General features: G+C 46.6%; 403 protein-coding genes, 3 pseudogenes, 3 riboswitches and 1 other annotated feature (2 of these 410 running past the window's edge). Of the genes and pseudogenes, 88 read left to right on the top strand and 318 right to left on the bottom strand.

The annotated features are described in order from the left end of the window. The 16 genes from MHB84_RS21695 to MHB84_RS21620 all read right to left on the bottom strand — a co-directional run. On the bottom strand, positions 1–1,036 hold the beginning of the coding sequence (locus tag MHB84_RS21695) for an HD family phosphohydrolase (protein WP_063567029.1). The gene continues 1,214 nt to the left of window position 1, outside the view; the window shows 1,036 of its 2,250 coding nt (coding positions 1–1,036); it begins with the start codon at positions 1,034–1,036; its stop codon lies off the left edge, out of view. Between the two features lie 15 nt (positions 1,037–1,051). After that, entirely contained in the window at positions 1,052–2,023 is a 972-nt protein-coding gene (locus MHB84_RS21690) for a PhoH family protein (protein WP_076288091.1), read from the bottom strand. Positions 2,024–2,029: 6 nt separating this feature from the next. Beyond that, entirely contained in the window at positions 2,030–3,223 is a 1,194-nt protein-coding gene (yqfD, locus tag MHB84_RS21685) for a sporulation protein YqfD (protein ID WP_076288090.1), read from the bottom strand. Further along, complete coding sequence (yqfC, locus tag MHB84_RS21680; protein WP_024628472.1) at positions 3,220–3,513, bottom strand: sporulation protein YqfC; 294 nt, start codon at positions 3,511–3,513, stop codon at positions 3,220–3,222. The genes yqfD and yqfC overlap by 4 nt, the downstream gene beginning before the upstream one ends. 172 nt (positions 3,514–3,685) lie before the next feature. Beyond that, entirely contained in the window at positions 3,686–4,303 is a 618-nt protein-coding gene (locus tag MHB84_RS21675; RefSeq protein ID WP_076288089.1) for a hypothetical protein, read from the bottom strand. Between the two features lie 13 nt (positions 4,304–4,316). Beyond that, complete coding sequence (gene floA / locus MHB84_RS21670; protein ID WP_076288088.1) at positions 4,317–5,327, bottom strand: flotillin-like protein FloA; 1,011 nt, start codon at positions 5,325–5,327, stop codon at positions 4,317–4,319. Between the two features lie 162 nt (positions 5,328–5,489). Next, entirely contained in the window at positions 5,490–6,812 is a 1,323-nt protein-coding gene (locus MHB84_RS21665) for an NfeD family protein (protein WP_099858506.1), read from the bottom strand. 336 nt (positions 6,813–7,148) lie between these two features. Next, positions 7,149–7,592 carry a GatB/YqeY domain-containing protein gene (locus MHB84_RS21660; protein ID WP_024628476.1) on the bottom strand — a complete coding sequence of 148 codons (444 nt, stop codon included), beginning with the start codon at positions 7,590–7,592 and terminating at the stop codon, positions 7,149–7,151. 15 nt (positions 7,593–7,607) lie between these two features. Next, positions 7,608–7,781, bottom strand: a complete 174-nt coding sequence (gene rpsU / locus MHB84_RS21655) for a 30S ribosomal protein S21 (RefSeq protein WP_005547957.1) — start codon at positions 7,779–7,781, stop codon at positions 7,608–7,610. A gap of 189 nt (positions 7,782–7,970) precedes the next feature. Then, positions 7,971–8,330, bottom strand: a complete 360-nt coding sequence (locus MHB84_RS21650; RefSeq protein WP_076288086.1) for a histidine triad nucleotide-binding protein — start codon at positions 8,328–8,330, stop codon at positions 7,971–7,973. 205 nt (positions 8,331–8,535) lie between these two features. Continuing rightward, entirely contained in the window at positions 8,536–8,874 is a 339-nt protein-coding gene (locus tag MHB84_RS21645; protein ID WP_076288085.1) for a hypothetical protein, read from the bottom strand. A gap of 430 nt (positions 8,875–9,304) precedes the next feature. Continuing rightward, positions 9,305–12,724 (bottom strand): SbcC/MukB-like Walker B domain-containing protein, encoded by a 3,420-nt coding sequence (locus tag MHB84_RS21640; RefSeq protein ID WP_076288084.1) that lies wholly within the window; start codon positions 12,722–12,724, stop codon positions 9,305–9,307. Beyond that, positions 12,721–13,905 (bottom strand): exonuclease SbcCD subunit D, encoded by a 1,185-nt coding sequence (locus tag MHB84_RS21635; RefSeq protein WP_076288083.1) that lies wholly within the window; start codon positions 13,903–13,905, stop codon positions 12,721–12,723. The genes MHB84_RS21640 and MHB84_RS21635 overlap by 4 nt, the downstream gene beginning before the upstream one ends. Positions 13,906–13,976: 71 nt before the next feature. Then, positions 13,977–18,296: a helicase-exonuclease AddAB subunit AddA gene (addA, locus tag MHB84_RS21630; protein WP_076288082.1), complete on the bottom strand. Its 4,320-nt coding sequence runs from the start codon at positions 18,294–18,296 to the stop codon at positions 13,977–13,979. Then, a complete protein-coding gene (addB, locus tag MHB84_RS21625; protein WP_076288081.1) occupies positions 18,293–21,796 on the bottom strand; it encodes a helicase-exonuclease AddAB subunit AddB in 3,504 nt (1,167 codons plus the stop codon). Before addB ends, addA begins: the two co-directional genes overlap by 4 nt. A 198-nt stretch (positions 21,797–21,994) precedes the next feature. Continuing rightward, positions 21,995–23,371 (bottom strand): class I SAM-dependent rRNA methyltransferase, encoded by a 1,377-nt coding sequence (locus MHB84_RS21620; protein WP_076288080.1) that lies wholly within the window; start codon positions 23,369–23,371, stop codon positions 21,995–21,997. Positions 23,372–23,924: 553 nt separating this feature from the next. On the opposite strand from MHB84_RS21620, the gene MHB84_RS21615 reads away from it, so the two are divergent. Beyond that, a complete protein-coding gene (locus MHB84_RS21615; protein ID WP_076288079.1) occupies positions 23,925–24,926 on the top strand; it encodes a Na/Pi cotransporter family protein in 1,002 nt (333 codons plus the stop codon). Between the two features lie 53 nt (positions 24,927–24,979). On the opposite strand, the gene MHB84_RS21610 is transcribed toward MHB84_RS21615, so the two are convergent. From MHB84_RS21610 to gpr, 18 genes are all read right to left on the bottom strand, one after another. Then, positions 24,980–25,414 carry an NUDIX hydrolase gene (locus MHB84_RS21610; RefSeq protein ID WP_076288078.1) on the bottom strand — a complete coding sequence of 145 codons (435 nt, stop codon included), beginning with the start codon at positions 25,412–25,414 and terminating at the stop codon, positions 24,980–24,982. Positions 25,415–25,525: 111 nt separating this feature from the next. After that, positions 25,526–26,872, bottom strand: a complete 1,347-nt coding sequence (gene mtaB / locus MHB84_RS21605; protein ID WP_063567295.1) for a tRNA (N(6)-L-threonylcarbamoyladenosine(37)-C(2))-methylthiotransferase MtaB — start codon at positions 26,870–26,872, stop codon at positions 25,526–25,528. 2 nt (positions 26,873–26,874) lie between these two features. Beyond that, on the bottom strand, positions 26,875–27,639 hold the full coding sequence (locus MHB84_RS21600; protein ID WP_076288077.1) for a 16S rRNA (uracil(1498)-N(3))-methyltransferase: 765 nt from the start codon (positions 27,637–27,639) through the stop codon (positions 26,875–26,877). A gap of 138 nt (positions 27,640–27,777) precedes the next feature. Next, entirely contained in the window at positions 27,778–28,455 is a 678-nt protein-coding gene (locus tag MHB84_RS21595) for a site-2 protease family protein (protein WP_076288076.1), read from the bottom strand. A 3-nt stretch (positions 28,456–28,458) separates the two neighbouring features. Continuing rightward, entirely contained in the window at positions 28,459–29,424 is a 966-nt protein-coding gene (prmA, locus tag MHB84_RS21590; RefSeq protein WP_076288075.1) for a 50S ribosomal protein L11 methyltransferase, read from the bottom strand. Between the two features lie 162 nt (positions 29,425–29,586). Beyond that, positions 29,587–29,979, bottom strand: a complete 393-nt coding sequence (locus MHB84_RS21585) for a hypothetical protein (RefSeq protein ID WP_076288074.1) — start codon at positions 29,977–29,979, stop codon at positions 29,587–29,589. Continuing rightward, on the bottom strand, positions 29,972–30,151 hold the full coding sequence (locus MHB84_RS21580) for a YfhD family protein (RefSeq protein WP_024628492.1): 180 nt from the start codon (positions 30,149–30,151) through the stop codon (positions 29,972–29,974). Before MHB84_RS21580 ends, MHB84_RS21585 begins: the two co-directional genes overlap by 8 nt. A 270-nt stretch (positions 30,152–30,421) precedes the next feature. After that, entirely contained in the window at positions 30,422–30,790 is a 369-nt protein-coding gene (locus tag MHB84_RS21575) for a hypothetical protein (RefSeq protein WP_063567301.1), read from the bottom strand. A gap of 152 nt (positions 30,791–30,942) precedes the next feature. Then, positions 30,943–32,070: a molecular chaperone DnaJ gene (gene dnaJ / locus MHB84_RS21570; RefSeq protein ID WP_076288073.1), complete on the bottom strand. Its 1,128-nt coding sequence runs from the start codon at positions 32,068–32,070 to the stop codon at positions 30,943–30,945. 129 nt (positions 32,071–32,199) lie between these two features. Further along, positions 32,200–34,044 (bottom strand): molecular chaperone DnaK, encoded by a 1,845-nt coding sequence (gene dnaK / locus MHB84_RS21565; protein WP_076288072.1) that lies wholly within the window; start codon positions 34,042–34,044, stop codon positions 32,200–32,202. A 156-nt stretch (positions 34,045–34,200) separates the two neighbouring features. Then, entirely contained in the window at positions 34,201–34,776 is a 576-nt protein-coding gene (gene grpE, locus MHB84_RS21560) for a nucleotide exchange factor GrpE (RefSeq protein WP_076288071.1), read from the bottom strand. Positions 34,777–34,815: 39 nt separating this feature from the next. After that, on the bottom strand, positions 34,816–35,847 hold the full coding sequence (gene hrcA / locus MHB84_RS21555; RefSeq protein ID WP_076288070.1) for a heat-inducible transcriptional repressor HrcA: 1,032 nt from the start codon (positions 35,845–35,847) through the stop codon (positions 34,816–34,818). Between the two features lie 253 nt (positions 35,848–36,100). Further along, the gene (locus MHB84_RS21550; protein ID WP_063567287.1) at positions 36,101–36,571 is read right to left on the bottom strand and encodes an N-acetyltransferase; all 471 of its coding nucleotides are present in this window, start codon (positions 36,569–36,571) and stop codon (positions 36,101–36,103) included. 117 nt (positions 36,572–36,688) lie between these two features. Continuing rightward, positions 36,689–37,873 carry a radical SAM family heme chaperone HemW gene (gene hemW, locus MHB84_RS21545; RefSeq protein WP_024628499.1) on the bottom strand — a complete coding sequence of 395 codons (1,185 nt, stop codon included), beginning with the start codon at positions 37,871–37,873 and terminating at the stop codon, positions 36,689–36,691. 271 nt (positions 37,874–38,144) lie between these two features. Further along, positions 38,145–39,959, bottom strand: coding sequence for a translation elongation factor 4 (gene lepA, locus MHB84_RS21540; protein ID WP_076288069.1), 1,815 nt, complete (start codon positions 39,957–39,959; stop codon positions 38,145–38,147). Positions 39,960–40,105: 146 nt separating this feature from the next. After that, positions 40,106–40,465 carry a DUF3679 domain-containing protein gene (locus MHB84_RS21535; protein WP_076288068.1) on the bottom strand — a complete coding sequence of 120 codons (360 nt, stop codon included), beginning with the start codon at positions 40,463–40,465 and terminating at the stop codon, positions 40,106–40,108. A gap of 54 nt (positions 40,466–40,519) precedes the next feature. Continuing rightward, on the bottom strand, positions 40,520–41,815 hold the full coding sequence (locus MHB84_RS21530) for a stage II sporulation protein P (protein ID WP_076288067.1): 1,296 nt from the start codon (positions 41,813–41,815) through the stop codon (positions 40,520–40,522). A gap of 164 nt (positions 41,816–41,979) precedes the next feature. Then, positions 41,980–42,981: a GPR endopeptidase gene (gpr, locus tag MHB84_RS21525; RefSeq protein WP_076288066.1), complete on the bottom strand. Its 1,002-nt coding sequence runs from the start codon at positions 42,979–42,981 to the stop codon at positions 41,980–41,982. Positions 42,982–43,156: 175 nt separating this feature from the next. Between gpr and rpsT the strand changes: the two genes are divergently transcribed. Further along, entirely contained in the window at positions 43,157–43,429 is a 273-nt protein-coding gene (gene rpsT / locus MHB84_RS21520; protein ID WP_024628504.1) for a 30S ribosomal protein S20, read from the top strand. 167 nt (positions 43,430–43,596) lie between these two features. Here the strand turns inward: rpsT and holA are convergent, their stop codons facing one another. The 3 genes from holA to MHB84_RS21505 all read right to left on the bottom strand — a co-directional run bounded on the left by holA (position 43,597) and on the right by MHB84_RS21505 (position 46,677). Continuing rightward, positions 43,597–44,613, bottom strand: coding sequence for a DNA polymerase III subunit delta (holA, locus tag MHB84_RS21515; RefSeq protein WP_076288065.1), 1,017 nt, complete (start codon positions 44,611–44,613; stop codon positions 43,597–43,599). A gap of 259 nt (positions 44,614–44,872) precedes the next feature. Next, positions 44,873–46,132, bottom strand: coding sequence for an anti-sigma factor family protein (locus MHB84_RS21510; protein WP_076288064.1), 1,260 nt, complete (start codon positions 46,130–46,132; stop codon positions 44,873–44,875). Further along, complete coding sequence (locus MHB84_RS21505) at positions 46,129–46,677, bottom strand: RNA polymerase sigma factor (protein WP_024628507.1); 549 nt, start codon at positions 46,675–46,677, stop codon at positions 46,129–46,131. The genes MHB84_RS21510 and MHB84_RS21505 overlap by 4 nt, the downstream gene beginning before the upstream one ends. Before the next feature lie 458 nt (positions 46,678–47,135). Between MHB84_RS21505 and MHB84_RS21500 the strand changes: the two genes are divergently transcribed. Next, positions 47,136–47,438, top strand: a complete 303-nt coding sequence (locus MHB84_RS21500; RefSeq protein WP_053781298.1) for a hypothetical protein — start codon at positions 47,136–47,138, stop codon at positions 47,436–47,438. Positions 47,439–48,048: 610 nt separating this feature from the next. On the opposite strand, the gene MHB84_RS21495 is transcribed toward MHB84_RS21500, so the two are convergent. From MHB84_RS21495 to MHB84_RS21485, 3 genes are all read right to left on the bottom strand, one after another. After that, positions 48,049–50,904 carry a ComEC/Rec2 family competence protein gene (locus MHB84_RS21495; RefSeq protein WP_076288062.1) on the bottom strand — a complete coding sequence of 952 codons (2,856 nt, stop codon included), beginning with the start codon at positions 50,902–50,904 and terminating at the stop codon, positions 48,049–48,051. 104 nt (positions 50,905–51,008) lie between these two features. Beyond that, on the bottom strand, positions 51,009–51,530 hold the full coding sequence (locus tag MHB84_RS21490) for a deoxycytidylate deaminase (protein WP_076288061.1): 522 nt from the start codon (positions 51,528–51,530) through the stop codon (positions 51,009–51,011). Between the two features lie 96 nt (positions 51,531–51,626). Further along, entirely contained in the window at positions 51,627–52,232 is a 606-nt protein-coding gene (locus tag MHB84_RS21485) for a ComEA family DNA-binding protein (RefSeq protein ID WP_076288060.1), read from the bottom strand. A gap of 186 nt (positions 52,233–52,418) precedes the next feature. On the opposite strand from MHB84_RS21485, the gene comER reads away from it, so the two are divergent. Then, a complete protein-coding gene (comER, locus tag MHB84_RS21480; RefSeq protein ID WP_076288059.1) occupies positions 52,419–53,264 on the top strand; it encodes a late competence protein ComER in 846 nt (281 codons plus the stop codon). On the opposite strand, the gene leuS is transcribed toward comER, so the two are convergent. From leuS to spoVAC, 17 genes are all read right to left on the bottom strand, one after another. Next, entirely contained in the window at positions 53,245–55,689 is a 2,445-nt protein-coding gene (gene leuS, locus MHB84_RS21475) for a leucine--tRNA ligase (RefSeq protein WP_076288058.1), read from the bottom strand. The two genes, comER and leuS, sit on opposite strands and share 20 nt — an antisense overlap. Before the next feature lie 71 nt (positions 55,690–55,760). After that, positions 55,761–56,027 (bottom strand) — a binding site (T-box leader). A gap of 98 nt (positions 56,028–56,125) precedes the next feature. After that, positions 56,126–57,082 (bottom strand): phosphotransferase family protein, encoded by a 957-nt coding sequence (locus tag MHB84_RS21470; protein WP_076288057.1) that lies wholly within the window; start codon positions 57,080–57,082, stop codon positions 56,126–56,128. A gap of 176 nt (positions 57,083–57,258) precedes the next feature. Next, entirely contained in the window at positions 57,259–58,029 is a 771-nt protein-coding gene (locus MHB84_RS21465; protein ID WP_076288056.1) for a class I SAM-dependent DNA methyltransferase, read from the bottom strand. Between the two features lie 139 nt (positions 58,030–58,168). Then, positions 58,169–59,074, bottom strand: coding sequence for a CvfB family protein (locus MHB84_RS21460; RefSeq protein ID WP_076288055.1), 906 nt, complete (start codon positions 59,072–59,074; stop codon positions 58,169–58,171). Further along, positions 59,071–59,418: a ribosome silencing factor gene (rsfS, locus tag MHB84_RS21455; RefSeq protein WP_072734522.1), complete on the bottom strand. Its 348-nt coding sequence runs from the start codon at positions 59,416–59,418 to the stop codon at positions 59,071–59,073. Before rsfS ends, MHB84_RS21460 begins: the two co-directional genes overlap by 4 nt. Positions 59,419–59,440: 22 nt before the next feature. Further along, the gene (gene yqeK, locus MHB84_RS21450; RefSeq protein WP_076288054.1) at positions 59,441–60,007 is read right to left on the bottom strand and encodes a bis(5'-nucleosyl)-tetraphosphatase (symmetrical) YqeK; all 567 of its coding nucleotides are present in this window, start codon (positions 60,005–60,007) and stop codon (positions 59,441–59,443) included. After that, entirely contained in the window at positions 59,991–60,581 is a 591-nt protein-coding gene (locus MHB84_RS21445) for a nicotinate-nucleotide adenylyltransferase (RefSeq protein ID WP_072734524.1), read from the bottom strand. Before MHB84_RS21445 ends, yqeK begins: the two co-directional genes overlap by 17 nt. Before the next feature lie 15 nt (positions 60,582–60,596). Continuing rightward, positions 60,597–60,890, bottom strand: coding sequence for a ribosome assembly RNA-binding protein YhbY (yhbY, locus tag MHB84_RS21440; protein ID WP_063567269.1), 294 nt, complete (start codon positions 60,888–60,890; stop codon positions 60,597–60,599). Positions 60,891–60,978: 88 nt separating this feature from the next. Beyond that, complete coding sequence (gene aroE / locus MHB84_RS21435) at positions 60,979–61,842, bottom strand: shikimate dehydrogenase (protein ID WP_076288053.1); 864 nt, start codon at positions 61,840–61,842, stop codon at positions 60,979–60,981. A 41-nt stretch (positions 61,843–61,883) separates the two neighbouring features. After that, positions 61,884–63,011, bottom strand: coding sequence for a ribosome biogenesis GTPase YqeH (gene yqeH / locus MHB84_RS21430; RefSeq protein WP_024628522.1), 1,128 nt, complete (start codon positions 63,009–63,011; stop codon positions 61,884–61,886). Continuing rightward, positions 63,008–63,535, bottom strand: a complete 528-nt coding sequence (locus MHB84_RS21425) for a YqeG family HAD IIIA-type phosphatase (RefSeq protein ID WP_076288052.1) — start codon at positions 63,533–63,535, stop codon at positions 63,008–63,010. The genes yqeH and MHB84_RS21425 overlap by 4 nt, the downstream gene beginning before the upstream one ends. Positions 63,536–63,644: 109 nt before the next feature. Continuing rightward, on the bottom strand, positions 63,645–65,858 hold the full coding sequence (locus MHB84_RS21420; protein ID WP_076288051.1) for a transglutaminase TgpA family protein: 2,214 nt from the start codon (positions 65,856–65,858) through the stop codon (positions 63,645–63,647). Beyond that, positions 65,855–67,102 (bottom strand): DUF58 domain-containing protein, encoded by a 1,248-nt coding sequence (locus tag MHB84_RS21415; RefSeq protein ID WP_083678792.1) that lies wholly within the window; start codon positions 67,100–67,102, stop codon positions 65,855–65,857. Before MHB84_RS21415 ends, MHB84_RS21420 begins: the two co-directional genes overlap by 4 nt. A 3-nt stretch (positions 67,103–67,105) precedes the next feature. Next, on the bottom strand, positions 67,106–68,062 hold the full coding sequence (locus MHB84_RS21410) for an AAA family ATPase (RefSeq protein ID WP_076288050.1): 957 nt from the start codon (positions 68,060–68,062) through the stop codon (positions 67,106–67,108). A 207-nt stretch (positions 68,063–68,269) separates the two neighbouring features. Continuing rightward, positions 68,270–68,620 carry a stage V sporulation protein AE gene (gene spoVAE / locus MHB84_RS21405; RefSeq protein ID WP_053781314.1) on the bottom strand — a complete coding sequence of 117 codons (351 nt, stop codon included), beginning with the start codon at positions 68,618–68,620 and terminating at the stop codon, positions 68,270–68,272. A 3-nt stretch (positions 68,621–68,623) separates the two neighbouring features. After that, a complete protein-coding gene (gene spoVAD / locus MHB84_RS21400; protein ID WP_076288049.1) occupies positions 68,624–69,640 on the bottom strand; it encodes a stage V sporulation protein AD in 1,017 nt (338 codons plus the stop codon). Beyond that, positions 69,637–70,140, bottom strand: coding sequence for a stage V sporulation protein AC (gene spoVAC, locus MHB84_RS21395; RefSeq protein ID WP_076288048.1), 504 nt, complete (start codon positions 70,138–70,140; stop codon positions 69,637–69,639). Before spoVAC ends, spoVAD begins: the two co-directional genes overlap by 4 nt. A 616-nt stretch (positions 70,141–70,756) precedes the next feature. Here spoVAC and MHB84_RS21390 point away from each other — a divergent pair. Further along, entirely contained in the window at positions 70,757–71,830 is a 1,074-nt protein-coding gene (locus MHB84_RS21390) for a M42 family metallopeptidase (protein WP_076288047.1), read from the top strand. Positions 71,831–72,032: 202 nt separating this feature from the next. Next, positions 72,033–72,350, top strand: a complete 318-nt coding sequence (locus MHB84_RS21385; RefSeq protein ID WP_076288046.1) for a hypothetical protein — start codon at positions 72,033–72,035, stop codon at positions 72,348–72,350. A 239-nt stretch (positions 72,351–72,589) separates the two neighbouring features. On the opposite strand, the gene MHB84_RS21380 is transcribed toward MHB84_RS21385, so the two are convergent. Continuing rightward, the gene (locus tag MHB84_RS21380; RefSeq protein ID WP_076288045.1) at positions 72,590–73,297 is read right to left on the bottom strand and encodes a metal-dependent hydrolase; all 708 of its coding nucleotides are present in this window, start codon (positions 73,295–73,297) and stop codon (positions 72,590–72,592) included. Between the two features lie 298 nt (positions 73,298–73,595). Between MHB84_RS21380 and nirB the strand changes: the two genes are divergently transcribed. The 4 genes and pseudogenes from nirB to MHB84_RS21360 all read left to right on the top strand — a co-directional run bounded on the left by nirB (position 73,596) and on the right by MHB84_RS21360 (position 78,074). After that, positions 73,596–76,025: a nitrite reductase large subunit NirB gene (nirB, locus tag MHB84_RS21375; RefSeq protein ID WP_076288044.1), complete on the top strand. Its 2,430-nt coding sequence runs from the start codon at positions 73,596–73,598 to the stop codon at positions 76,023–76,025. Between the two features lie 70 nt (positions 76,026–76,095). Further along, positions 76,096–76,422, top strand: a complete 327-nt coding sequence (gene nirD, locus MHB84_RS21370) for a nitrite reductase small subunit NirD (RefSeq protein ID WP_076288043.1) — start codon at positions 76,096–76,098, stop codon at positions 76,420–76,422. Between the two features lie 52 nt (positions 76,423–76,474). Further along, a pseudogene (locus tag MHB84_RS21365) lies at positions 76,475–77,257 on the top strand (formate/nitrite transporter family protein). Positions 77,258–77,444: 187 nt separating this feature from the next. After that, positions 77,445–78,074: a YfbR-like 5'-deoxynucleotidase gene (locus MHB84_RS21360; RefSeq protein WP_076288042.1), complete on the top strand. Its 630-nt coding sequence runs from the start codon at positions 77,445–77,447 to the stop codon at positions 78,072–78,074. A gap of 52 nt (positions 78,075–78,126) precedes the next feature. Here the strand turns inward: MHB84_RS21360 and MHB84_RS21355 are convergent, their stop codons facing one another. Next, positions 78,127–78,354, bottom strand: coding sequence for a helix-turn-helix domain-containing protein (locus tag MHB84_RS21355; RefSeq protein WP_256716752.1), 228 nt, complete (start codon positions 78,352–78,354; stop codon positions 78,127–78,129). 76 nt (positions 78,355–78,430) lie between these two features. Between MHB84_RS21355 and MHB84_RS21350 the strand changes: the two genes are divergently transcribed. Both MHB84_RS21350 and MHB84_RS21345 read left to right on the top strand, forming a co-directional pair. Then, a complete protein-coding gene (locus MHB84_RS21350; RefSeq protein WP_063567255.1) occupies positions 78,431–78,856 on the top strand; it encodes an Rrf2 family transcriptional regulator in 426 nt (141 codons plus the stop codon). Positions 78,857–78,994: 138 nt separating this feature from the next. After that, positions 78,995–79,852: an SDR family oxidoreductase gene (locus MHB84_RS21345; RefSeq protein ID WP_076288041.1), complete on the top strand. Its 858-nt coding sequence runs from the start codon at positions 78,995–78,997 to the stop codon at positions 79,850–79,852. A 188-nt stretch (positions 79,853–80,040) separates the two neighbouring features. Here MHB84_RS21345 and MHB84_RS21340 read toward each other — a convergent pair whose 3' ends face one another. The 23 genes from MHB84_RS21340 to MHB84_RS21230 form a co-directional block, all read right to left on the bottom strand. Then, entirely contained in the window at positions 80,041–80,577 is a 537-nt protein-coding gene (locus MHB84_RS21340) for an RNA 2'-phosphotransferase (protein ID WP_076288040.1), read from the bottom strand. Positions 80,578–80,661: 84 nt separating this feature from the next. Continuing rightward, positions 80,662–81,105: an Imm48 family immunity protein gene (gene imm48, locus MHB84_RS21335; RefSeq protein ID WP_076288039.1), complete on the bottom strand. Its 444-nt coding sequence runs from the start codon at positions 81,103–81,105 to the stop codon at positions 80,662–80,664. Between the two features lie 141 nt (positions 81,106–81,246). Continuing rightward, a complete protein-coding gene (locus MHB84_RS21330; protein WP_256716751.1) occupies positions 81,247–82,149 on the bottom strand; it encodes a nucleotidyl transferase AbiEii/AbiGii toxin family protein in 903 nt (300 codons plus the stop codon). A gap of 42 nt (positions 82,150–82,191) precedes the next feature. Further along, positions 82,192–82,773, bottom strand: a complete 582-nt coding sequence (locus tag MHB84_RS21325) for a hypothetical protein (RefSeq protein WP_076288037.1) — start codon at positions 82,771–82,773, stop codon at positions 82,192–82,194. Positions 82,774–82,971: 198 nt separating this feature from the next. Next, entirely contained in the window at positions 82,972–83,196 is a 225-nt protein-coding gene (locus MHB84_RS21320; RefSeq protein WP_445322136.1) for an SMI1/KNR4 family protein, read from the bottom strand. 390 nt (positions 83,197–83,586) lie between these two features. After that, positions 83,587–84,189: a pentapeptide repeat-containing protein gene (locus MHB84_RS21315; RefSeq protein ID WP_076288295.1), complete on the bottom strand. Its 603-nt coding sequence runs from the start codon at positions 84,187–84,189 to the stop codon at positions 83,587–83,589. Positions 84,190–84,200: 11 nt separating this feature from the next. Continuing rightward, complete coding sequence (locus MHB84_RS21310; protein WP_076288036.1) at positions 84,201–87,527, bottom strand: hypothetical protein; 3,327 nt, start codon at positions 87,525–87,527, stop codon at positions 84,201–84,203. Between the two features lie 2 nt (positions 87,528–87,529). Then, entirely contained in the window at positions 87,530–87,964 is a 435-nt protein-coding gene (locus MHB84_RS21305) for a DUF4280 domain-containing protein (protein ID WP_076288035.1), read from the bottom strand. A 15-nt stretch (positions 87,965–87,979) separates the two neighbouring features. Beyond that, positions 87,980–88,495, bottom strand: a complete 516-nt coding sequence (locus tag MHB84_RS21300) for a hypothetical protein (protein WP_083678790.1) — start codon at positions 88,493–88,495, stop codon at positions 87,980–87,982. Further along, complete coding sequence (locus MHB84_RS21295; protein WP_076288033.1) at positions 88,495–89,601, bottom strand: pentapeptide repeat-containing protein; 1,107 nt, start codon at positions 89,599–89,601, stop codon at positions 88,495–88,497. Before MHB84_RS21295 ends, MHB84_RS21300 begins: the two co-directional genes overlap by 1 nt. Before the next feature lie 37 nt (positions 89,602–89,638). After that, entirely contained in the window at positions 89,639–91,054 is a 1,416-nt protein-coding gene (locus MHB84_RS21290; protein ID WP_076288032.1) for a phage baseplate assembly protein V, read from the bottom strand. A gap of 21 nt (positions 91,055–91,075) precedes the next feature. After that, positions 91,076–91,711, bottom strand: a complete 636-nt coding sequence (locus MHB84_RS21285; RefSeq protein ID WP_076288031.1) for a hypothetical protein — start codon at positions 91,709–91,711, stop codon at positions 91,076–91,078. Positions 91,712–91,743: 32 nt separating this feature from the next. Then, on the bottom strand, positions 91,744–92,517 hold the full coding sequence (locus MHB84_RS21280) for a DNA and RNA helicase (RefSeq protein WP_076288030.1): 774 nt from the start codon (positions 92,515–92,517) through the stop codon (positions 91,744–91,746). A gap of 31 nt (positions 92,518–92,548) precedes the next feature. Continuing rightward, the gene (locus MHB84_RS21275; RefSeq protein ID WP_076288029.1) at positions 92,549–95,200 is read right to left on the bottom strand and encodes a molecular chaperone; all 2,652 of its coding nucleotides are present in this window, start codon (positions 95,198–95,200) and stop codon (positions 92,549–92,551) included. Positions 95,201–95,232: 32 nt separating this feature from the next. Then, complete coding sequence (locus tag MHB84_RS21270; RefSeq protein ID WP_064636273.1) at positions 95,233–95,922, bottom strand: hypothetical protein; 690 nt, start codon at positions 95,920–95,922, stop codon at positions 95,233–95,235. A 7-nt stretch (positions 95,923–95,929) separates the two neighbouring features. Next, the gene (locus MHB84_RS21265; protein ID WP_076288028.1) at positions 95,930–97,222 is read right to left on the bottom strand and encodes a normocyte-binding protein; all 1,293 of its coding nucleotides are present in this window, start codon (positions 97,220–97,222) and stop codon (positions 95,930–95,932) included. Then, complete coding sequence (locus MHB84_RS21260) at positions 97,222–99,066, bottom strand: SpoIIE family protein phosphatase (RefSeq protein WP_076288027.1); 1,845 nt, start codon at positions 99,064–99,066, stop codon at positions 97,222–97,224. Before MHB84_RS21260 ends, MHB84_RS21265 begins: the two co-directional genes overlap by 1 nt. A 40-nt stretch (positions 99,067–99,106) precedes the next feature. Then, on the bottom strand, positions 99,107–99,988 hold the full coding sequence (locus tag MHB84_RS21255) for a PP2C family protein-serine/threonine phosphatase (protein WP_244552178.1): 882 nt from the start codon (positions 99,986–99,988) through the stop codon (positions 99,107–99,109). Then, positions 99,973–100,506 (bottom strand): FHA domain-containing protein, encoded by a 534-nt coding sequence (locus MHB84_RS21250; protein WP_072734549.1) that lies wholly within the window; start codon positions 100,504–100,506, stop codon positions 99,973–99,975. Before MHB84_RS21250 ends, MHB84_RS21255 begins: the two co-directional genes overlap by 16 nt. Positions 100,507–100,548: 42 nt before the next feature. After that, positions 100,549–101,100: an FHA domain-containing protein gene (locus MHB84_RS21245; protein ID WP_072734550.1), complete on the bottom strand. Its 552-nt coding sequence runs from the start codon at positions 101,098–101,100 to the stop codon at positions 100,549–100,551. A gap of 42 nt (positions 101,101–101,142) precedes the next feature. Beyond that, positions 101,143–101,604 (bottom strand): J domain-containing protein, encoded by a 462-nt coding sequence (locus tag MHB84_RS21240; RefSeq protein WP_076288026.1) that lies wholly within the window; start codon positions 101,602–101,604, stop codon positions 101,143–101,145. Positions 101,605–101,729: 125 nt separating this feature from the next. Beyond that, on the bottom strand, positions 101,730–102,155 hold the full coding sequence (locus MHB84_RS21235) for a hypothetical protein (protein WP_053781361.1): 426 nt from the start codon (positions 102,153–102,155) through the stop codon (positions 101,730–101,732). A 182-nt stretch (positions 102,156–102,337) separates the two neighbouring features. Then, entirely contained in the window at positions 102,338–104,506 is a 2,169-nt protein-coding gene (locus MHB84_RS21230) for a transcriptional regulator (protein ID WP_076288025.1), read from the bottom strand. 621 nt (positions 104,507–105,127) lie between these two features. On the opposite strand from MHB84_RS21230, the gene MHB84_RS21225 reads away from it, so the two are divergent. Beyond that, complete coding sequence (locus tag MHB84_RS21225) at positions 105,128–107,152, top strand: vWA domain-containing protein (RefSeq protein ID WP_341143061.1); 2,025 nt, start codon at positions 105,128–105,130, stop codon at positions 107,150–107,152. A gap of 181 nt (positions 107,153–107,333) precedes the next feature. Here the strand turns inward: MHB84_RS21225 and MHB84_RS21220 are convergent, their stop codons facing one another. The 12 genes from MHB84_RS21220 to MHB84_RS21165 form a co-directional block, all read right to left on the bottom strand. Then, positions 107,334–108,926 (bottom strand): FAD-dependent oxidoreductase, encoded by a 1,593-nt coding sequence (locus tag MHB84_RS21220; protein ID WP_076288023.1) that lies wholly within the window; start codon positions 108,924–108,926, stop codon positions 107,334–107,336. Next, on the bottom strand, positions 108,916–109,869 hold the full coding sequence (locus MHB84_RS21215) for an ROK family protein (RefSeq protein ID WP_076288022.1): 954 nt from the start codon (positions 109,867–109,869) through the stop codon (positions 108,916–108,918). The genes MHB84_RS21220 and MHB84_RS21215 overlap by 11 nt, the downstream gene beginning before the upstream one ends. A gap of 28 nt (positions 109,870–109,897) precedes the next feature. Continuing rightward, positions 109,898–110,725: a MurR/RpiR family transcriptional regulator gene (locus MHB84_RS21210; RefSeq protein WP_076288021.1), complete on the bottom strand. Its 828-nt coding sequence runs from the start codon at positions 110,723–110,725 to the stop codon at positions 109,898–109,900. Between the two features lie 6 nt (positions 110,726–110,731). Further along, a complete protein-coding gene (locus MHB84_RS21205; protein ID WP_217504846.1) occupies positions 110,732–111,421 on the bottom strand; it encodes an N-acetylmannosamine-6-phosphate 2-epimerase in 690 nt (229 codons plus the stop codon). A 17-nt stretch (positions 111,422–111,438) separates the two neighbouring features. After that, positions 111,439–112,992, bottom strand: a complete 1,554-nt coding sequence (locus MHB84_RS21200; protein WP_076288020.1) for a DUF4127 family protein — start codon at positions 112,990–112,992, stop codon at positions 111,439–111,441. A 27-nt stretch (positions 112,993–113,019) separates the two neighbouring features. Next, positions 113,020–113,838: a carbohydrate ABC transporter permease gene (locus MHB84_RS21195; protein WP_076288293.1), complete on the bottom strand. Its 819-nt coding sequence runs from the start codon at positions 113,836–113,838 to the stop codon at positions 113,020–113,022. A gap of 26 nt (positions 113,839–113,864) precedes the next feature. Beyond that, positions 113,865–114,746 (bottom strand): carbohydrate ABC transporter permease, encoded by an 882-nt coding sequence (locus tag MHB84_RS21190; RefSeq protein ID WP_076288019.1) that lies wholly within the window; start codon positions 114,744–114,746, stop codon positions 113,865–113,867. 68 nt (positions 114,747–114,814) lie between these two features. Then, positions 114,815–116,128 carry an ABC transporter substrate-binding protein gene (locus MHB84_RS21185; protein WP_256716750.1) on the bottom strand — a complete coding sequence of 438 codons (1,314 nt, stop codon included), beginning with the start codon at positions 116,126–116,128 and terminating at the stop codon, positions 114,815–114,817. A gap of 254 nt (positions 116,129–116,382) precedes the next feature. Next, entirely contained in the window at positions 116,383–117,372 is a 990-nt protein-coding gene (locus MHB84_RS21180) for a serine/threonine protein kinase (RefSeq protein ID WP_076288018.1), read from the bottom strand. A gap of 155 nt (positions 117,373–117,527) precedes the next feature. Beyond that, the gene (locus MHB84_RS21175; protein WP_076288017.1) at positions 117,528–118,397 is read right to left on the bottom strand and encodes an alpha/beta fold hydrolase; all 870 of its coding nucleotides are present in this window, start codon (positions 118,395–118,397) and stop codon (positions 117,528–117,530) included. Positions 118,398–118,592: 195 nt separating this feature from the next. Further along, entirely contained in the window at positions 118,593–119,255 is a 663-nt protein-coding gene (rnhA, locus tag MHB84_RS21170) for a ribonuclease H (RefSeq protein ID WP_063567948.1), read from the bottom strand. An 81-nt stretch (positions 119,256–119,336) separates the two neighbouring features. Beyond that, positions 119,337–119,828, bottom strand: coding sequence for a HEAT repeat domain-containing protein (locus MHB84_RS21165; protein WP_125477349.1), 492 nt, complete (start codon positions 119,826–119,828; stop codon positions 119,337–119,339). Between the two features lie 225 nt (positions 119,829–120,053). On the opposite strand from MHB84_RS21165, the gene MHB84_RS21160 reads away from it, so the two are divergent. Then, positions 120,054–120,620: a DUF421 domain-containing protein gene (locus MHB84_RS21160; protein ID WP_076288015.1), complete on the top strand. Its 567-nt coding sequence runs from the start codon at positions 120,054–120,056 to the stop codon at positions 120,618–120,620. A 71-nt stretch (positions 120,621–120,691) separates the two neighbouring features. On the opposite strand, the gene ssuD is transcribed toward MHB84_RS21160, so the two are convergent. Then, positions 120,692–121,852, bottom strand: a complete 1,161-nt coding sequence (ssuD, locus tag MHB84_RS21155; protein ID WP_076288014.1) for an FMNH2-dependent alkanesulfonate monooxygenase — start codon at positions 121,850–121,852, stop codon at positions 120,692–120,694. Between the two features lie 231 nt (positions 121,853–122,083). On the opposite strand from ssuD, the gene MHB84_RS21150 reads away from it, so the two are divergent. Then, the gene (locus tag MHB84_RS21150) at positions 122,084–122,686 is read left to right on the top strand and encodes a TetR/AcrR family transcriptional regulator C-terminal domain-containing protein (RefSeq protein ID WP_143764563.1); all 603 of its coding nucleotides are present in this window, start codon (positions 122,084–122,086) and stop codon (positions 122,684–122,686) included. 223 nt (positions 122,687–122,909) lie between these two features. On the opposite strand, the gene MHB84_RS21145 is transcribed toward MHB84_RS21150, so the two are convergent. Together MHB84_RS21145 and MHB84_RS21140 are read right to left on the bottom strand one after the other, a co-directional pair. Continuing rightward, positions 122,910–123,677: an ABC transporter ATP-binding protein gene (locus MHB84_RS21145; RefSeq protein ID WP_076288013.1), complete on the bottom strand. Its 768-nt coding sequence runs from the start codon at positions 123,675–123,677 to the stop codon at positions 122,910–122,912. A gap of 2 nt (positions 123,678–123,679) precedes the next feature. Continuing rightward, positions 123,680–124,756, bottom strand: a complete 1,077-nt coding sequence (locus tag MHB84_RS21140) for a FecCD family ABC transporter permease (protein WP_218642250.1) — start codon at positions 124,754–124,756, stop codon at positions 123,680–123,682. A 167-nt stretch (positions 124,757–124,923) separates the two neighbouring features. Between MHB84_RS21140 and MHB84_RS21135 the strand changes: the two genes are divergently transcribed. From MHB84_RS21135 to MHB84_RS21125, 3 genes are all read left to right on the top strand, one after another. Next, complete coding sequence (locus MHB84_RS21135) at positions 124,924–125,988, top strand: ABC transporter substrate-binding protein (protein WP_083678789.1); 1,065 nt, start codon at positions 124,924–124,926, stop codon at positions 125,986–125,988. A 146-nt stretch (positions 125,989–126,134) separates the two neighbouring features. Continuing rightward, positions 126,135–126,557, top strand: coding sequence for a MarR family winged helix-turn-helix transcriptional regulator (locus MHB84_RS21130; protein WP_064640736.1), 423 nt, complete (start codon positions 126,135–126,137; stop codon positions 126,555–126,557). A gap of 52 nt (positions 126,558–126,609) precedes the next feature. Further along, positions 126,610–127,446, top strand: coding sequence for an alpha/beta hydrolase (locus tag MHB84_RS21125; protein WP_076288011.1), 837 nt, complete (start codon positions 126,610–126,612; stop codon positions 127,444–127,446). A 114-nt stretch (positions 127,447–127,560) separates the two neighbouring features. Here the strand turns inward: MHB84_RS21125 and MHB84_RS21120 are convergent, their stop codons facing one another. The 6 genes from MHB84_RS21120 to MHB84_RS21095 all read right to left on the bottom strand — a co-directional run bounded on the left by MHB84_RS21120 (position 127,561) and on the right by MHB84_RS21095 (position 133,910). Continuing rightward, positions 127,561–128,907 carry an amino acid permease gene (locus tag MHB84_RS21120; RefSeq protein WP_076288010.1) on the bottom strand — a complete coding sequence of 449 codons (1,347 nt, stop codon included), beginning with the start codon at positions 128,905–128,907 and terminating at the stop codon, positions 127,561–127,563. Between the two features lie 161 nt (positions 128,908–129,068). Continuing rightward, the gene (gene sigK / locus MHB84_RS21115) at positions 129,069–129,767 is read right to left on the bottom strand and encodes an RNA polymerase sporulation sigma factor SigK (RefSeq protein ID WP_076288009.1); all 699 of its coding nucleotides are present in this window, start codon (positions 129,765–129,767) and stop codon (positions 129,069–129,071) included. 129 nt (positions 129,768–129,896) lie between these two features. Then, positions 129,897–130,076 (bottom strand): hypothetical protein, encoded by a 180-nt coding sequence (locus MHB84_RS21110; RefSeq protein ID WP_076288008.1) that lies wholly within the window; start codon positions 130,074–130,076, stop codon positions 129,897–129,899. A gap of 408 nt (positions 130,077–130,484) precedes the next feature. Next, positions 130,485–131,558 carry a DUF3298 and DUF4163 domain-containing protein gene (locus tag MHB84_RS21105; protein ID WP_076288006.1) on the bottom strand — a complete coding sequence of 358 codons (1,074 nt, stop codon included), beginning with the start codon at positions 131,556–131,558 and terminating at the stop codon, positions 130,485–130,487. 152 nt (positions 131,559–131,710) lie between these two features. After that, positions 131,711–132,961, bottom strand: coding sequence for an MFS transporter (locus MHB84_RS21100; protein WP_076288005.1), 1,251 nt, complete (start codon positions 132,959–132,961; stop codon positions 131,711–131,713). 25 nt (positions 132,962–132,986) lie between these two features. Then, positions 132,987–133,910, bottom strand: coding sequence for an ADP-ribosylglycohydrolase family protein (locus MHB84_RS21095; RefSeq protein WP_076288004.1), 924 nt, complete (start codon positions 133,908–133,910; stop codon positions 132,987–132,989). Positions 133,911–134,435: 525 nt separating this feature from the next. Between MHB84_RS21095 and MHB84_RS21090 the strand changes: the two genes are divergently transcribed. Beyond that, positions 134,436–135,104: an HAD family hydrolase gene (locus tag MHB84_RS21090; RefSeq protein ID WP_076288003.1), complete on the top strand. Its 669-nt coding sequence runs from the start codon at positions 134,436–134,438 to the stop codon at positions 135,102–135,104. Positions 135,105–135,151: 47 nt separating this feature from the next. Continuing rightward, complete coding sequence (locus MHB84_RS21085) at positions 135,152–136,324, top strand: mannitol-1-phosphate 5-dehydrogenase (RefSeq protein WP_076288002.1); 1,173 nt, start codon at positions 135,152–135,154, stop codon at positions 136,322–136,324. 137 nt (positions 136,325–136,461) lie between these two features. Here MHB84_RS21085 and MHB84_RS21080 read toward each other — a convergent pair whose 3' ends face one another. The 3 genes from MHB84_RS21080 to MHB84_RS21070 form a co-directional block, all read right to left on the bottom strand. After that, complete coding sequence (locus MHB84_RS21080; RefSeq protein ID WP_076288001.1) at positions 136,462–137,349, bottom strand: hypothetical protein; 888 nt, start codon at positions 137,347–137,349, stop codon at positions 136,462–136,464. Positions 137,350–137,491: 142 nt separating this feature from the next. Continuing rightward, on the bottom strand, positions 137,492–138,145 hold the full coding sequence (locus tag MHB84_RS21075; protein ID WP_076288000.1) for a YkyA family protein: 654 nt from the start codon (positions 138,143–138,145) through the stop codon (positions 137,492–137,494). Positions 138,146–138,186: 41 nt separating this feature from the next. Next, a complete protein-coding gene (locus MHB84_RS21070; RefSeq protein WP_256716748.1) occupies positions 138,187–139,089 on the bottom strand; it encodes a polysaccharide deacetylase family protein in 903 nt (300 codons plus the stop codon). Between the two features lie 229 nt (positions 139,090–139,318). Here MHB84_RS21070 and MHB84_RS21065 point away from each other — a divergent pair, with 229 nt between their 5' ends. Next, the gene (locus MHB84_RS21065; RefSeq protein ID WP_076287999.1) at positions 139,319–140,263 is read left to right on the top strand and encodes a DMT family transporter; all 945 of its coding nucleotides are present in this window, start codon (positions 139,319–139,321) and stop codon (positions 140,261–140,263) included. A gap of 99 nt (positions 140,264–140,362) precedes the next feature. Continuing rightward, a complete protein-coding gene (locus MHB84_RS21060) occupies positions 140,363–141,199 on the top strand; it encodes a sulfurtransferase (protein WP_076287998.1) in 837 nt (278 codons plus the stop codon). Positions 141,200–141,261: 62 nt separating this feature from the next. Here MHB84_RS21060 and MHB84_RS21055 read toward each other — a convergent pair whose 3' ends face one another. The 7 genes from MHB84_RS21055 to MHB84_RS21025 form a co-directional block, all read right to left on the bottom strand. Beyond that, on the bottom strand, positions 141,262–141,849 hold the full coding sequence (locus MHB84_RS21055; protein WP_076287997.1) for an imm11 family protein: 588 nt from the start codon (positions 141,847–141,849) through the stop codon (positions 141,262–141,264). 136 nt (positions 141,850–141,985) lie between these two features. Then, positions 141,986–142,228 (bottom strand): hypothetical protein, encoded by a 243-nt coding sequence (locus MHB84_RS21050; protein ID WP_256716747.1) that lies wholly within the window; start codon positions 142,226–142,228, stop codon positions 141,986–141,988. Then, positions 142,213–142,932 (bottom strand): NAD(P)/FAD-dependent oxidoreductase, encoded by a 720-nt coding sequence (locus tag MHB84_RS21045; RefSeq protein WP_256716746.1) that lies wholly within the window; start codon positions 142,930–142,932, stop codon positions 142,213–142,215. The genes MHB84_RS21050 and MHB84_RS21045 overlap by 16 nt, the downstream gene beginning before the upstream one ends. 170 nt (positions 142,933–143,102) lie before the next feature. Beyond that, on the bottom strand, positions 143,103–143,225 hold the full coding sequence (locus MHB84_RS21040; protein ID WP_256716745.1) for a hypothetical protein: 123 nt from the start codon (positions 143,223–143,225) through the stop codon (positions 143,103–143,105). Between the two features lie 69 nt (positions 143,226–143,294). Further along, positions 143,295–144,944 (bottom strand): exosporium glycoprotein BclB-related protein, encoded by a 1,650-nt coding sequence (locus MHB84_RS21035; protein ID WP_076287996.1) that lies wholly within the window; start codon positions 144,942–144,944, stop codon positions 143,295–143,297. 37 nt (positions 144,945–144,981) lie between these two features. Further along, positions 144,982–145,341 (bottom strand): hypothetical protein, encoded by a 360-nt coding sequence (locus MHB84_RS21030; RefSeq protein ID WP_076287995.1) that lies wholly within the window; start codon positions 145,339–145,341, stop codon positions 144,982–144,984. A gap of 478 nt (positions 145,342–145,819) precedes the next feature. Then, positions 145,820–146,371, bottom strand: a complete 552-nt coding sequence (locus tag MHB84_RS21025; RefSeq protein ID WP_076287994.1) for an NAD(P)H-dependent oxidoreductase — start codon at positions 146,369–146,371, stop codon at positions 145,820–145,822. A gap of 198 nt (positions 146,372–146,569) precedes the next feature. Between MHB84_RS21025 and MHB84_RS21020 the strand changes: the two genes are divergently transcribed. The 3 genes from MHB84_RS21020 to MHB84_RS21010 all read left to right on the top strand — a co-directional run bounded on the left by MHB84_RS21020 (position 146,570) and on the right by MHB84_RS21010 (position 148,843). Beyond that, a complete protein-coding gene (locus MHB84_RS21020; RefSeq protein ID WP_076287993.1) occupies positions 146,570–146,932 on the top strand; it encodes a winged helix-turn-helix transcriptional regulator in 363 nt (120 codons plus the stop codon). Positions 146,933–146,976: 44 nt separating this feature from the next. Continuing rightward, on the top strand, positions 146,977–147,696 hold the full coding sequence (locus MHB84_RS21015) for an SDR family NAD(P)-dependent oxidoreductase (protein ID WP_076287992.1): 720 nt from the start codon (positions 146,977–146,979) through the stop codon (positions 147,694–147,696). Positions 147,697–147,985: 289 nt separating this feature from the next. Beyond that, positions 147,986–148,843 (top strand): type II CAAX endopeptidase family protein, encoded by an 858-nt coding sequence (locus MHB84_RS21010; protein WP_076287991.1) that lies wholly within the window; start codon positions 147,986–147,988, stop codon positions 148,841–148,843. A 239-nt stretch (positions 148,844–149,082) separates the two neighbouring features. Here MHB84_RS21010 and MHB84_RS21005 read toward each other — a convergent pair whose 3' ends face one another. The 7 genes from MHB84_RS21005 to MHB84_RS20975 are packed head-to-tail and all read right to left on the bottom strand — an operon-like array spanning position 149,083 to position 160,304. Further along, positions 149,083–152,517 carry a DUF4838 domain-containing protein gene (locus MHB84_RS21005; protein WP_256716744.1) on the bottom strand — a complete coding sequence of 1,145 codons (3,435 nt, stop codon included), beginning with the start codon at positions 152,515–152,517 and terminating at the stop codon, positions 149,083–149,085. 16 nt (positions 152,518–152,533) lie between these two features. Next, positions 152,534–153,691, bottom strand: a complete 1,158-nt coding sequence (locus tag MHB84_RS21000) for an N-acetylglucosamine-6-phosphate deacetylase (RefSeq protein ID WP_256716743.1) — start codon at positions 153,689–153,691, stop codon at positions 152,534–152,536. After that, the gene (locus MHB84_RS20995; RefSeq protein ID WP_076287990.1) at positions 153,688–154,470 is read right to left on the bottom strand and encodes a glucosamine-6-phosphate deaminase; all 783 of its coding nucleotides are present in this window, start codon (positions 154,468–154,470) and stop codon (positions 153,688–153,690) included. Before MHB84_RS20995 ends, MHB84_RS21000 begins: the two co-directional genes overlap by 4 nt. Positions 154,471–154,509: 39 nt before the next feature. After that, a complete protein-coding gene (locus MHB84_RS20990; protein ID WP_076287989.1) occupies positions 154,510–156,786 on the bottom strand; it encodes an Ig-like domain-containing protein in 2,277 nt (758 codons plus the stop codon). Positions 156,787–156,845: 59 nt separating this feature from the next. Beyond that, entirely contained in the window at positions 156,846–158,405 is a 1,560-nt protein-coding gene (locus MHB84_RS20985) for an extracellular solute-binding protein (RefSeq protein ID WP_076287988.1), read from the bottom strand. Positions 158,406–158,452: 47 nt separating this feature from the next. Then, entirely contained in the window at positions 158,453–159,322 is an 870-nt protein-coding gene (locus tag MHB84_RS20980; RefSeq protein ID WP_072734581.1) for a carbohydrate ABC transporter permease, read from the bottom strand. 13 nt (positions 159,323–159,335) lie between these two features. Continuing rightward, entirely contained in the window at positions 159,336–160,304 is a 969-nt protein-coding gene (locus tag MHB84_RS20975) for an ABC transporter permease (RefSeq protein WP_083678786.1), read from the bottom strand. Positions 160,305–160,567: 263 nt separating this feature from the next. Here MHB84_RS20975 and MHB84_RS20970 point away from each other — a divergent pair, with 263 nt between their 5' ends. Continuing rightward, entirely contained in the window at positions 160,568–162,853 is a 2,286-nt protein-coding gene (locus MHB84_RS20970) for a helix-turn-helix domain-containing protein (protein ID WP_076287987.1), read from the top strand. Positions 162,854–162,932: 79 nt separating this feature from the next. On the opposite strand, the gene MHB84_RS20965 is transcribed toward MHB84_RS20970, so the two are convergent. Further along, on the bottom strand, positions 162,933–163,958 hold the full coding sequence (locus MHB84_RS20965; RefSeq protein WP_076287986.1) for a hypothetical protein: 1,026 nt from the start codon (positions 163,956–163,958) through the stop codon (positions 162,933–162,935). A 239-nt stretch (positions 163,959–164,197) separates the two neighbouring features. Between MHB84_RS20965 and MHB84_RS20960 the strand changes: the two genes are divergently transcribed. Beyond that, entirely contained in the window at positions 164,198–164,425 is a 228-nt protein-coding gene (locus MHB84_RS20960) for a hypothetical protein (protein ID WP_076287985.1), read from the top strand. Between the two features lie 113 nt (positions 164,426–164,538). Next, a complete protein-coding gene (locus tag MHB84_RS20955) occupies positions 164,539–165,723 on the top strand; it encodes an aminotransferase class I/II-fold pyridoxal phosphate-dependent enzyme (protein WP_076287984.1) in 1,185 nt (394 codons plus the stop codon). Positions 165,724–165,949: 226 nt separating this feature from the next. Here MHB84_RS20955 and MHB84_RS20950 read toward each other — a convergent pair whose 3' ends face one another. The 3 genes from MHB84_RS20950 to MHB84_RS20940 form a co-directional block, all read right to left on the bottom strand. After that, the gene (locus MHB84_RS20950; protein ID WP_076287983.1) at positions 165,950–167,998 is read right to left on the bottom strand and encodes an iron ABC transporter permease; all 2,049 of its coding nucleotides are present in this window, start codon (positions 167,996–167,998) and stop codon (positions 165,950–165,952) included. Continuing rightward, positions 167,995–168,996 carry an ABC transporter substrate-binding protein gene (locus MHB84_RS20945; protein ID WP_076287982.1) on the bottom strand — a complete coding sequence of 334 codons (1,002 nt, stop codon included), beginning with the start codon at positions 168,994–168,996 and terminating at the stop codon, positions 167,995–167,997. Before MHB84_RS20945 ends, MHB84_RS20950 begins: the two co-directional genes overlap by 4 nt. 230 nt (positions 168,997–169,226) lie before the next feature. Beyond that, positions 169,227–169,769: a CueP family metal-binding protein gene (locus tag MHB84_RS20940; RefSeq protein ID WP_076287981.1), complete on the bottom strand. Its 543-nt coding sequence runs from the start codon at positions 169,767–169,769 to the stop codon at positions 169,227–169,229. A gap of 160 nt (positions 169,770–169,929) precedes the next feature. Between MHB84_RS20940 and MHB84_RS20935 the strand changes: the two genes are divergently transcribed. Beyond that, entirely contained in the window at positions 169,930–170,700 is a 771-nt protein-coding gene (locus MHB84_RS20935; protein ID WP_076287980.1) for an isoprenyl transferase, read from the top strand. Positions 170,701–170,723: 23 nt separating this feature from the next. Here MHB84_RS20935 and MHB84_RS20930 read toward each other — a convergent pair whose 3' ends face one another. Continuing rightward, positions 170,724–171,656, bottom strand: a complete 933-nt coding sequence (locus MHB84_RS20930) for an alpha/beta fold hydrolase (RefSeq protein ID WP_256716742.1) — start codon at positions 171,654–171,656, stop codon at positions 170,724–170,726. Positions 171,657–171,767: 111 nt separating this feature from the next. On the opposite strand from MHB84_RS20930, the gene MHB84_RS20925 reads away from it, so the two are divergent. Continuing rightward, the gene (locus MHB84_RS20925) at positions 171,768–172,478 is read left to right on the top strand and encodes a MerR family transcriptional regulator (protein ID WP_076287979.1); all 711 of its coding nucleotides are present in this window, start codon (positions 171,768–171,770) and stop codon (positions 172,476–172,478) included. A gap of 113 nt (positions 172,479–172,591) precedes the next feature. On the opposite strand, the gene MHB84_RS20920 is transcribed toward MHB84_RS20925, so the two are convergent. The 4 genes from MHB84_RS20920 to MHB84_RS20905 form a co-directional block, all read right to left on the bottom strand. Next, positions 172,592–173,629, bottom strand: coding sequence for an NAD(P)/FAD-dependent oxidoreductase (locus MHB84_RS20920; protein WP_076287978.1), 1,038 nt, complete (start codon positions 173,627–173,629; stop codon positions 172,592–172,594). Then, positions 173,630–174,604, bottom strand: a complete 975-nt coding sequence (locus MHB84_RS20915) for an ABC transporter substrate-binding protein (RefSeq protein ID WP_076287977.1) — start codon at positions 174,602–174,604, stop codon at positions 173,630–173,632. A 115-nt stretch (positions 174,605–174,719) separates the two neighbouring features. After that, a complete protein-coding gene (locus MHB84_RS20910) occupies positions 174,720–176,330 on the bottom strand; it encodes a helix-turn-helix domain-containing protein (RefSeq protein WP_256716741.1) in 1,611 nt (536 codons plus the stop codon). An 84-nt stretch (positions 176,331–176,414) separates the two neighbouring features. Then, positions 176,415–177,791: a PTS transporter subunit EIIC gene (locus MHB84_RS20905; protein WP_076287976.1), complete on the bottom strand. Its 1,377-nt coding sequence runs from the start codon at positions 177,789–177,791 to the stop codon at positions 176,415–176,417. A 504-nt stretch (positions 177,792–178,295) separates the two neighbouring features. Between MHB84_RS20905 and MHB84_RS20900 the strand changes: the two genes are divergently transcribed. The 3 genes from MHB84_RS20900 (at position 178,296) to MHB84_RS20890 (ending at position 183,022) form a co-directional block, all read left to right on the top strand. Next, on the top strand, positions 178,296–178,667 hold the full coding sequence (locus MHB84_RS20900; protein WP_076287975.1) for a hypothetical protein: 372 nt from the start codon (positions 178,296–178,298) through the stop codon (positions 178,665–178,667). A gap of 219 nt (positions 178,668–178,886) precedes the next feature. After that, complete coding sequence (locus MHB84_RS20895) at positions 178,887–181,538, top strand: cation-translocating P-type ATPase (RefSeq protein ID WP_076287974.1); 2,652 nt, start codon at positions 178,887–178,889, stop codon at positions 181,536–181,538. A 140-nt stretch (positions 181,539–181,678) separates the two neighbouring features. Next, positions 181,679–183,022 (top strand): MFS transporter, encoded by a 1,344-nt coding sequence (locus MHB84_RS20890; RefSeq protein ID WP_076287973.1) that lies wholly within the window; start codon positions 181,679–181,681, stop codon positions 183,020–183,022. 122 nt (positions 183,023–183,144) lie between these two features. Here MHB84_RS20890 and MHB84_RS20885 read toward each other — a convergent pair whose 3' ends face one another. From MHB84_RS20885 to MHB84_RS20875, 3 genes are all read right to left on the bottom strand, one after another. After that, positions 183,145–183,609 carry an SMI1/KNR4 family protein gene (locus MHB84_RS20885; protein WP_076287972.1) on the bottom strand — a complete coding sequence of 155 codons (465 nt, stop codon included), beginning with the start codon at positions 183,607–183,609 and terminating at the stop codon, positions 183,145–183,147. Between the two features lie 33 nt (positions 183,610–183,642). Further along, a complete protein-coding gene (locus tag MHB84_RS20880; protein WP_076287971.1) occupies positions 183,643–184,299 on the bottom strand; it encodes a DUF2625 family protein in 657 nt (218 codons plus the stop codon). A 72-nt stretch (positions 184,300–184,371) separates the two neighbouring features. After that, the gene (locus tag MHB84_RS20875) at positions 184,372–186,165 is read right to left on the bottom strand and encodes an SgrR family transcriptional regulator (RefSeq protein ID WP_076287970.1); all 1,794 of its coding nucleotides are present in this window, start codon (positions 186,163–186,165) and stop codon (positions 184,372–184,374) included. 111 nt (positions 186,166–186,276) lie between these two features. Between MHB84_RS20875 and MHB84_RS20870 the strand changes: the two genes are divergently transcribed. Both MHB84_RS20870 and MHB84_RS20865 read left to right on the top strand, forming a co-directional pair. Continuing rightward, positions 186,277–187,512 carry an MFS transporter gene (locus MHB84_RS20870; RefSeq protein ID WP_076287969.1) on the top strand — a complete coding sequence of 412 codons (1,236 nt, stop codon included), beginning with the start codon at positions 186,277–186,279 and terminating at the stop codon, positions 187,510–187,512. 161 nt (positions 187,513–187,673) lie between these two features. Beyond that, positions 187,674–189,164 (top strand): right-handed parallel beta-helix repeat-containing protein, encoded by a 1,491-nt coding sequence (locus tag MHB84_RS20865; RefSeq protein ID WP_076287968.1) that lies wholly within the window; start codon positions 187,674–187,676, stop codon positions 189,162–189,164. 117 nt (positions 189,165–189,281) lie between these two features. Here the strand turns inward: MHB84_RS20865 and MHB84_RS20860 are convergent, their stop codons facing one another. The 3 genes from MHB84_RS20860 to MHB84_RS20850 all read right to left on the bottom strand — a co-directional run bounded on the left by MHB84_RS20860 (position 189,282) and on the right by MHB84_RS20850 (position 192,015). Beyond that, positions 189,282–190,112, bottom strand: coding sequence for a methyl-accepting chemotaxis protein (locus MHB84_RS20860; RefSeq protein WP_076287967.1), 831 nt, complete (start codon positions 190,110–190,112; stop codon positions 189,282–189,284). Between the two features lie 67 nt (positions 190,113–190,179). After that, a complete protein-coding gene (locus MHB84_RS20855) occupies positions 190,180–191,178 on the bottom strand; it encodes a sensor domain-containing diguanylate cyclase (protein WP_076287966.1) in 999 nt (332 codons plus the stop codon). Positions 191,179–191,208: 30 nt separating this feature from the next. Further along, positions 191,209–192,015 (bottom strand): alpha/beta fold hydrolase, encoded by an 807-nt coding sequence (locus tag MHB84_RS20850; RefSeq protein WP_076287965.1) that lies wholly within the window; start codon positions 192,013–192,015, stop codon positions 191,209–191,211. Between the two features lie 395 nt (positions 192,016–192,410). Here MHB84_RS20850 and MHB84_RS20845 point away from each other — a divergent pair, with 395 nt between their 5' ends. Together MHB84_RS20845 and MHB84_RS20840 are read left to right on the top strand one after the other, a co-directional pair. Next, positions 192,411–193,061, top strand: a complete 651-nt coding sequence (locus tag MHB84_RS20845) for a hypothetical protein (RefSeq protein ID WP_076287964.1) — start codon at positions 192,411–192,413, stop codon at positions 193,059–193,061. 34 nt (positions 193,062–193,095) lie between these two features. Then, complete coding sequence (locus MHB84_RS20840) at positions 193,096–193,653, top strand: DUF1697 domain-containing protein (RefSeq protein WP_076287963.1); 558 nt, start codon at positions 193,096–193,098, stop codon at positions 193,651–193,653. Between the two features lie 205 nt (positions 193,654–193,858). On the opposite strand, the gene MHB84_RS20835 is transcribed toward MHB84_RS20840, so the two are convergent. The 5 genes from MHB84_RS20835 to MHB84_RS20815 all read right to left on the bottom strand — a co-directional run bounded on the left by MHB84_RS20835 (position 193,859) and on the right by MHB84_RS20815 (position 200,069). After that, positions 193,859–194,302: an Hsp20/alpha crystallin family protein gene (locus tag MHB84_RS20835; RefSeq protein WP_076287962.1), complete on the bottom strand. Its 444-nt coding sequence runs from the start codon at positions 194,300–194,302 to the stop codon at positions 193,859–193,861. 189 nt (positions 194,303–194,491) lie between these two features. Then, complete coding sequence (locus tag MHB84_RS20830) at positions 194,492–195,703, bottom strand: MFS transporter (protein ID WP_076287961.1); 1,212 nt, start codon at positions 195,701–195,703, stop codon at positions 194,492–194,494. A 110-nt stretch (positions 195,704–195,813) separates the two neighbouring features. Beyond that, the gene (locus tag MHB84_RS20825) at positions 195,814–196,770 is read right to left on the bottom strand and encodes a helix-turn-helix transcriptional regulator (protein WP_076287960.1); all 957 of its coding nucleotides are present in this window, start codon (positions 196,768–196,770) and stop codon (positions 195,814–195,816) included. Positions 196,771–197,019: 249 nt separating this feature from the next. Then, the gene (locus MHB84_RS20820) at positions 197,020–198,654 is read right to left on the bottom strand and encodes a carboxylesterase family protein (protein WP_083678785.1); all 1,635 of its coding nucleotides are present in this window, start codon (positions 198,652–198,654) and stop codon (positions 197,020–197,022) included. A gap of 158 nt (positions 198,655–198,812) precedes the next feature. Beyond that, positions 198,813–200,069, bottom strand: a complete 1,257-nt coding sequence (locus tag MHB84_RS20815) for an amidohydrolase (RefSeq protein WP_076287959.1) — start codon at positions 200,067–200,069, stop codon at positions 198,813–198,815. A 398-nt stretch (positions 200,070–200,467) separates the two neighbouring features. Here MHB84_RS20815 and MHB84_RS20810 point away from each other — a divergent pair, with 398 nt between their 5' ends. Continuing rightward, complete coding sequence (locus tag MHB84_RS20810; protein WP_143764596.1) at positions 200,468–202,081, top strand: alkaline phosphatase; 1,614 nt, start codon at positions 200,468–200,470, stop codon at positions 202,079–202,081. Between the two features lie 190 nt (positions 202,082–202,271). Continuing rightward, positions 202,272–202,637 carry a VOC family protein gene (locus MHB84_RS20805; RefSeq protein ID WP_076287957.1) on the top strand — a complete coding sequence of 122 codons (366 nt, stop codon included), beginning with the start codon at positions 202,272–202,274 and terminating at the stop codon, positions 202,635–202,637. A gap of 129 nt (positions 202,638–202,766) precedes the next feature. On the opposite strand, the gene MHB84_RS20800 is transcribed toward MHB84_RS20805, so the two are convergent. The 8 genes from MHB84_RS20800 to MHB84_RS20765 all read right to left on the bottom strand — a co-directional run bounded on the left by MHB84_RS20800 (position 202,767) and on the right by MHB84_RS20765 (position 210,565). Then, a complete protein-coding gene (locus tag MHB84_RS20800; protein ID WP_083678809.1) occupies positions 202,767–203,990 on the bottom strand; it encodes a GNAT family N-acetyltransferase in 1,224 nt (407 codons plus the stop codon). Positions 203,991–204,247: 257 nt separating this feature from the next. Further along, positions 204,248–205,729 (bottom strand): methyl-accepting chemotaxis protein, encoded by a 1,482-nt coding sequence (locus tag MHB84_RS20795; protein ID WP_076287956.1) that lies wholly within the window; start codon positions 205,727–205,729, stop codon positions 204,248–204,250. A gap of 299 nt (positions 205,730–206,028) precedes the next feature. Next, positions 206,029–207,072, bottom strand: coding sequence for a pectate lyase family protein (locus tag MHB84_RS20790; RefSeq protein ID WP_076287955.1), 1,044 nt, complete (start codon positions 207,070–207,072; stop codon positions 206,029–206,031). Between the two features lie 197 nt (positions 207,073–207,269). Continuing rightward, the gene (locus MHB84_RS20785) at positions 207,270–208,412 is read right to left on the bottom strand and encodes a DUF4179 domain-containing protein (protein WP_076287954.1); all 1,143 of its coding nucleotides are present in this window, start codon (positions 208,410–208,412) and stop codon (positions 207,270–207,272) included. Next, positions 208,402–208,950 carry an RNA polymerase sigma factor gene (locus tag MHB84_RS20780; RefSeq protein WP_256716740.1) on the bottom strand — a complete coding sequence of 183 codons (549 nt, stop codon included), beginning with the start codon at positions 208,948–208,950 and terminating at the stop codon, positions 208,402–208,404. The genes MHB84_RS20785 and MHB84_RS20780 overlap by 11 nt, the downstream gene beginning before the upstream one ends. A gap of 138 nt (positions 208,951–209,088) precedes the next feature. Continuing rightward, positions 209,089–209,415, bottom strand: a complete 327-nt coding sequence (locus MHB84_RS20775) for a hypothetical protein (RefSeq protein ID WP_076287953.1) — start codon at positions 209,413–209,415, stop codon at positions 209,089–209,091. Between the two features lie 35 nt (positions 209,416–209,450). Then, positions 209,451–210,077 (bottom strand): SMI1/KNR4 family protein, encoded by a 627-nt coding sequence (locus MHB84_RS20770; RefSeq protein WP_076287952.1) that lies wholly within the window; start codon positions 210,075–210,077, stop codon positions 209,451–209,453. A 38-nt stretch (positions 210,078–210,115) separates the two neighbouring features. Further along, positions 210,116–210,565 (bottom strand): DUF6386 family protein, encoded by a 450-nt coding sequence (locus MHB84_RS20765; protein ID WP_076287951.1) that lies wholly within the window; start codon positions 210,563–210,565, stop codon positions 210,116–210,118. A 251-nt stretch (positions 210,566–210,816) separates the two neighbouring features. Here MHB84_RS20765 and MHB84_RS20760 point away from each other — a divergent pair, with 251 nt between their 5' ends. Then, positions 210,817–211,194 carry a PilZ domain-containing protein gene (locus tag MHB84_RS20760; protein WP_076287950.1) on the top strand — a complete coding sequence of 126 codons (378 nt, stop codon included), beginning with the start codon at positions 210,817–210,819 and terminating at the stop codon, positions 211,192–211,194. 68 nt (positions 211,195–211,262) lie between these two features. Here the strand turns inward: MHB84_RS20760 and MHB84_RS20755 are convergent, their stop codons facing one another. Together MHB84_RS20755 and MHB84_RS20750 are read right to left on the bottom strand one after the other, a co-directional pair. Then, positions 211,263–212,609 (bottom strand): uracil/xanthine transporter, encoded by a 1,347-nt coding sequence (locus MHB84_RS20755; protein ID WP_076287949.1) that lies wholly within the window; start codon positions 212,607–212,609, stop codon positions 211,263–211,265. Beyond that, positions 212,606–213,190 (bottom strand): ankyrin repeat domain-containing protein, encoded by a 585-nt coding sequence (locus MHB84_RS20750; protein ID WP_076288281.1) that lies wholly within the window; start codon positions 213,188–213,190, stop codon positions 212,606–212,608. The genes MHB84_RS20755 and MHB84_RS20750 overlap by 4 nt, the downstream gene beginning before the upstream one ends. Positions 213,191–213,374: 184 nt before the next feature. Between MHB84_RS20750 and MHB84_RS20745 the strand changes: the two genes are divergently transcribed. After that, the gene (locus MHB84_RS20745; protein ID WP_076287948.1) at positions 213,375–214,268 is read left to right on the top strand and encodes a LysR family transcriptional regulator; all 894 of its coding nucleotides are present in this window, start codon (positions 213,375–213,377) and stop codon (positions 214,266–214,268) included. Positions 214,269–214,371: 103 nt separating this feature from the next. Here the strand turns inward: MHB84_RS20745 and MHB84_RS20740 are convergent, their stop codons facing one another. From MHB84_RS20740 to MHB84_RS20720, 5 genes are all read right to left on the bottom strand, one after another. Further along, a complete protein-coding gene (locus tag MHB84_RS20740) occupies positions 214,372–216,261 on the bottom strand; it encodes a beta-glucoside-specific PTS transporter subunit IIABC (RefSeq protein ID WP_076287947.1) in 1,890 nt (629 codons plus the stop codon). A gap of 126 nt (positions 216,262–216,387) precedes the next feature. Next, entirely contained in the window at positions 216,388–217,239 is an 852-nt protein-coding gene (gene licT / locus MHB84_RS20735; protein WP_053781440.1) for a BglG family transcription antiterminator LicT, read from the bottom strand. Between the two features lie 234 nt (positions 217,240–217,473). Further along, positions 217,474–218,898, bottom strand: coding sequence for a glycoside hydrolase family 1 protein (locus MHB84_RS20730; RefSeq protein ID WP_076287946.1), 1,425 nt, complete (start codon positions 218,896–218,898; stop codon positions 217,474–217,476). Between the two features lie 215 nt (positions 218,899–219,113). Continuing rightward, positions 219,114–220,571 (bottom strand): glycoside hydrolase family 1 protein, encoded by a 1,458-nt coding sequence (locus MHB84_RS20725; protein WP_076287945.1) that lies wholly within the window; start codon positions 220,569–220,571, stop codon positions 219,114–219,116. 279 nt (positions 220,572–220,850) lie between these two features. Next, positions 220,851–221,141, bottom strand: a complete 291-nt coding sequence (locus tag MHB84_RS20720) for a hypothetical protein (protein ID WP_079696310.1) — start codon at positions 221,139–221,141, stop codon at positions 220,851–220,853. Between the two features lie 148 nt (positions 221,142–221,289). On the opposite strand from MHB84_RS20720, the gene MHB84_RS20715 reads away from it, so the two are divergent. The 3 genes from MHB84_RS20715 (at position 221,290) to MHB84_RS20705 (ending at position 224,036) form a co-directional block, all read left to right on the top strand. Further along, positions 221,290–222,354: a suppressor of fused domain protein gene (locus MHB84_RS20715; protein ID WP_076287944.1), complete on the top strand. Its 1,065-nt coding sequence runs from the start codon at positions 221,290–221,292 to the stop codon at positions 222,352–222,354. Between the two features lie 18 nt (positions 222,355–222,372). Then, positions 222,373–223,131, top strand: coding sequence for a LuxR C-terminal-related transcriptional regulator (locus MHB84_RS20710; RefSeq protein WP_076287943.1), 759 nt, complete (start codon positions 222,373–222,375; stop codon positions 223,129–223,131). 116 nt (positions 223,132–223,247) lie between these two features. Then, positions 223,248–224,036, top strand: a complete 789-nt coding sequence (locus MHB84_RS20705; protein WP_063565378.1) for a hypothetical protein — start codon at positions 223,248–223,250, stop codon at positions 224,034–224,036. Positions 224,037–224,142: 106 nt separating this feature from the next. Here the strand turns inward: MHB84_RS20705 and MHB84_RS20700 are convergent, their stop codons facing one another. Beyond that, positions 224,143–225,894, bottom strand: a complete 1,752-nt coding sequence (locus MHB84_RS20700) for an ABC transporter ATP-binding protein (RefSeq protein ID WP_076287942.1) — start codon at positions 225,892–225,894, stop codon at positions 224,143–224,145. 146 nt (positions 225,895–226,040) lie between these two features. Between MHB84_RS20700 and MHB84_RS20695 the strand changes: the two genes are divergently transcribed. The 3 genes from MHB84_RS20695 to MHB84_RS20685 all read left to right on the top strand — a co-directional run bounded on the left by MHB84_RS20695 (position 226,041) and on the right by MHB84_RS20685 (position 230,908). Beyond that, positions 226,041–227,483, top strand: coding sequence for an ABC transporter permease subunit (locus MHB84_RS20695; RefSeq protein ID WP_143764562.1), 1,443 nt, complete (start codon positions 226,041–226,043; stop codon positions 227,481–227,483). Positions 227,484–227,495: 12 nt separating this feature from the next. Then, positions 227,496–229,010: an ABC transporter permease gene (locus tag MHB84_RS20690; RefSeq protein WP_076287941.1), complete on the top strand. Its 1,515-nt coding sequence runs from the start codon at positions 227,496–227,498 to the stop codon at positions 229,008–229,010. Positions 229,011–229,081: 71 nt separating this feature from the next. Beyond that, a complete protein-coding gene (locus MHB84_RS20685) occupies positions 229,082–230,908 on the top strand; it encodes an ABC transporter substrate-binding protein (RefSeq protein ID WP_076287940.1) in 1,827 nt (608 codons plus the stop codon). Positions 230,909–230,985: 77 nt separating this feature from the next. On the opposite strand, the gene MHB84_RS20680 is transcribed toward MHB84_RS20685, so the two are convergent. Beyond that, on the bottom strand, positions 230,986–231,477 hold the full coding sequence (locus MHB84_RS20680) for a hypothetical protein (RefSeq protein WP_076287939.1): 492 nt from the start codon (positions 231,475–231,477) through the stop codon (positions 230,986–230,988). Positions 231,478–231,661: 184 nt separating this feature from the next. On the opposite strand from MHB84_RS20680, the gene MHB84_RS20675 reads away from it, so the two are divergent. Continuing rightward, positions 231,662–231,862, top strand: a complete 201-nt coding sequence (locus tag MHB84_RS20675) for a hypothetical protein (RefSeq protein ID WP_063565515.1) — start codon at positions 231,662–231,664, stop codon at positions 231,860–231,862. A gap of 149 nt (positions 231,863–232,011) precedes the next feature. Here the strand turns inward: MHB84_RS20675 and MHB84_RS20670 are convergent, their stop codons facing one another. From MHB84_RS20670 to MHB84_RS20635, 8 genes are all read right to left on the bottom strand, one after another. Then, positions 232,012–232,716 carry an ankyrin repeat domain-containing protein gene (locus MHB84_RS20670; protein WP_083678784.1) on the bottom strand — a complete coding sequence of 235 codons (705 nt, stop codon included), beginning with the start codon at positions 232,714–232,716 and terminating at the stop codon, positions 232,012–232,014. A gap of 13 nt (positions 232,717–232,729) precedes the next feature. Continuing rightward, positions 232,730–234,235 carry an S-layer homology domain-containing protein gene (locus tag MHB84_RS20665; protein ID WP_076287938.1) on the bottom strand — a complete coding sequence of 502 codons (1,506 nt, stop codon included), beginning with the start codon at positions 234,233–234,235 and terminating at the stop codon, positions 232,730–232,732. A gap of 119 nt (positions 234,236–234,354) precedes the next feature. After that, positions 234,355–235,047 (bottom strand): response regulator transcription factor, encoded by a 693-nt coding sequence (locus tag MHB84_RS20660; protein ID WP_090903764.1) that lies wholly within the window; start codon positions 235,045–235,047, stop codon positions 234,355–234,357. Continuing rightward, on the bottom strand, positions 235,025–236,524 hold the full coding sequence (locus tag MHB84_RS20655; RefSeq protein WP_076287936.1) for a sensor histidine kinase: 1,500 nt from the start codon (positions 236,522–236,524) through the stop codon (positions 235,025–235,027). The genes MHB84_RS20660 and MHB84_RS20655 overlap by 23 nt, the downstream gene beginning before the upstream one ends. 250 nt (positions 236,525–236,774) lie before the next feature. Next, complete coding sequence (locus MHB84_RS20650) at positions 236,775–237,512, bottom strand: cyclase family protein (RefSeq protein WP_076287935.1); 738 nt, start codon at positions 237,510–237,512, stop codon at positions 236,775–236,777. A gap of 82 nt (positions 237,513–237,594) precedes the next feature. Beyond that, complete coding sequence (locus MHB84_RS20645) at positions 237,595–238,224, bottom strand: type 1 glutamine amidotransferase family protein (protein WP_076287934.1); 630 nt, start codon at positions 238,222–238,224, stop codon at positions 237,595–237,597. Positions 238,225–238,608: 384 nt separating this feature from the next. Beyond that, positions 238,609–239,160 carry a GNAT family N-acetyltransferase gene (locus tag MHB84_RS20640; RefSeq protein WP_076287933.1) on the bottom strand — a complete coding sequence of 184 codons (552 nt, stop codon included), beginning with the start codon at positions 239,158–239,160 and terminating at the stop codon, positions 238,609–238,611. A gap of 298 nt (positions 239,161–239,458) precedes the next feature. Further along, complete coding sequence (locus MHB84_RS20635; RefSeq protein WP_076288278.1) at positions 239,459–240,385, bottom strand: NADP-dependent oxidoreductase; 927 nt, start codon at positions 240,383–240,385, stop codon at positions 239,459–239,461. Between the two features lie 180 nt (positions 240,386–240,565). Between MHB84_RS20635 and MHB84_RS20630 the strand changes: the two genes are divergently transcribed. Beyond that, positions 240,566–241,444 carry a PhzF family phenazine biosynthesis protein gene (locus MHB84_RS20630; protein WP_076287932.1) on the top strand — a complete coding sequence of 293 codons (879 nt, stop codon included), beginning with the start codon at positions 240,566–240,568 and terminating at the stop codon, positions 241,442–241,444. Positions 241,445–241,596: 152 nt separating this feature from the next. On the opposite strand, the gene MHB84_RS20625 is transcribed toward MHB84_RS20630, so the two are convergent. Genes MHB84_RS20625 through MHB84_RS20615 form a run of 3 tightly spaced genes read right to left on the bottom strand, consistent with a single transcriptional unit; the run spans position 241,597 to position 243,775 of the window. Beyond that, the gene (locus tag MHB84_RS20625) at positions 241,597–242,802 is read right to left on the bottom strand and encodes a cation:proton antiporter (protein ID WP_076287931.1); all 1,206 of its coding nucleotides are present in this window, start codon (positions 242,800–242,802) and stop codon (positions 241,597–241,599) included. 3 nt (positions 242,803–242,805) lie between these two features. Then, a complete protein-coding gene (locus tag MHB84_RS20620) occupies positions 242,806–243,312 on the bottom strand; it encodes a cation:proton antiporter regulatory subunit (protein WP_076287930.1) in 507 nt (168 codons plus the stop codon). Beyond that, a complete protein-coding gene (locus MHB84_RS20615; protein WP_076287929.1) occupies positions 243,302–243,775 on the bottom strand; it encodes a GreA/GreB family elongation factor in 474 nt (157 codons plus the stop codon). Before MHB84_RS20615 ends, MHB84_RS20620 begins: the two co-directional genes overlap by 11 nt. Before the next feature lie 388 nt (positions 243,776–244,163). On the opposite strand from MHB84_RS20615, the gene gdhA reads away from it, so the two are divergent. Next, positions 244,164–245,540, top strand: coding sequence for an NADP-specific glutamate dehydrogenase (gdhA, locus tag MHB84_RS20610; RefSeq protein WP_076287928.1), 1,377 nt, complete (start codon positions 244,164–244,166; stop codon positions 245,538–245,540). Positions 245,541–245,712: 172 nt separating this feature from the next. Here the strand turns inward: gdhA and MHB84_RS20605 are convergent, their stop codons facing one another. After that, positions 245,713–246,255 carry an NADPH-dependent FMN reductase gene (locus MHB84_RS20605; RefSeq protein WP_076288277.1) on the bottom strand — a complete coding sequence of 181 codons (543 nt, stop codon included), beginning with the start codon at positions 246,253–246,255 and terminating at the stop codon, positions 245,713–245,715. A gap of 294 nt (positions 246,256–246,549) precedes the next feature. Here MHB84_RS20605 and MHB84_RS20600 point away from each other — a divergent pair, with 294 nt between their 5' ends. Beyond that, positions 246,550–247,404 carry a pentapeptide repeat-containing protein gene (locus tag MHB84_RS20600; protein ID WP_076287927.1) on the top strand — a complete coding sequence of 285 codons (855 nt, stop codon included), beginning with the start codon at positions 246,550–246,552 and terminating at the stop codon, positions 247,402–247,404. Between the two features lie 179 nt (positions 247,405–247,583). Here MHB84_RS20600 and MHB84_RS20595 read toward each other — a convergent pair whose 3' ends face one another. From MHB84_RS20595 to argH, 16 genes are all read right to left on the bottom strand, one after another. Further along, on the bottom strand, positions 247,584–248,561 hold the full coding sequence (locus MHB84_RS20595; RefSeq protein WP_371121655.1) for a diaminopimelate dehydrogenase: 978 nt from the start codon (positions 248,559–248,561) through the stop codon (positions 247,584–247,586). A gap of 144 nt (positions 248,562–248,705) precedes the next feature. Then, a complete protein-coding gene (locus tag MHB84_RS20590) occupies positions 248,706–248,852 on the bottom strand; it encodes a hypothetical protein (RefSeq protein ID WP_157258407.1) in 147 nt (48 codons plus the stop codon). A gap of 50 nt (positions 248,853–248,902) precedes the next feature. Then, positions 248,903–249,886 (bottom strand): alpha/beta hydrolase, encoded by a 984-nt coding sequence (locus MHB84_RS20585; protein WP_076287925.1) that lies wholly within the window; start codon positions 249,884–249,886, stop codon positions 248,903–248,905. 108 nt (positions 249,887–249,994) lie between these two features. Beyond that, on the bottom strand, positions 249,995–250,126 hold the full coding sequence (locus tag MHB84_RS20580) for a hypothetical protein (RefSeq protein WP_269453488.1): 132 nt from the start codon (positions 250,124–250,126) through the stop codon (positions 249,995–249,997). Positions 250,127–250,157: 31 nt separating this feature from the next. After that, on the bottom strand, positions 250,158–250,913 hold the full coding sequence (locus MHB84_RS20575) for an exodeoxyribonuclease III (protein WP_076287924.1): 756 nt from the start codon (positions 250,911–250,913) through the stop codon (positions 250,158–250,160). A gap of 105 nt (positions 250,914–251,018) precedes the next feature. After that, positions 251,019–251,753 carry an alpha/beta hydrolase gene (locus MHB84_RS20570; protein WP_076287923.1) on the bottom strand — a complete coding sequence of 245 codons (735 nt, stop codon included), beginning with the start codon at positions 251,751–251,753 and terminating at the stop codon, positions 251,019–251,021. 38 nt (positions 251,754–251,791) lie between these two features. Next, positions 251,792–252,814, bottom strand: a complete 1,023-nt coding sequence (locus tag MHB84_RS20565) for a FecCD family ABC transporter permease (protein ID WP_076287922.1) — start codon at positions 252,812–252,814, stop codon at positions 251,792–251,794. Continuing rightward, entirely contained in the window at positions 252,807–253,814 is a 1,008-nt protein-coding gene (locus MHB84_RS20560) for a FecCD family ABC transporter permease (protein ID WP_076287921.1), read from the bottom strand. The genes MHB84_RS20565 and MHB84_RS20560 overlap by 8 nt, the downstream gene beginning before the upstream one ends. A gap of 24 nt (positions 253,815–253,838) precedes the next feature. After that, on the bottom strand, positions 253,839–254,840 hold the full coding sequence (locus MHB84_RS20555) for an ABC transporter substrate-binding protein (protein ID WP_076287920.1): 1,002 nt from the start codon (positions 254,838–254,840) through the stop codon (positions 253,839–253,841). 117 nt (positions 254,841–254,957) lie between these two features. Continuing rightward, entirely contained in the window at positions 254,958–256,601 is a 1,644-nt protein-coding gene (locus MHB84_RS20550) for an AraC family transcriptional regulator (protein ID WP_076287919.1), read from the bottom strand. Between the two features lie 100 nt (positions 256,602–256,701). After that, positions 256,702–257,535: an alpha/beta hydrolase gene (locus MHB84_RS20545; protein WP_076288276.1), complete on the bottom strand. Its 834-nt coding sequence runs from the start codon at positions 257,533–257,535 to the stop codon at positions 256,702–256,704. 248 nt (positions 257,536–257,783) lie between these two features. Continuing rightward, on the bottom strand, positions 257,784–258,644 hold the full coding sequence (locus tag MHB84_RS20540) for a carbohydrate ABC transporter permease (protein ID WP_076287918.1): 861 nt from the start codon (positions 258,642–258,644) through the stop codon (positions 257,784–257,786). A 25-nt stretch (positions 258,645–258,669) separates the two neighbouring features. After that, the gene (locus MHB84_RS20535; RefSeq protein WP_083678783.1) at positions 258,670–259,614 is read right to left on the bottom strand and encodes a carbohydrate ABC transporter permease; all 945 of its coding nucleotides are present in this window, start codon (positions 259,612–259,614) and stop codon (positions 258,670–258,672) included. A gap of 27 nt (positions 259,615–259,641) precedes the next feature. Beyond that, positions 259,642–260,997: an extracellular solute-binding protein gene (locus MHB84_RS20530; protein ID WP_076287917.1), complete on the bottom strand. Its 1,356-nt coding sequence runs from the start codon at positions 260,995–260,997 to the stop codon at positions 259,642–259,644. Between the two features lie 61 nt (positions 260,998–261,058). Then, complete coding sequence (locus tag MHB84_RS20525; protein WP_076287916.1) at positions 261,059–262,003, bottom strand: amidohydrolase family protein; 945 nt, start codon at positions 262,001–262,003, stop codon at positions 261,059–261,061. An 18-nt stretch (positions 262,004–262,021) separates the two neighbouring features. Next, positions 262,022–263,530 carry an argininosuccinate lyase gene (argH, locus tag MHB84_RS20520; RefSeq protein WP_076287915.1) on the bottom strand — a complete coding sequence of 503 codons (1,509 nt, stop codon included), beginning with the start codon at positions 263,528–263,530 and terminating at the stop codon, positions 262,022–262,024. 229 nt (positions 263,531–263,759) lie between these two features. Between argH and solA the strand changes: the two genes are divergently transcribed. Further along, complete coding sequence (gene solA, locus MHB84_RS20515; protein WP_143764558.1) at positions 263,760–264,914, top strand: N-methyl-L-tryptophan oxidase; 1,155 nt, start codon at positions 263,760–263,762, stop codon at positions 264,912–264,914. Between the two features lie 210 nt (positions 264,915–265,124). Here solA and MHB84_RS20510 read toward each other — a convergent pair whose 3' ends face one another. From MHB84_RS20510 to MHB84_RS20480, 7 genes are all read right to left on the bottom strand, one after another. Further along, positions 265,125–268,115: a beta-galactosidase gene (locus tag MHB84_RS20510; RefSeq protein ID WP_076287913.1), complete on the bottom strand. Its 2,991-nt coding sequence runs from the start codon at positions 268,113–268,115 to the stop codon at positions 265,125–265,127. A gap of 105 nt (positions 268,116–268,220) precedes the next feature. Then, entirely contained in the window at positions 268,221–269,753 is a 1,533-nt protein-coding gene (locus MHB84_RS20505) for a glycoside hydrolase family 30 protein (RefSeq protein ID WP_318261365.1), read from the bottom strand. An 82-nt stretch (positions 269,754–269,835) separates the two neighbouring features. After that, positions 269,836–270,681, bottom strand: a complete 846-nt coding sequence (locus tag MHB84_RS20500) for a carbohydrate ABC transporter permease (protein ID WP_072734634.1) — start codon at positions 270,679–270,681, stop codon at positions 269,836–269,838. Continuing rightward, complete coding sequence (locus MHB84_RS20495) at positions 270,674–271,561, bottom strand: carbohydrate ABC transporter permease (RefSeq protein WP_063565348.1); 888 nt, start codon at positions 271,559–271,561, stop codon at positions 270,674–270,676. The genes MHB84_RS20500 and MHB84_RS20495 overlap by 8 nt, the downstream gene beginning before the upstream one ends. 101 nt (positions 271,562–271,662) lie before the next feature. Next, positions 271,663–272,922 (bottom strand): ABC transporter substrate-binding protein, encoded by a 1,260-nt coding sequence (locus tag MHB84_RS20490; protein WP_076287912.1) that lies wholly within the window; start codon positions 272,920–272,922, stop codon positions 271,663–271,665. 182 nt (positions 272,923–273,104) lie between these two features. After that, the gene (locus MHB84_RS20485; RefSeq protein WP_076287911.1) at positions 273,105–274,133 is read right to left on the bottom strand and encodes a LacI family DNA-binding transcriptional regulator; all 1,029 of its coding nucleotides are present in this window, start codon (positions 274,131–274,133) and stop codon (positions 273,105–273,107) included. Positions 274,134–274,170: 37 nt separating this feature from the next. Continuing rightward, the gene (locus MHB84_RS20480) at positions 274,171–274,296 is read right to left on the bottom strand and encodes a hypothetical protein (RefSeq protein ID WP_256716739.1); all 126 of its coding nucleotides are present in this window, start codon (positions 274,294–274,296) and stop codon (positions 274,171–274,173) included. Between the two features lie 85 nt (positions 274,297–274,381). Here MHB84_RS20480 and MHB84_RS20475 point away from each other — a divergent pair, with 85 nt between their 5' ends. Then, a complete protein-coding gene (locus tag MHB84_RS20475) occupies positions 274,382–274,756 on the top strand; it encodes an iron-sulfur cluster biosynthesis family protein (RefSeq protein ID WP_256336612.1) in 375 nt (124 codons plus the stop codon). Positions 274,757–274,929: 173 nt separating this feature from the next. Here MHB84_RS20475 and MHB84_RS20470 read toward each other — a convergent pair whose 3' ends face one another. Then, the gene (locus MHB84_RS20470) at positions 274,930–276,987 is read right to left on the bottom strand and encodes a methyl-accepting chemotaxis protein (protein WP_083678782.1); all 2,058 of its coding nucleotides are present in this window, start codon (positions 276,985–276,987) and stop codon (positions 274,930–274,932) included. Positions 276,988–277,249: 262 nt separating this feature from the next. Here MHB84_RS20470 and MHB84_RS20465 point away from each other — a divergent pair, with 262 nt between their 5' ends. Both MHB84_RS20465 and MHB84_RS20460 read left to right on the top strand, forming a co-directional pair. Beyond that, entirely contained in the window at positions 277,250–278,266 is a 1,017-nt protein-coding gene (locus MHB84_RS20465; protein WP_256716738.1) for a hypothetical protein, read from the top strand. A gap of 167 nt (positions 278,267–278,433) precedes the next feature. After that, positions 278,434–279,390, top strand: a complete 957-nt coding sequence (locus tag MHB84_RS20460) for a phosphotransferase family protein (protein WP_076287909.1) — start codon at positions 278,434–278,436, stop codon at positions 279,388–279,390. A gap of 168 nt (positions 279,391–279,558) precedes the next feature. On the opposite strand, the gene MHB84_RS20455 is transcribed toward MHB84_RS20460, so the two are convergent. From MHB84_RS20455 to MHB84_RS20440, 4 genes are all read right to left on the bottom strand, one after another. Further along, the gene (locus MHB84_RS20455) at positions 279,559–280,437 is read right to left on the bottom strand and encodes an amidohydrolase family protein (RefSeq protein ID WP_076287908.1); all 879 of its coding nucleotides are present in this window, start codon (positions 280,435–280,437) and stop codon (positions 279,559–279,561) included. A gap of 1 nt (position 280,438) precedes the next feature. Further along, the gene (locus tag MHB84_RS20450) at positions 280,439–283,591 is read right to left on the bottom strand and encodes a GNAT family N-acetyltransferase (protein WP_076287907.1); all 3,153 of its coding nucleotides are present in this window, start codon (positions 283,589–283,591) and stop codon (positions 280,439–280,441) included. A 283-nt stretch (positions 283,592–283,874) separates the two neighbouring features. Next, positions 283,875–284,753 (bottom strand): EamA family transporter RarD, encoded by an 879-nt coding sequence (gene rarD, locus MHB84_RS20445; protein WP_064640718.1) that lies wholly within the window; start codon positions 284,751–284,753, stop codon positions 283,875–283,877. A gap of 104 nt (positions 284,754–284,857) precedes the next feature. Next, positions 284,858–285,301: a GNAT family N-acetyltransferase gene (locus MHB84_RS20440; protein WP_076287906.1), complete on the bottom strand. Its 444-nt coding sequence runs from the start codon at positions 285,299–285,301 to the stop codon at positions 284,858–284,860. A gap of 100 nt (positions 285,302–285,401) precedes the next feature. Between MHB84_RS20440 and MHB84_RS20435 the strand changes: the two genes are divergently transcribed. Beyond that, positions 285,402–285,956: a stalk domain-containing protein gene (locus MHB84_RS20435; protein ID WP_076287905.1), complete on the top strand. Its 555-nt coding sequence runs from the start codon at positions 285,402–285,404 to the stop codon at positions 285,954–285,956. A gap of 117 nt (positions 285,957–286,073) precedes the next feature. Here MHB84_RS20435 and MHB84_RS20430 read toward each other — a convergent pair whose 3' ends face one another. The 5 genes from MHB84_RS20430 to MHB84_RS20410 all read right to left on the bottom strand — a co-directional run bounded on the left by MHB84_RS20430 (position 286,074) and on the right by MHB84_RS20410 (position 289,473). Further along, complete coding sequence (locus tag MHB84_RS20430; protein ID WP_076287904.1) at positions 286,074–286,529, bottom strand: DinB family protein; 456 nt, start codon at positions 286,527–286,529, stop codon at positions 286,074–286,076. A 131-nt stretch (positions 286,530–286,660) separates the two neighbouring features. Further along, complete coding sequence (locus tag MHB84_RS20425) at positions 286,661–287,281, bottom strand: hypothetical protein (RefSeq protein WP_076287903.1); 621 nt, start codon at positions 287,279–287,281, stop codon at positions 286,661–286,663. A 732-nt stretch (positions 287,282–288,013) separates the two neighbouring features. Next, positions 288,014–288,445 (bottom strand): hypothetical protein, encoded by a 432-nt coding sequence (locus MHB84_RS20420; protein WP_076287901.1) that lies wholly within the window; start codon positions 288,443–288,445, stop codon positions 288,014–288,016. A 169-nt stretch (positions 288,446–288,614) separates the two neighbouring features. After that, entirely contained in the window at positions 288,615–289,175 is a 561-nt protein-coding gene (locus tag MHB84_RS20415) for a DUF4367 domain-containing protein (RefSeq protein ID WP_076287900.1), read from the bottom strand. A 64-nt stretch (positions 289,176–289,239) separates the two neighbouring features. Continuing rightward, on the bottom strand, positions 289,240–289,473 hold the full coding sequence (locus MHB84_RS20410) for a transcriptional regulator (RefSeq protein ID WP_076287899.1): 234 nt from the start codon (positions 289,471–289,473) through the stop codon (positions 289,240–289,242). A gap of 265 nt (positions 289,474–289,738) precedes the next feature. Between MHB84_RS20410 and MHB84_RS20405 the strand changes: the two genes are divergently transcribed. Beyond that, positions 289,739–291,499 (top strand): methyl-accepting chemotaxis protein, encoded by a 1,761-nt coding sequence (locus tag MHB84_RS20405; protein WP_083678781.1) that lies wholly within the window; start codon positions 289,739–289,741, stop codon positions 291,497–291,499. Positions 291,500–291,745: 246 nt separating this feature from the next. Here the strand turns inward: MHB84_RS20405 and MHB84_RS20400 are convergent, their stop codons facing one another. From MHB84_RS20400 to MHB84_RS20360, 9 genes are all read right to left on the bottom strand, one after another. Continuing rightward, a complete protein-coding gene (locus tag MHB84_RS20400) occupies positions 291,746–292,042 on the bottom strand; it encodes a GNAT family N-acetyltransferase (protein WP_445322135.1) in 297 nt (98 codons plus the stop codon). Between the two features lie 56 nt (positions 292,043–292,098). Further along, complete coding sequence (locus MHB84_RS20395; protein WP_143764554.1) at positions 292,099–292,716, bottom strand: hypothetical protein; 618 nt, start codon at positions 292,714–292,716, stop codon at positions 292,099–292,101. 332 nt (positions 292,717–293,048) lie between these two features. After that, on the bottom strand, positions 293,049–294,383 hold the full coding sequence (locus MHB84_RS20390; RefSeq protein ID WP_076287897.1) for an MFS transporter: 1,335 nt from the start codon (positions 294,381–294,383) through the stop codon (positions 293,049–293,051). A gap of 20 nt (positions 294,384–294,403) precedes the next feature. After that, entirely contained in the window at positions 294,404–295,039 is a 636-nt protein-coding gene (locus MHB84_RS20385; RefSeq protein ID WP_076287896.1) for a TetR/AcrR family transcriptional regulator, read from the bottom strand. Between the two features lie 60 nt (positions 295,040–295,099). Beyond that, entirely contained in the window at positions 295,100–295,867 is a 768-nt protein-coding gene (locus MHB84_RS20380; RefSeq protein WP_076287895.1) for an ABC transporter ATP-binding protein, read from the bottom strand. 13 nt (positions 295,868–295,880) lie between these two features. Continuing rightward, positions 295,881–298,214: an ABC transporter permease gene (locus tag MHB84_RS20375; protein WP_076287894.1), complete on the bottom strand. Its 2,334-nt coding sequence runs from the start codon at positions 298,212–298,214 to the stop codon at positions 295,881–295,883. A 546-nt stretch (positions 298,215–298,760) separates the two neighbouring features. Continuing rightward, on the bottom strand, positions 298,761–299,960 hold the full coding sequence (locus MHB84_RS20370) for an MFS transporter (protein WP_076288270.1): 1,200 nt from the start codon (positions 299,958–299,960) through the stop codon (positions 298,761–298,763). 265 nt (positions 299,961–300,225) lie between these two features. Beyond that, entirely contained in the window at positions 300,226–301,260 is a 1,035-nt protein-coding gene (locus MHB84_RS20365; RefSeq protein WP_076287893.1) for an ROK family protein, read from the bottom strand. A 197-nt stretch (positions 301,261–301,457) separates the two neighbouring features. Continuing rightward, complete coding sequence (locus MHB84_RS20360; RefSeq protein WP_076287892.1) at positions 301,458–301,727, bottom strand: hypothetical protein; 270 nt, start codon at positions 301,725–301,727, stop codon at positions 301,458–301,460. Positions 301,728–301,836: 109 nt separating this feature from the next. Between MHB84_RS20360 and MHB84_RS20355 the strand changes: the two genes are divergently transcribed. Then, the gene (locus tag MHB84_RS20355) at positions 301,837–302,046 is read left to right on the top strand and encodes a helix-turn-helix domain-containing protein (protein WP_076287891.1); all 210 of its coding nucleotides are present in this window, start codon (positions 301,837–301,839) and stop codon (positions 302,044–302,046) included. 16 nt (positions 302,047–302,062) lie between these two features. Here the strand turns inward: MHB84_RS20355 and MHB84_RS20350 are convergent, their stop codons facing one another. Then, positions 302,063–303,274, bottom strand: a complete 1,212-nt coding sequence (locus MHB84_RS20350) for an SIR2 family NAD-dependent protein deacylase (RefSeq protein ID WP_076287890.1) — start codon at positions 303,272–303,274, stop codon at positions 302,063–302,065. Then, a complete protein-coding gene (locus tag MHB84_RS20345) occupies positions 303,243–304,538 on the bottom strand; it encodes a hypothetical protein (protein WP_076287889.1) in 1,296 nt (431 codons plus the stop codon). The genes MHB84_RS20350 and MHB84_RS20345 overlap by 32 nt, the downstream gene beginning before the upstream one ends. 318 nt (positions 304,539–304,856) lie before the next feature. Between MHB84_RS20345 and MHB84_RS20340 the strand changes: the two genes are divergently transcribed. The 4 genes from MHB84_RS20340 to MHB84_RS20330 all read left to right on the top strand — a co-directional run bounded on the left by MHB84_RS20340 (position 304,857) and on the right by MHB84_RS20330 (position 308,549). Then, complete coding sequence (locus tag MHB84_RS20340; protein WP_076287888.1) at positions 304,857–305,468, top strand: TetR/AcrR family transcriptional regulator; 612 nt, start codon at positions 304,857–304,859, stop codon at positions 305,466–305,468. Positions 305,469–305,886: 418 nt separating this feature from the next. Beyond that, on the top strand, positions 305,887–307,209 hold the full coding sequence (locus tag MHB84_RS20335) for a metal-dependent hydrolase family protein (RefSeq protein WP_076287887.1): 1,323 nt from the start codon (positions 305,887–305,889) through the stop codon (positions 307,207–307,209). Between the two features lie 16 nt (positions 307,210–307,225). Beyond that, the gene (locus tag MHB84_RS31430) at positions 307,226–307,432 is read left to right on the top strand and encodes a DUF554 family protein (RefSeq protein WP_076287886.1); all 207 of its coding nucleotides are present in this window, start codon (positions 307,226–307,228) and stop codon (positions 307,430–307,432) included. A gap of 76 nt (positions 307,433–307,508) precedes the next feature. Continuing rightward, positions 307,509–308,549: an alpha/beta fold hydrolase gene (locus tag MHB84_RS20330; protein WP_076287885.1), complete on the top strand. Its 1,041-nt coding sequence runs from the start codon at positions 307,509–307,511 to the stop codon at positions 308,547–308,549. An 8-nt stretch (positions 308,550–308,557) separates the two neighbouring features. On the opposite strand, the pseudogene MHB84_RS20325 reads toward MHB84_RS20330, so the two are convergent. The 5 genes and pseudogenes from MHB84_RS20325 to MHB84_RS20305 all read right to left on the bottom strand — a co-directional run. Further along, a pseudogene (locus tag MHB84_RS20325) lies at positions 308,558–308,721 on the bottom strand (hypothetical protein); the annotation flags it as partial. A 223-nt stretch (positions 308,722–308,944) separates the two neighbouring features. After that, entirely contained in the window at positions 308,945–310,687 is a 1,743-nt protein-coding gene (locus tag MHB84_RS20320) for an allophanate hydrolase (RefSeq protein WP_076287884.1), read from the bottom strand. Then, positions 310,684–314,409 carry an urea carboxylase gene (gene uca, locus MHB84_RS20315; RefSeq protein ID WP_076287883.1) on the bottom strand — a complete coding sequence of 1,242 codons (3,726 nt, stop codon included), beginning with the start codon at positions 314,407–314,409 and terminating at the stop codon, positions 310,684–310,686. The genes MHB84_RS20320 and uca overlap by 4 nt, the downstream gene beginning before the upstream one ends. Continuing rightward, the gene (locus MHB84_RS20310) at positions 314,402–315,076 is read right to left on the bottom strand and encodes an urea amidolyase associated protein UAAP2 (RefSeq protein ID WP_076287882.1); all 675 of its coding nucleotides are present in this window, start codon (positions 315,074–315,076) and stop codon (positions 314,402–314,404) included. The genes uca and MHB84_RS20310 overlap by 8 nt, the downstream gene beginning before the upstream one ends. 1 nt (position 315,077) lies before the next feature. After that, entirely contained in the window at positions 315,078–315,791 is a 714-nt protein-coding gene (locus tag MHB84_RS20305; RefSeq protein ID WP_076287881.1) for an urea amidolyase associated protein UAAP1, read from the bottom strand. Positions 315,792–315,863: 72 nt separating this feature from the next. Next, positions 315,864–315,984, bottom strand: a riboswitch (guanidine-I (ykkC/yxkD leader). Between the two features lie 239 nt (positions 315,985–316,223). On the opposite strand from MHB84_RS20305, the gene MHB84_RS20300 reads away from it, so the two are divergent. After that, positions 316,224–317,549 carry an APC family permease gene (locus tag MHB84_RS20300; RefSeq protein ID WP_076287880.1) on the top strand — a complete coding sequence of 442 codons (1,326 nt, stop codon included), beginning with the start codon at positions 316,224–316,226 and terminating at the stop codon, positions 317,547–317,549. Between the two features lie 179 nt (positions 317,550–317,728). Then, entirely contained in the window at positions 317,729–318,358 is a 630-nt protein-coding gene (locus MHB84_RS20295) for a TetR/AcrR family transcriptional regulator (RefSeq protein ID WP_076287879.1), read from the top strand. A 293-nt stretch (positions 318,359–318,651) separates the two neighbouring features. On the opposite strand, the gene MHB84_RS20290 is transcribed toward MHB84_RS20295, so the two are convergent. Then, positions 318,652–322,185, bottom strand: coding sequence for an S-layer homology domain-containing protein (locus tag MHB84_RS20290; protein ID WP_143764552.1), 3,534 nt, complete (start codon positions 322,183–322,185; stop codon positions 318,652–318,654). Between the two features lie 614 nt (positions 322,186–322,799). Between MHB84_RS20290 and MHB84_RS20285 the strand changes: the two genes are divergently transcribed. Further along, positions 322,800–323,756: a hypothetical protein gene (locus MHB84_RS20285; RefSeq protein ID WP_076287877.1), complete on the top strand. Its 957-nt coding sequence runs from the start codon at positions 322,800–322,802 to the stop codon at positions 323,754–323,756. 75 nt (positions 323,757–323,831) lie between these two features. On the opposite strand, the gene pstB is transcribed toward MHB84_RS20285, so the two are convergent. From pstB to MHB84_RS20205, 16 genes are all read right to left on the bottom strand, one after another. Beyond that, positions 323,832–324,587, bottom strand: coding sequence for a phosphate ABC transporter ATP-binding protein PstB (gene pstB, locus MHB84_RS20280; RefSeq protein WP_179087129.1), 756 nt, complete (start codon positions 324,585–324,587; stop codon positions 323,832–323,834). Positions 324,588–324,640: 53 nt separating this feature from the next. Then, on the bottom strand, positions 324,641–325,549 hold the full coding sequence (gene pstA, locus MHB84_RS20275) for a phosphate ABC transporter permease PstA (RefSeq protein ID WP_076287876.1): 909 nt from the start codon (positions 325,547–325,549) through the stop codon (positions 324,641–324,643). Further along, a complete protein-coding gene (gene pstC, locus MHB84_RS20270) occupies positions 325,546–326,514 on the bottom strand; it encodes a phosphate ABC transporter permease subunit PstC (RefSeq protein WP_076287875.1) in 969 nt (322 codons plus the stop codon). Before pstC ends, pstA begins: the two co-directional genes overlap by 4 nt. A gap of 107 nt (positions 326,515–326,621) precedes the next feature. Next, positions 326,622–327,485 (bottom strand): phosphate ABC transporter substrate-binding protein, encoded by an 864-nt coding sequence (locus MHB84_RS20265; protein ID WP_076287874.1) that lies wholly within the window; start codon positions 327,483–327,485, stop codon positions 326,622–326,624. 52 nt (positions 327,486–327,537) lie between these two features. Continuing rightward, complete coding sequence (locus MHB84_RS20260) at positions 327,538–328,932, bottom strand: stalk domain-containing protein (protein WP_256716737.1); 1,395 nt, start codon at positions 328,930–328,932, stop codon at positions 327,538–327,540. Positions 328,933–329,213: 281 nt separating this feature from the next. Next, the gene (locus tag MHB84_RS20255) at positions 329,214–330,080 is read right to left on the bottom strand and encodes an aldo/keto reductase (protein WP_076287873.1); all 867 of its coding nucleotides are present in this window, start codon (positions 330,078–330,080) and stop codon (positions 329,214–329,216) included. Positions 330,081–330,150: 70 nt separating this feature from the next. Continuing rightward, positions 330,151–330,582, bottom strand: a complete 432-nt coding sequence (locus MHB84_RS20250; protein WP_076287872.1) for an RrF2 family transcriptional regulator — start codon at positions 330,580–330,582, stop codon at positions 330,151–330,153. 70 nt (positions 330,583–330,652) lie between these two features. Continuing rightward, entirely contained in the window at positions 330,653–331,537 is an 885-nt protein-coding gene (locus MHB84_RS20245; protein WP_076287871.1) for an AraC family transcriptional regulator, read from the bottom strand. A gap of 35 nt (positions 331,538–331,572) precedes the next feature. Next, positions 331,573–332,400 (bottom strand): sugar phosphate isomerase/epimerase family protein, encoded by an 828-nt coding sequence (locus tag MHB84_RS20240; RefSeq protein ID WP_076287870.1) that lies wholly within the window; start codon positions 332,398–332,400, stop codon positions 331,573–331,575. Positions 332,401–332,412: 12 nt separating this feature from the next. Continuing rightward, positions 332,413–333,420, bottom strand: coding sequence for a zinc-dependent alcohol dehydrogenase (locus MHB84_RS20235; protein WP_076287869.1), 1,008 nt, complete (start codon positions 333,418–333,420; stop codon positions 332,413–332,415). A 325-nt stretch (positions 333,421–333,745) separates the two neighbouring features. Further along, positions 333,746–336,409: an endo-beta-N-acetylglucosaminidase gene (locus MHB84_RS20230; protein WP_076287868.1), complete on the bottom strand. Its 2,664-nt coding sequence runs from the start codon at positions 336,407–336,409 to the stop codon at positions 333,746–333,748. A 100-nt stretch (positions 336,410–336,509) separates the two neighbouring features. Further along, on the bottom strand, positions 336,510–338,009 hold the full coding sequence (locus tag MHB84_RS20225; RefSeq protein ID WP_076287867.1) for an ABC transporter substrate-binding protein: 1,500 nt from the start codon (positions 338,007–338,009) through the stop codon (positions 336,510–336,512). Positions 338,010–338,067: 58 nt separating this feature from the next. Continuing rightward, positions 338,068–339,024 carry a carbohydrate ABC transporter permease gene (locus MHB84_RS20220; RefSeq protein ID WP_064635967.1) on the bottom strand — a complete coding sequence of 319 codons (957 nt, stop codon included), beginning with the start codon at positions 339,022–339,024 and terminating at the stop codon, positions 338,068–338,070. 22 nt (positions 339,025–339,046) lie between these two features. Further along, on the bottom strand, positions 339,047–339,952 hold the full coding sequence (locus MHB84_RS20215; RefSeq protein WP_445322134.1) for an ABC transporter permease: 906 nt from the start codon (positions 339,950–339,952) through the stop codon (positions 339,047–339,049). 284 nt (positions 339,953–340,236) lie between these two features. Beyond that, positions 340,237–341,796 carry a response regulator transcription factor gene (locus MHB84_RS20210; protein WP_076287865.1) on the bottom strand — a complete coding sequence of 520 codons (1,560 nt, stop codon included), beginning with the start codon at positions 341,794–341,796 and terminating at the stop codon, positions 340,237–340,239. Continuing rightward, positions 341,793–343,625 carry a cache domain-containing sensor histidine kinase gene (locus MHB84_RS20205; protein ID WP_076287864.1) on the bottom strand — a complete coding sequence of 611 codons (1,833 nt, stop codon included), beginning with the start codon at positions 343,623–343,625 and terminating at the stop codon, positions 341,793–341,795. Before MHB84_RS20205 ends, MHB84_RS20210 begins: the two co-directional genes overlap by 4 nt. A gap of 231 nt (positions 343,626–343,856) precedes the next feature. Between MHB84_RS20205 and MHB84_RS20200 the strand changes: the two genes are divergently transcribed. Further along, a complete protein-coding gene (locus MHB84_RS20200; protein WP_076287863.1) occupies positions 343,857–347,006 on the top strand; it encodes an alpha-mannosidase in 3,150 nt (1,049 codons plus the stop codon). 191 nt (positions 347,007–347,197) lie between these two features. After that, entirely contained in the window at positions 347,198–347,881 is a 684-nt protein-coding gene (locus MHB84_RS20195; RefSeq protein WP_143764550.1) for a hypothetical protein, read from the top strand. Positions 347,882–347,914: 33 nt separating this feature from the next. On the opposite strand, the gene MHB84_RS20190 is transcribed toward MHB84_RS20195, so the two are convergent. The 11 genes from MHB84_RS20190 to MHB84_RS20140 all read right to left on the bottom strand — a co-directional run bounded on the left by MHB84_RS20190 (position 347,915) and on the right by MHB84_RS20140 (position 358,361). Beyond that, the gene (locus MHB84_RS20190) at positions 347,915–349,237 is read right to left on the bottom strand and encodes an LLM class flavin-dependent oxidoreductase (protein ID WP_076287861.1); all 1,323 of its coding nucleotides are present in this window, start codon (positions 349,235–349,237) and stop codon (positions 347,915–347,917) included. Positions 349,238–349,320: 83 nt separating this feature from the next. Then, positions 349,321–350,568 (bottom strand): MFS transporter, encoded by a 1,248-nt coding sequence (locus MHB84_RS20185; protein WP_256716736.1) that lies wholly within the window; start codon positions 350,566–350,568, stop codon positions 349,321–349,323. Positions 350,569–350,709: 141 nt separating this feature from the next. Beyond that, on the bottom strand, positions 350,710–351,150 hold the full coding sequence (locus tag MHB84_RS20180) for a GNAT family N-acetyltransferase (protein WP_076287860.1): 441 nt from the start codon (positions 351,148–351,150) through the stop codon (positions 350,710–350,712). Between the two features lie 44 nt (positions 351,151–351,194). After that, entirely contained in the window at positions 351,195–351,734 is a 540-nt protein-coding gene (locus MHB84_RS20175) for an SMI1/KNR4 family protein (RefSeq protein WP_076287859.1), read from the bottom strand. Positions 351,735–352,069: 335 nt separating this feature from the next. Next, positions 352,070–352,399, bottom strand: a complete 330-nt coding sequence (locus MHB84_RS20170; protein ID WP_076287858.1) for a GRAM domain-containing protein — start codon at positions 352,397–352,399, stop codon at positions 352,070–352,072. Between the two features lie 192 nt (positions 352,400–352,591). Next, complete coding sequence (locus MHB84_RS20165; RefSeq protein WP_076287857.1) at positions 352,592–353,410, bottom strand: purine-nucleoside phosphorylase; 819 nt, start codon at positions 353,408–353,410, stop codon at positions 352,592–352,594. A gap of 276 nt (positions 353,411–353,686) precedes the next feature. Beyond that, entirely contained in the window at positions 353,687–354,496 is an 810-nt protein-coding gene (locus MHB84_RS20160; protein ID WP_064635958.1) for an SDR family NAD(P)-dependent oxidoreductase, read from the bottom strand. A gap of 77 nt (positions 354,497–354,573) precedes the next feature. Beyond that, positions 354,574–355,674: an MBL fold metallo-hydrolase gene (locus tag MHB84_RS20155; RefSeq protein ID WP_076287856.1), complete on the bottom strand. Its 1,101-nt coding sequence runs from the start codon at positions 355,672–355,674 to the stop codon at positions 354,574–354,576. 140 nt (positions 355,675–355,814) lie between these two features. Next, positions 355,815–356,252 carry a MerR family transcriptional regulator gene (locus tag MHB84_RS20150; protein WP_064635956.1) on the bottom strand — a complete coding sequence of 146 codons (438 nt, stop codon included), beginning with the start codon at positions 356,250–356,252 and terminating at the stop codon, positions 355,815–355,817. A gap of 265 nt (positions 356,253–356,517) precedes the next feature. Beyond that, positions 356,518–357,633 (bottom strand): AbrB family transcriptional regulator, encoded by a 1,116-nt coding sequence (locus MHB84_RS20145; protein WP_076287855.1) that lies wholly within the window; start codon positions 357,631–357,633, stop codon positions 356,518–356,520. Next, the gene (locus MHB84_RS20140) at positions 357,633–358,361 is read right to left on the bottom strand and encodes an MBL fold metallo-hydrolase (protein ID WP_076287854.1); all 729 of its coding nucleotides are present in this window, start codon (positions 358,359–358,361) and stop codon (positions 357,633–357,635) included. Before MHB84_RS20140 ends, MHB84_RS20145 begins: the two co-directional genes overlap by 1 nt. A gap of 147 nt (positions 358,362–358,508) precedes the next feature. Here MHB84_RS20140 and MHB84_RS20135 point away from each other — a divergent pair, with 147 nt between their 5' ends. Then, a complete protein-coding gene (locus MHB84_RS20135) occupies positions 358,509–359,408 on the top strand; it encodes a TetR/AcrR family transcriptional regulator (RefSeq protein WP_076287853.1) in 900 nt (299 codons plus the stop codon). A 103-nt stretch (positions 359,409–359,511) separates the two neighbouring features. Here MHB84_RS20135 and MHB84_RS20130 read toward each other — a convergent pair whose 3' ends face one another. Both MHB84_RS20130 and MHB84_RS20125 read right to left on the bottom strand, forming a co-directional pair. Next, positions 359,512–359,763, bottom strand: a complete 252-nt coding sequence (locus MHB84_RS20130) for a hypothetical protein (protein ID WP_076287852.1) — start codon at positions 359,761–359,763, stop codon at positions 359,512–359,514. A gap of 91 nt (positions 359,764–359,854) precedes the next feature. Beyond that, a complete protein-coding gene (locus MHB84_RS20125) occupies positions 359,855–361,030 on the bottom strand; it encodes a serine hydrolase domain-containing protein (RefSeq protein WP_076287851.1) in 1,176 nt (391 codons plus the stop codon). 169 nt (positions 361,031–361,199) lie between these two features. Here MHB84_RS20125 and MHB84_RS20120 point away from each other — a divergent pair, with 169 nt between their 5' ends. Next, entirely contained in the window at positions 361,200–361,640 is a 441-nt protein-coding gene (locus MHB84_RS20120; protein WP_063565290.1) for an Lrp/AsnC family transcriptional regulator, read from the top strand. A gap of 27 nt (positions 361,641–361,667) precedes the next feature. Here the strand turns inward: MHB84_RS20120 and MHB84_RS20115 are convergent, their stop codons facing one another. Beyond that, entirely contained in the window at positions 361,668–362,777 is a 1,110-nt protein-coding gene (locus MHB84_RS20115) for an MFS transporter (RefSeq protein ID WP_083678804.1), read from the bottom strand. 423 nt (positions 362,778–363,200) lie between these two features. Between MHB84_RS20115 and MHB84_RS20110 the strand changes: the two genes are divergently transcribed. Continuing rightward, positions 363,201–364,769, top strand: coding sequence for a helix-turn-helix domain-containing protein (locus MHB84_RS20110; RefSeq protein ID WP_076287849.1), 1,569 nt, complete (start codon positions 363,201–363,203; stop codon positions 364,767–364,769). 87 nt (positions 364,770–364,856) lie between these two features. Beyond that, positions 364,857–365,924: an ABC transporter substrate-binding protein gene (locus tag MHB84_RS20105; protein ID WP_076287848.1), complete on the top strand. Its 1,068-nt coding sequence runs from the start codon at positions 364,857–364,859 to the stop codon at positions 365,922–365,924. A 114-nt stretch (positions 365,925–366,038) separates the two neighbouring features. Here the strand turns inward: MHB84_RS20105 and MHB84_RS20100 are convergent, their stop codons facing one another. The 11 genes and pseudogenes from MHB84_RS20100 to MHB84_RS20050 form a co-directional block, all read right to left on the bottom strand. Then, positions 366,039–366,587 (bottom strand): hypothetical protein, encoded by a 549-nt coding sequence (locus tag MHB84_RS20100; protein WP_076287847.1) that lies wholly within the window; start codon positions 366,585–366,587, stop codon positions 366,039–366,041. 384 nt (positions 366,588–366,971) lie between these two features. Continuing rightward, positions 366,972–367,319 (bottom strand): hypothetical protein, encoded by a 348-nt coding sequence (locus MHB84_RS20095; protein WP_076287846.1) that lies wholly within the window; start codon positions 367,317–367,319, stop codon positions 366,972–366,974. Between the two features lie 56 nt (positions 367,320–367,375). Beyond that, positions 367,376–368,161, bottom strand: a pseudogene (locus tag MHB84_RS20090) (aminoglycoside phosphotransferase family protein). Between the two features lie 139 nt (positions 368,162–368,300). Next, the gene (locus MHB84_RS20085; protein ID WP_076287845.1) at positions 368,301–368,729 is read right to left on the bottom strand and encodes a GNAT family N-acetyltransferase; all 429 of its coding nucleotides are present in this window, start codon (positions 368,727–368,729) and stop codon (positions 368,301–368,303) included. 17 nt (positions 368,730–368,746) lie between these two features. After that, positions 368,747–369,229 (bottom strand): DinB family protein, encoded by a 483-nt coding sequence (locus MHB84_RS20080; protein ID WP_076287844.1) that lies wholly within the window; start codon positions 369,227–369,229, stop codon positions 368,747–368,749. A gap of 204 nt (positions 369,230–369,433) precedes the next feature. Then, the gene (locus MHB84_RS20075; RefSeq protein ID WP_076287843.1) at positions 369,434–369,985 is read right to left on the bottom strand and encodes a GNAT family N-acetyltransferase; all 552 of its coding nucleotides are present in this window, start codon (positions 369,983–369,985) and stop codon (positions 369,434–369,436) included. A gap of 373 nt (positions 369,986–370,358) precedes the next feature. Next, positions 370,359–370,886, bottom strand: coding sequence for a cysteine hydrolase family protein (locus tag MHB84_RS20070; protein ID WP_076287841.1), 528 nt, complete (start codon positions 370,884–370,886; stop codon positions 370,359–370,361). Positions 370,887–370,925: 39 nt separating this feature from the next. Beyond that, positions 370,926–371,354 carry a hypothetical protein gene (locus tag MHB84_RS20065; RefSeq protein ID WP_076287840.1) on the bottom strand — a complete coding sequence of 143 codons (429 nt, stop codon included), beginning with the start codon at positions 371,352–371,354 and terminating at the stop codon, positions 370,926–370,928. Positions 371,355–371,396: 42 nt separating this feature from the next. Further along, positions 371,397–371,942, bottom strand: coding sequence for a GrpB family protein (locus MHB84_RS20060; protein WP_076287839.1), 546 nt, complete (start codon positions 371,940–371,942; stop codon positions 371,397–371,399). Between the two features lie 112 nt (positions 371,943–372,054). Further along, positions 372,055–372,624 (bottom strand): hypothetical protein, encoded by a 570-nt coding sequence (locus MHB84_RS20055; RefSeq protein WP_076287838.1) that lies wholly within the window; start codon positions 372,622–372,624, stop codon positions 372,055–372,057. Between the two features lie 185 nt (positions 372,625–372,809). Then, positions 372,810–374,300, bottom strand: a complete 1,491-nt coding sequence (locus MHB84_RS20050; protein WP_076287837.1) for a glycoside hydrolase family 43 protein — start codon at positions 374,298–374,300, stop codon at positions 372,810–372,812. Positions 374,301–374,477: 177 nt separating this feature from the next. On the opposite strand from MHB84_RS20050, the gene MHB84_RS20045 reads away from it, so the two are divergent. Beyond that, positions 374,478–375,380 (top strand): ArsR/SmtB family transcription factor, encoded by a 903-nt coding sequence (locus MHB84_RS20045; protein WP_076287836.1) that lies wholly within the window; start codon positions 374,478–374,480, stop codon positions 375,378–375,380. A 78-nt stretch (positions 375,381–375,458) separates the two neighbouring features. Here the strand turns inward: MHB84_RS20045 and MHB84_RS20040 are convergent, their stop codons facing one another. From MHB84_RS20040 to MHB84_RS20005, 8 genes are all read right to left on the bottom strand, one after another. Beyond that, entirely contained in the window at positions 375,459–375,920 is a 462-nt protein-coding gene (locus tag MHB84_RS20040) for a DUF6896 domain-containing protein (protein WP_076287835.1), read from the bottom strand. 96 nt (positions 375,921–376,016) lie between these two features. Beyond that, positions 376,017–376,427, bottom strand: a complete 411-nt coding sequence (locus tag MHB84_RS20035; protein ID WP_076287834.1) for a DUF6157 family protein — start codon at positions 376,425–376,427, stop codon at positions 376,017–376,019. A gap of 65 nt (positions 376,428–376,492) precedes the next feature. Beyond that, positions 376,493–376,921: a GNAT family N-acetyltransferase gene (locus MHB84_RS20030; RefSeq protein WP_076287833.1), complete on the bottom strand. Its 429-nt coding sequence runs from the start codon at positions 376,919–376,921 to the stop codon at positions 376,493–376,495. Between the two features lie 13 nt (positions 376,922–376,934). Beyond that, entirely contained in the window at positions 376,935–377,390 is a 456-nt protein-coding gene (locus MHB84_RS20025; protein ID WP_076287832.1) for a GNAT family N-acetyltransferase, read from the bottom strand. Between the two features lie 168 nt (positions 377,391–377,558). Then, positions 377,559–378,785: an amidohydrolase gene (locus MHB84_RS20020; RefSeq protein ID WP_076287831.1), complete on the bottom strand. Its 1,227-nt coding sequence runs from the start codon at positions 378,783–378,785 to the stop codon at positions 377,559–377,561. 126 nt (positions 378,786–378,911) lie between these two features. Continuing rightward, on the bottom strand, positions 378,912–379,685 hold the full coding sequence (locus MHB84_RS20015) for a DUF1361 domain-containing protein (protein ID WP_179087128.1): 774 nt from the start codon (positions 379,683–379,685) through the stop codon (positions 378,912–378,914). 257 nt (positions 379,686–379,942) lie between these two features. Further along, on the bottom strand, positions 379,943–380,497 hold the full coding sequence (locus tag MHB84_RS20010) for a methylated-DNA--[protein]-cysteine S-methyltransferase (RefSeq protein WP_076287830.1): 555 nt from the start codon (positions 380,495–380,497) through the stop codon (positions 379,943–379,945). Between the two features lie 64 nt (positions 380,498–380,561). Further along, a complete protein-coding gene (locus tag MHB84_RS20005) occupies positions 380,562–381,266 on the bottom strand; it encodes a DNA alkylation repair protein (protein ID WP_076287829.1) in 705 nt (234 codons plus the stop codon). A gap of 358 nt (positions 381,267–381,624) precedes the next feature. Between MHB84_RS20005 and mgtE the strand changes: the two genes are divergently transcribed. After that, on the top strand, positions 381,625–382,995 hold the full coding sequence (gene mgtE, locus MHB84_RS20000) for a magnesium transporter (protein ID WP_064635927.1): 1,371 nt from the start codon (positions 381,625–381,627) through the stop codon (positions 382,993–382,995). A 130-nt stretch (positions 382,996–383,125) separates the two neighbouring features. Here mgtE and MHB84_RS19995 read toward each other — a convergent pair whose 3' ends face one another. Continuing rightward, on the bottom strand, positions 383,126–383,629 hold the full coding sequence (locus MHB84_RS19995) for a hypothetical protein (RefSeq protein WP_076287828.1): 504 nt from the start codon (positions 383,627–383,629) through the stop codon (positions 383,126–383,128). Between the two features lie 157 nt (positions 383,630–383,786). Here MHB84_RS19995 and MHB84_RS19990 point away from each other — a divergent pair, with 157 nt between their 5' ends. Beyond that, positions 383,787–384,368, top strand: coding sequence for a LysE family translocator (locus MHB84_RS19990; RefSeq protein ID WP_076287827.1), 582 nt, complete (start codon positions 383,787–383,789; stop codon positions 384,366–384,368). A gap of 21 nt (positions 384,369–384,389) precedes the next feature. After that, complete coding sequence (locus MHB84_RS19985; protein ID WP_076287826.1) at positions 384,390–385,166, top strand: AraC family transcriptional regulator; 777 nt, start codon at positions 384,390–384,392, stop codon at positions 385,164–385,166. 137 nt (positions 385,167–385,303) lie between these two features. On the opposite strand, the gene MHB84_RS19980 is transcribed toward MHB84_RS19985, so the two are convergent. Continuing rightward, positions 385,304–385,870: a hypothetical protein gene (locus MHB84_RS19980; protein WP_076287825.1), complete on the bottom strand. Its 567-nt coding sequence runs from the start codon at positions 385,868–385,870 to the stop codon at positions 385,304–385,306. A gap of 145 nt (positions 385,871–386,015) precedes the next feature. On the opposite strand from MHB84_RS19980, the gene MHB84_RS19975 reads away from it, so the two are divergent. After that, entirely contained in the window at positions 386,016–386,684 is a 669-nt protein-coding gene (locus MHB84_RS19975) for a phosphatase PAP2 family protein (RefSeq protein WP_076287824.1), read from the top strand. 129 nt (positions 386,685–386,813) lie between these two features. Here MHB84_RS19975 and MHB84_RS19970 read toward each other — a convergent pair whose 3' ends face one another. Then, positions 386,814–388,265, bottom strand: coding sequence for a glycoside hydrolase family 1 protein (locus MHB84_RS19970; RefSeq protein WP_445322133.1), 1,452 nt, complete (start codon positions 388,263–388,265; stop codon positions 386,814–386,816). Positions 388,266–388,375: 110 nt separating this feature from the next. On the opposite strand from MHB84_RS19970, the gene MHB84_RS19965 reads away from it, so the two are divergent. Further along, positions 388,376–389,278, top strand: a complete 903-nt coding sequence (locus tag MHB84_RS19965) for a helix-turn-helix transcriptional regulator (protein WP_445322111.1) — start codon at positions 388,376–388,378, stop codon at positions 389,276–389,278. Between the two features lie 75 nt (positions 389,279–389,353). Further along, a complete protein-coding gene (locus MHB84_RS19960; protein ID WP_076287821.1) occupies positions 389,354–390,169 on the top strand; it encodes a class I SAM-dependent methyltransferase in 816 nt (271 codons plus the stop codon). Positions 390,170–390,272: 103 nt separating this feature from the next. On the opposite strand, the gene MHB84_RS19955 is transcribed toward MHB84_RS19960, so the two are convergent. The 3 genes from MHB84_RS19955 to MHB84_RS19945 all read right to left on the bottom strand — a co-directional run bounded on the left by MHB84_RS19955 (position 390,273) and on the right by MHB84_RS19945 (position 393,125). Beyond that, positions 390,273–391,067 carry a hypothetical protein gene (locus MHB84_RS19955; RefSeq protein ID WP_063565257.1) on the bottom strand — a complete coding sequence of 265 codons (795 nt, stop codon included), beginning with the start codon at positions 391,065–391,067 and terminating at the stop codon, positions 390,273–390,275. An 86-nt stretch (positions 391,068–391,153) separates the two neighbouring features. Further along, entirely contained in the window at positions 391,154–391,570 is a 417-nt protein-coding gene (locus MHB84_RS19950; protein ID WP_072734719.1) for a hypothetical protein, read from the bottom strand. A gap of 274 nt (positions 391,571–391,844) precedes the next feature. Beyond that, positions 391,845–393,125: a transcriptional regulator gene (locus MHB84_RS19945; protein WP_076287820.1), complete on the bottom strand. Its 1,281-nt coding sequence runs from the start codon at positions 393,123–393,125 to the stop codon at positions 391,845–391,847. 281 nt (positions 393,126–393,406) lie between these two features. Here MHB84_RS19945 and fabV point away from each other — a divergent pair, with 281 nt between their 5' ends. Then, on the top strand, positions 393,407–394,597 hold the full coding sequence (fabV, locus tag MHB84_RS19940) for an enoyl-ACP reductase FabV (protein ID WP_076287819.1): 1,191 nt from the start codon (positions 393,407–393,409) through the stop codon (positions 394,595–394,597). Between the two features lie 104 nt (positions 394,598–394,701). Here fabV and MHB84_RS19935 read toward each other — a convergent pair whose 3' ends face one another. The 3 genes from MHB84_RS19935 to MHB84_RS19925 all read right to left on the bottom strand — a co-directional run bounded on the left by MHB84_RS19935 (position 394,702) and on the right by MHB84_RS19925 (position 396,981). Beyond that, complete coding sequence (locus MHB84_RS19935) at positions 394,702–395,952, bottom strand: DNA glycosylase AlkZ-like family protein (RefSeq protein ID WP_076287818.1); 1,251 nt, start codon at positions 395,950–395,952, stop codon at positions 394,702–394,704. A gap of 137 nt (positions 395,953–396,089) precedes the next feature. Beyond that, entirely contained in the window at positions 396,090–396,314 is a 225-nt protein-coding gene (locus MHB84_RS19930) for a hypothetical protein (protein WP_076287817.1), read from the bottom strand. Positions 396,315–396,384: 70 nt separating this feature from the next. Then, the gene (locus MHB84_RS19925; RefSeq protein WP_076287816.1) at positions 396,385–396,981 is read right to left on the bottom strand and encodes a restriction endonuclease; all 597 of its coding nucleotides are present in this window, start codon (positions 396,979–396,981) and stop codon (positions 396,385–396,387) included. 256 nt (positions 396,982–397,237) lie between these two features. On the opposite strand from MHB84_RS19925, the gene MHB84_RS19920 reads away from it, so the two are divergent. Both MHB84_RS19920 and MHB84_RS19915 read left to right on the top strand, forming a co-directional pair. Continuing rightward, complete coding sequence (locus MHB84_RS19920; RefSeq protein ID WP_076287815.1) at positions 397,238–398,512, top strand: hypothetical protein; 1,275 nt, start codon at positions 397,238–397,240, stop codon at positions 398,510–398,512. Positions 398,513–398,796: 284 nt separating this feature from the next. Next, positions 398,797–399,678 (top strand): putative RNA methyltransferase, encoded by an 882-nt coding sequence (locus MHB84_RS19915; RefSeq protein WP_143764543.1) that lies wholly within the window; start codon positions 398,797–398,799, stop codon positions 399,676–399,678. Between the two features lie 128 nt (positions 399,679–399,806). Here MHB84_RS19915 and msrA read toward each other — a convergent pair whose 3' ends face one another. The 6 genes from msrA to MHB84_RS19885 form a co-directional block, all read right to left on the bottom strand. After that, positions 399,807–400,325, bottom strand: coding sequence for a peptide-methionine (S)-S-oxide reductase MsrA (gene msrA / locus MHB84_RS19910; RefSeq protein WP_076287813.1), 519 nt, complete (start codon positions 400,323–400,325; stop codon positions 399,807–399,809). Positions 400,326–400,490: 165 nt separating this feature from the next. Beyond that, a complete protein-coding gene (locus MHB84_RS19905) occupies positions 400,491–400,748 on the bottom strand; it encodes a GlsB/YeaQ/YmgE family stress response membrane protein (RefSeq protein ID WP_017686880.1) in 258 nt (85 codons plus the stop codon). Between the two features lie 528 nt (positions 400,749–401,276). Then, a complete protein-coding gene (locus MHB84_RS19900) occupies positions 401,277–402,581 on the bottom strand; it encodes an AAA family ATPase (protein WP_076287812.1) in 1,305 nt (434 codons plus the stop codon). Further along, positions 402,581–404,044 (bottom strand): RtcB family protein, encoded by a 1,464-nt coding sequence (locus MHB84_RS19895; RefSeq protein WP_076287811.1) that lies wholly within the window; start codon positions 404,042–404,044, stop codon positions 402,581–402,583. The genes MHB84_RS19900 and MHB84_RS19895 overlap by 1 nt, the downstream gene beginning before the upstream one ends. Positions 404,045–404,642: 598 nt before the next feature. Continuing rightward, complete coding sequence (locus tag MHB84_RS19890) at positions 404,643–405,461, bottom strand: TerC family protein (RefSeq protein ID WP_076287809.1); 819 nt, start codon at positions 405,459–405,461, stop codon at positions 404,643–404,645. 285 nt (positions 405,462–405,746) lie between these two features. Then, positions 405,747–406,061: a DUF3817 domain-containing protein gene (locus MHB84_RS19885; protein ID WP_076287808.1), complete on the bottom strand. Its 315-nt coding sequence runs from the start codon at positions 406,059–406,061 to the stop codon at positions 405,747–405,749. A gap of 174 nt (positions 406,062–406,235) precedes the next feature. On the opposite strand from MHB84_RS19885, the gene MHB84_RS19880 reads away from it, so the two are divergent. After that, positions 406,236–407,336 carry a glycosyltransferase family 4 protein gene (locus tag MHB84_RS19880; RefSeq protein ID WP_076287807.1) on the top strand — a complete coding sequence of 367 codons (1,101 nt, stop codon included), beginning with the start codon at positions 406,236–406,238 and terminating at the stop codon, positions 407,334–407,336. A gap of 23 nt (positions 407,337–407,359) precedes the next feature. On the opposite strand, the gene MHB84_RS19875 is transcribed toward MHB84_RS19880, so the two are convergent. The 12 genes from MHB84_RS19875 to MHB84_RS19820 form a co-directional block, all read right to left on the bottom strand. Continuing rightward, entirely contained in the window at positions 407,360–407,722 is a 363-nt protein-coding gene (locus MHB84_RS19875; RefSeq protein WP_063566897.1) for an HIRAN domain-containing protein, read from the bottom strand. Positions 407,723–407,768: 46 nt separating this feature from the next. Then, positions 407,769–408,734: a helix-turn-helix transcriptional regulator gene (locus MHB84_RS19870; protein ID WP_076287806.1), complete on the bottom strand. Its 966-nt coding sequence runs from the start codon at positions 408,732–408,734 to the stop codon at positions 407,769–407,771. A gap of 271 nt (positions 408,735–409,005) precedes the next feature. Beyond that, positions 409,006–409,524, bottom strand: coding sequence for a hypothetical protein (locus MHB84_RS19865; RefSeq protein WP_076287805.1), 519 nt, complete (start codon positions 409,522–409,524; stop codon positions 409,006–409,008). Positions 409,525–409,788: 264 nt separating this feature from the next. Continuing rightward, positions 409,789–410,421, bottom strand: a complete 633-nt coding sequence (locus MHB84_RS19860) for a 50S ribosomal protein L25 (RefSeq protein WP_076287804.1) — start codon at positions 410,419–410,421, stop codon at positions 409,789–409,791. Between the two features lie 278 nt (positions 410,422–410,699). Next, positions 410,700–413,579, bottom strand: a complete 2,880-nt coding sequence (pulA, locus tag MHB84_RS19855) for a type I pullulanase (RefSeq protein WP_076287803.1) — start codon at positions 413,577–413,579, stop codon at positions 410,700–410,702. Between the two features lie 282 nt (positions 413,580–413,861). Next, complete coding sequence (pulA, locus tag MHB84_RS19850; protein ID WP_076287802.1) at positions 413,862–415,913, bottom strand: type I pullulanase; 2,052 nt, start codon at positions 415,911–415,913, stop codon at positions 413,862–413,864. A gap of 165 nt (positions 415,914–416,078) precedes the next feature. Continuing rightward, the gene (locus MHB84_RS19845; RefSeq protein ID WP_083678768.1) at positions 416,079–417,590 is read right to left on the bottom strand and encodes an extracellular solute-binding protein; all 1,512 of its coding nucleotides are present in this window, start codon (positions 417,588–417,590) and stop codon (positions 416,079–416,081) included. A gap of 185 nt (positions 417,591–417,775) precedes the next feature. Continuing rightward, complete coding sequence (locus MHB84_RS19840) at positions 417,776–418,885, bottom strand: glycoside hydrolase family 88/105 protein (RefSeq protein WP_076287801.1); 1,110 nt, start codon at positions 418,883–418,885, stop codon at positions 417,776–417,778. 23 nt (positions 418,886–418,908) lie between these two features. Further along, complete coding sequence (locus MHB84_RS19835; RefSeq protein ID WP_076287800.1) at positions 418,909–420,408, bottom strand: extracellular solute-binding protein; 1,500 nt, start codon at positions 420,406–420,408, stop codon at positions 418,909–418,911. A 65-nt stretch (positions 420,409–420,473) separates the two neighbouring features. Next, a complete protein-coding gene (locus MHB84_RS19830) occupies positions 420,474–421,346 on the bottom strand; it encodes a carbohydrate ABC transporter permease (protein WP_024633116.1) in 873 nt (290 codons plus the stop codon). 45 nt (positions 421,347–421,391) lie between these two features. Next, positions 421,392–422,345 (bottom strand): ABC transporter permease, encoded by a 954-nt coding sequence (locus tag MHB84_RS19825; RefSeq protein WP_063566889.1) that lies wholly within the window; start codon positions 422,343–422,345, stop codon positions 421,392–421,394. A gap of 283 nt (positions 422,346–422,628) precedes the next feature. Continuing rightward, the gene (locus MHB84_RS19820) at positions 422,629–424,965 is read right to left on the bottom strand and encodes a helix-turn-helix domain-containing protein (protein ID WP_179087127.1); all 2,337 of its coding nucleotides are present in this window, start codon (positions 424,963–424,965) and stop codon (positions 422,629–422,631) included. A gap of 570 nt (positions 424,966–425,535) precedes the next feature. Between MHB84_RS19820 and MHB84_RS19815 the strand changes: the two genes are divergently transcribed. Then, positions 425,536–427,488, top strand: coding sequence for an endonuclease MutS2 (locus MHB84_RS19815; RefSeq protein WP_076287798.1), 1,953 nt, complete (start codon positions 425,536–425,538; stop codon positions 427,486–427,488). Positions 427,489–427,580: 92 nt separating this feature from the next. After that, on the top strand, positions 427,581–427,829 hold the full coding sequence (locus tag MHB84_RS19810; RefSeq protein ID WP_076287797.1) for a cysteine-rich CWC family protein: 249 nt from the start codon (positions 427,581–427,583) through the stop codon (positions 427,827–427,829). Between the two features lie 52 nt (positions 427,830–427,881). Here the strand turns inward: MHB84_RS19810 and MHB84_RS19805 are convergent, their stop codons facing one another. From MHB84_RS19805 to gcvH, 5 genes are all read right to left on the bottom strand, one after another. After that, positions 427,882–429,033 (bottom strand): mannitol-1-phosphate 5-dehydrogenase, encoded by a 1,152-nt coding sequence (locus MHB84_RS19805; RefSeq protein ID WP_076287796.1) that lies wholly within the window; start codon positions 429,031–429,033, stop codon positions 427,882–427,884. Continuing rightward, positions 429,030–429,464 carry a PTS sugar transporter subunit IIA gene (locus tag MHB84_RS19800; RefSeq protein WP_024633110.1) on the bottom strand — a complete coding sequence of 145 codons (435 nt, stop codon included), beginning with the start codon at positions 429,462–429,464 and terminating at the stop codon, positions 429,030–429,032. The genes MHB84_RS19805 and MHB84_RS19800 overlap by 4 nt, the downstream gene beginning before the upstream one ends. Continuing rightward, the gene (locus MHB84_RS19795) at positions 429,461–431,566 is read right to left on the bottom strand and encodes a BglG family transcription antiterminator (RefSeq protein WP_076287795.1); all 2,106 of its coding nucleotides are present in this window, start codon (positions 431,564–431,566) and stop codon (positions 429,461–429,463) included. The genes MHB84_RS19800 and MHB84_RS19795 overlap by 4 nt, the downstream gene beginning before the upstream one ends. Further along, a complete protein-coding gene (locus tag MHB84_RS19790; protein ID WP_076287794.1) occupies positions 431,566–433,035 on the bottom strand; it encodes a PTS mannitol transporter subunit IICB in 1,470 nt (489 codons plus the stop codon). Before MHB84_RS19790 ends, MHB84_RS19795 begins: the two co-directional genes overlap by 1 nt. 571 nt (positions 433,036–433,606) lie before the next feature. Next, complete coding sequence (gcvH, locus tag MHB84_RS19785) at positions 433,607–433,996, bottom strand: glycine cleavage system protein GcvH (RefSeq protein WP_063566882.1); 390 nt, start codon at positions 433,994–433,996, stop codon at positions 433,607–433,609. Between the two features lie 347 nt (positions 433,997–434,343). Next, a riboswitch (glycine riboswitch) is annotated at positions 434,344–434,466 on the top strand. Between the two features lie 3 nt (positions 434,467–434,469). After that, positions 434,470–434,570: riboswitch (glycine riboswitch) on the top strand. Between the two features lie 197 nt (positions 434,571–434,767). On the opposite strand from gcvH, the gene gcvT reads away from it, so the two are divergent. The 3 genes from gcvT to gcvPB all read left to right on the top strand — a co-directional run bounded on the left by gcvT (position 434,768) and on the right by gcvPB (position 438,836). After that, positions 434,768–435,904 carry a glycine cleavage system aminomethyltransferase GcvT gene (gene gcvT / locus MHB84_RS19780; RefSeq protein WP_076287793.1) on the top strand — a complete coding sequence of 379 codons (1,137 nt, stop codon included), beginning with the start codon at positions 434,768–434,770 and terminating at the stop codon, positions 435,902–435,904. After that, the gene (gcvPA, locus tag MHB84_RS19775) at positions 435,901–437,256 is read left to right on the top strand and encodes an aminomethyl-transferring glycine dehydrogenase subunit GcvPA (RefSeq protein ID WP_076287792.1); all 1,356 of its coding nucleotides are present in this window, start codon (positions 435,901–435,903) and stop codon (positions 437,254–437,256) included. The genes gcvT and gcvPA overlap by 4 nt, the downstream gene beginning before the upstream one ends. Positions 437,257–437,396: 140 nt before the next feature. After that, positions 437,397–438,836: an aminomethyl-transferring glycine dehydrogenase subunit GcvPB gene (gene gcvPB, locus MHB84_RS19770; RefSeq protein WP_076288264.1), complete on the top strand. Its 1,440-nt coding sequence runs from the start codon at positions 437,397–437,399 to the stop codon at positions 438,834–438,836. A gap of 201 nt (positions 438,837–439,037) precedes the next feature. Here the strand turns inward: gcvPB and MHB84_RS19765 are convergent, their stop codons facing one another. The 15 genes from MHB84_RS19765 to MHB84_RS19695 all read right to left on the bottom strand — a co-directional run bounded on the left by MHB84_RS19765 (position 439,038) and on the right by MHB84_RS19695 (position 457,661). After that, on the bottom strand, positions 439,038–439,817 hold the full coding sequence (locus tag MHB84_RS19765; RefSeq protein ID WP_143764541.1) for a hypothetical protein: 780 nt from the start codon (positions 439,815–439,817) through the stop codon (positions 439,038–439,040). Beyond that, positions 439,817–440,797 (bottom strand): ABC transporter substrate-binding protein, encoded by a 981-nt coding sequence (locus MHB84_RS19760; protein ID WP_076287790.1) that lies wholly within the window; start codon positions 440,795–440,797, stop codon positions 439,817–439,819. The genes MHB84_RS19765 and MHB84_RS19760 overlap by 1 nt, the downstream gene beginning before the upstream one ends. A gap of 26 nt (positions 440,798–440,823) precedes the next feature. Next, complete coding sequence (locus MHB84_RS19755) at positions 440,824–441,987, bottom strand: alpha/beta hydrolase family protein (protein ID WP_076287789.1); 1,164 nt, start codon at positions 441,985–441,987, stop codon at positions 440,824–440,826. A 144-nt stretch (positions 441,988–442,131) separates the two neighbouring features. Further along, complete coding sequence (locus MHB84_RS19750) at positions 442,132–443,703, bottom strand: AraC family transcriptional regulator (RefSeq protein WP_076287788.1); 1,572 nt, start codon at positions 443,701–443,703, stop codon at positions 442,132–442,134. Positions 443,704–443,995: 292 nt separating this feature from the next. Continuing rightward, positions 443,996–445,708 carry a phosphoenolpyruvate--protein phosphotransferase gene (gene ptsP, locus MHB84_RS19745; RefSeq protein WP_076287787.1) on the bottom strand — a complete coding sequence of 571 codons (1,713 nt, stop codon included), beginning with the start codon at positions 445,706–445,708 and terminating at the stop codon, positions 443,996–443,998. Continuing rightward, positions 445,701–445,976 carry an HPr family phosphocarrier protein gene (locus MHB84_RS19740; RefSeq protein ID WP_036617010.1) on the bottom strand — a complete coding sequence of 92 codons (276 nt, stop codon included), beginning with the start codon at positions 445,974–445,976 and terminating at the stop codon, positions 445,701–445,703. Before MHB84_RS19740 ends, ptsP begins: the two co-directional genes overlap by 8 nt. 77 nt (positions 445,977–446,053) lie before the next feature. Further along, on the bottom strand, positions 446,054–448,111 hold the full coding sequence (gene ptsG, locus MHB84_RS19735) for a glucose-specific PTS transporter subunit IIBC (protein ID WP_076287786.1): 2,058 nt from the start codon (positions 448,109–448,111) through the stop codon (positions 446,054–446,056). Between the two features lie 288 nt (positions 448,112–448,399). Next, entirely contained in the window at positions 448,400–449,254 is an 855-nt protein-coding gene (gene glcT, locus MHB84_RS19730) for a glucose PTS transporter transcription antiterminator GlcT (protein WP_063566872.1), read from the bottom strand. Positions 449,255–449,419: 165 nt separating this feature from the next. After that, positions 449,420–450,976 carry a flotillin family protein gene (locus MHB84_RS19725; protein WP_076287785.1) on the bottom strand — a complete coding sequence of 519 codons (1,557 nt, stop codon included), beginning with the start codon at positions 450,974–450,976 and terminating at the stop codon, positions 449,420–449,422. A 58-nt stretch (positions 450,977–451,034) separates the two neighbouring features. Beyond that, positions 451,035–451,571: a protease gene (locus MHB84_RS19720; protein ID WP_063566870.1), complete on the bottom strand. Its 537-nt coding sequence runs from the start codon at positions 451,569–451,571 to the stop codon at positions 451,035–451,037. 259 nt (positions 451,572–451,830) lie between these two features. Beyond that, complete coding sequence (locus MHB84_RS19715; protein ID WP_076287784.1) at positions 451,831–452,994, bottom strand: iron-containing alcohol dehydrogenase; 1,164 nt, start codon at positions 452,992–452,994, stop codon at positions 451,831–451,833. A 91-nt stretch (positions 452,995–453,085) separates the two neighbouring features. Beyond that, positions 453,086–453,673: an MSMEG_1061 family FMN-dependent PPOX-type flavoprotein gene (locus tag MHB84_RS19710; RefSeq protein WP_076287783.1), complete on the bottom strand. Its 588-nt coding sequence runs from the start codon at positions 453,671–453,673 to the stop codon at positions 453,086–453,088. Positions 453,674–453,874: 201 nt separating this feature from the next. Beyond that, positions 453,875–455,473: a UDP-glucose--hexose-1-phosphate uridylyltransferase gene (locus tag MHB84_RS19705; RefSeq protein WP_076287782.1), complete on the bottom strand. Its 1,599-nt coding sequence runs from the start codon at positions 455,471–455,473 to the stop codon at positions 453,875–453,877. A 15-nt stretch (positions 455,474–455,488) separates the two neighbouring features. Further along, entirely contained in the window at positions 455,489–456,478 is a 990-nt protein-coding gene (gene galE / locus MHB84_RS19700; protein ID WP_064635876.1) for a UDP-glucose 4-epimerase GalE, read from the bottom strand. A gap of 1 nt (position 456,479) precedes the next feature. Further along, positions 456,480–457,661 (bottom strand): galactokinase, encoded by a 1,182-nt coding sequence (locus MHB84_RS19695; protein ID WP_076287781.1) that lies wholly within the window; start codon positions 457,659–457,661, stop codon positions 456,480–456,482. Between the two features lie 156 nt (positions 457,662–457,817). On the opposite strand from MHB84_RS19695, the gene MHB84_RS19690 reads away from it, so the two are divergent. Beyond that, positions 457,818–458,792: an AraC family transcriptional regulator gene (locus MHB84_RS19690; protein ID WP_256716734.1), complete on the top strand. Its 975-nt coding sequence runs from the start codon at positions 457,818–457,820 to the stop codon at positions 458,790–458,792. Between the two features lie 100 nt (positions 458,793–458,892). On the opposite strand, the gene mgrA is transcribed toward MHB84_RS19690, so the two are convergent. From mgrA to MHB84_RS19675, 3 genes are all read right to left on the bottom strand, one after another. Continuing rightward, complete coding sequence (mgrA, locus tag MHB84_RS19685; RefSeq protein ID WP_076287780.1) at positions 458,893–459,900, bottom strand: L-glyceraldehyde 3-phosphate reductase; 1,008 nt, start codon at positions 459,898–459,900, stop codon at positions 458,893–458,895. An 88-nt stretch (positions 459,901–459,988) separates the two neighbouring features. Beyond that, a complete protein-coding gene (locus tag MHB84_RS19680) occupies positions 459,989–460,729 on the bottom strand; it encodes an NAD-dependent protein deacylase (protein WP_076287779.1) in 741 nt (246 codons plus the stop codon). A 21-nt stretch (positions 460,730–460,750) separates the two neighbouring features. Then, positions 460,751–461,373, bottom strand: the 3' portion of a protein-coding gene (locus MHB84_RS19675; protein WP_076287778.1) for an HAD family hydrolase. It continues 163 nt past the right edge of the window; the window shows 623 of its 786 coding nt (coding positions 164–786); its start codon lies beyond the right edge, outside the window; its stop codon occupies positions 460,751–460,753.

Below are 461,373 nucleotides of genomic sequence, written 5' to 3'. Positions count from 1 at the left end.
TAATAATAAATATGAGAACAAGCATCAGCAGCTGAGCATTGTTATATTTGAAATGCGTTCCGCTGAATTGCTGAATATACATGAGAATCGCTGCCGACAACAGACAGGACAGCATAAGCAGTCCAAGCTGAGGCCAATAGTTTACTTCGTTTTTCAGCAAATCGTTCTCGCCCAGAAGGGTGTACATCTCCGGGGTAATCATCTCACCCTTGGCAACAAGTGTATCTCCTTGCTTGATAAAGACCGTTTGAGTGTTCTCACGAGCCTGTACTTTAGCTTCTTTTGTACCCTCTTCATCGTAGAAGCGGTTCGACGTGACCACAAGACGAGCAAGCTCCTGCACAACCTCACGCTGCGTACGCTTGCTTAGGGAGCTCACACTCACCATCTCGGCCACTTTGGCACGAGCTGTTGTAGCCTCACTAATCTGGTCGGTCATTAATCTGGAGACAATATCCCGAGCAACGGCCTTCATCTCCTGAATATCATCCGAAGTCAGACGTGAAATTTTGATATAAGTCTCTTCCGGAATTCGGTAGCTTTGCTCCTGTACCACATTTCTGATCTCTTCCAAAAGAGTTTCGGAGTATGTACCCGCTTTCCGGTTGTTGTTGATAAAATTGGAAACAAAGTCTTTCTGACGCTGCGGTATTTCATCACGATAGATGTCAATCTTGTCCTGACTGGAAATCTGATCATCCTGATTCAGTCGATCAATACGATCAAGCAGAGTCGTCATCAGATTTTCGTTCCGCATTTGCACGATCTGAAACATCGGCTGTACACGTTCAGCGGCTTCTTCTTGCGCTTTCAGCGTGGCCTTGGTATTCGGGATCTGCATGGGCGCAGCAATATTCACTTCACTTCGTGTGCCTTCCTGAATATCATACCGCTCTGGGAGCAGCTTGGAAGCAAGACTCACGTAGAAGAGGATCACCAGAAACAAAAACAGAAGATAGCGTGCCCACACGCTATACTTCCATCCTGTAGCTCTATTTTGAAAAGATTTGCCTTTTGACAGTTCCTTCGAGGTCATCGAGACAATCCCTTTCTATTCTTGATTTTCTGCGGCGTGGTTATAAGCGACGATGATTTTCTGGACGAGGGAGTGCCGTACAACGTCTTGCTCGGCAAAGTAGACAAATCCAATCTCTTCCACTTGGCCCAGTATTGCATTTGCTTCCACAAGCCCTGACTTTTTGCCGCGCGGTAAATCAATTTGTGTCACGTCACCGGTAATGACCATTTTGGAACCAAAACCGAGACGAGTTAGGAACATTTTCATCTGCTCCGGTGTCGTATTCTGGGCTTCATCCAGGATAATAAACGAGTCGTCCAGTGTACGTCCCCGCATATAGGCTAGAGGCGCAATTTCGATTAAACCTCGCTCCAGTGCCTTCGCAGTCTGCTCTTGTCCCATAACATCGTACAATGCGTCATACAGTGGCCGTAAATAAGGATCCACTTTTTCCTGAAGATCGCCCGGCAAGAAACCAAGACTCTCTCCCGCTTCAACAGCAGGTCTCGTGAGCACGATCCGCTTGACGCTTCCTTCCTTAAGTGCTGCCACAGCCAGCACAACAGCAAGATACGTTTTACCTGTACCGGCAGGACCGATACCAAATACAACATCACGTTTTTTAATTGTAGTTACATAGTGTTTCTGTCCAATCGTTTTAACCCGGATCGGCTTACCGCGGTACGTCGTTGTAATCTCGCCTTTGAACAGATCCAGAAGCTGGTCTGCACGCAGTTCCTTTGCCAGTTCAATGGCATACTTAACGTCCCTTTCGGTTAACACGTATCCGTTACGTACCAATTGCAACAACACATCAAATAATTGTTCAAGCGATTCCACATTCTGAATGTTGCCATGGATCACAATCTCCGCTTCACGGGATGCGATCTGTGCGGGAATCTCGGATTCAATCAGTTTCAGAAAAATATCTTGGGGTCCAAAAAGAGATTGACCCTCTCCCGCACTTTGGAGGGAGATTCGTATGCTGCGTGTTTGCTCTGACAAATAGCCTCATTCTCCTTGACTATGGACTAACGGAAGTTCTTCCGCAATGCTTTCTTCCACTTCAAATAATACTTTCATATAAACTTTACCATTCTCTTTCTTCTCATGCAAAATTTTTTCGCTTAAAATTTTCGTTCCTTTGCCGTTTTTGGCGATAATATCGTTTCTTGCTCCTTCCAATCCTTTCGTTCTAGCCCATTCAATCGTATGCTGCTCCTCTTGTTCCCGAGTTTCCAAATCTTTCTCCGTCAGCCATCCCATGGGAAGTGTGAACGATCTCCAGGTCAGCGGTTTATGATCACTTTCGGTATCAAATGTGGTAAACGGCGTATTCCCGTATCCCCAGAGTTGTATCGCCCATTTCCCCAGCACAATGTAAAAACGTTCCTTGCTATCTCCAGTCATCGTATTATGTTTCTGCACAAGGGGGACTTCGACCTGATATTCTCGCCACACCAGTCCGCGTACTTCCCCTTTGGCTACAATGGTCTTTGTATTCTCTTCATCTCCCAAAATACCGGATATTAGTACCTGCCCCTTCTTGACACGCATGTCCTTCTGCACGACAGGGCGCCCCTGCTCCGCGTAAATTTGAGTGATTACAGCATCTGTTTTACTGACCAGATGTCTCGGGTTCAGCAGCGGTTCACGCTTGGGCTGTGCTGACTCCACCACCTGGATGGTGATGGTTGTCCCTTCTTTGCTTACCCCAATCCAGGTTACATCTGGCAGAGCCAGCGCGAGCTGTCTGGAGAGCTTGTCCTGGCTTTGCAGCCGAAATCCCCACTGAAAGGGATAGATGCCTTCTTTCTTCGCTGCTGCGAGTACTTCATCCGTGGGAATCGTCACATTACCTTTGACTTCTACATTCCAAACCATCGATGACAACGCAAACAGAGCTGCTACAAAAAACAGCATGCCACCCAGAAAGAACTTTCTTCTTAACAAACGGGCTGCAAAAAAAGGAAATCCACTGCGGTGTGTCACCTTTACACGGCAGCCTGTCCGTTTCAGCAAAGGACGCAGCTTGAAAAAATGCGGCAGCAGAATATTCATTTCTGCCTTGCGTCCGTCGTGGGCACGCAGGTCCCATACTTCCAGTCCCTGCTCTGCCACCGTATTGATTAATGCTTCAATATCCCCCCCAGTGACCGTGATTCGGACTGCTCCGCGCAGTTTGTACAGACTGGGCTGCTTCATCCGTTCCCCTCCGCTCCATTCATATGAATATCCAGAATTGTTCCTTCAACAGCCACTTCATCCGGCAAAATATTGCGAATCATCAGTTCAGTTCCTTTGATCTCCAGCTGACCCTGTGAGAGAGCCAGAACGATGCGATCCGGTGTAAAATGAATGACACCACGATGATTCTCTATATACAATTGCTTTGTGCCGATCAGGGTTAACCGTGGCATATCGTAAAGCACGTCCTGCGGCAGGTCCAGAACTTCACTGGTCCATCTGCGCAGCTTGCGACTGATCCGGGTCATTCGAAGGTCTTCCCCCTTCCTCTACAGTTCAACTTATGCGCAGATTCTTGGAATTATGAAAACTACGGACCGTGTTAGATGTGAAAATAAAAAGAGGCCGAAACAGAAAAAAGCCGTCGTCTGGGATTATGCTCACCAGAGACGGCTTTTCACTTATTAAAACAATATAAAGTTATAGTTTTCCTCGTGTTCCAAAGGGCTGTTTAGAGCGCGGAGAACCGAGAACTTCTGCCCACAATACACCAGTACGAATATCTTCCCGGCGAAGCTGAGGCGATCCAGACTCGCTGGATGAAACTTCATCCCAACTGGAGTCAGACACAACCGGTGTATTTGCAGTAGAAATACGATCTAGTCGCTCCCGAATTTCACGTTGTCGTTGCTCCATCACTTTCATTTGTTCTTCGAGGGAGTTTTCCATTCCACCCAGAGAACCCTGTCCTCCAAAGTCGTCATTCACAGGACGGGCAGATGTCGTTGCTGGCTGCGAGTAGGTTTGATCATATCGATCATCATACTGATCGTCATCATACCGCTCATCGTACCGTTCGTCATATTGCTCATCATAGCGTGGATCTGAAGGACCCGATGACTGCTGCGGTGCGGTATTGCCCCGCGAACGATCATTCCGGTCTGAATCACCACTTCCTCCAAACGTAGGCATCCCGTTATTTGGACGCTTTTTGTTCGGATCAGCCGACTTGGCTGCTTTTCCAAGGAAGGAAAAGAGCGCAAATGCGATGACCGCTACAATATACAGATTGTTAAAAATCCATTCAAATAGGCCCATATGCACTCACCGCCTATCTTCCGTTTTTGGAATCACCCTGATCGTTGGAATTCGAACCTTCACCAGGTTTTCCCAATGTATTACGCATTTGAGTATCCGCTTCAATGTTCTTCAGGTTCATGTAATCCATAACACCGATCTTACCACTACGCAGTGCTTCGGACATTGCCAAAGGTACTTGGGATTCAGACTCAACCACACGCGCTCTCATTTCCACTACGCGCGCTTTCATCTCTTGCTCTTGAGCAACGGCCATAGCGCGACGTTCTTCCGCTTTTGCCTGTGCAATACGTTTGTCGGCCTCTGCCTGCTCCGTTTGCAGGAATGCACCAATGTTTTTACCTACATCCACGTCCGCGATATCAATAGACAGGATTTCAAAAGCGGTACCTGCATCCAGACCTTTGGACAATACGGTACGGGAGATCAGATCTGGATTTTCCAGGACGTCTTTATGGGAATTCGAGGAACCGTTTGTACTTACGATACCTTCGCCGACACGGGCAATAATCGTCTCTTCACCCGCACCCCCGACGAGGCGGTCAATATTGGCACGAACCGTAACCCGCGCTCTTACCTTAACTTCAATACCATCTTTGGCTACCGCAGAAACAATCGGCGTTTCAATAACACGTGGGTTTACACTCATCTGTACAGCTTGCAATACGTCACGACCTGCAAGGTCGATCGCAGCAGCACGTTCAAATTCGAGTGGAATGTTCGCACGTTGTGCAGCAATCAGGGCGTTTACAACTCGGTCTACGTTACCACCGGCTAGGAAGTGACTCTCCAGTTGATTCATTGTCAATTGAAGTCCAGCTTTGGTTGCTTTAATCAGTGGATTTACGATCCGGCTAGGTGTTACACGTCTTAATCTCATCGCTACCAGCGTGATAATTCCCACGCGTACGCCCGATGCAAGGGCTGAAATCCAGAGCATAACCGGGAAAAAGCTGAAGAATACGCTCAATACGATAATCGCAACTACCGCAATGAGCAAAACCGTAATCAAGGTTGGTTCCATAGTCGAAATTCCTCCATTTGCATTTTGATTTTTGTAAAAAACATGATAAAAACGTTGTGGAACTTTGCTGCTGTGCATTGATTCACACCACTCCACTAGCAGCCTCCGTAGAATGGTTATGTACATTGCCGAAGCTATAATCAACTCCGGCAACAGAGCGGGTTACACCGGTAACGCTTGTTGAACCACAATCCGGGTACCTTCCGCTTTGATCACAATAATTGGTGTATCAATCGGAATGAAATCTCCATCCGACACCACATCGACGCGTTCTCCGTTAAATATCGCTGTTCCCGAAGGACGAAGTGGAGTCAGACTGATGCCCTGCAAACCGATCAACTCTTTGCGTTCTGTTGCCGAAGAGTATCCTTGATCAGCAGACAGCCTATCACTTAATATGAATCGATTCCATATGCCTCGATCCTTAAACAGAATAACAACGATTGCAATGACTACCAGCGCGGCTCCAAAAGCAATACCTAACGATATAAATGCATCACTTGTATCATAGGCGGCTCGCACGACACCAGCGACAAGTGCAATCGATCCCAAAATACCCAGAATACCGAAGCTTGGGATAAACATCTCCAGAATCATCATGATGAGTCCGACAGTGAATAACACCCATGTCTCCGCTCCAGCAAAACCGGCAATGTAGTTCCCTGAGAAATAAAGCACAAAGCACACGATACCAACAATACCAGGCACTCCGAACCCAGGTACAATCAACTCAATGATCACACCGGCTATTCCGAGGAATAGCAATACCGTCATGACGACAGGATTGGTGAGAAATGTGGATATGTTCTCTGCGGCTGTTCTCTGAACGGTGAACACATCATCTTGACTGTAACCAAGCCAGGCTGCAGCCTCTTCCGGCGTGTTGCTGATATGGTCCGCATAACCCACTTTCAGCGCTTCTTCAGCCGAGAGAGCAATAATTTCACCTTTTTCTTTGGTTTTATTAATCTCAGGCATTTCCACGACCATGTTAACATCCGTCATTCCGGCTGCAATTTTACCGTCACGGCCACTTTTCTCAGCCGCGCCCTGCATCTTGCTCTTCCAGAATGCAACCAACTTCGGATCATCGACATGTTTACCTGTGCTGTCCACCATCGCTGCCGCACCAATCATACTGCCTGGCGACATTACGATCTTATCTGCATTCAAAGCCAGAAAACTTCCGGCCGAAGCAGCATCTCCACGGACAAATGCAACGGTTTCAACTGGGCTTTCCTTAATTAATGTACCCAGTTCTTCTGCCGTGTCGACACGCCCTCCCGGCGTATTGATATCCAGAACGATCAGGCCAGCATTCATCTCTTCTGCTTCCTTGAACCCGCGTTCCATAAACTTGCCAAGTCCCTGCTCGATTGGTTTATCCACCGGAATAATATATACGGCGCCACTTTTCTCAGCTGCATGCGCTGACGGTGATCCAATCCAGACAGGAAGCAGCAGCGTCAGTAGCATCATGAGCATCAATGGCCCCGTAAGCTTCTTCCGGCGCTTTCCCTTCACAAATAGTCCCCCCTTTTCCATTAATGTTATACTGTCCAGCTTATGGTATTTATTACGTACAATGCAACATTTCGTTTCAAAATCTTAAAATTATATTTGAAACCGGACGCAATTGCAACTTTTTAAAACCATAATCATATACATTATCCATTTAAAAGCAATATTTGTGAATTTCCTCGAACAAATGAACGATTTCTAATCACACTTCGAATTCCTTCTGGGAACGGAGTAACGTATCAAAGATCTAAAACGGAAAAAACACCCCCTGACAAGTCAGGAGGTGTTTATTGATTTGCTTTATTGCAGAAATTGTTGAACTGCTTGATTTACCAGTTTGCCATCCGCTTTGCCTTTGACTTTCGGCATAAGGGCAGACATGACTTTCCCCATCTCGGCTTTCGAAGAAGCACCGGTTTCCTGGATGGTCTGCTGTACAATAACTTTAATTTCTTCTTCGGTAAGCTGTGCGGGAAGGTACTGACTGAGTAATTCAATTTCCGCTTTTGCATTTGCCGCGAGGTCATCACGGCCCGCTTTGTCAAATTCTTGGAGGGCATCTTTGCGCTGTTTGATTTCACGACTCAGAATATCAAGCACTTCGTTATCATCCAAATCTCTTTTCAAATCTATTTCAAGATTCTTGATCGTCGAACGAATCAACCGAATGTTGGAGAGCTTGAACTTGTCCTTACTCTTCATCGCTTGCTTCATATCTTCGTTCAATCGTTCGCTAAGATTCATGTAGTTAAAATCCTCCTAAAACTTTCTCTTACGAGCAGCCTCGGACTTTTTCTTGCGCTTTACGCTTGGCTTCTCATAATGCTTACGTTTCTTCACCTCAGCCAATACGCCATCTTTTGCGATGGAACGTTTAAAGCGACGAAGTGCAGCATCAATAGTCTCGTTTTTGCGAACTTTAGTTTCAGACACCAGTTTTCCCTCCCTCCGACCAGACCGTCCAAGAGCAATAACACGGTTCATCACCTTTCATTATAGGCGAAAGGTAATAAAGGTGTCAACCTTAACGTAATGATCATTTATTTTATGTGAACTTCAGCTTCATATTCATGCCTTTTATGCATATATGAATCAGTCCTGATTTAGAGTAACTTGGATCGTTTATTTGTGTGAGTCTGACAAACTTGTCAACACGCCAAGTCGGGTCCCACCAAGTAAATGATAATGCAGATGATGAACGGTTTGTTCTCCATCCTTGCCGCAGTTATTAATCAGTCGGTAACCTGTTTCTTCCACGCCAAGACGCTTGGCCGCTTCCTGCGCAGCCAAATGAATCTCCCCGATCAACGGCAAGTCTTCCGCCGTTACTTCATTCATGGAAGAAATATGTTTCTTGGGAATAACGAGTACATGGGTCGGTGCAGCGGGCTGGATGTCATGAAAGACGATGACATGGTCATTCTCCAGTACCTTATTGGAGGGAATGCTGCCCTCTACAATTTTGCAAAATAAGCAATCCATTGTTCATACCCTCCTTTGAATTAAAAATTATGTATACCCTTCTATCATACCGGAACTGAAAACTCACGTCCAATTTAACCTGTTTTAATTCAATAATAAAAGTAACAGGAAAAACCTTTCACATCTCAGTAAAGAAGTGCAAAAATACACCGAAGATGTGAAAGGTTCGATTTTCATCGGTAAAAGTACTGTTTTCACCGTTTTATTAATAATAAGGCAATAGAGTTAAGGCAGTGAGGCCAATCAGAGGTAGTACCAACCTATTGAACCGTCTGCGACCATAACCATAATAAGGATACGGATAACCATAGCCCGGGAAAAATCCCCGTGCATGCGCGGGATAAGTAACCGGCATCATATTGGGTCCCCAGTTTGCATTTGCATGGTTAACCATGGCTTCATGCCCCACGGGAACAGCCAAATAAATCATATCATCATCCACATTTTCCACAATGCCATCGTAATGGGCACCGTCATGCATCTGTATACATACATAGCGATGCATGTGTTCCTTACACAGTTTCTTCGCTTCTACTTTTTCCACGTTTAATCGCCTCCCGAATCTGTTCTGCTCTTCATCACCCTTTCATCGTATTCAGATCTGGGCGAAATGACACTGTGCATGACAAGAGTTTCAAGATAAGTTCCTATTAAAAAAAAGAAGCACCCCGTTGCAGTTTCCATACGGAAGTCTGCTGTCGCGGACGTCTAACCAGGATTATTCCTGATCAGACGTCCGCCGGGGTGCTTACAAAAGTTTGTCGGCTTAACTGTAGTATAACAACAGGATGAACCTGTATCTGTGAGCTATCTCACTCAACTCTCACAACGAGTATATAAATGAGTCTCAAACCACCAAACCTCAATCCATCAGGAGATTCCCCTTAGGATCAAACTTTAGTAATTGGTTTATGAGGAGAGGAGATTAATCTCAATTTGTAATCATTCAATCGTATGTGTTCTGTTTCAAATCCCTATAATGTTTCCAATACTACGCGAGAGCCAGCTCCGGCTTCGCCAGCTGGAATAACTACAAGTTTACGTGGCAAGCGTGCTCGCAGCTCCGGAACGTGACTGATAATGCCGACGGCAAGACGGTCATCATGCAGTTTTTCTAATGATGTAATGACGGTATCCAGCAATTCAGGGTCCAATGTGCCAAACCCTTCATCCAAGAAGAAGAATTGCAGCGGGTACTGACCGCGCAGCTGAATCTGGGCAGACAGAGCCAGGGCCAGTGACAACGAAGTCAGGAACGTCTCTCCGCCGGACAAGGTGGATACCGGACGTTTAACCCCACCGTTTGCATCATCACAGATGACAAAGCCCCCACCTGAATCCACCTCAAGTGAATAACGTTGTTTGGTCAGGAAGCGCAGACGCTGTGAAGCAGCCTGACTAACCTGCATCAGTTGTTCTTCTGCAATATACTCGACAAACGCATTACCTCTGAAAGCTGCTTGCAGTTTGCTAAGCATCTCACCTTGTCGGCTCACTTCTACCCGTTTGTTCTCCAGCTCGGTCCAGCGAACGTGTCGCTGCTGCACATCTTCCAGATCCCGTTCTGCACGCGCCTTGGCTCTAAGAGCCGCTTCATCCTCTGCACGAGACTGCTGGAGTCGCTCTGTGCATGCCAACCATTGTTCCTCGGATACAACGACTCCGCCCAGTTTTTGTTCCAGCTCACGAAGTTGGGATGCAAGCTCACGATCACGTTCCCGATGCTGCTGAATTTCCGCTGCCAATCGCTCGGCTTCTTGGGACGGAATCGCCGCTTCAACAACCGCATCTTCAGTATCAAACGGGGATTGCTCCAGCAACTTCTTCCAGCGTTCCTGGGCCTGCTGCAAATGCTCTGCTGCCGAGGCTGCTGCTTGATGAGCCATGACATCCTTCTTGGCCGATTCCTGTTTCAAGGCATCCGCTTCCTTGAAACGCTGTGCTGAATCGGCAGCAATTTTCCGCAACCCATCCAGTCGAGTCTGGGCCGCAGCAATCAAATCCTCGACCCGTTGCTCACCAACCCATTGGCGCAAACGTTCTTCCTTCTCGGCGAGCTGTTTGCTGTTTCCTTGCCATTCCGTTTGCCACTGAATCAGCTGTTTGTCCAACTCAACCAGCTTCTGCTGGAGGGACTGTACCAGCTGTTCCTTTTCCTCAAGGAACGTCACGCTCTTGTTCAGCCGTTCCTTGATATCTTCTGCGAGCGCGTCGCGCTCCTGCATCGCCTGGTGAAGGGCCATGGCCTGCTCTTGAGCGATGCCTGGCAGTTCCGCGGCCCAGCGGCCGTGCAATGCGGCTGCGGCGGCCTCACTCTCGGCCAACCGGCGCTCCGCCTGGGCGAGTCCGGCTTGGCCGGCCTCCTGCGCAGCAGCCGCTTCCATGCGGCGCTGCTGCGCGCCTACAGCCGCCTGCTGCAACGCGGCGGCTTCCGCTTGCAGCGGCGCTGCGTCAGCGGCCAGCGCCCGCGCGGCTTCGCGCAGTGCGGCGGCACGCTCCGCCCAGACCGCCGGGGAGCGCCCGTGTACGGGCGAACCGGCGGGCTCCGGCTCAGCAGCCGCAGGCGCGGCCTCGGCTGCGGCCAGGGCTTCGCCGGCCGCAGCGCCAAGCTGCGTCAGCAGGCTGCGACGTTCGTGCAGCTGCTGGCGCAGCCCAAAGCGCAGCTCCTGCAGCTCCGCGTGCAGGCTGCGCAGCAGTTCCAGGTCCGCATCGCCTGCAGGCGGACCTTCTCCCGGCGGCGCAGCCTGGAGCGGGTGGTGTGCGGAGCCGCACACCGGGCATGGCTCGCCGTCGCGCAGCTCGGCGCGCAAGGCGGAGGAGAGCCGATGCAGCTCCTGCTCACGCATGGTTCCGCGCAGCTGCTCCTCTGCCCTTGCCAGCAGGCTCTGTTCGCGGCCAATGTCCCGTTCACAGGTAAGCAAGGCCTCAAGACCCGTTGCCGCCTGTTTAATCAGATGCTGACGCTGTTCACTCAGACGGTTCTCTTCCTGGGCAGCCAGCTTCAGCCGTTCTGCCCCCTGAACAGCCGACTGCTTATTGGCTTCCATCTCAGCCTTGTTCAGGCGCAATTGCTCCGCCGCAGTATCTAGACGATGCTTCAATTCCAGTGCAGCCTGCAGCTGTCTGCGTTCTTCGGACTTCACTTCATTCGGCTTCAGGCTTTCCTGTAATTCTTCCCGCCGTTTGCGGCCACGCTGCTGTAGTTCTTTTTCCTTCTCCAGCTGTTGTCCGATGACACTCTGTTCAGCCTGTCCTTTGTCCAAAAGCTGCTTAAGATGGGTACGATCCTCTCGTAGTCCGTCCCGTTCCCGTTGCAACTCCTTGGCCTGTTCCAGCTGTTCCAATCGAAGCAGCAGCTTGGGTTCTTCCTCAGCCATCTGTACACGTGCCTTCTCGGCCTTCTCGGCTTCCAGTACAGACATCCGTTCATGTTCCACGGCTTGCTGGTGAGCAATCCCGGCTGCATCCTCACGTAACTTCTGCTGTGCTGCTGCGTCACGCATCGTCTGCAATGAAGGGAGTATTGCGTCTGCCGCTCCGGCCACTTTCATCCGTTGTTCCCCAGCTTCGATCTGTGGTGCACGTGCTTTCAGCTTTTCGTGTTCCTCCATACGACCCTGGCGTTCATGACTTAACTCACGGACTTTGCCGAGCTGCTCGGCTTCCTTCATCGCTTCATCAAGCGTTTTGCGTGACAATTCAGACTGTTTCACAGCAGCTTGAAGAAGAAGCTCCGTTTCCGCCAACGTCTCTTTGCTCGCATTCCCAAGCCCCTGCTGCTCGGCAGCCAGTGACTGATGAACCATATCATTGTCCTTCACCCGCCGACTGAGCTTGATGGCAAGCTGATCTCCATACTTCTCCAGATGAAATAAACGTTGCAGCATCTGCCGTCGTTCACTGCCTTTCAGGGACAGAAACTCAGCGAATTTACCTTGTGGAAGCACAACGGCTCGCGTAAAATCATCCATTTTCAACCCAATGACATCTTCAACGCATCGGTTCACGTCTGCCAGTTTATCAGCCAGCACCTGTTCTTCTCCGTTGACGGTCTCAATGAATTTGCTGATGGTGTTGCTCACCGAAACCTCATTGTTTCGTTTGAAACGTCGTTCCACCCGAAATCTTCTTGTGCCTTCTGCCGAGACAAGTTCAAATGTAAAAGCAACGGACAATGAATCTTCAGCGTGATTCATGATTCCCTGGGTACCGTTAACCGCACGTTCCACTTTTCCGTACATCGCCAGCGTAATCGCGTCGAGCAAAGAAGATTTCCCACTGCCTGTAGGACCAAAAATGCCGAACAGTCCCGTTTCTGTCAATACGGTAAAATCAATCTCCTGAGTCTCACGATAACTTTGCAGACCTGCAACTTTCAATAAAATCGGCTTCAATTTCCCTCGACCTCCTCACGCATACCCGGCTCGTCCTCATCGACGAGTTCCAGGAACAGTTGAACCAGACTGTCTTCAGGTAATGCCCCACCTGTCTGACGCTGATAAAATTTGCGGAAAAGCTCATGTACGGGAAGCTCGGATCGTTGCTCCAAAAGCCCTGCGGCTGCCATCTCGGGGTACACCGGACGAATATGGATGATCCCGTCATGCGACTTACGAAGCTGCTGGATTTCTTTCAGAGACATGGCGTCATCCAGCCATACTTCCATATCAATAAAAGCCTGAGGATCACGCCCTTCATCCAGCCAACGATAAACCTCAGCCAGACCGCCACGCGCCTTCCAACGCACAAGTGGACGTCCAGAGGTCAACAGCACTTCTTCCAAGTTTGCGCCCCCCCCCGGTGCCAAATCAACCATGGTGACGGACTTACTCTGCCCCGCTTCGGAGAAACTGTAGGCCAGTGGAGAGCCACTATACCGTATCACACCATCCCCTTTAACTGCCTGTGCACGATGAAGATGCCCCAGTGCTGTATATTGCGCCCCTGTTGACAATGCAGAAGGGTCAACCGTATAGGCCCCTCCTACCTGAATGGGACGTTCCGAATCACTTTCCACTCCGCCCAGAACATAAATATGACTCATTGCCAAATTCACCGTATCCGGACGAAAAGAAGCAGCCAGACGCTGCATTAACATGCCAACCCGACGGCTGTATGCCTGGCGAAGCACATTCTCGTCCCCATCCGTTGTCAGCAGTTCATTCAGTCGCGCTTCAGAGGGGTATGGCAATGCAGCAATCTGCGCAGTCTCTCCAGTTCGCTTTGCATGGATCGTAACTGCTTCTGAAGTAGGCATACCTACAAGTGTAATTCCCTGCCTGTTCACAAGCGGGGTCACCGAAGCCACTCGCTCCGGCTGATCATGGTTCCCGGCAATCACCACAAGTGGTCTTCCTTGTTCTGTCAGTCGCGCCGCGGCCTCATAAAAAAGCTGTTCCGCCGATGCAGGCGGATTTACAGAATCATACACGTCTCCAGCCATCAATATGGCATCTGCCTGCTGCTCATCCGCGAGTCGAACAAGCTCATCCACAAAATCCTCCTGCTCTCGCAGCCGGCTCCGTCCCTCCAGCGTTTTCCCCAGATGCCAGTCCCCTGTGTGCAAAATACGCATCGTCCGTTCAACCCCTCTCTCATGCAAAATCCGATGATACAAATTCCATCCGGCCGTTTTAAAATTTCACTTTATAGTTTCACAGCAAGTCCGCCATCAAAAAAGTACAACCACTTCCGGTCGACTTTCCGACCCAGAATATCTTCAATAGCCCGGCCATACAGCTCCAGCTGAAAACGATAGTTTTCCGTCAGTTTGTCCAGTCCACCGCGATGCTCCAACACCCGGTCTGTCTTGTAATCTAGCAAAATAAGCTCGCCATCCACCTCATACAGGCAGTCAATAATCCCCTGTACCAGCACCATTTCATTTTCTAGTGATGCCTGCATCTTACCGTCTTCCTCCAACGTTTGAATCCCTGCATCTGGTGACAGACTTTGAAGCCATTCAGCAGGAGAATGATGTGCCGGAAGTCCATAAATAAAAGGAATCTCCCGTTTCACCCACTCCGCACGCAACAATTCTGTCCCAGGCTCTGTATTGAAGAATTCGGCCAGTTGATCAGACTCAATAACCTCTGCTTGATGGGGGAGCAAAATCTGGAGCTCAACTAACCGCAAAAGTGTCTGCTCAACGATTTGTGAATCAATGGGTGAACCATCTACAGGAAGATGCTGCATCAACGTATGATACACCGTTCCCCGCTCGGCTCCAGTCAATTGTTTTTCCTCCATGAATTTGGGACGACGTAGATGCAATTTAAAGGACGATCCTTCATCCTTCACTTCACGGCCCTCATAATCCACAGAAGCCTCAGATTGTTCTTCAACTTCCTCCATCATCTGTAAAGACTGATGGTCTTGCATGGCTAGCAATGTTTTTAGTTCGGTAACCGATGTACTGGCAGCTACTTGCGTTGCTGCTTGATGAGGATACATCCATGAAAGCCGTTTATCAACTTCCCGAAGCAGCTGTAGACCCTCTTGCTCACCTATTGTAAATACAGCTTCCTCACTGATGTCTCGTAGTGTTGCATCTTGTGTATCCTCGATCATCTCTTCTTCAGTGGAGGAAGGAAACAGCTCCACAGGCTGAACTGCTTTTAGGGCAGCAATTCGATGTTTCCGCACTTCTGTCATGCCGTCTTCTTCACCAAGCGTCTGATCCACAAATATTTCCCGGGATACTTGATCAGCAGAAATGACAGAAATAGTCCAGCGTGATTCATCATTCACAAGACAGGCAGCATATGAATCAGCGCCTCCCGCAAGTTCACGCAGCAAAGCTGCGTCTGGATGTCTCATCAGGGATGGACCGATCCAGTCCAGATAACTACGTCCTGCTGCAAGCAGATAGTCAGGCAATACCCGTTCCGGACTGTCTTTAATCTGAGACCATGCCACTGCCTTTTTAACAACATCTTTCACCGTACCGACCAAAATCATTTTCTCTTTTGGGCGGGTCAAAGCCACATAGAGCACCCGCATCTCTTCGGCAAGCAGCTCAAACTGGGCGCGACGACGAATCGCCAGATTCGCCAAGGTTGGATAGGCAACCCGATTCTCACGATCAACAAACCTCGGGCCAAACCCCAGCTCCTTATGCATCAGAAACGGCGAATTCAGATCCTGCTGATTGAACATTTTGGATATGCCCCCGACAAAAACAATAGGGAATTCCAAGCCCTTACTCCGGTGAATCGTCATGATGCGTACCGCATTGTCCTGCTCACCAGAACCACTTGAAACGGTGCCAAGATCTCCCCCGTTCTCACGTAGTCTGGATACATAGGTCAGGAAGCGGAACAACCCACGATTAGCCGTTGCCTCCTCATATTGCCGAGCGCGATCATACAGAGCCTTCAAATTACTTTGACGCTGTATGCCTCCCGGTAGGCCGCCAACCCAGACCAGATAACCCGTTTCCCGGTACATTCGCCAAATGAGTTCACTCAGGCTGCCTTGTCTGGCTTCAAGCCGCCACTGTTCCAACTGACGCATAAAGCGAATTAACTTTTGTTGCAGCTCTGTGCTGGTACCGTTGTCCCTATCCGCATCGTCGCTTATACGTCCACCCATACTTGCATCTATACCAGCATCCAGAAGCTCATCTGTATCTGCATGTACAGAGGATTCATGTGTACGTTCGATAACTTCTGCTTCGGCGGATACTGCCGACTCCCGCTGCCCCTGTTCCATTTCTGACCAGACTTCGGGCCATTGCAGCTGGATTGCAGATGAATCCGGATTCGAAACTTTCTCACCATGCTGCCCGACAACATTTAACGAACTATTGAATGCTCCTGTAGCCGATACAACAGCATCATAGAAAGACTGTCGCTTGTCCCCAAGGCGAATCTGAGCCAGTTCCTCTTCATCTAGTCCGACAATCGGCGAACGAAGCACGGAAGCAAGCGGAATATCCTGCCTTGGATTATCCACAATCTGCAGCAAGGACAACATCACTTCCACTTCCGTCGCCTGGAAATACCCTTTGCTTTGCTCCCCTCCGGCAGGAATACCCTGCTGTCTGAATTCCTCAATCATGAGTGGAGCCCACATCAGGGCAGAACGAAGCAAAATAACTATGTCTCCGTAACGCGCAGGTCGCATGGATTTGAGGGCTTTATCATAAACGTTAAGGGCTGGTTTATCCGTATCTCCAACCATTTCACGAATACGTCGAGCCATGGCCCGAGCCTCCAGCTGGGCGGTTTCGAGCTCGGCACTCTCCAGCTCGGCAGAAGGCAGAGCATCTCCATTCTCGTCCGTGCTTTCCGTCAGATCAGGTCCTCCGCCTTGACGATCAATCAGCATAAGTTCAGGTGTGTATGCCTCATCCCCAAGCGTCTCTGCCGGGAAAGTAGCCCCATAAGCGAGCTGCGCCCGTTCATCATAGGCAATCTCAGCTACCCCTTCATTCATGAGCTGCTTGAATAACATATTGACCGAGTGGACTACTTCTGCACGACTGCGGAAGTTACGCGCAAGATCAATACGTCTTCCTGCATGCAATGACTCTTTCTCTCCGTCCACTTCCATATCCGAATTCGCTGCGTATTGACGATACTTGTTCAGAAACAGACCGGGTTCAGCCAGACGAAAACGGTAAATACTCTGTTTTACATCACCAACCATGAATCGATTTCCTGGATTTTCTCTGGAAATCAGTCTGACGATATCTTCCTGCACCGTATTAGTATCCTGATATTCATCCAGCAGCACTTCATCGAAACGTGCCCGATATTCCATTGCCGCATCCGAAGGCATCGATAGCTCAGGAGTTGAATCCTCATGGCGCAAAATATGAAGACAGTAATGCTCCAGGTCACTGAAATCAACCTGACCGCGTTCCCGCTTGGCCTGTCGATATCGCTCTCCAAATGCACTGACCAGCTTGGACAATTCCTGCATTAGTGGTGCCGCCTGCTCCAGCTCCTGCCAGAAAGAAAACGCACTTCTTCCAAACAATGACCCTTTCAGATCCGTAACGGCTTTTTTCGCAGCCTCACGCAGTTCCTTGACCTGTTCTTGTAACCCCGGGTCCGTCTGGTCCTTTTTGCAAGGCTTCAGCTTGCCAAAAGATGCTGGCTGAAACACTTCAGGCAATCTTTCCCACGGCATGACCTCAACAGCTGACAGAAGCTCTTCGACCATTGCCAAATCTTCTTTTAATGTATCTGCATAAGGTTTCGGACCTTCCGGCTGCATAGATATGCTGATTCCTTGACGCAGCAGACCAGCCGCACCACTTAGGGCAAGAGCCGCATCACGCAAAATACTCTGAACCCATGCAGAATGCCCAAGTGCCTCGACACTTTCCACCTGAAAAGCAGATGCCATCTCCGCAAGCCAATGATCCGGCCAGGAATGACTGCGTGAGAAATCATACAAACGCTGCACAAGTCGATGCATGGCATCATCGTTTCGTTCCCCACTGAACCAATCCACCAATTCGCGGAATGTACTGCCTTCATCTTCTTCCCCATACTTTTCCTCAAACAACTGCTCCAACAATTCCTGCCGCATAATCTCGGCTTCATTTTCATTCAGAATCCGGAAAGCCGGGTTTAGCGGAATTTGCTGATAATAACGACGAATGACCTCCATACAGAATGAATGCAGTGTCGTAATGGATGCCCGCCCAAGTAGTGAAAGTTGTTTGCGCAAATGTTCTTCGGCAGGCTGCTCTTCAAGTGCACGTTCCAGTGCTTCCCGTATCCGCTGCTTCATCTCCGCCGCAGCAGCTTTCGTAAATGTTGCAACCAGCAAACGATCTACGCTGAATCCGCGGGAAGGGTCTGCAATCTTACGAATAATCCGTTCAACCAATACGGCCGTCTTCCCGGAACCCGCTGCAGCAGCAACCAGAATGTCTTCCCCACTCTGTGAGATGGCACTCCATTGGTCATCACTCCAGAAGCTTCCCTCCGGTTTTGGCATAATCGTCATGATGTTTCCCCTCCTTTGTCATGAGACAGCATGTCCCAGATTTGCTGTTTGCCCGGTTTAGACAACAGATTATATTCATTGCCTTCGATATTTTCATCAAATTGACAGACTGGCTTGTACGGACAGAAGGTGCATGCAACCTCCTGCTGGATACGGTAAGGTTCAATCGCCACATCCCCGTCCGTAATCCGGGTGCCAATCTCACGAATATTACTGCGAACTGAAGCAAGCAAGGTATCCCATTGTTCTGGCGTAGCTACAGCAGCGCTGCTATAAAAACTGCCATCTGCCTTAAGCGCAACCGGAATAATGGCCGAATAGCCTTTGTCCAAGGTATTGTCCATTTGAGCGATCGCATCCCGGTCCGCGAGTAACAAGCCCTTCATTTTAAACCGTTTCAGTAGTTCTTGTCCTGCCTGCTCAGAAGTCATGCCATTCGCCGATTGAAGCAACGGATTATGCACATGGAAATAGAGTGTTCCTCCAGGCATAGCCGATTCTCCAAGCCACTCCTCGGCAGCACTAAGCAGTACCTCCAGGTACGTGAGCATCTGTAATGACAAGCCATAATACACCTCATGCAACTTGAGATCGGTCTGGCTCGATTTGTAATCAATGACCCGCAGCAGCAGGCCATTCTCTCCTTCAGCCACATCCACACGGTCGATCCGACCCACGATCTCCATCACACAGCCATTTTCCAATTCAAAACGAAGGGGTGGCAGGGGTTTACCTGGCCCAAAATCAAGCTCCAACCCAATCGGTTCAAAGCTTCCCCGTCTGGACTGTTCACCCAGAATAACGGACGCCCTGCTAACGATATCCTTCAGCTTCCGGAAGATGTAACCATACCGTTTGGTACTAAGCAAAATCTCTCCCTGCAACTGTGGTGCAATCTGCTCCACGGTGTGCTCCGCTTCCTTCCGACATTCATCTGGAGACAGACTGCCCCAACTACGATTCTGCTCACGCAAACGTATGGCAAGCTGACTCAAGGCTGCATGGAACAATTGTCCAATATCAGGGGCTTGCAAGCGGTACAGCTGGCGCTCTTTCAAGCGCAGCCCGTGGGATGCAAAATGGGAGAACGCACACGCCACAAAACGCTCCATCCTGGAGACACTGGTCCTTACCTCTGTGCCATATAATCTACGGCTAGTAGCCGTACGTAGAGGTAACGCCCGATTGCGATAAAAGACCGATCCAAGCAATTGTTTCAGCTGAGGTCTGCTCGTCTCCCGAGAGACATGCCAGTTATAGATCGCCCACCACATTTCAGGAATATCTTCTCCACGGCGCCATCTGCGCAATTGTCCGATGAGATAAGAGAGGCTCTGACCAGGATGGTTAACATAAGACCAGTGTATCTCTTCAGCATCCGTAACCGGCGGCTGGGCAAGCAATGGCTGCTCATGCAGACCGAACATCTTCCGTACATGTCGTACAATTTCCGAGGGCAGTAATGTTTTCCCTTCATCATCTGCAACAGGATAACTCAGCCATAACTGCTTGCTCGCCGCTGTCAGGGCGGTATAGATCAGAAAGCGTTCATCCAGCATTTGTCTTGTTGCTCCCGGCCCAAGCCCCAGTCCTCTCTCTGTCAATAACAGCCGTTCCTGCTCAGTTAATACACCATCATCCTGAGGCACAGCAGGCAGTTCACCATCTACTGCACCCAGAATAAATACGTACTTGATACCCTGAAGACGTGTACGATCCATCGATCCAACCAACACTTGATCAAGCGCTGGAGGAACAAGTCCCAGCTTCAGTTCGGTTAATCCGGTCTCCATCAGCCCAGCAAATAGATCGATATCCAGCCGTTCGGCCCCCATCATATCAACCATCTGATCTAATAGATCTAGAACGGCACCCCACATTTGACGATGCTCTCTCGAACGTTCCGGATCACCCTGGGCTTTGGCTTCTGCAGACATCTGATCCAGCTTCCAAGGAATCTCAGCATCTTCCAGTAATCTGTAAAGCGCCGCACATTGGTCTTTAGCTGTCTTTGCCTTGCTCATTCGTTTCTCAAAAGCACCCAGTGGATCAACAATCACTGTACGGCATTTTTCCATTAAGGACAGCATCTGCTCCCGGCCCCTGCTGCGGACATCCTGATCGTTGTCTTCCAAGGACAGGCTGGGTACATACTTCCATGGCTTGCCATCTGTCCAGCGGTATCCGTGAATTCCGCAAGCTAATATATAATTTTCGAGCTGGTCCATATCTTCACGTGTAATGGAACCGCCCCGTGGAAGCAGCAGATCCGTTTTCACACAGCGAAATACATCCTCATAACGCCAGCGACGGCGAACGATATCGAGTGCTGAACGAATGAATTCCGCTAATGGATGATGTAGTTCATTTCTTCTCCGATCCAGAAAGACAGGCACGCCATAGTCCCTGAATAGGGGCTCAGCAATGTCGGCATATGTATCCAACTGACGAACAAGCACTGCCATATCTCGATAACGCGCACCTTCATCTTGCGCCAGACGACGCATCTCACGAAGTGCTCCTTCCATTTCAGCCCGGCGGTTCTCAGCGGCGTATAGTCGGACACCTGCATCACGCCCCTCACTCTTCCAGCGAACTCTGCGATCAAAGCCAGCCTCCAAATGCGCCAGTCCAGGACTGCCCTCATATCTCGGCAAAACTTCCGGTTGAAGCACGGTTGTCTCATTAAGGACACCCAGATCCTCGGCCATGCCTTTGAGACGTGCGTATGCACTCGCTGTGGGATGGAACAGCTCCAATTCTGCTGGAAGTGCACCGTGATCGTAAGCACGATCCAAAGTCAATGCAATTGTAACGGAAGAAGCTTGCAGCATCAATTTTCCTATGACACTCATTTCCTGCGGAGTAAATCCCTGAAATCCATCGATCCAGATCTGTGCATCTTGCAGCAACGTGCTCTCCGGCAACCGCTCTGTCAGTTCAGTCAACGTGTCTTCATCATCGATATATAGTTCGGTTAATTCCTTTTCATAATCACGGTATATAAGTAGCAAGTCATGCAGCTTGTCTCCCAGAATCGGTGCAGAAGAGGAAGTATTCCATGCGGAAAGTCCTTCTTCAAGTGAAGTGGGGTCAAGTTCATAACGTTTAAACTCACTGTATAAATCATTTAAGTCTCCTATAAATCCCAGCTGGCTGCCTGATGCTCCAAACAACTTCAATTCTTCCTTACGACGCTGAAGCACTTTGTAGAGCAGCATTTTTTTGCCTTCAGCCCCAATGGGAATACGTGCAGAACCACCTGCCTCCTGCATTACCCGATAGGCCAATCGGCGAAAACCAAGCACTTCAGCACGCATGGTACCTTTAATAGCCCCTGAAGATACAAGTGACTGTTCAGTTCGAAACGAACTCTGTTCCGGGACCAGAAGAATCAGTGGTTTACCTTGTGGTTCCTTTTGAAGCAGGGATGTGATTTCCCGGGTAATCAGCGCACTCTTACCGCTGCCTGCCCGGCCAATAACAAAGCGTACGGACATGTTTAATCCTCCAAACCATCACGAACAAGATTTTAATTCCCAGTATAACATATCTGACTTGGTTCGGAACATACGTTTGCCACTATCCGGCAATTACAGAAAGCTTCTCCACGAGCATAGCAAAGAGCCCACAGCTTATGAAAACAGTGGACTCTTTGCGTAAATGTATATTCGATCTTAAAATGAAATCGCGCTCAATTAATTCTTTTTGCTACGTACTTCGAAGATGGCAAATTTCAGGTAATGACCTTCGTCTACGCCCAAAATTTGCGGGTGATCCTTACCGGCCGCTTTCCAGTCGATTAGACGCAGTATTTTGCCTGCATCTTCGGCTGCATCCGCAATAGTTTCCAGGAAGAGATCCGGACGCATGTGGTATGAACAGCTTGCCGTTACTAAATACCCACCCTCATTCACCAGCTTCATTCCTTGCAGATTGATATCCTTATATCCACGGCATGCGCCTTTGACTGCTGATTTCGTTTTGGCAAAGGCTGGTGGATCGAGGATAACCACATCAAATGTTTTACCACCGGCTGCAAGCGCTTTGGACGTATCCACTTTCTGTTCACCAGCACGTGCACGTACGTTACGCTCATCTAGGCCTTTCACCTGTTCACGCAAGTATTGGAATGCATCCGCAACGACAAATTCGACCCGATCAGTAAAACCGTTCAGCTCTACGTTGGTACGTGCACTTTCAATCGCATGTTCTGAGATATCAAGACATGTTACTTTTTTTGCTCCATATTTGCAGGCGTTCAATGTGAAGCTGCCTGTGTGGGAGAAACATTCCAGCACAGTGGCCCCATCCCAATAAGGGAACGTCACAACCTTGCCACTTTTATTCACAGGAAGCAACTGCTGCGTACCATCCTGCTCAGCCTGTTGGAGCGTAATACCACTCTTATAACCCCAACCCTTCATAAGTGGTTCAATGGCTGCACGATTCTCGCGTTGGTCGAAGAAGTACCCTGTCTTCTGACCTTCCACGATATCCACCTTAATAAGCAATCCATTCTCCGTTACCGTGACATGACGAGGGCACTCCCCGTACAATGGTCCCTTCGTCTGCTCCAAACCTTCCAGTTCACGAATGGATACATCACTGCGTTCATAGATGCCTTCCGGCTGCATCACTTCAATTAGAGCTTGTACAATCGCTTCGCGGCAACGGTCCATGCCGAGTGTGAGCAATTGAACAACAAGGATGCTGCCAAAACGGTCAACGATCAGTCCTGGCAGGAAATCAGCTTCCCCATAAACGAGACGGTATGCCTCTCCATCCTGGATAAAACGCTCCCGGTGGCGCAAGCAATCGCGGAAACGCGCTGCAAAAAACGCGGTGTCCATCTGTTCAAACTCCAAAGGTTGATACGCCACGACTCGAACTGTGATTTGAGATGCAGGATTATAGTATCCCGTCGCAAGATAGCGACCTTGGTGATTCAATACATTGACCAGATCTCCCGGTTCGGGGTTTCCTTCAACAGAGGCAATTTCATTGTTATATATCCATGGATGTGCATGTTCAAGCCGCTTTTTGCGGCTGCGTTCCAGTGTAACTGATGGCAAGATAGATCCACTTCTTTCATAGTTAGTTGTTGAAAAGATAGGTTTGGTGCAAAGGTGACCGCTACGGGGATGGATTGGACTTTCGATCGCTGTTGTCTCCAGATTTTTCTGATTCCCTTTCTCAAAAGGGAAAATCCGGAGACAAAGGCGAACGCTTCGCTTCTACAGTTCCAATTCCATCCCCTCCGCTACGTTTGCAGAATCTCCGTATCTTTTGAATAGGGGCGCGTTAATTTGGGTGTCCGCTTCGGGGATGAATCGGACTTTCGATCGCTGTTATCCCCAGATTTTTCTGATTCCCTTTCTCAAAAGGGAAAATCCGGAGACAAAGGCGAACGCTTCGCTTCTACAGTTCCAATTCCATCCCCTCCGCTACGTTTGCAGAATCTCCGTATCTTTTGAATAGGGGGTGCGGTATTTTGGGTGACCATTAAGGAAACTTCTCGGTCTTTCAGACGCTGTTGATTCCAGAATTCCGTTAGCCTGTCATGGTTGTCCTTATTTACTCATAGGATGAGAATAAGGATATGCACGGAAGGAATGATGTTAACTCATGTTCAGAGATGTTGTGCTGCCCCTATTATATGGGCTTCTTATCTTTTTTGGCGGGATGAAGCTGATGGAAACAGCCTTACAGCGGATGGCCGGGCCCATGCTGGCTGGATGGCTGGGCCGGGCTACCTCTGCTCCCTGGAAAGGCATGGCTTTTAGCGCGGGCGCTACAGCCCTGCTGCAAAGCAGTACTGCCGTCACCGTACTCACCATTGGATTGGCGAACGCCAGATTGATTACTTACGGACGCACACTTGGCATTATTCTTGGCACCAACATCGGGACGTGCCTGACCACCGAGTTGGTCGGATTGCAGATTGGGCGTGTTTCCCTGCCTCTGCTTGCCTTGTCTCTGACAGGCTGGGCCGTCTTTGTTGTGCTTGGTGAACGAAATCAGTTCGCTCCTGAACGCACACGCCGGACACTGTTTACGATGCAATACAGCTTTCTCGCGTCAGCCGGATTTGCCCTCGTCATGACAGGCATTCAAGTGATGCAATCCATTGCCGTACCCCTGCGTAGTATGGGTGTATTCCAGTGGTTTCTGGATCGATCAGCAGACAGCTTGTGGTGGGGCTTTCTGGCAGGTGCCTGTCTGACGGCCCTAATTCATAGCAGCGCAGCTGTCATTAGCATGGCGATTACGCTTGCAGCCACAGGCGTACTTCCTGTGGAGATCGGCATCGCTATTGTGATCGGGTCGAACGTGGGGACCTGTATCACCGCCGTGATTGCTGCCGCTGGCGGAGCATCCGCAGGCAAATTTGTCGCAGCCTCCCATGTCGTATTAAACATAGCGGGAGCACTGCTGTTTATGCCGCTGATCGGCCAGCTGCACGCAGCTTCGGCCTGGCTGTCAGCGGATAACGGGGCACAGATTGCGCATGCCCAGACCCTTTTTAACGTCACCAGTTCACTGCTTGCCTTGCCATTCTGTTACTTGCCGATTTGGCACAAAAAACCACCGGTCTCCACCCCAGTGGCGAAGTCACCCGTGGCCTGATGCTCAAAACGCTCTTAACAAACAGTAGCGATACGTCACGCAATAGAAAATAGTTATACGTTAATGCCTAATTTGTTCAGTGCCACACGTAAAATGTCATCGTTATTATCGTATCCACTTTGCTGCTGTCTGGACCAAGCTTCTTTCGGAGTGTACCAATCAACACCTTTGATTTCTTCAATCTGAGGCTGCAGGTCGCCGCTTTCCGCTTCAACGAGATAATAATGAACTTCCTTATCCACCGGACCAAACTCTGCATGCTGATACGTATAGGCGATGATATCGACGGGTTCTACTATTCGGCCAACCATGCCTGTCTCTTCCAGAATCTCACGTAGTGCAGTCTGCTCCACCGTTTCTCCATCTTCCATTTTGCCCTTGGCGAGAGTCGTTTTGCCGTAGCGATCTACAATCAGTTGAATTTGAAGCTTTCCGTCTTCTCCCGTGCGGTAGACGACTCCGCCTGCCGAAATTTCTTTTCTGTTCATGTTACTCTCCCCCATTACGGAATTGTCTTCATCTTTTTTTGGAAAAAGAAGGACCTCATCTCCACGGGTACGCTCCCCAAGGAAATGAAATCCTTGTTTCTGACGCCTCGATTACATCGCTGCGGACTTGAGATTTTCTTCCAACACACGAACCAGCGTAGCCTGGCTTTCATTCACACCCGCCTCGGTCACTTTGACACGGCATACTTTGCCTACCATATCCATGGAACCATCAAAGACCAGCTGAATGTAATTGTCACTATAACCGTGCAGTTTACCACTGCCTTCACGGCCCTTGGCTTCACCTTCAGGAATGACATCCAGTACTTGCCCCACAAACTGTTTGGCGTATGCCAGTTGCATTTGCTCGGATAGATCAATTAGTTCATGCACGCGTGCATTTTTAACTTCCTCATCCACCTGATCCTCCATACGCGCTGCCGGTGTTCCGGTCCGCTTGGAATATGGGAATACGTGCATTTCGGAAAAACCGATTTTCTTCATCAGCTCGTAGCCGTTACGGAACATCTCATCCGTCTCACCCGGGAACCCAACAATAACGTCGGTTGTAATCGCTACATCCGGCATCGCTTCCCGAATGCGAAGCATTTTATTGTAAAACTCTTCGGTCGTATATTTACGGCGCATACGTTTCAGTACGGTATCATCACCCGCTTGCAGCGGAATGTGGAAGTGCCGCACAAGTTTGTCTGAACGTTTGATCACATCTAGCATCCGATCATCAATCTGACTGGCTTCAATCGAACTGATCCGAATACGCTCCAGGCCCTCTACTTTATCCAAGTCCCATAGCAGATCTGTCAGATCGTAATTCTCCATGTCATCCCCGTATCCACCAGTATGAATGCCTGTCAGGACAATTTCCTTGTACCCGGCGTGCACCAGTTGATGAGCCTGTTGGATGATGCTATTTGCTTCCCGGCTACGGGAAAGTCCACGTGACCACGGAATAATGCAGAACGTACAGAAGTTATTGCAGCCATCCTGAATTTTCAGAAATGCACGGGTACGATCGGCAAAATCCGGTACGTCCATCTCTTCAAATACCCGCGTTTTCATGATGTTGCGCACAGCATTGACGGGCTGACGTGATTCCTGAATTTCATTGACATATGGCAAAATTTTGTCCCGATCCTGTGTACCGATAACAAGATCCACACCAGGGATGTCCAGAATCTCTGCCGGAGAAGTTTGCGCATAACAGCCTGTAACGGCTACAATCGCATCCGGGTTGCGCCGAATGGCACGACGGATAATCTGGCGGCTTTTTTTGTCGCCGGTATTGGTTACTGTACAAGTATTAATCAAGTATACATCCGCTGTCTGTTCGTCAAAGTCTACCTGATCGTATCCTTCGTTTTTGAACAATTGCCAAATCGCCTCTGTATCATAAAAATTAACTTTGCAGCCTAAGGTGTAAAACGCCACGGATGGCATAATTACATTCCCCCCATTTCTCCGGATTCATATAAGACGCAAGTTAGCGCCGCCATTCCAGCTGTCTCGGCCCGCAAGATGCGTTTGCCCAGTCCAACGGATACAGCACCCGCCTGATCGGCTTCAATCGTTTCCCTCTCCGAGAATCCGCCCTCAGGTCCAACAACGATCAACACTTCTGCACTCGCACCAGGTGCAAGCTGCTCCACAAACGGCTTCAAAGCGTCTCTTAACTGCTTGCCATTTTCCTTTTCATAACAATAACATACCAGACTGTAGCCCTCAAAAGAAGATAGCAGCCCTTTCCAGGAAAGTGGCTGCTCGACGGATGGAATGCGGTTCCGATGGCTTTGTTCAGCGGCTTCCTTGGCGATTTTGCGCCACCGCTCCAACCGTTTGCCTTCTTTCTTGGCATCATATTGCACAATCGTACGCTCAGACAGGAAAGGAACAAAGGAAACCGCTCCGATCTCTGTACATCTTTGAATGACCGTCTCCATCTTATCGCCTTTTGGCAAGCTTTGAGCCACGGTTACACGTATACGCGCTTCATGGTCCATTTCGAGAGATTTCACAATATTCGCTGTTACTTGCTGGGCTTCGATGCTTTCAATCTGCACCAAAGCTTCTTTGGAGTTTCCGTCACTGACAATCAGTTTATCTCCAGGTTTACCACGCATCACTTTGCCGATATGGCGTGCATCATCACCCGTGATGACCACGGAATGTTCATTAAACTGTTCTGCAGATACAAAATAACGCTGCATTAGTCTGTCCACCCATTCTATCCTGTTATGACTGGAATTCACCCCGCCTGATGGCCGGCGTGAATCCAATCGCCACAGATGATCATACAACTTTTATGTCCTTCTGACCAGTATTTCAGTCCCATACACTATACGTTTCTAACGATATAAACCGATGATTAGCCTTGCCAGATCCAGATACATATTCTGGGCAAATTGATATAAAGGTTGAATCGTCGCATTTTGCAATGGAGGAATAACAAGGATCAACAGGAAAATAAATATGGACCATTGCTCTACCCCTTGTAGTTTGCGGCTGATTGAAGGCGGCAGAATATCCTCCAGAATTCGATATCCGTCCAATGGAGGTAACGGAATAAGATTAAAGAGAAAAAGGAAAAAGTTCGTCAGGTTAAATATGGAGAAAAACATGGAGATTGCCGTAAGCAACCGTTCATTCTCAATGCCACCCAATGCCCCCGAACCAACCAGGGACGCATAGATTATCGTACCGATGATCGCGAGCAGCAAGTTACTCACAGGCCCTGCTACAGATACAATGACACCCATTAATCTCGGTTTGTCGAAGTTCGCCCGATTCACTGGAACAGGGCGTGCCCAACCAAAACCGGCAATAAGGAGTAGCAACACACCAAACAAGTCAAAATGTACAACTGGATTCAGTGTAACCCTGCCCAGCAGCTTGGCTGTTGGATCGCCGAATTTGTTGGCAAAATAGGCATGAGAGAATTCATGCACCGTAAAAGCAATCAGAATCGCCAACAGGAAAAACGGCAGTTGATCCAGCGGATAACGAAAGAACGAGTTTAAGTCCATCGGTTACCTCTTTCTGGCCACAAACGCGACCCAGTCCTCATCGCGGTGCACCGAACTTATTTCGAAGCCGGAAGCAACGAGCGCATCATGGACAAGCTGCTCTTTATTTTTCCAGATGCCTGAAGTAATGTAAACGCCGCCAGACTCAAGCGCATGATAGACATCATCCACAAACAGCATAATAATCTCAGCCAAAATGTTGGCAACGATAACTTTCACCGGAAGCTTCACGCCCAGCGCAGGGTCCTGACTGCCCAGAACAGACAGCAGATCACTCTCTTTCACCGTAATTTGTTGTCCCAGCCCATTCAGTTCCACATTTTCCTTGGCACTTGCTACCGCAACCGGATCAAGGTCCAGCGCGAGCACATGTTTTGCTCCGAGATGGACAGCTCCAATAGCCAAGATGCCAGAGCCTGTACCCACGTCAATGACTTCCTCGCCACCCTGAATGACCGATTCCAGTGTACGCAGACAAAGCGAAGTGGTTGGATGTGTTCCTGTACCAAACGCCATGCCTGGATCAAGCTCAATAATTTTCTCATTTGGGCTTTCCGGTGTATACTCTTCCCATGTCGGTTTAATGGTTAGACGTTCCGAGACACGTACTGGCTTGAAATATTGTTTCCAGGCGTTCGCCCAGTCATTTTCATCCACTGTTCGAGTCTCAAAACGAACCTCCCCCGTTTGGATATCGAATTCGGAAAGTTGCTCAATGCGTGGACTTACTTCAGATTGCAATGCATCCATGTCCGTACCTTCGGAAAAGTATCCTTTAATGACCGCAAAGCCTTCAGGAATATCATTCAATGGAAACTCGTACAACTCGCCATACGTTGTATCCCGCTTTTTATTTAAAGTACCGGACTCTTCAATTGAGACCCCTCCAGCACCCGCTTCATGTAAAAAATTCGAAATCATCTCCACAGCTTCTTCTGTGGTATGTATTGTTAGTTCATGCCATAACATACTTCGTTTTTCCTCCTCATTTTTCAAACATCCCAACCATTGTACTACACAAGCGAGCAGGAGTACAAAACCGCAGCAGTAAAAGAAACAACAAAAACAGGATACCCGCAGCCTGACTGCTCGAATACCCTGTTTTAATTATGACTACACTCGATTAACTTGTTAGCAAAAGCGTCCACCATTCTGGGTAATCATCTCTGCAGCTTGCGGGAGAGAGTCACTGGATACGGATACTGTCAGCAAGATTTCTTGCTTGGGCCTGCCTTCAGAGCCAGCTTCCGGATCGTCATACACTTGTCCACCCGACAATACTTCGGTCTCGTCGCTAATAAGGGAAAGTACATTCAGCTCACCACTGAATCCCCCAATCACGGCCATGGTTGAGTTATCTGTGCTCTCAGCCGCTCCCCGATCCACTGAAGACGATGTGTCATTCAGACTCTCGATACTCAATTGGTTCGGGTGCAGCAATTCCAGAGCTCTGCGTGCAGATTCAGCCTCGGACCAGCTTGTAAACACTGCTTCGATAATCACTGCAGAGCGACCTTCAGTCATGAATCTCCCGACCCTGACGACGATCGGCCGCTTCACTGCGGCGCAAAGCCTCTATATCTTCATGATCCGCAGCTTCGGCACTGAATTCCACATCCTCATTTTTGGCGGACTGCATTCTCTTCATCTTTTCCGTTTTCGTCAAAATCTTGCCTGGACGTTCATGTTCTGCCATCGTTATGCTCCTCCTTCAAAATAGGTATCTATATAAAATGAACTAATACTTGTTACACTGTACCACTCCGACTGTAGTACCATCCTCCGATCGCTGTTATCCCCAGATTTCTTCATCTCCCTTCTTAAAGGGAGAAATCCGGTGATAGCGTATGCTTCCGAAGTAGCTTTCTTGCGAAAGCTTTCAGGCGAACGCTTCGCTTCTTCAGATTGGTTCTACAATCTCCGTTAAAGTGTAATGCTCTGTCCATCTTATATAGATTTGGTGAAACTAAATCATACCGCCGGCTTGTTCGATAATGGATAGGGCACGGTGATGTACTGCCTCGTCAACGACGACGGTTAGTAGTACATCTCTGCCTGTCGGACCCTCTTGTCCGCCATCGCTCATACCGCTCGCAGAAGGATCTGCTGCCGCCATGATTCCCGCGCTGGCATTTGTGCCTAGAGCACCTGGTACCCAGGAAGAAAAGCTGCCTGATACGCCTGGTGTATAAGATGCTCCGCTTGGCCCGACACCCGCATAACGACTGAATCGATTGATAGACAGGTCTTCCACTCGTAATGCCTCCAGTTTTTTGGCTGCCCCTTCCGCTTGCTCCGGGCTATGGAAATAAGCCAAAATATTTTTTTCGGTCATCCGGTTCACCTGCTTCCCTAGTTTCGGCACATCAGTAAACCACTGAATGCTCATGTCTGGTATCTTTCCGCAAGCGCGCCCATATTATGCAAAAAAGGACACCCTGCGGAAAAACCGCTGTGGTGTCCTTTTTTTAAATTAATGATTAAGACTCAGTCTCCACGGAAAGCCCGTTTCACCCGGTCAAAGAAGGATTGCTCGTGCTCATGAGTTTGTTCTCCATCCAGCGCAGCAATTTGGCGAAGCAGGTCTTTCTGCTCGTCATTCAGCTTGCTAGGCGTAACGACAACGACTTTCACATGCTGATCCCCTTGCCCCATGCCGCGCAGGCGTGGTACGCCTTTGCCTTTGAGACGGAAATACGTTCCTGTCTGTGTACCGGCAGGTACTTTTAGCTTCACTTTCTCAGACAGCGTTGGAATTTCAATCTCATCTCCCAATGCGGCCTGAGCAAAGGTAAGCGGAATTTCGCAATAGATATCATCGCCTTCACGCTCGAAGAAATCATGTGATTTCACACGGATGACAATATACAGATCTCCTGCTGGTCCTCCGCGCAGACCACCTTCACCTTCACCAGTCATACGCAATTGAGCGCCGTCATCTACACCCGCTGGAATGCGAACATGAATTTTGCGTTGTTTGCGCACTTTACCGCTGCCGCTGCATGTTGTACATTTTTCCTTGATAATTTGTCCAGAACCATTACAGTTCGAACAAGCACGACGGTTGACCATACGGCCAAACGGTGTATTTTGAACCACTTCCTGTTGACCACTACCTTGGCAGACGGAACAGGTTTCTGGTTTAGTTCCTGGTTTCGCACCTGAGCCATGACAAGTATCACAGCCTTCGGTACGAGGAATGGTAATGTCAGTTTCCTTACCGAATACCGCTTCCTTGAACTCAATCGTCATGGTGTATTGCAGATCGTTCCCCCGTTGCGGAGCATTTGGATCACGTCGTCCACCGCCGCCACCACCAAAGAACATATCGAAGATGTCGCCAAAGCCGCCGCCGCCGCCAAAATCGCCACCGCCGCCGAATCCGCCCTGATTTGGATCAATATGACCGTATTGATCATACTGTGCCCGCTTCTGACCGTCACTGACTACATCATAAGCTTCTTTAACTTCCTTAAACTTGGCTTCCGCGTCAGCAGCCTTGTTTACGTCAGGGTGATACTGACGGGCAAGCTTGCGGTATGCCTTTTTGATTTCCTCGTCGCTGGCATTTTTGCCGACGCCGAGTACCTCATAATAATCACGTTTTTCAGCCACTCTTCCACCCCCATATCATTCACCATATCGCACATCGTGACAAAAGGAAAGCCAAAGCACGGGAGCCCCGGCTATGACTTTCCCTTCGATCCGAACGTCACCGATGATTAATTCACAAGAAATCGTGAATTAGTTTTGTTTTTTATCTTCATCTACAACTTCGTAATCAGCGTCTACAACGTTGTCACGTTTTGCAGAACCCTGTTGCTCGTCAGCACCTTGAGCTGCTTGCTCTTGAGCCTGTGCTTGCTCATACAGTTTTACAGACAGTTGTTGAACGATCTCTGTCAGTTCTTCTGTAGCGGCTTTGATGTCTTCCAGATTGTCGGAAGCCAGAACGCCTTGCAGTTTTTCTTTTGCAGCATTCGCTTTTTCAACTTCACCTGCGTCAGCTTTTTCGCCAAGATCTTTGATCGTTTTGTCAACAGAGTAGATCAGTTGATCTGCGCTGTTTTTCGCTTCAACGAGTTCTTTGCGTTTTTTATCTTCTTCAGCATGCAACTCAGCATCTTTCATCATTTGCTCAACTTCAGCATCGCTCAAACCGCTGGAAGAAGTGATGGTGATTTTTTGAGTTTTATTTGTACCTTTGTCTGTTGCAGATACGTTAACGATACCGTTGGCATCAATATCGAAGCTAACTTCGATTTGTGGAACGCCACGTGGAGCTGGAGGGATATCTCCCAGCATGAAGCGACCGAGTGATTTGTTACCCGCTGCCATCTCACGCTCCCCTTGCAGAACATGAATCTCAACGCTTGGTTGGTTGTCTGCATAAGTGGAGAACACTTGGGATTTGCTTGTAGGAATCGTTGTGTTGCGCTCGATCATTTTAGTGAATACGCCACCCGCAGTTTCAATACCCAGGGACAATGGAGTTACGTCAAGCAATACAACGTCTTTCACGTCACCTGTCAGTACGCCCGCTTGTACAGCAGCACCCAAAGCTACAACTTCATCCGGGTTAACACCTTTGTGAGGGTCTTTACCTGTCAGTTTTTTGATTGCTTCCTGTACTGCAGGAATACGTGTGGAACCACCAACCAAGACGATTTTGTCGATATCGTTAGCTGTCATTCCAGCATCGCTCAGTGCACGACGAGTTGGTTCCAGCGTACGCTCAACCAGACCAGCAGAGATTTCTTCGAATTTCGCACGGCTAAGGTTCAACTCCAAATGTTGAGGAACGCCATCAGCCACAGTAATAAACGGCAGGGAAATAGTTGTAGTCAATACGCCGGAAAGTTCTTTTTTCGCTTTTTCCGCTGCATCTTTCAAACGTTGAACCGCTGCTTTATCTTTACTCAAGTCAATGCCTTGATCTTTTTTGAACTCACTTACGAGATAATCAATGATTACTTGGTCGAAGTCATCGCCACCCAGTTGGTTATCACCACTAGTTGCTTTAACTTCGAAGAAGCCGTCACCCAGTTCAAGGATGGATACGTCGAATGTACCGCCACCCAAGTCATATACGAGAATCGTTTGATCTTCGGATTTCTCCATACCGTATGCCAAAGCTGCTGCTGTTGGCTCGTTGACGATACGCAGAACTTCCAGACCTGCGATTTTACCTGCATCCTTTGTTGCTTGACGCTGGCTATCATTGAAGTAGGCTGGCACTGTGATAACCGCTTGAGTTACCGTTTGACCCAGATAAGCTTCAGCATCGGATTTCAGTTTTTGCAAGATGATTGCAGAGATCTCTTGTGGAGAGTAATCTTTGCTATCGATTGTTTCTTTGTGGGATGTACCCATATGACGTTTGATTGAGATGATCGTACGATCTGGATTTGTGATCGCTTGACGTTTAGCCGTTTCACCGACAACGCGTTCTCCATCTTTTTTGAACCCCACTACGGATGGGGTTGTACGTGCGCCTTCCGGATTTGGAATAACGACAGCCTCGCCGCCTTCCATAACCGCTACGCATGAGTTTGTTGTTCCTAAGTCAATACCGATTACTTTGCTCATCGGAAAATTTCCTCCCTCGACAATTTAAATGGATCAGATTGATCCTTATTTGTATTTGTTGTTCCTAATCGTGCTCTATGTGTGTACTAACCTTTATATTAAACTTCGGTGGCATCGTACAATCAAGAGTGAACTCAATTCATTCTGTAATCGAAATTATGAGCTAACTTTGACCATAGCCGGACGAAGTACTTTATCCTTCAGCATATAGCCTTTTTGGACTTCCTCGACAACGGTACCTTCTTCATACTCGTCGCTCTCCACTGACATAATCGCCTGGTGGAATTCAGGGTTAAACGGTTGTCCTACCGTATCCATTGACGTCAGACCTTCATTGTTCAGCACAGTCTCCAGCTGACGGAAGATCATTTCGATGCCTTTGGAGAAGGACTCGACTTCAGTACCTTCCGGTACAGTAGCCATGGCACGCTCGAAGTTATCAATGACCGGCACCAGTTCGGTGACCAGCTTCATCGAAGCGTATTTCGCCAGTTCTTCTTTTTCTTTTTGTGTACGACGACGGAAGTTATCAAAATCAGCTTGCGCACGGACAAAACGCTGTTGATGTTCCTCAGCTTCCGCCTTCAAACGTGCGATCTCATCTTGCTCCTGATCTGTCATCTCTTCCGCCTGTGCTTCTGCAGCTCCGGCTTCGTTGACAGGCTCCTGTTCCGCTGCTGTAGTTGCTTGTTGTTCCTGTTCTTCTGCTGCGAATGATTGCTCCTCTTTCAAGATGTTCACCTCCTTATAAGAATGAAATGCTTCATTCCCTTATTTGAAGCGATGCGTTAGCATGGCCGTCAAATCACGGGATAATGTATTTAAAATATGAATGACACGTGCGTAATCCATTCGCGTAGGTCCCAAAATTCCGATGGATCCCAAAGCCTCTCCATCCAATGAATAGGATGCCGTTATCAGGCTGCAATTGGCGAAGGCTTCATGATCATTCTCGGTACCTATTCGCACCTGAATACCAGATCCACCCTGCACGGGCATCATCAATTTCATGAGTGTTGGTGTCTCATCCAGCAGGTCAAGAATATCTTTTACCTTTTCAATATCTTTAAACTCTGGCTGGGTCAACATATTGGTGGCACCACTAAGGAACAGACGATTGTCATGCTCGTTGTCAAAGGCACTGTTCAGCACCTGCATGACTTCCTCATAACGTGTAATATGCCGTTCCATCTCTTGCCCAAGCTCGGTGTAGAGACGAGACTTTAATTTGTAAATTGGCACGCCAACCAGCTTGCTGTTTAATAAACGAACTACATTCTCCATCTCCGCTACCGAAATTTCGGGTGGAATCTGAACTGTCTTGTTCTCCACCTGACCCGTGTTCGTTACGATAATGGCTACAGCCTCGTTTTCATTAAGCGGAAGCAGTTGAAAATGACGAAGTGACGTGTGAAAAACTTCCGGTCCGAGCAGGATCGAAGTATAATTCGTCATATGTGACAAAATGACTGAGGCATGCTGAATAACTTGTTCCATCACGTTCAGCTTTTCTGCGAAAAATGACTTCAGGTCGTCCAGCTCTTGTGGCTCCACCTGATTCCAGGGAACCAAATGATCGACATAATATCGATAGCCTTTGTGTGAAGGTATGCGTCCTGCCGATGTATGCGGCTGTTCCAGAAAGCCCATATCTTCAAGGTCCGCCATTTCATTACGGATCGTCGCCGGACTGTATCCAACATCTCCCCTTTTGGAAATGCTCCGGGACCCTACGGGCTCAGCTGAACGGATATAGTCATCCACTATAGCGTTCAGAATCATTCGTTGACGCTCTGTTAACATGGTGAGTATTCCCTCCTTCTGACTGTACTGTCCCATGTCGTTAGCACTCCGGTTAGATGAGTGCTAAGCGGTAATACAAAAATACCAAAATGACGTGAGCATTGTCAAGTCAGTTTGATGAGTACGCTCATCTATTTATAGTATAGACCAATGTCTCCAAGACATAACAACTTTACTGTACAGCTCATGAATTAAAAAGAACCGCAGGTGAGATAGAGTATACTCGGCTCAATCCATACGGTTCATTCATTTATCAGGCTGAAATATTCAACTCTTTCAATACAGCAATCTCATCACAGCAATCTTGTTTGCTGCAATGAACACAGTCGGTCCATACTTTTTCCGGGAAAATCTCCTTATTCACCACGGCAAAACCGTTTTTGAGAAAAAAGGACACTTCATACGTCAATGCCATGACCTTGGGAATTTGCTGCTTCTCCGCTTCCTCTACCAGTCGGTCCAGCAATAGTGAGCCAATGCCCATGCCTTTGTGACCTTCGGAGATACCGAGCGATCTGACTTCCACCAGATCATTTCCCAGACGGCAGAGAGATCCACAGCCTACAACCTGACCATTCACTTCTGCTACAACAAAGTGCTCCAGCTGCCGTTGCAGTACTTCCCGTGAACGCGGAAGCATGATCCCACGCTCTGCATAGCCCTTAATCATTTCAAATAATGGTTCAACATCTTCCGGTACGGCTTTTCTGCATATGGCCGACATCCAGCTCTCCTCCTATAAGAAGCTTTCCAGAGGAAAGCCGACTTCGTAGTTGTATAAATTACACGCTCTGTAAAATCAATATGAATAAATATACAACAGAGCGTATAGAATTTCAAGCTACGAATTCAGCGATATAGACCCGATAAACTCGGCAAAAACGTCATTTCCGAACAGGATGCCCTGCTCACTAAGCCGGAAGCCGTCTGGCGTCTTCTCCAGCAGTCCTGCATTCAGCATTTTACCCAAAGGCTTCGCAAACACTTCCTCCATAGGCTCCCCGAACTGATCGCTAAACCGCGAGGATGAAGCACCTTCCAGCATTCTCAACCCTACCATCAGATAATCTTCCATTGCCTCGGCGCGACTGATCTCAAAATGATCGAGACGCGGCAGACCTCCTTTGGAAGCTTCAACATACGGGTTTATACCTTTTATATTCATATGGCGTTCGCGGCCTACATATCCATGTGCACCTGCACCGAGACCGTAATAATCCTCATTGCGCCAGTACGTGATATTGTGACGGCTCTCAAAGCCGGGTTTGGCAAAGTTACTGATCTCGTATTGTCCGTAACCTGCTTCTTTCATACGTTTCATTAATAGAAGATACATTTGCAACTCGTCGTCTTCATGAGGAAGCGGTAGCTGGTTCTTCTGATACAACGTATGGAAAAGAGTATTCTCTTCCACCTTCAGACTGTAAATGGAGTAATGCGGCAAATCCAGCTCCAGCGCTTTATCGATACTCTCGTTCAACATCTCGACGGTCTGGTTTGGCAAACCAAACATCAGGTCAATAGACAAGTTATGCAGTCCTGCTGCTCGGGCATTTTCTAAACTGCGGTATACATCATCTGTATTATGAATCCGGCCAATACCTGTCAGCAGATCATTTTGAAAAGCCTGTACTCCAAAGCTGACGCGGTTTACTCCGCCTTCTTTCATAACCGCAAGCTTTTCCGCGTCCGTCGTACCCGGGTTAGCTTCCATTGAAAACTCAATATCATCTGCCCAGTTCGGGAAATAGGTCTTAACGGACTTCAGGAATACGGCCATTTCATCCGGTTTCAGTGCAGTCGGCGTGCCGCCGCCCACAAATATGGTTTTGATTTCTCCTGGCGGATTTGCTTTAACCGTATGTTCCATCTCCCGTTCCAGCGCTTCAAGGTACTGCATAACAGGCTGGTCCTTCAATACATAGGAGTTAAAATCGCAGTAAAAACATTTATTTGTGCAAAAGGGAATGTGAAGATACACCGCTTGGGGTGCACCTGTTTTCCGGCTGTGTGCTGCCAATGTCATGGCAAGTCCCCCTCTATTTGAAAAAAGGAAAGCCATCCGGCTTCCCTTTCAGCTTGGTTTATTGGTTATTCCGTGTTGTACTTACGTTTGCAAGCAAACGTCTTACAATTCAATTTTGATACACACATTCTGTGCTGTACCCAAAAATCCGTTCATCCTTTCATACACAAATTATTGATGTACCGAAAGGGTTCACGTGACGTTTGCAAGCAAACGTCTTTTTAAACGCATTCTCCGATAACAAAATTTGATGTACTCAGAGATTGCGTTCTTAATCATCAATTTTCAGCACCGCCATGAATGCTTCCTGCGGCACCTCTACGTTACCAACCTGTTTCATCCGCTTCTTACCTTCCTTCTGCTTCTCGAGCAGTTTCCGTTTCCGCGAGATGTCACCGCCATAACACTTGGCAAGTACGTTTTTACGCATTGCTTTTACCGTTTCACGAGCTACAACTTTGGTACCTACAGATGCCTGAATTGGCACCTCGAACATTTGCCGTGGAATCAGCTCGCGCAGCTTCTCACAGATAATGCGTCCGCGGTTATACGCACGGTCACGGTGAACGATGAAGGACAAGGCATCGACTTGCTCACCATTGAGCAAGATATCCATTTTCGCCAGATTAGACTGACGATAACCGGACAGCTCGTAGTCGAAGGATGCATATCCTTTGGTGCTTGATTTCAACTGATCGAAGAAGTCATATACAATCTCGGACAACGGGATCTCATACGTAATGGTAACCCGAGTTGTGTCCAAATATTCCATATTCACATATTCACCGCGTTTATTCTGACAAAGCTCCATAATGGTACCTACATAATCATTGGGTACGATAATCGAAGCTTTAACATACGGTTCTTCAACGTAATCAATTCTTCCCACCTCAGGATAGTTGGATGGGTTGTCAATCTGCATAACTTCACCATTGGTCAACGTCACGTGGTAAATTACGCTTGGTGCAGTCGTTATCAATGGAATGTTGAACTCACGTTCAATCCGCTCCTGGATAACATCCATGTGAAGCAGTCCAAGGAATCCGCAACGGAATCCAAAACCGAGTGCACTGGAAGTCTCCGGCTCAAAGCTGAGCGATGCATCGTTCAACTGCAATTTCTCCAACGCTTCACGCAGGTCAACGTAATCCGATGTTTCAATCGGATAGAGACCGCAGTATACCATTGGATTAATTTTGCGGTAACCCGGCAAAGGTTCAGGTGTTGGATTTTTGGCATCTGTCACCGTATCCCCGACTTGTGTATCACCCACATGCCGGATACCTGCAACGATAAATCCAACATCACCTACGTTCAGCTCGTCCACGATAGTCATGCGAGGTTTGAACGCTCCAACTTCAATGACTTCAAACGTTTTGCCTGTTGCCATCATTTTGATTTTGGAACCTGATTTGATTTTGCCGTCTACAACACGTACGTAAACAATTACGCCTTTGTATGGGTCATAGTGAGAGTCAAAAATCAGCGCTTTCAAAGGTTGGTCAGGATCACCTTGTGGAGCAGGAACACTTTGCACTACTTGCTCCAGAATCTCTTTGATACCGATACCCGCTTTGGCTGAAGCCAAAACTGCATTGCTTGTATCCAATCCAATGACATCTTCCACTTCCTGTTTAACCCGATCCGGATCAGCACTTGGAAGGTCAATCTTGTTAATTACCGGTAAAATTTCAAGATCATTATCTAATGCCAGGTACACGTTAGCCAGCGTCTGGGCTTCAATACCCTGAGCCGCATCCACAACCAGCAAAGCACCTTCACATGCAGCAAGGCTGCGTGATACTTCATATGTGAAGTCTACGTGTCCAGGCGTATCAATCAGATTCAACAGATACTCTTCGCCGTCATCGGCTTTGTAAGTTAGCGCTACCGCCTGCAGCTTGATCGTAATTCCACGTTCGCGTTCAAGTTCCATTTGGTCCAATACTTGTTCTTGCATTTCACGTGTAGTTAGCGCACCTGTGTACTCCAAGATCCGGTCCGCAAGTGTTGATTTGCCGTGATCTATATGTGCAATAATTGAAAAGTTACGAATTTTACGTTGTCTTGCCCGAATGTCAGTCATTCCTTACCCCCAGAAACAGCCTAGTGTCAATCACTTCATTATAACAGTTGATGCAGGGTGCATCAATCCCGCGTTGCCTCAACTTTATAATTATCGTCACAATTGCGAACTTCCAAGGGTATATTTTGCCTATATTTCATAGCCTTTTATTCAGCGACTCCGCTAAATAAGGATACAACCCACTTCATTCCGTTATGGGACAGATTTTGAAGAAGACCTGCCGTTTTGTCAGCCAGTACGTCGACCGGCGCTTTGCTCTGCTCTGCGCCAAGCACCTGACTCGGTGACAGAACAGTTACTGCTGGAGGTTCTTTAACCTCCTGTTGTACGGACGTGGTCGGAACAGACTCGGCAACCGGTGACACCGGCTCCGTTTTCACCACTGCAGGGTTGCTAGTCGAATCATCGCCCCTATTAAAGCTGCTGCCTGCCAGCTGCATTCCAAACAGAACACCCAGCAACATCAATACACAGATGGAAAACAATCTTTTACCGAATCTGGACACGTTCCTCGCCTCCTGTTATATCTTCGATTCTTCTATTCTTCCATATCAGGACTACTAGCCACCTTTTGACGTCTTTTCCGCACTCGCTTTGTCCACTTTCTGATCATCCCAGTACACCTCTGCGATCATGTCGGCGAGTACTTTGGATGTCCGCTCCAGTTCAGCAGCTGTATTGTCGATGCCGCCAATCTCAATCAATATGCTGTTGGGAGAAAGCGTCTGGTTGTATTCGCCATTGTTGGCCCCGCCGCCGTCCTTACCCCAGACGCCGCGAGACACCCCTGGATATTTCGCTTCCAGTTTCTTATGAATTTTGGCCGCAAAGGCTTCATTCTGCTGCCAGTTTGGATTTTCATGTCCTATAATAAAATATACTTTGGCATAACCCAGATTATTAATGGTTGTCGTTGTTTTGTTATGACGCTGAGAGTCACGGTGGATATCGATGAGATACGTAAGATCGTCATTTTGAGCAAGTGCAGCTTTCACCGTCTGACGGGAGTATTTATAGGAATAATTCCAGTTATAATCCTTGACCTTGGTTGGATAATCTTCTTGCGCATGTTCCACTCCAATCCCCAGCTTCTCCAAACTGTCGGACAAGTAGGTTCCCACTTGAAAAACATTACCAGTCGATTTACCAGAGGAAGGATTGTCACTCTTCGTGCCCAAGAGAGGATTGTATCCTTCACGTGGATGGGAATGGTAAACAAGAATCGCTTTTTTTCCTGTCGTTGGTTTGCTCGGTTCATCTTTACCACCATTCTTCGGTGGGGGATCACCCTTTACTTCACCATCACCCGGTTCCTGCGGATCGGATGGATCGGGATTATCCTGACCTGGTGGGATATGCTGCTCGCCACCTGATTTCCCTCCGCCTGCCGAGGCCGTATCAATTAGTCCAGGACCCGGCTGATAATCTTCTGGAGCTTCAGCTTTTTCATTTCCCGAGCCCGGTCGCAGCAGTACGGGTTGATTGGAACCCATTCCAGGCATTTCTCTAGCGATCAGGCTTTTGGGGTCTTGCGGATTAACATTCGTCAGCAGTTGGAATACAAACGAAGTCAGATTTTCACCAGAAAATGCAGATGCTTGTTCTTTCTGAGTTAGATGTGGCATTTCCATGCCGAGCATGTCCACAAAAAAGCTACTTGAAACGGCTCCCGCAAACCCTTTCATAGAAGAAACAGGTGAGCTATTCAAACGCTTCTCTGCCATGCCCCCCAGACCGAGTACAACAAAAAACAAAGCAGATATGATCATAAGCAACAATAACGTACGGCCCATAGCCAGCACGTGCAAACATCTCTTTTTCCATTTACCAATATTCCAGGCCAATATTTTGTTCATTGCTTCTGTCTCCTTCCCTGCTGGACAATGCTTATACTTCAACTCTATGAGCCTGCCAGATTTGATAGAACAGGAAAAAGAAGATTGCATACAAAAAAAGAAAGTCCGATAGATTCGGACCTTCTTCACAGGAGTCTCAATCATTTTAAATTTTAAAATGTTAATTAATGGGTGTAGGCAGCTACATTCTCAGCATTTACCGCATCATGGAGCGCGGCATTCAGACCTGTTGCAATAATATTGGCAATATCTTCGACAAATTCATCGATTTCTTTGGGGGTAACGATCAGATCATGACCTAGTGGCTCCAGTACCTCTTTTACCAAACTGAGACGGTCATTTTCGCCGATATCGTCCAGCATGCCCATAATCTGTTTCGTTTGATCAGTCTCTTGTCGGAAATGAGTACGCATCATTTCGATGACGTTATTCACGATGGTCGATGCATAACATACGGTTGGTACACCGATGGCAATGCAGGGAACACCCAATATTTCACGTGTCAGTCCACGTCGTTTGTTCCCTATTCCTGAGCCAGGATGAATGCCGATGTCTGCCACTTGAATCGTTGTATTAACACGTTCGAGGGAGCGTGAAGCCAGCGCATCAATCGCAATGATTGCATCCGGTTTCGTTCGATCCACGATCGCTTGTACGATGTCACTGGATTCTATACCCGTTGTACCCAGCACACCTGGCGCAATAGCACTGACTTCCCGATAACCGGGTGCAACCTGATCTGGAACCAGCTCAAAATACTGGCGGGTAACCATCAGATTCTCCACTACCAGCGGTCCAAGTGAGTCAGGCGTGACGTTCAGGTTACCCAAACCTACGATCAGCACCTTAGACGTCTTGTTAATTCCCGCTTTGGCCAAAAAATCTTCCATCTCTCGCGTGAATTCTGCCGCCACCCGCTCCTGAAGATCGGTATCCCCGTTACGAAGCGATGGAACTTCCAAAGTGACATAGTGCCCCTTTACACGCCCAATTGCTGTAGCGGCTGCATCATCAAGCACATCAATACGTGTGATTTTAATACCGTCTTTCTCATCCACATCCTCCCGCAGCCCGGGAATCGTCTGTTTCTGCCCACCCTGAGCCATCTCCTTGGAGTCAATTGCCAAGTCGGTACGAACTGCATAATTTTTCAAATCCAGTGTCATCTGTCCCTGCCTCCCTTACCGCATTTGAGCATATTGTGTGGGAAAATGGTGTGCTTTATGCAGCACTGTCGAACATCATAGGAAAATCTGTTGCAATTTGCATGCCAGCGTGCTAGAATATTTTAAGTTGTGAAACGTTTGTATTCATGCAAATGCCTTACAGGAGGTGAATGTAATGCCAAACATCAAATCCGCTGTTAAACGCGTAAAAACGAGCGACAAGCGCCGCGCACTCAACGCTTCCCAGAAATCTGCACTCCGTACAGCTGTTAAAGCTGCTGATGCTGCTCTGGTAAGTAACGAAGTTGATACTGCAAAAGCTGCGATTCAAGCTGCTTCCAAAAAGCTGGACAAGGCTGTAACTAAAGGTCTGGTTCATAAAAATGCTGCAGCCCGCAAAAAGTCTCGCTTGGCGAAAAAACTGAACGCTCTTTCCGCACAAGCGTAAGAAGCGTTACTTATACGATCTAATGGAAAAATCCTGAACAGCACGAGCTTTCAGGATTTTTTAGTATCTGATTCTATAAGCACTCTATTGAAACGGAGCGGCCTTTATTCCGATGATCTCACCATCAACGGAATAAAGGCCGCTTTGTGTTACCGTTATATCTAAGTTTAAGCTCCGAGCCTTAACAAGAAAAGCTCCAGTCCGAGCACTTTATCCACTGCCCCGGTCTTCATCTGATAATCCAGTTCACTGAGGTGACTCAAAATCAGCCTCAAACGTTCTGCCTGAAACTTGCGAGCCTGTTCACCAGCAATTTTAACAGCATACGGATGCAGACCAAGCTGGCTGGCAATTTGCTGTTGGGAGTAACTCTGCTGCCCTAACTCTTTTACCTGAATCATAATTCGAAATTGACGGGCAATCAAGGCAGCAATTTTGATCGGTTCTTCACGCTGCTTCAACAACTCATAAAAAAGACCCAAAGCTTTCTCCAGCCTCAAGTTTGCAAGCTCCTCCACCAAAGCGAACACATTCTGCTCCGTACTTCGAGCCACCAGTGATTCGATATCCGCGCGCTTGATCGTGCCTCCGTTACCAGCGAACAAACATAACTTGTCCACTTCCGCAGATAACGTCTGAAGGCCTGTTCCTGCATAGCTCACAAGCGTGTCAGCCGCTCCAGCCTCAAAAGATACATCCCGCTGCTTCGCCAGCTTTACAATCCAACCCAGCAACTCCTCCCCACTTAGTGGAGCAAATGCAAGGACAACAGCTTGTTTCTTCGCTGCCTTCACTAATTTTTTACGTTCGTCCAGTTTATCCCCTTGAGCCAGAAACACAATCGTACTATAATCTGCCGGATTGTCCATATATGTAAGCAGTCGATCAATCTGGTGATCAATTTTGGAATCCTTGCCTGCTGTAAACAAATTAGCATCGCGAACGATAATGAGTTTACGTGGAACAAGAAAAGGAACCGTCTCCGCTTCTTCAATGACAACCTCCACAGGTGTCTCAGAGAGATCATATGGAATGATCGCAAATTCTCGGTGCTCTTCTTCAATCACCTGTTGTTTTAACATATCCGTAAATTGCTGTATCTGATACTTCTCCGTTCCGTACAGCACATATACCGGAGCCGTTTCTCCATTACGTATTGCCTTTGTCGCACTCTTTACATCCATCACGGTGCCCCCTTATCCCTCTTATCCTACCAGAAAACGTGACAGACAACAAAGGGGCCTTACACCCGGTTAACGGATGAAGGCCCCCTGTCCTACATCTATATAAACGCGGACACCAACAATTCTAGAAAAAGCTGGTGCGCGGTCATACGACGTCAGTTATGCCAACTGAGATAGGACGTTGTTATTACTTTCAATATATTCTTGATACAACAGAAATGTTCGGCAAGTTATTGAGGCCAAACGTATAATTTACAGCCTATTTGGCAGAGGTTCCGCTTGAGGCAGTGGACACGTTAAACGATTTTTTCACTGTTGTTCCATCTTGATCTGTTTCGTAATTAAATACAGCGCTATCCTGAGACCAGCTTGCTGATTTTAGTGTACCCTCCACATTACGTTGCTCAACCAGATTTAGCACATCCGAGTCAGCGGCAGGTTTAGAGTAAATGCTGATCTGATCGCCGAGCAGCATGACCAGATAGGAGCCATCGGGTGATTTCCATTCTTTTGGAGTCGTGGTGGCAAGTGCACCTGAATCGGTGGCCGTCAATCCTTTATTTCCTCCCGCAGCATCCATACCTGTCTCGGAATCAGGACTCGTCAGGCCCTCTGTCGGCTCTTCTACCTTAACATCAGGCATATCCTGAGAAGTAGTGAATGATTGTGCATCCCCATTTTCAGGCTCTGTTGCTCCGCTCTCAGTAGAACCTCCCGAAGGTCCAGTACTAGCTCCTGAATCCTGACTTTTTTGCTGATCAACACTCTTGGTACTGTCAGCAGGATTAGAACTGGACGGGGCGTTTTTCGTTGCATCACTCTTGTTCAATTCTGACCCTGTATCTGGCTGTTTAGAAGTTTGTTCTTCCTTCAATTCAGGTTCCTGCACCTTCTCTGAACTGTCTTCTTTAGGTCCAATCTCTTGAGCTTGTTTATCTTCAGCGGATGGCTGACTTTCCGAACTATCAACCCAGACACTGTTATCGCTCTGTAAAGAGGAGGAAGAATCTTCATTGTTAATCTCTCTGCTCAGTGGATTTTGATCCTCATTCCCGCCTTCTTGAGTACTTCCAGTGCTCATCATCACTTCCGCATTCTCAATCTTCTCTGGTTGATACCCAAAAATGGCAACGCCCAGTACAACTGCTGCTGCTGCTGCACCCATGGACATACGGCCTGCCATGGAATTCAACCATTTTTGCTTCGGTTTTCGCTCACTTGAACGCTGTAAATTCTCAAACGCAGCAGGGACAGGACTCATTTCCTGTATGGTACTGCTTTGTTCCCTCTTTGCTTCGTCGATTGCATCCAGTTGCGGCATAATGGCATCAACCAGACTGAATCTCGGGGTTACCTGCGGCAAATCTTCCAGTTCTCTGGAGAGAGCTCTGAGCAAACTAAAGTTTTCAGCGCACTCCGGACATTGGGCCACATGCTGTAGCATCTGCGCAGTTTCCGCCTCGCCCAGATCATGATCCAGATACCGGTGCATCCATTCCACCACCTCTTCGCATTTCATCCTGTCACACCACCTTTCTGATACTCCTGTAGTAGATTCTGTAATTGCTGTCTGGCTCTAAATAAATAAGATTTAACCGTATTCAACGGAAGATCGAGGCAATCCGCAATTTCGTTATAGGATAAGTCCTGCAAATATCTTAGAACAATAACGGTACGATGATGCTCAGGTAACTTGTTAATAGCATCCTGAATATCCTTTGCCACATATGTGGACATCACTTCGAATTCCACATCCTGATTGTCCTGAAAAACCATATCATGCTCGTCAATGGAGACGGAGGGCTTGGTTCTTCTGAATTTATCAATACAGATATTCGTGACGATGCGCTGAACCCATGTCTTAAACTGGGCCTTTTCCTCATATGAATTAATCTTGGTGTAAATTCGGATCAACGCTTCCTGAGCAGCATCCAAAGCGTCTTGTTCATTATTTAGAATGTAATATGCGGTCCGATAAACATGCTGTTCAATGTCCCGCAATAGGGTAATTAGAGCGTCGCGATCGCCCGATTGAGCGGCTCTGATGAGTTCCGGCTCTACCACAAAGGATCCCCCTCTCCCTGCAACCTTACAGACGTGACCATCAATAAAATTGTTGCAAAGTTAAGTATTTTTTTTAGATATCATAAAGTAAAACTTCAGAGATACCGCGTCCTGATATCGCAAGAAAAACTTCCACTAAACGCGGTCTGTTCCCCTGGGGTACGTGGATAGACGTTTTTCTTATATTGCCATAACAAAATAACGGCTTATGTATTCGGGCCGCTGAAATCTTCTCTTAGAATAACAGAAATTGCATAACGAGTCATCAAGCCAGCTCAAAAGTCATTCCAGTACTTACACGACTCAATTTAATGACAATGGCATACATTATAGCTAACCACACTTATAGCATTGAAAATAAAAAAATTCAAATTTCGTACAAATTTAAGCTCATTTTAATGTAATTTTCATGAAAACAGTGTATTGTAAATTTACATTCATAACACGAGGTGATGAGCATGCCAGCTCTTGCAAAAATTCAAGCGTTAAAAGAACAAATGCCCAAAGAATATCAAAGCATATCCCATTTTGTGGAACATGCGTTGCAATCTATCGATACCCTAGTTGAAGAACATCGGAAATACACCGCTGCACAGGCATTATACGGCGATAAAATCGTCGGATCGGAAGAACGCTTGTACAGAGAAACCGTGCTTGATGTTCGCGCACAGCTCTTGCTTACGCTTGAGAAAACTGTAGAAGATCTGTTGCACAAAGGTGACAAACATTGGAGTAAACACTTTAAAGATGGCGTTGAATAATTCATTGTTATAAGTCATTCCAAAATGAGCCCGCTTTCCGGCATTCTCCCCGAGGAGTATCCGGAAAGCGGGCTTTTGGTATCATTCTTTGAGCATATGAAGTGCTTCATACATAAAATTAATAAATGACAATAAGATTGTGGATTGGGACAGTGTAGATTTCACCTTTATTGAGCGAACATGATTAACGCAGAAGTATTACATATTTTACATTAGATTCACATAAACAGCATAATTAATCCCGCTTTATAACTTAAAATAGAAAATATAGGTGCGTATAGAAGCGAAATCAGACAACTAACGGAAAATCGGGACACTATTTTTATAGTAATTCAAGCCGCACAAAACGAAATAGAGTCCACAACGGTGCAACAAAATTTATAAGCGGATATGAGGCAGATTTATGAATTTGAAAATCTTCTTAAAATACTTCCTAGGATTTTTTCTACTCTGTAGTCTATCATTTATTGTATTCAATATGATAATACGCCATAAAACATGGGATGAAATCGATCACACGATTAACTTATTCAGTGCGACTATAATTAGCTTAATAGTTGGTATTTCAAAAGCAAGAGAGTAATCCATTTTAGCCAACTCTCACAAAAATTCATGATTCATCCATCGTCAACTTATAACGCACATCAATCTCTCCATCTTTGATTCTCATCTGAATTTCCCCCATTCGATCAGTTCGATAGATCTCTGTACCCGAATCAACAAGACGTTCAAGCACACCAGGATTGGGATGTCCATATGTATTGTTGGCCCCAGCAGATATCACGGATGCGGATGCATTCCAGTACTGTAACCAAGCTTCGGTTGACGATGTTTTGCTACCGTGGTGTGCAACTTTTAATACATCTATGGTGACAGGAACCTCCTTATGATTCTCCCCCGAGTGACGTGTGAACATCTCCTGAACAGTACCATCTGCTAATGCAGCATCTGCATCGTACTCTCCAAACGAAGCTGCAAGCGATCCATCCTGAATCATAAAGAGCAGATCCTGCTCGGCTGCAGCATCCATGTCTCCCGTGAACAATAAGGAGGCGCCTGCCATCTCCAGCAAAAAGACAACCGAATCATGATTCTGATGTTCTGAGACGGGCAATCTTTCTCCTGTATCCATCACTTTCTCCAGATCCGGATATATAAAATGAAGTCTGGTTTCTCTATCCGGATCGTAAGACATCCCTTGGCGAATGGCATATAACGGTATCTGCTTGTCTATAACGGTTTCCAGCAATTTCTCAAAATTGGCTGTACCACTGGTTGTCCCATTAAACATGAACCGTTCCACCGGGATCTGTTCGAGCACAGCCTGTAATCCCCCAGCATGATCCTGATCGGCATGGGTTACGATTACGGCGTCCAGCCGATGAATGCCCCGCTTTTTTAATAAAGGAACGACCACCTTGGCCCCTACTTCGTATGGATCACGCCTTGTTTTCCAGGATTGTTCAGACTTCCCGAACTGTACTGTACCTCCACCATCGACCAATATATGTTTACCTTCAGGTGTTGTAATAAGTGTACTGTCCCCTTGTCCTATATCCAAAAACTGCACCACTCCGGTCCCCGCAGGTTGCGGTGTCTGGTACGCCCACCATAATCCCACCACAAAGCTGAGAGCTAGCAGCGCACACATCCATTTGTGGAAGACGTTCATCCGTTCACCAGAATAAAAACCCGCCCCTCGCGCAGCAAATGCACTTGTATACTCCGGCCAGGCAATGCTTGCACTTAATGTTGTCATCGAACCAGGACTAGCCTCACGTCCACCTTTGTTTAAACCTTGTGATGATATATTAGACAACCCCAGAGCCCTTTCAGGCGTTCCCCCAACATATCGGCGATTCAGCGGAGCCGTATCCTCTTCTGTGCCCTGAACTGCAGGTTGGTCACCTCGGCCGCGATGAAGGACCCTCAAAAGTGCATAGAGAACGGCATAATATGCTGCAATCCACAGTAGCGATGGGGTAGCCCAGATCAGCACAAAACCAGGCAAGCTGTTCATCCACTCCACACTTACAAAGGTCAATTTGTTCAGCATAATAGCAATCCACGCCAATGGTTTGGCTAGAGGCATCCAAATAAACGATAAAATCAGGGCAACCGTTCCAAGAGGCAGTACAATAGCACTGATCAAAGATACAAGCAGAAAGTTAGCGACAAATGAAAGCAGTGAAAACTGGTTGAAATACAGAATCGTGACCGGAAACGAAATGAGCTGTGCTGTTACCGTCACAGAAGCTGTTGCTGCAAGGCCCTTGGGCCAACTGCTAAATATCCGATTAATCAGTGGCATGTAAATCATTAGTCCAGCTGTTACCAGAAAAGATAGCTGAAAGCTCACGCTTAATAAAAAATACGGGTTCCACCACATCATCAACAACGCTGCTGCACTGATCATCTGCAATCCATCCCGCGCAAGCCCACGCCGCGCCATATACAAACCAATCATGGACATGATACCCGCACGAATGACCGATGGCGAACCGCCAGACAACAGTACATATGCAGGTATTAGCAGTAACACAATGGTGAGCGAGGTTTCTCGGGTTAACCTAAGCCAAGATAAAAGGAGCAGCAGCGATGCCACATAAACCGCGACATGTGTTCCGGAGATCGCCAATATATGAGTTAAACCAAGCTGTGAAAACTGTCCATATGTATCAGGATCGATATCATTAGCCATCCCGATAATCAGACCTTTCATATAGCCCGCATGAGGTTCGGGAAATATCCGTTCTACCGCTGCGCCAAGCTTATGCCTCACAATGTCATTCCACCGAAGGATGTTGAGTTTCCCCAGCCCTTCAGGCGGAACGGTGGTTACTGAACTGGCCCCCTTCACTTTAAACAACCAATGGATCTGAAGAGTTCTTAAGTAATTTCGATAGTCAAACCCTCCAAAATTTCTGGCTTCGCCGGGAAGCGTAAGCGCACCCGTCAACGTGATCGAATCTCCTCGCTTCCACCCCGCTGCTACTTGCTGTTCTTCTTCCTCAGCCAGGCGAACTTGGACCATTAGACGTTCTCTCAAGTTAGACGCATTTCCCGCTTCCGACACAACTGCCGTTGATGCATCGGATAGTGAAAGCATCGACGTGACCTGCATTTCAAAATCGGCCCGATCCCCATCTATGCGTACATCCGACATAAGGGTTCCTTCGAATGTAGCTGCATAACCGTCCAAATCCTCCGCAGCCGTATGTGTGATATCGGGCAGACTGCTCCGATTCCGCGCATCATTCCATTCCCAGTGCACAGCACCGCCAACGAGTGCTCCGATCAGCAACAAGATGGACCAACCTCGTATATCAATCCATCGTAGTAAAAGAGGCAGACAAACGAATGCCCCGATCATTCCCACGATCAAGGACCAACCCGATAATGCACATGCCATCCCGCTACCGCATAACCAGCAGACGGTAAATACCAGTAAAGGTCTGCCTTTCATTTTCTTCCCCTCCTTTGTGTCACCCGTATGAACGCAGAAAAACCCCCGGCAGCTGATACAGCAACCGGAGGTTCTTCCCCGCAAATTTGAATATTATTTTGGTTCTAATCACTTACCGTCATCATCGTCTCACGTGGAGGCTGGTAATTTCCCAGCTGACGAAACGTAATGCCTTTTTGCTTCATCATGTTGGTAACCTTGCCTGTATCCTTGGGATATGGGCGATGAAACACGATTTCTGTAATACCGCTATTCGCGAGCATATTGGAGCAAGTCCAGCAAGGTTCATCCGTGACATATACAGAAGAGCCTTCGCGGTCAATTCGATCGGTGAACAAAAGCAAATTCTGCTCCGCATGAATGGTACGAATGCAACGTTGCTTTTTAACCATTTCCTCCTGACCGTCGGTTACCACCAGCTCGTATTCTTCCGAGATCATGCATCCTGCTTCAGAGCAGTCCGGAACCCCCATGGGCGCACCGTTATAGGCTGTTCCAAGCAGTTTCTTCCCCTGCACAAGTACGGCGCCAACATGGCGGCGTGAACAGCGGGAACGGGTAGAGACCATATATGCGATGTCCATAAAATACGTATCCCAGTCTTTGCGTACGTCTGCTGTGCTCATAACCGTTTCCCTCCCCATCTGATGAAAGTTGAACCCATACCTCTTTCTTATGTCATTTCCAATTCAACTTATATCCTAATATTTAATATTGCGCGATTACCTGATCTGCACATAAGGAGCCATTTTCTCCAGCATCTTCATTCCGATTCCTTTCACTTTGGTCAGATCGCTGACTTTGGTAAAAGGACCATGCGAATTACGATAATCAATAATGGCTTGCGCCTTTTTCTCCCCAATTCCAGGAAGGTCCATAAGCTTCGCTGCCGGAGCTGTATTGACATCAATTTTACCATTGTCGACAGCTTCATTGCTCACCATTGCTTGGTTATTGTCTGTTGAAACAACCGCTGCCTCGGATTTCGTTTGTGTCCCATCAGTAGGAGTATCCGTTTGCTTAACTGCAACTGTCTGATCCACTGCAACTGTCTGATCAACCACTTTCCCTGCTGTGGCATCAACCAGATTAGTCTCTACAGGGGCCTCTGTTGTTAACGGTCTCTGTTCTGCATCGGAAGCTTTCGTTTGTTCCTGAACCAAAGTAGCCGACTGTACAGCAGGGGTTTCCTGCTCTATCGTCGGCTTCTCGGTGGCGAGCTGCATAGGTTCCCAGCCAGAAGGCGGCTGTTCACTTTTGCCCGACCATAATATTAGTATACATCCGACCACCGCAGCAGCAATGGTCATCCCCTTGTTCCATCTCATCTCTTCCACACCTCTCCCTGGATTCAAAATAAATCTATTCTGAACACGGGCGGTGCTTCCGAACCGTTGGACTTGCCTGGTAAACCAAGCTGTACTATTTTCATGTCATGTGAAGCAGGTCCTGACGCATACACTAGAGGGAAAGAACTGCGCCATTACCGTAAAGCATGAAAGGAGGCCTGAACAATGAAGGTTGGATTTATCGGAACCGGCAGCATGGGCAGCCTGCTGATCTATGCCTTGATTCAATCCGGTGCACTTGAGCCACGGCAGATCGCCGCCAGCAATAGAACCCCTTCCAAAGTACGGCAGTTATCCCTCCGTTACCCCGGTCTGCATGAATCACAGAGCAACCGGGAAACCGTCATCCGCAGCAATATCATCTTTTTGTGCGTGAAGCCACTTGAATTCAAACATGTCATTGACGACATCCTGCCTGTCGTGAATCCCAATCATATAATCGTCTCGATCACCAGTCCCGTGCAGCTGCGCCATCTGGAATCTTCACTTCCTTGCAAAGTCTCCAAAGTTATCCCCAGCGTTACGCACCAGGTCGGCAGCGGAGCGTCCCTGTGTATTCACGGTGAGCGAATGACTACCGAAGACCGCGCTGTGCTGGAAGGGATGCTCAGTCATATCGGCAGACCCTATCAAGTGGATGAAGCCTGTACCCGGATCACATCCGACTTCTCCAGCTGCGGACCTGCATTCATATCGTTCTTTCTGGAGCAATGGATCGAGAGTGCCGTCAAGCTTACAGGCATCAAACGAGCCGACGCCTGCGCTCTTGCCGGCGAGATGCTCCTGGGAACAGGCAAGCTGCTCACCGAAGGAGGATACACCCCGCAAGAACTTCAGGCTCGCGTGGCTGTACCTGGCGGCATCACCGCACAGGCACTTGCCCTGCTAAAGGTAAGTCTGAATGGTGTTTTTGACAGTCTGATCCAGACGACTCACGACAAATATGATGAAGATTTGTTGAAGCTGGATGAACTATTCAAAACCGGTGAGATTAACCGGCAACAATATTAACGAGTTTGCCTGGAACGGCAATGACCTTGCGAATGGTCTTGCCTTCCAGTGCCTGCTTCACAGGTGCCAGTTCCATTGTAAAGTCCTGCATGCCCTGTGCGTCCAGATCCTTCGCGATCGTAGCACGGGTTACAATTTTGCCATTCACTTGAACAACAATCTCCACTTCGGCATCCACCGTCATGGACTCATCATACTCAGGCCAAGCTACATAAGAGATTCCACCTTCATGACCGAGACGACTCCACAGCTCCTCTGCCATATGCGGTGCCAGCGGTGACAACAGCTGTACAAAGTTCTCCATGGCTTCACGCGGCAGCGTATCTGCTTTGTATGCATCGTTGATGAAGATCATCAGCTGGCTGATCGCTGTGTTGAAACGCAGATGTTCCAGATCCTCTGTAACCTTTTTGATTGTCTTGTGTGCAGTGCGCTTGAACTCATCGGTTCCACCATCGACTGTGATCTTGTCATGGATTGCACCTGTATCTTCGTTGATGAACAGACGCCATACACGTGACAGGAAGCGATGCATGCCCTCAACCCCGTTAGCGTTCCACGGTTTTGTAGCCTCCAGAGGCCCCATAAACATTTCATACAGACGCAATGTATCTGCACCGAATTCATTAACGATCTCATCCGGGTTAATAACATTACCACGGGATTTACTCATCTTCTCATTGTTGGTTCCCAGGATCATGCCTTGGTTGACCAGTTTGTGGAACGGCTCTTTGGTATGCACCACACCCAGATCATACAGCACTTTATGCCAGAAACGAGCGTACAGCAAGTGAAGCACTGCGTGCTCTGCTCCCCCGATGTACAGATCAACCGGCAGCCACTGCTGCTGTTTCTCTTGAGAGATCAGTTCCTTGTCATTGTGCGGATCGATAAAGCGCAGGTAATACCAGCAGCTACCGGCCCATTGTGGCATTGTGTTCGTCTCACGACGTGCTTTCATTCCCGTTTCCGGATCTACGGTGTTAACCCATTCCGTAACATTCGCCAGTGGTGACTCTCCAGTGCCCGAAGGTTTGATCTGGTCAATATCCGGCAGCAGCAAAGGCAATTGATCTTCCGGCACCGTCTTCATCGTTCCGTCTTCCAGATGCAGAATCGGGATTGGCTCACCCCAGTAACGCTGACGGCTGAACAGCCAATCGCGCAGACGATAGGTGACCTTGCCTTGTCCCTTACCGTTCTCTTCCAACCAGGCGATCATCTTCGCAATCGCTTCTTCGTTGTTCAATCCGTTCAGGAAATCGGAGTTCACATGCGGTCCGTCTCCGGAATACGCTTCTTGTGTCACGTCGCCACCCTGTACAACCTCGATGATGTCCAGACCAAACTGTTTTGCAAACTCCCAGTCACGAGCGTCATGTCCCGGAACGGCCATGATCGCCCCTGTCCCGTATCCAGCCAGAACATAATCGGCGATCCAGATTGGCACCTTCGCTCCATTTACCGGATTGATTGCATAAGTTCCTGTGAACACACCCGTTTTGTCTTTAGCCAAATCGGTACGTTCCAGATCGCTTTTGCGAGCAGCCTGTTCCTGATATGACTTGATTGCTTCACGCTGTTCAGCAGTTGTAATGACTTCCACCAGCTCATGCTCAGGTGCCAATACAGCATAACTTGCGCCAAACAAAGTATCTGCACGTGTCGTAAACACTTTGATGACTTCTTCATGACCCTCAATGGCAAAAGTAACTTCCGCCCCGGTCGATTTGCCGATCCAGTTGCGCTGCATATCCTTGATACTTTCCGACCAGTCCAGCTCTTCCAGGTCTTCCAGCAAACGCTCTGCATATTCCGTAATTCTCAATACCCATTGGCGCATCGGTTTACGAACGACCGGATGTCCACCACGCTCACTCTTGCCATCGATAACTTCTTCGTTCGCCAGTACTGTACCCAAAGCTTCGCACCAGTTCACAGGCACTTCATCTACATAAGCCAGGCCTTTATTGTACAACTGGATGAAGATCCATTGCGTCCATTTGTAATAGTCAGGGTCTGTTGTACTGATCTCACGATCCCAGTCATATGAGAAACCCAGTGATTTGATCTGGCGACGGAAATTGTCAATATTGCGGAATGTAATATCCCGTGGATGCTCACCAGTATCCAATGCATGCTGCTCAGCAGGCAGGCCGAAAGCGTCCCAACCCATTGGATGCAATACATTGAAGCCGCGCATACGTTTGAAACGGGATACGATATCCGTTGCCGTGTATCCTTCCGGGTGACCTACGTGCAGGCCTGAGCCGGATGGATATGGAAACATATCCAGGGCATAGAACTTCGGTTTAGCCGGGTCCTCACCCGTTTTAAACGTTTTGTTGTCATCCCAGTATTGCTGCCAACTTTTCTCCATGTCTTGTGGCTTATAGCCGTGTTTCGGCTGTTGATTCTCACTCATCTATTGTTCCTCCTCTGGTTATTCGCTTTTATTGCAACAAAAAAACCTCAGCATCCCGTAGCGTTTGCAGCGCTAGGGACGAGAGGTTGAATTCCCGTGGTACCACCCTAGTTAGCGGACGATCGTGCTTCGTCATCCACTCCCTTTGGACCTGTAACGGCGGTTAACCGATGCGGATTTCCATTCCTGAACCGGAGTGTTAATGAGTCGGTTGCAAGATGGTGTAATCACCGCATTTCTCCAAGGCGAGTTCGTGAAATACTGTCAACCGACTTGCACCAACCGCCGGCTCTCTGTCATGTACAGGACTCACTACTGATCCTTATCATCGAAATATGTATACGATATGATCGGAAACATTATATAAAAAAACAGCATTAAAGTCAATATTACACTGTCTGTTGAGTATAAGCAATGCCATGCATCAGTATACACATTAAGACGACTGGAATCGCTTGATTCCTTCTTCTAGGTTATCAATTGACCACTTAATGTGTTCCTTGTTATCGTATTGACGATATGGACACTCGATTCTCAGCGCCAGATCAAAGTACAGATCATATAAACTTCTTCTTTTTCGTTCACTGTCTGTTGTAACTGCTCTACCATAGCCTTTGAGGAATCCCGGTGTATTATTAAAATGACTGAAGTAGTGCTCCATCAGAGGATCTGCCCAAAGGGAACGTTCGAAATCGATAATGGCCGTGATCTGCCCCGCCTCCACAAATACATTCCCATCCCACAAATCCCAATGCACAAGCACAGGCTCTTTGACATCATCCAGCACATCCGATTTTTCTTGAATCAGACGCTCCAGTTCCTCATAACGAATCGAAAATTCCACACCCGCTGCTTTGCTATCTCCCAGCATATCATCCATTAAGCAAAGGAAAGCTTCTCTCCACGTCGTATAATGCGGTTTCTTTGAGGAAAAGTAACCAAACTTCTCTCCTTTAATTTCATTGATTCGACGATTGTGGGCACCCAGCTGCTGCTCTATGGATTCCTGCTCTTCTGCACTGTACTGATCTTTGACTTTGTTATACGGCGTTCCTGGCATGTATTCCATAATAAAATATTCTGCCGGAACCAGGGTGAGCGATGGATCGTAGGCCAATACCCGGGGAACGGGTACATCCTGAAGTTCTGCCACAAGTCGTAGTGCCTCAACCTCAGCAACCATAACTTGCTGTTCACAGCGCATCAGCTTAATGCCATTAGAAGGAGCAATTTTGAGTACAACCTTCTGTCCGTCTTTCTTGGTGATAAAGTAAGCGTGGTTTGCCCAGCCGTCGATCATCTCTTTGTATTCTTGGATACCTGTGTTAAAGTGCTGCTGCACAATTCTGTCTAATTGTTCAGAAGTCAGCCTTGTTTTGTATGTACTTTCCATTCTACATCCCACCCGGAATTAAATTTTCAAGATTCTACTATTTAGAAAACGTTTTCCATCCAACTATTATGGCTTCCTTTAACCCTACTGGCAATAACTTTTATTACATATAAAAAACAATCTTATAGACAAAGAACTGCCCTTATACATCATAAGGACAGTTCTATATCATACTCCTATTTCACGGCTACATAGAATAGACGCTGTGCGCCTTCTCCCGCCTCTTTCCACTCAAAATCAGCATATACACGTACATCTCTGAAGCCGGCCTTCGTGAGCTCCAGCTTCATCCAGTCCGGATCATACGCGCGCTGAACATGAACCTCTTCAAACCGTTGGTACATATCCTTGCCGCTCTCAGCCACACGTGAAAATATACTTAGATGATGCTCAATCTCACACCGATCTTGATCCATATCACAGGTCCAAATATACGATACGGAGCGTTCGTCCAACACAAATGGTTGCTCTTCTTCGTATCGAATAAGGGTATTCGGATGATGTACATCGAACAGGAATGTGCCCTCCGGCTTTAGCATCTCGTAAGTACGCTGAAAGGTACGAACGACATCCTCTTTTTCAAGCAGATAATTCACGCAATCACAGAACGATATCACCGAGTCCACAGGCTCCGGAACTCTCCAGTCCCGCATATCCTGCTGCACCCAGCGGACACTGCCTTCCCGATATAAGCGGTGGCCTTGAGGTGTGGCCTCCATTTTACTGCGCGCAACAGACAACATGTCCGCCGACAGGTCAATACCTGTAACTTCAAAGCCGGAGTTCACCAGTGGGATCGTAATTGAGCCGGTTCCACAGCCCAGTTCAGCCACACTTTTCGGCATGCCATGCCGTTCCCAAGCCGTTCTCGCAAACCTTATCCAGTCCGGATAAGGCATATCCTCCATTAATTCATCGTACACATAGGCAAATTTCCGGTAAGACATGTCAGGCACCGCACTTTCAATTTCATTTTCGAATCTCTTTTGAACAAAAGAAAAAGCAGGGGCGTCCGGAGTTCACCCAGCCTTGCCCTGCCTTTACTTGTGGATTCAAGCGCATACTTGATCCATGAAACCTGTTTGTCTACTTGTCCTCGTTCTGATCCTGAGGTACAGACTCTGTCAGATAGGTCCAGTTTTCCTTTTGAGTTACCAGACCGTCCTTCATCAGTTTGCCCAAGGCCCGTTTGAAAGCGGATTTACTAATACCAAAGCGCTGCTTGATGATGTCCGGCGGGGTTGCATCCGAATACGGCATGCCGCCCGTAGGGCGTTCTTTCATGAAAGCAAGCAGCTTGTCTGCATCTTCATTGCGACCAACCTCTTTGAGAGGAGACATCGCCAGATTGACACGTCCATCTTCACGTACCATGGTTACCCGGCATTTCACTTTTTCACCCAGACGCAGCATACGATTTCGTTCCGAGGAATGGATCATGCCAATGGCTCCAAATCCCAGCACTCCACCTTCAACAAGTACAAACGTACCCATCTGAAGTGTCTTGTACACCGTAGCTTCAACCCATTGATTAACCCATGAGGTTGGCGCATGGAAAGACAATGGTGCAAGCTCACGTTCTCCGGCCAATTTCGCACGCAAACGTCCCTGCTTGTCATGTTCCATAATAACAAAGACTTCATCGCCCACCTGGGGACGCAGCTCTTCCAATTCAGACAGCTCACGAATCGGGAGTAGCAATTGCCGCCCAAGCCCCATCTCGAGGAAACAGCCGAGGCGTGGGTGAATATCAGCCACAACCAGACGTGCCATTTCGCCAAGAGTGAGATATGGTTTTTTCATGGTTGCCGCAAGGCGATCTTCCGTATCAAAGAACAGAAAGACCTCCAGCGTTTCTCCAATTTTCACGTCCCGTGTGAGCTCCGTATAGTGAAGCAGTACATCTTCCGATCCTGTCGTCAAAAAGTAGCCAAATGGAGACACTTCACGTGAAACCGGCAAGTTGACGACTGTTCCTGCGATCAAACTCATACCGTTTCCACCACTTTGGCATCAGACCACAGTCGTTCAATGTTGTAATACTCACGCTCGTCACGGTGGAAGATATGAACAACCACATCACCCATATCCATCAATACCCAACGTGCCGAATCCATTCCTTCGATGCCTTTGATGTTCACGCCGGCAGCATGCGCCTGTTTACGAATCTCTGTTGCAATCGCCTGTACCTGAGTATCGGAATTCCCGTGACAGATAACAAAATAGTCCGCTACCAGCGAGATACCAATCAGATCCAGTGCTACAATGTTGGATGCTTTTTTATCGTCAGCGGCCGCAACCGCCATATTCATAAGTTCTTTCGATGATACTGTCATGAACCAACCTCCATAATCTAATCTATAAATGTGCAATCAAATCATTTCGCGACAACATGGTCAAAGGATAAATAACACGGCGCTGCGAGATCAATAAGCTGATTGTCGAGTCGAAACCGGCAATTAAACCTTCTTCCAGACTGTGCTCAGCCTGTTCGCGAATATGATTTACTCCCGGGAAATCTCTTCCCGGTTCAATATAATCCGCAAGACATACCACTTTATCCAGCAGGCTCATGCCCACTCGACCCGAGGTATGCCAACGAATAGCATTAATAATTTCGGCATCATCGATGCCGTAGTCACGTTCAGCAACAAAAGCACCCACTTCGGAATGCCAGAGTTGCTTGTCATGCTGCAAAAGTTCTTCGTTCAAACCATTATCACGGATGACCGCTTCCATCTCAGATACGGGCCAATACTTGGCCACATCATGCAAGATTGCTGCCAAATCCGCTTTTACAGGATCAGCACCATATTTTTCAGCCAATAACACTGCCGACTCCATGACACCCAGCGTATGCTTCCAACGTTTCTCCGGCATTTGACCGGAAACTGCGCGGATCAGTTCGTCACGGCTTAGTCCCATATAAACCGCTCCTTACAATGTATTGGTGCACCTCATCAGGAATCATGAAACGTACCGAATGACCTTTGGCAAGACGTCTGCGTACGGCTGTCGATGATATGTCCACTAGGGGCATCTCAGCCAACAATACCCGATCCTGCAACGCGTCCGGCAGGTCATCCAGATGTAACTGGAATCCCGGTCTTCCCACACCGATGAAGGTTAAACGTTCGGCGAGCTCTTCGATCTGCTCCCATTTGGGAAGATAGTTCACCATATCCGCTCCAACAATGAAGTAAAATTCATGCTGCGGATAGCGACGCCAAAGCTCCTTCATGGTATCAATGGTATAGGACACACCGCCAAGTTCCATCTCGATACCCAGCACCTCATATTGCTGCACACCTTTCACAGCCGCTTCCGTCATATCGAGACGTTGCTGTCCCGAAGCTCCGGCGCCGCGTTTGTGAGGTGGAACATGGGAAGGCATGAACCAGATCTCATCCAGTGCATGCGAATCCCTTGCCGCTTCAGCTGCCAGGAGGTGTCCCATGTGGATCGGATCAAACGTACCACCCATGATACCGATCTTCACCCGCGTCACACTCCCTTATCTAGGTAGTTCGATTTGTTTGTTATCGCGCGATTCTTTGTACAGGATGATTGTGTTACCGATGACTTGTACAAGCTCACTACCCGTTTCACGGGCAACTTCTTCGGCCATCTCTTTTCTGTCCTCGTCATTGTTGTTGAGCACTTGCACTTTCATCAATTCGCGCTTCTCAATCGCATCTTCGATGTGACGGAACAGGTGCTCATTCGTTCCCCCTTTGCCGATTTGAAATACAGGGGTCAGATGATGTGCCTGTGAACGCAAAAAGCGCTTTTGTTTACCGTTTAACATGAATACTCCATACTCCTTATGGTGAGCAAGCCTCAGCAACAGCACAATGACTGTCGGGGCCTGACCGTTCAATTATATTTTTACAATATTAAAAACTGTCTAACACAGCTCGCCGCATCGTCTCCACGGGCGCCGGGATGCCGAGCCAGTGCTCGAATGCTACCGCACCCTGGTATATAAACATACCAAGACCACCATGCACAGTACATCCACGCTGCCTTGACTCGCGAAGCAGGCGTGTTTCCAGCGGATTGTAGATAAGGTCGCTTACTGCTGCACCTGCTCGAATGAGTGCAGGGTCAACAGGCACGTCATCTACATGCGGATGCATGCCTGCGGCTGTCGTGTTAATCACGATATCTGCCGAAGCCAGTACCGCAGCAGCCTCTTCCATTCCACTACCCGTGATGTCGCCCAGTCCATGAGCCCGCAGATCGGAAGCAAGGGCTACGGCTCTGTCGGCAGTACGGTTAAGAATACTAATCTGTTCAGGCTTTTCCAAAGCAAGGGCGTATATCACACCTCTCGCTGCTCCGCCAGCCCCCAGTACAGCGATACGTTTGCCTGCGAGTTCAGGAACAGCTTCTTCCTTCAAGGAACGCACATAACCGATGCCATCCGTATTATACCCGGTCAGCTTGCCTTCTTCATTAACAATGGTGTTCACCGCGCCAATCAGGCGTGCACTTTCATCAATGACATCAAGATACTGCATGACCTGTTCTTTGTGCGGAATGGTTACATTCACACCACGATACCCCAGCGCCACAATGCCTCGAATGGCTGATTCCAGCTGCTCGGGACGAACATGCAGTGGCATATACATTCCATTCACTCCTGCAGCCTGCAGAGCCGCATTATGCATGGCAGGCGATTTGGAATGTGCAATAGGATCACCCATGACGCCAAGCAGGACAGGTAGTGAAGGATTTGTTTTTTTCTGTTCCGACATACTTCCGCCTCCGATCTGATGAAAATGCTACTGTGATTACATTAGATCAAGGATGGGCGGATCAATACACGAATACCTTTTGGAGCATGAACAGCTACAAGGGCCCCATTCTCACCGTTAACCTTAATCCAGCCCAGTCCGGAAATGAATACATCCGACTGACTACCACGTTTGATTCGGAACTCATGTCTGGTCCATTCAGGCATATCTGCTGCATCTTCACGTGTTGGTGGAGACAGCAACTCACCCAGATGGTCACGATACAAGTCGTCTGCACGTTCCAACTTCGTCCGGTGAATATCAAGCGCAGTGCTGATAAAACAAGTGAAGGACTGACGATCTCCTTCTACAAAGTCAAAACGAGCCATACCGCCAAAGAACAGCGTCTGACCAGAATTCAATTGGTAAACGGCCGGTTTAAGCGGTTTTTCCGGCATAATGGCAGCCAGATCCTTACGGGATACAATCTCACTGAAACGCCAAGGGTATACAATTCCCGGTGTATCAATAATAGCTTTTCCATCGTCCAGTGGAATATTAACCATATCCAGCGTTGTCCCCGGATAGCGGGATGTTGTGAGTTCCTGCTCGAGATCACTGTAGTCACGAATCAGACGGTTAATCAGTGTGGATTTGCCCACATTGGTACCACCAACCACGTATACGTCACGATCTCCGCGATACGTCCCAACAAGCTCAAGCAGTCGGTCGAAGCCCTGATTTTGCTTCGCACTGCACAGAACGACATCTACCGTACGCAAACCTTGTTCTTTGGCCTGTTTCTGCACCCAATTGCGGACCTTGTTCCAGTTGGTTACTTTTGGAAGCAAGTCCGTTTTGTTTACGGCAAGTAATACCGGATTGTTGCCTACAAAACGCTGCAAACCAGAGATGATACTGCCATCAAAGTCAAACAAATCAACGATATGGATGACAAGTGCATCCTTATCCCCGATTTTGCTCAGCAGGGCCAGGAACTCGTCCTGATCCACTGTAACGGATGATGACTCATTGTAATTTTTGATACGGAAACAACGCTGGCAAATGACGGGTTCACGATCCAACGCTTTTTCGGGGATAAATCCTGGTAATTCCGGGTTTTCCGTTTGCAGATGCACTCCGCATCCGCTGCACCTTACGGCAATATTGCCGTTATGCGGTTCTGTCATTTCTTCTTTTCCTCCTCAAGCCATAAGCCTTTCTTGCGCAAACTCGTTAGAGCAATCCGTTCCACGCGCCGATTGAAGCGGGTCATGAAGCCTTCATCTCCGATGGAGATTGGCAAAACCAGAACCGTATAAAGTCCCAGTCGATTACCTCCAAAGACATCCGTAAGCATCTGATCGCCTACGACAATCGTTTTTTCAGGAGTTAACTCCATCATTTTCATTGCTCTACGAAACGGAACATTCGATGGTTTGCGTGCACTATGCACAAACTGGATATCCAGTGGCGTCGCAAACAGGGATACACGATTCAAATTGTTATTGGACACAATCATGAGCTGGAAACCAGCCTCTTTGACACGTGCGAACCACTCGATCAGTTCGGGCGTGGCGTCAGGAGCTTTGGCCCCAACGAGTGTATTGTCCAGATCAGTTATAATTCCACGGTAGCCTTGAGCGTATAGCTCTTCCAGATTAATGTCAAAAACCGTGTCTACACGCAGCTTGGGCATTAACATTTCAAACAAAGAAGTCACCTCAGTTTCATACGACACACTATATCACAAATCCGTCTTTCCTGAAAATGCATACAGCGCCTGATGGCATAGGAAAAAAGGAAAAACGGGACGGGCGACATTACGCCCGTTCCGCTTTAAGTTCCTTACGCAGCTTCGAAGCGGTCTGATAGACGGCCTTCCAGTCGTCCGCAGTTACAGACGCTGGACTATAGCGAGTCTGTTCAAACTTCGCTAGAAGTTCATGCAATGTCGCTGCTGCAGCTGGTTTCGCTTGGCTCCAGCGAGTTACCGATTCACGAAGTGTCTCGTCGCCGCTCCGAGTTAACCCTTTGCGCTTCACATATCGAATCCAGCGTTCGGTCTCTGCCACTACCTTTTGTTCAGGCGTTAGCGGTCCACCTGTCCGCAGACGAAGCACGAAGAATCGAAGCGAGAGGCGATTTCGCCAGAACATATAAGCCACCCACAATACGATGATGGCTCCCGCAGCCCAGATTACAAAAGTCGGGATGCTGGATGAAGCCTGTTCAGGCGCAGGAGTCTGTTCTTCCTCTTTTACCGGTTCCTCTTCAGGTTGTTCTTCAGGCTCATCTACAGGCTGTACATCTGGTTGTTCCGTGAGCAGCGGCATGTCAAAGCCCGGCGTCGCTTCAACCGGAATCCAGCCATACTCGCCAAAATAAACTTCAGCCCAAGAATGCGCATCTGCATTCGTTACAGTGTAAGTCGTCTCGATCTCGGCCCCAGGTTGGCGCGGGGCCTGCATATCTGAATTCAGCGACAGCTGTCCAGGTGCGTATCCTTTCACCCAACGAGCAGGAATCCCTTCAGAGCGCGCCATCATAACCAGCGCAGTCGAGAAGTAATCACAATACCCTTCACGAATGTCAAATAAAAATCCTTCCACAAAGTCACTGCTTACTTTTCGGGATAAATCCGGATTGTTTGTGTAATCAAAATTTTGTTGTAAATAGTTTTGCAGTAATGCCACTTTTTCATACGGCGTATTTGCGGATGCTGTAATTTCAGCGGCCAGATCCGTCACCCGATCAGGGAATCTGGATGGCAGCTGAAGATACATATCATCTGCCGGGTTGCTCGTATACAGATCATCAAAAGATTTGGTACGGAGTTCATCTTCCACAATAACTGGCGCTTCGGATACAATCGTATACGTCTTCGGATATTGCGGTTGCTGACGGTCTGTTACGACATGAAGTTCTGCCTGCTCCGGATTCCATAACATCCGGTCCGAATTCGCTTCACCATTGACAGATGTGACTTCCGAGATGGAATAGGCTCCAAAGAGGATCGGATACACGTTATCATTCAACATCGTCACTTTCTGAGTGACTTGCTTGGTGGTTACATTTCCGGGTTCATCATTCTCCAGAGCTTGTCCCGCTTCAACATCCTCTGTCGCACCTCGTCCGCGATCATCCCAACCTGTTCCCGTATACTCTGCCCGCGTCTCACCACGCCAGTAACTGCGCTCATTGGTAGTGACGGACATGACAGGTGTATAGTCGAAGTTGAATCCTCCGCCAAGCTGGTTGTCTTCCCTGCTGTATCCTGACTCGGTAGCTGTCGGAATGTCCAGTGTTCCGTTGCCTGTCTGACTCCCCGAACTTCCGGTGTAGTTACGCCACGCGGTATAAGGATCAGTAAGGGTAGGAGGGACTTCCGGCATATTCACACTGGCTACGATAATCAGAGAGAATATGATTGCAATGTTCGCCAGAATTTTATAGGGATGTCGGATAATTCGCTTCCACCCTTGTGGATATTGCAGTTGGAAATTACGGAAGTGCTGACATACCAGCCATCCCATTCCTGCAAACATAACCCAGGCGATTTCAATCCAGAGTGGAAACTGGGTAAAAGAGTCCAGAATTCCCATCGAGATAATGTTAATACCCAGAAAAACGAGAATTCGGCGCGTTGTAGTCACCAGACGTAGGGCAGCTTCAAGCATCACCCACGCGCACAGGGAGAACCAGATGTAAGGTGTCAGGTGCAGCACAAATTGCTCTGTACGCTCCATTAACGTGCCGTAAGGAATATAAACGGTGTAATCAATTAATGTCTTATGCAAAATATATACAAGGACAATCGCCTTGATTATGGTTCGAATCATTATTTTGAAAGGCAGAATAACTTCCAGAATACTGACCGCAGCAAGCGTCCACAGTACCAATGAAGTGGTCTCGGTATACCAGGATTCCTGTGTAAATGATATCCACTGCATGCCAATCAGGAAAATCCAGAGCAACGAAGCTGCATGATACCAGGATCTTCTCCCCAATGTCAGCTCTTGGCCTTTAGTACTCATACACTACCTCCCCCCATAACCGTTGGGAGCTCCTGCAAATGGGAAACGGTAAAGGATCTTGTGCCTCTTCCACGCAGCATCGCATTCCACTCGGAACTCCGGCGGGAATCAGTGGGTTCAATCAGAATATGACAAGGAGTCATCCCCCGTGTGTCAGCCCATCTGAGCAATTCTAGAACTTTTTCATCTTTCTGGGGAGATATCACTACAAAATACGCGCCTTGAGGAAACTGACGTGACATCTTCTCGACACCTGGCAGCAGCCGATTCTCCTGGCCGTTATATTGGATATCTACCAGATGATGAATCATCTTCTGCCGTTCCATCGGACTTTCGCTGGGAGCAAAAAATGATGTCTTCTCCGACAGTGTCAGCAGCCCCATACCCATTCGTTCTCTTGTACCATATTCCAGCAGCGAAGCAGCCGTGGACACAGCCAGTTCAAAGGCCTCACCATGTTCATAGCTGCCTGACAGCGCATCCAGCACCAGAATCGTTTTCGGTACTGACTCATGTTCAAATTCCTTGGACTTCCACGTTCCCGTCTTAGCCGTTGCATTCCAGTGAATGCGGGAAAGGCGATCCCCATAAACGTAGTCACGCACGCCGTTAATTTGGGTCGTTTCCCTGCGTGAGCGAGTCAAGGCTGTCTGTGGACCAGATAACCGTGATTTGCGGTCATACAGCTGCCAGTACGGTATAAATACCGTCCGCGGCAGCACCCGGAATTCGCCTTTAGCTTTGAACGTTCCCCGATGCTCGATCAGACCAAAGATATCGTCGCTGGCACATTCCGTTTCGGAAAAGACATACTTTCCTCGCTCCAGCGGTGGGGTCTGAAATGACAATTCACCATACCCTCGCATGCTGGGAATGAGGCTTTCTTTGAAAGACCAAGATTCGCCGTTATGCCGATGCAACATTTCGCGCACAACCACATATGGAAGGGGTAAAAATCCCGGGATGTTCAGACTTAACTTTACCTGTACCTGATCACCCGCATGCAGCAGCTCTTCATGATCCTGACCAGAAGAGAGCTTGCGCACGCCATGAGTACGCCGTACACCGCTAAAACCAGCAATCGCAAGGTAAATACACAGTAGAGTCACCATCGACAGCAACATCAGGGAGGTCTTCCCTCCCTGGAATAAAACATAAGCCAAACAGCACATCCACACCGCCGCGATGCTCCATACGCGGGGGTGGCGTATTCCCCTTCTGAATGTACTCAAAAGCGGCTTCATCAATTATTGCCCCATGGAGACGGGCACTCGAACCTGCTGAAGTACGGAAGTTAATACAGCCTCAGAGCTCATGCTGTCCAGTCTCGATTCGGGACGCAGCACAATCCGATGGGAGATGACGTAAGGTGCCATCGTTTTCACGTCATCCGGAAGCACGTAGTCACGTTCTTGCAAAAAGGCAAAAGCCTTCACGGCCATCATAAATGAAATGGCTGCCCGCGGGCTGGCGCCCAGCAATACGGATGGGTGGGAGCGAGTTTTGCGAACGACATCAAGCAGATAATCCATGACCGGATCACCGATGAATACTTCCTTGATCTCCTGTTGAATGGCTGATATCTGATCCATATGGGTTACGGATTCAAGCCGATCAACAGGCTGACCCGACTGATGCTGCTTCAGCAGCGTTTTCTCGATATCCTTGTCGGGATAACCCAGACTTATTTTCAACATAAACCGGTCCAGCTGTGCTTCCGGCAATGTGTATGTTCCTTCGAAATCAATTGGATTCTGGGTTGCACAGAGCATAAATGGATGAGGCAGATCATACGTATCGCCATCTACCGTCACACTGCGCTCTTCCATGACTTCCAGCAATGCGGACTGCGTTTTCGTAGTTGCCCGGTTAATTTCGTCTGCCAGCAAAATATTGGTCATGACCGGACCCGGACGGAAGTAAAAACGCTCGTCACGTGGATGGAAAACGGATACCCCCGTGATGTCACTTGGTAAAATATCAGGATTACATTGAATGCGGCGGTACTCTCCGCGCATGGACTTCGATAAAGCTTTAACCAACTGCGTCTTGCCAGTTCCTGGTACGTCTTCAATCAGAACGTGTCCGCCTGCAAGCAAAGCTGTGAGCAAAAGTTGAATTTCAAAGGATTTCCCCATTATGCATGATTCCAGATTAGAACGAACTGCTGATATGATTTGGATCGACTCTTTGCGCACAGGCATGTGGTCTAACCTCCTAAAAAAGCATACAGATTTCCTTTTATTGTACATGATCCAAGGGCGCGCGTACACTCGAAGGAACTCATAATTTGTTTCCAGCCGTCAGATTCACCGCAGTTATCGCATGATTACGACAAAAAGAGGCTCGGATAGAAGTTATCCGAAGCCTCTGCTGATTCCATATATAATGGCTAGCTCTGCCATGCTCTATTACCCTTTGGGCCGAACCACCAATGCCGCGAGAAAAGAAAAGATTATCGCTGAGGAAATACCCGCCGCGGTCAAATCGAATATCCCCGTAATGACACCGATCCATCCCTCTTTCTCCAGTTCCGTCAATGCCCCGTGCACGAGGGAGTTACCAAAACTGGTAATGGGGATGGAAGCGCCTGCCCCTGCAAATTTGACGAGTGGATCATACAGCCCAAACGCATCCGCAACCGCACCAGCGACAACAAGTGTACTCATCGTATGTGCTGGAGTCAGTTTGACACCATCCATTAGAAGTTGTCCCACGACACATATCAATCCGCCAACAATAAATGCCCATAAAAACTGCATCCTTTATCCCTCCTTTTCTATGGCTACGGCATGCGCAATACAAGGAATGCTCTCGCCCTGCTGATATGAAAGTGGAGACAACAATGCACCGGTAGCGACCACCAATACCTTATTGAGTTCACCCTTTTGCATCCGGTTCAAAATATGACCGTAAGTTACGGTCGCTGAACATCCGCAGCCGCTTCCTCCAGCCACAACCTGAGGCTGCTTTTCCAAGTTATATATCATCAGGCCACAATCATTGAAGACCGTTTGTTCCATTGGAACACCTTCTTTATGCAGAAGCTCTTTAACGATGGGCAGCCCAACCGAAGCAAGATCACCCGTAACGATCAGATCATAATAACCCGGTTCCAGACCTGTATCCCGGAAATGCGAAACAATGGTATCTGCTGCCGCTGGAGCCATCGCAGCTCCCATGTTAAAGGGATCTTTGATGCCCATATCCATAATTCTGCCAATTGTCGCTTTGGTAACTACCGGGCCTTCACCAGTACGTGAGACTACACCACAGCCAGAGCCTGTGACCGTATACTGCGCATATGGCGGCTTCTGTGAACCGTACTCTGTCGGATAGCGAAATTGCTTTTCCACCGTACAGTTGTGACTCACCGTACCTGCCAGTACATAATCACCTGCACCCGAATCCACAATGAGTGAGGCTAAAGCCAACGTTTCCATAGAAGTTGAACAAGCACCAAATACCCCCAGATAAGGTACACCCAGCTTACGGGCCGAAAAGGAACTACTGATAATCTGGTTCATCAGATCCCCGCCAACAAAGAACTGCAGTTCTTCCTTCGTGATATTCGCATTGATTAATGCCATTTGAGAAGCCTGTTCGAGAAGCTTGCGCTCTGCCTTTTCCCAAGTCTTCTCCCCAATCTCCAAATTGTCATATACATAATCGAAATCAGATACTAAAGGCCCTTGGCCTTCATCTGGCCCAACAACTGCCGATTTGCCAATAATCCGTGGACGGTTCTCAAATTGCCAGGTTTGTTGGCCCAAACGTTTCATAAATGTCCACCTCCAAAACCGAGAATGGCGTATACGATTCCCACGATAAAGGCAGCAACAACACCAAACACAATGACCGAGCCTGCAAGTTTAAACATGTTGGCACCAACTCCAAGCACCAGTCCCTCGGCACGATGCTCCAGTGCTGCAGAGCACATCGAGTTGGCAAATCCCGTGACAGGTACAGCCGTCCCTGCACCCGCCCATTGCGCCATTTTATCGTAGACACCGAGACAGGTCAGGATGACTGAAATGAGGATCATGACCGCAACGGTTGGACTTGCAGCTTCCTTTGATGTCATGTCAAACCCCGCCATAAACGCTTCCTGGATAGCCTGTCCAATGACGCAAATCAATCCGCCAACGAGGAATGCCTTAATACAGTTCGCCCAGATTGGACGGGCAGGCTCATGTTTTTTGGCGACTTTTTTATATTCCTGTTCACTGATGGACAGGGATGATGATGATTTTTTACTACTACCCTTAGTTTGAGCTGGCAAGATACAGAACCTCCCTTGTAATGAAAATGAGTCAACAGATGTGACTACATGTACTGTGTGTAATCCTGTATTCATTGTTTGTTAAGGTTGGGAAAGTTATGTATCCGGCGAAAGACAGCATTTGTTTCCAGCACGATGAAGCAGCTGAATCAGATGAGTCGCTCAGCACCGGATCAGAGGTCTGGAGAAAGTTATAAATAAAGCAGAATGATTACGAGCAAAATAAAGAGGACGATACAAAGCATGGTTTCATTGCCTTCATCGGGTGGCTCCATCTATTGTCCCAGCTCCTTCCTGTTGTCAGGCAAGTGAAATTATTAGCATATTAAATACCCTCATGGAAAAAGGTTAAGCAAAATGGTTCCTCACTCTATGCTTATTCAATGTTGCTGCTTGTCGACTGTGTTTGGTGCGGATTTCATGACCCGATGAATCATCAAACGAGCAAGTATTTATGCCTGAGATACGTGACATAACCATGGACAATTACTTGCGCAAGGTTCATACTGTAGTGTGACCAGTGGTTAAATAAACGTTCTTCTCTTTTGAAGGACAACAGTCCGGCAGCCGTTCTGCTGAGACCTGATCTACATACAAGCAGAGGAGTTGTCGACACATGAATCAAAAAACGTTGGAAATGTTTCGGACATTAACGGAATTCCCTTCCGTTTCAGGATTTGAACGCGAGCTTCGCGGATGGATGAAAGAACAAATGTCTCCTTATACGGATGAATTTATCCAGGATCGCCTGGGTAGCCTTTTTGGTGTATTGCGAGGAGAAGCGTCTGGACCCAAAGTCATGGTTGCAGGTCACTTCGACGAAGTTGGCTTCATGACCACAGGCATTACGGAAACAGGCATGATCAAATTCCGCCCCCTCGGTGGATGGTGGAGTCAGGCTGTATTGTCCCAACGTCTGGAACTCATCACTCCGGATCGCCGGATTACAGGGGTTGTCGGTTCGACACCTACTCATCTTCTCGATGAATCTCAGCGCAATAAACCGGTAGATCTTAACCATATGTACTTGGATATCGGTGCTGATAACCGTGCAGAAGCAGAGTCTTGGGGCATTCACCCAGGCATGCAGATTGTGCCGATCTGTGAGTTCACACCGATGGCTAATCCGAAGAAAATTATGGCAAAAGCATGGGATAACCGTTACGGTGTAGGCCTTGCACTTGAGCTGATTGAAGCATTGCATAAAGAAAAATTACCAAACACTCTCTATTGCGGTGCAACAGTCCAAGAAGAATTGGGGCTACGCGGTGCACGCACGGCTGCCAATCTGATTGAGCCGGATATTTTCTTTGCACTGGACTGCAGTGCCGCGAATGATATGACAGGAGACAAACAATCATTTGGACATATTGGACAAGGTGCTTTACTGCGTATCTTCGATCCGGGCATGTTCACCCATCGCGGTATTGTTGAATATGTTCAGGACACAGCATCATCCAATCAAATTAAAATGCAATATTTCATCTCTCCTGGCGGTACGGATGCCGGAGCGGTACATTTGAGCGGTATCGGTGTGCCTTCCACGGTAATTGGCATCTGCGCCCGCTACATTCATACTTCTTCTTCCATTATTCATACGGATGACTATGATGCAGCAAAAGAATTGCTCGTGAAACTGGTGAAGGGTCTGGATCAGACAACACTAAACACAATTATCGGAAACGCGTAAGGATCGATTCAAGGGAGGATCTTGAATTACATAAGCTTCATGGCTTCCCTCTTTTAGATTAAAACCTCAAGAGATGTTCTGCTTCAGCAGGACGTCTCTTTTTTTTGCTGCAACTAGTTTAATAGCTAGAACATATATAGAAAAGATTCATACGATATAACAACGGTAGAAGAACTAAACATCAAGTAGTGGGGGACCTATTATGGCAATGAGAAGGAATGGAAAATCGAATAAGGGTTCCAAAAAAACAAATGCTGCAAATACCCTTCTCAACGGTAGCCTAAAAGGAAAAAATCTGGAGATTATCGTTGCTGCCTTGCTCGTAAGTGGGAAATTAAGAGTTGATGCCGTAACGTTGTTTCGAGAAGCCACACTCGTTGTTGAATTAGTTGGTCAGTACAAAACACTTAAAAATATTTCGCCGTCTAACGCCGATAAGCTAGTCCAATTTCTAGACGAAATGGGCGACGTGACACTGGATGATGTTATTCGGGCTTTTCAACAAAGGATAAATTCCTAGATAGGATGAAATGAGGATGAAATGAGGTTGGGATGATGTCTGACTTTGACGGAATTGGCTTCGCCGAACTGATAATTGTAGTTATCCTTGTAATGTTGTTTGTATTTGGTTCAACAGATATTGAAGGTTTGTCGAGTACACCCACAACCACATGATCTGACCATCTCCAAATTGAATACAGCCATGGATATGAACCAAAGAAATACCAGTCCTATTGCAGGACTGGTATTTTTGAGATATCACAGAAATAAAGGAGAGAATGCAATCCAGGCCACAATAAGGGCCAGCACAATGCACACATTTTCCACAACGGCCCCTTGCTTCGTGCCCGTACTCATGAGATTAATCCTTATACGCCACTTGAGTGGTGGCAATGGACGAATGCCGCGATTCGTCAACGAATCTGCCAATAGATGCATGACATAGGCTGTACCTCCGGCTACCCAGATCTCTGGCCCCTGCAAATGAGTTGTACTGTAGAGCAACCCAGTCCATACGGCGGTTCCATATAATGTGTGTGTCAATCCCCTGTGGGTTAACGTGGTACAGAGCATTAACAGACTGCCAGCAATTAGATTCCATGGTGCGAATGCATGCCCATAAAATACAAGTCCCAATCCGATTGCAAACATCAACACTTTGCGCAGGGAACGCGACGGCAGGAATGATACCATCGCAATCAAAATGGCGAGCAGCAGATTCCATGGTTTCGCCTGAACATAGAAGTACACAAATACAGCGACAGGCAGCAGGATTGTCTGTAATAGCCTAATGAGACTGTTCGGCAATGCTTTGGATACCAATAGCGAATTCGGCTCATCAATGTCTGGCAGCAGCGAACCGATCAGAGCCACGGTAACCGCCGGTGCAGTCACAGGCATACCGGCTAACTGCAGAACAGAGAGGGATACAGTGGTCCCGATAATCAGGTGGGATCTTCCCATCATGGTGCAAAAACTTCCTTTCGAAGAAATAGGGAACATAAACCGTCCACTCCAGATTTTACAACGAAAACTATATAAGAACAATAGTTCGCATTTCTCATTTCAATTATAATCTTTCTCCATCGAATACTTCTGGGCACCTTTACTGTAGATATTCTGAATAAGCCTGTTTCATTATGAAGCTTCTATCATTATTAGTGAAATTAATCACATATAATGTCAACATTGAACGGTATGATTTAAATATAATCCACTAAAAATGCTGGTAACGTAAAGTATCCACTAAAGGAGGCATACAACCATGAACGGAAATAAAGAAAAACTGGTTATCATCGGTAATGGCATGGCAGGCATAAGTACAGTTGAACAAATTTTGAAATTGAGTTCCCGGTTCGACATTACCGTCTTTGGCACAGAGCCCTATCCCAATTACAATCGGATAATGCTGTCCTATGTGCTGGAAGGCAGCAAAACAATTGATGATATTGTGCTTAATGATCTGCATTGGTATGAAGATTACGGTATCACCCTCCATACGGGTACAACCATAACACGCATTGAGTCAGAAACACGTGAAGTCGTAACTGCGGAAGGCTTACGTTTCCCTTACGATAAAGTCATCATCGCAACCGGCTCCAGCTCTTTCATTCTTCCTGTACCGGGTCATGACAAACAAGGGGTCGTTGGGTTCAGGGATATAGCGGATTGTAACGTCATGCTGGAAGCAGCGAAACAATATAAAAAAGCGGCTGTCATTGGAGGAGGTCTTCTCGGCCTCGAAGCTGCCAAAGGCTTGGTCCAGCTCGGCATGGAAGTTACAGTCGTGCATCTGATGCAGGATCTGATGGAACGCCAGCTTGACCCTCAGGCATCTGCGATGTTAAAAACCGAACTTGAGCGACAGGGCATTCGGTTCAAGATGGGCGCACAAACCGCAGAGCTTCTCGGTGGCGAACGGGTAGAAGGTATTCGTTTTGCAGACGATTCCGTGCTGAACACTGATTTTGTTGTCATGGCAGTAGGCATCAAACCCAATACGGGTGTAGCCCGGGAAAGTGGCCTGGAAGTTAACCGAGGTATTGTAGTGGATGACTATATGCAGACGTCACTAAATAACGTGTATTCTGTCGGAGAATGCACCGAACATCGCGGTGTATGCTACGGCCTCGTTGCCCCACTGTTTGAACAGGGCATGATTCTGGCCAAACATATATGCGGTGTTGATACAGCTCCCTATGAAGGTTCTGTGGTATCCACGAAATTGAAAATTTCGGGCGTAGACGTCTTTTCGACCGGTGAATTTATCGACAGTCCCGAACATACGATCATTTCACATAAAGACGACTGGAAACGCACCTACAAAAAAATTCTGCTTCGGGATAATATCATGGTTGGCGCTGTACTCTTTGGTGATATTACGGATTCTGCCGAATTACAGAAATTGATTAAACAACAGGCTGAGATGACAGATGAACTGTATGCTTCACTGATGGGTACAGGCTGCGGTGGGCACAAAAAAGCCACATCCGTGGAAACTATGGCAGAAGACGAAATTGTCTGTGGATGTAACGGAGTAACCAAAGGAACCATTGTCGATGCCATTACGAATGAGGGATTGACCAGCGTAGACGAAATCAAAGCCTGTACGGGTGCAACCCGCTCCTGCGGCGGCTGTAAACCGGTTGTTGAACAGATTTTGCAATATGTGCTTGGAGACAACTTTACAGCGGGTGCCAAACAGGGAATCTGCGGCTGTACCTCCCTCAACCGGGATGAGATCGTAGCCGAGATCAGACAAAAAGGAATGCAGACGACCAAAGAGGTCATGCATGTTCTGGGTTGGAATCAACCCGAAGGGTGTTCCAAATGCCGCCCGGCCATTAACTATTACCTTGGCATGATCGCACCAGATACCCATGTGGATGAAAAGGAATCCCGTTTTGTCAACGAACGTATGAACGCCAATATTCAAAAAGACGGCACGTATACGGTTGTACCGCGCATGTATGGCGGCGTCACAACGCCGGAAGACTTGAAACGCATTGCCGACATTTCGGTCAAATACGATGTAAAAGCCGTCAAAGTGACTGGAGGTCAGCGGCTGGACCTGATTGGAGTCAAAAAAGAAGATCTGCCCAAAGTCTGGGCTGAATTGGATATGCCTTCAGGCTATGCTTACGCCAAATCACTGCGTACGGTCAAAACATGTGTCGGCTCACAATTTTGCCGCTTCGGCACGCAGGATTCCATGGCGATGGGTGCTCTGCTAGAACGCAAGTTCGAACGTCTCGATCTACCTGCCAAGTTCAAATATGCCGTAAACGGTTGCCCTCGTAACTGTGCAGAGTCGTGTACAAAAGATATCGGAATCGTGGGCAATGACGGCGGCTGGGAAATATTTATTGGAGGCAATGGCGGCATCAAGGCGAGACTGGCTGACTCCCTGTGCAAGGTGAAGACCGATCAAGAACTAGTTGAGCTTTGTGGAGCAATCATGCAGCATTATCGGGAGACAGCCAACTACCTGGAGCGGACTTCCGAATGGGTGGAACGTGTTGGGTTGGAGCAGATTCGGGCCGTTGTTGTCGAAGACGTAAAAGAGCGTAAGGCGCTTATGGAACGAATTGAATTCGCTCTTGAGCAAGTGGAAGATCCTTGGAAAAAAGCACTGCGTAACGAGGAAGGCCAGAACAAACTTTTCCATGGCATAGAAGTTTCTGCTCGACCGTAGTCCTCTGTCTCTGCCATTATGATATATATCGACCCTGTAACGTGAAACTGATAATGAAGGAGATGTTCATATGACAACACAGCAATCTGCCATCTATTATCCTGCCGGAGAGATCGAAGAATTTCTGCCGCAGATAGGTAGAGTGGTTGAGATCAAAGACCATGAACTAGCTGTATTTCGCACCTCAGATGGCACCATCTTTGCTGCAGAAAATAGAAATCCTCATCCCAAGGGTGGACCGCTGGCGGAAGGGATTGTCTCCGGGTATTATCTGTACGATCCACTGTATGATTGGAAAATCGACCTAAACACAGGTCTTGTGCAGGCCCCCGATCAGGGACAAGTGCAGATGTATCCCGTGAAGGTCGAGAACGGGCAGGTCTGGGTCGCTTTATAGCAATAAGATTTTCACTGTCAACGACAGATGCACCAAAATGGGGGAAATCGTCATGTATACATCAAATGTTGAAGGAATTATTGAAGCAGCGGTTAAAAAACGAGATCAAATGAACAAAAGCCTGCCACGTTACATGGTTGCCGCTTTGATGGCTGGCGCATATGTAGGCCTTGGCATCATTCTGATATTCAGTATCGGTGCCCCACTGCTTGCTGCCCAGTCCCCACTGCAGATGATGCTGATGGGCATGTCTTTTGGACTTGCCCTCACACTCGTCATCTTTGCTGGATCGGAGCTGTTTACTGGTAACAATATGTTCTTTACAATGAGCACACTAGCTGGTCGGACTACTATTCGGGATACTCTCAAAAACTGGGGACTCGTCTTCCTTGGCAATCTGATCGGTGCCGTTCTGCTCAGTCTGCTTATTGTGGGCAGCGGTCTCTTCAAGACGGCGACACCGGAACATCTGCTTTTTGTCGTTTCTGCCAAAAAGATGGCTGCTCCCGTTAGCGAACTTTTCTTCCGAGGCATTCTCTGTAACTGGCTGGTCTGTCTGGCGATCTGGATGGCAGCCCGTTCAAAAGAAGATATTGCCAAACTCGTCCTCATCTGATGGTGTCTGTACGCCTTTATCGCAAGTGGATATGAGCACAGCGTCGCCAATATGACTTTGCTATCCTTGTCCTGGTTGTTGCCAAACCACCCGGAAACAATTACTCTGGCAGGCTGGATGCATAACATGATTCCGGTCACGCTCGGTAATATTATCGGCGGTGCGCTGTTTGTAGGTATGGCGTACTGGTTTGTTTCGCCCGTGAGGAAGAAAGGCTAGCTTATTCCCATCTTCTCAACAAAAGCCATCACGTTCTCTCATTCTACATTCGGGAGGACATGATGGTTTTTTGCTATTTAGCGATTCGACTTCTACTTTACCTTCGACTGTATCAGGGTTAATCTGTAGTTGACATAATCAAGTTATAATTAGTGCATACTTATAACTAAAAAGGATGATTGCACACATGGGAATTCATACGTACTTTAGATCACTCAACGATCTCGAACGCATTATTCGTACCCCAGGAAAATTCAAGTTCGAGGAACACAGCGTATCCGCCCACTCCTGGAAAGTCGTGCAGTATGCCAAAACACTTGCCGATATTGAGGAACAGCATGGGGTCGCCATCGATTGGAAGAAGCTATACGAAATTACCAGCAGTCATGATTATGGTGAAATCTTCATCGGTGATATCAAAACGCCGGTTAAACATTATTCACTGGAGCTTCGTTCGATGCTACAGCAGGTAGAAGAAGGCATGGTTGAGCATTTTATTAACGAAAATATTCCTGAAGAGTTCCAGCCGATTTTCCGTAGGCAGCTGCGTGAAGGCAAAGACAATTCTGTCGAAGGACTTATTCTAGAAGTAGCCGACAAAATGGATCAGGTGTACGAAGCGTTTGCTGAACTGCAGCGTGGCAATACAGAAAAGGAATTTATCGTCATGTACCGATATGCCCTGATCAAAATCAAAAATATTGATCTCCACTGTGTACAATATTTCCTCGAACATATTCTCCCTGACATCATTGAGGAAGGCAACCGCTCCCCATTTGATATCCGCCAAATCACGGAAGATGCTTTGTCACAATAATCAGCTCCAGTCATCGTGGTTCTTCAAGAGCCATGGACAGGGCTTTTTTTCGTTATTGTAACCTTTGGCGATACTCGCTGGGATACAGTCCCGTCTTGTTTTTGAATATACGGCTAAAATAATGGGAATCACTATACCCCACCGCTTTACCTACTGTCTTGATATCCATATCTTCAAAGGCCGCGAGCATGCGTTTTGCTTCGTTGATTCGAAGCCCTGTCATGTATTTGAGCGGGGTTTCACCCGTCACCTTTTTGAAACACTTCCCCAGGTAATCCACACTTGGCTACTTCAAAATCTCTCATTGACATTGAGTTAATTTGTAACTATTATAGTTACAACGGTGGTGATCATGCATGAAACAAATCAGCAGTCGCTTTTCCATTGCGGTTCATACGCTGTCCCTGGTCGCTGTTGTGCCCAATGAGTGTACGGGAGATTTTATCGCCAAAAGCGTGAATACCAATCCCGTCATTATTCGGCGCATTATGTCCAAGCTGAAACAGGCCGGCCTAATTGAGGTCAGACCCGGTGTCGGCGGTGCTTCTTTGTTGAAGGACCCCGCCGATATTACCCTTTTGGATATCTATCGTGCGCTTGAGGTTGTGGAGGATGGCGAGTTGTTTAACTTCCACAAGCATCCGAACCCAAATTGTCCGGTTGGCAGCATGATCGAACAAACCTTGCGTGCCGAACTTATTGAGGCTCAGCTAGCTATGGAGCAGCGTTTGAAACGTGTAACGATACAACAGATGATGGATCAGGTTCACGTCTCTGAATAAAAAAAGCTCATTACGAGCTTTTTTTAAACCTTTCGTTGTAATCACACCTGTTATAACACATACGATTACATCCATTCATGTAGATTGACATTTCACATTAGTGTCGACACAAACCATACCTTATAGGAGGAAAATACAATGAAAATTTTAGTTACTGGAGCAACAGGTCACTTGGGTTCACTGGTCGTAGAAGCACTGTTACAAACGGTATCTGCTGGGGATTTGGCTGTAAGTGTACGCAACCCGGAGAAAGCGGAAGCATTGCGCGCTCAAGGTGTTGACGTTCGTCACGGTGATTTCGATCAACCGGAAACGCTGGAAAAAGCATTTGCAGGCGTGGATCGGCTGCTGCTGATCTCCACAGACGGTGACAATGAAACCCGTATTCGCCAACATCAAGCCGCCGTGCACGCTGCCAAGAAAGCAGGCGTTGGATTCATCGCTTATACCAGCGTTGTGAATGCGGAGAAAAACACCCTTTCACTGGCTGAAGTACATCGTGCCACAGAACAGGCTATCCGCGAATCCGGCATTGCTTATTCCTTCCTGCGCAACAACTGGTACCTGGAAAATGAAGCAGGCAGCGTTCAAGCAGCTACCCAGGGCGCACCTTGGGTGCATGCAACTAACGCCAGCCAAGTGGGCTGGGCTACTCGCAGTGATTATGCGCATGCTGCCGCTGCAGTACTGACAGGTGAGGGACATGAGAATTCAGTATATGAGTTGTCTGGTAAACTTCGTACCCAAGCTGAGCTTGCAGCCATCGTTGGGGAAGTGCTTGGACAGGATATCAATGTGCAAAACGTAGACGATGCCGCTTACGCTGACATTATGAAAGGTGCAGGTCTGCCTGACTTTGTAGTCTCCATGCTCGTTGATATGCAAAGTGCCATCCGTGAAGGCGCACTGGCTGTAGAGAGCGATACACTGGAAAAATTGCTTGGCCGTTCAGCTCAACCATTGAGTGAGGGTGTTAAAGCCATTTTGGGCAAGTAAGTTTAAATAGAAGATAATAGAGTGCGAATCATAAAAGGACACACCAACAAATGTTGGATGTGTCCCTTTTGGTGTAACAGCGATCTATAAAACGATATAGCAGTTGAACGTACTCTTTATACTAAACTAGTTTAATTGAGACTTGAATTCGATTTAGATATCGGTAATCTCCATTAACGTTACATCGATCATTGCTCGATATATCGTGCCGGGATGTGATCGGCCAGCCAAATATTTTCGTTTCCATGATAGAAAAGAATTCCGTCCTTGGCCGCTTGAGCGGCATTAATTTTCAATATTACCGGCTCGTCATCACGTCTTCGTCCCACCTGATTGGCGGTATCCATATCTGCAGATAGATGAACATACTGCCTCTGACGAGGCTGCAAACCTTGCTCCATAATGGAAGCAACCGACCGCAGTGGGGTGCCATGATAGAGTATCTCCGGTGGATCGGCAGGTGTTTTGGATATCTTTTGCGGAGTCGAATGACCATATAATGCCCGGATGCGGCCAGAATGAATCTCATGTCTCTTTTTCTCAGAAGCTTGAATCATCTGCTCCAGATCCGCTTCCGTGACGTCCTTCCACTGTGGACTCTCATGTAAAGCCACCAGCAATTGCGGAATCTCCACCCAACCCTCTTCGTCCAGCTCCAGCTCATACTCCCAAGGGGCGTGACGCAAGGCGTAGGAAAGTTCCTTGCTTAATTTCATCAGATCCATTGCGATCATCTCCCAATTAAGTTAACAATTCATTAGACATATACTGTCTGTACCACTACATGAAAGGGTGAACGCTCTGTTTCTTCAGGTTCTCTCCGGTTGTACCGCCGCTAAAATCTCCTGAATGTTACGGGCGAGTCCCTCATCATCTTCCTGATTAAACTGGCGGTGTCCATCGATGCCACGATGAATAATCGTGTTCATCACAGGATGAACTTCCATATCGGAAGCCACCCGGATCAGATCATCGGCAAAATCTACAGCCTGCTGCTCACTATAGTTAAAAGGTTTAATCAGCATACGGATGCTCAGTGCATGAGCCTGTGGCTCCGCCAGCTGATCCCGATGAGTGATGCCATATACCGCGCCAAATCCAAAAGCAGCTATCACCTGACGCTCCAGTTCCGTTGTCTGTTCCAAAGGCGTACCGATCAGTTCACATATTTTGCCCACCATCTGCTCCAACTCTGAAGCCGCCGCAGCCAAAATCACGTCGTTAATATCGTCAGCGTTGATAAAATCAGTCATATTGTAATTCTCCATTTCTGAGCCATATTGGATCCATTCTCTCAGACTCTATGAGAACATTGTATCGGAGATAGGGTGTTCCTTTCAAATTCATCTACGGTTAAACAAACAATGATTCAACTTACTTGTAAATGAGAAGCTCTATTTGTGCGTAGTACAACTTGGTAAATGATCATACGCGTAACTATTAATTCCTGCGTGATTCATCGTTTTGCGGAGCTCCGAAACAAACTCGATAAAGTACACTTCAGGACTGCGACTTCCTGCATAATATTGCAGGTCGTAATCGTAGTTTAACCTCGAATACACATCATGCAGATCGTCAACTAGCACCTTTTTCATATCTTCTCTTGTAATAGCCGGGTCCATATTGCACTCATTGACCAGGGACTGCATTGTCTCCTTGAGCGCCTGCTGATCGTATGACGGGTTAGACAACAGATGCTGCAAATCGTACAAGTCTTTGAACCGAGGCCTCACTATCGTTTGATGCAGCTTCCAAGCGATTTGAATGGAGAGTGGCACGGTGTGAGGAACGACAAAAGCTTCTCCAACCATAGGTTGGTACGATAGAGCGATAGACTTCTCATTCAATTCGAGGTTAAAGGATATATCAAGATGCAGCTCATCCTCATCTTCATACTCATTTTCGCTCCTTGGTTCACTATCAATATAAAAGGCAAGCTCCGTGTTCACCGTTGGAAAATCATCTGCCATCGCGTAGTCTATTCTGCGCCAGAAGGCATTCTCACTAAAGCTTCGAAATACGATACCGTCATTCAGGTCCATCTCCGTCACCCGGATCATCCAGTCTGTAAATATTTCATTGGCTTGGTCCTCAGTCTCAATTCGACCTACATACAAAAAGTCGATGTCGTCTACGTAACGAATATTGGGATTCTCCAAATACTGTCTTGTTAGCAAACTTCCTTTTAATACAAATGGACTATTCACCAGAGAAGCGCGCTTCAATAGAGCTTCTAATACAACAATGAATCTCTCATCCTCATTCAAACTATGTAATTGTACATTTTTTCCAGACACCTGTTCTCCTCCTCTATTCATCTCATCGTACTCAACATTCGGTTAGATCCATCCACGATCCAGTTCTTCCCGACTGTCATAGATGCACAGTTCATATTGCTGTTTTAACAGTTCGATTTTGTTCTGCTGTAAGATATTATGTATCTTCTCTACTCTGCTGTAGAATTTTTCAGAACTATTGTATTCTCTGACCGTAACAAATCTAATTTTCCCATTCGCATTCAGCGAGTTCCGTGAGATATGTCCGCCTGAGTCAGCGCACAACTGCTTCAACCTGACTACATCATCAACATATACTTTACCGTGCCATTCAAAATATGGCTTGGACTGCGCCAGCATCGGCTGATCAAAATACGTCTCTTCCTTTGCCGGAATTTCCACCTTCGTCCGAACAACTGTGAATTCGTTATCCCGAAACTTCGCTACAACCTCTTCAATAACATTCTTCACTTCTTCATAATCCGCGCTATGTACAATGCCTGTAATCATTGGCTGATTGATGTATTCACCTTGGTCCAAGACGATCAATACGGGCTTTACGTTCTCTTCATTACAGATGTTGATAAAGGTTTCCTTCTCATTCTGTTTCAGATCACTCATGGTTACATGATATTCAAATTCCATCTGGCCACTTCCTTACTGATTTTTATCATCTGTCATTAGATAGATCTATCTTCTCATCTTCTGTTAATTATTCAGACACATCGTTTAAATTGAATTGTTATAGATCTTATTTTTTCTACAATTCACGTACAAACGCTCCACTGTTTTTTCTACAAGATACTGATAACTGGGTCACGTGTTAACATGAACTAAACAACCTTATTCACTGAGCATTTCAAAGAATTCTATTATATTGGGCGCGACTTTTTCTGTCACTGGAGAGAACACCTCCGACTCTTCATGAAACCAAATAACTACAACAGGCTCTTTCTTCTCTCTATAATCCAAACAAATAAAATCTCCTGAAAAAAGTGCCGCAATAGGAATTACATTCATCCCCACTAAATCTTCATTATCAGTTAATCTATCACCTATTTGTGTAATAATAACTTCAACATCATACCATCCATTAGTAGGATCAGACTTTGGGGATCATGTAAACCCTTTGTTTTAGCCGATACTCTTAATAGTAGCGGTATCCATTCTAAAAATGACATTTAATTACATTATATCTTCCTATCGGGGCGGATTATTCTACAGTTGTGAGTAATTAAAAAACACAAGAAAACAAAGATAACATTAAACAGGCCAATTACGGTGGTATCTGACCATAATCAACCTGTTTGATGAAACAAAATAGTAATTTTAGGTTATAAAATTAAAGCATTTGATGTGAGTACAAACATATTTAGTAAAATTTCATATAGGGCTGATAAGGGGTAAGTCTGATTGAGCATTGCTCCCCATTCCACTCGGCACTGGCAACCAATCCTCCTAGCCACTTACTTCACATTTTTCTAACATCCATTTCTTTGCTTCATCTGATTTCAACAAAATTGGATTATCCAACGTACCAATATTAATACTTTTAATATGAGCTTCTTCTATACCTTTAATATTTTTCAAAGTCACTCCGCTTAATAAAGTTTCTTCAAATGTCGCTACACTTATATCTATATTTTCAAGTATTGCCCAACTAAAATCCGTTAAGTAAAATGATACATTAATCAAATTACAATCTACTAAATATGCATTTCTAAATATTGCTTCCCAACAATCACCTTTACTAAATCTACTTTTTTTAATGACACAGTTAGAAAAATCTGTATATCTGAGATCTGATTTATAAAAATCACATTTATCTAAATATGCATTTTTAAATGTTGACGAGGCTAATAATGATGTGTGAAAATCAATATTTTCCAGTTTTAGATCATCAAAAGTACACTCTATTAAATATGCTTGTTCAAGCAATATATCGGATAAATCAAAACTTCTTAAGTCCACTTCATCTAGCTTTAACATTTCGCCTTCTTTACCAATTGTCTCAACCCACTTTTTATGCAATTCAAACTTCCTATTAAAATTTCCTTCCATTTTCCCACCCCTTAAGGATACCATATTATTTTATCTGTTACTCCTTCTTCATCAATTGCTTTCTTGAGTTGTTCAACATGCTTAGGCTCCATTTTTCTCGTGTCAATAATTACGTTGTTCCCATTATCAAATTCTTTTTGTAGCTTTTTCATACCTTGTTTGATAGTAAAGGCACCCTTTTTGGGATTTGTTATAGGAACTCCATTGTCACCACTTGGGTACGATTCAAAGCTTTTCACGTCCCACTTTAAACCTGAAGAAGTATCAATAAACTCTGCTCCATTTTCTGCTTGAGGATCACGTATTAGCTTTCCTAATTGACCTCTTTCTTCTACTGCTAATCCAACTTCCCTTTCCCTTATATTTTTAGGTTCTATTTTCCCATTACTTGCTGGATCTCGAGCTAAGTCATCCAATTCCTTCTGAGTTCTACCGCCCGTATAATTTCCATCCTTATCATAAAGATTAGGTTTGTTACCTTTACCCGTCCCCTCAGTGCCTTCCAGTTTATCCTTCGGTTTATTTGTATTCTCCTCTGGTTTCTCCGGTTCGGATGATTTAGGTGGTTTCGTATCGGCTTGCGGTTTACCTTCGTCCTTTTTCTTCGTTGGCGGCTTCCAGGTATTGACTTCATTCGGTGTTTCTTTTTTTTCTGGATTCGTCTTTGGTGTCGTGCTTGGTTTCGACGTTGTCGTTGAATTTCCTTCATTCTTTTTCGAAGAAGGTGAACTACCCGAACTTGTTTTCGACTTCGGCGGGTTCTCTACAGGCTTAGAGGTTGATCCTCCCCCACTGTTTGCTGTCTTTCCATTCCCCGAAGCCGTCTCACCTGTTTTGTTCGTCTTATTATTGCTCCAATGACTTCCTCCACCCGACACGATTCGCATCTTCTGACTTTCTTCCCAATACTTTTTCACAAAGCTCTTCACTTTGGGCACTATGGGCGAAGACGGGCTCGTGCTCACTTTGGGCGGCGTTATTCCACTTGCCTGCGGGATAGACCGGACCGGGCCTACAAGACCACCTGCCGAACCTCTCTTGTTCTTAAAATTAACTTGATTATCCTGACCTTGTAGCGTCGCATAATATTGATCGTATTCACCCCATAGTTCAGCAAAGGCTTGTTCGCTCATGGGAGCCTTGAGCCTCCAGGACAGATACTGCATTTCATCTAGGCTTAGCCCTTGAGCCTTCCAATAGTCATAACTTCCCAGTTCCTCTACCGTGATATGAGGCCTGCCAATATCGAAGGTGATATTCGCAAAATGGGGACCTACAAAAAGAATATTGTATTCCTCCGGGTTTTTCATCACTTTGTTGAAATAATCCAGCGAACTTTTCAGGTCCTGATCCGCCTGTTGTTTCGTCCACTTCTCCCGAATATAACCTGGAATTTCATAATATGTGGCACTAATTTCCTGATGCTGCTGATGCAACTTCTTGATCAGATCGAGAGGCGAAGTCGCTGTAGTTAACACTTTAGCGGCCGTCAGCATTTTACCAAGCATCGCCCATTTCGCTTCGTTCTCCTGCTGTTGCATTTCAGCAAAACCATTCATGAGTCGTTCCAGCAAATTCAGCCCTGAAGGCTTGAAGGAGCCTATCTTCGGCACGCTCGCGATGAGACCCGTGGCAACGGCAGCAATGCCTACGCCGATGGCTGTCTGGGCAGCAATACCTCCTAGCGCCCCCATGATCGGAATCATAGCAGTGATGGCCAGCGCTGCTCCTGCCAAGGATCCATCCTTCGGGTTCGTCGTTGATGCCTGCGTCACTCCAGCAGCTTCTGCGGCTGCTGCGGCCTGAGCCGCTTCGTACTCCTCAATCGGCATCAGCGGTGGCTCCGGCTCCGGTGGCAGATCCGCCACATGAACAGGCGCTTTGTTGCTGCCTTCCTGTTGCAGCAGGCCAGCTCGCACGTTGGCCTCCCCGTCCAGAATGAAGCTGCCACCTCCACCAAGCAGCCATATCGCTTCCGGTGCAGTGGCCTCGATCTTTCCGGCTGCAAGCAGGATGTTGCTACCCTGAATCGACAGATGTCCCGGACTATCCAATAGTACACCCTGCTCATTCAAGGTAATCGTTACCCCGGATCCGGCTTGCAGCGTAACCTCCTCAGGCGACATGCCGATAGAGCTTCCGGCAGGATGGCCCCAGACTTTATGATCCGTCCCCTCGTTAGCAGAACGTTTGCCCTCCGAGATGGAATGACGAATGTATGCGCCGGACTCCAGGCTACTTGGAAAATATAATTCCACATGATCCCCGATCTCCGGCATCATGTATAATCCGCTATGTCCTTCCGCAGCATATGCTGGTGTGACCGGATAGGGAGATGCAGCCCCTTGCGCCATCGGGCCCTCGTCCATGGGTAGTTTGATTTGAACATGGTCATGAATCACGCGGACCACCTCACCATATAACGACAAGCCAATCAGGTCCGATAGGTCGCATCTAGGTACGCAAATGTGATCCTCGGGTACCATACGATAGATCGTCATGAGCAGCCCGGATTCTAGGCGTGAATTGGCATACACCACGGTTAGCTCCGTGCCATCCGGCAGTTCAACTTTGTCTCCAAGTGCATAGGTGTGTGCACTTTCCATCGTATACTGCAATACGCCTTGCGTGACCTTGGGACCCTGAATGATATATCGATCTTCCGTTCCGGAGCCACGCCAGTCAATTCCACCCAATTCTTTACGAACCTGATAAGGCTGGTTTTCCGGCCACTTCCACATCTTCCCTGCGGGCAAACCGATAAACAGCTTGGGTGATGCCGCCGTGATTTCGGGGACCAACACCGTACCGAATCGCGAGGCAAGCCGGCGCAGGAACATCCAATCAGTCTCTTTATATTGTAAAACAAGTCCACTCAATAGGGTATTTCCTGTAACCTGATCCATGACATCCGAATAGCGGTATGAATTCATAATGAATTGAATTAGTTCCTTGAACGACCACCCTCTGTTTTGAAAGGCTCGTTCCTGAATCCGGATATCCATTTGATACGAGTTGGACAAGGCTTCAAGCTCGAATCGATAGATCCCTCCCGACAATTGAACCTTGAGCGAGGTCATGACGCCATGGAACAGTCTTCTCACCGATCTGCCAGTTTCATCGACTTGCCTGAGCACGATTGATTCACCATCAGCCTGAACCTGAAGAATTCCAGGTCCATCCTCTTCTGGAAGAATGCCGCTGACATAGAGTTTCGCATGCTCGTTCACCTGGCGGGTAATTTGTACGCCCTCCAGCCACTGTGCACGATAAGGCCAATATAAGCGAAGTTGTTCATATCCGATATGGTCCGGTTTCTTCTGCGTGATTTCACTCATCGTCAAAAGTCCAACTGCTGACCGTCATCCTCGATGACGATATCTCCACCATACATACACTTGTGCGTACAGTGACTAAGCAGCGCAGCCTTCCCTTCCACTTTGGTATCTCCCTTCCCGTGAAGCCAGGGCATGGTCAGCACGGGAACGCAAGGCGCTTTCTTAACCCCATAGATATCAACCATCGTACTTGCCGCTACTGCTGGATTTAGTGGATTGGAACAGTTACCGAACGACCCAATATGGATGCCCGGAACATAATCCTCAACGGTCATCTTCGCTTTCCCCTTGATATATACGCCATGACTGAAAGGGATTTTCAATCGTGTACGCTGTGTCCCGCAATTACATTTCAGGATTGCTCCTGCAACGACATAGCCTTTGGAGGCTTCTCCAGCTGTATGAATCTGGGCAGCTTGTTCTTGACTTTGTGCCATCGTAACCTCTCCTTTCTAATTGGTTTGCTCCAACTCCAACGGAATGAATTGCACTCCCGTGACATCTCGCCGCAGCATGCTCTCAGCCAATGCTAGATTGACAATGATTACGGTTTCGCGCATCTCCATCAATTGGAACAGAGGTACCTCAGGGAATTCTTGCTTTAGCACAATCCGCTCCAGACTTCCATCCATTCGCCTACAAGTATGGGGAGATAATACGTTTGCCAGCGCAGGGGGGTGAATGGCCCAATATGTCTCCTGGGTCATTCGCTCCTTGTCCGTTAATACGGTGGCCCTTCGCTTGAGATGGGGACAATACAATATAAGTGTTTCAAGCAATTGATCTGAAACCAATGGGACAGGCTGTTCCAAATAATCCGTATAATCCACATGGAATCCACTTCGCACATAAAGGTTAATCGCGGTATGCTCACTGCCCGAATCATGAAAAGCCTGATTCCAGACCCTGCGTTGCAGTTCTCCGACAGGCTCTGTCTCTACGCGGTGTATCCATCTGGGGTCAGCCATTAGACGAAAGTATCGGATAACCCTCGCCTCCTCTCGGCATCGTCAAAAATTGCCCCCTCCACATCAGCACCCTCCCATAACGTATCAGTCAGATTGGCTCCACGGAATATGGCTCCACGGAGGTGTGCCCCTCGGAAGTCAGCACCTGAAAGGTTTGCATTTTCGAAGTTAAGCGCATCGTACTCTGGCCCCTGAGGGAGTCCTTCCGGATGTCCCGTCTCCCCGATTACCTCCTTGAAAACAGCTCTTTCCAGAGAACAACCGCTGAAATCTGCCCCATATAGAATGCTTCCGGTGAAATCGGTGTTCTCCAGACTACAATTGCGCAAACGTGTCCCTATCAAGACACAGCGTTGAAAATCGGTAGAATGCATATCGATACGATCAAAACGGCTGTAACGAAAATCCAGATCGCTGCATTCCATTTTGCTCATATCCAGTCCCTGAAAGTGCGCATACATTACCTCCAGACCATCACTTTCTTCCAATGCTTCACCAATCTCCTCAATGCTCCTATTCCTTCGATCAAGACGAAACACGCACTCGCTGGCATCCAAGTATTCTCCCGCACGTACTTCGAATATCTGTTCCAGTTCCATAAGAGAGTTCCACTCAAAGTCCTCCAGCGCGCGACAGCTACGGCGTATGAAATGCACAATATAACGATTCACCAATGCCGCTTCCTGTAGCATGATTCGGTCCAGTTCTACCGCTGTAACGGTTCCTTGATAGCGAGGAAGTTCTTCTCTTAGTCTATTGAGCATCCGTTCAAGACACTCATAGGCCCAATGGAACGAATAGAACGAACGGATGGGTGCACGATCCAGCAACCATGAAGCATCGCATGCTTCGACCAGAACATTCATAGCTCCTCCAAGAAGTTCAGTTCGCAGCATAGAATATTGAATATAAGCGATCCGTCCTTTCGCTCCACGCTTTTGCACATCGCTGACTTCCTGAATCATAAACCTGAAATGACTCAAGAACTCGGCTGTCAATTCCGCATGCCTTGTATGCAGCGTATGCTGCAAATCATCCATAAGCTTGTCCCGCGCAGGTTTCACCTGATGGGTATAAAAATGTATTACAGATTCCTTGCGAACCATCGGAACTTCCCCCTCCTGCCCTTTCTGTCATACCATGCTAGTTGGCTTTCACTTCCGATCCACTCATTTTTGCCTGTCCATCCAATTTGAACGTTCCTCCTCCACCTTCGAGCAACAATTGCGAATCAGCAGATAATGTTATTTTCTTCCCGGCTTTGAGCGAGATATTACCCCCAGCAGACATCCGAACCTGCTGGCTTCCGATGATCTGGATGCCCTCGTCCCCGCTGAGCCGAATGAACACCTCGCCCTCTTTACTGCTAATGGAAATGGAATCTGGTGTCAGTCTGATTTCCTTTCCATAGGGCGTTCGGAAAATTTTATGGTCCGGTTTGTTCAATTGATTCGTTCCGGTTATCTGGTTATCCAGACGAGGTGCTCCTGTCGCGTAGGCCTCTTCTTCATTTTGCGTTGGAAAATAGACAGCGACTGGATCCCCCACTTCAGGCATGACATACCAACCTGTCTGCCCCTCTGCAATGTAAGGCGACTGATACAGCAGCCACAACGCTTCCTCTTCCTCCTGTTGTTCATCACAGTCCAGTTGCACTCTGACATGACCGCCATGTACTGAAAGGATACGACCAAGCAATGAGCTTCCAGCAATTAATGGATTGTAATATGTCTTTTGTCGCAGTCCTCTATGAAGGCTAAGTACATATTGGTGTTTCACGATCCCTCCCACAAGCTCGGTATATGCCTCAGTCACATATAGGCTCCTGCCCCGGAAGGTAATATGGTGTCCAAGCTCCATGACCTGGTCTGTCTCGATTTCGTATATAATGAAGTCCGATTCATTGACCTTTAACGTATCGTTTTCTGTAAAGTACATGAATGGCGTCATATTTTTGCGGATTGTATAGCGTGTATTGTCTAGGTCAATTGAATTTCCGTGCTCAAAGACGCCAAAATAAAATTTTGGGCTATCAAACTGGGCAGCAGGCATCAAGCTAGTGTGAAAGCGAGAAGCAAGTCTCCTGAGAAATGCCCAATCCGTTTCTTGATATTGCACAGCAACCTTAGCGATCTTGGCCCCGCCTGTTCCCTCATCAATTACATCAAGTCCCGGATAATGCTGATCCAGTTCCTTTAGCAAATCGGGCAACGTCATTTTGACATTTTGAAACGTTCGCGTTCGTTTTGTAATATCCATCCGGTATGTATGCGAGATAGCCTCCACTTGGAGCGTATATACACCTCTCACAACCTGCACTTCAACAGATAACGGAATGCCTTTGAACAACGGGCTTTTGTTTCCATCCTCATCTTTTTGCCATACTTCAATGGAAGTATCACGGTCCGTTACATCGACATAGCGATCTTTCCATTCTTCGGACACCATACCCTTAAACACGAGCCGAGTGTGCTCATTCATCTTTTTGCGGATCGTAAGTTCTTGCAAATGCAGCAGTTCATATGGTTCAATAAGCAGATTCTCATAAGTCAGACTCATGTTCCCCATCTCCTATCAGTCTCAAAGGATCGCAAGTGAGTTCAGAATCATCTCGCTAGGCTCCTGCCAATCCCTTTTTTCTTCATCTGTGCAATTAAATCCGTATACAAGAACGGACTGGTCCAAAATCGTAAAACCGATATGGTTGTAAATCTGATTATTCAACCCCTGTACGGAAAACTGGCAATAGCCCATGACATGTCCCATTTCTGTAGTACGAACGCCGTGTTTGTCCCATTGTCTGACAGGCTGCGTTCCGCGAACGACATTCGCCATCGTTTCGGTAAAGGAAGTCAGTTCCGCTTCCGAAATTCGATGCTCCAACCTGTTGAACGTAAAATTGACCGTGCCCGAGTCGTTCGTGTAGATCCATTCCGGCCGATGAGACGAAGGATACTTTATGCTCGCTTCCTTCTCTGAAATTAAACGCAACGAACGGGGAAGGGATATGCTTACTCTACTGTCGTACAACTCAGTGCGTTTTAGAAACACATTCTCCTTTCCAATACGGAGCCTCGCTGGTAGCTCTGCTGAATCAACAGCCTGGGATTTATATGCCAATCTAACCGCCTCTTCTACTTCACCATTCTGATCATCCACTTCATTTCCACGTTGGCTATATAATATTGGAATCACTTTGCGATCAAGATATTCCATATGAAGAACACACTTCCTTTCCTTTTGATGAATCAATCTACAATCATTCGATGCGGTCCGCCCACCGGCATACCCGAACGTCCCGCTCCCCGAGCTGCATTCGCCAATATACGATCCAGATATCGATGAATCTGCGCATTATCGTATTCTCTGTACTCCAGCCCCAATCGACTGGCAATGTGATGCAAAATGACGCTGCGCGCAACCGTTCCTTCATTAAGACACATCATGGCGAAGACCAGATCCTGGGGATCAGAGGCACCCGTTCGAAGCAATCTCTCGGCATAATCCTTCATGACAACAGGGGATAAGGTGCTTGCACCCTCGGCTGCATAAGGGACATGAATGACATGCAGCGTGTTGAACTCCGTTGCCAAATCGGCAAAGGTCTGGTAGTCCCGCCGCAGCCGGGCCCCTTCCTTCAGCTTGAATCGAGCCAGCTCCAAGTCACTCGATGTGCACGTTGTCTCTTCATCCAGAAGCAGTTCCGAATGGCTTATCGTCATGTCACTCACGGTCTCCTCCGCAGTAAACCGAAGCTTCAGCACATTGACCCGGCCCGTAGCTTGGTATCCCAGTTCCATAGGCTCTGTCAGCATGTAAAGCCTTCCTTTATGCAGCACCATCCCAGGAGCAACAACCAGTTTGTCCGGGAACACTTCTACCTCTGCACCTGCAAGAATGCCATCTGCATAACCGCGATAGTACAGTTCGATGTAGTCTCTGGGGAAATCGCGTAGTCCCTCCAACATGGATGTTTTCAGGATTCTTCCCTTGTTAAAATGCGGATACGAATATGTGAACATGAGCGGTGTCCCTCCTTTCTGCTCTTGGTCCTCACTTCATTCCGTCAAAGAAGTCGAGTTCAGACAAGTCTGTTTCAAATGGAAGCAGCTTCTGCGGCCCCAGATACAATCGTTCATTCCTGCGAGCAACCGGCAATACATGAAACCCCCAATGACGGTCATCCGGAAAAACAAAAAACTTCGTCTCTCCATTCACAATAGAGTCCGTATCATCCTGCGGGATTTTATCTCCGTACTGATCCCTGATGTCTTCGTAGAGCACCTCTTTATAGGCATCCGGACGGTTGGCATAGACGAATTTCTGTCTCAGTTGACCATCACTTCCGCTAAGGTACAACTCCACTTCTGCCGTCTCGAATGGACGGGAAATGCTGCCCGGAATGCCGTCACTCCGATCCAGACTGCTGATCAGCATTTTTTCACGTCCATTATGCGTGTAGGCACTTACGGTATAAGGAATTACTGCGGCATCATGCGTGATGTCGGCTTGAACGCTTCCTGTTTTGCGGGCACTCAGATAACGAATCGCCCCTCGAAGGCAGGCAAGTTTAAGATCAGGTACACGTCCTTCCGCAGGTTTTTGCCGAAACTCAATGCTTCTGCCTGGAACGAACTCTTTCAGTGCTTCCCGAAATACATCAATGCGACAGGACTGACCTGTCAACTTGATAATCGAATATTGGCTCATCCGCCCTTGCCGATAGAAATCATCCAAAAACTTGCGAACCACCTCATAGATATCAGCCTTAATCAGCTGGGTAATCTCCTTGATATTAAAAACCACATCAGGGAACTCATATTCATCTTTCAGTTCACCACTACGTTCCACGGACAGAAACCAACGTTCCATGGTCGTGATCTGCAGGTCACTATCCCCATCGTCCTCCATCTCCGAGTGGAATCGGTTACGCAAGATGCCGGTTTTGCGGAAAAATTGCTGCTTCATCTCTTCTGCGATTTCCCACAGAAAGTAGAAGTTGCCTCTCACCCGAAGATACTCATCTCGTGAACGATTCTCTCGACGCGCAAACGCAGTCGGGATGATATGTTCTGCCTCTTCATAGCGTTGTTCCAGCTTCTGATAGACGGATTTCACACCTTCTTCGTCCACCTGGCGGAACACGTCCGCACCGGGTGCCTCGATCAGGCTATCGATATCCGTCACCTGACGGCGTCCGCTATAGTAGTCGGCGAATATGATCTTCATGAACTGCATAATACGATAGGTAATGTTGTGACCTCCGAAGTTCGTGTCCCCATTTTCGTATGTAGTATGGATATCCAGCTTGTAAGCCATATGTCCGTCCTCGATCGTAAATGCACAAGATGACAAGTCAGTTGTTCCACCTCCACAATCAATCACGAGCGCATGATACGTCTGCCCTTCCATGAAAGCACCGCGTTCCATCCCGTCGGCAAGGGTGTTATAGAGCACAGCCATTCCCTCATCCAGCGCATATGTCTGCTCAATCCGATAATCCGGAAGCACCTCTCCGAACATCTGCAAAAATTGTGCTTTCATCTTCACGGGACTGGTAAAATGCACATGGCGAAACTTACACTTGAACTGATGCTCTGCCGTTCGGATGATGTAATTCATGTACGCACGCAGCAGATCCATACGAGAAACCATGGCTGCATTCCCATGAACATCGACGATTTCTTCCATTTTGTTGTAATTGTTCACCCAGCGCTTCATGCTGCGGAAGACACTCGCCCGGCTGCTGTACCCTCCCCGACGCATGCTTCGCAGCGCTTCGTAGCCGAACTCGTAACGAATGTTCGCTGGATCCGAGCACTCCGCCACACCGATGGCCGTAGGAAGGACCTCAATCCAGTCCGTGTCTTTGTATGTAGGATCGGGAAAAGCCACATAGTTAATGGCATCCATACGAACCCGCCCATTCAGTAAATCCTGGCTGCTTGGTGCCTGAATATAACCATTATGCAAATAGGCGCCTGCCGTCGTGTTGGAGGTGCCAAAGTCAATTGCAAGTACAGCGTCTGTCGGTTCTAGTTCCCGGATGTCCAGATCGGCCAGTGGAATTTGAGTATATTGAATATGAACCGGAGGAAGAGGCCTGCTAGAGTAATAGGTCTGATATAGATATTCCGAATCGCGTTTACGGAAAAAGAGAAGACTGTACTGTCTGTTTCCCGATCGTTTCCAGGTCGATCCACTTCCTGCCGTCAAATAAAAGGTTCCGGATATGGACTCGTCCTTAACCAGATTAAAGATGCCACACAGCTCCATACTCTCATTGACCAAAAGTACGTTGGATTCGGTTAATCCACCCGGTGCCGTGACAACGTACTGATCCAGCTTGTCCACTTTCAATCCTTCGTACAGAATCAGCCGCGCGGGCACACTAATACCTCCATCACTGCTCATAGGAGCCGTCATATGACGAGAAATGGCCTTTTGTATGCGCTCGAATCCGCCTTCCACAGACTGATCGATCCACAATACATCGTCCGCTCCCAAAAATTTCAGAATAATCCGAATCAGTTCTTCACGCTCCGTGCGGGGCCCCAATCCCTCAACCAGTCGCTCCTTGTAACAAATATTCCGTAATTGAAATGTGGTCATGTCCATCAACTCTTCGCGCGTATAACGCATGGTTCCTCTGGCCCGTTCCCTGCCCGTGGCATCGGGATACAATCGGTATGAATAGCCGTTCATCTATACTTCCTCCTTACAACTGCTGATGCTGCTTAATATAGGGCAATACCGTCCTGTATCATCGTATAGTCCACATCCAGAATGCCAAAATGATGCCCCCAGTATATTTCCGTGTCAAAACGAACCGGCAGGAAGAGTTCAAGAATCAATTCCAGCTTCTCCTTGGCTTCCGTCCGTTCTGCCTGACCAATATATAAGAGCAATTCATCCTTCTCCTCACAATTGGCATAAAGGGTTGAACGCGGGAACATCCGTACAAGGGTATCCCTCAGCAGATGAACGGCCTCTCCCGTATCGTACAGACGGAGCATATTGCAGGCGATCACTTCCTGTTCCTCTCGTCCGAACAACTCCAGTCGCCGCCGTATCCGTTTCCCGTATACACCCGAATGCATATCATTCAAAATGAAGCGAATGTAATACTCCCTTTTATTCATCCCCTGCATCAAATCCATATCCGCCAGAAAATGAATGACCAAATCAAAGAGCGTCTCCCGCAATTCCACCTGCTCTTCGTTATTGATATCGAACAAATCCCTGAAAATATCAAAAAAACGATAATACGGATTGACTTCAATCGTACGTTCCACGTCTGAAGCATTCAGGTTCGTATGACTTAATTCCATATATGGCGAATATACACGTGCAGGAACAAAAGTTACGTCTCTCAGATCAGTTCCATTACGCTTGGCGCGAATAATCAGATCCCATATATAATTCATGTTGAGCTCACATCCATTCCCCTTCGCAGCGATATTCAGGGAAAGCCAACTGGATCTCGGATACCAGAAAGCTCAGCAAATCATCCAGAAAAATAGCCTGCCCTGGCTGAATTCCGTGTTTGCTGAACCTTAAAATCATTCGATGTTTATCTGCCTCAACACGGACATGATCGCTAACAAATCCATTAAGCGGGTACGTGATGCCCAAGGTAGGCCCAGGTGCCACCACTTTCACATCTTCCAGTTCCAATCCCTCCGCTGCTTGGAAAGCATGAACCATGCGGGCAATCTCCCCTTTGGATCGCACAGAGCGTCCTTCCTGACGCGCATATTTACCGGCAAACCCTTCCCGTTTGTTGTTGGAAAACAGCGGAAAGTCCATCCTCCCAATGCGGGTTGCGACGGGACCGGCTATTTTGAGTACCGTCCATGAATCGGATTTCTCCAGTGGAGATACGATGGTGATATCTTCTTCCGATCTTTTGATATATCGAATATGCGATTCGTCTCCATCCACCAGATACCCGTGCTCAGTCCCTGTTTTGCGGAGCGGTAACACATGTTCATAATTGATGCGGTCCGAAGCCGGGACAGGGAATCCACCTGTTTTCATATCAAGCTGCTGAATATTCCAAAGGGGAATCATGTTCGTTCTTTTATATGACTCAAACTCCTCCAAATGGATTGAAAGTTCTTTGACCACATGCTGTTTGTCCCATGCATCTCCATCGTCCGAACCCACTAGAACACAATCAACGAATTTGAACACATAGGGTGCATTAATCGATTTCCATGGTAGGCTGTTTTTACGAAAGACCCGGTACAGTTCTTCAATTTTGGAGATATACGCTGTACTTGATTTCAACCGAACCGTTATGGCATGTCTGCCTTCACTCGTTACAATCTCCCCGCGGAATGTCCGATTACTTTTCAGCAGGGATTGGAGCTCCTGTTGCCCACATTCCATGTAGAACGTGAATAAATTCATCTCTTCCTTACGTGCCAGCGCATCTGAAGCCTCGCTCAAATAAACAGTCTGCGGTGCAACATCCTCCGGAAGAATCGGATACAGAAATTCATGAATGGGGTCCAAATCTTCCCGCGGACATAATGTGACATATACATCGTGGCGTTCCTCCAGCGGTACCACCTCGTCAAACACACGTTGCTCGATCTGTTTGTTTAGCGTCTCCTGATACTCCACCAGATTAAGAAAAACGCCTGTCATGAGGTCTTTGAGCATGCGACGTTGTTCCAGATCCTCCATCTTGTTTAGACGGTCACGAATAATATCTTTCATCACGAATCTCCTCCTTCCGTTGCTTCCTGTTCATTCGCTTCTGCCTCGGTGGTGTCGGTGCTTCCTTTAGCCTTTGAAGCGGAATTAATGCTAGCATTGCTTGTCGTTTTCCCTGAAGAAGACCCGGAGCCGGAAGCATCCGCAGTCCCACTTCCGGCCGAAGAGGCATTACCCGCAGAAGAAGTACTTCCCACTGAATTGCCTGCGCTCATTCCTCCCGCATTCCCGGTCCAATCCGAGTTCAAACCAGACGTATCTGTTGTTCCTAACCCTGCCGCATCCTGAGTAAGATCAACCGCCGGTACAGGTGGATTCAGTTTCTCATCCAGCTTATTTATTTTCCGCTCCATAGCCAGCACCCGTTCCAACATATCGATCTCCTGATAAATTTCCTGTGCCGAAGCATAGGCATCCATGGCGCCACTATAATCTCCGGCTTCATTGAAGCGGTCACCCTTCTGTTCCAGCGTATCAGCTTGAAGCTGTCTGGATTGGCGCTTGATATCCGCTCGTTTGGTTTCGGCCGTCTCCAGTTTGGTGGCAACTTCCTTCAACGCTTCCTTATATACTGTTTCCGTAGCCGCTGTTCTGGCCCTTTTATACAAAATGATCGCTCCACTGTAGTCTCCGTTCTGGAGTTTCAGATCTCCCTCCGTGATCCAGTCTTGTACTTGCTGAAAGGTGGTCATCTGTTCCAAACGTTCCTGAATGACTTCACGGTTGAACATATTGTAGGACTCAGACAATTCCAGTGCTTTGGTGTAACTGGCGGTTGCTTTGGGAATATCCCCTTCTTTCAGATGAGCCTCGCCGTCAACCAATGTCTGAGCAGCAGCCATCTTCGAAGTCAGCAACTTTTTGTGCACAGGGTCCTTTACTTTGATCGAATTGTTGCGAGCAAGACTGTAATCTGAGACGGCCTTGGCGTACTCCTGTTCCTTCACGTACTGGTCAGCGTTCTGTTCGTATTGCAGCATATCTACGACCAGCTCGGCTTTTTTGGCTGCGCTTTTCACCGCGTAGAATATGCCGGCTCCGCCAAAAATCAGGAGCATAATCAACATGATGGCAATCCGTTTAATCCACTTCTTACGGTTCTTGGGTTCTTCATGAAAAATCTTGTTCACATAGATGGCTGCCGCACTATAATTCTCGATTCGTGAACGTTGCTTGCTGAGCATCACTTCTTCCAACGTGTCGGCCAGCGCCTGCGGGTCATTGGCACCTTCCACCGCATCAATCATCTCGGCATCCTGCACGCCTTCCCATAATCCAGGGGTGCATAGAACAAGCACATCACCATCGGCAAGCTTGACCTTATCGGATACATACGGTTTGATCATGCCAGGTTTGCCCGCGTATTCATTCAGATTGCCGCGTTCATCATGCTGATCCACACGATCCTCTGCAATCTGGCCTTCCGCTGCCAGTTGGGCAGCTACACTATGATCCTTGCTTTTTAGTGCAAGCCTATTTCCCCGGAAATGATACAAGCGGCTATGTCCGGCCGATGCCCACACCATGCGTGTATAATCCGTTACAACAATAACGAATCCCGCTTTGAGTCTGACCCGGCGGCTTTCATACTGCAACCATTCATGTGCGATCTTGATATATTCCGTCAGTCTGCGTTTGGACATGGTTGGCTTTTCCAAAAAGGATTCCAGAATGGTCTGTACTGTGATCTGTGCACTATTCACTTCCGTATCGGTATCCAGACCATCTGCAATGACATAACAAGCCCAGTCTTCCAGTTCAACGCAGCCGTAGAAATCCCGATTTTTCAGGAAAGACCCCGCCTCTGAGACAAAAGCCGTCTTGAATTCACTGTTCTCCTTCCTCATCCGTCTCCCCATTTCCCGTCCCTGTGCGTTGCCCGATCCGTTACCATCCTTGCTCCAAAATGATAATCGTGGCGTTATCCTGATGCACGAGCTGTTTTTCTTCAATTAAATCAATGATGGCCTGGGCTGCATCAAATGGCGGAATATCTTGCGCCAGAATGGTCTCCAGTTCCATCTCCGTGAGGGAGTTGTATACCCCGTCACTGCATAACACAATCTTGTCCGCCGGCTGCAGTGCAAACGGCTCGTCCGCGATTTCCATTTGTTTAAAATGGTCGTACCCCAAATAGTTGACCAGCCTTTTGCGCTGCGGATTGTCAAGTGCCTCCTGCTCCGAGATCTCTCCAGACATATACTGTTCTTCAAGTTGACTTTCCAGTGTATGCTTATGATTGATGGCAAGCAGCTCTCCTTTGCGAAACACGGCCAAGATGCTGTCTCCTACCGCACCCCAATACAAATCCCTGCCCTTGATCATGGCAGACACCAATGTTGTCCCTCCGGGAACGCCCAGCAAATTCCGAAGGATGGCCTGATTTGCCGCATGGGAAGAAGTATCCCAGAACTCTTCCGGATCAGGAAACCGCTCCAACTCTTCAAACTCCCGGATAAATGTTTCCACGGCAGTCGTACTCGCCACTTTTCCACCGGACAATCCACTGATTCCATCTGCGAGTACAGCAAGTACACCATGCGGCTGCACGGCACAGGCAAAATAATCGTCCTGTTCATTGCGAGCACCAATGGTCTGTCCATTGCCAATTTGAACTCCAACCGGTCTATCGTCACGCTGCCTTACCGGAATCCGGCTTCGTGCGAATAACAGCAACCAAATCAACAAACAGCCACCCGCAAGTACCCAGTAGGGCGTTAGCTCCTTGTCGTTCCACAAAATCATGAAGGTGTTCACTGTTGCTCCCATTCAAAGTGCACACCGCACAATGGAATGAAAATGAATTTGCTGCGTCCCAATTGAATAACATCGTAGGCAGCCAGTTCCACCGGAGAATAGACTGCTTCATTATTGTGATATGCGAGGCCAGAAGCATCGCCGGGCAGCAAATAGAAATTCCGCTTTTTGGGATCGTACACAATCACCGCGTGATTACGCCGAGAAATCGTGTTATCCCCGAGGATGCGAACATGCATCTCTTCCGAACGTCCAATAAAGTTCTTTTCAGCCATTATTCGATAATCCTGGCCCATCTGCGGACCCTCGATGCACACCATCCATCCCGTTACCGGTTCAATTCCTGTCGTTTCGCCCAGGTATGGCATCGTTCTGTCATCCTCTGCCGTACGAGGTGCGCGTGGGACTGCACCCGCTGCCTCACCATTACTGGTAGCTGGCGATTCAACGGCCAGATTGCAATATGGACAAGTATTGCCGTGCCGTCTCGTGCTGAACATATGTCCGTTTCCACATCTAGTCAGACTCATTTCGTTTCATTCCCCCGTAAGCTTGTATGATGTACGCCAACGTTATTTCACCAAAATGCGGGTATTGGCAATATAAATTAAGTCTCCTGCCTCAATCAGGCTGGGTTCTTCGATTTCCAATTTGGATGCTCTGCTTTGATTTCCTTTACGTACACCTACCCCACTGGCCGAGTCGATATCCTCGATAAACCATTGACCCGAGGCTTTGTTTAATACGGCATGCTGCGAGCTAATGAGAGACGCATAGGGTGTATCGGACAGATCAATGTCAGCCTCGCTGTTCTTCGAACTTTTCCCGATCAAAACACTCGTTTCGCCCTGAATATACCATTCCTTCACACTTGTACCGTCGTCGTCCAGAAGGACGAGCTTCACGACACGCGAAGACAATTTCTTCTTTTCCGCCTTGGTGGCTGGCATGTATTTAAAATACAGGTATGCTCCTCCAGAGAGGACCACGATAATTCCAGTTACCCATTGGGCACTCATATCCCGGTTGATGATAAATATGTAATACAGCACGGCTAACGAAATCATGGCGACGCAAGCGTCAAGCCCCATCGTCAATACCGACCTTCCTCGTTTCACTTCCATAACCTCCGCCTGAACCGGCATGATCCATAACGAGCTACCGGTCTACTTTTTTCGAACTCCGAAATATCGGTCAAACATGGCGGACATATCCATTCCTTTATTGGGACCGGCTTTGCCACCGTTTGGACTTTCCTTGCCTTTGGGGTGATAGCCAAAAAATTGTTCGAACTGTTCCTGCATCCGCGATGGATCCGACCACACCTTCTCGGCATTTGCACTCCCGGACTTCGTATTGCCTTTACTAGATCTGGCTGTATCGGATGCTGAACCCTTTGCTTGACATGTATTACGTCCAGTGCGAAGCTGCTGATCATATGCTGCTCTAAGCTCGGAATTTCCGAGTGTACTGTATGCCTCATGTACTTGCTTGAAACGCGCTTCTGCCTGTGCATCTCCCCCATTGACATCCGGGTGAAATTTTTTCGCCAATTGACGATAAGCCTTCTTGATCTGCTCCGGAGAAGCTTCACGTTCTACACCAAGCACGGCATAATAATCTTTCATGGTATTCTTTCCTGCCTCCCTGCCGTATTCGGGCGTAAATAAAGATTAAGGGGCACCAGGGCCCCTTAACATGACAGCGTTGTTCCGGACCAGAACGAACTGGCCCAAGACAACAGTTGTTCCCTTTATACAGGGAAGCCGCCCTCAATTTTAGTGAATTCAGTTTTGTCTTTTTTCTGTTTGATGAACAGGCTGAATTCACCTACGCCTTCGGTATCACCGAAGCGCTCTGTGTAATCCACAACAAATGCGTTAGGCAAGTAAATTTTGCGTACCACTTGATCTGCTGCAACCACTTCCAGGGTTACTTTGCGGTAGCAATCCGCTTTTTCAGCAGGCACGAGGGACCACAAAGCAAGTTTCATCGTGTCATCTGCATTGTCACCGTCGGTTGCAGTGATAATTTTGCCGCTGATGCGAAGTGTTGCGCCTACATCTGTGGATCTAGCGTTGGAATCATCTGGTGTATCCGTGTCATACACAACTGTACGGATATTATCCATTCCCAATTCGATTGTTTCTGCGCCTTCTACTTTCAATACAAAACCCATTAATAAAAACCTCCTTAAGATTAGGAAAAAATGTGCCCGGTATGCTCCCCATCTCGGGAGAGGTACCGGAATATATGTATAAAGGCAAGACGATGAAGTCTGCCTCTAACACCAAAATAAATGTCTATAATGCGTTGTTTGATGAATCATATTTAATAATCAGACTTGTTCCAATGGTTTTCTTACACTTTCATCGCACTGGTGCCTTTGGTAATCATGACCTCCAGGTTCTTCACGTTGCCGTTAAATACCAGGTCAATATGGCACATGTTGCTCTTTTCATCGATGATAAAGCTCATATCGTCGCCTTCCTGAATGATCGAATTGATCGACCCTCGAGTTCCCAGCCACCGGCTCTTCTGACTGCTCGGATTGTTGCTGAAGAATTTGACGATATTTTCATGCTTGAAATCACCGGTTTGGAAACGGAGCAAGCGCTCAATGTAAGTACTCACAAGTGTTTTGTACAAGGAATCAAAACCATCTTCGGACATCGCCATACTTCTAGCTTTATAGACCGTAATCCGTTTGATGTCGCTATCCTGGATTTGGGCATTTTCCGATGAGAAAATAAATCCAAAGTTTTTTCGGTTAATCAAATCCTTGATGGTATTTGTAAATCCGGAAATTTCTTTGGTCATCGTTGTTACAACACGCAAGCTGTTGTCCCCTGCCTCAATGTCAAAACGCACACCTGGATAATCACGGTTGACGTTCTTGAAAGCCCCTTTCAGGTATTCCGGACACTGATACGCAGCAACAATCCCTGCAGATACATAGGACGCTCCAACATACACGCCTTCAATCCACAGTTTCAGAATGTCTTCCTTCTCCTTGGAAAGTTCCACACCATTCTCCGTCTGAAGCATGCGGCTGTCGATAACGACACCCGATTTCTCCTTGGGAATAATCGTGAAGTTTGGAGCACTCGGAATGGCAAATTCGCTATATTCCTTACGGGTCAACACTGAACATTTATCGATATACTTATCAATACCTGCGGTAGCCATGCTGCTGAAGGTGGTTTCTTCCCCGGATTCAAAGCTGAAGAACACCTGCACCTTGTAATCCTTAACAACTTGCAGGAGCATTGCCAGAGATTCCATGCTGTTTCCGTCTTGTTTAACCACTTTCTCGTTACCACGGAAACGGGCACGGCTAACTTTGACTTGGCCTGTATTTTCCAGTTCTACGGAAGGAACGATACCGAACCAAATCGTATCGGTAAAATCATTCTTTGCGTTGACAGTGTTGAGATATGTCTCAAGCCGCGGAATATTACTGCTCTTGACGAGCATATCCAGTTTGGCATTGGAGATCAGCATGGAAGGAAGCATACCTTTGTTCTTAATCGCATATTGGTCAAAGAACATTTTGACACCCAATATTTTCTCGACCAACGGTTTTACCGTTTTAACAAAATCATCCTTGGCGTTTTTGTAAAACTCCAGGTATGTATTGTAATTCTGCACGTCAACAGCAGTATCCACTTCAGACTGTACCGCAGGAAGCGGGCAGAATGTGCGGACCACCAGATCCTGTACATACGGCGAAGGTGTCTCGGAAAGTGAATCGTAATCTTCGGCAAATACTTGCGTCAAATCAGTGCTTGTTGCTTCATCAAGAAGCATCAGCTCGTTGTTATCACTCTTCGGAGCTTCGATAATTTTCAATTCTCCGCTCTCACCAATCGTAAGTTGTCCTACCTGAATCGCTTCGGAAGAAGTTTCTTCTTGTGCACGGCCCAGCAACAAACGGGTCTTAATATCTTCAATGGCGAGTGGAAGCATGGCCATGACATTGTTATAGTTCCGGCTTGCATCTTCAAACATGACATTCAGCTTATCCCCGATATCCAGCTTCTTCGGATCGCCGTCATCCAGCTTCTCATGCTGGCCATACATGTAATGGATTTCCTTCCGGACCTGACGAATGTCATCCATTACTTTTTTCGGTGAGATCATATCAAGCAGATTTTCAAACTTGAAATCAACGTTCGTAATACCTTGACTACGTTTGGTATCAATCAGGGTGAACAGCATTCTCAGAAAGTCGTTACTATGGTCGATCTTGATCTCCGAGATCGCTTCGTCCGGGATACCTTCCGGCTTTTTAAGCGTATACATGACTTTCTGGTTTACCGCATTGAAAAAGGAGTACACGCTAGGTGAGAACTTGTCCAGGAACTCATCGAAGCTACGTACAAGCAGATGTTCGTTAATCTCCTTGATCTTATCGTCACTCAGACTGTCGATGCCCTTCACATCACCAACAATGGTGATCAAGTCCAACTTCTCGGGATTGATTTCTTCAAAAAGCATCGTTCGGTTCGTTTGATTAATAATGTCCATTCAGGCAACATCCGCCAAGATGATGATCCATTCGGGCGAATGCTTCCCCCCCCTCCATCAATTTTTGACACTCCGCACGTCTCTATCAGTCTTCGGTCATGATCCAGGAGAATCACTATTCCCAGCAAACACAAGACCAATAGAACGAGCTGTCAACATACGACTGGAACTTATGTACCAGATTATGCCGTTTGCTTTGGAGATTTATGGAATTCATCTTAATCATCAGCGATATGTTTTGTCAATATTACCCACTATAGGTCTAAAAGCTCATTTTACAACCTTCGATATACCTATAGAACTAATTTTTGGAATTCGCTTCACTTCCTTACGGATCATGCCGATGATATAGAATATCCTATAATTTGGATGAAGTTGAATGATTTAAGACTAGTGGGGTTTTCCCCCTAATCAAGAGTAAAAAGACTGAAAGTATGCGCTGTTGCATTATTCTCAATCAATGAAAACTACGCATAACGGCGTTATATCGTGATTAAGCAAAAGTTTTTGAAAAAAATTTAATATTCCCCAAAAAGTGTACCGAAGTTTTCAAACCAGAAAGGAGATTCGAAGCCTCACATGATATTAATTAAATGCAAAAAAATACTGCTTTCCCTATTGGTGATTAGCATTTTAATTCCAGCAGGGAACATTGGCAGCATCTACGCGGAATCATCTGTCAAGACCCACGCGTATGACGGGCTCGATGCCATGTTTGTCCTGGATGTTAGCTACTCAATGAATGAGACCGACAAAGATCGCATCGCCGAAGAAGTTATACATATGTTTATGGATATGAGTAGTGGACCTAAGACCCGACTGGGATTCGTAGCTTATAATGATCAAATCTCTTCATCCGTACCTCTAATGGACATATCATCCTCTGGGGCACGAAATAACCTTCGTAGTCGTGTTGATGGCTTAAAACGCTCAGGCTATACAGATCTTGGACTTGGCTTGCGCCGAGGTGCGAGCTTGCTTGAACAGTCTCAGACGGACAAACGAAAGCCATTTATGATTTTGCTCTCTGATGGGGAAACGGATTTGCGTGGCTCGTCGAGCAGAACACCAGCTGATTCATCCAAAGATGTAGACAAGGTGATTGAGATGGCTCAAAAAGCTAATTATCCAATCTATACCGTCGGACTAAACCGCGATGGTACGGTTAACCCCGCTGAACTGGAGCGAATTGCTCAGGAAACTGGTGGATCTTCCTTTATCACGGGAAGTGCAGACGACTTGCCTGAAATTTTCAACCGCATTTTTGCAGATCAGATTCAATCTGTTCTTGTATCTGTGGCAGCAGTAACAGCAACAGGGGCAATGCAGGAGGTAACTGTGGACATCCCCAATTCAAGCATGGCGGATGCCAACATTATCATGCTCTCTGATCATGCTGTCTCTGAAGCTCAGCTGTATTATCAGTCCAGCAATGTCAGCTTCATCCGATCTGATAAATATGCTCTAATGAAGATCATTCGTCCGGTCAAAGGACAATTCAAGCTGAAATTCAAGGGGCGCAGCGGAGATTTGGTGAAGATCAACCTACTTGGAAACTACAACGTGTCTGCGGTTGCACATATGGCAACGGAACAGCCAGTAAAGGGGAAAAGCATCACATTTGAAGCCTCTCTCTACGATCAGGCAGTGGACCCTAAACCCATTCAGGATTTGAATGTTTACAAGGGACTTGAAGCAGAACTCATTGTCACCCCGTCTGATGGAAAAACAGAGCGCATCCCTTTGACTAATACAGGCAGCGGATTTACGGGAAAATACACTTTTCCAAAATCGGATCTATACACATGGGGTCTTCGGATTGATGGTCCTGACTTTTATCGGGAGATCACTCCGGTTGAAGTAGATATTACGAATCAGGCCCCCGTAGCAACCGGGGAGTCCATGGTGTTATCCAAAGACGATAGCAATACAGAAGTTGACCTAAGCAACTATTTTAAGGATGCCAATAATGACCCATTAACGTATGCCCTCGCAGAAGGTGGGAGTGAGCGCAAACTCGGAGACGCTGTCATTGAAGGTAATATACTGCGTTGGTCTTCGCTCCACACCGGTAGTTCATTTATCAAGGTGACCGCAACGGATTCCGAAGGCGCGAGTGTAACCGCAGACATCCAGTTGAAAATTCATTCTTTACGTGAAAAGATACTTCTATATACGGGACTCGGTCTCCTCACAGCCGGGGGAATCTTCGCCCTGTATTGGTTTGTACTGAAACCAAAACCTGTATTTCGCGGAAGGCTGGAAGGATACTTCTTGGCCACTGCAAACGGAGAAGATATTCCCGTGACGAATTGGCCACTGACTTCATTGGAGCGACGGAAAGTAAGTCTCAGTGAACTATTTGATCGTATGGACATTGGGGTTAAGGTACCGGAGTCGGGACGAATTTGGCTGGAGGCTGGTAAAAAGGAAACGTTATTGGTACGGCATGACACGAACTGCACAGTCGTCCGGGGACGAACACCAGTGAAGCCCAGACATACAGAAGCTCTGGAGTATAATGAAAAGTTGTATATTACATTTGAGGATGGAGTCACAGAGATTGAAATTCGATACAAAGCCATCAAACCAAGTACTAATATCTATGTAGGACAAAAGAAAGATTCACAGCAGACCATGGGATAATCATCGCAGTGTTGATGAGAACGATCATCTGCAATGACACCATTGTAAAAACAGATGCACAAGAGAATTAATTGACTTATAGAAAATGATTCCTGTTCAGAACAGGAATCATTTTTTTATCCCTTTGGTATCTCTAGTGCTTATGTGTTGTGAAGATAGCAACGTTCTCTTAAAAGTCTATCTAATACTCCCCTGCCAGCTCCACTTCTGTCCAATGAAGCTGAACACCCTGCCGAATCAGCTGTGCCTGATAGGCATGAAGATGCTTCGCCGAAGCCCTCACCTCTGAGGGCTCTACTTGCTGTGCAATCGCATAAGCAGCAAGGGTGCCCGCAGCCTCGCCAATATTCCATTCGGTGGGATGCAGACGGTAACAACCGTTCGCAATCTGGGTCATGGAGATATTCTTGCAAGCTGGGAGCAAGTTCTTGACTCGCACCGGGATGAGTGCACCCAGCGGAATCTCATAGGGATGATTCGGTATATAAAAAGTCCGCTGACTCACGGTTGTTGGATGGAGATCCAGATGATAACTGCCGACACCCACACTATCCTCGTAACGTTTGGCTCCCTCTGCTCCGCACAATTCCTTGCTCACATCCTGCTCGGTAATGGTATATACGCCTCGGATTCGCCGTGATTCCCGAATATACGGCGCTTTTGCGAGACCGTCTTCCGTACCGAGCACATCTCCACGCAGCCTTACTCCCGGATAACCCTTTCCGCCGTCCAGTCGGGGAGCTGCTGTCTGAAGCCAGTATACTAAGGAAAGAGTTAGTTGCCTCGCCGCTTCCAGATGCCGCTCGCGTTCCTCCGGCGATACGCCAATGATCGGCCCGGCGTAATAATCGTTCAGTGCCCAGTTGAGCAGCGTGACTTCACCATCATTCAGTGACTCTGTCCATATAGCCGGGTCAACGATCCGCCGATAATCCCACAGGGGGGTTATGCCCTGATCATTCGGGAACATCGTGAACTCTTTCAGCTTGGAGGTATCATTGGCATCCGAAGCGTACCAGCTCAGGATCGGATACAGTGAGAACGAGGGAACATACTGACGCCAGTAATCATAATCCCTCGGACGAGGGATCGTGAAGTCTCCTCCCGGCACATAATCCACTGCCGCCACATGGGTAATCGACTGCATGTCTAGCGGGTTCGCTTCATCCAGGGCATGTGGCTCACCCGTATCCCGCCGAGATTCCGCTCCACTTACATACTCTACTCCCGCAAGGGGAAGCAGATCACCGCATTCTGTAGCATCCAGATAATAGGCACCCTGGAGCTTAATTAATCTCCCAATTCGCTCTTCACGCACAGTCACGCCAGTCACCCGGTCTCCTGCTGTATCTACCTGAACTGGCACAGTATGATAGAGCACCTCGATTCGACCGATGTTCACGTAAGGCGCAAGCATCTCATGCAAAACGGCAAGCGCAACTTTCGGCTCATGCGCCAAGCGACTCACCCAGCCATTACCGGGGTTAAGAACAGGATCGCTCTTGGCGACATCCGTAAGCGGGTAGTTCCGTCTGTAGTAATCTCTGACTCGGCTGCGGAACTCACGATACGATGCTGTACTGCCAGATTGCTCAATCCAGCGATGCTCATCCGGTGGCACCGCCTGTGAGGTCAATTGACCGCCAAGCCAGTCCGTCTCTTCCGTCAAAAGCACCCGTTGCCCTGCCTTGGCTGCAGCCAGCGCAGCTGCAGTCCCGCCAAGACCACCGCCAATAATGACGATATCACTGCGTTTCTCCTGCTCAATCTCCATGCTTTGTCTCCTCCCTGTCACTGTCTTCAGACCAGCCAACGCCGTCCTCACGCAGGCGTTCCAGTGCCAGCTGCGCCGCTCCGATACAGCCTGCCCAGTTACCGAGTTCAGCTACTGCAACCCGGTCTGTTAACCCGACACTGGATAACTTAGCGGTAAGCATCGGCCACCATATAGCCTGATCATGGGTCACACCGCCACCAAGAATAATCAATTCCGGATCTATCGAGGCAGATATATTCGCAATAACAGAGGCTAAATCAGATATGTAACGCTCTAGAATGTACAACGCTATTGCTTCTCCCTGTCTTGCAGCGGTCATAATCTCTCGGCCGTGAGTATACTTGTTGCCCTTCTGTTCCCGCGCCAGCCGCATCAGTGCACTACCGGAAATGTATTGCTCCACGCAGCCGCGTTTGCCACAATTGCAAGGCCGACCGTCAGGCACCAGCACACTGTGCCCCCAGTCCCCACCGCGCCAGTCTACTCCCCGTAACATCCTGCCAAATGCCATATTGGCCCCACCGACCCCAGTTCCGAGTGTCAGCATAACCAGGTTCTGCTTACCGCGGCCGGTGCCAAGCCACGCCTCGCCGAGCAGTGCAGCATTGGCGTCGTTATCAGCAGTTGAAGGCAGGCCAAATTCCGCTGTTGCCCACTGTGTCAGTGGCATTCCCTGCCAGCCAGGTAAATTATTCGTTGCGTGGATCACATCACCCGTTTCCACATTCACCCTTCCTGCCGAGGCAATCCCCAGTGCCTTCACTTCTTCACAGCTAGACAACAGTTCACTTACTAACCCGCGCAGCTGGCCAAGTATAGCCTTCCGGCCCAACTGGGCCTCGGTTGCACATGTAGCTTCCACCAGAACGACTCCTGCTTCATTGACCACAAGCCCTTTAATGCCTGTGCCTCCTACATCCACGCCAATGACCTGCGGCATTCGCTTTCCCCCTATTCACACAAACCCTTCAATAAATACGGTCGATAACCGCCCTGGCCGTTAATTCCTTCATCTTCTTAGTCTCTTCGCCATGCTCGCGCTCTAGCCCCTGGCAGAGCAAGTCGATAATAAACAGCTGAGAGATTTTAGCTCCTACAGAACCGCCTTCAAGGGGAGACTCCTTCCCCGCGGTCAAGAGCAAGATATCCGCAATAGAAGCAATGGGGGATTTGGCATAGTTCGTCATGGCAATCACCTTAGCCCCGTTTTGTTTAGCCTTCATCAGCATATCGTTGGTATCCAGCGTACTGCCGGACACACTGATGCCAAAAGCCACGTCACCTTCTCCCATCGTTACCGCCATCATGGACTGAATATGACTGTCGGAATTCGCTTCCGCACGTCGGCCGATACGCAGAAAACGGTTCTTGGCATCCATAGCGGTAATGCCTGACGAGCCCACGCCGAAGAATTGCACATGTCGTGCACTGTCCAGACACTTTACTGCCTGCTCCAACTGGCTACGATCCAGCATACCCAAGCTGGATTGCAGCACACCCACCATCGAGGCATATAAATGGTCGGCGTAATCGTCCTCTCCCTGCTCGCCGTCTGGCTGGTTCTGCCGTTTCGGCAGCCCCTGGGCCAGCATCAGCTTGAAATCCTGATAGCCTTTAAACCCGATTTTACGGCAGAATCTCATCACCGTGGTCTCTCCGGTACCAGCAAAATCAGCAAGCTCAGTCACAGAAAAATAGATTATATTATCCGGATTGTCCCGTACGCACCTGGCCACCTTCTGCTCCGACTTGGTCATGGAAGGATAATACGTATTAATTCGGTCATTCATCTCCATTACTCTTCATCCTCGCTTTTTTCTGGTCACTGCTGCGAACTGTCGGGTAATTAGCTGTGGCCGAGTTATTGCGGAGCCCACCACAACCGCGTATGCCCCCAGATCAAGCGCTTCTTCTACCTGAAAAGGTTTACTAATCCGCCCTTCGGCAATGACCGGAATCTTCAACCGCTGTGCGGACATTCCCAGCAGCTCCAAATTAGGCCCTTCCTGCTGCCGGGAATACGGTGTATAACCCGATAGTGTAGTCGAAACACAGCTGACTCCAAGTGACTCAGCATATAAAGCTTCCTCCAGAATGGAGATGTCTGCCATGGAAACTACTCCATTTGCGTTCAGATAGGCGGTGATTTGCTCCAATGTATGATTTTCCGGCCTGCTCTGGCGGGTCGCATCAAATGCAATGATATCCGCTCCGGCCTCTAGCAGCTCGTCAATTTCTCTGAGAGTTGGGGTGATATATACAGCAGAATCCGGGTAATTGCGCTTCACGATGCCAATAACCGGCAATGAGACGGTCTGCTTGATCGCACGTACATCTGCTGCCCCATTCGCCCGAATACCCGCGGCCCCTCCTTCCTCCGCAGCAGCTGCCATACGAGCCATCATCGCCGCGCCATGCAGCGGTTCGTCAGCCAGCGCCTGGCAGGAAACAATTAGCCCCAAATGCAGTTTCTCCAGCACTACCTTTGTCAGGGTTTCCACCCTCTCTCTTATATTCTGCTTTCCTTACCTGGGTTGGATGGTACGAATCGTACAGACAGGCCCACTTCGAACATCCGGTTCCATGGCATATAACAATCGGTAATCTGGATACTCCCTGCTGTAGTATCGATCCGCACAGTAAGCTCTTGTCGCAACCTTTCCTCTACTCGGGCAGCAACAAGGCCACGAGACCCATCCAGCAAGTACTTGCCATATCCCATCTCCTGTACCGGGCCATTGCTAAGTTCTCCCCGAACGACTGAACAATAGCAGACATCCTCAGCATAGCGGAGAGCGAGGAAATCAAGATGCGATTGTGTACGACCATAGAGCAGATAGATCATGGCCTGCGAAATGACGGTTCCTAGCGAGTTGGAGCTGGTATTCCAGGCGGCATATCCAGCCAGATCAAATAACATGTCTTTTTGCCGCAGCATCTTGACCAGCTTCTGATCCCCACCATTGGCATATCCCACATCCGCTACAGCCACCGGCTTGTTCTTGCTCCTGAGCAGAAAGTGTCCATATTCCACCAGTTCCATCAGGTTTCGGTATACATCATAGCTGTAAAAAGAATGCTGCTGCGACACCGCTTCCGCCATCGTCTCTCCAGGTGTGCTAATCAACAGCACCAGATCTGCTTCAGTCTCACTGGATGCAATTAACCCACCTGCAGCCAAAATCTGATATTTGAGCGTCTCATAGAAAAATCGATCCTCGAATAGCGGAGTAACAAACGCCCCCTGAACAGATGATAATCGCGGGTACACCAGCGGCATCCGGCCGCGAGCCTTGTTCATCATTCTGGAGAGCAGTACGCAACCAACTTCGTCCGCACCAGGATACATGTAGACTTTAAGTTCCAGATCAAGGGCGGTAATCCGGGCTCGCACTTTCTCCTGATCCTTGGCTGTATGTCCATAAGGCGCCGAATCATCCTGCGGCACAATCATGAAGTCGATAATTCCTTCCTGGACCAGAGCCAGCACTTGCTTGTTAGCTTCAATATTTATGGCCCTGCGTCCCAGGTAATCTTCCAGCACTTCCATTGGTAGACGGTTATCGATATCGGCCAGCTCGCGGATTTCCTCATCCGTCGCAATCCCCAGCTCAATCCGATGGCTGATGAAACCTTTGCGAAAAATCTCTCTTCCCCAGTCGGCGTAATAATCCGGCTCCTCATCGGACAGGGAATATTGCGGGCAGCGCATAATCAGTTGGAACGCATACAGGGTTAGCTGCGGGTACTGCTGTTTGATCCCCCGAATGCGTTCCAGACGGGCCGTTAGTTCATCCGGCTTCAACTGATGCAGACGGGAAGGAATAATCCCGCCATAGAGCAACGTATCTAAGGCAACGATTGCTCCATCTGCCCCTGCACAGCTCTCCTCAAACCATGTCCATAACTGTTCCACATCGCCCGGACGCTTTTTCAGGCCCATGATTTCAAGTGGCGGACGCTCAACTTTGAATTCCGTTCCCTGTGCCAACAAATAAGGAAACTCATAATTGCAAGGCCGTTCATCTAACGGAACAAAGGTTAGCTTATATTGCTTCGGCATGAATGCGTTCACCCTTTCTGTGTTTTTTTATCCTTTAATCGCTCCGGCGATGCCTTCCATATAGTATTTTTGGGTGAAAAGGAAAACAATGATAATCGGCAGCACCGAAATCATGGTGCCGGCGGCAATCCAGCCGAAGTTATACGAGAATTGACCGTTCAGATACGTCAGGGCCGCTGCCAGTGGATATTTCTGCGGATCATCCAGCACGACAATCGGCCACAGGAAATTGTTCCAGAATGCCATAACTTCAAGCAAGCCAATGACGGCAATACCTGGTTTAACCAATGGCATGACAAGCTGCACGAAGATACGGAACTCGGAAGCTCCATCCATTTTGCCAGAATCCCGAATATCCGTCGGTATGCCCAGAAACGTTTGCCGCATCAGAAAGATGTTAAAAACCGACACCGCGGCCGGAAGCACAACACCAAGAAACGTATTGCCCAAGTGAAAGGCCTGAATCGTTAAATAATGCACAATCATCGCCGTTGCCGAAGGAATAATCATGGTCGAGATCAGCAGCGTGAACACCAGATTACGTCCCCTGAACCGAAAGGTCGCGAGTGGATACGCCGTTAGGCAGGACAAGAAGATGTTAAACACTACCCCAAGGAGCGTAATCACCACCGTATTTATGATGTAGCGTGGAAAATCCATGAACTCCCACACCTGCACGTAGTTATCGAAAGCGATGAAGGTTGGTAGAATTGCTGGTGGATTCGCAAACACATTACGACCAGGCATCAGCGATACGCTGAGCAGCCACAGAAAAGGACCCATCATAAACAGGGCGAGCAGAATCAACAGTACATAAATGATCAAATGACGAAGGGCTTTTTTCATTTTCTTAGACGAAAGCGTATGCCGAATCAATAGGTATTCACCCCGCCTCTCCGGTTCAGCCGGAACACCAACACACTGAGCGCTGCTACCATCACACTGACGATCAGCCCAAGCGCCGAGGCATACCCGAAATTGAATTGCTCCAGCCCTTTTTGAAAAATATAAACGCTTGAGGTCAGCGTGGACGTTCCCGGCCCGCCCTTGGTGAGAATATAGACCTCATCGAATACACGAACGGCACCCATCACCGAAATTACGGTGCAAAAGAGAATATGCGGCCGCAGCAACGGAAGCGTCACATGAATAATCAGTCTCAGTGGTCCTGCTCCATCCACTCTGGCGGCTTCGTATAGATCTGCCGGAATTCCCTGAAGCCCAGCCAGATAGAGCATCATATAATAGCCGAGACCCTTCCACATGGTGATGAACATCAGCACATACAGCGCCGTACTGCTCGTGGAAAGCCAGGAGACCTGCTCACTAAGAATGCCAACCTTCAGCAGCAGGTAATTGACCACGCCGTTATTGCCCAACAGCCAGCTCCAGATCAGTGCCACCGCGACCATGGAAGTTACAACCGGTATGTAGTAGGCAGCCCTGAACATTTTGACACCTGGAATTCGGCTGTTAACCAGAATGGCCATGAGGATAGAGATGATTTGAATCACCGGCACAACCAACACATACACCAACGAATTCCACAGCGAAATCAGGAAATTGTGATCTTGAAAGGCCCGGGTAAAGTTATCCAAACCAACGAAATGTGTCTCTGTAATGACAGAATAATCGGTTAATGAGAGGGGTACCCCGTAAATAATCGGCCAAAAGGTGAAAACTGCCAGAAACAACAATCCCGGTGCCATAAACGCCCATGCAGCAAAAGATTCGGATCGAATCGCCTTGTACACGGCTACGCCTCCCTCTCTTCTAGGATTGAGGGGGAGTACTCCCCCTCATCAGACTGTACCGCATAAGTTCAGGATTCCTGGTTAAGAATTTGGTTAACTTCCTTCTCCACTGCGTTCAACGTTTCTTTAATATCTGCTCCGTTCATCAAAATTTCCTGCAAGCCCCGTGCCAATGCGGAGTTGATATCTCCTGCATTCGGTACGCCGACCATGTAATCAGTGGCTTTATCGAGACTTTGAGAGGAGGCTACCTTGGCTTCGGCTTCCAGCGATCCGTCGGATTGCGTAAAGAACGGATCTTCAATGGAGGCTTTGCTCGACGGCAGCGTGTTGGCTACCTTGGAGAAGGCAGTCTGGTTCTCTGCATTGGTAATAAAGGCGGCAAATTCCACCGCTTGCTCCGGGTTTTTGGATTTCTGTGGTACAACGAGATCCATGGAATTGGAGAGCCGCAGGTTCGCTTTGCCCGTTGGAAGCGTTACCGCAATCGTATTTTTGTAAACATCCGGTGCAGATTTCTTAATGAAGTTGATAAAGGTTGGACCCGACAATTGGAAAGCGACCTGCTCCTCGGAAAAATACTGGATCTGCTTGCTGAATTCCGCATCCTCCTTCAGCACCACGCCTTCGGCCATCAGATCACGCATTTGAGCGATCATCGCCTCTGCCTCCGGCGTATTGAAAGCGGCGGCCGTTTTGTCCTCATTTAGAATCGGAATGCCGTCGATTGGAAATAACTTGGAAATAAGCTGCTGCGCATAACCGGCCACTCCGGTCTTTTCATGGACCTGACGGGCCCACTCCACAAGTTCCTCTCGGGTCTGCGGCGGATTTGCCGGATCAAGGCCTGCCTCCTTCACCAGCTTGGTATTCATGAACAGCACTTCGGTACCTGTGTACCAAGGAAGCGCGTAAGCTTTGCCATCCAAAACAGTAGAATTATAAATGCCTTCAAAGTAACTCTTCGCTTCCTCATCTGTCAGGTATTCATTCAGATTCAGCAGCGCTCCCTTACTTCCCAATTGACTGGCGAATTCGGTATTGAGGTTCACAACATCAGGGCTTTTGCCACTGGCCGTACTGGTCAATAAACGCTGTGAAATGGCATCATATGGATAGTCCTTCCACTCGACTTTCACGCCAGGATGACTGCTCTCATACTTGGCAATCAATTCATTGAAATAATCGTTGAACGTTGGCTGTAAAGCAATCGTCCAAAACTCCAGCGTCACCGGCTTTCCCGCTTCCGCACCCGTCTCCCCAGTGCTTCCCGGACTCGGCGTACCAGCCGTATTGTCATTTCTTCCGCAGGCGGCAAGCAGCATAGACATCATAACGACTAGCAGCAAAGATACTGTGAAGCCCTTTCTGTTAGTGGTCACACAACATTCCCCCTCAGTTTGGTATAAGACGGGAGCCGGCGCTTACGTCAGATTTCCTGGCTAATTACTCCATCTTTCCAATGGAGTATATGCAGACCCTGGAGTTAGAATGAAGTATTCTTCCAGAAATAAATTAAAAAAAGAAATAATTTTTCTTTTAGGTTAAAAAAACACAAAAAAAAGCCAGTTCGGTCCGTGTAAGGACCAAACTGGCTTTTTTGTGTTACGAATATATGTATAAGACAAGGCTGCAATTAAGCCGTCTCATGCTGTTTCTTCGGCTCTGCTTCATAGACTTGCGTATGTTCATTTTCAGCTAAAGCCCATTCTACCGTGCCAGGTTTGCGTATTTTCCACATCCAGGCCTGTACTTGAAGTGATCTCTTAACCCATGCGAGAGACGCACAACGTTGCTCGGAACGAACTGATAATCCCCAGTGAATAACGCGTGCGAGCCACCGGTTCACATACTCATTATGAGAACGCACAGATGGCAATTCATCGCGGAACAGTCGCTGTTTAACATCCATAGGGGGCTGCCCGCATGTCCAATAATGAAGCAACGCTGCCAGGCTATATATGTCTGACATCGGTCCCTGACTGGATTTCTCCGAGTAGAACTCAAGCGGCGAATACCCGGCCGATGTAAAGATCGCCTGTTTTTCCCCGGATTGTACAGGCCAACGAGCTGCTGAACCGAAGTCCAGTAGTTTGGGCGTACCGTCTTCCATCACCATAATATTGGATGGCTTCACATCACGATGAAGAATTCCCTGCTTATGAATATAGTCCAGTGTATCTACCAGCGGGAGCAATGTCTCCGTAATAAATGCCGCGTCCAGCGCATGATTTCGCTCAATCAGATATTCGGTTAAGGTTACCCCTGTACAATATTCCATAACAAGATACCCTGTGTCATTTTCTTCGAAATGATCCACATACGACACAATATGAGGATGATTCAATGTCGATAACAGCTCTCCTTCTACCAAAAATGCAGCAAGAAGTTCCTGATACTGACCACTGAAACCTCGTGAAGAACAGAACACTCCCCGTTTGTCAGCCTGACGTGCTGCAAGCCTCTGGGGGAAAAACTCCTTGATTGCTACTTTTGCACCTGTATTCCGATCTCTTCCTGCATATACAATAGCCAGCTCACTGCTAGCCATGAGATGTCTTACCTGATATGTATCATTTAAAATTACATTGCGTTGCAATGCCATTTTGCAATTGTCCTTTTTCATAACAGACCCTCTTTTCAACCTTGTCGATCGGAAGACTTGCCGCATGTTGCATCATTTGGTCCAACCAGACAGGCGTTTCATCGCCAACCATGTATATAAACCAAATGATGCGATTTGAATCACAACCATGCGGAAATATTAAAAAATTTCTATATTTAATAATTCTTCTGTAAAAATTGCTGAATTTCTTGGTTCATCTGCTTCAACACGTCTTGAGAAGGAAAATGACCTGTGTCGTATTTGATTGCTTTGACATTCGGAATAATCTTCTGAGCTCTTTCAATGACCTTATCTGCCGGGAAAAAGACATCCTTTTCTCCCACCAGCAGCAGAGTTGGAGATGTATAATTCACCAATTCGTCCTGCTCCGTAAGCTTGGGCATATCCTGCTCCAGACTGACGTATTTGAAGATTTTCCCGATTATATTTTTATCTATTTCTTTCATACAACTGCATGACATGATATCCGCGATCTTTTGCAAAGAAGTTGGAGAAGAAGTCATTTTGTACGTTACGAGTGGCAACACGATATCCTGAGCCATTTTAATTTTGGATCCTACGGCCAGTCCAGCGGGTGCTACCAGAACAGAACATGCAATTCGGTCCGGAATGTAAGTTGCCAGTCTTAGGATAATTCCGCCTCCAAAGGAAGGACCGATAAACGCACTTTTTTCGATCTTGTAGTGATCCAGCAAATCAGAAATCCACAAAGCCAAACTATCAAACCTTGCCGAAATTCGTGTTTCTTCACTGTAGCCTGGATGACCGATCGTATCCGGCGCGATAATCCGGTAATCTTTGAAAAGAGAAGAGAACCATGACAACGTCATCGGATTCACACAATTTCCGCCCTGGAGAATAAATAGCGGCTTACCGTCTTCTGGACCTGTTAATAAAACATGCGTTTGTCCAAAACGTGTCTCGACGTACTCTCGTGTAAAACCTTCGCCCAATTGCTCAACATACGCTTCGTATTCCTCAAGTATGCTGCTCTTGCCTTCTTCACTTCTATAAATGGAACTCATGTCTGCCTCCTGCAAAGTATACTCTTTCAACATTTTATGGATTTTAAGGTCCATAAATATAAAAGAGCCCGCTGATGACAGGCTCCTTCATATGTGTAACTTATCATAATGAACTGATTATAGAATGGAAACTGGAAATTGTAAACATCGTTTCTCATAGAAAATTAATAATATAGAAATTGTAGAGAAATAGGGCTATTTTCGACCGTAATCTGCCTTGATTTCGCCCCACTGCTTGGTCTGCCATTTTAGCACTTTATTGCTGTACGTATTCGTCCGCAGCCACTGCTCTGCACGGTCAATCATCAGCCAGATCTCTTCGGTGGAAGCATCCCTTGCGAGCGTGGTGGACACCGCTTTTTGCTTCAACCATTTCATCGCATTGACAGAGTCCGTATAAACCGTCTTACTACTGCCCTCTTTTTTGAGATACGCCAAGGCATGTACGATTGCCAGAAATTCACCCAGATTATTCGTACCTTTGGAGATTGGCCCAACGGAGAAAATAATCTCACCCGTGCGGGTATCTACGCCTTTATATTCCACCGGCCCTGGATTCCCACGCGTACCAACATCAACCGAGATGCTGTCATAGTCAATTTCTGCGGAGGTCTCCATGCCCGCACTTCTTCCGCTACTGCCAGACTTCGTCTTCGAAGAAGCGCCTGAACCACTGGCACCCGTACCCCAGTTTCCTTTCCATCCTGCACGATATGCCTCTTCGGCGGCGGCTTTCGATTCATACGATTTATATTTTGCTCCAGTAAAATGATCCGTTTGTGCTTTGCATTCCGCCCATGTGCTGTATACGCCAGGCTGCTTTCCTGCCCAGACGACATAGTATTTCTGCTTTGCCAATATGACCCGCTCCTTCGTTTGCTGCATTCAATTCCTTATTGTAAACGATAGGGAGGTGAGAATGAAAGAAGCGTGTTTATCTTATCCCTGCACTTGATACCTCCATTTCTTCAACATGTCTAATGCTACTTCCAGAAGCTTGCTTTGGTTATGTGAGATTTGCATTTCAATAATTGTTTGACACCTAAGGTTTTGTAAATCAGATAACTTATCCATCATTTGCTCCAGCAACATGAATGACTGCGCGCTCACTTCCAGACTGGAATCACCGATAAATGGAATAATGTTCTCAATATGTACTATGTAATTCAGGTTTTCAAGAGCGTATAGCAATGTGCCTCTGCTTCCTGATGTCTTGGAGTCTGTGATGACTTCAATTAACGGTTCGACTGCTCGATCATCTCCAATGTCAGATAAAGCGATAGCAATTGTGTTGCGTAGTATGGCGTTGTCCGTAGATTTCAGGAGTTCAATCAAGAAAGCGAATTGAGTTATATCCTTTTTTTCACCAATATATGCTATTTGTTTAACAACGCCTTCCATATCTCCTTGGGAAAGATGCTTTTGTAACATGTTTGTATACATTGTACGTTGTATCACTCCTCATTTTTTAGAAGAAAGCTCTCCATAATAATATCGGTCATTTCCTTATTTTAGGATGTAGTATAATGGTCCTTATAATGTCGGGACTATTTTCCTTATCCACATCTCTTGTCCTAAACAATTGTATATTTCAACCAGATCAGGAACAGGCTAAGAAATACGACACATGATTTGGTACAGAAAGGAATACAACCAATGGACTGGATATGGAAATCCATCTTGCTTGTACTGATTGGTATGTTTCTACTGCGGATTGCTGGACGTAAATCTATCTCGCAAATGAGTGTAGCCACAACGGTCATTATTATCTCGATCGGAACAACGATCGTGCAGCCAATTGCGAATCATGAGTTAGGTAAAGCGATCGGGTCAGCGGCGGTATTTATCCTCACACTTCTGATTGTTGAACAGTTACAATTGAAGTTTAATTGGTTTGAAAAACTGATGAGCGGAAAATCGAAGGTTGTTGTGGAAGATGGGAAGTTGAATCTGCCGAATTTGAAACGCATGCGCTTCTCCGTGGACCAATTGGAGATGCAGTTGCGGGAGAAAGGGATTACAAGTATTGCCGATCTGGAAACGGCCACGATGGAACCAAACGGGCAACTCGGTTACGTGCTCAAACGACACGCACGCCCAGTAACCGTAGGCGATTTGGAAGCACTCCTGAAGCAAGGTACGTGGCCCATGGAATCCAAGGAACTGTTCCAGGAGGTCATCCAGGATGGACACTCGCGTCCAATTGACTCCAAGATACAGTAAATGAAAAAGACACCCGAATGCGAATGCCTTCAGGTGTCTTTTTTTGCCTTAATCTGCAATCCGTTATGAAATTAGGACTTGGAGGAAACTTCCGATTTGACCATGTGATCCGGAATGTTGTTATTGGCAATGATTTCTCCAAATGGACCAACAAAGGAATGATCGCCGCTTTCTCCATGTTGCGAGTACTGAAGCTTTGGAAATAACAGCTCCGCGGTACGATAACATTCTTCCAGATGCGGATACCCTGATAAAATGAAGGTCTCGATCCCCAGTTCTTCATACTCTCTGATTCTGGCTGCGACCTGATCGGGATCACCAACAAGTGCGGTTCCGGCGCCACCTCTGACCAAGCCAATGCCCGCCCACAGATTGGGGATAATCTCTAGGTTGGAGCGATCCCCATTATGCAGCTTGGCCATTCTCTGCTGTCCTACGGAATCCATGCGGGCATAGATCTGCTGGGCAGCGGCTATTGTCTCCTCATCCAGATGGGAGATTAGCTCATTAGCGGCCTTCCATGCTTCGTCTGCTGTCGGACGCACAATAACATGCATACGTATGCCAAAACGAATGCTTCTTCCTTTCTTTGCAGCCAGTTCCCGCATTTGATGAATTTTGGCTTGCACCTGACTCGGAGGCTCACCCCACGTTAAATACACATCGACATGATCCGCTGCCACTTCCATTGCGGCTACCGAGGAACCTCCAAAATAGAGTGGTGGATGTGGCTTTTGGATGGTCGGATACAGGACGGAGCCACCCTTAACCTTCAGATATTTGCCTTCATAGTCAACCGCCTCTCCCTCCAATTCCTTCCGCCAAATGGTCAGAAATTCATCGGCTAACGCATAGCGCTCATCGTGGTCCAGGAACAGCCCTTCTCCTTCAAGCTCAATTGGATCTCCACCAGCCACCACATTGATCAGCAGTCTTCCTTTGGAGAAACGATCCAGTGTTGCGGCCATACGTGCAGCTGTGGTTGGCATCATCAGACCTGGACGCGCCGCGACAAGAAACTTAAGCCTGTCCGTGGAAGAAATCAGCGATGAAGCAACAATCCAGGCATCTTCACACGACTTTCCCGTAGGTAACAAAACACCGGCATATCCAAGTTCATCCGCGGCTTGTGCCACCTGCTTGCAGTAATGATAACTGACTGCCCGAGCTCCTTCTTTTGTTCCAAGATACCTGCCATCCCCGTGCGTGGGAATAAACCAAAACAGTTCCATAGGTATGACCTCATTCCTATTTCTTATATTTTATTTTTCCGATTGATTTGGTGTGTTTTATTTATTATGATAGCTATTATCCGTTGGATATCAACGATCAATTAGCCAGAATCTGACGGTTAAACAACGCATTTGACCGATGTGTTGCGAAATGTCTTATTCATCTACATCCCCAAACCATTTGAAGGCTCAACAAAGTTGAACAATCCGTTGTTTTCGAGGTGATGAGAAGTGAATGAATCCCGTGGAGTGGATCGAAGAATTTTACGGACCCGTGTGATGATTTCCAAAGCTCTCCTGAAAATTTTGCCACACAAGGCCTTTACCGAAATTAGTGTCGTAGACATCGCGGAGCAAGCGAATATCAATCGATCTACCTTTTACGCCCACTTTCTGGACAAGGATGATTTATTGGATAGCATGGTGAATGAGAAATTTCAACTGCTTGAACAGTTACTGGCGGAACGGAATTCCCACCTTGGGAGTCTACCTTCATTTAACGAGCCAGATCCCATTTATGCAGTATTGTTCGAGCATATATTGGAGCATGAAGAATTCTATAGGGTGATGGTACTCATTAATCCTGCTGGGAATTTCAACAGCCGGATGAATGAAGTGATTAGAGAGATGTTTTTGGATCGGATATCCCAGTTAGGTATGGAGCAAAAAGAAGTGCCTCTCGATATTCTGCTGGATCATATCAGCTTCTCCACCATTGGAATTATTCACAAATGGCTTGCTGACAGTAAGGTAAACTCACCTCATCATATGGCTCTTCAATTAACCCGCATTGCCCTGTTAGGAACATATAAAGCGATGGGAGCATTGGTTTAGAGGGAATAGCCACATCTCCAAAAAGGTGATGCACAACATCTGAATACACGTGACATGTGACACTTGAGACTCTAGAACAAAAAGAACTGTCATTTAAGCATATATTCCGCTTAAAGACAGTTCTTCTTTTGCTACTTAGTCCATAATTGCCTGTGCAACCGGAGTTATAGTGGAAGAGATAATGAGAGAACATGTGTGAGTTTCAGCTAAGACAGTCCTTGTCTCACCGTGTACTCAAATAGGCAATACCCAAGCCACCGGTAACCGGATTTTCATAGATTTCACATTCCACGTCGAATACTTCACCAATCATTTCACGGGTCAAGATATCGGCGGGTTTGCCATGAACCACAATCTGTCCCTGCTTCACAACATAGAGGTAATCACAATACGCTGCAGCGAGTTCGAGATCATGAAGCGCAGCCAATATGCCGATATCCAGACTCCGCACAATGTTGAGGATCTGAAGCTGATATTTGATATCCAGATGATTGGTAGGCTCGTCCAATATCAGAAATTCGGGCTGCTGCGCCAGCACTCGGGCGAGGACCACACGCTGCTTCTCCCCGCCGGACAGGGACACGTAATTGCGGTCCGCATGTCCGGTCAGATGTACCTTTTCCAGCGCCTGTTCCACGATTTCATAATCCCGTTCATTATCCGTCTCCAGCAGCTTCTTGTGAGGTGTGCGACCCATCATGACCATTTCACGCACAGTAAAATCAAAGCTCAATTCGTTAAACTGACCCACAACGCCCATATGCCGGGACACGACCTTGGGACTGGATTTCAAAATGTCCGTATCATCGAGAAATACTTTGCCTTGCTGTGGTTTGATCACTTTATAGATGCTCTTGAGCAGCGTTGATTTGCCACAACCGTTCGGGCCAATCAGGCCTACGAATTGCTTGCCATTTACCTGTAAAGAAATGTCCCGGATAATATCCGTGTTCAGCACCGATATGGATATATTTTCTACATTCAGTTTCATGTTTATTTTCCTCCAAAACCGTAGCCTTTTTTGACTAACATATACATAAACATCGGCGCACCAATCATCGCTGTAATGATCCCGATTGGCAATTCAACGCTGGAAATCAGTGATCGTGCAATAACATCCGTCCAGATCAGGAAGATGGCACCGAATAGTACGGATACTGGCATGACTTTACGATGGTCAGATCCAACCAGCCCTCTCACAATATGCGGAATAATCAATCCAACAAAACCGATCATGCCGCAGCTTGCCACCATTACGCCGGTGACGAGAGCCGTTAACAGCATATACAACCTGCGATATACACTGAGATTAATCCCTAGCGTAACCGCGGCTTCGTCACCCAGCAGCATCGTATTAAGGACCCGGGATTGCAACAGAAAGAACAGAATGGCTACGAGCACAACGATGCTAATCAGCGGAAGCTTGTTCCATCCTGATGAGGCAAGACTGCCCATGGTCCAGAATGTTACGGTCTTGATGCCTTCGGCATTGTTGGCAAAATAAATGATAAAGTTCGAAAAGGCACTGCACAGTGCATTAATGACCATCCCGGCAAGCACCAGCTTGACCGATGTCATTTTCCCCCGAATACCTGCGAGAGCCAGGACCAGCAAGGACGCACCCATCGCGCCGGCAAATGCCCAGAAGGCCACCCCGGTCTGACCAAGCCAGCCAATCGCGCCGAATCCGATCAGAATGGCAAACGTAGCCCCGAGTGAAGCTCCTGAGGAGATCCCCAGTATATACGGGTCTGCAAGAGGATTCTGCACGGCAGCCTGCATAACTGCACCACATAAAGCTAACCCGGCACCGATAAACATGGCCATCAGTACACGCGGAAAGCGAATCTGCCAGATGATATCCGTAAAGGACCCCGCCTCAATCGGCGTAGAGCCGAATTGAAATCCGGTTAATTTGTACAACAGAATACGATAAGACTCGGCAAGCGGAATGCTCACCTGTCCAATGGATACAGCAATCCCAACCGAAACAACCATTACGATGATTAAAGCGGCAATCAATACTGCAAAACCGGATTTGCTGTGAATCAGTGATTCCCTTTTTCCCATACGCTGCTTCTGAATCTGAGCCGTCTGTGCCATCTTTTCCCCCATCAATATCACTTGAATTTGAATAATAAAAATTTAGCTATTTACAAAGCATTTTCTCGGATTATAATTGAGAATGATTATCTTTGTCAATTTAAAAAACATAAAGAAAAGGGGCTCGTCGCTAGATGAAATTCAAATTCAGAACCATTTGGTTCGCTTCTTTAAGTCTCCTGTTACTCTTGATTGCCGCATGTTCCAATGCAGCATCTTCCACCACTACCACCCCCGTTGTGGAGGGAAGCAATTCATCAGAAACGGCAACACAAGTAGAAAATACAAGCAAAACATCCTATCCGCTCACGATTGAGAACTTTACCATCTCAGGTGAAGGTGGCGAGTGGAAACCAAAATCACAAACATTCGAGAAAGCCCCCGAGCGTGTCGTCGCGAATACCCAATCTGCTGCAGAGATGCTGATCAAGCTTGGGCTAACCGATAAAATGGTTGGAGTCGCCGCACTGTATGGCACGGTTACTCCTGATGTCGCAGATGATTTTGCGAAAATTCCTGTCTTGTCCAAAGATTATGTGGGTAAAGAGCTCGTTGTAGGCGCAAGTCCGGATCTGGTGCTGGGACGTGGGGACCTCTTTGCAGACGCAGACTGGGGTGTAGGTACCGTGGATGGCTTGAACGACATGAACATCCGGACCTTCCTGCAAACCACGAATCATCAAGGGACATTGGACAGCCTCTATAATGATATTGCACAGTTGGGTCAAATCTTCGATGTACAGGACAACGCCGCAAAATTCACAGAAAGCCTGAAAGCTCGTGTTGAAGCCATCAAGTCAAGTGTGGCGGATCAATCTGAGCATCGTTTTGCCTACATCGTTCCTGCTACGGAAGACACGATTACTGTGAGCAGTATGCATAATGATACGTATCAGTTGGATGCACTGAGCCTGTTGAAACTGAAAAATACATTTGATGGCGTGCAAGGCGAAGTCAGTGTGGAACAGCTAATCACGGCAAACCCGGACTACTTGCTCTTATCCGCTTATGCCGGTTCCCCGGATATCGACAAGCTGATTCAAAATCTGTATGCCAACCCTGCACTGCAAAGCATGAATGCCATCAAAAACAAACAAATTTACGTAACAGATTTCAGTCAGTTCTGGGGTTATGGATATCAAATTCTGGACGGCATTGAGAAGATGGAACAGGAAATGAAAGCAAATCCGATCAAGTAATTGCAGGACATCTGCTTCCAATTTTGAATGGAAAAATCAGAAGAGCAGGAGAAAAGATTTCTCGCTGCTCTTTTTGTTCTCCGTTTATGTGTCAGCATTTAAAATCCGAGCTTGACATTAGTTTGATAACAAACTATATTACATGTATGAAAACGACAGACGCTATATCACTCATATCCAAAATTAAAGAGAAGGTCAACCGCTTCATTTTATCCGAGATGGCTGGGCAGGGAATTCAGGATCTGGCCACGTCACATGGGGATATAATCTACGCCCTGTACAATAACTCCCGAATGACCATGGCTGAAATCGCCAAAAAAATTGGTAAGGATAAATCCACGGTCACAGCGCTTGTAGACAAATTGGTGCGCAACGGTTATGTCGCCAAAGAACGTGACGCAACAGATTCACGGATTGTCCATGTGACATTGACTGCAAAAGGAGAAGAGCTTAAACCGGTATTTGAACATATTTCACGTCGTATGCTGGACGCGTTTTATGCGGATGTTACTGAAGCGGAAAAAAAAGAACTGCTTCGAATTTTGATGAAAATTCACGGCAACTTCTAATTTTTTTTGGAGTAATAGTTTGATATAAAACTAATTTTGGAGGTTTGTCCTAATGATCGATTTTACTCAATTGCTACCTGAACATGAAGTCAAAACGATAGGAAAACATGATTTGTACCTTGAAATATATGAAGGTGATGATATTGCTCCCCACTCGGTAAATTCAGTAACCAAGCCGCCTCTCTTGTTTGTTCATGGCGCATATACAGGCAGCTGGATGTGGAGCAAATATATCCCCCACTTCGTTGAACAAGGCTGGACCTGCTACGTTATGAACCTCAGAAGTCATTACAAAAGCCGGGTAATGGACATGACGAAAATTATGTTTGAGGACTATTTGGAGGATATCCGCGAAGTTCTGGCAGAGTGTACAGCACCCCCTGTTCTCATCGGCTTCAGCATGGGCGGAATACTCAGTCAGAAGATTGCCGAGACGATTACTTTAGCTGGATTGGTCGTGATTGATTCCAGTCTAAGCCAGGAAGTTCATCAATTGATTCCCTATCCTGAGAGTGATCGAATTACACCTGACATTGTCATCCCTCCCCCGGCCCGCGAAGAGCACAACAGTATTGACGAATCAGCAGAGGATATTGCCTTTCAGCGTAAATATCTGCAGATGGAGTCAGCGAAGGCATTTCTCACGTTCTCGGCAGCATTTGGGTCAAGCGGCGGTGTATCCATCAACGGCAATTTAATTACATGTCCAAGTCTGGTCATCAAAGCCGTAGAATCCGATGATGAGGAGCGAAGAGGTCAATTGACTGCAGAACAGCTTGGCGCTGAATATGCAGGGCTGTGGGATACAACCCATACCGGATTGCTCGTCGGCCAGCGATATTTGGAAGTTGTGGAGATCATCCTAAAATGGTTAAATCGGGGGAATTAAAATCAAACCCGAGCACAACAAAGTCGCCCTTCCTCTAAAGTGCAGCTCCAATGGTACGTTGTATCTACGAATTGAATTGCAGTCCGAGTCATGGGCGACTTGTATTTTTCTTTGTTACACGTTTTTCTTTTTACAAATATATATCACTGCCATAAGGAGGAACCATGCAGGGGTAACAAATAGCGCTACACGCGTATCCTCAGCCAATGCCAGAATCACCAACACAAATACCAAAAACGTCAGAATCAAGTAGTTGGAGAATGGATAGAGTGGCAGTCTAAAACGACTCCGGCTCGCCAGTTCCGGGCGGGTACGGCGGTATCTGAGATGACAAATCACCATAATGCCCCAGACGAAGATGAAACAGACCGTTGAGACACTGGTGATCAGCGTAAATACCCCCTCCGGCATCACATAGTTCAGAACAATCGCAATCAGAATAACGATCGTGGAGAAAAAAAGCGCATTGGAAGGAACCTTTCTGTTATTCAGTCGTGCGAACGAAGTGGGCGCGTTGCGATCCTTCGCCATGGAGAACACCATACGGCTTGTACTGAAAATGGCGCTGTTACAGGCCGAAGCAGCAGATGTTAGTACCACAAAATTCACAATGCCGGCAGCTGCTGCAATGCCCACGGCTGCGAATACCTGAACAAACGGACTCTCGCTGGGCACAATTGCGTTCCATGGGTAGATACTCATAATAATCAGCAGTGCGCCAACATAGAAAAGCAAGACACGGATGGGAATCTGGTTAATCGCTCTCGGAATAACCTTCTCCGGGTTCTCGGTTTCTCCCGCTGTCAATCCCACCAGTTCCATGCCTACAAAGGCGAACACCACCATCTGGAATGATATGATGAATCCATGCATTCCATTCGGAAACCATCCCCCATGACTCCACAGATTGGTGAAACTCGCAGGACCTTGATCCGTGGTAAAACCTTTGAAGATCATATAAAGACCAACAACAATCAGTGCCAGTATGGCCAATACTTTTATCAGGGCAAACCAGAATTCCATTTCACCAAACAGCTTAACCGTTGCCAGATTCATGATCAGTAAAACGATCAGTGCAATCAATCCGGGCATCCATTGGGGTACTTGCGGAAACCAGAACTGCGTATACAATCCAACTGCCGTAATATCAGCCATCGCAATGGAAATCCAGCAGAACCAGTAGGTCCAACCTGTAATAAATGCCGCCATGTTTCCCAGGTAATCACGCACAAAATCAACAAAGGAGTGATACTCCAAGTTGCTTAGCAGCAGTTCCCCCAATGCACGCATGATGAGAAATAACACAATACCCGTAATAATATAGGCCAGCAAGATGGATGGCCCTGTCAGTTGAATCGTTTTGCCTGCTCCGAGAAACAGACCTGTACCGATTGCACCTCCAATCGCCATCAGTTGCACGTGCCTGTTCTTTAATCCTCGTGTTAATGTTTCTTCTTGCATGGTAAACCACCACTCTCTTTCTGCACATGCTCTCTACGATGTCAAACTTGTATACAACTCATCATATAATAATCTGTCGTGAATACCTATAATTCTTTTAGATTTTTTTGCGCAGCAAAGAGGCCACCTTTTGAAAAGGCGCCCTCTGATCTGGTCAACGATTATTTGTGTTTATAAAACTCGTGATACAGCTTCATAAGCGCCCTCTTCTCAATCCGTGATACATAGGAGCGTGAGATGCCAAGTTCCTTGGCTATCTCGCGTTGGGTGCGCTCTTCCCCGCCTGCCTCCAAGCCAAATCGGCCAATAACAACTTCCTTCTCCCGATCATCCAAGATGTCGAGATTGCGGTAAATCTTACTTTTTTCAATCTTGAGTTGTACCTTATCTACAACGTCGTCGGCTTCTGTTCCGAGAATATCAATTAATGTAATTTCATTGCCCTCTTTGTCCGTTCCGATTGGATCATGAAGGGAAACGTCTTTGCGTGTTTTCTTCAGGGAACGCAAATGCATAAGTATTTCGTTTTCAATACAACGGGCAGCAAACGTAGCGAGTTTGGTCCCTTTGCCTTGTTGAAAACTTTCGATCGCCTTAATCAAACCAATCGTTCCGATCGAAATCAAGTCTTCCTGGTCTTCGCCAGTATTGTCAAATTTCTTGACGATATGCGCGACGAGGCGCAGATTGTGTTCGATAAGCAAATTACGCGAATGTGCGTTGCCTTCAGCCATAAGGCGTAAATGTTTGGCTTCATCATCCTCAGCCAGTGGCTGGGGAAATGCATTATTTTTGACATACGAGACGAGTAACGTTAACTCTTTGATGAAAAGGGCAATTGCGGTAAACAATCCGGGCACAGATGACACCTCCTGCAGTTTTACAACGATCTGGCCTGAGCACATGTGGGAACAGGGTCGATTTATTGTATGTAGGCGTGTGCCCAGAAGTGCACGTACACTTGAAAAAGGGAAGTTATTCGCGGAGATTTATACACCCACTGAAACAATCGAGCCCACCTTTTGAAGGATGAGGAATTCTTTCTCGACACTGTCGATAAAATACTTCTTCTCACCAAATATCACGACATCATTCTCAGCTAATTGAACATCGCTTTTGAAATAAATAAAATTGTCCGTTTCTCTGAACGCACCTTTGTAGTAGTACAAGTTGTCACCTTCTCCTTGGAAAAATGAATGATATCAACTGCTGTAATTACTATTCTTTTCGTTTAAAACACACCTTGTAAAGCATAAGCCCCATCCCAGATGAACAAATAAGATATCCAAAGAACAAGAACAGTAAATAAATACCATGAAGATCTTCAGGAATCTGATTTACACCTTCAAACCACGCAGAACGAATAGGATACAGTAGCGCTACCCAAATGATCAGCAAGATTAGAATATAATTAATTATTTTTCTCACAATAACGATCCTTTCAAGTCCGAGTGGAAACAAGAAATAATATATAGCAACTCCTACAACGAAAGGAAAAAAGCCGCTAGATTTAGCGACTTCCTATGGTACAATGTTGCCGCCCCGACATTTAGAGAGTACAAAATCAGCATCTTTTCTTAGTAATGTGAGATTGTAATGCCATGGATAAGTCCCTCGGTTGAATTGGAGGCGAAATGGACCCGGGTGTCCCCAAAACGATAGGAGAGTAAATATTCTCCTTGAATATCAGGGTTCTCACCCTTTTGACCTTTTCCCAACATCTTCTCAATGTCACTGAAGGTTTTCATAGGGAGAGTTTTCCAACTCAAAAAAATATGTTCAAGACGGTCTGTGTCTCCCTCCCCAAAATTAAAGGAAACATACTCTACCCCTTCAAATATCCAGAAAAGTCCTCCCATTTCCGGTTCATAATAGGGTTCACTATTTGAACTTTTCAGCGCTTTTGATACTTCTCCTTTCGTTTGTCCAAAGCTTATATTTTCAAACCCCGGTATTCTCCCACTCTTCAACTCTTGAATGGAGTTTTTATTTAAATCAAAAAATGGCCTGCTCAGTTCAGACTGAATTTTGGAGAAAGGAACTTTCACCTCTATAAATCCCGCCGCATAAGGCCCAACTTCGTATGGATTAAATACCAAGACAATTCCTGTGTTTTGGTAGTAAAAGCTAGATGTATTCGACAAGGGAAAGTTATAAAAACTGTCCGGGAAAACATTCTCATTACTCTTTAGGTCTGATTCAATACCCTCAGCTAGATTAACAGCTTGTTTATTGGTTTGAATCACCTGGTTCAAGTAGAGGCGTTTTCCTGTTGTTAGATCATAATTATAAGTCGTTACTTCTTCATACCCGTGCGCGCCGCCTCTGAAATTATAATCTGTATATACAATAGATATTAGGTTGTTTTGATTATATTTAGTCTGTGCAGTTGTATTCCAGTAAAAGTAATCTTGCTGTTTTTTTAGATATGTATTCTGTATAGCGGCATTTACGGCATGGATTTTGAGTGTTTTATTTATTTTATCCCTGACCTTTTGTTCGCCGCCAATTATTTGAACATACTTTTGCCCTTTATACGAGTAAATTTTTGTCGTTACTGTGCTCGACCCGGCTGCATTCGCATCACTTATTGGGATTATAAATAGAAACACTAATAAGAAGCTTATTAACATAGCAAATGTTTTATTCAAATTGAAATCCATCCTTTCTAATTATTATGATATACCAATAATACTGTAACTTGGCTGGTTTGTCTTTTTCTAGTTGAAACTGTAATCCATCCATAGAACAGCCTCCATCCACACGTTAATGCGGAGTGAAGGCTACATCTACCTGTCTATATTTAATTCACTGGTGCCGGCTCTACAGCATCGGCGATTTCCGATACCCTCGATTTGCGTTCCATTGTCACGCTAACGAATAATCCCACAAGTCCAAGTGCTGCAATAACTGCTGCATACAACGGTACCGAGATAAGCCCCGTATGCGTAATTGCAAACCCGCCCAAATAGGCACCACCTGCGTTGCCCAGATTAAAGGCCGAGTGACTCGACGTTGTCGCCAGCAGCGGTGCTTCGCGAGTCATATTCATAATTCGAATTTGCAATCCTGGCATAATCCCAAAAGCCGCAACGCCCCAGCAGAAGATGGTCATTACCGCGAGATACGGATTGTCCAGCGTCAACGTTAAGGCCGCCAACAGAACTGCCAGTATACCAAAGTTAACCATCAGGGAAGGCATCAGCTTCCAGTCTGCCAGACGACCACCAAGCATATTACCCAATGTAACGCCGACACCGAACAGCACCAGAATCCAGGTCACGCTCTGCTCAGCAAAACCACTAATATCGACAAGCATTGGTGTTATATAGGTGAACACAGCGAACAGACTTCCACAGCCCAGCGCACCAATCAGCAATATTAATAACACTTGGGGGCGAACCAGATTCCGGAATTGCTGACCAAGGTTTGCTGGCGGTCCCTGCTGCATCACCGGAATGAAACGAATGATACCAATCAATGAGATGATGCCCAGAATAGTAATGGCTCCAAACGATGACCGCCATCCTAGCTGCTGCCCAATGAAGGTACCAAACGGCACACCGATAATGTTGGCAATCGTTAATCCAGCCAGGACTACGGATACTGCCCCTGCCCTTCTCTCCGGTGCAACCAATCGTGTTGCCATCAGCGAGCCTACACCCAGAAACGTACCGTGGGCAAATGCCGTTAGAATACGTGCCGAGATGAGCAACCCGTAAGTTGGTGCAATAACAGACAATGCATTACCGATGATAAAAATACACATCAGCAGTACCAGCAGTTTTTTCTGCGGTATCTTGTGCGTGAACACGGTTAGTATAGGCGCACCCACCGCCACACCAAGCGCGTAACCCGTAATTAACTGCCCTGCTTGGGGGATACTCACATTCAGATCCGTCGCTACATTGGGCAGAAGGCCCATAATAATAAACTCTGTCATGCCAATGGCAAAAGCTCCTACCGTCAGACATAAAAGGGATAAAGGAAACGCCCCTCGTTTAGCAGATTTCGTAACTTGCGATTCCGTTTGAGATGACTCTGTCTTACGCATATGATGTTCTCTTCTCCTGTCTCTTCTATCTAGCTTCCGCCTTTGACCACAATGCCTCTGACAATTCGCTTAGCGTATCCTGCATAGCCAGCCTCTCTCGCCAGTGTGCCGGAATGCCGCTTAATCCATAGTACGCCCCGGCAATTTGCCCATATACCGCTCCCGTGGTGTCCGCATCATCACCCAGATTCACTGCCAGCAGCGCCCCCTCTTCGAAGGTCGATGATTGATGGAATGCCCATAACGCTGCTTCAAGTGAACGAACAACATAGCCGCTCCCCTGAATATCAGGCGGTGCTTTATCCCGGTATGATCCCTGGACTATTTCTTCAATCGCTGGTGAAAAAGATTTCTCTTCCCTCCACTGACGGCAGGTAGCAGGCCGTAATATGACATCCTTGTCCGCTCCGCGCAGTCCTGCAACCAATATTGCTGCCAGCACTTCACATGCTTCCACACTTTCAACAGCAGCATGTGTCGTTCTGGAACTCAACCCAGCATACCGCACTGCTTGATCCGGCTGGTTGGCATATGCCATAGCTACAGGTGCGAGCCGCATAATTGATCCATTCCCAGCAGTCATCGGGTTGGTTGAACCACTATACGCTTCACCGGTTGCTGCAAACCGTTCAAGGGCACTGCGAGTAGCCCCGCCAATATCAAAGCAGGTTCCTGTACTGCTCATATAACCCACCTGATACCAATTCGTATATCTGCGCATCTGATCCCCGGGATCAAAGTTCTCTTTTCTCACCAAGCTTTCTGCCAGACACAGGGCCATCGACGTATCATCCGTCCACTGTCCAGGTGCCAAATCGAATACCCCGCCGCCCACAATATCGGTAACAGGCTTAAATGTGCCAGGACTGCTGAATTCCACTGTGGTTCCCAGTGCATCTCCCGCTGCAAGCCCTATCAAACAACCTTGGAAACGATCCTTATACAGCATCTTCGATCCCTCCTCCGCGATTTAACTCTCAAATGACTTCTTCCATTCTCCCACATGGCTTGATATGGCGTAAAGAATTTTAATAGGTTAGTTCGATTGCAAATTTATTTTAACCCTATGCTGAGTTGCCTTTCTTCTATTATAAAAGTGTCGAAAGCTGTTGAACGGTTGAATTATCCAAAATTTCTTAAAAAAAGTTTGATACGTTTAAACTGAAAATACAGGTTTTCCAGTACACCGCTTACACGCAAAGGGTATAACGTTTTTCCACTTTTACAATTTTCTGAAAACACATCATCCATGTGCAAGTTTTACATGTAAACAATCATAACGCGCTTGACCCTTCCGATTGTCCTATGTTACGGTTTTATTAGCTTATACACCTGTTTTTTCCCAAATTAATATTTATAACTCAGCTTTCGCGTCAACTAATGTACCGCAAGTCAAAAGATTACGGAGTGTATTTGCAGAGAAATTCATTTAGCTTTATCCCAAAACTAATTCTGAAACAGGAGGAACAAATTTATGATTAAGGCACTGGTTTTTGATTTCGATGGAACGATTATTGATACGGAGACAGCATGGTATGTTGCTTTTCGTGATGCCTACAAGGAACACGGCGTAGACTTAACCCTGGAGATGTACTCGCAATGCATCGGTACCAGTCTGAAAACATTTAATCCTTATGAGTACCTCATCACAGATTTGAATCTTCCGATCGATCGGGAAGCGTTCAGGGAATCCGTTCAGTTGCATCATGCAACATTAATGAACAAAGAACAGGTAAGACCCGGTATCCAGAACTACCTGGAAGCTGCACGCAAAGCTGGATTGAAACTTGCTGTCGCTTCAAGCTCCAAACGAGAGTGGGTTGAACAGCATCTGGAGCAGCTCAAGCTGAAGGATTACTTTGAAGTCATTCGCACCGCAGATGATGTTGCCCATGTGAAGCCTGATCCTGCATTGTACAATCAAGCACTTGAAGCCCTTGGAGTAACTGCAGACGAAGCCGTAGCGATTGAGGATTCACCTAACGGCGCGCGTGCAGCTGCTGCGGCTGGTATTCACTGCGTTGTCATCTCGAATACCATTACCGGGACACTTGATTTCGATATGCCTCACCAACGGCTGTCATGCCTGACCGACCTCGAATTTAACGATTTGATTTCGAAACCACTCGTCACTACGGTCTAAAGACTGAACGAATTTCGCATTTCAAACTTTAAAGGGGGAGTTCACACATGAAAGCTGTACATTTTGGTGCGGGCAATATTGGCCGCGGATTTATCGGTCATATGTTGTCCGCTTCCGATTATGAAGTCTGCTTTGTCGCACGTAACCCGAAGAAAATCGCCATGCTTCAAAAGAGGCAGGAATATCCCATTACCCTCGCAAATGCGGATCAGGATACAACGATTGTGAATAACGTAACCGCCATTAGTGTCGGCGAACAGGATCGCGTTGCTGAAGTGATTGCTTCGGCAGATCTGATCACAACAGCCGTCGGTGTATCGGCGCTGGAAGATATCGCTGAACCGATCGCCAAAGGCATCTATCTGCGTATGAAAAATAATAATTCTGCACCACTTCACATTATCGCTTGCGAAAATGCCATCGGAGGCAGCACTCGGCTGAAAAAACGGATATATCCGTTTCTGGATGTAGAAACCCGTGAAAAAGCAGAGCGCTATGTCTCATTCCCCAATGCAGCGGTTGACCGCATCGTCCCCGCTCAGGATCATAAAGACCCGCTACAAGTTACCGTTGAGCCTTTCTATGAATGGGTGGTTCATCGCCCTGCACTGCTGGAAGGATTTAAGGAAATTGAAGGTGTGCACTACGTGGACTCTCTTGAACCTTATATTGAGCGCAAAATGTTTACGGTAAATACCGGTCACTGCGTTGCCGCATACTTCGGATATCTTGAAGGATTTAAGACGATCCGGCAAGCTATGAGTCATGCACCTCTTCGTGCCAAGGTACGCAAAGTGATGGAAGAAACCGGAGCCATGCTCATCGCCAAGCACGGTTTTAATCCACAGAAACACAGCAAATATATCGATACGATTCTCGAACGTTTTGCCAATCCGAACCTGACGGATCAGGTAACACGGGTCGGACGTTCGCCCCTTCGCAAGTTATCGCCTTACGACCGGCTTGTTCGCCCAGCGATGCAGGCCTGCGAATTCGGAATTGAAATTCCTCATTTAACTTCCGCTATGGCAGCCGCGATGCTGTTCAATCATGAACATGACGAGGAAGCCATAAAGCTCCAACACCTGATTCGCGAAGATGGCGTCTCTGCCTTCATTCGTGAGCACATGGGAATTCCCGAGGAACATCCCGTCCATCAGCATGCCGTTGCCCGTTATGAAGAGCTCAAAGGGCGACAGGAATCAACCATTTTAACCTGATTAACAATAGGTCAAAGAGTTTGATCCCGCAAACTGAATAGACATACGAACAAAAAGCCGGGAGGAACCTATGCTTATCGCATCGTTCCTTCCGGCTTTTCAAACTCACGGCATACATATTTATTATCGAAGCACGCTTACTCGTTCATGATGGAATTGATGGAGGCATAAACCATAGGCAGGAAGCCCTCTGAAGGTTCGCCAACCGGTGCATGGATATGGAAAGCGAAGCCATTGCCATCCAGCTCTTTCACGATGAAATACTCCGTTTTCTTATTGTTTTGAGACATCATGAACAATTTTGCCTCTTTCATCGGACCATTGCTAAGCTTTTCCTCACTTAATTGCTTGACCGCTCCGGTTTCTGACAGATCTTTCTTCGCATCCACTTTCAGTTCATTCAGGTTATAATCCGAAGGCAGTTTTTCAATCTCGACCTCGTAATCCGGATCAATCTTCATGGTCAATTCATGATCATCCGCATCGTAAACCATTGGTTCAAACACATATAATGAATACCCTTTGCCTTGAGCCAGTGTAACCGGGCGCTTTTCGGTCATGCCTTCCACGGTCACTTCCAGCTCGGATGTTTTGGCACGATCAGATGTAACATTACCACCTGCATTCGTACCGTTACCATCATTGGACTCGACCTTGGCGATTTCCGTAAGCACCAGCTGTTTAATCGTTGTATCGCCTTGAATGGCTTTCTCTACATATTTGAATTGAACGGAATCTTCATCGTCAATGTCATCCAAAGATTTCTGCAGATCTTCACCCACCTGGAAAGACATCGGTTCCTCTTTCACACGAATTTCAACAGTGTGCGGATCTGCCCATCCGGTCAAAATGCCTTCCGCTTCAATCACAGCACTTTCCTCAGGCTGCTTCCCTGGTGCCGGTGTCTGTTCTTCTGTATTATTCGCGGGTGACTGAGCAGTAGGGCTACTATTGCCGCAGGCCACAAGCGAGAATCCCATAACCAAAACAAGTAATGATGCACTAATATTCATAGTATTTCGCATATGAACACCTCCGTTAGCTTATACGCAATGATGTTTGTCCATGTTGCCTGACTTGTTAACTTGACAGCTTAGTATTACTTACACGGCTGACCCGTCGCTCAATCATAGAAAGTGTTCAATGCTTCTTTGAAACCATGAATACTCAACCGGCTTGCTCCATTTGCACAAGTTTCGCGTTGGCTCCGTTAAAAGCTTTTGTCTGCTTGTTAAACTGCTGTCTTAACTCGGCAACTTTGGCATATTGGCTGTTCCGTTCCCGAATCGCACGTTTGATTTTAACCAAATTGGGCTCCACATTGCCTCTCATCAATGCATATAACTGCTCGTCCGCATCAAGGCTCTGCCTATAGGAGGCAACAAACGCTTCAAATGACGCAGCTCTTTGCTCATACTGATCCAATACCGTGTGGGCTTGAGCCAGGTTCTCTTCTTTTTCAAAGGATAACTGATCCAATGAAGTTCGCAGCTCTTCCATCTGTTCTTTAGTCCGGCTCATCACGGCTTCAGCTTGTTCCAGCAATGTTCTTCGCTCGGCAATATGTCCGTTTGCCTGATCGAGCAAGGCCTCCAGATTACTGTTTTTGTTCTTTCCTTTACTCAGTATCGATCCGTATAATTCCATGTCTTCCCGTTCATGATGAACAAGTTCCTTCAGGCTCTGGTTCATCTCCTGATCGGTAAGAATTAATTGATTGACTTGATTTGCCGCAGGTTCCTGTGGCTGACCGCAAGCACTGACAAGCAGAGCCAGCAATATGCTGACCCCGGCCAAAGCTATCTTTTTTCTTTTAAGCACCTCGGGGTGCCTCCTCTCTTGCAACTGCTATGTTGTTATTCTTACAGGCGGGTGTCTGCGCTAAAATTGGATACCCAATGTGCATTCGGATCGTAGACCTCAAACTCATAACCCCGATCTTCGAGCAGTTTCAAAATGCGTGGCAGTGCCTGTACCGTTTGCTCGCGCTCATGCATCAGAATCACTTCCTTATCCCGATGTACACTGCTGCTAACCCGTTCCACGATTTTGTCCGGCTGACCGGGAAGATTCCAGTCGAGGGAGTCGGTGGTCCAATCCCACATTTTAAATCCAGCCGCAGCAATGTCGCCCCTGAAGTCTTCTCCGATCTGGGGACTACTGCCGTATGGAGCACGAATCAGATGCGGCGTAAAACCGATCAGATCCTTGACCATCTTCTGCTCCTTTTTGAACTCCTTCACAAAATTAGAGGAGCTTCCGCTCTTATACAATTTGTTATAGTTATGTGTCATGCTGTGAAGCCCCGGATAACTGCCCTCTTTGACAAGCCGCTCCACTGCTTCCTTGTGTTGATTCAACTGACGTCCAATCATGAAAAAGGTTGCCTTTGCCTCATGCTGTTTCAAAATATCCAACAGTTGATCGGTATATACACTTGGTCCATCATCAAACGTTATGTATGCCAGCTTGCGCACCTGACCCTGGAACCGCGCAGGTTCCTCTTTGGACTCCGGTGTCATGTCAATCATGCCAAGCTTGGTTGGCTGTTCAATCGCAGCTACTGGCGGAGGTGCTACATAATCCTTGATCCAGTGCGTCATGCCAATGAATGCATATGTTAAACCGATAATGAGCAGTGCCAGAAGCGCCAGCGCAGCACTCAGTCTCCCATACCGGATTTTTCTTCTTCCATGCGTCTTGGTTCGGCTTGTTCTATGCGGAATGCCGCCACTCTCTCCCGCTCTCTGTTGTTGAACTCTCACTTCCAGGCCACTTCCTTACTTTCATTTTTTCCCGATTATTGGTACATTATATCGTTTCATGTCTCTATATAGAAGATTAATAGAAAAATGGTCCTGGAGAATGACAGAATAGTTACAAGCCCGGTTACAATCTACTTATCTATTTCTTTTCTTATGCTTTTCCTGCGGATACAATCTCCTGTATAATAAATTGATTTACGCCATTTGACTTCAAGAAGGAGCTACATCCATGACTAGCTTGAACCGTGCCGGCAGAACGATCTTTCTGCTATTCTTTGTCGGCATTATTGCCATTTCGTTTTCTTCCATCTTTGTACGCTGGTCCACAGCCGACGTCGCCGTCATTGCGATGTACCGACTGTTCCTCACCAATCTGCTGATGCTGCCTTTTGTGTGGAAATACCGGCACGAGATGATGCGTTTAAACTTCAGACAGTGGACTTTACTGCTCGCATCCGGCGTGATGCTTGCACTGCACTTCCTGCTCTGGATGGGATCGCTTCGGCTTACGAGTGTAGCCAGTTCAACGGTCATTCTCGCTTTGGAGCCTATATTAATTCTCGCCGGTTCTGTCTGGCTGTTCAAAGCCAAAATCAACCGCATGATGATCATCGGTATGGGCGTTGCCCTGCTTGGATCGATCGCTATTGGAGCTGGAGATTTCCAGTTGGCAGGCACAGCGCTACGGGGGGATATTCTTTCTTTGCTCGGAACGATCGCTGTGGCGGCACACATGCTGCTTGGACAGTTTTTGCGTGCCGGACTAAGTGCCTTTTCGTATAACTTCTGGGTATTTTTCGTAGCTGCCTGTACGCTTGCGGTATATAATCTGGTTAATGGTCACCCGTTTGGCGGTTATGCGGCTTCTGAGTGGGGAATTTTCCTGTTGCTCGCCATCGTGCCAACCATCTTTGGGCATTATCTCTTCAACTGGCTGCTTCAATATATGAATGCCACGACAGTATCGATGGGGGTACTGGGGGAACCTGTATTTTCCTCTCTGCTCGCCTGGATGCTACTCGGTGAATCCCTCAACGGGCTTCAGATGTCTGCCGGGGTTGTCATTATTTTCGGGGTATGGATCTTCATTCGGTATGGCAAAACCAAACCACAGCCCATTCCCTCAGATGCTCCTGTAGCTGGAAAAGGACCAGTCGAACCTACAGCGGTGTAACTTGCGTTTGTATTAGGATTTTTGTAAAAAACAACTGGGACCTGCATCACGCAGATTCCGGTTGAATCTATCCCACTACATATAAGGCGGTGTGTTTTCATGAAAAATATTGTATCCATGCGCTGGCTGCTCGCCAGAATGTATGAACCAGATGTCGTCATTGCCGATTGCCGATTCCTGCTCGGTCAACCGGATGCCGGAAGACAAGCCTATGAAGCTGGACATATTCCTGGTGCAGTTTATCTCGATCTGGAAAAGGATCTATCCGCTCCTGTATCTACCCACGGAGGACGTCACCCGCTACCAGATCCGGCTGAACTGGCAACTCGTCTCTCCAAAGCAGGCATCGGCTCGAATGCACGTATTATTGCCTACGATGACCAAGGTGGTATGAACGCATCGCGGTTGTGGTGGTTACTTCGTTACCTGGGACATGAACAGGTGTATGTCATGGACGAAGGGCTCTCCGCCTGGCAGAATGCCAAGTTTCCAGTGACTACGGATGTGCCGGTTCAGATTCCAGCTTCGTTTGAGGTGAATGTGCAGTCAGGACTTTTGGCGAGTGTTGAGGATGTGCAGCAAGCATCTGCTGACGGCTCAGCTGTACTAATCGATTCCCGCGATGCTCGCCGCTATGCGGGTCTAGAGGAACCCATTGATGCCAAGGCCGGACATATTCCGGGTGCGGTGAATTATTTTTGGAAAGATGTGTTGGACTGGGATGGACGTTGGACAGATACTGGGGTGTTAGAAGAGCGTTTCAGCAAGCTGGACAAGGATGGCGCGATTATCGTGTATTGTGGCTCCGGTGTGTCCGCCTGCCCGAACGTGATTGCGCTCGAAGAAGCGGGATACACGAATGTGAAGTTGTATTCCGGAAGTTGGTCGGATTGGATTAGTTATGAGGAGAATCCGGTGGCTACCGGGGAAGAATAAGAACTAAGAGCCCGCGTCAAACGCGGGCTTTTTTTGTGCTTTCATTATATCCATGTAGAATTTTAGATGCTTAAATTTCCGACTTCTGTAACGCTCAGATTCAGCTTATGTTTTCGGCATACCTCGTAAAAATCTTTTGAAATAATGGGTTTGAAGATATTTATATAATCCAACATAAAAAATTCATGCTCGCCAATTCGCTCTTCATGAAGGCAAATTTGAGATACAACTTTGACGATCTTACGTGGAGGCTGTTGTACAGATGCAGCAATGACCGCTTTGCGCCCATATTCCGAATTTTCATAATCGAAAACATCCAAGCGATCAAGTTGATGTACAGTCCAATAGGTTTTTTCAACCGAACGACCGTCGTGGTAACACACAGTTGTCGGAATAAACTGTATGTTTGTTTTAGTTTCCTCCAACAGCGCTTTAAAACGATCTGATACGTGTCTCGTTCCTGTGATCGTCTCAAAATAATCTACTTTCAGGTTGCGCACCGTAGACAGTAACTCAACCTCTGCCGTTGTCCCCTCTGGCAGCGGATTCTCTATCGCCACATAATTCATACCTAATTCGGGAGTGAAGGTCGTTCCGCCACTAATAAACCCTCTACGTGGATATTGAGATTCCAGAAAATAATAGTTCATAGAATGAAGTCTCCTTTCCGAATTAAGTGCTTTTCAATCAATTATACGGGGCAAAAGAATTAAGCAGCTATGCACTATGTAATATGGAGTACATCTGTCATGTGGCGATGTACTCTTTTGTCGTTTTCGTATGGTCCTAAAATCGGGAGAGTCGACAAGGTTCTAATTCACTTCTTGATTCCTGATCGATGATTTCACTTGCAGCCAGACGTGCAATCAGCGGCGCCAGCGTAATTGCAGAATGCATCACGGTTAGATAAAGTCCTTTTACGTGATCTTGGAAACCCACAATCGGATAGCCGTCTTCAGGCATAGGTCTCATCCCGACCTTTATGCTTTCCAGTTCCAGTTGATTCCCATCTTTCAGACTGCGACGCAACGTGTCGAACGCTCGCTTACCAACCGCCTCTGGTCCGTTTTCCTCCGACTCGTCGATTTCATCCGAATCAGAATGGAAGGCGACGACGTAACCGGCACAGGATAACCTAACGGGTTGCAAAGTTCGGGGACGCCTGCACCTGCGGCCAATACGACGACATCCGACTCCAGAAAACCGTTGGACGTATGCACGCCGACCAAGCGGGAACCTTCTTGCTGAAGCTGTGTAACGTTGGTATCGAACTGAACCTTTGCTCCGTACTCCCTCGCTTTGTTCAACAACAGCTCTGTTATCTCTATGGGGTCTACCGCACCTTCTTCGCTGACATACATCGCTTCGTCCGGATAGTCCAGCAGATTCGGCTCCAATACCTCAAGCTGCTCCCGGTTTAATTTTTGAAAGTGGGGTTGCTCCCTGAGGGGTGGAGTGTCCCAAGTTAGCGCTCCATTCCAATGAATTTTCAGTTCGGGTAACTCTTGCTGAAGCGTATGATATTCTTCCAAAGATGCATCGTACAAATGCCAGTAATCGGGAGCCACCCTATGAGTCGTATGTATCCAGGCAAACGATTTTTCCGTGACTTCACGCGCCGCTTCAGGATGTCGTTCAATAACGGTTACATCTTGATTTCGTTTGGCCAGATGATAGGCCATGGATGCCCCGACAATACCTGCGCCAATAATCACAATTTTTTGTTTAATCAATAATGACTCCTCCGTTTTCACCCTATTGTAACATAGGCGTTATGATACTTAGGGGTTATAACATATGAGCGGAGCTGGAGCGACTCAAATAGTTGTACAGAAAATCCGGGTATTGTTGAAGAGGACTAACTGGAGGTAAAGCAAGTACGCTAGCCAATAATGTCGCAATTTCAATCCACTGTCGTATCCTTCCAATTGACTGCAATACGAATTAGGATGGACAGGATGCACACCGTATACCAGACGGAGCCTGCAATCTGAACTAATGTACTATACTCTACTGATGCGCTCACATTTAGACAGGGACCTCTCCGCCATGATCGGCAAGGGGTCCCTGTTTCTGGACTTGATATAAAGCGAAATTAAGTGATGGTAAGACTTCCGCTTGCATATCCGGCTATGGTTGAAGCCACATCAATTCCGGCTGTTATTGATGCTGAGAAGACCATAAGCAGGCGGTCACCGGCGGCTACTGGAATACTCAGTCCTGTGGTCAATCCGCTGGATATTGTGCCCAATGACAAAATGCCGGTCAGTGGTGGAGCCAAGGTTACCACTGCACCCGGTACAGCCGTAAAGGAGTTATTAGGTGTAGTCGAATGGTATAATTGTGCAGTAATGGTTACTGTAGATCCAACCAAGCTAAGCCCAGCTGTTGTACTGAAATAAGCGGCCAGTGAAGTAATCGTTCCTGCACGCGATGCCGAGAAAGCAAAGTTAAGCAAGGTGCCTGCAGCGCCTGTGAGATCAATAATCCCTCCGTTAACACTTATTCCTGTAGCATTGTTGCCAAATCCAACTAAACTGGAGGTATTCAAAAGTCCGCCTAATACCGTAGTCAACGCAACAGGCAGTCCTGATGCGTAAGGTATGATCGCTCCAGAACCTGCTGCCCCTGTAGCTCCGGTTGTGCCTGGTGTGCCTGTCGCTCCCGTTACTCCGGTTGCACCTGGTGTGCCTGTCGCTCCCGTAGCTCCGGTTGTGCCTGGTGTACCTGTTGCTCCCGTTACTCCCGTTGTACCTGGTGTACCTGTCGCTCCCGTTACCCCAGTTGTACCCGGTGTGCCTGTCGCTCCCGTTACTCCGGTTGCACCTGGTGTGCCTGTTGCTCCCGTAGCTCCAGTTACACCTGGTGTGCCTGTTGCTCCCGTAGCTCCAGTTACACCTGGTGTGCCTGTTGCTCCCGTTACTCCCGTTTCGCCTGGTGTACCTGTTGCTCCCGTTACCCCAGTTGTACCCGGTGTGCCTGTCGCTCCCGTTACTCCGGTTGTACCCGGTGTACCTGTCGCTCCCGTTACCCCAGTTGTACCCGGTGTACCTGTCGCTCCCGTTACCCCAGTTGTACCCGGTGTGCCTGTTGCTCCCGTTACTCCCGTTGTGCCTGCTGTCCCTGTTGCTCCCGTTACTCCCGTTTCGCCTGGTGTACCTGTTGCCCCCGTTACTCCGGTTGCACCTGGTGTGCCTGTTGCTCCCGTTACTCCGGTTGTGCCTGCGGTACCTGTTGCTCCCGTTACTCCGGTTGCACCTGGTGTGCCTGTTGCTCCCGTAGCTCCAGTTACACCTGGTATGCCTGTTGCTCCCGTTATACCGGTTGCACCTGGTGTGCCTGTTGCTCCCGTAGCTCCGGTTGTGCCTGTAGCTCCAGTGCTGCTTGGGATTTCACCCAGTAATTCCGAAGAAACTAAACGATGGGCTGTTACCAAAGAGCCTGTGCTGCTCTTACCCCACACTGATACTTGAACAGGATCATCAACCATAGCTGTTGTTGTGAAAGTAAACTCGAAGGCATCAAAATTGGCATAGTAGCTGTTGGTTATCACTTGATTTGGTGCGATGTCAAAAGATTCACTGACATACAAAATCCTCAATCCACCACTCATGTAATACCCTTGTATCTGTATAGTTGAGGCTGTCACATCGCTGCGGTTATCCATTCTGACAGTAACTGACTGAGTCGGTCTAACACCACTAACAGAATTATTTTCTAACGGCCCTGTTGATAAAAAGCTCATCGTTACTCTCCCCTTTCTTTTGAGTAGATTTTATCTGCTAGATGTTTTTAACTGTTTTTTCGTGCTCCACCACCCGGTGTGCATCTACCAATTGTCCCGACGCTTGTTTGCCCCATACTGAGATCCCTACTTCTTCCGCACCTTCTGTACTGGTTTCAAAAACAAACTCAAAAGCATCTAAGTCTGCAAAATAATTTCTGGTCAGTGCTTCGTTAGGTGCAATACTGATCATTTCACTCACATACAGCGTTCTTGTTGTGCTTAGCACATACCCCTGAACGGATACTGTTACAGAATCAACAGCAGTTCGACTTACCAATCTAATTGTTACCTGTTGTGTCGGTCTAACACCAGAAACCGGATTGTTTTCGATCGGCCCAGTTGATAAAATAGCCATCTTCCCCATCCCACCTTTTTATGAACCTCTTACTCTCTTAAGCTCACATGAATAGTAATATTCAAACATTAAAACAACGGTGTGGACAAAAGACAGGCGTCAATTCACCATTATTCATAAGGCATATAAGATTAAGGCAAGAAACAATATATAAATTTCGTAATCTTGCGTTTAAACAAAGGGGTAATATGAATATGATGAGGGATGAGTGGCAGACCATTTCATTATTAAAAGAACTCAAAAGAACCTTTTCCAACAATCGGGAACAAAAAGATGATTTAACATAGCTTTATACAACAAACCAGTCTTGTGTAGTCTCGTGTTTTCGTGTCAAAAGGGCTGTCCCAAAAGTCATACTCATGACTTTTGGGACAGCCCTTTTCATAGTTATTTAGGTTTAATCCATCTGACACACGTTTTTTACTCCCGTTAGCACCGTTCTGAATTATAACTTATTTTAACGACTGCATCGCTCTGTTTAAATCGATAGATTCCCCACTTCATTCTGATACTCATAGATATAACGAATATAATTTTGTGCGCTTTGGTTAATTTCTGCATCAGTAGCTTGGAATGAGGCACCAAAGACTGCAAAATACGGTAACGCTACGGCGCCAACATGATTTATGCTGGCTTTGAAGGGGGTCACCACCTCATCTACGGTAAAGGACACTGAACCATCCCTCGTGTAATTTTCCTTCTTATCACCAATGGATATAGCCAAGCCCATCTTTTTCCCATGCAGTTTGTTACCTGTTGATCCGTACGCCCATCCGTAAGTAAAAACATCATCTAACCACTTTTTCAACAAAGGTGGATAGCTATACCAATATAACGGAAACTGCAAAATAATATGATCATATGCTTCGAGTAACTTCTGTTCTCTGGACACATCGATGTTCCAATCAGGATAGGCTTTATAAATCTCATGAATTGTAATATCAGAGTGTTGCAACAACTCCTTTTTCCAGCGTTGATTTACTCTTGAAACCTCTATATTGGGATGCGCCAGAATGACGAGTGTTTTCATGATTAACATTCCTTTCGCGTTTCAGCTATAGGCTTTTTTTGAATATGGCCATTATCATATAAGCCTGAAAAAAAGAAAATACACACTCGAAAGTAAGATGGTTACTTCAGAGTGTGTATGGACTTCATCAGCCATATTGTGAGAAAATGAATAGTTATACCGCATCAACAAGATCTAACACGAACGAGGTGATATGTCATGAAGCAATATAACCTGGGAATCGAAGCGACACTCGAAATTATTGGCGGCAAATGGAAAGCGCTAATCATATGTTTATTAATGTCTGGTGTGAAAAGGACAGGCGAGTTACAGCGCAGTATAGACGGTATCTCGCAAAAGGTCCTGATCCAGCAATTACGCGAGCTTGAAAGAGACGGCCTTGTCAGAAGGCATGTTTACCAACAGATGCCGCCCAAAGTCGAATACAGTCTTACAGACTATGGAGTAACCGCCAACAAGATCGTGGATGTGATGTGCACATGGGGGCGGGAAAATATAGCATTAAGGCAACAACAAGGAGAAGACATTATACTATTGGAAAATAAAGAGCCTGCTTTTTGAGCTGGAATCTTTAGCCGACACTTTGAGAAGAAGGAGCACTTAAATTGAAAAACTATCTTGTATTCGGTGCTAGCAAAGGATTAGGAGATGCATTTGTCAGGGGTGTACCTGAGCAAGGTGATAAAGTCTGGGTCGTGTCTCGTACGAAACCTGATAACTTGAAACTAGACGATGGAGTAGAACGCATATGGATACAGGCAGATCTGTCTAAGCTCCATGCATCCGAACAGATCTGCGATGCGCTTCAGAACGAGACTTTGGATGTTCTCATTTACAATGTGGGCATTTGGGAAAAAGAGGGTTTCGAGGACCATTATACGTTCGATAATGACACCCCCGCCGACATCAGTAATCTGATTCATGTGAATGTAACATCTGCTATTGTAAGCATTCAGGCATTATTGCCCCACCTTAGGAAATCAACAGCAGGCAAAATCATTCTTATTGGCTCGACTGCGGGTCTGAGCAATGCGAACAGTACTCAGGTATCTTTTGTGGCCTCCAAATTTGCCATTCGTGGGGTTACAGAAGCCTTGAGAGAACATACAAGAAAAGACCGAATCGCGGTTACGTGTATCAACCCGGGAGAACTCGCAGCCGAAGTTCCATATAAAGATGGCATTGACCGCGCTCTTTCCGAATATAATGGTACACGCATCCCTCTTCAGGACATGGTTTCTATCGTAAAATGCATCGTCAGCCTGTCCAATGCAGCCTGTGTAAAAGAAATTAATATTCCGGCAATTACGGATTTGAACGCTTAATTAAGATTCAAAACGGATTAATAAAACTCCGTGACAACCAGAGACAAACAAACATTAAGAGCGCGTTTGAAACGTGCTCTTTGTGCTGCAATAAGGTAGTTAACATTTTATAAAATGGACTAAAAGATGCTTAAATTCACTTCATTTAAAAAACGTCACTATACTTTAGTCCTGTCCTTACTGGGCTAGGGTCTTGGACAAAGACTGGGCTTGAGTTTGTTCTGATTATGGTAAATCCACTGCTATACTGCAAAGCGATATACATATTTTGATAAAAGGAGCTATCACAATGAGAACAAATTTCAGCACCATGTCCAGCACGAGTTCAGAGGAGGAAAAGGTCCAAAAAGCCAGGCGAGGACTGCTCGTTTTCTTTGCCGTGCTCATCCCTCTCTCCATCCTTAGTTATGTACTGATCATGAAAGCACCGATTTTCGGTCTGCTTCTCATGTGGACACCCGGCTTGTCCTCTATCTTCGCCCGTGTAGTACTTCGCGAAGGCATCTCGGATATTTCCTTGCGGTTTGGTGGGAAGCAGACAGTGAAGTCATTGCCTTTCATCTTGCTTTTTCCAGTTGTTATTGGTTTATTTGCTTATGGAATCGCATGGATTACGGGGCTGGTTCAGTATGTTACACCGGACTCATTCATTGAAGGCCCGTCTGGTGTTATCCTTGCAGGAACAATACTTTTTCAAATGTTTGTGGGTACTGCAATCGGTATAATCAGCAGTTCAGGAGAGGAGCTCGGCTGGAGGGGCTATATGCTCACTCGACTAATCGACGCCCGTATACCCAGACCCGTGCTGACGAGCGGAATTATTTGGGGTGTCTGGCACCTTCCCGTAATGCTTTTTGCGGATTATTATTCCGGTCCCTATCCTGCCTTATCGGTTATCCTGTTTATGATTTCAGTGACCTCGTTCAGTTATCTGATCAGCCGCTTGCGCTTAACAACGGGCAGCATATGGCCTGCAATTCTCCTCCATGCATGTTGGAATGCCGTGATCCAGGATGCCTTTGATATATCTTCCAGTGGCAAAAAGGTTCTGCTATGGACTGGAGAATCCGGAATATTAGTGGCTCTCGCCTTGCTGATTGCAGCATGGATGATTTCGAGAAAGCCTCTTGTCATAAGACAGTTATAAGAAAAAATCTCTGAATCCAAATTCGGAGCAATGATGAAAATATGTTTTAAGGAAAAACATCCAACTTAAGACTGACAAAAGCCCGCAACGTAGCGGGCTTTTCGGTTTTTCATCCTTTATCGTTATCTTTGACTTTCAGACTAGATCGCTTGTAAGTATGAAGACTGACAAAGTACATGCGAGCTTTTGTGCTTTTGGATATGTTTCATTTCTCTATTGAACAGCTCATCACTGACAAATCACTTTGATGCTGTCATGCATTCCACCAGTGCCCGCAGTGAGTAATCGGAGGTTGAGCACAACAGAATGCATCCGGCTGTCTGTGGCAGTGCGGCGTCATCATAGGGATTGCGCAGCACCAGATTCAGCAATGGCTTAACCGCAGCCAAGGCCTCCGCCAGTTCCAGCTGACCTGTGAATAGATGGGCATTAAGGGTGCCCTGGATAACGACATCCGCATCAGCAGCTTGCTGTATCAGGGACTTTATCTGTTCGGCGTCGGGCTTCATCGCGCAGTAGCACGTCTGCACAGCCAAGCCTTCATCCTTCAATTGGGAGGGTAACCTGATTTCCGCAGAACCGCTATTATCGGCCTGAGTCAGCTGCTCCTGCTGCGGCAGTATCAGCAAATATTTCAGCGAATCCTTGAGTGGCAGCAAACCCTGCGGGTCCCGGCTAACTTTCACAGTCATACGAGCCAGCTTCAGTGCCGCCTCTCCCCACTGCTCTATGGGAATCGGCTGTGCAGACTCCTGGTACATCCGGAATTGGTCATGCAGCTGCCGAATACGAAGAACCGACTCGTCGATTCGCGACTCGTGAATGCGCCCATCCCTTACAGCGGCCAGAATACCCGCGATGACCCGGCTCTGAAACTCCGGCGTATGGCACATCAGGATCATATCGTTCCCCGCCTGAACAGCCAGCACACCCACTTCTTCCGGGCTAAAGTTTTTGCGAATTGCCCCCATTTCTATATCATCGGTGCAGATCACCCCTGTAAAGCCCAACTGCTTCCGCAGCAGTTCCGTAGCAAAAAAAGGACTGAGTGAGGCTGGAAGTCCGCCGGATTCCGGAATGTTGGGAAACACCAGATGCCCCATCATGATTGAATCCGCCCCGGCTTGAATTGCCTCACCAAATGGAAGCAATGGCCCCTCCATCAATTGTTCAATCGTTAGCTCACATTCGGGCAGAACAATATGCGAGTCTCCGCTCACTTGCCCGTGGCCGGGAAAGTGCTTTGCCGTCACGGCTACACCCGCTTCATGCATTCCCTGAATATAGGCGCGGCCGAATTGAGCCACCAGCTGTGGGACCTCTCCAAAGGAGCGAACACCCACAACCGGATTATCTATATTCGTGTTCACATCCAGCACTGGTGCCCAGTTTATGGGGATGCCTAGGGAGTGCAGCTCACTGCCGATGATTTTACCGAACAAATGAGCGGCTTCCGGATTTCCACTTAACCCGACTGCCCGGTTGCCAGGGACATAGGGAAAAAAGGACTTAAACTTGGACAAGGTGCCGCCCTCTTCATCTACCGAAACATAATAAGGCAAAAGGCTCCCGATATCTTCGGCTATGTTCTTTACTTCTGCAAGTAGCGCATGTGTCTGCTGCTCGCTCTCAATATTATGGGGAAAGATGCCGATGCCCCCAAATCGGTGCTGTGCCATTCTGCCGCGAAACTCCGGCTCGGCCCCAGTCGATGGTGTGCCTACTACGCACATCAGGGCTATTTTGTCTTCCAGACTCATTGCCGTCAGATCAGTTTGTGTATGGATCGCGTTCAGACCCAGTTCTTGATAGAGCGTGCGCTCCAGATAATCATGCAGATAGAACCTTGATTTCACGAAGTGCTCCGCCATATCATAAGGCTGGTAACGCTCCAGCGCAGCCTTCATCCGAGGGAGGACCCCCTCACGTCCACGGTGGTTTCTCGTATAATTGTTATGGAGTGAGCGCCACTCCGCATCGTCTCCGGGATACAGCTCCCAGCGGTAAGCATACTTATGGATTGCCCGTGAACGATCTGTCGCCACCTCAAAATCATGCATGATCGCAATCAGTTCCGCTTCTTCCTTGTGCTCGCGCACTTCGTCCATCAGCTTCCAGATCACATCATAATAATCCTCTACTCTGTAATTGCCGAGAAGGTTGTGTCCGGTAACAGGATCAATGCCATGAAACTGTTCCAGAAACCGGTCGATGAAGGTGGCGCTATTCGCTTTGCGGTTCCAGGCCAAATCCGCGTGCAGTAGCATGGGATACCAGGTTGTTTCAAAAATACCATATGGAACACCAAGGCTGAAAGGCCCCGTCCAGTTGGTAGCAACTACACAGCCAAGATTCAGTTTGTCGGCCGTCTCTGCCCACTGAAGCAAGTTGTCTGTCCGGTTCAGCAGTACCGGATAATTCTGATGTTCTGCCCAATCAAAGCTGCGGACTGCTGGCGCCCCCATAACTTCAATGCCTAGCGACCTGAATTTATTGGCATGCGAAGTAACTTCCGCTTCGATATTGCGCCCGTTGTAGATCCAGATCATGGCGACACTTCGCTGATCGAGCTTAGACAGTTCCTCTGGCGGGCATTTATCCAGCATGTCATGCCAGAAAATCGGCTGTTTTCCCCGTTCTGCCGTAAATGCAATCAGACGGTTCAAAAAGGCGATAAAAGCTCGTTCCCGCACGCCTCCAAACTCGATTTTGCAGCGTTCGCACTCGCATAGGCTGTAGACCTCGTCACACCCGAGGTGAATATAACGCGAATCCGGGTGGGCGTCGATCATCTCTTCGAGTAGAGTGGTTATCAACCCAAAGGTTTCCGGATGCGATGGGCAGATCTCCCCGGTGGACTGCTCTGTCTCGCGAAGATGCCGCCAACCTTCGTGGCGTAATACATATTCCAGATGTCCAAAGCTCTGCTGGAGCGGAATAATCTCTATAAAGTGATCGTGGGCGCTCCGCTTCAATTCTTCCAGCTGTGAACGACTTAACGCATGTTTTGGATGTGCGAACTCGGGATGCGACTGAAATGGGAACTTATCCTCATATTCAATCAAAATCGCGTTCGTCTTATAACGGGCGAATTCAGCCAAATACTTCGTCAACAGTTCCGGCTTGGAGAACGTCTGACGCAGGTCAAAGTTCATTGCCCGCATAGGTGTATCCGGCCAGTCGGTTATGGACACCGCCGGGATAACCCCATCGGGTCCATTCAGTTGTACCAATGTCTGCAATCCATAAAATAGACCCGCCGCATCCAGTGCGTAGACTTCAGCCCTTCCGGCCGACACCTCCAGCTTATACCCTTGTGGACGTCCGTCCAACCCAGTCAGATCCGTTCTGTCTTGTTGAGTAAACGAACTGAAACTAGGGATGGTCGGGCTCTTCTGTTGTGTTCCCAGGACTTCATGAATGGCAGGGGCTCCATGTTCCTCATCGACTACCTGCTGCGTTTCCTGCCCTGAGAGACTTTCGATTATTAACAAATAACCCTTTTCTATTCTGGAGCATGTATATTCCATCCCTGGAAATGCCCGGCGACAATGAATTTCCAATCTGGGATCATCCTGTTCCATGAAAAGACTCCATCTTTCCTCGCCATTCAGTCGCAAGGCTTCTCCTTCGCTCGCTGCAATCTGCTTCGGTTGTGGTATCAAGCTCTGCATCGCTCTCCTCCTATTCTCAGCTCTGTGGACTGATCCGGCCATTCTTCCAGCACTGCAAGACACTTAACTTTCCACCATCCATGTTGAAGCTAACGATATCGGCGGGTGCTCCGACCTCAAGGCCAGCAGCCTGTTCAAGCCCAAGTAGCCGGGCCGGATGCACCGATGCACAGTCCCAGGCATCGGGAAGCCCGGACAACCCCGCTTCCACAAGATACCCCACCTGATCCGGAAGCATCATCGCCGAGCCAGCCAACAGCTCCGGCTGGCCAGCAAGGTGCAACCGACCTTCCGCCGTCAATACCACATCTCCACCGATATGCAGGTGGTAGGAACCTGGTGGCATACCGCTCAACGAGACGGCATCGCTGACAAGAATGGCGCGGTTCCGTTTCATCCGAAGAATTACAGCCAGCACGGACAGCGGAAGATGATGACCATCCGCTATCATGCACCCATACAGCTCATCGGCTGCCAGCTGCTCCCACAGATAGTTCGGATGACGAGGAAGCATCAGGTGTGCACCATTACCAAGATGTGTAGACATCAATGCTCCTGCGGAGACCGCTTCCCTGATCTGCTCTGGCGTTGCTGCCGTATGTCCAATCGAGACAAGAATGCCGGATTCGCAGCACCGGGCAATAAATGAAGCTGAACCAGGCCACTCGGGTGAAAGGGTAATAATGCGAATTAATCCATCGGCGGCATCCTGCCAACGGCTGAAGGCCTCCCAATCAGGAGGAACAATATGCTGCCTTGGGTGGGCGCCGCGTGGGCCATTCTCCGGCGATAGGAATGGGCCTTCCAGATGAATGCCCACAATTCCCTCGGCCTCATCCCGGTTCAGACGAACGGCTTTTGCAATGGCGGAAGCCGCCTCAGTCATCCGTTCCGAACTGTTCGTAATCAACGTCGGGCAATAGCTTGTAACACCTTGACTTTGCAGCTTCCGGGTCAGCTGCAATACCGTATCTGGACATAGCGGGGCTGTGTTCAGATCCAGCCCCCATCCGCCGTTCACCTGTAAATCCACCAGTCCAGGCGCAAGCCAGGGCAGGCAATCTACGGGAGGCGACATTTTAAGTTCAGTAACAACAGTGATACGTCCCTCTCTAATCCCCACCTCAATTGGCAGCCCTGTTCTGTAGTGCTTCCCGATCATTGACACGCTCACAGGCCGTAGGCTTCCCGGTCTGTGAACATCGTGATTCCGGGATGTGTACGCAGGATAGTGGCAGGACATGCCGTGCTGATCGGATCATGTAAAGCTGCCGCAAGTGCACGCCGCTTGGATGCTCCCGGTACAATTGCGAACAGCTCCCTTCCAGCCATCAACGTTGGCACAGTCAGGGTCAACGCCTCCGCAGGCACATCTTCCAGATGGGCAAAGCACCCATCGTTCACCTGCTGACGGCGACAAGCTTCGTCCAGTTTTACCGCTTTGACGATTCTCGAATCTTCAAAATCGGCAACAGGCGGATCATTGAAGGCGATATGCCCATTCTCTCCGATCCCGAGGCAGACGATATCAATAGGAGCCGCACGTAGCAGGTCTCCATATCTCTGACACTCCTGCTCCACATCTTGTAGCCCATCCAACAGCTCCACCCGCCCAGGCTTCACCCGACTGAACAGCCGATCCGTTAAATATTGACCAAATCGCTGGGGAGCCTTTGGCGGCAGATACATATATTCATCCATATGAAAGGCACAGACCCTTGACCAATCGATACCTTGCTCCCGTACCAGACCTTCATACAATTCGTTTTGCGAAGGAGCAGCAGCGAACACCATGCGTACCTGACGCTCCGAATCCTGAAGCAGCTGTCTTAATCTGGCCCCAACCGCAGCCGCAGCCGCTGCTCCCATCTGATTCCGATCAGTATAAACCTGCACAGACATATGCTCAACGTTATGAGTCTTGAGCGGTTCCACCAAGTCATTCACATTCATGTGCTTCCTCCTCCTTCAAGCCATTTCTCGTCTGCTTGTTTAATTGCCGGCATTCAACATCAGCAGCGTTGTATGCGGCGAATCATGACCTGCTGCGTAGTAATAGCCATTGTAACGGATTCTCCGCGGTTCAAAACCAACCTGCCTGCCAGTTCCCACCGCTTCCGAGACAAGCGCCACACTCCCATCCATTCCTGTTGTCCCGCTGGTGTAACGCCCCGCCGAATAAGTAAATCTCCCCTCGACTTTCGCCCCCGAAATTATTGCGCCTGTATCATAATCTCTGACCTTCATGGTGACGGATACCCCTGATCCGCCATAGACCAGATTCATGTCCGTTACAATCAATGCCTTCAATGCGGTGCTGCCAGTGGTCGCCGACACTTCATCGGTGAGAGGCCCGATATTGCCACGCAGATCACGCGCCGCAATACGATAGTAGTATGTCGTATCCGGCAGCAGTCCCTTGTCCTGGTAATTCAGGGCGCGGGCGAGTCCAACGATATCCGCAGCTACAGGCGTGAACCCCTGCACGGTACTTCGGTATATCACATAGCGTTCCACTTCCATGTTATCCGAAGCCATTCCATAATTCAGATGTACAGTCTGATAATCAGTCGCCTCAATGGAAGGGACCCCTGAAAGGGCGGAAGGAGCTTCCTGGTCATCCGCCGCTGTCCAAACTACACCGCCAGGCCCCCAATAAGAAGGAAGTGCCCGGTAAGAATCATAGTGATGGACGGCAATACCGCCAAAAGCGCTGCTCTGCCCGTAAGCTGCATATACCTTATCCAGCTCGGCTTCCATGTGGGTACGCCCCTCCTCCCAGAAGGTAATGGTCTCCGGGTCTCCGCTATTGGCGATATCCAGCGTTTCCACACCAATCACCACGGAATTCGGCTTACCGATCTGATCCGCATAAGCCAGCTCTCCAGCAGCCCCGGCAATAATGCCAGCGGAGCCATCCGCCGTATCCCGGTAATCCATAATGGAGATATAATCAGAGATATCCTGAACATGCTCAGACAGCCATTTGCTGGAACCATTCCATGAAATATTCGCTGCTTGATCCGATGTGTCATACCACTTGGGCACAGCAGGACCGAACGGAAGCCAAATACCTGCGGTATCCCGGCGATCAATCATCTTTTGCAGGCCATCCAGGTATTCCTTCTGCAGGAAATGACTTGGGTCTTTAAAATCGGGAGAGATATAAGGCTCAATATCCACATTGATTCCGTCAAACTTCTCCGTATCCCCCGCTGCAAGATTGTAATTGATCACCTGCTCCATTTCCTGCACAGCGTGATGGTGATACTTCTCGTAAGCGCCCATATAGGCCGGCGTAGTGCCGCCTGCAATTAACGCATGCACCTGCAAATTTTTGCTGTGCGCCCAACTCACGAAAGAACGCAACTCGACTTCCTGCGCTTCCAGTGCATCGTATCCGGCATAACCGCCTACTGCAAGATAAAGCGTCTGGACCGGTGTTTGGCCGAATGTCTGCGTATCGGTGATGAATGACTCCAGCACCTGGCGCGATCCAGGGTTGAGCAGCAGCTTATAGCTTTCCGGTTCCCAGATCCACATAGCGCGCTCCTGTACAGGAAGAGGTACGGCAGTCTCATGCGTCCCGGTTCCAACCTGAGCATACACCGTCGGGCTATAACCATAACGCTCCGGTGCGCTGGCCGCTCTGGCCTCAAGACTGACCGTGCGATCGCCAAGTCCCGCCGTGTCCCAGGTGTATACATATGCAGGACCTTGCTGAACAGCTTCCTCCCATGGCCCGCGGTTCACCCGAACCTCTACCAGCATGATCGGAAGTGGAGAGCTGGTCTCGACAGAGATCTCCACCTGGCCGCTAAGAGATACGCCCTCAGATGGTCCCGTGATGGTTACTACCGGAACAGCACCTGCCGGGTTATTAACGGTAAGGGTGGCAGGCGCTCCCCACACCCCGTAACGGGTGGACGTATCCAGTCCACGAACCACCAGTTCCACAGCCCCGTTATAGGCTGAGGTATCCAGCATATAAGACCATGTGCCGCTGTCATCCCCATCCGGATCATTTAATACCACTTCGAATTGAGCCGTTCCGTCCACAAACAGTCGAATGTCATACAAGTCGGTATAACTGCCCCCAATTTCCACCAGCCCTCCATCCGACACATACCCGCCCGCAGGCGCGTCCAGTGAAATTGAACCCGCCGCTTCTGCCTTGCCAGGGACAGATATTCCAATCGTCACCATACAGATCAACAGAAACAATCCCAGTTTGAATCCGGAGTACACACGCAGATGCTGCTTTTTCATAAGCGAAGCCTCCTTTTGCCATTCTGTAATGGTCTAGGATTCCTGTGCCGTACATTCGCTCATTTCGCGCTCAGCTGAACATTCTGAACACGGTCATACGCTTCCTTATAGGTGTTCAGCAGCTTATCTACCCCAAGATTGTTGATTTCCTCTACATACTTTTCCCAATCCGCCAGACTCCGGGAACCCGTTACAAATTTGGCAAAGCTCTCGTCACGGTGCTTCTTAATCGCCTGACCGGTAATGGATATGACCTCATTTTCCACTTCTGTAAAAGCAGGTCTTGGCTGCATTGCGGGAGGATCATATTTGACCGCTTCTTCATAGGCATGCTTCAGATCGTCCGAGAACAGCGACAAGTGCGCGTTGAAATCAATCCAGGTATAGGTCCCGCTGGTCTGAAGCCCTGTCTGCTTGCGCATTTCAATGACATCGTTATACTCCGGCTTGAACTTGATCGTATCGCCTTCCTTTATAAAGGTCTCTCCTTCTACACCCCAGCTGCTGAGCGTACGTCCTTCCTCGGAATAGAAAAAGTCCATGTACTTCATCACATCATCAATGTTCTTGGAGGTCGAGGCCACCGTCAATCCGCCTTCCATATAATGAAAATACGGATTCAGCTGTTTGCCGCCTGAAATGCCTGCCGGAGGGGCCAGAAACTGCATGTTGAACTCCGGATTCTCCTGCTGCATGGCATTATTGAAAAAGTCAATCCGGCTGATATAATCAATGGTTACAAATGATTTTCCAGTCGAGACCATATCCTGCCACTGCTTAGTTTGCAATGATAAGAAATCGGGCGGGACCAACCCTTCATCGTAAAAACTTTTCCACATCCCTACCATGGCCTTGTAGTTGTCTTCCGTCGGTCCATAACGCCATTCCTTCTGGTCAAAATCATAGTAGGCACCCTCCCCCGTTCCGTAGTTCACCGTCATATTGGCATTCATCTCATCCGGGATCTGACCGTAGCGGATCGAGAGCGGGTAACTGTCCGGGTATTTCTCCTTCAGCTTCTTCAGCGCTGCATGCAACTCTTCATAAGTTGTTGGAACCTGAATGCCTTCCTTGTCAAAAACATCCTTGCGGTACATCCAGATCATACGATTCGTCTCGCCGAAGCCTTGATTGGGGAACATATACATTTTACCGTCAGCGGACAGGGCAGCCTTCGCTTCCTCGGGATATTGCTTCATCCATGCCTTCAGATTCGGCATACTGTCCATATATTCCATCAGATCCACTAGTGCGCCCTGCTGACCAAACTTGTTCGAATCCTTGCGATTGGGCATATACATCAGATCAGGCAGCGCTTTGGAGGCAATCGCAAGGTTCAGGCTCTCATCCAGCTTGCCGGAAGGTGTCTGCACTTCCAGCGTGACGCCCGTCTTTTCCTTCAACCAGCTCCAAATGGGCCAGCTCTTGGAATAAGGAAAAGTGGCATTGTTGTCCAGCAGGGCCGTGAAGGTCTTTCCCGCCCCGGTGGAGTTATCGGTTATTCCGGTACCGTTTCCTTTGGTATCTGTTTGCGGGTCGGCACCCTTGCCGCCACTGCACCCTGCCACCATCGTTACTGCAATCAGCAGGGGAAGTATTACCGATTTCCATTTGCCCATAAGCTTCTCTCCCTTAATCTGAATTCGCGGTGCACTTCTTGCCTCACTTAACCTTTGACAGCACCAACCATGGCTCCTTTGACGAAATACTTCTGTACGAACGGATAGATGACCAGAATCGGCAGGGTTGAGACCATAATGGTCGCATACTTGAGCGATTCCTCCACCACCAGATTATCTCCCCCAATGGATGTTACGTCGCCTGAGCTTGCGCTGCCGGCCAACACGAGATTACGCAGCAGCACCTGGAGCGGAAATAAATCGGGAGACCGTAGATAGAGCAGCGGAAAGATAAAGTTGTTCCACATACCCACGGCATAGAACAGGGCAATCGTGGCAAAGGATGCCTTGGACAGCGGTACAATAATACGTATGAAGATTCCAATATCGTTCAAACCGTCCATCCGGCCCGATTCCTCCAGCTCTTTCGGGATGCCTGAGAAGAACGTGCGCATCAGAATAAGGTTCCAGGTGCTAACTGCACCCGGGAGAACCATGCCCCATACGGTGTCCACCAGATTCAAGGAACGGACCACCAGGAAGGTCGGAATCATCCCGCCGCTGAAGAACATCGTAATTACAATCAAGACTGTGAAGCTATTACGCAGTGCCATGTCTTTTCTGGACAAAGCGTAGGCTCCGGTGGAGGTGACCACCAGCGAGATCAGTGTGCCAAGCACGGTGTAAATGATTGTATTTCGATAAGCCGTCCAGATTTGCGGATCGCCCAGCACCAATTTGTACATGCTCAGATTAAAACCCTTGGGCCAGAAGGAAATATTGTTTTGGATGACGTTTACGTTGCTGCTAAGGGAAACCGCCAGCATATGAAGGAACGGATAGAGTGTAACCACCACAACGAACAGCAGGATCAGCGATGCCACAACGTTAAACCAGGAAAATCGGAGTGAGTTCACGCCACACCTCTTTCTACCATAGACTGGTCTCACTTAATCGACGGCTGAGCCAGTTGGCCGTATAGATGAATATCAGACTGATGACACCCATGAACAAATCAATGGACGCACCATAGCTGAAATTCCCCTGTACCATACCCACCCTGTAAACATACGTGCTGATAATATCCGCTGTATCGTAGATCGCCGGATTCTGCATCAGGAAGACTTTCTCGAAGCCGATCTCCAGCACTTTGCCGATATTTAGAATCAATGTAATGACGATCGCGGGAGATATACCGGGTAGTGTGACATGCCAGATTTTGCGCAATCGACTTGCTCCGTCCATATCCGCGGCTTCATACAACTGCGGATCGATGGCCGTCAGCGCAGCCAGATAAATAATGGTCTCCCAGCCGATATGCTGCCAGATTTCTGACAGGACGTAGATGCCCCGGAACAGCCCCGGCTCATTCATGAAATTGATCGGTCCAATGCCGATACCTGCCAGCAAATTGTTAATTAGCCCTCCCGTTGGGGACAGAAACATAATCACCATACTCGCCACGATTACATTCGAGATGAAATGCGGCAGATAGCTGACCGTCTGTACAAAACGCTTGAATGCTGCCCTTCGCACCTCATTCAGCAGAATGGCCAGCAAGATTGGGGCTGGAAAGCCGAACACCAGCTTATACAGTCCCAGCAGAAACGTATTCTTCATCAGCGGCCAAAAATCAGGATTCTCCAGAAACATCCGGTAATATTTGAATCCCACCCAATCACTGGCCCAAATTCCTTTAAACAGATTGTAATCCTTGAACGTGATGACCAGACCAAACATCGGCGCATAGCGGAAGATCAAATAATACAGGAGGCATGGCAGGAATAGCAGCCATAGCGCCTTGTTCCTGTTCCAGGTTCTGATCAAACGCGACTTCCGCCGAGGCGGCCGGTGCGTTTCTTTTTGCGGTTTGCTTTGCATTACGCTAGCATCAGCCATCGGCATGCCCCCTCTTGCTTGATGAGTTAATTCGACTTTTATGTCAGCTAACTTACCCTGGAATTCCGGGGTTCGTATTCGAATTATAGCTATAAACCTTTAGAAAGCGCTATCTACATGTTATATAACTTTTCGCCTTTACTCCTTTTTTCCAGATATCCGCGTATAATTCAGTAAAAGTGTATATTGTTTGTGTCAGATTTATGCCGCTATGATAGGATCAACTACTCGATCCGGGGCTGTACTCAAGGGGGAATGTCATAATGAAGGGACTGCTTACAAGCAAATTTGCGCTGAATGGACTGTTTGTCAAGCTAATGCTGAGCTTCCTCAGTGTCATCCTGATTTTGGCTTCATTTAATCTGTTCTCCCATCTGTACTTAAGCAACAAGGTCTATCAGGAGATGGTCAGACAAAATGAACTCGGCCTTGCGCAGACCGTTGAAGGGTATGAGAATCATTTCCGACTGACCCAGAACATGATTCTGGCCCTCACCCAATCGGATACCTGGACAGCCAATCTGGGCATTTTGAGCCACATTAAGGAGAACCGCCGTTACGATATTCCCGCAGAGGTGAAGTCGGACCTCTCCACGCTGTACGCTAATCCTTTTCTGCATATCGACAATTTCATTCTCTATTTCAAGCAAGAAGACTATGTACTGGAGAAGGAAGGTCTTAGCAGTGCCAGCGATATGTTCGGTAAATATTATTATAGTAAAGAATATCCCCCGGATTACTGGAAAACTCAAACGATGAACAACCAGTTCCTGAAAGTAATGCCTGCCGCAGCTTTTACGGAAAATACCGTTCACTCATCCCGCTCTCTCGGTCAACTGATGCCGGTCATGATGAAAGCTATTCCCTACGAAGATGTGTACGGCATTATTATGCTGGATCCACAACGTATGCAGGACACATATGGCGATGCCGCTAATAATCCGTTCTACATTCTGGACAACGAGGGACGCCTGCTTTTTACCACGATGGAGGGGGAACTGCAAAATCCGCAGCTACCTGCAGACGGAAGCAAACATGAACGTATTGGGGATCAGTATTACTTCTATGAAAAAGGTAAGCAAACCGGATTTACCTATGTCCGGGTCACCCAGGCCGCAGTAATCGCCGCGGAAATGCGGGGCATGCAGCTGCTGCTGGCTTTCCTGCTTGGCGCTGCTGTGCTGATTAGCATGATCTCCTCCCTGTTTTTCAGCATAAGATTAAACCAGCCGCTCCAGCGCCTTATTGCCGCTCTGGACCGAAATTCGGACAGCGTACCAGACAAATGGAGCAGTGTAAAAGAATTCGCCATGATCGGCGACCGCCTGAGTTCTATTCTGGAGAATAACCGTTACATTCAAAGCGACCTTGCGCAGAAGAACTCTCTTGTACGCCAGTACGCTTATATCCATAAAGTAAAGAATATACCGCTCAGCTCCTATCTGGCGGAGCTTGAGGATGCCCAACATTCCGAGCAGCCTTATGTCTCCATTCTGTTCAAGGTGGGCTTCAAATCCCAGCCGGATGAATTCGGGCAGCATACCCTGTTATTATGGAAGCTGATTCAAAGCCTGTTCACCAGCAGCAAAACCAATAGCGTTGCCATTCAGCCCGAGCAGGACCAACTGCTCTTGCTGCTGTTCGATCCAGGTCCACAGAGTGGTATTCTTCAAGCGCTCGATACACTGAAGGAGTTGCTGGCTGTCGAGGAAACCCTTTATCTGACCATTGCGGTAAGTCCGGTGTATTCCGGAGAAATTCCGTTTACCGATGCGTACAGCAATCTGTCCATGCTGTTAAAAGAGCGCAGGCTGAATGGGGAGACACAAGTTATTGTGGAGCCGCGTGCTTCTTCGTCAAATGCCTTCCATGTGAAGGTCACTTATGGGGAGGAACTGCACAACCTGCTGCAATCCGGCAATGAAGAGGCCGTATTCGCTTGGCTGGATCGCCAGCTGGAGCAACTGCAGCACAAGGATGCGGCCGCAGAAGACTTCCGCACCTTTGCCATCGGTGCAGTCGAACAGATCAGCAAGACGGTGATGAAGCTGAATTTGACGAACATCGAATCCGAGCTTCGCTCTTCTCCTCCGGGAGAGGCATTTGCTGGTTTCCATTCCATGCAGCAATACAGAGAATGGCTTCAGGCGTTGGCTCAACCGGTACTTGCGGCAGTACGCAGCCAGCTGGAAACGCGTGATCCGGTTATCACCTTTGTGCTGGACTACCTGGATCATCATTATGGGGAAGACATTAATTTGAATATCGTCGCCGACAAGTTGAATTTAACATCGGGGTACCTCTCCAGTATTTTCAAGGAAAAGACTAACATCAACTTCAGCGAATATCTGAACAATCTGCGGGTTGAGCGGGCCAAGGAACTGCTTGTGAATGTAGATCTGCGAATTCAGGACATTGCGACACAGGTCGGCTATCAAAATGTGAACTCGTTTATCCGCATGTTCAAGCGTCGGTACGGGCTGACCCCCGGAGAATACCGCAAGCGTCATGCGGGTGATGAGCCATTTATCTCCTCCAGCCATGGCTAACCAGGCGTGAGCGGGCAAGAACCGTAGATTGTAAATACACCAGCGTCCGCTCGGAAGCAGGCGCTGGTGTACTGTCAGTTTACATTAGAATTTTGGACAGGTGCACAAGAGCCATCGAAGGAATTCGTTGTTCTTCAGGAATTTGTTCATAGAGCAGATGCCCTTTTCCCGCTTCAATCATTTGTTTGCTCATACTAGCAATCCGACCTTTACTATGATCAATAAAACGAAAATCCACCTGTCGTAAACTTTGCATTTCAGTCAAACGTTCGAATGCCTCAGCCTTGATCCCTTTATGTATCTCTTTCAGTTCCAGCACCACCAATTGATCCGCAGTCCACAGGTTCTCAATCTCTTGCAGAGACTTCATGAAATCCAGTTCAAGCTGACGCAGATTCTTCAAATGCGAGAAGTCGCACAACCGCTCGATTTTGGGCAATGACAGATGCAGATAGACCAGATGATGTAATGCCCCCACTGCATCAATCTCGGTTAGATTCTTTACGGACGATAATCTCAGCATACGGATATTCGATTCAGCCAGTACTTCGAGTGAACCTGCCAATGTACAGTGATCGAGAGCCAAATACTCAATAAATGGTAAGTCTACAACAAAATCAAGCTGATCAATGTCGCAGTTCAGGACGAGGGTACTCAACCGAATGCAGTCCTCAATCGGCGAGAGATCGGGAAATTTCCCGCTAAGTGCGAGATAAGTCAAGTATTTGTAATTTCGGATGAAGTCCAGGTTTTGCTTTTTGGGTGAGCGAATGTTCAGAAACTCCATCTTTTGCAGCTCACTCAATATACTCAAATCCTGTGGTTGCTTGAGATCCAGCTGCAAAGCGGTGACATGTTTTAAACCAGCAAGTGCCTCCAGAAACTCTTCTGAATACCGCCCCTTCACATCTGTATTGGACACATTTAAAATCAAATCGGGTCGTTTGGCAAACACATGTTCATCCAGTTTTCGCAGATCATGCATCTCGTCCAACCCGACAACAAAGCTAATCGTAGCCCTGTTCCGCAGTTGTACGATAGCCTTGTCCATTTTATCCTCGTTCCAGGGAACTCCACTCATTGAAGCGGCCCACGGTTCGTTCATTATTGGTCACCCTCCAATTCTCTGATACTTATCCATGTATAGCTTTCCTTTAATTGTAAATCAAGAAGAGTACATTGAGAAGTCGGATATTCGATTGCAATACTGTATTCTGTACTCGGTAACAACTGGTGTATTCATGAAAATGGGAAAGAGATCACCTTTTAAAATCCATAATGTTACATCTAAAGAACATTTATCCGATATAAAGAGATATCTATTTGAAAGAGGGGTGAAATCTGATGAATAGTTCATTAATAGGTCCTGGAACAGGACTTATTGCCATTGCTGCGGGTGTAATGATGATTGCTACTTCCAAAAACGAAAAGCGGATAGAAAACAGTTTCATCTACAAACACGGCTTTAAACCAGGCTACGAAGATAAAGCTCGCAGAACATCAATACGGGCGAATCGCGTCGCAGGGTTCGGTTTGATTCTGATTGGTCTAGCTGCGATCGGAATTATCTAATATCTGTTAGAAGCTTGAAAGCTCATTTCGTGGTTACTTATCACCTGAAAACTCTGCTATAATACCTCCAAGTGTTATTCCCCAAGGGGAGATCAGGATGGAGGATAATCATCATGAAGTTTGCTAAACGTATGGAACATTTCAGTGAGGGGATATTCACACGTTTGCTGGAAATCAAGAGGCAACGACTGGAGAATGGAGAACCTGTCATCGATCTAAGTGTAGGCACACCCAATATTCCCCCTGCCCAACATATCATGACGGCTTTATGCGAGGCAGCAGCAGATGCTTCAAACTATACATATGCTGTAAATGATCAGAGCGAACTGCTGCAAGCAGTCAGTGAATGGTACAAGCGCCGTTACCATGTTGAACTGAACCCGAAAACCCAAATTTGCTCCTTACTTGGATCACAGGAAGGACTCGCCCATATTTCTTTGGCGATCGTTGATGAAGGAGATCTGGTTCTTGTACCCGATCCTTGTTATCCAGTCTTTGCTGATGGACCTCTACTTGCAGGAGCCGAACTGTATTATATGCCCCAAAAAGAAGAACATGGATATGTTATTCAACTTCAGGACATTCCTGAAGCTGTTGCGCGCAAAGCAAAATTCATGCTTGTATCCTATCCGAACAATCCCACGACAGCAATGGCATCCGATCAGTTCTATCTGGATCTAATTGATTTTGCCAAGAAATATGACATTATCGTTCTTCATGACAATGCATACAGCGAGCTGGTGTTCGATGGGAAATCGTGCGGTAGTTTCCTTGCTTATCCCGGGGCGATGGATGTCGGCATTGAATTCAACTCGTTATCCAAAACCTATGGATTGGCTGGGGCACGAATCGGCTTTTGTGTGGGGAACCCGGATGTGGTATCTGTGCTTAAAAAGCTGAAATCCAACATGGATTACGGCATGTTTCTTCCGATTCAGAAGGCAGCCATTGCTGCAATCACAGGGGATCAGAGTGAAGTTGAGCGGGTCAGAGATATCTACGAGGAGCGCAGAGATATTCTTTGCGAAGGATTCAGCAACCTCGGTTGGCATATTGCCAAACCCGAAGCCAGCATGTTCATCTGGAGTCGGATTCCAGACCACTACGATACCTCAGAGCAGTTTGCCATGGATCTGGTTACACAAGCGGGTGTAATCGTAACGCCTGGGAGTGCATTCGGACCTTCGGGTGAAGGATATGTGAGATTCGCTTTGGTTCAGGATAAAGAGACGTTGCAGCAAGCGATCCTATCGGTAGATAACAGTGGAATGCTAAGAGAAAAAACAACGAATTTATAACACGATAAGAGTTCAGCGTTACTTGTAAGAGTTATCCCCCAAGTCCTACACAGTGGGTATGAGCCTCACGTTGGTTAACGTGATCTCCATACACTGTGGACCAGGGGGATTTTTATTATTTTCAGCCAGGGTAAATAAAAGGGATACTACCTTTCTAAATCAGAAATACGGGACAAACGGGTAATAAAAAGCCTGCTCGATGGCAGGCTTCCTGAATTTAAAATCATTATATTGACTTGCGCCAGTTGGAACGATACATCAAATACAGGAAATACGGTGTACCAATGATCGTAATGAGTATTCCTGATGGAATCTCTGTTGGCGCCATGACCGTTCTCCCGATCGTATCGGCCAGCACCAGCATGACAGCCCCCGCCAACGCGGATAAAAACATCGATCGTCTTAATTTGTGTCCCGTGAGCAGGCGAACCATATGGGGTGCAATAAGACCGATAAAGCCGACAGTCCCTACACAGGCAACAGCCCCTGCTGCCAGTAACACCCCTGTCGTCATCGCTAGTAATCGTGTGCGACGCACGCTCAGTCCAAGTCCTGATGCGCTATTGTCGTCGAATACCAACAATTCAAATCTGCGAGCCAACCACCAAGCCACCGGAACCAGAATAATTAAAAACAGGCCGATAATTTTAACCTGATCCCAGGTCCGAGCATAGGTACTTCCTGTTAGCCAGATGTATCCACTACTACCGTATACCGCACCACGTACAATCAGAATCTGAATTCCTGCTCCTGCAATGGCAGACATCGCAATTCCCAGCAACACAACCGCAGACGGGTTCAGCCCTTTCTTCCAAGAGAGGGAAAAAACAACTACTGCGGCGATGGCTGCACCGATGATTGCCGCTATGGGCAGCAAATAAATTGGTAGACCTGGGAACAAAATGATGACCATCATTGCTCCAAGCCCAGCACCAGAGGATACACCAACAATTGAGGCATCCGCCAGCGGATTACGTACCGCCATCTGAATGAGCACACCACTGATCGCCAGTGCAGCCCCCGCACCTGCAGCAACTAGCGTACGCGGAATTCGAAGTTGAATCAACGCGGAGAATAGTCCATCTGATTGGAATAGACTTGGTAATAGATCGGCCAGCGGAATTCGCATACCGCCAAACATGGTACTGAGCAAGATCAGCACTACTGTGATGACCGAAAATAATACGGCCATCGGGCCGAATGCAAAGCGACGTGAAGGTGCTCCTGTACTCATCGAAGTGGACATGCCCGACCCGTTCGCTGCCTTCATGCGTGTGAGTACAAGCCAGATCAGCCACGGTGCACCAATAATTGCCATTACAGCCCCTGTCGGCAGCTCCATACTGGAGTTATGCACCATCTTGGCGAGTACATCCGCACCAACCAAGAGAGCCGCTCCCCATATAAAAACACCAGGCAGCAGCAATCGATTGGAGCGTACTCCACTCAATCGAACCAAATGTGGTGCCACGAGTCCCACGAAGCCAATCGGCCCGATTACACTGACAATCACCGCAGCCAGCAATACCGCAATAATCAAACCGCCAGCACGAGCGAGTCCAACCTTTTGTCCCAATGAGGACGCCGTTGATTCATCCAGCTCCAGCATATCCCACTGTCTAGACAGGATTAGCGCGATAACGGTAATACCAATCACCCAAGGCCAAGCATAAGCTACGCCACTCCAGTCATTCTGGACGAGTGTTCCTGAACCCCAAAGAAACAGCCCCTGCGTTTCCATGGAGAAAAAAATATGCAGTGCGCTTGTAAATGAACCAAGCACCATGGACACAATCATACCGGACAATGCAAGTCGTACCGGGCTGGATCTTCGTCCGCCACCCATAAAATAAGCTGCGAATGCTGCCACCAGACCACCAAGAGCTGCAAATAGAAAAGGTGACTGACTGAGTAAGCCCGGAAAAAGAATGGTTCCCAGCACCACGATAAAGTACGCTCCTGCATTAATGCCCAACGTGTCTGACGCCGCGAGCGGATTTCGAGTAATCGTCTGTAACAGCGCTCCCGCTACAGCCAGAGCCCCTCCTGCAATAATACCAATAACCGTACGTGGCATACGCAAATCCCAAATCATATTGTGCTCTAAAGTATTCTGCCTGCCAGTAAGTGCATCCCAAACGGTATGTAATGAAATGGCTGCCTCACCATAACAAAGGCTTACAAAAAAAAGCACGATGAGAGCGGATAGACCGCCCCCATATATGCTTATTGTACGCCAGTTCATTGCTGGCCTAGTTGCCTGAACCGAACTCATTTGGTAATCGCCTCAACAACGCCATCAACCAATGCTTTGGAGGAAACGGGTCCACCAAATGTCCATGTCGTGCTATCCAGTTGATATGTGCGTTTTTCCTTAACAAAGTTGAGTCCGTTCCACACCGAGTTATCTTTCATTGCTGTGCCAAAAACATCATCGTCTGGCTGTGTAATATAAATGAAGTTACTATCCTGTACATCAGATAAGGATTCAATCCCCACTGTAGAGAAACCATAACCTTCTAATTTTTCCGGCTGCCAATCGTTAACCAAACCAATTTTGTTCAACGTGCCAATCACAACCGAGTTATCGGTAAACATGCGCAGACTGGCCGCATTTTGATACGTGAATGCCTGTGTCAGAGCAAAGTGGAAATTATCTTTACCTGCAGCAGCCAATTTTTCTTTGGCTTCTGCATAATGCTGATCCAGTTCATCCAGTACTTGCTTTGCTTTGTCCTCTTTGCCCAGAGCAGTTGCGATGTTATTAAAGATCTCTGTCATTTTGTCATAATTATAGCCATCGCCATCATACGGGTCGTATTCAATCGTTGGTGCAATTGCATTAAGCTGATCGTACACCGCAGTATTATTGTCTGCATTGGCAATGATGAGATCCGGTTTCAATGCAGCGATAGCTTCCAGATTCGGCTCACTCCGGGTTCCAATATCCGTCACACTGTCATCCAGACCTGCTTCGGATGATACATAGACTTTGTAATTGGCGTTATCTGCATTACCTACTGGTTGAACGCCCAGTGCAACCACATCTTCGGTGTATGTCCATTCCAACGTAACCACACGCTCTGCTGGCTTGTCGAGCGTCAGCTCTCCGCGTTTATGCTTCACCGTCACAGGGCCTGCTGTCTCTTCTGCAGGAGCACTTCCGGAATCAGCATCCTTACTTGCATCTGTAGTAGTATTGGCTTTACCGCATCCTGCCAGGACAAGCACAAACGCCAGCATGATCAAAAGTCCTTTTAATCCTTTTTTCATATCTCTTTTCTCCCCTATTTATATGTATTAATATGATAACAATTATCATTATCACTAATGGATTATCCCGTAGGATTGCGATTTTGTCAATTCAAAAGAGTTATTATTTTCTTTGCAATATCTTCCCTGTCACAGCATAAACAGAAAAAAAATGAAAGAACCCGCATTCAAGGCGGGCCTGGATCACATCGACTGTTTTGAAATGGTGATAGAATGCACCGTACGATAATTTAACTCAACTGCATCGTTGTGATACACGTATTATCTTCTTCATAGGTAGATAGCTGTGTCTCTACAACCTTTCCATCATACACCACACGAATGAGGTATGACTTATCTCTGGCTAACCAAAAATCCATAAAACCGTTGGATCCGGCCTTCATCTCAGCATCCTTCATGAGCGTATTCCCCTCGGAGTCATGGATCGTCACACTGAACTTCTTATTTTTCATTTCACCCTGACATCCGGTCAAACTATGAATTGCACAGGGATGAGTCTGCTCCACATAGGGTGCAATGGAAAGGAAAAACTCCTTTTCAGGCAAGTCGTAGGTTGTCGTTTGGTTACCTTTATCCGTGACGATTAACTGGGTGGCATTAATGGAGGCCGATTCAGGTGTCTCCTTGCCTGTACTGATATCTTCTACTAATTTCTTGATATTGGGCGCTTCCGCGTTATCTGCTTCTTCTGTCCCCACATTGTTTGCAATAAGGAAGGCCCCCAACACAATTACAACCACTAAGCTGGCAATGATCCACATTTGTTTTTTCATCTGGAGTTCATCTCCTCGTCCGTTTTAGTTTATTATAATGGAGAACGAATCATCATGGACTGAAAGCGTATGTAATTCACCATTTATTCACATATTTGTATGTCTTATTTGTACAAGTAATCCCATCAACCCATTCTAGCTTGAGCAGGAGGAGTTTTCATTGAAGTGGTACCGTGTACATAAAGAAAAATCGAATACAACCCATTCCATCGACTGGAACGGATTAATCCCGAGGCATATCGCAATCATGATGGATGGAAATGGAAGATGGGCTACGCGAAAAGGATTACCTCGAAGTGCTGGGCACTATGCAGGAATGCAGACAATGCGGGAAACGATAAGCATGTGCCACAAAAACGGGATTGCTTCGCTCACTCTTTACGCCTTCTCTACGGAAAACTGGAAAAGGCCCAAGGAAGAGGTCGATTACATCATTAGTTTGGTGGTCGAATTTGTACAGGATACAACTGTTCAGGAACTGAATCAGAATAATATCAAAGTTAATTTTATTGGTGATATCTCGAAATTCCCAGACGAAACACAGGAAGCGATGCGCAAAGTGGTGGAACTAACCCAAACGAACAGCGGGATGGCTGTGTATTTTGCGATGAATTATGGGGGTAAAAACGATATTGTACAAGCGATAAAAACGTACATCGTAGAAAACAATGAAGAAAACAAAGAAACCTCGGAAATCTCCGAGGCGGAATTCGAAAAGTTTTTATATACCGGACTCAATCCTGCCCCCGATCTGCTAATCCGAACCAGTGGGGAGAAACGGTTAAGCAATTTTCTATTATGGCAAGCCGCTTATTCCGAGCTCTGGTTTACGGATGTGATGTGGCCGGATTTCAACGAGCAATTGTTATATGAATCCATCTTGGATTATCAGCAGCGCAAACAAAGAGCATTAGACGATGTAACGCAGTAATCCAACATTGTTTCTGCCGCTCCTCAGCTTAAATGAGCTTTTAACCAGGGAAGGATACTAGGGAGAACGGTACTGGGCTGCATGGCTTTGGTGTGATCCATATCCGTTCCCTTGATTATTTCGACGGTCCAGCCTAAGTTTTCAAGAATTTTTTTATTCTTTTGCAACCGTCCAGCGATATCCACCGTCACACTGCCAAATTTCTCACCATACACAATCGTATCTCTCTCTCCTGCAAAAGCCAATCTGGGGATATTCAACTGAGTTTGAATACGTTGATCATCGAAATCAATTAAACCTTGATACAAGGTCGCAAATTGTTTCGTTTGAGCCGGATCGATCTTTAACTCCACGTTGTCCCAATCCAATTGATCCGGACTCAGTTCTTCTACTTTCATTAGAGCTTCTGCTGAGTGTATTTCTCCCGATTCTTCATGCTGCTTCAATGCTCCCTCATATGTCTTGGTGGTCACTACTCGCATTTCCTCATATGGCCCCTCGTATGGCGGGAAACCTCCCATAATGAGACTTTCCATACGGTCAGTCCGCAGGGCTAACTGCAGTCCAACGAGAGCCAGCCAGGAGTATCCATAATAACTAAATCGATTCACATTCATCTGATCCGCAATTCGTAACAAATCCTGAGCGATATATTCGGGCGTAAAATGTTCCGGATGGGGATGTGCCATATAGTGGCCTTCATAATCAAAATGCATGATCTGAAATTCACCGGAAAGTCCGTCGATAAATTTTGCACCCAATTCAGGATCACCCCCCCATAACTTTAGGGTTTCGGCTTCTTGTCCGGTTACGGACTTTTTGGCTATGGGCAGCATAATGACGCTACGATCTTCTGCTCCCGTCAGACCTACTTCAAGCTGCGAGCCATTCAACAATGTAATCATTTTCTTCAATTGAACCAGTCCTTTACTGTTGATATCCTCAGTGTATAACATGGATGCAATCTTCCGGTTTTCGTTATAAAATGTGGATAAAATATGGACTTGGGCGCGTTGTATGTTACTGTAGCACTTGAAGGTTTCACTTGAAGCATGAGGAGAAGAAACATGAACCGAACATATACACCTGGGCAGATTGCCACAAGGCTGGATGTAAGTACAACTACACTGCGACGGTATGAAAAGGAGAACCTGATTCCAGACGTTCCACGGACAGACAGCAATCATAGGTACTATACCCCTGTTCATCTTCAGACGTTTGTTGCTATTCGTTTATTATTGAAAGGGTATGAGATTCCCGTAGTATACGAGGTTATGAGAAAAGTAAAACAGGGCGATACGATGGATGCCCTCTGGCTTATAAACCAGCAGCTATATAACAGCCAACTGGAGAAGCAACGAATGGAAGACATATGGAAGATGGTGCAACAGGTGGATTTTGCTAACGATCGAAAGGTTGGAACGACGGAGGCGATGACGATTGGAAAAGCTGCCGAAGCAGCCGGGGTCAACACTTCTGCTATCAGGCATTGGGAAACCGAAGGCTTGATTTTCTCAGAAAGAGACCCTAACAACGGTTATCGAATGTATACCCGGGACGAATTAAGAAAGATATTGGTCATTAGCAGCTTAAGAAAATCCGTCTACTACATTGAACATATGAAAGAGCTTCTGAACACTGTCGGCACGCAGGATTATACACAGATCAATAAAGCCTTCCAACTAGCCCTGCAAAAGCTAAACAGCCAACTGTCCCTGCAATTTGCAGGCGTGAAGGAACTTATGACATACATTGAATTACATCAGGCACAAGGATAACGTATTGGTTAGTTGAGATTGGATGTTTTAATGAAAAAAGCCCGACATTTGTTCGAGAAATTCTCAACATGGTCGGGCTTCTTACTGTTACTTCACGTTCTACACATGCTGATTTACAGGTTAGATATGGCTTTGTTTTTCTCAAAGAACCTTGCATTATGGGACGATACCCCTGCCATATCGGAAGCGGTCGGCTCCAGATAGATCTTGGCGCTGTTTACTGCGAGTACGGCATCATTAAATGCACCAGCAATCAGACGGACTTTGCTTCCATAGGTGATGAAATCACCTGCTCCGAATATCCCCGGCTGACTTGTGCACATTCGCGGATCAACCGAGATACCGTAATCTTCACGTTCCAAGCCCCAATGGACCAGGTTACCGAAATTACGATCGTATCCATGACTTACAACCACTTCATCCACTTCAATTGGCATGATTTCTCCATTGTCTACATGGGCGAGTTCAACGCGGCCTATTTTGTCTCCTGTACCATATAAGCGAGAGATGCTGTAAGGAGTCCAGACTTGGGCAAAAGCTTTCATCTGGGCAACTGGCAGCTCATGTGCCGTAAACTCCTGTCGTCTGTGCACTACGATGACCTCTCGTGCCAATCCCTCCATCTCATTCGCCCAATCTATTGCGGAATCCCCGCCTCCCGAGATCAGTACACGTTTACCCTTGAATCTGGAAAGATCCGTAATGGTATAGTGCAGGTTCGTCAGCTCATACCGATTTGCGCCCTCAATATCCAGCTTCTGAACCTGCGTCATGCCTCTGCCTGCACATAACAAGATCGTACGTGTGTAATGACGCTTTCCTGTCTTCGAGGTGAGTACAAACACTTGATCATCGCGTCGTTCCATCTGAGCAATTTCCTGGCCGAATACAATAGTTGGATCGAAGGTTCTTGCCTGTCTTTCCAGGGAATCGATCAATTTCTCACAACGAATCGGATCAACTCCACCTACATCCCAGACCAGCTTCTCCGGGTACGTGCGCATAAATCCGCCCAATTCCTCTTTGGCTTCAATGATTTTGGTACGCATGGCTCTCATCCCGCTGTAAAATGCAGCGTACATTCCTGCAGGTCCGCCACCAACAATCGTTATATCGTAAATGTCCAATTGCTGCTCTGCTCCAGTATTCATCTAGGGCACCAACTTTTCAACGACATAATCCAACAACTTGGCCGATCCAATAGGACCCACACCTGTTACAAAATCACTCGTTTTCAGCGGAAAGACATGATTGTCTTTCACTGCGTTCAAATTCGCCCACACTTTGCTTTCTTTCAGGTTATCCATGGATTGCTTCGTATCATAGCCTTTCAGCGTCCTGTCTTCTAGAAATATATAATCCGGGTTCATTTCCGGCAAAAATTCTAGGGAAAACTGGCTAAACCAATCTGTAGAGTCTTTGATGACTTCAGGGCTGTTCAGACCTAAGGTTTCATAGAAAAAGACACTGCTGCTTCCACCTTTGGGACCCATGAAACGGTAACGATTGTGCTCTACTCGAAGAACCAGCACGGTTTTGTCGCCGATCGCTTGAGCAATTTTCTCCTGTGCCTGCTTCGCCTTCTCATCAAATTCAGCCAGCACTTTGGCAGATTCCTCTGTCTTGTCAAAGACAGCAGCCAGCTTCGGCATGGCAATCTGCATTTCACTGTTGGAATCCAGAGCCACCGTTGGAGCAATCTTGGATAGTTCATCATATACGCCTTGTTCCATACCTACGCCTGCGCTAACAATCATATCTGGTGACAACGTCAGCAATTGTTCATAATTATATTGATATTGTTCCGCTTCAATCATTTGGACCCCGTGTTCCTCAAAAAAAGACGCACGATATTCCGGCTCAATCTCCGGAACAAATATAACCATCTGCGGTGTAACGCCCATCTCAATCAAATACTCGGCATAGATGGAATCCAGTACAAGCATATTTTGAGGATTCGTAGGAATCGTCACCTCTCCAAACTGATCCCGAACAACTTTCGTCTCATTTTTCTCTGCCGTTTTTGCTGAAGCTTCCACTTTTTTATCAGAAGAACCGGAACAGGCGGAAAGCACCAAACTTAGCGCCAACAGCACCATTCCCAAACCCTTAAACCTTCGTGACATGATCTACTCGCCCCTTATGCAATATTGATAATGATAATTATTATCAAATACTAGCAAATAGGAAGAGATCCTTCCATAGGAGATGGTGCGTATTCAGTTGGATTATTGTGCTCTATCATAGATTGGTGACCAGCCTATTTACAATTTCATTCAAAATCATTTGGTGTCCAATAATTCCACGGCCATCCACCCACAGGCAAGTATCCACGAAAAATACCCTGTTGTTTTTTACAGCCTCCAAGCCATTCCATTGAGAGCTCTCCACTAACTTCTTCATATTTTCTTCAGCACTAAAGTGCTGCATAACTCGCTTCTCCACAAACAGGTATTCGGGATTGGCTTTGGCCAACAAGTCGAGTGAGCAAGGATTAAACCACGCCTCCCCTGAATGCAACGGCTGTGGCAGAGTTAAACGGAGCTGTTCGTACAGTAAATGGGATACCCCATTAGAATGACCACCCAAATATCGATAACCGAACGGTTCTACCCTCAGCACCATCACGGTAGAGGAAGATTGGACAAGATGCTGTAGTTGCTGCTGTGCTTTGTTTACTTCCAATTTCATCTGCATATGCAGTTTATGGGCTGTATCTTCTCGATGAAACAAGCCTGCCAATTGATGGAGCAGAGCCTCCACATCGTTATTTAAACCGGTTATAATGGGTGCAATTGTGCGCAACCTTTGCTTGATCTCTTCTGTCCAAAAATTTCCCACAATCCATTCGGGCTGAACTTGCCGAATCTGTTCCACATCCAGCTCATATTGCGACACTTCCATCATCTTCACCTGATGCATGTCAAATAGTTCACGTAGATGTTCAGGCAAAAGCAAGGGAGTTACTACAACCGCATGTGGAATAACCCCCAAGTGAATCAACACTTCCGCACAAAGCGGGGAAAGACATACGATTTTACGCTGGGGCAACGTTTGTGCATAATTTCTCGGGGACACACCCGTTAACTGTTTGAAACGACGACTGAAATAATGAGCATCCTCGAATCCGGTCCTCTTCGCAATGTCCTGAGATGTTGCCGTTGATAACAACAGTTCCTCTTGAGCACGATAGATCCGGTAATGAGCCAGATAATCCAGAGGCGGCTTTCCATACCGCTCACTGAATTTGCGGGAATAATGCCAGGGACTTATGCCTGCTATCTCAGCTAATTGCTTTCGTGTGATGACCTGTTCATAATGCTGCTGCATGTAATCCACAGTGCGGAGAATGCTTTGTTCCACGGTAGGCTCCTCTTCTAACAACTCCCGGTATACATGTTGTAACAGTTCATACACCAAAAGTTGATTTCCTACATGTACTACATTGGAATTAGGAGAACCTTCTTCACTCCAATGTTGGCTGAGACTCGCCAGTGTGCCACCGGTTAATTTTACTTTTTGATACGTGTCCCCTGACGGTACATGCCATTCATATTTCACTACTTCACCTCGGTCTGGGAACATCGCGTATGTATCGAACTGAACATGCCATCCGGCCAGATCCAGATTGCCACCCTCAATCACTTCAATCACGGTGTTTTCTTGCACTGCAACTAACTCCCCATAAGATACCTGAACCCTATGTCCATTAATATTCCAGATCGCTCTCCCATCGAGGATGAGTAGTAAGGCATGACTAGGAATGTGATGCAGCTTGCCCGCCGTCATCCATTGGTCTGTCAGTGGCTTAGTTGACTTCCATTGAGCCATCCACTCTATGTTGTTGAGCATTTTTGTTATCCTTTCTGTGGCTGTCCTATTATTAACTCTACAATACACGAAAGCCCGCACCATCAGGTACGGGCTTTTCTTAATTTATACGTGTTTCCGTTCCTTTCCTATCATCCAATAGGTGAGCACACCTGACACACAGAAGGAAATAATCAAACCAACGCAGGCATGTAACAGATTCAGGCTCCCTTCTTCCATAAATAGCGGAATTTCCAGCAGACTTCCGGATCCACCCAATGCAACTGCTTTGACGGACATCAGCCCGAAATACAGTCCTCCTGCAGCACCGCCAAGCAATGCCGAATAAAAAGAGGCCCTCTTTCTCATATTGACCGCATACATCGCAGGCTCTGGGGTACCTAATAAAGCAGTTCCTGTTGCCCAGAAAGCCAGCTTCCTGAATTCCCGCTGTTTGCTTCTTAGCCCAGTAGCGAGTGAAGCTCCTGCTTGTGCAACAAAGGCAACCAACATGACAGGGAGAATGAGGGAGAAACCATTCACCATTATTTCATTGATTATGATAGGTAAAAGCCAGTAATGTAATCCAGCGATCATCATTAGGGAATAAACCGCTCCCAGCAGCATAATTGCTAAAATTGGGGCATCATTCAGTAGTGAATCCACCACATCCGGTAACTGCTGATCAATCCAAGTACCAAGTGGACCAAGTATCATCAGAACCAGTGGAACGAGAATCAGAAACGTCAACAATGGAGCAAGAATTCCTTTGAAGGCTCTTGGGCTTATTTGCTCAACGACTTTTTCCAGATAGGACGCCGCATATATCGTCAAAATCACCCAAATGGAAGCTGAAAAAAAGATCGCTTGTGACACAATGGGTACTCCCATAAAGTGAACATCCTCTTCACCTGACAATAAAGCGGTCATTTGCGGGTAGAACATTAGTCCGCCAATCGCTGCGGCAACATAAACATTGCTTTTTAACCGAAAGGCTGTACTGAAGGCTACCAGGATTGGCAACAGATAATACACACTATCTCCAATGGATTTAAATATCATTAACGTCTGACTGTCCATCAACGAGGAGGAATCTGTAGAACTGTAAACGTTAAATAACGTAATGATGGCTAGCACAATCTTGAGCACTGCAGCTCCCAGAATGGCGGGCATCAGAGGCCTGAACACATCGGAAACAAAATATAACAATGATTTTTTAGGGGTACGCCTTGTTTCTGGCAGTATGCCCCCTTCTGCTTTCCCCACTCCCATGGCCTGTAGCGTAAGGTATAGTTGTGAAAATTCGTCCTCAAGTGTTATGTAGCATTGATCACCTGTTATACGAATATCTGCGTCAAGATTTGATACAACATGCACTGACATATTTACGCCTGTACGGTTACGCAATGTCAGCGTAGTGGTATTCTCTTCATGCTGTACAAGACGAATATTTTCCTGTCCTCCTGCGAGATTCAAGAGTTGTTCGATGCTACTGTCATTCATATGTACCTTCTCCTTATGCTGCGGTAATCCCGAGTTTTATGATGTGCCCCTATCTATATACACATTTCCATGAAAAAACTTCAATAGGATAAAAAAACTAATTCACCTTATATTTCATGATTTTTGTGCAAGGTATAATGACCTAATTCAAGCATAGAGCTACTTACTATGTAGGCTTCCGTTCAACTTGTTTTATGAATCATTTTCCCCGTACTCACCACTGACATCTAATGTTTCAGATAGCCGTACTCGTCATCACTCACCACAACTTTGGACAACCTGAGCATAGCGTTTATATCTATGTTGCCTTTCAAATGAGCAAATTTCTTCAGGGCCAGCCAGGTACCTTTTAGATGACCTGATTATGAATTTCCCAACTATATTAACCTTGTAATTATCTCTCCAAGACTATCATCCAAGCCATCACTTGATCCTCAGCATATCCTGTCGAATAGCGCATTCTGTCATAGACAGTTTGTGTGAAATCAAAGGAGGAATCATTATATGGTCAAACAAGTTTCTATCTCCCAAATTCACCCTCGATTAACCGTATACAGCGAAGAGAATTTCAGAGGCCTTCGGAGAGTATATCGTGGTAATCTTGGAATTGCCGATATTGACGCCGTTCTGACAGGGATCGAAAGTTTGAAATTTTTCTCTACCAATCCAAACGCCACACTCGTGTTATTTGATCGTTCACGTTTTCGTGACAATTTCGTTGTACTGCGGGGCAATCGAATCATTCGTGAACTGGATGACTTCTTGCGTAGAGGTGATGTGGAATCCCTCATTTCTTCCAATCAGCGGTTAACACTGGCACAGATTCGTGAAATTAGAAGAACCGGTGAGCTTCCTCCCGGCTACCGATTGATCTAATCTGTCATACTCGCCAACGTTAGTTCATTCAACATTTCAGTGATGCATGTCATCTAAGTGCATCACTGAAAATAAAAAATTTAAAAATAGGCATATCTGAACTCCTTATGAAAAATAATGTGTACATAAAAAATAATGAAATGGAACGATTCTATATTTTGCCCGTAAGGGTAATACAAGTGAAGCATATTGAAATCTATGATCCAAGGAGCTGGTCATTTGCAATATTACAGACACAGCGCAGAGGAGACGCTTCAGGACGTTCAGAGTTCCACGGACGGGCTCACAACCTCTGAGGCTGCGAAGAGACTGGAGACGGAAGGCTATAACGAGTTAAAGGGAAAAGCTGCAACCCCCATCTGGAAGCTATTTATTGAAAATTTTAAAGATCCCATGGTTATCGTGCTGCTGATCGCGGCCGCTGTTCAGATCGTCCTTGGACACCTGATCGAATCGCTAATCATTTTTCTCGTCATTCTGTTAAATGCGGTAATCAGCGTTGTGCAGACCAAAAAGGCCGAAAGTTCTCTGGATGCACTCCGGCAAATGTCTGCTCCCGAAGCCAAAGTCATTCGTGACGGGCAGAAAAAAACGATTCCCGCGCGGGAACTTGTTCCCGGCGATATTGTCTTGCTGGATGCAGGGGATTATGTCCCGGCAGACGGCCGTATTTTGGAATCAGGCAGCTTGCGCATCAACGAAGGCATGCTGACAGGAGAATCCGAAGCAGCAGAGAAACACACAGATGCCATCCCGGAAGAAGCTCCGATCGGTGACCGTCGCAATATGGCATTCAGTGGATCACTGGTGGTGTATGGTCGGGGTACGCTCGTCATTACGGGTACAGCGCTGAAAACGGAAATCGGCAAGATTGCCGAATTGATTGAAAATGCAGAGGCGAAGGAAACTCCATTGCAACGGAAATTGGAATCCTTTAGTAAGAAGCTTGGCTTCTTTATCCTAGGCTTGTCGATTCTTATTTTCGCCATCGAAGCAGGACGTGTCTGGCTAACTGAAGGAACGGAAAATATCGGACCATCTATTGTGAATGCCCTAATGTTCGCAGTTGCCGTCGCTGTCGCTGCCATTCCAGAAGCTCTTTCCTCCATCGTGACGATTGTATTGTCTCTGGGAACGAATAAAATGGCCAAGCAGCACGCCATCATCAGACGTCTTCCTGCCGTGGAAGCCTTGGGTTCTGCCAGTATTATCTGTACTGACAAAACAGGAACGCTCACTCAAAACAAAATGACCGTGGTGGACTATTACATTCCCCATGGCACAAAAGATCAATTCCCCGATGATCCCAAACAGTGGTCTGCAGAGGAACGGCGTTTGTTACATATTGCAGTACTCTGCAATGATTCGAATATTAACCAGGAAGGCAAGGAACTTGGTGATCCCACCGAGGTAGCGCTCATCGCCTTCAGTAACCGGGTGAACAAGGATTACAATGAAATTCGTGACCAGTTTCCGCGTGAAGCCGAGCTTCCTTTTGACTCGGATCGGAAATTGATGAGCACTGTGCACACATTTGAAGGACAGACGGCTTTGCTGACCAAAGGTGGACCGGATGTGCTGTTCAGTCGCTGTAGTCATGTATTTATGAACGGTGAAGTTCAGCCATTGACATCTGAGATTCGAACGCAGTTTGAAGAAAAGAATGAAGCTTTCTCCAAACGGGCCTTCCGTGTGCTAGCCTACGCCTACAAAAAGTTTGATGACAAAAATCAGGTCACGGTAGAGGACGAATATGATCTAACACTTGTTGGTCTGACAGCCATGATTGATCCACCACGTGAAGCGGTATATGGTTCCATCGAAGAATCCAAGAAGGCAGGCATTCGCACGATCATGATCACTGGCGACCACAAAACAACAGCCCAAGCGATCGGTATTGATATCGGACTTGCAGGCCCGGATGATCTGGCCCTTACCGGAGCAGAGCTGGACAAACTGTCGGATGAAGAACTCGATCAGCAGCTCGAACATATCTCGGTGTATGCACGTGTATCTCCTGAAAATAAAATCCGCATCGTGCGTGCGTGGCAACGCAAAGGCAAGATTGCAGCGATGACCGGAGATGGCGTCAACGACGCACCTGCACTGAAACAGGCAGACATCGGCGTAGCGATGGGCAGCGGGACGGATGTCGCGAAAGACGCGGCAGCCATGATTTTGACGGATGATAACTTTGTCTCCATCGTGAATGCAGTCAGTGTAGGGCGTATGGTATTCGATAATATCAAAAAAGCCATTGCGTACCTGTTTGCAGGAAACCTGGGGGCGATTATCGCCATTTTGTTTGCATTAGTGGTCGGTTGGGTGAACCCTTTCACAGCCCTCCAGCTGCTCTTCATCAATATGGTGAATGATTCCCTGCCAGCTATTGCACTGGGTACGGAAAAAGCTGAACCGGATGTCATGCGTCGAAAACCGCGGGATATCAACGAAGGCATCTTTGCTGGTGGAACGTTGCAGGCTGTCATTACACGTGGTGTTCTGATCGGAGTGGCTGTCATCGTGTCCCAATATATTGGACTTGGGATCTCGGAGGAAATGAGTGTAGCGATGGCATTTACGACCCTAATTCTGGCACGGAGTCTGCAAACTTTTGCAGCGCGCTCCAACACACAGACGATTTTCCAGGTCGGCTTCACCACCAACAAATATGTCCTCGGCTCCATCCTGGTTTGTCTCTGCCTGTATGGAATCACGTTGATTCCAGGGGTTCGCAGCATCTTCGCCATCCCGGCAGCCTTTGGCTGGAATGAGTTCCTTATCGCAGGGGGACTTGCTCTCGCCGCGGTCATTCTGATGGATGTCATCAAGTGGATTCGCAATCGTGGCACACAAGCTACTGCGTCCTAAAAATGAACACATGCAAAAGACGGCGTCCTGGTCAGGACGTCGTTTTTGTTTGATTACCATACGAATCCGTATGACATTATTGCCATATAAGAAGATTGAGCGTAAAATGATTTATTGAATTCATAGACAGGAATGGTTACGTGAAAGATAAAATTGTAATGCCTCTCTGGACTTGCTGCCTGTTCATCGTTGTGATGAACACCACCATGTTTAACGTCTCTTTACCCGTTATTATTCATGATCTTCAGATTACATCGGACCTGGGTTCCTGGGTCATTTCAAGCTACTCGATTGGTTATGCCTTGTCGACGGTGATCTACAGCCGATTGTCTGACCGTATTCCGGTACGCAAATTGTTGACGGTTGGATTGCTTATTCTGGGGTTATCTTCATTACTCGGATTATTTGCGCACAGCTTTGCGATCCTTTTGCTGACACGCATTTTGCAATCTGCGGGTGCAGGGGTCATGGCCGGACTTGGGCTTGTTATCGCGAGCCGCTATATCCCAGTGGAGCGGCGCGGAGCAGCCATCGCACTGATCTCATCAGGCAGTGCCATGGCGTTTGGGCTTGGCCCTATTGTGGGTGGACTCATTAGTGAGTACTGGGGCTGGAATGGACTTTTCGCTATTACGGTGCTTGTCCTGCTTGCGCTGCCCGTACTGCTCTATTTTCTCCCGCGTGAAACGGCCAAACCGGAGAATCCCTTTGATATGTTCGGTGCAGCATTAACCGTGATTAATGCAACTACCCTTCTGGTTGCCATTACTCAGCAGTCATGGTTATGGCTGACCATCGGTGTCATTTCACTTATTGTGCACATCGTGTATATTCGCAGGGCGAGCCTCCCTTTTGTGAATCCACATGTATTCCGAACACCCGGGTTTACCCGGCTACTGCTCATCGGCTTCTGTGTTCTGGTCGTAAATCTGGGCAATTTGTTCCTGATGCCGCTAGTGCTCGCTGATCTGTTTGGCCGTTCGTCGCTGGCTATTGGTCTGCTGATTGCTCCTGGAGCCATCGTCTCGGCATTCTGTACCCGCTTCGTAGGTCGCTGGATCGACCGTTATGGCAATATGCGTTTTCTGATGATCGGGCACATTTTGCTTGCCGCAGTACTTGCTCTGTTTATGCTGGGTCTGAATCAGTCAGCCCTAATCATCACCGGAGGTTATCTCTTTTTCTCCCCGGCACTCTCCGCCTCGATAGCTTCGCTGAATAATGAAGCATCTCGGATGCTTCCCAAAGCGCAGATCGGTTCCGGTATGGGTTTATTACAGTTGATCCAATTTTTTGGCGGTTCGGTATCCGTCGCTGTCTGCGGGCTGCTGCTTCACGGCATTCCGGGCGTTCCGATAGAGGAAGCCTATCATTATGTATATGGATGTCTGCTCTTGGTCTGTCTGATCTCGCTAGTCATCGTGGTCTGGCATAACAAAGCTGCACGATCAACTTCTACGGTTACGATGACTGAGACTGGGTAGGTTTCAAACTAGGATGTATGTATTCTATATCATTCAATCAAAACATTCATGTATTCAATCGAGTAAAAGGCCCGCGCATAGCGCGAGCCTTTTGTCGTTCATTTCGTTGTTCAAACGGTGAATCACTCTACTGAATCACTCGATCTGGCTTTTAAACAAGCTAGGAATGCATTGAAATTGGCAGCGATCTCTCGTACATTTTCCTCCAGCAGTTGCTGAGCTTCCTCCGGGGTCTCTGATTCACTCTCAGCATCTTCACGCACCATCGCCTCTTCATGATCCATAACCAGTACGGCAGGAGATTCTGAATTCTTTCGGTAATCCAATAAATAGTTGTTGCCGCTGCTGACACTCCAAGCAAACGGAATAATCCGGCTCGGATCCGGATTCACATCGTCTACCAGATTGATGTTATTTGCAATGAACTGATCATCGAGAGCAGAGAAACGAATTTCCCAATCGATGACCTCTCCATTTTCAATCATATCAAATGCTTGACCGTCGGTCTTCCGTTGGAACTCCAGATATTCGTGCGGAAACACAATGCTGTAATGCTTCTGAATGTTATTGATATTCAAGTTATTCATACTCTCCCTCCCCTACAGCCCTGTCATAGCACATCATTTCCCAACCAATGCTGCTTTCCAGGCTTCCTCCACTGCTACAGGAGCTTTGCTGCTGCTCTCGCCGCCGCCCTCCTCCGTCCAAAGCGGTGGATAATACGCAAATACTTGTCCTGTCTGAAGCCGTCCCATGTCGTTCTGCCAACCCTTCCAACGAAAGGTCTGATAGTACTGCTCCAGATCACCATTAGCCAACCAGTTGATGAAGCCCGAGTAAGCCAGTTCTGTCGATTCCCATTCCAGCGTGTCAGGGGCAAAATAGTATACATGTCCTGTACGGCCATACTTGCCCATATCCATTCCGAAAAACCCACCGGCGGCATCGTAGGCGACGATCATCATGCCTTCCAATGCGGGTACACACAGCTTGTCACCCAAACCATTCCAACGGGTCAGACTCCCAAAAATGCGGTCACCACCCGATCCAAGTAACGTAATCCAGCCATCATCCAACACGATTCCCTCTGTCTCATAGGCAACGGCTCCCAAATAGGATTTGGTGCTTACTTGGAGGCGATAGAGCGCATCCTCTCCTGCCTCCCGCGGTGCAGGAACATAGGTGTACTTATTTTGTCCATGGTCCAATAGCTCCTTGAGTTCCTCCCAAGCGTGATGTTCCCGATCCACTAATTCGCTTACGGATAATTTATGCATGATCATTTCTCCCTTCGATCTACTTTAAATCCAATAAGGCCGTAGTTGCTCCATACGTTCACACTATTCCTTTTATGTTGCAAGCTTCACCCAGATATGCTTGTAGTCAATTTTTCCCCATGCATTTAAGGCAATGCCTTCAAGCATGGGGTGATGCTGGGCTCTCTGAAGACTGTGATACAGAAAGATGACATTCGATGAACTTTTGAGCTTTTCCTGAATGTCCAAAAGCTGCTTCATTCGCTCGTCCGGGCTCGGTTCTCTCATGCATACTGTTAACTTGTCATCCACATATGCGGTCAATTCCGGGCTGAGGTGATTACGCAGGAAACTGAAACGGGATTGATACAGCTCCAGCAGGGTAAGGTCTGCCTGCTCACCAAGCACTTCTCCAGCCATGACCAGATCGGCCTGTGCCAGCACTTGGGGGTCAGCCAGATGCTCAATCGGGAGCTTCACCACATTCAGTTGTACCCCCATCTCCTTGCATCGTCTGCTAATCCACACAGCCGTTTTTTCATTTTCCAACCATTCATACGTGTACAGGTTCAGAGGCTGACCGCCATATTCGGATCCCTGAATCCGTTTTTTTGCTTCATCCAGATCAGAACTCGCTGCGTAATCCTGCTGCGCTCCACTGAGCACAAACCCCTCCGATGCACACTGCCTGAGACCACCCAGTTCCTTAATCATTCGTTCCCGATCCAATCCCAGATCCATGGCCTGACGAAATAAAATATTCTGCTGAATCCCTGCTTTGTTCAGGTTAAAGGTCAGGTAGGTGCTGCCATTCTCCAACTGGCTGAGAGAGGGTTCACTCGTTGATTCTCTACTCGCACCCGAATATAACAGCTGCATATCCCTGCTTGTCCTGTGTGACCCAGGCTGTCCTTCATAGTCCGGCCACACCCACATCTCAATCCGATCCAGATGAGGACGCCCTTCAAAGTAATGGCCATTCGCTTCCAGAACAAGCAGGGATTCATTATTTTTGATCATGCGGAAAGGACCCGTGCCAATCGGCAGTGCTGAGAAACATTCAGCTTTATCGGGACCTCCCAAATCTTCAGGCACGATCGAACAGCGATCCGTACAGAGAAAAGCTAGAAATACCGCATTGGGCTGGGCAAAATAAAAATCAATGCAATATCTCCCAGGAGTCTCTATAGCTTTGATTAAAGAAAACATCCATTCCGAGGATGTCCTTCCTGACATGCGTTCAAATGTAAATCTCACATCCTGTGCAGTCATTTCCTGACCGTGGTGGAACCGTACTCCCTTACGTAAGTAAAACCGCCACCGGGATGATGGGTCGTCCCATTCCCAATGATGAGCTAGTCCAGGAAGAATACGTTTTTCCTCCGGATCGAATATGAGGAGTGTATCGAAGATCTGCCTTACCCAATGAGATTCAGTACGCCGCTGAACCCACGCAGGGTCCAGATGAGGGACCGGCCGGTAAAAGGGAAAACGCAGTACCTCCCGTTCCTCCCCATCGGTGCGCAAGATGCCCAGCTGTCGTTCCAGCCAATCGGTGAAGTCATCCTTCATTCGCTGCGTACCGGAAGAATCAATTAAACGCCATGCTTCATTGAGCTGCTCATTCTCCACAAGCTGCTTCGCTTTGGCTGCAAGCAGATCCGACACCGATACGTTAAAAGACATTCGGGATACATTGCCTCTTCCTCGACCGGGTATCCATGTCAAATAACCGGATTCCGTCAATTTGTTCAGCACAAGCTGTGCATTACGCCTCGAACAATCCAGCAGTTCAGTGACCTGTTCCATCGTGACTTCAATCATTTCCTGCTCAGGCACACCCTCAAAGTGAGTGCGCAAGATCAGATAATGCTCTTCTGCGTCCATCTTCACCCTCCTAAAAGGCGAAGTCGACTTGGTGAATGCTTCGCTTTTTCTTCCTCTTTTGCAAAAGTATAATGGACCTCATTACCACACGTAAAGAGGAGATTGTTATCCATGTCTGAAATCAACGTACACGCCACACCTACCACCACACTCGCCACATCCGTATGGAGAAATCCAAGCTTCATCATTCTGTTTGCTGCCAGCGGCATCATTGCTCTTGGCAATCAAATCTATGAATTGGCTCTGCCTCTTATTTTATATGAACTCACAAAGTCTCCTGTAGCGATGTCCACCATGCGTGGCATTGAATTTCTGCCGAACCTGTTTCTCGCCATGTTTATCGGTGTACTGATGGACCGGGTGCATAAGAAATGGTGGTCTATTGGCTCCATCGTGTTACAGGTTATTCTTCTGCTCGCGCTGTTTCTGTCTTTTCAATATGGTCAACCCTCCATTTATGTACTCTACGGTTGCGGCTTTATTCTGATGACACTGAGTTATGTTTTTCGCAATGCATCAGCTGGCATGATCAAGCAATCGGTGCCCACGCCACTACTAACCTCAGCCAACGCGGCTTTGGGTTTCACCACAACGTTAATTACCATCATGGGTGCCGCCCTATCAGGAATGCTGTTGATGTTATCCAACTTGTATACGGGTCTGTTAATTACCGCCATTCTGCTTGCGATATCCTGTATGATTCTATTACCACTGCACTCCGCACCTGTGTCCAGAGGAACATCTCCTCAGGGCTTCTGGGTGGACTTTAAAGAAGGCTGGATCGAGCTGCGTCGCAACCATATGTTACTGGTTATCAGCATTACGGTCATTTTTCTTAATGCGACCTCAGGTATGGTGGATGCAACCGTCATCTTTTATGCCAAAGACACTTTGCAACTGCGTAATCTGGAGCTTGGACTTGTACTATCTGCTGCCGGAGTAGGCGGTTTAATCGGCAGTCTGGTGGTAAGCTCCCTGCGCCACAAATATTCTGCTGGTGTGCTGATTGTGATGACCACACTGCTTCAAGGTTTCGCCTTTCTGATCCTTGGTTTGTTCCACTCAACCTACGGACTTGCAGTGGGCCTGTTTCTATCTGGTATTTTCCAAACCATCAGCACGATCTGCATCTGGACATTCCGTCAGGAATCCACGCCGCATCACATGATAGGCCGGATCAGCGGGATTACCGGCTCTCTGTTCAAACTCGGCATGCCCTTGGCTATATGGGGAAGTGGCTGGATCTCCGAGCTGTCCAATCCTGCGTTGGTGTTCGGCATAGCCGCAGCAGCCAATGTCATCATTTTTATCTGCTGCCGCTACAGTGTGCTCTGGGACCGAAAATAACAAGCAACATATACAAACAGGTGGCGAGATCACACTCACCACCTGTTTCGTTTCTAAATACCTCTCCCCATTGTGGAATTCTATGAGCATCTTACGCCTTATCTCACCCTTTAAATCTGTTATAATCGAACTTCATAGCTATTTATTAAGGAGGATTCAACTTGTATCGTATAGCTGCAATTACACTCCTGGCCCTGATCCTGTTCGCAACCGGTTGTCAGAAGGATGAGGCTTCATCCGTCCCTTCTCCCGAGGCCGTGCAGGTATCGGATACCCAGAAGATGTATTACATATCACCACAAGGAAACGATTTGAACAAAGGAACCATTCAAGCTCCTTGGAAAACGTTGCAGCATGCTGCCGACCATGCTCCCCCGGGAAGCACCGTTTATTTGCGGGAAGGTGTCTATCACCAAAAAGTCAAAATCACTCGAAGCGGTAATTCATCAGGCAATCCAACCCTGTTTTCCAGCTATCCACAGGAGAAGGTCATCATTGATGGTGAAGGTCTGTCGGTACGCGGCATAGAGGGTCTGATTGAAGTCGAAAATGCCAGCTATATTACGATCCAAAATCTCGAAATCTGCAACTTTACAACCTCACTTCGGGGACAAGTGCCTACTGGAATATATGTTCACGGGTCAGGAGAGCACATTCAACTCCTGGGCAACACCATTCATTCCATTGCAAATGGGGCTAAACCTTCAGGACCCAATTTACAAGGCAGAGATGCCCATGGAATCGCGATATATGGTACGGAGCATCCCCAAGCATTGCGAGACATCATTATCAAGGATAATGAATTGTATGATCTCGTGCTAGGCTCAAGTGAGTCACTCGCAGTCAACGGGAATGTGGATACGTTTGCCATACTGGACAATACGATCCATGATACGGACAACATCGGCATTGATCTGATTGGGTATGAAGGAACTTCGGAGGACGACACCTACGATCTGGCGCGAAACGGGATCGTATGGGGCAATGAGATCTATAATATCTCTTCCAATCTTAATCCGTCCTATGGAACGACTCTCCCTAATGATAGCAATTCAGCAGGAGGAATCTACGTGGATGGAGGCAAAAATCATATCATCGACCACAATCGGGTATATCGCAACGATATCGGGATCGAGATTGCTTCGGAGCATGCCGGACGTTCGACCAGCAACATTACGTTGCAGGATAATCTGATTTTTCATAACAGGCTTACAGGCATCGCCATGGGCGGCTATGATGAGCAGCGCGGTTCCACCGAGGACAGTATGATTATGTACAATACGTTAGTGGATAACGACCTACTGGATGCAGGCAATGGGCAGTTATTCCTGCAAGCCCAAACGAAGAACAATACGTTCAAACGAAACATTCTCGTATCGGGCAGCTCTGACGTGCTCATTTACAATGAATACACCAGTAATTCGGGGAATGTGTTTGATTATAATGTGTACTACTCCCCTGCACCACAAGAAGAGGCCCTGTGGGTCTGGAAAAACACGGAGTATTCCGGCTTTACCTCCTACACGGAGGGATCAGGAAATGACGTACATTCATTGTATGTGAACCCCCAATTTGTAGATGAGGCGAACGAGGATTTCACTCTCCAAGCCAATTCACCTGCCAAGGAAAATGGATTTATGAGCCATGAATAGATTGATATGATTCCAATTGGTGAAACTCTAAGCAAGACGAAAAAACGCTCAGCCATGATGGTGGTTGAGCGTTTTTCGTCTTTAGAATTTGAAGTACAGACTTAACGAAGCAAATTATTATTCAGCGTCGTCGGTTATTTTTTCGACCAGTTTCCGCAAGCCGTGATTGGTTTCGTTCAATTGATCAATTACATTCATAAACTCTGTGACCAGTTTGGCCTGTTCTTGTGAAGAAACTGAAATCTGGGCAATCTCCTGCTCCATATTCAGTACGGACTTTTTCACAGCGTCAAGAGACTGCTCAATCCGTCCCGTGGCTTCTTTGGTACCTGTGGACATTTTACGGATTTCCGTGGCTACTACTCCAAAGCCTGCGCCGGCTTCACCCACCCGCGCCGCTTCAATTGCAGCATTTAAACCTAGCAGATTGGTCTGTTCTGAAATTTCTTTTATGTAACTAACCACTTCGTTCACATTACTGGAATCTTCAACCGCACGTTTCGTATTGCTCAAAATTTCTTCCGAGGTTGCACTCAACTCTTCCGAATGAGCAGCTACATGCTGGATACCCTCAATCAGTCTGCTTGTAACTTCTCCTGCCTGATTCATCAGTTTTTTCAATTGATCCTGGGTATCCATACTATATGTAATGCAAAGGACTGCTTCTATCTCGTTCTGTTCATTCTTAATCGGAAGGAAATAAGAATCCGTGGCGATACCAAAAACCTCAGCCGGATAATGCTCCCTTGTCTTGGATTCATTCTTTAACATTTTAAAGTCTCTGTGTATATCTGCAATTGGGTCTCCTGCCATGAAATCATATTTCAAAGCGTTGCCGGATTCGAAAAACAGGAACTTTTCCCGGTCCATGACCGATATGGAGACATCCTGACGTGTAGCTTCGCGAATAAATGGTATTGCAGCCAAAACAGCCTTAACCTGATTCATAATAATATATTCACTTCCTCTAATAGAGATAGTAGTGCTGAATATTATATCGACAGTTATTAATCAATTATGAAGGTTTACTACCATTACTCGCTGCTTCGGCTGCATGGGTCACCCGATTTCGCCCACCTGTTTTGGAGGCATAAAGCGCCTGGTCCGCTTTTTGAAACAAAGACTGTTCTGTATCTTCCTGCGAAACCGTAGCCGCGCCAATACTCACTGTAATGTTATACTCGCCCCAATCGGCAGAGGCGACCTGTGAACGGTATCTCTCTGCTATAGTCACAGCTTGCTGTCGATCACAATCCGCAAGAATAATGACAAATTCTTCTCCGCCATAACGCGCCACCACGTCCGTGCTCCGTGACACCGATTGCAACAAGCCTGCCAGGTTACCCAGAACCAGATCTCCAATCGGATGTCCATACGTATCGTTGATATGCTTAAAATGGTCAATATCAACGACCAGAAGGGAGAAAACACACTGAGTTTCCTGGAAGCGAGCCAAACTTCCCAGCATTTTATCCTGAAAAAATCTGCGGTTCTTGAGTCCCGTAAGCAGATCCGTCGAGGCCATCGTCTCCAGCTGATCATTTACTTTAATCAATGCCTGCTGCTTCACTTTATATTCTTCGTGCAATCGTTCAAGCTCCTGGTTCGCCTCATTTGTGGCTTGATATAGTTCCTGAAGCTTTGTTTTGGTGTTCATTATATCCTTCTCATGTTCAATTCGCTTGCGCATGACAACTACAACACAGTCGATTACGCTCTCTCCATTGCGTGTCCGGCGAACCCCGTTCAGAAGAACCGGAACATCCTGTTGGTCGCTGGTCCGAAACGAGAAGTACATCTCATCCACATGTCCATATAACTGAATGTAGGGATAGAAATACGTATGAAAAAAAAGCTTGTTGGTCACCGACATGGTTGACTCGATATGCCGTCCCAGCAGTTCGTTGCGTTCATATCCCAGCAGAGTCAGCAGGGTTTGATTGATGGATTGAATAATTCCTGAATCAGCGATTGAGAAATAGCCACATGGAGCCATATCTAATTGAATATCCATTGAAATAATTGCCTTTCCTCTCATTTTACTTTACACGCTCTGCAAATACTCTTTAATGAAGCGGCTTGTCTCTTCAGGCTGACTTAAATGTGGATAATGCCCCTTCGCCGTCATCTGTTGAAGTCTACTGTTCTTCAGATGCGCATGCAAGTAATCCCCCACTTCAACGGGAGCGATGCTGTCATCCGAGCATTGAAGAATGAGCGTAGGTACCGAGGCCCGCTCCAATTCATTCCGACAATCCGAGAAAAACGTCACCTCCGCAAATTGTCTAGCAATATGCGGATCTCTCGAACAGAAGCTTTTTTCCAACTCGTCCGTCAGCTCTTTCCGTTCCGGATTCTGCATAACAATCGGAGCGAGATAGCTGGCCCAACCAATAAAGTTCATCTGCATCATTTCCAGCAGCTCATCAATGTCACGCCGATCAAATCCGCCATAATAACCCGGAAGATCGTTTACATAACGCGGGGAAGGCCCCAGCATGACGATTTGCTTGAAATATTTAGGTTCATGAATGGAAGCAAGCATGCCAATCATGCTGCTGACCGAGTGTCCAACAAAAATGACATCACTCAAGTCGAGCGCTTCCATAATCTCCAGCACATCCTGGGCATATCCTTGTAGATCACTGTATTTGTTTGGATCATAATAGTTAATTTGAGATTCACCTGAGCCTACATAATCGAATAAAACAACTCGGTAGTTCTCCGTAAAACTCGGAACAATATAGCGCCACATATCCTGATCACACCCAAACCCATGTGCAAAGATAATCGTTTGGCTGCCTTTTCCCAGCACTTTCACATTGTTACGTACGAGGACGTCAATCGTCATCCAAATCACCTCTCTGAGGTAGTATCCTTTTGCTATGACCTATCTGGTTATTATATCGGAAATTGTTGGGTTATGGATAAGAAATATTAATTTTCATTACTTTGGATACATAAAGAACAATCCTCTTTGTATGCCAAAAGGCCCTCTCATCACGAAAGGGCTCTTTGTACTTATTTTTTATTCTTGGCTATTTTACAGTGAGAATCACACGTTGATAATGCTTCAACTGATGCTCCCCATCATCAATTAAAATGTTTAGTTGAATTTGTATAACCAGGGTGTAAGCTTTTCCCATTTTGATATATGATAATGCTTATGATTATGCTTATGCTTATGACTATGAGTGAATGTAACTGCTTAAAAATAATCCTAACACCAGGAGGGATCAGACACCGATGGAACAGCTGAATGCCGCCCTAATCCGTTTTGTGGAGCAGCAAGATTTATATAATGAAGCATATGGACTTTTCAAAAATCATGATCTGCGTCCTCGTGAACAACACCGCCAGCCGGAAGTGGACGAACGAATCCCGCTCTCTCCAGAGCTGCAATATCTTTACAGCCACTACGAGATGATGGATGAACAGGCCAACGGCACACTCAAAATGAAAAATGCAGCTGTCGAGATCGGTGATGCAGCTCTAATCTTCTTTGTTGCACCTGAACATCTCTATCGTCAACAACTGGGGCACCGCTGGATCGGAATGAACGAACCTTATGAGGAGTCAGACTCTTGGCAAAAAAATCATGTTGTCATCGCAAATTTTAACGATGATCCAATAATCGTTGATACAGCTGCACCGGACTCACCGGTATATGCTGCTTTTGCAGGTGAAGAACCTCAGCTTATTGCCGATTCATTAACAGACTTTTTCAATGCACTGGCCATCCTGATTGAAGCTGCACGGACCCATACCGGTGAATTGAAGGACGAGGAAACTTATGAAACCATACCCGAATATTTGGAGCATGTCGAACCTATATTGAATGATTTACTGGGAGAAGAGCATACTGCACATTTATTCGAGTATTTGTCATTTCGTTAAAAGTAAAGGATCACAAGATACGGAGGGTTGAATCATGATTTATGTTGCTTTGCTGCGGGGCATTAATGTGGGCGGGAATAACAAAATCAATATGAAGCAGTTAAAAGAAACGTTTGAGCAAGCCGGCTTGCTGGATGTGGTGACATATATCAACTCAGGAAATATTATCTTTGCCGATCATCAGGAACGCGTGGATGCGAATACAGAATTATCCCAGATTCTTGAACAAGCCATAGCTGTCGATTTTGGCTTACAGATCAAAGTGATGGTACGTAATTTGGATGAAGTCCGAACTGTTATTCAGGCACTACCGGAGGACTGGAAAAATGATGCCACGGTCAAAAGTGATGTCATGTTCCTCTGGGATGAAGTGGATAATGCATCCGTTCTGGACAAACTGCCCATCAAACCGGAGATCGGCACATTGCTATATGTTCCCGGAGCCATTTTATATTCCGTCAGTAAAGAACTTGTTACCAAAAGTGGTATGAACAAGCTCATAGGCTCCAAGGTCTACAAATATATGACGGTTCGGAACGTGAACACGACCCGCCAGATTTACAAGCTGATGCAGGTTGCGGCTGAGAAGTAACGTGAATCAGCCGGGATCATGCCACGCGGCTTGTGATGAAACCGTGGTCTCCCAATGACCAAGAAATAGACTGTAAATGTTCAATCAGACTGGTTAAATAAAGATGTGAAAATTCCCCAGGAGAGGGCCCGGGGAATATCATCAAGAACGCTTCCTGCTTGCTGCCTGCCATGAAGGATGGATAACGCTCCTGTATTTATATGTGTCAGTCAATCTGAATGCTTTTTCGGCTGTGATCTTCACCCGGCAGTTTCGGAATGTCGAGCTTCAGCAATCCATTTTCCAATCTGGCTTTGATGTTTTCCTCATCAATATGCTCCACATAGAAACGTCGGATAAATTCACCTGAGCGTCGCTCCTGCCGAATGATTCGATTCATATCATCCTTCTGCTCAGTCATTTCATTCCGTTTGGCACGGATGATCAGTTCATTACCTTCAACCTGAATGTCTATATCCTCTTTGGCGATGCCGGGAAGCTCGGCTTCTACCACGTATTTGTTTTCTTCTTCGCGAATATCGGTCCGAAATGACTGTACACCGGTTCCGAATGGAGAGAGGAATGGAGACTCAACCATGTCATTGAAGGATTTCAGCATGTGTCCGAACAAGTCTTCATTTCGTTTGCGAAACGGAATCAGATCAAACATCAAAATCAGCTCCTTATGTGTGGTTGGTTTAGTTGTTGCTTACACGTCTAATTATAAAATCGATCCCTAAATTGCTCAAAATCCGTTAAAGCTCAAAAAGAACGATTTTTCCAAGCCACGACTCATTCCCTTAAAATAGATTCTGCTTTCTTTAATTTTGACCTTTTTTGACCTTCTGGCTTTATCTGACTATGATGCAGAACGTGTAGTCTCCTTTGCCTGCACTGGACCAGATTGATCCTTTTTAATGCCCAGCATCATAATACCCATGATGACAACCAACAGTGCTACCAGCATGAATGGAATATGTTTATCCACCTGATACAACGTTGTTGTGAGTAAAGGGGTAATTACGGCAGATATGCCCTGAATCGCTGCAACCAATCCGGCTGCGCCGCCCTGCTGTTCTTTGCTAACCGAAAGAGAAGCTCCCGCCATGAAACCAGGCATCATCAGACCCGAGCCCATGCCGAATAGGAAGAATGAGAGATAATAGACAACCAATTGACTGGAGATCAGAAACAAAACCATACTTGCGAGCAGAAAAAGGGACCCGAGTAAAATCATCGGCCGCGGCTGCCATTTCAACCACTTCATCTGGATTACCTGCATGATCAGCATCGCAGCCCCGGAGAACATCAGTCCGAACGAAACCATTCGGGCTGTAGCCCCTGGAGATAATGCCAGTTGATCCTGAAAATAAAATCCACCGACAACCTGTACCGTCATAATGCCAATCATCGTAACCAAACCCGCAGCAAGATACATACGCAAACCGCGTTGGAGCGGGTTAACCTTGGGCGCTTTCTCCTGAATGACCGGCTTGGCAGCAGGAATGAGCAACAACGCAATGATAAACGCCGCTACCGCAATAAAAATACCAAAATAAAGCGGCCACAGGAGACCGATAATGGTAAAAGCGCCTGCAATCGCAGGGCCAAATACAAGCCCCAGCCCATTGGCGGCACTAATAATCGCCATCCCGCTTCCCCGCTCTTCTCCTTCCGTCACATCTCCCATATATGCCTGAGAAGAGGATAACACTGCCGGAATGAACATACCGATCAAGCTCCGTGTTACAATTAGAAGGGTTAACAGAAATCCCCCTCCGATCCACGCATTTAATCCACTATACATCGCCAATGCAAACAACGCACAGCTTATGGACATACCTATGAATCCAATCAATATGATGGGTTTTCTGCCTTTCAGATCACTGAATCTGCCCCATACCGGACCCATCACAGCCATGGCAATGGACCCGAGTGAAATAATGAGTCCGGAATGACTTTCTTTCATCCCCAGTTCCCTAATAAGCGGCGGCATAATGGGAGCAATAAGCATAAGACCCAACATCGCTGCAAATACGCTAAAAAAGATACTTCCTCTAATTCTGTTCACGCTCATACACTCCTTTATTTTTCAGTACAGTATCCACTGTACCTGGAGTATATAAGGCTGAGAGAATCTCGACTGCCTCCATACGGAACAATTAACGGTTAGACGGATTATTAATATATTTTTTTCATTTCCGATGGCTTCACGCCGAATTTACGATAGAATTGCTGAGAAAAGGCACTGATATTGCTGTAACCAACTGCTATCGCTGCCTCAGTGACGTTGTTTTCTTGACTACGCAGCAATTTCATAGCGTTGTCGAGACGAATCTGGCGTAAATATTCAAATACGGTAGTGCCAAACAGCGCTTTGAAGCCTTTTTTCAATTTGAAATCGTTCAGACCCACCTGTTTGGACAACGCCAGCAGGGATGGAGGGTCTACCATGCATGCCTCCATAATCTCCCGGGCGGTATGCAACTTCCGTATATCCTCTCTGGAGAATCCTGAAGGGATAGGCGCCAGATCAAACAGCTGAATCATAAACCGATTCAATATCTCCAATGCGGTCGCTTCCATCATTAAGAAAGATCTATAGGGATTGTTCAATTCCACAATCAGACTGTCAATCATCGTTCGAATTCTGTGATCCAGCTGAAATATAATCGGTTTGAACACACAATGTCCTAAAATGTCCTGAAACCGAATGGACTGGCTCGTTGCCAATTGTGCGCCCGCATAATTGAACAACGAGATCGGAATTCCGATGGCAAAAGAAGTATAGTTCTCCTGCGCAGGCGGATGGAACCAGGCTTCAAAATCACGCATCATAATGAGTGCTCCCTGCCCAGTGGCCAGCGTATATTCCTGACCAGATATATCTACGTAACGTGCACCTGACAAGGCAAATTGCAGCTCAATGATAGGAATATTCGACGCAAAGAACGTAGAGCATGGTTCACTATATTTAATCTGAGAATACACAATTTCGATACCACTATACGTGGTTACTCTTTTTATATTTCCACTGCCCGCTTTAGCAGAGAGCAGGTACGTATTTTCATCTTGCTGACTGAATGGTTCCTGCGTTAAGTAATGCTGGTATACGACAGCTAACGAATCGAAACCCATGTGTTCTCACCTCGTCTATAACTTGATCATGACTCTCAGATAGAGATTTGTTTAATTGAGAATAATTCTCAATAATTCTACCTCAATTTCTGCTTTTAGACCAGCCCCATGACGAGATCACTATTCTACATACGAAAAAAATCCAGAAACCACCTATAGATATGGTATTTTCACATTGAAGAATGAGGAGATACGCCTGCAACTAAAAAAGAACACGAGAGAGCATTCTCTCGTGTCCTTTCACATGACTTATTCCCAGAAAAAACGTCCGGCAAATACCTTCTCCGTCAGCAACTTGTATGTCTCGTCTGGCAATTCTTTTTTCATTTTCGCCATTACGACATCCTTGCCTCCATTATATTGCGTAGACATGCCGATCTCAGCTGTGGTACTGCTTGCGTCCAAGCGCATAATTGGTGCTTCGGCGTCTTTTGACCAAGGTGTCCATTCTGCCAACTCCGAGGATCCACCACGACCCGGGTTACCTGTGTAAAGGAACTGCTTCAAATATGCTGCCATCGCTGCAGACAATGCCTCACGGCCAGGTTTGTTCTGTTCACTAAAATAACCTTCAGGGAAAAGGGCAACGACGCCGTCTGCGTGTCCTGTGTAAAAGTCCATATCCGCGCCATGCGGTGCGCCCAGCATTGTTTGCAGTCTTTCGGAAATGACCCCAGCCTGTGTTCCCCATGCAAAACGATAGGCGTATACAGGTGGCTGTCCCGCTTTACTCTTCAAGCGTTCAGCTACCCGCTCTGTATTAAAACCTGCATAAACCTCACTACCATATTTCAGAGCTGCGGCATACTGTTCGGCCTTGGTTTCATCTGTAAACAGAGTTTCATCATGAAATGAGGGTACAAAGTATGGATCACCGAAAGCAAAGCTGGAAAACTCGGTTTCCAAACTGCCCAGCAGAACAGGAACTTGTGCATAATTACCGCTGTTGATGGCATCGAAACCTTCTCTTGGAATGACCGTTCCATCACGGAATAGATGTGGGAATGGCTGCATACGGATCGCCGTTGAACCATATACAGTGACCAACTTGTCCGCAGGCAACTCACGCAAATAACTCGCCAGTTGTGTCTGAGACTGCATGCCGATCCATGTTCTCGCATGTTCAATAGAGGTCATTGTACCCTCTTGCACGAGCAATTTCACAAGTGCATGCTCGGATTTTTGCTCTCCTTCCTCCGGTGCAGCCGTGGTCAGGCCACCACTGAACGCAGCTGCTTTCTGAAATAACCCTTTGCTTAGCGAAGAGATTAATGCTGCCAGAACATTACGTGCTCCTGCCGACTGCCCGGCCAACGTAACATTGCCTGTATCTCCGCCAAATCCCTCGATATTATCCTGTACCCACTGCAGTGCACGGAATGCATCAAGCAAGCCATAGTTGCCCGAATCATCAAGAGGATTTCCGGTTTTCAATGCAGCATTTTGAAAGAACCCAAGAGCTCCCAAACGATAGTTCACCGATATGATAATACTGTTCGTGTTACGCGCTAGCTGTTCACCCTGAAAATCCTTGCCTGATCCGGTCATATTCCCGCCGCCGTGCAGAAACACCATTACCGGAAGCTTGGAACTGGTTGTATTCGGACGCCAAATATTGAGATACAGTGAGTCTTCACTTCCGGCTATCGTTTCGCCGGATAACTGCAAGCTGCACGCAGCAAATTCCTTGGCTGTTCGAGTCCCGGTCCATGCATCCGGTTCACACGGCGCTTTCCAGCGTAATGCACCTACCGGAGGTGCTGCATAAGGAACGCCTAGCCAGCCGAGCGTACCGTATTGTTCATAGATTTTTCCGTCAATGGCTCCATATTTCGTCTGCTGCAATGTTTGAGGTTTGAACCCCTGATCTTGTATATGTTTCATCCAACTCTGCTCCAAGGTTCCAACGCCATTTTTGAGCTGTGCCTGTGAAACTTATGCAGTCTCCTCAGTACGTTCGCTCATACTCCTGCCTTGAAGCGCGTTCACCTCCTTAACTGATATGTAAGTGAAAGCCTCTCCTTGGTTGTAGTTATATCTTTCTAGCGCGTCCGAGCCAATCTCTCCAGCAGTTCTACCGCAGGAGCCAACACTGCTTCATCAATATCGAATTCCGGATGGTGATGCGGAGCAGGCAGCTCGCTGCCAATAATCATATACGTTGCTTTCCCACCTTGTTCCTGTACGCGCCGAATCATGTAGCTGGCATCCTCACTTCCGAGTGAAGCACCATTCGAAATTGCCTCCGCATGGGTAAATCCTGCGATGCCTTCAGTTTGCTGCACAGCAAGCTCTGCAAGCTCCATATCACAGCGAATAGGGACTGCACCGCCGATGACTTCAACCGTGGAGCTTAACTCATGCATCGCCGCGCTGTGCTCGATGATCTGACGCACCCGTCGCTCCAGCTCACGATTCGTTTCTTCACTCGTTGAACGGGTTTCAATCACCATCCGTGCGTGCTCGGGAATAATATTGGCTCCTGTTCCGCCTTCAAGAATACCCACATTAATGCGTGTATCTGCCGTGCTAAACCGAGGCAACGCATGAATATTAAGGAGTGCCGTAGATGCTCCCAGCAAAGCATTCCGTCCTTCCTCCGGGGTGGCCCCCGCATGAGAAGCCACACCTGTAAAATGGGCTTCCAGCTTGGTCGTTGCCAGAAATCCGGCAGACGCCCCTCTGACATGACCGGATGGCACACCTGTACCCAGATGTAGGCAGAAAAGACGGTCTACCTGTTCCAGCATACCTTTTTCGACCATGGCATACGCACCACGCACACCTTCTTCAGCAGGCTGGAACAGCAGACGGATCTTCCCGGCGAAATTTCGGTTACTCAAACGTTCTGCAAGTGCAAGCCCAATGGCTGTATGTCCATCGTGTGCGCAAGCGTGCATAATGCCTTCATGACTGGAGCGGAATTGCCCCGCTTGTGGTATATGTTTATCTGACTTGCTCTCACGGATCGGAAGTGCATCCAAATCGAAGCGGAACGCCGTTGTTGGTCCTTCCTGTTCTCCTTGTAACTCAGCGACAACTGCCGTAAATCCCCCTCGCATCTGCTGCACAATCGCTGGATCTGCCCCTTCATCGATGGCACGCTGATATGCATCTTCCAACACTTCAGGCTTTGGCAGACCTCGCCGCGATGTGTCATCAATGGCATCTTTTCCATAAGTCACACGGTAACCCAGTTCCGTTAACATCTGCACGACTTTTGCAGCCGTACGAAATTCGGTGAATCCCAGCTCGGGATATTTGTGAAGGTCTCGTCGAAGCGCAATAATATCAATCATGGTCACTCACCTCTCTCATCAAACTCTCTATTTCATCATGCATACACCTTTACACTACGAATTCTATACCTTAGCTCGCTAATCCTGTTTCGCGATTCTTCTAATCAAGTACTTCACACCCCTACTGAGAGAAAGCTTCTTGCTGCATATCTGCTGCCCCTCTGTCCTTCAACAAAAAAGCGCCGGCTGATTGAAACACCTTGTCCCTTCCATAATGAGATGACGAATATCCAAAACCTATCCAGCCGCGCTTCTCTAATCGTAAAATTTACATTTAGTTAATCGAGTACATACGCGCATTTATCATTGATTGTATACACTGGTTTTGGATACCAAACTATACATATCATTAGGAGGATGTGTTCATGTTAAATCGATTCAATACCCGTGCTGCCAAAATGATGCTCGCGGTTACGACCATTGTTACAGCTACGCTGGGAGGCAGTAGTGCAGCATGGGCTGTGGAAAACACCACCTCATCTGCTTCACCGATCAAAAATGTAATCATCCTGATCCCGGACGGTATGGCGAACGACGCAACAGCTTTGGCTCGCTGGTACAAAGGTTCCTCTCTTACACTGGACTCCATGGCTAGTGGCATGGTTCGTACACACTCTGCGGATGCGCCGATTGCGGACTCGGCCCCTGCGGGAACAGCCTTTGCTACAGGTCACAAATCACATACAGGGTATGTCGGAGTACTGCCTGATAAAGCAACGATGCCTGGACAAAAAGCCATCGCACCGGGAGATGCGAAAAAACCGGTTGCTTCTATCCTGGAAGCATCCAGACTGGCAGGCAAAGCAACTGGCATTATTGCGACATCTGAAATTATGCACGCCACACCAGCTGACTTCTCCGCCCACTATCCGGATCGCAAAAACTATGATGCATTGAGCAAACAGCAGGTCTATAACGGTATGGACGTTGTTCTCGGTGGAGGAAGCAGTTATTTGGAGCCTGCGGGACGCAAAGATGGCGAAAATCTGGTCTCATCCATCAAAGCACTGGGCTACGATTATGTGACTACTCCGGCAGCGATGGAAGCTTCCACTTCAGGCAAGCTGTGGGGGATGTTTGCCCCGGCAGGCATGGCTTATAATATGGATCGTGATCCAGCTAAACAGCCAAGTCTCGCCGAGATGACAACTAAAGCGATCGAAGTTCTTTCCAAAGATGAAGATGGCTTCTTCCTGATGGTTGAAGGCAGCAAGGTCGACTGGGCAGCACATGCCAACGATCCAATCGGCATTATCAGTGATGTACTGGCATTCGATGATGCCGTCAAAGTAGCCATGGATTTTGCCAAAAAAGATCAAGAAACTGTCGTTGTCGCTGTCACGGATCACCAGAACGGTGGATTGACCATCGGTAATGCTTCAACGACAGGCACCTATGATAAAGAGCCGTTGTCCACATTTATCGGACCTCTGAAAAAGGCCAAGCTAACAGGCGAAGGTTTGGAATCCAAGCTGGATGCCAAACGCACTAATATCAAAGCTGTGATGAAGCAATACTATGGCATTACCGACCTGACTTCCGAGGAAATCGCTGCAATTAAAGCGGCCAGTCCCGGCAGCCTCAATTATACGGTTGGACCGATGATCAGCAAACGTTCCGGCATCGGCTGGACCACTGGTGGTCATATGGGCGGAGATGTTGTGCTGTATACGTACGCTCCGAATAATGATCGACCTTTCGGTGTTATCGACAACACGGATGTAGCCAAATACATGGCACGTGTGCTGGACCTTGACCTCGATAGCGTTAGCAAACAATTGTTTGTGCCCGCCAAACAGGCTTTTACTGCCAAAGGTGCAACGTACAAGCTGGACCTGACGGAAGCCAAAAATCCGAAGATCCTCGTAACAAAAGGTAGCACCAAGCTTGAACTGCAAATCTACAAAAATATCGCGCTCGTTAATGGCAAAAAGACAACCCTGGATGGCGTAATTGTCTACAATGGCGTAGAAGCCTTTGTGTCACAGGATGCGATTGATCTGATTCAATAAAATAGCGCCCCCTCATTGAACGGCACTCTTAGCTAAACTGCCCAAGAATATTCTTGGGCGGTTTTTCGAATTCACTTTTAAATCCAACTTCTATATGCAAAGGTAACGTAGTATAGTAGGCCCACGCACAAGCTTATCGTATAATAAGCATAACGTTGATAAATATGACGTAAAAAAGGAGAGACTCATGATGTTGATCAGATTAAACTGGATCACACTGCGGGTACGCGACTTGGAAGCATCGCTCCGTTTCTACCACGACATGCTTGGGCTGCCGATTCAGCGCAGATTCGAAAGCCGGGGACGGCAGATCGCCATGCTGGGACTGGAAAATGAAACGAAGTTGGAACTGATTGAGGGCAGCGAAACCACACTCAAGCCAGAGGCCGGTGTTTCGATCGGTTATGAGGTAAGGTCGCTGGACGAAGCCATGGAGCAGCTCGCCGCATTAAGTATCCCGATTGTACGAGGCCCCGTCCAGCCCAATCCGCATCTGCGATTTATTTACATTGCCGATCCAGATGGCTTCGAAGTGCAGTTGGCTGAACATGCATAATTAAGGCGCAATATTGTTTGAGGCGAATCCAAATAAGTGTACGTTTCACGATGACCGGCCTGTTTTGTGTGGAGCCAAACCTGCACGAGCACCCCACATAGGATGGCGTCAGCGCGCTGTTGTGCAAGTTTACAGCTTCATCCGGCGCATTAGCGGTACACCCACGCGATTCAAAAGCCGTTCAAGCAGCAGCCAGCACCAGCGTCTGCTCATTGGCAGATGGCGCTCATACACGGCAGAATACTCGAAATCCGATACAGCGCCACGGTTGCGCTTGAACTGCGCAGCACCTGCACTCTCATGCAACAGATGACCGCTCTCACGGGCCTGTCCAATCAGGCAAGCTGACAACATGCGGTACAGCCCGATGGACTGGGGTAGCGCCGTATCGTAACCGAACAACGGCGTTGTCATCACCCCATTTCGACAGAAGTATCCCATAACCGCATCTATACGCCCTTCCTTTCGCAGACCACACAACGTCAGTGCTCCAGAAGCTTTTGATGTGGCAATGAAATGTTCACTGAATTGCGGATTATCATAAGAGTATTTTTCGAGGTATAGCAGCCTATACAGCTCCGCGATTCGTGGAATATCTTCCTCCGTCAGATTCGCTCCGGAAACGAATTCATATTCGTGCTTTGTCAACAATTTGTAATCCCGCTTCAGCAGCCAGCGCGACTTCGCATTGCCGAAATTTGCATCATTCGCCCGGTACAGATAGATTTGCCGGCTCGGAATTAGTTGACAGCCTGCTTCCGTCAGCTCTCCCGTCAGATCTGAGTGAAGCCCTGGACACAAGGAGCGAAATACGACGGCATGCTCAGGATAACGTTCCCTTACTGCTGCGAGCAGACAAACCGCCTGCTCTCCTGACATGGCAGGATACAGGTTTGTTGATAACAGCCAGTTGTTGATATGTACAACTTTGTTTATTTGTGATTGCCGCATTCCCCACCCTACCACACTGAGCAGCGCGAAAAGCCCTTTTTCCAGCAACGGTTTCTGAAGCAGCATCAACTCCTGCTTGGCATACCGTACATAATGTGTATAAGGCGAACAAACGTAAGAATTTTCATACTCTGCATCATTTACTGTCAACGGAAGCACTAGATCGTCAATTCGAGCAATGAGTAAGGTTGTGTTTGCATTTATCATGAAGTCCTGTGTCCCTTGTAACATCATGGGTTCCAAATACGCTCTTGCATCTCTACCATCCTCGGTGTTAGGCCAGTCCATATCTTCGAGCGAATTCCGATCATAGAAACGAACGAGACTATCGCGTCTTTCATTCCTCGCTGGATCTGTACGATCGCGGCTATCCGTCCTTTTTTCCATTACTGCATTCTTCACGTTCTGCTCCCCCAATTGCCCAAACTTCCTGCCATTAATTATTTTTTTACAAATTCTTCTTCCTTCCATTATAGTGGGCCTGGATGAACATCCACAATTGTTTCATTGAAAACAGTCAGAGCGATCGGCCATCAAAAAAATAAACAAGCCTGCCCCCACATCATGGTTGGAGACAGGCTAAATAGACTGAACTTTGAGTATAAAATTGGAGTAATCAGGTGACTCCGATGCAGTAAGCTAGCTTCAGCTTAAGTATTTTACAGCGTACCCGTTGCAGAAACTACTTCGTTCTTATCCGATACCAACTCGTTCAGGTCCACAATCAGTTGCTCCAGTTCTCCGAAGCTGTCCACCATCTTCTGGGTCAGATTGCGCTGCTCCTCCATACTAGCAAGAATTTCTTCCGTAGCGGCACTCGATTGCTGAGTCACACTTGAAATTTCTGAAACCTCATTAACCACTTTGGTAGAGGAATCTCTCATCGTGGCTGAACTGCTCTCGATATCTGCGGCCTGATTCAATACTTGCTGAGAATTGCTGTTGATCGTGCGGAAAACTTCTTCTGCCGTTTGCACACTGTCTTTTCCTGCTTCCAAAGCGAGTCGAATACGCCCAAATCGATCCGTCAACGCCTGTGTCTGTCCTCTCAAACGGGACAAAATAGCAGCAATATCACTGGCCGACTGGCCGGAGTGCTCTGCCAGCTTGCGAACTTCCTCCGACACGACTGCAAAGCCGCGTCCATGTTCTCCTGCACGGGCTGCTTCAATCGCTGCATTAAGCGCAAGCAGATTTGTCTGATTTGCAATATCTGAAATACTGTTCAGCATTAGCGACATGGACTCACTTTCCTCGTTAAACTTACTCATATCATCGGCTGTGGTATTAATCGTTTCATACAGCTCCTGCATCTGAACATTCAGTTGATCCATTTGTGTGCTGCCTGTTTCTGTACTGGTTGCCATGCTGGCTGACAGTTCTTTCATCTGAAGTGAGTAGGAAGCAACATCGCGAATATGCTGATCCGACAAGGACAAGGACTCTGAAATTTCTGCTACACTAGTAGCCTGGAATTCAGCCCCTTTGGCCACTTCACTAAATCCCAGCGTCACTTCATGGGTAATGGAGCCGGTGTCGGTTACTTTTTGCTTCAGTTGATCCGTATAACGAGATAGGCCATCTACAGATTCTTTGACCCTTACAAGCATTGTTTCCACTCTCATTTTGGAATGCTCCACCTCTTGCCACCTGGCCTCGCTATCCCAAAAGAGTCTTTGATTCAACTGGGAAACCATCATCAGAATGGCTCCAGTAAGTGCAAACAACCCTACATCAACAATATAGCCAATAAACTCCTCGGAGCTCTTTGTCTCCACCAGAACAACCTGCAGAATACTAATAACAAGCAGCACGAGAAATCCGGTTGTGAACAGTTTCTTGTCAGGATAGAGCAATAACACTGAAGTGATAACCAGACTTAAAGTGATGTTAACACTTCCCCAGCCTGCGTAGACGCCACAGATTGTAATCAGGAGTGTACAAAGCCACGGGATCACATGAATATACTTCTTTTTGATATTGGCGTACGTTACCCAACCGGTGAATAAAATAGCTACCCCACTCGAAACAAGCAGCTTGGGTTCCAGAAAGGCCATACCAAAACCGATGGCAACAATAACCCACAGGATGATACAGATTAGCTTGTTCCTTTTCCAGATGATTTCATCATAACGATTCATGAATTTCCCGTCCTTTTTATCAATTAAATACGCTGGTGAAACATTTCTGTACTATCTTTTATCAGTCTATGGTCCTTGCTTATGAATAAATCGCAAAATCCTAGGGCTTTGTTATAGTACATTAGGTCTTCATAAACATGAAAACACACTTACTATATATCGGAATTTTATTATAAATTTTTAATATATGAAGGGATATAATATGTACTTATATTTCAGAAATTTTATTTGGTTTTCTCCATAGTAAAAGCCCGTATCAGGGATACGGGCTTTTTCATGTTAAGGGGATCAGCTACCTTTTATTTCCCGAACACAAGTGTGTTGTTAGACGAACCTGCATACTTGGTGACAAACTCGCGAGCATAACTGGCTGTCTGCACTTCATAGCTGTAGTTGGTACTTGGTCTCCAACCTGTTTGGGGAGAGGATGGGCTGCTCAACGCAGGTGTACTGCCTGTATCCGTAAATTCTCCGTTTCCTTTATCATCCAGAATGCCGCCTTTTTCAGCGCCTGCACCGAAATAATTGTTTTCAGAATATATGCGTGCTTTCTCGCCAATGGTAATGGCCTGGTTAAAATTGTTGGCGTAATTGTTTTTGATATGGAAATAACCGTATCTCATGAGACCAGGACCACGTACATACAGGTTTTCAAAATAGTTGTTTGCCATCGTTACATGAGGTACACCATTATAGCTGCTGTTGCCATCATTCGGATATCCAAGAATAATTCCGTATTTGTGGTTTGCAAATTTGGAATTGCTGATCGTAATATAATCTGCGCGATCCCCAATGTACAGGAGCTTGTCCAGATCACTTCCGCTCGAGCTGTAGCTATGGCCGGAGAACGTCACGTGATCAATCCAGTAGTTGGAGCCTGAAGTAATATACATCTGGATATCGTCGTTAGCATTAATATTGGAAGCGTGTTCAAAAGTCAGATTCTGAAAAATGACATTGCTTGAGCTGGACGTCGATCTGAAATGAATGTTCGTCAGTGTGTGTTTATCAAAGGAGCCTACCAACGTTTTGTTCGATCCAAATTCGACTTTCTGCAACGTAGAGGAAGAAATATTTTGTTCAATAACCAGTATTTTAGCTGTTGTGCCTGCCATATGTGTTCGCAGATCGTTCAGATTGCTGATGTAGATGACCTGACCGTTCTTACCACCTGTCGTGGCTGATTTGGATACACCACTCTCATTTTTGGCGTTACCGGCAAAACCTGTTAAACCATTCGTGCCTGTGTTGGGATAACTGGCCGCACCATATGTAGCGGGTGCCGTGGAGACCGTCAACAATAACAGTGTTACAGCGAGTAAAAGAATCGAAAATTTCTTCAAAATTTCACCATCCTTTATAATTTTATCCTGAAAGACAAGTTGATTATATCGTGTAACATCAGATGTGACAATACAAAAATTGCAATTTAACCAATATTTTTATTTTTTTGCAACAGCAGTCCCCGTATAAGAAAAATGAAAAGACGACACAAAGTCATCTACAAAAACCATGACTTTGTATCGCCTTCTTCTAAATCCTATTTGATTTTCAGTTCCAGCTTATGTTTCTCCGCTTCCTGCAAGTCATCGTAAACTTTGCCGGGTTCAGTTGGTATTTTCAATACAAGCGATTGAGGATCGTCCAGCATATTGCTGCTGTAGTATAAAATCATCCCGTCTTCTGTTTCGCTACCTCGATACATTAGAAGCTTGGTCTGCTTACCATTCTTGGTTATAGAAACAATCTCGTAAGGATGTACTGATTCACTTATAGATTGTTTGGTTTGGAAATCAAACTTTTTATTAGGTTCATAGACAAGTTTGGCTTGTATAACAAGTGGAGAAATCTCGACTTGAGATAACATCACCTCATGGCCGTCAATCGTAAATAACTGATTAAGTTTTATAATTTCCGTCTTGGGAACCGAAAATTTGGGGTCTAAGTCAAAAGAAATCTTCATCAGTTCTGAATATCGCATTTCGGGTCGCTTTGTCCCTGTTTTTGGGTCTGCTAGCTTCCCCGGATCGAGGGAGACGATTTGAAAGTCGAGCATTAACTTTTCAGGAAATGCATCAGTTCGATTGAGGTTAATCGCAGTTCGACCGTATATGATATGGTTCCCTTTGGGTACTTGGACTCCCCCCGCATTACTATCATCAAATTTATGATTGGTCAGCATGTCAGTTACCCTGGAACGGTTCACCGAATATATCTCCTGGGAAGCATCCGTCTCGGCTGTGTACAATATGATAATCTTGTTTTCATCCGCCATCACTGCATTGACGGTTAACTGATATATTCCTGATTTCACAGAACGATCCACGAGCTGCACATAACCATTGTTAATTGCGGATGCAATCGTATTTCCATCTACATTCTTTTCAGCCAACTCCCGAAAAGGTTCAAGTACTCCCCAATACTGTGTAGGTGCGCTATAGGTTGCCTGTTGTGGTGTGGAACTGCCAAGCGGACCCAGCAGCAGCCAACCTGCTGCCAAAGCGGTTACAAGCATCGCAGTAATCCACTTTAATTGCACATGACCTGTCATTCGCCGAGTTCTTGCCTTTGCCAGACCTCGCTGAATGGCAAACGCCGTGTCCGCCGGATTCAATTGCTGTCTCTCCAGCTTAACCTGGGAAGCATCTGCGAAAAGTGCCTGTTCCTCCGGACTAGTTGTCATGCCAATCCCCCCTGTTCTTCATCTGTTTCCGTAACAGTTCCAACCCTTTATGCTGCCAGGTCTTGATGGTGCCCTCCGGTTTGCCAAGAATGGAGGCAATCTCAATTGACGTCATGTCGTTATAGTATTTCAGCAGTAATACATGGCGGTATTTAGGTTTGATTTTCTCAAGCATGGACCACATCGCAAGTCTGTTGTCACTGCATCCTGCAATGGCAGAATCGGATATCGCCTCCTCCAACCCTTCGCTCGGCAGAGGTGTGGCCCGTTTGCGACGCCTTTGTTCATCAATGCACACATAGATCAGAATACGAATAATCCACGATTTGAACGCCTTCTCATTTTTCAGAGAGCGACGCTTGATCCAGGCCCGGCATGTCATCTCCTGTACCGCTTCGAGCGCATCATGACGATTACGCAGGTAACTGTAGGCTATGGAGATCAGCATGTCCTGATGTTCCATGATGGATTGGACAAATGCCGTCTCGTCTTCGCTCTGTACAAACAGCATCTTTTTCATCTCGGCTTTGGTTTCCACCCCGCAATCCCCTCCTCCTCTCTTTCTATGGTTTAAGACGGATGAACAAGCCAAACCGTTTTTTATTTATTTTCCATCACAAAAAAGCCCCGCCTAATCCTGAGGAGGAAGCTCTTGTATTGATTTCCGCATCATTATTTAAAGATCAAACCAGTCCAGCTCATTATCATCCTGATTCGTAGCCGCTCCCATCTGTTTCAGCCAGTTTGCCGCGAATTCACCTCCTACATGAAACAGACAATAGATGTATAACTCTCCCTCTACAATCTCATCCATTCCCGATGCCACTTCAATCGAGACTTGTAGAGCTTCAGGCCAGGATGAACCCTCCTGAATTAACGCAAACCCATCTTCATAATGCTCCAGCTTATACAAGTCAGAGAAAGTTAAGGAATCCGCCAGTCGCTTCACAATCCGAGGTAAAATGACAGGATTTGTTGTTCTGATGCCATATTCCCAGCCCACATGGTACCTCCTTTAATCTAAAAGTTAGCTAAAGGCTACCACTCTTGCTCATTCAATTCATTGATCGAGCGGTCCAGCCACAATTCATACCAGTCGAGAAAACCCAGCCGCTCCGTGTTGCCCATATAATGATCTGGATAAATTCCATTACTGTTCGCTCGATCATCGGTCCAGATCTCTCCGAAGGACAATCCCTTGACAATCAGATTGAGCGACACGCCACATCCAAAATCGCTGATTCGCAGCATCCCTGCCGACCATTTTGGATCATAATACTCATGTTCAAGCGCTGCCCACTCATCCTCTTCTTTGCTGTCGTCGTACCAGTCCACATCCCAATTCCAGGATTCCACATGTGGAAACGGCTCAGAAATTGCATTCAACTCATCATCATAATCCATCACCAAATATATGCCGTTCTCCGGCTTTTCCAGCCCATAATAAGGACCTGCACCACCACTTCCAATCACAAGCAAAAAAGCTTGATACTCTTCAGGTAGCTCTATCTTCCATTTCTGTTCAAAAGCTTTAATTTCGTCCAATGTCCATACCGGAGCCATCTCATATTGATGATTCTCTGCCCCAAACAGATTCCGCTTCGGGTCCAGAGTCTGGAGTTTGTTCAACTTTCCCTGTATGCGTTCCAACTGTACCTTGTACATGTATGTAAGCCTCCTTCCATCGCGTTGTACCTATAACGTCAGATTCGAATCAAGTCATTCAAACTATTTTCGCTTTGCAGACTGGGTTTGATGGTAACCGAAATTTGGTTGTCTTTCTTCGTTACCGCACATGCATAATTTCCGGGCTTCATCTGGAGCAACACACCACCGCAAGACTCATCGGGTTCTAGCTCGCCCCCAGTGACATCCTCCGCCGCCCCCAGATACACGTTACCGGAAGGGACACGTAGATGGTATACCTGTGCATTCTCCAGTTCCTTCTCCGCATCATCCAGACTCCATGTCACCTCATACTGTCCATCTTCACCCAGATTCAGAAACAAACAGTTGCCTGCATTTACCTCAATCAGTTCATCTTCCGCAATAGACCACCAGTCCGGTGTATCTTCAACACGATGTTTTAGCGCCGCCAGATCATACAGGCACAGTGCTGCCGTATCCGTGAAGAACTGAAACTTCCCATTCATTCTTCATCTCTCCTTTCTAATTCAAAATAAACACCCGTTCCTTTCCCAACTGATCCAGGTGAGAAATCCGAACCATATCCAACCATTATATCAAGCCCGGCACACAGGTTAAAGGCATTCAAGAGTTAACTAGGTTCATGTTATACATGTGAAGAATTAAGGTGTTAGCAAACAAGGTTAATCTCTTCATTTTTTTAGCAAAATTGACGATATAATGATAACTGACTTTTTTTGATTTTGTGGAGGAAACCATGGCTATCAACCTTAGAAGAGAACCTTTTCGCTATATTTTAAAGGAACCGATAATGTTCGAAATTTTTATTCTCAGCATTAACGGCGCCTCTGCACCACCCAAACCCATTCAAGCGGAATTATGCGATATCAGCCGATCCGGTTGTCAGCTTTCATTTCCGTTAAATCTGCATGTGGAGTCCAATAACATTCGAATCGGCATGAACTTGCTGCTTTTTGAAGACCCCTTGTATTTGGAAGGAACGCTGCGCTGGGGCAAAGAAGAGAATAACCGATGGCACTACGGCGTACAGCTGGAGATCCAGCAAGGTAATCATGAGCGTCTATCCAGAGAAATGAGAATGCTTGCGGGGCAAGGCAAAATTATGGTGAAGTAACCCGGCAAGCACCAACCTAACAAAAAAAAACAGCCCGGTGAACCGGACTGTTTCAACATTTTAGATATTCAGGCTGCTTTGGTCGCAGTCGTAGTATTGTCCATCTTGGACCAATCCACTGTGGTTTCAAGCAAAAGTGACACCACAACTCCAATGACAAGCCCATTGCTAATGATCGGAATGAGATACATGGGTAGAGCCTGAAAAGCTTCAGCAGGGATGTTCATTACAGCAACACCTGTAAGAACCGGCAGTGCCACACGATAGATTGTTTTGGAATTAAAAGTGGTGCCTTCAAGCGTTCTTAGAGCTGTACCAAACATTTGCAAATAGGCAACAAATAGCACGGCACTCCCTACACTGGGAGGAATTTGTGCGAAAAAGGCTGTCACAGAAGGCGTCAGTCCTAATATACATAACATGCCTGCTCCAACAACAAACGCAGCCCGTTTCAGAATACGGGTGCTCTCCAGAAAACCAATCGAAGAGGCAAATAATCCGAACGGCAGCACACCTACACACGCAGATAACATGGTGAACAATCCCGTGAGCATGTATGATCGTTTATATTGTTGGCTGGACGTTTGCACTCCATAAATTTTTTCGACAGAGCTTAACGTGGTGATGGAATTTGTCATATTCACCAGCCCGACAAAAAAAGCTGTGATGACAATACCCGGCTCCCACTTCGGCGTCCCCCACGGAAACCAGGAAAACAGGTTTAAATTCTGATGACCGGATGCTCCTGCATGTTGTCCAGGGAACACAAAACTGTAGGCAATCCACCCCGTCACGATGCCAATCAGGATGGAGTAGTTACCGAGCTTGCCTTTTCCCTTAAGCTGGATTAAGGCCACTAGAAACGCTATGGCAACGGACAACGCCGCTACAGGCAGGTTGAAATTGCCAAACTCGGTATATCCAATCATGCCTTTGAAGAAATTCATGGTCAATTGAATCGTCATCAGAAATAACATCGCACTCTTGACCATTGGTGTGAACAGCTTCTGAAGCACATGCGCAGCTCCAAGTCCGCCCAGGATCATCATCGTCAGACCCGCTAACAGAAAACCCGCAGCCAATCCTCCCCCGATACGTTCCAAACTCATGCCGGCTGATGAAGCCGAGGCCGTTAAGCTTAGTGTCAGCCCCCACCATAATCCCGAGGGACCATCCATCACGGCATAACGATGGCCGAAGAACGCCTGTAATATACACACAGCCCCAGTAAGCAAAAAGGCATACTGCATCGATGCAGCAATGGCCTCCGGTGAAAGCTGAAAATTATGTCCGATAGATAACGGCACCACCACAGTGTTGGTAAACAGGAAGAAGAACCACTGAATGCCTGCCAATGCAAGCGATGACGCACCCTTTATATTATTTTGCAAAGATTGCTCTTGATGTCTGTTCATGATTGAGTTAACATTCGCTCCATTTCTTTATAATGATGCCTCTGGGCATGCGCAAGTGCAGTGACGCCGTCCCGGTCAGCAATGAGGCGATCCGCACCATGTTGCAAAAGCAATGCTACGATCTGCTGATGGCGAGTGCCGCCATCCCCCAGAATGACCGCTTCCAGCAAAGCTGTCCAGCCCAGATTGTTGATATGGTTCACATCCACATCCGTGCATTTCAGAAGGATCTCCACAATATCGACATGACCTCGATCTGAAGCAGGAATCAGAGCTGTGCCACCAAACCGATTCGTAATCCGGGTATCAGCACCTGCTTTTATAGCCAGTTCGACCATTTTACGCAAACCTTCCGCACTGGCATACAGCAGCATGTTATCCAGTCGTTGATCCTGGATGTTCACATCCGCTCCCGCTTCAATAAGTGTGCTTGCCGTCTCTGGTTTGTTGCCATTAACCGCGGCCATCAGAGGTGTCCGTCCTCGAGCATCCCGGTCATTCACTCCAGTCCCTTGTGCGATAAACCGTAGCACATCATCCGTATGTCCAGCTTCAGCAGCTGCATGTATTGTTTTCAGCATCGCACCTTCACCCTCCAATTTGTCGCCATCCTCACGGCATATATTCAATACATCATAATCTACATGTGTGATTTGAAGTGTTTAAACCTTATGTATGTTAACATAGGATAATAGTATATTAAAAATACATGTTTTGTTGGTTTCCCATATGAAAAACATATCGCTGCATATAAGGAGAACACACGTGGATATCAAACAATGTCGCTATTTCATCGCGATTGCCGAGGAGAGACAGATCACGGCGGCAGCGCGCAGATTACACATGGCTCAGCCTCCTTTAAGCCAGCAGCTCAAGTTGATGGAAGACGAACTCGGCGTAGCTTTATTTGAACGCAAAGGACGCAGCATGGAGCTGACACAGGCCGGTCGAAGCTTCTATGATTATGCGGTTACGATGACCAAATACATGGAAGAAGCTGTCATGGAGATGCAGAGCTTCCGCTATGGTATTCGGGGCAAGTTGTCGCTTGGCATTAATACCATTTCAGATCGTTTGATCCCGCAGGCGCTCCAGCAGTTTCGGACAACACACCCTCAGGTGACCTATAAAATTCAGCAAAATGAATCTGCACAGCTCTGCCAGCTCTTGGGTGAAGGCAAAATCGAGCTTGCCTGTGTGCGGATGCCTGTCAAAACAGAACAATATGAAGTGCTGCATCTACCGCAGGAAGCTCTCTTCTATATTTCCTCCACACCGCTGAAGTCAGCGGATGAGCGTGGGATTTATTTTCAAAAGCTGGCCGATATCCCTCTCTTGCTTCCTAGCACTGAAGGACTCGGGATGTTCGAACTAATACTACAGAAATTCCGTGAGCATCACGTGAATCCTTCGATTGCGGGCGAATGCTCGGATATTAACATGTTGCTGGAACTTGTGCGACTCGGTTTTGCAAGCTCCATCGTGCCCCATACGGTTCTTCAGCTTTATCATGAGCATCCGTTTCATATCTATCGTATTCAAGATGCGCAATCTGCCGTAGATTCTGCGCTTGTGTGGCATCGCAATCGTCATCTTTCCAAGCCCGCGCAGCACTTTGTGCAATTGGTTCAGGAGCTGCTGCCTTCACGCTCGGTATAGTGTCCAGCAGACATCGGCCATTAAGAATATCGTCCATATACTAAAAAGCAGCAGCCTTGCCGGAACAATTCCATCCGGAAAGACTGCTGCTTTTTGATGTTCGTTAAGCTTTTGCCGTGAACAACAAATCTTTTTCCTTAATCGTTGTACGTCCGGCAGACTCAATTGAATTATATTGATGCATGTTCGTAATGATGACCGGCGTAATCGTTGTGTAACCGGCTTTTTCGATTTCTTCTCTGTCGAATTCCATCAGTACATCACCAACGGCAACCTTCGCTCCTGCTTGAACTTTAGGGGAGAAGAATTGACCTTTCAGTTTCACGGTATCAATCCCGATGTGAATCAGCATTTCAGCGCCGTCATCACTAACGAGACCAATGGCATGTCCACTCTTCGACAACGAGAATACTGTACCGTTAATTGGAGAAACCACACGGCCTTCCGACGGCTGAATCGCAAACCCTTTACCCATAATCTCTTCGGAGAATGCAGGGTCTGGAACTTCGCTCAGTGATTTAACTTCACCAGTAATTGGGCTAAATACATCTTGATCCAGCGCTTTAGTTTCTTCAACAGCAGTTACTGCTGAAACAGAAGTCGTTGCTGCTGGTGTTGTAGGCTCAGCAGCTGGTACTGCTTCAGGAACATCTTCGAATCCAAGAATGTACGTCAGAATTGCTGAGACTACAACAGCAACGATAATTCCGATCAGAGCGTATACAAATGTCGGACCAATAATCATCGGAATCCCGGAAAGACCTGCCAGACCACCGATGACATAAGCTTTGGTTTGGAAGAAACTAACGAACGCTCCACTAATTGCTGCACCGATTAGGGCTGCGACAAATGGTTTCTTGAATCGCATGTTAACCCCGTACATTGCCGGTTCTGTAATTCCCATAAGCGCAGTAACACCCGTTGATGCAGATAGGGACTTGATTTGTTTGTTCTTGGATTTTAAAGAAACACCCAGAGCACTACCTGCTTGTGCAAAGTTTGCCATCATCATAAGTGGAATCAGGTAATCATATCCCAATGTTGCAATGGAACCGATCATGATTGGAACCAGTGCATAGTGCATACCTGTAATAATCAGGAGTGAGAATGCACCGCCCACAAGCAAACCCGCAAACAAACCAGCGTTGTTGAACAACCAGTTAATACCATCTGTTAATCCGTTACCGATAATAACACCAAGCGGTCCTACAGCAATCATCATTACTGGAACAATGATAAGCAGTGTAACGGTAGGTACAACAATCAATTTAAGTGAAGCATGTGTAACCTTGTCGATGGCTTTTTCCACGTAAGAGGCTAGCCAGATCGCAATCAGAATCGGGATAACCGAGGACGCATAGGTCGCTGCTACAACCGGTAATCCGATGAACGATACATTTTCTCCTGGTGCAAGCAAGGCTGTAATGGTCGGGTGCATAACCGATGCACCAATTGCCGCACCGATGTACATGTTGCTGCCGAGTTTACGAGCGGTACTAATCCCGAGAATGATCGGCAGGAAGTAAAACGCACCGTCACCGATTGCCGACAGAATGATATACGTAGAACTTGTAGCATCAATCCAGCCAAAAGTAAGCAGCAATGCCACAATACCTTTGAGCATCCCCGCACCGGTGATCGCTGGTAGGATTGGTGTAAACACGCCTGAGATGAAGTCAAATACAGCACTCAGCGGATTTTTCTTTTTACTTGTTCCACTTGAAGCAGCTGGTTTGGCATCAGGGGATTTGGACATGTTGCCTACAAGTGCATTATACACAACAGGCACATCGTTCCCGATAATGACCTGGAATTGTCCGCCATTCTCCATAACGCCCATAACGCCAGGTGTATTTTTCAGCGTCGCTTTGTCCGCTTTTTTGTTGTCATTCAGGTTAAACCGGAGTCTTGTCATACAGTGTGTGACTTGATCGATGTTCTCTTCGCCACCAACAAGCTTCAAAATATCCTTGGACAATTGTTGTTTATCCATTGTGTTTTGCTCCTTTTATGTGTAATGAAGGTAAAAAAAAACCTAAACACTGAATAATGACAAAGCAGTTTCAGCTTATCATTATTCAACGTTTAGGTTTTGCCTTTTTTGCAGTAACAATCCCAATTATTCAATTGTTTGTTCAGTTCTGACAACTCGTTCAATATGAATGGTCAGATATAGGATTTCTTCCTTGGATAAGACCCGGCTATAGATCTTGCGAGTATAGTCGTTAATCTTACAAGCACAAGCATGTGCCTCAGGATATTGTTTGCTCACCAGGTCATGAAGCGGATTATCTGCTTCCTTATCTTCAATCGCTGTACCGTGTAGTACGCGCTGAGCAAAGAACTTCAAATGTGTCAGGAATCGATAATAACTCAGCGAATCCTCATCCAGCTCAATGACAAAGCTGCGTCGTACAATGTTGAGTATATCTTTTACGATATTCGTAATGCTGATGGTTTCTCTCATCTCACCGTTCATCTGGGCATTGACCAGATGCATTGCGATGAATGCGCATTCGTCTTCAGGAAGCAGGACACCCAATGTTTCTTCAATAATCTGAAGTGCCTTGAGCCCAATGGCATATTCCTTGCGGTACATGCGCTTGATCTCCCAGAACAATGCGTTACGAATCTGCAAGCCTTGACGATGCCGGTCAATGGCAAAATGAATATGATCCGTCAGTGAAATGTAGATGCTCTCATGCAACTTCTCACCTAATACGGTCTCTGCATAACGGATAATTTCATCCGAGCATTCGACATATTCAACTGGAATATCTGACAGAAGCGTTTTCAGTTTCTGCGATACTTCCTTGCTTTCCAATGAGAATATTTTTTCGACCAGACTGTCGTCTATCGTTTCACCAGTATGCTTTTTGAAGGCTATGCCCCGTCCCATGACGACCAGTTCGTTTCCTCCTGGATCAATCACAGTAACTACATTGTTGTTCAGCACCTTCTCAATTTTCATTTCTTCACATCACCTTGCACCGTCAAAGTAGTAAAAGGCAAAACCAAAGCTGGTCATGAAACACATGCCCCGCTTCTGGTTTTGCCTGATTGAACAGTAACAATCCAGTATTCATTAGCCTTAGGCCCATCTTACCATATAATTATCCATCTGACAATGTTTTTGTGAAAGCGGTTAATATGCTTGAATATGACACAAGAAGATGCTGCCCACATATGTCTTTGGAACTAGAAATTAATGGTCGTCGGATTTTAGACTTGCGCCGTTTGTACCAATAACTTCTTTATACCAATGGAATGATTTTTTCTTGTAACGATCCAGGGTACCTGATCCGTCATTGTTACGGTCCACATAGATGAAGCCATAGCGTTTCTTCATCTCTGCTGTGGATGCACTCACCAGATCGATGCAGCCCCATGAGGTATAACCCATGACTTCAACGCCGTCTTCAATCGCTTCGCCTACTTGTACCAAGTGATCATTCAGGTACTGAATCCGGTAATCATCATTCACCGTTTTATTGCCATTTTCGTCAGTGACCAGCTCATCGGCTGCACCCAAACCATTTTCGACAATAAACAATGGTTTTTGATAACGATCCCAGTATTTATTGAGCGTTACGCGCAGGCCTTGCGGGTCAATCTGCCAGCCCCATTCACTTGCTTTGAGGTAAGGGTTCTGTACACCTGCAAACAGATTCCCTTTGCCTTCAACACGCTTCTGTGGGTCACCTGTCTCACAAATACTTACATAGTAACTGAACGAGATGAAGTCCACCGTATGTTTCAGAATTTCAGCATCGCCATCTTCAAACTTGATGTTGATATTATTCGCTTTGAAGTAACGATTGATGTATTTCGGATAATAGCCACGTGCATGAATATCGGCAAAGATGTCATTCCGCTGTTCTGCATGCATTGCAGCTACCACATCATCTGGATTTGGTGTCAATGGATAGGTTGGCATACTGAGTACCATACAGCCAATTTTCGCTTCAGGCATAATCTCATGACCCAGTTTTACTGCCATCGCACTTGCCACCAGCTCGTGGTGAATTGCTTGGTACAGATCCTGTTTGGACAGTTCCGCTTTTGGTGTAAAGATGCCGCCACTCATGAATGGTTCTTCCAGAATGGAGTTAATTTCATTAAACGTCAGCCAGTATTTTACTTTGCCTTTGAAACGGTTAAACAGAACAGTTACATAACGCTCATAGAAATCAATCATTTTACGATTAACCCAGCCATCATACGTTTTGGACAAATGCAGCGGTGTCTCATAATGAGAGATCGTTACGAGGGGTTCAATCCCGTATTTGTGGCACTCGTCAAACAGGTCATCATAGAACTGCAGACCTTTTTCGTTTGGCTCCAATTCATCGCCATTAGGGAAAATACGGGACCAGGCAATGGATGTACGGAATACTTTGAAGCCCATTTCAGCAAACAACTTAACATCCTCTTTGTAACGATTGTAGAAATCGATACCGATCAATTTCAGGTTATCCTCTGTCGGTCCTTCCGTTCTTGGCGTCGTAATCCCATGCGGCATTACATCCTGAACAGACAGGCCTTTGCCATCTGTATTGTAGGCTCCTTCGAGCTGATTGGCTGCGACTGCGCCGCCCCATAGAAAATCCTTCGGAAATGGTGTTGTCATATCTGTCATTCCTCTCTGGTTACGTTGTACTCATTCTTTGTTAAAACGGTTGACCCTATGCCCGTGAACACATCAAAAAGCGGACATTGCGCAACTAAAAGGGCTTCAGATCAGCCTGCTTTCTGTTGGGTTTTGCCCGCTTTATGCGGTAACAATCCTTGAATAGCCTAATTACTTACAGCGATCCGGGTTTAAGATACAGGAATCAGATCAAATTATAGTTGCTCACCATTGCTGGCAATTACGTTTTTGTACCAGTCAAACGAATCTTTCTTCGAACGTTTGAGTGTTCCGTTACCTTCGTCGTCCAAATCCACGTAGATGAAACCATAACGTTTGGACATTTCAGACGTGGACATGCTCACAAGGTCAATCGGGCCCCATGCTGTAAATCCAATCAGATCCACACCGTCTTTGATCGCTTCTTTCATTTGTTCGATGTGTTTCTTCAAGTAATCCACACGATAAGAGTCATGGATTGAACCGTCTTCTTCAACACGGTCATATGCACCCAGGCCATTTTCTACGATGAACAATGGTTTCTGGTAACGATCCCAGAAGTTATTCAACGTTACGCGCAGACCGATCGGATCGATCTCCCAGCCCCAATCGGAAGCTTCCAGATAAGGGTTTTTCACACCGCCAGTCAGGTTACCTGCTGTTTCTTCCTTGTCTGCGGATGCAGATTTGGTTACGGACATGTAGTAACTGAAGGAAATGAAATCAACGGTATTATTGAGCAAGATCTCATCATCGCCTGCTTCTTTCTGAATCACAATGTTGTTTTCTTCAAAATAACGAGCCATGTAGTTCGGGTATTGACCACGAGCATGCATATCCGTAAAGAAGAGGTTAATCTGATTCTCATGTTGCGCCAGACGAACATCTACCGGATTACAAGTCGCCGGGTACGTTTCCATACGAGCAAGCATACAGCCCACTTGGGAACCAGGAATAATTTCATGTGCAAGCTTGGTTACCAGTGCACTTGCTACAAATTGGTGATGCAGCGCTTGATATGTCGTTTGCAGTTGGTTGTCTACTTTATCGATCAGGATACCGCCGCCTGTGTACGGGCTAAACAGCATCACGTTGATTTCATTAAACGTCAACCAGTATTTCACTTTATTTTTATAACGGTTGAACACAGTCTCTGCATATCTCACATAGTGTCCAATCAATTCACGACCTGCCCAACCATTGTATTTCTGTGTCAGACCCAGCGGAGTTTCATAGTGAGACAAGGTTACCAGCGGTTCAATGCCGTATTTCAACAGTTCGTCGAAGACGTCGTCATAGAATTTCAAACCAGCTTCGTTCGGCTCTTGGTCGTAACCATTCGGGAAAATACGTGCCCAGTGAATGGACAAACGGAACACTTTGAAGCCCATTTCAGCAAATAATGCGATATCTTCTTTATAGTGATGATAGAAATCAATACCAAAACGTTTAGGGAAACGTTCTTCAATTTTGCCGGAGAGGATCTCTTCAATTCGTGTAGAGGAGATTTCCATGGCATGTCCGCCTGTACGCTTCTCTTTGGGAACATGCGCAATCATATCCGCAGTAGAGAGACCTTTGCCGTCCTTATCAAATGCACCTTCTAATTGGTTGGCAGCTGTAGCGCCTCCCCACAGGAAGTTTTCGGGGAATCCTTTTTTTGCCGTGGTCATAACGAACAACCTCTTTTCGAATTTTATTTGGGTTTTTCCCGAATACAGCGGCTGTATTTCAGGCCAAAAAACAAGAAAAACCTAAACTCAAGGTAAAATAGCTCGCAAAAAAAGAGCCTTCATTTCACCATCAGTTTAGGTTTTGCCTGTCTGCACAGTTACAATCCATCAAAAGATGTTATTGCGTATTCGGTTGTTTTCTCTTGTAATGTAAGCGTAACATATCTATTTTGCAAAATCAACTTTCCTCTTTATGCACTCGCTGACCACCTTTGGACGTTATCGAGGCATTCGCATAATCGCTGCTCTTAGGGCATTTGTATCCCCGTATTCGAGGTAGCTGGCAGGACTTTCGTCGCCCAATGCAGGAACTTTCATGTCTATCCATCTTAGCGCATATTCACCCATTTCACATAATATAACCTTGCTAATATCTGCCGGAATCCCCCGCTGCTCTGCACATTCAGCCCATTTTGGGTCCACATGTAAATATGATTTTTCAAAGAGTTGCACAAATGAGTCCCAACTGCCCTGATTAAATTCCGCCAGATATAACTCTTTCATACTCATGTAAATTCCCTCCCTGAAATAGACATCGTAACCCCCAAGTCCTACGATAAGCAATTCATCCTTAAGCCGCTTGAAACCGATTTGGAAAAAGGTAGACTTAATTTTAAATGTTTTTCGGGAAAATGGATAGCCAAGGAGGAACACAACAATGACTGAAGAAGCAAACACATCCGGTTGGGATGCCATTGATATAGCAGTTGGTAAGTTATATGGAGATCAGGAACCACTTCACTATGGTACAGCCATTCCTTATATGCTCGGTGGACCTGATCCGCTAAATGGAATTAGCGTATACAAAGTGGATGCCCCCATACCTCACTGGCATTTCATTACCTATGGTTTTTCAGAACTGTATGAGAAGGAATCGGAAGATATCGAGCATAGCGGTTATGGATTTGAAATGACGTTTCGGCTTACCCGGAGTGAGGGTGAGTCCACACCCCCGTCTTGGGCTCTGAATCTATTACAGAACGTTGGACGATATGTTTTTACTAGCGGGAACGTATTTCATGCAGGAGATTACATGGATGCAAATGGCCCCATTTGTCTCGGCTCAGATACATTACTAACCGCACTTTCTTTTATTGAAGATCCTGATCTGACAGAGATCTCCACACCCAATGGAACGGTGAAATTCATTCAGATGGTGGGAATCACCGGTCTGGAACTCGAAACGATGCAAACATGGAACACCCGCGGATTGTTAGCAGCCTTTGTTGAATTCATGCCAAAATACGTTACGGATCTCATGAGAAATTCATATTTGGATATCCCCTCAGTGATACAGGCTGTTGAGCGCGGGATTGAAGAGGAAGGTTCCAGTACAGCATTTTTATTCATACAACAACTGGGCTGGATATCTCCACGCAAGAGAATACTGCAAAAAAGTGTACCCGCTGAACTCCAGATCGGAGCAAAACAAGCCCAAATTATCGGAAAAATACTACGTAGCCGCTTTTCAAAAGGCGCTCCACTGTCCCTAATCGGATCAGGAGTGAACATTACGTTCGAAGCCGGGGGGACACCTTCATTTTCTGAGGATGGCAACCAGATTAAGGTAGTTGTGCATGAACAAACCGTATCGGAGTTAGTTGCAAACCTTCGCCCAGTCGAGCAAACATTTGAAATTGCTTCACTACCCGGCGTTCTCTTTCGAATTGCCCGCACTGAAATTACCGATCAGGATGGTCATGTGATCGAAACCATCGGTTGATCACAAGGAGGTAACCATATGTCAAGAACATCTTCCTTACGGAAGAGCTGGTCCGAGAGCGAAAATTTTACTCCCGGTATGGCACATATTCAATATTTAACGAAAACCAATCTGGACAGGATTCGCAAAATTAATCATTTTCTGATTAACGCCTTCCAGCAGAGTCTCTCGGATATCAAAGAAAACCTGTCCAACACATATCTCTTTCTGCTCACCGACGCGCATGGAGTTCTGCTTGCCATGGATTATAGCCCCGATCTGGAACAAGTGGTGAAACAGTCACCCATCCGCCCGGGTATGATCTTTACAGCTAGAAGCTGTGGCGTCAATGCCATATCCGAATCTATGGATAAACATGGGCCTGTTCAGCTGTCCCCTGAGCAGCATGAGAATCCACTTTTTCAGAACTGGCATTGCTACGCTGCACCTTTGTCGGTCGGTCTTCAACATGTTGGCTACCTAGACGTCTCCACCATTAATGCAGACATCCAGAGTGAGCTGATTGCAATCGCCAAGCTGATCCCGGCCCATATGCAAAATCGGTATCAATCTAACCTTGCCTCGTCGGTAACAGAGCAGCCATCGATTGAATTCACGAAGCGACAGTTAACCATTCTGAAAATGATCTCTAACGGACTGACAGTTAAAGCCATTGCTTTGAAATTGAAAATAAAGGAATGCACCGTAAATCACCATAAAAAAGTGATTTTCAACAAATTAGGTGTACAATCCAGCACGGAAGCTGTTTCAATTGCCAGCCGTCTGTCTTATCTATAAAGGTACACCTATAGATTCCTATAGGTGGTCAACACGAACATCTGTGCTAAGATTTTTAGGTACACATGAATTAGAGAGAGAACAAGAACACACACACACATTTTCAGGAGGGTAATATGTCTAATCCAAAAAAAGCTTCATTGTTTGCCATGTTAATTATGATTCTGTTGGTTGCTGCAGCCTGCGGCGACAAAGCGGATAACAACGCCAAATCGAAGGAATCCACTGCAACAGAAACCACTGCCGGCACAGATACAGACACAGCCAAGACAGAAGATACGGAGAACACGGAGAGCTCCGAAGCATCCACTTCCGAGTCCAAGGAAACAGATAACTCCAAAGACGTTGAATTGGGAACTACGGAAAAAGGCTCTTACAACAATGACTATTTCGGTGTTTCGTTGAAATTCCCCGAAGCTTGGGAGTTCCAGGATGCCGCAGGCATGAACGAGCTGACTAACGCTTCCTCCGAAGTTATTGCTGGAGACGATGAAACGAAGAAAAAACAAATTGAGCTATCTCAGGCCAAAACACTGAACCTGTTGATGGCTTCACAATATCCATTGGACGGAAGTCAAGTTGGCCCTTCCGCAATGGCGATTGCTGAAAAAGTAAGCCTGCTGCAAGGAATTCGTACCGGTAAAGATTATCTGAAAGCAACGAAGAAATTCATGGAGGACAGCCAGTTCCCTTATGAATACAAGGAATTCACAACCGAAACCATCGGTGGCAAAGAGATGGATCTGATGCAAATTACGATGGATGCGGGCAATGGTTCAACCATTACGCAAGATTACTACAGCACCATTATTGAAGGTTATGCATTCAACTTCATCTTCACCTATTTGGATGATACTACAAAGGCCGAGATCGACAACATCAAGAAATCCGTTCAGTTCAAATAATACACTCACTGTCACAGTGCCTGCTGTGCATGAATAGAACCCCGCGCAATGACCTTCCACAGATCATTGCCGGGGTTCTTTTTCGAGTAAAAATGAATGTTTCACCTTATCCGGAAATGGCCACCCAATGTCCCTCTTTGACTTCCACCCATCGGGACTGTTCCAGATTATAGCGATCTTCCACTTCTACCGTCTCTCTTGGGGCTTCGTTTACATCATGACGTTTTTTCTTCGCTTCCACAGCCGGGTCCGGAACCGGAATAGCCGATAACAAGGCCTTTGTGTACGCATGCTGAGGGTTCGAATATAGTTCTTCACTTTCTGCTAACTCCACAATCTTCCCATTATACATGACAGCTACACGATCACTGATATGTTTAACCATGGACAAATCATGTGCAATGAACAGGTATGTCAGACCGAGTCGCTGCTGCAATTCTTCAAGCAGCTGTACGATCTGAGCCTGAATGGACACATCCAACGCAGACAAAGGCTCGTCACATACAATAAATTCAGGTTCCACGGCCAGCGCACGAGCGATTCCGATCCGCTGCCGTTGACCACCCGAAAATTCATGAGGGTATCGCTGGGCATGAGCCGGATCGAGACCCACCATCTCCAGCAATTCCTCCACACGTTTTTCCCGCTCAGCGGGGCTGCCGGCAAGATGATGAATATCCAAGGCTTCCCCAATAATGTCCATAATTCTAAATTTCGGATTAAGCGAGGCATACGGATCCTGGAAAATAATTTGCATATGTCTCCTCATCGTTTTCATCTCTGAGGCAGAGAGGCGGTTGAGCGGCACTCCTTTAAACAGCACATCCCCACCTGTAGGTTCATGCAGTCGTAGAATGGCTCTGCCTGTAGTCGATTTCCCGCTGCCCGATTCGCCTACGACCCCAAGCGTCTCCCCTTGGCGAATCTCGAAACTGATATCGTTCACAGCTTTTAAAGTGTTGCCTTTCCCCAAATTAAAATGTTGTTTGAGGGACTTCACTTCCAGTAAAGGCTGATCATCTTCCAGATCGCGTGGCACCAACGAGACGAGTTTCGGCTTTTTCTTCTCATCCAGTCGAGGTAATGCATTCAACAGCCTGGACGTGTACGGATGCTTCGGATTTGCAAAAATCTCTGTAGTTGTGCCGGATTCCACAATCTGCCCGTCTTTCATGACCACGACCCGATCACACATGCCTGCCACTACTCCGAGATCATGGGTAATCAGAATAATAGAAGTTCCCAGCTGTGCCTGCATATCTTTCATCAAATTTAGGATTTGGGCCTGGATAGTAACATCAAGCGCAGTTGTAGGTTCATCCGCAATCAGCAATTCAGGACGGCAAGCAAGAGCAATAGCGATCATCACCCGCTGACGCATACCTCCGGAGAATTCATGTGGGTACTGATTGAAACGTATTTCACTTCGGGTGATACCAACGAGCTCCAGCATGGCAATCGCCTGCTTCTTCGCTTCCCCTCTGGAAAGCTTCTGATGTTTAATCAGACTTTCGGTGATCTGTTTTCCGATTTTCACAGTCGGATTAAGCGAGCTCATAGGGTCCTGAAAGATCATGCCGATGTCACGGCCACGGATACTCTCCATCTCTTTTTGCGTTTTATGGACCAGGTCTACCCCTTTAAACAGGATCTCACCCTTTTTCATCTGCGAAGGAGGCGAGGCAAGCAGCCGCATAATGGAACGTGCCGTAACACTCTTCCCACTGCCGGATTCCCCTACAATGCCAAGCGTTTCGCCTTTCCGCACTTCAAAACTGACTTCTTTCACCGCCTGAAATTCACTCTCTCCGGAATGAAAAGAAACGGACAACTCATTTACTTTCAACAAAGGTTGCATGTGATCACCAGCCCTCATCCATATTTTCACATGTGCTCATATGTATACTCTTCCATACCTTGACAATTAAATAGACTCTAAATAATATATACTATATCAATCGGAATAATGCAATTTAAAATGAGATGAAAGGAGGCTCGCATGGTTTGAATCTTGCAAAAGGCAGCAAAATGTCACAGCTTGTTTACACCCTGGGATTTAATTATGGCAAAATGCTGCTTCATCCCTCCTATCGATATGTTCTATTTATTCTCGGACTGCCCGTTAATTTGGTTGTACTTCTGATCTGGCAATCTAGACGAAAAAGGGATGGCTGGGCCGTGGTTCAACAAGCTGTTGAACGTGATATGCTCTCCACTTCTTATCGGGATAAACTTAGGACGGACGTTGAAGAACAGTTGAGGCGTAAACACCATTTCTTTCGGCAGCAAGTCAGTGAGACAGAGTTTAAGCGTCAGACGGAGGAATGGCTGGAGGAATCCGTTCAGAAGGAGTTAAAGGAACGAACGTTCAGCAAGCTTCAGAAACAGGGAAAACAGCGCCTGACGATGGCTGATACATTCCAATCGATGATTGATAAACCTTGGTTCCTTGCGATATCAGTTATTCCGGGCTGTCTGATGTACGCCATGATGTTTTTGTATGGCAATCCTTATCTAAAGTACATATTCGAAAGAATTCTGATGACGGTATTCGTCATTCTGGGCGTAGCTACACTTGTATTCACCATCTTGTACCTGTCCCCATTCAATCCGGCGGCCAACATCCTAGGAGAGACAGCGACACAGGAACAGATCGCAGCTTTTAACCATGTCTATGGCCTGGATCAGCCCTATCTTGTCCAGCTCTGGAACAATATCAAGGGCATAGCGCTATTTGATCTCGGTAAGTCTTTTTCAGGGAATGAAGATGTCACGGCTACGATCGCCAGAAAGTTTCCAATCACGTTAACACTGGCCGTTATCTCCTTGCTGCTTGCCCTTGTCATTGCATTGCCAATCGGCATCATCTCGGCGATCAAGCCCAATTCACTGTTTGATTACACATTCATGTTTATTGCATTGATTGGATTATCGATTCCGAATTTCTGGCAAGGACTGATTTTCATCCTGAATTTTTCGATCAAGCTGCAGTGGCTTCCGGCTACCTTCAATCCACAGAACTGGCTATCTATTATTATGCCAACGATTGTTCTGGGAACGGGATTAACCGCTGCGGTGGCCCGTATGACTCGGTCTTCCACACTGGAAGTTATTCATGAGGATTACGTGATGACTGCTCGTGCCAAAGGATTAAGTGAACGACAGGTTCTGCTGAAACATGCTGTGCGCAATGCGCTAATTCCAATCGTAACCGTTGTAGGTCTTCAATTCGGAGGCATGCTTGGCGGGGCGGCTGTAACGGAGAAAGTATTTAATATCAGCGGACTTGGCAGCTACATTGTGGATAAACAGTTTATCCCTGATATTCCGAGCATTATGGGCGGGGTCATATACACAGCGATTACAATCTCCATCATTAATGTTGTGGTAGATCTGTTGTACGCTTTTGTCGATCCCAGGGTTCGTTCCAAGATGAAACAATATTAAAGCAGGTGCACTATGACAAAATCGGGTTCACTTACACAAGAAATGAGTTTTCGGCTTAAGTCTTCACAGGAGTACAGTCAGGCGAGCTTCGCCTGGGTCACTTCCCTTCTCTTGTCGGTGTTACTGTTGTTCAACAGTTATGACTGGAGCCTTCAGGAGTTCAGACCATTTCTGCTGACTGCGCTTGGAATCTACCTATTCTTCACGCTGGTCCAGAGTGTGCTGACGCTCCGGATTCGGAGAGACCTGATTCGGCAGGGGACAATCTCTGTGCTGACTCGCAGACTCGCCTGGGTCCAGCTGTTGGGTATCATTTCAGGCAATATCTTTATCGTGACGGCCGCTTTTCATCTGATCAAGAAAACAAAAAGCATTGAGTATACATTTGCGGTGTATATGCTGCTGACCCAGCTGTTCGTTATTGGGGTCTCGGCACTCAATATGTTTAAAGCATATGTTGCGGATACGTTTTTGCCAGCTATGGCTGTGCTCGTACTTGTGCTTGTCATCGATCTGGTGGTGCTGTTTATCGTATCCCGGTATACGTCAGCCTCGACCATCCCACGCTGGATGCTGGGCGTGAGCGTGATCCTGATTCTGACTTCGGTCACCGGAAATGTGTTTGCACTGCTGCTGGGTATTTCCATCATTGGACGAATCCGCAGACAGGGTAAACAAAAATCCAACTTCTGGAATGATCTGTGGGAGCGTCTTGCTCCGAATGTCACGGCAATGTCCGGTTTGTTTTTTATCATTTTCCTGTTCTCGATATCGATTTGCAGCTTCTTTACTTTTGATTACAGCATGGCTGTAGAAAATAACTACTCTGCCTTGCTTCAGTCTCCATCGCTCGCCTATCCCTTGGGAACGGATGACTTTGGACGATGTTTATTTTCCCGGATTGTATTCGGTGCCCGTATATCATTGATCGTAGGATTCATGTCAACTCTGATTCCGGTACTGATAGGCGGTATTCTCGGAGCCTTCTCGGGATTCTATGGGAGACACACAGACAATATCATCATGCGACTGCTGGATATTCTCTATGCTATTCCGGGTATTCTGCTCGCTATCGCCATCATTGCGGCGTTCGGGGCCAATACGGTCAATCTTATTCTCGCACTCAGCTTGGGTTCGATCCCAACTTATGCACGAACCATGAGGGCTAGTGTGCTCTATGTATCTACGTTTGAATTTGTTGAAGCTGCACGTGCACTGGGTTACAACAATCGCTCCATTATTTTCAAACATATTATTCCAAACTCGCTCGCACCCATGATTATCAAGTCTACACTTACGATTGGCGGAGCGGTCATTGCCACCAGCAGTCTGAGTTATTTGGGGCTCGGCGTGGAGCCGCATATCCCCGAGTGGGGCAATATTCTGAAGCTGGGCAGCACGTATCTGGAAACCCATTCGTATCTGGCCATCTATCCAGGTCTTGCGATCATTCTGCTCGTGCTCTCGTTCAACTTTCTGGGTGACGGACTACGCGACGCGCTTGATCCGAAGCTCGAAAAGGGTTAACCACTGCTACAATATTCAACTCAAACTCAATTTGATTTCCAATGATTATGAACTTATCTGGAGGTATTTTCATGAAAAAACGTATGCTGATAGCACTACTATTAACTTTTGTCCTTGTGGTCTCCGGTTGCAGTGTGAAGACCAAGACGGAATCCCAGTCAGAATCCTCACCATCGGATACAACAGAAAACACGCAAAACCAAAAACCGGTAGACATCGAATTACTGGCTCAGAGCTCTTCCGAAAATGACGTGAACATTATCCGGGACCAACTCACCAAGAATGGCTTTAATGTTAAGCTGAACCTGCAGCCGGATTACGGCAGCTACAAATCCCAGCAGGATGCAGGCAATTATGATATTGCGCTGTCCAGCTGGACAACGGTAACCGGGAATCCGGACTATGCAGTTCGTTCACTTTTCAAAACAGGCGGAGACTACAGCATTCTGGCTGATGAAGAAATCGATAAGCTTATTGACCAGGCTGCTACTCAGACTCCGGACGAATACAAGGATACGTATAAACAATTGGAGGATCGCTTGGTAACCGATCAGGCCTATATCGCTCCGTTGTACATTTCCCTGAAAAGTCAGGCTGTGAACAAAGACATTCTCAATGTAGACACCGTTCGCTTGTCCAAATCCCGCGCCATGGCATGGGAACCGATTGAATTCAAAGACAGCTCCAAAAATACAAAAGAACCATTAATTCTGACACAAACTGCTTCCGTCCTGACTTCCCTTGACCCGATCAAAGGAAATGACGGTTCCATCAACCAACTGAACACCAACATGTATGTACGTCTCGTTAACCTGACAGATGACGATCAACTTACACCAGAGGGTTCCCTCTCCCACAATTTCAGCATTGCTGAGGGGAACTCGGAGTATTACTTCATTCTCAGAGACGATATCAACTTTGCCAAGATTGATAATAAAAAAGCGGTAGATACGGGAGAACGTGTCGGTGCAGATGACGTCATCTTCTCTCTCGATCGCGCCAAAAACAAAGATTCCGTACCGGATCACCGGACATACAGCCTGCACGAACATATCAAGGAAGCCGAGTTGGTAACCGATCTGGGCGCCTTGGAATCCGTTCAGCAATCCAGTGGCAGCGGTACGGTTAAAGAAGCATTGGAACAAGGGCTTGGCACCAAAATTACGGAACTGGTCGCGGACAAAAACAAAGCCGATAACGCTGCCGGGAAGTATCAAGTTGTGAAACTTACAACCACGGAACCTTTCCCGCAAGTATTGAACTATCTGGCTCACCAATCTGCTGGCATTGTGTCCAAAAAGCAGGTTGAGAGCATCAATACGTATGATGTAGCTTCGTTTGACGTGAATAAAGACATTCCTTACGGCGATCAGAATACCGTGACTGAAGGTGCTGCGTACAACAACACCCTGTATGCCAGCGGCCCATATATCTTGGCATATAAAAATGATTACGAAGGTGTATTCTATCAGAATCCCGGCTACCGTAAAGGCTCCGAATATGCACCCAAAATCTCTCAGGTGAATGTTCGTTTCATCGCCGATGCTGACAGTGCGTTGTCTGCTCTTCGCAGCAGTGAAATCCACCTGTACTACGGAGTATCCGAAACAAAGTATGACATCATCAAAAATGACAGCAAATTGCAATTGCAGAGCATTCCGAGCAATGCGGTTTCCTATCTGTTGTTCAACACAGCCAATCGGGAAGTTGCCAAGAGCAGTGATCTGAGAAAATCCGTGCTCTACTCCATCAATCAGGATGACATTTTGCAGTTCTACAAAAACAACAAACTTAAGGCATACTCTACAGTAAGTCCACTCGTGCAGACCGGGAATGAATTGAAGTCCGATCCGGCAAAAGTGAAAGAATTTTTGAGCGCCTACCAGGCTTCCAAGTAACAACAAAGATAAACGGCTGTCAACTGGATCACTCCAAGATCCGGATGACAGCCGTTTTGTTTTATAGAAAGAATATATTATGATGAGCAGTCTGCCTGATACCTTCGTTGTACGTCAGGCAACAGAGTGACGATCTGGATCACCATCCCCCAGGCAAAATAGACCAGATGGATGACGGATACATGCTGGATCCAGTATACCTGTATCATAATCCAGATGATCAGAGCAAATCCCGTATATAAAGAGAACGTCCATCCCCAGTATTGATTGGAGTAGAGATTCAGCTTTTCACCTATTTCCCAGTGAATGCGACGAAGGAGTGAAATGGCAATGATCATTGGCATAACACCAAGAACCAACAATAGTATAATCCCCGGGATCAGAAAACTGCCAAACGGGGAATGTTCCAACAATGAATCCGGCATTTTGACAAGATCTCCCGATGGATCGATAATGAGTGCTCCCCCTCCAATGATCGCACCAATGGCCAGGAACCCCTGCATCATAATGAGCGCCCACGATCTTTCAGGTACACATTCACGCTTCATTCCATCATCACTAGTTCTCATCCCTCACCCTCCAGACATGAAACAGATTTTACTGAACGTTCTACTCCATTTTCTCATATGGAGAGGGCTGAATCCTGTGCTCTTTCTCACTAAAATCATCCCAAAAAATTCGATAATGGTAAAACTTGATAAAAGAACGTACGTTCGGTATAATAGAGATATACTTAATGAGCGAGAGGCAGATATGGACGACAAATTTATTAAGGAACTACGCGAGATTAGTCGGGACGACAGACGAAGATCCGAATTTATGATCCAAGGCATGAAGGAAACACTTCAGGGAAGAAAAGAAGAAAGTATCTTCAAGCGCTGGGTTCGGCGTAAGAAGACAGAGAAGAAAATTTCACAACGATTCAATCAAGATCCCTCTTCGGATCAAAAGTAACCACATAAAAAGGAGGCGTACTACGCCTCCTTTATTATTTATATGAATGCCTATTCGTCTAGACGTTGTATAGATCAGGATACTACTTCTTGTCCACATTCTCTACCCTGGAGCAAGAAAGTTGAATTATGCAAAATAAAAACGATGCTTTATTTCGCACCAGCCCGGACCAAAATCAGTTCGATTTCCTTGAAGCCTTTATTCTTAGCATGAATGAGTGGGGACACACCATCACGATCCGAAAGGTTTACGTCTGCTCCATGATCAATGAGTAATTGAATCGTCTGCTGCTGTATTTTATTGCCATCGTTTAAAATGATCGCTTCCAGCAGTGCTGTCCATCCCAATTGATTAATATGGTCCACATTCACTGACGTTTGGGTCAGCAGTTCTCGTACCACATCCACGTATCCATGCTCCGAAGCCGGAATCAGTGCAGTTCCTCCATATCGATTCGTTATCGCTGGATCGGCTCCCGCCTCAATCGTCAGCTTCAAAATATCCAAGTACCCTTCAGCGCCAGCGTACAAAAATGGGTTATTCTTCATATCATCCTGTACATTAACATCTGCACCCGCTTCAATTAACATTGTGGCTGATGCCAGATCATTGTTGTACGTTGCAATCATAACAGCTGTTCTTCCGCTCTGATCCTGAGCATTGATATTGGCGCCCTCTTGAATCCATTTTTCAATACTTTCGGTGTCTCTTCCCTCTGCTGCCTTCAACAACAGCTCATCCGGGGAAGTTGATAACTTCTCCTCCACCTTCGAGTCGTTTCTCACTTCAGGTACGCAACCTTGAACGACGAACATACTGCTTATTAAGATAATTATAATCAGCGACTTATTCATACTGCCTCCCTTACTACAGTGTCACTGTTACCGAAGAAGCGACACTCCAATCCCCAACTGGACTTATTGTATAGGTCGTGCCTGAGATTAACGTACCATCATTAACAAGGTCGAATACGCCCGTGGCGCCTTTCCGACTTGAATATTTATATGTCGCTGTCAGAACGTCACCGTTAGGTGATGTTAATGTTACACTTCGACCTGAGAACAGTTCATCTCCAGGATCTTGCGCCAGCGTAACTTCAACTGAAGTTTCACTCACAGCTCGGGCACTCGCAACCTCCAACGAATCAAACGACCTTGCGGTGAATGAAGCGTTATTGATGTTCGCCCAGTCAGAAGAAACCGTATATGTCACACCGGATTGCAATGTTTGTCCTTCAGGCAAACGGAACTTCGGTTCTTGTTTGCCATCTGTCGATTGCGTGAACGGAACATATTTGGCAACGATTGGCTCGCCACCTTCTGGCGTAATCACGACTTGTCTTGCCTGCATGGAGGAGATAATTTGATACGTTTTGCCTCCTGCTTGTTCTTGGTCATTCAACACAAACGCATTAGCCCCTCGACCACCGCTGTAAGCTGAAATGATATAGCCATAATCCACTACACCGTTCTCTTGCAGTGCTTCAATCTCGAACGTATCATTCGTTATTTGACTAGCCGTCGTCATGTTTAGTTTCGTGCCACTGCCTTCAAAGGAACCAGCATCGTGGCCTTTATAAGTGAGACTGTACACTTCACCTGCATGTTGAACGGACGTTGGAACGATGTAGGTTGCGATGGACCCTGTTTTCAGACGAGGCATGTTGGTCAATGTCAACCCACCACTAAGCGCAAAATTGGTTTGTGCCTTAGCAAATACTTCATCCGCTGCTGTCAGAGGCTTGTCGAACGTCACAATTAACGTAATGGCATTGAGCGATCTAACGCTCTGGATTTGAGCCTGCCCCGAAGGAATAGCCTGGTGGGCCGTTTGCAACAGTACCGCTGCTTCCCCGCGTGTGGTCGAACCGTTCTCGGAATAGAACGTGCTCATCCAATGGTGAACGGATTTCACGTCACGCTGCATCGCTTTGGATACGACCTGTTCGAGTTCTGCATCCGTCACTTGACTGTGTGGATTGAATTGTCCGTTATTCGCCTGCATGATGCCAAGTTCAACGAGCTTTGATGCATACGGTGCATACCACGCGTCAGGATTAACGTCCGTTAATTCAACGCTTTCTCCTTTCTTCTCCTCCAGATTAAACGTTTTGAATACCAGTGATGCTAATTCTGCACGAGTAATGGCTCTATGTTCACCCATGGATTGATCGGCATAACCGTTCATGATCCCCAAGCTGTTCAGTTCCTTGATGGCGACCTCAATCTGCTGGTTGGTAAGCTGTGTCGCTGTAGCTGCAACGTTAGTAACGTATGTAGCTGCATGTGCTTGATTGGTAGTTAGCGGGAATACTGCTGTGCCTAATGCAGTTATCGTTAAAAATGTGGCCATTTTTCGGGTTATAGGATTCATATTTGAATTCCTCCTCTATAGGTTGAAGTTGCCTGTATCTATAGAATAGAGGACAAAAAGAAACTCCCAAGGACAAAAATATTAACAAACTATAAACTCAATCTAATTTTTCTCGAAACTTATACGGTGAACCGGTAGCCCGCACCCCAGACGGTCTCAATATATTCCGGATTTTTCGGATCTGCCTCCAGCTTCCCACGCAGTTTACGAATATGGACGGTAACCGTCGCAATATCTCCGCTGGAATCCATGCTCCAGATCCGCTCGAACAGATCGGATTTGCTGAATACACGGTTCGGATGACTCGCAAGAAATACGAGTAGATCGAATTCCTTCGTTGTAATTGCTACCTCTTCGCCATTAGCAAAAACGCGGCGCGCTCCCTTATCGATATGAAGCCCACGAATGTGGATTTCATCTTGTTCGGCTGGTTTACTTTTGCCAAGTAGTCTCTCATATCGGGTCAAATGAGCTTTCGCTCTTGCAACCAACTCACTTGGACTGAACGGCTTCGTAATAAAATCATCAACACCCAAATTGAACGTTCTAATCTTATCGATCTCCTCCTTCTTCGCGGAGACGACAAGGATCGGCACCTCTTTCACCTCACGAATGCGCCTGCAACATTCGAAGCCATCCAAGCCAGGAAGCATCAGATCAACAATAATTAGATTGTAACTCCCCTCCAGAGCCAGCTTAAGCCCTTCATCTCCGTTATGGCAGAGCTCTACAGAAAATCCGTTGAGTTCGAAATAGTCCCGTTCCAATTCCGCAATCGTTGTTTCGTCCTCAATAATCAAAATGTTTGTCATTACCGTTAATCTCCTCCTCTTCATTCAACCGTTTTAGTTTGATATAAATGACCGTGCCGTCATTGGGTTTGCTTTTCGCCCAGATGAAGCCTCCGTGTTCATCAATGATTTGGCGGGCAATCGCCAGCCCCAATCCACTTCCGCCTGTTGAGGAATTGCGAGATTGCTCTGCCCGATAAAAGCGTTCAAATATATAAGGCAGCGCCTCTTCCGGTATTCCTCTGCCATTATCCTTAAAGGCTATCGTAGTCCATTCGTCATCTGCTTGAAGTGTAATCCCGAATCGTTTTTGTTCATTCTCCATATATTTGAGGGCATTATCCACTACATTGACAACGGTGCGTTTTAATTTATCCAGATCAACAGATGCCATGACCGATCCAGATGCCCGATTATCCCAATCCAAGGCCACTCCTTTGTCCTCCAGATCGTATCTGAGCTCTTCAATGCTGTCTTCCAGGAAATCGACAAGGTCTACCACTTTAAACAGAAAAGGTTCCTGATTCAAGTCGAGCTTTGAATACAGAAACAGTTCATCCACCAGCTTATCCATGCTAACTGCTTTGGAGTGAATGATATTAACGTATGATTCCATTTTTTCCGGAGTGTTGGCCACTCCGTCACGAATCCCCTCAATATAACCTTTAATATTGGTGATCGGTGTGCGAAGGTCATGCGAAATATTGGAGATGAGCTCTCTGCGATTCGCTTCGTCTTGCTGTCGCAACTCATTGGAGCGCTGCAATTGAGTCCGCATGCTCTCGAACGCTTCGCTGAGTTGTCCAACTTCATCATTGGAGCTAAGTTGGAGCTTGAAGGACAGATTCCCATCTTTAATATGTTCGGCTGAGCTCCGCAGTTGATTCAATGGCTTAATAAAGCTGCGAGTGATCCAGCGGAATAAGAGCAGGTTCGCGATAATGAGAACGCCGATGAGCAGGAGTGACATCACAGGTAGCAGCTTGCGAGTAAGCTCTGCAAATGGGCTTCTCTCACGAATAACGAAGATACTTCCTCTTTCTCCATCTGAATATTGAAAATCAAATTTCGCATATGCATAGAATCGCTCACTGATATTAAAGGTGCTGCGAATCTGATAATTGTTGAGATCATAGGCAGGCAGTGCTTGCTTCAGTTCTGGCTGGTTGAAGGTCAACGATTCGAAAATCTGGTTATTCTCCCGTCTGACGTATAGCCCAGACTTCTCGGCTCGAAGCTTCATGTCGTACTCGCGCAGCAAAACCTTGTTCTGCAGCTCGTCTGGATCATTTTTGGCCAGAAACTTCATCTCTTGAAAGATCGATTCTCCCTGTTCCGTGAGTGGATTCACCTGATAATGTACTTTGTAAATATCGCGAAAACCCTGCAGATCGCCTGTTGCAGCAATCGTATACAGACTAGCTGTAAGCAGGATGAACAGCAGACTTATGACGAGCATACCCGTGAAGGACAGCAACATTTTTATTCGAATGGACATGGTATCCCCTTCTTAATCATGCTATTGGGTTAGTTAGTGCACATGTTAACACAAGATTGATCCAATTGCCCATAGGAGTATTCCATATCAGCAGTTCTAGCTGAACAGAAGAAAAACCCAAGGTCGTAGAAATGACCTGGGTTTCTCAACAATTAGAGGAGGAATACACCTCCCTAGTTATTTACTTATGCGAATCATTCGGAAAGAACTGTGTGTGAGTCCTTTGCAATATACTAAGTTCAACTTTGTTTTACGGTAAAATAGCAAACGAGCGCACTGGAAAGCCGGACGCCTTTTCGGCCTTAGGTACGATATTGAAGATCACCGCACCTTTGGCTGGTACCTGATCCAGATTCGTTAACAGCTCTACCTGATATGTATCCTGGGCAAGTACATAATATTCTGCCAGAAGTGCCCCGTTCTTTTGATAGTCTACAGCTGAATCAGTGTCGAAGGTCTCATGGCCGATCGCCTGTATTTTTCTTTCCTCGAATAAAAACATTAGCGCACTGACTGACCATCCGGGTGCATGACTGTTTCCCTCAGCATCTTTGTTGTCGAATGCTTCATGACTGGGCCAGCGTTTGCTCCAATCGGTACGCAGTGCTACAAAGCTGCCAGCTTCAATAACGCCATGTTCTTTTTCAAACTCAAGAATATGATCGACATCCAGCGTGAAATCCGGATTGCTCTCAACAGCCTCAGATTGATCAATGACCACCAGCGGTAGCACAAGCTCCTTCAACCCCAGTTCATCGAGATACCGGGTATCCCGCACAAAGTGAATTGGCGCATCCAGATGCGTACCATATTGACCAGGAAATCTGAAACTCTGGGCAAAGAAACCTTGATCGTGATTAAACAACGTATCGAATGCTGCAGCATCAAAAGCTGAGAAATGCGGAGATTCCGGTCCAAACGTATGGGTCAGATCCACCCACTTCTTTTCTTTTAATAATTGAATCGCTTGAATGAGCTCATTGGACATCCGAATCACCTCATACATAGAATGGAATAAATTGTTACTATTATATCTTATTCCACTCCATGCGAACATATCGAAATGTCAGCTATTTAATAGAATTCATTAACTCGAAGAAGTATTTCGCTTCATGAGTCTGATATAGATTGAACCATGAATCTAAAGTCTCCGGTGTAAATACATCGAGCACCTTCAATACATGCATCGCAAATTCCAAAGGAGCTATGCCCGATGCAGTAACTAAATTGCCATCCGTTACGGCCGGTACCATTTCATAGTATTTTTCTCCAATGTAATGAGGACAAATCATTTTCAAATATTCCAGATCGTTGCTTGTATGCCTTCTGGAGTCTAGCAATCCCACCCTCGCAAGTCCAACGGTTGCACCACATATTGCCGCAACAACATGACCTTTTTCCAAAGATGTCGAAGCTTTTTTCAATATTGGCTCGTGAATGGATTCCATCCAAGTATTCCCGCCTGGAAGAATCAATACATCCGTACTTTCCAACTTACACTCATCAACTGAAATGCGAGGAAATATTTCCAATCCCCCCATGGTAGTCACCGGACTTTTATCAACGCCAACAGCAACCACCTCTATCGCCGCCAGCCCTTTCTTAAAATACCTTCCCGAGTTCAATTCAGCAATTAAGTAACCTACCTCCCAGTCTGACATCGTATCAAATACATAAAGATATGCTTTTTTTGTATGCATAGTGCACTTCCCTTCTAGTCGATACCCCTAGTATAAAAAAACTTTACTGACATCTTCCGTCAGTAAAGTTTTTTTAATTTGATAATAATCAATTAGCTCATATCGTGGGTTTAATGACTGGAACAGATTTGCCGTATGGTAAAGGTAAATAGGCTACATAAGAATAAATTGCTTCTTTTAGCAGAAATATCACTTTCATCGAAGTCTCTTATGCTATATAAGAGACCCCTTTTAGAGGATCATGTTCTGAGAGTTACATTTGAAAATGAACATCAACAAATCGGAGCCTCAACTAAAGAAATCATTCCGCCTACATCCCGGCTCAGAGTTAAATTTTTCGTTTATCGTTATTCGAAAAAAGGCTACCACTAGGGTAGCCTACTCTCATATCTTCATTTTCGAGTATTCACTTTTAGTCATACCATAGAGATACTCATCGTAATGCTGTCCATTAGTGAATAACATATCTCTGAGTTTCCCTTCTTGGACAAATCCAAGACGCTCATGAAGTTCTAATGAACCTTCATTAAAAGCATAAACATGTGCGGTAACTTTCTGATAGCGTAATTCCTCAAAGTAATATCGCAACAATATCTTTATAGCTTCTGAAGCATAACCATTGCGCCAGAATTCTCTAAAGATAGCAACACCGTACGTAAAAGTTCCATTGCGGGTATCACAGTTATTCGAACTTATACTTCCCACTAATACTCCATCTAAAGTCTCGACCGCGAGCATAATTTTATCCCCATCAGGACCACCGGATGCCTGGTGTTCAGCCCAAGCTTTTGTACCATCTTCCGATCTTGGGAAATTTATTACATCGCAAAGTCTAGCACAGTCAGAATCAGAATCATTATTGTGGAACTTATCCCAATCAGTTGGGAGAATTGCACGTAATCTAACTTTATGACCTGTCCAAATATTATTTTTCATTATAGATCCTCCTAAGGTTTATTTACTCCTACCTCACTCATATCTGAATTAAGGCGGAGATCTGGCCTTAGGATCTAAGTCTTCATAGACTACATCGTTCTCATTCCTTTCAACACTTAAATCAAGTATATACCGTAATATTCCATTCTTTCAAATTATATTATTTGGTGCTCTTTTTCCGCATAAAAAATACACCTCCTAAAATATCACCGGCTCCCCATAAGGTTATGTCCAATGTCAATTTTAGGAGGTGTACGCAAACAAAAATCTAATTTAAAGAACTAACGTTAATCCTCACCTATTCTACTCGAATGACCAGTTTCCCGCGTGTATGATGGGTTTCGCTTTTTTCGTGTGCTTCACGCAGTCCTTGTTCACTCAAGGGGTATGTCTCATCAATGATAGGTCTCAGCTTGCCCTCAGCAGCGAGCTCAGCCAACTGATCGAGTTGATCCCCTTTGGGTTCCATCATGAACACATTGGCCGTTACACCTGCTTCCTTAGCCAGCGTTTCATCCGGCTGTTCCACAAGCGATACCAGATGTCCACCGGCCTTCAATACCTTGAAGCTATTACGCTGAATGTCGCCACCCATCGTGTCCAGCACGACATCATACCCGGAGAGAATCTCCGAGAAGTCTTCTTTTTTATAATTGATAAAATGGTCCACTCCCAGCGAACGAAGCAACTCTTCATTCGATTCACTCGCCGTGGAAGCCACTTCAGCGCCAAGATATTTGGCAATCTGAATAGCAAAGGTTCCTACACCACCTGCTCCCGCGTGAATGAGAACCTTCTGCCCTTTGGCAAGCCGTCCATGGTCAACAAGTGCCTGCCAGGCCGTCATGGCGGCTAGAGGTATGGAAGCTGCTTCCTCAAAGCTCAGATTTTCCGGAATACGGGCAATGATGTCCGCATCCACGGCCACATATTCTGCATAAGTCCCGAAATGACGAGGACGAGCAAATACGCGATCTCCCGCTCTGAACCTTGCCACATTCGAACCCGCATCAGTCACCGTACCGGCAACATCCCCGCCCAATATAAGTGGAAAAGAATCCGCTGACTCTTTCATATGGCCTTGTCTAACTTTAAAATCCACCGGGTTCACAGAAGTAGCATGAATGCGGATTAGCACCTGATTCACTCCACATGCCGGCTTGGGCATTTCCTTTTCCTTCAATTGTTCTGCTCCACCGAACTTTTCAATCACAATTGCTCTCATTAGAGATCCCAGCCTTTCCATAGCATTATCGTTTACTCTCCTTCTTCATTACCCTTCCCGGACGTTCATTTGACCTATATTCATGAATTCGCAGCAGGTTTGGGTTCACAAGCCTGATTAGTAACCATGATATAATGTAGTACAGTTGAACCTAAATAACTGAACAAGCGAGGTAGGATTGTGGAAATTGAAGTAAGTACGTTACATGCATTTTCGGATAAACCTTTAGGCGGAAATCCCGCAGGCGTTGTTTTACAAGCAGGACACTTGTCCGACTCCCAGATGCAAGAGATTGCCAGACAAGTTGGATTCTCAGAGACCGCGTTTGTTATGCCATCGGATCAGGCTGATTTCAAAGTTCGTTACTTCACCCCTAGTGATGAAGTTGATCTATGCGGACATGCAACGATTGCCTTATTTTATTTAATGAAAGCACAGCATATCGTTGATGTAGGTGTACACACGCTGGAGACGTTAGCCGGAATACTTGAATTCGTTGTCCACAACAATGGTGAAGTCTATCTGTCTCAGGCGCTTCCGGAGTTTGGAGAGATCGTTGACCGACAAGACATTGCAGATTCTCTGGGTATTTCTACACATGATTTACACGCTGAATTACCTGTACAGATCGTATCTACCGGACTGCGCGATATCTTGATTGCCGTTAACCATGTTGATGTGCTGTCAAAAATCATTCCTGATTTTAAGCTTATCGCTGAAATTAGCAAAGCTAACCATGTCGTAGGTTATCACGTATTTGCACTCGAACCAGATAAAGAGAGTACTCTGGCAGAATGCCGGAATTTCGCTCCCCTTTACGATATCCCGGAAGAGAGCGCAACAGGTACATCTAACGGTGCTTTACTCTGTTATTTACATAAAAACAACCAAATTTCAGATCCCCACGATACAACCTATACGATTAGACAAGGATACACCATGAACCGCCCCTCGGAGATTCGTGCCAGATTAACGCTGGGCATTTCCAATGAAATCACCAAGATTCAAGTGGGCGGGGTCGCGGTTCATATAGAGAACATTCGAATCCAACTTTCATGAATTCCCCGGTCCGGGGACAATAAACGCCACACCAAGGAGAGATATACTCCAAGCAGTGTGGCGTTTACGGTTAAACAATGGATTAGATTCAATACGTGTTTGCATCTGTTTACCAACCTACGCTGTAAAGACGTGGCAAACAGATGCACAATTCATCCCGTCTCTTTCCCCCTCATTCTTTTCCTCAAGCGAGCGTATTGACTGTAGATCCAAGGTGATTCTTTCGTCAGGATCGGGCCAAGCACTGCCAGAATCAACACATATAACACGGCAAAAGACTGAATGGATGCCATCAGGCCTCCTGCCTTACCGATGTTCGCCATAATGATAGAGAACTCTCCACGGGATACGAGCGTGAATCCCACATTGAGAGAAGCCTTGGGAGTCATCCCAGAGAGTCTGCCAGCAATCATGCCCGCACCATAGTTGCTGGCAATGGTCAGAATAACGGCAATCACGGTCATGCCAACAGCCCCGCCAAGGGTCGAGGGTTCAATAGTCAGGCCAAAGCTGAAAAAGAAGATGGCCCCAAAGAAATCTTTGAAGGGCATAATCTGATGCTCAATTCGGCTGGCATGTCTGGATTCCCCCAGAACCAGCCCCATCATCAGAGCTCCAATCGCCTCGGCTACATGCAACGTTTCCGAGAAACCAGCCACCAAAAAGAGCAGCGTCATAACCGTAAGCAGAAATAACTCCGATGACTTGATGTTGAGTGCCTTATCAATATATTTGATGCTTTTCCTGCCTATGATCAGAAATAGCACAATAAAGAGCAGCGCAGACAGGGATACGAGCAAGACGCTGAGGAATGAGGTAGCCCCACTAAGTACAAGCCCCGTCAGAATCGATATATGGATGGCGATGAATAGATCATCAAACATGATCATGCCCATAATAATCTCCGTCTCCGGGTTCGCCGTGCGCTTCAGATCCACGAGTACTTTAGCCACAATAGCTGTGGAAGAACTCGTCATAATACCACAGACAACTAATGTTTCTTTGAGTGGCAGTTCCATGAACCATCCCAGCAGCAGACCGGAAGCAAAGTTAAGGCCAACGTAGAACATACCTCCGGTCAGAATGGCTTTGCCTGACTTCATCAGGCGGGAGACCGAAAATTCCAATCCCAGATAAAAGAGCAAAAACAGGATACCCAGCCTGCCCATAAATTCAATAAATTCCGAGCTTTCGATAAAACGCAAATCCACAATGCCGATCTGTGGTGCATGCGGTCCAACAGCCATACCAATCAGAATATAGAAAGGAATGACCGAAAATCGTAATCTTGCAGATATTAGCCCCGTAAGTGTAATCAGCGCAACGGCAATTCCCACTTCGAATATGAGCATATCCATAGGCTAGAGCCGTCCATTGGATAACAACTGTTTTAACAGTTTGATCTGATCCCGTTCACCAGCGACAACAACCGTAGCCCCCGCGGTAAAGATATAGTCCGGACCTGGATTAAACTGCTTCGTCCTGTTCTTCTCCACCACAGCTAGAATAACTGCTCCTGTTGCCTGTCGAATATTCAGTTCTCCGATCGTTCTTCCTATGCTCTCTGAATGCGGCTCAATACGGAGCCACTCAATTAACAGTCCCTCCAGCATAACTTCACGCTCATCCTGAAAGGTTGGTTTGTACGTCATGCCACCGACAATAGCAGCAACCGCACGTGCCTCATCATCATCCAGTGTGACCAGTGACACCATATCTCCCAGTTCTTCAGGTGAATCGCCTGATTCCATGTGAAACAGGTCACGTCGCTCGTCATTATGGATGACAATGACCAGATGCTCACCGCTTCGTGTGTGCAGCCAATACTTGCGTCCAATTCCCGGCAAATCCGTCTCTTTAAAGTGCATGATCTGCACCCCCAGTGGACATCCGATTCAAGGACTCTTTGTTTAACGTAATATCCGTAATGCGTACTCGCATGGAGCCAGCCGGTATATTAATCGACCTCACTTCTCCCTTGAGCCCAAGCAATAATTGCCGCCCCACAGGGGAGAGGAATGAAATATGCCCCGCATCCGGGTCCGCGTCATCTGGCATAACAATGGTGAATGAATCAGATGTATGGAAGTCAACGTACTCAAAACGGATCAAACTACCGATAAGTACCACCGATTCCAGAGCTTCATCCGAACCAAGGAGCAGCTTCTCCACACATGTCGTATAGTTTGCGAGCAGCCTTTCCATCTGCGAACGTTCCGGGTCACGCACGTCAAAATAGGCGTCGAGAAATGTTCTTTTCTCTTCACCGAATATAATGAGCTGGTTCACCAGCATTTCTCTGCAATTTTGAAAGGAGGTCCTATGGTTCATAATAAATCTCACCTCCTATACAAGCCCTGTTCTCCATGTTGATTCGCATGTTTTTCTTCATCATGTTGTTCTCCTCCTTCATATAGATAAAAAAACCACGGATACCGCGGTCTTACTACCATCTTACCAAAACAAATTTTTTAATCCAGCTATTCTGTTAACTTTGCGTTGTATAATGATAAAAAGGGCGTCAATCCAGCTTCCAAACTTAACCTTTACATCATATGACAGATCCATAGAAGATTTTAATAACGTCATAAAAAACATTTTATGGGTTTTCATCTCGTATTTTTATTTTGTTTCCTGTATATTTAACTACAAACTTTTATGCAATTTATACAAATAGCCATCCCAAGACTTTAACACAATAAAGGAGTGCATTGAAAAAGTGTCGACTATAACTAAGGATTCAACTCAAGTAACTGCCGCAGAGTATGTTCATTCCGTTTACGAATCGGTTATCGCCAGAAATCCACAGGAAAGTGAATTCCATCAGGCTGTCAAAGAGATCCTGGACTCGCTTATTCCTGTCATTGCAGCTCACCCGAAATATCGGGAGAATGGCTTGCTTGAACAGCTTGTTGAGCCAGAACGTGTCATTACGTTCCGCGTGCCTTGGGTAGATGATCAAGGCAAGGTACAAGTAAACCGTGGATTCCGTGTTCAGTTCAACAGCGCTATTGGGCCTTACAAAGGTGGACTTCGTTTCCATCCTTCCGTTTATTCGGGAATCGTTAAATTCCTTGGGTTCGAACAAATTTTCAAAAATGCCCTGACTGGCCTGCCAATCGGCGGTGGTAAAGGTGGTTCCGACTTCGATCCAAAAGGAAAATCAGATCTGGAAGTCATGCGTTTCACTCAAAGCTTCATGACTGAGCTGTACAAATATATCGGTTCCGATGCGGACGTACCTGCCGGCGACATCGGTGTGGGTGCACGGGAAATCGGTTATATGTTCGGACAGTACAAACGCATCAGTGGCGGACACGAAGCTGGCGTACTCACAGGTAAAGGCTTGCTGTACGGAGGAAGTCTTGCACGCAAGGAAGCTACAGGATTCGGATGCGTGTACTTTGTAAAAGAGATGTTGGCATCCAAAGGACTGAGCTTCAAGGACAGCACGGTGGTTGTCTCCGGTTCGGGTAATGTATCCATCTATGCCATTCAGAAGGCTCAGGAGCTTGGAGCTCATGTTGTGGCGTGTAGTGACTCTGGTGGTTACATCTATGATGCTCAAGGAATCAATCTGGATACCGTAAAAAGATTAAAAGAGGTAGATCGCCTGCGGATCAGCGAATATGTCAAAGAGCATCCACATGCCGTGTATACCGAAGGCTGTGAAGGCATCTGGTCTATCCCTTGTGATATCGCGCTGCCTTGTGCAACACAAAATGAAATCGACGAACAGGCTGCTGCATTGCTCGTGCAAGGCGGAGTTAAAGCGATCGGTGAAGGAGCGAATATGCCTTCCACTCTGGCTGCGATTGACGTTTTCCACAAAGAAGGCGTTCTGTTTGGACCAGCCAAAGCCGCTAATGCTGGCGGAGTTGCCGTGTCCGCACTTGAAATGTCGCAGAACAGCATGCGGTTGTCCTGGTCATTTGAAGAAGTGGACGCCAAGCTGCATGACATTATGTCTGACATCTACACTAGCTGTGTTCAGGCAGCGGATGAGTACGGCTGTGCAGGTAACCTGCTTGCCGGAGCGAACATCGCTGGCTTCCTGAAAGTGGCAGACGCCATGCTTGCGCAAGGTATCGTCTAATTCTTTGGGTGTCATAACTCTCTGCATTACCGAACATCTGCTAAACGATGCAAAGGGCAGTTCTCCCGAATGGAGAACTGCCCTTTAACATAGATATAGATAACGATGTCACTCGAATCGCAGTATCAGTCTCTTAATTCCTTTGTAAAGAGAACCGTAGACTCACATGTACTTATGAACGTACCGTTTTTAGAGCTCCGCTCCAGGACAGCACCTGATCCAGCATGCCGTTCAGATTGGTCAGATGCAGATCGGCCGGTTTAAAGGTCGTTCCGTTCTCAAAATCGGTAAACAGCGACAGTGCCGGATGAACACGAACATCAGCAACCGACAACTCACCTAGAATGCCCCGCAGATGTTCTGCTGCACGTGCACCACCTACGGAACCATAACTTACAATACCTGCTGCCTTGTTATTCCATGCCTCACGTGCGTAATCCAGTGCATTCTTCAACGATGCAGAGATGCTGTGATTATACTCCTGTACAATGAATACGAACCCATCCAGACTTGCCAGCTTCACATTCCAGGCAGTAGCCTGCTCCGTTGCATCCGCTTCTCCCAAGAGAGGCAGCTTGTAATCAGCAATATCCACGATTTCATAGTTGGCATCACCACGTGCATCCGCAATCTGCTTTACCCATTCTCCAACCTGTGGACTCAAACGCCCCTCACGTGTGCTCCCAAGAATAATTCCAATGTTAAGTTTCGACATCGTTTCTTCCTCCTCTTGTGTGTTGTTGTTTGTTTTTCCAAATAATTTATCCATAAAACCCATATTGACACCATCCTGTACCGTTTGGTCTGTTGTTATTGATAATAAGTAATTAAGTTCATTTAGTCAAGTAACTTACGTAAAGTTTGTATATATTTTTTTCACTTTATCTTTATCATACAAATATTGTTATGAATTTATTCTACATAGCAGCATATTGATCGAAATCCAGCCTGATGGTAAAGTTGTACAGACCTTAAAATAGCATTTTTTTTAATTAAAGGAAGTGTACAAATGACTAACCAAGCATTCAGTAGCAATCAGGCTACTCTGCATTTAAACGCAGACTGCGAGCAATGTTTTGGCCTATGCTGTGTCGCCTTGCCGTATGGCAAATCCTCAGACTTTGCTTTTGATAAATCCAGCGGTACCCCCTGTTCCAATCTTCGTACCGATAACCGCTGTGGCATCCATACACAGCTGCGACAGAAAGGGTTCAAGGGCTGCACAGTCTACGATTGTTTCGGAGCTGGTCAGAAACTATCACAAATTACATATGCCGGCAAGGATTGGCGTAATCATCCGGAATCAGCTGCTGAAATGTTCGATTGCTTGCCTGTCATGAAGCAGCTTCATGAGATGATGAGCTATATCAATGAAATGCTACAGCTGCCAGAAACATCATCCATCCATGCAGCGTTGAAGGACGTATATGTGGAAACGGAACGACTGACCGATCTGGAGCCATCTGCCATATTACGTCTCGATATTCCCGCACATCGGGCGGTGGTGAACGAACTGCTTGTATTGGCCAGCGAGATGGTGCGGGCAAAGGTTCCAACCTCGGATAAGGGTCCTTCCAAATCGAAGTCCAAAAAGCGTATCGGAAGAGACTTTCTGGGTGCCAATCTAAAAGGAGCTGACCTTCGGGGTGCAAGCTTTAGAGGTGCCTTAATGATAGCGGCTGACCTACGAAACGCAGATATGAGAAAGACCGATCTAATTGGGGCTGACTTGCGGGATGCGAATCTGGGTGGAGCGGATCTGAGAGGCAGCATCTTTCTGACGCAATCTCAGCTCAACTCGGCAAAAGGCAGTGCAGATACCAAGTTGCCGGATCATTTAAACATTCCCTCACACTGGATGTAGGGAAGACTGTCCCCACATGAGTTACGAGTATGAATCACTATGAATAGCCCATGAATATACATTGATTCGTTTGTACAACAAATAGCTCGTCCCTCTTTTTAGAAGGACGAGCTATTTGTGTTGTATTACATTTTAGATATAAAACTCAGGACTTACAACTGCGGTAATGAATTAACGGACTACAGCAAGTCGCGGCGAAGGTCCTCAGCCGATTTAGGAGACAGGTGACCGAGTGGGATATCAAATACCGTCTTAGCCCCTTTGTGTCCTTCCAGACTCAAACGTTGTGCGGCTCTTGCATAAGCCACCAGTACACTTGCGGTAAATTCAGGATTGCTGTCGAGCTTCAGACCAAACTCAATAATTTGTTTCTGGCCTGCGCCTGTAACTCCACTACGAATGACAAATCCACCGTGCGGCATGCCTTCATGCTCAGCCTTCAATTGCTCTTCAGTAATAAACGTCACCGTTGTATCGTAATCCGAGAAATAGTTCGGCATGGATACAATCGTTTCACGAATCTCGTCCTGATTTGCACCAGCTTCTGCAACTACATAGCATTGACGCAGATGCTTCTCACGTGTGGTCAATTCTGGGGTCTCCCCAGCACGAATGCTGTTGATTACTTCTTCAACAGGTACAGTGTATTGCACACCAGCCTTAACGCCAGGAACACGACGGATGGCATCGGAGTGACCTTGGCTTACTCCTTTACCCCAGAACGTGTACTCTTTACCTTCTGGCAGGATCGATTGGGCAAGCAGTCGGTTCATTGAGAACAAGCCTGGGTCCCAACCTGTGGAAATGACGCTCACGTGGCCACCTTGCTCTGCCGCGGCGTTAACTTCTTTATAGAATTCAGGGATTTTGGCATGTGTATCGAAGCTATCCACCGTATTGAACAATTTTGCAATTGCAGGTGTCTGCTCCGGAAGATCGGTTGCCGAACCTCCACACAGAATCATCACATCAATTTTGCCTATGTATTGCTCAGCAGCAGAGATGTGCTCGAAACGAACCTCCGTACCTTCTGCAACCATCTGCTCCGGGTTACGACGTGTAAATACAGCAACAAGCTCCATATCCGGGTTTTGAGTAATAGCTTTCTCTACACCTTTGCCCAGATTTCCGTAACCTACGATACCAACTTTGACCATGTTCAATCCTCTCCTGTCTTCATCTATAGTTGCCTACTTTATCTAGTATAATGATATAACATAACATGTAAATTGTCAGGTTTCCAGTTTGAAATAAAAATACCTTGCATGCAGAGCAGCAAGGCCTGATATATTCCTTTTATTCTAATCACGTCCAACCGAATGGATAAAAGGTATGGCATCCACGGAAGAAGTAGCAAACAAGACGGAAACGGACAGCACCGTTAGAGACAACAGACAACTTGCCAGGAGTAAGGAAAGGAATCTTGATGCGGTTCTGATCTTTTTCATCCATCCTACCTCCTCATCCTGTTTGCTATATTTTGGCTGGATTATGTTCTTCATAATTCACCGGACCGCTTCACCAACTCCAAAATTTCACTAGCGACAATATCCGGCTGACTGTTATGAATATCGTGTTTGGCGTGTGCCACAGTGAACTGAGTTCCTTGACTGGACCATGAAGCAAAATCGGCTTGATCTGTCTGCCATGCCCGGCTGCCTTCGCTTGGTTTCTCTGAACCGGCCGTCAGAATAGTTAGCGGGAAGGAGAATTCCTTTTTATGCTCCAGGATATGGGCTGCGTTCGTCTTGGAATTGCGCATCTCTCCAATCACGTTGTCATTGTATGCATGCTTGAGTGTGGATATGGTGGCTGCCTTTCTCATTGACTCCGTAACGAGATCCGGGTTAACGACCAAAGATTCCGTTATCCGATCCGAATGCAGCAATGTACGCACAATTCCTGTTTTCACCAGAAGACGGGCTGAATCGAAATACCAGTCCGATTGCTCCATAGCAACAGTGCTGTAATATTCGGGACTTCCTCCATCAATCATGACCATGCCAGCTACCTCATCGGGGTACATTTGTGCGAATCGCACGGTCTCCAGCGATCCGAGAGAATGACCTACCATGATATACGGCGGACGTTGGCCGGATACTCGCAGCAATTGATGGATCTCCTCTGTAATGGTATCGATATCACGTGGCCGATCCGTATAATCGCTATACCCGTAACCGAACCGATCATACACCGCAATTTTCACCTGGGATTTCAACTTGTTATATAGCGGGCTGAAATCAACATACGGATTGGGCGTACCCCAGCCTGAAGCCAGGACAACTGTCGCATTTCCTCTTCCCGTTGTATAGAGATGCATGTTACGTCCGCTCACCTCATACATCTTGCCCGGTGCAGTATAAGATTTCATGTCCTGTGTCGACTGATATGCCTCGTACGCGGTTCCTGCCAGCAGCAGAAGCCCTGTTGCCAGCATCAGGCCACCCAGCCCCTTCAAACCTCTCCGTAACCCCTTCTTCATCGTTCTCTACCCCTTACCCGGCTCTTCTTCTATATGTATTCTTCAATCTTACCCAAGTACGGGTGGAAACGGAACGATCCCGGGTCCAGTTCTTTCCCCAACCTAAGTCTAGTTCCACCCCCTACCCGCAGGATGAAAAATACCATTGAGACCTGTACCAAAGGGAAGATAATCATATAGACAACGTAAAATAACCGCAAATTCCCGATAACGGAAACCTGCGGTTTTGATGATATTCATTTTGTAAAAAGCCAAATAAACCCTCTGCAATCTATAATTGCAACGTGAGACCCACCGGGCAATGATCACTGCCCATGACATGGCAATCAATATGCGCCTCTGACACCTTCGGAGCCAGCTGATTGGACACAAGAAAATAATCGATCCGCCATCCAACATTACGCTCTCTTACCTTGGGCATGTACGACCACCAACTGAACACATCCGTGCGATCCGGGTACAGATGACGGAAGCTATCCACATATCCGGCAGCCAGCAGATCGGTCATTTTGCCTCGCTCTTCCAGCGTGAATCCCGAGTTGCCCAGATTCGGCTTCGGATTCTTCAGGTCGATCTCCTGATGGGCTACATTCAGGTCACCACATACGATAACCGGCTTGGTCTGCTCCAATTGCAGCACGTACCCTCTGAACCGATCCTCCCATTCCAAACGGTAAGGAAGTCTGGTCAGATCCCGCTTCGCATTGGGGGTATATACGTTGATTAGATAAAAATGATCAAACTCCAGCGTAATCATTCGGCCTTCCGGTTCACTATCTTCCTCGATCCCGTACCAGACAGATAGCGGCTTGATCCGGGTAAATATGGCTGTGCCGGAGTATCCTTTTTTGACAGCATAATTCCAGTATTGATATACGTCTTCACCCAGATCCATTTGGATCTGTCCTGCCTGCAGCTTGGTCTCCTGCACACAGAAAATATCGGCTTGACTCTCGTTATAATAATCCATGAATCCTTTGGTAACACATGCCCGCAATCCATTTACATTCCAGGACACCAGCTTCATATCCTCATCTCCTCACATCTCCCCAATATAGCATGGGCGAATTCGGAAGGACAAGCTGAGGTGTGACGATATCCAAACAGAATGAGCGCTTACTAAGCCCTATGCTCACTGAAACAACCAGGTTAATGCTTCAGGCAGATGCTTGGCAAAAAATAAAAGATCATGCGTCCCGCCCTCTTCCTCCACGTAATTCAGCCGCTCGGCAGGATAGCCCTGGGCCAAAATCATGCGACACGCAGAACGTGTATTTTCCAGCATTTGTGCTTGGGCATTAGCCTTGTACACACCTTCCAGACTCCCAACGTACATATACAACTTCAACCCGCGGCGTTCAGCCCAGGAATAGTCACTCATATAATCGAGGAAACCTTCATACCACATTGAGGCTGATAACGCCCCAACCTTTCCAAAGATATGAGGGAATTCCATCGCCGCAAACAGAGAGATCAGCCCACCGAGCGAACAGCCAAGTATACCTGTATTCTCTGAATCTGTAAGAGTACGGTAAGACGAGTCCACATACGGTTTCAGCTGCTCAGTGATTGCCTTCAGATACATGCTTCCCTGACCGCCAAAGGCCGAAAAGGAAGCATGTAGCGCTGGTACAGGCCATGGCGTGTAGTCATCGTTGCGATTGTGAGGTTCAATACCGACCAAAATCAATTCAGGCAGTTTTCCGGAGCGAAAAGAATGATCCAGCAGATTACTGCAGGCTTTGGCTACCGCACCTCCATCCTGAATATAAACGACCGGGTAATGACGATCTCCCTCTGTGTAAGATGGCGGAAGCAGCAGATGGAGCGTCCAACCATTAACCGACTCCTGTACCCATTTACTCATGATATGGAACCCTTCCCTCCTGTTTCAAATCTGGCTTGTTACATCCGGTTCTTGAGCAGTAAAAAGATGAAATAAGGAACGCCAATAATGGAGATAACGATGCCCACAGGCAGTTCTGCCGGGGCAAACACCGTTTTACCAATCAAATCCCCTACAACAACCATCGCCATGCCGACCAACCCGGATATCGGAATGACCCGTTTATGGTGAAGCCCCACCAGCCGCCGTGCAATATGAGGAGCGATTAACCCAACAAATCCGATACTCCCGGATACGGCAACACAGGCACTGACGAGCCCAACACTGCCCAGCAACAATATTTTTCTCTCCCGATGAACATCCACGCCGAGTCCCATGCTGCTGGCCTCCTGCAGCTGCATTACATCCAGCACACGGGATTTAGCCCAAAGCAAAGGAATCAGCAGAACCAGCCATGGAATCATCGCCGATATGTATCGCCAATTGGCATTATAAATGCTGCCTGTCAGCCAGACGGTAGCCATCTCAAAATCGGACGGGTTCATCTTTAGGGAAAGATAAAGCGTAATTGCACTAAAACCTGAACCGATGGCAATCCCGACCAGAATAAGCCTTTGGGAATCCAACTGACCACGCTCCTGTGCAAACCACAAGATGAGAATAACTGCGGTTAATCCACCCACCAGGCCAAACAGTGGCATCGCCATAATGGACAACCATCCTGTACCCGTTATGGACCCCTGAAACAGAAGCATAAAGAGCACCATTGCTGTTCCGGCACCTGCGTTAATGCCAAGCATGCCGGGGTCAGCCAGCGGATTGCGGGCGATGCCCTGAATAACAGCTCCGGCAATCCCGAGTCCCAGGCCAAGCAGTAATGCAATGACAATACGCGGCAGCCTGAAATCAAAAATGACCAGATCATGCTCATGGACAGGGTCCAGCCGTAATAACGTTTTGACCACATCCATCACCGATATGTCAAACGCACCATTAGTCAAACTGATATAAACGGCTGCTGCAATGATTATTGAACTTATGAAAATGACGGCCCATAATCTTCCCCGCTGCGGTTCAGGCATGTTTTCCCCCTCCTTTGGTTTTGATCAGATAAAGGAAGAAGGGAACGCCAAATAATGCGGTGACTACTCCAATTGGTGTTTCAAACGGAGAGTTAATGAAACGACTCAAGATGTCACACCAGGCCAAAAAGAATCCGCCCAGCAGAGCGGAACACGGAATAATCCAGCGGTAATCTACCCCGAAGAGAAATCGGGTAATATGCGGAACCAACAAACCGACAAAAGCGATTTTGCCCGCCAAAGCCACAGATATTCCAGTCAGGATAACCACACTCAGTATCGATAAAGCCTTAACCCATCCGGTACGCTGCCCCAGGCTTGTTGCCACATCATCGCCCATCGACAGAATGGTAATAGACTTGGAAAGAATGATGGCTAACGCCAGTCCCACCACAGCAAATGGAATAATCAGCTTGATCATGCCCGGGTCCATCTGATGCAATCTGGCGTTATACCAGAAACTGATCGTTTGAGACACCTGATAATAGGTAGCCACGGCCTGAGATACACCACCGAGGAATGTACCAATAATCGTGCCCAGAATGGCAAGCCGAACAGGCGACATGCCGCCCGGCAGTAACCAGGCTATGAAAAATACCAGTCCTGCTCCAATTGCCGATCCCGCCAAAGAGTAAAATATCAGACCAAGAGATGACGTATTCGGCATAAATACCATACATAAGGTGATGACCACTACCGATCCATCGGATACCCCCATAATGGAAGGGGATGCAAGATAGTTTCTTGTCATCCCCTGCATGAGCGCACCTGACACCGCCAGAAAAGCCCCGATCAATAGAGCACCAATAACACGCGGGAGCCGGGATGACACGATGATCTGGTGATCGATGCTATCTGTATCAAAATGGAAAATGGCTGCCGTTATGGTCGAAACGTCAATGCTCTTGGCTCCGTACATCACGGACGCCAGAATGGTAACTGCAATGAACAGAGGTGCTGCTGCGAACAGCACCACCGGATTCAATCTTCTTTTTTGCATAGGAGTATACACGCCTTGCTCTAATTATTTGGATAACTGCTCAACTGCTGCTTTCAGGAATTCAATACGACTCCAGGCCGGACCACCTTCAGCCAATGGATCAATGACATTGACAAAAGCATGATTTTCCTTCAGCGCGGTTGTCTTCTGGATAATCGGGTTGTTCTGCAGATCTGTCAGGGCATTCGGGGTATCGGAGTTCTCGGATGTCTCAAATTGTACAAACACATAATCCGGGTTCATCTCTGCAAACTTCTCTACCGAAAGTGCTTCCTGTGCTTTGGCTGCCTGAATCTCGGCCGGAACCTGGAATCCAAGGTCTCCATACAGAATCGGATTCACAAAGACAGACTCAGGATACACATACATTTGTCCGTTACGAATACGCACTGCCAGCACTTTTTTGTTTTCAAGTTTGTCGCCTAATTCAGCCTGGGCAGTAGTCAGAGCAGCCTTATACTGTTCAATTTCCTGTTTGGCCTGTTCCTGCTTGCCTGTCAACTCAGCCAGCAGATTCAGGTTCGACTCCCAATCCGTAGCAATATGGGACACCTGAATAAATGGCGCAATTTTACTTAACTGCTCGGCCACTTCAGGTTTAAACTTGGTGGAACCCAAGATAATATCCGGTTTCAGGGACAAAATGGTCTCAAAGTTAGGCTCAATCTTCTGCCCAATGGACTCAGCTTGATCCGTGATAGAAGCATACATCTCCGGGAATTCGCCGCCAAAAGTAATAGCCCCTACCGGATGTACATCAAGAACCAGCGCATCCTCCATCGCTTCCATGGAACCAGTAATAACAATACGGTTAACTTCTGTTGGGACTGTGTACTCTTTATCTAAGTATTTAATGGTTCGTGTGCCTTCAGCTGCCTCAGCTGTATCCGTTTCATTGGTCGACGCCTCGGTTCCGGTCGAAGCTGAATTCTCCGCATTCCCTGACGCGTCCTCTTTATTGCCGCACGCTCCCAATACAGCGAGCATACATATCATTACCAACCATAACCCCAATTTCTTTTTCATCTCTGGTGATCCCCCTTCAATTTCGATTATTCTAATTGAGAATAATAATCATTATTGAATGATAAACAAGATTGACCGACAGAACCATGGACTCTGTCCTGAATCTCTATGGATTTTTCACCGATAGCGATCCATCAGATCGTCCAGGATGCGTTCGTTGGCGAGGGGCGAGTTCTCAAGCCAGGGATCAGCTGGGATGATAAATAACCGGTTATTCTGAACGGATTTTATATTTTGCCATAAGGAGGTTTTCTGCACATCCTCCCAGAAGGATAACGTCTCACTCTCCTGACATACCATCAGAAATATCCAATCCGTCTGCATTTCATCCAGCTGTTCCAACGTAATCGGCTCGTTATATATCTCCCCTTCCTCACTGACATGGGCTGGTTTAACCGCCAAATCTCCATATAACACTTCCAACATGGAAGGTGAACAATAACGTGTGAACTGATGTTTTAACAAACGGACCACAACTACCTTCTCGTTGCCAAGCTTTTGCTGCATCATCGTTTTGACCTGATCAACCTTATGATCATAAGTTTCCAGCCAACTCTTGGCATCCTGCTGTGTCCCCAGATGTTCAGCCAGAATCTGAAGCTGTGATCGCCAGTTGTGATCTGAGACCGTGAGGTAATGAACCGGCGCAATATCTTCAAGCTGTGCTTTTTCCTCAGGTCGCAAATGGTCGTAACTGATAATCAGGTCAGGCTGGTGCTCCTGCAGAGCCTCAATTTTGGATTGCCATTCCATGTCAATCCGATAGGCACTCAGATGTACAGGGATGTCCTTGCCATACATTCGATAATAATACGATGTCCATTTCGGGTGCAGCGGTGCCGCATAGGGAATCATGTTCAGGGCCAGCAAATGTCCTGTTATCGCAATGTGATAGGAGGCAATTTTACGGCGGCGGCTGTTCATATATACCGAAGGGGATATTCCCATGGCTTTTTTAAATTTGCGACTGAAGTAAAATTCGTCCTGATATCCAACCTGATGAGCAATATCCCGCAGACGCATTTCAGTACCGGCCATAAGTTGTTTTGCCCGGTTAATGCGGAGTGAAGAAATATAATCAGTTGTACTCATTCCATATCTTCGCTTGAACAGGTCCACATAATATTTCGGACTCAGCCCGGCCATGCCTGCCAGATATTCCACGGTTAGATTCTCATTGGAATGCTCATCGATATAATCTTTGGTACGCTGGATCATCATCTGGGAATCTTCCTTAAGCGGAGGTGATGCTTCTGTAAGGCTTGCGAGTAATTGGAGAAACTGCACATGTGCCTGAAAATGTCCCATGGCCCTGCCACTATGCCACAGGTTGTGTATTTCTTCGCACATAAATGAGAGCTGAACGGTTGGTGACACCGCCAGCTCCTTGCCAGATCTGAACATCGGGGTATCTTTAACCACATGCAAGGTGTCAGGATCATCATGCAGCTCTTGATAAAGGTCAAACCGCATGATCGTTACTTCGGCTCCTTCATCTCCGAAAGAAGTCAGGCCAAAAGTGGATTCGGGTACACAGGAATATACGCCTTGTGCATGGATATGGATAGACCCCCGATCCAGTGTCAGTAAGGCTTCACCACCTGTGACCAAGACAAGCACATAAGACGAGGTATGCTGCTGGGGAATGTTCCAGTCCGAAGTGGATTTCATTTTCTCCATGTCACGCAATTTTATAGTCAATCTGTCGAGCAGATACGTGGAATCCACCTCTTGATTAGGGTATAAGTTAGGGGAAATCATCTATTTATAGGCCTCCATTTGATAACCATTCTCAATAACTATCATCAGTATATCAAATTTTCGGAGACCCTCGCATCTACTAGTTCTTTCATGATGGTACTCAACCCGTCCAATCTCTGGATGAAAATCGCAGTGCCCTGTTGATCAACACAGGCAATACCGAGATATGACCTTCATCTTCAAAACAGATAAAGTCAGCGCGCACTCCACTTGCATCGCTATGGTTCAACCATTCGGTAAACGCTCGGGAACGTTCAATCACCCCGCTGGGATGACTCCCCTCCAGCTCTCCTGCTGCAAGTAAAACGTGAATTTCCTTACTGTTATCTTGCATGCGAGAAGCAAACGTCTCTTGTTGCCGGGCGATCCAGGCTGAGTTCCAATGAAGAGAAGGACTACCTGCAATGTAATTTCGGTATGTTCCCGGACGTTCCAGTAACAACTGCAAAACAAATAATCCGCCCAGCGAGTGCCCCACAACGGATTGTCTGCTTCGGTCAATGGCATAGCGTCGTTCAATATCTGGCTTCAATTGTTCCTCGATAAACAGGGTGAATGCTTCAGCGCCGCCATGCTCCGGCCAAGTTGCTCCATCCGGTCTCCGGGGTAATTCCCCTTCGGGAACCGGCATCATAAAATCATAGTGTCTGTCCGGTGGAAAGGGTTCTCTGGCAGTATACCCCACGCCAACAATAACTGCTGGCACAACCCCGGTCTTCTCCGGGCGTAAAGATTGTATACGCATGGCCTCAACCGTCGTACCAAACACCGCATTGGCATCCAGCAGATAGATCACGGGATATCCGGAAGCTGGCGGGGCGCTCTCCGGCACCCAAACTCTGATCTCGTACTCTCTTTTGGTCTGTTCTGCACGCATGTGGTAATAGGCAGTTCCCGGCAACGTTACCTCCGGTTCTGTTCCATCTTGTCTCATCACTTGTTTCAATGAAGTATTCCTCCTGGTTGCTACGGCTTTAATCTCCGATTATATCCAAGGTCGGTCCGGCCTTCCATGGACGAATCACCCATTTCCATATGGAAAATGCACCGCTTCATTGCATACAAGGCTTTTTCATTTCCATGTAAAGAATAAAGCCGGCCCCCTTGACGGGGTAACCGGCTCTGTCTTGTATTGTAGTTTTCTGTTCTGTTTTTCTATATAACATGTCCGACGGTTTAATGCTATTTGAGACCTGTTGTAGCAATGCCACGAATGATCTGCTTCTGAAAACAAAGAAAGAGAATGATCAATGGCAGAACCGAAAGTGTGGCTCCAGTCATAATCTGCACCCAGTTGCTGCTATCCTTGGCCTCGCTGGAGAAGAAAGCCATCCCGACCGGAATCGTAAACATTTCTTCACTCTGCGTAATAATGAGCGGCCAGATGAATGAATTCCAACTGCCCAGGAATGTCAGAATGCAGAGGGTGGCAAACGCTGGCCTAACCAGCGGAACAGCGATCCGAAGGAAAATGCCCCATTCTCCCATGCCATCAATTCGTGCCGCGTCCAATAATTCCGAAGGAAGGGATTCCATGAATTGCTTCATTAGAAAAATACCAAATCCGGATATTAAACCCGGAAACAGAATCCCCCAGTACGTATCCATGCCGTTAAAACTGCTGGATACAAGATACCATGGAATAATTAGCATTTCAGTCGGCACCATCAATGTACTTAGAATGAGCACAAAAATAACCTGTTTCCCCCAGAACGAAAATTTGGCCAGAATATATCCTGTAATGGAATCAAATACGCAGACGCTCACGGTGGCAATGACGGCTACATATAGGCTGTTCAACATCCAACGGGGAAATGGGGTTCCCTGAAAAATAGCCGCATAATTATCCCATGTGACTCTGGAAGGGATGAGGCTTAGAGAGTAGATTTCATCCAGCGTCTTGAACGACGTCGAAATCATCCATAGAAACGGAAACACCATCAAACCAAGTCCGAGCGTAAGTAAAACATAACTGATCAGTGACCCGGAACGTTTCCAGCGGAGTGTCGTTCGGGTATCAGCTAATGCGGCAGATCTGCTCATGCTTGAAGAGCACCGTCCTTTCCTTTTACTCCTGTTGAAAACGGCTGCCCAGCACTTTAAGCTGAATCAGTGTCAGCATGAATATGATGGCAAACAGAATAACAGTCGCTGCCGAGGCCAAGCCCATATCAAAACTCTTGAAAGCCAAATTGTATATATGAAGCACGACAGATATGGTGGAGTCCAACGGTCCGCCGCCAGTCATATTCAGCACCTGAGTGAAGGATTGCAGAAACCCGATGCTTGCCATGACGACAGATAGAAGCATGACCGGGTTCAACAGAGGGATCGTAATATGCACAAAGCGCTGCCAACCCGTGGCTCCGTCTATCGCAGCCGCTTCATAATACAATTTGGGGATGTTTTGCAGACCCGCCAGGAAAATGAGCATCTGAAATCCGATATTTTGCCATACCATCACCGCAATAATCCAGAAGATGGCCTGTGAGGGCGAATACAGGAATGACTGCGGTCCAAGACCCAACTCTATAAATAGAGCATTTACAATCCCGTTCTTCATCAGCAGCCACCGGAATACCCAACTTACCGCCACTACACTGGTAACATACGGGATAAAGTAGGCCGTCCTGAACAATCCGCGCAGCTTCACCACTTGCTGGAGAAGAAGAGCCACGATTAATCCGGCAATTAACTGTGCAGGCACTCCAACAACGACGTAGATTCCTGTGTTCACCAGCGACTTGAGAAATAGAGAGTCACTTAGCAATGTCGCATAATTATCAAAACCCACAAAGGGTTTGTCCGGTGACAGCATGCCCCATTCGCGAAAGCTCACGTTAAAGGAATACAGAATGGGCAAGATGCGGATGACTACAAAATAGAGCAGCGGAACCAACAAACCGCCATAAATGAATAACCGCTGTTTATGTCTGTAATTGAGTCTTCCTATTCCCGATCCGAACCATAAACGCCGTTTCGGCCGCGAAGGGATCACCCCGGTAGTCCTCATAGCTGCGCAGCCTCCTTGAATGAGAACTTATTTTTTCTTATCCTGTTTCGCCCAGTAGTCGTCATAGAGCTTCTGGGTTTTGGCCACCAGATCATTGAAGGCCTGTTCTTCCGGCACATGATTAAGCAGCACCTCATCCACAGCGTTCACAAACAACGTACGCTCCTGCGTCTCATCAATGAAGAAGTGGGCGTTGGCATCGTTCAGTTGAGAGATAAAAGGGCCAAGCAGCGGGTCATTCACATACTTATCCTGAAGAGCCACTTCTTTCTGAGCAGGCAATTCGCCTACCTTCTCCACCCACTGTTCCTGGACGCCCTTGCTGATCAAAAATTGTAGAAATGCCGTGGCTGCTTCCAGCTTCTCCCCGGTAACATTGGCAGGGATCGCATTCGCCCAGAATGAAGCCTGTGTGGACTTCCCTTTATAATCCGGTAGCGGTGCGACAGCAAAATTCAAATCGGGAGCGTCTTTTTTGATAGATCCCAATCGATATGAACCATCCACGTTAATTGCCGCATGGCCCGTTTTGAATGCATTGGCATCATCAGTGTAAAAGCCGTTAATACCCACCTTATGCACGGTTGCAAAATCAACCAGATACTTGAATGCTTCAAGCCCTGCAGGGGTATCATTCCACAGGATTTTCCGACGATCCTCGCTCGTATCCTTGCCTCCCGCTTGATATAACAATCCGTCTCGGAACCAGTGATGAAGCTGGGAACCTGGTTCCCATGCGAAACCCTCTGTTACCAACTGGCCATTTTTGTCCGTTTCCGTTAATGCCTTCGCATCCGAGACAAGCTCTTCCCAAGTCGTAGGCGGTTTGTCGGGGTCAAGTCCAGCCTTGGTGAACAAGTCCTTGTTATAAAATAACCCCAGCGTTCTCACGCCTGTAGGCAGAGCATAATAGCTTCCGTTTAATTTGGCTGTATCTACAAAAGGGAAAAATGCCTCGGCGATGCCCGGAAAGCTGCTTTCAGGCAACGGCTGTAAATAACCGGATTGCACATATTTGGGCAACCAGCCGTAATACAGATTAATGACATCCGGTCCTTTTCCGGCGGGAACCAGTGTAGCTACCTTTTGATTGTACTGGTCGTACGGAAAATTGGTTTGTTTGACTTTGATGTTGGGATGTTCAGTCTCGAATTCCTGGATTAAGGTATTGATCAGCTCAACCTTGGCTGGAAACTCATACTGCCAGTACTCAATCGTGATGGGCTCCGTCTCCGTCTGATCACCCGAAGCTGTAACAGCTGCTGAACCGGACTCTTCGGATGGCTTGGTTGAGCAAGCTGTAATGCTCAATAAGAGTAAACCTGCAATCAATAATTGCAGGGCCTTGCTTGGCCTGAATGAAAAATAACCGGATTCCGTCAAGTGAAGCCACTCTCCCCTCTTTTTCCAACAAAAGTGTTATAACTTTCTTTAATTCCTTGGCTTACGCATTGGTGGAACCGACGGCTTTGCCAACAGGTAGCTTCAACAAACGTCTTGCGTTATTTCCAAAGATGAGTTCAATGTCCGCTTCAGGGAAGCGAAGTTCACGGCATACACGCACCTGATCCTGCAAGTAACGATAAGGATAACCACGCGGAAATCCGCTTGCATCCGTTCCAAAGATAATTCGCTCTGGACCCAACAATTCGTAGGTTTTGCGGAATAACGTCTCCAAGTTCAGCTCGTATGGCATCCAGCGTACCCACTGATTGGAACCCGATGTGTCGATGTACACATTAGGGCAGCTCCAACTTAGATGCAGAAGCTCCTGGAAATACCCTGCGCCAAAATGAGGAATGATGAACGGAATATCCGGATAGGCACGGGCCGTATTAAAGATGGCAAGCGGATTGATGTTGGGATGATGAACGATGCCTCCGGCATGACCAAGCATGCCAAAATGAATCAGGACAGGCAGGCGGCGCTCTGCAAGAAATGCCCACACCGGGTCGAGCGAAGGAGAGTCAAAGGGAATCTGGGTGAGGGGACCAAACAACTTATATCCTCGCAATCCGAGCTCATCAACTGCCCTACGCAACTCAATGGATGCATCTTCATTTTCAATGGGATGATAGGCGAATCCGGTAAACCGATCCGGGTATATGGATATTTGTTCAGCCAAGTTGTCATTATCCAGAGCCGTCAGAAAGTTAAGTCCAGCAATATTGTATTTGTCCAATTCATCTACCCACCGTTCGATTAACGGCCGCGCAGCTTCCTCTCCCTGCTCCTCCACCGCCGGGAAGTCCCAGGTTAGTCTCATTCGCTCACTGCGTTCCTTGCCATATCGCGTCACCAACTCATGGTTTTTATATGAGGAAAGCAAAAGTTTATAAGGCAGATGGGCATGGATGTCAAAAACTCGAAAGTCAGGATTGGAGAACATTGATTTTGCTCCTTCCATTTAGATTCTGTTAAGCCAATCGTTTAGAATTAAATCCAGATTCGCATCTACGGAACGGAGTTTATTGGTGGTGCCGAGACTCCATTGTTCCTGTGTGTCAAGACGGAGCGCTTGAGCCTCCAATGCTCTTGCCACTTCTTCCGGATTCGGTCCACCACGCACATGCCGAATGTGTACAAAATGCTCAGGGGATATTGCTTGCTCTAATTGCTCAAAGGTTAGGGCAAGCGGTTTGGCGGCAATTTCCTGCACCGCTGTATTCACAACATCCCAGTTCAATCCCGAAATGGAAGTACCGGATTCAGTCAGCTGTGTTACAATGCGGCTCACGATGGAATGAGCTTGTCGAAACGATAATCCTTCTGTGCGGACCAAGGTATCTGCAAGTTCGGTAACCGTTGCGAAGCTATGCTCTGCCCGTTCACGCAGCAATAACACATTGACCTTAAGGGTATCCATCACTTCGGACAGCAAGCGATATACGGATTCAAGTGTATTCAGACTTCTCCATACATAGGGCTGCATATCATCTTCGGTATCTACAATGTCGCCAAAGGGCGTGTTATGCATCATGATAAGCGCAGTTGCTGCATCCCCTTTGGCACTTGAAAGGAGTGAACGGGCGTGTTCAATCGATACCGGGTTCCGTTTTTGCGGCATGATGGAACTAACCTGAACGTAAGGGCCAGCTACAATTAATGCACCATATTCCTGTGTGCACCATAACAGCAGATCCTGAACGAAACGCCCCAGATTGATAGCTGCCAGTTGGGCTACAGAGGCGGCTTCACCTGCATAATCTGCACCGCTGACGGCATCATAGGCATTCTCAATAATGCCATCAAAGCCAAGCAGTTCTGCGGTCCGGTCTCGACAGACCGGAAATCCAGAAGTGGTGAGAGCAGCCGCACCAAGACTGCTGCGATTGCAGCCTGTATAGGCGGATCCCAATCGATTGAGATCCCGTTCAAGGGAATCGCTAACGGCACAGATGTAGTGGGCAAGTGTTGTCGGCTGGGCTTGTTGGGTGTGCGTGTGAGCAATCATGAGGGTATCGATATGACGTAATGCAAATTCTCTTAGGCTTCGGTGTAATGACAACCCTGAGGAAATCGTTGAGTTCAGCTTCTCCCTCAGCACCATACGATACATGGCGATCCCCATATCGTTTCGGCTTCTGGCTAAATGCAGATTCCCGACAGAAGGTCCGCCAAGCTTCTCTAGTTCAACTTCGACTTGGTAGAACAAATCTTCAACGTGGAAGGAATATTCGCTACTTCGGAGCCCATCTACATCCAAACTCTGTATAGCGGAAGCGATGTGGCACGCCTCTTGCTCCGAAATGATGTGTTGTTCACGGAGCATAATCAGATGTGCTTTGTTTACGGCCATCATGGGGTTCAGCAGATGCTGTGTGGCCTGGTTATAGGCGGGTTCAAGTACAATTTCGGCATAGGTTTGACTGGGAAAACCAGACTTTTGTGTTGGATTCGTTGACGTTGACTTCACCTTCCTTGTTCTTTATCTGAATACAGTGATTTTAAATACCGACTAATCAGGTCGGAATGTTTAGTTCAAAACTCTACCACTATTTTGGTATACATACAACTTTATCCTTAATCAAAATTTTCTATTGTCGTATCGGCTTTCTCTATAACCTGTTCTATTGACTGCCGTAGATTTGGAGACTAGATTATCCTGTATAAGATTGGTCTCTGAAAAATAAGTGGAAGGAGGGATGGTTATATCACATTCCTATGATGTCATTATCGTTGGAGCCGGATCGATGGGCATGAGTGCAGGTTATTATCTTTCACGCAGTGGATTAAAAACATTGCTGATTGATGCCTTTGATCCTCCGCATACGGAAGGCAGCCATCACGGAGAACCACGGCTTATCCGCCACGTATATAGCGGGGGACCTGATTATATAGCGATGGCACTTCTGGCGCAGGAACTGTGGGAAGAACTGGAGGATACTACCGGGGCCAAATTGCTTGTACCATCAGGCGTCTTGAATATAGTTGACCCGGATATCCATTCTTTTCATAATCGTTTAACCCATGCTGAAGATGCGGGGATTCGGTATGAAACCTTGCGAGCAACCGAAATCATGAAACGCTGGCCAGGCATTGAAATCCCCGAACATTACGAGGCTATGTATGAGCCTGATGCAGGATATTTGTTCAGTGAGCGCTGCGTGCTCGCCTTCCGTCAGGCAGCAGAAGCATCGGGTGCCACTCTCTTAACGCACACACGTGTTGAACATATCGAATGCAGCGCAGATTCTGTTGGAGTCATCACATCTGCTGGTGAGACATATTATGCGAACCAGGTCATTCTCAGTGCCGGAGCATGGTTTCAGACGCTGAAACCGTTCGTCAATCTTCCCATTCGAGCTGTACGCAAAACCGTGGGATGGTTCGATGCACCGGAGGCATTGTTCGCCGAGGATCACTTTCCCGGTTTTACGCTGGCTGGAAAAGAAGGCGGATATTATGGATTTCCGAGCATTGGCGGGTCGGGTCTGAAGATTGGACGTCACGATACGGGGCGGGAGTGGACACCAGGCGATACACTGGCTTCATTTGGCTCTGATGAAACAGATGAGGGTGATCTGCGGAGATTGCTTGAACTTCGGATGCCTCTGGCAGCGGGAAAGCTGAAACGTGGTGCGGTATGCAAATACGAGTTCACACCGGATGAAGATTTTATTATCGACCGTCACCCTGCCCATAACCATGTATGGCTGGCAGGCGGTTTCTCCGGTCATGGCTTCAAATTCGCAAGTGCAGTGGGCAAAATATTGTCTGACTTAGTGCAAACAGGGCATACGGATCAGGATATTGGACGATTTGCCCTTTCCCGATTTGGTAGCCATATATCAGGGTGAACTCCTTTCTTGAACCGTGCCGTGTGGTATAGCGCATCATTTTTCAAGAAAGGAGTATGTGCAATCGTGGTGGGTGCAGATAGGGTGAGCTTGAGCTGCTCGGATATTTGAATCTATAGATTCAAATATCCGAGCAGTCTCCGCAAAAAGAATAAATACAACGAAGAAAAAGCTGTCTATTACCGTTGTACTGTTACCAATAAAGACGATCTATTCGACCACAACCCATGGATACTGGGACAAGTTATCATACAAGAAACGCACCCGTTCTGGCGTTCGGCCTTCCTCATCAAATAACAGCAATTCATTCTCATCCTGCAGCCAGGATATCGGAATTTTGTAATCCTCTTGCGGACCGATCTGCCAATAACGTCCCAGATGGTGCCCGTTCAGATGAAGTGTTCCCTTGCTCATGCCGGTAAGACGAAGCATCAGGTTCACTCGGAAGTGTTCGGGCACAGCTGACTTGGAGAAGCGCCAGCGGTACCAAACGGGTTGACCGTACGAACCATTCCCCACCGACATGGCATTCCAATTGCCACTATAGTCCGCAGCCTGCCGATAGGTATCGAGATGACCTGAAACGTTCGGTGGCTCATATAATCCCCATTGTCGTGGAAGCAAGGCATCCGTACCTGCCATGCGCCAATCCTTCAGCTCATCTTCACTCCGGTACAAGATCAGTTCCAGCCGATTCAGTGGCGTTCTGCTATAAGGCATCTCCAGCGTATTGATCTCTCCGGGCCGCAAGTAATGGGAAAGATCCAACGTGTTAAACGAAAACCAGTCCTGATAGCCTTCCATTGGCACATCCATGCCATTAATGCGCAATCCTTGGCTCACCGCTCCAACGAGAATCGCACGGTCCATGCCATCCAGCGTAAAGCTTCTGCTCAGAAGCGGGGCATCCTCCAGATGATTCACTTCATCGAGATGCACCATCCCATGCTCCGCATGCCAATTCCGGCGTATGTCCTGGGCGGAACCACCGATGTACACAGATCCTGCCAGACCTTTGCTTTCACCCAAATATGGAGAAAAATTTAGCCTGCCCATATGCTGTACCAGCACCTGAAGTGTATTCTTTCCTTTCGTCATCTGCACCTGAACACCCGCTGCACCAACTTGACGAACCAATGCCTGTTCCACACGATTGACATATATTCTGGCCGTGTCCTGGAGAGACGGCAGAATCAGGGTGGTGATTCCATCCACCGAACGGTCGAAATCGCACTCGTATAACAGATACCCGAAATCCTGTCCGTACTGGGAAAAATGCTCTGGTTGACCACTCGAAGCAAGCTGTTCCGCTGTCAAAATCACACGAGACAACTCAGGGGAATCCGTCAGTTTTGGTGGCATTGGCGGCGTGCTGAACAGAGCATGCTGAATTGCTGCGGATGACTCCTGAACATGTTCATCCTGCATGCCGCTCTGTGAATCGTTTGCTTCTCCGTATATGAACTCACGTCCAGTCAACGACCGTTCACCATCCGCCCAGCTGCCGAGAAGCAAAATATTCCGATCCGGATCAGAGATCATACCCGTGACCTGACCGGAGAGGGAGACATCTATATCATCTAATCCGATTGCGTAACGCAGCTGATTCGATTCTCCCTCTCCATTGATTCTCCACGTGCGATCCATCGTTTCCTTGTCCAGAACCACGAACCGAATGGGGACACCACTTGCCACCAAATGAATGATGCCTGGCTCACGGAAATGTACCAGATCGAAGCGATAGGCTTCATTTAACGGATCACGTTCAACCAGTACTTGCATGCTGCTGCCCTGTACATTCAAGACGTTTGTCTCCAGTTCCACAACTGAACGCTGTCCCGCCTCCGCAACGATGAACAGGGTCAATTCTCCATTCACCACTTCATTGCCCGTAATCATCGCGCCACCTGTCAGGTATACATTCTTGGCAATCTCTACCCTGTCCAGTATCGGAATAATCTGCCCAGGGTTCAGGGCAACGGGAAGTGTCCGTCCTTCCTCCAGCGTGACGTGAAACGTCTCACGCTCATCCTTGTGACTCTCCAAGAACCATATCTTCTCGCTGCCTTTAGACCTGCCTCGTACAGAGATGCCTTGCGGATGACGTACCTTGATCTGCTCTGCTGGTACTTCCTCCGTCTCCATCAGCAATGCGCCAAACGCATGGACAAGATAGGATAACGTCTTCGCTTCAGCATACTTGGCCGTTACCCGCCCGTACTCGTTCAGCGGCGCATCATAATCGTAGGAGGTAATCATGAAAATATCGCTGCTGCCCACGGTTCTGCCACCATATCCGCCAAAGTTGGTTCCGCCGTAGAACATGTAATGACTGATTCCGGTATAGCCGGTGCGAAGAATTTCCATCATACGTTTCTCAAACAGTGGCGCCGTCTTTTGAATGGCAGAAGGCCCACCCCAATTCTCGAACCATCCCGTCCAAAATTCCGTAACGATCTTCGGTGTATCCGGCTGCTTCTGCCGAAGCTTCGCATAATGCCCGTCAGCCCCTGACCAGAAGTTGGCTCCTTCAATCGTGCCCTCCGCGCCACCTACACAGGTGATAAGCGGAACGTCAATCCCTCGCTGAAGCAGACCGTCCCGAAGATGGTTCATATGGGCACTTGCTGCTGCATCATCCATCAGATACCCGTATTCGTTCTCGACCTGTACAAGAATAACAGTGCCTCCAGCAGATAGCTGGCGCTCACGAATGATTGGAATGATCCGGTCAAAATACAGATCTACATAATGCAGATAGGCTTCATTATTTTGTCGGAACTTGATTCCCTGCTTCGTCTCCAGCCAATACGGAAAGCCGCCGAAATCCCACTCTGCGCAAATAAACGGACCCGGCCTCGTGATTACATACATGCCCAACTCTGCACACAGGTCCAGAAAGGCTCCACAATCATTGTCTCCTTCGAACGACCACTGTCCTTCCTCCGGCTCTTGCACGTTCCAGGCAAAATAGGTATCAATGCAATTCATGCCAGCCAGCTTCGCCTTCATCAAGACCTCCCGCCATTCCTCCCTTGGCATGCGGAAATAATGAATGGTGGCACTGTTCAGAAATACTCGTTCTCCATTCATCATGAAGCTGCGCTGATCGTAAGTCAGTTCAGATCGAGCACTATGCTCAGTTCTGGTATTTTTATTCTTTTCCTGCTCCTGAAGCAAAAGGGATGTTTTCTCTGTCAAAGATAAGCCCTCCTTCTCTGTGTTTGAGTTCATCGCTGCGATGACAGAACAACCTTCCGATCTCTGTTATCCCCAGATTTTTTTGATTCCGATTTCAATAGGCCATCAGTTCGCCTGCAACGTTACACCTTCCACTACAACGGTGGTGATGGAATTGTCCGCAGTCGAGACTTCCAGTCCATTGGTATATACCGGAACATTTTCAAGCTGCTTCATGTTGCGATCCGGTGAAGTCTGATAAACCTCTGCTGTAGAAGTACTGCTGTAGTCAAATGCCTCCAGTTCAAATGCTGTGGTTCCGGCAGATAGCTCATTGCGAATCACCAGTACCAGTCTTTGATTAGCAGCATCGTATGCGGCAAGTGTTCGCCCATCATCTGTTGGAATAATCGTTGCACCTGGACGAATAAATTTCGTAAACTGGGCCATGCCATAATACTGTTTTGTCATCTCGTACTGCTCTTCGCCATTAAAATTGGCATGAATGAATCCCCAGTTATTGTTGGCACCTTCATCTTCAACGGCCTGCCAATACACCCAGGCAGAAGGCTGCATGATTTTCAGATCGAACATGATGCGCTCCGCGAGCTCCTGCACGGAAGTCATGTCCTCATGACTATGCGGTTCACTGCCACCTGTCCCATACTCGGACATCCACAGTTTCTTGCCATACCGTTCGGCCAACGTACGTAGTTCTTCCATTTTGCTACCATTATAGGAGTGCGTGTTAATCTGGTCGATCACATCCAACGTATCCTGATCATAGAGGCTGAAATTGTGCACCGTCTCGTCAATGCTATTATCGTCCGCAGCACTGATGACCGTACCATCCAGCCCTTTACTTTTGAGCGATGCCGCAACCTTCTTGATAATCTCGGCCTGTTTCTCATTGGTAAAATGACTGCCTTCCTGCATGTTGCCTTTCTTCCACCAATCAGAGGAAGGTTCATTAAGTGGGTCAAGTGTACGGAACGTAATGCCCCACTCATCGCGATAATGCTTCACGACCTCGGTTAGATAATCGGCAAATGCATCATACTGATCCTCACGCAAATTATTGCTGCCATCTACAGCACCCGTAACCGAGCCGCTAATCGTCATCCAGTAAGGTGGTGAATTGGAGAACGCTTCAGCAATGTTGACCCCACGTTCCAGAGATCCCTGTAATACGGCACGTTGTCCTGCATCTGCCTCCCAGTCCCACACGCCGGGTTCAGGCTGAAAACCGGGAACATCTCCTCCGGGCCGAAGCGCCTTCATGTCGGGATTCTCCTCACCGCCAATATTATAGCGAACAATGTTCAGACCTAGCCCTTTCTCTACATCAAACACCAGATCCATGACTTCACTGACCTTTGCTTGATCTTTCCATCCTCCAAGATCATTGGCGCACCACGCCAGCGACGTACCCCAGCCTTCAAAATGATCATAGGATTGTTCCAGCTTCAGACGTATCGGCTCACCTTGGAATGTAAGTGTTTTGGATGATTCATTGGCAAAATGATTGATGATAATCCCTCCTCCCGCAAGGAGCGCGATCAGGGCCACACCCATCAGGATGTAACTCCGGCTGCGCCACCTGCGCTGCTTGTGGTGATTATGGTTGTCATTGTTGAAAGGGTCCTTGTTGTTATTCATGATTCATGCAGCCCTTTATCCATGTGCGATGTAGACGGCTCTTGCTTTTCACCATTGGCTTCAACACTGCGTTCACCTCCCGTTACTTGATCCCGCTGCTGCCACCACTGATATTCGCTTCATAGACATAACGCTGTCCGAACAGATATACCAATACCATTGGGATGGTCAGGAACAGGGAAGCAATCATAACGAGGTTCCATGGCGGCATCTGTCCACCACCGACCGTAGTCAGAAGCTGAACACCGAGCGCCAGTGGCATTTTCTCCGGATCATTGATGTAAATGAGCGGCCCCATGAAGTTCCCCCAGTTATAAGAAAACGAGAAAATGGCGATGGCGGCAAGTATCGGATAGGTGAGTGGCATAATGATCTTCCAGTAGATTCCCGGATGTCCCATGCCGTCAATCATGGCAGCTTCATCAAGCGACTTCGGTATGCTCATGACGAACTGCCGAATGAGAAATACGTTGAATGCTCCGGCGAAAAAACTAGGCACGATCAGTGGATAGAATGTATTGATCCAATCCAGATGACGGAAGATGATGAACTGCGGCACCATCGTCACCTCGCCCGGAATCATCATCGTACTAAGCAGTACAATGAAGAGGAACCGACTGCCTCTCGCCTTGATCCGAGCAAAGCCATAAGATACGACCGATGCTGACAACACCGATCCAATAATGGTAATGACGGTAATAATGACTGAATTTTTCAGATAAGTACCCAGATTGTTATTCGTGAAGATCGTATAGAAATTGGACCATTGGAATTCGAGCGGTATGAAGGTAAAGGCTGATTTTACGGTTGTAGCGTCACTCGCCAGTGCGATGGAGATCATGTACAAGAAAGGGGAAGCAAGCAGCACCCCAACCAGAATCAGAAAAATGTAAGATATCGTTTTCTCTACAGTGGATGGATTACTCATTTGCTTTTCCCTCCTCGTAATGCACCCATAGCGCCGACGAACGGAACACAACCAGGGTGAGCGCCATGATGATGATGAACAGCACCCAGGCAATGGCCGATGCATATCCCATTTTGTAGAACTGGAACGCATTCTGGAACAGATAAGGAACAACCATCTGACTGGCATTGTCTGGTCCACCTGCTGTAACGATGAATACCTGTGCGAATGTCTGGAGCGCTCCGATCATCCCGGTGACGAGATTGAAGAAGATGACGGGAGTCAGCATTGGAAATGTAATGTGGAAGAACGATTGCGAGCTCTTCGCCCCATCAATGGCGGCGGCCTCGTACAGCTCCTGAGGAATACCTTTCATACCCGCCAGCAGCAGTACCACGCCACCCCCGACGCCCCATAGCGACATGAGGATCAAGGCTGGTTTAACCCAGTTCGGATCAAGCAGCCAGGCAGGACCTTGAATGCCGAAGATGGCAAGTGCCTGGTTGATCAAGCCTTCCGTTGGTGCAAGCAGATGGATAAAGAGCAGTGAGCTTGCAACTACCGGAACCACAGATGGCAGATAGAACAGGATGCGGAAGAAGGTGATACCTTTGATTTTTTTGTTGAGGTAATACGCAATCCAGAGCGAGATGGACATGCCCAGCGGAATCGATATTAATGCGTAGAAGAAGGTATTGCCTACGGATTTCCAGAAGATCGGGTCATCGGTCAACAGGTTTTTGTAATTGTCTATACCGATGAATTCAGGAGACTGGAACAGATCCCAATTGGTGAAGCTCATGTAGATGGAAAACAGGATCGGACCCAGGGTAAGTCCAAGGAATCCAATCAGCCAAGGCGAGATGAAGATATAAAACCATTTCCCGTCCTTTTTTCTCACGTTAAGCCCTCCCATAACGAAGCGAGCAGACGAAACCCGGATTCATTCATGCCGAATTCCGTCTGTCCCCTGTCGATGCTATTTATGCATGTGAACAACCTCTATTTGTAGATTCTTTCCAGTCCGCTCTGAATTTCGGTCACCGTATCATCCAGTGAAGCTTTATTGTTGAAGTAGACACCCAGCTTGTCGTTAATGAGCTTCATCATTTCATTCCATTGCGGATTGAACGGCTCGGCATAGATAGTGGACTCGCTGAAAGCAGCCATGTTGATTTTCTTTCCGCCATATTCGGCATTCAGGAACTCATCGCTGGACAGGCCGGCCTTTGTTGCAGGAGCATCCTGCCCCGCCTTGATCATCGGTAATTGTGCTTCTGGTGTAGTCAGCGCTTCTATGATTTTGAATGCCTCTTCCTTATGTTTGGACGCGTTCGTAATCGTAAAGCCATTGAAGAACGCATTAGTCTCTCCCCATATCGGAGAAATGTCCCAATTGATGCCTTCCACCTTGGCAAGTGAACCAATATTCCAGAATCCCGTCGTCTCCATGGCAATCTTGCCTTGGGCGAACAATGGGTCAGCACCGATATTTCCCATGTCGGCAATCTCCGTTGGGGTTGGTCCCACACCATGGGTGAAGGTCAAATCATTCATGAATTGCAGTGCTTTACGTACAGGTTCGGTATTGAAGGTAGGTTTGCCGCTCTCATCGAACAGGGAACCACCGTTTTGGTAGATCAATTGCATCCATTGCGGCCACCAGCTGCCTGGGTAGTAACCCCATTGAACTGTTTTGCCATTCTCCTTCACCGTCAGCTTCTGAGCAGCAGCGAGCAGGTCTTCCTGAGTCCATTCCTTAGTTGGATATTCCACTCCGGCCTTGTCGAACAGGTCTTTGTTGTAAAAGAGCACCATCGCGCCTGCACGGTCAGGCATTCCGAACTGTTTCCCATCGAATTTCATCAGGCTAGCGATGTCGTCAGAATAGCGCTCTGACATGTTCACATTGTTGGCCTGGATCATATCATCCAGCGAAACAATTTGGTTTTTGGAGGCGTACGCCTGATAGTTCTCGGCAATCATCATGATGTCCGGTGCGGTTCCCCCGGCGATCATCGTCTGAACCTTTTGGTCATAGTCCCCGGCAACGACGTTCAGTTTCACGTTAATATCGGGATAGGTCTGCTTCACAATGTCGAGCCTCTCCTGATAAATCTTCTTCTCGTCCTCCGAGCCCCAGATCGTCATGCTCAGATCGACCTTGCCACCAGCTGCACCGCTGTCACCCTTGCTACAGGCTGTCAGACCCATTACCATGACCAGCATCAATAACGAAATGACCTTTAAACTTTTTCTCATACCGTGCGCCCCCTTGAAATATGAATGGAAGATCAGACAACTGAAACCCGTTTCATGAAATGGGTTTCATAAAGTTTAAAATTAAAACCCGTTCCAGTTTATGAAAGGGGTTTCATTCACGACCTCATTATATTTCACCCTCCGAAGGAATGTCAACGCTTTCTTTTTCAAACATTCCCCATTTATCGTGGTGCGGGTCCAGTACTTTGGCGGACAACAAGCTCTGGTTGCAGAATGGTCTGTTTCTTCGGATTAGCCTGATTAATCAGTTCATGCAGCTTGTCCACGGCCAGCTTGCCCAGCTGATACGTATTCTGGGACACAGTCGTCAGTTCCGGTATAACGGCACTTGCGAGCGGCGTATCATCAAAACCGACAATGGAAATATCCTTCGGAATCGATAAGCCATGCTCAATGGTCGCCTTAATCGCACCAATCGCCGTGTAGTCGTTCACGCAGATCACCGCAGTTGGAGGGTTTCCACGGTCCAGCAGCTTAGACATCTCCCGTTTGCCATCTTCAATGGAGAAGCTTCCAAGCAGTTGACGCTCTTTCGGAATTTCGAGTCCATGCTCACGCAGTTTTTTCTGAATGGCCTTGACCTTAACCATCGTGGTGGACAACTCCTTCAAACCGCCTACAAAAGCAATATCCCGATGTCCCAGTTCGAGTAAATGTTCAGCAGCCAAAACAGCCCCTGCCCCTTCATCCGTGTACACCCGATGGAATCCGCCTTTGGCAATATTGCCATTAACCAGCACAATCGGCATACGTTTGCCCATATCAATCAATTCCTGAGCCATCTCATCTGGACAGACCTGCATGTTGATTCGTCCACCGAGAAAAATAATGCCATCTACCCGCTTCTCGCGCAAAATGGACAAATACTCGGACTCCCGGCTGTAATCCCCGGCCGTATTGCACAGGAAGAACGTATACCCCAATCCACGTGCCTCGTTCTCAGCCCCCCAGAACACTTCCGGGAAGAACGGATTCGTAATGTCTGGCAGGATGATCGCAATGGTTCCCGTCTCTTTCTTGATCAGACTGCGCGCCTGCGCGTTGGGTTGGAACTGGTGTTTTTCAATGATGGACATGATCTTCTCCCTTGTGCTTGCACGCACAGGTGCCGTATCATTCAGCACACGGGAGACCGTGGATACGGATACGTTCGCTTCTTTGGCGATGTCATATATGGTAATCGGTGTCATATGTGGAACCATCCTTTTTCTCTAATATTCCTGCTTATCATACCAGATAAGGAATCGGGATGAAATGGGTTTCATTCCGAGGCTCCATCACAGCATCTCCACCGATGATATTCAAGTAATTGAACCATTCGATCGGATGATCCACCAAACTTGTAATTTTCATCGGATTCAGCCTGCTTTCCCTTCTATTTCACACCATTGTTCCATATATTAGATTGTAAGCGAATTCATAAGGTGATTAGAGGAGTGTGAACGACGTTATGATCATTCAGGTCAGTCCGCTGGCAGAATCAAGACTTAACGCGATGCTGGGAGATCGGCCGGGCTATTTCAAGCTGTTTTATGACACCGATGGATGCGGATGTGATGGTACTGCTGTGCTTCTGATTGTTAACGAGCCGGACAGTGATGACATTCGGATTGAATCCGATTCGCTTCCTTTCCTTATCAACAAACAGCAACAGATCTATTTCGAGCCTTGCCTTCGCCTGCAATCAGAGAACAGTTTTCCTTCCTACCGATTGAGCAGTGATTCCATGATATACGGCAATCATGTCAAAGCCCATGATCTTCGGGATACCGCAGACACTTCGCCGCAGCCGCTCAGTTGGTTCGTACGATAAAAGTTAGAAAATATGGACCTACGAAAAAACCTCCCAACCCTTGAAACTTAACGGGCTGGGAGGTTTTTTCTTTGTTTGTTTTTGTATGGCCTGCACCAGTTGTGCGGCTGGAAAGTTATCTCTTGGCCCAATCGCAGCATACCGGATCTCGTCAAATGACCTCATGCGTTTATTTACTTTGTTTTGAACCGGGATGATGCTTCGGCAAGCTGTTTGGTCAATCCATCGATGGTCTGTACCATCTCTGACAGATGCTCGGTCATACCTGACTGTTCCTCCATCGTCGCGGTTACTTCCTCCACGGATGCAGACACTTCTTCACCCGAAGCAGATAAGTTCTGTGCAGCTCCAATCACGTCATCCTTATCGCGTTCAATGGATTCTATCTCAGAGGCAATGGCCTGGACCTGGTCCATCATTTCATTCATATTTTGGGTGACAAAATTGAACGTTTCCTTGGTCTGGCCTACACTGCTCTTATGCTGTTCTGCAATCGCCTCAATGGCTTGTACGCTCCGGTTATTCTGCTCGACATGATCAATTGTCTGCATCACAATCCGGCTGATATCCTCCGATTGGGCTGTGGTCTGCTCCGCCAGTTTGCGGATCTCCGATGCAACTACGGCAAAGCCACGTCCGTGCTCACCCGCCCTAGCGGCTTCAATGGAGGCATTAAGTGCAAGCAGTTTCGTCTGATTCGCAATTTCGGTTATCGTACCTGTAATTTGGTGAATGCCAGAGGAGCTTTCAGCGAGCTGAACTGTAATCTTGGAAATATTGTTCACTTCGGCCTCGTTCTGTTCATTCACTGCAATCAACGCATCAATGACCTCATGGTTGCTCTTGAATGCATCCGTGATCTCATCTGCCTTGAGCTTCACCGACTGTGACATCTCATTGACGTTCTCAATTTTATTGCCCACGTTCATGAATTTATCCACGATCGCTTCCGTATCATTGGCCTGAGACTCCATGGCTCGTGAAATTTCAAACGCCGTTGTCGTGGTTTCGGCAATGGAGGTCGAGGTCTGCTGGGTGGACAGATCCAGTTCGGTTGTACTTGTTTTCAGTACGCTGATGGAATGATTCATGCTGGAAATCAGCTGTTGGTTGCCCGCCGCCATCGTGTTAAAGCTGTCCACCAGTTGTTTGAATTCTCCGCTATATTTGCCCTTAGCCTGCACCGTCAGATCCCCGTCTGCAAGTTGTCGGAACAATGCTGTTAGCCTTGTAATGGGTTTGGTAACCAGTAAGGAGATCAGTATTCCTGCGATGATAGACACCGCAATTGCGCTGAACAGGACGATATACATCTGTTTCGCCATTTTCCCTAATGGCTTCTGCACATCACTTAGTTTATCTTCAACAATGATGGTCCAATCTGATCTTGGAATTTTGGAATAAAAGATTACTTTGTCCTTTGTGCTAACATCGCCTTGTTGCAGTTGCTCATTAGAAGGCAGATCAATCAGTGACTGATATTCACCAGACTCAAGCTTCTGCCCCGCCATCTTCTCATCCGCCGAATTGAACATTACCGTGCCTACGCGGTCCAGAATAATGACTTTTCCCTCTTCATTAATGTTGATATTCTGAAGCTGGTCAACGAAGAACGAGGTTGATGCGGTAGATACGAGTACGCCCTCCACTTGTTTGTTTTCATCGTAGATCGGCATTGCAAAAGCGGTACCCAGCGTACCCAGTGACTTGGAGATAACCCCTTCACTAATTACATTCTGGCCTTGAACCGCCTGTTGAAAATACGCTCGATCTGCACGTTCTCCCCCGAGGGCTTCAGGATCGTTCGCTGCAACGACGATGCCTTTCCGGTCCAGCAATATGATATTGCTGTTGCCTTCCATCCCTGCGAGGCTGTCTGCCAATATCCCATTGGCTTTATCCACGAGTTCACTATTTTCCGAGAAAAAGACATCATCATTCTGTCCTTCGCTATTTCGAATCTCCAGCAGGTCCTGGAATGTGCGATGCGTTGTAATTAGAAATGTGGACTGTTCTTCCAACGTTAATGAGGTGAACAAGCCCGCACCAATCCGGTCAGAGGTTGCTTTAATCTCATCCTTGCTTTTGTCGAGGGTAATCACTGCTGCTACAGTGTAAGATAATACCGCAGTTACCGCCAATACGAGGGTTACCAGTAAACTGATCATTAGCGGCAATTTGACTCTGAACGACATGTTGATCACGCGTTCTCTCGCCTTCGCGAATACCAAATGAATCCACCTTCCATTTCATCCTTGATTGTGTCCAATATTGTATGGGTTAACTTTATATCGGTAGATATCAATCAATTGTTCAGCAGGAAAAACGTTTGCACTAAAAATGTTTTTTTAAAACTCATATTCATCTAAATAAAAATAGAACTATATGTAACTAGTATTATATTTTTTTTTCATTTACTCCATTTGTAAAATAAAGGTATAATTCACTTTGAATTCATCTATCGTTTCTTTTAGTGAAAAGGGTGCAAAGATAATGAAAAGAACGATCTTACCCAACCAATTTATTGCAGTCGTAATAACTTTACTTCTCTTCATTGCAGGGTGTGGTCCAGAAGAAGAAGCACATGAATATCTCTCAATTACAAACACGGAATATGTTAATGGAACAGATACCGATGATGGTATGATCATGAGAGTATACACATACGACATCCAAACGAAGGCTCTAACTAAACTATCTGATTTACCTTATACCTCACAATATCCCTTAACTGTAGCTTCCTTAGCAAATGACACCATCTATTTTTCAGGAGTTGGAAAAGATAAGGGTGACGAGTTGTTTTCCTATGATATTCAGGCACAAAAGACTCAACAATTAAGCACAGGCTTATTTGCAATTAATTCAATTATTCCAGATACCGTTGATCATACTTTGGTTATGGCTGCTGTTAAAAAGGGAGAGCGTCCTGTCAAAGTCATTTTCTTTGATCAGAAAACACAAGAGATGAACATCTTGAATGACGATGATTTGGATACAACTACATGGGATATTTCGTTTAACCCGGAAACGAGTAAAACCTATGCCATCCAATATTCTGAAGAAGAGCAGTATATTCATATGGAGCAGTCCAATAAGGCGCAAACACCGATGGTCCCTCCAAACCATAGCATCATTGAAATAGATCCTATTTCCATGCAGACCCGTAAGGTCATTGAACTGCATGAGGAACAGATCTTAACTCTGTCCGCACGTGCAGAACAGATCATGATTGCCACAGCAAAACATATCAATAAATATCCCATTGAATACAGTATGGTGAATATCAGAACAGGCGAAAGAACGAAAATGTCCCTTCCTATCAAAGCCAGCAGCGAATTGTACTTATCCAAAGATGGACGAGGTTTTTATTTCCTTGGGGAATATGTAGATGCAAACGTCAAACATGAACGGGGAATCTATTACTATGATTTGAAAACGCAACAATTCGAAGAGGTATTTCTTCAAAAAGAGGGATTCATTAATAATTTTATACTTCTATCGAATCCATAATCATTCCTTAATTAGGTCTTCACAAAAACAATAGCAAAATAGGGACGTTGCTGAGAAACACAGGAATGCTCTTGTAGAGTGGGCTCACCAATAAGGTGCTTGTTTCACTTGTAATTACAGCGAAGCTTGGTAAGCTACTTAACTAATAAGCAGGAAGGAGCGATCAGATGAGTAAGGAATCTATCACAGTACAAGCATTAATAGAGCAAACCATTAATCAGTATGTATCCTCGGATGCTCACATCCTAAGCATGGAAAGTAACCCTATCCAATTGGGACTTCAGGCCGTGGAATTGCTTCGACATCATATTGAATTCCTAGTCAATGGAGTGCAAAAGGACATTTCTGTCATTACGAAGAAAGCCACGTTCATAGAACGCTCTGCATTGACCAGATTATTTTCACAAAGCGCGAATGTGCCATTTAGTCTAACAAGTGAGCCTCATACTGAAGATCGCAGCTTGATCTGCATTCAGGATGTGGACTACCAAACCGATTATAGCCATCTGGATATGGATCTGCTTCAGAATAAAGAATTACGAGCGCTGGCTTACATACACGGAACGAATATGGGGTTAAAAAAAGAAATGCCCTGGATACCCACTGTGGATCGGAATCATATCATCGGCATGATGGAAAATCGTTGGAGACCTTCGTGGAACGCCGCCATAGAAAACCCAGCATTCATTGCGGAATTTGGATTACCAATCATATCGGAAATTGAAGCTCTAGCCAGTACCATCGTAGATGATCTTGAAGTTCTGATCAGAGATGAACATATGCATACGATGATCCATAATGATCTGAATCCCGGAAACGTACTGGTACATAACAATGAGGATGTCTATTTTATTGATTGGGAGGAAGCAAGGTACGGCTCCTTGTTCTTCGATATTCCTCTACGCTGTAGCCATATGAGACAAGTAGACATCTATCGGGAGGCCCTGAGTTCCCACGGATACGATATTCCACAAGATCAATTCGAAAAGTATTTCTCCCGGGCATCCCGATACCTTGGCATCCGCTATATGAGTTGGAACCTTGGGGTATGGGAACAACACTCATATGCAAAAGACGACTTAAAAAAGTATATGAAGATGGTAACTCAACCTTTGTTCTCCTAATCCCCTCCTTATTCCAAGTTAAGCATAAGATGAATTCACTGTTTTGCCGAAAAAAAAGCTCCTGCCACCAGAAGTGACAGGAGCTTACATGATAAGGATTCAGCATGAACATCGTATGCTTCCACGACCTACATGGCTTACATTTTTCACAAAATTATGAACTGGTGCTTAACCCAGATCTGCAATTCGCTGTTTAATGCGCGGAAATAAACCAAAAGCATTCTCGTAGAATACCTTCTCATGATGCTGCTCCGGCACAAGTCGACGGACGAATTCTGCATACAGATCGATCGGCGCGAGCGGCCAGTCGGTTCCGAACAGCATTTTCTCGTAATGATCCGAATACACCAGCGCCCGGCGGAAATGATCCATGAACAAGGGTTCGCTCATAAACCGTTCAAAATGGGGCCGATCACCGACAACAAGGCCTGACAAATCTGCGTAAACGTTCGGATTCTTCGCCACGACTTCAGCGGCATCCATCACCCAAGGATCACCCAAATGACAGATCATAAAATTCACACCGCGCTGTTGAAAAGCTAATTCGTCCACGGTCAGCGGATGTGCATATTTGAGCAATCCATTCATCGAGTATGTATCCCCCGTATGAATGACCACCGGCACGTTATACTTTGCTGCGAGTTCATAGACCGGTGTGTAGATCTTGTCATACACGTAGTGATGATAGTACCCCGCATATAGTTTAATTCCTGCTACCTCAGGAGCTTGCAATCGTGCTTCAATCCGGTCCAGCTCGGCCTGAGCGTTATCACCACCAAGGTGGTTTGGATTAATGCCGACGCATTCCATGAGGAATGAAGGAACCGTTTCTTCCAAATCAAGTCCCATCGGGTTGGGAGAACTGGAATCCGGGAATGCTCCCTTTGTCTGCTCCGTAACCCCCATTCCGATGCCAAGAATCACGTCGTTCTTATCAAACTCCGCCTTGAGGCCAGCGGCAGAATAATCCACTTTCGATAAATCTATTGCCGTTCGATGAAAGCTGTCGATGTCCGACAGATGAATGTGAATATCAATAATCGGCATGTTAAGCCTCCTTTTCACCTTTTGAAGTTGCAAAGTTTAGCTGCAGAAGGCCTCGTACATCCTCTGGATTCAGAGAAATTTGCCCCAAAATCAGATAGGTCGGCTCTGTCCAGACCGTTTCCCCGTTCAGCAGTGGCAGATTGTGATACACATTGTGACCAAGCACCACATTGTTCACAAACCCCGCAGCATTCTGATTAGGGTAACGATTCACTGCATGCAGCATGTCTTTACGCGAAACTGCTCCCATTCGCAAGAAACCCTTGGACTGAAGATATCCGTCTACCTTTCCTAGAGGATACCGCCCTTGCTCTGGATGTTCCAGCCAACCATCAGCAAAGACTGGCGAGGGTTTGAAGAAATGTTCCTCGGCTAGCGAGTAATCCAGCGCCAATCCGCTTTCGTTCGTAACCGAGTGCAACTCACAGAGAACTGGAACGCCGGGCAGCATGAGGTAATGCTGCTGTACCGTGATTCCCCGATTCGCTTCATGCTTCTCGATGCGGGTTGTGATCTGAATTCCTTTCCAGACGTTACCGAATTCATCCTTCCGCTCCGTCCAAGCCGCGCTTCTTTGTTCCAACTGACGGCTGAAACCGTTCATACCAGGGATACCTACACCCAGTCCACCGTACCATGGATTCCACCAGGAACGCGGGGCTGCTTCCGGATACGTGCTGTCCAGCCATTCTTCACCCTGGTACTTCAAGGAATGCACGACACTTCCGAAACCAGGGGCAGCTGCCATCGAAAGAACTCCGTTGCTCACCGTGTACACAGGACCTGCTGGACCTTCTTCAATCACGCAATCAACGGCTGTTCCTGTCTGCGGATACCAGAGGGCTGTACGTTCATGAATCCGATCCTCGCCTCGATATACGGCCCGAACCTTCCAGCCAAATTCGCTCTCTCCTGTCTCATCCTTTTCCGCAGGGGAGAACTGCAATTTAGCAGAGCGCAGATCCTGCTCTCGATTTAATTCCATATCAGCAGCTAAATGCTCTGGTGTGCCACCATTCTGCACGTACAGTTCCAGGTTTCCAGCGAGCGGGACCATCTTCCGTTCAATCAGTTCTGCTGTCAGCACATCCTGGGCAAATGGATTGCCACCACCCAATGCCAGCTCAAGATGGTTGTCCAGCTTCGGTAAAACCGGGCTATGCCGTTTTTGAGCGAATGATCGGAAATCCTGCCATTTGGCAAAGGTATTCAGAGCAAATACGGTCGCCTTTGTTTGCACAACGGCTCCTGCTGGAATCCGGCCTAGCTCATGCTGTAACCCCAGCGTGTGTTCCGGACGAAGCAGCTTCAGCGAAGGGTCCCAATAGATACCGCAAGCACCGTACTCTTCCTTGCAGAACAGCCAGTTCTCTGTAATTTGGGCGCTGTCCCAATGGCTCGGATCGCCAGTGTACGCATCGCCCATATCTACATAACGCCCTTGGTACGGGAGAATAAGCCGGTTACCGAAGAAACCAAAGTTCGTCATCAAGAACATATTCTCTTCCAGCTCTGCGCTGCGCGTATTCCCAATTTCGTGGTAAAATTCCGCAATTCCATTGGCAGACAGTTTGACCACGGACTTGATCTCTATACCAGGGAAATCTTCCGATTCATACAGTGCTTCGAGAACCTGGTTTTCTCCCTCCGGATAGATGTTGACTTCCTTGGCTTGTTTCTTGGAAAATTCTTCTGCAAATGGCTTACCCAGCTTCGGATAGGTCCACCAGAACGTGTGAACCGAGCCAGGGTATTCAATCCACATGTTGTTCTCTTGCTTGCTCATATGGAGGGAGAATGCACCGTTCACGGCCACCCACTGTTCCCCGTTTTCCCCACCGTAACGTCCTTGTGTTCCCTTCATTAGAACAGACAGCTTGGTTGTAAAAGATACCTCTTGTCTATCCGTCGGAACAGCTGTTACCTCTACTTCCCGCGAATAGAGACCATACGAACGCAAGGTGAAAGCTACCGGTACAGATGCTTTGCCTTTTGCAGGGACCGTAAGGCTCACCGAACGTTCTGCCCACTCCAGGAATTCTTCTTCTGGCAAGTCAAAAGTGAACACTGCTTCGGCATCAAAATTATTCTCCACGTTCAGGTATAGCTCAGTAGGAACGCTTGTATAGAGCTCTTTCACGGGCAACGCCGTGTTGATCTTGGCCGGGAATTTCGGGGCAACGCCCATATGAAACTCGGCTTTTCTGCCACCAATCAGCCATGTGCTTGTGACAACGGGATGGGTCTTATTCTGACTTTGCTCCTCTTGAACCGGATCAAGGTGGAATTCGCCCTCCACGATTACCGTTTCTCCCGGAGCAACCGCTCTTGCAACGTCCAGCGTAAAACGAATATTTTTGTTGTCCTGACCCTTGATCTCGAACTTCAGCTCGGATGCTGAGCGGTTCGTGATTCGGTAGCGAACCTTGTATGTGGAACCAAATACGAGATCATGATCGTCGATCTCTGTGGTAATTTCGTACTCCGGTGTTTCGAGAGCTGTCAGCCCGCGACCCGATTTCTCGAATTCGGCTCGCAAGGAGATATCTCCCTTTTTCCAAGAATAATCAAAGAAATCGAAACCACGCTCCCGTCGGCCATCCGGCTCGATGACGAGTTCACGGGTGCTATCTGCGTACCAATCCAGGTCCTCAAAATAAGGAGCAAGTGCTTCCGTCTGCAAGATGGTCGGGATGAAGTTCATCAGATGCACATTTTCATCCTTTTTCTCCCAGAAGAACCCGCATTTCTTGTACATCGGTACAGCCTTGGTGTTACCTGCCCATGTAAACAGATCCAGGCGAGGCCATCCCGCTTCCACGGTCTTGCGAACGGCATTCAGGATCAGATTACGTCCGACCTTGTAGCCGTGATAATCGGGGCGCACATTCAACAGCGGTACATACAGGGCATTCTCGTCATAGCGGTAGTGGGCAAAACTACAGAAGCCAACAACCTCTTTCTCATGAACGGCCAGAAATACATGAAGATTGGACGAAGTCTCCATCTCCCGGCGAACGGTATCCTCCGTTCTCTGGTTGGTGCCACCTCCCCAACTTTCGTTACTGCGGTTCCACATATCAGCGACTGCGGCAGCGTAGGAGGGATCGTATTCGATAATACGGATTTGTTCGATAATCGAAGTTACGGTCATATTTGGTCTCCTTATCTTTATCTATAGGATGGTCTTCGTGATCATTCGATATGGCCTTTGCCCGATAGCCGCAGAGATAATACAGGCCATGTTTGAAGAAGCTAGCGATAGTCTTATCATACTATAAATGGAAGCTTTTTCAGAGGATTAAAAATCTTTCTTATCAACTTATAGGTGCCTTTCGGCTCTTGTTCAAAGTGTCAGATAACACCACAAACAAAAAATGGCTCTTTCCGCCTTATCGGACGGAAAGAGCCATTTTGATGATACGGGGTCTGTGCCATCAGCTCGCCTTCGCGAGTTTCGTGCCGCGAATCGATGCTGTAGCGTACACGACGAGCGCTGTCCAGATGAGCGCAAAGCCAACGAGCAGAACCGGCGAGACCGATTCCTTGAATACGAATATGCTCAGTAACAGCATGATCGTCGGCCCGATGTATTGAACGAAGCCGAGCGTTGACAGCGACATCCGGGCGGCTGCTCGCGCAAAAAAGAGCAGCGGCAGCGCCGTGACCACACCGGAAAGAAGCAATTCAATGAACGTCGGTGCAGGCAGCGTCCATGCCGTCGTTTTCCCCACAACGGCCAAATAGATCCAGTAGCCGAGCGCGACAGGCAGGACTACAGCCGTCTCCGAGAATAAACCTATAGAAGCGTCTTGCTTGATCTTCTTCTTCGCCAGGCCGTACAAACCAAATGACGCAGCCAGCGAGATCGCGACCCACGGAAACCGTCCATAGTCAATCGCGATGATAAGCACCGCTGCGCCAGCGATGGCAATCGCGAGCCATTGCCCGCGGTTTGGCTTCTCACGAAGGAAGAGAACCGCTAACAGGACGTTCAGCAACGGATTCAAATAATAGCCAAGGCTTGTCTCTACGACATGGCCGTTGTTGACCGCCCAGATGAAGATAAGCCAATTAACTGCAATCAGCATTCCACTGGCGGTGAGGGACAGAAGAAGCGAGCGGTTAGTTGCAATCCGCTTTATGTCACCCCAGCGGCGCTGGGCGGCGACCAGAATACCCATAAAAACGAACGACCATACAACCCGATGCGACAGAATCTCGCCTGCCGGAACTTCGCTAAACAACTTCCAATAAAGCGGGAGAACCCCCCACATGATATACGCAATAATAGCGTTGACTAACCCGTTATTCATAATCATTTTTCCCCTCTTCTTGCTCTGATGTCTGAACGGATTATACGTCTCAATCCCCTCTCAAGTAAAGGAAATATTGATTAGTTTGATTCAATTATTACTTACTAGCCAAGGTTAATAAGCTTATCAAAGCAGTATGAATCTTTGTCATAGCCATTATGCTCATAGAAAGCATGGGCGTCGGTTCGCTTGAATCCGCTGCATAAAATAATACTAGATATTCCGAGTTCTTTAGCATAATTTTCAGTGTGTCTTAATAGTTGTGTACCTACCCCACGATGCTGAAATTCCTTTTTAACGGCCAGAGCTTGTATATGTAAATAACCAATCGAAACCCCTATGGACAATGCCTGAACTATAGTTACAAAACCAACCACATCATTTTCAAATAATGCAACAAATGTTTTGTAATTCCCATCCTCATTCATTTTTTCTATAGTAACCCGGAAGTTTTCATCATCAACATTGCGAATCTCAAGCACATCGTTCCATAAAAAAACAACTTCAGTATAATCATTCGCTACAATTTCTCGTATCTTAATTTCCATGCCTAACCTCCCTTTTCATACAAATGGATTTTAAAGGAAACATTTTCCTGTCTTGTAGCGTTTATGTTACGTGAATAACAATACTTAAGGAGGAATCAAGATGAAGCGATTAGTTTCTCTATTGTTGATGTCAACTTTAGTTGTGGGTGTAGTGTCGGTTGCATCTGCTACGGACCAACCTTTAAAGGATCTACCTTTTAAGGAACGTGCAGCGTATACATATAATCCTTCATTAAAAAAGATAGAACTAAATATCACAAAGGACCACAAGTTGACTAGAACGACGTATAACTCCACTTATGTTCCTATGAAGGATGTTTTTAAACAATCTGGAGCAACGTTTAATTGGGACGGAAAGAAAAAAATTACTACGGTTAAAAATCAAGGCCAAGAACTGATTCTTAATTTCTCTGGCAAAGAAATCACAGCGGGTAAAAATCAAGTTGTTCTCCCTCGAGAGTGGGTACAATTAAAAAATGGAGTCTCAAGTATTGATGCATTTGTCTTAGCATATATTTTTGAAGTAGCTGCTAATGAGTCCGACCAAGAAAGAGTGGACTGGGAAGAAAAACTTAAATTTTTGGATATCAAAGAAACGACCGGTCTTCCAGGATTAGATAAGTATATGCATGTGTTTGTTGAGTTTAATGATTAATTAAAACCTTTATTTTTTAATTCTCTTTCGGTTATCCCCAGGATAGGTTTCTGTTCCTCTTATTAAGAAACCTATCTATGAATATCCAGTCCTCTATATGCCACGCTATCCTGCCCGTTAGAGTCTCGCGAATGTGATGTAATCTACTTGGACAGGCTCTGCCGATTCGATCCGAAGTACCCGATTGATCTGTCCCCGGTGATATTGCCCATGTAAGAGAACCTGCAACAGGATGTCACGGACGGATGTTCGGAATGGAACCCCGCTCTGATTCGCGTAGTCGATCATTTCGTCCAACTCAGATTCCTCAAGCCCTTCGATATAGACGCGATATTGCTCAGCATTTTCTTCGAACATCGTCCGGAGCGCCGCCAGGTCTTCCGCTTCTTCCCATAACGAATATTGCGCGCTGCCCTTGCCCTGCAATCGGGACAGCCAGACTCGTTCTGCGACCGCAACATGCCGAACCAGTTTCAGAAGGTCCTTGTTCTTCGTCCCACTCTCTTCGAGCGCGTCCAGGATACGTCCGTCTGCCCAGTACAGGTGTTCCATCATACACTTGATCGTCTTCATTTCGAATTCCCCTCCTGGTCTCATCGATTACTTAAACATGTTGTCTTCCGCTCGTTTCATCAATGAAGCTTTTCATTCGATTTAACTGATCTCTGTCAGGATGCCATAGCGTCTTGGCTGAACGCCATCGTTTAACCTAAATCCGTAAGGACTTGTTTCGCATAAGCATCCCAATCCGCTTCATCTGTGTTAATCTCTATAGTCGGAATCAATGATTGTTTCGTAGCCATTCGAAGATTTTCTTGATTATCTAAAAACGTTTCACATACTTGGGGAGTTCTAGAATTCCCCATAACATATGACTTCCAAGCTTCACCGCGACTATCGATATACCTAGACTCAACAGCATCCGGGGTCAAGGTTAAGAGTACACAAAGTGCATTCATCCTGCTTAGACGTTTCTCAAGCAACTCAATCTCAGGAGAGGCTTTAAATGCGGCTCTATGATTTACATGAAACCTCTCTAAAAGAAAAAATATACCTTTGGATGGTTTGGAATGACCAAGAGAGTTAATCCAATCGTATTGTTGTTCAAGATAATCAACATGTCGACTTAGAAGTGAAATATGTTCATCCTTATCCATGGATCTTAAAACACCTTGGTGTGAATGTAATACTTGTGAATAGTGTTCACTTATTGCAATTATAGTTTTTTCATTATTCGGTGTTTGACTATGTAATCTCTTTATAGCAGAAAATAATGATGTTTTTCCTGCAGTAGACATCCCTTCAATAATTACACCCCGAATCATCTTCCTACTCCTCCTAAGCTTCGTGGTATTCTGCCCTTTAGTATACTTAGTGCCCGCTCAAATAGTAGATTTATTCGACGTAAGAATTACACTAACCTGCCCGTTAGCTGAATAAAAGCAGCCAATCACATGAACTGCAACCCAATAGTTAGATATCATCTGACAATAGGAGGTACAGTTCAACATAAATCGGCTGCTTTCTTGTTTTTATTCAACAACCTTTTCCGTAAGCGTAATGATGTATTAATTCATCAATGGGGATTGAACCATCATTATAACGATAAGAGAAGAAATACAGCTTAGTATTGCAATCAAAATATGAAGACAACTGAATGAAATTTTTTCTATAAAAATTCTTTCTTTTCTTTGAATGAAACACGAGTAAATTAACACAGTGATCACAATGGGCAGATAATGATAAAAATCCGGTCCATCCTTACTCGGTAATACTTTATTAATATAGCCACCTATTGTTTCATCAATGATCATAAATGTATATATAACTCCGATTAACGCAGAAATAAAAAACTGAACTGCTAACTGAACTAGATTTTTCTTTAAAAATAAGAGACCAATTTTTCGGTATAGGTCATTGACCATTATGTATTTGTTGCCTCCTCATTTTTTGAATAGTACTCCTCCTATATTTTACCACATAGCTCGTTCTATTGATTCCGTGCAGCGAAACTTCAAATTAAAACTAACCTGCCCGTTAGTTGAATTCAACTAAGATTATTTAACAAGAATTTCAATTGGATTCATTGTTAATGAGATATCCCCATCAATATTTACAAGAAGATTTTGTTTCCCTTTTTTTGTTACTATAAATTCATCTTCAACCTCAACTAGTTGACCTGACTTAAACTCAGTTAAATATGCCATATCCTTATAATTACGCTCCTCGTTACTACCCGAAAAGTAAAAACGAATGATTGGTTTTCCATGGGAAACTTCAACGGGTTGAATACCCGTATATTTAAGAGTCCCTTTTACTTTTATTGCTTCACCAGTAACTATATTAGTTGAAGTTGTTACTTCGAGAACAAAATCAGATGCTACTACACTTTGAGTCACAATTTCTTCATTTTCTGTTAATGAACACCCAGCAAATATCATAGGTACCACTAATACCAACATTAAGATCCAACTACTCATTTTTGTCACATCATATCACCTCTCTCATACTACAACGGATTTATATTGAATTTGTTGCTTAATTTCAAGAATACAAGTCATTCCGCTTTCGTGGTCTACTAAAAGTCAAATAAAATAGGCTCCCATGTAAGCTGGCAGCCTTAATTACTTTCATTTTCCGTTAGTTTGAATTACTGAATCATCTCATTGATTTTGCTAACGCGATCATTTCCTCTTTGGTTAATTCTCCGCTGTCCATTTCAATGAAAGTATCATTTTGTACCCATCGTAGGTATCCTCCTGGTATATGGTTAGCCCATGGTTCAAATCGCCCTTCGATTCCATTAATGTTCATTTTCTCTCCATGTTCATTAAATTTAAAATCCTCGACTATAGTTCTTGTTGTACTTGATCGGTTACGAACATCGACGTTAATGACAACTCGGTTTACTTTATATCCACCCGCCTTATGTTCTTCAATTCCAAACAAATATGTCTGTCCTGATTCATCAAAAAAATGAAGTCTAACTTTTGAAACTGATTGTCTAAGATCAAACGGGTATGGCTCCTTAATTTCTAATTTATAGTTTTCAACCAAGTAAGACGGCGTAAAGAGTTTGAAATCCGCAGCAGTTTGCAGCTTGTCCAAATCAACATTTGAAAAAGCTTGCGTAGGTTTAGCTGATGCGATGAGTAGGTCATTGTTGATTCCAACAGAAAGCGTAAAGACAAAAATCAATGAAACAATCCATTTAGGCAAGGGCATTCCCTCCAAATTTTATGAAGCACATTTTTATCTTTAACATAACCTACCACTTATTTCATTAATCTCCCATTAATTCATAATCATTCGGAATTAACTCATACAAGGCACGAACATCACAACCGATGGAATCAGCGATCGAGATGGCAATTTTGAGCGGCATCACTCTTTTGTTTTCGATAAAATCGTAAACTCGTTCCGGTTTAATAAGCAATTCCTTTGCCAGCCATTCCGCTGACTTTCCGGATTCCATCAATCGTTCATTCAGTAAGCAACGTCCTAGTTCAAATTTCAAAAAGCAATGACCTCCTTCATAAGATCACATCTAACCTTAAGCGTAGTCCATTAACAGCATTTCTATACAAAAACCAAAAACTAACACAAACTCCCAGTCGTAATGTTTTTAGTAGGTCAAGTGGATTCAGATAAGAGGAAAGGCATAGCTCGAGGACTTCATTTTACAGTATATTTTTTCGATATATTATGTACAGACTTTTATTTTAAATTTTAACTATTAAAGTTATGGGAGCTGTAAATTGTTGTGTTGAGGGGGAAATACAGTGAAAACAAAGATTGTATCCATACTAAAAATGAGATCTTTGAGAACAAAGTTAGTCACTCTATGCTTGGCTATACTAATTGTGCCCACGATTGTGATAGGGTTCACTTCGTATACGGTTTCGAAAACTGAAATGAATGAATCAGGCAAGGCAGCACTTGAAAATAGTGTGAATATGGTTATTGGCATGATTAGCATCCTCAATGAGCAAGTAGAGAGCGGAGATTTAACATTGGAGCAAGCACAGGAAAAACTCCGCGTCGAACTGCTCGGTGAAAAAAATGCAGAAAATAAGCGACCTGTAAAAAGTGAATATACTGTAGGGAAAACAGGATATCCATGGGCAGTTGATAAGAGTGCTCATTCCGTGATGAATCCTTCAAATGAAGGTCAAGATTTGACAGATGTCGTAACGGAAGATGGCGTGTATTTGGGGAAAGAGCTTGTTAAGGTTGGATCAGCCGGAGGGGGATTTGTCACCTATAAGTGGGCTCTACCTGATACAGGTGAAATAGAAACGAAAGTTTCATATGTTGAAATGGATCCACATTGGGGCTGGATCGTCGGTTCAGGTGCATATTTAAGTGAGTTCAACAGCGGTGCAACGCAAGTTCTTTATCTTGTAATAATAGTTACGGCAGTTGCAGTAGTTCTCGGATCAGTTATCGTCAGCATCGTCTCAGGGCGTCTAACGAAGCCTATCCTTAAGATCGCCAAACGACTGAAGTCCGTTGCGGACGGTGATCTAACCGTTGAAGAAGTCAAAATAAAGTCCAAAGATGAAATAGGTGAGCTGTCTAAAGACTTTAATGAAATGATTAAAAACATAAGATATCTTATTAGACAAGTCGACCTCTCCACAAAGCAGGTAGCTTCATCCTCCAAAGAATTGACCCTTGGAGCAGAGCACACCAGTCAAGCAACTGAGAATATCACCATTTCGATCCAAGAATCCGCAGTCGGAGCGCAGGAGCAACAAATGATGCTTCAAAGAACAACCAACTCACTCGAGGAAATATCAATTGGTATCCAGCGAATAGCGGAAAGCTCCTCAACTATTGCTGATTCTTCTGTTGATGCGATGGAATTAGCGAATATAGGTAGTACTGCCATAGAGCACACGACGAAGCAAATGAACCTGATTAACCATTCCGTTAATGAAACCGATGTAGTAATGAGGATGCTTGATGAACGCAGCCAGCAGATCGATACGATGCTACATGCCATTACGGATATCGCAAAGCAGACTAACCTTCTGGCTTTAAATGCTTCAATTGAGGCTGCGCGTGCAGGAGAAGAAGGCCGCGGTTTCTCCGTAGTTGCTGCTGAAGTGAGAAAACTTGCTGAACAATCGAATCAGTCATCCGGGCAGATTTCCACGTTGATTCATGATATGCGTACAGATATAGAGCAATCTCTTAAAACGTTGGAACGAGTTAAACAGGACGTCGACTCCGGTATACAGATTGCTAGTGAGACAGAACAACAGTTCAACAAAATTGTGGGGTCCACAAACTTTATCGCGCAACAAACGGAAGAACTCGCCAGTGTTACACAGCAGATAACTGCAAGTGTTCAGGAAATAACTGCGGGTCAAGAGCAAGTCTCCAATCTTGCGCTTCAAGCTGCAGACAACTCACAAAATATAGCTGCATCTTCAGAAGAACAACTGGCTTCAATGGAGCAAATTACGAGCTTAGCCACAACCTTGTCGGATATGTCACAGCAGTTAGAGCGTTTGACAATCCAATTTAAGTATTAATCTCTAAAATGCGAGTGTACTTGCAATTATGAACTAACCTGAGTTGATTGAACAAAGGCAGCCGATCACACGTGGATCGGCTGCCTCCTTCTTTTTATTGAGTTATCGTTTTCTGTTAGTTGAATCAGTCGTTATGAGTAGGATTTCATCTTCTAATAGAAAGTCTATGTTAAACTTCTTGTTGATTTTCATACAAAAGTTAACCAACCACTAAAAGGCGGTTAACTTAATCCAATAGCTAGTCGTCTATAAATGATTTCCATAAAATACCATTGTTATTTTGTCGTTAATTACTTTTGTTGCACCCATGTTTTTATAGCCTATCTTTTCATATAAATAACAGTTTCCTTTCTCTTGTAAGATGGTACCCAATTTCCATGACTTTGCATCATCATATATCTGCTCAACCATTGTAAAGACTTTTTGAGCACCCCCTTTTCCTTGATGTTCTGGCAGTACAAAAATTGGGCTAACACTATAAATTTGATTATCTTTTTTCACGACTCTAATTCCACCGACAGCAACCTCAAGATGATGAATTATGAAATAATCTGTAAAATATCGATTGATTTGAGTAATTATTCTTTCTACGGTTTTGATTACTTTCCCCCAACATGAAACACACCAATCACGTTTTCACCATCCAGATCATACAGCGGAATATCACGGCCATCCGCTGCTCTACTGTTCTGTAGTGCAATGGCTTCTTCAGGTGTACTGGGTTGCTCGCCATCCAGGTCCTTTTTCAGTACATATCCTTCTGTACCATCCACACCAATAGCCTCAATTAGTTGAGGTTCTGTTTCTGGAGAAGTAGCCTCAACGGCAGAACCATAAGTTTGCCCATTACGATTTTTAGGATAATTCGTTTTCTTACCACCAACAAAAATAGAACCAATGATGGTTTTCCCGTCAACATCAAAAAGCGGGGCAATCCGTGTAGTTTCACTAAGATAATCTGTTTTCATGACATATCCAGCAATGCCGTCTACACTTCCTGCATAGATTAAGTCGGGTAGTATTTCAACGGATTTGAAATCTTCAATCCTACCGAATGTCAGTCCATGTTCATTTTCAAAATAGTTGATAGTCGTGATATGACTTGGAATAATCGTATTTTTAGCACTTGTATTCTGGGATACCATGAGACCGCCTGAAACACTAATGATAAAAACTACGAAACCCGATATTAGGGCGCCCTTAGAGTACATTTTCATAACTGTTCACTCCGCATTCTTTATTTTAGCTTTAGCCACACTTCCATGCTTTTCACATTCTAAACGTTACCAATACATGGAAAGTTACGGTAATCTAATTGTTAATTAAACAAAAGCGGCGATATACTAAATCATGGGATAATTATTCTTAAATCTATACGGAACGAACGATAGCATGATTCATTTTATCAGGCGCCTCTAATCGGTACATCGTTACTCGGTAATATTTCACTAAACTTGTTAGGGTGTTCTCCCACTGTGAGAACACCCCTTGGCAATTTGTTCCGTTCTCGTTTCCTGTTAACATAATCAGTTATGATGCATTATTTTCCCTAATCGTGTGCCAATCCACCCACATCGGGAGGAGATGAAATATCGCTGCTTTGCTCGAGTGTCTTGATCATTTTCAGACGAGATGTAATGATGGCGATCAGGATCACGAACAGACCTGCAATGATAAACAGTAAGGCAATACCTCTGCCCGGCCCGGTTCCAATGATTTGCCCCACGGAAGACGCAAGTGCCCCTCCCTCCATCATGAGCGGGTTGAACACATGATCGGCCAGAAATCCGGCCAGACTGTACGCGATGATGAAGCCGAGCTGTGACAGAATACCGATGATGCCCCAGACCCTGCCTTGCTTCTCGTTGGCAATGTTGTTACGCACCAACACATCCGCACTCATGTTGACAAACGGAAGTGAAGAGAGGAACAGGAAGCCAGCGAAGATGATAAAATAAATGTTCGTGGAGACCCCAAGTAGTGAGAAGGACAGTCCGCACATGATCAAACCCATCACCAGCACACTGGCGTATTTCTTCGTCATCGTGAATATGCCGATACATAAACTGCTGATCAGCATACCAATAGCGCTAACTGACTGAAATGTTCCAAGTGTTTTGGCATCCGTGAAAGACAAGAGCATTGGGCCAATCAGCGTCTCCAGGAATCCGAGGTAGAAGGTAACCAGAGAGATAATAATGACCAGCAGCAGCACTCCCTTATTGGTTACAACCTCGCGCCATCCCTCCTGAATATCCGTCATCCAGTTTTGATCTTCCTTTTCCTCGCGCTCCACCTTCATGCTCTTCCGTATAACCAACACAGCCAGAATAGCGATCAGGAATGTTGCAATATTAATGACCAGTATGACTTCAATGGTTGTAATACTGAGCAGAATGCCCGCGATAATGGGTGAAAATAAAAATTTGGAGGATTCGGCCAGCTGCACAAGTCCGCTTCCTTTGGAGAATTGGTCTTTGTCCAGCAGATCGGTGGCGGAAGCCTTGTATGCCGGACTTTGCAGTGCCGAAAACACAGAACTGAATGCTACCCCAACATAGATATGCCATAACTGAATATTACCCGTAAGCATGATGGTCAGAATAAAAACGAGACCGGCAGCCGAACCCAAATCACCAATGATCATCATCGTTCTGCGGTCAAACCTATCTGCCAAGACACCACCAATCGGCCGAAGCAAAATGTTGGGCAGAAATGTAAACAGGGTAATGAGTGCAACACTTGTTGCCGTATTGGTCTTTTCAAAAGCATATACCCCCAGTGAGAAGGCCGTGAGACCAATTCCGATCATGGAGATCAGCTGACCAAACCATACAACCAGAAACTTACCGAAAGAGAAAGATTTGTGAACCGTGTGTTCCATTGATAGCGCTCCTTTCTCGTTTAGGCTTGATGAGGAAAATACAAACGGGTAACATAGGCGAAGCTTCCTTGTTCCGCTCCCAGAACACGTTCTGTGATATGAGCGAAAGCTTCCACTTTTTTGAGAAGCTGATCTTCCTCCCATTGAAAAATGCCCTGATCCAGTAAAAATTGTGAGGATACCAGTAAAAATTCAATCGATTCCCTGGGATTGGGTGTGTGAAACACTCCTTCCTCGATGCCCTGCTCAACCACTTCAGCCAGGATAGGACTTAATCGAAGAACTGTCTCAACAAGACTCTTTTGATGCATTTCCACATTTTGTACATGGTGCAGTTGCTCAATCAGTCCCAGCTTGTTGTCATCAGGCTGATTCTGCGCCATAATAATGCGAAAAATTTTGTCGTGCGCGTTCAGGTTCGGATCAGATACCACACGTCTGGCTGATGCTTCACCGTTCAGAATAAAACGCATGACGATGGCGTTCATTACTTCTTCCTTGGACTGGAAATAATAATAAAAGGTACCCTTCGCAATGCTGCAAGCCTGAAGGATATCCATGACAGTTGCTTTGGTGTACCCTTTTGTCACGAACAGAATCTCGGCGGCATCCAATATTTCATTTCTGCGTTCTTCCGGATTTTTGATCAATCTCATTTTCTGTCCTCCAATCCATTCGACCGACTGTCGGTCTATTCTAGTCGTGAAGTTCTCCGATTAGAACCCCATTTCGGTTAACCATTGTGACAGATGACTTTCCCGGTTTTTCAGATCCTGACGTTCTCTTGCATATTTTCCGATATTTTTGTCAGCAACCAGCTTGCCATCCATCATAAACAGTACACGTTCCGATCGGGCGGCCACTTTGACATCATGTGTTACCAAGAGAATGGTTGTACCGGCAGCATTGATGTCCCCCAGAATATCCATGATTTCGTGTGTCGACTTGGAATTGAGTGCCCCTGTCGGCTCATCCCCAAACAGAATATCCGGATTGTTGATCAACGCCCGGCAAATGGCAATCCGCTGCAACTGTCCCCCTGAAGCTTGCGTGATGTTGTGATGAGCCAGCGTGTCAATCCCCATCTTTTTCATGAGTGACATCGCCCGTGTATTAATTGCATCCCTGCTGCTGTTCTTGGCAAGATACGCGGAAAGCACAATGTTGTCGAGCAGATTAAGGTTTTTGAGTAGATGAATGTTCTGAAAGATAAACCCCATTTTGGTCAAGCGCAGACTGGCCAGATCATTCTCCTGAAATGCCGATATTTTTTTGCCGTCAAAATAGACACTCCCGCCACTGATCTGATCCATGCCGCTAATGTTGTACAACAATGTAGACTTGCCTGAGCCGGACGGCCCCATAATCGAGACGAACTCTCCCTTTTTTAACTGGAGATTGATATCTTTCAAAATGCTATGTTCATCATTCTCGCCGATTGCTACAGATTTATTCACGTTTTTTGCTTCTAGTATCGTTGTCATCGCTGATTCTCCCCTATTCCACGATCATTTTGGATATGCTAGTTTCCTTGATTGACTGGATGCTGATCCAAGCCGTCAATACGATAGTGCCTGCAAGCAACACCGGACACAGAATGTACGCCTGTACCGGGTCAATCACGAAGACAATACTGGAAGCACCAAAGGTGGACATTATACTGCTGACAAGCAACGGCCCGAGCGTATTGGACAGTACCGTTCCGGCAGCAACGCCCACGACCAAAATAATAAGCGACATCACCACATACTTCAGTTTTATCTTGGACAAGGCAAAACCGAGACTTCGCAATACAGCAATATCGTTGTTGTCCTTTGCTACCAACATTTGAAGGAACAACGAAGTAATTAATATCGAAATGAATACACCGATGGCCAAGGCCAGCATGGTCACCATTTTTAATTGCTGAATGGTTCCTCCGAGCGTCTGATCGAGATAACCTTGGATATCCGTCACTTTGGCTGGAGCGAAGGACGTCTCGAATTCGGCAATTTTGGTCGCCATTTGACCGCGATCTTTCAGATCAAGGCTGACCACATACCACAGAACGCTGTCCTTGTTGTATGGCAGCAGAGCTTTCGCTGTTTTCCCGCCGTTTGTCACGTCCTGATAGATACCGCTGACCGTCATGACCTGATCTTTACCGTTTACCAGCAGGGTGAGCTGTTCCCCCGTTTTCAGTCCGAGCTCGCTGCTGTTCGCATCCGACAATGCAATTTCGTTCCCGGCTGCTGGTGCATTACCACTGACATAGGACAAAGGGAAAATGCTGAAGTCCCCGGTCTCCACGCTCAGATTATCATAGCTGCCCTCCGTATTCCGAACCTTGAACTGGCTGGTTACCAGCGGGGAATACGTTTTGATACTCGGGTCATTTTTGATCTCGGTGATGAGATTATCATAGCGTTGCTCCACATCGTCCGTGTGTCTCAAGTCGATACGAATGTCGCTCTGTCCTACGCCCATATAGGAAATAAAGCTTGGTGCCTGCAAGGTATTGAGGAAGTTAATCGGTACAATCATGATGAACGAACTGACGACAAACACAAATAATAACAAACGAAACATTTTGATTCGCTGTACAACTTCCTTCAGTCCCAGAAAGACAGGTACGGAAGACCAGCGATTTCGGGACAGACTAAGGCGATTGCGAATGATCTGCGTATCTCCCAGACTTCCTGTCCGCAGCGCCTCCACCGCAGAAATGGAACGAAACCGCCGCAATACCGTCCGGCAGAACAGCACCACCATGACAAAGATCAAACCGGCAGCCAGCAATGGCACGGCGAAATGCAGCACAGTTGCAGGGGCTTTGCCCATATACAACAAAATATTTGCGACAAACAGCCTGTTTACACCAAGTGATGCAACGTACCCCAGCAGGGAAGCTAGGCCTGCCATGAATATATACTTCATGAGATATAGTTTCTTGATATCTTTCTCCGCGATTCCAATGGCCTTCATGACACTGATCTCCCGGTAATCCTCTTCAATCGTTGCCAGCATCGTGAACCGAATACAGAGCATGGCAATCAGAATCAACACAAGACTGACCAATATGATAACGGCTGCGATTACACCATCGGTCATGGCATTCAGTAACTGAAACAGACCGTAAGTTACGACCGGACCGGCATTAGGCAAGCCTGCATTTTGGTAAGCTTGGGTGAACGACCCTGTCTGTCCAGGATCTTTCAGGCGAAACTCGATCAGATATTCCATCTCCCCGACGCCCTGCTTCAGTTCCTCCAGATTATTCGAACTCACCACAAAACGTTTGGAGTGAACAACGGAAGGATTCATCTGGGCATCTCGAACAAAATCAACGATGGTATACGAACGTTGAAATTGTCCATTGTCGATTTGAACCTGATCTCCTAAGCTTAATTGTCTTTGCTGCATGTAATATACAGGAACCGCGATCTCCCCATCGTTAACCTGAATGATGTCACTGTTTAAATTCAGCAAGTAGTCAAAATCCTGATTTTGTGTAACAAAATCAATATCCATTACACTGCTTTTCTCCGACTCTGCCCCAAGAAACAAATTGGCGCCATCAATATTGACCATCTCTACAATCTGATGCTGGGCTACGTTGGATTGACCATCGGCCCAAGTGTTTACTTTGGCGTGATCCAATTCTCCAGCGTGCATCTGTACAAAATGTGGTGCCTTGGATTCAGAGAACAGATATTGAATGGAACTCGTCAATTCCATAATCATCCGTGATCCCGAAGATACCAGCAGGGCAGCCAGCAGTACAAAAATAAACAGCGCAGCTGTGATCCCTTTTTTTCTGGTGATATCATTTCTCAGCATTCGTAGCAGCATAAACGAACATGGCTCCTCTCATCTACAAGTTGTTCTTATTCATCTGGAGTCATAAAGCTTGTCAGAACCTGCGCCACCGTTGAAGGTTGATGCATGATAAACGCTCACTCCCGCCTTTTTGTTATTTTGGAATCATTTGTAACTTAATGTACAATCTTGTAGATACACACATTATATAATCACTTTTATACTTGTCAATTCGTACATATTTTTCTATCTTGTCGAAGTATTTGTCAGTTTCGTTCCTATATGCGCAAAAAATATTCTCATATAGTTCTGTGAAACTTCAAAAAAATAGGACTTCAACACTGAATTTACACACTCTATCGTGAATCCTACTTTTTTTTTACGCTACGAAAGAACTACAACTCATTTATTTGAAACATATGATAGATTAAGGGCATAGCAGCTAAAAAGAGCAGGATACCGAAGTACCTGCCCTTAATGTATATTTCCTATCTTTTACCGCTTGCTTAAAGAAACTTCGTCAGTTCATCCTTTATTTGTTAAGTTCATTCTCTGATTTCTGTAATGGAAAAATGATAGCTAAATCAGTTCCTGCTTCCGCTTCAAATACACATACAACACCACTCCAGATGCCGCACAGATCACAGCGCATAGGCCGATGAATCCGTACCCTGCTTGAAGCCCGCGCAATAACCCAAGCTGAGTGGTTGGACCATACGCATTCTTCACGCCTTCAATTACCCAACCAATTACATAGTTACCGATGACACTACCAATCCCCATCAGGGTAACTGTGAACGTAATCGCAGTGTCACTGCCGTTTGGATATCTGCGTGCGATAAAAGCCATGACTGTTGGATAGATCATCGCAATACCCGCTCCTGATACAGCAAAGAAAAATGCCAGCCCCTCTCCGCCTGCAATAGCGATGAATGTGCATACCGCCGAGAAAGCAGAGAACAAAATGAGCGACAATACGAATCCGATCCGGTCCGTAAGCGGCCCTAGCAACAGTCTGCCCAACGAGAAGCTGAGGAAGAACGCAGACAGCAGCCCAGATGCTTTGACCGTGTCCCACGTGTAAGCTTTCTCCAGAAAGTTAACAAGCCAACCTCCAACCGCCAGTTCGGATACCACGCCAAAAGAAAGAATAAGCACCATCAGCCAGATGGCTGGATCACGTGTTAACGTCTTGAGTGAAGTCCGATCTTCATGAGGAAGATCATCCCCCGGAAATTTGCTGCGCAGCGCCGCAATAATCGGCAGTAGACAGAGTGACAACATCACCAGATACATCCCGCGCCAGTCCAGTTCGTGACCAAACACATGCAATGACATCACACCTGTCGCCAGCAAAGGCGCTACCGTTGAACTCAGCCCATAGAAGAAATGGGAGAGGTTCATCATCGTACCTGTGTTTTTCACAAAGATCCGCGCCCCCAGAATCGCCAGCGCAATCTCCAGCATGCCGTTTCCGATGTACATGAAGAAGTAAGATGAAGCAAAAAGTGGATATGTATGAGATACGTAAATGAACACACCCGAGAGAATCATCGATGCAAACGAAATGATGCTAACCGCCTTAATGCCCCATTTGCGTACCAGGATGGCGGTGAAGGAGCAGGCGATCAGGTACCCCAGTGCATTCAGGGACAACAATGTTCCGAGCTGTTTCTCATCCAAATTGAAGTCGAATTGAATGCGCGGAATGGCCGGTCCCTTAATATTTTCCGATATGCCGAATACGATAAATCCAAGAAAGATTGTTGCCAGTTGCATGGCATACAGTTTGTTGAACTTTTTCTTGTTTCCTTCTGTACCTGCTTGCTGATTCAAAATAAGTTCCTCCAGTGTGTTCAGAAAAATGATTGCACGTTATAACTACGATTGCAGTACCATCTTCCGACCGCTGTTATCCCTGTATTTTTTTGAATCGTTCCTAAAAGTGAAAATACAGTGATAAAGGCGTTCTTCAGATTGGTTCTGCCATCTCCGTTATCGTGTCAATGATTTGTACATTTGAAATAGGAAACATGATTAAGCTTTACCACTGCTTCTCAATGACCTGAATGCGGTAGGTCAGGCTCTCCAGCGTCACTGCGACCAGCCCAGTCACATATTCGTGCCGAGTGTCTCTTTGGATGATCAACTCCGGCATATGCTCCTGTGGGATCAGGTGATCCCGACAGCCTTGTAACAGGTCATCCCGCATAGCCGGGTCCATTGTATCGCCCGTAACGACAATCGCTGCCGGGTTAATAATCGCAATGATGGAGATCAGCGTCTTTGTGACGAGTTCCTGCAATCCTTCCGTCGTTTTCAACATGCGCAGCTGTTCTTCCCGTGACACGCCAAAAGGTAAAAAGGACACCTCGCCCCCAAATTGCGTGTTCCCCGTCAGCGGACGACCATCAATGATAAAGCCTGCACCCGGAAAATGATTCTCCGGAAACGTCACCACCGCGAAGTTCTTCTCTTCCTCAAATTGCTGCTGGTTGTAAAGTCCGTAGACCGTCAAGTTCATGTCGTTGCCAATGACCACTTCCACGTCCTCATACTGCTCCTTAAGCCTTGGCCCGAGCGGCTGATACATCAGCTCCGGTACATCGCAAATTCCAATCACGCCGTTGTGCGCCACCCCAGGTATGCCAATACCAATCGCCTGCACATTGTGGTGTTCGATCAGGTTTGCAATCAGAGCCTCTACCACCGGAACATTAATCTCATCTAAAAAGAGTGTCTGTTCGTCAGCCATCTCTCCGTTCAGATTGGCATATGTATGTGTGATCGAGTGAATGCCGCCCTCCGTTCGAATAATCAGGCACAGTACGCTTGCGTAGTCCGCATTGAATTGATACCGACTGGCAGGTCTACCCCCACTCGATTCATCCGGGCCCAGATCAATAATTTCACCCGTTTGCAGTAATTCGTTCAGGATCGTGCCGCATGTCGCTACGCTGAGTTTGGTCAAGTTCGCAATGGAAGCTTTTGTGCCTACGCCCATGGATCGGAGTGTATTCTTCACCAGCTCAACGTTGATTCGTTTTACCTGCTGGGTGTTGTGTGATGTGGGTAGCATAGTTAGTTGTATGCCTCCTTTCGTTCATTTCGAACCATTCAATGAATGTTTTTAAAAGTGTTTTAATAATTGAAGTGTAGGGGGATTTCTGGGGAAAGTCAATGCTTAATTGGAAGCGAAAATCATTTGGATAGAAAGACAAAAGACAGTTCAAGATCATCTTGTGTGATCCTGCACTGTCCTTTAGTTAAGGTGGTTTATGTAGACTGGCTCATTTGATTTGCCAAGATGCTCTTCTCCAGTCGGACTTCAAATAACTTTCGGTTTAGATCCTGTTCCATGGCGTGTAGGTGATATGCAGCCTGTTTCACGGTATCCATCTCAAGCACACCTGCTTGCTTCGCGATGATGTCCATGGCGTCTAATATGAGTTTGTTGCATGTGACCAGTTGGCTCACGTAATCGTCTTCTTGTTGGATAAGTTGTGCGTACTGTAAAGCGAGGTCTTCGCTTTTGGTACTGGTCATGTCACCACTCCTAAAATTGGTACGCATAAGAGTACCAGTTATACAAAAAGTATATGGTACGCTCATGCGTAACGTCAAGACCATATGGAAAATTTAGGAGTGATTTAGCATGGCAAAGAAAGTCGTTGTTAATATTCATAAACTCACGGAAAAACATAATATCTCACTGCGCGAACTGGCACGATTGTCTGATATCCGACACGCTGCGTTAAGTGAGTTGCAGTCTGGGAAGCGAGAGAATATCAACTTTGCTCATATTGAGCGGATTGCAGAAGCATTGGATATTGATGATATAAGGGAGATAATAAGCCTTGAATAATAGGGTAATTTAAAAATCAATTATTCTCTCTAACGACAAAATTAATCAATGTCCTTATGGCATCTATATAATCACCATCGTTAACTCTAAGCCCAATTACTTTGATATTCTTTTTATTTAATTCTCGAATCTCTTGTAAACTAGGGTTGAACAATACAAGATAATGATGCGTTTTTAAAATATTCACTAAAGTGTCGTATATATCATTGAAGAATTTATCTTTAAAAGAAAACCCTATAAAAAGCAATGATTTATTCCCTAAAATTGCGGCTAACTGTACAAGTATTCCTTTTTTGCTATAAAGTTTTGAATAATCTTTTTTTGTAACTACCATACTTGACTTTCTGTTTATATGACCATGTAAATGAATAACTTTATTGCCCGTAGTAGACATGTTTCTCAAATTCCCAATTTCATCCATGCAAACTGGTGTATTATAGCCATCCTCACTAGTTAGATAATGCTCAAAAATAAGATCATAATTTGTTGATATATAATAGTGAGAGTTCAATTTTATTAAATCAGAAATATTATGTTCGTCATCAGCAATATTCATATTAGCTTGTGATATAACTTGTACAATTTCGTCCTTTAATTGATCTTCGTTTGAAATATTAACGGATTTATCCAGTAATAAATCAAACGCCTCAAAATATGAACCTTCAGAGATAAGTTCATTATAATATTTTTTATGGAATTCCTCAGAAAGAAACTCCTCTAGCCCACGTAAAAGCCCCTCCCAATTAGGCAAATTAAAAGGCATTGAGATTCCTGATCCCAGGAAAGGAACCACACTATCTATTTCGTTAACTAGATTATCATAATTACGATAAAGTTCCGGCATGAAATATTTGTTCTCTTTAAGAATGGAATTATATTTGAGTATCTCATTATAAGTTATTCTTGAGAATTTATATGTTCTAGTTACATCATGATATTGAATGGATTCATGAAGCAACTCCCCACAATATTTACAATTATGAGATAGACTCTCTGTTTCTTCATCCAAATCGTTACAAGAATATGAAAAGGAAACCTGTAACAGCCCCTCTGAATAAAGTTTTTCACATAATAATACACCGACATTAGATACTTCTTTTTTTATATCATCGTCATTAAAGGGGTTTGTTCCAAATTCATCAATTATCTTGTTAAGACAAGTAAGCACATCCTCAGAACTCTCATCACTTTCTGTACTAACGATATTTATTAACGTTCCTAATGACATGGTGTAAAATCTCCTTATTGTGATGTCTCGTAGCAATCAAAGTGACTTTTAAACAAGTTTTATTAGATTCTATAGCAGTTTGTATAGCATCATCGTCTGACTCATCTTTTAAATCGTAAAACCATGCCATTGACCATTTATTTAATTTTCTTGTACTCTCAAAGTCAGTTAATAAACTATACAGAGTATCTGAACTAGCAATCGGTTTTTTTACGGTAGAGGTTCCAGTAGAACTCCTATTAGTTCTAGAATTCTTGTAATTTATCCTCAATGGATACCCTAATAAAGACAACTCTCTAGCTTTAAGTCTTAATGAATTTTCATCCATGTTGGTACTCACATAAACACCAAGCAATAGTGCTTCCATCTTTCTTTCTAAGGCTCTAATTTCATTCGTTGTAGGTTTTTCACCTAATTCCGCTATTTTTTTTATTAGTTGTTTCACTTTTTTACCAATTAATACATTCATATTATCAAAAACCAGTTTCTTTGGCTCTTCTACTAATTGATCAAAAAGTGACTTACAAAAATTATACATTCCTTTCTGATCTTTATCAGAAGAAGTTGGCATAATTGAGATGTTAAGTAATTCAGAAACTTTATCCTTAAGGAATCTATGATAATTAGAAATTGAATAACTGGACTCGTCTTCAATCTCATCTTCTTTTTCCCCATTTTGTGTTAATCCAACAGGATTCTTTGTATATATTGTAAATGTTCCTTCCTCGAAATTTATTTCAACTGCTCCTAATAAAAACTCACTCTTATCGCTATTTTTCTTGAAAACATTTCTCCCTAATAAGAACCTGGCAGAAATTACATTTTCCCCTTTGCAATCATAATCGTAACCTGCTATGAAATTTGCACCAGATTTAGAAACATTAATAGAATCCATTAAATAAAAACCTTCTCTAGATAGATACTTATGTATGGAATTTGATAAATTAGTTTTAAACTCATCAATTAATAAGGAGACTCTTTTTAGAAAGAATTGTTTTGTGAATGCAGACGTGCTCATTTTATATAGATAAATATTAGTCAAACGGCCATAAACAATGTGTTCAAAAAAAAGTTCTTTTATATTTACTAGCGTTATAGGATCGTTACCGTAAGTGTTCAATAAATTAGAATAGTAATCAGTGAAATTATCCTCAATGCCTTTGTGCCCTGTACTTTCCTCTATAACAGATCTAAAAATTTTGAAGTTTGTATATTCCAAGAATTTGATTCCATCATAATAGTACTCATTCTCAATGGCGTCCACGATCTTCACCTCTTCTAATTAGAAATATCACAACCGTATAGACTTCACTTAAGTTATTGTTGTAGTAAGTCTATATAAATATCTTAAATTCAAAGTGAGATATATACAAGTGGAACAGCATAACATTTAAAAAAGTATAACGAATTAAGTACTAAGCAGTAATAAGAAGTATATAAGTATGTGTTAGCTGATTAAATTTCTCTGATAAATTTGTAGTTTCAGTCAAATTAAAATCTTTTCTCACCCTCATTGACATCCCCCTCACAAAAGTCTATCCTAATAACGAACCACCTATTCACTATTAAGGAGTCGTTCCCGATGGTGCAAGCCAAGAAAGACGAAGTCAAGAAAGAGATTGAATATGCGGCGCTAAAAGTCTTTTTTGAAAAGGGCTATGTGGATGCCAAGATGAGCGATATCGCGGATGAAATCAATATTTCCGTGGGCAATATCTATACTTATTTTAAGAACAAGAAAGAACTATTCTACGCTGTCGTGCCGCCGGATCTGGTGGATTATCTGAAAAATGTGCTAGTGGAGACGATTCACTTTGATAACCAGACCCTGTTCGAGGAAACGGATAGCGAGCGAAAGTCGGCGCTGTTGCAGGAACAGGTAGATGTACTACGTAAATACCGGAATCAGATTGTCATCATCTTTGAAAAGAATAAAGGTACCATCTACACCAACGCCAAAAATGAGCTTGTTGAGCTGATGATCGAAACCAAGAAGGCGTATCTCAAAAATCAATATAAACGATATGAGATCGGAACCGAAGAGAATTTGATCTTACTGAACATCCTCGCGCACAACGTGATCGACATGAACCTGGATCTATTGAAGCGGGATATGAGCGAGGACAGCCGGAAGCAAATTTTCGAAGCGTTGTATGTATACAGACTGTACGGTATGAAGAGTCTCAACGAATAACGCTCCATCTTTGCTGGTTAGACAAAGCGTGCAGATCAGATCCACTTCACTTGGTTTGCACGTGAAAAAATCTCTAACATTAAGACACTCTATTTTTTTGACTTAAAAATGAATTTATAATTCATTTTTAAGTCAAGTATCTACCATTTACCAAACTATTTAAGTTGAACCTACATTTACACGATAACGGAGAGGACAGAAATAACCAGAGGAAGCGAAGCGTTCGCCTGAAAGCTTTCTGAAAGAAAGCTACATCGGAAGCATAAGCTATCACCGGATTCCCCCCTAATAAGAGGGTATCAAAAAAATCTGGGGATAACATCGATCCGAAGGTTGTTCTGTCATCGGAGTGACAAGTGTACATACCCATCATTCAACTTATATAGCTTCACCCCCACATTCTAAGGAGGAACACAACATGAACACCGCTTACGCATTAAAAAACGTCAATCTGATCCACGGTGATCTGAACCGCAATCTGCAAAAAAACATGACGATTCTCGTCAATGAACAAGGACTTATTCAGAATATAAGCCAAGATAACGAACTGCTTATCCCTAGTCACTACACAACAATCGACCTCTCAGGAAAATACGTAATGCCTGGACTGATCAACGCCCACGTGCACCTCTTTGCAGACGGTAAACCGTTCAGTCTCTCGGTTAGTGAAGGCATGTTGCAGTTTGCCTATAATCGGATATTGAACACAAAGTTTGGCAGAAACGTTTTGAAAAAACGAATGAAACGCAATGCGCTGACTGCACTCCATGCGGGTGTGACAACGATGCGCAGTGTAGGGGAATTCTTTTACACGGACGTCCTTCTGCGGGATGAGATTAACAACGGTGAATTTGTCGGCCCTAATCTGCTTGTCTCCGGATTTTTCCTAAGTGTCACGGGCGGACATGGTGCCCCATTCCTCGCTCTGGTGGGCGATTCCCCGTGGGAAGCACGGAAAAATGTACGTCTGAATGTGAAACACGGTGTGGATTTGATCAAAATCTGTGTGACGGGTGGCGTGACGGATGCGAAAATGGTGGGCGAAGCTGGTCGTTTACAGATGACAGTGGAGGAAGTTGCGGCGATCTGTGATGAAGCGCATAAGATAGGCCTGCGGGTGGCAGCCCATGTAGAGAGCACGGAAGGCGTACGGGTTGCGTTGAAGGGTGGCGTCGATACCATTGAGCACGGTTCGGAGATGGATGACGAAATCATTCGTTTGTACAAAAATAATCCTAATGCCCTGAATGGTTACACCGCACTCATCCCCACCCTGCAAGCCGCTTATCCATCGGCTTCACTGGATACCAGCGTAACGAAGGCAAGTGCAACGGTAAAAGAGAATTCCAGACTGGTCTACGATTCCATGCTCAAAGGTGTAAAACAAGCGATCGAAAACGGCATCACCATTGGTATCGGCACTGATGCCGCTATGCCTTATGTGACTCACTATGATATGTGGAGAGAGATGGATCACTACATGAGACAGACCAACCTGAACAACAAACAGGTCATCGACATGGTGACTCGAACCAATGCAAAAATCCTCGGAGTTGACGATGTGACAGGAACGGTGGATATCGGAAAACATGCCGATCTGATTCTCATGGAGCAAAATCCGCTGGAACATATTGAGGCCTTGTCAGACATCTCTATGGTCATGGTCAAAGGAAATCTAATTCAAACACCTTCTGTCACAAGAATCAAAGAAGTCGACGATGTTCTAAACTCAGTTTGGTGAATTCAGGATTGAAATCATGCTTGGTATATTGATCAATTGTTTTTCCATTATATGCGGAAGTACCCTAGGAGCCATCTCCAAAAGGTTCATGAATGACGGTTATAAGTCCATACTCAATCAAGAGATTGGGATCAGCGCGCTCATCATAGGCATTAGTGAGGTCTTTTATGTCCAACCTGAGAAGGAGAACAAATTCAATCTGGCGTACGATTTGAATCAATGACGAATCACGTAAGATAGAGTTATGAATTTATGAACAATAATCACTTCAAGACATTGAACCAGAGGAGACATATCCTATGAACAAAATGAAAAAAACAGGTTTGTGGCTTGGTGTTACGACTCTAACCCTATCACTCGCAGTTCTTTACTTTCCAACATGGACGCCAAAAATAAAAGGAACAAACCCTATTCATGCATTGGAACAAGTTATAATCAACGGCACGGGACATGAAATCATGATCAGAGGACAGAATCTGGACAACCCAGTTATCCTGTATTTACACGGTGGACCGGGTGCATCTGAACTTCCGTACGCGAAAAAGTACCAAGATTTACTAGAATCTCAGTTTACGATTGTGAACTATGATCAGAGAGCAGGCGGCAAATCCTATCATTTTTTCGAGGACTATTCCAATCTCTCAGCTAACTTGCTGGTTGAGGATGCACTGGCTGTCACGGATTATATTACTCAACGTCTGGGGAAGAAAAAGGTGATCCTGATGGGTCATTCGTACGGAACATACATAGCAACTCTTGCTGCGCATCGAGCACCCGATAAATATGAAGCCTACATTGGGATCGGGCAGATGGCAGATACACAACAGAGCGAGATGGACGGATGGAATTACGTTATGGAGCAAGCCCTGTTGGCTGATAATCATGAAGATGTAGAGCAGTTGGAGCAGATCTATGAACCGATCAAACAAGGACAGGCATTCACGCCGCGAGATATCGTTAAACGTTATGGAGGCACATCAAGGTTGATGGACAGCCCTGACACCAGCTTCCTGGGAATGACGTTCAGCCATGAATATAATATGCTGGATGCCATTCGTTTTAATAAAGGAATCATATATTCGCAAGAAATACTGATAAGTGAAGCCCTGAGCCGTCCGTTGCCATCCTTGATTACGAAGCTGGACCTCCCCTTTTATTTTGTCATGGGAGATTACGACTTAATGACTTCATCCCATGCCGCCAAGGTGTTTTTTGACCAGATTGAAGGAAATCAAAAGGAATTCATTGGCTATAATAACTCGGCTCACTACCCACATTATGAAGAGAAGCAAAGATTTTTTGATTGGATGGTAGATACCTTTATCAAGCACAAACCTTAATCATTCAATCATTTACCCTCCAGGATCGGCTGCATGTACTTCTCTATTCGTGAAAATTTCGTTTTGGATTGCTTTTTTCATCGAACTACTGCTGAAGTTGCTCTGGAACGCTATATTCTGCAGTATTTTTCATTCTCACTTTTAGTCCGGCCTGTTCCACTTCAATCGCTTCACATTGCGTTTGTGGGACTTGCACACTTGAACCCCATCCGTATACGTGCAGACGTTCCTTTCATCACTGGATTATTATCATAACGTACAAGTTCAGGCAAAGCACCGCTTTTTCTATCAGTTACCGCTTGGTTCCCCCATCTAAACATACAGCAAAAAGTCTTTCAGATCATATCCGAAAGACTTGTTTTTGACACCTTATTTATTTATATCGCTAATCCCACTCAAGTTCTAACCCTTGTCTCAATCCACTTTCTCCATCCGCCCGAGTCACTGATCTTCTCGGCACCTTCCGCAGCGTAGGCCTCACAGACAAATCCGCTCACGCTTCTGCCATCGATCATCTCGACTTGACCGATGCCAAGCGGGGCGGGGATAGACGCGGTGAAGGCTCCAAATGAAGCGCGCGGCATCTCCCACAGCTCGACTTCAATGGATGAGCCGCCTGTCACTGTGCGCACAAGACCAGGCTTGGCTGGCGTGGTGGGCAGTGCATACATCTCATACACAGGCGCCGTCAGCGACTCTTCCCGAAATACGGCACCGAGTCCAGTCATCTGGGGTTCCAGTGGCATTCCGCGCAGGTGAAGTCCGCACACAGCAACCGTAATGACATCTTCCTGCTGAAGCAGAAGTTCAGATGCCACGATGATATTCGCTTCTTCTTCCGGGCCGGCAAACAGTGTTATGCCAAAAGGAAGCCCTTCCTCTGCCCAGCCTGCGGGAATCGCCACGGCACTCAGATCAAGCAGATTGCAATGGTTGGTGTACAGTCCCATCTTGCTGTTCGTTTCGATTGGATTCGTGATCACCTGCTCGCGGGTCCAGGTTCCCCCACATGTCGGCAGAATCAGCACGGCATCCTCCAGCAAAGTCGCGGTGTGCCGCCGAATCTCTGCCAAGCGATGCTGGGCCTTGAACAAGGCTGAAGCGGTAAAGGCTTCTTTTTTCCCAGACTCCAGTACCGTCTTCGTAACCGGAAAGACCGCTTCCCCATGTGCCTCCACATATTCATCCAGATCAGACCAGCGCTCCGCAACCAAAGGACCTTCGTACAGAAGTGCCGCCGCTTCTTGTAGCATGGCAATATCGATCTCTTTCACAGCTACGCCGGATGCTAGAATGGCTTCCTTCTTCCGGTTCCATGCCTCTTCATACGCTATAGCATAAGGGCCATAGAATTCCAGTGCATTGGACGGCAGCAAAAAGGTACGCGGCATCTCCCCTCGACTCAACGGGCGATGCACAGAATACGGATCTTGCACATCCACACCCCGAACCACCTCGTCCACGCGCTGTGTATCGACCAGCTCATGAGCGAATACAGTGACGCAATCGATGCTGCGACAAGCGGGAATGACTCCAGCCGAAGGCCATGCACCCACCGCCGGCTTATATCCAACAAGATTATTCAGCGCTGCTGGCACACGTCCTGATCCGGCGGTATCCGTTCCGAGAGCAAACGCCGCCTGACCAGATGCTACCGCTATGGCCGACCCCGAACTGGAGCCACCGCTGATCAGTTCGGGACGAAGCGCATTATGTGTATCACCATACGGACTGCGTGTGCCCACAAGTCCGGTGGCGAACTGATCCAGATTGCATTTCCCCACCGGGATGGCACCGGCAGCAATAAGTCGTTCTACCACGGTCGCATGGCGATCCGGGACATAAGCGTAGTCAGGACAAGCCGCCGTAACCGGCCAACTGGCTACCTCGATATTGTCTTTGATGGCAAACGGAATGCCCCATAACGGGCAATCCTCCGGTTTCATCTGCGCCAGTCGATCCAGGAACGGCTGTATCCGTTCAAGGGTCGGCGGCAGAATCCAGATGTTACGATCCCGGGCATGCTCTGCCCGCTGGATAATGGCCTCGATCACATCCTGAGGGGTGAAGTGGCGATGGCGATAAGCCTTTTGCAAGTTAGCTACGGTGAATTGCCCTGGTACAGATGATTGGCTCATGACGCGTTCACCTCTTCTACAGGATGTATAGCTGCAATGCAGTCCCCGGCACGAACCTGATCCCCCGATGAGACATAGATGGAAGCGACAATTCCGTCATACGGTGCCTTTTGCGGGAACTCCATTTTCATACTTTCTTCTATTATAATGTCTTCGCCTTGGAGTACCTTCTGACCCACTTCCACAAGCACCTTCCATACACTGCCGGACATCGAACTGTTCACTTCCAGACTTCCTTCGGGCAAAGCCTCTTGCTCCGCCGCACTCGCACCTTCCGGTTCGGACACATGTTCTGCGATGCCAAGCTCCTTCCAGTACTCCCGCTCCTGCTGGAATGCAGCCTGCTGTGTATCCCGGAAACGTGCGGAAGGTTCCTGAATCTCTTCCAGCCAGCTAAGATATTCGCCCAGATTGAACGTCGTCTCTTCCACGTCAACCACCATCTGCCCACGAGGGAAATCCTCTCTCATCTGCAACAATTCCTCCTGGGATACCGGATAGAACTGAATCTGATCGAAGAAACGCAGCAACCACGGTTTACCCTCCTGGAAGTTGGCTGTCTCCCTGAATTTGTTCCACATCTGGATCGTACGACCGACAAACTGGTATCCACCGGGTCCCTCCATGCCATAGATGCACAGATACGCGCCGCCAATGCCAACCGCATTCTCCGGTGTCCATGTGCGTGCAGGATTATATTTGGTCGTCACCAGACGATGACGCGGATCAAGCGGTACAGCTACTGGCGCTCCTAGATATACGTCACCCAGTCCCATCACCAGATAGGATGCGTTAAATACCACCTCAGCGACTTCTTCCAGCGAGCCGAGTCCGTTCATGCGGCGAATGAATTCCAGATTACTGGGGCACCAAGGCGCATCCGGGCGTACATTTTGCTGGTAACGTTCAATCGCCAGTTGGGTGGCCGGATCATCCCAGGACAGCGGCAGCTTCACAATCCGGGATGGCACTTCAATCGAATCCAGCGAGGGCAATTGCAAATCCAGTTCCATAATGATCGCTGCGGCTTCCTTCACCGTCATTCGGGTGCTGTCCAGATGAATCTGCAAGGAGCGAATGCCCGGTGTCATCTCGATGAACGGTATCCGTCCACTGTCACGCACCGTTTGCATTAACACATAGACCTGGAAGCGATACAGAAGATCCAGTTCCCGATCTCCATATTCAATCAGAATATTCTCGTCACCAGAGCAACGAATACCAATCTTGAACCGCCGTCCCTGCTCCTCGTAAGCGAGAATTGGCATATAGGCGCCAGAAGAAATATCCAACAGTTTCGGCAAAGAAAGACGTTCGCCCCCCTCGATCAATGCATCGAGATAGGTATGCTGTGCATCCCGGAGCTGCTCGGCTTCTTCCACCGTGATCAGCTTAAACTTTATTTTGTCGCCCGGAGACAACTGTCCGACTTTCCAGAATTCCGCTGACGCCGTTGTCACCGGACATACGAATCCCCCCAGACTCGGTCCATCCGGCCCCAAGAGGATCGGCATATCTCCGGTCAGATCAAGTGCGCCAACCGCATAGGCATTGTCATGAATGTTGGATGGATGAAGCCCGGCGTCTCCGCCATCTTCCCTTGCCCACAGCGGCTTCGGTCCAATCAATCGCACGCCTGTACGTGAGCTGTTAAAATGAACTTCCCACTCCGTCTCCGTCAACTGCTCCAAATACTCCTGTAACAGATATTCCTGCGTGCAGTGAGGCCCTGGAATAACACCAATCGTCCAGGTATGGGTTAGTTCAGGTTGTTGATGAAGAGAGAGCGGCTGCAAAACAGTTCTCCGTTGCAGGTCTTGCTGCACTTGTTGCTGCATTCCCTCTGGCTTAGACTGTTGCACTTGCTCTTGCTCCTGATTCCGCTGCTGACTTTGCTGTTGCTCCTGCTGCCGCTCTAGATGAACTCGCAATACCGCTCCCGTTCGCAGTGCACTGCCCGTATGCCCACCGAACTCCCCCAGAGTAAAGGTTGACGCACTGCCCAGCGTCAGCGGCATATCCAGTCCCCCAGAGACAAGCAGGTAACCCCGCATGCCTACCACAGCTTCACCCAGAACTAAAGTAGAACCCTGAGCCGCAAGTGTGGGTGTGTAAAGCGGAATCGGTATTCCATCCAGCGTTGAAGACATATCCGCACCTGTCAGACAGAAAGTCATTTCATCGCGGAAGCGGTAGGAGCCGCCGCGCAAAGTCATTTCCAGCCCCGCCGCGCCTTCATTATTACCTAACAGGTGATTGCCGATTCGAAACGCAAGTGAGTCCATCGGACCCGAAGGCGGTACACCGATATCCCAATACCCTTTGCGGCCCGGATAATCCTGCACCGTAGTCTGAATCCCGCCGTCCAGCACTTCAATGGCATGCTCTGCCGGACTGAATCCAGCGAGCATGTTCGTATATACCAACCCTTCCCGAAAAGGCTGCGTATCCAGAAACGTCTGAATGTAAGTCTGGTTGGTGGTTATGCCGTATACTCGCAATGCAGCGAGTGCTTCAATCATGCACTCTATGGCGACCTGTCTGGATTCGGCATGCACGATTATTTTGGCCAGCATCGGATCATACAGGGTTGTCACCTGTACACCACTGCGAATCCACGTTTCCACCCGAACATGTTCGGGCCACACGACAGCATCGATCCGGCCATCACTCGGGCGAAAATCATGCAAACAATCCTCGGCATACAGTCGCACCTGCAAACTGTGGCCTTGCGGCTGATGAGCCAGAGCCGCCAGATTTTCCATCTCTCCGGCTGCTTCCCGAACCATCCATTCAACCAGATCAATGCCCAGCACCTCTTCCGTTACCCCATGCTCCACCTGTAACCGGGTGTTGACCTCCAGGAAATAAAACTGTGTTGTCTCCGGGTCATACAGGAATTCGACCGTACCCGCACTGCGATATCCCGCTGTCGCAGCTAGCCTTCTGGCGCTTTCATGCATGGCACTTCGCGTTGCTTCCGGCAGGTTCGGTGCCGGGGTCTCTTCAATAATCTTCTGATTCCGGCGTTGTACGGAACAATCCCGTTCACCCAGTGCCACCGCTTCTCCAAAAGAATTACCAAAGACTTGCACCTCGACATGTCTTGCTCTTGCGATATACTTTTCCAGAAACACGCCGCCATCGTTAAAATTCGCAACGGCCAGTCGGGTTACCGAATCGTATGCCTCTTGCAACGCTTGTTCATCCGTGCAGATGCGCATCCCGATCCCGCCGCCACCTGCGGTGCTCTTGAGCATAACGGGATAACCAATCGCAGCGGCCTGTGCCATCGCCACCTCCAGCGATGGCACCAGCCCCGTACCCGGAAGTAACGGCACAGACGCCTGTTCCGCAATGGAACGCGCCGTATGTTTCAGGCCAAACAGTTCAATATGCTCCGCAGTTGGTCCAATAAACGTAATTCCCTGCTCTCCGCACGCTCTCGCAAAGGTCGCATTCTCACTTAGAAATCCGTACCCCGGATGAATTGCATCAGCACCAGCCACCAAGGCCATGTTCAGGATAAGTTCGGCATTCACATAACTCTCCTTCGCCGGGCCATCACCGATCAGGATGGATTCATCTGCCAGTTCAACATGCAGACTATCGCGATCTGCTTGGGTGTAGACAGCCACAGAAGCAATTCCCATCTGACGTAACGTACGAATGATTCTGACGGCAATCGCTCCGCGATTGGCTATGAGCACTTTTTTAAACATGAGAATCGCTCCCTTCAGCTTCCCAGATCAGCACCTGTGCAGGTGTTGGATTGTATGCATTGCATGGATTGTTAAGCTGTGGACAGTTGCTGATCAACACCGTGACAGGAGCGAGAGCCACCAGTTCCACATACCGCCCTGGTCCCGATACGCCATCTGCAAATGTGAGCTTGCCTTCGGGTGTAACCGGCACATTCATGAAGAAATTGACGTTGGGAGCCAGATCCCGTTTGGAGAACTCCGGGCGACTGGACAGCATCAGCATGAACGTATCCCGGCAGTTATGCATCGGCAGCGTATCATGGGAGTACCGAACGGTATTGCTCTGTGCCGAGCAAGCTCCACCAATCGTATCGTGTCTGCCACAGGTATCCGCGGTAATCTGAAGCAGTTCCCGACCCGACTCCGCAACCAGCACTGATCCGGTCGTCAGATACAGGTTTTGCTGTCCAGTAATCGTTTGAATAGCACTATAGTGATCCCCCGGATCTTCCGTAGCATAAAAGAGTGTATCCACCGCCTGATTCCCTTCCAGATCGACAATGCGGAGTACCTGGCCTGCGGCCAGATCATGAATCCATCCATCCCCTGCCTGGATGATGTGGTCGTAGATCGCTGTGGCGGGTTCCCGTGTGCTCGTGGTCGCTACAAATGTTGATGTGCTCATATTAATAGGCCCCTTTCAGTAACGATTGTGCTTGCCAGGTATTTTCAAATGCTCTCCGATTCTCCTCACAATGAACAAGGCAGCGATCATCTTCCTTCACAGGTTCGGCATCACTGAACGTCAGCTCAATAACTGAATCTGGATAACGCCCTTCCGGGTCCAGCGGATTCGGTGTATTGGATACGACGAGAAGAAGTTCCATTTCCGTGCGAAGCGTTATCGAAGTACCTGCAGTCGGTTGCGATTCGTATCGCATCGTGCCATCCAGCTCACAGACCACTTTGGAAAAAAAGTTAACCGGCGTACAGAGATCACGAGGCGTCAGCCGATGTCGATACATCTCTACCACCAGATTCTCATATCCGCTGCGGTACCAGTCATTTCGCTCCTGCTGATAGGTCGTGACTCCATATTTGCGATCCGTACTTCGACGTGTTGTGTATCCCGACAACGTATCATGCCAACCCGTCGTGTCATCGATAATGGATGCAAGGACACGGCCCTGATCACTCATCAACACATGACCAGATGTCAGGTATGCGGTGTGTTGCGCCTTGAGTGAATCCGGCATGTTGTAACGTTCGGAAGGATCAGAAGCCTGAAACAGAAGTGTTGTCAGGTTAGCGCGATCCCCCGCTGCTGTCATTCGAATGTTCTTGCCCCGGCTAATGAAACCTGACCACTTGCCACCTGCTTGGATGCGAATTGAAGTCATATCAGTACCTCCTGTGTAGTAGAAAAAAATATAAAAAAGCCCGGGAGAAATACCAAAAATGAATTTGGTACATTCTCCCGGGCTTTTTTCCCGCCGTGTACATGGATGTGAGCAAGATCGGCTACTTCCATGCGTTTTCTCTCGGACCAGGCAACAGTGTGAGCCACCGTTCGGAACCCTAGAAAACATTTTGTATTCGGTTGGTGTTGATGTGAACAATCCTAACACACAATAAAAAAAGTGACAAGAATATTTTTATTTTAATTATTTTCTTCAATATAGCGATCGGATTCATGTTATATTTTCAGGAGTTTCCACCTCTTTTCACGAAAAAAAAGCTTGTGCTTTCCAAAAAACCTTGGTTAAATGTGAGGTGTCATGACAAACGCCAATGCAAAAAATCGATACATTCCGAAATCAGGGGGAGATTCTATGTCAGATAAACTAACTTTGAAAAGAGACTTATCGTTGTCTCACGTCGTGACCATGGGTCTGTCCTGGATGTCACCCATGATCTTTTTCACCAGTTTCGGTGTGTTGCATGAAGGTTCCAGAGGCATGCTACTGGCAGCTTACTTGCTTGCATTTATAGCCATCTTGTTCACCGCGCTCAGTTATGGTCAGATGGCAAAGGCGTTCCCCGTGTCGGGATCAGCGTATACCTATGTAACCAAATCCATGAACCCATTTATCGGCTTCCTTGTCGGGTGGGCCATCCTGTTGGATTATCTCTTCTCCTGTATTATCGCCGTGCTCATGTTCGGTATTAATCTTCACGCACAATTCACCTCGATACCTTCCTTTGTCTGGATTCTGTTATGTACCCTTGTGGTCATGATCATTAATATTATCGGGATCAAAACATCAGCCAATGTCAGCAAAATCTTCGTAATCATGCAGATCCTGTTCATTGCAGGTTTTTGCTCCTTACTTGTATACAGAGCATTTCAGAGCGGGATCACCGGAGGCTGGAATCCGCTTAATACTCAAGATGGTGTCCCCATTTCCACGATTCTTGCCGGAGCTTCGCTCGTATGCTTCTCGTTCCTTGGTTTTGATTCCATTACGACCATGACCGAAGAAACGAAGAACCCAAGGAAAACCATCCCTCGGGCCATCATAATCATCGTTTTATTGGCAGGACTAATGTATTTCGTCACAGCTTTCCTGATTCAGCAGATGTACCCGTCGTTCACGTTTAATCATGTCGATTCCGCAGGCTTTGAACTCATGCAATCGATCGGTGGTCCTTTACTCGCCTCGATATTCACCTTTGTCATTATATTCTCTGTACTATCCCAGGGGATGTCTTCCATGACGACCGTAACACGTCTTATGTTCGTGATGGGAAAAACGTCCTTGTTGCCACGAGCATTCGCATCACTCCACCCTATACTTCGAACTCCGGTGTTCAACATTGTTCTCATGAGTGTCATCTCGTTATCGGCTATGTTTATCAGCCTGGAGACAGCGATCATGTTTGTTAGTTTTGGTGCATTAACCGCATTTCTGTTCGTCAATCTATCCGTTATATTCCACTATATTATTCGTGAAAAACAGCGTTCTCCCCGTGATATGTTCGTACGTTTCCTATGTCCGCTACTCGGCGCCGGATTCGTATTTTATCTTATCACGCTACTCGATGTTTCCTCGTTGATGCTTGGCTCCGGATGGCTCGTAGCTGGACTCATATACTACCTTGTTAAACGTTTGAAGCCCGCAACCATGAGCATATCCAAAGTGGATGAAGCCTTGTAAACAAAGGTGATTTTGTTCAATGGTACTTTGATTGTTCAGTTGTTCGTTTGATTGTGTCTGTTAGTGAGGGCACACGAGATGTGCGGGTAGTGCTTAACCCACAGACAGAATGATAGGGCACAGCATGTAGAGTCAGCAGATAGAGTAATATAATAGCACGTGTGATGGGAGGGATTACAATGACGTTGGAACGGATCAAACAAGCTTCCCTGATGTTATTTTCCATTCACGGCTTTGACGGCACTTCGTTGCAAACCATTGCACAACAAGTCGGTATACAGAAGCCTTCTATTTACACATATTTCACAAGTAAAGATGCGTTGTATCTCGAATTACTGCATGATTCACTTACACAGGAGTTGGATTTCGCCCGTCAGTTAACGAAAATTCGTTCTGACGGAGCTTTCAAAGAAGTGCTCTTTCAATTCTTGTCCAGCTTCATCGATCGTTACGAGAGCGAACCGAGTGTTTCTTATATGCTCAAAACATTCCTTTATCCTCCTCAGCACCTGCAAGCTCCAATTCAGGACTTGCGTAATCATTATATCGATGAATTGGAGCGTATTTTGTTCACTGTGTTCAGTAAGGAGCCGGCGGATCAGGAATTCTACATATCCCTTGCTAACTCTGGACAATATCAGGTTGTTGTTCCCTTGCAGAGAACGAAACCTTATCCCCCTGCTGAAAGCTCCTTCGCCTTTTTCATGGTTCATCTGCAAGGATTGTGGGTTGAGTTGCTACGCAGCGGTGCGGAGCGTGCCTACGTCAGATTGCAGAGAACATGGCCTCTGGTTAGTGCTTCAGTATAATCAGTAGCTCAGCATAGAAGGACTTCAGCAAAAAATCATAAGAAAAAAGGCATTCCCTGTCATACGTCATACGGAAGACAGGAAATGCCCTTTTGGGGGTTGCTCTGCGGCTTTGCTCGATGCCTTTTCTCTATCGCTTTGTTCTGGAATTCGCTTCATTCTAACGAATTGAGGATACGCTAATTCCCTCTTTTTTGTACAATTCCGAATTGTAACGAATTACAGAGACGTTATCTCGACAATATGGGCCGTTTTTTATCTACTTATATACGGTTAATTCTCTTCTTCACTTCTTACACGTACATTGCGAGCAGCAGCTGATAGATCATTGCCGCGGCTTCCGCACGGGTCGTCATATTTCCTGCACGAACCGTATTGTCCGTATAACCATTCACAATTTTGGCCTGAACGGCTGTATTCAGTGCATCTTGTGCCCAAGCCGGAGTTTGCGACTCGTCAGTGAAGCTTGGTTTTACAGCAACATTGCTCGTTCCCGACTGTGCATCTGCACTTAACTTCAATGCATTTGCCATCATCACAGCCATCTCGGCACGAGTGATTGTCTGATTAGGCTTGAACGTGTTGTCTCCATAGCCCTTCACGATTCCGGCTTGCACGGCTGCGGCAATATCACCTTTCGCCCAGTCTGGCAGACTGCCTTGATCTGCAAACGTCGTATCCGACTGCACGGACTTCAAAGCCAGTGCCTTACTCATTAACGTAACAAACTCTGCCCGTGTAATCTTCTTGGATGGTTGGAATGTACCATCTGTGTATCCCTGGATAACGTCCATGCCAATCAAACGATCTGCATAGTCGGATGCCCAGTGTCCGTTCAGATCGGACATATTAGCAGCTGTGTAACTGGACACAACAAAGGTACCCAGATGATTCACATTAGCCGATATTGTTCCTGCTGCATTCGTCTTACCACCAATGAATACCCAGCTCTGACGGGCTTCATTATAATAGTAGATCGCTGGCTGTGTTCCTTGTGGCAGCTTGGAAGTATCATATTGCAGACTCAATGCTGCCTGATCGTTCAATGTCCGTCCTCCACTGCGAGTAATCTGTACTGCTTGGCTCAGAACATTCAGCGAAGCTGCATTCTGTAACTGGTCCTTGGATACAACGGACAGCTGCAACGTATCTTTTTCCCCAATAGCTCCAGCCGGAGCGTTGAATTGCACGATGTCTTTCAGACCCGTTTGTACTGGCTGATTCGCTTCAACCTCTACCTTCACTTCAGCAGTTGAATCTGATCCCGTATCCGGGTTGGTTGGTGTGGTTGGAACGGTAGGCGTTGTTGGTACGCTTGGTGTGCTTCCACCGGAATTCCCTCCAGCGTTGCCTCCATCACTACCTGAACCCCCGCCGCCATTACCCGAACGGGCTTGTACGGTAACCGTACGTGTGACTTCCTGTGCAGCATTGCCGGCAATATCTTTCACGTTATAACGAAGGGTGTAGACCCCCGCTGCTTGTGTGTTCACTGTGCCGTCAATTTGCACGGAACCACTGATGCCCACATTATCGGTAGCCTGTGCTCCAGGGTCGTTATACGTATCTCCCACGGTTAATGACATTTGGCTGCTTCCTTGCAGGGTGATGACAGGAATTTCGCGATCTATTTTGACCACCAATGGTAAAGTATAGGTTTCGTTCAAATCGTCTGTCGCTCTGAATAACAGCTTATTCTCTCCCGACTCCGTTATCTCCAAAGGCGTATTCTCTGTATACGGTTCGTACGTCTGCCCTCCATCACGAGACAACTCAATAGTCGCCGAAGTGGCTGGCGCGTATACTGCGCTGGTTACACTAACCGTTACGGACTGGTTTGTCCATGTATCCGTATGATACGGCTGGCCGTCAGCGGTGGTCATAGTACCATTTAACACCAATACCTGATTATTTGTTCCTTCCACAATGACAGTGAACGTTCTGGTATCCATTTCGCTGCCACGTTGTACCGTTGCCGTCAATTCCAGTCGCTCATTATTCTCAGGCTGTGTAAGAAGTTTTCCCTGTGCATCCATCAATTCCGGGTTGGAGCTGGACCAGCTAATCGTGGCTCCATGTTTTCCTTCAACAGGAAGGGTAAGGTCGGAAGTGACCGCGTTCAGATCGCCCAGATCAATCGCTTGAAGCGTATCCGTTACCGCCTGTGCATCACTGTAAGGTGTAGAACTTACAAAGATCGGATTGGAGTAGAACCACAGATCGCGATAGTTCTGATCATTAATCTCGTTGAACCGAGTCTCTGCATCCGCTGTTGTGATCTTCGGATCAAGTTGTGGTTCACCATTTACGGTCTCTCCTGCAACGTTCATGCCCAGATTTGTACCACGCAGGCGATAATATTTATCCTGGTCCGTTGCTTTGATCTTGTACGTGATGACATTGTAACCTTCCGAATCTGTTGTCCAATCGTTGGACGTAAAGGTTGCCAGTACTTTGGTGGAGTCGTTCGTGTCTTTGGAATATGCGGGTGTGCCCTTCTCAGCCTTGCCCGTCACATCTCCGGCGATGAGATCCACGTGATCTACCAACGGTACTTGTCCAGCGGATGTGCCGCTGTTGATAGGTTTTTCATAGTTGTTGCTCGTGGTTGGACTCTTGAAACGGATTTTCAGTTCCACTTCGTCACCTTGGGTCACACCCAGGTCTCCGCCCATTTCAGCTTGAGTACCCGCGCCGGAAGCCGTGAAGTCCAGTGCGTTGATCAGATCACCGAAAACGGAAAATGATTTCCCTGAACGCAGTCCTTCCAGCACGGCTTGCATCCCAGTACCATCAACCCAAGAATAGGTCTTGGCGTATTCGCCCGGAAAATAACCGCTGGAATTCGTGTCAATCGTCTTGAAATGGTAATCCGAATTGCCATAGTTCCAGAAGTGACGCCCTTCTCCCAACAATGCATCCCACAAACCGCCCACCTTGGCGACCATATAGTCCACACCGCCGTATGTACGGTATTTGTATCCATCATCTGCGGTCGGATTAGCTACATTGTATGTTGTGTTGTACCCACCGCGATCCGGTTCCATCTGGTTGCCCAGCATACCTTCGATACCAAAAACAACTTGTGGAGCCAGATCGTTGAACTCACGGAAGTCCGCGATGGTATATTTGTTTTTGCCCCGTGAAGGGTGATTGATCATCGCATAACTCGTCGTTGGATACTTGGTTGCCAGCCAATTGATAGCAGCTAGTGCATCCTGATGAGTTGTATAGGCACGTCCCCCCGTCAGATCCCAATTCGCTACGTCAGCCGCATCGAACAGATTCGCATCCCGATTGGTAAAACGATACTCAAATTCGTTTGCAGCTTCCAGCGCTTCAGTCGAATTCGGCTCATCTGTGAGAATACCCACCCCAACGTGTTCATGTGTCGGCATGTCCCATTCGAAACCGGAGAAGATCGTTTTGCCTGCGTATTTGCCCGCTTCCTGAAGTGCTTTGATCTGTGGCACCTGGTATTCGTTCATCCCTTTGGACATCGGAATCGATCCACCTGGAATGTCTACTCCATTCTGATCCCGCTTGGATAACCGCAAATGATCCGTAAGTGCGATCCAGTCCAGACCATACTTCGTCAGTCCCGCGTCGAGTACATTTTCTAGCGAATTCTGTGCATCATCGGACTCAAAGGTATGTACGTGCAAATCCCCCGTTTGCCATGAACCTGTTGCCGAGCTGTTGGTTGGTGTGTTATCTCCCGCATCCGCATAGGTTACTGCAGCAGGGAAAGCTCCCATTACAAGGCCCGTAGCCAGTGGTATAAGCGTAAGCATAGCGAGCATTTTCTTTCCTTTATTGTTGAACAAAATCATCCCACCACCGTTCTGAGTTGTTGTGTCGGGAGTAAATATAAGAAACTTTGGGGGCAGGGTCAACGCAATGAAAGCGCCTATTAAAAATTTGACATATCCCTGCATCACTTTATATTTCGTTAACGATTTCTTTTGCTGTATCTACGAAGATTATGCTCTATCATCCTCCATATTGAGGTGCTGGAATGGACTAGAGAGAGGTTGCAAGAGGGTGAAGAAAAATTCAGATTTTGTTCACCATTCAGGAAAGTTCCACCACAGCTAGTGGAGCATTAGGAAGATAATTAACATAGCAAGGGTGATGAAGAGGTATAAATGAAGGTCTTTGTAAACATCTGAGGGCGGTGCATCTGCCCAATATAGAAAAAAGAACCCACGAATGCACAGGCGCAATGCGCCCTGAATCCGCAGGTACTCTGGGTTTGACTGGGTTTTGATTTAGCTTTTACATGTTTACTTTTGTGAAGGGGAAGTTAACGGGTTGTGAAATGTGTGCACTCTCTACTTTATATTTAAACTAGAAAAATTCTCCCAATAAACCGATACTATTGAAGATGGCTCTGGCTCATTAGACATAGATCATATTATATAGAAGGAGTTGCACACTTTTGAGAAGATTTTATCAAGGTTTGGGGCTAACTATTATAGCTTTAATTTTACTATTACTAAGCTCTACTCCAACAGAAGCATCATCGAAGAAAATAAATTTAAAATTGTCAGATGGAGCGACGTTTTATGGCGAAGTTTTAAACGGGAAACCTCATGGTAAAGGGACAGCGAGGTGGGGAGAAACCGAAATATACTCTGGAGATTGGGTGAATGGTAAGCGGCAAGGAAAAGGCAAGTATACATATAAATTAGTCGAAGGTGCGGGTGTACCCTTTGATGATTATGATGAATCTAACATGGGTAAAGGAACAGGTGAATTCACAACAAAAACCTACAACGGATCGTGGATTAATGATACATATCATGGAAAAGGAAAAGAAATTACGCAATGGTTAGAAGTACAGTATCTTACTTCTGACAACAAGGTTCATCCTATACCTAGTATTTACATAAACACCATTAACGATGGAACATTCAATCAAGGCAAGATGTCTCAGGGTTATTACGCAATCCATTCCTCAGATATTGTTTCACTAAGATATACAGATTACACGACGACAATCACCCTCAAAAACTATTATTTCAATGGAAAGTTAACCGGGGACCAGTACTTTTTTGACACGATTATCAATTATAAAAAGAAAGACGGCTCTTCAGAAAAATATATTGGGATTAAACCTTCCGAATTCTCCAAAGGCACATTAACTAGTGGCAAATTCACGGGGTCTACGCATCTAATCGATTATGGTAATCCAGTTAGTTATTCTAAACAAGTCGTAAAGAACGATAATGTATTAAAAGAGAATTCCATAACATCAGCCGCATTTGATAAAGATCGCAAGAAAATCCTTAATGAATTCCTTCAAGCGATTAAACCTTATTCAGCAAAACTCAATAACATTTCCAACGAGATCATGTCATTAAAAGAGATGGACTATATGGGGATGATTCCCTAGGTAGTGAAGATCACAAATGAGAAAAAAGCCTTTCAGATCATATCCGAAAGACTTCCACCTCTTGCCGATTCAAAATCAACCAAACCGACCACTAATATAGTCCTGCGTACGCGAATCAACGGGCTCGGCGAACATATCTTGGGTCGCAGAGTATTCCACGACCTCGCCATTCAGGAAGAACACCGTCTGCTGGGAGACCCGAGCTGCTTGCTGCATATTGTGTGTGACCATCACGATGGTATAACGTTCCTTCAACTCATGAGCCAACTCCTCGATCTTGAAGGTCGAGACGGGATCAAGCGATGCCGTAGCCTCATCCATAAGAAGAATGTCCGGCTCCACTGCCAATGCACGTGCGATGCAGAGGCGCTGCTGTTGTCCTCCGGATAAACTTAACGCGGAACGCTTCAAGTTGTCCTTTACTTCATCCCACAGGACAGCAGAGCGCAGGCTCTGCTCGACAATCTCATCCAGCTTCTTTTTGCTGTGAATGCCGTGTTGTCGTGGACCGAAGGCCACATTATCGTAGATGGATTTCGGAAAGGGATTCGGCTGCTGAAAAACCATACCGATCTTCTTTCGAATAGTTTCCACATGAACTTCACCACTGTAGATGTCGGTTCCCCCTACGGCCACTTTACCTTCAATCCGTGTGCCGGGTATCCGGTCATTCATGCGGTTGAGGGTTCGCAGCAGCGTCGATTTGCCACAGCCCGACGGTCCGATAAAAGCGGTAATGGCCCGCTCCGGAATTTCAATGGAGACATCCTTAAGCGCCTGAAACTGACCGTAATATAAATTCAATTTGTTGATCTCAATGATTGGCTGCACAATGGTTCCTCCCGGTGTTGAAATTGATCTTGTTACTGGATACGCCTGACACATTAGGCTTGATTTTTGCGTGCATTCAGCCAAATTGGCACACGGAACAGAATATTAATGAGCAAGGCCACAAAGATCAACACAGCCGTTGTCTTTTGCGCAATTTCCTCGGCATCGGGCACAATCGCTTCGGATTGAATGTACCACAGATGTACAGCAAGGGTTCCTCCTGGCGATAGCAAATTGAAGTCCCACATTTCCCCGGATGTAGACACCCCTGCGGTCAGAATAATGACGGCACTCTCTCCGAATGCCCGACCTGCCGTAAGGCAAATGCCTGTCATGATCCCGTTTATAGCCACCGGCAGCAATACATTACGGATCGTCTGCAAATGGGTAGAGCCAAGTGCAAAGGACGCATTACGAAGTTCAACTGGAACCGCCCGAACCGATTCCTCGGTTACCCTGGTAAGCACAGGCAGATTCAGAAAGGCAAGGCTGACGGCGGCGCCCAGAATGGTAAGACCAATTTCGAAGAACTCCACAAACAGGGCAATACCAAACAATCCAAAGATGATGGATGGAACAGAAGACAGTCCCTCCACGCAAATCCGCACGATCTCCATAAGTTTGTTGTTTGGAGCAAATTCCGCCAGGTAAATCCCGGCCGCCATGCCGATGGGAATCGAGATCAGGAGGGATAGAATCAGCACATAGAACGAGTTAAACAGCGCCGGCCCGATCCCTCCTCCTTCTTCAATCTCGCTTGGAACACCGTATAGAAAGTCCCAGCTCAGCAAAGGCAGCCCTTTTTCCAGAAGAAGAAATAACAGTCCAACAATGAATAAAATGACGATAATCCCTACACCCCATACCATGCCCGTAAAAATCCGGTCCATCAGCGTGGATGCACCTCTGCGTTTGCCGAACGAATAGGCGGGGACAGCGTTCGCCTGTTTCTTCATACTCATGAGTAGCGTCCCCCTTTCTTCTGAAGCATTCTTACGGCTACAATCATCAAGATGGAAATGGCAAGCAGGATAAAGCCCATCATATACAGCCCGTGATTCCAGGTGGAATCGAATTCGACGCTTGAGATTTGCATGACAATATTACTTGTCAGCACCGCTGTTGGTGTAAACAGACTGTTAGCGAGCTGCGCCGTATTGCCGATGACCATCACCACCGCCATCGTTTCTCCAATGGCACGAGTCATCCCGAGAATGACGGCGTACATGATTCCGCCTCTTGCAGCAGGCAAGACCACACGAGTTATGGTTTGGAATCGGTTCGTACCAAGTGCATAAGCTGCATCCCGGTATTTGTTCGGTACAGCAGATATGGCATCATCACTGATCCGGCTAATGGTAGGCAGCACCATAATCGTCAGAACGATGGACGCTGCGAGCAAACCGTCCGCCAGATCATGTCCACTGATATCCCTAAGCCAGGGGATGAGAATCGTCAGTCCCAAGAAACCGTATACCACAGAAGGAATACCCACCAACAGATCCAATACGGGTCGCAGAATATGGCGAAGCCATTTTGGCGTCATTTCGGCCAGAAACACCGCAATGATGACGGAGATTGGAATAGAAAACAGCATCGTGAGCCCCGTCAGTGCCAGCGTTCCCAGAATAAAGGTCAGTGCACCATAATGCTCATTTTCCGGGTCCCAGTTGGTAGAGAAAAAGAATTCGCTGAGCGAAACATCCTCAAAGGTCAGTACGCCCGTACGAAGCATAAGGACCAGAATGCATAACAGCACCAAACAGACGAACAATGTACTTCCAATACAGATCATGCGAAACAGTTTATTGGACCATCTTAAACGCGCCTTACGGTCAAACCGGGTTCCCGATCCGGGAGCCTTGCCGATGCTTGAACCAAGCTCACTCGGAGCAGGGCTGTTCGTGGATGGATTTAAATCGATCATGAAGGGCTCTTCCTTTCACATAGAGAAGCCAGCTTGGCGACCGTGCGCAGAAGCTGGCTATCCCTTTCCTTATGAAATGCGAGAATGATGGACGTTCGAAGCTTTCGTTATTTAACGGCAGCAAGCGGAATGAATTTCAGTTTTTTCAGGGAACCGTTTTGGAACTTGCTGCTTTGGATATACTCGATGAACGCTTTGGTTGCTCCCGTAGGTTGACCTTTGGTCATGTAATATCCAATACCCCATACTTTGTATGTTTTGTTCAGGACGTTTTTCTCTGTTGGTGCCACGCCATTGATGGATACAGCCTTCATTTTGCTAGTTACATACGGAAGGTCAATATAACCGATTGCATTTGGTGTCGTTTCAATTGTTGTTTTCATATCGCCGCTGGAGCCAACCTCTTTGTAGTTATCCCCTTTGCTCAAGAAGTCCTTGCCATCCAGTGCTTTTTGTTGGAAGTTAACCCGTGTACCGGAACCAAATTTACGGTTAACCACAACGATGTTGGCATCCGATCCGCCGACTTCCTTCCAATTAGTCACTTTGCCGGAGAAGATGTCTTGCAGTTGTTTTGTTGTCAAATTGCTTACACCCACATTGGTATTAACGACAGCAGTGAACACTGTTACAGCTACCGGATTGGCTACCAAGCCATCAAATTTCTTGAAGCCAGGTACATCTTTGGATGCATCCCAGTCTACAGCGCCAATGTCCGCGATCCCTTTACGAACGGATTGAGGACCTGTGATGGAACCTGCTGCGGAAGCGGAGATTTTAACTTTTGGATTATCTTTTTTGAATTCGCTGGCAGCTTGAAGTGTCAGTGGAAGTAATGCGGAGGAACCGTTAATGACAATTTTACCTTTCTCTGTGCTCTTGGCAGCTGATGCTGTCGTTGCGCCACCCAGTCCACCAATCAGAGATACAGCCATAAGCATTGCTGTGAAGGGTTTGATCCATTTTTTCATGTTAATTAACTCCTCTCGAATGAAAAAGCTTGTGATCATATTTGATAAAACATTACTTCGTAACGGCTCTCCAGCTTCCGTCAGCTTGTACCAGAACTCGGCCGTTCTCAACCACAGAGATTTGTGTTCCGGCAACCGCGATGGAGGATACATCGGAAGATACGGTGTATAGCTTGGTTTGTTTTCCAGTTACCGGGTCGATCGAAAGGATCACGCTGTTGCTGTCATCCTGGGCCGCCAGTACATACAAGGTTCCACCCGACAGAATAGCTTGTTCTACATCGTACTCGGCATACACCGGCGTAGACTTTTGAGATGAATCCACAGACAGCAACGATGCTTTACCGTCTTCGGAAGGTACACTCACGTAGTAGGCTTTTTGTCCGTCAGCAGACCATACAAATACCTTGTCGTCGGTTGATGTTGTGAGCTTCACAGCCTCTGGTTTTGAATCTCCTGTGTTATACGAAAATATTTGCTGTTGATTGGATGAGAAATCAATGGAGACATTGTCTTCATCCACATTGGTTGTATCCGAAGTTACGGTACCAAGTGTTGTTACGGTATAGATGAATTTCTTGCCGTCAGCAGAGACATTCAGGTTTTCCTTATAATCTACCTTGTCTTCGACCACTTTCGTAATCGCGCCATCTGCCAGATTCAGCTTGGCAATCACGGACCCTTTATCCCCTTGTAGGAAGTAGATTGCGCTCCCGTCAGCAGACCATACCAATTCAGGCTTGATGCTGTTGTCGCTCGTGATCAGTTTCGAAGCCTTGGTCTTCAGATCAATAACATAAACGGCTCCTTCGGCATTCGTATACGCCGCTTGATCACCACTTGGCGAAATAACGAGATCCGATCCACCGTCTGTCGTTAACAACAACTCATATTTGCCGCTTGTTGTATTCACGACATAATCGTTTCTGCCATTGTTATCGCTCTTGGAGACAATCAGCTTATCTGCTCCGGCAAAACGAGGATTCTCGACTTCATCAATCAAGGATACCGTACTGATCTCAAGCAGTCCGTTTCGCTTGACAATCGTACCGCCAACGCCCGACACCAGTGGACGAAGAGCGATGTAACTTGTACCACCGATGATGGTAACCGGTTGATTCAGATTCACTTTGACGTCATCTACTACGATTTGTTTACTATTGTTTTGGAGCGTCAAACTGTGATCATTCAGCTTGATCACCGTCGTTCCGCTATGTACTTCGGCTTGTGCTCCGATAGCTTTGATCACATCACGAAGTGAAACGAGTGTCTCGCCATTTTTAACGATGGAACGAACGACGGCGCTGTTACCGTTTATTGTAAGCGTGGAATTTTGCACCTGAGCTGTATTAGCCGCAGGTTTCACTGCAGGAGCAGCCGATACTGCACTAACCACAGAAGTACCTAACACTGTTGCTACCATGGACACCACTAACACCTTTTTCATTGACATTGGCTCTTGTCACCCTTCTCTATTCCATTTAATTTGCCTTGTTTTGTCATGCCCTGCTGTCTGGTATTCTGCATGTATCGTCTTTATGAGAGCTTGTCCGGCTCATCCCCCCAAACTTCCACGTTCATAGTAAAAATGACCTATCACGATTGTAATTATAGGAGAGATTTGTAAACGGAAAATCCTGGAATTGTTAACGAATTGTCAATGTTTTCATAACACACAAAAACGAGTCGTTGGAATATGACCCACGACTCGTTTTTTGTCTTTTTTCCCTAGATAAAAAGTTTCATCAATGTATTAAAAATCGGATTCACAATATAACCTGTCGGATGGATAGAATACCTCTTACCCGAGTTCAGACGGCTGATCTTTTCCATTTCCTCAACGGACAGTTCAAAATCAAAGATTTCACTATTCTCTCTGATCCGCTTTGGATTGGATGATTTGGGAATCAGGATGACGCCCCGTTCCAGATGCCAACGCAAAATCACTTGAGCCACCGTCTTATGGTGATGATCAGCAATTTCCTTCAGTATCGGATGCTGCAATAACACTTTATTCCCCTGTCCCAACGGACCCCACGCCTCATGCAAAATCTGATGTTTGTCCATATAGGCACGTAGTTCGTTCTGCGGGAATTCTGGGTGCGTCTCGATCTGGTTGATCATCGGCAAGATTTTCGCGTGCTTCCTTAATTCTTCCAGATGCTGAATCTCGAAGTTCGCGACCCCAATGACTCTGATCTTGCCTTCCTCGTATAATTCCTCCATGGCTTTCCACGTTTCGATATACTTTGGCGAGGCAAAATGGATTAAATACATATCGAGGTAATCGACCTCCAGCTTGTTTATCGTTTCCTGGAAAGCTTTCTTGGTCGCTTCATAGCCATGATCCGTATTCCAGACTTTCGATGTGATAAAGAATTGCTCGCGCGGAATCTGACTATGCCGGATCTCTGCTCCAAGCGCTTTCTCATTCCCATAAATTCGGGCAGTATCAAAATGTCGGTACCCGACCTGAATGGCCTCGCGAGTCGCAGTTGTAAATTCTGCTTCTTTCGTTATTTTGTAAACCCCAAAACCCAGTTGAGGAATGGGAACCCCGTTTCTGGCTTCAATCACTTTTGTATGCAAATTCATTTTGACTGCTCCTCTCCAAAACAAAATATACTCGATATATATTATATCTAGTTAAAGCCAAAAAAAGAGGTTAACCCTTTCTTTCTTCATGAAACAGATCGGTTAACCGTATGTCTTTTAAATAATTCTGCATCGCGATCTCCGCGCCTTCAAGGTGATGAATGATCTTTTCTTTCACGTCATCCACGTCTTGTCCCTGGAGTGTTACATCGGTATGAACTTTAAACAAGTCTTTGCCGGGTTCAACCGCCAGGAATACGTCCAACATCGTGATTTCCGATAAAGGCTGAGCAAGCAATATGCCGCCCTTGGCCCCTTCTTTGGCCATTGTCAGTTTGGCGTTATTCAGGTTGCGAATGACTTTTACCGTCGTAGGAACCGGAATATTTAATTGCTCCGAAATCAACTTGGTGGATAAATAATTCGAACAGTTCTCCTCAGATAGAACGTGAATATAGAGCAGAATAGAGATTCCTTGTGATAAGGCTGTAGAATATGCCATTTCATTCATCCTAACTATTTCTTTTCTGAATATACTATATATCTTTTATGTTTAGTTAGCAACTATCAGCCTATTCCCACTCTACCCTCGATTTCATCGCTGCATATTTACTGGGAGTGATACCTACAGCAGCCTTGAAAGACCGACTGAACAGATGAATACTCGAAAAGCCAACTTCCTCGGCAATCCGGGTTAAATTATGTGTTCCTTCAATAATTCTTTTCTGGGACTGCTCTATTCTGATATGCGTCACATATTTGTGAAGGGTAATCCCCAGCTTGCTTTTGAACAAATGCGATAAATGGTTCGTCGATACACCGACATGTCTACTGATAGCTACATTATTTAATTGAGGGTCGGCGTAGCATTCATGAATATAACGAATCGACTTTTCAATGAATGCCCACCCCTTGGTCATGTTTCCCTCTTGGTCTTGATCTTCGGATTGATTTTTGAAAAAAAGATGCAGCAACTCCAAACATATGGATTTCGTAATTAACGAAGATCCTCCCCGCTGCTCCTGAAACTCCTTATGCATGAGCGCAAATCTCTTTTTCCATTCAATTCGATCGGCTAGCTGCAAATGAGAGATTGGGCGTATGGAAGCCAGCTTCATTTCCCTATCCGCCAGATCAGGTCGTTCACTATGAGCTGCACTCGTATTCTTCAATAAACTACGCTCTTCCTCATAGTACAGATCAAAATGAAAAATATACTGAATCAATGGCTGCGTGGAGGTGGACCGAATGATATGAGACATGAATGGATGCATCAGCACAATGTCGCCTTCTTTGACCAGGTATTTCACACCACTCAAGAAGAACTCCGCTTCCCCTTGTTCAATGTATGTATACACATGATCGTGGTCTATCCATTCCCCTGCCAAAGAAAATGATTCCGTCACTCTTGCCGCTCTTACGAATGGCGAAATGCTATTCATCCATGGCTCAAACACATGTATTCCTCCCCACTGCCTTCTCACTGATCCGTTTATATTGTCGCAAACACTTTATCGAAGCCTGCTTTGGACTTGGCAAACAATTCACTTGAATCGACAGTTGGCGTTGGTGCAAGCACCTCTTGAGATACGACGCCAGTGTATCCAATCGCTTTTAGATTCTTCAAGAATCCCTGCAGATCAATTACTCCCTCGCCAGGGTATAAACGCTCATGATCCAGCAATTCTTCAATGGGCAGATCATAAGCATCATTGATATGAACATGGACAATCTGTTCCTTCTTAAGATCCAACACTTCTTCGATCTTTAATCCATTCGTATGCCAATGATAGGAATCCACCAATAAACCAACATTGGGAGCATGAATTGTTTCGATCCAGTCAAGCGTATCCTCCACACTCCAAATAAATGGATTCTTCCATTGAGTGCGCAGATGATGGCAACCCACAAATTCCAGGCCCAGTCGAATTCCATAGGCGTCCAGAATATCTGCACACAATCTCAAGCGTTTGGTAGCTGCCGCCATAAATGATGCTGCTGGCTGATCTGTGGAAGGTAAAATATAGGTACAACAGCTGTAACAGTTCAATGCAGCAGAGGCTTCTGCCATTTGAACCAGCGATTGAAGACCATCACGAAACTGTTCATCTGTGGTTCTCCAGTCTACGGTCAGATCGGATGAACCGATGATCACCTGATTGCTTTCCAACAGATGTTTGGCCTGTTCCTTGCCAACCTCTTCAATGAATGAGAGCGGATTCAAATCTACAGACTGAAATCCGTATTTTGCAGCATTCGTAATATATTGTTCATTGGACTCGATGTTCCCTAAGCCTGCTCTTGTTAACCCTCTAATCATCATAATCTCCTCCTAGGACCAGTCAAACAGTACACCGTTATACTGGTCTTTATTCAATCTCAGTCCCTCGTATGCTTCTTGCGCTTGATCCGGCTTCATCACATGACTGATCAATGGTTCGATATGCAGCTTGTTCTTTAACATTAGTTCAAATACAATGTTCGAATTTCTCACCAGGGAATGCTTAACGAATTCGTTCGGCTCAACCGGGAAGCGCCATTCATGTGCCCCCTTAAACGTAATACAGCCTCGTCCATACAGGTGGCAGTAGTTCAATATATCGGTGACATCCGTGTTATATTCGCCTCGTGGACTGCCCAGGAAAATAATCTCTCCCAGCTTCCCGATCCACTCCAGACTTTGAACACCTACACTGGGTACACCCGTCGCCTCAATATGAGTGGATACACCTGCTCCATTCGTTAGGGCATGTATCTTTTCTTTTACTTTATCTTCTCCGCCATGAAGCGTATAGTCAACCCCACATGTCTGGGCAGTTCGAATTCGTTCTGGTGAGAGGTCCACGCCAATCACAGTTGCCCCTTGAAGGCGTGCCAATTGAGCCGCCAGATTCCCTACCAATCCAAGCCCCGTCACGCCAACAACGTCCCCAAGTTCAATATTGGATACACGAACGGAGGTGAATGCCACGGTTGCCATACGGGTGAAGGGAACCCACTTCAAATCCAAGTGCTCAGGTACCTTGATGAAAACATGATCTGTGGATACCACTTGATATTCAGCATGTTGACCATAATGGAACACAGCGTCCCCGGGCTGAACATCGTGTACACCCTGTCCCACCTCGATCACTTCACTTACACTTGCATACCCCGGACATACGGGAAGCTTGGCCCACTCTTCTTTTCCCGATAACATGGCCAGCTCCGTTCCCGGACTGATGAGGGAATAGATCAATTTCACCAATACTTCCTTCTCCCCTAGAGCTGGCAAAATAAAATCCTCTTCTACCGTTTCCACTTGCAGCGGACGAGCAAACATGATCTTTCTATTCTTCATCACCTTCACTCCTTTCTTATCTTTTTAACTACAATATAAGACTTTTCATTCGCATTGTCTTTGATTGCAAAACCGATTTTTTATCTAAAACAACGATTTTAAAACCTTTGTAAGCGAATCCAGCATAAACGCAAAAAGACTCACAAGATCCAATGATCTGTGAGCCTCAAATTCAATCTTATTCAGTCGTAGTCTGATACAATGCGGTACACCCGTTAGACGACCGGCTACTTCAGGGATAGCCAGCCGTTATTGAAACCGGATTGGCCGCATGGTTTCTTTTTTGCTAATTTCACAGCTACACTTGTCACTTCTCAACCGCCAACTACGGCTGCAGCCCATGAACCTCAAACTCATAGATTCGGGCTGCTGTATCGCCGCCCTGCGTAGGTTTCAGCACATTCAGCTTCACATAACGAGCCTTGACCAGCGCAATCGCATCCGTGGTTTCGGCTGCGGTGTTCCCCTTCACATGAACTACATCTGACCAATTCACGCCATCAGCACTGACCTGGATCGAATAGTCGCTTGTATTAAAACCAGACCATTCCCCACCGCTCTCCGCATGTTTGATGACAAAACCGCTGATCTGATGTTCTTTGCCAAGATCCACTTGCAGCCAATGCAGCTGATTACCCAGTGCGCACCATTTGCTGTTGTCCGTCACCTTGCCGTCAATTGCCTTTCCCGCATCTTCAGCAGGGCCGCAGGCGTGGTCGGCAGTGGCCGTTTTGCCAAGTGCGACATTTTTAATCCCGGAAGCGCCCCTGCTTACGGTGATCAAAGCTTGCTTCGTTACCGTATCCTGCCCCGAACTGTTGGTAGCTGTAAGCGTCACATTGTACGTGCCTTCCTTGTCATACGTTACCACTGGATTTTGCTCCGTGCTGACAGCCGGACTGCCATTCTCAAAAGTCCAAGACCAGCCTTCCGTCACCTCGGAAGAGAGATCAGTGAAATGCACCTGCTGACCCGGTGTGATCAGCGTTGCATCGGCCTTGAATCCTGCTTCCGGCTTAGGATACGCCGGCCATTGGATGGTCACGCTGGCAGCCTGGCCGCGCTCATATTTTGCATTCACTGCCACGACTTTCAGTACAGTTGCCTGTTCCGCGTTGATTCTCTTCATCTCAGGCACATAGAAGACGTTATTGGTGGTCGCACCCACCCAAGTCTCTTTGCCGTCGGGCAGAACACGGTAAATCTCATATTGTTGAACTTCCTTGTCGTTGTCCAACGCGTTCCATTTCAACCTTGCATCACCGTATATACCGCCGCGGAAATCGGATTGGATGACATTCAATTCTTCAACTGCTTCAAGTGGCTTCACTGGATTAGCATTCTTCTGAATGGATATCTGACCAATATGGATGTCATAATCCGATATGATTTCCTTGCTGTCAAAATACAAAGACAATGCCACAATCCGCTTTCCTTTATAAGGCGTCAGATTCAAGATGTCCGTCGTCCAACCCGATGCCTTTTTGTCTTTTACATCCAAAAAGACGAACTGATCAGGACGGTCTGCAAAAGCCAGGCCAACCTTCATGCTCGGCTTGTTCTGCGTTTTGTACGTGATCGACAGCTTGGTAGCTGGCTCAATCTTCAGATCGGTTTGATACAGCTTCAGATGGGTAGCATTTGCCGAACTTAGCGTACCCGATACCTTAAGGGAACTGCCCCCATAGTAGGCATCCGACCAATCGAGGGACGGCGTAAGTGCTTTACCCTTACTTTCTGTCAGCCAGCGCCATGTCGGAAGCACATCCTGTAAACTGCGGTTATTCCATCCAGTCTCCCGTACCTGCTGGCCATGGACATAGAATTTCTCACCACTGCCCGTGTTGAAGTTGGTCGTGAATGGCAGTTGGTCCACCGGCGATGATTCAATCACATTGTTCGCAATCCCTTTCCAGGCCTGGCTTGTCGCCGTATTGGCCGGGTTACCGTTCTGGCCTACCCAGAATTGATTCTCACGGGCAAAGAAATCGGCCATGCTGTCCGCGCTGTTGTACGACCAATCCGGCCGATAAATGCCGAGAGAAGTCACAGCCGGTTTCCCCTCAGGAAACAGCAAATTCCATTTCAGACTGGTATCGTATCCTTTAGCTTCCACATCAATACCTGCGAACAGTTCAAATGGTGATCTGCCCAGGCTTTTGGCTTTGGCCGCAGAACTGCCAAGATCATTCCACCAGAAATTCAGGAACATGCTGTCTGATACCTTGTTCCCGTTATCCTGAAGGAACATTGCATTCCGGTCCGTCAGCGCATTTTGCCATGAAATATTGCCTTCCTTCGTCATGGAATCATACCAGATGATCTCCATACCAGCAGGCTTATGATCCTGAAGATAACGGAGGAATGTCTTCATTAACTGTGCGTCAGTGGCTGTTCCACCTTCAGTCTCCTGATTGATAAACCAACCGTCAAAACCGTAGTACTCCGCTACCTCAATTAATTTATCCGCGGCCGGGAAGGAACCATCGCTGTTCTGCTGAAGCATTTGCTTCACCCACTCATATTTGCCACCATATACGGATGGAGGGAAGAACACTGTGCCCATGATTGGCACTCCGTTCCGGTGTGCCGCATCAATCGTGTCGGCGCTTGGTGGCACAATAATACCTTCTCCCGCCGAGCCACCCCAATATACGAGCTTGTCGACATACTGCCAGTAAGAGAACGTATTTGCAGAGAATGTATCCGAGCCCTGTGACGGAACGCCACTGGTTCCCTGATTCAACGCAGACAAGGCCATCACTTTTGGATCTTTTGTTGCGTTCGAGTTAACTGCCTCTCCTGTGAATCGGCTCTGGAGCGGAATGGTGCTCCGGTTAAATGCCGCATCCGGGTCGGAAGCTGGATTCCAGTTAAGCAATTGTTCAGGCAGCCAATAAGATGAATAAGGTTGCTTCGCCAAGGCCGCTGAGGAAAGAACAGCGCATACCAATATTACAAATAGGAGACTCGCACCAAGTTTTTTCATACCATGCCCTCCAATCCATTTTTGGCAAACCAATCAGGGTAAAAAAAGAAACGCCCGTCAAACCAGGACAGACGTTTCCATGTCTACTTTATAATTCAGGTTATTTTTGATTTGCAGCTTTCCATTCGTCGTACTGCTTTTGCGCTTCTGCAATCACTTTATCCAGACCTGCCGCTTTCAACTTCTCGATCGCTTTCGGCAGATGCTCATCCGGGTCAACAGCTCCCGTCATGATGGATGGGTAGAATTCTTTCACGATGGCGGAGATGGAAGCCACTTCCGTCTTCACCGGATCAGGATTGAAGTTGAAGCCAAAGCTTGGAGCAACTTTCGCGGAATTATTGAATTCCTTGAACGCTTCCCACTTATCAGCTGGATCTTCCTTGTGCATGTAAGTCAGGAACAAGTTACCCAGGGCAAAACCAGGCATCTGGAATCCGTCCTTCATCGCTGGCAGATCCTCAATGACATTATCTGAAATCTTATTGTAATGTGTTCCTTCAATGCCGTAGTTGATCAGGTTACGCAGATATGGATCAGTATTCAGCAAGTTCAGGAACATCATAGCCCGTTCCGGGTTCTTGGAGTTCGCCGAGATTGCATGCATAGCGCCTGTTGCCGAGCCGGTGAAAATAACCGGATCCTGCATCGGTGTAGTCACGATATCATAGCCCGCACTTCTGGACCATCCCAGTTCGGCGTACGGCTGTGTTTGTTCACGGTCAACAAACCATTTGCCTGTTTTGATGTTGTCGATGCCTTCCAGTGTTGCTACATCCTTACGCAGATAACCAGCCTGATAGTATTTACGGATGGTTTTCAACGAGCTTTTCAGCTCTTCGGATTCCAGCACATTAACGTATTTACCAGTGTCACCATTCATGTTGATACCAACCGGGAATTCGTCACCGAGCAGGAAGTCGAACGCCAGATAAGGCTTAAAGCCCTTCGGAACAGCCAGCGGAGTAATGTCGGCTGGTTCATTGTCCTTGATTTGCTGCAGGTAAGGCTCCAGATCTTCTAATGTACGAATCTTGCTGATGTCCATGTTGTATTTATCAACGTACTGCTTGTTGAAGCGCCATACCCATTGCGAAGCCAACTCTTTGTTCACTGGCACAGCATAGTTTTGGCCATCGATCTGCGATCCTGTGAGGAATCGTGGATCAAGCTGCTCTTTAATGCCCTGACCATACTTATCCAACAAATCATTGATTGGCAGGAATGCTCCTCTGGTGGCATTTGGCAGATAGTCATAAGCCCAGGAAGAGGTGAAAGCGATATCATAATTTTCGCCCGAAGCGGTTATGACTGGCATACGTTTGGAATAATCACCCCAGTCAATCATCGTGATGTCGACGGTTGTATTTATTTTCTCCATTAAGTATTTGTTCATTTCTTCCTGCACCATTGGCAGATCGCGCTGTGGACCACCAATCAGATATACCTTGAGCTTCACTGTGTCCTTATCGCCGGATTCTCCCCCGGATGCCGCATTCCCGCTTGTATCATTGGTATTACTGCCACCGCAGCCTGCTAGAACAGTAGAAAAAGCAAGCAGTAAAGTAACCATGAGCAGAGCGATTTTTCTTGTCTTCATGTGTATCCCCCTTATCAATGTTATTGTTACTGCCCTTTGAGGGCAGGCACAACCAGACTTATTCTTTGACCGAACCAATGGTCAGGCCTTGTATAAAATACTTTTGGAAAAACGGATACGCCAGCGCAACCGGCAGTGTAGCCAAGACAACCATCGCCATGCGGACGGTCTCCGTTGGCAGTGTCGAGGCAATGTCGTAGGACACGACCCGGCTGCTGTTTTGCACAACAAAATCCATATTGTTCTGTATTCGAATTAGCAATGTCTGGAGTGGAATCAAATTCGCATTGTCGATGTAGAGTAGCGCATTGAACCAGTCATTCCAGAATCCTAACGTACTGAACAATCCAATAGTCGCGATGCCCGGCAACGAAATCGGCAGTACGATGCGCGTATAGATACCGAACTCAGTAGCTCCGTCGATTTTGGCCGACTCAATAACCGCATCCGGCACGGTGGTCGTGAAAAATGTACGCATAACGATAATGTAAAAAGCGTTCATGATTGACGGCAGGATCAGCGCCCAGATCGAATCCCGCAAGTGCAGCACCTGCGTAACCACGATGTAACTGGGAACGAGACCGCCGGAAAATAGCATGGTGAAGAAGGCCAAAAAGCTGAAAAACCGACGCTGCGCAAAATTTTTGCGCGAGATGGCATACGCATACGTGGTGACCAAATACAGTGTTAGCGCGGTTCCGACAACCGTCACCGTTAAGGTAACCCCAAACGATTGGGCCATCTGCTGCCCGGATTCCATAAGGAATCGGTAGGCATCCAGCGTCCAGACTTCAGGGAATAACTTAAAGCCATTGATCGCCAGCGTCTTCTCATCGGTAAATGAGATGATAACGATGAACAGAAACGGAAAGATACAAGATAAGGCAAACAGACCGATAGCTATATTAAAAATCACATTGGATAATGGCGAAATGGCATTCAGATCTCTCGATTTCTTTCCGGTCCTCCTCGTATGGGCAGATGCCCGCTTTACCGGTTCGCTTAAATTACTCATGGAAGCACCCCCTTGCCGCAGCCTAGAATACGGCATAATCCTTTTCAATTTTACGCACAGCATAGTTTGCCAGCAGGACAAGAATCAAACCGACAATCGATTGATACAACCCTGTAGCTGTACTCATTCCTGTATCACCCATAATGGTCAAGCCGCGGTATACAAACGTGTCGATGACATTGGTGACCGGATACAGCGCACCAGAGTCCCGCGGAACCTGATAGAACAGTCCAAAGTCGGAACGGAAGATCCCGCCGATCGCCAGAATGGTGAGGATGATCATTAGCGGTCTGAGCAGGGGCAGCGTTATGTACCGGATCTGTTTCCACTTGGTGGCTCCGTCGATCATCGCTGCCTCATAATAAGAACGATCGATACCTGCGATTGCCGCCAGATATACTACACTGCCATAACCTGCACCTTTCCACAGGCCGAGCAGAATGAGAAAATACGGCCAATACCCTGTCTCACTGTACCAACTAACCGGATCTCCACCAAAATAGGTAATGATCTGGTTGAACACACCCTTTTCCACACTCAGAAACGAGAAGACGAAATAACTGATAATAACCCAGGACAGGAAATAAGGCATAAACATCGCGGTCTGGTAGATCTTCGCCAGCCGTTTGTTCAGCAGTTCGTTCATGATGATCGCAAGCGTCACCGCGAGCACCAACCCGAGAAAGATCAGACCCAGGTTATACAGAATCGTATTACGTGTGATGATATAGGCGTCACTGGTGGAGAACAGAAACTCAAAGTTCTTGAACCCGACCCATTCGCTTTTTAGAACGCTTTCAAGAAATCCGCCCGGATGAATCCTGAAGTCCTTAAAAGCAATAATCGTTCCGAACATTGGCAAATAGGCAAAAATGATAAACCAAGCTGCTCCCGGCAGTACCAGCAGAAGAAACGCCTTGTTCTTCATCAGACTTTTGAAGATGCCCTGCACGGCTGTCCCTCCTTATAATCTCGTTCATTATTGCTTTAGTTGCATCCAGCATTAATCCCCTATAATCAACACTGGATCTAAGCCCTTTTGGTGCTTTGGATTTCCTCGTTCACTCCTACCTCCATTATGCAAGCGCTACCAATTTTGAGATAGTTGAAAAACCCAATAAATTGATGGATTAATTAAAGATCGTACATTCATTCCATAACAAAAAAGACACCCCCACATGGGGAGTATCTTCATTCAGCCGGAGCCCCGGCTTACTTTTTCATGTAGATTGAGCGCAGCTCCGTAGGAGAAACGCCAGCATATTTCTTAAACTGTCTGTAAAAGTATGTGGAGTCCCAATAACCCACCTCGCCCGCTATTTCTGCAGTCTTTTTGTCCGAATATAACAGCAAATGAGTGGCACGCTCGATTCGGTACTGGTTCACATAATCAGAAAAGGTGGTACCGACCTCTTGCTGGAACAATTGGCCGAGGTAGTTCGGATGAAGCTCCAGCCTCTGACTGAGCGTCTTAAGTGACAGCTCATCCTGATAGTGATTTTTCACCACCTCCAGCACAGACATGATATGCGGACTGTACGTTTTCTCGGCGGTATGATATGTATCCAGCGTGCGATGAACAACCTTTCTGACCAATTGTTTCAGTTTGCTGAGCGTATGAATTCTGGACAGAGGTCCGAAGATGTCCCCGTAGTCAGGCGTTTTCTCCAGTTCCTTGGCGGCCAGCATAAGCTGGATCGCAGAATTGAAGAACGGTGTTCTCGGTAGACAGGGTTCCTTACTTTCAGCAATGAAGAATTCGTCGATGAACCGGTCCACCTCAGTACCTTCACCATCCCGCAGCAGCTTGTGAAACTGCTCCATCGCAGGCCCTGGCTTCTCTTGATACTCATTGGCAGCTTCTTCGTTCTCCACTTGCATGATGAAGGTTTTACAATCCATAAACAAATGATTCTGAAGCCATAGCTTTACGGACTTGCAGCTCTTCGGAAAACCCAGATAGGTCGACTCGGATTGACCGATGATCCCCCATACACGTGCACCTGTATCCTCGGCGACCGCCTGCTTCATCCTGTTAAGTGCCTGAAGCTGCCACTCAGCACTGCCTTCCGTACCGGCTGAAACGAACAGCAGCATGATGTCTCCCTCCTGATCGGGAAAGCAGATAACACCGCAGCCATCCGGGAGGCCTTTGTTCCCGACCTGCTCACATTGCTCAGCAATTCCAGGCAGATACATCTGGGGATCATCCCTCTTGTCATCGCCTACAATCCGCAGAGAAGCCGCACAATATGTGGACTTGTTCATGGGAATCTCAAGCATCTGCGCACGCTCACGGAATTCTTTGGCGTCAATGGTCTCGTTCGCCCACCGCTGCAAAATATTGTTGCGCAGAATTCTCCAGCTCTGATCCATTTGAATCTGGCGCATCTCTTCGTGCTCCCAATCCCGCTGCATATGCTTGATGGTCGCTTCCAGTTCATCCATATTGACTGGCTTGAGCAGGTAATTTTCGACCCCCAGCGAGATGCCCTCCCGCACATATTTGAATTCTTCGTAACCGCTCAAAATAATGAATTTGGTATATGGATTGCGCGCTTTAGTCTCCCGGATCAGTTCAAGTCCGGTCATTTGCGGCATCATGATATCCGTAATAATCAGATCGACAGGAACCTCGTCCATCATTGCTAGCGCTTCCAACCCATTGCATGCCGTTCCGGCAATCTGCATGTTATTCTGATCCCAATCAATGATGGCTTGCATTCCTTTCACAATAAGCGGCTCATCATCGACCAACATTACACTTCTCATCCCGTTTCCTCCCTTGTAACTGGAATGCTGATGGTCACCTCACATCCTTCGCCCTCCACACTGTTCAGGTGCAGTCCATAATCACTGCCATAATTCAGACGTATGCGGTCGTGCACGTTCTTAAGACCCAAAGATCGGTCAGATGTCTCAGCAGCTTCATCACCCTTATGCAATCCATGCTGCAGTTCAAGTAATCTCTCCGCGGAAATCCCCTTTCCGTTATCCTTCACACGGATGTGAATCACGCCGTTCTCTTCTTCGGCTGTGATGGAAATCCGGTTATCATCATCATTTGTACGAAAACCATGCACAATGTAATTCTCAATAATCGGCTGGACCAGCAACTTGACGACCATGCTTCCCGCCGCTGCATTCTCAATATAGGTCTCCACGTGCAGCTTGTCCTCATACCGATATTGGACCAAAGCCAGGTACATGCCGCACAGCTCTATTTCCTCCGCCAAGGTTACATGGGTCTGCTTTTTGATCAAATGACGGAACATCGTGGCGAGAATATAAATCATCTGCCCAACATCCCTCGCTCCCAAACTGATGGCTTTCATGCGGATGCTTTCGAGCGTATTGTACAAAAAATGCGGATTAATCTGGGCTTGTAAAGCCACAAGCTGCGCATTTTTTTGCTTAATCTCCGACACATATACCGTTTCTATGTAAGACTCAAGCCGATCACACATATGATTAAATCTCTGCGAAATCTGCTGCAGCTCATCTTCCCCCTCCATATCGATACGTTTACTCAGATCACCCTCCTGCCAGCGACGCATGTAAAGCACGAGTCTGTGAATTTTTTTGGAATAACGACGGATGATGGTGAACGTTACCGCGATGCTAATCATGATGCACAAAATCACAATCCCAATGAGGCTGAAACGAATCGCCTGAAGGCTCTGTTTGATTTGCGACTCCGGAATAATAGAAGCCACGACCATTCCCGTATTCCCGATATTCAGTAGCTGCACCTTGGAGCGCTCCTCCAGATCCACCCAATCCTCCGGTAAATTCATCTTCCCCCAGTACGGGTAGACGGTGTTGTCATACTTGCCCTGCGAATCGAAAATCACCTCACCTTCCCCGGTCATCAGCATGACCCGACTGTTCTTGCCGCCCGGTCTGTCTCGAAGAAGCCCTTTGATGCGGTCTGTATTCAGCTCAAACATAATTGCACCATACTGCTTCAATGTCACGGAGTCTTTGAGCACATTCGCGTAGCTGTACGGGGTAGGCTCATCAGCCATTTTCCCTTCGAACAGCGGTTCGCTGCCCATGTACTGCCAAGGTGCACTCCTCAGCCGCTGGAACCAGTCCTGATGCCCTGCAGTCAGCTTGGGATGATAGTAAAAGTGCTGAGTCTCCCGATTAAGAACATAGAAGAAATCCTGATCCGTGCTGTATAAGACGACATTTGCAATCGAAGCCTCATCCTTTAACAGCAGACGTAATTGATAATCGAAGTTTCCTCGCTCCGTGCGGTAGCTGTAAGCATATTGATTCAGACGCCAATTGAGAAAATCCTCGTATTCATGAGTCAAAAAATACTTCAGATCATCGCCGATCATGGCGTCGGTATAAATCTGCTGCACGGCACTATACAGCCGTTCGTACTGCTGATTCAGGTTGATGCTGACAATATCCAGCTCCTGCAAACTCGCATCCATTTGTTCCTGTACCACTCGCTGTTCATAGTAGCGGTAGGCCAATACCGCGATGCTGATGAACAACAGGACCATCACCATGGAATAAAACAGCAGAATTTTGTTGAACATTTTTTTCTTCAAGTAGTTCTTATACATGGTTCGTATCCTGGACATTCGCGCCTGAACACCTCCTCCAGACCCATTTCCAACTCAGTGTATCACCGTTTGGTTAAATTCGACAATCACCAGTGCATAGAACCAGTAATCCATATTACGATTTGTCAAAATTGAATGGAAGCGCTATAATGGGCGCATTCCCCTATAAAAGTTATGTAATACATACTCGCTTTGGATGCTCTCTATATATGAATCACTCCCCGATAAAATGAACTGGGGGTTTTTATGATGTTTCTTACTGAAAACAAACTACAAGCACGTATTCATGAATTATCCGAGCTCCGTTACCGGGATCGTCTGCCTTTAAATCATTTTCTCGCCTGCGAAGACCACAGGGAAGAGATCAACCCTGTCCTGCCTGGAGACGATAGCCATTGGAAGCCTATGCATACAGGAGAAAGTTGGTCCGGTCGAGATCTCTATTTGTGGCTGCGTACAAAAGTCGAGTTCCCTGCCTCCTGGGAAGATAAACGGATTGTCGGACTGTTTGATTTTGGCGATACCGGGGGTGGTAACAATTCCGGCTTTGAATCACTGTTCTACTGGGATGGCAAGCCATTTCAAGGCGTAGATTCCAACCACAAGGAAGTGTTCTTTCCAGCCTCTGCCGCAGGCAGCACCAACGAGTTGGTCTTCCGCTTATGGTCCGGTCTGGAAGGTGGTGGTCAGCCCCGCAACCAGACGCATACGTTCAGACAAGCAGAACTGTGCTGGCTGGATGAAGCTGTTGATGATCTTGTATTTACAGGGTCGGCGATTCTGGAAACGGTCAACATTCTGGACGCCCATGCACCGGAGCGTACAAAGCTGCTTCATGCACTCCAGCAGTCCTTCCGACTGATTGACTGGTCGCAGCCTAAGTCCGATGTCTTCTATTCCTCTGTGCATGACGCAAGAGATGACCTAAGCTCCCGATTGAATGCGATGGACAAGGCCTCTGATGTGACCGTTACTTGTATTGGCCATACTCATATTGACGTTGCCTGGCTGTGGCGGTTGAAGCACACGCGCGAGAAATGCGCCCGCTCCTTCTCTACGGTCATGCGTCTGATGGAGATGTTCCCGGAGTATGTTTTCCTTCAGACACAGCCGCAATTGTACGAATATGTGAAAGAGGACTACCCGGAACTGTACGAATCCATCAAGGAACGTGTCGCTGAAGGTCGCTGGGAAGCGGGCGGCGGCATGTGGCTGGAGGCTGACTGCAACCTGACCTCGGGTGAATCCCTGGTCCGACAATTGCTGATTGGCACTCGTTTTCTCAAAGAAGAATTCGGGACGGATTGCCGATATCTATGGTTGCCCGATGTTTTCGGCTACAGCTGGTCTCTGCCGCAAATTCTGAAAAAATCCGGCATCCATACGTTCATGACAACCAAAATCAGCTGGAACCAATACAACCGCATGCCATTCGATACATTCCACTGGCGCGGCATTGACGGCTCAGAGGTGCTGACCCACTTCATTACTACACCCGAGCCTTGGTCCGAGCCGGGTTCATGGTTCTATACCTATAACGGGAAAATCATTCCGAAGACGGTCAAGGGCATCTGGGATGCCTACCGTGATAAGGAGATGAACCAGGATCTGCTGCTGTCGTACGGATACGGAGACGGTGGAGGCGGAGTTAACCGGGAAATGCTGGAGATGAGACGACGGCTGGATCAACTGCCCGGATTGCCCAAGGTCAAGACAGGACGCGCAGATGATTATTTTGAAAAGCTGCAGGAGACGGTCGAGAAAACCGATTCGTACATCCATACTTGGGATGGCGAACTGTATCTGGAGTATCATCGCGGAACGTATACCAGTCAGGCGTACAACAAACGGATGAACCGTAAGCTTGAGCTGGCTTACCGCGAAGCGGAATGGCTGAATGCATTGCAAAGTATTGTGCATAATGACTGGAATCTGTATCAAGAGAAGTCTCTGACTGCGGGTTGGAAAATCATTTTGCGCAACCAGTTCCATGACATCATTCCCGGTTCCTCCATCACAGAGGTGTATGAGGATAGCAGAATTGAATATGCAGAAGCTGAGCAGATTGGCAGTCACGTAGACACGCAGGCTCGGATGGCTATCGCTTGCAGCGAAGAATCTCCGTATACGTACACCATTTGGAACTCCTCCCCATGGGTCGTTACAGAAATCGTGAGCATTCCTGCGGCATCAGGCGAATTGGAAACGGGAACTTGGCTGAGCGATTCAGGAGAGATCCTGAACGCTCAATACCAGGATGCACGTTGGTCCGTCGAGGTGAATAATATTCCTTCGCTGGGGTATACCACCATTCACTTCCAGAGCGGTACGGTAAACGATATCCCTGAGCAATCGCCATTCATCCACACAGCCAACGGAATTGAGACACCGTTCTATCTGCTCGAGTGGAATGAGAATGGGCAGTTGACCCGCCTTTACGATAAAGAGTCACATCGTGAGGTGCTTGCCAAAGGCGCTAGAGGCAATGTGCTTCAGGTGTTCGAGGACAAACCGCTTGCCCACGAGGCCTGGGATATTGATATCTTCTATCAGGAGGATATGCGAGAGATTACGAAATGCACCAGCATTGAAGTCGTAGAGACGGGACCACTTCAGACCGTGATTCGCTTTGCTTGGGAATACCTTGGCTCCACGATTACGCAGAACATGACTGTATATACCGGGCAGCGACGAATCGATTACACCACTGAGGTGGATTGGCATGAACAGCAGCAACTGCTGAAAGTTGCCTTCCCAGTCGGCATCCGCTCTACGGAAGCCACCTACGATATTCAGTTCGGTAACGTTAAACGGCCGACGCACTGGAACACAAGTTGGGACTGGGCGCGTTTCGAATCCGTTGGCCATCAATGGGCTGATCTGTCCGATAGAGGTTATGGCGTCAGTTTGCTGAATGATTCCAAGTATGGTTATGACATTAAAGACAACGTCATGCGGCTGACCCTGATCAAGAGCGCTACGCACCCTGATCCACATGCCGATCAGGGACTGCACAGCTTCACCTATGCTCTTCTTCCGCATCAGGGAGATTGGCTCGTTGGCGGAACCGTGCAGCAGGCCTGGCTTCTGAATGCTCCAGCTCGATATACACAAGGGGTATCAGAGCAGCCAAGTCGATCCATGCTCACCTTGTCCGGCAGCACAGCCATGATCTCGGCAGTTAAGAAGGCGGAGGATTCCAATCGTGTCATCGTACGCGTTCATGATTATTCCGGCAGCATGAATATGCATGAACTGACAAGCGATCTACGGATTCACGCGTGGAGAGAATGCAATCTTATGGAAGTACCGGAGGGCGAACTCCTGTATGATACACCGATAACTTTTGCTCTTGAACCTTATGAAATCAAGACGTTTGAGGTTGATCTGAGAGTATAATCCTATAACTGTAGCAGCTTAACCAAAGAAACCAGCAAATCCCCAGATGATGGGCGACTTGCTGGTTTCTTCGTGTTGTGGTTATTCGGTCCTTATTCAGACAGTAACGGTCCGCAACCAATGCTTCTCAATGACGTATTATAGAACAAAATGGAAAGGATGGCGTTTATATGGGAGAGTCACTCAAAAAAATGAAGTCCCCCACCTTCATTTTCTTTTCATGCGTCCTGGTCCTGTCCGTAATCATCGCAATCCTGTCCAGACCTTATTTCACAGAGCCGATTTTCCATGTTGAGAACAACAAGTACACATTCGATAGTGAACAAGGTAATCTAACGACTTATCGCAGCAGAACGGCAGATCCTATTCAAGTACGCCTTGATCATCAGGAACGGACTGTTTACATCAATCATCAGCAATATCTCATCACGAAAATTGATTCTGCGTTCAGTACAACGTATAAGTTGATATATCCTAACGGGAACAAATATGAAGTCCAAGATCATTCCGGACAATTAATAAGTTTTGATGCAAAAGGCAATAGCGTTTCCGAGGTCTTCTTGTACGTTGGCAGCCAAAGAGTACTTCAGGATGGGGAAGAACAATTCTCTCCTGCAACGCTTGTAACAGCCGCCTACCCAGATTATCATTACACTCGTGGTGCTCCAGGTTATCTGTTTCTCGCATTAGCCGCAGCGATATTCGGATGGTGCAGCTTCCGTTATCAAAAATTTCAAGACTTCCTTTTCTACCTCTCGCTTCGTTCGTTCTGGGCGAACGATGCAGAACCTAGCGACTTTGATTACTTTTTGAGCAAAGTATGCGGGATTGTCGTTATGATAGGGGCTTTCTGGATCGCTATTAATGCATTCTGAACTGAAAGCAATTCGATGTACCATAATTGATTTTTATTTTACCGTCTCTAATGTATATCGATTGCGTGGAATCTCAAGACCCAGATTACCGCGCAGTGTCTCATGCTCATACTCGGTACGGAACAGGCCGCGCTCTTGTAAGACAGGTACGACCAGGTCCACGAAATCCGCGAGTCCGTTCGGCACAACTGTACGAATGTTGAAACCGTCCGCAGCTCCCCCTTCGAACCACTCCTGAATCTGATCAGCGATCTGATCCGGTGTACCGATGAAAGATGTGCGAGGTGTCGATGCAAGCAATGCCACTTGGCGGAGGGTCAGCCCCTGTTCTCGTGCCTGCTGCTTGATCTTGTCCGTTGTACTGCGGAAGCTGTTACTGCCCAAATCACCAATCTCCGGGAAAGGCTCATCCAATGGGAATTGGGCAAAGTCATAATGATCGAAGTAACGTCCCAAATAATTCAGTGCATGGTCAATATCGACCAACTCCGCGATTTCCTGATACTTGCGCTCCGCTTCTTCCTCCGTTCTGCCCACAATGGGACCGATGCCAGGGAAGATCAGGATATCTTCTGCCTTACGACCATAAGCCACCGCTCGTGCCTTCACATCCGAATAGAACTCCTGAGCTTCCTCCAACGTCTCATGCCCCGTGTATATAGCATCGGCCGATCGGGCCGCCAGATCCTTGCCGGATTCGGAAGAACCTGCCTGGAAAACAACCGGATGTCCTTGCTTCGAGCGCGCCACATTGAGTGGCCCCTGGACGGAAAAGTGATCTCCATTGTGGTTCAGCGTATGCAGTTTGGATGGGTCGAAGAAAACACCGTTCTCTTTATCCCCGATAAACGCGTCATCCTCCCAGGAATCCCACAGGCCTTTAACCACATTCAGATGTTCTTCTGCAATTTCGTAGCGCAGCGCGTGGTTCGGATGTTCACCTTTGCCAAAATTCAGAGCCGAGCCTTCCAGTGGTGAAGTGACTACGTTCCACCCGGCTCTTCCTCCACTAATATGGTCCAGGGAGGCAAATTGTCTTGCCACTGTGAACGGTTCACTATACGAGGTGGACAACGTGGCGACCAGCCCAATGTGTGAAGTTGCTCCCGCAAGAACGGAGAGCAGGGTTAACGGTTCAAAACGATTCAGAAAATGCGGGTTGGATTTCTCGTTAATAAAGAGGCCGTCGGCAATAAAGAGCAGATCGAACTTCCCTTCCTCTGCCTTAATCGCCTGCTTCTTGTAGAAATCCAGATTTACGCTGGCATTGATCGGAATATCCGGGTGTCGCCAAAAAGAGATGCTATTTCCCACTCCATTCAAGTTTGCTCCCAATCTCAATCGTCGTTGTGACATATTAATTCCTCCCTATATTGTGGTGATGACCATTTAATTCAGTCCGAGTACCTTTTTTCTCTGAGAGTCGTTTCTTCATTTCATCATTTCTTTATGCTGTTTGCGCCTGCTTCTGCTGCTGCCATACCCAATCCCGGTTTATTCGCCTGGTTCCTTTCGCTTACCCGGACTGTCCAAGCTGCTCCCAGAAGGACAATGCCTGTTAGGAGAAAAACAAAAGGAATCCCCGTCCATCCGCCCAGAAAACCGCCAAGTAACGGGCCGAGTACAATACCAAATTGATTCGCAGTCTGACTCAGACTGACAGCCCTTCCTCGGAAATCACGGTCAGCATATTTGATGATTAACGCATTCAAGGCCGGATACACGGCAGCGAAGAACAGACCATAGACAAATCGCAGACTTCCAAAATAAATGAGGTTATACGCCGTCAGTTGCAGTAAACTGCCAATGCCGCCGCCCAGCAGGCCGATAAACAGGGTTTTCTCATATCCGATCTTCCCGCCAATTCTTCCCCAGCGCGGCCCCATAATTACCGTTGCCACACCGATAGCCGAGAAGACGATTCCTGCACTGAGTGTTGCACTACTGACGTCCCCACCAATCTGGACCACATAAAGCGTCAGCACAGGTTCAATAATGAGCACAGAAGTTGAAACGAGCAAAATCAAACCATAGATCCGCATTAATCCCGGAGTGGAGGCTGCTTTTTTCAGATCACCCAGAATACTTGTGCGAACCACAGTGCGGGGACCGCGGGCTTCTTTTACCCATATCACCATCACAGCCGAGAGCAGCGTAATGATCCCCGATGCGATAAAGCATCCGCGCAGCCCGATCCAATGGCTTAGTACTCCACCCACAAGCGGTCCCAGAATTCCTCCGGCAGCCGTGGATGTGGAGATGACACCAAGCGCATAACCTATATGCTTCTCCGGTGTATTGGTGCCGACTAATGTAATAGATGCAGGATTGAAGCCGGCCATGAGTCCTTGAAATATCCGCACAGCGATAAACGTGTAAGGGTCATAAACGAAATAGTTAGCCAGATGAGCAATGGCGAGACCAACGCCCGAACGAATCAGCATCAGTTTGCTCCCGTATCTGTCAGCCAGCGAGCCCCAGAAGGGAGCACATAGTCCGCTGATCAGAAAGCTGATCGAAATCGAAATGCCGGACCAGACTTCCAATCCGCTCTGAATACCGAGATCATTTTGCAGAAACAGCGGAAAGAACGGAACAGACAAGGTGTAAGACATATGATTGAAAAATAGGCCAAACCACAGAATATACAGATTTCGCTTCCAATGCGGCATCACGGCATTCTCCATACTATATAATTCCTATATAAAAAGTAGGTTATTATCCATATTAGAATACCGTCACGGGAAAGTATAATAGAAAAGTTCAATAGACCCATTCAAGAATTAAATGAATGGATCTGTTAGATGCTGCTATTTTGACCGTAACGATTACTGTACTTGAACGGACATGAATACATCCACCTCATCTTCACTGTCCAAAACAAACCCAAAGCGCTCATACAAACGCCGAGCCGGACTGCCCTGCAATACATTTAAAGTAACACGTTTGCCCCGGACCTCATCCCGTTTCAGCAGCATGTTCAGCACTTGGGTCCCTATTTGCCGACCCTGATAGTCGGGATGGATATAGAAATGTTCCAGTAGCATTTCCTCCGATTTGGGTTTCAGCGCTACACACCCCACCAGTTCACCCTCGACCTCAATAATCCACGTATACTCAGGGTCAAATGTATTACGGAAACGTTCACGGACCTTCACCTCATCGTACCTTTTCAACCTGTTTAAATCATCATATAGAACCAAAGCTCGCAACTCAGCAAGGTTCTCCTGATCTGCCTGCTTGGATTGACGCATGGTTATTTGGTTCATTGGAAGGGCTCCTTTTACGCATAATTTATTCGAATTCATGCTGCCTACGTTGCATCTTCCTCATCCTTTTCTTCCAGACACTTCTGAATGAATTCAAATAACCCCGCAGCTTCAATTGATCGATGTCCCCAATCATGCCAAAAGTACAACACCTGTCCAACCGTTCCCGCACTAGATGGGTCAGTGTCCAGACATAGATAATCCCCACCACCATTTTCTGCAATCGGAATCCATTTGCAGTTCCACAGTACTGGCTTAATGGCATCATCTTCAATCTCAGGCTCCATATCATCCGAGTCGAATTCTTCCTGCAAAAACGTCCAGTTCTCCTTCACCTGATCCAAAGGTGACAATGTCAGGTTACGCACAAAGGAATCTACGCCAACATTCCAGGCTTGTCCGTTATGCACACGATACAGAGCCTTCATCTCTTCAGGCAATGTCACCCCAAGTTGATTTTCCACAGATCGAAAATCTTCATCGCCCGCACCAGGTTGAAGATTGAGCGCTACTTCAAAATCTGCATTTGCACCCGTCCCTTTTTCAATAATACGTTGCCATAGCAGCTCTGCTTGCTCTATCATTCTCCATTCTCCTTCTTGTGCGCTTTATAGATTGTCTAGTCTAATGATATAGAAAATCTAACTGTACGATATCAGAGATAGGAAATACAAGGGAGTGCATGACGATCGTGTTAATCCCACATTATGCCAAATCAAAAAGCACCGCCCAACGGATCAATTCCGTATAGACAGTGCCCATTGTATAGCCTTATTAGTGCATATCATGTTATTAATATTGTCTATATAGATTTCAATGCATCATTAATCTATGAGGATTTGATAAATTCATCTGGCTAGAGCAGCATCCGTTCACCTTATTATCCCACATTTTTTGGTTTATGTACTTCATCTGAAACTTACATTATTTCGTTATTCATTCTCTTGGCTTGTACAATCTCCCTGATGATCTTAGAACGATTCCAGACAACAAACTTGAAGACATGTCCACTGTCTAATGTAATGGTAATTCCGTTAGGAATTAGTCCCCATGTCGCACTTTTCTCAATCTTAGTCATAGCCCAGATCTCGATTTGAACCCATTCCGTCTGAAAATTCAGACCGTGAGGAATAAAAACTAATCGTTCATTAGTAAGGAAAAGCTTTCCTCCTACTCCTTCAAAACCTCTTAACCAGTTTGCTTGAATCCTTTCAAAAATGACGTACTCAGTAGGGCCCAATTCTTCCATTTCTATCAGTCTCCTTTTTCAGCCTATAGCTTGAATCTCTATTATTATAGGTCGTTTTGACCGATATAGGAATATTTTGCACATGTTCATTTGTAAAAAAAGCACTGCCCTACGGAATCACTCCGTCTTGGACAATGCTTAATATATTTTTGCTTTGAAAGGAAAGAAGGAAAGCTTCCTCTCGATTCCGGATTACATCTCTTTCAAAATACCTTTAACCAGCCCGATGAAGGTTGTTTTCACTTTTGCGGCGACTTCAATCACTTCATCATGACTTAACGGCTGATCCAGAATGCCGCAAGCCATATTGGTCAGACAGGAAATGCCCAGTACTTTCATGCCGCCATGAATGGCTACAATCGCTTCAGGTACCGTCGACATACCCACAGCATCCGCGCCCATCGTACGAATCATGCGAATCTCTGCTGGAGTCTCATACGCAGGACCACTCCACCATGCATATACCCCTTGCTGCAAACCAACATTCTGCTCCTCCGCTACCTTCAGGGCGATACTGCGGAGTTCGCGATTATATACCTGTGATACGTCCGGGAAACGCACACCCAGTTCGGCATTATTCGGACCCATCAGCGGATTATTCCCTACCAGATTGATATGATCCGTAATCAACATAAGCTGTCCAGGTTCGAAGCTGGTATTGATTGCTCCACAAGCATTGGTGATAATCAACTGCTCGACACCCAGTGCTTTCATAATCCGAACCGGGAACGTTACTTCATCCAGCGTAAAACCTTCATAATAATGAAGGCGTCCTTTCATAGCTACGACAGTCTTGCCCATCAATTCTCCGATGACCAATTCGTTAGCATGACCAATCGCCTCGGATTGAGCAAAATAAGGAATGTCCGTATATGGAATGACGGTTGCATTCTCGATCTCGTCCGCGAGCGCTCCCAGCCCTGATCCCAGAATCATGCCCACGACAGGTTTGTTATTAATACGGTTTAATATGTAATCTCTGGCTTCCTGAATATGTGCAGATTGATGCATAGATATATTCCCCCTGAACATCTGAGTTTGGATTAAGTAAGTACTATAAACCAAGTGTAATGAACTTTAGTAATCAAGTAAATGGGAGCCGGATAAAGTGGACTCTGCCTCCCCTCCCGAAAGCAGGTTAAAGTTTGAGCCTGGACTGTAACACGTCGAAATATGGTCTCAAAATCTCATCAAAATCAGGTTCGTCGCCTTAACATTAAATAGATGATGGATTCTTTATTATGCAAAAGAGGAGCGGATGTATTATCCACTCCTCTTTCTTTCTATTTAATCTGCGCTTGCCGTAATGTGTTCCCACTTGTCATATTCCTCAAGCATGCCATTCAGCTGCGTACGCGCCATCACAAGCCCCATGCTTCCGAGAGCCAGTCTTCTTGGAGGATTGTCTGTGCCGGCAATATCAGCAACCGCTGACATAGCTTTTTCAACATCGCCATAAGGCGCGGTCTCAGCAAGATCATTATACCAATCATACAGCGGTTGATAGTCCGGGATATCGCTTGTAATTTCTTGAGTATTTCCTTGGAAACCTGTCTTGAATCCTGCTGGCTCTACAAGGGTAAGGTTTACACCCAAGCCCTTAACCTCAGCGGCCAGACCTTCACTCAGGTTTTCAAGCGCTGCTTTAGAGCTACAGTAGATAGACAGCGTTGGCAAGCTTTGTACGCCGCCCATAGATGAGATATTGATAATGTGACCCGAGCGATGTTCCCGCATCTGTGGAAGAACGGCTTGAATGGTGGTCATTACACCAAACACATTCGTTTCATATTGCTGACGTGCTTGGTCAACGGATACTTCTTCAAAAATACCTGCTTGAGCATATCCGGCATTATTGAGCAGCACATCAATTCGTCCATATTGGCGCGTTACCGCATCCACAACCTCGTGGGTCATTTCCTGATTAGTAATATCCAGGGCCAGCACTTGTACATTACTATATTGGCTAAATTCAGCGGCAGCTTTCGATGTATCCCGCATGGTAGCGACGACATTCCATTCACGCTTCGCAAATTGAAGAACCAATTCTTTACCGAAGCCTGTTGATGTACCTGTAATTAAAATGGTTTTACTCAAGTGTATTCCCTCCAGATCACGAATTGAGCTTGGCTCGTGAGATATCGTAACCCTTAAAGTTCACTTTAAGGCAAGTATTATTTTTCAATGGACTCCCACCAGCTTGAAGTAGGAAATACACTTGAACCGATAATCACCTTTTCTCCAATTTTTGGCGTAGATAAAGCTACACCTAGCTTATCCGCAGCTGCTTTCGCGCGCTCAATGGGGTCTGTCCAACTGTGCAATGCCAGGGTGAATGCTCCCCAATGAATAGGAATCATTACTTTACCCTTTACATCCTGATACGCTTGCACGGACTCCTCAGGAACCATATGAATGTTGGCCCATTTCACATCATATTGACCTGTCTCTATGAGGGCAAGATCGAACGGACCGTATTTATCGCCAATCTCCTTAAAGTGAGGACCATAACCACTATCCCCGCTAAAATATACATTCGATTGTTTACCTTGAATAACCCAGGAACTCCATAACGAGGAACCAGAACGGACACCGCGGCCAGAGAAATGTCTTGCGGGCGTGCTAACGAAGGTTAACCCTTGATACGATGCTTCTTCCCACCAGTCCAGCTCTTTAATCTGGCTCGGATCTACACCCCATTTTGTCAAATGTCCAGCGACCCCTAACGGAACGATAAATTGTTTGACCTTTCCTTTTAGCTTACGGATAGACTCATAGTCCAGATGATCATAATGGTCATGCGATATCAAGACGACATCGATGTCAGGCAAATCCTCAATCTGTGCTAGCGGCTTATTGCTATATCTCTTTGGCCCCGCGAAAGCAACGGGAGAGGCGTATTTACTGAATACTGGATCTAGCAGAAGCTTCACTCCACTGACCTTCATCAATAGGGTCGAATGACCAAACCACATGACTTGATCCTCGGTACTGTCTGAGAATGCTTTTGCATCAAAGATTTCCATTGGAAGGGTTACCTTTGGTCGGCCATTTGGGTTTCCTTTTATCGTATCGTATAAGGCCCCAGCGGTATCTTTTAAACTATAATCCATCGATGTCGGTATTTGATTGTGAAACTTCCCATCGATAAAGTTAGCGGATTCATGAATACGCCGCTTACTATCCGCTGAACTTCTCCCTCCAAGAGGCGGGTAATAATTTACGACCCAGAAAATCACTAATACGAGTACGACCAAGATTATTACATATTTCATCCTGTCTCTCCTGCTTTCTCATTCCGATGAAATTTTTTTAACCCTGTTAGCATACATCTTAAAGTGCACTTTAAGGCAAGTTTTTGATTACAGAAAAAGCCACCCTATTCTTACATAGAGTGACTTGTCACAATCTCGACTTATATGGTTGTATCTAATTCCCCAATGTACGTTAGAAAACGTTCCTCAGGATTTCCCTTTTCTATATCGTTATACACTTCAAGCTTCTGGCTAACCGCTTCAAAAGCCTCATTTAGCACTTGCTGTTTTCTCTTGATCTCCGCTTGATGGGATTCTAGTATGGCTCTGCGCTGTCCGATCGTTTCATCTCCCTGCAAGGCAAGGTCAACGATTTTTTTCAAATCCGCTACGCTCATTCCTGTGGCACGAAAACATGTTATTAAGCGAATCCAGTCTATATCTCGTTTTTCAAAAAGGCGGTTGCCGTGATTATCCCTACGAATATCGGGTAAAAGTCCTTCTTTATCGTAAAATCGGATCGTATGAGCAGGGCAATTTAATTTTTCAGATACTTCCTTGATTGTAAACAAATTCACTCTCCCCCAAGTCCAGTTCATAAGATGTTACAGCTAGCTCTATTATAAGCAAAAAATTGCCCTTAATCGAAGCCAGCCCCTTTATTCCTTATAATAAAGGTACATAAATGCCTCTATTTACACTTGGGAGGTAGTTGGACGGTGATTGAGTCACCTTTGAGACACCCTTAAGCCACCGTGAACCATACTTAAGACACCTTCATCCTCTCGCCCCACTCTTTCTCCCCACACCTTCTCGCCTCTTAGCCCCAATCCTGCTCAACTCTCCCTCTCTCTTTTATCCATTTTATATAGTATCTTTTTTCCCTTTCAGCAACGATTGGAAAGCCAGCTTTAACACCGGCGGAACTGCAAAAAAGATAAACAAGGTTCGGAAGAGCTGATAGCACGTTACAATCGACAGGTCGCCGTTGACTTCCTTAGCGATGAGGGCCATTTGGTCCATACCGCCTGGCGATAGGCTGAGAAATGCAGTGACGATTGTGATGTCATGCATTCGTGTCAGCAGCAAGCTAAGTCCCATGGAGACCCCAATCAGCAGCACGCCACTCAATATTGCGAGCAAAACGATTTTTGCCTTGTTCTTTAGACTCTCCAGATCCAGCAGCAGCCCAATGTAGCCCCCGATCATCAGTTGTGAAAGACTGAGTACGACGGGTGGCAACGCATGACCCTCATACCCGGTCAAATTAAGCAGGATCGTACCCATCATTGGTCCAAGCAGAAAGGCCGTTGGCATCTTGATCTTCTTGGCGATGAACGCACTAAGTACGCATACTGCGGCAAAGACCAAAGTATGCGGAAATAACGCAGCAGATCCGCTCGCAGCAGCAGCTACGGCGCTATGGCTGCCACTGACATGAAACAATGGGCTGAAGATCAGCAGCGGCACACAGAAAATAATCATCATCAGGCGGGATACCTGCAAAAAGGTGACGACAGTGATATCAATACCCTTCACTTCTTCGGCCAACGTAATCATCTGGCTGAGTCCTCCGGGAATGCTGCCCATGAGCACCGTTGGGAAAGGAATACCGGATAATTTCGAAATTAAATACGCAATGGCTCCGGCACATAACAACAGCAGAGATGTGAACAGAATCATCGTCGGCAACTGAAGTCCGATCTGCGTTAAGGTCGACAAGGTGAACGAAAGCCCTAGGGTATAGCCGATGATAACCATGCCGGTATCGCGGACTTGTCCAGGCCAGTATAAGGTGATTCCTTTAAACAATCTGGAGCCGATCACGAGGAACACCATCGAGCCGAGTAGCCAGGGAATTGGCATATGGATCAGTTGGAAAACAAATCCACCAAGGACAGCAATGGCAAAGGTTATCACAAAACGGACCCACTTACTCTTTTTCCACAACGCAACCCGGGCTTCGCCGGTACCATCCATTACAGGTTCTCCGTTATTTTATCTAGGGCCTGTTGAACATCGCCTTTAAAAATGCCTCCATGGTAGCAAATTACAGTCTCTATTGGATAAGCCTTCAGCTTGCGGAGTGATTCCAGCGCGAGTGGCATATCTGGCGTAACTGCCGGATTAGGGCCTATCAGCTTATCGTTTTCAACATTTAATGCATCACCTGCAATGAGTGTCTTACTAGGCTCATGGTACAAGCTGATATGACCCGGCGTATGCCCTGGTGTATGGATTACAGTCAGTCCGCCGCCGAAAGGCAGTTTCTCTCCGTCTGCCAGCAACGTGGTCACATTCTTTTCCTTTCCAGAAAAAGTAGCTTCAAATGCAGTAGCAAGATCCTGCGGAAGTGAGGCAATCAGCCCTTCCTTGCGTTCCCCGCTGAATTTAATCATCGGCTTTAGGCCATCGATATAAGGCTGGTCATCCGCATGGGCATACACCTCTATACCTTCGCCTTTGAACTGCGGCAGGCTGCCTACATGATCGATATCCTGATGGGTTAAAATAATGGAATGAGAGGCCGCAGGGTCAATTCCCGCTTGGATCAAAAGCTCCGTGATTTGGCCGTAAGAACCAGGCATTCCGGTATCCACCAATACATAAGATTGCTCGTCACGGATTGCCACCGGGTTAATAACAAAATCATGCTCGCCCATCTTAAGAGTAAGCACTAGCATTGCAATCTGTTCGTTAATTTTCATATTGTGCCAAAGCGAATGCTCTGGCTCACCTCCCTAGAAATAAATCAAAAAACTTACAAGTTCATTATATGACTTTGTAGTTTTTTCGTCAATTTCCTTTATTGACCACAATAAGAAGACATGTCAGAATGTGAAGGGGTGGTTAAAATGGAACAATTCAAAAGACAACTAATCGTCGATACAGCAATGCGCATTTTTAGAGAAAAAGGATATTTCTCAGCCTCCATGCAGGACATCGCAGAAGCTTGTAGCATGGCCAAGGCGAGCATCTATAAAGTATTTTCCTCTAAGGAAGATCTATTTACCGGGGTATTTGTCGAGGTACACAGAATCCTGTTCGAAGAGGCAAGGGAGCTTGATCGGAGACTTCGGCTGGAGGGGCTTCCACCAAAAGAAGTACTGCGCCAAAAGATCGAATTTCAGCTGCAATATATGCTTGAAAATTATTTTTTCACCAGTGAGTTTAAAGAGCTGCCGATCACAAGTAATGAGAACTTTCTAATCGAATGGAGAAAAAAACGTGCCTCTCTGCTGACCTTACATCAGGATTGCTTCTACGAAACATACGGCGAGCCTATTCTCCCATATCTCGGGGATGTTGTCGCTATCTTCCGCGGCATGGTCAAAGAATATCTGTCTCACACTTTTCAAGCGGTGATTGCTGCTCCCATGGCTAATTTGGCTGGATTTATTGTGGATCGGCTGGATGTTGTTATCGGAGATTTGATCGCAAGCAAAGCCCAACCTGTGCTCAAGGCATCAAGTGCCTTTTTCAACGAAATCAATCCACCAGATGACCAGACCCGGCAGGACAATCTAGATGATCTTCTGAAGTTTTTTGCCGATAAAATCCGCGAGCTACCACGGCCAGAGCCCATTCAGAATGAACTGCTTGAGGTTATCGAATGGCTAAAGTTAGAGTTAGGACAACCCAAGCCTAATGGTACTCTTCTACGGGTATATATCAACTTTTTGGATTCAGTTAGTGAGTTAGCACCTTATGTGCGACAGCTTAGTCTCGTACTGAAACGTTCGTCAGTAGAATAAGATTCACTACAAAGAAAAGCAACTGAAATTAATCAGTTGCTTTTCTGCATATAAATATACTTACTCCCTCTTTAACTATTGTCGAGATTAATTCACCACAGCATCACTTCAAGTCCCCACCGGAACCGATCCATGATGACAGCTTACCTTTTTCGATGATCGGTACGGAATTATTGAACGGGGTTTGCTTTCCGTTTGCTTTCCGTTTGCTTTTCATGAAATCCATCCCCATGCTCAGCAACAGCATCAGTGAAGCAAACATCACGGATTTACCAATGGTTCTTTCAGGAAAGATCATATAGGCAGCTAGAAAATTGCCTGCGAAAACAAACAGGTAATTGCGGATGCCATCCATCTTCTCATCTCATTTCGGAATCAAATTTAGATTTCACTGTAATCTGCTGCTCTACCTTATCATAATTTTCCATATAAATCCATAATACAACTTATCTCTTTCGCTCAATCCCCTCATAGACCGCCTCGCAAAGTTCAGTTGTGAATCTGCCGGACATGCCCTCCAGAGCCGTATTGGTAAAAGCTACAACGCTCAGTTCTTCTGTTGGATCAACAAACCACGAGTGACCATAGGTTCCACCCATGCGCCACGTTCCAGTAGATTCCAGAGTACCCGCCTCAACCGGATCTTTCAGCACCGTGAATCCCAGCCCAAATCCTCTTCCCGGCCAATAAGGCATCTCCAGATCGCCAATCTGATTAGTCGTCATTTCGACGACCAGCTCTTTAGGAAGAAGCGAACCTCCACCTTGACGCAGCGTTTCAAGCAATGCTAGAAAGTCTCCTGCACTTCCGATCATGCCCGCACCACCCGAAAGATAGGCCGATGGATCAAGGTATCTTTCGGATGCGAGTTGGAAGCCTGCCGTTCCTTCAATAAAAGGTACATGGTCCTCATCGCGCAAGCGACGAGTTTGCCCCGAATTGTTGGAACTGTCCGCATAGGCAGCTGTCATTCTCTCCGAGTCCACAGCGACAAAATCTGTATCCTTCATGCCCAGCGGATGAGTCACGAGCAGTTGTACGGCCTCTCGCAGTGTCAGCCCGGTCACTTTCTCAATAACTGCACCGAGTACATCTGTTGCAATCGAATATCTCCACATCTTCCCGGGCTCATACAGAAGTGGAGCAGAAGCAATCCTCTGCAAATTCTCTTCCAGCGTAATATCAGCGATATCCATCCCATCTGATACTCCGGCAAGTTCGTACGTTCCTCCGTTTTCCTGAAAAAAACGATACGTTAAACCCGCCGTATGTGTCATCAGATGATGAACCGTCATGGAGGCCACTTCCCCATTTGGCTGTTCGGGACGGAATTCAGGTAGCCATTTCATAACCGGGTCATCCAGCTTTAATTTACCTTGGGATATCAATACCATGGCGGCGGTGGATACAATCGGTTTGGTTACAGAAGCATACCTGAACAGTGCATTTTCTTGCATGCGTCTGTTCTGTTCTCGATCGGCGAGGCCATCCGCGCTGTTATAGACCACTTCCCCTTTCCACGCAATCTGAACAACGGAACCCACAATTCTTTTTTCTGCCAACGTACGGTGAATCACTTCTTCTACAAATGCAGGATTAAACTTCATATTTCTGTCTCCCATCTCACTCTTCCCCTCCATGTGCCACGTGCTTGATTATTTAAGTAAGTGTGCTTATTATATAAATGATCTCATCCATATTACATAAAACAACCAAGTTATCTGCTTTAATCTGCGATGAATATAAAGGCATTTACAAAACATTTCCTATAATTTAAAAGGAGGCCATCTTATGGACCAAATCGATACTAATATCCTCTTTCATTTGCAAAACCAGGCAAGGCTATCCATGACGGAATTGGGCAAGCTGGTCGGTTTATCTCAACCCGCCGTAACGGAACGCGTGAAGCGTCTAGAAGAAAGCGGTGTAATCGAAGAGTACCGTACTATCATTTCCCCGCAGAAAATAGGGAGGTCGAGTACTTCCTATCTTCTTTTTCGCACACGGGATTGTCATGCCTTTCTTGATTTCTGCCGTTCGTCACCCGAAGTGATCGAATGTCATCGCGTGAGCGGAGAGCATAATTACCTGTTGAAGATCATGACAGATTCGATTGCTGGTCTTGAAGCATTTGGAGACCGATGCGATCAATACGGTACCTACACCACCCTCATCGCGATGTCCTCACCTATTGCAACCAAAAATCTCATTGAAGGAACGAATCCGGTGTAAATGTTTCATCGATCATAGTTCAATAACCTATCTTGGGAAACCATTTTTACTGGCGGACCAGGCGACGAGTAAGGCCATAACGATCAACAGGATCAGGGAAATGGGCAGGAAACGAGCGCCTGTCTGGTCCAGCAGGATAGCTCCGACGATCCCTCCCCCTCCGATCCCCAGGTTCCATGCTGTCACCAGCATGGATTGGGCAACATCGGCACTTTTGCCTCCGGCCTGCGCAATTGCAGTCTGTAATAACGTAGCCGCTCCGCCAAATGTAAGCCCCCAAGCGACTACTCCCAGAATGATCATTATCGGTTGATGGATAAAGATCCCCATCACCAGCGAGGCCAGCGCAAATAGAACAAGGCTAACCAGAATCAATAATCTCATGTAACGGTCAATCAACAGCCCAATAATCCATATACTGATTACCGAAGTCACTCCAAAGATCATAAGAACCAGGTCCACCCTTTCGGACAGCATCGTCTCGCCCAGATAAGGTGAGATGTACGTGTACAGAATGTTATGGGCCAGTACCCAGGTCAGAACAACAAACAATATGGGACGAACCCCCGGTATAACAAAAATCCGATGAAGCGCAAGCTGATCACGTGCAGGCTCTCCCTCATAGTCAGGTACTTTCCAGAGCACCCACAATACAAGCACTACCGTCAATAATGAAACTGTTCCAAAAATAAGACGCCATCCTGCGTAATTGCCCAAAAAGGTACCCAAGGGAACGCCCAATGCAAGCGCGAGTGGTGTGCCTACCATGGCGACAGCCATCGCTTTTCCCTTTAACGAGTCTGAAACCATCCGGCGTGCGTAACCTGCAGTCATCCCCCACAACACTCCAGCAGATACACCCGCCATGAAGCGTGCAGCAAGGGTCAAACCATATACTGAAGATACGGCCGTAATCGTATTAAAAATCAGAAAACCGAAGATGCATAATAGCAGCAGTGGCCTGCGTTTCCATCCACGAGTTGCTGTCGTCAGCGGAATTGCCGCCAGAAGAGATCCCACTGCATACAAAGTGACGAGCTGTCCAGCAAGACTCTCTTTGATATTCAGATCTTGCGCTATTTGCGGCAGCAGCCCCGCCGGCAGGCTTTCTGTAAGAATACATATGAATCCAGCCATGGCCAGAGCGAGCAGCGCTGACCAGGGGAGGCGTTCTTTTGCGATTGTGTTCGCGTTCACAAAGACTCTCCTTTATCCTCTTATTTTTGTATAGTCCAGAAGCCTCTGGCCTACAGAATAAGCTTATAAAATCGAACCCACATTTGGCATACATAATCAACGGCAGATCGAGCGTTTTATAAGGATAATCCATTTAATTTTGGTGTTTCACTTCGAATTTCAATGTAAACGCTATTAAAGCAATTATCATAGCGTACTGGATCATTAAAGAGGATGGGAAAACAACGAAGGGAACATCGAAGATGACGAAGATGATTGATAGCATTTCTGTTACTCGCTAGAATGATAAGATAATACATAGGCTTTGACTCCAATGCCTTTTAACACACACTGAAATCGGCTTCATAGAGGGGAGACATCCCGATGTATAATCTTACATCCATTGAGCACCACACCAGGCTGCCCTCTAACGGCAACCCGTTCACACATACAGAAGGACAACTGTTATTGCTGCTGGAGGATGGAGAGATCTGTCTAACCGTGAATTGTCAGCATCGCGATCTCAAGGCAGGGCATTTTATTTTTCTCCAAGATGGCAAACAGCTGCAGATTAGGCAGACTTCCGAAGATCCTTTACGCATCATCGCGTTGGAGATAGAGGGGCAAGTCTCGAATAGAGAGGATTCCGAAGAGGCTCTTATTCTCCCTCCCCTTTTTGAGCATAACCGTGTTGGTATTCTGCAATCCCATGAACGCGAGTTAATCAAAGAACTGCACATTCTCTGGCAGAAGCATAATCAATGGGAGCGTATTCGTATTCAAGGACGATTCCTGCAGTGGGCCGCAGATGTAGGAGAACGGCTTGAAGCCACCTCCGATTATGACTCGGCCAGTCTTGTACTGGACGCGCTGCGTTACATGGAGCAGAACTATCAGACGCCGATTACACGCCAACAGCTTGCCGAACGGGCTGGTTTCTCCGAGGGGTACTACTCCCGTTTTTTCAAGAAAAACGTGGGCAAAAGTCCGCAGGAATATCTAACCGACATTCGAATGCATCACGCCAAACGGCTGCTCACTAGGCAACAAAGCTCCATACAGGATGTAGCCGCCCAAGTGGGTTATAACAACCCTTTATACTTCAGTCGCATATTCAAAAAAACCGTGGGCCTCTCGCCCACCGTCTATATTCATTCGAATCCACGTCAGATCAGAGTGGCCGCCATGAATAATCAATATACAGGGCATCTGCTAGCACTGGGACTGGAGCCTTGCGCCGCAACGGGACCTGCTTTCAAAGCCGAAACCTCTTTGCTCGATCATACGCTTTTCATGAATGCCTATGAAGGAGAAGCGCCCGATTCAACTACATTGCTCCGGGCTGAACCGGATCTGATTCTGACCAGTGAATATACAGACGATACATATGTTCAGCAGCTAAACCAGATTGCACCTACACAGACGATTGCTTTTCAATCCCAGGACTGGCGCAGTCAGTTCCTCGAAATTGCTGAGGCGACCGGACGAAATCAACAAGCTTATAGCTGGCTGGATGAATATGATGAGAAATCCCATCAGGCTGCAACCCATCTTCGTCAGCAGATTGGCTCTGCTTCAATCGTGTCATTACTCGTTCGCAGTCAGGATTGTTTTGTTGCCGGCTACCGCCATATGGGTGCGGTCCTGTATCAGGATCTGCAATTGTCCACTCCTTCCCTAATCCATGAACAGCAGAGCCACTATATTGCTGAGGATTGGAAAATGGACGATCTGGACGCCGATTACATCATGCTGGTGTTCCACCCTTCGGTCAGTGATGCCGAGCAGCAGAGATGGTTGAACTCACCGTGGTGGAAAGCGCGGGAAGCTGTGAGGCGAGGGCGGGTTTATTGGGATCAGATGAATTATGTATTCGGCAGCTATAATGCCTTCTCGCATGATCTGTTATTACGTGAAATTCCCGAGCGCCTTCGGTCACTATCGTGCATGTGAATGGTTCCTTTTGTGCCTCGACGCACTGAATCTTCTCTCCTATACTAGTAATTGAGAATGATAATCAGTAAAGGGGAACATGCACATATGAATACAGATATAAGAAACAAACGAGGATTTAAACCCAATTTGAAGGCAGGCATCATACTAATGCTGCTGCTTATTATGGTTGCCGGGTGCTCCAAGGCCGAACAGGCTTCTACGGGTGAATCCACTTCCGCAGCAAGTGAGTCAACAGAGAGCACCAACGGCACCTCATCGTCGGATAGCGAGGCAAACAATACGGAGACACGCACCGTTGAGGGTATTAAGGGTCCTGTTGATATTCCTGCTGAACCCAAGCGTATCGCTGGCTTGACCTATGCGTATGCCGATCACCTCGTGGCATTGGGCATGAAACCATACGCCATGGTGACCCAAGTCGGCCAGGAGATGCCTGCCTATCTGAAGGACAAGCTCGAAGGTGTCGTACCGCTCGGTTCCGTCAATGAATTCAACAAGGAAGCACTTCTGGACACAGAGCCGGATCTCATTCTGTCCAATGAAGTACTTGTTGATGAATACGACGCGATCAGCGCAATTGGACCGGTATATATGAGCAGCTACTTCAGCAATTCGCTTGAGTGGTTCAAGGATACAGCCAAAGTATTGGGCAAAGAAAAAGAGGCAGACGAAATCGTGGATCAGTTGTATCAAAAGGCGAAGGATCTTGGCACCAAGGTTGCTGCCAGCGATGCGGCGGATGATACCATTCTGATTTTTCGTTTGACCGATAAGCAGATTCAGGTATTTGCTCCAAGTGACAAATCACCTAACGCCTTCTATTCTCCGAACCTGCTGTACGATATAGCCGGACTCCATGCACCTGATCTTGCCAAAGCAGGCATCGTCATGAATGAAGTTATTGAGAATGTGTCGCTCGAATTGTTGCCTGAATTGAATCCGGATCGTATTTTCATGATCATCTCCGGTAGTGAAACAGATAACGAACAAGCGCTCACTAAGCTGCGTGACAATGCAGTCTGGAAAGGCCTGAAAGCTGTGAAAAGCGACCAGGTTTACATGGTGGACAACACGGTTTGGGTAGCTGGATTTGGACCGATTGCCTATGGTCAGGTTCTGGATGAGGTAGAACAAGCTTTGCTTGGAAACTGAACGCAAGATCTCTAGAGATTTGCAGCATAATTAAAAAAATAGGCATGTCGTTTACATGAAGGGAGAAGGCCCTCAACGTAAATGCATGCCTGTTTATGTTTATGATTTTGTTTCTCATTTTAATGTATAGCCCCCGAGATAGGTTTCCATCAGTTCATTAGAGAGCTGAATGGCTTCCGAACGATTCGTTGCGGGCATCGAGAGCATAAGCCCATTTTCGGAGCTCCACCTTTTACTGTTCTGCTCTCCGCTTGGATGCTCCTCCGAAATGGCGATGGTGAGTTTGCTGAATGCACGATCAACGAATAGTGTTCCGTATAGGAAGATACCCGTTTTCCCATTTCCAAAATTAATGTATGCCATCGATCCGTATCCTTTATGAAAACGAATTTCGAGACTCTTTTGATCTTCGGGTACAGGGAAAGATTCATCTTCAATATCAATAGTTCCTCTGAATATGTAGTCACCCGAGGTCGTTAGATAACGCTTGCCATCCATCTTGATATGAACCGTTTGCTCTGACTCCCTGTTGTCTTCTCCCAGCCGATATTTTACACCCACTCCATCAAGATGGATCGTTCTGGGCAGAAATAGAAGAACCACACTGATTACAATCATCAATACCCAGATGGCAAGCACGATCGAAATGATTTTTTTCTTCATGGTCCAACTCCTCAACTCATCGGTCTACAACTTTTGAAGATATACTGTCTCTTCCTGATCTTCATTCCATTGAATATGGACAGGGATTGGAAAGTCTTCATTCTCCCTCCTATCAAAGATGGTATATGAATTAATTACAAATTATAACATATAAACTACTCGCATAACGGTTTAAAGCAATTCGCTTACTTTCATTACGGCACGGAATCAGGCCTATGCTTACAAATGACTTAAAACACACAGCTGAAATTGGCACACAACTTTGCATACAACAAAAAAACCGGTCACCTCGTGACCGATTTAATCAGCTCCTCGGGGAGCGTTGGGATATAAGTGCGAATGACACGGGCCCTATAATTGAAACTGCTTAATGCGTGTGAAGGGTTACAACTTGTCCACCTGTAATAATGTTACCTGCTTCACCGTACAAGCTGGACTAATCTGCTCCTCAGTGAGAATGTTTAGCTTAATGAGGCTTTTCAGCTTATGACTGTCCACCTTGGACAGCAGTCGCCAGATGTCCGGATCGGGAAGGGATGCGTACAACTTCTGATCATCATATTCCTTGCGGTGCTGAAGCACCGTTTTCACAGCGTATCCGCCAACTTGCGTCTCATAGACGCCCTGCTCCTCACAATACCCGACAATCTCATCTCGTAACACAGATAGTCGTTGTTCAATTTCTTTTTGCTGCTGTTTCAGTTCAAAATAGGTTTGCACCTTCTGTTCCATACCTATCACGCTCCTCTATACCATAGGTATGCAGTGAAGGACAGTTTAGGACAATACTACAGCAGTTCATCATTTAAATATGAATTATTGCCAATAATCTTTTTAATCCGCTGCATCACGCCCGGACCCCTAGGAACATTAGACACTCGCTTTAATAGAATCCAGCGCAAACAAGCCATCGCTTCAAAAATCTCCGCATCGTCTGGTGTGTATTCCGTCAGACTCTTGAATAGAGCACTGTATATCTTACCGTTTCGTTCCCCTGTATAGATCGTCATCAAAAAAATGGACCAAGCTATATCGTACCTGGGATCACCGCGCTGCCCATTTGTCCAATCGATAATCGCATATTGATCACCTGCCTCCAGAACATTTCCCAGGTTATAATCACCGTGGATCAAATGATCCTGCCTAAACTCAGTCCGTTGAAGAAGGCTCGTCAGGATCTGATGCATATCCTCATGCAATTCAATGGAGGGGAAAAAATATCCAACGAAATCATATTATGGTATGAAATTGGCATCCGCGTTACCTGTATCATTTACATCATAACCATGGACTTGAATTAACTTTTGAGCTAATTGCTCCAGCTTGGTTTTGCTTAACTTGGCTATAGGCTCCCCGTCATAACTCGTTAACAGGACTTGATTAGAATCCACATCCATGCCCCAACCGTACGGCTTGGAGACTTGTATTCCACTCTCGTATAGTTCAGATAATAGTTCATACTGGTTGCGAATATTGGGTTTGGAGTCCTTGTTCCATATCTTTAATACATAAGAGTGATCACCGCATTCTATCTTCACAACGTCTGCTTCCAGCCCTGGTGACAGGGGAAGCATCTTGTATGGTTTCCCAAGCAGACAGCGAGTTTCTTCGCTCAACTCCATCCAACGGATACTTTCCAGCGTTAACCTCATTTTGCCCAACCCTTCTCTGTGAAATTAGAAGAAATAACGGCATTTGATACTCCATAGATCTTTACAATGATTTATCAAAAACCTTCTGCCACTTCTTCTCATTATATCCGATGGCAATATAGAACCGATGCGCAGCTTCCCTTTTCCCGCTTGATCGCACGCGAATCTTGTTAAACCCGTTCATCCGTGCCCATTTCTCACATTCGCTCATGATCTTTTTACCAATTCCCGCACCTCTATGATGCTCATCAACAACCAATCCACCAATCTCGGCAAAAGGTACACTTTCGATAGAAAGTCTTCCCTGTACATGCCCCCAACCCACAACAAGGGAATCGATCTCAGCTACGCAAACATAATGATCTGTCATTGAGTTTAGTCGATTCAACCTTTCGATGATCTCTTCTGTTGTACTGGTGTAACCCAGTTGATGGGATAATTGGCTAATCCCCTCGCCATCCCCAATTCTAGCTTCTCTGCAATGAATCATAGTGTCTCCTTTTCACTCTAGTTGTCAGGTGTAATAAGTCCTTTACCAATGAAATTCGCAGACACGGGCTTCTTGTCCAGTTCTCTGGACCATACCGATATTTGCCCCATATGGTGAATCTCATGAGCAATCACGTGACGCATCACTTCTCCCCACGATTCCTTGACGACGGTGCTATCCAATTCAGGATCGATGTAGGGTCTCTTTTCCATGTCGGAATCCCAGGATAGAACAAATGCCTCCACATCAGGTCGCAGCTTGCGGTCGAATTGTCGTACGGCTTCCAGTGTTTTATAATCATCAAAATTCTCCATACCATCCGGTTTGCCCTGCAATAATTGAAGCCAGCTCCACTCTACATCGATGATATGAAAAAACGTTTGCAAAATATTGCCTACTCCCCCCGTCCGAGGTCGAAGCAGCTCTTCTAGCGGTACATCCTCACACCACTGAAACCATTGCTCACGCACGATCCAGTTATAACGAAAGAAAGATTCCATTTAGCCATTCTCCTTTTCTATATAATTGAACTAAAAAATATTTACACTTGCCACTCCGATGACAGAACAACCTTCTGATCGCTGTTATCCCCAGATTTTTTGGAATCCCTTTTTCAAAGGGGAAAATCCGGGGATAAAGGCGAACGCTCCGCTTCTTCAGGTTATTTCTGCCCTCTACGTTCTCGTGTAAATGTTTAGTTCAATTTATATATCATGCTTTTTAAGTGTTTTGATCAGTTCCATATTGGCAAAAGTCTTATCTGAATATTCAAGGTCTCCGTAAATCCCGCTAATCTGATCAAATCCCGATTTGGTCCAAAATCGTAATGCAGGCCAATTTTTGAGCGCCACGTTAATTCTGATTTCCTTATAACCAAGCTCGAAAAACAATTGGGTTAACGCATGCATCATTTCTTGTCCATAACCCTGCTTCTGGGTCTCACTATGAATATACAAAAATTCGAGATAAACTGAATTCTCCATGGGGTAGCCATGGTATAGGCTCAACACACCTATATTTTCGTCTTCCTGAATCGTACGAATGGTCTGAATTCGGTAGTTCTCCATCCTTCCCCCTGGAGGCAGATTGCCTTTCTCAAAGCATGATCTCACATAATCCGGCTCATGATCTCTTCCGTCCCATTCCTGCACATAGTTACTCGTATCAACAATGGATTGAATATCGGAAATCTCAGATTCTTTCAAATCGGAAATGAAAAGTCGCTCTGAATTCCATGCCGTTGGAATCTGTTTCATATCATCATCCCCAATCTATTCGTGCCTTCTATCATAACCCATGATATGGTAAAAATAAAAGAGCCGCGATCGTCGCAGCTCCCTACTCTTTTGGCTTCGTCATTCTCTTCTTTACATAGAGTAAAACGTGAATTCCAGCGTATATAAACAGGACATTAAACAGATAAAGAAGAGCATTTACATAAACATTGGAAAGGAACCAGATCGTATCATCAGGTCTCTTATAATGATAATCAGTAAAGAACCGCAAAGGAAAACCATACTCTGTTCGTAAAGTCCCCTCCGTGTAGGCTGTTCCTGGAATAAAGATCAAAGCTAATACAGCAAGCCAAGCTGAAAGATTAAATATTCTTTTATTAAACGTCAATTCATCTCATCCATTCATTACATTTTCGGTATCCACCACATTCGCAAACATGCTCAGAACCGAATTGTGATGTTCTATAATCTGCTCAGCTTGAAGAATGTTGGAATTCCATGTGCTGTGAGCATCACGAACCAAGGTTACTGCGTAGCCAAGGCTACTTGCTCTGCGACAAGTCGTATCCACGCATATCTCCGTCTGCATGCCAGTCAGAATAAGATCCGTCACTCCGTTTTCTTGCAATTTCAGATTCAGATCTGTTTCATGAAACGAATCCGGTGTCTGCTTTTCAATAATAAGGTCACCCGCGATCGGCGCAATGGACGGATGGATCGTCCAACCTGCCGTTCCACGCTCAAGGGGACTGCCTGCTCCTTCACTGTGCTGAATGTAGATAACGGAGTGACCTTTTTGCCGAGCCTTGGAAATGACATGTTGTATTCTCTGAAGCAATAAGTCCCCCCGATATACGGGATCTGATTCATCGAACATGGCTACCTGAACATCGATTACAAGAAGTGCACAATGAGTTGGCATCTTATATCCTCCTGAAAAATAATATTAAATCAGCACTTGTTATGACTCCTTCTTCCTTTTTCGCGCCGTTAACAAACCTTCCAATCCCAGATCGATCAACACAAATAGTATAGCAGCTAGAACGCCAAATAAGGACAAAACTATCGTTTCTTTAAAATTTAAAATTTCTTCTCCCGCGCCCATGAGCAAATAATAGATATACATACCTAAGACTCCAGCACATGCATAACCCAGTATTCTCAAACTTAGATAAATGACATAATTTGCGAAACGAGATCTGCTCAACAGATAATCCAGCAACAGGGATAACGGTAACCCAATCAATGTGATCAGGGGAGTCGCATATACAAGATAAACAAGAATATAGAAATCAAAGCTGTAAGATTCATTCATGGATATGATACTTGCAATTAAAGTAAAACTAATGATGGTTAGAACGGTCGTCAGAAGCTTTCTTCCAATGTTCATCTCACCACTCCCATAAGGATATCCATCTACAATGAATGTTTCCTATGCGTCAGATTCTCCCGGTTGCCACCCAATTTCTTGGGACCATATATGAGCTTTCTCTAAAATGCTCCACACCATCGGTCCTTTGCCTTCCACGTATTTTGGACGCTGGTCCTTGTATAAAGCCATAAGCCGGTGCTTCTCTTCTGCATATTTCAATCGATCCTCTGGATGTTCCCTCAAATAATCTCTAAAAAGCAAGTTCATCTGCTCAGAGAAACTCCCTGCTTGTCTTACATGTACATGTGTTCTCCTGCTTCCGGGCACTTCACGGAAATATCGCTTGGTTTTATCGGGATTTTCTTCTCTAAATACGAAGCCGGCCGCTTCGATTTCTTGTTTGTAGTTAGGTAATTCTTCGTAATTGGATACGGAAATTTGTATATCTATGATCGGTTTGGCATCCATTCCGACGATGGAAGTTGATCCGACATGGTCAATCCGCACAGCCTTTTCTCCCAACGCCTCTCTTAATCTCATCCCGGTTTCGAGGAACATTGGCCTCCAGGCAGGATCATACGTTGCAATTCTCCATTGATCTTCCATGTAGTCCTCCCTTTGTTATCTAATCCATCTATATAAGAAACAACAAGTCTTTCTTTACTTTTGTCGCATTCTAAATTATTAAATCCACTAGACTACACCTGTCATCCGAAAACTAAAAATCATCATAATATATTTCTAGTTTTATTTGTTTCTTTAACTCAGTAATGTATTCGTATACATCATCAATATTTACTATACCTTCGACATTCCTCCTCAATAGATCATTGATAAAATTACTATCATTCTCTCTCAACCTTATATCTTTTAAGTAGTTATCATTATAGTCATTAATAAAATCTAATTTGTTCTTATAAAATCGAAATCGTTCCAAAACATAAATTTCCTTGAGATTAATGAATAAAGCTAGAAAATCCTTAAGATTTCTGGCTACTAAGGTTACTTGATTACCAAATGCCATTGGCTGAATAAAAATAATAGGAGCTTCTTCCAGATCACTAATTGATCCGTTAAACGTTAAAAAAGCAAAGTGGTCACCATCTGCTCCTGTTCTGCCAAATACGATGGCATCATCTGGGGTACAGTAATATCTATCATCATTATTATTAAAACTGATATAAAAACCCACATAATCCTGGAAGGTTCCATCATGTCGTTCACGTAATTCCTTATCTATTCGGACGATGTCTAGTAATGTTTCAGGCATTTCATAATTTATTTCCACTTTAAACACCTCTTCCTTATATCATAACTATATACAAGTCTATCGAAGATTTTTTGATTATATATAGTTGGAACACCCACACCACTATCATTGCGCTTCACTTTTTACAACTAATACCATTCTTATTCTATATTTTAACGCAAGTAAAAAAAAGAGAAGGAACAAAAGTCCCTCCCCTTACCTTTTCAGATATAATCACACTTAAATTTAGAAAACTCAGCTACAGAACCTTCTCCGCTCGCATATAGACCAATGAGCACCCCTGTAAATCCCCCAGCAACTTCCGAGGAAAGGTATTTCGTCTGTGCTGTACCTAAGAGGGTGTCCTTGCCATCTGCATGAATCAGGAAGCTGTAGCGTTCATGGCTTGCCTGTATAACCAATGTGGCATGATGATTACTTCCCAGTTCCACTTCATTTTCGACTGATTTGATATCCCCAATATTCAGACGTTCAATTACCTTATACCCGCTCTGCTCTTTGCGAATGGCCAAGTCATAATGGTGCTGTTCATCCATGTAGATGGTGATGCCTGCCTCGCCATTCGTAAGCCTAACGTCAACAGAGATAGTCGCGTCAAAGTCTTTTTGACGTAGCCCAATGAATGTCGGGGATGCTGGAACATCCAATGTCACTTCGGTTCCTTTTAATTTTAAGTTGCCTTGCTCTAACAAGTAATTGTCCGTATTGGGATGACGAAGATAACACCAGTCCAGATTCCAATCCGTGTTCTCGAACGTATAGGTTTTCTTCTCTTGTTGAACAACTGTGTCAGAGATACGATCAGTGTCAAAACTCATAAGCGTCGTACCATTATGTCCTGCCGTAAACCAGCCTTCCTCGTCAAAGGTAACTGGTGTAAGGAATACTTCCCGGCCCAGATGATGATAGGTTAGCCACTGTCCACTCTGACGGAATCCCAAATGGAAAATCCACCAGTTGCCTGCCTCGTCCTGAATCAGGTCGCCATGGCCAACCCCCTGCAGTTCATAACCACCTAGATTACGGTTGGTCAGAACAGGATTCTTGGCATAAGGCTCGAAAGGACCGGAAGGAGAATCTCCCCTCGCATATGTGACCATATGACCGTATTCGGTTCCGCCTTCAGATGCCATGAGGTAATAGTAACCATTCATTTTATACAAATGTGGGCTTTCCAGATAACGTCCGCCTGATCCTTGCCATACTGAGCGACTTGGGGTCTTTTTGTTACCTGTTTCAATGTCAATTTCACACTGAATGATTCCCCCAATTCCTTCATCGTCGGTTCCGTTGCTCATAAAGAAGGCCTTACCGTCTTCAAAATACAAATCCGGATCGATTCCCCCTTGATCCACAATAATCGGTTCTGACCACTCCCCGTATATATCATCAGTCCATATATAGAAATTCTGACGCGTGGTGTCGTTCGTCGTGGTCATATAGAATCGCCCGTTGTTGTATCGAATTGTAGGGGCGAAGACACCTCCCGAGCTGCTCACCGTTTCCAGATGAATCTGGCTTTTTCGGGTTAAACAGTGACCGATTTGCGTCCAGTTCAATAAATCTTTGCTTTCAAAAAGCGGGACACCCGGAAAATACTGAAAAGAACTGCACACCAGATAATAAGTGTCATTCACCTTGCAGATGCTCGGATCTGGATAGAACCCTTTAATGACGGGATTATTGTATTTCACTTGAGCCACCTCTTTTTCTCTAATTTACATATTTAAGAATCCAACTTCATAAGCAGATAAAAAAATTAAACACTATCGCAATCATTCTTTCAATGCGTTAGAGTTGAAGAGTCAAATTAATTTCGTTAAATTAATATATATATGATTTCAATAGATCTGGTTAGGAGATTGTTAAGGATGATCAAAGCGAACGGAGATCCAAAATTCATACCGTTATACGAAGCGCTGGCAAGCGAGGTTAGATGGAGGATCATGGATATGATTGCACCTAGCGAAATGAATGTGAAGGATATTGCAGCTGCGTTAGAACTTAGCCCCTCCATCGTCACCATGCACATACGAAAGCTTGAGCAAGCCGGACTGATCGATAGCCGTCGGATACGCCTGAATGGAGGCACGCACAAATTGTGTTTCCTCAAACAAAATAACATCGAGATCGAACTACCATCCGCCAGCCGGACAGCAAGGATTAGAGAGCAGACGATTTCTGTAGGACACTATACTGCATTTGAAGTCTATCCTACCTGCGGTCTTGGGACGCATGAGAAAGAAATCGGTGTTTGGGACGACCCACGCTACTTTCTTGATCCTGAGCGGGTTCACGCTGCCATCCTTTGGTTTGGAAGAGGTTATGTCGAATACAAAACACCTAACTATATGCTTCCTGACGAGACTGCTAACTCCATTGAGATTTCAGTGGAACTGGCTTCTGAAGCCCCGGGTTTAAGAGATCATTGGCCATCGGATATCCTATTTACGTTTAACGACATTTCGCTTGGAACGTGGACAAGCCCCGCTGACTTCGGAAGAGCTGCCCGAGGCAAATATACACCAACATGGTGGCATCGTAATGTGAATCAATATGGATTATTAAAGACAATTCGTGTTGATAGCTCGGGTACGTATATGGATGGAGAGCGGATGTCAGACGTGACGATCGAGGATATCCAACTGGAGCAGCCATTTTGGACGCTTCGTTTCACGGTTGACGAGGAGGGGGCTAACGTCGGAGGATTAACACTTTATGGTTCCGGGTTCGGCAATCATGACCAGGATATTGTCATACGCGTACAACGCTAATCTTTCTTAATGTAGTAACGAATAATCCCGTTCATTCAAACGTATTCCTTTGAATGAACGGGATACTGCTTTACGTAGTTAAAGAAGCTTTCTATATTCAACACCATGAACATGAATCAACACGTTCTGGGCTGCCAATCTTTCAAATAAATTCAACATATCCCCAAAGGGATTTTCGAAATAGGCAATCAGGTGTTCATAATTTGCAGTGGATTTCAAAAAGTTATAAAAAAAATAAGGGTCCATGTTACCCACATCATTTTTACTGCCGAGGGAAACCTCCAACGTTTGCCCTGTTTCTGCATTCTCGAACATGCAATGCTCTCCATGGACATCGAAATGCCAGTTTCCACTCAAATATTCTTCACCGTTTAATACTTCTTCATTAGAAAGCAAGTGGTACGCTCCATTGATGATCTCTTCCTTTTCAGACTGGCTGGTTTCTGAAATCAATTTTTCGATCAGTTCTTGTGCAACTCTTTTGTATGTTTCCATCGCTTCCAATAATGTATCAGTTGTTTCTTTGGTTAAAGCGTGCATCTCTTACCTCCTGCTTGTAACGGTTGTCTTGAAGTCCCTTCAATGTGGCCCTATGTTTGTTTTTATTCTTTGTACTTGGTGCTCCAACGGATAGAGCTATTGACGGCTCGAACGCATCGCCTTTACATGTTTTAAACTGCTGTCGTTTAAAAACTCTTTATATGCTTCGGATTCAACGGCGTAGATCGCCACTTTTCCTTGTGAATTATGATGAATGCCCCAACCGTAACGCTTACCCAACGAAGAAGTACGAAGACAGGGTTGTCCCTTAGAGAAAAACTTGGTTCTCTCTATGGATCTTTGCTCGTCGGGTATATCATTGCGCTGCGCGAACACTTCAAACATGACATCCTCTTGCGTATATTGATAAGGGTGGTTTGTTATCATTTCATATTGTAAAACTGGAACGGTTTTGCCGCCGTTTTTGGCTTTGGGGATCTCTGCCACTTTAACAGGACAATCTTCTGCTGCTGCAATAAAAGTTTCATAATAGTTCATGTCTTTCATCTATATATCCTCCCATCTATTCAAAAAAAATATGGATACGAATATACAATCAAGCTTGAGCTGTTTTATAAATATTTCTTAAAAGCCTTGCTGGATTCCCCATCGTACCCTAACTTCGTGTAGAAGCCGTGTGCTTCGTACCTGGATGAACCACTGGTGAGAAACACCTTTATACAATTTTTCTGTTTGCATACATCCTCTATATACTTCATAAGTTCAGATCCATATCCCTTGCTCTGCACATGCTCCGTAATGATAACCCGCTCAACCACGCCAAAAGGTCTATTTTCCACCAAAGCATCCAGACAAATATGTAAATGCGCAGTCCCAATAACCTGATCATCGACTTCGTAAACAAATAAGAAACTGTTGGGATTATCCCTTACTTCTTCAATCCGCTCCGCCAGTACCTTCGTATTCAGGTTGTTCGGTAATAATTCTTTGTACAACCTTTCAATAACCTCGACATCCCTTGCTTCGGCCTCTCTGATCATCAGGTACCACTCCTCAATTTATATAATAACTTAATATGATGTCACCATTGTCCTCGAATTCACCTGTCTCCTGAAACCCGGATTTCTTATATAAAGCGTTTGCCACCATGTTGTGCGGCACATGAGATACCTTGATTTGCTTGCAATCGGTTCTCTCTTTTAACTTATGAATCACTTCCTTGATCGCCAGTTTGGCGTATCCTTTCCCCTGGTATTTCTCATCAATCATGAATCGAAGTATCCAATAAAACCCGTCATTATATATCTCATTATCAAATAAAATAAAACCCACCATGCGGTCCTCTGCAAAAATTCCATATGGCTTCGAGGTGATCTCCTTTGTCGCATGTATTAAGGAATCTGCATTGCTTGCTACTAAATTCAGTTGGTCTTCACGCGGTTTAAGCTGGATACACTCTAATTCGTTTTCTGGGGTTATAAGTTGTAGATGCACTTGCTCTGTTGACACATCAATCTCTCCTTGCGCTCAAATGATGACTAGATTCATCATAACCCAAAAAGTGGTATATGCGAACAGTTTCTCCCTCTTTTTTCACCTGCTGATTAGCAGTTCTTTCCTTACAGATCCAGAACAAAAAAACCACGGTTTCCCGTGGTCCATCCATTCGAGTATGCTCTATTCTACTGATCCACTTACCAGTCTTCCTTCAAACCATACCGCTTGTCGCGCAGACCTTCTGGCAACCGCCTCTGCCGAGCAGCTGGCTTCTACCAGTACAAAACTAGCTGTATCCCCTACCTTCGGCCATACCTGTTGGCCCTCTGAATCCAGTGGAGTGATACCACTTGTGACAAATGCAAGAGACTGAGCCAAGGAGCGTTCATCGTTATAACCGTACAGTTCGGCGAAACGGCCGGCTTTCTCCAGCTGATCTCCATTGCCAAACGGTGACCAGTGATCCGTCAGACTGTCTGTCGCCAGCTTCACGTTCACCCCATGTTTATGGAGCATCGGAAGGGGCATCATCATTTTACCGATAGGCACGGTCGAAGCAACGTTCATACCAAGGGAAGCCATTCGCTTGGCCATATCTTCCGCTTCTTGCTGCTCCGCACGAGCGAACCAGAACGCATGACTTACGGTAACTTTACCCTGAAGTCCTGCTTCTTCGGTCAGGTCAACCAATTGTAGCAACGTTTGTTTACCCGGTTCTCCAGAATCATGCAAATGAATATCGATGCCTGCCTGATACTGGACAGCCAGTTCGACCATTACATTTAGCGATTTCTCAATATGCTCGTCCACAGTGTGAGGATCAAGTCCACCTACATGAGTAGCCCCTTCCGCCATGGCTTGACGCATGAGTTCAACCGAATTAGAGCGGAGAAGTCCATGCTGCGGGAAAGCGACGATTTCAGAGGATATTTTGCCCGAAAATGACTCCAATGCCTGCTTTGTAGCTTCCAGCCGTTTCAACCCACTGACCGGTTCAATATTGCAATGACTGCGCACATGGGTGGAACCGTATCCCTGAATCAGGCTCAGAATGCTCTCCGCCTGACGCTTTGCATCGGGTAATAGCTTGGGCAGCAACACTTTCTCTTCTTCGATACGTTCGAAAATGCTGGAGATGCGTCGAACCGCTTTCCATGGTGCATCATAATACGTTTTATCCAAATGAATATGGGCTTCCTCGAACGAAGGCAGCAGCAGTAATCCTTTACCATCAACCTTTGGCAACTCGCTTGTTAATTCCGTATCCCCGTCCATGATGGCTGCAATGACTCCATCTTCAATCCGCAAATGACCAAGGCTCGTCCGGGTGCCAGTTACCTGCCCGTCTTCCATCACATAACTTTGCTCCAATGATACGTTGGTTAACCAGTATTCCTGCTTCAACATGGTCACTCCCTCTTTCCACTCGGTCTATCTAGCATCGAGTACCGATTCATCTTCTGTGGTCAATGGTACCATAGGACCTCATTCAGCAAAAATAGTTAAAACGTTGGTGTTCCATACGATTATCGTCTAGATATTATTGGACTTCCCCATTAGTATACGAAGTGTAATATATCCCAAAACTTGAATCACAAATACCATAGCCACAAATTCAACCAGAATGCTGTTGCCTGCATTTAAATCAGTCATGATATCCTTCAAAATTAGACCGGGTTGCTTCAAGACATCCCAACTATTCCACCGATTAAATCTCCCGATATATACCCCTAGACTGCTCAGAAGTAAAACAACGCCTACAACTACCATACCGCTAAATGGGTTTAATCGTTTATTTAACAATTTGTGAATTTGATGTATCGAGCAAATGGATAGAAGTAAACCCAGTATGGCTAAGACAAATGTTAGGCTGAGGCTATACCAGAAATCAATATTAACCCAGAATTTAGTTTCCCCCTGAGGATCAAAGTATCTGAATGCATGCAAAATTTCTGTGAAAAGATATGCCGAATTCGGTAGAAAGAACAACCAGCCTGCACACATTACCCCGACTAGTGCGATGCTCGTTCTTGTAAGTTTCTTATTGCTTATATAACTAATCGTTGATGAAATGATGAATGGAACCCATGCTAAAAAAATGTCCCACGTTAAAAATTGATACATGTTCGTGTTTGATTTGGTACGTAAGTAGACAGCAACAAGTAGACAACCTATGGTAGCAACGATTAAAACACTACTCATTTTTAAATAAATCGTATTTTTATTATTGTTCATTTCTTCGCTTCGATTTCCCTTTCCTTGGTGGTATGCAAGTGCAGTCCCTGATAACCTGATCATCGATTTCATAAACGAACTGTGACTCCGCCTTCCTAGTAATACACGTCCATCATAACCCAAAATGTGGTATATGCGAAAATAGCGGCGTGAACCCAGAAGGAAGACAAAAACTTTACTTTCGCAATATTTCCGTTCATCTTCCATTCTTCTACCATTAGAGAATGCAAAAAAAAACAGGCACTAGGGAAGTGCCTGTACATATTTAGAACCGAGCTAAGTACTTAGCTAATAGTTCACTGCTTCTTTTTTATATGAAAATATGATGATCAGAAATTAAACCGCGCATGGCCACCATCCGTCACGCCTTCAATCTGTTCAATATCCAGCAGTCTTCGCTTCATCTCCAGTCCTCCGCGAAAACCGGTCAGCTTGCGGTTGGCACCGATAATGCGATGACACGGCAGCAGCACTGGAATGGGGTTGGCTCCATTGGCTGCCCCAACAGCTCGTACCGCTGAAGGTCTTCCCACCGCAGCGGCAATGTCGCCATAGGTTCTTGTCTCACCATATGGAACATTCCCCAACTCCGCCCATACCTGCTGTTGGAATGTTGTTCCGATCAAATCAAGTGGAATTTCTTCTGTGAAAGCCACCTTGTCTCCCGCAAAATAGGATTGCAGCCAATCCATCATTCCCGTATGCTTCAACGCTGCTTGATTCTCTTCGAGCTCCACTCCAGGAGCAATTCGGCCAATCCAACTACTCCAATCTTCCAGCGTTTCATTGGGCATGATGACCCGGCATAGCCCTTTTTCGGTGGCAAGCAATACCCACGGACGACCGTCTAACTCCATTTTGGTCCACATGATGCTCTTTCTCATACGTCAATCGTCCTTTCCCCTCGTAGGTTTTTTATCTGGTTTCTTTTCTCGTTATGCACACATACTACACACGAACCGTTTTTTTCATTTTTCGTTTCATGCTGCGGATGATCTGCTTCGTCTCCGGATCAACACGATAGGACTCCGTTATTTTCTGAAGAGCCTTATTATACGTAAAGTCATCCAAGGTATTGTCCTGCAAATAACGCATCGTGGCTTCTGGCTGTTTCACATACGCGATGGAAATTGCCCAGGCCACTGCCATTTTCACATAGTACCCTTCGTGATGAATGGTATCTAATGAAGCAAGCACTCTGCTGATATATTTTTCTTCCATATAAAAGTTCAACAGCATCACAACCCCGAAGCGAATGTCATATTCCTGGTTGGATACCAGATAGGGCTGCAAGAACTGCCACACTCGATCCAGATGTGCCTTTGTATATTTCAAACCACCGCAGAAACTGTCGCATACTGACCAGTTATCTATTTTGGGAACAAACCAGGCAATATGCTGCAGGAGTTCCTCGATATCTGCTTGGGCATGACCGATGACCATCGCTTGCAACATCACTTCTTCAAAATAATCATCATCGGCGGTTTTCAGGTAGGCACGCCAGTCCTCTTTGACGATTTGTTTCGCCATCTTGCGTATTTCAGGCAGTCTCACACCTAACAGATTCGTGATATTCGGAATGAGCGCAGCCGAGAATTTCTGATATTCCGGTTCGACCAGAGATAACAATTGTGTTCTTACAACCGATTCCACATGTCTCCTCCTCATCGGGTTTTCTACAACAAGTATATCCCGGCAGCATCCATTTGTAAGCCTATATCGAATGTTTTAGCAAGATTACAATATCCATTTCCCGTGGTCACTGTTTAACTTTCATTCCATTTCGTTTAAGAATACGGAGTTGAAATATGTTCAACCAAACATTTACACAATAACGGAGAGGACAGAAATAACCTGAAGAAGCGAAGCGTTCGCCTTTATCCCCGGATTTCCCCTTTTTCAGAAAGGAATCAAAAAAATCTGGGGATAACAGCGATCGGAAGGTTGTTCTGTCATCGGAGTGCCAGTGTAAATATTCATTTGTTGAACCCATATAGAAAGGAGACTACATATGAATCGATCCCATCCCAAAAAAGATTTTTCGGTTGAAGAGATTACGGAGCTCCTTGTGCAATTCGTGCAAACCCAAAACCTGACCGAGTTTTATAAATGGGCCAAAGAACTTCATCCCTATGACCTTTCTCTCGTATATAAAAAGTTCCCTGAACAAGAGACGAAACGCTTCTTGCTCTTATTCAAACCGGACGTGCTCGCCGACATGGCAGAAGCGCTCACGCTTCACGAACAGGTGCATCTATTCGAACAGTTAGGCCCGGAGCGCACTCTTGAAGTCATGCAGCAAATGGACAAAAGTGATCTGATTCGCTTCATGCATGATCTGCCCCTCCAACGCAGAGAAGAACTGCTGTCCAATATGAATCTCGATCATTCCGCCATTATCCGCTCCGTGCTGAACTATCCACCGGAAACGGCTGGACGGATCATGACCGATCGTTACCGTACGCTGTTATCGCATGAAACCGCAAAGGAAGCACTTAGAGAATCGCAGGCTACGCTGCACATTCCTGCAACCAGTTATCTGTATGTCACCGATGATGAAGGCAAACTGGTCGGAGTCGTGAGTTATCAATCCCTTGCTCAGGCAGATGATAACACCAAAGTAGAAGAGCTGATGACTCGGCGTGTCATCCATGCAACAGTTGATATGGACCAGGAAGAAGCTGCACAGCTGTTGCAACGTTATGAGTTTATGGCTTTACCTGTCGTGGATGAAAACCGCAGATTATGCGGTGTTATCCAAATGGATGATGTCATTGATATTATTATGGACGAAGCCAGTGAAGACATCGCCAAGATGGGTGGCGGCAGTAAAGACATCGATTTTGATACCAAACCATTGGTTGCCGTCAGACGTCGCCTTCCATGGCTGATTTTATTGTTATTTATCGGATTGATCTCAGGTAGCATCGTGGATTTTTTCGAAGACACACTGAATCAGGTTGTGGCACTGGCGTTCTTCATGCCCATGATAGCCGGTATGACGGGGAATACGGGTACACAATCCCTTGCAGTGGTTGTACGTGGCTTGATTGGACGCAAGCTGGACAAGGCCACAGTGCTCGCGCTTATTGGCCGAGAGATTAAAGTAGGCACAATGATTGGACTTGTATGCGGTTTGCTGATCACGGTCATCGCCTATTTCTGGCAAGGTGACTGGCTGCTCGGAGCGATTATTGGAGTATCACTATTCTTCACCCTGGTTATCGGAACACTGACCGGTACTTGTATTCCTCTTCTGCTCAGTCGTTTCAAAGTAGACCCTGCGGTCGCCTCCGGCCCATTAATCACAACGTTGAATGATATATTGTCGTTGTTTATCTATTTCGGCATCGCAACTCGTTTTCTGGATGCCTTAATGTAAATTAACCTTTCAGTCTTTATTCATTGAACAGGTACTTTAATACAGTAAAAAGACTCAACTTCCTCTGTACATACAGTGAGGTTGAGTCTTTTGGTGTTATTTTCAATCTAAAAGAGAACTGCCTTATGCTTCATTTTAATGTATTTGCTATTTCAACTAATGTTTGATAATCGTATAACGGTTCAAGATTGTTGTTTTTCCCTGAAATAAGAGAGTACGTTAAACCTTCGTTTCTCCAATAGATGGCACTTACATTTCCGTCTCCTTGGTCCCATGTTTGAGAGCCATTAGATAATTTCAAACCTTTCTTCCCCTTCGGAGGCGTATCCACCTTTGAGTTTGTAATCATAGTGATCAGGTTCAATCCTTCGTCGGTATTTGCATACGTGATTTCGACTGCTTCAAATGTACCATTGGTATCTAAAATCCTCGCTGATTTTTGAGTAACTTGGAAAGGAACTGACGGTTGTTTGATTTCAAACGGGGTCCTGGCTTCAGCCTCTTCAAATGAAATTTCAACTGGAGGACTCAGATCCAAATTATTGATTGGTTGGTCACCTTCCCCATTTTTAAAGCAAGCAGACAATAAAAGAGGTATCATACATAGGAACAGCAACTTACTTACAGTTTTCATTTAATCACCTCGATATCAAAGTAGTTACTTCTATGACGTTTCTATTAGCTGGAAAGTTAAGTTTTTTTTCTGCTCATGTGCAATCTGCTGCAATAATGTACTATAAGCCAATGCCTCCCCGGAGTATGATCATGTAACTACAACTCGGGGAGGCATTATGAATCTTACATCTTTTTTCATCTATTGTATTGTCGTTACCTTCACACCTGGACCCAGCAATATTGTGATTCTCACTTCCGTCGGACAGGTTGGTCCCCGGAAAACGATGGAGTATGTGTGGGGTGCCACCGTTGCATTTGGCTTATTACTTGCTGCTTCTGCTCTTCTCAATCATGTACTTGCTGAGGTATTGCCTGGCATTCTCCAAGTGATGCAGATCGTGGGTAGTGTTTATATGATATATCTGGCTTATCAAGTCTATAAAATGGGTTCCACCGAGACGGGATCGAAGCAAGTTACGGGGTTTCTAAACGGTTTAATCATGCAGTTTGTGAATCCAAAAGTAGTTCTGTTCACGTTCACAGTTATTCCAAGTTATGTTCTGCCGTACTACGATAGCACCATGTCAACGTTTCTGTTCGTGATCATTATTACCATCATCGGCTTCCTGGCCTATTCCAGTTGGGCCGTGTTTGGCTCCATCTTCAGAACCTTACTTAATCGTCATCAAAAAGCAGTGAGTATCCTAATGGCCCTTTTTTTGTTATACTCAGCCATTATGGTATCGGGAATCATCTAACGCGCGGGAGGTGTGTGCAGCATGGAATTGTTTAACTATAAGAAATCACAGGACGTACTGGCTCTATCCGCCAGCTTTACGGATTTCACCTATAAAAAGCATTGCCACGAGGAATATGCAGTAGGAGTCACGCTTCGCGGTATTCAGCAATACCATCTGGACGGACATTATCAGGCCTCCCACAAAAACGGCGTGATGTTATTCAACCGGGAGCAGTCCCACGATGGAAGTTCCTATGACAAAGCCGGTATAGATTATGTCATGCTATATCTGAAGCCGGATTTGGTCGAAGAGGTTCTAGGGAAAAAGGAATTGCGTTTTAATAGCCCCATCGTCTATGACCCTGTGCTTGCACGAAGCATCCTGATGCTGAATGATGCTATTCAAAAAGGACAGGATGAAGCGAAATGCAGTGAACTGCTCTTGGGCCTGTTGCAATTACTCTCCCAGTCGGAAATGGACACCAAGTTGTGGCGGCCTCAGGACAATCTGGTTCGAAAAGCGAAAGAAATGATGTTTTGCAGTATTGAAGATGTGCTGAAACTGGACGACCTGTGTGCGGAATTCAACATGTCCAAGTTTCAATTTATCCGCGAGTTCAAGTCCCATGCTGGCATATCGCCTTACCAGTTTTTTCTGAATTGCAAGGTGGAGCGTGCCAGACAGTCCATTGAAACGCATAAGGATGTTTACTCCGCTGTAGCCGAATGTGGTTTTGTCGACCTGACTCATCTGAACAGACACTTTAAACGAGTATTCGGTATCACGGCTTATGAATATATGCTGCAGTTAAACTAATTTAATCGGTACGATTATCCGACCAAATGTATTAAATCCCCGCTTGGAACGCGAGTTTACCTCAATGTTCCACACGGGGATTTTCTTTTCCCTTCCGTTGCCGTGCTACCATTCTCCCTTAAATCAGATCCTAGCATTCACGCGCGCTTCTTCCTTCTCCAGATCCAGCCACTTACCAATACAAGCAATAGAATAACCCCACCATATATTATGAGATAAAATGACCAACTTCGTCCTTGATCGTTTTTTTCAAAATCAGCCTGACTCACTACTTTTCCTGCTCCCAGCAGCTTCAACGCGTCTCCAGCTTGATCAATGGAAACATTGCCACTGCAAAGATTCGTATGCAACTTATCGTCCATTTTATTCTGATAAGCAAAGATCAGATAGGATTGGTTCTTATCCAATTGAATCCCACAAGATTCCGAACCGGCATCATTACCCATGACAGTCATTCGTTTAGAAGAAACACCCTTCCATGCGGTATCCACTTCAAAGGTATATGCTCTCACTCGGTCAGTGCTAAATATCTGCACCCCACCCCTTTTCACCACTTTACCTGTAAAAACCGCCGTAGACGTCTTCAATTTCTCTTGGGCGTTCGATTCTACGCAGCTGCAAGCATAAGCTTTCTCCCCAGGAAATACCGTGTAACCCAATCCAACCAACAACAATATCAATGCAAACCATACTAAGCGCTTCATCCTTTCACCCCCGGCTCAGATTGCAACACCCTTCTTGTAATCGTTCACATTTTGTTTGAAGATATATTTATTGTAAGATTATAGCATAATACGAATATTGTATTGAGCATCATCAGAATTCAGACACCTTGGAGGAAACCGTCACTTGAATCAGACTTTGAAAAAGAATATCTCCATCCCGCTGCTCGTTGCAGCGTTATGTCTCATTGCATTTGTAAGCATCGCCCTGTCCATCAGCGACAACCAGATCCACGTCTTTGACGATACCTTGATTGGTTGGATTCAGGGCATGGAATCACCCGGAATGACACGATTGATGCAGCTCTTTACCTGGATTGGCAGCGAGGTGCCTGTGGTTGTCATTACCATTCTCGCCATGCTTGTGCTGTATATCTACCTCAGGCACAAACGCGAGCTGCTCTTCCTGGCTTGTGTTATTACGGGCTCGACTTTGCTCAATGCATTGATTAAGCTGGTATTCCAGCGCGCCAGACCTACGATTAACCGGATTATTGAGGTGAGTGGTTATAGCTTCCCGAGTGGCCATTCCATGGCAGCGTTCAGCTTGTATGGCGGCCTGGCCTTCTTAATCTGGAAGCATGTACCGACAGCGACTGGACGCGTACTCATGATTATCGTGAGTGCGATCTTCATCCTGACGATTGGAATGAGCCGAATTTATTTGGGGGTGCACTATCCCAGTGATGTCGTGGGTGGGTACTTTCTGAGTGGATGCTGGCTTGCCGTATGCATATGGTTCTATCAGCGACATCTGGAACGCCTTTCCCTGTTACAGTCCCAACCTCTCGCTTAAGCTTTTTCGATCACCATGCAATGATCCAACCCATGCTTGAAAACAAACCAAACGTAAAGAACCTCATGGGTGCATCAGGCACCAATGAGGTTCTTTTACGTCATTATGGATCTATTTTACAGTGGCAACTTAGAGCTCCTCGCCATTGGATTCAATGACTTTTTTGTACCAGTGGAAGCTCTTCTTGGGTGTTCTGCTCAAATCACCATTGCCATCATTGTCCTTGTTCACATGAATGAAGCCATAACGTTTCTTCATCTCGCCTGTGGATGCGCTGACCAAGTCGATACATCCCCACATCGTGTAAGCGATAAGCTCCACACCGTCGGCAACGGCTTCTTTCATTTGTTCGATGTGACCTCTCAAATAATCAATGCGATAGTCATCCTGAATGGAGCCATCTTCCTCTACTACATCCACTGCACCCAATCCGTTCTCCACAACCATCAATGGAATCTGATAACGGTCATACAGGTGATTCAGCGTGTAACGCAATCCTTTAGGATCGATCTGCCAGCCCCAGTCTGAAGCTTCCAGATACGGATTTTTGATGCCGCCCAGCAGATTTCCCTCTGCTCTATCCAACGACTCATCCGCACTCTCGACCAAGGACATGTAATAGCTAAAGGAATAGAAGTCCACGCAGCCTTCACGCAGAGTCTGTGCATCTTCCGGCTGCATCTCGATCTGGATGCCTTCTTCGGCGAAGAAACGTTTGGCGAATCCAGGGTATGCTCCACGAACCTGTACGTCTCCACAGATCATGTTGGACAGCTGGTCCTTCTTCTGCGCGAGCAAAATATCGTCCGGGTTGCATGTATTCGGATATGTTGTCATGAAAGCGACCATACAGCCGATTTGGAAATCAGGATTGATTTCATGTCCCAGCTTCACCGCTTTTGCACTTGCAACAAATTGGTGATGCAGCGCCTGGAAGCGGGTCTGAGGATCATCAACTCCATCGATCAAAGTCTCTTTGCCTTCAAAAAGGATACCTGCAGCCATATAAGCCCCCATTGGCATCGTCAGACAGTTAATCTCATTAAAGGTCAGCCAGTATTTCACCTGATCTTTGTATCGGTTGAAGAGGGTTGTACAATATCGGATATAACAATCAATCACTTCGCGCGAAGCCCAACCGTTATATTTCTGGGTCAGACCAAATGGTGTCTCGTAGTGAGAAATGGTCACGAGCGGCTCAATGTTGTACTTTTTCAACTCGTCAAAGACGTTGTCATAGAACTGCAATCCCTCTTCGTTTGGCTCCAGATCATAACCGTTCGGGTAGATTCTGGACCAGTTAATGGACATGCGGAACATTTTGAAACCCATTTCGGCCATCAGGGCAATATCCTCTTTGTAATGACCATAAAAATCAACCGCTTCATGGCTCGGATAATACGTGCCCTCTTCCAGTACAGGCGTAATCCGCCGTGGTGTTGTGTGCGTTCCACCTGTCATCATATCGGAAGTACTTTGGCCTTTACCACCCTTGTCCCATCCACCTTCAAACTGATTGGCAGCCGTTGCGCCACCCCAGAAAAATCCGTCTTTCATCGACATCATCAATTCCTCCTTCATGATCTTTCTAACACTATACATCCAGTGTACCACCCATACCCTGACACCTATTGTCATGGTATAATGTCGGCATGGAAAATAACCGATTATTCAGAATGCTATTGCTGTTATTGGAGAAAAAGAAAGCTACCGCACCCGAGCTCGCGCGTTTGTTCGAGATATCCGTGCGCACAGTGTACCGTGATATCGACAGACTGAGTGCCGCGGGTATTCCCGTATACACGACAACCGGCAAGCATGGCGGCATCCATCTCATGGACAACTTTGTCATGGACAAATCCCTGTTGTCCGAAGATGATCAGAATGAAATTTTGCTTGGATTATATAGCGTCAGCGCCATCCCTCACCTTAACACTGCCCATATGCTCAAACGTTTAACCGCCCTGTTTGATCACAAGCTGGACTGGATCGAATTCGACTTTTCACCATGGGGCAGCATTCCACAGCAGGAGAGGGAACTGTTCAATCAGGTCAAACAGGCGATCCTCACCAATCAATGGATTACGTTTCACTATGTCAATTCGGATGGAGAGAAGAGTGTTCCGACGGTTGAACCTCTCAAACTTTTGTTCAAGAACAGTACTTGGTATTTTAAGGGGTACATTCACGACGAGCACGATCGAAACGAATTTCAGACGTTCAAAATGAAACGCATTACCCAGCTAAAAATTCTGCCGAGGGTTCCCCGAAACAATATAAACATCGGATCACCGGAAAATGAGACTCACGTCACAATCAACCAAATCGCTCTGGAACTGTCGTTCTCCAACTCCATTGCTTATAGGGTGTATGATTTTTTTGAACCGTCACGCGTTGAAAAAGATCCCGACGGCAGGCTGCGCGTTGCCCTTGAACTGAATGAGGGAGAATGGCTGTACTCCTTCCTGATGTCGTTTGGATCTGACCTGACCGTAATCAAGCCTCCACACGTTGGACAGGAACTGCTTAGGCGACATATCAACGCGGTAGAACATTTACAACAGGTCGTTAACAACAGGTTGGAAAATGAATGATATAATGAAGCTCTGATCATCTGTTGATTCTTTTACTTTTTTGCTATCTATCCATTTCCTGAAGGAGGTTTGTCCATGCAAGACATTAGACGTAACAATGTGGAACGATTCAAAGGTTTCGGTACGTTATATGACCAGAACCGGCCTGCTGCGCCCACCGAGGTCGTAGATATTCTGACGAATTATTTGGGCAGCAAACCTCGCTTGGTCGCGGATGTTGGCTGTGGTACGGGCTTATCGTCATGGATTTGGCTAAATGAGGCAGAACGTGTTATTGGCGTCGAACCAAGCGATGATATGAGAGCTGTCGCAGAGTCCAAATGGGAAGCAGCAGGCAAACCGGACCATCTGCGTTTTGTCTCTGGCCTATCCCACGAACTGGGACTACCTGATGGCAGTGTGGATATCGTGACCTGCTCACAGTCGTTCCACTGGATGGAGCCCCAGTCCACACTGCGCGAATTTGCGCGTGTACTGCGTCCAGGAGGCATATTTGCTGCCTACGACTGTGACTGGCCACCAGCGGTCGATTGGCAGCTGGAACAAGCCTATCTGCATTTGAATACGGAGGCAGATCATCGAGCTGCCAGTCTGGCTCCCCAGGAGAATCAAGCACATAAATGGAGTAAAGACGGACATTTGCAGCAGATTCAGCAGTCCGGCTTGTTCCGTTACTCGCGTGAAATTGTGTTTCATCATCGGGAAACATTCGATGCCGACCGATACGTCAATCTGGCACTAAGCCAAGGCGGCCTGCAAACGGCAGTGAAACTCGGAGCGACTGATCTACTTGAGGTAGCAGACGAATTTAGACAGCTGGCTACTCGTATATTTGCCGGTGAATCGAGACAAGTTCTATTCTCATATCGGATGCGTTTGGGCATCGTCTGATTTTAAGCTAAGCTCATCCAGATTTCCCCTATAATAAAATACACAAAAGAAACCTGCCCATCACTTGAATCGTGATGTTGCAGGTTTTTTGTTTATATAGCCATCAGGATGAGAACAAATTACTTAGTTGTTCTTCCTGTACATTCAATGCCAACACTACTTTTGACGGGTCCTGCTTCGAGTAGATCACGTTAATAATATGACCTTGCTGAACCTGAGGTAGGGTAGATGGATAAATTTCCTTTGGTATAGTGACCTTAAATGTCTCTCCATTTGACTTCGTTACACTAAGCGTTAGCTGAAGTTTGATTTTGCCATTACCTCCGCTTCCAAGTGGAGTAACATCCAATATCTTGGCCATCGCTTTCTCGCCCGTTCGTGCAATATCCATCATCTCAGGTGCCACGCCATGCTGCACCATCTTCTCATCCAGCAATTGCTGTATATCTTCCTGCGATAGCCTCCCCTTCAGATCAAGCCCTACCTTGTGTTCATCCGTCACAGAGACCACTAAGGGAATTAAACTGCCCGGCTGGAATTGAGACATTGAAGTCAACGGTATGATCGTTCTCAACTCGGTATCGTATTTCTCACGTCCTTTACGCGAGACGGTCAGGCCCAGTCGAACTTCCGGCTGCTCATTAATATACGTACCCGTCTGCTGGATGCTTTTAATGACACCAACCGCTGGTAATCCTGACTTCACTCTCCCAACGCCGAAGATATTAGCCAAAATGGAGGGAATAAAGATCAGCCCAAATCCGGCAAAAATCGCTGGTGTATACCACCATGCCTGCATAATGATAAAAGGATCATTCCACAGCTGCTGTGCCAGAAATGGGGAGAATCCCACCCCAAACACAGTCAACACACCGACCAATCTCAGGAAACCTACCATCTGCCCCACCCTCTCTATATCTCTATTATTCGTTGTTAGTTGTCTTTATTAAAAGATAGAATGCTCGTTTGTAGTTCGAACACCTTCTAGACGGACAACAGACCCATGTAAATTAACTCTGTCGGATTCGCCGGATTTTGCCCCAATCCCACTCGATCTCCCACGCGTGGAATCTGCATCTTGGACACCAGTGTTTCCAATGTTCGCTGATACTGATTGCCATTCGTCTCTGTTACATCCAGCACAAGCACAACAATTGGATCAAAATTGATCAGCTTGCCCGTATCGGTAATCGTGATTACCGTGGCTGTTGCAGTTAAGGGAAGGGAACCACTTGCCGCCAGTTGTGCCTGTTTTGCCGAATCCAGACTCTGGTTGATGGCTTCCCGATGCTCCTTTGATACAAAACCTTTCATCATCATGCCGGTAAGTCCTTTATTCATCATTTTATCTGCCTTCGCAATCGCATCTTCCTGCTTGTTCTTTTTACCAAACCATCCCATAATGAACACCTCGTTTTTTTATTTTTGGTTATAGTTAAAGTATAAACAGGAGGGCTTGTCCTTGAATACCCTTTTGACTGCATACAAAAGAAACGAAAAATCCGGTGATTAACCACTGAATTCTCGTTTCTTTAACATGCTTTTTGATGGATTCCGCAAAAAAAGAGCCGTAAACGACTCTTCAATGAAAGGTTTGGAGGCATATTTTGTGCCTAATGCACCGGTATTGAACAAAATCATGCAAAAAAACGGCGGTTCCACGCCGATTTTCGATCTATTTTTTGCGTAACAGGTAGACCAGCTTCCGATAATACATGGCGGCTTCCTTATATTTTCGCAGATCCTCGGACACCACGGCCATTCCCTCATATAAAGGTTCAAGACGCATGGCATGCTGCACGGACTCAAAATAAGGCAGACATGCGAGCGCTCGCTCCATGAACACTTCACGATCTCCATGCGCAAGAGCAAGATGGCTCTGGTAGAAGGTTGCACTCATCTGCTGATCCTGAGTTGTTGCACTATTCAACAGTTGATCCACACTCTGCGCAAGTGCCCCCCAGTTTTTTCGTGCCAGTGCCACTTCACACCGATACACACTCACTAATGGCTTCATGGCCTGCTGGGTTTCTTCGGGTTCTTGCTGCAACAGGGATTCGAATCGTTCGATCTCCGACTGCGCCTGATCCAGCTCCCCCGTCATGGTTAACATGACAATCCGATTATTCGCAATGGCAGTGACCAGATCGCCCTGATTACCGGCATACACCAGATTCGCCTCTGCCATAGTCAATGCCGAGAGCGCCTCCTGTACCAGTCCCATCGCAAAGCAATATCCGCTGTACGCCACATATAAACCGGACAACCGATGAAACAGCCGCTGATCATAGACATGTCTCATGGTGAGATCGAATACCTGCTTGGCCTCTTCGTACTGTTTGACCTGAATGTAGGCTTCCATCTTGATATTTTGCACAGACAGCCAGAATTCACTTCCAGGAAGGGCCAATTCACTTAGCCTGGTTGCATGCGTTAACACATCCACAGAAGCAAGCTTGGAACGATAGTACTGCACTTTGTAATATAATAACGCCTTCGCTAGCGGACGCGGCAGATCTACATCGTCAGGACGGCCGTATTTCTCCAGATAAAAATTCAGATAGGATGTATGTATATATTCATGAGCCGATGCATCATTTAATTGTTGGTAATAGACCGCCTTCATTAAAGCCGTGGTCAGCTCTACTGTCAGCGCATCATCCCGATCCTCAAGTGCGTGCACGATATCTTCTGCTATCACTGAAGCTGGAACTGACATTTGTTCAAAAATAACCTCTGCCCGCGCCAGCGTTTCTTCATCCTGTGCAGAAGCGTTTAATAGATAGGAAGTCGTTACGCCAAGACGTGACGCAATAGCCTCTGCCAGATCTTCAGGGAGTGGATAACGATCGGCCAGAATATTGGCAAAGTGAGCCTGCGTAACCAAACCTTCCACGAGGTCTTTGCGGGAGATTTGCTTTCTTTTGCTCAGAAATTCAATCCGTTCCTTCAGCATGGCTAGTCTTCCTTTCGTTTCGATCCTGTGAATCACAAAAATCCGGTGATAAAGGCGAACGCTTCGCTTCTCCAGATCTGTTCTGTCCTCTCCGTTGTCGTGTAAATGTTTAGTTCAAATTATATAATATCATCCAGGGTACGAAGCCGGATACCGTCTTTTAGCCAAATCCATCGAAACGGTTTCCGTTTCGGAGGCAATTGTTTTACAATAAGGTGGTATGTACAAGAGCATTATCCAATAATGAAGAACAAGAGTTGAATATGAAAGGATGCAAATGAATGATTATTAAACCAAGAACACGTGGTTTTATTTGTACAACTTCCCATCCTGTAGGCTGTGCTGCACAAGTCCAGGAGCAAATTGATTATGTAAAATCCCAACCGCAATTGAACGGACCGCGGAACGTACTCGTTATCGGAGCTTCTACTGGATATGGACTTGCTTCGCGCGTCGTATCCGCATTCGGTGCCGGAGCCAACACCATCGGCATTTACCGCCCCAGCAGCTCCACTGAAAAACGTACAGCTTCAGCAGGCTGGTACAACTCCGCTGCATTTGAGAAGGCTGCGGAAGAAGCAGGACTGAAATCATACAGCATCACAGGTGATGCCTTTGCCAACGAAACCAGAGAAAAGACCGTTGAACTGATTCGCAGTGAACTCGGTCAGGTTGACCTGGTTGTCTACAGCGTAGCTTCAGCACGCCGTACCGATCCGAATACTGGTGAAGTATTCAACTCCGTGCTCAAACCGATTGGACAATCGTATACGAACAAAACAGTCAATTTCCATACGGGAGAAGTAACGTCCGTTACGATTGATCCGGCATCCGATGAAGAAATTCGCCAGACCGTAGCCGTGATGGGCGGAGATGATTGGGAACTGTGGATGGATGCCTTGCAACAAGGTGGCGTACTCGCCGACAATGCAACAACCATTGCCTTTTCTTATATCGGTCCTGAACTAACGCATGCCATTTATCGTGATGGCTCCATCGGCCAGGCCAAAAACCATCTGGAAGCGACAGCCCACAAGCTGAATGATCGTCTGAGTGCAAAGGGTGGACGTGCTTACCTAACCGTAGCCAAAGCGCTCGTAACCCAATCAAGCTCCGCAATTCCAGTGGTGCCGTTGTATATCTCTGCGTTGTACAAAGTCATGAAGGAAAAAGGCTTGCATGAAGGATGCATCGAGCAATTGCAACGCTTGTTCGCTGATCGCCTCTATGCGGGAGGAGAAGTTCCGACCGATGAAGCAGGGCGTATTCGTATTGATGATTGGGAGATGAGAGCGGACGTTCAGGAAGAAGTGGCGAAGCTCTGGGACGAGCTGACCACAGATAATATCTACGATCTGTCCGATTTGGTCGGATACCGTCAGGAGTTCTTCCAACTGTTCGGTTTCGAAACCGACGGCGTGGATTATGAAGCAGATGTTGATCCAAATGTTGAAGTACCACATCTGCGTTAATTGAAAACTAATTTGGCTGTGAGATTGGAGTAACAATCTTATTACAGGTCCAGATTAAGCCTTAGGGGAGCGAGCTTTCGCTCCCTTCTTGACGTCTACCGATTCTATAAGATCGACTTGAGTTGCTTTTTCAACCCCTTCGGCACCGTCTTCTCTACCGTGATGGATCGCGCTCCATGCATCGTTGCAAAGAACTGGAGTCCCTCCCGAAAATCCGTGATCCATTCCTCCACAGGCGGAGCAGTCTCTTCCATCGATAACAACCGAACCGTTAGCACGCCCGTTTTGCGATCGAGTCGCGGGTCCATACGTCCAATCAGCCGATCGCCGTGAAGAATGGGCATGGCGTAATATCCGTAAGTTCGTTTCACCTCTGGTGTGTATATCTCCCACTTATAATGGAAATCAAATAAATCCACAATCCGTTCCCGTCTCCACAGCAGGTTGTCCAGCGGAGGTAGGAATCGTACCGGACCTGATGGATCATAATGCGGCTCTTCCCTTTCCATCTCACGCAACAAACCCTCATCTTCTGCACGGATATAATAAGGCGTCGCAACATCCTCTACCTCCAGCGGAATCATGCGACCATCTGCGACACGTGCAGCCAGATCACTCCGACGTTCAGCAGCCGTAGATTTCATCCAACCTAATCGTGGATCTCGGGCATCCACGACCCGATATGCGTAAATGTACTTGTCCATCAAAGCTTGCCTCTGAGCCAAGATATCGATCTCCGCTGTCATGGATTGGCCCTGCTCCAGCAGTCCGGATTCAGTAATATGAAAATAACGTTCATTCCCCTGCCTTGCCACGACACGAATGGCAGCCGAATCCAGTAGCAAGTTCAACGCTAACGAGGTGTCCTTCGTTTTAGGCACATCTGCACTGTCCCAATATCCACTCACCCGTTCGACGGCACGAAAAGCCCTTGACGGGAGCGGTCCCTCTTCTTCCAAACGCTTCAGCACATGCTGCACTGTAATCTCCAGCCCTTGCAGGGAAGGAGCCAGACGCTCCCGTAATCGGGCACGCACAGGTTCGAACATCGCATAATCTTCGATCGGAATGACACATGCAGCATTGGCAAAATATTCGAACACTTTCTGATCACTTAGCAAGGTATGTAAGTACTCAGAGGTATAGCCCGGATCACGAGCGCCCAACACCAAATGCTGATTCCCGGTTACGGCAGCGACAGGATCAATCTGTACGCAGCCAAGGGTGCGAATCAGCTGCATGACCTGTTCAGGACCCGAAGGCAAGGAAGCAGCGGGCCAACGTCCCAATAAAGATTGCGTTTGCAGCAAAAAACGCCGAACGATTTTTTTATCCATGCGAAGCGCTGTTGTCATATGTAGAATTCTTCCCTTCATCGAAGATAGGAGAATGTATAGCTATAATTGATCCAATTCAAAAGAGATACATTGATTTTAACAGTCCAAGGGATGTCATACCAATTGAAGGAAGATCTTTTATTAAATTTTTGAGCTTATGCAGCACTCTGCACACCAAAGACAAAATAAAAAGAAGCACCACCATCCTGGGTCCGCTTCTTGTGTTTGACCTTTTGCAATTTTTCCTGTTTCGTGGGCATGAGTCGAACATGCTGGGATAACGCTCCATAATCTCCATTTACTCTCCGACTTTGCTCCGGACACCATTGTCCTGACCGCTCTGCTTTGCGCAATGCTTTTTGTGTTTGTGTACGTGCCATAATAATAGAACACACTCCCTTGATTGGTATGCACTCAATATATCATGTGCAGGCGGACAAGTGAAGGTGATTAACGTGGAACTCTTTTCCGCCGTGATTGCCATGTTTCCACAGGTTCCTGATCGTCTTCCTCAATCAACTCCAGAGCTTCTTCCATTCTTCTGGATTTAAACAGCATGATCAGGTCCATCAGATCTTCACGGTCCAGCAACTTCACCCCGTTAACCGCTGCCAGCGTCCGGCATGCTTCCGTATATCTGGCTGAAGTGAGCACGATGGATCGATCTGCTTCATAATAACGCATGGACGTGTAAATCTCCTGTACTGCGCTGAGTCCAACCGGATGATTCGCTCCGTAACGTTTGGCTTGAATGACATTACGTCTTCCTGCTCTATCCACAAACACAAGGTCAGCACCAAAATCACGGCTGCTTGTAGTCTTATGTACTTCGGCATAACCGAGCTGCTGGAATAAATGATACAGGTACAGTTCAAATTCCGATCCATCCTGCATTTTATCGATATCCTTAATCGTAATCTTACGCGGGTTGGCCTCACTTCGTATGCGCTGCCCTCGCCGAATTACACGGCGAATGATCCAGGTAATGAGTAGTAGAAGGATAATCCCCCCTATACCCACAGTCATCATATTTTCATTCCAATTCATGTCTGTTCTCCTTGTCATTCCTCTAATCTGGCAGGCTTGTACCCCTCTTAGCCCTCATCACCCGACTAAATATAGCAGACTTCTCTCTTAACAGAAAGAAGATGAATTCCCTGTAACCCTCGAACTTCTCCAAACAACAATAATTTTATACCTCAATCATAAAAGGTTACAGACACTCAGGTTGAATTTCACATGTATGAAATGGTAGAATTCAACAATCGGTTCTATTTTGAATCGAAGAAAGGTGGTTTATAACTTGCATACATCCAACAAACGAAAGTCCAAAACATGGGCTGCGCTTCTTCTCAGTGGCACGCTCCTCTTCAGCCTGCATACACCAAGCTACGCGGCCGCTGAACAAAATGCACCATTGCCTAAACCTTCATGGACATCATCTTCTCTCTCACTCACGCAAGTGAATACGGAGAAAGACGTTATCGTCAACGAAGTGAACGCAGTACCCGCGAAAAATCTGGTGTATGTGCATTCTTCCCAGCCCGTGACCAAAACAAGCAGCAATACGAAGTTGGATTGGCAGCTGGATTCGCTTCAGGCGCTGGATGCCACGACCGGACAATTGAAATGGAACGTTATTTTCCATGAGAAAAGTGGGCCTTATACAACCTACTCCAATTCACTATATACCAGCAACGGCACAGCCTATGTATATATGGAATATTCGGATGGAACCAAAAAGGTATACTCGTTCAATACTTCCGGCAAAACCAATTGGGTCAAAAACGTGAGTAATTCATCTTCCATGTACCTTCTGGATGACGATACGTTATTGATCGCTTCGAGCCCTGGTGTTCAATCAAACGGTTCCGTTCGATCAGCCATCTCGCTGTATGACAAAAAGGGAAAACTGATTACGGAAAAAACGATCAACGGTGCTTTACTCAAAGCAGGCAGTGATCGAATCGTAGTCGATGCAAGCAAGCAAACCAAAGTGGGCAGCTTCTGGCAGCCTGCCGCTAACCCCAAAGTGGAGATTTACGATCGTACGCTGAATCGTCTTTCCTTCTACCAGTTCCCGAGCAATGCCAACACTCTGGGAGACGGCGGCGGTGAATCGCTGGTCATTCTGGAAGATGGCTCCGTGATCATGCGTGCCAATTTTGCCAACACGGGTAACAAGCTGATGGGCTTTGGCACCGATGGCAAACTGGCCTGGGGCCGCGCTATTGCCGGTGATGCCTATGTTCAGACCGCGGGCAACAGTTATACCCTGTTTACAGGCCAAAAGCTGGAGCTGTACACCATGAAAGGCAAAGTGACCGAACGTACATTTAAGGAAGAGCAGCCTATTCTCATGCAGGTTGATCGTACACAAGACGGGCAATACAAACTTGATTTCGCTAAAAAGGGTTATATTCTCGATCCACAAACATTGGATACGGTACATGAATATGAGTTTGCATCCTCTCCTGGATTGCTTGATGGATATTCAACGTACAACGATCATATTATTTATCAGATCAATGACGATGCATTATCCAAGTATGTATTGAAGACAGCCTCAGCTAAATAGTAAATGGAGCGCTCTGGTTGACCGACTAACGGTTATCAGAGCGCTCTGTTATTTCACACAACGATGAGAGTCCCCCTCCCTTTTATCCTCTCTGCGCAAACTGGTATAATAGTATCGTTCACTTTTTCACCCTACTCTTGATTGGCAAGGAGCGTAGCCCTCCCATGATTATTCAATTCATTCGATACAGATAACTTAGGGCATAACATAAACCTCTTTTTTCAAAATGTTTGATAGAGGCTTATTTGTTATGCCCTTTTCTTCAGTTATCCATATCTGAATGAATGGGGTGCTATTCCATGTCAATCCAACGCAGAGAACGTAGTGCTGCGCTTATTTATCCATACATCCATATGCTTAAATGTCCCGTCTGTCATCACACAATGACAACGATTAGTCGGGATAATATTCAATGTAGTTCCAGGCATTCGTTTAATTTGGCAAGACAAGGCTATATCAATTTCTTGACACGATTTTTCAAGGGAAACTATGACAAACGTTTATTTACAGCCAAAAGGAATATTTTATCTCACACGGCTATCTATACACCTCTGACCGATATCATTCGCCATTGGATTGAAGATTACTCCGATGGCAGCAGTCAGCCCTTGCATATTCTGGACGCAGGTGCAGGAGAAGGATCTCTTTTGCATCAGATTACACAGAACACTCCAGTTGTGGGGTGGGGGATCGACATCGCCAAAGAGGGTATTGCCATGGCTTCTTCTACCTACGACCAGCAGATTTGGTTTGTTGGTGATCTTGCTTATAGTCCTTTTGCAGAGGGGCAACTGGACGTGATCCTGAATATTCTCTCCCCTTCGAATTATGAAGAGTTCGGGCGAGTGATGAAAAAGGATGGCTGGATCATCAAAGTAATTCCCCGTGACCGATATCTAATGGAAATGAGAGAGCTTTTGTTTCGGGGCCGATCTCATCAATTAGACAGCAGAGAGTATGTATTGGACCGATTTACCAAGCATCATCATCTCTTAGACAGCATTCCGCTAACATACACTCTGCCCGTATCGGAAATCATGATGAATTCACTCATTCATATGACACCACTCTCCTGGCATGGGACGGAATCAGCCATAGCCAGCGTTCAAGAGTCCTTATCGCAGATTACGATTGATTTAGAAATACTGGTGGGAAAAAAGAGATAAGTTCTGAAGCCATTGAGATAACATTCTCTTAATCATTGAACAATCAAAAAAATCCGGGGAAGTTCCTGTTGGAACTCTCCCGGATTTTTCAATAAGATCTGATGCAAATCGGTCTATTGTAAATAAAATTAATTATTCCAGTTTTCTTCAATAAATTCATCCCGTCCAGATATCGCACGGTCTTCCTTGTAATGTTTCTCATTTTTCTTGTGGTAATCCTGATGGTAATCTTCTGCCGGATAGAACACAACTGCATCCCGAATCTCCGTCACAATCGGTTGATTGAATCGCCCGCTTGCTGCCAGCTCCTGCTTGGACTGTTCTGCTAGCTCGCGTTGACGTGCATTATGGACAAAGATCGCTGTACGGTACTGACTTCCACGATCCTGAAATTGCCCTCCATCATCGGTTGGGTCCGTCTGGGGCCAGTATAGCTCCAGTAGACGTTCATACGGAAACACCTCTGGATCAAATGTAATTTCAACGACCTCGACATGACCGGTCTCCCCGGTTTTGACCTGCTCATATGTTGGGTTATCGACGTGACCGCCGGTATAGCCTGATACAATACCATGAATGCCTGGTTGCTCTTCAAATGGTGTAACCATACACCAGAAGCATCCGCCGGCAAATGTAGCTTTTTCCATGCACACTCATCCCTTTCTGTTGTACCTATATCTTAAAACAAAAAGAGGTTGATGGAAAGCCACGTCCGTGGACTTCCATCAACCTCTTCAGAAACATCTGTTATATTAACAGCTATTCATACCTCTGTTGCCGACTAACTGTTCATTCAAGAAATCTTGAATTCGTTACCCGCGGCTTCGACCCATAGAACGGAAGATCAAGCTCACGATCGCTACAAGTACGATGGCACCGATTAATGCCGGTACTATGTAGAATCCGCCCATTTCTGGACCCATGTCTCCCAGGATCACTCCACCTAACCATCCGCCGATAAAACCGGCAATGATGTTACCGATAACGCCGCCGGGAATGTCACGACCAACAATCAGACCTGCCAACCATCCAATGATACCACCGATAATTAATGACCATAACCAACCCATATCATTCACCTCTAATTAAAGTTTTTGTTGTTGTCTGTCTACTATTAACCGCTACAGAAGCATTTAAACAATTGGCATGAAAATTGTTGTATATTACCTTTTGTTCATATACCCGTTTCTCTGTTCAACAGCCTATAACAAGGCATTAAAAACAGAGTGCGTCACTTCCGGGCATCTTACACAGTTCAAGACTGCGTTATGTACCTCCCGAAAGTCATTGTATGTTGATTCAGACAGCCTTAGTATAACCAATTGAGGTGAGAATATTTTTGGTCTATTTTAAAAAGTTAGCGTACATCAAAACAGCCGTTCCGGTTACGAATCGTTCTTCCGATCGCTGTTATCCCCGGATTTTTTTTGCATTCCCTTTATAGAAGGGAAAATCCGTTGATAAAGGCAAGATAATGCTTACGAAGTAGCTTTCTTGCAGAAATCTTTTAGCTTCGCTTCTTCAGAATCGATTTCGTACCCTCCACTACATCGTCCTCATCTGTCCAGAATTTTTAAGATCTCCAAAATATTTAGGTATTAATAAAAACCTGCACGCCCCTTGCCTGGCTGGGTCAGCCAGTTATGCTTATGACTCTTGTCCAGCTCTCCTCGCATTGACTGAATGATCTGCACAATGTCCGTCCGGCCATTCTGGTGCCATTCCAGCGCTGCACTGACATACAACTCTCCAAGTTGAGCAAGAGAAAAGGTATCCGTTAATCGTGCAGCTTCCAGCGTACCTTCTTCCCCTGCAAAGACAGCAAAGCCGCGTTGATTTAAATATTGCAGGCGCAGTCCTTCGTCCGGTAGCGGTATTTCATAAGCCCGATCGAACCGACCGGCACGGTTCATGAGCCCTGGGTCTATTTTCTCCGGATAATTCGTGGTGCCAATTAGGAAGATGCCCTCTTTAGACGTTGCCCCATCCAACGTATTCAGGAAAAAGGATCGCACTTCATCCGGCATGGAATCGATGTCCTCAATAATCAGTACCATGGGAGCCAAACGTTTGGCTGCTTCGAACACTTCACGCACCGATTCACTGTTTGTGTATTCGGTAATTTGCCAATATGCTGCTGGCCCCGGAATGCTTCCTGCAATGGATTTCACGAGGGTCGTTTTTCCGTTTCCAGGATGGCCGTACAGCAGGATGCCACGTTTGTAAGGAATATCATAGTCTCGATAAAAGGAACGATCCGCCTCGAAAAACTGGTCCAACGAACGGAAAATATCCTGTTTGATTTGCGGAGAAAGCACGACCTCATCCCGCCCGACAGAGCGGGTAATCGATTCGACATGACGGTCACTGCCATTGCGGGCATCCGTGTACACCGTGACTTTTTTCATATTTTGCTGCCGTTCCCGTTCCCTTACACTGCCCAGAAATCGCTTCAATTCCTCTTCTCCTGTAGCAAAAACAAAATCCTCATTGTATATCCCATTCTCCCGGAAGAAAGGAATGCGGACGAGAGCTACGCCCCACTCGGGATAGGCAAATACATTGTTGCGAATCGAATAATGTACACCATATGTCGGTGCATCTCCATCATCCTCATAATGCAGTGTACGCAGCTCCAGATCTTCGAAAATCCGGGCAACCAATTCCACTTCGGTGCTGTTACTTTGCAGATCTTCCTTTAGCAGATCCCAGTATTCACTGTTTGGATCATCGCTGGCATAAAGCTCATAACGAACACCGTATCGATTGCCAAGCGCTTCAATGATGCCGCGAATCAAACGGGCATATATGGCATAGCCTTCGTTTCGGATTTGACTGTCTTGTTGCTCTTCGTAGGAATAGATGACTCTATTATGATTCAATTGTTCTTTATCTATGGTCATTACTTAGCTCCCTTCACAGCGGCAAGTGGTTTACATTTGGCTACAACTTGAGCCAGACCTGCGCCGGTAACACTATCAATAATTTCATCGACATTTTTATAAGCTTGCGGTGATTCATCAATAATGGATTCAAGTGAACGCTGGTTCACCACAATCTCATCTTCAGTTCCCACACCCAGCGCCGAGGCAAAATCCTCCACAGTAACCAGGCGCTTTGTTGCTGTGCGCGACCGAATGCGTCCTGCTCCATGACAGATCGAATAATAGTTATCCTTCCCCTCGGGTTGACCTACCATGATATACGAAGCCGTTCCCATTGAACCGGGTATAAGTGCGGGATGACCTGTTGCCAGATACGGCTTCGGATTATCGGGATGACCGGCAGGTAATGCACGTGTAGCTCCTTTGCGGTGTACAAAGACAGAGCCCTGATCCACGTAGGATTCCTCCCATGCATAGTTGTGCATCAAATCATAGAGGGTACGGAATTCGCATTTTGGACCAAACACATCCCGAAAAGCTTCGCGAATAGCATAAGCAATCAGATGGCGATTCACCACAGCATAATTCAGCGCAGAATACATCATATTGACGTAATGGCGACCTTCCGCATGTTCAAGCGGAGCAAAAACCAGTCTTGGATCGGATGTCCCCAGACCATTTCGCTGCATCACTTTCGCAATTGCTGATGAACTGGTTTGGCTTACATACCCGCCCCAGGCCCGGGAGCCGGAATGAATCATGACAACAATTTGTCCATCGTACAGACCCCAGGCTTCCGCAATCTCCCGATTTTCCTCGGCAATCTCTATCGCTTGAATCTCGGCAAAATGATTGCCTCCACCCAAAGTTCCTAACTGGCGATGAGCCCGATGCCAAGTCATATCCGGTACCATATTCAGCACTTCCTCATCAAAGGCAAATTTGCTGCTCTCTACATGAGTAATGGAAGTTGATTTTTTCGGTGTATAGCTGTCCGGGATATATTTTTTTGGTAATCCATGCAGACCTTTTCGCACAATATGCTCCAAACGAATGTCCGAGTAATGACCGCGCTGATTTGCCTCCATCGGCAGCACTTTCTCAATGGCTTTTACGAGTTTACGGCGCAACTTCACGTCTTTCAGGTCGTCCTTATGCAAATTGGTCATATGTACCCGCATACCACAGCCGATATCACTGCCTACGATGGATGGAGATACATAACCACTCTTGGCATCCCATACCGCTGTTGTGCCAATGCAGGTACCTACACCGACATGCACGTCAGGCGTATAGCTCATATAGGAAATTCCCGGGATTTGAAGATTGTTGTTCGCCATCTCGAACACCTTATAGTCTAATGACGAGAACAGCTGTTGTGCAGCATATACCGTTAAATCACCAGAAGGCAATTTGACTTCATGTCGGTAGCCTCCTGTGAGTTCATTTTGACTCGTAAATAAATTAGGTTGTGTATTCATAAATGTTTATTATTCCTTCCTGTACGTTCAGCTATTTCGGTTCACTTTCAAAAATGAACCTAACGTTATTCCGAATTCCATATCCATCTTCAGTACAACAAAAAAAGAAGCCACGGACAGTTCGCCCGTGACTTCTTCATGACAATAACAGAAAACAAAATCAGCATGAACATGCCGCGTCTGTTCTCCATTGCAATATACGCCGAGAGTAGCATATCGATTAATAACGTTCCAAGGATAAACGATATGCATCTTCCCCTATGTCGCCCGTATGAGGCCAAAGAGACGATGAACTGGATATACAATTGTGTCTGTGCTTCGTAGGGTCTTTGTGGATTTCAAATCATAACCAACCATCATATCTCTCGGCCTCCCTTCATCAATATTATGTTTATATTAAGCGGACTCGTTTCGATGTGTCAACCCTTTTCTTGGAAATTTTCCTATATTGCATATGCATTAGATTTAAATTCGTGCTAATAACTTATATAAAAAAAGCAGGGTCTTAAGGAACAGACCCTGCTTACTCAAGCATATTATGAGATTATATATCGATTATTGATGGTACATGTTTTGACAGATTTGACTTTGTATCTTATCATTTCCCTGCTTGTTTTTCCAATTCTTCCACAGGATTTTCATCTTCTTTTTCAGGCACCTTGGAGGACAGGAACCAACCACATACCGCAATCGTAATGAGCACAATGTAGAAACCAAATTTCCAAATTTTATTTTCCGGGAAATGCTCATCCAGAACGCCCAGTGAAGGATGTGCAAGTGTAATCACAGCCAACTTAACCCCAACCCAGCCAACGATAACGAAGGCTGCAACTTCAAGTCCTGGACGGGAATGAAGCAGTTTAACGAAGAAGGAAGCCGCAAATCTCATGATGACAAGGCCGATAAATCCGCCGAGGAAAATGACGATAAACTGTCCACCGTCAAGTCCGCCGATCGGAGGCAAACCACTTGGTGGCAATGCAACAGCCAGCGCCACAGCTGCGAGAATGGAATCGACCGCGAACGCGATATCTGCCACTTCCACCTTGAATACAGTCATCCAGAAACCAGATTGTTTTTTTGGTTTTTTTGGAGCGGAATCAGCCGCTTCATCTGTTTTGTTTCGGCTACCCAACACCTTTTTGACAATGTGGTTAATGGAGATGTACAACAGGTACAGGGCACCAATTGCTTGAACCTGCCATACGTCCACGAGGAACGAGATGAGGAATAGTGACCCCAATCGGAAAATGAACGCTCCCATTAAACCATAAAACAACGCCTTTTTGCGTTTATCATCAGGTAAATGCTTAACCATAATGGCAAGAACCAATGCATTATCCGCGGCAAGTAACCCCTCCAGGACTACTAAGACGACAAGAACCCACCCATACTCCAATAATAACGATAACTCCAAATTTTACTCCTCCTTAGTATCCTTATCCTTATGATGTACAAAAAAAAGGACCTTTACCATCGCTGGTAAGGTCCTTTATATTCACGAAAAGAGACCTTTACCCAGCATGAAAACTTGGTAAAGGTCTCGCTAACAACAAAATTGCTGCCAATAAAGCCGGGGATGTAATCCCGAACTGACGACTTTACTGTGAAAGCTACTCCCCTTTAACATCAGGAATATTTAGTTTTAAGTTGAAACAGGTTCAATAATCTGTTCTCATCATATTCATAACGATAAGCAAAGTCAAGCTTTATTTGACTGTCTGCGGTCCAGCTTGCGAAAGACCAGCAAATCATAGATGAAATTACCCAGTGGGATAAACGAGATAAAAAACAAAGCAATTGGACGACGCAAACGCCATTTTTTCGTGGTATACAGACTCACCATAAATAATAAATACATCAGAAATAAAAAGCCATAGATGTTGCCAAACCACGTGACTGCCTTTGGCATGATCCCTGATTCTCTTAATGGAAAAGCAACAAATAACAAAAGTACATATGAAAGCCCCTGCAACCACAACAGCAGTCGAAAGCGGCTGAGTGTTGAATGTAACATTTTTTTCCTCCTGCTTCTAAATACGCGCAACAATTTCATTGCATCCCGTACAGTATATCACAAAAACGAAATTTACCCTCACTCGCAGTTCTACAGGAGCCAAATCCACCCGATGCACATAGGATATATGACCAAGATAGATTGTTGCGAATATGGACAAGGAGGAAACTGTTGATGAAAATAGCCCTGATAGCGCCTGAAAAATTGCCAGTCCCAGGTAACGGATCTGTCGAAATCTGCATCCTCGGCATTGCTCGTGAACTTGCTCTCCGTCACCAGGTGACGATCATAAGCCGTCAGATGCCCGGTCTTGCCATTACAGAGCAAATAGATGGCATAGTGATCCGTCGTGTACCATCAACCAGCCCCAGCGAGTACACGAGGGCAGTGATCCGTTTTCTGAAAATCCAACCCTTCGATCTTATTCAGGTAGACAACAGACCTCATAGTATGGCTTCAATTAAACGCGCTTTCCCTACGTTACCTGTGGTGCTCTATCTTCATTCGTTAACCTTTGCACAACCAGGACCAGCAAGATTAGCGCTGTTAAAAAAAGCGAATTGGATTGCCGTTAATAGTCAATCCCTCAGACAAAGGCTGGGTCGCCGATTCCCATCCTTAAAACGACGGATGGGTGTTGTACCACTGGGCGTGGACCTAAGCCGTTTTTTGCCTGCAGCTAAAGGAGAGCAGCAGCTTCTGCGGAAGCAGTTCGGTATCACAGGGCCATTCTCCATTCTGTATGTAGGCCGACTAATTCCCGGCAAAGGTGTGGATGTACTGATTCGTGCCGTAGCTCTTATTCAGCAGCAGGTATCCGTGCAACTGATCATTGCAGGTAAAGGACCTCCAGTTTACGTCCGCAAGCTGCGACAGCTTATCCGAAAATTAAAGGTTGATGCCACCTTCCGAGGTCAGATCGCCCATGAGCACATTGACCGTTTGTACAGGGCTGTGGACTGCCTGGTGTGCCCTTCCCAACAACATGAGGCCTTCGGGCTGGTTAATGTTGAAGCTATGGCTTCAGGACTACCCGTCATTGCTTCAGACAATGGAGGCATTCGTGAAATCATTGTATCGGGGAGTAATGGATACCTTGTAAGACAGTATCACAACCCCCAAAGTTTCGCTGCTTACCTGTCTAAACTGGCAGACAATCCTTCTCTCGCTCTTTCGCTTGGAGAAGCTGGCCGTGCCAGTGCAGTTGAACAGTTCAGTTGGGCCCGGACAGCCATGCATCTTGAAGCAGCCTATACAAAACTTATCCGAGGATAAATCTTGTATAGGCTGTGCTTTTGTTAAGCTTTTTCACGTGACTGCCAGTCTGCAATAAAGCTATCCATATGCGGAACAGGAACATACATCATTTCAATTAACTCCACAATAATCATATCTTTCATGGCAAATCTCACCTTAGCGCATGTTTGTTGGCGGAAAGCATCATAAATTCCCGAGCCAGTCCAGCAGCCGTGAGGAGCGAGCAGTGGATTATTAACAATATATCCAACCGTCCCAATGGGGGGAACTACTACCTTGATGGCTCGAGAGTCTACCCGATTGTCGGGGTCTTTGACCAGAAACAGGATATCGCCTACGTTTAAAGCTTCTACACCATGATAATGCTCCATTCCATACATGGCTGCAAATAATTTGGTACTCATCACAAAAGCTCCTTTTTACACATTTTTTAAATTTAGTTGGGTTGAATTATTGATCTTCCTCATAATGTTTCATCCACTCTATGAGTTGTTCACGAATTTCTTTACGATATTCGCGGGGTTCAAGGACCTCCGCTTCGGGGCCAAATTGATATAACCATTTCAGGAATTCACGACTACTGTTCAGCGTTACTTCAAATAACAATCCACCATCAGGCGTATCTGTCATTCGTGGACGAACAAACATTTCTTCTTCTTTTATGTAGGGGGCCACTTTCTCAGTGAATCTTACTTTGAAATGGATAAGTTTATCCCCACGATCAGTGGACCATGTGTTTTTCATGAACTGCGTTATGTTGAAATCACCCATAACAAAATGGGTATTGGTCTGTATAACGTCCAGAAAGCGACTGATCCGAAACAAACGGACTTTCTGCAGCAAGTGGCAATAACCAATCAAGTAGAAACGCTGATCGCGCGGAATGAGGTAATAGGGGTCAATGTCGCGGACCGTTATTTCATTTTTCGTAAGCGTGTGATATTGGGTTCGAATCGTTTGTTGATCCAGAATGGCTTCAATGACCGGGATAAGCAAGTTGGGATACTTCCCTTCTTCCCGGTATGCAGGTGTACCCATACGAATAATGCCTGCAATATTTTCTACAATGTCACTGTTTCTCGATTTCATTTTCGTATGGGCTGTCATCACCTTGTCAAAGGCTGAATCAAATTCAGCCGGGAGTTGCGAAGTATCCACCACGGATGGAAGCATGGAGAATACTATCGCTTCCTGTTCGGTAAAATCCAGAGGATACATGGCAAATTCACCAATGAACCGATACCCCTTGCCATAACCTTCATTCATGATAGGGGCAACCCTGTCCAAAATTCGGAGATCGCGATAAATCGTGCGCACAGTTGTACCGCATTTCAACGCCAATTCTTTGGCGGAAATTCCGGGATTCGCTTGTATAGCCTGAAGTATACGCAGAAGACGAATTAATTTCTCTGTCATGTAGTTTCTCCCCTTCGATATTTTATCGGCAAGGAAAACTAGTTCCTTTAGTCCGGTACTAAATCTTTAGTCCCAAACTTATTTTCGCAATTTCACCTTATGTATATAGTTCAATCGCACTTATTCGGCTTATTAAATATACATTCTCTTACTTGCTTGCGTAAAATATTAACCTCAAGTCCTTATACCTACGCCTGATAGCCTATTTGGCATTCAAAAAAAATAAAAAAAGTCTTGTCTCTTGGACCAGAGACAAGACTTTTTCGCTTGTTTATTTGTGCAATTGCAATAATTTAGTCAGCACATTGACCATATGATCGCACAGATCAGGGATATCTCCCATCTGATCTTCATTCACACTGCGGTCAAAATGTACTTCAGCTGTGATTGCATAAGTTGCTGGCTGATCTTCAAATATATAATGAATATGCTGCAATTTTCGTTGTTCCGGCCAGCTCTCTTGTAATATGGAGCTAATTGCAGGACATTGAGTCTCAGGCTCCTTAACAACCATTCTGAACCGCAACCGCAAACGGCAACCTGATAGAACTCCTGGTGTCTCCAAAATCTCAGCCGCGAGATCCTCAAGCGATGTGTTCAGTAGCACTTCGCCTGTTACGTCAGGGCAATCTCGCAGGCAGAATTGCAGCACCAACTCTCTGGACATACGGGCCAACTCAAGCTGATCCTTCCGATCCGTTATGGAAATAAGTTCATCCAAATTATCGAGATCATATAGGTAATTTTCGAAGCCTACTTTCAAATTGTCATAAATCGTCGGATCAAACATGTTGTGAAACCTGCTTTCTTATGCAAATTATTCCGAAATGAATTGTTGCTGCTCCGAATCATAGTATACTGTAACGTTGTTTCACGCAAACAGCTCCCCGTCATCATACCGAATAACGCGACTATGTAGCAATCTTTCATAAGTCAAAACGACATTCATTATCGCGCATCTCCTGCGACTCCACTTGTCCTTTTCCAATATAAAAAAGCCCGGTCGTGATGACCGGGCTTGGTTGAGATACAGAATAATAAATATTCTGACTCCCTATTCTTCTTTAGCTGGTTCTTCTGGTGCTGCCGGTGCTGCTTCATCAGCAGAAGCCGTAGGCTCTTCCTCAGCCGCTTGTGGCGGCATCACGGAAGCGATGATGGAATCACCTGACGTCACCAGAGTCAGACCTTTATCGAGCTTGATATCTCCAGCTGTCAAACGATCACCAATTTCCAGTCCGCTAACATCCACCTCAATGGAGGTTGGCAGATCAGCCGGAAGTCCTTCGACCTCCAGTTGAGTTTCCTGTGTCTGGAACACACCGCCTGCCTTGGAGCCGGCTGCGGTACCTTGGAAGTCGATCGATACACTAACGCTGATCGGTTTATTCTTCGAAATTTGCAGGAAGTCCACGTGCAGCAGACGTCCGTTGCGTTCCTGTTGATCCTTGATCAACACTGGAACCGTTTTGCCACCCTCAAGATTGAGGTTGAACATCTCGGAGCGACCTGTACGTGCTACTTTCAGCACTTCTTTTTCATCTACATGTATTGCGGCACCTTCTAATCCCGGGCCATAAACGACAGCCGGAACACGTCCGCCTTGTCTTAACAGGCGCAATGCTGCACCTTTCTTTTCAGTTCTTGGTGTTGCCGTAAGTTGAGCCATTTTTCCGTTGGATTTCATGATTGAACATCCTCCTTCAAGGGATCCTTACTTATATTTGTTAGGAAGCCGTAAGCTTCTCTCTTAGACCAGAATGGCCTTTTCGTGCGTGGCCGAATCTGGGGCCATATCTATATTTACCCCAATGAAAGACCATCTCAAACACTAACATGTTCAGTTTTTTTATTTTTCTGGTGAAAAAGGGGCTTTCTAATGAACAAAAAAGCGGTCGGAATACCTTCCGACCGCTTGTTAAGCCTATACTTTTCAACCTTTGTATGAAGTTATAACTTAGCCAGCTATGCGCTGTTACGATCATCCTCATCATCACTTTCACGGATAACCTGCATTTGATCCGACCCACTGTGAACGATAATGTGCACATCTCCGTCTTCAGGACCGATATCAACATAACGATCTCCGCAGGTATCTTTGGCTTCCCATTCATTCAACCGAATAATTAAGCCTAGATGATGCAGTCCTGCAGCCACCCGAAAACGGGCTTCTGCTGCATTACCCACTCGCTCAAATGGGACAGCTCCATCCTCCATGCCTGTGCCCCATACCCAGACGTCCCATCCCTCATAATGCTGATCTTCCCGTTCATATCGGAGAGTGACAATTCGCGAAATTGGTTTGTGGATTTTGACATTCAGCGATGCCTGAATCCCTCCAGCCTCCGCGGTAATCTGGGCAGACCCTGGTGTTAAAGCACGCACAATTCCTGCTGTACTAACCACTGCATGATCCACCTTAGACGAGCTCCACCGTATATTCATACCTTGCAGAGGCTGGCCGAATTGATCCAGAACCAAGGCGCGGAATCGACTGACACGTGTCGTGTACATTACAGATTCCCCAATAATTTCAATTCGTTCCGGATGGAGGTGATCAACCTGCAGCGTACACTCTGTGGTAATCGTGCCACATTGGACGCTGATCGTTGCTTCTCCGGTCTCCCCCATATGAATTGTCCCATCGGATTGAATCGCAATAATCTGTGGGTTCGAAGAGCTCCAGGTCACAGATGCATTTTCCACTACATTACCAAAACGGTCTCTGACTGATGCTCGCAAACCAGCAATCTCTCCGGCACTGTACACAAGACGCGGCGAATGAATCTCAATCACAGCCGGTTCAGTACCACCAGCATATTCCGTGTCGTACAGTACCATCAACGACCACCGTTCTACCATTGCGTTCCCGCTCACCGTCTCAATGAGGTCTGTACCTGCTTGGTGATCATTCACAACAATATGCCAATCACCCTCCGGCAGACTCACTTGCTGCTGCTGACCCGTTCCGTTGTAGATTACCACGATCTGATTCCAGGTATCCTGATTCGCTCCGTGATCCAGTGTAAATGCAACCACATTTCCTTCTGCTCGCATCATGCGAAGATGATTCCTTACCTGTTCGGCGTTAATCATGCGAAAGGCCGGATGTGTGCGACGCAGATGAATCAAGCCACGATAATAGTCAAAAACAGGTCTGAATCGAGCTTTGTTAGCCCAAGTGATCGTATTCACGGCGTCCCCGCTGCGATAACTATTGTGATCTCCTGCTTTGGATCTCAGCATCTCATCTCCTGCATGAAGAAATGGAATACCCTGTGAGGTAAGCAAAATCCCTGTTGAGAGCAAGGAACGTCGAACCATCTCATGATCAAGTACATCATCCGCATCGACATAACGATAAGGGTCCGCCGCTTTAACCGCCGATTCTGCACTGCCTCCTTCTACAGGCTGCCCGTCTCTCCATACCGGGTAACCGAGATCATGCCTGAGGTACATCGTTGTTGCGATTTTGTCCCATAAGTTGAGATTATCATGTGCCGTTACATAATTGACGGATTCCACTGGTGAAGATGTGAAATCATCTAGCGCTCCGGCTACACCCATGGCTATTTCGTACTCCTTACCGTCTGCTCCGGTAACAAAACCTTTACCGATCCCATCACTATCCCCTTTGATAGCACTGCGGAAATGATCGTTAAATACAGCAAATCCCTGACCGCGTTGTGTTCCTTTTAACGTTTTTCGATCCAGAGGTGAATCTCCGCCTGTCCACGGCTCCCCGTAGATCAGAAAAGCCGGATCAATCTGTTCTCTCAGCTCGCGGGTCACTTCGTTCATCGTGTCTGTATCAATCAGCCCCATGAGGTCGAAGCGAAACCCGTCCACATGATATTCCTCTGCCCAATACAGGAGAGAGTCCAAAATATATTTTCGCACCATAGGGCGCTCCGTAGCCAGTTCATTGCCTACACCCGAACCATTGCTCAATCTGCCATCCTCACGGTAACGGTAATAATAACTTGGTACAATCCGTTCAAAAGGTCCATCATCCACGCTGTACGTATGGTTATAAACCACATCAAGCACAACACGAATGCCTTGTCGGTGCAAGGAATGAATGAGCGCCTTGAATTCCCTGATTCGAATCGCAGGATCACGCGGATTGGTCGCATAGGAACCTTCCGGCACGTTATAGTGCTGCGGATCATAACCCCAGTTGTATGGCAATTTGGCATTCGAGCCGACGTCCGTTGTCACTGCCAATTCATCAACCGTCTGATAATCCGCTACAGGCAGAAGATGTACATGCGTGATGCCGAGTTCGACAAGATGATCTACACCGATGGAATTTCCACCTCTGTCCGTCAACCCGGAAGCCGTAAATGCCAAATATTTGCCCTTATATGGAATATCAGCATGGGGGTCGGAGGAGAAGTCTCGCACATGTAATTCATATAGAACCGCATCTGCCGGACGCAGAAATACGGGCTTCACATCCTCTTCCCAATCCACTGGATTGGTTGTATCCATGTCAATGATGGCTGTCCGCTGTCCATTCGCCGATACAGCACGAGCGTAAGGATCGGGTGCCACTGCAATATGTTGATCATCATGGGTAATGTGATACATATAATAATGTCCGGCCCAATCCCCTTCAAGCTGTACACTCCATATTCCATCCGGGTCACGGGTCATCAACCGTTTCTGTCCGTCATCATGTTCGGTTACTTTACCAGTTGCATCATAATGTCCCTCATTATCAAAAATGAGTAATGAAACCTGCTGAGCTGTAGGTGCCCACAGCTTGAATGTGCTTGCTGTACGCGTATATGTTAAGCCAAGATCGTTGCCTTCATAACGAAAAGATGTCCATTCCGGCATCGTTCCCACCGCCTTTATATCCATTGATTTCGTGTTGTCCCGATGTTACGGAGCGAGACGTCATTTGTCAACCCGGGGTTGTCTGTACTCAACATATCGGTTGAGCAGAGGCTTTCAATTAGCATATTGAATGTGAAGCAAATCCTCACAGCAATCGCTTTCAAGATACAGCATATGTAAACAAGCGCCATAGATTGACAGCATTTGTACCTGTCCTGATGAAAAAAAGATGGTGAAAAGCAAAACACCCTCGCTCCACAATGGAGAAAGGGTGCAATAAGTTCACTCACCTGAATACATAACCGTCATGGATATAGCAGGAACACTAACCTGACCGTCTTTGGCTGTACGCAGCGTCTCTATGCCAGCCTGCCCATGCTCTACAACCACATTCCATGTACCTGAAGAAACGGAGATTGTACGGGTTTCTTTGGAAGCATTGTAGATAATGATTATCCGTCCCCATGAATCTCCCACAGACGTTCCTGCCAGTTCATAGGACAACAGCCCTTTTCCTTTTTCAAGCAATCGAACATGGAGCTCAATCTCTTCCCGGGTGCGAAGACGAAAAGCAGGATGCTCGCGCCGAAGACGGATCAGGCCACGATAATAATCATAAACAGGCTTAAACTGCTGCTTTTGCTCCCACCGAATGGCATTGACTGAATCTCCACTCTCATGACTGTTGGCATCGCCAAATTTACTTCGCAGAAGTTCATCTCCAGCCGCAAGCAATGGGACCCCCTGGGAAGTCAATACGATGCCGTTAGCAAGCAGACAGCGCCGGACCGTTTCGTTCTCCAGTATGCGATCCGGGTCAACGTGCAAATACGGCTTCGCCTGCTGTACAGCCTCTGCCACGTTGGCGCTGCCTTTCACACGACCATCCTCGCTATATGTGATAAATCCCAGCGTATCGTGCAATCCTTGTGTCTGGGCGACTTTGTCCCACAGGTTGAGATTATCATGTACAGTTACATAATTAATCGTTTCAGATGGGCCAGCGGTAAAATCGGTAATGGCTCCCCTTATGCCTGTCCAAATATCGTCTTCTTTTCCCTCCGCTCCTGTAGCAAATCCGGTTCCCGTTCCATCACTATCCCCTTTGATCGCTCCACGGAGGTTATCATTAAATACAGCAAATCCAGCTTCACGCTGTGCTCCCTTAAGTGTCATTTGATCTCCAAGGGGTGATTCCAGCGCCCCCCAAGGTTCACCGTATAGGAGGATGGAGGGAGAAACCTCGGCATGCAGTTCTGCTGCGAGCTCTTTCATCGTTGTCGTGTCGATCAGACCCATCAGGTCAAAACGAAACCCGTCCACATGGTATTCCTCTGCCCAGTATCGTACGGAATCGATAATGAACTTGCGCACCATCGGGCGCTCAGTTGCCACTTCATTGCCTGTACCAGATCCATTGCTGTACGTGCCATCCGGGTTCTGACGGTAGTAATATCCTGGAACAAGCTTCTCAAATGAACTGGCTGCCGTATCAAACGTATGATTGTACACCACATCCATAATGACTCCGATCCCCTTCTCATGAAGGGCGAGTACCATCGATTTGAACTCTCGAATTCTTGTCTCCGGCTCATCTGCACGGGATGCATAAGAACCTTCTGGAACGTTGTAGTGGAGCGGATCATAGCCCCAGTTATAACGTGAGCAATCGGAAGTCCCGTCATCTTCCTTCGATTCGTCCACTGTCGCAAAATCAAAAACCGGTAGCAGATGTACATGAGTAATTCCCAGCTCAGCCAAATGATCGATCCCCAGTGTATTCCCGTTTGAATCGTGCAAACCTGTCTCGGTAAAAGCAAGATACTTTCCTTTGTGCCTCATGCCGGATGACTCATGGATCGAGAAATCGCGCACATGCAGCTCATATAAGACCGCATCTACCGGGCTCGCCAGTTTTGGACGAATATCCTCATTCCAGCCATTCGGGTGGGTCTGTTCCAGCCTGACGATGACTCCCATTTCTCCATTCATGGTCACAGCCCGTGCATAGGGATCAACCGCTATCTCCTGCCGTCCGTCCTCAAAGGTGGCTCTGTACATATAACGATAACCGTTCCACTCACCTTCGAGTTTCAGGGTCCAGATGCCCTGATCCTGCTTGTTCATAGGTATTTCTTTCTGTTCGTCCTGATTCTTCTGTTCATTGGGACTTCCCCCTGTTGAAGGCGGGGATAACAGCACATCTACCTGCTTTGCGGTAGGTGCCCACACTTTGAAACTACAGGCTTGTGGTTCCATCGTGACACCCAGATCTCTTCCTTGGTATGTATCTACTACGTTTAATACGTCTAACTTGTGATGGTCATCAATCATGCTGTATATTCCCCTCTCGATGAGCAATAAAATGGATGTGAACAAATGCTCCTTACCTTTTATACCCCTTCTGTTACCTAACCATAATCTCGGGGATGAAAAAGAACTTAAAAAAACAAGCCATGCTTCACGTCATTTCACGCAAAACACAGCTTGTTCTTCTAATTACTTCCCGTTCAGCTGGGCATAAGACGCTTCAAATTCGGAAATGAGCTGATCGCCACCGGATTTTCTCCAGTTCGCCACTTCCTGCTCCCAGCCAGCATCATCGATTTTGCCCATAATGTATTTGGTCTGTGCATCCCAGATCATCTGGTCCAGCTCCTGGCCACGCTCAGTATAGATGGCAGAAGACAAGGTCAGCGCCGGATTTGGAATAGCATACTGCTCATTTTCACGTGCCATCTTCGTTCCCTTCATACCGATTGGTACATCGACAAGCTCAGGTACGTTATAACCTTCAACGCTTAGCAGATTGTCACGATAAGGCTTCACTTCACGCTGGTATCCGTCGAAGTCCTTGAACTCGGTCTTGCCATCCGAAGTCTTCGTATAGTGCACATCTTCCAGACCTCGCAGCTGAAGTGTACTCAGTGGTTCATCCATCAGTTGATCCAGGAACGTCAGCACCTGTTTTAACTGTTCTTCGTCCGGTACGGAAGCTTTGGGAATGACAAGCATCCCATAGTTCCCCGGTTCCCCGGCAATTCGAATGCCATCCGGTCCTTGGAACGGGGCCACATCAATCTCGCCATCAGGCACATTTGGTGTCAGCCGTTGCTGGAACGACTTTCCGTTCTGAGCAACACCGTTCAGCTTCATGGCTACGAGACCGGAGTCGATTTTTTTGTCCGCATCGGAAGGGTCCAACGCTGGGAAGTCACTGTTGATCAATCCCTCACTGAATAGACGCTTGAACAGCTTCATCGTATCCACATATTCTGTGGTCAGGAATTCAGGGGTAAGTTTACCCGCATCGTCCACACCCCACTTGTTCACCCCACCAATACTTACGGCGATTCGTGTCAGCGGCGAGGATACGCCTTCATTGTACTTTTTGAACAGTACCGTTCCATACGTGTCTTCCTTGCCATTACCATCAGGATCATCCTTGCGAATGGAGCGCATCACTTCGTACCAGTCATCGAGCGTTTTCGGTACATCCAGCTTCAACTTGTCGAACCAGTCCTTGCGATACACGATGGCTGTACGCCCGATATCGCGGAAGTTGGGTACCCCGTAGACCTTTCCTTCAATCTTGATATTGTCAAAATAAGCCTCGGATTGGGCAGACAGGTTTTTATAATCCTTCAGGTAGGGTCCAATTTCCCAGAACAGCCCCGTTTTGGCTGCGTTAAATGTTGTGGGTACATAATTCACGCGCATGATGGTCGGCATCTCGCCCGAAGCTACCATGACATTCACTTTATCATCAAAAGCAGACTGCGGAATCCACTGTACACTGACATCCGTATTCGTATATTCCTCAATCTTTTGTTCAATCCCGTTCTCCTTGGCTGGCACATCACCAACCTGCATCAAAGAAATCGAAATGGGAAGCTTGCCTTCCCCTGCCGCAGGCGCTTTCTCTCCCCCACACCCTGCAAGCAGTCCAGCGGACATTGCACCAACCACGACCAATCCGCCTAAACGAGACATCCGACCTTTTGGACTCATGAACCATCTCTCCTTTGGATAACCAAATTATTCACATTTTGCCTCATTTGATTAAATCGCTACGGGTACACAATATAGACGGACTGAACCGTTCCGATCTATATTGTGCTGATTTGAAGTCGCTCCTTGGATTGATGCAAAATGCCCCATGAATGCGCTATCATAAATAAGTCTGAAGAAAGGAACTAGCGTGTCGCCAGTTCCATTTCCACTCCTGCCAAAATAAATGGAGCTACCGATTTCGGATCATTTATCCGAATGGATTCAGTCACATAATACTCGTATGACCCGTCACGATACGGGGTACCGCCCAGACCTGCCCCACCGTTACACTGCGTCAGGGACAATACACCTTCACGATCCGTTTGCAGCAGATGCAGCAGCAGACCTTGATAACCCTTTTCTGCGATCGCTTTAAACTTGCCACTCAGATAACCCTTACGTACACCCTTCGCTAGTGCATACACAAACATTGAGGTCCCCGATGCCTCCAAATAATTACGCTCACGCCCTGGTTGATCGAGCAAATGAGGCCATAACCCGGACTGTTGGTCCTGTACATGTACAAGCGCATTCGCTACACGTTCGAAAATCCCCACAATCTGACCGCGATGCTCATGATCTACAGGCAGATGATCCAATGTATCCACTACCGCCATCACATACCAGCCCATCGCCCGGCTCCATACATGTGGAGAGCATCCAGTTTCTCCCGAGCTCCAGCGCTGTTCCCTGCTCTCATCCCAGGCATGGTACAGCAGACCGCTGCGTGGATCACGTGTACGTTTCTCCACCAGCAGCAGCTGTAATGCCGCTTTGTCAAACCACTTCTCCTCGCCAGTAACCGCACCATATTGCGTGAGAAACGGCGTTGCCATATACAGCCCATCCAGCCACATCTGGAACGGATAGATTTTCTTGTGCCAGAATCCGCCTTCACTGGTAAGAGGCTGTCCCTTAAGCTGTACCATGAGCAAATCCGCGGCTTTACGGTATTTCTCTTCACCCGTTTTGTCCAGCAACAGGAACAGCGATTTCCCCTGGTTAATCTGGTCCAGGTTATATTCCTCGACTACATAGGAGCGAATCGAGCCATCCTCCTGAATGAAGTTATCCATCAGTTCACGGATGTAGTCGAAATATTTCTGTTCTCCGGTATGGGTGTACAGCTCTTCCAGCGCTTTCAGCAGACAACCATTTTCATAATGCCAGGTCGGATATAACTCATGATTGCGATAACTTTCCATGAACTGTTCAGCCATCCGTACCGGTGTGAATTGCAGGGTTTCTTTCATGATGTTCCTCCGCTTCCGGCTTTTTATTTAGCCTGTTTTTTGTAGTCTTCGGCATATTCCTCACGAATTTTGGTACCGCCCGCATTGCCCCAATTCTCGATTTCCTGTTTCCAGCCATTTTCATCGATTTTGCCCATAATATATTTGGTCTGCGCATCTGCAATCATCTGATCCAGATCTGCCCCACGGTCGCCATAAGTAGACGAATACAAGGTTAATGCAGGGTTTGGCACAGCATGTTCCGCCAGCTCTTTGGCAAGTTCCGTACCCTTCTCACCGAGTTCGGTATCTTTCAATTTCGGCACATTGTATCCTTCCACGTAAGGCAAGTTATCACGATATGGCTTCACTTCACGCTGGAATGCATCGAAGTCGCTCATCTCCACTTGGTCTTCGCCAGCCTTCTTGTAATGTTTGTCTTCAATGCCACGCATCAGCAGCGTCGCCATCTCCGGGTCCATTAATTTATCCAGGAAAGACAACAGGTTTTTCAACTCGTCTTCCGATTTCACCGTCGCTTTCGGAAAAGCCAGAATACCGGAGTTACCCGTCTGCCCCGCTACACGGTCGCCACTCACACCAAGCAAACCTGCAATGTCTACTACGCCATCCGGGTCGTTCTTGGACAGACGCTCTTGCTGGCTCTTCCCGTTCTGGGCGACACCGATACGCATGCCGACAACGCCTGTATCATATTTCTTCTCCGCTTCTGTGGAATCAAATACAGCAAAGTCCTGATTCAGCAATTTCTCGCTATACAATCGTTTCAGCAAATCCAGCACCTGCATATATTCCGGTGTCATGAATTCCGGTGTAAAACTGCCGTCATCTTCCACCTTCCACTTGTTTGGTGCACCAAAACTTACGCCAAGACGTGTAGTGAAGGAATATTGATCCTCGTTATACTTTTTGAAAAGCATTAGTCCAAACGTATTATCCTGACCGTCTCCATCCGGATCGGAGGTCGCCAGCGTTTTGATCGTTTCATACCATTCATCCGGTGTCGTTGGTACCTTGAGATTCAACTTATCAAACCAGTCTTTACGATAAATCACCGTTGCACGGGCAATATCAGAGAATACCGGTACCCCGTAGATTTTGCCTTCCACCTTGATATTGTCAAAGAAACGCTCGTTCTGTGCAGACAGATTTTTATAATCCTTCATCAAAGGTCCAACTTCCCAGAATACATCGTTACGCATCGCACTGGTTACGGTTGGGTTATACTGCACTTTCACAATTTTGGGCATATCGCTGGATGCGATCATGACATTAATTTTGTCATTGTAAGCCGAAGCCGGAATCCATTGAATGTCTAGTTTGGTGTTCGTATACGCCTCGATCTTTTGCTGAACCTCATTGCCTTTGCTCGGTACGTCGCCCACCTGTGCTATTGCAATGGACACATTCTGCACGCCGCCCTCGGCAGCCTGACCTTCATCCGATCCGCATCCTGCCAGCAGGCCTGTTACCAATGCCAATGTGCTTAAGACAGCTACGGCTTTCTTTTTTGTTGCTTTCATTAAACCAAAACCTCCCCTTTTTTATACAGTCATGAACCCGTTCTGATGTACAATCATGCGTAATTTCAACCTTTTACCGATCCCAGCATCACTCCTTTGGCAAAGTGCTTTTGCAGGAACGGGTATACCAGCATGATTGGAATCGTGGAGAACACGATAACGGCCATTCGAATGGTAAGCGGCTGAATCTCGGTCTCTTCGATACTGGTATCACCGATCCGGCTCTGAGCCAAGATGACAATTTCACGTAGCCATACCTGCACAGGCCACTTTTCACTATCGTTGATATAGATTACGGCGTTGAAGAAGCTGTTCCAGTGAGCCACCGCATAAAAGAGAGAGAAGGTAGCCATTGCTGGCATCGACAAAGGAAGTACAATTCGGAACAATACGCCCACATCGTTACACCCATCAATTTTGGCGGCATCCTCCAGTTCGTCCGGTATGGCTTGGAAGAAGTTCTTAAGTACGATCAGGTTGAATGCACTAATCGCGGTAGGCAGCATCAAAGACCATAATGTATCCGTCAGGTGCAATGATTTTACGACAAAGTAGGTTGGGATCATTCCGCCGCTGAACAGCATGGTGAACAGTACCCCCAGCAGGATCGGCTGACGTCCACGCAAGTATCTTCTGGAGAGCGGATACGCCATCAGCGACGTGAACAGCAGGTTAAGCAGTGTTCCGATGACGGTGATGTAGATTGATACACCCAGACTGCGAATCAATGTGTCTGTAGAGAAAATATAACGGTAAGCAGCGAGGGAGAATTCTTTCGGAAAAAGAATGAATCCTCCCTTGGCCACTTCATGCGGACTCGTAAACGAGACGGCCAAAATATAAATGAACGGGATAACGGTCACTATTCCGATCAAAAGCAGAAAGCCATGATTGAGGATATCAAAAATCCGGTTGCCCCACGTTTTATCCTGTTGCATCTTAATGTTCACTCCTGTCTGGTGAAGAACGTCTGCTGCCAAGCGTTAGTAGACGCCTTCCTCCCCGAATTTTTTGGCCATCGTATTAGCACCCAGTACAAGCGCCAGTCCGACCACCGACTTGAACAAACCAACAGCAGCACTATAGCTGTACTGTGCCTGTGTGAGACCTTTGGTGTAGACGTAGGTATCAAATACCTCACCCACATCCCGGTTCGTCGGCGTCAGCATCAGGAATATCTGTTCAAAGCCTGTATCCAGGAAGTTACCCAGACGCAGAATGAGCAAAATAATGATCGTACTACGAATGGCAGGCAGCGTAATATGCCAAGTCTGGCGCCAACGGTTGGCACCATCCATCCGTGCAGCTTCATAGAGCTGTGTATCTACACCGGAAAGTGCCGCCAGGAAAATAATTGTGCCCCAGCCTACCTCTTTCCAGATGGATTGTCCAACAATCATCGTTCGAAACCAGCCAGGCTCAAGCAGGAAAGCCACTTTTTGCCCCGTTAGGTTATAAAGTAATTCGTTAATAGCTCCACCCTCGGTTGTGAACAACATGTAGAACACACCAACCACAACAACCCAGGAAACAAAGTGCGGAACATATACCAGCGTCTGTACAAATCGTTTGAACCGTTCACGGCGAACTTCATTCATCATAAGTGCCAATACAATTGGCAGCGGGAAGAAGAACACCATATTATAAATCGCTAGCAAAAACGTATTCCGGAACAAGGTCCAGAACTGCGGTTCCCCGAAGAAACGCTGGAAGTGCTTGAACCCTACCCAGTCACTGCCCAGAATGCCCTTGTATGGCGTGTAATCCTGAAAAGCCATCGTAATGCCGTACATGGGTATGTATTTGAAAATAACAAAGTAGAGCACGCCCGGTATCAACATAATATAGAGCCACCGGTTTTTGATGATGTCCCTCCACAGCAGGTTTTTGTCACTGCGGGTAGCGGGTCGTGTTCGAGCCGCCGTTTCGGCTTTCATAGTGTCTTCCTCCCCACGTTGGAAACGATTACAAAATACCACTTCCTGAATTCATGTCTTCATTGTGGAGGATAAACGGGTAACTGGCTATCGTCTCGTTTTAGCTTCTTGTTTTCCCTTATGCAGCAAGGGTTTAAGGCATTGGTAACTCTGGATCGCTTCCCTGAATGAACCACATTTAACCTTCGATATTCCCGTCTTAACTCTGCTCCGAACACAGAACAAAGAATGACCCAAAAACAAAGAAAAACCTGCCTGCCATGGCAGGCAGAGCAGGTTGCTTTTATCGCTGCTGCTCCCGGTATTTTCCGGGGGTAGTTCCCGTAATTTTACGAAATGTACGGATAAAAGCGGTAGGGTTCGTGTAATTGAGTTTCTCGGCAATCTCCGATATTTTCAGGTTGGTCGTCTGCAGCCAGGTCTTGGCTTTTTCCATCCGGTATTCGGCAAGGTATTCCGTAAAGTTCACGCCAGCCTCCTTCTTGAACACACGGCTCAGATAGACTGGATGAAAATTCAGTTCTTCTGCGCAAGCTTCCAGCGACAATTCGCGATCATATCGCTCCTCGATCAGCCGAATCATGCGCCGGGCAATATTCAAATATTGAGACTCTTCCTGTTCACGCCAGAATCGAATGACGGGTTGAAATAAACATTTGCGGAACCAGTTCGTCATTTCATCCAATGTGGACAACTTCAGCAATCGAGCCATGGAGGCCTTTTCACCCAATACTTCCGCAACATTCCCACCCTGCTCCTGTACAAGCTGATACACACGGGACAACAGTTGAACCATGATGACCGGGTATTCGCTGAAGTGTAGCTTCTTGTCTGCGAGCAGACTGAGGTATTGCTTAAAGTACGCATCGGTTTTCTCCTCGTCCCCTTGCTTGAGCGCAGAAGCCAACTGGTCCTCAATCATCCTGAGCTGTGTATATAACGCTGCCTCCGTCTGTCCGCGCGGCTGAATATCCTCGTAATGCAAAATAATACGGCTGCCCAGACTTACCCTGCCTTGCAGAGCCTCACGACTCTCCTGGTAAGCCCGTGGCGAATCACCTATTGCAGAATAGGAACGACTAATACCGATACTTACAGGCAGATTCAGATAGGTCACGACCCGCTCACGGATCATTTCCGCTTGAGTGTGCATCCACTCTTTTAGTTGTACTTCATCATCCAACACGGATGCCAATACCGTAACTTGGGCGTCATCAATCATAACAGGTGCAAACCGAATCTCAGAGGGCAGCAGTTCAGCGACCATATTGTTTAACGCGAACAGCAGCAGATCCCGGTCCTGCTCTTCATACCTTGTCCCTTCAAGGGTGTCAATTTGAAGTGTAAGTACCCCAAGTCTAGCCCATGAGGTTGGAAAATCGTATAACTGACCCTGATATCTGAAGTCATCTTCTGATATTTTGCCTGTAAGCAGTTTGGTCATAAAAAATTCCTGCAAATGAATATGCTGGCCCTTCATCTGCTCACGCATCGTTTTCTCCGAACTGAACAAAGTCGATAATTGCTCTTCAATGTATATAAATTCATCCTGACGGCGTCCCGACGGAGCCATTGGAGAATCCAGTCCTTTCGTAAACTGCAGAAGTCTGGAAATGGGAGAGTACATCTTGCGACTGCCATAAAAGGCTACTAGTCCCGTTAAACATAACATGACCAGCGTAGCCACACCTGTAACCAATGCAATTTTCTGCGACTGGGCGGTTATCTGACTCAGCGATACAACAGATACATACAACCAGCCATTAAGTGGGGACTGCCTGTAGCTAACCGCCACCTGGCTTCCTTCCACCTCTGCGCTGAAGAAACCCTCCGACTGTCCCGTCGTTTGTACCTTTTCGTGGATTTCCTGATTCAGCGTGTCGTATTTCCCGTCTTGTTCTGTATCGTTGAGAAAATATTTCTGCTCCCGATCAAGGACGTACATATCCCCTGAATTCGGATTTCGACTTAGAAATGTACTTAGCTCTGTATCCGCTATGTCTATAACCAGAAACCCCTTTGGTTTCACATTCGTTGGTATCATCGGAATCTTGAATACCATGCTGACCACATTGTCGGATGAAATAAGGGTAGGCGCTTGTTCTTGTGCCGCTTCACCGACTCCGGCCGATACCGGTATACTTTCTTTGGTTGAACTCACATTTTGCGTCACCCAAAACAGGCTGTTTGTATATTTCAAATAGGAACCAATCCGGTCCCGAATACTGAAATCATCCAATTTTCCGAAAGATCGCATCGATACAACCCAGTCTTCATCCAGATTCACGAGATAAGCCTGATCGATATTTGTAACCGATTGCAAATTATTAAATCCGGAAGTCAGATCTCGAATTTCCTGAAATTCGCTGCTGTCCAGCGGTTTTTTCATCGCTTGTAATACCAGTGGAGAATTCACATACTGGATGGACGATAATTGCAGGCTGCGCAATACTTGCTCTACCCGCATTTGGGTCTGATGCAGAATCTGCAAATTACTCTCCCGCACCTTCTGCTCAATGTCACTTGAGGCAATAGAATAGGAGACCGAACCAATAACAATGACCGGAAGGGCTCCGAGTATCATGGTAAAACAGAGCAAACGCAGCAGGTATTTAGGCAAAAAGAGCATCCTCCTTTGTGCATTTTGCGTGATTTGAACGAGAACGATTTCGGAATCACTTCCCGTACTTATGCAAAACGTATGTATAATATCGCTTTCATTGGATTAATTTACTATTGTTATTTTAAAACCCATTGTTATTCAAGTCCACTATTTATTATTGAAGGTTGACTTCAAAGCAATTTCCAGTTTATATTAGTTGCATATTCCTCAATCAAAGGAGAGATTTTGATGTCGGTGAGCGTTCTTAACTAACAAGTTTCATATTCAGGAGTTTGGCCTTCGATTCACTTGTGCCTTGTGGCATACGTGTATTTCATGATGCGCCATTACCCTGTACTTAGTTAAGAACAGCGGATATCATAAATCGCCTCCGGGATTGTACGTGTCCGGGTCTATTTCCGCGCTGTGTTCAGCGTGGATTTTTTTGTATAGACCTATAACGGGCCCTACTTTCCCGTACGTTAAGGGCGGAGAATGACGTTTGTTCATTCTCCGCCCTTTTTGCGTTCTTCGGGAATATATTCGCTTTAACCGAAATTCCATTTTATATCCAAGGAGAGATCAAGCATGAATGAAAAAACGTTAACCAGTCTGGGTTATCCCCAAATTCAAAAAAACGTTGCAGCCTGTGCCCTATCTTATTTGGGCAAACGTTATGCAAGAGACATGAAGCCAATGGTGGACGCTTCTCTAATTCAAATGCGTCTGGAAGAGACCGCTGAAGCGGCAGCTTTGATTCGTAACGGCGCCAGTGTGCCCATTCCATCACTGGATGGCATGGAGACCATTATGGATCTGCTAGGTACCGGTTATTTATTTACGGAACGTGATTTCAGCCATCTCGCCCAATTTCTTCGCAGCTGCGCACAGCTTATGAAATACATGGAGGGCAAATCCGAAGTGGCCCCTACAGTTAGTCGCTACGCTTCATCCATGATATGGATGGAATCCCTGCTGAGTGAGATTGAACGCTGTATCCATAGTGGACGCATTCAGGATCAGGCGAGCAAGGAACTGATACGTATTCGCAAAAAAATGATAGTCAATGAGGAACGCATGAAGCGAAAGCTTGATTCTCTAATAAGCAAACACCGCTCCATCATGCAGGAAAATGTGATTAGTCAACGTGGTGGAAGAACAGTGCTGCCCATTAAGAAAGAATTCCGCAAACACGTTAAAGGCAGTGTGCTGGATGAATCGGGAAGTGGCCAAACCGTATATATTGAGCCTGCTGAATTAGTAGGTCTGCAAATGGAGTTGGCTTCACTGCAAGCCGAGGAATCACGGGAGGAGATGAAAATCCTCGGTGACTTAACCTCCCTTGCTGAGTCTTATAATCGTGAAATCGCACTAAACACGGAAACGGTAGGAATTCTGGATTTCCTGTTCGCCAAAGCGAAATATGCGGCGACCATGGACGGACGGACTGTGCGCGTCAATGCCAATGGACGGGTTCGGCTTCATCATGCCCGCCATCCGTTTATGGGTGCATCCATGGTTCCGCTTAATTTTGCAATTGGTCAGACGTATTCCTCACTAATCATTACAGGGCCGAATACGGGTGGCAAAACGGTTGCACTCAAAACACTGGGTCTGCTTACCTTGATGATGCAATCCGGTCTGCTTGTGCCTGTCGATGAAGATGGCGAGATGGCCGTATATCATGAAATTGCTGTGGATATCGGCGATGGACAGAGCCTGGAGCAAGCACTCAGTACCTTTTCTGCACATATTCGCAACATGATTGGCATCCTGGAGCAAGCCGATTCATCGACACTTGTGCTTATTGACGAGATGGCCTCCGGTACCGATCCCGGTGAGGGAGTGGGACTCTCGATCGCCATGCTGGAGGAGCTACACAGCCGTGGAGCTACCGTTATCGCGACAACCCATTTTGGGGAAATCAAACATTTTGCAGCAGCCACGCCTGGATTTGAGAATGCACGAATGGAATTTGATACGGTCTCTCTTCAACCTCTTTATCGATTGCGGATCGGAGAAGCCGGTGACAGCTATGCCTATTCCATTGCACTGAAATTGGGTATGCCACAGCGTATTATTGAGCGCTCCAAGCTCATTTCAGATCAGGGTGTCTCGCAAATAAACAGCACGGTTGAACAAAAACAATGGAATGAAGCAAGGAACAAGACGAAACCTGTCAGCCCGTCCGTACAAACTGAAACAAAAAAGCAATCAGCTGATCGGCCTGAAACATTAGAACCCACTTCCCCAGCCAAAGCATTCCGAAAAGGGGATCGCGTCTATGCAGCTTATCTGAACCAGTCAGGCATCGTATGTGATGTGGAGGACAGTCGCGGAAATATCGGAGTCATGCTGCGCGGACGTAAAGTCAAAATTCATAAGAAACGTCTAACTCTGCACATCTCCGCAGATGAACTATATCCGGGTGACTATGACCTCGACATTGTGCTGGAGACCAAAGAGAACCGCAAGAAACGCAAACTGATGAGTCGCAAGCATGTGGAAGGACTGAAGATTGAATTGCCCCCTGAAGAATAACCGGAAATTTTATATAATGGGTTTAGTTGCTATACTTTAATAAACCTATCGATCGTTCGTGGTTAGAAATTCATCGGGGAAGGAAGACTCGTATGTCTGTTGAGCAAGATTCAAACAAAGTCACTCCAGAAGTTCTTGTATGTCCTTTGTGTGGGGAGGCCAATGGCTGCTCCTATGCCGCTGGTCGTCCTCATTCAGAATGCTGGTGTAACCGGGCTGTGTTCCCAGAAGGGGTATTTGACCCCATTCCGGCAGAACAGCGCAGGAAGTCCTGCATCTGCGAGGCATGTCTGGATACGTATAAAAAGAAGACAGAGCAAAATAAAGAGCCCCACAGTTAACCCTGTGAGGCTCTTCTTCTATCGATATGATTTTGTATTGAAATACAGACCATTACTTCTGCAGTTGTTGATAATGCGCTACAGCCTGCTTCAGTACAGGGTGACTCTCATCCATGGACGTATACTGGCTGAGTGCTGCTTCAATCCCTTTTTGCTGGATCGTAGTCTGGAGTTCTACCGCTTCCGGGTCTTCGGAAATGTCAAACTTGCAGGCAGCGGCCATGCCCATTGCCAGATGTGTTGTCTCCGTTCCATACTCGTAAGCCTGGAGAGCCGGGCGAACTAGACGGTCATTCGGGGACAGTTTCCGCAGTGGAGAACGTCCTACACGAGTTACCTCATCCGTCAGATGTGGGTTAACGAACCGTTCCAATATTTTGGCAATGTACATCTGATGATCGTCGGCATTGAATCCAAAACGCTTCACCAAAACTGCTCCGGTTTCCTGCAAGGCACCATATACGATGGATTTGACTTTTTCATCGGCGATAGCCTTCTGAATTGTATCAAACCCGTTCACATATCCAATATAAGCGGCAATACAGTGTCCGGTATTTACGGTAAACAGCTTCCGTTCGATATAAGGCTCCAGATCATCCACATACATTACACCCTCAACCGGTTTGAACGCAGGAGCCATTTGTGAACGGTCTACAACCCATTCATAGAAAGGCTCTACCTGTACATGCAATGGATCTTCATGATGCTGAATCGGCACAATCCGGTCCACGGCAGAGTCTGGGAAATACACATACTGATCCGCAAGCAGGCGAGTCCGCTCATCAAGCAGACCATATACATGTTCTTTCAGCTGAGTGCTGGCTCCAATAGCGTTTTCACAAGCAATGATGTGAAGCGGCTGGAAGACATCACCTGTTCCCAGCCTGGAAGTAAGTCCTTTGGCAATACCGGGAGCAATATGTTTCAGGATGTTCACACCCACTGCGGTTGTGATCAGTTCAGCTTCTGCAACGTTCTGAGCAACGGTATCCAGATTGGTTCCATCGATCGCACTCACACCGGTAACTGTCTCCAGGTCCTTGGCTTCGTTAGCCAGTTCAACCGTGTATTCTCCACGCTGCTCTAGAGCCTTAACCAGCTCCTGGTTAACGTCCGAGAAAACGACATTGTAGCCTGCACGGGACAGAATCAAACCGATAAAGCCACGTCCAATATTACCTGCTCCAAAGTGAAGGGCCTTCATAGTTCCATTTCACTTTCCAAAATAGTGATGACTTCTTCAGCAGTTTGAGCATGACGCAAAGCTTCCATGTTCTCTTCCTCGGCGCAGATGACTGCGATGCTGGTCAGGATCTCCATATGTTCTCCGCCCTGAGCAGCGATACCAATTACCATATACGCTTTCTCTTCCCCAAAATCAACACCTTGCGGGAACTGAATGACCGATATACCTGTGGACAGGATAAATGATTTGGATTCCTTCGTGCCGTGTGGAATCGCAAGTCCGTTGCCAACATACGTGGAGACAATCTCTTCACGCTCCAGCATTTTGTCAATGTATTCAGCGGTGATATGTCCCGCGTCTTTCAAAATTTGACCTGCCATACGAATCGCTTCGTATTTATCCTGAGCCGTTGCATTCATGATGACTTTATCTTTAGTTAACACACTCATGTTTGAATACCTCCAATTTCTGTTTTGCTGCGGTAAAATCCCGCAAGTTCTTGGGACAAGTAATGAATAAGATCATCCCGGTTGCCTTTTTCAAGTAATGTGATCATTTCTTCCTGCAACAATAGTGCACTGATCTCACTCAGTACTTCCAAACTTTCCTTCGATAACTGTCTGGGTCCTAGCATCAAGAGCACATGGCTGACACCTGTCGGGTCTTCCGGCGTGCGCAGAAGCGGCTCTGTCAACTGGAACAGCGTGATTGAAGGACTGTGAATGCCATCACTGCGTGTATGAAACAAAGCGAGGGAAGTCCCAGGAATTTTCTGGCTTCCAACCGCTTCACGCTCCTCCAGCAGCCTGGCAATCTCTTCAGGATTATTTAACACACCAGATTGATGTAAAACGCTGCACATGGCATAGGCCGTGTCAAAAAATCCAATCTTCTGATTATCCAGCGGGAACACCTGAAACTTGCCGATAATCTGTACGATTTCAATCAGGGTCGCTTCCAGTCCAACCGGATCGGAAATTCGTCCTGTTGTCATTGAATCTGCTTCAGGGGGGGGACTATGTTCCCGCTGAAGCGTCGTTGTCCTGATGAAGTGCCTTAAACGTTCACTTTCTTCTGCCGTCAGCAGTGGGCTCACCTTGTAGTATTGATGTTTATCCATTGGCAGATCCACAGTAGAGAGAACCAGATCATATTCCGTCTTTGGTATACGCGCGGCTTCATACCAGGACACACTGTCCACAATCCGAATCTCGGGAATTTCCTTGGACAGTCGGCTCGATAACATCCGTGAAGATCCGATCCCACTCGTACAAACGACGACAGCCCTGATTTCACGTTTCAGCACCCGCAGTCGTTCAATGGAAGCACCGAAGTGCATCACCAAAAATCCGATCTCTTCATCCGGAACATCCGTATTGGGCCAAGCCTCACGCACTGCTTGCTTTACATCCTCAAAGAGTGATTCATAATCCTTGCGGATCTGTTGAAGCAGCGGATTACGGATGAGCTGCCGTTCATCCATTCGTTCCAGTACTGGCTCCATATGGGCAATCAGACCTTCACGGAGCAGACGATCCTCATGGAACGAATAATGAGTTTTCTGCTGCATCCGATCTGTGAGGGAACGAACCATGTCAAGCAAGACCAGATCGTCTACGGGCAGCAGACGTGAGGAATGAATCGATTGCTCGATTTCAATCAGCAGCCTGTGAAAATAAGCCTGCTCCTCGCCCACAAACTCCAGCCCAAGCTGGGCAGATAGAACACCGCACAAACGGGAAGCTAAATATTCCGGCACCTTCTGCTCAACATGTAGAGGCATTCCAACGTCTTTTTTGTCTTGTTGAGTGCTCCGACCTATGCCAAAACCTTTGCGAATCCGCACAACGGATACAGACAATTGGATCAGCAGCTTCATGTATTGACGCTCCGGTATATTTTCCAACCACTCAATATCCGGCTGCCATAACGCGTTTTCGACCGTAAGTACATCCTCATGCCCTATCATTTCCAGAAGCTTGCTGCTTACTTTGGAAACTCCCTGCTCCGCCTGTCTACCGAACAAATCGGATTCATCCAGATATTCAAGAGCGAGCGCGGAAATAGCCATGCGATGAGCCAACTCACTTCCATTGATCTTGACCCCATATCCACGTCTGCGAACCAACTTCAATCCTGCCAGCTGAATGCGTGGCTCCAGATCGTCCAGATCATTGCTTGCCGTAGATACGGTTACTTTCAGATCTGAGGCCAATGCAAGCAGCTTCACAGGCTCGGATTCATCCAGCAAAATACAAAGCATGAAGAGTTTACGCTCTTCGGGCGTAAACTCCACATATTCGTTAAGCTCAAGTTGTTGACGCAATACGGCCAAATCATCGGAACCGGGATCAATTCGAACCCCGGTTCCCGATTTTTTTTCCAATCTCATGCCAAGGGGCTCAAGCCATTGTTCAATCATCTGCAACTCTCGATGTACGGTACGAGTGCTTACTTTGACCGCAACAGCTATATCGCCAGCAGTTACTTCATGAGGATGCTCCAGCAGGAACTCCACGATCTCACGCTGTCTCCTTGTAATATTACTCATCAGGAGTCGGATTTGAGGCGCTCCACCAGTGCCTCATATTCAGGACTCTTCAGGAAGTTGTCGATGGAAATATGCTCTGCATTTGGAGCCACGGATTTGGCCCGGTCTGTCAATGTTTTCTGTGTGATGACGATGTCGGCATCTTGTGGAATCTCACTGATCGCCGTGTTGGTTACAGCGACATCCACACCGGCTGCCTTCATTTTCTTCCGGAGAATCGAGGCACCCATGGCACTCGAACCCATACCTGCATCACAGGAGAATACAATTTTATTGATATCCGTTTTTACTGCCGAAGAAGCAATATCGGCTGCACGGTCAGCTTCACGATTGTCTTTATCAACGGTGAGGTTGCCCGTTTTGCCCTGATTTTTCATATCTTTCATACGGTTGGACGCACTGTCCAGATCTTCTTCATCGTTCTTCTGTTTACCCGTTTTGAGCAGTATGGATGCTACGAGGAACGAGATGATCGCAGCTACAGCTACCCCTGCAAACATGCCAAGGTATCCACCCTTAGGTGTTAACAACGAGTAGGCAATGATACTTCCCGGTGACGGTGCTGATACCAAACCAGCTCCGGTTAGCATAAAGGTCAATGTACCCGCTACACCACCAGCCATCGCAGCCAGAATCAGTATCGGTCTCATCAGAATGTAAGGGAAATAAATCTCGTGAATCCCGCCAAAGAAATGGATGATTACAGCACCTGGAGCGGAAGATTTGGCTGATCCGCGACCGAAGAAACAGTATGCCAGCAAAATACCAAGTCCAGGTCCTGGATTGGATTCGAGCATGAATAATACGGATTGACCCAATTCTCTTGCTTGATCCGTAGCAATTGGTGTCAGAATACCATGGTTGATCGCATTGTTCAGGAATAATACTTTTCCTGGCTCAATGATCAGATTGACCAGCGGGAGAAGACCAGCATTCATCAAAGCTTCTACCCCAGCTGATAACACCTTGCTAATCGCTTCAACGAAAGGCCCGATGCCTTTAAGGGCTAGAAGGGCCAAAATCCCACCAATAATACCAGCGGAGAAGTTGTTAACCAGCATCTCAAACCCTGATTTGATTTTGCCATCGACAGCCTTGTCAAACTTCTTAATGACCCAGGCTCCCAACGGTCCGGCTATCATGGCGCCAAGAAACATTGGAATATCACTGCCGACAATAACCCCGATGGTCATGATCGCACCGACTACACCACCACGTTGGCCGTGTACCATGGTACCGCCTGTGTAACCGATAAGCAAAGGCAGCAAATATTTGATCATTGGATCAACCAATAATGCAAAATCTGCGTTAGGGAACCATCCTTTTGGAATGAACAATGCCGTAATCAGACCCCAGGCGATAAAAGCACCCATGTTCGGCATAACCATACCACTTAGGAAACGTCCAAACTTCTGAACGCCAACCCGTATTCCTCCGCTTGTTTCGGACTTTGCGTCCACTGAACTCATACTGAAAACCTCCTCAACATATTAAACCTTGATTCCACTGAATTTTGACAACGATGATCCAGACGAACGAAGGTACAAATCTGCAATAAATCTTAATTTACAACCATATCGTAAATGAAAACGGTATCTTCTACAACGAAATGAAAACCTACTTCCGTCATGAACGTTGATGACAAGATTTAAATTTAAAGGATTGTTCCATATTTAAACCCGTATATTGATCGAAACCTGTTATTCCTTTCATGTATCATACCCACGAATTGCCCCATTTTAATGACAAATGAAATTGTAAATTTATTCTATTTAAATGAGCTGTTCCTACCTCATTTAGAAATGATGATGAAACATGTTAAATTGATATTTATTTCATCTAATTAGTCTAATTCATCGAGTAACAACGAAAAAGCGCAATGACCTCATCCAGTTTCAGATGAGGCAATTGCGCCTAAGTATTCTCCGAATAAGCAATATCACCATTCGGATCTATAATCATCGATTCATTTTATTACCTTAAAAGAACTTTTGCATCAAGCTAAAACTCTCTATCCAATCGGAGAATTGTACCTTAATATTATTCCGTATGTTTACGATACGCATCCGCGTTCATCAACGTGGAAAGTGCTGCTGTCAGATCGCCCTCAACACGAATCTCGATCATCCAGCCTTCCTCATATGGAGAGTTGTTAACCAGCTCCGGGGAATCCTGCAATGCATCATTCACAGCAATAATCGTTCCACTGACAGGAGAAAACAAATCCGAAACGGTTTTGACGGATTCAATCGTTCCAATGCCGTCTTCCGCTTTTACATCCGATTCCAGGTCAGGCAATTCCACAAACACAATGTCACCCAGCTGATGCTGCGCGAACTCGGTAATACCAATACGTACGGTATCCTCCCCTACGGTCTGCACCCATTCGTGCTCTTCACTGTACAGGAAATCACTTTTCAATTCGCTCATCGATATCCGCCTCGCTTTTCATTAATGAGTGCATGCGTTTCTTTGACCTTAACCTTTTTCCCAGAACATAGCGTATGATATTTTCGATTCAAATGTCAAGATACCTCACAATTTATTTGTTTTTCTTCCTTATATACCTGTAACTCAAATGCACTCTCCCTACATATAATGGTGAATATTAGAAAAGTAAGCGCACTCTTTATAAATAGACGAACGTTATGGAACAAATTAAAAATATCATTCGGTTTTTTTATTCATTTCTATGATATCGTTCTTGACATCAATAGTCGATTCAGGCTTTAATGAGAGTAGTAAATGTGTTTAATTGGTCTATGCAATACCCGCGGATGAATGTAAAGGGAGAGATTACCCTTGACACCCGAATCAGGGTGTACATGCGGTAACGCCGAAGGAGTAAACCACCGACAAGCGGAGGTGAATCTCTCAGGCAAAAGGACTTTTACGGGACGCAACTCTGGAGAGCATCTAATCGCCCTGTGTGGGCGTTATGATCACCCAAGGGGAAACCTGCTGCATCATGCGGCGGGGTAACTCTCAGGTACCAAGGACAGAGCCTAAGAATACAGCGTGCTTCTGGCATGCCGATTCTTTGGCCTGTCCTTTTCCTTTTTCCCAAAAAAACGAAAACAGGTTATAGAGCGGCGCTGCCTATCGCGTCCTTACCTTACTTTTATAAAAAAATATGATGCCAGATTCATTGATCCATGGTTATACACTCGGCCGGTTGACGGCCCATGACGAGGTGATTGGATGTCCGATTTGCTTAGAACCCCACTCTTTCCACTCTATCAGCAATATGAAGGCGTACGATGCATTGATTTTGGTGGCTGGGAGCTCCCGGTACAATTCAGCGGAATTCAGAAAGAGCATGAAGCGGTGCGAGAACGTGCTGGATTATTTGATGTATCCCACATGGGCGAATTCACCGTACAAGGTGAACACGCAGAAGCTTTTTTACAGCACATGACCACTAATAATGTAACAACACTCGTTACCGGTCAGGCCCAATATACGTTAATGTGTTATCCGGATGGTGGCGTGGTTGATGATCTGCTGATTTATAAACTGAAAGACCAGCATTATATGCTGGTGGTTAACGCCTCCAACATCGATAAGGACTGGGCATGGCTGCAACAGCACATGATGCCTGGCGTAACGATGACCAATGATTCGGATCAAACAGCGCTGCTTGCTCTTCAAGGTCCGCTGGCAGTAGATATTCTCAGAACGGTGACAGACACGGATGTGTCTTCGATTGAGCCTTTCCGCTTTGTGGCAAATGCGAAGGTATGCGGCGTTACATTGCTGTTATCCCGTACCGGATATACGGGTGAAGATGGCTTTGAGCTCTACGTTCCTGCGGAACAAGCCGCTGCGGTCTGGAACGGATTGATGCAAGCGGGAGAAGTTCACGGACTTGTTCCGACAGGACTGGGTGCTCGGGATACGCTGCGCTTTGAAGCCAAGCTGCCCCTGTATGGACAGGAATTGTCTGCAACTATCTCACCGCTGGAGGCTGGCGTTGGCATGTTTGTGAAGTTAAATGCAGGACCGTTTATCGGACATGAAGCCTTGTTGCAGCAAAAAAATGATGGACCTGCCCGCAAGCTAGTCGGGATCGAAGTACTGGAGCGCGGCATTCCTCGCCCTCATTATCCCATTTACGCCGAAGGTGTGCAGATTGGTGAAGTGACCACAGGGACTCAGTCGCCTACGTTGAAACGTAATCTGGGGCTGGCCTTGATCGACAGCAAATATGCTGCACTGGGTACCCCGCTGGAGATTGAGATTCGTGGCAAGAAACTAAAAGCCGAGGTCGTGAAGACCCCTTTTCATAAACGGACACGTGCGCCAAAGACACCTACTCAAGGAGCTGATCAAGCATGAGCAAGCATCGCTACATTCCCATGACCGAGCAGGATCAGAGTGCCATGTTGGCAACCATCGGCGTGGAAACGATTGAAGATCTGTTCCATGACATTCCACAGGAGATTCGCTATCAGGGTGAACTGCCTGTTTCCTCCAAACTCGATGAATATGCACTGACACGTCATATGTCGAAGCAAGCGGCAGCGAATGCCAACTTCGAGACACACGCCAGTTTCCTGGGTGCAGGTATTTATGATCACCACGTACCTTCCGTCATTAATCATGTCATCTCCCGTTCCGAGTTCTATACCGCCTATACACCTTATCAACCCGAGATCAGCCAAGGAGAATTGCAGGCGATTTTCGAGTTTCAATCCTACATCTGTGAGTTGACAGGTATGGCTGTAGCCAATGCCAGTATGTACGATGGTGCGACTGCATTTGCGGAAGCAGGCAATCTGGCCGCAGCGGCAACCCGCCGCAAACAACTGATTGTGTCACGCACCGTGCACCCTGAATCCCGTCAGGTATTGCAAGCTTATGCTCACGGCCTCAATCTGGAGATTGTTGAGATTGGATATCAAAATGGTGTAACAGACTGGGATGCCCTGCAAGCCGCCGTGTCCAATGACACCGCAGCCGTCATGATCCAGAGCCCGAACTTCTTCGGCGCCGTGGAAAATGTAAAACAGGCCGCAGACCTTGCCCATACGCACAAGAGCCTGCTCGTGGTCAGTGCCAACCCGCTATCGCTGGGTCTGCTGGAAGCCCCAGGCAAGCTGGGTGCTGACATCGTCGTTGGCGACGCGCAGCCCCTTGGCATCGCCGCTTCACTCGGCGGCCCAACATGCGGATACTTCGCGGTATCCCAGGCTCATATGCGCCGAATTCCTGGCCGCATTGTAGGCCAGACAACGGACCGCAACGGCAAGCGTGGTTTTGTACTCACGCTGCAAGCACGGGAACAGCATATTCGCCGGGAAAAGGCGACGTCCAACATCTGTTCCAACCAGGCGTTACTCGCGCTGAGCGCCTCTGTATATATGTCCATTATGGGTAAACAAGGCATGATCGACGTCGCTGATTTGAATTTGCAAAAGAGCCATTATGCCCTTAACACGTTTACCGCAATTCCAGGCGTCTCTCTTACGTTTACCGCTCCTACGTTCAATGAGTTTGTTATTCAACTGCCTGAAGGAACAAATGTGGAAGCACTGCAACTGAAATTGCTCGATGCAGGTTTCATTGGCGGCTATGAACTTGGCCGTGATTATCCTGAGCTCGCTGGACATATGCTGATTGCGGTTACTGAACGACGCAGCAAGGAAGAGATTGACGAATTCGCACGTGTATTGGAGGGATCGCTGTGACTCAGGAAACGACAACAAAGACAACGACGACATCAGCACAAGGACAATCGGAAACGGTAACCTCTATCTCCACTTCGGGCCAACCTGAAACTAACACAACAGTTACTGCTCAAGCTGCCTCTCCAGCACCGGAGCAATCGTTGATTTTTGAACTCAGCAGTCCGGGTCGGGTCGCTTATTCCTTGCCTGAATGCGACGTTCCCCGTCAAGCTGTGGATTCCCTGATTCCCCGGGAAATGCTTCGGTCGGAAGCAGCAGCATTGCCTGAGGTTTTTGAAGTTGACGTCATTCGCCATTACACTGCCCTGTCTCGTCGTAATTTCGGGGTAGATAACGGATTCTATCCGCTGGGCTCTTGTACGATGAAATATAACCCGAAGATTAATGAGGATGTGGCCCGTTACAACGGATTCGCCAAAATTCATCCCTATCAGCATGAATTCAGCATTCAAGGTGCACTTGAGCTGCTCTACACGTTGCAAAATGATCTTGCCGGACTAACCGGTATGGATGCCGTTACGCTGCAACCGGCCGCTGGTGCACATGGCGAATGGACCGGGCTCATGATGATCCGTGCCTACCACGAAGGTCGTGGTGAACAGCGCACAAAAGTTATCGTACCGGACTCTTCTCACGGGACCAACCCGGCAAGTGCAACCGTAGCAGGTTTCGAAACGGTAACGATCCCTTCCCGCGCAGACGGGCTGGTGGATCTGGACGCACTTCGCGCAGCTGTTGGCTCGGACACCGCAGCGCTCATGCTGACCAACCCGAACACACTCGGACTCTTTGAAAAAGACATTCAGGAAATTGCCTCCATTGTGCACCAGGCAGGTGGCCTGCTGTACTACGATGGAGCCAACTCCAATGCCATTATGGGCATCACTCGACCTGGCGATATGGGCTTTGACGTGGTGCATCTGAATTTGCATAAAACGATGAGTACTCCGCACGGCGGAGGTGGACCTGGTGCCGGCCCGGTTGGCGTGAAGAGCCGCTTGATTCCATTTCTGCCAAAACCGATGGTCATCAAGAATGATGAGGGCATATATGCGTTGGATCGCGAAGGTGATCAATCCATTGGCCGGGTCAAAGCTTACTATGGTAACTTCGGAATTCTGGTCCGCGCCTATGCCTACATTCGTACTTATGGACCTGAAGGCTTACGACGGGTATCTGAATGTGCGGTGCTCAACGCCAACTACATGATGGCTCGTCTCGCACCTTACTACGAGATTCCGTATCCAGGCGTTTGCAAACATGAATTCGTTATGTCTGGTCGGGGGTTGAAGCAGTATGGTGTACGTACACTGGATGTTGCCAAACGATTGCTTGATTTTGGGTATCACCCGCCAACTGTGTACTTCCCGCTGAACGTTGAGGAGTGCATCATGATCGAACCAACGGAAACCGAGAGTAAAGAAACACTTGATGGGTTCATCGATACGATGATTCGCATTGCCAAGGAGGCAGAAGAGACACCTGAATTAGTACTCAATGCCCCTTATGGCACACCGGTTACCCGTCTGGATGAAACAACAGCTGCCCGTAAACCTGTATTGAACTGTGCTTGCAGTTAAAAGCTAACCTAATAAACTTGTATTTGATACCTGCAACGACATCCGAACTATGTTATGTCCCAGGACTGGCACGATACGATCATTACAATATTCTGTCGTTGATAATCAGTAATAAATGCCAAAAACAGCCGCATTTTGCTTTCTGCGCGGCTGTTTTTCTTATTGCTTATTAACCTGTCAGCTTTATTTTATCTTCCCGGTTTAGGGCTTCCAATTGGCCCGTTCCTTCTTGCCCAATCGCGGACAGGTATAACAATAGGAGCGGCCTTGTCGTAAATATTGCAGGCAACAGACATTTTTGATCGCAAGTCTCTTCGAAGGCTCCAGCGGATGATCAATCATCCGCACCCTGACATGAAGCGGATTCTTGGGCAGACCAAAAACATCAGCTTCCAGACCATTTTGCACCACCTGTTCATCAGCGGCAAATTGACGCAAGAGAGCCTCCTCGTCTTGATACGTATTATGGATATTCTCCCTGTAGTTTTGCAGAGCCGTTGGCAACTGCCCCCACAACATGCTTACATGCAACCCGGAAGCTTTGGACAAACACTCCATAAGGGGACGTGCAGTCTGACTGTAAAAACGTCTTAATTCTGCTTCAAGCCAGACCGTTCTTTCCTCCGAATCCTTCGGAGCGAGAATGACATTCATTTTCTCAAGTTGAAAAGCAATTCGTGTATATCCGGTTTCCTTCATCAAATGTATACTCAGATTGGCTAGCGAGAAATTCGGAGCTGCATCATGGACGGATAAGGTATATTGCAGCGCAGCTGCCACATCACCGAACCAACTGGTGAAGTAGGCTGCGGCAACCGCTAGATCCTGTCCCTCGATTAACTGTTGATAGGCGGACAAAAAGCTTCTCATTGCCTCCGGATCAACAATAGATTCTCCACATAGCGATGCCACGGGTACACCATTCAGTTCCTGTACAAGATTAAAGTGCTTGCCCAGTTCCTCACAAATCCGGTCATTCATCATTCGCCGAACAAACGATTCAGGTCATCCAGCATGGAAGTAGCCGCATTGGGTCCATACCCGCCAAACCACGAATCTGAAGCCACCTGGAATACCTGATTATTTTTAACAGCCTTCATGTTTTTCCAAATCCCCAAGGTCTGCAGATTGTTATAGATTTCTTCATTATCATTAATAAGGATAATATAATCCGGATCGATTTCTGGCAGCTTTTCATTAGACAACACTTCATAGCGACTTTCAGCGCTTGTCACTGGGAAAACAGCCGGTCTGGAGAAACCGAAATCATCATAAAGCCACTTGTAGTCCATGTCTCCGTAATACCGAATATCATTTCTTATCCGCAATACCATCAGTGTCTTACCCTCTGCTTTGGCGTGAACCTTCTGGATCGCCTCAGCTTTATGCGTTTCATAGGTATTTATCACTTCTTCTGCCTTTTCGTTCAGACCAAAGGCCGCCGCGGTAGCTCGAAATGCCGTCTGCCAATCTGGTGCCACATATCCATTCTCAAGCATGGCCGTTGGAGCAATTTTGGCATAATTCTCGAATTGCTCTTTGCTGTTCGTATCTGTCACAATCAGATCTGGTCCAAGAGAGAGCATTTTCTCTGCACTGACCTTACCTTGATCACCGATGATAGCCACATCACTCAAGAATGGCTTCAAATATAACGGAAAATCTTCGTTCTGTGATTTCACCGTAGCTTTTGGTGTCATGCCAAGTGCAATTAGGTGATCCGTTAAATATGTCACTGTAGAAGCAATGTTTTCTGGCTTTTGCGGTAATGTCTGCTCACCATTTGTATCCTTAAATGTAAATGTGGCATCTTGGGACTCATCCGATGCCGCTTGTTCCTGTTTCGTCGGTTCTGCCTCAGACGAACCTGACTTCTCTTTGTTGCCACAGGCCACAATTAATAATAACACCGCAAGCAAAACTGCTGTTAAAGTGAAATAGCGTAGATTTCGTTGTTTCATGTTCTACAAATCCCCTTAGTCATTCGTTATTCTTTTATTTTGTTTTCTGCGATTCTCTCATTTTTCATTACACGTGTGCTTGTAATCCAGCCCTTTTCATTTCTTAGATTCATAAAAAACAAACTCCCATGCTGGGGAAGACGTATGAACGCCTTGCAGTTCGCCCTATCCAACGAAGCGGGAATAGACTCCCATCTTGCGGTTCTCCAATTATGATCATCCACGCACCAATAAAGATTGGCTTCTAGGACAGGAAGGCATGAATCATACCGAACGACAAACCAACCGTCCTCGTGCTTCTCCTCACATATTTCAATAAGCGCAGGTTTCACTTTAACGATGCTGTCCGCAAAAGCGAAGACCTCCTCGCATGCCCATGCCTCCTTATAAGAATGCCCGAGACCCGGGTGAAGGCTTAGTCTGCTGTTGTTAGGATGGCACTCCAGATGCTGTTCATAAGACTTATTAAATATGCTCAACGGAAAATGGGTATCATTACTACCGTTAAGCCATAACATCGGCAAGCGGCTTTCAGACAGATAAGTGGATGGATCCCACAATAGACGAATACGTTCTGCCTCTGCCTCCGGCATCGATGCAAAGCTAAGCCCATAATAGGAACCCGGTTCATGCAGATACCCACAGCCATAAACGGGCATGGCAAAAGAAAGCCTGGTGTCTAACCCCGCAACCAAACTTGTGATGATGCCTCCCCATGAAATTCCTGTTATACCTATACACTGCTTGTCTACACCCTGAAAAGAGCGGAGCAATGAATGAGCCAATATTACAGCGGCTACGGCATGATACATCCATTGATCTTCAACAGGCTGTTCGTAATCTGCAAATACACCCTGTTTCTCGGGGCCACTCCATGAATGTGAAGGCCATTCCATCCGTTCGGTGTGCTCCTCATCCCCGAATGGAACATGCCCTTCCAGATCCACGGCTATCGCAGCATACCCTCGTGCCATCCATTCTTTCAACCAACTGCTAAAAGCTGTTCCCGCACCACCGTGAACCAGAATCACCGCGGGAACTACCTCGTAAGGAGAGACCGGACGCGGAATGCCGTAGTAGGCAAATATGCGAGTAGCCCGACCTTTATATGACACACCCTCATAGAAGCAGGCATGTACGCCGGTATGTTGATCTTCTGAAACCGGGTATAATCGAGGTACTTCAAACAATTGCTCCAGATTCCAAGGCGGCTTTCCAGAAATGGAATATCACCTCTTCTTTACACTGATAATGATTTTCTTTCTCAATACGTATCATATCATTCATTGCTTCCGCTAAACATGGATATTTAAACGGAGTGAACTGGACTTTAGTCAGCCAAATAACCGCATAAAATAGGACAGCGCCCGATCATGCGACCATGCTGAATACTCAAACAATTTTTCTGTCCCCACCTCGTACACATGTCCATGCCGAACTGCTGTCAAACGATGCCACTGTTCGCTGGCCTGAAGCGCCTTCCATTCCCGGGCCGCCTGCTGTGTGGAATCTACCATGATAATCAGCATATCTGCGTCATATTTTTCCAGAGCTTCTTTAGTCACCGCTTCAAAAACATTGATGTCATCGAGACGATGCGTAGCTGCCAATCTAAAATCATCATAAAGGACCGCGCCAGCATTGCGTTTGCCATATATCCGATATTCCGAATCCGTGATACGCCATATGTTGACGGTAGCTCCACCGATGTTACGTCTTACTTTGCGGTAGACAGCTTCCGCCTTGCCATCGTATTCAGACAGCCACGTCTCCGCCTCCGCCCGATGCTCCATGACTTCTGCAATCATTCGAAGCTGCTCGCGCCAGTCTGCGGATAACCAAGGGATGGCAACTGTCGGCGCAATCTGTTCCAGCTCTTTTCGCGCCCTCTCGGCCAGAATGTCAGTGCAGAAAATAAGCTCCGGCTCCGACGCACGCAATTGATCCACATTTTCTTGCCAGATCTGCCCTTCCCCCAGCTCATAAGAGTGTAGGCGGGTCATTCGGTTGTATAATTCATGATTTGGATAAAAGGCAGCAGCTTTCGGAAGCAGCCCAAGTGCCAGTAAACTGCCCGAGATTGGATCAGAGACACTTGCGATACTATATCTGCGGCTTTTGACAAACGCGTTAGGCGAAAGCCCCATCTTCTGTTTGAATCTGCGGCTAAAATAAAATTCATCTTCATAGCCCACTCGAACCGCTGTCTCTTTTACACCGTCGCCTGACAAAAGGAGCTCCTTGGCCCGTTTCATTCTGACCTCCACCAGATAGGCCGTTGGAGTCTTTCCTATATATTGTTGAAATGCCCATGAAAAATACCCTGGACTCAGGCCTGCAAGCTTGGCCAATTCATCTCGTTTTAAATCATGATCCAGATGTTCATTCATATAATCGGCAACACGGGCAATCGCAGAAGCGGTAGACTCAACGCTTTCCGGCTTGGCCTCCGCTTCAACAAGTAAAGTCATCAGACCGTATAATGCTGCCTGTCTATTGAAGTGTTCCTCGTCACCAGCGACGTCCAGTTGAAGCAATCGATCACAAGAGAGCGCGAGTTGTTGCGGGTCTTTGCACCAAAACAAACCCTCCATGAAAGCATGGGTAGCGATCATCTCCTGTTCTCCGCCATATTCGTATACTTCGAAACGGACCATACAGCCTTTTAACGCCTGCTCATCTGCCGCCAGCTTGAACCTCTGTCCAGGAGCCAGCAAATAGACTTCCCCTTCGTTCAATCGGGATATGTGTTCGTTCGATACTAAAGTTCCTGAGCCACTTGTACAAAGAATAGCGAAGTGTTCCGCTGTCGCAGCATGAACCATTTCTCCATTCCAGGACACTTCAAACGAATCGATACTGCTATATTTAAGCATCTTGCCTGCCTTTTTTTCATTGACCTTCATGGTAACCCTACTTTCTCCCTCAGCATGATGTCCATTGATTGAATTTGTTCGAATACCTTAATGATAATGATTTTCAACCAAGATACAAACGGAAAAATGTAAAAGACGAATAATAGCCTTTCGCTCTCTATCTTGCTGTTTGAAAGAAGCTCTTTGGATTATGCAAATGCTCAAAACAAAAAAAGCCGGTATCTGATGTAACAACAGATACCGGCAAAATCGCTGCACGACTGCAGCTTTTTTATCGGAAAAAGAAACCCTTAAAATCGGGTGGAAACCCCGTAAAATTACATTACGCTTGAATGCTTTGAACCAATTCAACGACTTGTTCAGCCGTTTGCATATCGAGTGCTTTGGCAGCAAGTTCTTGCATGTCTGCACGGGACAGCTTAGTGATCTGACTGCGAGCTGGCAGAATAGATGTTGCGCTCATGCTGAACTCATCCAGTCCGAGACCGAGCAGCAATGGAATTGCTGTTTCGTCTCCGGCCATCTCACCACACATGCCAACCCATTTGCCTTCACGATGCGCTGCATCGATAACCATTTTAACCAAACGCAAAATGGCTGGGTTGTAAGGTTGGTAAAGATATGCCACTCGTTCGTTCATACGGTCAGCAGCCATCGTGTATTGAATCAGATCGTTCGTTCCGATACTGAAGAAATCCACTTCTTTGGCAAATTGATCCGCTAGAACTGCAGTCGAAGGAATTTCGACCATGATTCCGAGTTGAATGCTGTCAGAAACAGCAATACCTTCAGCAACCAGCTTCTCTTTCTCTTCGAGCAAGACAGCTTTCGCTTCACGGAATTCACCAAGTGTTGCGATCATTGGGAACATGACACGCAGGTTACCATGTACGCTTGCACGCAACAATGCACGCAATTGAGTACGGAAAATGTCCAGACGGTCCAGACACAGACGAACTGCGCGGAAACCGAGGAATGGATTCATTTCTTTTGGCAGATCCAGGTATGGAAGCTCTTTGTCTCCACCGATGTCGAGTGTACGAACAACGACAGGTTTACCTTCCATTTTTTCCAGTACCGCTTTGTAAGCATTATACTGAATGTCTTCGGAAGGAAGCTTGTCTCTGCCCATGTAAAGGAACTCGGTACGGTACAGGCCTACAGCCTCACCGCCGTTTTCCAGAACACCCGTTACATCATTCGGTGTACCAATGTTGGCTGCCAGTTCCACATGAACGTTGTCCACCGTTACCGTTGGCTCATCACGCAGTTTTCTCCACTCGGCACGTTGTGCATCGTATTGCTCCTGTTTGGAACGATACTCAGCAATAACATCATCCGTTGGATTAACCAGCACATGACCGTCCAAGCCGTCAACGATAATCATGTCGCCTTGTTTCGCTTGAGCCAGAATGTCCTTGGTTCCAACGACAGCCGGGATTTCAAGCGAACGAGCCATGATCGCAGAGTGAGAAGTACGTCCACCAATATTGGTTGCGAAACCTTTAACATATTGACGGTTCAGTTGAGCCGTGTCGGATGGCGTAAGATCCTCCGCAAGCACGATCACTTCTTCACTGATCTCAGCCGGACTCATGAATTCGATACCAAGCAAGTGATTTAGCACACGTTTGGTTACATCACGCATATCCGCAGCACGTTCCTGCAGGTAGGCACTCTTCATGTTTTCGAACATTTCGATAAATTGCGTTGCTGTTTCGTTCAATGCGAATTCCGCATTAATCTTATCATCTGCAATTTTCGCTTTAACCGGATCAATCAGTTCCGGGTCATTTAGAATGAGCAAATGCGAAGCAAAAATCTCAGCTTTTTTCTCGCCAAGCTCTTGTAAAGTACGCTCTTTGATCGCCTCAAGCTCAGCCTGGGACTTGCCCAGAGCTGAGTCGAGTTTCGCGATCTCTGCGTCAACGTCGTTGATTTCGCGTTTTTCTACAGAGTAGTTGGGATGCTCCAAGATAAACGCCTTGGCGATAGCAATACCCGCCGAAGCCGCGATCCCAGAAACATTAAGCATTAATTTCGCCCAGCCCTTCGTTAACCATAACGTCTGTCAGAGCTTGAAGAGCTTCAGCTTCTCCTTCGCCTTCAACGATAATGCTGATGGTGTCGCCTTGTTCCAGACCCAGGGAAAGCACACCCAGGATGGATTTCAAAGTTACTTTTTTACCGTTAGCTTCTGCAAAGGATTCTGCACCTTTGAATTTGTTTGCTGTATTAACCAGGGCTGTCGCCGGACGTGCGTGGATACCATCTTCGTCTGTAATTCTGAATGTTTGTTGCATTACAATCATCTCACTTTCAATAATTTAGTTTAGGCATTGCATATATTTACACTTGCTTGCCATCGTCGTAACACTTCTTATTTTATCTCAATAATCGGCTGATCGCCAATTTTCAGTAACCCACTTTTCGTAAGCGTCACTGTCGAGCCTTCTGGCAGGTTGGTGAAAATGACCGGAGAGATGATTGACGGAGCGTTAGCTTTCACATACTTCAAATCCACTTCCATAATCGGCTGTCCTGCCGATACCAGGTCGCCTTCCTGCACGAGCACGTTAAAGCCCTGACCTTTCAGCTTCACCGTGTTGACACCTATATGAACAAGTACTTCCTTGCCTCCATCAGACATAATGCCCACGGCATGTTTGCTTGGAAATACGTTAAACACCTTACCATATACAGGAGAAGTAATCTTGCCATCATGAGGTAGAACAGCAAAACCATCGCCTGTCATTTTCTCAGCAAAGACCGGATCAGGAACGTTTGTGATATCCATCAATTCGCCGTTAACTGGCATAACGATGTCTTCCGCAATAATACGTTCGCCTTCTTCACCTTGCGCCTTTTCCTGTTCAGGAGCTGGCTTAGCCACAGCTGCTGGAGCTGGTGCCGGTGTCCGTCCTGCAATGATATCCTGCATTTGAGATTTAATCGTATCTGAACGTGTACCGAAGATGGCTTGTACATTATTACCCACTTCAAGTACGCCAGATGCACCCAATTGTTTCAAACGATCTTTATTTACACTGGATTTCTCATTTACTTCAATTCGCAAACGAGTAATGCAGGCATCCAGATGTTTGATATTTTCTTGTCCGCCGAAGGCAGCAAGAATATTGTGAGGCAGATCATCCGTTGAACCTGAGCCTGCACCACCCGAAGCTGTTTCAGGGGTTGCCTCTTCACGACCTGGTGTTTTGAGGTTGAATTTGCGAATGATCAATCGGAATCCGAAATAGTAGATCACTGCAAGAATCAAACCTACGATGATAACATCCCACCAAGGCGTGCGGTTCGGGATAATCCCGAAGATCAGGAAGTCAATGAATCCACCGGAGAATGTCATCCCGATTTTGACTCCAAGAATTTGCATCGTCATGAAAGACAAACCAGCAAAGATACAGTGTACTGCAAACAGGATTGGCGCTACAAACAGGAATGAAAACTCAAGTGGTTCTGTAATCCCTGTGAGGAACGAAGTCAGCGCAGCTGAACCCATGATCCCTGCAACATACTTTTTGTGCTCCGGTCTTGCTTCATGGTACATCGCAAGCGCTGCAGCTGGCAAACCGAACATCATGAACGGGAATTTACCAACTTGGAACGTTCCCGCTGTGAGATTCACACCATCTCGCAGTTGATTGAAGAAGATTTGCTGGTCTCCACGAATGACATCTCCAGCTTTGTTCACATATTCACCGAACTCAAACCAGAATGGTGAATAGAAAATGTGATGCAGACCGAACGGAATAAGTGACCGTTCTACTACTCCGAAAATGAACGCCGATAATGTCGGACTTGTATCTACCATGAAGTGAGATACAGCATTGAGACCATTTTGAATCGGAGGCCAGATGATCACCAGAAGCAGCCCGATTAAGAGGGAAACGACTGAAGTGATAATTGGGACAAATCGTTTACCTGCAAAGAAACCGAGGTAAGACGGCAGTTCGATTTTGAAAAATCGATTGTAACATAGCGCGGCGGTAATACCAATGATAATACCTCCGAACACACCTGTACTCAATGTAGGGATACCCAAGATGCTGGCATAGCCCGGTACTTCGCCGATCATGGCTGGCGTAACACCAACAGCCGTACCCAGAGTCACGTTCATGACCAAGTAACCGATGATGGCCGCAAGACCTGCGACACCTTCGCCTCCGGCCAGCCCGACGGCTACACCGACAGCGAACAGCAATGCCAGATTATCAAATACGATCTGACCCGCATTCATCATAATCGTCGCGATTGAGCTTACCCATGGGGTATCTAGCGCTGTTGCATACTGCAGAAAATCTGGATTCACAAGCATGTTACCAATCCCTAGCAATAAACCTGCCGCTGGCAAGATTGCTACAGGTAACATAAGAGCTTTACCTACTCTTTGCAATACACCAAAAAGCTTTTTAAACATTGCGTCGTATCCACCCTTTCTTTTAAATTTTTATGTTGTGATGCAAGCAAGGGAAAACAAAAAAGGCACGAGTTAACAAAGCAAATTGGTCCAACCTTCGGGTATAGCATACCCGGTATACGGTAAGAACAATCACGCTCTAGATAACTCATGCCTGATCGAATCAGTAACACGTCGTTTGTGTTTATTCAGTTGCTTGATTACGGAGACCATTGTAGCACCACTTCAAAAACGATGCAAGCCTTTACACGAAATTTCTCAAATTAGAGTTCCAGTAGTGGAAATATTTCACTTACTCTCTTCTTCTTTCCTTTGATTCAAGCGCTGCAAATGAATGGTTAGATACCCTACTTCAGCAGGGTATACAGGAAGATTCAACCTTTTTTCCATCACCTTCGTTAGCTTCCATGCAAGCGAGTACATTTCAGGATATTCCAACTTCAACAAGGAATCCAATTTATGGATTTCTTCCACTTTGTCTCCCCGACGGACACGCTCCAAGGCAAATCGAAGATGAGTCAGTAACCGGGAATAATCCAGTGACTCGGTCTCAAAAGAATAATCCAGTTGGGTGGACACCAGGCTCACCAAATCGGTTATCAATTGCGAATGCTCGCGAACTTGGGAAATATTTTGGTTGGTCATGGCACTGTAGATGTGAAGAGCAATAAAACCGATTTCATCCATTCCCAGATCTACACCCAGTTTTTCTTTAATCAAACGAACCGCATATTCACCCATGCGATATTCGTCAGGATAAATTTCACGGGTCTCATATAGAAACGGATTCTGGATAACAATCCCTTGTTCTTTCCGTTTTAATGCAAAAGAAATATGGTCGGTCAACGCGATATGAATATGTTCGTTTAAAGGAACGTCCGTACGTTCTGCAATATACGTAATGACTTCGTTAATAATTTCGATCAATGCTTCATCCACTTGTGGTAAAAGCTGCTTATACTGCTCCTGCTCCTGTTGGTTTCTCAAAATGAACATCTTCTCCACAGCCATCAGTGGAATAATATCATTTGTTTTCCGATTGAAGCCGATGCCTTTACCAATCACGACAACTTCTCCATGTTCAGGATGCTGTGCAATAATTACATTATTATTTAGCGCTTTGGCTACTTGCAGGCTACTCAATATTTGCACCTCTTTTTCACACCATCTTAGGTGTGATTCAGTCACACCCTAGTAAGAAAGAAAAGACATCCGGAAGCGGGCAAACCGCGCCGGACGTCTCGCTTAAAAAGTAACAAAAATTCGCCTTAAGGTCAATAGAGCATGACTGCTTTATAATTCGTTGTCTTACTCGTCAACTCCAGCTTTTTCCACAATCTTATCGATTATAGAGGGAGTCGTTACAGGTTCACTCTGTTGGATAGCAACCGGTGCTGTTGTTCTAGGCTTGGTGAGACCTTTAATTAACTGCTCCACATCAATGCCGGAGACACTTTTGAGCATCTCGGGAGCTGTCGCCATGAGCTCAGTTACATAATTACTTACACGAGTGGCGCCTTCACCCTTCCCTGTGTCCACAACGGTCAGCTTATCAATCGCGGAGATCGGCTCTGCAATTTTACCAGCAAGTTCAGGCAGCATTTTGACAATGATATCGAGCACGGCAGCTTCGCCGAACTTTTGGAACGCCTCGGCCAGTTTTTCTTTCGCTTCTGCTTCAGCCAGACCCCGGAGACGAATGACCTCTGCATCCGCTGTACCTTTGGCGCGTTCAGCATCCGCCATCGCTTGACCTTCAAGACGCTTCTGCTCAGCAGTAGCTTTTGCATGCGTTTCAATGGAGTACTGTACTGCATCGGCTTCACGCATTCTTTTGGCTTTATCCGCTTCGGCAGCCTGCTCCACCGCATAACGATCCGCTTCCGCCTTTTTCTTCACTTCAGCATCATATTGTTTCTCACGTACGATAATTTCTTTCTCTTGCAGATCAATCTCACGTTCTTTACGAACGAGTTCAACTTTCATTTCTTCCTCCACCACGGTTTGTCTCGCACGTGCTTCGTGAATATGGTACGCCTGATCCGCTTCCGCTTTAGCAGTATCCTGATCCCGCTTAAACGTCGCTACTTTCAGTTCCTTCTCTTTTGCAGCTTCAGCGATATTCGTATCACGCAGCAACTCTGCTTTTTGCCCTTGCTCTTCCGCATTGGCCTTCTGAATACGCGCATCCCGCATCGCTTCCGCTTCCGCAATTTCAGCATCCCGCTTGACGGCTGCTATTCTCGGTTTACCGAGGGCATCCAGATAACCTTGTTTGTCACGAACATCTTTGATAGTAAAAGAGACAATTTGCAGTCCCATTTTTTTCAAATCTCTGGCAGCTACACCTTGAACCTCTTGTGCGAAGCGATCGCGGTTACGGTATACTTCTTCCACCGTCATCGTTCCGAGGATGGCCCGCAAATGCCCTTCCAGAACTTCCTGTGCTTCGCCTCTTAACGATTCTACCGGCTTACCGATGAATTGCTCGGCTGCAGTAGCCACATCTTCTACAGAGCTTCCAACCTTGATAATGGCGACACCATCGGCAATGACCGGTACGCCTTGTTCCGTGTATACTTCCGGTGTGGAAACGTCCAGCTTATGGGACAACAGCGAGATAAACTCTGACTGCTGGAACACTGGCAAGATAAATGCGCCGCCTCCACGAACAATTTTAATTTTTCGTCCGGAGTCATCGTCGGAAATATTTTTGCTTCCAAGGAATGAACCCGTAACGATCATGGCTTCATCCGGCCCAACCGTTTTGTATCTCGCCCAGAACGCCAAACCAAGAATCAGAATAACACCGACAACAATTGCAGGAATCAACAAAACATCCATATCCAAATTCAAATCACCCATTCCACATCTCTCCCCTTATTCATATATGACTGCTTGCACTGCTAACGGTTAAACTTCCTTAAACATCTTTAAGTACATCTTCATCCCATTCCGATACACGCAGTACACCTTCGGTTACATCCACAACTACAACACGCGCTCCCGCCGCAATGGGACGATGTTCAAAGCTGGATGCCGTGTGCACCGTATTACCGGCAGCAATCTTGATCATGACTTCACCAAAACCTTTTTCCGGTACCGGAATGGTGATTTCTCCAATTTTCCCGGATAGCTCTTTCATGGAAAACGCAATGGAAACGTCACTGTTACGCATCGGCTTGATATATGCAAAGAATACCAGCATGGCTGCAGCAATACCTATAAGCAGGGATAGTATCAGTGCCGAAATTGCACTTATCGAGCTATAACGTGTCAGCATAATACCGGCTCCGCCAAAGGTGGTTATAGAACCAGCCAGCACAACAGGTTTGAAAAAATCAAGGCCTGGCAATTCAAAGGCCCCGTCCAGCAAGCCATCAATCAAGTCACCTAGCACAAGGCTGACGACTGCAAATATGGCTCCTCCGATTAGACACCCCCAATAGATTGACTCCATTCCCTGTTCCTCCTCTCTTCTGCCGCAATTCCATCCAACTGGGCATTCCTCATGTAAATAAATACGTAGCAAGGTGCCGTTATGTTTCAAAATCTTTCCTCATTTGTATCCTAGACCCGATAATGGTTATTCTCACAGTAATATGGTCCAGTTCCTGGAACATTCTCCAATTCGCTCTTATTCACAACAAAAAACCGCAAATCCCCGTTAAGGAGACGTGCGGTTTCAGATCATATTATTGTGTTTTTATGTTTTATATTTACAGAGAAGCCTTGTAGATGGATACAACATCTTCACGTTGCAATTTTTTGAAGTTACCAAATGGGCCGAAGAGCATGGCTTTGTCAGCCATCACTTCGATTTGGCTGTCATCGATATCATAATCAGCCAGACGGTTAGGCGCACCAATGGATGTCCAGAATTTGCTCAACGCATCAATGCCTTCTTCAGCAATCTGTTTGTCCGATTTACCTTCAGGATTAACTTCGAACACATTGATCGCCAGACGTTTGAAACGATCCACATTTACGTCCACATTATGCTTCATCCAATGCGGGAACAGAATCGCGAGCCCTCCGCCATGAGGAATATCATACACTGCGGATACCGCGTGTTCAATATTGTGAGTAGCCCAGTCACCAGCGAGACCCATGTTCAGTACGCCGTTCAATGCCATCGTTCCGCAGTACAGAATCGTTTCACGCAGTTCATAGTTCTCCAGGTCTTCAACCAGACGAGGCGCTGCATCCATAACTGTGCGCAGAATCGTCTCACAGAACCCGAGCTGAACCGGTGTGTTGGCATCCAGATGGAAGTAATGCTCCAGTACGTGGGACATCATATCAACCATGCCATAAACCGTTTGGTCCAGAGGAACGGTATATGTATTTACCGGATCAAGGATCGAGAACGCAGGGAACGAATACGCACTGCCCCAGCCCAACTTCTCCTGTGTATCCTGATTCGTAATAACCGAACCGGAGTTCATTTCCGAACCAGTTGCAGCCATTGTCAGCACGGTACCGAGCGGAAGAGCATCTTGTGCAACGGCTTTGCGCTGAGCAAAGTCCCACATGTCGCCGTCATACTTGGCACCTACGGCAATTGCTTTTGCACAATCCAGTACACTGCCGCCGCCTACAGCGAGGATCAGGTCGATGTTGTTCGTTTTGCAGAGGTCTACACCTTTGTGCACCGTCGAGAGACGTGGGTTCGGTTCTACACCAGCCAGCTCCGTAACTTCAGCTCCTACTTCCTTCAGCAAACCGATCACCTGATCGTACAAACCGCTGCGTTTGATACTGCCGCCACCATATACAAGCAGAACCCGTTTGCCGTATTTCGGCACTTCAGTTTTCAGTGCTTCCAGCTGACCTTTACCGAAAATCAATCGGGTTGGATTATAAAATTGAAAAGATCTCATATCTATGTCGCCTCCAATGGAGATTCATATTTTAGTGCAACTCCCATTATAGTACCCCGATTATAGAAAAACAAATCGATAGTCACTCACTTTATAGCAACCCGTTGATTTGCAAGTGTGCACGGAACATTTCACTGGTTGAAGGCAGGCTTTCCTTATCCACCCATGTCTCAGACGACCATAATCCCGCTTGTTTAAACGCTCGTGGACAATGAATGAAGCATTCTTCCACATCCACAATGACAGCTGCCCCAATGGTTTTACCGCTCCAGCCCATACTCGCGATAAATTCCTCATCTTTGGTAATTGAAGCCTTCCCATTAATGCGCAGCACTTCGTCCATACCTGGAATCAGAAAGATCATGCCAACTCCTGGGTTGGACAAAATGTTTAATAACGAGTCAATTCGGCGATTGCCTGGACGTTCAGGATAGACAAGCCGATAGGGATCTATTACTTTTACAAATCCTGCTCCATCTCCCCTGGGAGATGCGTCACTCTTTCCTTCGCGATCGGAAGTGGAGAGGAAAAATAAAGGAGACAGCGATATAAAATTTTGAACATGTGAATCTACAAATGAAATTGCCTTGTTACGTACATGTTCGTGAGGTTCACCCACCATATTTTGCAATTCCTCGGCATCGGTAACCAATGGTAAATTCAAAGCCTTTTTTTTCATTTTCGTATCCCCTTTTTTATAAAATGATAAGGAGCACCCATGACTTCTTTTCTTCTAAACATTATACATGTGTACATCGTAAAGAAGTATTTTTCCGTTTCATTTTATCCCTCTGTCCGAATATGCTGCCATATGGATTATTAAACAAACCAAAACACCAGCCCTTGTATGACTGGTGTTTTGGTTTCTTGTAACAGATGTTTATTCAGTGTATCCCATGCTGGTCACGAAACGTCGGAAGGCTTGACGTCCTGCCTCATCATATTTGTACACACCTGCATGCTCCAGAATCTCCGCGAATTTCAAGCCCACTTCCTGTTGCACAAGCGCGACGGCTTGCTCCTTGTTCAGGTTTGGACCGAAACGTTCGATCAATTCTTCTGCCCAGCCCAGATGTTTGTTCAACACATGTTCGGAAGTTTTGGCCGCCTCAGCAAGTTTGGTATCCCCAGCGAGAATCTCCGCGATGCTGTCCAGCTCTTCTTTCAAACGACCTGGCAGGATTGCAAGCCCCATCACTTCGATGAGTCCAATGTTCTCCTTCTTCAGATGATGCATTTCACGGTGCGGGTGGAAAATCCCTTCGGGATGTTCATCATTCGTACGATTGTTTCGCAGAACAAGGTCCATCTCGTATCCTCCGTCCGCACTGCGACGTACGATTGGGGTAACCGTGCTATGTGGAACCTGCTCTCCGTCCACCTCACTAAATGCCTGGATCTCGACCGTAGAATCACTGTACACCTTCCACGCTTCATAAACAGCGTTCCCCGCTTCGAGCAACTCAGCCGGATCCTGTGATGCCAGTCGCAATACGGACATTGGCCATTTCACAAGACTAAGCGTAAGTCCCGGTGAACCAGCGTGGCGGAATACCGCCTCTGGCTTCGCATTTTGAATGGCAAAGGTATGACGCCCACCCTGGAAGTGGTCATGAGTCAGGATGGAGCCGCCAACGATGGGCAGATCGGCATTGGAACCAATAAAGTAATGCGGATACTCCCCCACGAAAGCCAGCAGCCTGCGCAGCGTATCTTTGGTTAATTTCATCGGCACATGATCGTGATGGAAAATAATGCAGTGCTCGTTGTAGTACACGTATGGCGAGTATTGGAAGAACCAAGGTTCGCTGTTCAATTCCAATGGAATGACACGCAGGTTTTGACGGGCCGGGTGGTTGACCCGACCGGCATAGCCCACATTTTCACGACAGAGTTGGCATTTCGGATATACCGGAGGCGGAAGCAGCTTGGCCATCGCAATTTCCTTCGGACTTTTCTCCGGCTTGGAGAGGTTGATCGTAATCTCCATGTCTCCATAAGCTGTATCCTGTGTCCAATACACATTCTTGGAGATGCGGTCCATCCGAATGTAATTGGAATGAATCGAAAGCTCATAAAATTGGGAGGTAGCCGCCTCGATGCCTTCAGTCTGCTCTGTATGACGGAATGCGCGTACCACCTCGGATGGACGGGCCATCAATTGACCCATAATTTTCGCATCGAGCAAATCGCGGTACGTATCCGTATTTTCAGGTATAAGTCCAATCTCAAATCCATAATCAATCAGCGTATCCAGCAATGGTTGGGGTCCATCTAGCACCATCTCGTTTAATACTCCAGCATACGGCTCGGAGAACCCAAACTGTTCCAGTAGTAGATTACGGCTGTAATCCCGATCCGCTTCTTCAATCAATTTGTTCTGCAAGGCAAATGCTACCAGACGTTCAATGGCATGCAGTGCTTCCTGCTGCTCCGGTGTCCGCTCTGTGGCGCCTGCTGCAATATGAGTCTGTGACATATCGATGTTCGCCTCCTAGTTTTTTCCGTAGCCGTCAGGGTGGGACTGATGCCAGCTCCATGCACTTTGAATGACATCTTCAAGATTCGTCCATTTCGGATTCCAGCCCAGTACGGATCTTGCTTTGGCAGACGAAGCCACCAGTACAGCTGGATCACCCGCACGACGTGGTTCCTGTACAACCGGAATATCCAGTCCGGTTACTTTCTTGGCCGTCTCAATAACCTGTTTAACAGAGAAACCTTGACCGTTGCCCAGGTTGAACACGTTGCTGTTCTCTCCTTTACGGAGATAGTCTACGGCCCGCAGATGCGCATCCGCCAGATCACTTACGTGGATGTAATCACGTACACAGGTTCCGTCTTCGGTCGCGTAGTCATCACCGAACACGGCGATGTGTGGACGTTGTTTCAATGCCGTTTGCAGTACGAGTGGAATAAGGTGGCTCTCCGGCTGGTGATCTTCACCGATTTTGCCGCTATCATGGGCTCCGGCAGCATTGAAGTAACGAAGGGAGACGTATTTGATTTCTTGTACTTTATCGAACCAGGACATCATGCGCTCCATCATCAGCTTGGTTTCACCATATACATTCGTAGGCTCTGTGCGGTCGCTCTCTTCAATTGGCACTTTCTCCGGCTCGCCATAAGTAGCAGCCGTGGAGGAGAAGACGATGCGACGTACATTCGCTGCATTCATCGCTTCCAGCAGGCACAATGTGCCAAACACGTTGTTGTCATAGTATTTCACAGGATCTTTCATACTCTCGCCAACCAGTGAGTTCGCTGCAAAGTGGATGACTGCGTCAATGGAATTCTCAGCGAACAGCTTCGCCAGAAGTTCCTTGTCACGCAGATCACCTTCATACAATTTTCCGCCCAGCAGAGCTTCACGATGCCCTGTCTGCAAGTTATCCAGTACAACGACCTCTTCGCCACGCTCCAACAAAGCCGCTACCGTATGAGAACCAATATAACCTGCTCCACCTGTCACCAAAATTGCCATCTTACTTCGCCTCCTTCAATTCTTTAACGCCGTCGCCTACTCCGCATACATAGAAATCGCCTTTGAGACTGGTACGTGCTTCATATGCCGCTCCAACTTCGCTTACAAAACGCTCTACATCGTCCTCATGCACAAGGGAAACTGTGCAGCCGCCGAATCCTGCTCCGGTCATGCGTGCACCCAGAGTGCCTGGAATTCGTTGAGCTTCTTCAACCATCACGTCCAGCTCTTCGCAACTCACTTCATATAGATAACGAAGCGATTCATGAGAAGCATTCATCAGCTTGCCGAAGGTTTCCAGATCGTTATCACGCAGTGCATCCACCGATGCAAGTACACGTGCATTCTCTTCCACGACGTGCTGGGCACGCTGTCTTACCTTCTCATCCTTGATATGATCCTGCAGTGTAACGAATTGTTCAGGTGTAAGTTGCGCCAGATAGTTCAGTGCAGGCAATTGTTCTTTCAAAATGGCAAGTGCCTGTTCACATTGGGAGCGACGTTCGTTGTAAGCCGAGTCCACCAATCCCCGACGTTTGTTCGTGTTACCAATGACCAGCTTGTAGGCGCCGGTACGGAATGGCACTTTTTCATATTCAAGGGTGTCACACATCAGCAGGATCGCATGATCCTCTGCTCCATTAGCTACAGCGAACTGATCCATGATGCCACAGTTGACGCCAACGAATTCGTTCTCTGCCTTTTGGGACAGCAGCGCCAGTTGAACCGTATCAATATCCTTAACACCTTCAAGTGACTGGATGGCATACACAGTAAGTACCTCCAGCGATGCGGAAGAGGAAAGTCCTGCGCCGTTCGGAATTTCTCCATGATAGAGGAAGTCATAACCTTTGGTTACTTTTACGCCTTTGCCTTGCAGTTCAACCATGACGCCTACCGGGTAATCCGTCCATTCACCTGTTTTCTCTTTGCCAATGGAGGACGTATCCAGCGTTCCTTCATAGGACATATTCGTGGAAGCCAACTGCAACTCGTTGTCCTCACGCTCACGGATAATCAAAGTGGTACCGAATTCAAGCGCTGCCGGAAGCACGTACCCCCCGTTATAGTCAATGTGCTCACCGATCAGATTCACCCGCCCAGGGGCATGGAATACACGGATGTCCGCTCCACTCTCTCCGTACTTGTCAATAAACTTTTGTTTCAATTCATTTATGTTCATTGCTGCTGCACCCCATCTCAATGTTGTTGGATTTCTTAATGTTATTATACAAGAAGGCGGTTCCTCTTGAAATGCAACCATGTGTGTTCCATATGGATAAATGTGACCTTTCAACGTATAATGAATGGAACATCCAGGAAGGAAAGGAATGTCATCATGACTGAACAACGTAAGGAAGCTTCAAAAACGGGTGCAACGGGGGATCCGATAAAACATATTTCGGAAACCTCTGGCAAAAGTGGAGCACTCAGCTACTCGGTTGCCTCCAATCCTGTTTATTATGAAAAGGGGGCATTGCATGTCCTCTTTGCAGGCGCAAGCCAGACCCTTCCCGGTCACGCCCTTGGCCCTAAGCTATACGATTATTATCTATTGCACTATGTAGAAAAAGGAGCCGGTACGTTCCGTACTGAACTACATACCTACGAACTATCCGCAGGAGACTGTTTTCTCATTCAACCGGGACAGCTTGTAAGCTATCAATCCCATGCACGAAATCCCTGGCAATACCGCTGGATGGCCTTTACCGGCAGCCAGGCTGCGAAGCATATAGAGGAAGCAGGTTTCCGTCCGGAGAAATCCGTCTTTCATGCCGGTCCTTCCTGCGGTATTTCCGATTGGTTATCCGTGATGCAGACGGCTTTTGCCGAGCGGAAAGAAAGCTCTCATTTTACATCGCTGGGTACGTTATATATGATTCTAGCCGAAGCACAAAATCACCTTTCTCAGGGTCAAACCTTAATACCAGGTGAATCCTCGATACGACGAACTGTAAAACAGATGATTCAATACATGTCTACCCAATATGCCTACCCTGTCTCGATTGAGCAAATGTCAGCCAGTCTTGGCTATAACCGTGCGTACCTGTCCCGCATTTTCAAACAGGAAACAGGGCTATCACCAGTTACCTACCTGCTTAAACTGAGAATCGATAAATCGCGTCAGCTGCTGCGGGAACGCCCGGATCTGTCCATCGAACAGGTATCCGCCTCCGTGGGCTTGCCAGATGCGCTGTATTTCTCCAAACAGTTCAAACGGTTCCACGGGGAAGCCCCTAGTCTGTACCGGGAAAACATCCTTAATAGGTCCTTGCATCAAGCGACACGCCAAGTACCACCGAACCAGCGGTAACCCTGTAATCAAAAGTAGGATCTCCTATCCCATAGGTCTGCATAATAAGGAACAAAAAAGGTGCATCCCGCCATTATGGCTAAGATGCACCTTTTGAACTTTATTTATGATCCGGTTCTGGACGGAGAATCGATTCAATGCGCTCCAATTCGTCTGAGGAGAATTCCAACTGGCTGAGAGCAGCCACATTCTCTTCAATCTGCGAAGGACGACTTGCACCAATCAGCGCAGAAGTTACCTTGCCATCACGCAATACCCAAGCCAGAGCAAATTGGGCCAGACTCTGACCACGCGATGCTGCAATCTGGTTCAGAGCACGCACTTTGCGCAATGTCTCTGGCGAGATGTTGTTTTCATTCAAGAATACAGACGGGCCCTTGGCACGTGAATCTTCTGGAATGCCATTCAGATATTTATTGGTGAGCACGCCTTGTGCCAATGGACAAAAAGCGATGCTGCCTGTTCCATACTCATCAAGTACATCCTGTAGGCCATCCTCAATCCAGCGATCCAGCATGGAATATTTGGGTTGATGAATCAACAGAGGAGTACCCAGGCCTTTGAGAATCTCGGCCGCCTGCTTCGTCTGTTCTGCAGGATAGTTGGAGATGCCGACATACAATGCTTTGCCGGAACGAACAATATGGTCCAGCGCCATCATCGTTTCTTCCAGAGGTGTTTCGGGGTCATAACGATGAGAATAAAAGATGTCTACGTAATCGAGACCCATGCGCTTCAAGCTCTGATTGAGACTGGAAACCAGGTTTTTACGAGAACCCCACTCACCATAAGGTCCAGGCCACATATAGTACCCGGCTTTGGTCGAGATGACGAGTTCATCTCGATATGGCTTCAGATCCTGTGCCAATACCTGACCGAATAACTGCTCTGCTGAACCTGCCGGCGGACCATAATTGTTGGCAAGATCAAAATGCGTAATGCCCAGATCAAACGAACGGGTGATCATATTACGGCCGTTCTCCGCATTATTAATGCCACCAAAATTATGCCATAACCCAAGTGAAATCGCTGGCAGTTTCAAACCTGAACGTCCAACGCGGTTGTATTTCATTGTTTCGTAGCGTGCATCGCTGGCTACGTAGACCATCATGAATCCCTTCTTTCCCCAGGTTCCGCCTCTAGTACCCGGTCCGTATGCCGGAGAATGCGGTTATTCGAACATTGTTGACTTACGTTTAACCAAGAAGCTGGTCCACCTTATTCATTACCTCACCAATAGGGTCTGTAATCAGCAAATCAGCCTGCCTGTCGTAAGCCGTAGGTGTAGCATTAAGCAAGACCGTGTGTTTCCCTTGAAAATACGTAATCAATTGAGCGGCAGGATACACCGTTAATGAAGTTCCACCTACCAGCAGCAAATCCGCCGAGGACAGTACATCAACCGAACGATATAATATCGTCTGGTCCAGTTCTTCTTCATACAGCACAACATCCGGCTTGATCACGCCACCACACGCAGTGCAACGAGGAACCGTATCTTTTGCCGTAATAATGTCATCCAACCCGTAAAACCTCTTGCAATCCATACAGGCGTTTCGATGGATCGAACCATGAAGCTCCAGGACATTGCTGCTGCCTGCCTTCTGGTGCAACCCGTCGATATTTTGTGTGATAACTGCCTGAAGTTTTCCTTCCTGCTCCAATCTGGCGAGCAGTCGATGGCAGCCATTGGGCATCGCATCGGGATGTAGCATTTTACCTCGATAAAAATCATAAAAAATATCCGCATGCTGGTCAAAAAAATGTCGGCTCAGCAGCTCTTCCGGTGGATAGGGTGAATGCTGCTCTGTCTGGTATAAACCAGCGGCAGAGCGGAAGTCGGGAATCCCGCTTTCCGTTGAAGTTCCGGCCCCTCCGAAAAAAACAATATTTGAACTTTCCTTAATCCAGGCAGCCAGTTGTTCTGTTGCGTTCATCCTCTCTCCTCCTTTACGAGATCACCCCTGTGAGGAACGTTCAGAGATGATTTTTAACTCATCATAATTTTGGATAATGACATCGGCGTCATATAAATAGTGGCTTCCCTCGACTTCTGGACAGAAGCCAATCCTACAGGACACTCCTGCGTTACGTCCCATCTGCATATCTCCATTGCTGTCACCGATCACAACAGCCTCTTCAGGAAGAATATGTAATTCCCGGCAAGCGAGAACCGCAGCCTCTCCATCCGGTTTGCCCCGAGTCACCCGGTCACTGCCAACAATCGATGTAAAATATGACCGGATGCCCATCCACTCTAGATGTTCCTCGGCAGCAGCTGTGCTGTCCGAAGTGACCACTGCCATCGGAATCGATGCTTCCTGACAGCTCTGCAAAAATGCATTTAATCCTGGCAGCGATTCAGCCATTTTTCTCTGCCGTACCTCATCCATGGCGACACTGGAAAAATGGCGAATCGTAGTGATTGCTTCGTTCCACGGCATGCCTGCGGCATACAACTGCCCAGCAAGCAAACCGTTGCTCTCGTCCACCGTGGCAATAGCTAAAGGCCCTTGAAGATCATATCCGATCAGCTGACCTTCGCGATTGCGGACCGTACCGAGAACTTGCTCACGCTCTA

It is taken from the genome of Paenibacillus sp. FSL F4-0087 (assembly GCF_038020215.1).
Classification (GTDB): Bacteria; Bacillota; Bacilli; order Paenibacillales; family Paenibacillaceae; genus Paenibacillus; species Paenibacillus taichungensis.
Note: the sequence above shows the minus strand (reverse complement) of the source record. Positions and strands in the feature narration are given on the sequence as shown.

Excerpts from the sequence above, each read along its gene's own strand:
- pstA (WP_076287876.1), bottom strand. The coding sequence starts at position 325,549 with ATGAGTATGAAGAAACAGGCGAACGCTGTCCCCGCCTATTCGTTCGGC.
- comER (WP_076288059.1), top strand. The coding sequence starts at position 52,419 with ATGAAGGTTGGATTTATCGGAACCGGCAGCATGGGCAGCCTGCTGATC.
- MHB84_RS19720 (WP_063566870.1), bottom strand. The coding sequence starts at position 451,571 with ATGGAGTCAATCTATTGGGGGTGTCTAATCGGAGGAGCCATATTTGCA.
- MHB84_RS20715 (WP_076287944.1), top strand. The coding sequence starts at position 221,290 with ATGACTGAAGAAGCAAACACATCCGGTTGGGATGCCATTGATATAGCA.
- MHB84_RS21485 (WP_076288060.1), bottom strand. The coding sequence starts at position 52,232 with ATGAGATGGAACAAGGGGATGACCATTGCTGCTGCGGTGGTCGGATGT.
- MHB84_RS20645 (WP_076287934.1), bottom strand. The coding sequence starts at position 238,224 with ATGCATACAAAAAAAGCATATCTTTATGTATTTGATACGATGTCAGAC.
- MHB84_RS21385 (WP_076288046.1), top strand. The coding sequence starts at position 72,033 with ATGGCAATGAGAAGGAATGGAAAATCGAATAAGGGTTCCAAAAAAACA.
- MHB84_RS21635 (WP_076288083.1), bottom strand. The coding sequence starts at position 13,905 with ATGCGTATTTTGCACACAGGGGACTGGCATCTGGGGAAAACGCTGGAG.
- MHB84_RS20555 (WP_076287920.1), bottom strand. The coding sequence starts at position 254,840 with ATGAAAAAGAAATTGGGGTTATGGTTGGTAATGATATGTATGCTCGCT.
- MHB84_RS20665 (WP_076287938.1), bottom strand. The coding sequence starts at position 234,235 with ATGAATCCTATAACCCGAAAAATGGCCACATTTTTAACGATAACTGCA.
- MHB84_RS19805 (WP_076287796.1), bottom strand. The coding sequence starts at position 429,033 with ATGAAGGCCCTTCACTTTGGAGCAGGTAATATTGGACGTGGCTTTATC.
- MHB84_RS20605 (WP_076288277.1), bottom strand. The coding sequence starts at position 246,255 with ATGTCGAAACTTAACATTGGAATTATTCTTGGGAGCACACGTGAGGGG.
- MHB84_RS19815 (WP_076287798.1), top strand. The coding sequence starts at position 425,536 with ATGAATGAAAAAACGTTAACCAGTCTGGGTTATCCCCAAATTCAAAAA.
- MHB84_RS21135 (WP_083678789.1), top strand. The coding sequence starts at position 124,924 with ATGAAATTCAAATTCAGAACCATTTGGTTCGCTTCTTTAAGTCTCCTG.
- MHB84_RS21675 (WP_076288089.1), bottom strand. The coding sequence starts at position 4,303 with ATGGGCCTATTTGAATGGATTTTTAACAATCTGTATATTGTAGCGGTC.
- gpr (WP_076288066.1), bottom strand. The coding sequence starts at position 42,981 with ATGACACTGGATTTGAAAAATTATGCAGTTCGTACCGACTTGGCAATT.
- MHB84_RS20060 (WP_076287839.1), bottom strand. The coding sequence starts at position 371,942 with ATGGAAGATCAATGGAGAATTGCAACGTATGATCCTGCCTGGAGGCCA.
- MHB84_RS20215 (WP_445322134.1), bottom strand. The coding sequence starts at position 339,952 with ATGAAGAACAAGGCGTTTCTTCTGCTGGTACTGCCGGGAGCAGCTTGG.
- MHB84_RS19750 (WP_076287788.1), bottom strand. The coding sequence starts at position 443,703 with ATGAAGGTCAATGAAAAAAAGGCAGGCAAGATGCTTAAATATAGCAGT.
- solA (WP_143764558.1), top strand. The coding sequence starts at position 263,760 with ATGGTTATATCACATTCCTATGATGTCATTATCGTTGGAGCCGGATCG.
- MHB84_RS19870 (WP_076287806.1), bottom strand. The coding sequence starts at position 408,734 with ATGACAGAGAAATTAATTCGTCTTCTGCGTATACTTCAGGCTATACAA.
- MHB84_RS21420 (WP_076288051.1), bottom strand. The coding sequence starts at position 65,858 with ATGAGTACTAAAGGCCAAGAGCTGACATTGGGGAGAAGATCCTGGTAT.
- MHB84_RS20930 (WP_256716742.1), bottom strand. The coding sequence starts at position 171,656 with ATGTTATACACTGAGGATATCAACAGTAAAGGACTGGTTCAATTGAAG.
- ptsP (WP_076287787.1), bottom strand. The coding sequence starts at position 445,708 with ATGCTTAATGTTTCTGGGATCGCGGCTTCGGCGGGTATTGCTATCGCC.
- MHB84_RS20320 (WP_076287884.1), bottom strand. The coding sequence starts at position 310,687 with ATGAGCCAATCATCTGTACCAGGGCAATTCACCGTAGCTAACTTGCAA.
- yqfD (WP_076288090.1), bottom strand. The coding sequence starts at position 3,223 with ATGAAGCAGCCCAGTCTGTACAAACTGCGCGGAGCAGTCCGAATCACG.
- MHB84_RS19825 (WP_063566889.1), bottom strand. The coding sequence starts at position 422,345 with ATGAAAGCCGAAACGGCGGCTCGAACACGACCCGCTACCCGCAGTGAC.
- MHB84_RS20360 (WP_076287892.1), bottom strand. The coding sequence starts at position 301,727 with ATGACCAGTACCAAAAGCGAAGACCTCGCTTTACAGTACGCACAACTT.
- MHB84_RS20040 (WP_076287835.1), bottom strand. The coding sequence starts at position 375,920 with ATGCACGCTTTAACCAAAGAAACAACTGATACATTATTGGAAGCGATG.
- MHB84_RS21025 (WP_076287994.1), bottom strand. The coding sequence starts at position 146,371 with ATGAAAACACTCGTCATTCTGGCGCATCCCAATATAGAGGTTTCAAGA.
- MHB84_RS20135 (WP_076287853.1), top strand. The coding sequence starts at position 358,509 with ATGGAACAATTCAAAAGACAACTAATCGTCGATACAGCAATGCGCATT.
- MHB84_RS20450 (WP_076287907.1), bottom strand. The coding sequence starts at position 283,591 with ATGACCGTAACTTCGATTATCGAACAAATCCGTATTATCGAATACGAT.
- MHB84_RS20815 (WP_076287959.1), bottom strand. The coding sequence starts at position 200,069 with ATGATTGATATTATTGCGCTTCGACGAGACCTTCACAAATATCCCGAG.
- MHB84_RS21195 (WP_076288293.1), bottom strand. The coding sequence starts at position 113,838 with ATGAAAAAAGCCCTTCGTCATTTGATCATTTATGTACTGTTGATTCTG.
- MHB84_RS20385 (WP_076287896.1), bottom strand. The coding sequence starts at position 295,039 with ATGAGATTGATCAAAAATCCGGAAGAACGCAGAAATGAAATATTGGAT.
- MHB84_RS20525 (WP_076287916.1), bottom strand. The coding sequence starts at position 262,003 with ATGTTCTCCAATCCTGACTTTCGAGTTTTTGACATCCATGCCCATCTG.
- MHB84_RS19915 (WP_143764543.1), top strand. The coding sequence starts at position 398,797 with ATGGGGTGCTATTCCATGTCAATCCAACGCAGAGAACGTAGTGCTGCG.
- MHB84_RS21230 (WP_076288025.1), bottom strand. The coding sequence starts at position 104,506 with ATGGACATTATTAATCAAACGAACCGAACGATGCTTTTTGAAGAAATC.
- MHB84_RS21595 (WP_076288076.1), bottom strand. The coding sequence starts at position 28,455 with ATGGACTTAAACTCGTTCTTTCGTTATCCGCTGGATCAACTGCCGTTT.
- MHB84_RS20985 (WP_076287988.1), bottom strand. The coding sequence starts at position 158,405 with ATGGGCAAATGGAAATCGGTAATACTTCCCCTGCTGATTGCAGTAACG.
- MHB84_RS20240 (WP_076287870.1), bottom strand. The coding sequence starts at position 332,400 with ATGATTAGAGGGTTAACAAGAGCAGGCTTAGGGAACATCGAGTCCAAT.
- fabV (WP_076287819.1), top strand. The coding sequence starts at position 393,407 with ATGATTATTAAACCAAGAACACGTGGTTTTATTTGTACAACTTCCCAT.
- MHB84_RS21145 (WP_076288013.1), bottom strand. The coding sequence starts at position 123,677 with ATGAAACTGAATGTAGAAAATATATCCATATCGGTGCTGAACACGGAT.
- MHB84_RS21550 (WP_063567287.1), bottom strand. The coding sequence starts at position 36,571 with ATGTCGGCCATATGCAGAAAAGCCGTACCGGAAGATGTTGAACCATTA.
- MHB84_RS20755 (WP_076287949.1), bottom strand. The coding sequence starts at position 212,609 with ATGAACAGACATCAAGAGCAATCTTTGCAAAATAATATAAAGGGTGCG.
- MHB84_RS20180 (WP_076287860.1), bottom strand. The coding sequence starts at position 351,150 with ATGAACCAAATAACCATGCGTCAATCCAAGCAGGCAGATCAGGAGAAC.
- MHB84_RS20880 (WP_076287971.1), bottom strand. The coding sequence starts at position 184,299 with ATGCATAAATTATCCGTAAGCGAATTAGTGGATCGGGAACATCACGCT.
- MHB84_RS20805 (WP_076287957.1), top strand. The coding sequence starts at position 202,272 with ATGTTGATCAGATTAAACTGGATCACACTGCGGGTACGCGACTTGGAA.
- MHB84_RS20940 (WP_076287981.1), bottom strand. The coding sequence starts at position 169,769 with ATGAAAAAACAAATGTGGATCATTGCCAGCTTAGTGGTTGTAATTGTG.
- MHB84_RS20960 (WP_076287985.1), top strand. The coding sequence starts at position 164,198 with ATGAATAGTTCATTAATAGGTCCTGGAACAGGACTTATTGCCATTGCT.
- MHB84_RS20875 (WP_076287970.1), bottom strand. The coding sequence starts at position 186,165 with ATGGACGCAGAAGAGCATTATCTGATCTTGCGCACTCACTTTGAGGGT.
- MHB84_RS20860 (WP_076287967.1), bottom strand. The coding sequence starts at position 190,112 with ATGAATCAGGTTAAGGCTGTTTTGGCTGCAATACCATTTATTCGCGAA.
- MHB84_RS20015 (WP_179087128.1), bottom strand. The coding sequence starts at position 379,685 with ATGAAATCGATGATCAGGTTATCAGGGACTGCACTTGCATACCACCAA.
- MHB84_RS21340 (WP_076288040.1), bottom strand. The coding sequence starts at position 80,577 with ATGGATCTGATGAAATTAAGCAAGGAACTTTCCTACGCCTTGCGTCAC.
- MHB84_RS21390 (WP_076288047.1), top strand. The coding sequence starts at position 70,757 with ATGAATCAAAAAACGTTGGAAATGTTTCGGACATTAACGGAATTCCCT.
- MHB84_RS20260 (WP_256716737.1), bottom strand. The coding sequence starts at position 328,932 with ATGAAAAAGGTGTTAGTGGTGTCCATGGTAGCAACAGTGTTAGGTACT.
- MHB84_RS21200 (WP_076288020.1), bottom strand. The coding sequence starts at position 112,992 with ATGCCGAAGCAATATAAGCTAACCTTTGTTCCGTTAGATGAACGGCCT.
- MHB84_RS20575 (WP_076287924.1), bottom strand. The coding sequence starts at position 250,913 with ATGAAGCTGGTGTCCTGGAATGTAAATGGATTGCGGGCATGTGTTACC.
- MHB84_RS20850 (WP_076287965.1), bottom strand. The coding sequence starts at position 192,015 with ATGACGATTGACGTCCTCGTACGTAACAATGTGAAAGTGCTGGGAAAA.
- MHB84_RS21575 (WP_063567301.1), bottom strand. The coding sequence starts at position 30,790 with ATGACCGAAAAAAATATTTTGGCTTATTTCCATAGCCCGGAGCAAGCG.
- MHB84_RS21055 (WP_076287997.1), bottom strand. The coding sequence starts at position 141,849 with ATGAACTATTATTTTCTGGAATCTCAATATCCACGTAGAGGGTTTATT.
- MHB84_RS19765 (WP_143764541.1), bottom strand. The coding sequence starts at position 439,817 with ATGAATGACCGGATTTGTGAGGAACTGGGCAAGCACTTTAATCTTGTA.
- MHB84_RS20195 (WP_143764550.1), top strand. The coding sequence starts at position 347,198 with ATGAAGTCCCCCACCTTCATTTTCTTTTCATGCGTCCTGGTCCTGTCC.
- MHB84_RS20395 (WP_143764554.1), bottom strand. The coding sequence starts at position 292,716 with ATGAAAATGTACTCTAAGGGCGCCCTAATATCGGGTTTCGTAGTTTTT.
- MHB84_RS21180 (WP_076288018.1), bottom strand. The coding sequence starts at position 117,372 with ATGAAAAAGGACAATTGCAAAATGGCATTGCAACGCAATGTAATTTTA.
- MHB84_RS20600 (WP_076287927.1), top strand. The coding sequence starts at position 246,550 with ATGACTAACCAAGCATTCAGTAGCAATCAGGCTACTCTGCATTTAAAC.
- MHB84_RS20855 (WP_076287966.1), bottom strand. The coding sequence starts at position 191,178 with ATGGATATTCAATTAGATATGGCTCCATGTGGCTATTTCTCAATCGCT.
- MHB84_RS20905 (WP_076287976.1), bottom strand. The coding sequence starts at position 177,791 with ATGAATGACAGTAGCATCGAACAACTCTTGAATCTCGCAGGAGGACAG.
- spoVAD (WP_076288049.1), bottom strand. The coding sequence starts at position 69,640 with ATGAAACGTTTGGGCCAACAAACCTGGCAATTTGAGAACCGTCCACGG.
- MHB84_RS21315 (WP_076288295.1), bottom strand. The coding sequence starts at position 84,189 with ATGGAAGGAAATTTTAATAGGAAGTTTGAATTGCATAAAAAGTGGGTT.
- MHB84_RS20165 (WP_076287857.1), bottom strand. The coding sequence starts at position 353,410 with ATGCATCAATCTGCACATATTCAGGAAGCCAGAGATTACATATTAAAC.
- MHB84_RS21360 (WP_076288042.1), top strand. The coding sequence starts at position 77,445 with ATGGGAATTCATACGTACTTTAGATCACTCAACGATCTCGAACGCATT.
- MHB84_RS21220 (WP_076288023.1), bottom strand. The coding sequence starts at position 108,926 with ATGGAGATTGAGCAGGAGAAACGCAGTGATATCGTCATTATTGGCGGT.
- MHB84_RS20965 (WP_076287986.1), bottom strand. The coding sequence starts at position 163,958 with ATGAACGAACCGTGGGCCGCTTCAATGAGTGGAGTTCCCTGGAACGAG.
- MHB84_RS20660 (WP_090903764.1), bottom strand. The coding sequence starts at position 235,047 with ATGACAAACATTTTGATTATTGAGGACGAAACAACGATTGCGGAATTG.
- nirB (WP_076288044.1), top strand. The coding sequence starts at position 73,596 with ATGAACGGAAATAAAGAAAAACTGGTTATCATCGGTAATGGCATGGCA.
- MHB84_RS20490 (WP_076287912.1), bottom strand. The coding sequence starts at position 272,922 with ATGAGAAAAAGTTTAAAGGTCATTTCGTTATTGATGCTGGTCATGGTA.
- MHB84_RS20355 (WP_076287891.1), top strand. The coding sequence starts at position 301,837 with ATGGCAAAGAAAGTCGTTGTTAATATTCATAAACTCACGGAAAAACAT.
- MHB84_RS20190 (WP_076287861.1), bottom strand. The coding sequence starts at position 349,237 with ATGTCACAACGACGATTGAGATTGGGAGCAAACTTGAATGGAGTGGGA.
- MHB84_RS20910 (WP_256716741.1), bottom strand. The coding sequence starts at position 176,330 with ATGCTCAACAACATAGAGTGGATGGCTCAATGGAAGTCAACTAAGCCA.
- MHB84_RS20705 (WP_063565378.1), top strand. The coding sequence starts at position 223,248 with ATGTCTAATCCAAAAAAAGCTTCATTGTTTGCCATGTTAATTATGATT.
- MHB84_RS21410 (WP_076288050.1), bottom strand. The coding sequence starts at position 68,062 with ATGCCTGTGCGCAAAGAGTCGATCCAAATCATATCAGCAGTTCGTTCT.
- MHB84_RS19680 (WP_076287779.1), bottom strand. The coding sequence starts at position 460,729 with ATGAACGCAACAGAACAACTGGCTGCCTGGATTAAGGAAAGTTCAAAT.
- MHB84_RS20670 (WP_083678784.1), bottom strand. The coding sequence starts at position 232,716 with ATGAATAAGTCGCTGATTATAATTATCTTAATAAGCAGTATGTTCGTC.
- MHB84_RS20170 (WP_076287858.1), bottom strand. The coding sequence starts at position 352,399 with ATGGAAGAATTGGGCCCTACTGAGTACGTCATTTTTGAAAGGATTCAA.
- MHB84_RS19980 (WP_076287825.1), bottom strand. The coding sequence starts at position 385,870 with ATGAAGCGCTTAGTATGGTTTGCATTGATATTGTTGTTGGTTGGATTG.
- MHB84_RS20920 (WP_076287978.1), bottom strand. The coding sequence starts at position 173,629 with ATGAATACTGGAGCAGAGCAGCAATTGGACATTTACGATATAACGATT.
- MHB84_RS20750 (WP_076288281.1), bottom strand. The coding sequence starts at position 213,190 with ATGCTGAAAACAATACATGCAGCTGCTGAAGCTGGACATACGGATGAT.
- MHB84_RS20720 (WP_079696310.1), bottom strand. The coding sequence starts at position 221,141 with ATGAGTATGAAAGAGTTATATCTGGCGGAATTTAATCAGGGCAGTTGG.
- MHB84_RS20560 (WP_076287921.1), bottom strand. The coding sequence starts at position 253,814 with ATGCAAAAAAGAAGATTGAATCCGGTGGTGCTGTTCGCAGCAGCACCT.
- spoVAE (WP_053781314.1), bottom strand. The coding sequence starts at position 68,620 with ATGCAGTTTTTATGGGCATTTATTGTTGGCGGATTGATATGTGTCGTG.
- MHB84_RS21460 (WP_076288055.1), bottom strand. The coding sequence starts at position 59,074 with ATGAGTTTGATCGCAGGAACAGTCGTCAACTTGCCGGTTTCACGTGAA.
- MHB84_RS20885 (WP_076287972.1), bottom strand. The coding sequence starts at position 183,609 with ATGAATAACTTGAATATCAATAACATTCAGAAGCATTACAGCATTGTG.
- MHB84_RS20620 (WP_076287930.1), bottom strand. The coding sequence starts at position 243,312 with ATGCACTTTAAAGAGACGGATTTGCCGGGAATTGGACGCAAGTATTGG.
- MHB84_RS21090 (WP_076288003.1), top strand. The coding sequence starts at position 134,436 with ATGATTAAGGCACTGGTTTTTGATTTCGATGGAACGATTATTGATACG.
- MHB84_RS21005 (WP_256716744.1), bottom strand. The coding sequence starts at position 152,517 with ATGCAGAGCTTGATACCACAACCGAAGCAGATTGCAGCGAGCGAAGGA.
- holA (WP_076288065.1), bottom strand. The coding sequence starts at position 44,613 with ATGGATGTAAAGAGTGCGACAAAGGCAATACGTAATGGAGAAACGGCT.
- MHB84_RS20550 (WP_076287919.1), bottom strand. The coding sequence starts at position 256,601 with ATGATTTCCCCTAACTTATACCCTAATCAAGAGGTGGATTCCACGTAT.
- MHB84_RS20185 (WP_256716736.1), bottom strand. The coding sequence starts at position 350,568 with ATGGAGAATGCCGTGATGCCGCATTGGAAGCGAAATCTGTATATTCTG.
- MHB84_RS20210 (WP_076287865.1), bottom strand. The coding sequence starts at position 341,796 with ATGAGAAGTGTAATGTTGGTCGATGATGAGCCGCTTATTGTGAAAGGA.
- MHB84_RS20675 (WP_063565515.1), top strand. The coding sequence starts at position 231,662 with ATGGACGACAAATTTATTAAGGAACTACGCGAGATTAGTCGGGACGAC.
- rarD (WP_064640718.1), bottom strand. The coding sequence starts at position 284,753 with ATGAATAACGGGTTAGTCAACGCTATTATTGCGTATATCATGTGGGGG.
- msrA (WP_076287813.1), bottom strand. The coding sequence starts at position 400,325 with ATGGAAAAAGCTACATTTGCCGGCGGATGCTTCTGGTGTATGGTTACA.
- MHB84_RS19995 (WP_076287828.1), bottom strand. The coding sequence starts at position 383,629 with ATGAAAACTGTAAGTAAGTTGCTGTTCCTATGTATGATACCTCTTTTA.
- MHB84_RS20570 (WP_076287923.1), bottom strand. The coding sequence starts at position 251,753 with ATGAGTAAATGGGTACAGGAGTCGGTTAATGGTTGGACGCTCCATCTG.
- MHB84_RS19895 (WP_076287811.1), bottom strand. The coding sequence starts at position 404,044 with ATGAATACACAACCTAATTTATTTACGAGTCAAAATGAACTCACAGGA.
- MHB84_RS20010 (WP_076287830.1), bottom strand. The coding sequence starts at position 380,497 with ATGAGAAAGAGCATCATGTGGACCAAAATGGAGTTAGACGGTCGTCCG.
- MHB84_RS31430 (WP_076287886.1), top strand. The coding sequence starts at position 307,226 with ATGCTTGGTATATTGATCAATTGTTTTTCCATTATATGCGGAAGTACC.
- MHB84_RS20300 (WP_076287880.1), top strand. The coding sequence starts at position 316,224 with ATGTCAGATAAACTAACTTTGAAAAGAGACTTATCGTTGTCTCACGTC.
- MHB84_RS20505 (WP_318261365.1), bottom strand. The coding sequence starts at position 269,753 with ATGAATAACAACAAGGACCCTTTCAACAATGACAACCATAATCACCAC.
- MHB84_RS20795 (WP_076287956.1), bottom strand. The coding sequence starts at position 205,729 with ATGAATCGTTATGATGAAATCATCTGGAAAAGGAACAAGCTAATCTGT.
- MHB84_RS19725 (WP_076287785.1), bottom strand. The coding sequence starts at position 450,976 with ATGGGTGATTTGAATTTGGATATGGATGTTTTGTTGATTCCTGCAATT.
- MHB84_RS20310 (WP_076287882.1), bottom strand. The coding sequence starts at position 315,076 with ATGAGCACATCAACATTTGTAGCGACCACGAGCACACGGGAACCCGCC.
- MHB84_RS20975 (WP_083678786.1), bottom strand. The coding sequence starts at position 160,304 with ATGGCTGATGCTAGCGTAATGCAAAGCAAACCGCAAAAAGAAACGCAC.
- MHB84_RS20680 (WP_076287939.1), bottom strand. The coding sequence starts at position 231,477 with ATGAGAACTAGTGATGATGGAATGAAGCGTGAATGTGTACCTGAAAGA.
- gcvT (WP_076287793.1), top strand. The coding sequence starts at position 434,768 with ATGTCCGATTTGCTTAGAACCCCACTCTTTCCACTCTATCAGCAATAT.
- MHB84_RS20205 (WP_076287864.1), bottom strand. The coding sequence starts at position 343,625 with ATGTCCAGGATACGAACCATGTATAAGAACTACTTGAAGAAAAAAATG.
- MHB84_RS21265 (WP_076288028.1), bottom strand. The coding sequence starts at position 97,222 with ATGAAAGATATTATTCGTGACCGTCTAAACAAGATGGAGGATCTGGAA.
- MHB84_RS19845 (WP_083678768.1), bottom strand. The coding sequence starts at position 417,590 with ATGAGTCCAAAAGGTCGGATGTCTCGTTTAGGCGGATTGGTCGTGGTT.
- nirD (WP_076288043.1), top strand. The coding sequence starts at position 76,096 with ATGACAACACAGCAATCTGCCATCTATTATCCTGCCGGAGAGATCGAA.
- MHB84_RS20595 (WP_371121655.1), bottom strand. The coding sequence starts at position 248,561 with ATGGTCAAAGTTGGTATCGTAGGTTACGGAAATCTGGGCAAAGGTGTA.
- MHB84_RS20390 (WP_076287897.1), bottom strand. The coding sequence starts at position 294,383 with ATGGAACACACGGTTCACAAATCTTTCTCTTTCGGTAAGTTTCTGGTT.
- MHB84_RS20250 (WP_076287872.1), bottom strand. The coding sequence starts at position 330,582 with ATGGCATATTCTACAGCCTTATCACAAGGAATCTCTATTCTGCTCTAT.
- MHB84_RS19835 (WP_076287800.1), bottom strand. The coding sequence starts at position 420,408 with ATGAAAGCAACAAAAAAGAAAGCCGTAGCTGTCTTAAGCACATTGGCA.
- mgtE (WP_064635927.1), top strand. The coding sequence starts at position 381,625 with ATGAATCGATCCCATCCCAAAAAAGATTTTTCGGTTGAAGAGATTACG.
- MHB84_RS21240 (WP_076288026.1), bottom strand. The coding sequence starts at position 101,604 with ATGAAAGATTATTATGCCGTGCTTGGTGTAGAACGTGAAGCTTCTCCG.
- MHB84_RS21140 (WP_218642250.1), bottom strand. The coding sequence starts at position 124,756 with ATGGGAAAAAGGGAATCACTGATTCACAGCAAATCCGGTTTTGCAGTA.
- aroE (WP_076288053.1), bottom strand. The coding sequence starts at position 61,842 with ATGTCGGAACAGAAAAAAACAAATCCTTCACTACCTGTCCTGCTTGGC.
- MHB84_RS19705 (WP_076287782.1), bottom strand. The coding sequence starts at position 455,473 with ATGTCACAGACTCATATTGCAGCAGGCGCCACAGAGCGGACACCGGAG.
- MHB84_RS20365 (WP_076287893.1), bottom strand. The coding sequence starts at position 301,260 with ATGCTACCCACATCACACAACACCCAGCAGGTAAAACGAATCAACGTT.
- MHB84_RS20100 (WP_076287847.1), bottom strand. The coding sequence starts at position 366,587 with ATGAAGAAAAAAATCATTTCGATCGTGCTTGCCATCTGGGTATTGATG.
- MHB84_RS20070 (WP_076287841.1), bottom strand. The coding sequence starts at position 370,886 with ATGCCAACTCATTGTGCACTTCTTGTAATCGATGTTCAGGTAGCCATG.
- MHB84_RS20265 (WP_076287874.1), bottom strand. The coding sequence starts at position 327,485 with ATGAAAAAATGGATCAAACCCTTCACAGCAATGCTTATGGCTGTATCT.
- MHB84_RS21165 (WP_125477349.1), bottom strand. The coding sequence starts at position 119,828 with ATGTTACAAAAGCATCTTTCCCAAGGAGATATGGAAGGCGTTGTTAAA.
- MHB84_RS19990 (WP_076287827.1), top strand. The coding sequence starts at position 383,787 with ATGAATCTTACATCTTTTTTCATCTATTGTATTGTCGTTACCTTCACA.
- MHB84_RS21095 (WP_076288004.1), bottom strand. The coding sequence starts at position 133,910 with ATGCTGTATAAGGATCGTTTCCAAGGTTGTTTGATAGGGCTTGCAGCG.
- mtaB (WP_063567295.1), bottom strand. The coding sequence starts at position 26,872 with ATGCCATCCGTGGCGTTTTACACCTTAGGCTGCAAAGTTAATTTTTAT.
- MHB84_RS20330 (WP_076287885.1), top strand. The coding sequence starts at position 307,509 with ATGAACAAAATGAAAAAAACAGGTTTGTGGCTTGGTGTTACGACTCTA.
- MHB84_RS20900 (WP_076287975.1), top strand. The coding sequence starts at position 178,296 with ATGGTCAAACAAGTTTCTATCTCCCAAATTCACCCTCGATTAACCGTA.
- addB (WP_076288081.1), bottom strand. The coding sequence starts at position 21,796 with ATGTCCGTACGCTTTGTTATTGGCCGGGCAGGCAGCGGTAAGAGTGCG.
- MHB84_RS19900 (WP_076287812.1), bottom strand. The coding sequence starts at position 402,581 with ATGACCATAGATAAAGAACAATTGAATCATAATAGAGTCATCTATTCC.
- yqfC (WP_024628472.1), bottom strand. The coding sequence starts at position 3,513 with ATGACCCGGATCAGTCGCAAGCTGCGCAGATGGACCAGTGAAGTTCTG.
- MHB84_RS20820 (WP_083678785.1), bottom strand. The coding sequence starts at position 198,654 with ATGAAACATATACAAGATCAGGGGTTCAAACCTCAAACATTGCAGCAG.
- MHB84_RS21510 (WP_076288064.1), bottom strand. The coding sequence starts at position 46,132 with ATGAAATGCGAAGAGGTGGTGGAATGGATGCACCGGTATCTGGATCAT.
- MHB84_RS20590 (WP_157258407.1), bottom strand. The coding sequence starts at position 248,852 with ATGAAAAAGATCAGAACCGCATCAAGATTCCTTTCCTTACTCCTGGCA.
- MHB84_RS20110 (WP_076287849.1), top strand. The coding sequence starts at position 363,201 with ATGTATAATCTTACATCCATTGAGCACCACACCAGGCTGCCCTCTAAC.
- MHB84_RS21245 (WP_072734550.1), bottom strand. The coding sequence starts at position 101,100 with ATGGAAGTGAAACGAGGAAGGTCGGTATTGACGATGGGGCTTGACGCT.
- MHB84_RS21275 (WP_076288029.1), bottom strand. The coding sequence starts at position 95,200 with ATGAACGGCTATTCATACCGATTGTATCCCGATGCCACGGGCAGGGAA.
- MHB84_RS20115 (WP_083678804.1), bottom strand. The coding sequence starts at position 362,777 with ATGGCTGGATTCATATGTATTCTTACAGAAAGCCTGCCGGCGGGGCTG.
- MHB84_RS20150 (WP_064635956.1), bottom strand. The coding sequence starts at position 356,252 with ATGAACTGGACTTGGGGGAGAGTGAATTTGTTTACAATCAAGGAAGTA.
- MHB84_RS20615 (WP_076287929.1), bottom strand. The coding sequence starts at position 243,775 with ATGAACCATAGGACCTCCTTTCAAAATTGCAGAGAAATGCTGGTGAAC.
- MHB84_RS20545 (WP_076288276.1), bottom strand. The coding sequence starts at position 257,535 with ATGAGACAAGATGGAACAGAACCGGAGGTAACGTTGCCGGGAACTGCC.
- MHB84_RS21585 (WP_076288074.1), bottom strand. The coding sequence starts at position 29,979 with ATGACTGAAGGTCGCTCTGCAGTGATTATCGAAGCAGTGTTTACAAGC.
- MHB84_RS20915 (WP_076287977.1), bottom strand. The coding sequence starts at position 174,604 with ATGTCACGAAGGTTTAAGGGTTTGGGAATGGTGCTGTTGGCGCTAAGT.
- leuS (WP_076288058.1), bottom strand. The coding sequence starts at position 55,689 with ATGAGTGAGAATCAACAGCCGAAACACGGCTATAAGCCACAAGACATG.
- MHB84_RS21350 (WP_063567255.1), top strand. The coding sequence starts at position 78,431 with ATGAAACAAATCAGCAGTCGCTTTTCCATTGCGGTTCATACGCTGTCC.
- MHB84_RS21130 (WP_064640736.1), top strand. The coding sequence starts at position 126,135 with ATGAAAACGACAGACGCTATATCACTCATATCCAAAATTAAAGAGAAG.
- MHB84_RS21210 (WP_076288021.1), bottom strand. The coding sequence starts at position 110,725 with ATGGAGATGAATGACCGAATTAATACGTATTATCCTTCCATGACCAAG.
- MHB84_RS20145 (WP_076287855.1), bottom strand. The coding sequence starts at position 357,633 with ATGGATGGTACCGGCGAAGCCCGGGTTGCGTTGTGGAAAAAGAGTAAG.
- MHB84_RS20335 (WP_076287887.1), top strand. The coding sequence starts at position 305,887 with ATGAACACCGCTTACGCATTAAAAAACGTCAATCTGATCCACGGTGAT.
- MHB84_RS20175 (WP_076287859.1), bottom strand. The coding sequence starts at position 351,734 with ATGATAGAGCAAGCAGAGCTGCTATGGCAACGTATTATTGAAAAAGGG.
- MHB84_RS21235 (WP_053781361.1), bottom strand. The coding sequence starts at position 102,155 with ATGGGTTTTGTATTGAAAGTAGAAGGCGCAGAAACAATCGAATTGGGA.
- dnaK (WP_076288072.1), bottom strand. The coding sequence starts at position 34,044 with ATGAGCAAAGTAATCGGTATTGACTTAGGAACAACAAACTCATGCGTA.
- MHB84_RS19715 (WP_076287784.1), bottom strand. The coding sequence starts at position 452,994 with ATGAGATCTTTTCAATTTTATAATCCAACCCGATTGATTTTCGGTAAA.
- yqeK (WP_076288054.1), bottom strand. The coding sequence starts at position 60,007 with ATGGGACTAAGCCGTGACGAACTGATCCGCGCAGTTTCCGGTCAAATG.
- MHB84_RS21530 (WP_076288067.1), bottom strand. The coding sequence starts at position 41,815 with ATGAACAAAATATTGGCCTGGAATATTGGTAAATGGAAAAAGAGATGT.
- pstC (WP_076287875.1), bottom strand. The coding sequence starts at position 326,514 with ATGATCGATTTAAATCCATCCACGAACAGCCCTGCTCCGAGTGAGCTT.
- MHB84_RS20375 (WP_076287894.1), bottom strand. The coding sequence starts at position 298,214 with ATGCTGCTACGAATGCTGAGAAATGATATCACCAGAAAAAAAGGGATC.
- MHB84_RS21300 (WP_083678790.1), bottom strand. The coding sequence starts at position 88,495 with ATGGCTGACCCCAGATGGATACACCGCGTAGAGACAGAGCCTGTCGGA.
- MHB84_RS20460 (WP_076287909.1), top strand. The coding sequence starts at position 278,434 with ATGAGTAAGGAATCTATCACAGTACAAGCATTAATAGAGCAAACCATT.
- MHB84_RS21100 (WP_076288005.1), bottom strand. The coding sequence starts at position 132,961 with ATGCGTAAGACAGAGTCATCTCAAACGGAATCGCAAGTTACGAAATCT.
- MHB84_RS21490 (WP_076288061.1), bottom strand. The coding sequence starts at position 51,530 with ATGAGCACAGCAGACGTACGCAAAGACTGGGATACGTATTTTATGGAC.
- gcvPA (WP_076287792.1), top strand. The coding sequence starts at position 435,901 with ATGAGCAAGCATCGCTACATTCCCATGACCGAGCAGGATCAGAGTGCC.
- MHB84_RS20045 (WP_076287836.1), top strand. The coding sequence starts at position 374,478 with ATGATCAAAGCGAACGGAGATCCAAAATTCATACCGTTATACGAAGCG.
- MHB84_RS20430 (WP_076287904.1), bottom strand. The coding sequence starts at position 286,529 with ATGAAGACGATCAAGTGTATGATGGAACACCTGTACTGGGCAGACGGA.
- MHB84_RS21260 (WP_076288027.1), bottom strand. The coding sequence starts at position 99,066 with ATGAGGAAGGAGAACAGTGAATTCAAGACGGCTTTTGTCTCAGAGGCG.
- MHB84_RS21380 (WP_076288045.1), bottom strand. The coding sequence starts at position 73,297 with ATGATGGGAAGATCCCACCTGATTATCGGGACCACTGTATCCCTCTCT.
- MHB84_RS21325 (WP_076288037.1), bottom strand. The coding sequence starts at position 82,773 with ATGGAATTTGAATATCATGTAACCATGAGTGATCTGAAACAGAATGAG.
- MHB84_RS20625 (WP_076287931.1), bottom strand. The coding sequence starts at position 242,802 with ATGGATATGCTCATATTCGAAGTGGGAATTGCCGTTGCGCTGATTACA.
- MHB84_RS19925 (WP_076287816.1), bottom strand. The coding sequence starts at position 396,981 with ATGAATTGGAATGAAAATATGATGACTGTGGGTATAGGGGGGATTATC.
- MHB84_RS20035 (WP_076287834.1), bottom strand. The coding sequence starts at position 376,427 with ATGAAAGACATGAACTATTATGAAACTTTTATTGCAGCAGCAGAAGAT.
- MHB84_RS21035 (WP_076287996.1), bottom strand. The coding sequence starts at position 144,944 with ATGAGCTTTTTATCAACAGGGCCGTTAGAAAATAATTCTGTTAGTGGT.
- MHB84_RS20845 (WP_076287964.1), top strand. The coding sequence starts at position 192,411 with ATGGAACAGCTGAATGCCGCCCTAATCCGTTTTGTGGAGCAGCAAGAT.
- MHB84_RS21125 (WP_076288011.1), top strand. The coding sequence starts at position 126,610 with ATGATCGATTTTACTCAATTGCTACCTGAACATGAAGTCAAAACGATA.
- MHB84_RS21295 (WP_076288033.1), bottom strand. The coding sequence starts at position 89,601 with ATGGTTCGCAAGGAATCTGTAATACATTTTTATACCCATCAGGTGAAA.
- pulA (WP_076287803.1), bottom strand. The coding sequence starts at position 413,579 with ATGCCGGAATGGACATCTTTTCGTTATGAAGGCAACGATCTTGGCTTA.
- MHB84_RS20075 (WP_076287843.1), bottom strand. The coding sequence starts at position 369,985 with ATGAAACAGATTCCAACGGCATGGAATTCAGAGCGACTTTTCATTTCC.
- MHB84_RS19945 (WP_076287820.1), bottom strand. The coding sequence starts at position 393,125 with ATGCTGAAGGAACGGATTGAATTTCTGAGCAAAAGAAAGCAAATCTCC.
- MHB84_RS20130 (WP_076287852.1), bottom strand. The coding sequence starts at position 359,763 with ATGGATGGCATCCGCAATTACCTGTTTGTTTTCGCAGGCAATTTTCTA.
- MHB84_RS20825 (WP_076287960.1), bottom strand. The coding sequence starts at position 196,770 with ATGGGTTTCGATTCGTTAGCTGTCGTATACCAGCATTACTTAACGCAG.
- MHB84_RS20635 (WP_076288278.1), bottom strand. The coding sequence starts at position 240,385 with ATGAGAGCAATTGTGATTGAAAAGTTCGGTGGAGCAGAACAATTGAAG.
- MHB84_RS21580 (WP_024628492.1), bottom strand. The coding sequence starts at position 30,151 with ATGGCAGAACATGAACGTCCAGGCAAGATTTTGACGAAAACGGAAAAG.
- MHB84_RS20690 (WP_076287941.1), top strand. The coding sequence starts at position 227,496 with ATGACAAAATCGGGTTCACTTACACAAGAAATGAGTTTTCGGCTTAAG.
- MHB84_RS21120 (WP_076288010.1), bottom strand. The coding sequence starts at position 128,907 with ATGCAAGAAGAAACATTAACACGAGGATTAAAGAACAGGCACGTGCAA.
- MHB84_RS21600 (WP_076288077.1), bottom strand. The coding sequence starts at position 27,639 with ATGCAGCGTTATTTTGTATCTGCAGAACAGTTTAATGAACATTCCGTG.
- MHB84_RS20970 (WP_076287987.1), top strand. The coding sequence starts at position 160,568 with ATGAAGGGACTGCTTACAAGCAAATTTGCGCTGAATGGACTGTTTGTC.
- MHB84_RS20945 (WP_076287982.1), bottom strand. The coding sequence starts at position 168,996 with ATGAAAAAAGGATTAAAAGGACTTTTGATCATGCTGGCGTTTGTGCTT.
- galE (WP_064635876.1), bottom strand. The coding sequence starts at position 456,478 with ATGGCAATTTTGGTGACAGGTGGAGCAGGTTATATTGGTTCTCATACG.
- MHB84_RS21030 (WP_076287995.1), bottom strand. The coding sequence starts at position 145,341 with ATGGCTATTTTATCAACTGGGCCGATCGAAAACAATCCGGTTTCTGGT.
- MHB84_RS21500 (WP_053781298.1), top strand. The coding sequence starts at position 47,136 with ATGCCAGCTCTTGCAAAAATTCAAGCGTTAAAAGAACAAATGCCCAAA.
- MHB84_RS20480 (WP_256716739.1), bottom strand. The coding sequence starts at position 274,296 with ATGAAAATTACAAGTTTGGTGGATCATCCGATCGAATGGTTCAATTAC.
- MHB84_RS21255 (WP_244552178.1), bottom strand. The coding sequence starts at position 99,988 with ATGGGAGCAACAGTGAACACCTTCATGATTTTGTGGAACGACAAGGAG.
- MHB84_RS20810 (WP_143764596.1), top strand. The coding sequence starts at position 200,468 with ATGATGCTCGCGGTTACGACCATTGTTACAGCTACGCTGGGAGGCAGT.
- MHB84_RS19970 (WP_445322133.1), bottom strand. The coding sequence starts at position 388,265 with ATGAAGGAGGAATTGATGATGTCGATGAAAGACGGATTTTTCTGGGGT.
- MHB84_RS20080 (WP_076287844.1), bottom strand. The coding sequence starts at position 369,229 with ATGGAATCTTTCTTTCGTTATAACTGGATCGTGCGTGAGCAATGGTTT.
- ptsG (WP_076287786.1), bottom strand. The coding sequence starts at position 448,111 with ATGTTTAAAAAGCTTTTTGGTGTATTGCAAAGAGTAGGTAAAGCTCTT.
- uca (WP_076287883.1), bottom strand. The coding sequence starts at position 314,409 with ATGTTTAAAAAAGTGCTCATAGCCAATCGCGGAGCGATTGCCGTCAGA.
- MHB84_RS21465 (WP_076288056.1), bottom strand. The coding sequence starts at position 58,029 with ATGTCTTACCGGAAATTTGCCTATGTGTACGATGAATTAATGGAGGAT.
- MHB84_RS20655 (WP_076287936.1), bottom strand. The coding sequence starts at position 236,524 with ATGTCCATTCGAATAAAAATGTTGCTGTCCTTCACGGGTATGCTCGTC.
- MHB84_RS20425 (WP_076287903.1), bottom strand. The coding sequence starts at position 287,281 with ATGATTCGGGGTGTAATTATTGAAGGGATGTCTACTGCAGGAAAAACA.
- prmA (WP_076288075.1), bottom strand. The coding sequence starts at position 29,424 with ATGTTATGGCATGAACTAACAATACATACCACAGAAGAAGCTGTGGAG.
- MHB84_RS19880 (WP_076287807.1), top strand. The coding sequence starts at position 406,236 with ATGAAAATAGCCCTGATAGCGCCTGAAAAATTGCCAGTCCCAGGTAAC.
- MHB84_RS20785 (WP_076287954.1), bottom strand. The coding sequence starts at position 208,412 with ATGACAACTAGTCCGGAGGAACAGGCACTTTTCGCAGATGCTTCCCAG.
- ssuD (WP_076288014.1), bottom strand. The coding sequence starts at position 121,852 with ATGGAACTGTTTTGGTTTATTCCCACGCACGGGGATGGCAGGTATCTT.
- MHB84_RS20020 (WP_076287831.1), bottom strand. The coding sequence starts at position 378,785 with ATGTTGAAGCAGGAATACTGGTTAACCAACGTATCATTGGAGCAAAGT.
- MHB84_RS19800 (WP_024633110.1), bottom strand. The coding sequence starts at position 429,464 with ATGAGTGTGTTAACTAAAGATAAAGTCATCATGAATGCAACGGCTCAG.
- MHB84_RS19695 (WP_076287781.1), bottom strand. The coding sequence starts at position 457,661 with ATGAACATAAATGAATTGAAACAAAAGTTTATTGACAAGTACGGAGAG.
- MHB84_RS20065 (WP_076287840.1), bottom strand. The coding sequence starts at position 371,354 with ATGAACATTGGAAGAAAGCTTCTGACGACCGTTCTAACCATCATTAGT.
- MHB84_RS20295 (WP_076287879.1), top strand. The coding sequence starts at position 317,729 with ATGACGTTGGAACGGATCAAACAAGCTTCCCTGATGTTATTTTCCATT.
- MHB84_RS19905 (WP_017686880.1), bottom strand. The coding sequence starts at position 400,748 with ATGGGTTGGTTATGGTCATTAATTATCGGTGGTATCATTGGATGGTTG.
- MHB84_RS19930 (WP_076287817.1), bottom strand. The coding sequence starts at position 396,314 with ATGGCACGTACACAAACACAAAAAGCATTGCGCAAAGCAGAGCGGTCA.
- MHB84_RS21060 (WP_076287998.1), top strand. The coding sequence starts at position 140,363 with ATGAAAAATATTGTATCCATGCGCTGGCTGCTCGCCAGAATGTATGAA.
- MHB84_RS20870 (WP_076287969.1), top strand. The coding sequence starts at position 186,277 with ATGTCTGAAATCAACGTACACGCCACACCTACCACCACACTCGCCACA.
- MHB84_RS21660 (WP_024628476.1), bottom strand. The coding sequence starts at position 7,592 with ATGAATCTTAGCGAACGATTGAACGAAGATATGAAGCAAGCGATGAAG.
- MHB84_RS20485 (WP_076287911.1), bottom strand. The coding sequence starts at position 274,133 with ATGACACCGATTACCATATATGACATCGCCAAAGAAGCGAACGTATCC.
- lepA (WP_076288069.1), bottom strand. The coding sequence starts at position 39,959 with ATGACTGACATTCGGGCAAGACAACGTAAAATTCGTAACTTTTCAATT.
- MHB84_RS19830 (WP_024633116.1), bottom strand. The coding sequence starts at position 421,346 with ATGCAACAGGATAAAACGTGGGGCAACCGGATTTTTGATATCCTCAAT.
- MHB84_RS21650 (WP_076288086.1), bottom strand. The coding sequence starts at position 8,330 with ATGGATTGCTTATTTTGCAAAATTGTAGAGGGCAGCATTCCCTCCAAT.
- MHB84_RS20685 (WP_076287940.1), top strand. The coding sequence starts at position 229,082 with ATGAAAAAACGTATGCTGATAGCACTACTATTAACTTTTGTCCTTGTG.
- MHB84_RS21065 (WP_076287999.1), top strand. The coding sequence starts at position 139,319 with ATGACTAGCTTGAACCGTGCCGGCAGAACGATCTTTCTGCTATTCTTT.
- MHB84_RS20995 (WP_076287990.1), bottom strand. The coding sequence starts at position 154,470 with ATGAATGTGAATGACTTGGTGGAACCGCTCAAGACTCATAACGTTGAG.
- MHB84_RS20770 (WP_076287952.1), bottom strand. The coding sequence starts at position 210,077 with ATGTACAAGGTACAGTTGGAACGCATACAGGGAAAGTTGAACAAACTC.
- MHB84_RS21615 (WP_076288079.1), top strand. The coding sequence starts at position 23,925 with ATGTTCAGAGATGTTGTGCTGCCCCTATTATATGGGCTTCTTATCTTT.
- MHB84_RS19740 (WP_036617010.1), bottom strand. The coding sequence starts at position 445,976 with ATGCAACAAACATTCAGAATTACAGACGAAGATGGTATCCACGCACGT.
- MHB84_RS20840 (WP_076287963.1), top strand. The coding sequence starts at position 193,096 with ATGATTTATGTTGCTTTGCTGCGGGGCATTAATGTGGGCGGGAATAAC.
- MHB84_RS20465 (WP_256716738.1), top strand. The coding sequence starts at position 277,250 with ATGAAAAGAACGATCTTACCCAACCAATTTATTGCAGTCGTAATAACT.
- MHB84_RS19795 (WP_076287795.1), bottom strand. The coding sequence starts at position 431,566 with ATGAGTAATATTACAAGGAGACAGCGTGAGATCGTGGAGTTCCTGCTG.
- MHB84_RS20350 (WP_076287890.1), bottom strand. The coding sequence starts at position 303,274 with ATGTCATTAGGAACGTTAATAAATATCGTTAGTACAGAAAGTGATGAG.
- MHB84_RS20580 (WP_269453488.1), bottom strand. The coding sequence starts at position 250,126 with ATGAATATCATCAAAACCGCAGGTTTCCGTTATCGGGAATTTGCGGTT.
- MHB84_RS21415 (WP_083678792.1), bottom strand. The coding sequence starts at position 67,102 with ATGAAGCCGCTTTTGAGTACATTCAGAAGGGGAATACGCCACCCCCGC.
- MHB84_RS20030 (WP_076287833.1), bottom strand. The coding sequence starts at position 376,921 with ATGATCAGAGAGGCCGAAGCAAGGGATGTCGAGGTTATTGAAAGGTTG.
- licT (WP_053781440.1), bottom strand. The coding sequence starts at position 217,239 with ATGAAAATTGAGAAGGTGCTGAACAACAATGTAGTTACTGTGATTGAT.
- MHB84_RS20095 (WP_076287846.1), bottom strand. The coding sequence starts at position 367,319 with ATGGAACAGAAGGTGCAAACCTATTTTGAACTGAAACAGCAGCAAAAA.
- MHB84_RS20440 (WP_076287906.1), bottom strand. The coding sequence starts at position 285,301 with ATGGAAATTAAGATACGAGAAATTGTAGCGAATGATTATACTGAAGTT.
- hrcA (WP_076288070.1), bottom strand. The coding sequence starts at position 35,847 with ATGTTAACAGAGCGTCAACGAATGATTCTGAACGCTATAGTGGATGAC.
- MHB84_RS21495 (WP_076288062.1), bottom strand. The coding sequence starts at position 50,904 with ATGAAAGGCAGACCTTTACTGGTATTTACCGTCTGCTGGTTATGCGGT.
- MHB84_RS21080 (WP_076288001.1), bottom strand. The coding sequence starts at position 137,349 with ATGCGAAATACTATGAATATTAGTGCATCATTACTTGTTTTGGTTATG.
- MHB84_RS21665 (WP_099858506.1), bottom strand. The coding sequence starts at position 6,812 with ATGCTCATGATGCTACTGACGCTGCTGCTTCCTGTCTGGATTGGATCA.
- MHB84_RS20835 (WP_076287962.1), bottom strand. The coding sequence starts at position 194,302 with ATGTTTGATCTGATTCCGTTTCGCAAACGAAATGAAGACTTGTTCGGA.
- MHB84_RS20740 (WP_076287947.1), bottom strand. The coding sequence starts at position 216,261 with ATGGATAAACAACAATTGTCCAAGGATATTTTGAAGCTTGTTGGTGGC.
- MHB84_RS20585 (WP_076287925.1), bottom strand. The coding sequence starts at position 249,886 with ATGAAGAAGGGGTTACGGAGAGGTTTGAAGGGGCTGGGTGGCCTGATG.
- MHB84_RS21010 (WP_076287991.1), top strand. The coding sequence starts at position 147,986 with ATGAGAACAAATTTCAGCACCATGTCCAGCACGAGTTCAGAGGAGGAA.
- MHB84_RS21175 (WP_076288017.1), bottom strand. The coding sequence starts at position 118,397 with ATGAGTTCCATTTATAGAAGTGAAGAAGGCAAGAGCAGCATACTTGAG.
- MHB84_RS19690 (WP_256716734.1), top strand. The coding sequence starts at position 457,818 with ATGACTGAACAACGTAAGGAAGCTTCAAAAACGGGTGCAACGGGGGAT.
- MHB84_RS21160 (WP_076288015.1), top strand. The coding sequence starts at position 120,054 with ATGGACTGGATATGGAAATCCATCTTGCTTGTACTGATTGGTATGTTT.
- MHB84_RS20105 (WP_076287848.1), top strand. The coding sequence starts at position 364,857 with ATGAATACAGATATAAGAAACAAACGAGGATTTAAACCCAATTTGAAG.
- MHB84_RS19985 (WP_076287826.1), top strand. The coding sequence starts at position 384,390 with ATGGAATTGTTTAACTATAAGAAATCACAGGACGTACTGGCTCTATCC.
- MHB84_RS20155 (WP_076287856.1), bottom strand. The coding sequence starts at position 355,674 with ATGAAATATGTAATAATCTTGGTCGTACTCGTATTAGTGATTTTCTGG.
- MHB84_RS21310 (WP_076288036.1), bottom strand. The coding sequence starts at position 87,527 with ATGAGTGAAATCACGCAGAAGAAACCGGACCATATCGGATATGAACAA.
- MHB84_RS21020 (WP_076287993.1), top strand. The coding sequence starts at position 146,570 with ATGAAGCAATATAACCTGGGAATCGAAGCGACACTCGAAATTATTGGC.
- MHB84_RS19960 (WP_076287821.1), top strand. The coding sequence starts at position 389,354 with ATGCAAGACATTAGACGTAACAATGTGGAACGATTCAAAGGTTTCGGT.
- MHB84_RS21250 (WP_072734549.1), bottom strand. The coding sequence starts at position 100,506 with ATGAGTCTGACTAGATGTGGAAACGGACATATGTTCAGCACGAGACGG.
- MHB84_RS20140 (WP_076287854.1), bottom strand. The coding sequence starts at position 358,361 with ATGAAAATTAACGAACAGATTGCAATGCTAGTGCTTACTCTTAAGATG.
- MHB84_RS20765 (WP_076287951.1), bottom strand. The coding sequence starts at position 210,565 with ATGAATGGGAAGTTTCAGTTCTTCACGGATACGGCAGCACTGTGCCTG.
- MHB84_RS20760 (WP_076287950.1), top strand. The coding sequence starts at position 210,817 with ATGGCTATCAACCTTAGAAGAGAACCTTTTCGCTATATTTTAAAGGAA.
- MHB84_RS19790 (WP_076287794.1), bottom strand. The coding sequence starts at position 433,035 with ATGAGTTCAGTGGACGCAAAGTCCGAAACAAGCGGAGGAATACGGGTT.
- MHB84_RS19860 (WP_076287804.1), bottom strand. The coding sequence starts at position 410,421 with ATGAAATCCAACGGAAAAATGGCTCAACTTACGGCAACACCAAGAACT.
- MHB84_RS20730 (WP_076287946.1), bottom strand. The coding sequence starts at position 218,898 with ATGACAACACCATTTCCGAAGGATTTTCTATGGGGCGGCGCAGTCGCA.
- MHB84_RS20340 (WP_076287888.1), top strand. The coding sequence starts at position 304,857 with ATGGTGCAAGCCAAGAAAGACGAAGTCAAGAAAGAGATTGAATATGCG.
- pulA (WP_076287802.1), bottom strand. The coding sequence starts at position 415,913 with ATGATTGATGACCATCACAAGTTAGACGTATTAAACGTAGTAGATACA.
- mgrA (WP_076287780.1), bottom strand. The coding sequence starts at position 459,900 with ATGGTCTACGTAGCCAGCGATGCACGCTACGAAACAATGAAATACAAC.
- MHB84_RS19950 (WP_072734719.1), bottom strand. The coding sequence starts at position 391,570 with ATGGGATGGTTTGGTAAAAAGAACAAGCAGGAAGATGCGATTGCGAAG.
- MHB84_RS20200 (WP_076287863.1), top strand. The coding sequence starts at position 343,857 with ATGTTTCTTACTGAAAACAAACTACAAGCACGTATTCATGAATTATCC.
- yhbY (WP_063567269.1), bottom strand. The coding sequence starts at position 60,890 with ATGTTAAACGGTAAACAAAAGCGCTTTTTGCGTTCACAGGCACATCAT.
- gcvH (WP_063566882.1), bottom strand. The coding sequence starts at position 433,996 with ATGAGCGAATTGAAAAGTGATTTCCTGTACAGTGAAGAGCACGAATGG.
- MHB84_RS21610 (WP_076288078.1), bottom strand. The coding sequence starts at position 25,414 with ATGAACAGAAAAGAAATTTCGGCAGGCGGAGTCGTCTACCGCACGGGA.
- yqeH (WP_024628522.1), bottom strand. The coding sequence starts at position 63,011 with ATGACAGAACCGCATAACGGCAATATTGCCGTAAGGTGCAGCGGATGC.
- MHB84_RS21270 (WP_064636273.1), bottom strand. The coding sequence starts at position 95,922 with ATGAATTATATATGGGATCTGATTATTCGCGCCAAGCGTAATGGAACT.
- MHB84_RS20535 (WP_083678783.1), bottom strand. The coding sequence starts at position 259,614 with ATGAGGACTACCGGGGTGATCCCTTCGCGGCCGAAACGGCGTTTATGG.
- MHB84_RS21305 (WP_076288035.1), bottom strand. The coding sequence starts at position 87,964 with ATGGCACAAAGTCAAGAACAAGCTGCCCAGATTCATACAGCTGGAGAA.
- MHB84_RS20565 (WP_076287922.1), bottom strand. The coding sequence starts at position 252,814 with ATGCCTGAACCGCAGCGGGGAAGATTATGGGCCGTCATTTTCATAAGT.
- MHB84_RS20540 (WP_076287918.1), bottom strand. The coding sequence starts at position 258,644 with ATGAGCAGATCTGCCGCATTAGCTGATACCCGAACGACACTCCGCTGG.
- MHB84_RS20700 (WP_076287942.1), bottom strand. The coding sequence starts at position 225,894 with ATGCAACCTTTGTTGAAAGTAAATGAGTTGTCCGTTTCTTTTCATTCC.
- MHB84_RS20225 (WP_076287867.1), bottom strand. The coding sequence starts at position 338,009 with ATGAAGACAAGAAAAATCGCTCTGCTCATGGTTACTTTACTGCTTGCT.
- MHB84_RS21085 (WP_076288002.1), top strand. The coding sequence starts at position 135,152 with ATGAAAGCTGTACATTTTGGTGCGGGCAATATTGGCCGCGGATTTATC.
- MHB84_RS20120 (WP_063565290.1), top strand. The coding sequence starts at position 361,200 with ATGGACCAAATCGATACTAATATCCTCTTTCATTTGCAAAACCAGGCA.
- MHB84_RS19840 (WP_076287801.1), bottom strand. The coding sequence starts at position 418,885 with ATGAAAGAAACCCTGCAATTCACACCGGTACGGATGGCTGAACAGTTC.
- floA (WP_076288088.1), bottom strand. The coding sequence starts at position 5,327 with ATGGAACCAACCTTGATTACGGTTTTGCTCATTGCGGTAGTTGCGATT.
- MHB84_RS19955 (WP_063565257.1), bottom strand. The coding sequence starts at position 391,067 with ATGGTAGGTTTCCTGAGATTGGTCGGTGTGTTGACTGTGTTTGGGGTG.
- MHB84_RS20955 (WP_076287984.1), top strand. The coding sequence starts at position 164,539 with ATGAAGTTTGCTAAACGTATGGAACATTTCAGTGAGGGGATATTCACA.
- MHB84_RS20370 (WP_076288270.1), bottom strand. The coding sequence starts at position 299,960 with ATGCAACTGGCAACAATCTTTCTTGGATTTATCGTATTCGGCATATCG.
- MHB84_RS20650 (WP_076287935.1), bottom strand. The coding sequence starts at position 237,512 with ATGTCCAATGAGCTCATTCAAGCGATTCAATTATTAAAAGAAAAGAAG.
- rpsT (WP_024628504.1), top strand. The coding sequence starts at position 43,157 with ATGCCAAACATCAAATCCGCTGTTAAACGCGTAAAAACGAGCGACAAG.
- MHB84_RS19760 (WP_076287790.1), bottom strand. The coding sequence starts at position 440,797 with ATGAAACAACGAAATCTACGCTATTTCACTTTAACAGCAGTTTTGCTT.
- MHB84_RS19810 (WP_076287797.1), top strand. The coding sequence starts at position 427,581 with ATGTCTGTTGAGCAAGATTCAAACAAAGTCACTCCAGAAGTTCTTGTA.
- MHB84_RS20255 (WP_076287873.1), bottom strand. The coding sequence starts at position 330,080 with ATGAATTTGCATACAAAAGTGATTGAAGCCAGAAACGGGGTTCCCATT.
- MHB84_RS20435 (WP_076287905.1), top strand. The coding sequence starts at position 285,402 with ATGAAGCGATTAGTTTCTCTATTGTTGATGTCAACTTTAGTTGTGGGT.
- MHB84_RS20235 (WP_076287869.1), bottom strand. The coding sequence starts at position 333,420 with ATGAAGAATAGAAAGATCATGTTTGCTCGTCCGCTGCAAGTGGAAACG.
- MHB84_RS20500 (WP_072734634.1), bottom strand. The coding sequence starts at position 270,681 with ATGAGTAATCCATCCACTGTAGAGAAAACGATATCTTACATTTTTCTG.
- MHB84_RS20380 (WP_076287895.1), bottom strand. The coding sequence starts at position 295,867 with ATGACAACGATACTAGAAGCAAAAAACGTGAATAAATCTGTAGCAATC.
- MHB84_RS21285 (WP_076288031.1), bottom strand. The coding sequence starts at position 91,711 with ATGGAATATCTTGATCGCAAAGTGATTCCAATATTATATAGCCAACGT.
- MHB84_RS20710 (WP_076287943.1), top strand. The coding sequence starts at position 222,373 with ATGTCAAGAACATCTTCCTTACGGAAGAGCTGGTCCGAGAGCGAAAAT.
- MHB84_RS20305 (WP_076287881.1), bottom strand. The coding sequence starts at position 315,791 with ATGACTTCAATTCGCATCCAAGCAGGTGGCAAGTGGTCAGGTTTCATT.
- MHB84_RS19710 (WP_076287783.1), bottom strand. The coding sequence starts at position 453,673 with ATGAAAAAAAAGGCTTTGAATTTACCATTGGTTACCGATGCCGAGGAA.
- MHB84_RS19875 (WP_063566897.1), bottom strand. The coding sequence starts at position 407,722 with ATGAGTACCAAATTATTTGCAGCCATGTATGGAATGGAGCATTATCAT.
- MHB84_RS19885 (WP_076287808.1), bottom strand. The coding sequence starts at position 406,061 with ATGTTACATTCAACACTCAGCCGCTTTCGACTGCTGTTGTGGTTGCAG.
- hemW (WP_024628499.1), bottom strand. The coding sequence starts at position 37,873 with ATGACATTGGCAGCACACAGCCGGAAAACAGGTGCACCCCAAGCGGTG.
- MHB84_RS21280 (WP_076288030.1), bottom strand. The coding sequence starts at position 92,517 with ATGTTCACATATTCGTATCCGCATTTTAACAAGGGAAGAATCCTGAAA.
- rsfS (WP_072734522.1), bottom strand. The coding sequence starts at position 59,418 with ATGACAGTATCATCGAAAGAACTTATGAATATGGCGGTTGCGGCCGCT.
- MHB84_RS21215 (WP_076288022.1), bottom strand. The coding sequence starts at position 109,869 with ATGCCGCAGGTCATTGGCGTGGATGTAGGAGGCACAGGCATTAAAGGG.
- MHB84_RS20125 (WP_076287851.1), bottom strand. The coding sequence starts at position 361,030 with ATGGGAGACAGAAATATGAAGTTTAATCCTGCATTTGTAGAAGAAGTG.
- MHB84_RS20085 (WP_076287845.1), bottom strand. The coding sequence starts at position 368,729 with ATGATTCATTGCAGAGAAGCTAGAATTGGGGATGGCGAGGGGATTAGC.
- MHB84_RS20230 (WP_076287868.1), bottom strand. The coding sequence starts at position 336,409 with ATGAAAAAACTTGGTGCGAGTCTCCTATTTGTAATATTGGTATGCGCT.
- MHB84_RS21470 (WP_076288057.1), bottom strand. The coding sequence starts at position 57,082 with ATGGAAAGTACATACAAAACAAGGCTGACTTCTGAACAATTAGACAGA.
- MHB84_RS21345 (WP_076288041.1), top strand. The coding sequence starts at position 78,995 with ATGAAAATTTTAGTTACTGGAGCAACAGGTCACTTGGGTTCACTGGTC.
- MHB84_RS20455 (WP_076287908.1), bottom strand. The coding sequence starts at position 280,437 with ATGCCGATTATTGATATTCACATTCATCTGTCGGACATCGACAGCTTT.
- MHB84_RS20925 (WP_076287979.1), top strand. The coding sequence starts at position 171,768 with ATGAACCGAACATATACACCTGGGCAGATTGCCACAAGGCTGGATGTA.
- MHB84_RS21290 (WP_076288032.1), bottom strand. The coding sequence starts at position 91,054 with ATGAGTCTGACTTATGAGAATCTGCTTATTGAACCATATGAACTGCTG.
- MHB84_RS20725 (WP_076287945.1), bottom strand. The coding sequence starts at position 220,571 with ATGACCACGGCAAAAAAAGGATTCCCCGAAAACTTCCTGTGGGGAGGC.
- addA (WP_076288082.1), bottom strand. The coding sequence starts at position 18,296 with ATGACGATTATGCCAAAACCGGAGGGAAGCTTCTGGAGTGATGACCAA.
- MHB84_RS19865 (WP_076287805.1), bottom strand. The coding sequence starts at position 409,524 with ATGTTTGATCCGACGATTTATGACAATTTGAAAGTAGGCTTCGAAAAT.
- MHB84_RS20220 (WP_064635967.1), bottom strand. The coding sequence starts at position 339,024 with ATGAGTAATTTAAGCGAACCGGTAAAGCGGGCATCTGCCCATACGAGG.
- imm48 (WP_076288039.1), bottom strand. The coding sequence starts at position 81,105 with ATGACTGATTTTATCAACGCTGACGATATTAACGACGTGATTTTGGCT.
- MHB84_RS20640 (WP_076287933.1), bottom strand. The coding sequence starts at position 239,160 with ATGAAAAATAATATTTGGACAGGTCATAAAGTTAGATTACGTGCAATT.
- MHB84_RS20950 (WP_076287983.1), bottom strand. The coding sequence starts at position 167,998 with ATGAGTTCGGTTCAGGCAACTAGGCCAGCAATGAACTGGCGTACAATA.
- MHB84_RS19935 (WP_076287818.1), bottom strand. The coding sequence starts at position 395,952 with ATGACAACAGCGCTTCGCATGGATAAAAAAATCGTTCGGCGTTTTTTG.
- MHB84_RS20990 (WP_076287989.1), bottom strand. The coding sequence starts at position 156,786 with ATGAAAAAGCAGCATCTGCGTGTGTACTCCGGATTCAAACTGGGATTG.